Source organism: Halomonas sp. HL-93 (assembly GCF_900086985.1).
In the GTDB taxonomy this organism is placed as follows: domain Bacteria; phylum Pseudomonadota; class Gammaproteobacteria; order Pseudomonadales; family Halomonadaceae; genus Vreelandella.
Window position 1 is genome coordinate 1598970 of sequence record NZ_LT593974.1, and the last position, 457667, is coordinate 2056636.

439 protein-coding genes, 5 tRNA genes, 3 rRNA genes, 2 pseudogenes and 1 riboswitch (2 of these 450 cut by a window edge) are annotated in these 457667 nt (G+C 54.8%); of the genes and pseudogenes, 263 read left to right on the forward strand and 186 right to left on the reverse strand.

The features are described from left to right. The 4 genes in view from GA0071314_RS07250 to GA0071314_RS07265 are tightly spaced (at most 30 nt apart) and all read right to left on the reverse strand, a layout consistent with a single transcriptional unit that may run on beyond the window. Window positions 1–17, reverse strand: the start of a protein-coding gene (locus GA0071314_RS07250) for an alpha-glucosidase family protein (RefSeq protein WP_074398466.1). Its footprint begins 1624 nt before the window's first position; only the first 17 of its 1641 coding nucleotides appear in the window; the start codon lies at window positions 15–17; its stop codon lies beyond the left edge, outside the window. A 30-nt stretch (window positions 18–47) separates the two neighbouring features. After that, window positions 48–890 (reverse strand): carbohydrate ABC transporter permease, encoded by an 843-nt coding sequence (locus GA0071314_RS07255; RefSeq protein ID WP_074396018.1) that lies wholly within the window; start codon window positions 888–890, stop codon window positions 48–50. Beyond that, on the reverse strand, window positions 887–1870 hold the full coding sequence (locus GA0071314_RS07260) for a carbohydrate ABC transporter permease (RefSeq protein WP_074396019.1): 984 nt from the start codon (window positions 1868–1870) through the stop codon (window positions 887–889). The genes GA0071314_RS07255 and GA0071314_RS07260 overlap by 4 nt, the downstream gene beginning before the upstream one ends. 14 nt (window positions 1871–1884) lie before the next feature. Further along, window positions 1885–3156, reverse strand: coding sequence for an ABC transporter substrate-binding protein (locus tag GA0071314_RS07265; RefSeq protein WP_074396020.1), 1272 nt, complete (start codon window positions 3154–3156; stop codon window positions 1885–1887). 389 nt (window positions 3157–3545) lie between these two features. Between GA0071314_RS07265 and GA0071314_RS07270 the strand changes: the two genes are divergently transcribed. The 4 genes from GA0071314_RS07270 to GA0071314_RS07285 all read left to right on the forward strand — a co-directional run bounded on the left by GA0071314_RS07270 (window position 3546) and on the right by GA0071314_RS07285 (window position 7172). Then, entirely contained in the window at window positions 3546–5057 is a 1512-nt protein-coding gene (locus tag GA0071314_RS07270; protein ID WP_074396021.1) for a carbohydrate porin, read from the forward strand. A 192-nt stretch (window positions 5058–5249) separates the two neighbouring features. Continuing rightward, a complete protein-coding gene (locus tag GA0071314_RS07275; protein ID WP_074396022.1) occupies window positions 5250–5771 on the forward strand; it encodes a DUF3455 domain-containing protein in 522 nt (173 codons plus the stop codon). A 109-nt stretch (window positions 5772–5880) separates the two neighbouring features. Beyond that, window positions 5881–6444 (forward strand): sigma-70 family RNA polymerase sigma factor, encoded by a 564-nt coding sequence (locus GA0071314_RS07280; RefSeq protein WP_074396023.1) that lies wholly within the window; start codon window positions 5881–5883, stop codon window positions 6442–6444. After that, a complete protein-coding gene (locus GA0071314_RS07285) occupies window positions 6441–7172 on the forward strand; it encodes an anti-sigma factor (protein ID WP_074396024.1) in 732 nt (243 codons plus the stop codon). The genes GA0071314_RS07280 and GA0071314_RS07285 overlap by 4 nt, the downstream gene beginning before the upstream one ends. Before the next feature lie 32 nt (window positions 7173–7204). On the opposite strand, the gene trkA is transcribed toward GA0071314_RS07285, so the two are convergent. Genes trkA through GA0071314_RS07305 form a run of 4 tightly spaced genes read right to left on the reverse strand, consistent with a single transcriptional unit; the run spans window position 7205 to window position 11928 of the window. Beyond that, window positions 7205–8578 (reverse strand): Trk system potassium transporter TrkA, encoded by a 1374-nt coding sequence (gene trkA, locus GA0071314_RS07290; RefSeq protein ID WP_074396025.1) that lies wholly within the window; start codon window positions 8576–8578, stop codon window positions 7205–7207. Next, window positions 8575–9294 (reverse strand): response regulator transcription factor, encoded by a 720-nt coding sequence (locus tag GA0071314_RS07295; RefSeq protein WP_074396026.1) that lies wholly within the window; start codon window positions 9292–9294, stop codon window positions 8575–8577. The genes trkA and GA0071314_RS07295 overlap by 4 nt, the downstream gene beginning before the upstream one ends. Then, complete coding sequence (locus tag GA0071314_RS07300) at window positions 9284–10414, reverse strand: sensor histidine kinase (RefSeq protein WP_074396027.1); 1131 nt, start codon at window positions 10412–10414, stop codon at window positions 9284–9286. Before GA0071314_RS07300 ends, GA0071314_RS07295 begins: the two co-directional genes overlap by 11 nt. A gap of 23 nt (window positions 10415–10437) precedes the next feature. Continuing rightward, on the reverse strand, window positions 10438–11928 hold the full coding sequence (locus GA0071314_RS07305; protein ID WP_074396028.1) for a TrkH family potassium uptake protein: 1491 nt from the start codon (window positions 11926–11928) through the stop codon (window positions 10438–10440). A gap of 456 nt (window positions 11929–12384) precedes the next feature. On the opposite strand from GA0071314_RS07305, the gene zwf reads away from it, so the two are divergent. The 3 genes from zwf to GA0071314_RS07320 are packed head-to-tail and all read left to right on the forward strand — an operon-like array spanning window position 12385 to window position 15260. After that, window positions 12385–13890, forward strand: coding sequence for a glucose-6-phosphate dehydrogenase (gene zwf, locus GA0071314_RS07310; protein WP_074396029.1), 1506 nt, complete (start codon window positions 12385–12387; stop codon window positions 13888–13890). A gap of 1 nt (window position 13891) precedes the next feature. Then, window positions 13892–14557 (forward strand): 6-phosphogluconolactonase, encoded by a 666-nt coding sequence (pgl, locus tag GA0071314_RS07315; protein ID WP_027336066.1) that lies wholly within the window; start codon window positions 13892–13894, stop codon window positions 14555–14557. Between the two features lie 40 nt (window positions 14558–14597). After that, window positions 14598–15260 carry a bifunctional 4-hydroxy-2-oxoglutarate aldolase/2-dehydro-3-deoxy-phosphogluconate aldolase gene (locus tag GA0071314_RS07320; protein WP_074396030.1) on the forward strand — a complete coding sequence of 221 codons (663 nt, stop codon included), beginning with the start codon at window positions 14598–14600 and terminating at the stop codon, window positions 15258–15260. 105 nt (window positions 15261–15365) lie between these two features. On the opposite strand, the gene GA0071314_RS07325 is transcribed toward GA0071314_RS07320, so the two are convergent. The 9 genes from GA0071314_RS07325 to edd form a co-directional block, all read right to left on the reverse strand. Next, window positions 15366–16238 carry an SMP-30/gluconolactonase/LRE family protein gene (locus tag GA0071314_RS07325; RefSeq protein WP_074396031.1) on the reverse strand — a complete coding sequence of 291 codons (873 nt, stop codon included), beginning with the start codon at window positions 16236–16238 and terminating at the stop codon, window positions 15366–15368. Window positions 16239–16240: 2 nt separating this feature from the next. After that, a complete protein-coding gene (locus tag GA0071314_RS07330) occupies window positions 16241–16846 on the reverse strand; it encodes a 2-dehydro-3-deoxy-6-phosphogalactonate aldolase (protein WP_074396032.1) in 606 nt (201 codons plus the stop codon). A 28-nt stretch (window positions 16847–16874) separates the two neighbouring features. Then, window positions 16875–17834, reverse strand: a complete 960-nt coding sequence (locus GA0071314_RS07335) for a 2-dehydro-3-deoxygalactonokinase (protein WP_074398467.1) — start codon at window positions 17832–17834, stop codon at window positions 16875–16877. Window positions 17835–17874: 40 nt separating this feature from the next. Then, complete coding sequence (dgoD, locus tag GA0071314_RS07340) at window positions 17875–19023, reverse strand: galactonate dehydratase (RefSeq protein ID WP_074396033.1); 1149 nt, start codon at window positions 19021–19023, stop codon at window positions 17875–17877. 15 nt (window positions 19024–19038) lie between these two features. Then, window positions 19039–19758 carry a FadR/GntR family transcriptional regulator gene (locus tag GA0071314_RS07345; RefSeq protein ID WP_074396034.1) on the reverse strand — a complete coding sequence of 240 codons (720 nt, stop codon included), beginning with the start codon at window positions 19756–19758 and terminating at the stop codon, window positions 19039–19041. A 125-nt stretch (window positions 19759–19883) separates the two neighbouring features. Next, on the reverse strand, window positions 19884–20849 hold the full coding sequence (locus GA0071314_RS07350; RefSeq protein WP_074396035.1) for a carbohydrate kinase family protein: 966 nt from the start codon (window positions 20847–20849) through the stop codon (window positions 19884–19886). A 42-nt stretch (window positions 20850–20891) separates the two neighbouring features. Beyond that, window positions 20892–21761, reverse strand: coding sequence for an aldo/keto reductase (locus tag GA0071314_RS07355; protein ID WP_074396036.1), 870 nt, complete (start codon window positions 21759–21761; stop codon window positions 20892–20894). Window positions 21762–21783: 22 nt separating this feature from the next. After that, window positions 21784–22749 (reverse strand): glucokinase, encoded by a 966-nt coding sequence (gene glk / locus GA0071314_RS07360; protein WP_074396037.1) that lies wholly within the window; start codon window positions 22747–22749, stop codon window positions 21784–21786. Further along, entirely contained in the window at window positions 22749–24638 is a 1890-nt protein-coding gene (gene edd / locus GA0071314_RS07365; RefSeq protein WP_074396038.1) for a phosphogluconate dehydratase, read from the reverse strand. Before edd ends, glk begins: the two co-directional genes overlap by 1 nt. A gap of 265 nt (window positions 24639–24903) precedes the next feature. On the opposite strand from edd, the gene cobT reads away from it, so the two are divergent. From cobT to GA0071314_RS07440, 15 genes are all read left to right on the forward strand, one after another. Next, complete coding sequence (gene cobT / locus GA0071314_RS07370) at window positions 24904–25968, forward strand: nicotinate-nucleotide--dimethylbenzimidazole phosphoribosyltransferase (RefSeq protein WP_074396039.1); 1065 nt, start codon at window positions 24904–24906, stop codon at window positions 25966–25968. Next, complete coding sequence (gene cbiB, locus GA0071314_RS07375) at window positions 25965–26975, forward strand: adenosylcobinamide-phosphate synthase CbiB (protein ID WP_074396040.1); 1011 nt, start codon at window positions 25965–25967, stop codon at window positions 26973–26975. The genes cobT and cbiB overlap by 4 nt, the downstream gene beginning before the upstream one ends. Then, window positions 26972–28090: a threonine-phosphate decarboxylase CobD gene (gene cobD / locus GA0071314_RS07380; RefSeq protein WP_074396041.1), complete on the forward strand. Its 1119-nt coding sequence runs from the start codon at window positions 26972–26974 to the stop codon at window positions 28088–28090. The genes cbiB and cobD overlap by 4 nt, the downstream gene beginning before the upstream one ends. After that, window positions 28087–28671 (forward strand): bifunctional adenosylcobinamide kinase/adenosylcobinamide-phosphate guanylyltransferase, encoded by a 585-nt coding sequence (locus tag GA0071314_RS07385; RefSeq protein WP_074396042.1) that lies wholly within the window; start codon window positions 28087–28089, stop codon window positions 28669–28671. Before cobD ends, GA0071314_RS07385 begins: the two co-directional genes overlap by 4 nt. Next, window positions 28668–29438 carry an adenosylcobinamide-GDP ribazoletransferase gene (gene cobS / locus GA0071314_RS07390; protein WP_074396043.1) on the forward strand — a complete coding sequence of 257 codons (771 nt, stop codon included), beginning with the start codon at window positions 28668–28670 and terminating at the stop codon, window positions 29436–29438. The genes GA0071314_RS07385 and cobS overlap by 4 nt, the downstream gene beginning before the upstream one ends. Then, window positions 29375–30028, forward strand: coding sequence for a histidine phosphatase family protein (locus GA0071314_RS07395; protein WP_074398468.1), 654 nt, complete (start codon window positions 29375–29377; stop codon window positions 30026–30028). Before cobS ends, GA0071314_RS07395 begins: the two co-directional genes overlap by 64 nt. Then, window positions 29980–30405, forward strand: a complete 426-nt coding sequence (locus GA0071314_RS07400) for a bifunctional adenosylcobinamide kinase/adenosylcobinamide-phosphate guanylyltransferase (RefSeq protein WP_074396044.1) — start codon at window positions 29980–29982, stop codon at window positions 30403–30405. Before GA0071314_RS07395 ends, GA0071314_RS07400 begins: the two co-directional genes overlap by 49 nt. Before the next feature lie 171 nt (window positions 30406–30576). Continuing rightward, window positions 30577–32676 carry a type VI secretion system Vgr family protein gene (locus tag GA0071314_RS07405; protein ID WP_231896529.1) on the forward strand — a complete coding sequence of 700 codons (2100 nt, stop codon included), beginning with the start codon at window positions 30577–30579 and terminating at the stop codon, window positions 32674–32676. Further along, window positions 32661–33473 carry a DUF4123 domain-containing protein gene (locus GA0071314_RS07410; protein WP_074396045.1) on the forward strand — a complete coding sequence of 271 codons (813 nt, stop codon included), beginning with the start codon at window positions 32661–32663 and terminating at the stop codon, window positions 33471–33473. The genes GA0071314_RS07405 and GA0071314_RS07410 overlap by 16 nt, the downstream gene beginning before the upstream one ends. A gap of 71 nt (window positions 33474–33544) precedes the next feature. Further along, a complete protein-coding gene (locus GA0071314_RS07415; protein ID WP_074396046.1) occupies window positions 33545–36616 on the forward strand; it encodes a hypothetical protein in 3072 nt (1023 codons plus the stop codon). A gap of 26 nt (window positions 36617–36642) precedes the next feature. Then, window positions 36643–37644 carry a tetratricopeptide repeat protein gene (locus tag GA0071314_RS07420; RefSeq protein ID WP_074396047.1) on the forward strand — a complete coding sequence of 334 codons (1002 nt, stop codon included), beginning with the start codon at window positions 36643–36645 and terminating at the stop codon, window positions 37642–37644. Window positions 37645–37706: 62 nt separating this feature from the next. Next, complete coding sequence (locus GA0071314_RS07425) at window positions 37707–38144, forward strand: hypothetical protein (protein WP_156524099.1); 438 nt, start codon at window positions 37707–37709, stop codon at window positions 38142–38144. A gap of 116 nt (window positions 38145–38260) precedes the next feature. After that, entirely contained in the window at window positions 38261–39466 is a 1206-nt protein-coding gene (locus tag GA0071314_RS07430; protein ID WP_074396049.1) for a hypothetical protein, read from the forward strand. 106 nt (window positions 39467–39572) lie between these two features. Beyond that, window positions 39573–40754: a hypothetical protein gene (locus GA0071314_RS07435; RefSeq protein ID WP_074396050.1), complete on the forward strand. Its 1182-nt coding sequence runs from the start codon at window positions 39573–39575 to the stop codon at window positions 40752–40754. A 106-nt stretch (window positions 40755–40860) separates the two neighbouring features. Beyond that, window positions 40861–42036, forward strand: coding sequence for a hypothetical protein (locus tag GA0071314_RS07440; RefSeq protein ID WP_074396051.1), 1176 nt, complete (start codon window positions 40861–40863; stop codon window positions 42034–42036). An 86-nt stretch (window positions 42037–42122) separates the two neighbouring features. On the opposite strand, the gene GA0071314_RS07445 is transcribed toward GA0071314_RS07440, so the two are convergent. From GA0071314_RS07445 to GA0071314_RS07465, 5 genes are all read right to left on the reverse strand, one after another. Next, entirely contained in the window at window positions 42123–42740 is a 618-nt protein-coding gene (locus GA0071314_RS07445) for a hypothetical protein (protein ID WP_074396052.1), read from the reverse strand. Between the two features lie 42 nt (window positions 42741–42782). Next, entirely contained in the window at window positions 42783–43673 is an 891-nt protein-coding gene (locus tag GA0071314_RS07450; RefSeq protein WP_074396053.1) for an NAD-dependent epimerase/dehydratase family protein, read from the reverse strand. 112 nt (window positions 43674–43785) lie between these two features. After that, on the reverse strand, window positions 43786–44550 hold the full coding sequence (locus GA0071314_RS07455; RefSeq protein WP_074396054.1) for an ABC transporter ATP-binding protein: 765 nt from the start codon (window positions 44548–44550) through the stop codon (window positions 43786–43788). Further along, on the reverse strand, window positions 44547–45614 hold the full coding sequence (locus GA0071314_RS07460; protein ID WP_074396055.1) for a FecCD family ABC transporter permease: 1068 nt from the start codon (window positions 45612–45614) through the stop codon (window positions 44547–44549). Before GA0071314_RS07460 ends, GA0071314_RS07455 begins: the two co-directional genes overlap by 4 nt. 37 nt (window positions 45615–45651) lie before the next feature. Further along, the gene (locus GA0071314_RS07465; RefSeq protein WP_074396056.1) at window positions 45652–46665 is read right to left on the reverse strand and encodes an ABC transporter substrate-binding protein; all 1014 of its coding nucleotides are present in this window, start codon (window positions 46663–46665) and stop codon (window positions 45652–45654) included. A 62-nt stretch (window positions 46666–46727) separates the two neighbouring features. Then, a riboswitch (cobalamin riboswitch) is annotated at window positions 46728–46919 on the reverse strand. A gap of 353 nt (window positions 46920–47272) precedes the next feature. Here GA0071314_RS07465 and GA0071314_RS07470 point away from each other — a divergent pair. From GA0071314_RS07470 to cobJ, 9 genes are all read left to right on the forward strand, one after another. Beyond that, complete coding sequence (locus GA0071314_RS07470; RefSeq protein ID WP_074396057.1) at window positions 47273–48994, forward strand: AAA family ATPase; 1722 nt, start codon at window positions 47273–47275, stop codon at window positions 48992–48994. Continuing rightward, the gene (cobO, locus tag GA0071314_RS07475; protein WP_074396058.1) at window positions 48991–49584 is read left to right on the forward strand and encodes a cob(I)yrinic acid a,c-diamide adenosyltransferase; all 594 of its coding nucleotides are present in this window, start codon (window positions 48991–48993) and stop codon (window positions 49582–49584) included. The genes GA0071314_RS07470 and cobO overlap by 4 nt, the downstream gene beginning before the upstream one ends. Beyond that, on the forward strand, window positions 49584–50957 hold the full coding sequence (locus tag GA0071314_RS07480; RefSeq protein WP_074396059.1) for a cobyrinate a,c-diamide synthase: 1374 nt from the start codon (window positions 49584–49586) through the stop codon (window positions 50955–50957). Before cobO ends, GA0071314_RS07480 begins: the two co-directional genes overlap by 1 nt. Next, the gene (cobW, locus tag GA0071314_RS07485; protein WP_074396060.1) at window positions 50944–52041 is read left to right on the forward strand and encodes a cobalamin biosynthesis protein CobW; all 1098 of its coding nucleotides are present in this window, start codon (window positions 50944–50946) and stop codon (window positions 52039–52041) included. Before GA0071314_RS07480 ends, cobW begins: the two co-directional genes overlap by 14 nt. Continuing rightward, window positions 52041–55892: a cobaltochelatase subunit CobN gene (gene cobN / locus GA0071314_RS07490; RefSeq protein ID WP_074396061.1), complete on the forward strand. Its 3852-nt coding sequence runs from the start codon at window positions 52041–52043 to the stop codon at window positions 55890–55892. Before cobW ends, cobN begins: the two co-directional genes overlap by 1 nt. Beyond that, on the forward strand, window positions 55882–57045 hold the full coding sequence (locus tag GA0071314_RS07495; protein WP_074396062.1) for a cobalamin biosynthesis protein CobG: 1164 nt from the start codon (window positions 55882–55884) through the stop codon (window positions 57043–57045). Before cobN ends, GA0071314_RS07495 begins: the two co-directional genes overlap by 11 nt. A 116-nt stretch (window positions 57046–57161) precedes the next feature. Next, a complete protein-coding gene (locus GA0071314_RS07500) occupies window positions 57162–57791 on the forward strand; it encodes a precorrin-8X methylmutase (protein ID WP_074398470.1) in 630 nt (209 codons plus the stop codon). Continuing rightward, a complete protein-coding gene (locus GA0071314_RS07505) occupies window positions 57788–58513 on the forward strand; it encodes a precorrin-2 C(20)-methyltransferase (RefSeq protein WP_074396063.1) in 726 nt (241 codons plus the stop codon). Before GA0071314_RS07500 ends, GA0071314_RS07505 begins: the two co-directional genes overlap by 4 nt. Further along, the gene (gene cobJ / locus GA0071314_RS07510; RefSeq protein WP_074396064.1) at window positions 58510–59304 is read left to right on the forward strand and encodes a precorrin-3B C(17)-methyltransferase; all 795 of its coding nucleotides are present in this window, start codon (window positions 58510–58512) and stop codon (window positions 59302–59304) included. Before GA0071314_RS07505 ends, cobJ begins: the two co-directional genes overlap by 4 nt. On the opposite strand, the gene GA0071314_RS07515 is transcribed toward cobJ, so the two are convergent. Further along, window positions 59247–59993, reverse strand: coding sequence for a cobalt-precorrin-6A reductase (locus tag GA0071314_RS07515; RefSeq protein WP_074396065.1), 747 nt, complete (start codon window positions 59991–59993; stop codon window positions 59247–59249). The genes cobJ and GA0071314_RS07515 overlap by 58 nt on opposite strands. Between GA0071314_RS07515 and cbiE the strand changes: the two genes are divergently transcribed. From cbiE to rho, 8 genes are all read left to right on the forward strand, one after another. Next, window positions 59986–61239, forward strand: coding sequence for a precorrin-6y C5,15-methyltransferase (decarboxylating) subunit CbiE (cbiE, locus tag GA0071314_RS07520; protein ID WP_074396066.1), 1254 nt, complete (start codon window positions 59986–59988; stop codon window positions 61237–61239). The genes GA0071314_RS07515 and cbiE overlap by 8 nt on opposite strands. After that, a complete protein-coding gene (locus tag GA0071314_RS07525) occupies window positions 61236–61616 on the forward strand; it encodes a cobalamin biosynthesis protein (RefSeq protein ID WP_074396067.1) in 381 nt (126 codons plus the stop codon). The genes cbiE and GA0071314_RS07525 overlap by 4 nt, the downstream gene beginning before the upstream one ends. Then, window positions 61613–62416, forward strand: a complete 804-nt coding sequence (gene cobM, locus GA0071314_RS07530) for a precorrin-4 C(11)-methyltransferase (protein ID WP_074396068.1) — start codon at window positions 61613–61615, stop codon at window positions 62414–62416. Before GA0071314_RS07525 ends, cobM begins: the two co-directional genes overlap by 4 nt. Next, window positions 62413–63177: a precorrin-6A synthase (deacetylating) gene (gene cobF / locus GA0071314_RS07535; RefSeq protein WP_074396069.1), complete on the forward strand. Its 765-nt coding sequence runs from the start codon at window positions 62413–62415 to the stop codon at window positions 63175–63177. Before cobM ends, cobF begins: the two co-directional genes overlap by 4 nt. 74 nt (window positions 63178–63251) lie before the next feature. Then, window positions 63252–63692, forward strand: coding sequence for a YtoQ family protein (locus GA0071314_RS07540; protein ID WP_027336027.1), 441 nt, complete (start codon window positions 63252–63254; stop codon window positions 63690–63692). A 635-nt stretch (window positions 63693–64327) separates the two neighbouring features. Then, complete coding sequence (locus GA0071314_RS07545; protein ID WP_074398471.1) at window positions 64328–65926, forward strand: VPA1262 family N-terminal domain-containing protein; 1599 nt, start codon at window positions 64328–64330, stop codon at window positions 65924–65926. Then, window positions 65923–67374, forward strand: a complete 1452-nt coding sequence (locus tag GA0071314_RS07550) for a hypothetical protein (protein WP_074396070.1) — start codon at window positions 65923–65925, stop codon at window positions 67372–67374. Before GA0071314_RS07545 ends, GA0071314_RS07550 begins: the two co-directional genes overlap by 4 nt. 746 nt (window positions 67375–68120) lie before the next feature. After that, a complete protein-coding gene (gene rho, locus GA0071314_RS07560) occupies window positions 68121–69077 on the forward strand; it encodes a transcription termination factor Rho (RefSeq protein WP_074396071.1) in 957 nt (318 codons plus the stop codon). Window positions 69078–69144: 67 nt separating this feature from the next. Here the strand turns inward: rho and GA0071314_RS07565 are convergent, their stop codons facing one another. After that, on the reverse strand, window positions 69145–70329 hold the full coding sequence (locus GA0071314_RS07565) for a DEAD/DEAH box helicase (RefSeq protein WP_074396072.1): 1185 nt from the start codon (window positions 70327–70329) through the stop codon (window positions 69145–69147). Window positions 70330–70691: 362 nt separating this feature from the next. Here GA0071314_RS07565 and GA0071314_RS07570 point away from each other — a divergent pair, with 362 nt between their 5' ends. The 5 genes from GA0071314_RS07570 (at window position 70692) to GA0071314_RS07590 (ending at window position 72640) form a co-directional block, all read left to right on the forward strand. Continuing rightward, a complete protein-coding gene (locus tag GA0071314_RS07570) occupies window positions 70692–71072 on the forward strand; it encodes an NUDIX hydrolase (RefSeq protein ID WP_074396073.1) in 381 nt (126 codons plus the stop codon). 100 nt (window positions 71073–71172) lie between these two features. After that, complete coding sequence (locus GA0071314_RS07575; RefSeq protein ID WP_082934219.1) at window positions 71173–71538, forward strand: nitrilase-related carbon-nitrogen hydrolase; 366 nt, start codon at window positions 71173–71175, stop codon at window positions 71536–71538. A gap of 100 nt (window positions 71539–71638) precedes the next feature. Beyond that, window positions 71639–71881 (forward strand): type II toxin-antitoxin system Phd/YefM family antitoxin, encoded by a 243-nt coding sequence (locus tag GA0071314_RS07580; RefSeq protein ID WP_074396075.1) that lies wholly within the window; start codon window positions 71639–71641, stop codon window positions 71879–71881. Beyond that, on the forward strand, window positions 71878–72141 hold the full coding sequence (locus tag GA0071314_RS07585; protein WP_074396076.1) for a Txe/YoeB family addiction module toxin: 264 nt from the start codon (window positions 71878–71880) through the stop codon (window positions 72139–72141). The genes GA0071314_RS07580 and GA0071314_RS07585 overlap by 4 nt, the downstream gene beginning before the upstream one ends. A gap of 91 nt (window positions 72142–72232) precedes the next feature. Next, window positions 72233–72640 (forward strand): hypothetical protein, encoded by a 408-nt coding sequence (locus GA0071314_RS07590; RefSeq protein ID WP_074396077.1) that lies wholly within the window; start codon window positions 72233–72235, stop codon window positions 72638–72640. Between the two features lie 36 nt (window positions 72641–72676). Here the strand turns inward: GA0071314_RS07590 and soxR are convergent, their stop codons facing one another. Beyond that, the gene (soxR, locus tag GA0071314_RS07595; protein WP_074396078.1) at window positions 72677–73159 is read right to left on the reverse strand and encodes a redox-sensitive transcriptional activator SoxR; all 483 of its coding nucleotides are present in this window, start codon (window positions 73157–73159) and stop codon (window positions 72677–72679) included. A gap of 104 nt (window positions 73160–73263) precedes the next feature. Here soxR and GA0071314_RS07600 point away from each other — a divergent pair, with 104 nt between their 5' ends. The 10 genes from GA0071314_RS07600 (at window position 73264) to GA0071314_RS07645 (ending at window position 79557) form a co-directional block, all read left to right on the forward strand. Continuing rightward, window positions 73264–73689: a VOC family protein gene (locus GA0071314_RS07600; RefSeq protein ID WP_074396079.1), complete on the forward strand. Its 426-nt coding sequence runs from the start codon at window positions 73264–73266 to the stop codon at window positions 73687–73689. 305 nt (window positions 73690–73994) lie between these two features. Then, on the forward strand, window positions 73995–74420 hold the full coding sequence (locus GA0071314_RS07605) for an N-acetyltransferase (protein ID WP_074396080.1): 426 nt from the start codon (window positions 73995–73997) through the stop codon (window positions 74418–74420). A gap of 316 nt (window positions 74421–74736) precedes the next feature. Then, entirely contained in the window at window positions 74737–75615 is an 879-nt protein-coding gene (locus tag GA0071314_RS07610) for an alpha/beta fold hydrolase (RefSeq protein WP_074396081.1), read from the forward strand. A gap of 287 nt (window positions 75616–75902) precedes the next feature. Then, entirely contained in the window at window positions 75903–76346 is a 444-nt protein-coding gene (locus GA0071314_RS07615; protein WP_074396082.1) for a Replicative DNA helicase, read from the forward strand. Continuing rightward, entirely contained in the window at window positions 76336–76821 is a 486-nt protein-coding gene (locus GA0071314_RS07620; RefSeq protein ID WP_074396083.1) for a DUF1456 family protein, read from the forward strand. Before GA0071314_RS07615 ends, GA0071314_RS07620 begins: the two co-directional genes overlap by 11 nt. A 52-nt stretch (window positions 76822–76873) precedes the next feature. Further along, a complete protein-coding gene (locus tag GA0071314_RS07625) occupies window positions 76874–77392 on the forward strand; it encodes a class IV adenylate cyclase (RefSeq protein WP_074396084.1) in 519 nt (172 codons plus the stop codon). A gap of 69 nt (window positions 77393–77461) precedes the next feature. Then, the gene (locus GA0071314_RS07630; RefSeq protein ID WP_082934220.1) at window positions 77462–77839 is read left to right on the forward strand and encodes a nuclear transport factor 2 family protein; all 378 of its coding nucleotides are present in this window, start codon (window positions 77462–77464) and stop codon (window positions 77837–77839) included. Window positions 77840–77898: 59 nt separating this feature from the next. Continuing rightward, a complete protein-coding gene (locus GA0071314_RS07635) occupies window positions 77899–78345 on the forward strand; it encodes a hypothetical protein (protein ID WP_074396086.1) in 447 nt (148 codons plus the stop codon). Window positions 78346–78374: 29 nt separating this feature from the next. Further along, window positions 78375–78860, forward strand: coding sequence for a RidA family protein (locus GA0071314_RS07640; RefSeq protein ID WP_082934221.1), 486 nt, complete (start codon window positions 78375–78377; stop codon window positions 78858–78860). A gap of 148 nt (window positions 78861–79008) precedes the next feature. After that, a complete protein-coding gene (locus GA0071314_RS07645; RefSeq protein ID WP_231896530.1) occupies window positions 79009–79557 on the forward strand; it encodes a GNAT family N-acetyltransferase in 549 nt (182 codons plus the stop codon). Window positions 79558–79563: 6 nt separating this feature from the next. Here GA0071314_RS07645 and GA0071314_RS07650 read toward each other — a convergent pair whose 3' ends face one another. The 8 genes from GA0071314_RS07650 to GA0071314_RS07685 all read right to left on the reverse strand — a co-directional run bounded on the left by GA0071314_RS07650 (window position 79564) and on the right by GA0071314_RS07685 (window position 84413). Beyond that, window positions 79564–79875: a type II toxin-antitoxin system RelE/ParE family toxin gene (locus GA0071314_RS07650; RefSeq protein WP_082934223.1), complete on the reverse strand. Its 312-nt coding sequence runs from the start codon at window positions 79873–79875 to the stop codon at window positions 79564–79566. A gap of 2 nt (window positions 79876–79877) precedes the next feature. Next, a complete protein-coding gene (locus tag GA0071314_RS07655; RefSeq protein WP_074396087.1) occupies window positions 79878–80114 on the reverse strand; it encodes an addiction module protein in 237 nt (78 codons plus the stop codon). Between the two features lie 163 nt (window positions 80115–80277). Further along, window positions 80278–81222: a GlxA family transcriptional regulator gene (locus GA0071314_RS07660; RefSeq protein ID WP_231896532.1), complete on the reverse strand. Its 945-nt coding sequence runs from the start codon at window positions 81220–81222 to the stop codon at window positions 80278–80280. Window positions 81223–81265: 43 nt separating this feature from the next. After that, complete coding sequence (locus tag GA0071314_RS07665; protein ID WP_074396088.1) at window positions 81266–81832, reverse strand: isochorismatase family protein; 567 nt, start codon at window positions 81830–81832, stop codon at window positions 81266–81268. A 159-nt stretch (window positions 81833–81991) separates the two neighbouring features. Further along, entirely contained in the window at window positions 81992–82735 is a 744-nt protein-coding gene (locus tag GA0071314_RS07670; RefSeq protein WP_074396089.1) for a class I SAM-dependent DNA methyltransferase, read from the reverse strand. Window positions 82736–82914: 179 nt separating this feature from the next. After that, window positions 82915–83103, reverse strand: a complete 189-nt coding sequence (locus tag GA0071314_RS19875) for a YrhK family protein (protein ID WP_082934225.1) — start codon at window positions 83101–83103, stop codon at window positions 82915–82917. Further along, window positions 83103–83555 (reverse strand): carboxymuconolactone decarboxylase family protein, encoded by a 453-nt coding sequence (locus GA0071314_RS07680; RefSeq protein WP_074396090.1) that lies wholly within the window; start codon window positions 83553–83555, stop codon window positions 83103–83105. Before GA0071314_RS07680 ends, GA0071314_RS19875 begins: the two co-directional genes overlap by 1 nt. A gap of 51 nt (window positions 83556–83606) precedes the next feature. Beyond that, window positions 83607–84413, reverse strand: a complete 807-nt coding sequence (locus tag GA0071314_RS07685) for a helix-turn-helix domain-containing protein (RefSeq protein WP_074396091.1) — start codon at window positions 84411–84413, stop codon at window positions 83607–83609. A 220-nt stretch (window positions 84414–84633) separates the two neighbouring features. Between GA0071314_RS07685 and GA0071314_RS07690 the strand changes: the two genes are divergently transcribed. Beyond that, complete coding sequence (locus GA0071314_RS07690; protein WP_074396092.1) at window positions 84634–85041, forward strand: DUF4019 domain-containing protein; 408 nt, start codon at window positions 84634–84636, stop codon at window positions 85039–85041. A 14-nt stretch (window positions 85042–85055) separates the two neighbouring features. Here the strand turns inward: GA0071314_RS07690 and GA0071314_RS07695 are convergent, their stop codons facing one another. After that, window positions 85056–85256 carry a hypothetical protein gene (locus GA0071314_RS07695; protein WP_096297978.1) on the reverse strand — a complete coding sequence of 67 codons (201 nt, stop codon included), beginning with the start codon at window positions 85254–85256 and terminating at the stop codon, window positions 85056–85058. Window positions 85257–85608: 352 nt separating this feature from the next. Here GA0071314_RS07695 and GA0071314_RS07705 point away from each other — a divergent pair, with 352 nt between their 5' ends. Both GA0071314_RS07705 and GA0071314_RS07710 read left to right on the forward strand, forming a co-directional pair. Then, complete coding sequence (locus GA0071314_RS07705; RefSeq protein WP_074398477.1) at window positions 85609–86982, forward strand: NfeD family protein; 1374 nt, start codon at window positions 85609–85611, stop codon at window positions 86980–86982. A gap of 54 nt (window positions 86983–87036) precedes the next feature. Next, window positions 87037–87825, forward strand: coding sequence for a slipin family protein (locus GA0071314_RS07710; protein ID WP_074396095.1), 789 nt, complete (start codon window positions 87037–87039; stop codon window positions 87823–87825). Window positions 87826–87851: 26 nt separating this feature from the next. Here the strand turns inward: GA0071314_RS07710 and GA0071314_RS07715 are convergent, their stop codons facing one another. Both GA0071314_RS07715 and GA0071314_RS07720 read right to left on the reverse strand, forming a co-directional pair. Continuing rightward, window positions 87852–88457, reverse strand: a complete 606-nt coding sequence (locus GA0071314_RS07715; protein ID WP_074396096.1) for a YqaA family protein — start codon at window positions 88455–88457, stop codon at window positions 87852–87854. Window positions 88458–88470: 13 nt separating this feature from the next. Then, window positions 88471–89286, reverse strand: a complete 816-nt coding sequence (locus GA0071314_RS07720; protein ID WP_074396097.1) for a DUF1206 domain-containing protein — start codon at window positions 89284–89286, stop codon at window positions 88471–88473. 172 nt (window positions 89287–89458) lie between these two features. Here GA0071314_RS07720 and GA0071314_RS07725 point away from each other — a divergent pair, with 172 nt between their 5' ends. Next, complete coding sequence (locus GA0071314_RS07725) at window positions 89459–90289, forward strand: AraC family transcriptional regulator (protein ID WP_074396098.1); 831 nt, start codon at window positions 89459–89461, stop codon at window positions 90287–90289. 10 nt (window positions 90290–90299) lie between these two features. Here GA0071314_RS07725 and GA0071314_RS07730 read toward each other — a convergent pair whose 3' ends face one another. Continuing rightward, window positions 90300–90899 carry a LysE family translocator gene (locus tag GA0071314_RS07730; RefSeq protein ID WP_074396099.1) on the reverse strand — a complete coding sequence of 200 codons (600 nt, stop codon included), beginning with the start codon at window positions 90897–90899 and terminating at the stop codon, window positions 90300–90302. A gap of 150 nt (window positions 90900–91049) precedes the next feature. Here GA0071314_RS07730 and GA0071314_RS07735 point away from each other — a divergent pair, with 150 nt between their 5' ends. Further along, complete coding sequence (locus GA0071314_RS07735) at window positions 91050–91754, forward strand: aspartate/glutamate racemase family protein (protein ID WP_074396100.1); 705 nt, start codon at window positions 91050–91052, stop codon at window positions 91752–91754. Between the two features lie 14 nt (window positions 91755–91768). Here GA0071314_RS07735 and GA0071314_RS07740 read toward each other — a convergent pair whose 3' ends face one another. After that, window positions 91769–92689, reverse strand: coding sequence for a glutaminase (locus GA0071314_RS07740; RefSeq protein WP_074396101.1), 921 nt, complete (start codon window positions 92687–92689; stop codon window positions 91769–91771). Window positions 92690–92855: 166 nt separating this feature from the next. Here GA0071314_RS07740 and GA0071314_RS07745 point away from each other — a divergent pair, with 166 nt between their 5' ends. Next, on the forward strand, window positions 92856–93713 hold the full coding sequence (locus GA0071314_RS07745) for a bifunctional transcriptional activator/DNA repair enzyme AdaA (RefSeq protein ID WP_074396102.1): 858 nt from the start codon (window positions 92856–92858) through the stop codon (window positions 93711–93713). Here GA0071314_RS07745 and GA0071314_RS07750 read toward each other — a convergent pair. Genes GA0071314_RS07750 through GA0071314_RS07775 form a run of 6 tightly spaced genes read right to left on the reverse strand, consistent with a single transcriptional unit; the run spans window position 93710 to window position 99424 of the window. Beyond that, complete coding sequence (locus GA0071314_RS07750) at window positions 93710–94576, reverse strand: phosphodiesterase (protein ID WP_074396103.1); 867 nt, start codon at window positions 94574–94576, stop codon at window positions 93710–93712. The genes GA0071314_RS07745 and GA0071314_RS07750 overlap by 4 nt on opposite strands. Next, window positions 94569–95651, reverse strand: a complete 1083-nt coding sequence (locus tag GA0071314_RS07755) for an ABC transporter ATP-binding protein (RefSeq protein WP_074396104.1) — start codon at window positions 95649–95651, stop codon at window positions 94569–94571. The genes GA0071314_RS07750 and GA0071314_RS07755 overlap by 8 nt, the downstream gene beginning before the upstream one ends. Window positions 95652–95674: 23 nt before the next feature. Further along, window positions 95675–96463: an ABC transporter permease gene (locus GA0071314_RS07760; RefSeq protein WP_074396105.1), complete on the reverse strand. Its 789-nt coding sequence runs from the start codon at window positions 96461–96463 to the stop codon at window positions 95675–95677. Then, window positions 96460–97356 (reverse strand): ABC transporter permease, encoded by an 897-nt coding sequence (locus GA0071314_RS07765; RefSeq protein ID WP_074396106.1) that lies wholly within the window; start codon window positions 97354–97356, stop codon window positions 96460–96462. Before GA0071314_RS07765 ends, GA0071314_RS07760 begins: the two co-directional genes overlap by 4 nt. 2 nt (window positions 97357–97358) lie before the next feature. Beyond that, entirely contained in the window at window positions 97359–98390 is a 1032-nt protein-coding gene (locus GA0071314_RS07770) for an ABC transporter substrate-binding protein (RefSeq protein ID WP_074396107.1), read from the reverse strand. A 32-nt stretch (window positions 98391–98422) separates the two neighbouring features. Beyond that, on the reverse strand, window positions 98423–99424 hold the full coding sequence (locus tag GA0071314_RS07775) for a substrate-binding domain-containing protein (RefSeq protein ID WP_074396108.1): 1002 nt from the start codon (window positions 99422–99424) through the stop codon (window positions 98423–98425). 242 nt (window positions 99425–99666) lie between these two features. Between GA0071314_RS07775 and GA0071314_RS07780 the strand changes: the two genes are divergently transcribed. Further along, the gene (locus tag GA0071314_RS07780; protein WP_074396109.1) at window positions 99667–101133 is read left to right on the forward strand and encodes a cobyric acid synthase; all 1467 of its coding nucleotides are present in this window, start codon (window positions 99667–99669) and stop codon (window positions 101131–101133) included. Here the strand turns inward: GA0071314_RS07780 and GA0071314_RS07785 are convergent. After that, on the reverse strand, window positions 101093–101491 hold the full coding sequence (locus GA0071314_RS07785) for a RidA family protein (protein WP_074396110.1): 399 nt from the start codon (window positions 101489–101491) through the stop codon (window positions 101093–101095). The genes GA0071314_RS07780 and GA0071314_RS07785 overlap by 41 nt on opposite strands. A gap of 127 nt (window positions 101492–101618) precedes the next feature. On the opposite strand from GA0071314_RS07785, the gene GA0071314_RS07790 reads away from it, so the two are divergent. Then, window positions 101619–102182: a hypothetical protein gene (locus tag GA0071314_RS07790; RefSeq protein ID WP_074396111.1), complete on the forward strand. Its 564-nt coding sequence runs from the start codon at window positions 101619–101621 to the stop codon at window positions 102180–102182. Window positions 102183–102208: 26 nt separating this feature from the next. Here GA0071314_RS07790 and GA0071314_RS07795 read toward each other — a convergent pair whose 3' ends face one another. Then, window positions 102209–103390 (reverse strand): vWA domain-containing protein, encoded by a 1182-nt coding sequence (locus GA0071314_RS07795; protein ID WP_074396112.1) that lies wholly within the window; start codon window positions 103388–103390, stop codon window positions 102209–102211. 3 nt (window positions 103391–103393) lie between these two features. Beyond that, the gene (locus tag GA0071314_RS07800; RefSeq protein WP_074396113.1) at window positions 103394–104248 is read right to left on the reverse strand and encodes an AAA family ATPase; all 855 of its coding nucleotides are present in this window, start codon (window positions 104246–104248) and stop codon (window positions 103394–103396) included. Window positions 104249–104448: 200 nt separating this feature from the next. Between GA0071314_RS07800 and GA0071314_RS07805 the strand changes: the two genes are divergently transcribed. Together GA0071314_RS07805 and GA0071314_RS07810 are read left to right on the forward strand one after the other, a co-directional pair. Next, the gene (locus GA0071314_RS07805) at window positions 104449–104709 is read left to right on the forward strand and encodes a type II toxin-antitoxin system Phd/YefM family antitoxin (protein ID WP_066319191.1); all 261 of its coding nucleotides are present in this window, start codon (window positions 104449–104451) and stop codon (window positions 104707–104709) included. Further along, complete coding sequence (locus GA0071314_RS07810) at window positions 104709–105089, forward strand: type II toxin-antitoxin system VapC family toxin (protein WP_074396114.1); 381 nt, start codon at window positions 104709–104711, stop codon at window positions 105087–105089. The genes GA0071314_RS07805 and GA0071314_RS07810 overlap by 1 nt, the downstream gene beginning before the upstream one ends. 29 nt (window positions 105090–105118) lie before the next feature. Here the strand turns inward: GA0071314_RS07810 and GA0071314_RS07815 are convergent, their stop codons facing one another. Next, a complete protein-coding gene (locus tag GA0071314_RS07815; protein ID WP_074396115.1) occupies window positions 105119–107098 on the reverse strand; it encodes a sigma-54-dependent Fis family transcriptional regulator in 1980 nt (659 codons plus the stop codon). Between the two features lie 290 nt (window positions 107099–107388). On the opposite strand from GA0071314_RS07815, the gene GA0071314_RS07820 reads away from it, so the two are divergent. From GA0071314_RS07820 to GA0071314_RS07830, 4 genes are all read left to right on the forward strand, one after another. Then, entirely contained in the window at window positions 107389–109197 is a 1809-nt protein-coding gene (locus GA0071314_RS07820) for an NAD(P)/FAD-dependent oxidoreductase (protein WP_074396116.1), read from the forward strand. 16 nt (window positions 109198–109213) lie between these two features. Continuing rightward, on the forward strand, window positions 109214–109567 hold the full coding sequence (locus tag GA0071314_RS19880) for an alcohol dehydrogenase catalytic domain-containing protein (RefSeq protein ID WP_269449429.1): 354 nt from the start codon (window positions 109214–109216) through the stop codon (window positions 109565–109567). After that, window positions 109554–110285, forward strand: a complete 732-nt coding sequence (locus GA0071314_RS07825; RefSeq protein ID WP_269449430.1) for a zinc-binding dehydrogenase — start codon at window positions 109554–109556, stop codon at window positions 110283–110285. Before GA0071314_RS19880 ends, GA0071314_RS07825 begins: the two co-directional genes overlap by 14 nt. 522 nt (window positions 110286–110807) lie before the next feature. Beyond that, window positions 110808–111419 (forward strand): OmpW/AlkL family protein, encoded by a 612-nt coding sequence (locus tag GA0071314_RS07830; protein ID WP_172822096.1) that lies wholly within the window; start codon window positions 110808–110810, stop codon window positions 111417–111419. Window positions 111420–111497: 78 nt separating this feature from the next. On the opposite strand, the gene pepQ is transcribed toward GA0071314_RS07830, so the two are convergent. The 8 genes from pepQ to GA0071314_RS07870 all read right to left on the reverse strand — a co-directional run bounded on the left by pepQ (window position 111498) and on the right by GA0071314_RS07870 (window position 120237). Beyond that, the gene (pepQ, locus tag GA0071314_RS07835) at window positions 111498–112802 is read right to left on the reverse strand and encodes a Xaa-Pro dipeptidase (protein ID WP_074396118.1); all 1305 of its coding nucleotides are present in this window, start codon (window positions 112800–112802) and stop codon (window positions 111498–111500) included. A 9-nt stretch (window positions 112803–112811) separates the two neighbouring features. After that, window positions 112812–113726: a LysR family transcriptional regulator gene (locus GA0071314_RS07840; RefSeq protein WP_074396119.1), complete on the reverse strand. Its 915-nt coding sequence runs from the start codon at window positions 113724–113726 to the stop codon at window positions 112812–112814. Window positions 113727–113760: 34 nt separating this feature from the next. Then, window positions 113761–114840: an ABC transporter ATP-binding protein gene (locus GA0071314_RS07845; protein WP_074396120.1), complete on the reverse strand. Its 1080-nt coding sequence runs from the start codon at window positions 114838–114840 to the stop codon at window positions 113761–113763. Next, entirely contained in the window at window positions 114837–115853 is a 1017-nt protein-coding gene (locus GA0071314_RS07850) for an ABC transporter ATP-binding protein (RefSeq protein ID WP_074396121.1), read from the reverse strand. The genes GA0071314_RS07845 and GA0071314_RS07850 overlap by 4 nt, the downstream gene beginning before the upstream one ends. Before the next feature lie 7 nt (window positions 115854–115860). Next, complete coding sequence (locus GA0071314_RS07855; protein ID WP_074396122.1) at window positions 115861–116802, reverse strand: ABC transporter permease; 942 nt, start codon at window positions 116800–116802, stop codon at window positions 115861–115863. Beyond that, window positions 116799–117848 carry an ABC transporter permease gene (locus GA0071314_RS07860; protein WP_074396123.1) on the reverse strand — a complete coding sequence of 350 codons (1050 nt, stop codon included), beginning with the start codon at window positions 117846–117848 and terminating at the stop codon, window positions 116799–116801. Before GA0071314_RS07860 ends, GA0071314_RS07855 begins: the two co-directional genes overlap by 4 nt. Window positions 117849–118019: 171 nt before the next feature. Continuing rightward, window positions 118020–119603 carry an ABC transporter substrate-binding protein gene (locus tag GA0071314_RS07865; protein ID WP_074396124.1) on the reverse strand — a complete coding sequence of 528 codons (1584 nt, stop codon included), beginning with the start codon at window positions 119601–119603 and terminating at the stop codon, window positions 118020–118022. Between the two features lie 247 nt (window positions 119604–119850). Beyond that, entirely contained in the window at window positions 119851–120237 is a 387-nt protein-coding gene (locus tag GA0071314_RS07870; protein ID WP_074396125.1) for a glutaredoxin family protein, read from the reverse strand. A gap of 256 nt (window positions 120238–120493) precedes the next feature. Between GA0071314_RS07870 and mpl the strand changes: the two genes are divergently transcribed. From mpl to GA0071314_RS07885, 3 genes are read left to right on the forward strand one after another with little or no spacing between them, the layout of a single operon-like run. Continuing rightward, complete coding sequence (gene mpl, locus GA0071314_RS07875; RefSeq protein WP_074396126.1) at window positions 120494–121879, forward strand: UDP-N-acetylmuramate:L-alanyl-gamma-D-glutamyl-meso-diaminopimelate ligase; 1386 nt, start codon at window positions 120494–120496, stop codon at window positions 121877–121879. Continuing rightward, window positions 121879–122538, forward strand: a complete 660-nt coding sequence (locus tag GA0071314_RS07880; protein ID WP_074396127.1) for a flavin prenyltransferase UbiX — start codon at window positions 121879–121881, stop codon at window positions 122536–122538. The genes mpl and GA0071314_RS07880 overlap by 1 nt, the downstream gene beginning before the upstream one ends. A 3-nt stretch (window positions 122539–122541) precedes the next feature. Continuing rightward, window positions 122542–123165 (forward strand): LysE family translocator, encoded by a 624-nt coding sequence (locus tag GA0071314_RS07885; protein ID WP_172822097.1) that lies wholly within the window; start codon window positions 122542–122544, stop codon window positions 123163–123165. Here the strand turns inward: GA0071314_RS07885 and GA0071314_RS07890 are convergent. Together GA0071314_RS07890 and GA0071314_RS07895 are read right to left on the reverse strand one after the other, a co-directional pair. Next, window positions 123151–124083 carry a diguanylate cyclase domain-containing protein gene (locus GA0071314_RS07890; protein ID WP_074396128.1) on the reverse strand — a complete coding sequence of 311 codons (933 nt, stop codon included), beginning with the start codon at window positions 124081–124083 and terminating at the stop codon, window positions 123151–123153. The genes GA0071314_RS07885 and GA0071314_RS07890 overlap by 15 nt on opposite strands. Continuing rightward, entirely contained in the window at window positions 124080–124934 is an 855-nt protein-coding gene (locus GA0071314_RS07895) for a hypothetical protein (RefSeq protein ID WP_074396129.1), read from the reverse strand. The genes GA0071314_RS07890 and GA0071314_RS07895 overlap by 4 nt, the downstream gene beginning before the upstream one ends. A gap of 192 nt (window positions 124935–125126) precedes the next feature. On the opposite strand from GA0071314_RS07895, the gene GA0071314_RS07900 reads away from it, so the two are divergent. The 11 genes from GA0071314_RS07900 to lipB all read left to right on the forward strand — a co-directional run bounded on the left by GA0071314_RS07900 (window position 125127) and on the right by lipB (window position 135482). Continuing rightward, window positions 125127–126434 (forward strand): glutamate-5-semialdehyde dehydrogenase, encoded by a 1308-nt coding sequence (locus GA0071314_RS07900; protein WP_074396130.1) that lies wholly within the window; start codon window positions 125127–125129, stop codon window positions 126432–126434. Next, the gene (gene nadD / locus GA0071314_RS07905; protein ID WP_074396131.1) at window positions 126431–127084 is read left to right on the forward strand and encodes a nicotinate-nucleotide adenylyltransferase; all 654 of its coding nucleotides are present in this window, start codon (window positions 126431–126433) and stop codon (window positions 127082–127084) included. Before GA0071314_RS07900 ends, nadD begins: the two co-directional genes overlap by 4 nt. A 67-nt stretch (window positions 127085–127151) precedes the next feature. After that, window positions 127152–127532, forward strand: coding sequence for a ribosome silencing factor (gene rsfS / locus GA0071314_RS07910; RefSeq protein WP_074396132.1), 381 nt, complete (start codon window positions 127152–127154; stop codon window positions 127530–127532). Beyond that, window positions 127529–127996: a 23S rRNA (pseudouridine(1915)-N(3))-methyltransferase RlmH gene (gene rlmH, locus GA0071314_RS07915; protein ID WP_074396133.1), complete on the forward strand. Its 468-nt coding sequence runs from the start codon at window positions 127529–127531 to the stop codon at window positions 127994–127996. Before rsfS ends, rlmH begins: the two co-directional genes overlap by 4 nt. Before the next feature lie 63 nt (window positions 127997–128059). Then, window positions 128060–129967 (forward strand): penicillin-binding protein 2, encoded by a 1908-nt coding sequence (gene mrdA, locus GA0071314_RS07920; RefSeq protein WP_074396134.1) that lies wholly within the window; start codon window positions 128060–128062, stop codon window positions 129965–129967. A 2-nt stretch (window positions 129968–129969) separates the two neighbouring features. Next, window positions 129970–131127 (forward strand): rod shape-determining protein RodA, encoded by a 1158-nt coding sequence (rodA, locus tag GA0071314_RS07925; RefSeq protein ID WP_074396135.1) that lies wholly within the window; start codon window positions 129970–129972, stop codon window positions 131125–131127. A 47-nt stretch (window positions 131128–131174) separates the two neighbouring features. After that, window positions 131175–132227 carry a lytic murein transglycosylase B gene (gene mltB / locus GA0071314_RS07930; protein ID WP_074396136.1) on the forward strand — a complete coding sequence of 351 codons (1053 nt, stop codon included), beginning with the start codon at window positions 131175–131177 and terminating at the stop codon, window positions 132225–132227. Beyond that, the gene (locus tag GA0071314_RS07935) at window positions 132227–133177 is read left to right on the forward strand and encodes a septal ring lytic transglycosylase RlpA family protein (protein ID WP_074396137.1); all 951 of its coding nucleotides are present in this window, start codon (window positions 132227–132229) and stop codon (window positions 133175–133177) included. The genes mltB and GA0071314_RS07935 overlap by 1 nt, the downstream gene beginning before the upstream one ends. Before the next feature lie 67 nt (window positions 133178–133244). Further along, window positions 133245–134444: a D-alanyl-D-alanine carboxypeptidase family protein gene (locus tag GA0071314_RS07940; RefSeq protein ID WP_074398479.1), complete on the forward strand. Its 1200-nt coding sequence runs from the start codon at window positions 133245–133247 to the stop codon at window positions 134442–134444. A gap of 58 nt (window positions 134445–134502) precedes the next feature. Next, window positions 134503–134814: an HP0495 family protein gene (locus GA0071314_RS07945; protein WP_074396138.1), complete on the forward strand. Its 312-nt coding sequence runs from the start codon at window positions 134503–134505 to the stop codon at window positions 134812–134814. Further along, window positions 134814–135482: a lipoyl(octanoyl) transferase LipB gene (gene lipB / locus GA0071314_RS07950; RefSeq protein ID WP_074396139.1), complete on the forward strand. Its 669-nt coding sequence runs from the start codon at window positions 134814–134816 to the stop codon at window positions 135480–135482. Before GA0071314_RS07945 ends, lipB begins: the two co-directional genes overlap by 1 nt. Window positions 135483–135503: 21 nt before the next feature. Here the strand turns inward: lipB and lipA are convergent, their stop codons facing one another. Then, window positions 135504–136559: a lipoyl synthase gene (gene lipA, locus GA0071314_RS07955; protein ID WP_074396140.1), complete on the reverse strand. Its 1056-nt coding sequence runs from the start codon at window positions 136557–136559 to the stop codon at window positions 135504–135506. A 445-nt stretch (window positions 136560–137004) separates the two neighbouring features. Here lipA and GA0071314_RS07960 point away from each other — a divergent pair, with 445 nt between their 5' ends. From GA0071314_RS07960 to GA0071314_RS07985, 6 genes are all read left to right on the forward strand, one after another. Beyond that, window positions 137005–139302 (forward strand): DUF3141 domain-containing protein, encoded by a 2298-nt coding sequence (locus GA0071314_RS07960; protein ID WP_074398480.1) that lies wholly within the window; start codon window positions 137005–137007, stop codon window positions 139300–139302. A 291-nt stretch (window positions 139303–139593) separates the two neighbouring features. After that, a complete protein-coding gene (gene topA / locus GA0071314_RS07965; RefSeq protein WP_074396141.1) occupies window positions 139594–142224 on the forward strand; it encodes a type I DNA topoisomerase in 2631 nt (876 codons plus the stop codon). Continuing rightward, on the forward strand, window positions 142221–142682 hold the full coding sequence (locus tag GA0071314_RS07970; RefSeq protein WP_074396142.1) for a DUF6586 family protein: 462 nt from the start codon (window positions 142221–142223) through the stop codon (window positions 142680–142682). The genes topA and GA0071314_RS07970 overlap by 4 nt, the downstream gene beginning before the upstream one ends. 55 nt (window positions 142683–142737) lie before the next feature. After that, a complete protein-coding gene (locus GA0071314_RS07975; RefSeq protein WP_074396143.1) occupies window positions 142738–143202 on the forward strand; it encodes a hypothetical protein in 465 nt (154 codons plus the stop codon). Window positions 143203–143294: 92 nt separating this feature from the next. Next, window positions 143295–143927, forward strand: a complete 633-nt coding sequence (locus tag GA0071314_RS07980) for a L,D-transpeptidase family protein (protein ID WP_074396144.1) — start codon at window positions 143295–143297, stop codon at window positions 143925–143927. Window positions 143928–144139: 212 nt separating this feature from the next. Next, the gene (locus GA0071314_RS07985) at window positions 144140–144403 is read left to right on the forward strand and encodes an Lpp/OprI family alanine-zipper lipoprotein (protein ID WP_074396145.1); all 264 of its coding nucleotides are present in this window, start codon (window positions 144140–144142) and stop codon (window positions 144401–144403) included. Window positions 144404–144516: 113 nt separating this feature from the next. On the opposite strand, the gene GA0071314_RS07990 is transcribed toward GA0071314_RS07985, so the two are convergent. Together GA0071314_RS07990 and mfd are read right to left on the reverse strand one after the other, a co-directional pair. Then, window positions 144517–145755 carry a L,D-transpeptidase family protein gene (locus GA0071314_RS07990; RefSeq protein ID WP_074396146.1) on the reverse strand — a complete coding sequence of 413 codons (1239 nt, stop codon included), beginning with the start codon at window positions 145753–145755 and terminating at the stop codon, window positions 144517–144519. Between the two features lie 68 nt (window positions 145756–145823). Next, a complete protein-coding gene (gene mfd / locus GA0071314_RS07995; RefSeq protein WP_074396147.1) occupies window positions 145824–149273 on the reverse strand; it encodes a transcription-repair coupling factor in 3450 nt (1149 codons plus the stop codon). Window positions 149274–149472: 199 nt separating this feature from the next. On the opposite strand from mfd, the gene GA0071314_RS08000 reads away from it, so the two are divergent. From GA0071314_RS08000 to nqrM, 8 genes are all read left to right on the forward strand, one after another. Beyond that, window positions 149473–150936 carry a glyceraldehyde-3-phosphate dehydrogenase gene (locus tag GA0071314_RS08000; RefSeq protein ID WP_074396148.1) on the forward strand — a complete coding sequence of 488 codons (1464 nt, stop codon included), beginning with the start codon at window positions 149473–149475 and terminating at the stop codon, window positions 150934–150936. A gap of 298 nt (window positions 150937–151234) precedes the next feature. Further along, window positions 151235–152584: a Na(+)-translocating NADH-quinone reductase subunit A gene (locus GA0071314_RS08005; RefSeq protein ID WP_074396149.1), complete on the forward strand. Its 1350-nt coding sequence runs from the start codon at window positions 151235–151237 to the stop codon at window positions 152582–152584. After that, entirely contained in the window at window positions 152584–153810 is a 1227-nt protein-coding gene (locus GA0071314_RS08010) for an NADH:ubiquinone reductase (Na(+)-transporting) subunit B (protein ID WP_074396150.1), read from the forward strand. The genes GA0071314_RS08005 and GA0071314_RS08010 overlap by 1 nt, the downstream gene beginning before the upstream one ends. Continuing rightward, window positions 153810–154631, forward strand: coding sequence for a Na(+)-translocating NADH-quinone reductase subunit C (locus GA0071314_RS08015; RefSeq protein ID WP_074396151.1), 822 nt, complete (start codon window positions 153810–153812; stop codon window positions 154629–154631). Before GA0071314_RS08010 ends, GA0071314_RS08015 begins: the two co-directional genes overlap by 1 nt. Before the next feature lie 2 nt (window positions 154632–154633). Further along, complete coding sequence (locus GA0071314_RS08020) at window positions 154634–155302, forward strand: NADH:ubiquinone reductase (Na(+)-transporting) subunit D (protein ID WP_074396152.1); 669 nt, start codon at window positions 154634–154636, stop codon at window positions 155300–155302. Window position 155303: 1 nt separating this feature from the next. Further along, window positions 155304–155921 (forward strand): NADH:ubiquinone reductase (Na(+)-transporting) subunit E, encoded by a 618-nt coding sequence (nqrE, locus tag GA0071314_RS08025; RefSeq protein WP_074396153.1) that lies wholly within the window; start codon window positions 155304–155306, stop codon window positions 155919–155921. Window positions 155922–155994: 73 nt separating this feature from the next. After that, window positions 155995–157227, forward strand: coding sequence for an NADH:ubiquinone reductase (Na(+)-transporting) subunit F (nqrF, locus tag GA0071314_RS08030; RefSeq protein WP_074396154.1), 1233 nt, complete (start codon window positions 155995–155997; stop codon window positions 157225–157227). 128 nt (window positions 157228–157355) lie between these two features. Further along, a complete protein-coding gene (nqrM, locus tag GA0071314_RS08035) occupies window positions 157356–157610 on the forward strand; it encodes a (Na+)-NQR maturation NqrM (RefSeq protein ID WP_074396155.1) in 255 nt (84 codons plus the stop codon). Between the two features lie 62 nt (window positions 157611–157672). On the opposite strand, the gene GA0071314_RS08040 is transcribed toward nqrM, so the two are convergent. The 5 genes from GA0071314_RS08040 to leuS all read right to left on the reverse strand — a co-directional run bounded on the left by GA0071314_RS08040 (window position 157673) and on the right by leuS (window position 163339). Beyond that, a complete protein-coding gene (locus GA0071314_RS08040; protein ID WP_074396156.1) occupies window positions 157673–158617 on the reverse strand; it encodes a PA2778 family cysteine peptidase in 945 nt (314 codons plus the stop codon). Window positions 158618–158620: 3 nt separating this feature from the next. Beyond that, window positions 158621–159019 carry a PA2779 family protein gene (locus GA0071314_RS08045; RefSeq protein WP_074396157.1) on the reverse strand — a complete coding sequence of 133 codons (399 nt, stop codon included), beginning with the start codon at window positions 159017–159019 and terminating at the stop codon, window positions 158621–158623. A gap of 179 nt (window positions 159020–159198) precedes the next feature. Continuing rightward, the gene (gene holA, locus GA0071314_RS08050; RefSeq protein ID WP_074396158.1) at window positions 159199–160266 is read right to left on the reverse strand and encodes a DNA polymerase III subunit delta; all 1068 of its coding nucleotides are present in this window, start codon (window positions 160264–160266) and stop codon (window positions 159199–159201) included. Further along, entirely contained in the window at window positions 160263–160757 is a 495-nt protein-coding gene (locus tag GA0071314_RS08055; protein WP_074396159.1) for an LPS-assembly lipoprotein LptE, read from the reverse strand. The genes holA and GA0071314_RS08055 overlap by 4 nt, the downstream gene beginning before the upstream one ends. Then, the gene (gene leuS / locus GA0071314_RS08060; RefSeq protein WP_074396160.1) at window positions 160754–163339 is read right to left on the reverse strand and encodes a leucine--tRNA ligase; all 2586 of its coding nucleotides are present in this window, start codon (window positions 163337–163339) and stop codon (window positions 160754–160756) included. The genes GA0071314_RS08055 and leuS overlap by 4 nt, the downstream gene beginning before the upstream one ends. A 161-nt stretch (window positions 163340–163500) precedes the next feature. On the opposite strand from leuS, the gene GA0071314_RS08065 reads away from it, so the two are divergent. Next, a complete protein-coding gene (locus tag GA0071314_RS08065) occupies window positions 163501–164022 on the forward strand; it encodes a zinc ribbon-containing protein (RefSeq protein ID WP_074396161.1) in 522 nt (173 codons plus the stop codon). Between the two features lie 19 nt (window positions 164023–164041). Here GA0071314_RS08065 and GA0071314_RS08070 read toward each other — a convergent pair whose 3' ends face one another. Together GA0071314_RS08070 and GA0071314_RS08075 are read right to left on the reverse strand one after the other, a co-directional pair. Further along, window positions 164042–165355: a hypothetical protein gene (locus tag GA0071314_RS08070; protein WP_074396162.1), complete on the reverse strand. Its 1314-nt coding sequence runs from the start codon at window positions 165353–165355 to the stop codon at window positions 164042–164044. Window positions 165356–166157: 802 nt separating this feature from the next. Continuing rightward, entirely contained in the window at window positions 166158–167123 is a 966-nt protein-coding gene (locus GA0071314_RS08075) for an integron integrase (protein WP_269449431.1), read from the reverse strand. A 222-nt stretch (window positions 167124–167345) separates the two neighbouring features. Here GA0071314_RS08075 and GA0071314_RS08080 point away from each other — a divergent pair, with 222 nt between their 5' ends. From GA0071314_RS08080 to GA0071314_RS08105, 6 genes are all read left to right on the forward strand, one after another. After that, on the forward strand, window positions 167346–167981 hold the full coding sequence (locus GA0071314_RS08080) for a hypothetical protein (protein WP_074396163.1): 636 nt from the start codon (window positions 167346–167348) through the stop codon (window positions 167979–167981). Between the two features lie 88 nt (window positions 167982–168069). Then, window positions 168070–168543 (forward strand): hypothetical protein, encoded by a 474-nt coding sequence (locus GA0071314_RS08085; protein ID WP_074396164.1) that lies wholly within the window; start codon window positions 168070–168072, stop codon window positions 168541–168543. Between the two features lie 506 nt (window positions 168544–169049). After that, entirely contained in the window at window positions 169050–169775 is a 726-nt protein-coding gene (locus GA0071314_RS08090) for a hypothetical protein (protein WP_074396165.1), read from the forward strand. Window positions 169776–169895: 120 nt separating this feature from the next. Next, a complete protein-coding gene (locus tag GA0071314_RS08095) occupies window positions 169896–170363 on the forward strand; it encodes a GNAT family N-acetyltransferase (protein ID WP_074396166.1) in 468 nt (155 codons plus the stop codon). Window positions 170364–170434: 71 nt separating this feature from the next. Then, the gene (locus tag GA0071314_RS08100; RefSeq protein ID WP_074396165.1) at window positions 170435–171160 is read left to right on the forward strand and encodes a hypothetical protein; all 726 of its coding nucleotides are present in this window, start codon (window positions 170435–170437) and stop codon (window positions 171158–171160) included. A 111-nt stretch (window positions 171161–171271) separates the two neighbouring features. After that, window positions 171272–172519 (forward strand): Shedu immune nuclease family protein, encoded by a 1248-nt coding sequence (locus tag GA0071314_RS08105; RefSeq protein WP_074396167.1) that lies wholly within the window; start codon window positions 171272–171274, stop codon window positions 172517–172519. 198 nt (window positions 172520–172717) lie between these two features. Here GA0071314_RS08105 and tnpC read toward each other — a convergent pair whose 3' ends face one another. Genes tnpC through GA0071314_RS08120 form a run of 3 tightly spaced genes read right to left on the reverse strand, consistent with a single transcriptional unit; the run spans window position 172718 to window position 174925 of the window. Then, complete coding sequence (tnpC, locus tag GA0071314_RS08110; protein WP_074398367.1) at window positions 172718–174313, reverse strand: IS66 family transposase; 1596 nt, start codon at window positions 174311–174313, stop codon at window positions 172718–172720. A 46-nt stretch (window positions 174314–174359) separates the two neighbouring features. Then, a complete protein-coding gene (gene tnpB, locus GA0071314_RS08115) occupies window positions 174360–174716 on the reverse strand; it encodes an IS66 family insertion sequence element accessory protein TnpB (protein WP_074394877.1) in 357 nt (118 codons plus the stop codon). Next, window positions 174713–174925 (reverse strand): hypothetical protein, encoded by a 213-nt coding sequence (locus tag GA0071314_RS08120; protein ID WP_074394876.1) that lies wholly within the window; start codon window positions 174923–174925, stop codon window positions 174713–174715. The genes tnpB and GA0071314_RS08120 overlap by 4 nt, the downstream gene beginning before the upstream one ends. A gap of 67 nt (window positions 174926–174992) precedes the next feature. On the opposite strand from GA0071314_RS08120, the gene GA0071314_RS08125 reads away from it, so the two are divergent. The 10 genes from GA0071314_RS08125 to GA0071314_RS08170 all read left to right on the forward strand — a co-directional run bounded on the left by GA0071314_RS08125 (window position 174993) and on the right by GA0071314_RS08170 (window position 179894). Next, a complete protein-coding gene (locus GA0071314_RS08125) occupies window positions 174993–175328 on the forward strand; it encodes a hypothetical protein (RefSeq protein ID WP_156524101.1) in 336 nt (111 codons plus the stop codon). 87 nt (window positions 175329–175415) lie between these two features. Next, complete coding sequence (locus tag GA0071314_RS08130; protein WP_074396169.1) at window positions 175416–175859, forward strand: GNAT family N-acetyltransferase; 444 nt, start codon at window positions 175416–175418, stop codon at window positions 175857–175859. Window positions 175860–175957: 98 nt separating this feature from the next. Beyond that, the gene (locus tag GA0071314_RS08135) at window positions 175958–176491 is read left to right on the forward strand and encodes an AAA family ATPase (RefSeq protein WP_074396170.1); all 534 of its coding nucleotides are present in this window, start codon (window positions 175958–175960) and stop codon (window positions 176489–176491) included. Between the two features lie 90 nt (window positions 176492–176581). After that, window positions 176582–176911 carry a DHCW motif cupin fold protein gene (locus GA0071314_RS08140; protein ID WP_074396171.1) on the forward strand — a complete coding sequence of 110 codons (330 nt, stop codon included), beginning with the start codon at window positions 176582–176584 and terminating at the stop codon, window positions 176909–176911. A 138-nt stretch (window positions 176912–177049) separates the two neighbouring features. Continuing rightward, window positions 177050–177313: a BrnT family toxin gene (locus tag GA0071314_RS08145; RefSeq protein ID WP_074396172.1), complete on the forward strand. Its 264-nt coding sequence runs from the start codon at window positions 177050–177052 to the stop codon at window positions 177311–177313. Beyond that, entirely contained in the window at window positions 177303–177572 is a 270-nt protein-coding gene (gene brnA, locus GA0071314_RS08150; protein ID WP_074396173.1) for a type II toxin-antitoxin system BrnA family antitoxin, read from the forward strand. The genes GA0071314_RS08145 and brnA overlap by 11 nt, the downstream gene beginning before the upstream one ends. Before the next feature lie 38 nt (window positions 177573–177610). Next, window positions 177611–178078 carry a hypothetical protein gene (locus GA0071314_RS08155; protein ID WP_197668833.1) on the forward strand — a complete coding sequence of 156 codons (468 nt, stop codon included), beginning with the start codon at window positions 177611–177613 and terminating at the stop codon, window positions 178076–178078. A 65-nt stretch (window positions 178079–178143) separates the two neighbouring features. Next, on the forward strand, window positions 178144–178458 hold the full coding sequence (locus GA0071314_RS08160; protein WP_074398482.1) for a transcriptional regulator: 315 nt from the start codon (window positions 178144–178146) through the stop codon (window positions 178456–178458). Next, window positions 178451–178750, forward strand: coding sequence for a helix-turn-helix domain-containing protein (locus tag GA0071314_RS08165; protein ID WP_072795443.1), 300 nt, complete (start codon window positions 178451–178453; stop codon window positions 178748–178750). The genes GA0071314_RS08160 and GA0071314_RS08165 overlap by 8 nt, the downstream gene beginning before the upstream one ends. Before the next feature lie 295 nt (window positions 178751–179045). Continuing rightward, window positions 179046–179894, forward strand: coding sequence for a sulfurtransferase (locus GA0071314_RS08170; RefSeq protein ID WP_074396174.1), 849 nt, complete (start codon window positions 179046–179048; stop codon window positions 179892–179894). A gap of 175 nt (window positions 179895–180069) precedes the next feature. On the opposite strand, the gene rlmF is transcribed toward GA0071314_RS08170, so the two are convergent. Both rlmF and GA0071314_RS08180 read right to left on the reverse strand, forming a co-directional pair. After that, window positions 180070–181011: a 23S rRNA (adenine(1618)-N(6))-methyltransferase RlmF gene (rlmF, locus tag GA0071314_RS08175; protein ID WP_231896533.1), complete on the reverse strand. Its 942-nt coding sequence runs from the start codon at window positions 181009–181011 to the stop codon at window positions 180070–180072. 95 nt (window positions 181012–181106) lie between these two features. Continuing rightward, on the reverse strand, window positions 181107–181880 hold the full coding sequence (locus tag GA0071314_RS08180; RefSeq protein ID WP_074396175.1) for a bestrophin-like domain: 774 nt from the start codon (window positions 181878–181880) through the stop codon (window positions 181107–181109). 403 nt (window positions 181881–182283) lie between these two features. On the opposite strand from GA0071314_RS08180, the gene GA0071314_RS08185 reads away from it, so the two are divergent. The 4 genes from GA0071314_RS08185 (at window position 182284) to GA0071314_RS08200 (ending at window position 184188) form a co-directional block, all read left to right on the forward strand. After that, window positions 182284–182748 carry a GNAT family N-acetyltransferase gene (locus GA0071314_RS08185; protein WP_074396176.1) on the forward strand — a complete coding sequence of 155 codons (465 nt, stop codon included), beginning with the start codon at window positions 182284–182286 and terminating at the stop codon, window positions 182746–182748. A 94-nt stretch (window positions 182749–182842) separates the two neighbouring features. Next, on the forward strand, window positions 182843–183193 hold the full coding sequence (locus tag GA0071314_RS08190; RefSeq protein WP_074396177.1) for a VOC family protein: 351 nt from the start codon (window positions 182843–182845) through the stop codon (window positions 183191–183193). A 126-nt stretch (window positions 183194–183319) separates the two neighbouring features. Continuing rightward, complete coding sequence (locus GA0071314_RS19970) at window positions 183320–183568, forward strand: serine O-acetyltransferase (RefSeq protein ID WP_074396178.1); 249 nt, start codon at window positions 183320–183322, stop codon at window positions 183566–183568. Beyond that, window positions 183565–184188 carry a glutathione S-transferase family protein gene (locus GA0071314_RS08200; protein ID WP_074396179.1) on the forward strand — a complete coding sequence of 208 codons (624 nt, stop codon included), beginning with the start codon at window positions 183565–183567 and terminating at the stop codon, window positions 184186–184188. Before GA0071314_RS19970 ends, GA0071314_RS08200 begins: the two co-directional genes overlap by 4 nt. A gap of 107 nt (window positions 184189–184295) precedes the next feature. Here GA0071314_RS08200 and GA0071314_RS08205 read toward each other — a convergent pair whose 3' ends face one another. After that, the gene (locus GA0071314_RS08205) at window positions 184296–184895 is read right to left on the reverse strand and encodes an FMN-dependent NADH-azoreductase (protein ID WP_074396180.1); all 600 of its coding nucleotides are present in this window, start codon (window positions 184893–184895) and stop codon (window positions 184296–184298) included. 105 nt (window positions 184896–185000) lie between these two features. Between GA0071314_RS08205 and GA0071314_RS08210 the strand changes: the two genes are divergently transcribed. After that, complete coding sequence (locus tag GA0071314_RS08210; protein ID WP_074396181.1) at window positions 185001–185924, forward strand: LysR family transcriptional regulator; 924 nt, start codon at window positions 185001–185003, stop codon at window positions 185922–185924. 28 nt (window positions 185925–185952) lie between these two features. Continuing rightward, window positions 185953–186453, forward strand: a complete 501-nt coding sequence (locus GA0071314_RS08215) for a hypothetical protein (protein ID WP_074396182.1) — start codon at window positions 185953–185955, stop codon at window positions 186451–186453. Between the two features lie 133 nt (window positions 186454–186586). Here the strand turns inward: GA0071314_RS08215 and GA0071314_RS08220 are convergent, their stop codons facing one another. The 5 genes from GA0071314_RS08220 to GA0071314_RS08240 all read right to left on the reverse strand — a co-directional run bounded on the left by GA0071314_RS08220 (window position 186587) and on the right by GA0071314_RS08240 (window position 193798). Beyond that, window positions 186587–186988, reverse strand: a complete 402-nt coding sequence (locus GA0071314_RS08220) for a hypothetical protein (RefSeq protein ID WP_074396183.1) — start codon at window positions 186986–186988, stop codon at window positions 186587–186589. After that, entirely contained in the window at window positions 186978–188228 is a 1251-nt protein-coding gene (pgaC, locus tag GA0071314_RS08225; protein WP_074396184.1) for a poly-beta-1,6-N-acetyl-D-glucosamine synthase, read from the reverse strand. Before pgaC ends, GA0071314_RS08220 begins: the two co-directional genes overlap by 11 nt. Further along, window positions 188225–190186, reverse strand: coding sequence for a poly-beta-1,6-N-acetyl-D-glucosamine N-deacetylase PgaB (gene pgaB / locus GA0071314_RS08230; RefSeq protein WP_074396185.1), 1962 nt, complete (start codon window positions 190184–190186; stop codon window positions 188225–188227). The genes pgaC and pgaB overlap by 4 nt, the downstream gene beginning before the upstream one ends. Next, window positions 190183–192609 carry a poly-beta-1,6 N-acetyl-D-glucosamine export porin PgaA gene (gene pgaA, locus GA0071314_RS08235; RefSeq protein WP_074396186.1) on the reverse strand — a complete coding sequence of 809 codons (2427 nt, stop codon included), beginning with the start codon at window positions 192607–192609 and terminating at the stop codon, window positions 190183–190185. The genes pgaB and pgaA overlap by 4 nt, the downstream gene beginning before the upstream one ends. 304 nt (window positions 192610–192913) lie before the next feature. Continuing rightward, window positions 192914–193798 (reverse strand): LysR family transcriptional regulator, encoded by an 885-nt coding sequence (locus GA0071314_RS08240; RefSeq protein WP_074396187.1) that lies wholly within the window; start codon window positions 193796–193798, stop codon window positions 192914–192916. Window positions 193799–193973: 175 nt separating this feature from the next. Here GA0071314_RS08240 and leuC point away from each other — a divergent pair, with 175 nt between their 5' ends. The 18 genes from leuC (at window position 193974) to GA0071314_RS08330 (ending at window position 213527) form a co-directional block, all read left to right on the forward strand. Next, the gene (gene leuC / locus GA0071314_RS08245) at window positions 193974–195425 is read left to right on the forward strand and encodes a 3-isopropylmalate dehydratase large subunit (protein WP_074396188.1); all 1452 of its coding nucleotides are present in this window, start codon (window positions 193974–193976) and stop codon (window positions 195423–195425) included. Between the two features lie 3 nt (window positions 195426–195428). Continuing rightward, window positions 195429–196076, forward strand: coding sequence for a 3-isopropylmalate dehydratase small subunit (gene leuD, locus GA0071314_RS08250; RefSeq protein ID WP_074396189.1), 648 nt, complete (start codon window positions 195429–195431; stop codon window positions 196074–196076). A gap of 32 nt (window positions 196077–196108) precedes the next feature. Further along, window positions 196109–197188 carry a 3-isopropylmalate dehydrogenase gene (leuB, locus tag GA0071314_RS08255; protein WP_074396190.1) on the forward strand — a complete coding sequence of 360 codons (1080 nt, stop codon included), beginning with the start codon at window positions 196109–196111 and terminating at the stop codon, window positions 197186–197188. A 77-nt stretch (window positions 197189–197265) separates the two neighbouring features. Then, entirely contained in the window at window positions 197266–198378 is a 1113-nt protein-coding gene (asd, locus tag GA0071314_RS08260) for an aspartate-semialdehyde dehydrogenase (RefSeq protein WP_074396191.1), read from the forward strand. Window positions 198379–198566: 188 nt separating this feature from the next. Then, on the forward strand, window positions 198567–200495 hold the full coding sequence (locus GA0071314_RS08265) for a type IV pilus assembly protein FimV (protein WP_074396192.1): 1929 nt from the start codon (window positions 198567–198569) through the stop codon (window positions 200493–200495). After that, window positions 200492–201415 carry a tRNA pseudouridine(38-40) synthase TruA gene (gene truA / locus GA0071314_RS08270; RefSeq protein WP_074396193.1) on the forward strand — a complete coding sequence of 308 codons (924 nt, stop codon included), beginning with the start codon at window positions 200492–200494 and terminating at the stop codon, window positions 201413–201415. Before GA0071314_RS08265 ends, truA begins: the two co-directional genes overlap by 4 nt. After that, the gene (locus GA0071314_RS08275; RefSeq protein WP_074396194.1) at window positions 201415–202053 is read left to right on the forward strand and encodes a phosphoribosylanthranilate isomerase; all 639 of its coding nucleotides are present in this window, start codon (window positions 201415–201417) and stop codon (window positions 202051–202053) included. The genes truA and GA0071314_RS08275 overlap by 1 nt, the downstream gene beginning before the upstream one ends. Window positions 202054–202144: 91 nt before the next feature. After that, window positions 202145–203398: a tryptophan synthase subunit beta gene (gene trpB, locus GA0071314_RS08280; protein WP_441316758.1), complete on the forward strand. Its 1254-nt coding sequence runs from the start codon at window positions 202145–202147 to the stop codon at window positions 203396–203398. A 26-nt stretch (window positions 203399–203424) separates the two neighbouring features. After that, window positions 203425–204228 carry a tryptophan synthase subunit alpha gene (gene trpA, locus GA0071314_RS08285; RefSeq protein ID WP_074396196.1) on the forward strand — a complete coding sequence of 268 codons (804 nt, stop codon included), beginning with the start codon at window positions 203425–203427 and terminating at the stop codon, window positions 204226–204228. A gap of 98 nt (window positions 204229–204326) precedes the next feature. After that, window positions 204327–205346, forward strand: a complete 1020-nt coding sequence (gene accD, locus GA0071314_RS08290; protein WP_074396197.1) for an acetyl-CoA carboxylase, carboxyltransferase subunit beta — start codon at window positions 204327–204329, stop codon at window positions 205344–205346. Further along, a complete protein-coding gene (folC, locus tag GA0071314_RS08295) occupies window positions 205339–206610 on the forward strand; it encodes a bifunctional tetrahydrofolate synthase/dihydrofolate synthase (protein WP_074396198.1) in 1272 nt (423 codons plus the stop codon). Before accD ends, folC begins: the two co-directional genes overlap by 8 nt. A 21-nt stretch (window positions 206611–206631) precedes the next feature. Further along, window positions 206632–207348 (forward strand): SPOR domain-containing protein, encoded by a 717-nt coding sequence (locus GA0071314_RS08300; RefSeq protein ID WP_074396199.1) that lies wholly within the window; start codon window positions 206632–206634, stop codon window positions 207346–207348. Window positions 207349–207350: 2 nt separating this feature from the next. Further along, window positions 207351–207899, forward strand: a complete 549-nt coding sequence (locus GA0071314_RS08305) for a CvpA family protein (RefSeq protein WP_074396200.1) — start codon at window positions 207351–207353, stop codon at window positions 207897–207899. Window positions 207900–207962: 63 nt separating this feature from the next. Beyond that, the gene (purF, locus tag GA0071314_RS08310) at window positions 207963–209486 is read left to right on the forward strand and encodes an amidophosphoribosyltransferase (protein ID WP_074396201.1); all 1524 of its coding nucleotides are present in this window, start codon (window positions 207963–207965) and stop codon (window positions 209484–209486) included. Between the two features lie 11 nt (window positions 209487–209497). Further along, a complete protein-coding gene (locus GA0071314_RS08315; RefSeq protein ID WP_074396202.1) occupies window positions 209498–210697 on the forward strand; it encodes an O-succinylhomoserine sulfhydrylase in 1200 nt (399 codons plus the stop codon). 190 nt (window positions 210698–210887) lie between these two features. Continuing rightward, entirely contained in the window at window positions 210888–211433 is a 546-nt protein-coding gene (locus GA0071314_RS08320) for a cytochrome b (protein ID WP_074396203.1), read from the forward strand. An 82-nt stretch (window positions 211434–211515) separates the two neighbouring features. Continuing rightward, window positions 211516–212100 carry a YceI family protein gene (locus GA0071314_RS08325; RefSeq protein WP_074396204.1) on the forward strand — a complete coding sequence of 195 codons (585 nt, stop codon included), beginning with the start codon at window positions 211516–211518 and terminating at the stop codon, window positions 212098–212100. A 137-nt stretch (window positions 212101–212237) separates the two neighbouring features. Then, window positions 212238–213527, forward strand: a complete 1290-nt coding sequence (locus tag GA0071314_RS08330) for an MATE family efflux transporter (RefSeq protein ID WP_082934320.1) — start codon at window positions 212238–212240, stop codon at window positions 213525–213527. Here GA0071314_RS08330 and GA0071314_RS08335 read toward each other — a convergent pair. The 4 genes from GA0071314_RS08335 to GA0071314_RS08350 form a co-directional block, all read right to left on the reverse strand. Next, window positions 213514–215001 carry a uracil permease gene (locus GA0071314_RS08335; protein WP_074396206.1) on the reverse strand — a complete coding sequence of 496 codons (1488 nt, stop codon included), beginning with the start codon at window positions 214999–215001 and terminating at the stop codon, window positions 213514–213516. The genes GA0071314_RS08330 and GA0071314_RS08335 overlap by 14 nt on opposite strands. Window positions 215002–215212: 211 nt before the next feature. Continuing rightward, a complete protein-coding gene (locus GA0071314_RS08340; protein WP_074396207.1) occupies window positions 215213–216403 on the reverse strand; it encodes an amino acid aminotransferase in 1191 nt (396 codons plus the stop codon). Beyond that, a complete protein-coding gene (locus GA0071314_RS08345) occupies window positions 216404–216742 on the reverse strand; it encodes a 4a-hydroxytetrahydrobiopterin dehydratase (RefSeq protein WP_074396208.1) in 339 nt (112 codons plus the stop codon). 40 nt (window positions 216743–216782) lie between these two features. Further along, complete coding sequence (locus GA0071314_RS08350; RefSeq protein WP_074396209.1) at window positions 216783–217679, reverse strand: GGDEF domain-containing protein; 897 nt, start codon at window positions 217677–217679, stop codon at window positions 216783–216785. A 272-nt stretch (window positions 217680–217951) separates the two neighbouring features. On the opposite strand from GA0071314_RS08350, the gene cobA reads away from it, so the two are divergent. The 4 genes from cobA to dcd all read left to right on the forward strand — a co-directional run bounded on the left by cobA (window position 217952) and on the right by dcd (window position 221591). Continuing rightward, a complete protein-coding gene (gene cobA / locus GA0071314_RS08355) occupies window positions 217952–218785 on the forward strand; it encodes a uroporphyrinogen-III C-methyltransferase (RefSeq protein ID WP_074396210.1) in 834 nt (277 codons plus the stop codon). 152 nt (window positions 218786–218937) lie between these two features. After that, window positions 218938–220068 (forward strand): kinesin, encoded by a 1131-nt coding sequence (locus GA0071314_RS08360; RefSeq protein WP_074396211.1) that lies wholly within the window; start codon window positions 218938–218940, stop codon window positions 220066–220068. 144 nt (window positions 220069–220212) lie between these two features. Further along, a complete protein-coding gene (gene apbC / locus GA0071314_RS08365) occupies window positions 220213–221013 on the forward strand; it encodes an iron-sulfur cluster carrier protein ApbC (protein ID WP_074396212.1) in 801 nt (266 codons plus the stop codon). A gap of 11 nt (window positions 221014–221024) precedes the next feature. After that, a complete protein-coding gene (dcd, locus tag GA0071314_RS08370) occupies window positions 221025–221591 on the forward strand; it encodes a dCTP deaminase (RefSeq protein ID WP_074396213.1) in 567 nt (188 codons plus the stop codon). Window positions 221592–221681: 90 nt separating this feature from the next. On the opposite strand, the gene purN is transcribed toward dcd, so the two are convergent. Together purN and purM are read right to left on the reverse strand one after the other, a co-directional pair. Next, entirely contained in the window at window positions 221682–222416 is a 735-nt protein-coding gene (purN, locus tag GA0071314_RS08375) for a phosphoribosylglycinamide formyltransferase (RefSeq protein WP_074396214.1), read from the reverse strand. Next, window positions 222413–223486, reverse strand: coding sequence for a phosphoribosylformylglycinamidine cyclo-ligase (purM, locus tag GA0071314_RS08380; RefSeq protein ID WP_074396215.1), 1074 nt, complete (start codon window positions 223484–223486; stop codon window positions 222413–222415). The genes purN and purM overlap by 4 nt, the downstream gene beginning before the upstream one ends. Before the next feature lie 192 nt (window positions 223487–223678). Here purM and GA0071314_RS08385 point away from each other — a divergent pair, with 192 nt between their 5' ends. Further along, complete coding sequence (locus GA0071314_RS08385) at window positions 223679–224785, forward strand: AI-2E family transporter (protein WP_074396216.1); 1107 nt, start codon at window positions 223679–223681, stop codon at window positions 224783–224785. Further along, window positions 224782–225486: a DnaA regulatory inactivator Hda gene (hda, locus tag GA0071314_RS08390; RefSeq protein WP_074396217.1), complete on the forward strand. Its 705-nt coding sequence runs from the start codon at window positions 224782–224784 to the stop codon at window positions 225484–225486. The genes GA0071314_RS08385 and hda overlap by 4 nt, the downstream gene beginning before the upstream one ends. Window positions 225487–225562: 76 nt before the next feature. On the opposite strand, the gene GA0071314_RS08395 is transcribed toward hda, so the two are convergent. After that, window positions 225563–225937, reverse strand: coding sequence for a phasin family protein (locus GA0071314_RS08395; protein WP_074396218.1), 375 nt, complete (start codon window positions 225935–225937; stop codon window positions 225563–225565). A 296-nt stretch (window positions 225938–226233) separates the two neighbouring features. Here GA0071314_RS08395 and GA0071314_RS08400 point away from each other — a divergent pair, with 296 nt between their 5' ends. Further along, entirely contained in the window at window positions 226234–227610 is a 1377-nt protein-coding gene (locus tag GA0071314_RS08400; RefSeq protein WP_074396219.1) for a class II fumarate hydratase, read from the forward strand. Window positions 227611–227634: 24 nt separating this feature from the next. On the opposite strand, the gene GA0071314_RS08405 is transcribed toward GA0071314_RS08400, so the two are convergent. Further along, the gene (locus GA0071314_RS08405; protein WP_074396220.1) at window positions 227635–228705 is read right to left on the reverse strand and encodes an endonuclease/exonuclease/phosphatase family protein; all 1071 of its coding nucleotides are present in this window, start codon (window positions 228703–228705) and stop codon (window positions 227635–227637) included. Window positions 228706–228894: 189 nt separating this feature from the next. Here GA0071314_RS08405 and GA0071314_RS08410 point away from each other — a divergent pair. Next, window positions 228895–228971: transfer RNA gene (locus tag GA0071314_RS08410), tRNA-Val, on the forward strand. 62 nt (window positions 228972–229033) lie between these two features. Next, a tRNA-Val gene (locus GA0071314_RS08415) sits at window positions 229034–229110 on the forward strand. Between the two features lie 86 nt (window positions 229111–229196). On the opposite strand, the gene GA0071314_RS08420 is transcribed toward GA0071314_RS08415, so the two are convergent. The 4 genes from GA0071314_RS08420 to GA0071314_RS08435 all read right to left on the reverse strand — a co-directional run bounded on the left by GA0071314_RS08420 (window position 229197) and on the right by GA0071314_RS08435 (window position 232322). After that, on the reverse strand, window positions 229197–229676 hold the full coding sequence (locus tag GA0071314_RS08420) for a GAF domain-containing protein (RefSeq protein ID WP_074396221.1): 480 nt from the start codon (window positions 229674–229676) through the stop codon (window positions 229197–229199). Between the two features lie 91 nt (window positions 229677–229767). Then, entirely contained in the window at window positions 229768–230553 is a 786-nt protein-coding gene (locus GA0071314_RS08425) for a MetQ/NlpA family ABC transporter substrate-binding protein (protein ID WP_074396222.1), read from the reverse strand. A gap of 91 nt (window positions 230554–230644) precedes the next feature. Further along, the gene (locus tag GA0071314_RS08430) at window positions 230645–231298 is read right to left on the reverse strand and encodes a methionine ABC transporter permease (protein WP_074396223.1); all 654 of its coding nucleotides are present in this window, start codon (window positions 231296–231298) and stop codon (window positions 230645–230647) included. Further along, a complete protein-coding gene (locus GA0071314_RS08435) occupies window positions 231279–232322 on the reverse strand; it encodes a methionine ABC transporter ATP-binding protein (RefSeq protein WP_074396224.1) in 1044 nt (347 codons plus the stop codon). Before GA0071314_RS08435 ends, GA0071314_RS08430 begins: the two co-directional genes overlap by 20 nt. A 436-nt stretch (window positions 232323–232758) precedes the next feature. Here GA0071314_RS08435 and GA0071314_RS08440 point away from each other — a divergent pair, with 436 nt between their 5' ends. The 10 genes from GA0071314_RS08440 to moaE all read left to right on the forward strand — a co-directional run bounded on the left by GA0071314_RS08440 (window position 232759) and on the right by moaE (window position 240561). Continuing rightward, complete coding sequence (locus GA0071314_RS08440; RefSeq protein WP_074396225.1) at window positions 232759–233388, forward strand: riboflavin synthase subunit alpha; 630 nt, start codon at window positions 232759–232761, stop codon at window positions 233386–233388. Window positions 233389–233606: 218 nt separating this feature from the next. After that, window positions 233607–234905 (forward strand): NCS2 family permease, encoded by a 1299-nt coding sequence (locus tag GA0071314_RS08445; RefSeq protein ID WP_074396226.1) that lies wholly within the window; start codon window positions 233607–233609, stop codon window positions 234903–234905. A gap of 30 nt (window positions 234906–234935) precedes the next feature. Next, window positions 234936–235481 (forward strand): adenine phosphoribosyltransferase, encoded by a 546-nt coding sequence (locus GA0071314_RS08450; protein ID WP_074396227.1) that lies wholly within the window; start codon window positions 234936–234938, stop codon window positions 235479–235481. An 8-nt stretch (window positions 235482–235489) separates the two neighbouring features. Beyond that, window positions 235490–235969, forward strand: a complete 480-nt coding sequence (gpt, locus tag GA0071314_RS08455) for a xanthine phosphoribosyltransferase (protein ID WP_074398484.1) — start codon at window positions 235490–235492, stop codon at window positions 235967–235969. A gap of 2 nt (window positions 235970–235971) precedes the next feature. Continuing rightward, entirely contained in the window at window positions 235972–236655 is a 684-nt protein-coding gene (ung, locus tag GA0071314_RS08460; protein ID WP_172822098.1) for a uracil-DNA glycosylase, read from the forward strand. A gap of 91 nt (window positions 236656–236746) precedes the next feature. Next, window positions 236747–237376 (forward strand): uracil phosphoribosyltransferase, encoded by a 630-nt coding sequence (upp, locus tag GA0071314_RS08465; protein WP_074396229.1) that lies wholly within the window; start codon window positions 236747–236749, stop codon window positions 237374–237376. Window positions 237377–237457: 81 nt separating this feature from the next. Continuing rightward, window positions 237458–238705 (forward strand): uracil-xanthine permease family protein, encoded by a 1248-nt coding sequence (locus GA0071314_RS08470; RefSeq protein WP_074396230.1) that lies wholly within the window; start codon window positions 237458–237460, stop codon window positions 238703–238705. 27 nt (window positions 238706–238732) lie between these two features. Next, a complete protein-coding gene (gene mobB, locus GA0071314_RS08475) occupies window positions 238733–239296 on the forward strand; it encodes a molybdopterin-guanine dinucleotide biosynthesis protein B (RefSeq protein WP_074396231.1) in 564 nt (187 codons plus the stop codon). 4 nt (window positions 239297–239300) lie between these two features. Next, the gene (gene moaC / locus GA0071314_RS08480) at window positions 239301–240107 is read left to right on the forward strand and encodes a cyclic pyranopterin monophosphate synthase MoaC (RefSeq protein WP_074396232.1); all 807 of its coding nucleotides are present in this window, start codon (window positions 239301–239303) and stop codon (window positions 240105–240107) included. A gap of 1 nt (window position 240108) precedes the next feature. Beyond that, window positions 240109–240561 (forward strand): molybdopterin synthase catalytic subunit MoaE, encoded by a 453-nt coding sequence (gene moaE / locus GA0071314_RS08485; RefSeq protein ID WP_074396233.1) that lies wholly within the window; start codon window positions 240109–240111, stop codon window positions 240559–240561. A 36-nt stretch (window positions 240562–240597) separates the two neighbouring features. Here the strand turns inward: moaE and GA0071314_RS08490 are convergent, their stop codons facing one another. Continuing rightward, a complete protein-coding gene (locus GA0071314_RS08490) occupies window positions 240598–242193 on the reverse strand; it encodes a ribonuclease J (RefSeq protein ID WP_074396234.1) in 1596 nt (531 codons plus the stop codon). Window positions 242194–242455: 262 nt separating this feature from the next. Between GA0071314_RS08490 and purU the strand changes: the two genes are divergently transcribed. Next, entirely contained in the window at window positions 242456–243310 is an 855-nt protein-coding gene (gene purU / locus GA0071314_RS08495; RefSeq protein WP_074396235.1) for a formyltetrahydrofolate deformylase, read from the forward strand. A gap of 2 nt (window positions 243311–243312) precedes the next feature. Here the strand turns inward: purU and lexA are convergent, their stop codons facing one another. Beyond that, on the reverse strand, window positions 243313–243975 hold the full coding sequence (gene lexA, locus GA0071314_RS08500; protein ID WP_074396236.1) for a transcriptional repressor LexA: 663 nt from the start codon (window positions 243973–243975) through the stop codon (window positions 243313–243315). Window positions 243976–244231: 256 nt separating this feature from the next. On the opposite strand from lexA, the gene GA0071314_RS08505 reads away from it, so the two are divergent. The 4 genes from GA0071314_RS08505 to GA0071314_RS08520 are packed head-to-tail and all read left to right on the forward strand — an operon-like array spanning window position 244232 to window position 247105. Next, window positions 244232–244909 (forward strand): TetR/AcrR family transcriptional regulator, encoded by a 678-nt coding sequence (locus GA0071314_RS08505; protein ID WP_074396237.1) that lies wholly within the window; start codon window positions 244232–244234, stop codon window positions 244907–244909. After that, window positions 244887–245411, forward strand: coding sequence for a L,D-transpeptidase (locus GA0071314_RS08510; RefSeq protein WP_074396238.1), 525 nt, complete (start codon window positions 244887–244889; stop codon window positions 245409–245411). The genes GA0071314_RS08505 and GA0071314_RS08510 overlap by 23 nt, the downstream gene beginning before the upstream one ends. Window positions 245412–245468: 57 nt before the next feature. After that, window positions 245469–246494 carry a beta-N-acetylhexosaminidase gene (nagZ, locus tag GA0071314_RS08515; RefSeq protein WP_074396239.1) on the forward strand — a complete coding sequence of 342 codons (1026 nt, stop codon included), beginning with the start codon at window positions 245469–245471 and terminating at the stop codon, window positions 246492–246494. Between the two features lie 32 nt (window positions 246495–246526). Beyond that, window positions 246527–247105, forward strand: coding sequence for a hypoxanthine-guanine phosphoribosyltransferase (locus GA0071314_RS08520; protein WP_074396240.1), 579 nt, complete (start codon window positions 246527–246529; stop codon window positions 247103–247105). 17 nt (window positions 247106–247122) lie between these two features. On the opposite strand, the gene ppsR is transcribed toward GA0071314_RS08520, so the two are convergent. Next, a complete protein-coding gene (ppsR, locus tag GA0071314_RS08525) occupies window positions 247123–247956 on the reverse strand; it encodes a posphoenolpyruvate synthetase regulatory kinase/phosphorylase PpsR (RefSeq protein WP_074396241.1) in 834 nt (277 codons plus the stop codon). A gap of 227 nt (window positions 247957–248183) precedes the next feature. On the opposite strand from ppsR, the gene ppsA reads away from it, so the two are divergent. Both ppsA and ggt read left to right on the forward strand, forming a co-directional pair. Further along, complete coding sequence (gene ppsA / locus GA0071314_RS08530) at window positions 248184–250559, forward strand: phosphoenolpyruvate synthase (protein WP_074396242.1); 2376 nt, start codon at window positions 248184–248186, stop codon at window positions 250557–250559. 109 nt (window positions 250560–250668) lie between these two features. Continuing rightward, the gene (gene ggt / locus GA0071314_RS08535; protein ID WP_074398485.1) at window positions 250669–252459 is read left to right on the forward strand and encodes a gamma-glutamyltransferase; all 1791 of its coding nucleotides are present in this window, start codon (window positions 250669–250671) and stop codon (window positions 252457–252459) included. A gap of 2 nt (window positions 252460–252461) precedes the next feature. Here ggt and GA0071314_RS08540 read toward each other — a convergent pair whose 3' ends face one another. The 3 genes from GA0071314_RS08540 to acnB form a co-directional block, all read right to left on the reverse strand. After that, a complete protein-coding gene (locus GA0071314_RS08540) occupies window positions 252462–254348 on the reverse strand; it encodes a glycerophosphodiester phosphodiesterase family protein (protein ID WP_074398486.1) in 1887 nt (628 codons plus the stop codon). 69 nt (window positions 254349–254417) lie between these two features. After that, window positions 254418–254909 carry a ribonuclease E activity regulator RraA gene (gene rraA, locus GA0071314_RS08545; RefSeq protein WP_074396243.1) on the reverse strand — a complete coding sequence of 164 codons (492 nt, stop codon included), beginning with the start codon at window positions 254907–254909 and terminating at the stop codon, window positions 254418–254420. Window positions 254910–255069: 160 nt separating this feature from the next. Then, window positions 255070–257673 carry a bifunctional aconitate hydratase 2/2-methylisocitrate dehydratase gene (gene acnB / locus GA0071314_RS08550; RefSeq protein WP_074396244.1) on the reverse strand — a complete coding sequence of 868 codons (2604 nt, stop codon included), beginning with the start codon at window positions 257671–257673 and terminating at the stop codon, window positions 255070–255072. Between the two features lie 420 nt (window positions 257674–258093). On the opposite strand from acnB, the gene GA0071314_RS08555 reads away from it, so the two are divergent. Further along, window positions 258094–258750, forward strand: coding sequence for a tRNA-(ms[2]io[6]A)-hydroxylase (locus tag GA0071314_RS08555; protein ID WP_074396245.1), 657 nt, complete (start codon window positions 258094–258096; stop codon window positions 258748–258750). A 30-nt stretch (window positions 258751–258780) separates the two neighbouring features. Continuing rightward, window positions 258781–262683 (forward strand): AAA family ATPase, encoded by a 3903-nt coding sequence (locus GA0071314_RS08560; RefSeq protein WP_074396246.1) that lies wholly within the window; start codon window positions 258781–258783, stop codon window positions 262681–262683. On the opposite strand, the gene GA0071314_RS08565 is transcribed toward GA0071314_RS08560, so the two are convergent. Genes GA0071314_RS08565 through queC form a run of 4 tightly spaced genes read right to left on the reverse strand, consistent with a single transcriptional unit; the run spans window position 262634 to window position 265111 of the window. Continuing rightward, window positions 262634–262939 carry a YkgJ family cysteine cluster protein gene (locus tag GA0071314_RS08565; protein WP_074396247.1) on the reverse strand — a complete coding sequence of 102 codons (306 nt, stop codon included), beginning with the start codon at window positions 262937–262939 and terminating at the stop codon, window positions 262634–262636. The genes GA0071314_RS08560 and GA0071314_RS08565 overlap by 50 nt on opposite strands. Further along, complete coding sequence (locus GA0071314_RS08570; protein ID WP_074396248.1) at window positions 262936–263769, reverse strand: 6-carboxytetrahydropterin synthase; 834 nt, start codon at window positions 263767–263769, stop codon at window positions 262936–262938. Before GA0071314_RS08570 ends, GA0071314_RS08565 begins: the two co-directional genes overlap by 4 nt. After that, window positions 263769–264413, reverse strand: coding sequence for a 7-carboxy-7-deazaguanine synthase (queE, locus tag GA0071314_RS08575; RefSeq protein WP_074396249.1), 645 nt, complete (start codon window positions 264411–264413; stop codon window positions 263769–263771). Before queE ends, GA0071314_RS08570 begins: the two co-directional genes overlap by 1 nt. Then, window positions 264413–265111, reverse strand: a complete 699-nt coding sequence (gene queC, locus GA0071314_RS08580) for a 7-cyano-7-deazaguanine synthase QueC (RefSeq protein ID WP_074396250.1) — start codon at window positions 265109–265111, stop codon at window positions 264413–264415. The genes queE and queC overlap by 1 nt, the downstream gene beginning before the upstream one ends. A 184-nt stretch (window positions 265112–265295) precedes the next feature. Between queC and GA0071314_RS08585 the strand changes: the two genes are divergently transcribed. Then, window positions 265296–265712, forward strand: coding sequence for an SRPBCC family protein (locus GA0071314_RS08585; RefSeq protein WP_074396251.1), 417 nt, complete (start codon window positions 265296–265298; stop codon window positions 265710–265712). Window positions 265713–265778: 66 nt separating this feature from the next. Here GA0071314_RS08585 and GA0071314_RS08590 read toward each other — a convergent pair whose 3' ends face one another. The 9 genes from GA0071314_RS08590 to GA0071314_RS08630 form a co-directional block, all read right to left on the reverse strand. After that, on the reverse strand, window positions 265779–266018 hold the full coding sequence (locus tag GA0071314_RS08590; RefSeq protein ID WP_074396252.1) for a DUF2789 domain-containing protein: 240 nt from the start codon (window positions 266016–266018) through the stop codon (window positions 265779–265781). A gap of 73 nt (window positions 266019–266091) precedes the next feature. Then, complete coding sequence (locus tag GA0071314_RS08595) at window positions 266092–267129, reverse strand: asparaginase (RefSeq protein WP_074398487.1); 1038 nt, start codon at window positions 267127–267129, stop codon at window positions 266092–266094. 32 nt (window positions 267130–267161) lie between these two features. Then, window positions 267162–268394 carry an MFS transporter gene (locus tag GA0071314_RS08600; protein ID WP_074396253.1) on the reverse strand — a complete coding sequence of 411 codons (1233 nt, stop codon included), beginning with the start codon at window positions 268392–268394 and terminating at the stop codon, window positions 267162–267164. A gap of 9 nt (window positions 268395–268403) precedes the next feature. Beyond that, on the reverse strand, window positions 268404–268907 hold the full coding sequence (locus GA0071314_RS08605) for a hypothetical protein (RefSeq protein ID WP_074396254.1): 504 nt from the start codon (window positions 268905–268907) through the stop codon (window positions 268404–268406). Between the two features lie 76 nt (window positions 268908–268983). After that, a complete protein-coding gene (locus GA0071314_RS08610; protein WP_074398488.1) occupies window positions 268984–270237 on the reverse strand; it encodes a DEAD/DEAH box helicase in 1254 nt (417 codons plus the stop codon). A gap of 250 nt (window positions 270238–270487) precedes the next feature. After that, window positions 270488–270970 (reverse strand): helix-hairpin-helix domain-containing protein, encoded by a 483-nt coding sequence (locus tag GA0071314_RS08615; RefSeq protein WP_074396255.1) that lies wholly within the window; start codon window positions 270968–270970, stop codon window positions 270488–270490. Between the two features lie 37 nt (window positions 270971–271007). Next, window positions 271008–271589 carry a PqiC family protein gene (locus tag GA0071314_RS08620; RefSeq protein ID WP_074396256.1) on the reverse strand — a complete coding sequence of 194 codons (582 nt, stop codon included), beginning with the start codon at window positions 271587–271589 and terminating at the stop codon, window positions 271008–271010. A 9-nt stretch (window positions 271590–271598) separates the two neighbouring features. Beyond that, window positions 271599–273284, reverse strand: coding sequence for an intermembrane transport protein PqiB (gene pqiB / locus GA0071314_RS08625; RefSeq protein ID WP_074396257.1), 1686 nt, complete (start codon window positions 273282–273284; stop codon window positions 271599–271601). Then, complete coding sequence (locus tag GA0071314_RS08630; protein WP_074396258.1) at window positions 273277–274641, reverse strand: paraquat-inducible protein A; 1365 nt, start codon at window positions 274639–274641, stop codon at window positions 273277–273279. The genes pqiB and GA0071314_RS08630 overlap by 8 nt, the downstream gene beginning before the upstream one ends. A 222-nt stretch (window positions 274642–274863) precedes the next feature. Here GA0071314_RS08630 and GA0071314_RS08635 point away from each other — a divergent pair, with 222 nt between their 5' ends. From GA0071314_RS08635 to rrf, 11 genes are all read left to right on the forward strand, one after another. Then, window positions 274864–275838, forward strand: coding sequence for a calcium/sodium antiporter (locus GA0071314_RS08635; RefSeq protein ID WP_074396259.1), 975 nt, complete (start codon window positions 274864–274866; stop codon window positions 275836–275838). Between the two features lie 236 nt (window positions 275839–276074). Then, entirely contained in the window at window positions 276075–277484 is a 1410-nt protein-coding gene (locus GA0071314_RS08640) for a cytochrome ubiquinol oxidase subunit I (RefSeq protein WP_074396260.1), read from the forward strand. Further along, entirely contained in the window at window positions 277481–278482 is a 1002-nt protein-coding gene (gene cydB, locus GA0071314_RS08645; protein WP_074396261.1) for a cytochrome d ubiquinol oxidase subunit II, read from the forward strand. The genes GA0071314_RS08640 and cydB overlap by 4 nt, the downstream gene beginning before the upstream one ends. 4 nt (window positions 278483–278486) lie before the next feature. Continuing rightward, entirely contained in the window at window positions 278487–280163 is a 1677-nt protein-coding gene (gene cydD, locus GA0071314_RS08650; RefSeq protein WP_074396262.1) for a thiol reductant ABC exporter subunit CydD, read from the forward strand. After that, window positions 280160–281872, forward strand: coding sequence for a thiol reductant ABC exporter subunit CydC (gene cydC / locus GA0071314_RS08655; protein ID WP_074396263.1), 1713 nt, complete (start codon window positions 280160–280162; stop codon window positions 281870–281872). Before cydD ends, cydC begins: the two co-directional genes overlap by 4 nt. Window positions 281873–281918: 46 nt before the next feature. After that, window positions 281919–282908 (forward strand): adenosine deaminase, encoded by a 990-nt coding sequence (locus GA0071314_RS08660; protein WP_074396264.1) that lies wholly within the window; start codon window positions 281919–281921, stop codon window positions 282906–282908. A gap of 363 nt (window positions 282909–283271) precedes the next feature. Then, a 16S ribosomal RNA gene (locus GA0071314_RS08665) occupies window positions 283272–284804 on the forward strand. A 117-nt stretch (window positions 284805–284921) separates the two neighbouring features. Next, a tRNA-Ile gene (locus tag GA0071314_RS08670) sits at window positions 284922–284998 on the forward strand. 105 nt (window positions 284999–285103) lie between these two features. After that, window positions 285104–285179, forward strand: a tRNA-Ala gene (locus GA0071314_RS08675). A 270-nt stretch (window positions 285180–285449) separates the two neighbouring features. After that, window positions 285450–288441 (forward strand): 23S ribosomal RNA (locus GA0071314_RS08685). Between the two features lie 134 nt (window positions 288442–288575). Further along, window positions 288576–288691: ribosomal RNA gene (gene rrf, locus GA0071314_RS08690) — 5S ribosomal RNA — on the forward strand. The 16S, 23S and 5S rRNA genes sit together here with 2 tRNA genes alongside, the layout of an rRNA operon. A gap of 106 nt (window positions 288692–288797) precedes the next feature. Here rrf and guaD read toward each other — a convergent pair. Genes guaD through xdhA form a run of 4 tightly spaced genes read right to left on the reverse strand, consistent with a single transcriptional unit; the run spans window position 288798 to window position 294849 of the window. Further along, entirely contained in the window at window positions 288798–290114 is a 1317-nt protein-coding gene (gene guaD, locus GA0071314_RS08695) for a guanine deaminase (protein ID WP_074396266.1), read from the reverse strand. Window position 290115: 1 nt separating this feature from the next. Next, window positions 290116–290988 carry a xanthine dehydrogenase accessory protein XdhC gene (gene xdhC / locus GA0071314_RS08700; RefSeq protein ID WP_074396267.1) on the reverse strand — a complete coding sequence of 291 codons (873 nt, stop codon included), beginning with the start codon at window positions 290986–290988 and terminating at the stop codon, window positions 290116–290118. After that, on the reverse strand, window positions 290985–293408 hold the full coding sequence (gene xdhB / locus GA0071314_RS08705) for a xanthine dehydrogenase molybdopterin binding subunit (protein ID WP_074396268.1): 2424 nt from the start codon (window positions 293406–293408) through the stop codon (window positions 290985–290987). Before xdhB ends, xdhC begins: the two co-directional genes overlap by 4 nt. Beyond that, window positions 293392–294849 (reverse strand): xanthine dehydrogenase small subunit, encoded by a 1458-nt coding sequence (gene xdhA, locus GA0071314_RS08710; protein ID WP_074396269.1) that lies wholly within the window; start codon window positions 294847–294849, stop codon window positions 293392–293394. The genes xdhB and xdhA overlap by 17 nt, the downstream gene beginning before the upstream one ends. A 201-nt stretch (window positions 294850–295050) precedes the next feature. Here xdhA and GA0071314_RS08715 point away from each other — a divergent pair, with 201 nt between their 5' ends. Next, on the forward strand, window positions 295051–295710 hold the full coding sequence (locus GA0071314_RS08715; RefSeq protein WP_074396270.1) for a TetR family transcriptional regulator C-terminal domain-containing protein: 660 nt from the start codon (window positions 295051–295053) through the stop codon (window positions 295708–295710). A gap of 6 nt (window positions 295711–295716) precedes the next feature. Continuing rightward, window positions 295717–298155, forward strand: a complete 2439-nt coding sequence (gene hrpB, locus GA0071314_RS08720; protein ID WP_074396271.1) for an ATP-dependent helicase HrpB — start codon at window positions 295717–295719, stop codon at window positions 298153–298155. Between the two features lie 55 nt (window positions 298156–298210). Here the strand turns inward: hrpB and GA0071314_RS08725 are convergent, their stop codons facing one another. Continuing rightward, on the reverse strand, window positions 298211–298417 hold the full coding sequence (locus tag GA0071314_RS08725) for a hypothetical protein (RefSeq protein ID WP_074396272.1): 207 nt from the start codon (window positions 298415–298417) through the stop codon (window positions 298211–298213). A gap of 205 nt (window positions 298418–298622) precedes the next feature. On the opposite strand from GA0071314_RS08725, the gene GA0071314_RS08730 reads away from it, so the two are divergent. From GA0071314_RS08730 to GA0071314_RS08750, 5 genes are all read left to right on the forward strand, one after another. Beyond that, window positions 298623–298796: a DUF2970 domain-containing protein gene (locus GA0071314_RS08730; protein ID WP_074396273.1), complete on the forward strand. Its 174-nt coding sequence runs from the start codon at window positions 298623–298625 to the stop codon at window positions 298794–298796. Between the two features lie 147 nt (window positions 298797–298943). Further along, the gene (gene coxB, locus GA0071314_RS08735; RefSeq protein WP_074396274.1) at window positions 298944–300059 is read left to right on the forward strand and encodes a cytochrome c oxidase subunit II; all 1116 of its coding nucleotides are present in this window, start codon (window positions 298944–298946) and stop codon (window positions 300057–300059) included. Between the two features lie 44 nt (window positions 300060–300103). Beyond that, window positions 300104–301738, forward strand: coding sequence for a cytochrome c oxidase subunit I (gene ctaD / locus GA0071314_RS08740; RefSeq protein ID WP_074396275.1), 1635 nt, complete (start codon window positions 300104–300106; stop codon window positions 301736–301738). 39 nt (window positions 301739–301777) lie between these two features. Next, on the forward strand, window positions 301778–302362 hold the full coding sequence (locus GA0071314_RS08745) for a cytochrome c oxidase assembly protein (protein WP_074396276.1): 585 nt from the start codon (window positions 301778–301780) through the stop codon (window positions 302360–302362). A 1-nt stretch (window position 302363) separates the two neighbouring features. Further along, on the forward strand, window positions 302364–303224 hold the full coding sequence (locus GA0071314_RS08750; protein ID WP_074396277.1) for a cytochrome c oxidase subunit 3: 861 nt from the start codon (window positions 302364–302366) through the stop codon (window positions 303222–303224). Window positions 303225–303228: 4 nt separating this feature from the next. Here the strand turns inward: GA0071314_RS08750 and GA0071314_RS08755 are convergent, their stop codons facing one another. Further along, window positions 303229–303420 (reverse strand): DUF2909 family protein, encoded by a 192-nt coding sequence (locus GA0071314_RS08755; protein WP_074396278.1) that lies wholly within the window; start codon window positions 303418–303420, stop codon window positions 303229–303231. Between GA0071314_RS08755 and GA0071314_RS08760 the strand changes: the two genes are divergently transcribed. From GA0071314_RS08760 to GA0071314_RS08855, 20 genes are all read left to right on the forward strand, one after another. Then, window positions 303401–304120: an SURF1 family protein gene (locus GA0071314_RS08760; RefSeq protein ID WP_074396279.1), complete on the forward strand. Its 720-nt coding sequence runs from the start codon at window positions 303401–303403 to the stop codon at window positions 304118–304120. The genes GA0071314_RS08755 and GA0071314_RS08760 overlap by 20 nt on opposite strands. Then, window positions 304120–304635, forward strand: coding sequence for a hypothetical protein (locus GA0071314_RS08765; RefSeq protein ID WP_074396280.1), 516 nt, complete (start codon window positions 304120–304122; stop codon window positions 304633–304635). Before GA0071314_RS08760 ends, GA0071314_RS08765 begins: the two co-directional genes overlap by 1 nt. 33 nt (window positions 304636–304668) lie before the next feature. Continuing rightward, window positions 304669–305790 (forward strand): COX15/CtaA family protein, encoded by a 1122-nt coding sequence (locus GA0071314_RS08770; protein WP_074396281.1) that lies wholly within the window; start codon window positions 304669–304671, stop codon window positions 305788–305790. 181 nt (window positions 305791–305971) lie between these two features. Next, window positions 305972–306439 (forward strand): DUF2489 domain-containing protein, encoded by a 468-nt coding sequence (locus GA0071314_RS08775; RefSeq protein ID WP_074396282.1) that lies wholly within the window; start codon window positions 305972–305974, stop codon window positions 306437–306439. Between the two features lie 290 nt (window positions 306440–306729). Beyond that, on the forward strand, window positions 306730–307608 hold the full coding sequence (locus tag GA0071314_RS08780; RefSeq protein ID WP_074396283.1) for an OmpA family protein: 879 nt from the start codon (window positions 306730–306732) through the stop codon (window positions 307606–307608). A 206-nt stretch (window positions 307609–307814) separates the two neighbouring features. Then, entirely contained in the window at window positions 307815–309737 is a 1923-nt protein-coding gene (gene thrS, locus GA0071314_RS08785) for a threonine--tRNA ligase (RefSeq protein ID WP_074396284.1), read from the forward strand. A gap of 60 nt (window positions 309738–309797) precedes the next feature. After that, window positions 309798–310289: a translation initiation factor IF-3 gene (infC, locus tag GA0071314_RS08790; RefSeq protein WP_156524103.1), complete on the forward strand. Its 492-nt coding sequence runs from the start codon at window positions 309798–309800 to the stop codon at window positions 310287–310289. Between the two features lie 80 nt (window positions 310290–310369). Then, complete coding sequence (rpmI, locus tag GA0071314_RS08795; RefSeq protein WP_074396286.1) at window positions 310370–310564, forward strand: 50S ribosomal protein L35; 195 nt, start codon at window positions 310370–310372, stop codon at window positions 310562–310564. 57 nt (window positions 310565–310621) lie between these two features. After that, on the forward strand, window positions 310622–310975 hold the full coding sequence (gene rplT, locus GA0071314_RS08800) for a 50S ribosomal protein L20 (RefSeq protein WP_018916261.1): 354 nt from the start codon (window positions 310622–310624) through the stop codon (window positions 310973–310975). Window positions 310976–311140: 165 nt separating this feature from the next. Further along, window positions 311141–312160, forward strand: coding sequence for a phenylalanine--tRNA ligase subunit alpha (gene pheS, locus GA0071314_RS08805; protein ID WP_074396287.1), 1020 nt, complete (start codon window positions 311141–311143; stop codon window positions 312158–312160). A gap of 26 nt (window positions 312161–312186) precedes the next feature. Then, on the forward strand, window positions 312187–314568 hold the full coding sequence (pheT, locus tag GA0071314_RS08810) for a phenylalanine--tRNA ligase subunit beta (protein WP_074396288.1): 2382 nt from the start codon (window positions 312187–312189) through the stop codon (window positions 314566–314568). A 61-nt stretch (window positions 314569–314629) separates the two neighbouring features. Further along, window positions 314630–314932, forward strand: a complete 303-nt coding sequence (locus tag GA0071314_RS08815) for an integration host factor subunit alpha (RefSeq protein WP_074396289.1) — start codon at window positions 314630–314632, stop codon at window positions 314930–314932. A gap of 202 nt (window positions 314933–315134) precedes the next feature. Next, a complete protein-coding gene (locus GA0071314_RS08820) occupies window positions 315135–315602 on the forward strand; it encodes a flavodoxin domain-containing protein (protein ID WP_074396290.1) in 468 nt (155 codons plus the stop codon). Between the two features lie 107 nt (window positions 315603–315709). Further along, window positions 315710–315985: a hypothetical protein gene (locus GA0071314_RS08825; protein ID WP_331710477.1), complete on the forward strand. Its 276-nt coding sequence runs from the start codon at window positions 315710–315712 to the stop codon at window positions 315983–315985. Between the two features lie 228 nt (window positions 315986–316213). Continuing rightward, a complete protein-coding gene (gene tig / locus GA0071314_RS08830) occupies window positions 316214–317566 on the forward strand; it encodes a trigger factor (RefSeq protein ID WP_074396292.1) in 1353 nt (450 codons plus the stop codon). A 67-nt stretch (window positions 317567–317633) separates the two neighbouring features. Beyond that, window positions 317634–318251, forward strand: coding sequence for an ATP-dependent Clp endopeptidase proteolytic subunit ClpP (gene clpP / locus GA0071314_RS08835; RefSeq protein ID WP_074396293.1), 618 nt, complete (start codon window positions 317634–317636; stop codon window positions 318249–318251). Window positions 318252–318325: 74 nt separating this feature from the next. Further along, window positions 318326–319606 (forward strand): ATP-dependent Clp protease ATP-binding subunit ClpX, encoded by a 1281-nt coding sequence (gene clpX / locus GA0071314_RS08840; protein WP_074396294.1) that lies wholly within the window; start codon window positions 318326–318328, stop codon window positions 319604–319606. 176 nt (window positions 319607–319782) lie between these two features. Then, on the forward strand, window positions 319783–322191 hold the full coding sequence (lon, locus tag GA0071314_RS08845) for an endopeptidase La (RefSeq protein ID WP_074396295.1): 2409 nt from the start codon (window positions 319783–319785) through the stop codon (window positions 322189–322191). 185 nt (window positions 322192–322376) lie between these two features. Then, window positions 322377–322649 (forward strand): nucleoid-associated protein HU-beta, encoded by a 273-nt coding sequence (gene hupB, locus GA0071314_RS08850; RefSeq protein WP_027335814.1) that lies wholly within the window; start codon window positions 322377–322379, stop codon window positions 322647–322649. 113 nt (window positions 322650–322762) lie between these two features. Beyond that, entirely contained in the window at window positions 322763–324583 is a 1821-nt protein-coding gene (locus tag GA0071314_RS08855; RefSeq protein WP_074396296.1) for a SurA N-terminal domain-containing protein, read from the forward strand. A gap of 61 nt (window positions 324584–324644) precedes the next feature. On the opposite strand, the gene GA0071314_RS08860 is transcribed toward GA0071314_RS08855, so the two are convergent. Together GA0071314_RS08860 and GA0071314_RS08865 are read right to left on the reverse strand one after the other, a co-directional pair. After that, a complete protein-coding gene (locus tag GA0071314_RS08860) occupies window positions 324645–325415 on the reverse strand; it encodes a UDP-2,3-diacylglucosamine diphosphatase (protein ID WP_074396297.1) in 771 nt (256 codons plus the stop codon). Window positions 325416–325429: 14 nt separating this feature from the next. Next, entirely contained in the window at window positions 325430–325930 is a 501-nt protein-coding gene (locus tag GA0071314_RS08865; RefSeq protein WP_074396298.1) for a peptidylprolyl isomerase, read from the reverse strand. Between the two features lie 156 nt (window positions 325931–326086). Between GA0071314_RS08865 and GA0071314_RS08870 the strand changes: the two genes are divergently transcribed. The 10 genes from GA0071314_RS08870 (at window position 326087) to GA0071314_RS08915 (ending at window position 338584) form a co-directional block, all read left to right on the forward strand. Further along, a complete protein-coding gene (locus tag GA0071314_RS08870) occupies window positions 326087–327766 on the forward strand; it encodes a glutamine--tRNA ligase/YqeY domain fusion protein (RefSeq protein ID WP_074396299.1) in 1680 nt (559 codons plus the stop codon). Between the two features lie 11 nt (window positions 327767–327777). After that, the gene (cysS, locus tag GA0071314_RS08875) at window positions 327778–329184 is read left to right on the forward strand and encodes a cysteine--tRNA ligase (RefSeq protein ID WP_074396300.1); all 1407 of its coding nucleotides are present in this window, start codon (window positions 327778–327780) and stop codon (window positions 329182–329184) included. An 80-nt stretch (window positions 329185–329264) separates the two neighbouring features. Further along, complete coding sequence (gene osmF / locus GA0071314_RS08880) at window positions 329265–330179, forward strand: glycine betaine ABC transporter substrate-binding protein OsmF (protein WP_074396301.1); 915 nt, start codon at window positions 329265–329267, stop codon at window positions 330177–330179. Further along, window positions 330180–331400 carry an ABC transporter permease gene (locus tag GA0071314_RS08885; protein WP_074396302.1) on the forward strand — a complete coding sequence of 407 codons (1221 nt, stop codon included), beginning with the start codon at window positions 330180–330182 and terminating at the stop codon, window positions 331398–331400. Next, window positions 331397–332362, forward strand: a complete 966-nt coding sequence (locus tag GA0071314_RS08890; RefSeq protein ID WP_074396303.1) for an ABC transporter ATP-binding protein — start codon at window positions 331397–331399, stop codon at window positions 332360–332362. The genes GA0071314_RS08885 and GA0071314_RS08890 overlap by 4 nt, the downstream gene beginning before the upstream one ends. A 43-nt stretch (window positions 332363–332405) precedes the next feature. Next, window positions 332406–333128: an ABC transporter permease gene (locus GA0071314_RS08895; RefSeq protein WP_074398489.1), complete on the forward strand. Its 723-nt coding sequence runs from the start codon at window positions 332406–332408 to the stop codon at window positions 333126–333128. Between the two features lie 134 nt (window positions 333129–333262). Then, the gene (locus GA0071314_RS08900; RefSeq protein WP_074396304.1) at window positions 333263–334465 is read left to right on the forward strand and encodes a thiamine pyrophosphate-dependent dehydrogenase E1 component subunit alpha; all 1203 of its coding nucleotides are present in this window, start codon (window positions 333263–333265) and stop codon (window positions 334463–334465) included. Between the two features lies 1 nt (window position 334466). After that, a complete protein-coding gene (locus tag GA0071314_RS08905; protein WP_074396305.1) occupies window positions 334467–335444 on the forward strand; it encodes an alpha-ketoacid dehydrogenase subunit beta in 978 nt (325 codons plus the stop codon). 38 nt (window positions 335445–335482) lie between these two features. Then, window positions 335483–336736: a 2-oxo acid dehydrogenase subunit E2 gene (locus GA0071314_RS08910; RefSeq protein ID WP_074396306.1), complete on the forward strand. Its 1254-nt coding sequence runs from the start codon at window positions 335483–335485 to the stop codon at window positions 336734–336736. Between the two features lie 12 nt (window positions 336737–336748). Further along, entirely contained in the window at window positions 336749–338584 is a 1836-nt protein-coding gene (locus GA0071314_RS08915; RefSeq protein ID WP_074396307.1) for a protein kinase domain-containing protein, read from the forward strand. A 28-nt stretch (window positions 338585–338612) separates the two neighbouring features. On the opposite strand, the gene GA0071314_RS08920 is transcribed toward GA0071314_RS08915, so the two are convergent. After that, window positions 338613–340319: a SulP family inorganic anion transporter gene (locus tag GA0071314_RS08920; RefSeq protein WP_074396308.1), complete on the reverse strand. Its 1707-nt coding sequence runs from the start codon at window positions 340317–340319 to the stop codon at window positions 338613–338615. 246 nt (window positions 340320–340565) lie between these two features. On the opposite strand from GA0071314_RS08920, the gene GA0071314_RS08925 reads away from it, so the two are divergent. Next, a complete protein-coding gene (locus tag GA0071314_RS08925) occupies window positions 340566–342215 on the forward strand; it encodes a methyl-accepting chemotaxis protein (RefSeq protein WP_074396309.1) in 1650 nt (549 codons plus the stop codon). Here GA0071314_RS08925 and rarD read toward each other — a convergent pair. Continuing rightward, window positions 342201–343094: an EamA family transporter RarD gene (rarD, locus tag GA0071314_RS08930; protein WP_074396310.1), complete on the reverse strand. Its 894-nt coding sequence runs from the start codon at window positions 343092–343094 to the stop codon at window positions 342201–342203. The two genes, GA0071314_RS08925 and rarD, sit on opposite strands and share 15 nt — an antisense overlap. A gap of 72 nt (window positions 343095–343166) precedes the next feature. On the opposite strand from rarD, the gene GA0071314_RS08935 reads away from it, so the two are divergent. Beyond that, window positions 343167–343982 carry an amidohydrolase gene (locus GA0071314_RS08935; RefSeq protein ID WP_074396311.1) on the forward strand — a complete coding sequence of 272 codons (816 nt, stop codon included), beginning with the start codon at window positions 343167–343169 and terminating at the stop codon, window positions 343980–343982. After that, window positions 343982–344686: a pseudouridine synthase gene (locus tag GA0071314_RS08940; RefSeq protein WP_074396312.1), complete on the forward strand. Its 705-nt coding sequence runs from the start codon at window positions 343982–343984 to the stop codon at window positions 344684–344686. Before GA0071314_RS08935 ends, GA0071314_RS08940 begins: the two co-directional genes overlap by 1 nt. A gap of 130 nt (window positions 344687–344816) precedes the next feature. Here the strand turns inward: GA0071314_RS08940 and GA0071314_RS08945 are convergent, their stop codons facing one another. Genes GA0071314_RS08945 through gloB form a run of 6 tightly spaced genes read right to left on the reverse strand, consistent with a single transcriptional unit; the run spans window position 344817 to window position 352518 of the window. Then, the gene (locus GA0071314_RS08945) at window positions 344817–346409 is read right to left on the reverse strand and encodes an ABC transporter ATP-binding protein (RefSeq protein WP_074396313.1); all 1593 of its coding nucleotides are present in this window, start codon (window positions 346407–346409) and stop codon (window positions 344817–344819) included. Further along, a complete protein-coding gene (locus GA0071314_RS08950; protein WP_074396314.1) occupies window positions 346402–347475 on the reverse strand; it encodes an ABC transporter permease in 1074 nt (357 codons plus the stop codon). The genes GA0071314_RS08945 and GA0071314_RS08950 overlap by 8 nt, the downstream gene beginning before the upstream one ends. A 2-nt stretch (window positions 347476–347477) precedes the next feature. Beyond that, a complete protein-coding gene (locus tag GA0071314_RS08955) occupies window positions 347478–348551 on the reverse strand; it encodes a microcin C ABC transporter permease YejB (RefSeq protein ID WP_074396315.1) in 1074 nt (357 codons plus the stop codon). Window positions 348552–348571: 20 nt separating this feature from the next. Beyond that, a complete protein-coding gene (locus GA0071314_RS08960) occupies window positions 348572–350470 on the reverse strand; it encodes an extracellular solute-binding protein (protein WP_074396316.1) in 1899 nt (632 codons plus the stop codon). A 33-nt stretch (window positions 350471–350503) separates the two neighbouring features. Further along, on the reverse strand, window positions 350504–351724 hold the full coding sequence (locus GA0071314_RS08965) for a transglycosylase SLT domain-containing protein (protein WP_074396317.1): 1221 nt from the start codon (window positions 351722–351724) through the stop codon (window positions 350504–350506). Between the two features lie 26 nt (window positions 351725–351750). Continuing rightward, complete coding sequence (gene gloB / locus GA0071314_RS08970) at window positions 351751–352518, reverse strand: hydroxyacylglutathione hydrolase (protein WP_074396318.1); 768 nt, start codon at window positions 352516–352518, stop codon at window positions 351751–351753. A gap of 107 nt (window positions 352519–352625) precedes the next feature. Between gloB and GA0071314_RS08975 the strand changes: the two genes are divergently transcribed. The 4 genes from GA0071314_RS08975 to nudC are packed head-to-tail and all read left to right on the forward strand — an operon-like array spanning window position 352626 to window position 355400. Continuing rightward, window positions 352626–353372: a methyltransferase domain-containing protein gene (locus GA0071314_RS08975; protein ID WP_074396319.1), complete on the forward strand. Its 747-nt coding sequence runs from the start codon at window positions 352626–352628 to the stop codon at window positions 353370–353372. Window positions 353373–353425: 53 nt separating this feature from the next. Next, a complete protein-coding gene (rnhA, locus tag GA0071314_RS08980; RefSeq protein WP_074396320.1) occupies window positions 353426–353887 on the forward strand; it encodes a ribonuclease HI in 462 nt (153 codons plus the stop codon). Between the two features lie 9 nt (window positions 353888–353896). Further along, on the forward strand, window positions 353897–354628 hold the full coding sequence (gene dnaQ, locus GA0071314_RS08985; protein WP_074396321.1) for a DNA polymerase III subunit epsilon: 732 nt from the start codon (window positions 353897–353899) through the stop codon (window positions 354626–354628). Further along, window positions 354621–355400 (forward strand): NAD(+) diphosphatase, encoded by a 780-nt coding sequence (nudC, locus tag GA0071314_RS08990; protein WP_074396322.1) that lies wholly within the window; start codon window positions 354621–354623, stop codon window positions 355398–355400. Before dnaQ ends, nudC begins: the two co-directional genes overlap by 8 nt. Before the next feature lie 17 nt (window positions 355401–355417). On the opposite strand, the gene GA0071314_RS08995 is transcribed toward nudC, so the two are convergent. Next, complete coding sequence (locus GA0071314_RS08995) at window positions 355418–355729, reverse strand: SCP2 sterol-binding domain-containing protein (RefSeq protein WP_074396323.1); 312 nt, start codon at window positions 355727–355729, stop codon at window positions 355418–355420. 178 nt (window positions 355730–355907) lie between these two features. On the opposite strand from GA0071314_RS08995, the gene sohB reads away from it, so the two are divergent. After that, window positions 355908–356939, forward strand: a complete 1032-nt coding sequence (gene sohB, locus GA0071314_RS09000; RefSeq protein ID WP_074396324.1) for a protease SohB — start codon at window positions 355908–355910, stop codon at window positions 356937–356939. A gap of 41 nt (window positions 356940–356980) precedes the next feature. On the opposite strand, the gene GA0071314_RS09005 is transcribed toward sohB, so the two are convergent. Next, the gene (locus GA0071314_RS09005) at window positions 356981–357298 is read right to left on the reverse strand and encodes an ArsR/SmtB family transcription factor (protein ID WP_074396325.1); all 318 of its coding nucleotides are present in this window, start codon (window positions 357296–357298) and stop codon (window positions 356981–356983) included. A 288-nt stretch (window positions 357299–357586) separates the two neighbouring features. On the opposite strand from GA0071314_RS09005, the gene GA0071314_RS09010 reads away from it, so the two are divergent. The 3 genes from GA0071314_RS09010 to GA0071314_RS09020 all read left to right on the forward strand — a co-directional run bounded on the left by GA0071314_RS09010 (window position 357587) and on the right by GA0071314_RS09020 (window position 361124). Then, on the forward strand, window positions 357587–359500 hold the full coding sequence (locus tag GA0071314_RS09010) for a propionyl-CoA synthetase (RefSeq protein WP_231896534.1): 1914 nt from the start codon (window positions 357587–357589) through the stop codon (window positions 359498–359500). A 121-nt stretch (window positions 359501–359621) separates the two neighbouring features. Beyond that, window positions 359622–360290 carry a 7-cyano-7-deazaguanine/7-aminomethyl-7-deazaguanine transporter gene (locus tag GA0071314_RS09015; RefSeq protein WP_074396327.1) on the forward strand — a complete coding sequence of 223 codons (669 nt, stop codon included), beginning with the start codon at window positions 359622–359624 and terminating at the stop codon, window positions 360288–360290. Window positions 360291–360317: 27 nt separating this feature from the next. Beyond that, window positions 360318–361124 carry an alpha/beta fold hydrolase gene (locus GA0071314_RS09020; protein ID WP_074396328.1) on the forward strand — a complete coding sequence of 269 codons (807 nt, stop codon included), beginning with the start codon at window positions 360318–360320 and terminating at the stop codon, window positions 361122–361124. 7 nt (window positions 361125–361131) lie between these two features. Here GA0071314_RS09020 and GA0071314_RS09025 read toward each other — a convergent pair whose 3' ends face one another. Together GA0071314_RS09025 and GA0071314_RS09030 are read right to left on the reverse strand one after the other, a co-directional pair. Further along, window positions 361132–361956, reverse strand: a complete 825-nt coding sequence (locus tag GA0071314_RS09025) for a GIY-YIG nuclease family protein (RefSeq protein ID WP_074396329.1) — start codon at window positions 361954–361956, stop codon at window positions 361132–361134. Between the two features lie 33 nt (window positions 361957–361989). Continuing rightward, window positions 361990–362973 (reverse strand): ABC transporter substrate-binding protein, encoded by a 984-nt coding sequence (locus GA0071314_RS09030; RefSeq protein WP_231896535.1) that lies wholly within the window; start codon window positions 362971–362973, stop codon window positions 361990–361992. Window positions 362974–363279: 306 nt separating this feature from the next. On the opposite strand from GA0071314_RS09030, the gene GA0071314_RS09035 reads away from it, so the two are divergent. From GA0071314_RS09035 to GA0071314_RS19755, 4 genes and pseudogenes are all read left to right on the forward strand, one after another. Continuing rightward, the gene (locus GA0071314_RS09035; protein ID WP_074396331.1) at window positions 363280–364986 is read left to right on the forward strand and encodes a potassium/proton antiporter; all 1707 of its coding nucleotides are present in this window, start codon (window positions 363280–363282) and stop codon (window positions 364984–364986) included. Between the two features lie 48 nt (window positions 364987–365034). After that, a tRNA-Ser gene (locus GA0071314_RS09040) sits at window positions 365035–365125 on the forward strand. Between the two features lie 347 nt (window positions 365126–365472). After that, a complete protein-coding gene (locus GA0071314_RS09045) occupies window positions 365473–366717 on the forward strand; it encodes a hypothetical protein (RefSeq protein WP_074396332.1) in 1245 nt (414 codons plus the stop codon). Window positions 366718–366829: 112 nt separating this feature from the next. Then, a pseudogene (locus GA0071314_RS19755) lies at window positions 366830–366978 on the forward strand (IS481 family transposase); the annotation flags it as partial. 92 nt (window positions 366979–367070) lie between these two features. On the opposite strand, the gene GA0071314_RS09050 reads toward GA0071314_RS19755, so the two are convergent. Then, complete coding sequence (locus GA0071314_RS09050; protein ID WP_074396333.1) at window positions 367071–368468, reverse strand: McrC family protein; 1398 nt, start codon at window positions 368466–368468, stop codon at window positions 367071–367073. Then, window positions 368468–370990 (reverse strand): McrB family protein, encoded by a 2523-nt coding sequence (locus GA0071314_RS09055; RefSeq protein ID WP_074396334.1) that lies wholly within the window; start codon window positions 370988–370990, stop codon window positions 368468–368470. The genes GA0071314_RS09050 and GA0071314_RS09055 overlap by 1 nt, the downstream gene beginning before the upstream one ends. Before the next feature lie 728 nt (window positions 370991–371718). Here GA0071314_RS09055 and GA0071314_RS19975 point away from each other — a divergent pair. Continuing rightward, window positions 371719–372506, forward strand: a pseudogene (locus GA0071314_RS19975) (M48 family metallopeptidase). A gap of 236 nt (window positions 372507–372742) precedes the next feature. Here the strand turns inward: GA0071314_RS19975 and radC are convergent. From radC to GA0071314_RS09085, 6 genes are all read right to left on the reverse strand, one after another. Then, window positions 372743–373240, reverse strand: coding sequence for a RadC family protein (gene radC / locus GA0071314_RS09065; protein WP_074396335.1), 498 nt, complete (start codon window positions 373238–373240; stop codon window positions 372743–372745). Between the two features lie 88 nt (window positions 373241–373328). Continuing rightward, window positions 373329–373940: a lambda exonuclease family protein gene (locus tag GA0071314_RS09070; protein ID WP_074396336.1), complete on the reverse strand. Its 612-nt coding sequence runs from the start codon at window positions 373938–373940 to the stop codon at window positions 373329–373331. A 41-nt stretch (window positions 373941–373981) separates the two neighbouring features. After that, window positions 373982–374767: an ERF family protein gene (locus tag GA0071314_RS09075; protein WP_082934227.1), complete on the reverse strand. Its 786-nt coding sequence runs from the start codon at window positions 374765–374767 to the stop codon at window positions 373982–373984. A gap of 89 nt (window positions 374768–374856) precedes the next feature. Then, window positions 374857–375033, reverse strand: coding sequence for a hypothetical protein (locus GA0071314_RS19485; protein ID WP_156524104.1), 177 nt, complete (start codon window positions 375031–375033; stop codon window positions 374857–374859). A gap of 152 nt (window positions 375034–375185) precedes the next feature. Continuing rightward, window positions 375186–376154 carry a DUF932 domain-containing protein gene (locus GA0071314_RS09080; RefSeq protein WP_074396337.1) on the reverse strand — a complete coding sequence of 323 codons (969 nt, stop codon included), beginning with the start codon at window positions 376152–376154 and terminating at the stop codon, window positions 375186–375188. An 89-nt stretch (window positions 376155–376243) separates the two neighbouring features. After that, the gene (locus GA0071314_RS09085) at window positions 376244–376582 is read right to left on the reverse strand and encodes a hypothetical protein (protein ID WP_074396338.1); all 339 of its coding nucleotides are present in this window, start codon (window positions 376580–376582) and stop codon (window positions 376244–376246) included. 156 nt (window positions 376583–376738) lie between these two features. Here GA0071314_RS09085 and GA0071314_RS09090 point away from each other — a divergent pair, with 156 nt between their 5' ends. From GA0071314_RS09090 to GA0071314_RS09140, 11 genes are all read left to right on the forward strand, one after another. Beyond that, the gene (locus GA0071314_RS09090) at window positions 376739–377188 is read left to right on the forward strand and encodes a LexA family protein (protein ID WP_074396339.1); all 450 of its coding nucleotides are present in this window, start codon (window positions 376739–376741) and stop codon (window positions 377186–377188) included. Next, window positions 377188–378462 carry a Y-family DNA polymerase gene (locus GA0071314_RS09095; protein WP_331710479.1) on the forward strand — a complete coding sequence of 425 codons (1275 nt, stop codon included), beginning with the start codon at window positions 377188–377190 and terminating at the stop codon, window positions 378460–378462. Before GA0071314_RS09090 ends, GA0071314_RS09095 begins: the two co-directional genes overlap by 1 nt. A 316-nt stretch (window positions 378463–378778) precedes the next feature. Beyond that, a complete protein-coding gene (locus GA0071314_RS09100) occupies window positions 378779–379777 on the forward strand; it encodes a DctP family TRAP transporter solute-binding subunit (RefSeq protein ID WP_074396341.1) in 999 nt (332 codons plus the stop codon). 59 nt (window positions 379778–379836) lie between these two features. After that, window positions 379837–380349, forward strand: a complete 513-nt coding sequence (locus GA0071314_RS09105) for a TRAP transporter small permease (RefSeq protein WP_074396342.1) — start codon at window positions 379837–379839, stop codon at window positions 380347–380349. A 2-nt stretch (window positions 380350–380351) separates the two neighbouring features. After that, complete coding sequence (locus GA0071314_RS09110) at window positions 380352–381620, forward strand: TRAP transporter large permease (protein ID WP_074396343.1); 1269 nt, start codon at window positions 380352–380354, stop codon at window positions 381618–381620. A gap of 22 nt (window positions 381621–381642) precedes the next feature. Further along, on the forward strand, window positions 381643–382416 hold the full coding sequence (locus GA0071314_RS09115; RefSeq protein WP_074396344.1) for an SDR family oxidoreductase: 774 nt from the start codon (window positions 381643–381645) through the stop codon (window positions 382414–382416). Between the two features lie 19 nt (window positions 382417–382435). Continuing rightward, a complete protein-coding gene (locus GA0071314_RS09120; RefSeq protein ID WP_074396345.1) occupies window positions 382436–383371 on the forward strand; it encodes a 3-hydroxyacyl-CoA dehydrogenase in 936 nt (311 codons plus the stop codon). Window positions 383372–383399: 28 nt separating this feature from the next. Further along, a complete protein-coding gene (locus GA0071314_RS09125; RefSeq protein WP_074396346.1) occupies window positions 383400–384332 on the forward strand; it encodes a 3-keto-5-aminohexanoate cleavage protein in 933 nt (310 codons plus the stop codon). 12 nt (window positions 384333–384344) lie between these two features. Further along, window positions 384345–384869, forward strand: coding sequence for a gamma carbonic anhydrase family protein (locus GA0071314_RS09130; protein ID WP_074396347.1), 525 nt, complete (start codon window positions 384345–384347; stop codon window positions 384867–384869). A gap of 75 nt (window positions 384870–384944) precedes the next feature. Continuing rightward, window positions 384945–386009: a LacI family DNA-binding transcriptional regulator gene (locus GA0071314_RS09135; protein WP_074396348.1), complete on the forward strand. Its 1065-nt coding sequence runs from the start codon at window positions 384945–384947 to the stop codon at window positions 386007–386009. After that, on the forward strand, window positions 385984–387129 hold the full coding sequence (locus tag GA0071314_RS09140; protein ID WP_074396349.1) for a glycerate kinase: 1146 nt from the start codon (window positions 385984–385986) through the stop codon (window positions 387127–387129). Before GA0071314_RS09135 ends, GA0071314_RS09140 begins: the two co-directional genes overlap by 26 nt. Here GA0071314_RS09140 and GA0071314_RS09145 read toward each other — a convergent pair. After that, complete coding sequence (locus GA0071314_RS09145; RefSeq protein WP_074396350.1) at window positions 387112–388314, reverse strand: tyrosine-type recombinase/integrase; 1203 nt, start codon at window positions 388312–388314, stop codon at window positions 387112–387114. The two genes, GA0071314_RS09140 and GA0071314_RS09145, sit on opposite strands and share 18 nt — an antisense overlap. A gap of 569 nt (window positions 388315–388883) precedes the next feature. Further along, window positions 388884–390563 (reverse strand): putative bifunctional diguanylate cyclase/phosphodiesterase, encoded by a 1680-nt coding sequence (locus GA0071314_RS09155; protein WP_074396352.1) that lies wholly within the window; start codon window positions 390561–390563, stop codon window positions 388884–388886. Between the two features lie 593 nt (window positions 390564–391156). Here GA0071314_RS09155 and GA0071314_RS09160 point away from each other — a divergent pair. From GA0071314_RS09160 to GA0071314_RS19630, 6 genes are all read left to right on the forward strand, one after another. Further along, a complete protein-coding gene (locus GA0071314_RS09160) occupies window positions 391157–392389 on the forward strand; it encodes a porin (RefSeq protein ID WP_082934228.1) in 1233 nt (410 codons plus the stop codon). A gap of 26 nt (window positions 392390–392415) precedes the next feature. After that, the gene (locus tag GA0071314_RS09165) at window positions 392416–392817 is read left to right on the forward strand and encodes a phosphate ABC transporter substrate-binding protein (protein ID WP_096298250.1); all 402 of its coding nucleotides are present in this window, start codon (window positions 392416–392418) and stop codon (window positions 392815–392817) included. After that, window positions 392810–395137, forward strand: coding sequence for a putative bifunctional diguanylate cyclase/phosphodiesterase (locus tag GA0071314_RS19665; RefSeq protein ID WP_074396354.1), 2328 nt, complete (start codon window positions 392810–392812; stop codon window positions 395135–395137). Before GA0071314_RS09165 ends, GA0071314_RS19665 begins: the two co-directional genes overlap by 8 nt. Before the next feature lie 95 nt (window positions 395138–395232). Beyond that, window positions 395233–395415: a hypothetical protein gene (locus tag GA0071314_RS09175; protein WP_074396355.1), complete on the forward strand. Its 183-nt coding sequence runs from the start codon at window positions 395233–395235 to the stop codon at window positions 395413–395415. Window positions 395416–395474: 59 nt separating this feature from the next. Beyond that, window positions 395475–396485: a hydrolase gene (locus GA0071314_RS09180; protein ID WP_096298248.1), complete on the forward strand. Its 1011-nt coding sequence runs from the start codon at window positions 395475–395477 to the stop codon at window positions 396483–396485. 77 nt (window positions 396486–396562) lie between these two features. Further along, the gene (locus GA0071314_RS19630; RefSeq protein ID WP_172822099.1) at window positions 396563–396724 is read left to right on the forward strand and encodes a hypothetical protein; all 162 of its coding nucleotides are present in this window, start codon (window positions 396563–396565) and stop codon (window positions 396722–396724) included. A gap of 50 nt (window positions 396725–396774) precedes the next feature. Here GA0071314_RS19630 and GA0071314_RS09185 read toward each other — a convergent pair whose 3' ends face one another. Further along, window positions 396775–397533, reverse strand: a complete 759-nt coding sequence (locus GA0071314_RS09185; protein ID WP_074398492.1) for a dienelactone hydrolase family protein — start codon at window positions 397531–397533, stop codon at window positions 396775–396777. Window positions 397534–397693: 160 nt separating this feature from the next. Here GA0071314_RS09185 and GA0071314_RS09190 point away from each other — a divergent pair, with 160 nt between their 5' ends. From GA0071314_RS09190 to GA0071314_RS09210, 5 genes are all read left to right on the forward strand, one after another. Beyond that, on the forward strand, window positions 397694–398374 hold the full coding sequence (locus tag GA0071314_RS09190; RefSeq protein ID WP_074396357.1) for a Bax inhibitor-1/YccA family protein: 681 nt from the start codon (window positions 397694–397696) through the stop codon (window positions 398372–398374). 107 nt (window positions 398375–398481) lie between these two features. Next, window positions 398482–398874, forward strand: coding sequence for a sulfurtransferase complex subunit TusD (tusD, locus tag GA0071314_RS09195; protein WP_074396358.1), 393 nt, complete (start codon window positions 398482–398484; stop codon window positions 398872–398874). An 8-nt stretch (window positions 398875–398882) separates the two neighbouring features. Continuing rightward, window positions 398883–399248: a DsrE family protein gene (locus tag GA0071314_RS09200; RefSeq protein ID WP_074396359.1), complete on the forward strand. Its 366-nt coding sequence runs from the start codon at window positions 398883–398885 to the stop codon at window positions 399246–399248. Window positions 399249–399255: 7 nt separating this feature from the next. After that, window positions 399256–399546 (forward strand): sulfurtransferase complex subunit TusB, encoded by a 291-nt coding sequence (tusB, locus tag GA0071314_RS09205; RefSeq protein ID WP_074396360.1) that lies wholly within the window; start codon window positions 399256–399258, stop codon window positions 399544–399546. A gap of 23 nt (window positions 399547–399569) precedes the next feature. Then, window positions 399570–399896, forward strand: a complete 327-nt coding sequence (locus GA0071314_RS09210; protein ID WP_074396361.1) for a TusE/DsrC/DsvC family sulfur relay protein — start codon at window positions 399570–399572, stop codon at window positions 399894–399896. Window positions 399897–399921: 25 nt separating this feature from the next. Here the strand turns inward: GA0071314_RS09210 and GA0071314_RS09215 are convergent, their stop codons facing one another. Together GA0071314_RS09215 and GA0071314_RS09220 are read right to left on the reverse strand one after the other, a co-directional pair. Then, a complete protein-coding gene (locus tag GA0071314_RS09215) occupies window positions 399922–400557 on the reverse strand; it encodes a helix-turn-helix domain-containing protein (protein WP_074396362.1) in 636 nt (211 codons plus the stop codon). A gap of 64 nt (window positions 400558–400621) precedes the next feature. Further along, the gene (locus GA0071314_RS09220) at window positions 400622–401563 is read right to left on the reverse strand and encodes a histone deacetylase family protein (protein WP_074396363.1); all 942 of its coding nucleotides are present in this window, start codon (window positions 401561–401563) and stop codon (window positions 400622–400624) included. Between the two features lie 104 nt (window positions 401564–401667). Here GA0071314_RS09220 and GA0071314_RS09225 point away from each other — a divergent pair, with 104 nt between their 5' ends. Beyond that, on the forward strand, window positions 401668–404415 hold the full coding sequence (locus GA0071314_RS09225; protein ID WP_074396364.1) for a bifunctional acetate--CoA ligase family protein/GNAT family N-acetyltransferase: 2748 nt from the start codon (window positions 401668–401670) through the stop codon (window positions 404413–404415). A 72-nt stretch (window positions 404416–404487) separates the two neighbouring features. Here the strand turns inward: GA0071314_RS09225 and pdxH are convergent, their stop codons facing one another. From pdxH to GA0071314_RS09245, 4 genes are read right to left on the reverse strand one after another with little or no spacing between them, the layout of a single operon-like run. Then, a complete protein-coding gene (pdxH, locus tag GA0071314_RS09230; RefSeq protein ID WP_074396365.1) occupies window positions 404488–405132 on the reverse strand; it encodes a pyridoxamine 5'-phosphate oxidase in 645 nt (214 codons plus the stop codon). A gap of 51 nt (window positions 405133–405183) precedes the next feature. After that, complete coding sequence (locus GA0071314_RS09235) at window positions 405184–405579, reverse strand: DUF2069 domain-containing protein (RefSeq protein WP_074396366.1); 396 nt, start codon at window positions 405577–405579, stop codon at window positions 405184–405186. Then, entirely contained in the window at window positions 405576–406196 is a 621-nt protein-coding gene (gene wrbA / locus GA0071314_RS09240; protein WP_074396367.1) for an NAD(P)H:quinone oxidoreductase, read from the reverse strand. Before wrbA ends, GA0071314_RS09235 begins: the two co-directional genes overlap by 4 nt. A 24-nt stretch (window positions 406197–406220) precedes the next feature. Further along, window positions 406221–406691 carry a gamma-glutamylcyclotransferase family protein gene (locus GA0071314_RS09245; RefSeq protein WP_074396368.1) on the reverse strand — a complete coding sequence of 157 codons (471 nt, stop codon included), beginning with the start codon at window positions 406689–406691 and terminating at the stop codon, window positions 406221–406223. A gap of 132 nt (window positions 406692–406823) precedes the next feature. Here GA0071314_RS09245 and smrA point away from each other — a divergent pair, with 132 nt between their 5' ends. Beyond that, on the forward strand, window positions 406824–407417 hold the full coding sequence (gene smrA, locus GA0071314_RS09250) for a DNA endonuclease SmrA (protein WP_074396369.1): 594 nt from the start codon (window positions 406824–406826) through the stop codon (window positions 407415–407417). 75 nt (window positions 407418–407492) lie between these two features. On the opposite strand, the gene GA0071314_RS09255 is transcribed toward smrA, so the two are convergent. The 4 genes from GA0071314_RS09255 to metH form a co-directional block, all read right to left on the reverse strand. Next, complete coding sequence (locus tag GA0071314_RS09255) at window positions 407493–408035, reverse strand: DUF934 domain-containing protein (protein ID WP_074396370.1); 543 nt, start codon at window positions 408033–408035, stop codon at window positions 407493–407495. Continuing rightward, complete coding sequence (locus GA0071314_RS09260) at window positions 408025–409680, reverse strand: nitrite/sulfite reductase (RefSeq protein ID WP_074396371.1); 1656 nt, start codon at window positions 409678–409680, stop codon at window positions 408025–408027. The genes GA0071314_RS09255 and GA0071314_RS09260 overlap by 11 nt, the downstream gene beginning before the upstream one ends. Window positions 409681–409815: 135 nt before the next feature. Continuing rightward, window positions 409816–411141: an MATE family efflux transporter gene (locus tag GA0071314_RS09265; protein ID WP_074396372.1), complete on the reverse strand. Its 1326-nt coding sequence runs from the start codon at window positions 411139–411141 to the stop codon at window positions 409816–409818. 2 nt (window positions 411142–411143) lie between these two features. Beyond that, window positions 411144–414839 (reverse strand): methionine synthase, encoded by a 3696-nt coding sequence (metH, locus tag GA0071314_RS09270; RefSeq protein WP_074396373.1) that lies wholly within the window; start codon window positions 414837–414839, stop codon window positions 411144–411146. A 273-nt stretch (window positions 414840–415112) separates the two neighbouring features. Here metH and nfuA point away from each other — a divergent pair, with 273 nt between their 5' ends. Beyond that, on the forward strand, window positions 415113–415736 hold the full coding sequence (nfuA, locus tag GA0071314_RS09275) for a Fe-S biogenesis protein NfuA (RefSeq protein WP_074396374.1): 624 nt from the start codon (window positions 415113–415115) through the stop codon (window positions 415734–415736). 56 nt (window positions 415737–415792) lie between these two features. Here nfuA and GA0071314_RS09280 read toward each other — a convergent pair whose 3' ends face one another. Further along, on the reverse strand, window positions 415793–416839 hold the full coding sequence (locus tag GA0071314_RS09280; RefSeq protein WP_074396375.1) for a DNA-binding protein: 1047 nt from the start codon (window positions 416837–416839) through the stop codon (window positions 415793–415795). A gap of 279 nt (window positions 416840–417118) precedes the next feature. Here GA0071314_RS09280 and GA0071314_RS09285 point away from each other — a divergent pair, with 279 nt between their 5' ends. Next, on the forward strand, window positions 417119–418279 hold the full coding sequence (locus tag GA0071314_RS09285; protein WP_074396376.1) for a tyrosine-type recombinase/integrase: 1161 nt from the start codon (window positions 417119–417121) through the stop codon (window positions 418277–418279). 39 nt (window positions 418280–418318) lie between these two features. Continuing rightward, complete coding sequence (locus GA0071314_RS09290) at window positions 418319–418738, forward strand: SufE family protein (RefSeq protein WP_074396377.1); 420 nt, start codon at window positions 418319–418321, stop codon at window positions 418736–418738. Here the strand turns inward: GA0071314_RS09290 and yidD are convergent. The 6 genes from yidD to GA0071314_RS09320 form a co-directional block, all read right to left on the reverse strand. Continuing rightward, complete coding sequence (gene yidD / locus GA0071314_RS09295; RefSeq protein WP_074396378.1) at window positions 418735–419061, reverse strand: membrane protein insertion efficiency factor YidD; 327 nt, start codon at window positions 419059–419061, stop codon at window positions 418735–418737. The two genes, GA0071314_RS09290 and yidD, sit on opposite strands and share 4 nt — an antisense overlap. Beyond that, entirely contained in the window at window positions 419058–419516 is a 459-nt protein-coding gene (hisI, locus tag GA0071314_RS09300) for a phosphoribosyl-AMP cyclohydrolase (protein WP_074396379.1), read from the reverse strand. Before hisI ends, yidD begins: the two co-directional genes overlap by 4 nt. A 2-nt stretch (window positions 419517–419518) precedes the next feature. After that, window positions 419519–419968, reverse strand: a complete 450-nt coding sequence (locus GA0071314_RS09305) for a transcriptional repressor (RefSeq protein ID WP_074396380.1) — start codon at window positions 419966–419968, stop codon at window positions 419519–419521. Between the two features lie 70 nt (window positions 419969–420038). Then, complete coding sequence (locus GA0071314_RS09310) at window positions 420039–421037, reverse strand: alpha-L-glutamate ligase-like protein (RefSeq protein ID WP_074396381.1); 999 nt, start codon at window positions 421035–421037, stop codon at window positions 420039–420041. Beyond that, window positions 421034–422557, reverse strand: a complete 1524-nt coding sequence (locus GA0071314_RS09315; protein WP_074396382.1) for an inactive transglutaminase family protein — start codon at window positions 422555–422557, stop codon at window positions 421034–421036. The genes GA0071314_RS09310 and GA0071314_RS09315 overlap by 4 nt, the downstream gene beginning before the upstream one ends. Before the next feature lie 36 nt (window positions 422558–422593). Further along, window positions 422594–423433, reverse strand: coding sequence for an ATP-dependent zinc protease family protein (locus GA0071314_RS09320; protein ID WP_074396383.1), 840 nt, complete (start codon window positions 423431–423433; stop codon window positions 422594–422596). 212 nt (window positions 423434–423645) lie between these two features. Here GA0071314_RS09320 and GA0071314_RS09325 point away from each other — a divergent pair, with 212 nt between their 5' ends. After that, window positions 423646–424191, forward strand: coding sequence for a DUF3833 domain-containing protein (locus tag GA0071314_RS09325; RefSeq protein WP_082934229.1), 546 nt, complete (start codon window positions 423646–423648; stop codon window positions 424189–424191). An 88-nt stretch (window positions 424192–424279) separates the two neighbouring features. On the opposite strand, the gene GA0071314_RS09330 is transcribed toward GA0071314_RS09325, so the two are convergent. The 4 genes from GA0071314_RS09330 to gorA all read right to left on the reverse strand — a co-directional run bounded on the left by GA0071314_RS09330 (window position 424280) and on the right by gorA (window position 428259). After that, a complete protein-coding gene (locus GA0071314_RS09330; protein WP_074396384.1) occupies window positions 424280–424672 on the reverse strand; it encodes an ectoine synthase in 393 nt (130 codons plus the stop codon). A 74-nt stretch (window positions 424673–424746) separates the two neighbouring features. After that, window positions 424747–426015 (reverse strand): diaminobutyrate--2-oxoglutarate transaminase, encoded by a 1269-nt coding sequence (ectB, locus tag GA0071314_RS09335; RefSeq protein WP_074396385.1) that lies wholly within the window; start codon window positions 426013–426015, stop codon window positions 424747–424749. Between the two features lie 72 nt (window positions 426016–426087). Next, a complete protein-coding gene (gene ectA / locus GA0071314_RS09340) occupies window positions 426088–426666 on the reverse strand; it encodes a diaminobutyrate acetyltransferase (RefSeq protein ID WP_074396386.1) in 579 nt (192 codons plus the stop codon). Window positions 426667–426876: 210 nt separating this feature from the next. After that, window positions 426877–428259, reverse strand: coding sequence for a glutathione-disulfide reductase (gene gorA / locus GA0071314_RS09345; RefSeq protein ID WP_074396387.1), 1383 nt, complete (start codon window positions 428257–428259; stop codon window positions 426877–426879). Between the two features lie 149 nt (window positions 428260–428408). On the opposite strand from gorA, the gene can reads away from it, so the two are divergent. Next, the gene (can, locus tag GA0071314_RS09350) at window positions 428409–429056 is read left to right on the forward strand and encodes a carbonate dehydratase (RefSeq protein ID WP_074396388.1); all 648 of its coding nucleotides are present in this window, start codon (window positions 428409–428411) and stop codon (window positions 429054–429056) included. A 51-nt stretch (window positions 429057–429107) separates the two neighbouring features. On the opposite strand, the gene msrA is transcribed toward can, so the two are convergent. The 6 genes from msrA to galU are packed head-to-tail and all read right to left on the reverse strand — an operon-like array spanning window position 429108 to window position 438749. After that, complete coding sequence (gene msrA / locus GA0071314_RS09355) at window positions 429108–429746, reverse strand: peptide-methionine (S)-S-oxide reductase MsrA (RefSeq protein ID WP_074396389.1); 639 nt, start codon at window positions 429744–429746, stop codon at window positions 429108–429110. 10 nt (window positions 429747–429756) lie between these two features. Beyond that, on the reverse strand, window positions 429757–433809 hold the full coding sequence (gene tamB, locus GA0071314_RS09360) for an autotransporter assembly complex protein TamB (protein WP_082934230.1): 4053 nt from the start codon (window positions 433807–433809) through the stop codon (window positions 429757–429759). A gap of 9 nt (window positions 433810–433818) precedes the next feature. Further along, the gene (gene tamA, locus GA0071314_RS09365) at window positions 433819–435675 is read right to left on the reverse strand and encodes an autotransporter assembly complex protein TamA (protein WP_074396390.1); all 1857 of its coding nucleotides are present in this window, start codon (window positions 435673–435675) and stop codon (window positions 433819–433821) included. Window positions 435676–435728: 53 nt separating this feature from the next. Next, complete coding sequence (locus GA0071314_RS09370; protein WP_074396391.1) at window positions 435729–436553, reverse strand: hypothetical protein; 825 nt, start codon at window positions 436551–436553, stop codon at window positions 435729–435731. A 9-nt stretch (window positions 436554–436562) separates the two neighbouring features. Next, on the reverse strand, window positions 436563–437855 hold the full coding sequence (locus tag GA0071314_RS09375) for a nucleotide sugar dehydrogenase (protein ID WP_074396392.1): 1293 nt from the start codon (window positions 437853–437855) through the stop codon (window positions 436563–436565). Window positions 437856–437858: 3 nt separating this feature from the next. Then, window positions 437859–438749 carry a UTP--glucose-1-phosphate uridylyltransferase GalU gene (galU, locus tag GA0071314_RS09380; RefSeq protein ID WP_074396393.1) on the reverse strand — a complete coding sequence of 297 codons (891 nt, stop codon included), beginning with the start codon at window positions 438747–438749 and terminating at the stop codon, window positions 437859–437861. Window positions 438750–438895: 146 nt separating this feature from the next. On the opposite strand from galU, the gene ubiG reads away from it, so the two are divergent. Beyond that, window positions 438896–439639 (forward strand): bifunctional 2-polyprenyl-6-hydroxyphenol methylase/3-demethylubiquinol 3-O-methyltransferase UbiG, encoded by a 744-nt coding sequence (gene ubiG / locus GA0071314_RS09385; protein ID WP_074396394.1) that lies wholly within the window; start codon window positions 438896–438898, stop codon window positions 439637–439639. Continuing rightward, window positions 439640–440308 carry an HAD family hydrolase gene (locus GA0071314_RS09390; protein ID WP_074396395.1) on the forward strand — a complete coding sequence of 223 codons (669 nt, stop codon included), beginning with the start codon at window positions 439640–439642 and terminating at the stop codon, window positions 440306–440308. 9 nt (window positions 440309–440317) lie between these two features. Here GA0071314_RS09390 and GA0071314_RS09395 read toward each other — a convergent pair whose 3' ends face one another. From GA0071314_RS09395 to GA0071314_RS09455, 13 genes are all read right to left on the reverse strand, one after another. Further along, the gene (locus GA0071314_RS09395) at window positions 440318–441082 is read right to left on the reverse strand and encodes a YciK family oxidoreductase (RefSeq protein WP_074396396.1); all 765 of its coding nucleotides are present in this window, start codon (window positions 441080–441082) and stop codon (window positions 440318–440320) included. A gap of 29 nt (window positions 441083–441111) precedes the next feature. Next, complete coding sequence (gene ybgF / locus GA0071314_RS09400) at window positions 441112–441900, reverse strand: tol-pal system protein YbgF (RefSeq protein ID WP_074396397.1); 789 nt, start codon at window positions 441898–441900, stop codon at window positions 441112–441114. A gap of 44 nt (window positions 441901–441944) precedes the next feature. Next, window positions 441945–442499: a peptidoglycan-associated lipoprotein Pal gene (pal, locus tag GA0071314_RS09405; protein WP_074396398.1), complete on the reverse strand. Its 555-nt coding sequence runs from the start codon at window positions 442497–442499 to the stop codon at window positions 441945–441947. Between the two features lie 33 nt (window positions 442500–442532). Continuing rightward, a complete protein-coding gene (gene tolB / locus GA0071314_RS09410) occupies window positions 442533–443822 on the reverse strand; it encodes a Tol-Pal system beta propeller repeat protein TolB (protein WP_074396399.1) in 1290 nt (429 codons plus the stop codon). Further along, the gene (gene tolA / locus GA0071314_RS09415) at window positions 443822–445048 is read right to left on the reverse strand and encodes a cell envelope integrity protein TolA (RefSeq protein WP_231896536.1); all 1227 of its coding nucleotides are present in this window, start codon (window positions 445046–445048) and stop codon (window positions 443822–443824) included. The genes tolB and tolA overlap by 1 nt, the downstream gene beginning before the upstream one ends. A gap of 13 nt (window positions 445049–445061) precedes the next feature. Continuing rightward, window positions 445062–445499 (reverse strand): protein TolR, encoded by a 438-nt coding sequence (gene tolR, locus GA0071314_RS09420; protein WP_074396401.1) that lies wholly within the window; start codon window positions 445497–445499, stop codon window positions 445062–445064. A gap of 12 nt (window positions 445500–445511) precedes the next feature. Continuing rightward, complete coding sequence (tolQ, locus tag GA0071314_RS09425) at window positions 445512–446186, reverse strand: protein TolQ (protein WP_231896537.1); 675 nt, start codon at window positions 446184–446186, stop codon at window positions 445512–445514. 68 nt (window positions 446187–446254) lie between these two features. Continuing rightward, window positions 446255–446647, reverse strand: a complete 393-nt coding sequence (ybgC, locus tag GA0071314_RS09430; RefSeq protein ID WP_074396403.1) for a tol-pal system-associated acyl-CoA thioesterase — start codon at window positions 446645–446647, stop codon at window positions 446255–446257. Further along, complete coding sequence (gene ruvB, locus GA0071314_RS09435; RefSeq protein ID WP_074396404.1) at window positions 446644–447681, reverse strand: Holliday junction branch migration DNA helicase RuvB; 1038 nt, start codon at window positions 447679–447681, stop codon at window positions 446644–446646. Before ruvB ends, ybgC begins: the two co-directional genes overlap by 4 nt. A 35-nt stretch (window positions 447682–447716) precedes the next feature. Next, a complete protein-coding gene (gene ruvA, locus GA0071314_RS09440; RefSeq protein ID WP_074396405.1) occupies window positions 447717–448325 on the reverse strand; it encodes a Holliday junction branch migration protein RuvA in 609 nt (202 codons plus the stop codon). A 130-nt stretch (window positions 448326–448455) separates the two neighbouring features. Beyond that, on the reverse strand, window positions 448456–449010 hold the full coding sequence (gene ruvC / locus GA0071314_RS09445; protein WP_074396406.1) for a crossover junction endodeoxyribonuclease RuvC: 555 nt from the start codon (window positions 449008–449010) through the stop codon (window positions 448456–448458). Between the two features lie 71 nt (window positions 449011–449081). Next, window positions 449082–450863 carry an aspartate--tRNA ligase gene (gene aspS, locus GA0071314_RS09450; protein WP_074396407.1) on the reverse strand — a complete coding sequence of 594 codons (1782 nt, stop codon included), beginning with the start codon at window positions 450861–450863 and terminating at the stop codon, window positions 449082–449084. Window positions 450864–450927: 64 nt separating this feature from the next. Further along, entirely contained in the window at window positions 450928–451212 is a 285-nt protein-coding gene (locus GA0071314_RS09455; protein WP_074396408.1) for an FmdB family zinc ribbon protein, read from the reverse strand. Window positions 451213–451395: 183 nt separating this feature from the next. Between GA0071314_RS09455 and GA0071314_RS09460 the strand changes: the two genes are divergently transcribed. Beyond that, window positions 451396–452337, forward strand: a complete 942-nt coding sequence (locus GA0071314_RS09460) for a D-2-hydroxyacid dehydrogenase (protein ID WP_074398495.1) — start codon at window positions 451396–451398, stop codon at window positions 452335–452337. Here the strand turns inward: GA0071314_RS09460 and GA0071314_RS09465 are convergent. Both GA0071314_RS09465 and GA0071314_RS09470 read right to left on the reverse strand, forming a co-directional pair. Further along, entirely contained in the window at window positions 452334–452609 is a 276-nt protein-coding gene (locus GA0071314_RS09465; RefSeq protein WP_074396409.1) for an acylphosphatase, read from the reverse strand. The two genes, GA0071314_RS09460 and GA0071314_RS09465, sit on opposite strands and share 4 nt — an antisense overlap. Window positions 452610–452624: 15 nt before the next feature. Further along, window positions 452625–453533, reverse strand: coding sequence for a YihY/virulence factor BrkB family protein (locus GA0071314_RS09470; protein ID WP_074396410.1), 909 nt, complete (start codon window positions 453531–453533; stop codon window positions 452625–452627). A 155-nt stretch (window positions 453534–453688) separates the two neighbouring features. Between GA0071314_RS09470 and GA0071314_RS09475 the strand changes: the two genes are divergently transcribed. Then, window positions 453689–454792 carry a bifunctional nicotinamide-nucleotide adenylyltransferase/Nudix hydroxylase gene (locus GA0071314_RS09475; RefSeq protein ID WP_074396411.1) on the forward strand — a complete coding sequence of 368 codons (1104 nt, stop codon included), beginning with the start codon at window positions 453689–453691 and terminating at the stop codon, window positions 454790–454792. 9 nt (window positions 454793–454801) lie between these two features. On the opposite strand, the gene GA0071314_RS09480 is transcribed toward GA0071314_RS09475, so the two are convergent. The 3 genes from GA0071314_RS09480 to GA0071314_RS09490 form a co-directional block, all read right to left on the reverse strand. After that, a complete protein-coding gene (locus tag GA0071314_RS09480; RefSeq protein ID WP_074396412.1) occupies window positions 454802–455719 on the reverse strand; it encodes a LysR substrate-binding domain-containing protein in 918 nt (305 codons plus the stop codon). A 55-nt stretch (window positions 455720–455774) separates the two neighbouring features. After that, window positions 455775–457193, reverse strand: coding sequence for a cardiolipin synthase (gene cls, locus GA0071314_RS09485; protein ID WP_074396413.1), 1419 nt, complete (start codon window positions 457191–457193; stop codon window positions 455775–455777). A 113-nt stretch (window positions 457194–457306) separates the two neighbouring features. Then, a protein-coding gene (locus GA0071314_RS09490) for a fumarate hydratase (protein ID WP_074396414.1) crosses the window boundary here: on the reverse strand, window positions 457307–457667 show its end. 1145 nt of this gene lie beyond the right edge of the window; the window shows 361 of its 1506 coding nt (coding positions 1146–1506); its start codon lies beyond the right edge, outside the window; it ends in the stop codon at window positions 457307–457309.

Below are 457667 nucleotides of genomic sequence, written 5' to 3' on the forward strand. Positions count from 1 at the left end.
TCTTGCGTGTCTTGCATGAGTGAGTCCGTAGATAACATGAAAAGTCCTTAGCCTTTGACTGCGCCGGCGGTAAGCCCCGAAACGATGCGCCGCTGGAAGATAATCACCAGCACCACTAGGGGCACGGTGACCACCACAGAGGCCGCCATGATGGGCCCCCAGGGCAACTCGTGGGCGCTGCCGCCGGACAGCAGCGCAATCGCCACCGGCACCGTGCGCTGGGTGTCGCTGAGGGTGAAGGTGAGCGCGAACAAAAACTCGTTCCAGGCGGCAATAAACGCCAGCAGCCCGGTGGTTGCCATGGCAGGCCACATCAGCGGTAGAAACACCTTGGTAATGGTGATCCACGGCGTTGCGCCGTCCATAATCGCGGCTTCCTCAAGCTCCATCGGCAACTGCTTCATAAAGGTGGTCAGTACCCATACCGTGAAGGGCAGCGTGAAAATGGTGTAGCTCAGGATCAGCGCGGCGGGGTTGTTGTATAAATTCAGCGTGCGGATTACCTCAAACAGCCCCGAGAGCACCGCTACCTGGGGAAACATCGACACGCCAAGAATGATCAGCAGCACCGTTGAGCGACCGCGAAAGCGCACCCGCCCCAGTGCGTAAGAGGCCGTAATGCCCAGCAGCAGGGCGATAAATACCACGCTGATCGACACGACAATCGAGTTAAGGATGGCGCGTAAAAAGCTGGCCTCGGTCAGTATTTGCGCGTAATTGCTTACGTCCCAGGTAGAGGGCCAAAGCTCAATACGGAACAGGTCGCTTGACGGCTTGAACGAGGTGATCACCGCGTAATAAAACGGAAAGACGGCGTAGACCATGATCAGCGCGACTAGCGCCCAAAAACCAACCCGCTTGGCAATTTTGCCCAGCTGACGTGTGGTCATGAATCACCTCCCAGTTGCAGTTGCTTGCGGCCGACATACAGGTAGGCAACGGTCGCCAGGGCTATAATCAGGAACAGCAGGGTAGACGCTGCACTGCCATAGCCAACGTCCTGGAATTCCACCAGTTGCTGGCGTGCATATACCGACATGGACATGGTGCTGGTGGAGTTGGAGGTCAGCACGTAGATGACATCGAACACCCGCAGGGCATCGAGCAGGCGGAAAATCACTGCCACCATCAGCGCAGGCGTGACCAACGGCAGCGTGACCTTGAAGAACACCCGAACCGGATGAATGCCGTCGACCTCGGCGGCCTCGTAGCAGTCCTTGGGCAGCATTTGCAGTGCGGCAAGCACCAGCAGGGCGACGAAGGGAATGGTCTTCCATACGTCGACCATAATCACTGCCCACATGGAGTAGGTGGCGCTGGCGGTCCAGGCGATGGGGTCGTCAATCACGCCAAGGCCCATCAGCATATGGTTGATAATGCCGAACTGGTCATTGAGCATCCACGCCCACATTTGCGCGGAAACAATCGTTGGGATCGCCCAGGGGATCAGCACCGCGGCGCGCACGATGGTGCGGCCTTTAAACTCGGCGTTGAGAATCAGCGCGACAATCACGCCGAAAATCACTTCAAGCGATACCGACACCACCGAGAAATACACGGTATTCCACACCGAGCGCCACCATACCGGGTCGGCGAGCACGCCAAACCAGCGGCCATCTTCATAGACGAGATAGTTCTCGACGCCGATCAGATTGGCCGCGCTAAGGTCGGTTAACGAGGCGTCGGTAAAGCTTAGGAAAAACGTACGAATCAATGGCCAGCCCGCCACCAGCATGAGGGCAACCAGCATGGGGGTTAAAAACAGCCAGGCCGCCTTAACACGTTGGCGGCGCACCTTGGTGCCGCGTCGTGGCTTGGTAGCCAAAGAGCGCGCCCCTTCGGGCGCGCTGTGGTGAGAAGACGTCGTCATGAAACTCTCCCGCGTTACCAGCTACGACGCTTCAGGCGTGCAAGCTCGTTTTCCAGATCCTCAACGGCTTGGGTGCCGTCTTTGGTGCCGGAAAGCACGTCGTGCGAGGCGCTAAAGAAGGCGTTGCTCACCCGGCCGTAGGCATCGCCAGTCGGCGCGGAGGGGCGGGCAACCGCATTGGTGAAGGTGTCGTATAGCGTGCCGAAGAACGGTACGGCCTCTAACACCTCGTCATCCTGGTAGAGCGAGTCAATGGTCGGGTTGTAGGATGCCTCAATGGCGCGGCGTTTCTGTTCTTCTTCACCGGCCAGGAAGGCGACCAGCTCAGCGGCAAGTTCGGGGTTTTCGCTGTAGCGGGATACCGCGAGGTTCCAGCCGCCAAGCCCGGCTGCACTTTCGCCGTCTTCGCCGCCCGCCGGTAGCTGCGTCACGCCCACTTTGTCGCGCACGTCGCTATCGTCGCTTTGTGCCAACGACCAAGCGTAGGGCCAGTTACGCATAAAGACCGCATTGCCGCCCTGGAACACGCCGCGAGCTTCTTCTTCGGTGTAGTTGAGCACGCCGTCAGGCGAAATATCGCCAACCCACGAGGCGGCCAGGTCAAGCGCTTTGGCGGCTTGTTCGTTATTGATGCTGACCTCGCCGTCTTGCTCGACAATCGTGCCGCCGCCGTGGCTTGCCACCCATTCCAGCGCGTTCACCGTTAACCCTTCGTAGGCGCGGCCCTGAAAGACATAGCCTTGCATGCGGTCGTTGCCTTCCTCGCGCTCCGCCTGTTTGATCTCGCGGGCGGTTTCGGTCATTTCTTCCCAAGTCGTCGGCACATCAAAGCCGTGTTTTTCAAGCAGGTCTTCTCGGTAGTAGAGCACGCCCGCATCGGTAAACCACGGCATCGCGACCAGCCGATCATCGATGGTGTTGTTGGTCACGATGGTGTCGAAATGACCCTCTGCGGCGTCATCGCCAAGCACCTCACTCAAATCGAGCAGGTGGTTGGCAAGCAGACCCGGCCAGACCACGTCAATCTGCATGACGTCGATATCGCTCGAGTTGGCGGAAAGTATCTGCTGGTAGAGCGAGAGTCGTTCGGTCGACGAGTTGGGCGTCGAGACCACGTCGACCTCGTGGCCGGTTTTCTCTTCCCAGGCTTCAACGCCTTGCTCGCAAAGCTCAAGTTCGGCACCTACGGCTCCGCATGAAATGGTCAGTTCAGCCGCTTGGGCTTGGCTAATGCCGCCAGCAGCGCTGGCGAGCGCGATGGCTGTTGTCAGCAGTGTCTTTTTCATGGTCATACCTCGATGTTTGTTGTTGTCGGATTAGGCATCGTTGAAGAGCGGCTGAAGGCGCACTTAAACGATTAAGTTCGTGCGTTCAGTTAGCCGTCTCTAGGCGACAAGTTCAATAGCGACTTTTGTCTAATGATTTGTTCAGGTTTTGCTAACACGATACTTGGCGTTTAGACATTGGTCGATAATTAGTAATTGCTGGTTGGTTTACATGTGCTTAATCGATTAAGTTTTGCCTGTTCCGCTCTTTGGGCAAGCAATGTTGGTTGCTTTACCAATCGGCGGGATGACCACGTTCAACAATAATCGATTCAAGCGCTACCGCTTTCATGCGCATCGGCTCGACGTAGTGACAGCGGGGCGTCTAACAACAATAGGGTTTAAAAACAATGGATAAAATGACATTTAAGACACCGCTGGCAATTGCCATTGCCGCCGCCAGCCTGGGTGCAAGCGGTGTGGCCATGGCGGATACGACCATGGAAGAACGGCTTGCTGAATTGGAGGCGCGGATTGCTGCTGCTGAACAGCGGGCCGATGCCGCTGAGCAACGCGCCGACCAAGCTGAACAGCAGCGAGGGGGAGGCAGCGAGGTTGAGAGTGATGCCGAAATCGAAGAACGTTTGGCCCGTGTGGAACGCTATGCCGATGGCGAAGAAGGTTTCTCTTTCAACGCCTATGCGCGGTCAGGCCTGTTGATTGGTGAAGATGGCAAAAGCGCTGAAGGCGGCCCCTACGTGACACCCGCCGGGCCGGAAGGCGGTGCCGTAGGTCGTTTGGGTAACGAGCCGGACACCTACGCCGAAGCGATTCTTAACTATCGGATGCGCTTTGATAACGGCGCCAAGGCGCTGTATCGCACCATGATTGCCGATGGCACTACCTCCAGCAATGACTGGACCGGCGGTGATTCGGATATCAACGTTCGTCAGGTATTTGCCGAATTTAGCGATTTGCCGAGCTTCACCGGTGCATTTGAAGACGCCTCCATCTGGGCCGGTAAGCGCTTCGACCGTGATAACTTTGATATCCACTGGCTGGATAGCGATGTGGTGTTCCTCGCCGGTACCGGCGGCGGTATCTACGACATGCAGTTGGCCGATAATTGGAAATCGAACTTGTCGATCTACGGCCGCAGCTTCGCCGACTTTGACGTGGTCAGCAGCGAAGATCCCGGCCTCGAAGACGATACCGATAATCTGATCCTGACCTCCAACAACTACTTTGGTAACTGGCAGTGGATGGTTAACGGCATGTCGGCTGCCGATAACGATACACGCGATATTGGAGCAGACCAGGAAGCAGCAGAAAATGGCTTCCATACCATGGTGGCCTACCACGGCGACAGTTTCTTCGGGTTGGGCGAGGGCAGCTATAAAGCCGCCGTGTTGCATGGTCAGGGCCTGGGCGCTGAAACCAAGAATATTGGCGCGAACGGTGATCTGACCGATGATGCGACCTCAACGCGTCTAGCGCTTTATGGCACCACCTATCTTGCCCCCAAATGGCGTATAGCGCCCTCTGTGTTGGCCGAAACCAGCGAAGATCGTTTTGCGGAAGGTGATTCATACGACTGGGCCACGCTTAACGTGCGCTTGGCCAATGAGCTGACCGAAAATTTTGAAATGCAGTATGAAGCCAGTTACCAGATGATCGATATCGATCCTCAGGGCTATTCGGATCGCAACGAGGTTGACGGGGATTACACCAAGTTCACCGTCGCGCCAACCTTCAAGCCGGACGTCGGTGGCTTCTGGAAGCGGCCAGAAATTCGCTTGTTCGCCACCTGGAGCGATTGGGATGATGAATTGAATAATTACTCAACGGAAGATTCCTTTGGGACTGACGAATTTACCGGCAGTCAGTGGACCTTTGGCATCCAAAGCGAAGTATGGTTCTAAGCAAGTCAGGCCCTGCATAAGACCGGGCCGCTCATTGTTTCTCCGTTTCTGCTTGCCCGCGATGCCTCGCGGGCTTTTTTACGTTATCTAAAAATATTTGTCACTGGCTGCATCCAATCGGTCTCCTCGCGGGTATTCCCTATACAGCCGTCTTTTTGCAGCGGCTGGTTATCTCACTCAAGGAGACTGAACATGACCACTCATCACCTAACGCGCGCTGCTTTGGCCGCTGCTCTGATCACCTCTTTCAGTCACGCCGCCCTGGCCGAAACGCCGGCGGACGTCCAGGTACCGGACGGTAACAACATTGTGCTCGAGACCGTCGGTGTCGGCGCGATTACCTACATGTGTGAAGCCAATGATGACGGCGACATGGGTTGGGTTTTCAAGGGCCCGCACGCCGCCCTTAACGACGGTGAAGGCAGCCAGGTCGGCAGCTACTACGGCCCGCCTGCAACCTGGGAAGCATTGGATGGTTCTAAAGTCACCGGTACCCAGTTGGCAACCGCCGCCAACGGTGATGGCAACATTCCGCTGCAGCTTGTGGCAGCCAACCCCGCTGAGGGCGAAGGCGCCATGACCGGCGTCAGCTACATTCAGCGCCTGAACACCCAGGGCGGTGTTGCGCCGGATGTGGCCTGCGATATGGATCATGAAGGCGCGACCGCCGTGGTCACCTATCAGGCGGACTACATCTTCTGGACGGCTGAGTAAGTCAACGAGAGCGCTTATGCCGCAGGGGGCTCGTTTGTCGGGTCCCTTGCGGCTATGCTGTCTGTGGAAACGACGACCGGCGTCGGTGCCGTCACCTGGGAGCCAGGGTTTGACTGACGTGTCTTCAGAATTTGATCATGCGGATGCATTGTTGAGATGCGCCCGTGGCGAGCATGACGCCTTGCACCAGCTCTACGTGTACGAAGGGGCCAGGCTTCTTGGTGTGGTGTTAAGAATCGTCAAGGACCGGGGCATGGCTGAGGATATCGTTCACGATGCCTGTCTCAATATTTGGCAACGCGCCAGTAGTTTCGACCCTGATAAAGGATCCGCACGAACATGGATATTTAGCGTGGCGCGCCACCTAGCGTTAAACGCTATTCGTTACCGTAATCGTGAAGTCACCTTTGATAGTCACGACCCGGAAGACGACGACCAAGACGAGCGCTTCCAGCATGCATCAGTGGCTGAAGACGCCTTTGATTGGCAAACCGGCCAGCGTATCGATGAATGCCTTCGGCAGTTAGAAACCGAGCGCCGCAATTGCGTGCTGCATGCCTATGTTGATGGCTTGAGCCACGCTGAAATTGCCGCGCATACCGGCACGCCGCTGGGCACCGTCAAAGCCTGGATTAAACGCAGTCTGCTGCGCCTACGGGAGTGCATGGCATGACCCGCCCCAGTCAGCACGCACACGAAGACGACCATGCCTTGGCGGGTGAATACGTACTGGGCACGCTGTCGTCAGAGCAGCGCAAAGCCTTAGAAGCGCGGTTACCCAACGACCCGGCATTGCAAAAAGCCGTGATGGCTTGGGAAGAGCGTTTCTTTCCCTATACCGCTATCACCGACCCGGTAACGCCTTCCGATTATTTATGGCCACGTATTGAACGCAGCATTGCGTCACGTGAAGCGTTTGCTAAGCGTACCCATCCTGTCGTACCGCCAAAACCCCGCCGCATGCTGCATAGCTTAACGCTTTGGCGCGGCGCTGCCGGGTTTGGCTTAGCGGCGGCGTTGGTGATGGGTGTGATGCTGGCAAATGAACAGACTACATCGACGACGCCCGAGTACATGGTGGTGTTGCTGGCGCCCCAAAGCCAGTCCGCCGGGTGGGTGGTCCAGGCCTCAACCCGCCAGGAAATTGAGCTGATTCCGCTGGGCACCTTTGAAGTGCCGGAGGGCAAAGCGCTGGAGTTCTGGACCAAAGCCGATGAGTGGCAGGCGCCGGTGTCGCTTGGACTGGTGGAGCCCGGGGAGCCGATCCGTGTGCGCCTGGATGAGCTGCCGCCGCTTGAGGATAACCAACTCTTCGAGCTCACTCTGGAAGACGAGAGTGGCTCGCCCACAGGATTGCCGACGGGCCCCATTCAGTTCATTGGCCGTGCGGTAGAAATCTAGCGTTACGCGCCGAATCAAGTTGTCGCGGAAACCTAGAAGAACGTCAGCCCCACCTGGAAGAGGCGCTCCACATCGCGGATGCGCCGCTTGTCGATGACGAACAGAATCACGTGGTCGCCGCTTTCGATGACGATGTGGTCGTGGGCGATCATGACCTCCTTGCCGCGCACGATCGCCCCGATGGTGGTGCCGTCGGGCAGGTCGATCTCGCGAATGGGGCGGCCGACCACCTTGGACGACTGCTTGTCGCCGTGGGCGATGGCTTCAATGGCCTCCGCCGCGCCCCGGCGCAGCGAGTGGACGTTGACGATATCGCCACGCCGCACGTGGGTCAGCAGGCTGCCGATGGTCGCCTGCTGGGGCGAAATGGCGATGTCGATCTCGCCGCCCTGGACCAGGTCCACGTAGGCGGCGTTGTTGATCAGCGTCAGTACCTTTTTGGCGCCCAGGCGCTTGGCCAGCAGCGACGACATGATGTTGACCTCGTCGTCGTTGGTCAGCGCGCAGAAAATATCGCAGTCTTCGATGTTCTCTTCTTCCAGCAGCCGCTTGCTGGTGGCGCTGCCGTGGAGCACCACGGTGCGATCGAGCCGCTCGGACAGCGTGGTGCAGCGCTCCAGGCTGTGCTCGATGATCTTGACCTGGTGGCTGTGCTCTAGGTGCTCGGCCAGCCGCTCGCCGATATTGCCGCCCCCGGCGATCACTACCCGGCGGAAGTCCCGCTCGACCCGGCGCAGTTCGCTCATCACCGCGCGGATATCGCGCCGGGCGGCGAGGAAAAATACCTCGTCGTCGGCTTCGATGACGGTATCGCCGCGCGGAATGATCGGCCGGTTGCGGCGGTAGATCGCCGCCACTCGGGTGTCCACGTTGGGCATGTGGCGGCGTAGAAAGGCCAGGTCCTGGCCGACCAGCGGGCCGCCGTAAAACGCTTTCACCGCCACCAATTGGACGAGCCCACCGGCAAACTCCAGCACCTGCAGCGCGCCGGGGTGTTCGATCAGCCGGCGCACGTGGTCGGTGACCACCTGCTCGGGGCTGATCAGCACGTCGATGGGAATCGCCTCGTGGGCGAACAGCCCCTTGCGGGTCAGGTATGCCGAGGAGCGCACCCGGGCGATCTTGGTCGGGGTGCGAAACAGGGTGTGCGCGACCTGGCAGGCGATCATGTTGATTTCATCGCTGCTGGTCACGGCAATCAGCATGTCGGCGTCTTCCCCGCCCGCCTGGCGCAGCACGATGGGGTAAGAGCCCGCGCCGGTGACCGTGCGGATGTCGAGCTTGGTGTGCAGCTCGCGCAGTTTCTTGGCATCGGTATCGACGACGGTGATGTCGTTTTCCTCACGGGCGAGATATTCCGCAAGGGTGCCGCCGACCTGGCCGGCGCCGAGAATGATGATTTTCATGGGGTGTATTCCTCTCGGTCTGGCTCAAAGGCCAAGCGGTAGCCAATCCCCGGTTCGGTCTGCAAAATGCTGGGGGACTGGGGGTCGTCGCCTAATTTTTGACGTAGTTTGCTGATGATAATGCGCAGGTAGTGGGTATCGTCCTGGTGGCTGGGCCCCCAAATATCACGCAGCAGCTGGGTTTGCGTAATCACGCGGCCGGCCTGGGAGACGAGTGGTGCGAGCACCGCAAATTCCTTCGGCGTTAAGTGCACGGACGTTCCATTGACGCTGACCTGATAGGTCGTCAAATCAATCCTCAGGCCGCCGTGTTGGTAACGCCCTTCGCGACTGCCCTGTGTCTGGCGGCGCAACAGCGCGCGAATACGTGCCAGCAGTTCCTGAATGCCAAACGGCTTGGTGACATAGTCATTGGCGCCGCTGTCGAGGGCGCGTACTTTTTCAGCCTCATGCCCGCGAACCGATACGACAATGACGGGCACCTGGTGATGCTCACGAATGGCACTGAGTACCTGCTGACCGTCCATATCCGGCAAGCCAAGGTCGAGGAGGACAAGGTCATAGCGCGTGGGGCCGGCGCCAAGTCGTGCCAGCCCTTCATGACCGGTCGCCGCTTCGGTCACCGCAAAATTCTGTGATGTCAGGCTGATGCGTAAAAAATGACGGATCTGGGGTTCATCATCGATAACCAGTATCCGGTGATGGTCAGTCGTCATGGGGTGGCTCCTGATGGGGCGGGGGTAGAGGGAGCGACATCTCCATGCAGGTGCCCAGGCCATCGGGGCCGTCACAGGCACTGATGCGTCCGCCGTGGGCGCCTAGCATTGCCTGGCAAATGGCCAGGCCCAGTCCGCTGCCATGGGGGCCACGATCACCGTCGCTGCCGGTCACGAACATATCAAAGACACGCTCGCGCAGGTCAGCGGCAATGCCTGGTCCCTGGTCGGTGATGGAAAATATCAGCTGTGACGAACCGGGCGGCACCTCGGCACGTATGGCGATCTGCCCGCCAGGCGGGGAGAATCGCGCCGCGTTGTCGAGGACGTTGACCAGCGCCTGCTCGATGAGTGCCGGATGGACGTAGAGCAGCGGTAAGTCGCCAGGCCATTGCTGAACGATATGGCAATGCGCGAGGGCACTGCCGAGACGTTTGCGGGCCGACACCACCAGGTCGTCGAAGGCGATCCAGTCACGCTCGATTTTTAAATCGCCGTGGCCCAGGCGGGTCATGTCCAGCAGGTTCTGGATATAGCGGTTTAGCCGCTCGCTTTCGCTCAATACACTGTCCAGCAGCGCGAAACGATCTTCCTGGCTAAGTTGAGCGTCCAGCGTGCGTAAGGAGCTGGTGGCGCCAATAATAGACGCCAGCGGCGTACGAAAATCATGGGAGACCGATGACAGCAGCGCCGAACGTAAACGCTCGCGGTCTTCGGCCAGGCGCGCTGCATTCAGGTCCAGCAACCGCTGGCGACTGTCCCCTGCAAGCTTACCGACCACCAACGCGACCAGGAGAAAAAACAATAGCGTGACGAGCTGTTCCCTTTCTTCGACGGCCAGGGAAAAGTGCGGCACCGTGAAGCAGAAGTTAAAGGTCAGAAAGCCCAGCACGGCGCTGATAAGCGCTGCCGAACTGCCCGCCATGACGGCGCTTGCCAGCACCGCTGTCAAAAAAATCAGTGAAAGATTGGCCAGCGCCATCCAGGCGTATAGACCCCAGGCGACAAGTAGCGCGACAAGGGTTGTGATCAGTGCCGTGGCTACCTCGCGCAGAGTTGGCCAACGCAAGCGTTGCGCAAACCGTGGGAGGCGATAAAGCAGGAGAGTCATCAATGACATGGGTGACCTATCGTTGGCTTACGCTAGCGTCGCCAGAACATCGGCGTCAGTAGCACAATGACGGTAAGAATTTCTAACCGACCCATTAACATGCCGATACACAGTAGCCATTTGGCAGCGTCGGGCAGGGAAGCAAAATTACCGGCTGGGCCGATAATGTCGCCAAGACCGGGCCCCACATTGGTCACCGCCGTAGCGGCACCGGATAGGGATGTCACAAGATCGAGGCCCAGGGCTGACAGACCCAGCGCCAATGCTGCGATGGTGATAAAAAAGAAGAATGAAAAGGCAACCACGCTGCGGGAAATGTCGCTGGTCACTATCTGTTCGTTATAGCGAGTAGTGAAGACCCCGTTGGCATGAATCAGGTAGCGGAGCTGGTCACGCAGCATCAGCATGGCAATCTGGAAACGAAAAATTTTCATGCCGCCGCTGGTGGAGCCGCTGCATCCGCCCACAAAGGTCAGGTAGAAAAACGCGACAATGGCCAGTGCGCCCCATTGCGTATAATCATCCGAGGCATAACCGGTGGTCGTGACAATGGATACGACGTTGAAGGTGACGTGGGTAAGCGATTCGAACCCCGCGGCGCCATTCATGATCCGCCAAAGAGTGAGCAGACCAATCGCTATGCATAGCACGCCCAGTAGCCCCCGAACCTGCTGATCTTTCCATAGGCTGCTGCGAGAACCGCGCAGAAAGCGGATATAAAGCACGAACGGTAACGCCCCGCTGAGCATAAACAGACTGGCCATCCAGAGTATCCACGGCTGATCGGCATAGGCACCAAACGAAGCGTCTGAATTCGCGAAACCGCCGGTTGAAAGCGACGTCATGCCGTGAACGATGGCATCTAATGGATCCATGCCGCCTAGCCAATAGCTCAGCATGGCAATCAGCGTCATCACCACATAGATACTCAGCGTTGCCTTGGCGATCCCCCCGGTACGCGGCATGACCTTGTCCGACCAGTCGGACGATTCCGTATGGAAAAGCCGCATCCCGCCGACTTTCAGAAACGGCAGGATGGCGATCCCCATGACGATAATGCCGATACCCCCCATCCATTGCATGATCCCCCGCCAGAGCTTGAGCCCGTCGGAAAGATCCTCAATGCCCACCAGTATCGTCGAGCCGGTCGTGGTGATGGCAGACACTGACTCAAAGACGGCGTTGGTAAAGGTGAGTTGTGGGGCGCCAAGCACCAGCGGAAGGCTGGCAAAGCCACTGATGCTGACCCAGCTCGCAGCCGTCAGGATAAACATCTGCCAGGGTTTCAGTTCGAGGGTGGCGCGATAGGTAAGCAGCCAGGCGGTTGCCACAGCGGCAAGCACCAGCAGTACCGACACCCCAAAGGCCAATGCATCAGGGTCGCGTTCGGCCAACAGCACCGTTAGCGGTACCATCATGAATAACGCAAGGATAAGCCAAAGCACCGATAGCACTTTGACTACGGGCGCCCACTGACGGTAGGCGTATCGGCTGCGGTAAACCCATGGCGTTAGGTAATGCATTGCTTAGCTCGCTAGTTAATCGTTTTTAGCATGGCTCATCACATCACGAACGCGTATAAAAAGTCCGTAAAAAACGTCATGTATTTCTATTGTTTCGTCGTGACACGAGCCAGCTTTAACTGTCACTTTTGGATGATGTAAAGGCTGCCTGCGTCGCGAGTTTCATCGCGGTGGATCATGGAGGCGAATTGCAGACCGGGGATACGTAGGTCGGTGCGATCTGGCATCTTCAGGCGTGTTACTTGGCATGTTTCGAGGAGCTAAATCGCCTCGCGCATACAAAGCGCAGCCGCGGCTAGTCGTTATGCAACCGTGCAGAACCATAATAGAGTTAAGGTAACGCTCGAAGAATTTTTGTAGTAAAATTACACGCAATATTGCGTATAATGCCTTTTTTCAGATAGATTTTAGGTAATCTAACAACATTAGATCATCTAATGATCCACAGGAGCTGAGATGAGCCCGTCACCTGCTTCCCAGGGTGCCCCGCTGGGCGATCCGAATCATGCCATCGATTTAGCGCTGTTTGGCGCGCTGGGCGACTTGGCACTGCGCAAGCTGTTTCCTGCGCTGTACCACCTGGACCGCGAAGGCCTGATGCCCGAGAGCACGCGCATTTTGGGGTTGGCACGCCAGGAGCACGATACCGCCGCGTTTCGTCAGCTGGTCAGCGGTGCTTTGCAGAAGCGCCTCAAGAAGGACGAGCAGGACAAGGAAAGCCTCACGCGCTTTCTCGATCGCCTGGATTACCTGCAGCTGGATTTTACCAGCGCTGACGGTTTTTCCGCCGTTCGCCAGTGGCGCGAGGGCTCACCGCGTCCCATGGTGGTCTATTTATCGGTCGGGGCGAAAATCTACGGCGATATCTGCCGCAACCTGCAGGCCAGCGACAGCCTGGATGACGAGACCCGGGTGGTGGTCGAAAAGCCGATCGGGTTTGACCTGGCGTCTTCTGAAGAAATCAATGATGCGATTGGCGAGGTCTTCCCCGAATCGCGGGTTTACCGCATCGATCACTATCTGGGCAAGGAAACCGTTCAGAACCTGATTGCGCTGCGCTTTGCCAACCCGCTGTTCGGCACCCAGTGGAATCAAAACCATATTTCCCATGTGGAAATCACCGTGGCGGAAAAAGTCGGCATCGAGGGCCGCTGGGGGTATTTCGACGAAGCGGGCCAGCTGCGCGATATGGTGCAAAACCATCTGCTGCAACTGCTTTGCCTGATTGCCATGGACCCGCCCTCCAATCTGGACGCCGACGCCATTCGTGACGAAAAGGTCAAGGTGCTCAAGGCGCTCAAGCCGTTTACCGGTGAGGCGTTGGGCAGAGACGTGGTGCGCGGCCAGTACACAGCGGGCACCAGCGACGGCCAGCAAGTGCCGGGCTATCTGGAAGAAGAAGGCGCCAATACCGAAAGCCAGACGGAAACCTTTGTGGCCATGAAAACCGAAGTCGCCAACTGGCGCTGGGCTGGCGTGCCGTTCTATTTGCGTACCGGCAAGCGGATGCCGGAGAAACTGTCACAGATCGTGATTCACTTCCGTCAGCAGCCCCACTATATCTTTGACCCAGACCAGCGAAACATTGCGGCCAACAAGCTGATTATTCGCCTGCAGCCGGAAGAGGGCATCGCGCTACAGGTGCTCACCAAAGATAGTGGCCTGGACAAAGGCATGCGCCTGCGCCCCGGCCCGCTGCACCTGGATTTCAACAACGCCTTTCCCAAATCGCGCATCCCCGATGCCTATGAGCGTTTGCTGCTGGAAGTCATGAAAGGTCAGCAGTACCTGTTCGTGCGTCGTGATGAAGTCGAGCACGCCTGGCGCTGGTGCGATCAGTTGATCGACGGTTGGAAAACGCGGGAAACCCCGCCGCGCCGTTATCCGGCGGGGTCCTGGGGGCCGGTGGCCTCCATTGCCATGATTACCCAGGATGGTCGTAGCTGGTACGAGGATTATTAAGATGAGCGACGCACGCATTCAATTGGCCGAACAACTGGCTGAAGCCATCTTTCAGGCGCTAAACGACGACCTGGAGCACCAGGAGCGCGCGTTGCTGGTGGTTTCTGGTGGCTCAACGCCGGTACCGTTTTTTAAGGCGCTAGCGGCCAAGCCGCTGGCTTGGGAGCGGGTGGACATCACGCTGGCGGACGAACGCTGGGTCGACGAACACAGCCAGGACAGCAACGCCAAACTGGTGCGCGAACACTTGCTCCAGGGCGCGGCAGCGGCGGCTAATTTTGTACCCATGACCTCTTCCGCGGGCACGCCTGAGGAAGGCGTGGCCGAGGTCAGTGAGCGAATGCTTGCGCTTAGCTGGCCAGCGAGCGTGGTGATTTTGGGCATGGGGGGCGATGGCCACACCGCCTCGCTATTTCCTGACAGCATGGAGCTGGGTCTGGCGCTCTCCACTGAGGAACCGCTGGTGGCTGTGCGAACGCCCAGCCAGCCCCAGCCACGCATTACGTTTTCGGCGGACCGTCTGCATCAGGCGCGCCGCCACATATTACATATTACCGGCGACGATAAGCGAGCGGTGTTGGCCAAGGCGCTGAGTGGGGACGACGTGCGTCAACTGCCCATCCGCGCCTTCTTATCCTGCCCCTTGGCGATTTATTGGGCGCCTTAACGCCGCTTTCGCCAACAATAATTTGCTTGGAGACTCACACATGACCATTGATAAACAGCTACCGTCGACGCGCACCGCGGAGCTAGACAGCATTTGTCTGAAGGCCGAAGTGATTCCGGTCATCACCATCGACCGCCTGGAAGACGCCGTGCCGATGGGCCGCGCGCTGGTGGAAGGCGGCTTGACCGTGCTGGAAATTACCCTGCGTACCGAGTGCGCGCTGGAAGCCATCAAGCGCATGAAAGAAGCGCTACCGGGGGCGAGTATCGGCGTGGGCACGGTACTAACGCCTGCCCAGTATCGCCAGGCCGAGCAGGTTGGCGCTGATTTTGTGGTCACCCCAGGGGCGACCGACGCGTTGTACCGCTATGGCGTGGAAAGCCCGGTACCGATGTTGCCCGGCGTGTCGACTATCTCGGAACTGATGACTGGCTGGCAGTATGGCTATCGTCGGTTCAAGTTCTTTCCGGCGGAGTCCAGCGGCGGTGCCAAGGCGATCAAGGCGTTTGGCGCACCAATTCCGGAAGCGCGTTTCTGCCCCACGGGCGGTATCACGGTCGACAATGCCGAGGACTACCTGTCGCTGCCCAACGTCATGTGCGTGGGCGGTTCATGGCTGACGCCGAAGGCAATGGTCGAGGCGGAAGACTGGGATGGTATTCGCGAGCTGGCCCGCCAGGCCGCCGAGCGCTTCCATCACTGAGCGTAAGCTAAGCGATAACGAGCACTCACGCCACTTGCCTCACGGAAACAGGGTCGTTTGAGCAAGTGGATTGCCCCGGACATGGTCCGGGGTTTTTTGCTGTGGCTAAGCCAGACGCAAAGGCGGGTCAGCAAGCCCGCGCACGCCAACGTTGGCGACGAACAGCCCCCCCGCTTGCGGCTGCTCGCGGCGCTGGTCGGCAGTAAACCCTTCCTGGGCGGTAGTGATGTAAAGCCGATCCAGATTCTCGCCCGCAAATGCCGGGCAGGAGGGCTGGCTAACCGGTAGCTCTACGTCGTCGATGACCTGGCCATCGTGGTTCAGCCGCACCACTTTGCCAGCGCCCCATAGGGCGAGCCACAGGCAGCCTTCGCTATCGACCACCGCCCCATCCGGGTTGCCGTCAACCGCCGTGAAATCTGCCCAGGCAAGCGGTTCGCCTACAGGCCAACCTTGGCTATCCAATGCCCAGCGCATCACGATTCCGGTCGGCGTGTCGGTAAAATACGCCGCATCGCCTTGAGGCGAAAAGCAAATCGCGTTGGGAATGCTCAGCCCGCTGCGCAGTTGGGTAAGTTCTCCGCGATGTAAGCGGTAAAGACTGCCCGCACCAGGTTCGGCGGTTTTGCCCATGGTGGAAAGCCATAAGCTGCCGTGGCGGTCCACGCGGGCATCGTTGCTGCGCGTGATGGGGTTGTCGGCCTCAAAATCCGCAAAATGCGCAAGGTGCTGCGTGGTCGGATGAAACAGGCTCAGGCTGTGCTCACCTACAAGCATCAGGCGGCCGTCGTCCAGTGGGGTGGCCAGCGAGACCATGTGCTCAAGCGGATAATCGCCATGCTCCCCGCTCTCCGTCGACAGCCAGTGCAGGCGTTTATTTAGAATATCGCACCAATAGAGTCGCTGGTTTTCGGCGTGCCACTGCGGGCCTTCGCCAAGCTCGCAGCGGCAGTCAACCGCCAGTGTCGCAACAGTCATTATTAGCCTCCGGCTTTTTGCCAAGCATCAACCAATATAGTGGCTTGCGCGCTAACCTGCTGGGGCGTTTGCCCCGGCTTATAAAGCGCGCTACCCAGCCCCGCGCCATCGACGCCAGCGGCCCGCCAGGCGGCGAAGTTATCGACGCCAATACCGCCCACGGCGTAAAGCAACGTGCTCTCGGGCAGTACGGCTCTAACGGCTTTCATGCCATCTAAACCGACCAGCACCGCTGGGAAGAGCTTTAGCCCGGTCGCCCCCGCGTCCAATGCATCAAACGCTTCGGAGGGAGTGACAATGCCCGGCCAGCTATACATGGCCAAGCGATGGGATTCTTCGATAACGGCAGGGCGGCAGTTGGGCGAAACGATCAATCGGCCACCTGCGGCATAGACGTCGCGTACCTGCTCGGCGCTTAACACCGTTCCCGCCCCGATCAGCGCTTGCTCACCAAAGGCGTCGGCCAAGCGTTGGATACTGGTCAGCGGGTCGGGGGAGTTAAGCGGCACCTCGATTTGCGTGATGCCTGCGTCAAGCAGGGCTTTAGCCACGGCCACCGCGTCATCGGGCGTCACCCCACGTAAAATGCCAATTAAAGGCAGTGTCATAGCGCTCTCCTTGGTTAGCTGATGCTTTTTACCGTGTGCTTTGATAAGCGAGCGTTAGCCCCGCCAATACCGCGGTATCGCCGTCAACGCGCTGGGTTTCGATGCCGAGGGCTTGCAGGGCGAGTGCATAGCGGCGGCTGAGTGCCTCGTTGCCGATTAGCGTCACGCTTTCACCCGGCGATAGCTCGCGGCAGGCACCTGCCAGCTCCATACCGATCGCCATACCCGAGAGATGCGCAGCCAACACGGCACCTCGGGCATCGCCACTAGGCAAGGTGTTATCCAGCAGGTCCTTGGCGCGCACGCCGAACAGCCGCTGGCTGAAGTGCTCGGGTGCCTGATAGGTGGCGTTGACCGCTTGGGTAAATGCTTGGCGACAGCCGTCGTGATGCAGGTCATCCTGCCCTACGGAGTGCTTCAAAACGGATTGCTGAGCGAGCAGTTGATACAGCTCGCCGGTTAAGTAGGTCGCAAACTCGGACACGGCACCATTGGTTAAGCGCGCCCATTTGGCGTGGGTGCCGGGCAGGCAAACATGGCCGCTAAAGTGCGGTGACTTGGCCACCAAACCCGCTAACTGCGTTTCTTCACCGCGCATGACATCAAAGGCGTGGCTTTGGCTGCCGGTCTGGCTTAGCCCGGGCAGCAAATGCACCCGAAGGCGCGTGTCGGCGAGGGGCGGCATCACCGCGCCGCGGGAGAGTTGATCAAGGCGCGTGGGGGTTGCCAGGTAGGCGGCTTCCTGCCAGCCCTGGCGCGCCCCGGCCATGCCGCACACCATCACCGGCGTTACGCCACTCGAGGGTAGCCAGTTGTCGACTACCTCAAGCAGGGTCGTTTCGTAGTCAGCAGGGATTAGCGACAGCATGCCGCGCTCGCGGGAGGCGCTGTCCAACACATTACCTTGAGCGTCCATTGCCCAGGCCCGGAGGTTGCTGGAGCCCCAATCTACCGCAATCCAAGCTAGAGCATGTGTCAATTCACTCATATTGGCACTCATAGAGCTGTCTCCCGGTTCATTGCCTGGTTTACCACTCGGCAATCGAGCCGTCTTCGTGGGTCCATACCGGGTTGCGCCAGCGGTGGCCGACCTTGGCGCGTTCTTCAACGAAGGCTTCGTCAATCTCGACGCCAAGCCCTGGCCCCTGGGGAATCGAACAGAAGCCGTCTTCAATGCTGAGCGCTGTTTTATCGACCAGGTAATCCAGCACGTCGTTGCCCTGATTGTAGTGGATGCCCATGCTCTGCTCTTGAATAAAGGCGTTATGGCTAACGGCATCCAACTGAAGCGAAGTGGCCAGGGTGAGCGGGCCAAGCGGGCAGTGGGGCGCAAGGGCCACGTCATAGGCAGAGGCCAGGGCGGCGATCTTGAGCCCTTCGCTGATGCCGCCGCAGTGGGAAAGGTCGGGCTGGACGATATCGATCATGCCGTCTTTCAACAGGTCGCGGAACTCAAAGCGGGTATGCAAACGCTCGCCGGTGGCCAGCGGGTAGCCAAGCCCGCTGGCAATATCGCGCAGGCAAGGCAGGTGTTCCGGGGCGACGGGCTCTTCCACGAACATCGGATGGAAGGGCTCCAGCTCGCGCAGCAGCGCCTTGGCCATTGGCCGGTGAACGCGACCGTGAAAATCGATGCCAATGCCCACGTCTGGGCCGACCGCAATGCGTGCTTCGGCCACCCGGGCGACTGCTTCGTCAATTTTGCGGTGTGAGTCGACGATTTGCAGCTCCGGCGTGCCGTTCATCTTGAAGGCGGTGAAGCCCTTGTCGACCAGCGCCTTGGCGCCTGCGCCCACGTCGCTCGGCCGGTCGCCACCGGTCCAGGCGTACATACGCATTTTATCGCGTACCGCGCCGCCCAGTAGCTGGTGCACGGGCACCCCCAGATCGCGGCCCTTCAAATCCCATAGCGCCTGGTCGATACCGGCAATGGCGCTCATCAAAATCGGCCCGCCGCGATAGAACCCGGCGCGATACATGGTGTTCCACAAATGCTCGATACGGTGCGGATCCTGGCCAACCAGGTAGTCTGAAAGCTCATGAACAGCGGCCTCAACGGTCGCCGCGCGGCCTTCGATGACCGGCTCGCCCCAGCCGTAGCAGCCCTCGTCCGTTTCGATTTTAAGAAACAGCCAGCGGGGGGGTACTTGCCAGGTTTTCAGTCGGGTAATTTTCATCAGGTCAGATCCTTGTTAATTGACAATGCCCAGGTCGATGGCCGTACGGCGTAGCACTTCCCGCGCGGCGAACGACGCCGCGTCAGCATCCCCACGAGCAATGGCTTCAAGGACGTGGCGGTGGCGAGTCAGGCTATCGTCAAAGGTGTCGGTGCGGTGCTGGGAGCTGTGAACCAGGGCCATGATCGAAGGACGTAGCAGATGGCCCATTTGCCGCCACACCAGGTTATGGCTGGCTTGGTAGGTGGCGTCGTGGAACATCACGTCGTACTCGGCGTGTTGGTCGCGAGCAGTGGGGGACCGAGCCGTTTTCTGCATGCCTTCAAAGGCCGCTTCAAGTCGGGCGATATCGTCCGCGTCGGCGGCCTCGGCCGCCAGGCCCGCCACGACAGGCTCGGCCGAAAAGCGAAACGCATAGATGGCACGAATCAGCTGCGGGTCGAGGTTAATAAGCCCGGTCATCCATTCGCTCATCAGCGGGTCGAGCAGGTGCCAATCGCTCATTTCACGGACTTGCGTGCCCCGCCCGGCGGTGCGGGTAAGAAGCCCGGCAGAGGTTAAGCGGGTCAGCGCATTGCGCACCTGGTTACGGCTCACATCAAAATGCGTGCCGATGTCCAGTTCCTTGGGAAAGGCGTCACCGGGTTGCCAGTGGCCTGCCAATAATGCCCTGGCTAGCAAGCGAGCTAATCCAGCGGCATCGCCTTGGTGGCGGGGGAGCGTCTCCAGCGTCATAGCGGTCACGTGTTAAATAATAGTGACGCCATGGTAGTAAATGTCAGACATTTAGACAAGCTCAGCGCTATTCAACCATCGTCTGCAATGTAGGGCGCTTGATCGCGCGCCCTGACGAGAAACGACTAGGGGGCGCTGCGCAATGCGTCAATATCGGCATGGGTAGGCAGCGCTGCGTAAGCGCCTGGGCGCGTCACTGCGTGTGCGCCACAGCGGCAAGCGGTATTCACCGCACGGGTGAGAAAGTCAGCGTCCTGGTGCCAGCCTTCCTCAATACCGTGGCGTGAAAGCTCGGCCAGCAGCCCACCGATAAACGCGTCGCCACCGGCGGTGGTGTCCACGGCGTCAACGTTGGGCGGCGCGATGGTTTGATCAATACCCACGCCTTTGATTGCCACGCTATTGGGGCCGTCGGTAATCAGCATGACTTTCACGCCCGCGGCAAGGCGTTGCGCCACCCACGCCTCTTGCGGATGGTCGCCGCGCAGGTAATCAAGCTCGTCGAGTGATACCTTCACAAGCTCCGCGCTATCCAGTAGCTGCGTCACCAGGGCAATATCCGCCGCTCCATCGATCCATAGATTATGCCGCAGGTTGGCATCCACGCTGACCAGGCAGCCTGCGCGTTTGGCCATGGTGGCAATCGCCAAGGTGGTGTCGGCGATTTCGGCGTCGGTCAGGCTGTTGCTGCACAAGTGCAGGATAGCAGGCTGTTCAAATACCCCCTGGGGCAAGTCGTCCAGCCGGTAAAGCAGATCGGCGGCCGGTGGGCGGTAAAAGTCGAAGGTGCGCTCGCCCTGGCTATCCCGGGAAACAAACGCCAGCGCCGTGCGTGCTTCTTTGGTGAGCATCACGCCCTGGGTATCCACGCCGTGGTGTTGTAGTTCACGGATTAAAAAATGCCCGAAGGTATCGTCGCCGACCATGCCCAGAAAGCGGCTTGGGACGCCGAGCCGCGCGCAGGCAACCGCCACATTGGCGGGCGCGCCCCCGGCGTAGGGAGTAAAAGTCTCGGGTCCTGTATCGTCGTTACCCAGGCGGCTTGAGAGCATATCCACCAGGGCTTCACCAAACGCAATTATCGGCGTCATGATCGTTTCCTTATGATTGTTGATCGGATGGGGAATGTGAGTTTACGCGACGCAGTGACCCCGGGCGGCTTCCAGTAATTCGTACCAGGTTTCTCTGGGGAGGGTGTCGGGGCCTTCGAGCATATCGGCAATGCGATCCGGCTTCACGCTGCCCACCACGGGGGCAGGGCGATTGGGCAGGCTGCGCAGCCAGCCAAGCGCCATTGCGGCAGGTGTGCTGTTGTGTTCGCTCGCCAGACGGGTCAGCACGTGGCTCACTTCGCCTTCCATCAGTGCGCCGCCCGCCAACGGTGACCAGGCCATCGGCGCATGGCCGTCGGCGCACAGGTCGTCGAAGCTGCCGTCAAACAGCGGTGTGCTATGGGCGATGGATAGCTCGATCTGATTGGCGCGCAGCGGGTGGTGCATGGCGCTTTGCAGGCGGCGCCACTGGCTGGGCAGGTGGTTGGAAACGCCTGCGGCGCCAATTTTTCCAGCGTTAATGGCGTCATCCAGCGCGCGGCCGGTGGCCTCGGCGTCCATTAACAGGTCAGGGCGGTGAATCAGAAAGTGGTCGATTCGCTCAACGCTCAAGCGGTTAAGTGAATCATCAATCGCTCGGTTCAGGTACGCCGGGCTTGCGTTATAGTGCTTGACCTTGCCCGAGCCCGGGGTGGGATTGTCGTTGGCGATGCTGGCTTTGGTCACCACCTTGAGCCGCTTGGCAAGCGCCGGGCGGGCGCGCAGCGCCTGGCCAAACAGCGTCTCACCGGCACCGTCGCCGTAGATGTCGGCGTGGTCAAACCAGTGCAGACCCTGCTCGAGTCGCGCCTCGATCCAGTCAGCCAGGTGGTTGGCCTGGTGCATATCGGTGGCCTCGTGAAGACGCATCATGCCGAGTACGAACGGCACGTCGAAGGTTGGCAGGGGCATAGGGAGATTCCTGTTGATGGGCTTAAAACACTTCTTCGTTATGCAACGCCTCAGCGGCGCCCAGCAGCCCCGTCCACGGGTGGGTGACCACCCAAATGGGAATGTCGGCGTTATACGCGCCCATGCGGCCCTTGTTGACGAAGCTGTCGCGCAGTTGGCTTTTCGGCAGCCAGTCAAGCAGGCGCGGCAGGATCCCGCCACACAGATAAACCCCGCCACGGGCGCCCATGGTCAGCGTGGCGTCGCCGCACACGTCGCCAAGGATTTTCAGGAACCGCAGCAGGCTGGTGGTGGCGGTGGGGTCGCCTGTGTTGGCGGCTTGGGTCACCTCTGCCGGGGTAGTGCAGCGCGGCGCCTGATCGTCAAGCGCGCAGTGGGCCTGATAAAGCTCGAGTAACCCTTGGCCGCACAGAATGCGCTCCACGCTCACCCGCTTGTGGCGCTGTAGAAACACGTCAAGCAACGCGCGCTCGGTGTCATCGGTGGGCGCGAAGGTAATGTGTCCGCCCTCGGTGGGCAGTGGTATCCAGGCGTGCTGGCCGGGGAAAACACCGGCCACGCCGAGCCCCGTGCCGGGGCCAATCACCAGCCGCGTAGAATGAGACTGAACGCTGCCGGGCTGTACTTCCACCAGGTTGTCTGCGCCAACGTGGGGCACGCCCAGTGCCTGGGCGGTGAAGTCGTTGATGATCTTGAACAGCGATAGGTTCAGCGTTTCGCGAACCTCGCTTTTCATGAAGTCCCAGTGGTTGTTGGTCATCTTGACCCGCTCGGCATGAACCGGGCAGGCAAACGCCAGACAAGCCTCGCGCGGGGCATTTTCACCCGTTGCGCCTACCCGGCTCAGGTAGTCCTGAATCGCCTCAATAACGCCTGGGTAGTCCGCGCAGGGGAGATTGATAATATCGTGCGGGGTAATGTCGCCTGGTGTCACCAGCGCCAGGCGTGCATTGGTCCCGCCGATATCGCCGATCAAGGCCGGTCGCATCAGGCATCCTCTTGGAGAATCTGTCCTTCCTGGCGGGCCAGGTCGTCGGCCTCAAAGCCGCCGAACACCCCGGCGCCTTCCTCGCCGCGCATGGCCAGGTGGCGGAAGCCAGAGAATAGCTCACGGCCAAGACCAACGTGGTAGTGATCCAGGTTGCCGATGGTCAGTTCGCGCTCGGCCCAGTTGGCGGGGTCTACCTTGGCGTTGAGGGTCCCGGCGTTGGCGTCCAGGCGTACGATATCGCCATCGCGCAGTTTCGCCAGTGGGCCGCCGTCCAGGGCTTCCGGACTCATATGGATAGAAGCCGGCACCTTGCCTGAGGCGCCCGACATGCGGCCGTCGGTGACCAGCGCCACTTTATAGCCACGGTCTTGCAGCACACCCAGGAAGGGCGTCAGCTTGTGCAGCTCCGGCATGCCGTTGGCCTTGGGGCCCTGGAAGCGAACCACTACAATCACGTCGCGATCCAAATCACCGGACTCGAAGGCGGCTTTCATCTCGTTCTGATCTTCAAAAATCTTCACCGGCGCTTCGACGATGCGATGTTCTTCGGTGACCGCCGATACCTTGATGACCCCGCGGCCCAGGTTGCCTTTCATCACCGTCAGGCCGCCGGTGGGCGCGAACGGGTTGGCAACGGTGCTTAGCACGGCTTCGTCGAGGCTTTTCTCAGGACCTTCGTGCCAGACCACCTTGCCGTCTTCCAGGAAAGGCTCTTGGGTGTAGGCGGTCAGGTCGGTGCCGAAGACGGTGGGAATATCGCCATGGAGCAGGCCAGCGCCCAGCAGCTCGCGGAACAGGAAGCTCATGCCGCCCGCCGCCTGGAAGTGGTTGATATCCGCCTGGCCGTTGGGGTAGACCCGCATTAGGCTTGGGGTGACCGCTGAAAGGTCAGTGAAGTCATCCCAGTTGAGGGTGATGCCCGCCGCTGCCGCCATGGCAATCAGGTGGAGCGTGTGGTTGGTCGAGCCACCGGATGCCAGCAGCCCAACCACCGCATTGACGATCGCGCGCTCGTCAATCTGCTTGTAGAACGGACGGTACTCGCCACCGGGTTCGGTATTGCGAATGGCCTGTTCGGTGGCGTAGCGGGTCAGGGCCTCGCGCATCTCTGTGCCGGGGTTGACGAACGAGGTGCCCGGCAGGTGCAGGCCCATCACTTCCATCATCAACTGGTTGGAGTTGGCAGTGCCGTAGAAGGTGCAGGTGCCGGGGCTGTGGTACGACTCGGATTCGGCCTCCAGCAGGGCATCGCGGCCGACCTTGCCTTCGGCGTACAGCTGGCGGATGCGGGCCTTTTCCTTGTTGGGCAGGCCGCTGGGCATCGGGCCGGCCGGCACGAACATCGCGGGCAGGTGGCCAAAGCGTGCCGCGGCAATGAATAGCCCCGGCACGATCTTGTCGCACACGCCGAGATACAAGGCTGCGTCGAACATGTTGTGGGAAAGGCCCACGGCGGTGGCCATGGCTATTACATCCCGAGAGAACAGCGACAGCTCCATGCCAGGCTGGCCCTGGGTCACACCATCGCACATCGCCGGTACGCCACCGGCAAACTGGGCCGTTGAGCCCATCGCGTTGGCAGCGGCTTTAATAGTGGCCGGGAAGGTTTCAAACGGCTGGTGAGCCGAGAGCATGTCGTTGTAGGCCGAAATGATCCCCAGGTTGGCGCTGTTCATCAGCTTGAGGGAATCTTTTTCCTGCGGGCTGCAGGCCGCAAACCCATGGGCGAGGTTACCGCATGAGAGCTCGCCGCGATGCACGCCGCGTTTATGTTGGTCGGCCATGCGACGCTCGTAAAGCGCGCGCCGCTCGGCAGACCGCTCACGTATGCGTTGGGTAACCTCGGCAACGGTGGAATTTAAAGTGGCGTGTGTTGAGCTCGGCATAGGGACCTCTGCATGGTAGCGACGGTAAGTCAAACCTGTAGTTATTTTACATTTTTTGGCGGCGATAGGAGAGACCTTACGGCAATAAAAGCGCTAATTGTAGTTTTATTACTCTAATTGATGACAACTATCGCCCTAGGTATTCAGGGCTAACGATGGATTGCAATAGCGGTAATTGCCCGCTTGATAAGCGTAAATCGCAAGTATAGCAGGCCTGCTTTTGCTACCATCCCCCTCTCTTGATGTTGAACGCTTTGGAGCCACCATGCCCACCGATGTTGCCCCGTCTATTATCGAGCGTATTGCGCCGGTAGACGCTGAGGCAGGCGAACGCACCCGCGCCTATCTCGATACGTTGACCAAACCGCCGGGCAGCCTGGGTGAGCTGGAAGCGCTGGCCATACAACTGAGCGCCATCACCGGAGGGCAAACGCCCAATGTGACGCCAGCCAGCGTGCTGGTATTCGCCGCGGATCACGGTGTAGCCGAAGAGGGCGTGTCCGCGTTTCCTCAGGCCGTAACGGCGCAAATGGTTGCCAACTTCGCAAGCGGCGGTGCCGCTATCAACGTCTTTGCCCGGCAGATTAGCGCGAATATCGACGTCATCGATGTGGGGGTGGCAACACCCTTGGCCGTGGCGGGCGTGACGCATGCCAAGGTACGCCCAGGCACGGCCAATATGGTGCTCGAAGACGCCATGCAAGGCGATGAAGCCCACTCAGCGATCAATGCGGGCGTTGCCGCCGTGGAACGCGCCAGCCACGCCGGGGCCAGGTGCATCATCGTCGGCGAGATGGGCATTGCCAATACCACCGCCAGTAGCGCCATGCTTGCAGTGTTGACCGGTACGCCAGTGGCCCAGGTGGTGGGCGCTGGCACGGGCATCAACAGCGCTCAGCAGGCCCATAAAGTCGCGGTGATCGAACAGGCGATTGACGCGCGTCGGGCGGACCCGGAGGACCCGCTAGCGGTGCTCGCCAAGCTGGGCGGGCTGGAAATCGCTGCGATGACAGGCGCTTATCTGGCTGCGGCCGCGTATCGCTTGCCCGTTGTCGTCGATGGTTTTATTGCCACCGTGGCCGCGCTTACCGCCTGCCGGTTATGCCCAGACGTACGCGGTTACCTGGTATTTGGCCATCAGTCAGAAGAACCTGGCCACTCAACCGCATTGGAAGCCCTTAAGGCCAAGCCCCTGCTTAATCTGGGCATGCGCCTGGGCGAGGGCAGCGGGGCGGCGCTGGCATTTCCACTCCTGCAAGCGGCAGTCGCCATGCTAAATGAAATGGCGACCTTTGCCGATGCGGGCGTTAGCGGCAACACCGGCCAATGACAGTATTCAGCGATTATCTACCCGCGACGCTGGTATTGGTCATCGTGGCTATTATGGTGGATCTGGTCATCGGCGATCCGCGCTCGCTGCCGCACCCGGTGGTGGTGATTGGGCGTGCGATCAGCGTGCTGGAAACACGCTGGAATCAGGGCAGCGACAAGCAGCGCCGGCGGTCGGGCGTTATGCTTACCGCCACGATAGTGCTGGCGACGTTCGCGAGCGCTTGGTTGGTACTCAGGCTGCTTAGCGCTTTGCATCCCTGGCTGGGAATTGTTGCTGAGGTATGGTTACTTGCCACCACGCTTGCTATCAAAGGCTTGGCTGATGCAGGGCGCGCCATTGCGGTGCCGCTTGCAAAGGGTGACTTGCCCGCCGCACGGCAAGCGCTGTCCATGATTGTCGGGCGCGACACGCAAGGCCTTGACGAAGCCGGCATCACCCGAGGGGCAGTTGAAACCGTGGCGGAAAATACCGTGGATGGCATTACCGCGCCGCTGTTTTTTGCGCTGATAGGGGGTGCACCGCTGGCGCTGGCCTACAAGGCAGTCAATACCTTGGATTCCATGGTGGGGTATCGCAACCAGCGCTATGCCGATTTCGGATACGCTTCCGCCAAGCTGGATGATACGGCCAACTGGGTACCCGCCCGTTTAACTGCGCTATGTCTATGGTTGGCGGGCCTGATGATGAGCGTTCCCAGGGCGTATGATTTGCATTGGAAGGGCGCCTTGCGGGGCACCTGGCGCGATGCGCCGCGTCACCCAAGCCCCAACGCTGGCTGGCCGGAAGCCATGGTGGCGAGGTTGCTCGGCGTGCAACTGGGCGGCACCAACTACTATGAGGGGGTGGCTTCCTGTCGTGCGACGCTAGGCAAGCCGCTGGAGCCACTTCGGGTTGCCCATATCGACGCAACGATTCGTTTAATGCACGGTGGCTGGATGCTATTTATGCTGCTGTCCGCTGTCTTGATGGTTGCGCTGAGCCTGTTTCCCCCGAGGTTTTTATGAGCACATTTACATGGCCCAGCCACGGCGGCCAAGCCGAAGCGCTATTGGCCCACTTTGGCTTGCCCGCCACTCATCGGCTGGACGATTTTAGCGCCAACCTTAATCCCTTGGGGCCACCCGCCTGGGTGCGCGACTGGTTAACCCAACAGTTGGCAGGCCTTGAGCGCTATCCGGCGCCGGATTATTCCGCAGCCCGCCACGCCATCGCAAGCTATCACCAACTGCGCCCCGAGCAGGTGCTGCTGACAAACGGCGGCGCCGAGGCGATTTTTCTTGCCGCTGCGCTACATGCCTGGCAGCGCGCGGCAATTATAACACCAAGCTTTGGTGAATATGCCCGTGCTTGCTGCGCCCACCGGCTCTCAATCGTTGAGATCGCGCTGCCCGTGCCGGACTTTGACCTGGATGTTGATACGCTGTTGGCAAGGCTTAATGATATCGATGTGCTGTTTCTGTGTCGGCCCAATAATCCCACAGCGACACTTATCGATACCTCGACCATGGAGATACTGCTGGATTACACGGCTTGGGCGGGCTGCCGGGTGGTGGTGGATGAGGCTTTTGTGGACATGGTCGGCGATACGCATGATGCGGTGTCGCTGGTACCGCTGCTGGATCGCTATCCGCATCTAATTCTGCTGCGCTCGATGACCAAGTTTTATACGCTGCCGGGGCTACGGTTAGGCTATATGCTGGCGGATGAAGCCACTATTCAGGCGGCACAGGCCCACCAGCCGCCCTGGAGCGTGAATCACCTGGCGGCGGAGTTGGTAGCGCCGCTGCTGGCGGACGGTGCCTTTACCCGCCGCACCCAGCGCTGGTTAGCCAGCGAGCGGCGCCCTATGGAGCAAGTGCTTGCCCAATTGGGGCTGGAGGTGGTGCCAAGCCAGGCGTGCTTCTTTCTTCTCCGCCCTGGCGTCGAGCTACGCGCCGCAGGTATCTCCAGCGACGTGCTATTTGAGCGGCTGCTGCGCCAGGGTGTATTGGTGCGCCATACGCATAACTTTACCGGACTCGATGGCGACTGGCTGCGTGTAGCCCTGCGCGATGCACCTGCTAATCATCGGCTAGTGAGCGTGCTTAAAACAGTAACTGCCAAAACAGGTGCTGCATGATTGTCTTTATAAGCGGCGGGGCACGCTCCGGCAAAAGTGATGTAGCCGAGCAGCAGGTGGTGGATGCCGCGGGCAGCGCAGCTTGCTACTACCTGGCCACTGCCAAGGTCACGGATGACGAAATGGCCGAGCGAGTGGCCCGCCATCGCCAGTCCAGAGACGAGCAGAGGCAAACCGCTCAGTGGAAGACTATCGAAGCGCCGCTGGCGATTGATCAGGCGCTCTCTGACGTGCCCGATGGCTGCGCCGTGCTACTGGACTGCCTGACGCTCTGGGCCAGCCAGGTGCTGTACGCCAGCGAGCTTAGCAAAGATGAGGGCCTTGCGCTGCTGGCCGACACCGTGACGGATGCCCGAGCGCGCAGCGTGCACCTGGTAATTGTGTCGAACGATATCAACGAATCGCTGCCGCCAACCGATGCTGAGACCTGGCGTTATCTCGCCTTTCTCCAGCGCGCCCACCGCTGGCTGGTCGCCGAGGCCGACGCCGTTGTTGAGGTAATCGCGGGCTGTGCCCTGAACTGGAAACCTGAGCAGTGGAAGCATGAGCAGGGGAAACCCCAAAAGGAGCGGTTGCTGTGAAAAACGCTCTGTTTGGGCTGGTGCTGGCGCTGCAGTTTCTGACCCGAATCCCCATTCCCATCGCCAGCCCCTGGACGCCTGCAACCCGGCGCTGGGCGGTGCGTGCCTATCCCTTGGTCGGCCTGCTCATCGGCAGCGTGTTGGTGCTGCTGGCATTTGCCATGCACAACGTTCCCACGCCGATTACCGCGCTGGCGCTGCTTAGCCTTTGGGTCGCGCTTTCCGGCGGGCTGCACCTGGATGGCGTCATGGATATCGCCGATGCGCTGGGCAGCAATCAGCCGCTGACGCGCCGTTGGGAAATCATCAAAGACCCGCAGATCGGCAGTTTCGGCATGCTGGCGCTGGTGTTTCTGCTTGCCTGGAAGGGCGTATTGGTTTGGGCGCTTCTTGCCTACCAGGCGCCGCTCTGGTGGCTGCTGGTGGTGCCCGCACTCGGGCGCTGGGCGGGCGTTGCCTTGCTTGTCCTGACGCCCTGCGCTCAGCCCAAGGGCTTGGCGTGGAGCTGGCAACAGTCGCTTAGCGGCCAGGAGGTAGCACTGGCGTTGGTGCCGTTGGCCATGATGGCGCTGCTGGCACCCTCGCTTGTACTGATTGGACTTGCGGCGGCGGTCTTTGTGGCGCTTTCACGCGTGTTTATGTTGCGACTGTTTAACGGCATCAACGGCGATATGGTCGGTGCCACCATTGAAGGAGGAGAGCTTTGGCTACTGATCTTACTGTGGAGTTGGTGGCAGTTCGCCACGGTATCACCGCCTGGAATTTAGCGCGCCGCTACCAGGGCCAGCGCGATATCCCGCTGCTGTTTCCCGATGCCGAAGCGGGGCTGCTGGCGCTGCGCGAAGCGCTGATGAATGAGCGTTTCGATGCCATTTATTCAAGCGACTTGAACCGCTGCCAGAAGACGCTTGAGTGGATTCAGGCCGCGAAAGAGGGCGTGCCGGTTGCGCTGGAGCCGCGTCTGCGCGAACTCGACTTTGGCGAGTACGAAGGCAAGGTGTATGACGAACTCAAAGACCTGCCGCACTATCGCGCCTGGATTGACAGTGTCGGCGAGCTGCAAATCCCTGGCGGCGAATCGGCCGCTCACCTGCGCGCGCGCCTGGAAGCCTGGCTGCATGATGTGGCTGTGAATGCCCAGCAAGGCAGCCAGCGCAAAATTCTGGCCGTCACTCATGGCGGCGTGATCCGTGAACTGCGCCGTCGTTTTGAAACCCTTCACTTCTGGGATGGCTCGGTGAGTCAGGCACAGGGCAGGCGCTGGACACTCACTTATCACACCGATGCGAATGGCAAAGGAGATTGGCAATGCAGCTCTTCATCGGCGGTGCCTGCGCAGGAAAACGTGACGTCGTAACGGCTCGCTTTCCCGACGCCGTATGGTATCGGCTTGCGCCGGAGCAGCGGCTGGATGCGTGTCAACAAACGCTGCTTGCCGATACGCCGTTGGTGATCACCGGCGTGTTGGAGTGGCTCGAAGCCGCATCAGGAAGGATGCAAAACGATGCGTTCCGCGAGCAGTGGCAGGGGGATATGACCGGCCTCTACCAGCGCGCCAGCCAGATAAACGCACCGTTGATTATCATCGCCCACGAAGTCGGCCGTGGCATCGTGCCCATGCAGCCCGAACAACGCCGCCTGCGCGATCTCAATGGCTGGTTCGTGCAAGACGCTACCCGTCAAGCCGACCAGGTTTGGTATGTACGCCATGGGTTGGTGCAGTTGATTAAGTAGTTTGCCCGGCTTTTTATCACGATAGCGCGGGCGAATTTTTGCCTGTTTTGTAAGCGATTTCTTACGCCGTGTAAGAGATCGCTGTGACTTGTCCTAAATGGGTTGTGCTTCGCTTCTAGCTCGCTATTCTGATCGTTTTTATTAGCAGTTGACGATCCAGGGAGCGGGATTATGTCTGACAGGATGGGGGCGCATAAGACAGGCCTGCAATTCACCCTGACACTTCCGGGAGTGGATGACGTGGCGGTGATCGACTTCACCCACCGCGAAGCGCTCTCCCAACCCTTCGAGCTGGCGCTGAACCTGGCCAGCCGCGACGGCAGCCTGGACGCCGCCGAACTGCTGGATCGCGAGGCGTCTCTGACCATCTGGCAGGACGGCGAAGCGCTGCGCCGGGTGCACGGCATCGTCAGCGAGTTTGGCCGAGGTGATCGCGGCCACCGGCGTACGTTTTACTCGCTGGTGTTACGTCCCGCCTTGTGGCGGCTATCGCTGCGCCAGAACTCGCGCATCTTCCAGAAAGTCGACCCGCTCACTATCATCAATACCCTGTGCGATGAGCGCGGCATCCGCGACGTGGCCTTTGCGGTCACCCGCGAGCTCCCCGAGCGCGAATACTGCGTGCAGTACCGTGAGACCGACCTTGCCTTTATCGAGCGCCTGGCCGCCGAAGAGGGGCTGTTTTATTTCCATGAATTTGAAGAACGCGACGGCGGCGCCCATCGGCTGGTGTTTGCCGATGACCCGCAGCTACTCACTAGCCTAGGCGAGCGCAGCTATCACAGCCGCGCAGGCGGTACCGCGCCCACACGCCATGTGCGCAAACTCAGCCACACTGCCCGGGTGGCGAGTTCGTCCGCCACGCTGAAAGACTACAGCTTTAAAAATCCCGCCTATGCGCAGTTCCACGACCACCTGGGTCGTGATGTAGAAGACCATGGGCAGCAGGTCGATTACGAACACTACGACTACCCCGGCCGCTACAAGCAGGATGCTTCCGGCGAGCCGTTCACCCGCATTCGACTGGAACAGCTGCGCCGCGAGGCGATCACTGTTAGCGCCGAAAGCGACCTGCCCGAACTCGCCCCCGGTGTGCGCTTCACGCTGACCGACCACGACACCGATAGCCTCAACCGCGACTGGCAGGCGATTGAAGTAAGCCACTTCGGTGAGCAGCCCCAGGCGCTGGAAGAAGACGGCATCACCCAGGGCGATGCCAACGGTATGACCCGCTACCACAATCAGGTCACGCTGATCCCCGGCGATGCCCCCTGGCGCGCCACGCCCAACCCCAAGCCCCGCATCGATGGCCCCCAGGTCGCCTTTGTGGTCGGCCCGGAAGGCGAAGAGATTCACTGCGACGAACACGGCCGGGTCAAGGTCCAGTTCCCCTGGGATCGCTACGCAGAGCCAAATGACACCGCCAGCTGCTGGGTGCGGGTCGCCCAAGGCTGGGCAGGCGGCAGCTACGGCAGTATTGCCATTCCGCGCATTGGCCACGAAGTCATCGTCTCGTTTTTGGAAGGCGACCCCGATCAGCCGCTGGTGACCGGACGTACTTATCACGCGGTCAACACCGCGCCGTACCCGCTGCCGGAACACAAGACTCGCACGGTACTGCGCACCCAAAGCCACAAGGCCGAAGGCTTCAACGAACTGCGCTTTGAAGACCAGGCCGGCGAAGAGCAAATCTGGCTCCACGCCCAGAAAGACCTGGAACTGCTCACGCTCAACGACCGTATTGAAGAGATCCGCAACGACAGCTTCTTGAAGGTCAATAACGACCGCATCAGCGAGATCGACAACGACGACCACCACACGGTACACGGCAACCGTTTCGAGCATACCGAAGGGCAGCAGCACCTCACCGTTGAAGGCACCCTGCATATCAACACAGGCCAGGCCTGGCTCAGCGAAAGCGGCCGCGAGCTGCACATCAAAGCTGGCCACAAGGTGGTGCTGGAAGCGGATAGCGAATTAACCCTCAACGCCGGGGGAAGTTTCCTCAAGCTGGACGGCAGCGGCGTTACCATGGTGGGCCCCAACGTCAAAGTAAACGCAGGCGGCAGCCCCGGCAATGGCAGTGGTCAGGCGGTAGAAAGCCCGTTACTGCCAGGGCATGCGATGGCGGAGGTGCATGATGCGATACCGCCAACATCATTGCCAAAGCTGGAAGATTACCAGCTAAGTGAAGCAGCAATGATGCCCCTCTGCGGCAAGATCAATGATACCCAATGCAGCCGCGAGGATTGTCCATGTCTGGCTGGTTAACGCGAATTGATGAGCGAAGTGAGTCTCTAGAGCGCCTCTCAGAAAGTAGTCAACCGTGGTGGTTCGTGCTCGATCAGCGTCGTGCATCGCAAGCTTGTGCGACTTGGTTGAATCAACGCGGCCGCAAAGAATTAATGACACTTTTCGCTGGCACTGAGCTGGATCCGTTGATTACCGCTAGTCCGTGGTTAGTGGAAGTTGAGCCAGGTACTCCAGCGGCCCAAGAGGCACAAGCATTTTGCCAACAACGATTAGGATGGATTGCCACCGCCAAACCGGACGCGACCCTGAAAAGCATCGCTGAACACCTAAGTTCGCTATTTGTGCTGCCCGACGCTCATGGCGGCCAGACCCTGGTGAATCTGCAGCAGTCCAATGCCTGGACAGCGATTCTCGCAAGCGCTGACGCCGCCACATTCCAGCATCTGATGACACCCTTTACCGCACTTTACACGCCAACTCCACAAGGCACTTGGCGGCGATGGGTGGCACCGGCTGACGAATTTGAAGCGCCCCCTCAAATACGCCTCGACCGATCGATGGAAGAAGCTCTAAAGGAGAGTCAGCAAGCATGGTGGCTGAGCAGTGCTACGGCAACCTTCATGGCTGAGATACCCGATGGTTGGTTTATACGACTAGACATGTTGATAAAGGCAGGCATTACCCGTACCGAGCACTTTCAACGACTGCTGCCTTTAATCCAACGGTCAGAGGCCCTACCTGAACGGGCACAAGCCATCTTGGCAATGGATACCCCGGCCCGTAAGAAAACAAAAGAGTTAGAGAGCTTAATATGAATGGTAACTTTCATCATTTAAATGGTATAGCGGTAAACGCACCGGAGCCCTCTTCAACAACGATAAGTCGCATGGAAGCAGTTGCCCATGCCTGCCAAGAGCAAGAGTGGGCGGATATCATCTATTTGCCAGGTACACGAACGTTTTGGCTATTGACCGAAGAAGTTTCGGATATCTTGATGGAGGCTGACGACACCCTAAAGGGCTGGGTCAGGGAAGTAGATGTCGAAACACGCCTTCAGCATCTGCGTGATATTGGCATAATGGAATGCCTCTTAGCAGCAGAGCCAATTAGTTTTCTCTCACAATCTGACCAGCAACGCTATCAAGAGCTTAAAAACGAGAAAGAAAAGCAAGAAACAGAAATAGCCGAAATTTCGCGTCAAACCGGACAGCCCGGGCGAGCAGGTACAAACGCACTCAATGAACGCAACAGGCTCAGAAATTTAGTCAATACTTTAGATTCAGAAATACTGATGCTCGAAGCCCAGGGCCGCAGTATTGCTGAGGAAAATGGTTATACCCTCTCAGGTGATCATTACTATGGGCCTTGGGAGGATGAAATCGCAACGGCTTTGGAGAACTATCGGCAATGCCGTCACCGAGTGCTTGAGGAATACCCTTCCGCCGAATCGATGCACGATGAGCTTCCCATCCGTGATGCCTTGAGTAAAACAAAAGAATTCCTCGAAGAGTGTGAAACAACGGCGCCATCATCCTCTACCTGCCCGATATGGTGGCCGCAGATAATCGATGAACTCTCCACTATTATGCTCGACTATCACGACAGCATCCTGGAACTGGCGACGCTAGGTATCGCGACGCCAGAGTGGGCGCTGGCTAATATTCAGGGTGAGTCGGTTCGCGAGGAGTTAGAAGCCGGGGCGCAAGTATTCGACGATTACTACGCGCTCTTGAAGGACTCGATGGAACTATATGAAGCAGTGAATGAAAAGCTTGAAGAGTGGGAGTCGGGAACCGCCGGACAAGCACAGCTACCTGTATTCTTATTTGAAGAAGAGCGCAACCAATATGAAGCGATACAGAACGACCTTAATGCGCTCTACGTGCAAGCCAAGCGATCTGTTCAAGAGAGTACCCCCCAAAGAACGCTGATATGGAATACCGATCTGGTCGATGCCCGCCCATCGCTTGGGTATGCCAAACGCAAAATTGATCTATTGGTTCGCGGCGACTTTCCCCTGCGTGAATTCAGTTCGCCCCAAGCTGAAAAATCATTAAGTCATCTCAGCTTGTGGCAATTAATGCCTGAAATGACGCCTGGTGAGCGCCATCAGTTAGATACAGCGCTGGTCGCTGATCAGGTACTCCCCGCGCGGCTTTGGGAAGCGCCAGAAACAGCGCTTAGTCAATGGCTTAAAAGCCGCTGCTGCCAAAAAATCGATCTTCGACCTGAGTGGCATGATGAGCAGCTAGGGTTCTTTGAGCCGCATATATTCTTCGCGTATTTAACGGAGCAAGGCCTAGACGTCGCCTCACTTGCCAGTGAAAGTGCCAAGCAGCATTGGGGGGAGTCACTTAAGAAAGTGCTGTTCACCGGGCGTAGCCGTGAAAAACTTCGTCTGTTTGATGCCAGTGCCCAGGCACAAATGCTTCGCCTGGTGGGGATGGCCAATTTTGACCTTTATGAAAAAACAGAAAGCGGTAACGCCCCTCAGCATACCTTCGAGCTTCAGAAGGTCTCCTTTATGGAAGCAACAGGAGACCACGGTAGCTCAACGAAAAAATCAGTATCTTTGAGTGAACGAAATGTTGCCTTGAAACACAAGTGGGAGGCCAAGGGCACCTTCAACCTTGCTAAAGGCGAAATGTCGCTAGGCCGCTTAGAGCTACCCAAGAAGGATGAGGCACAACCCATTAGGGTAAAGCTTACTGAGCAAGAAGAGCTTACCGAGCAGCAGAACCAAGAGCGCGAAGTAGGCCGCTATGCCGTGATATTCGATGTAGTGGCGAAGGGCTTTACCGGCGCTAACGTAGCGCTAGCCAACAAGGTGGGGTTCAAGCTGGACAAGGATGGTTTGAGCCTCTCCGGGTTGGACTTACGAAACCAGGAAACCGATAGCACCGGGCTTACCGCCTTTGCCGGCGTTAAAGCAGGATTGGAAATAGGCTGTTCGCTGGACTGGAAGCCGCCCCGTAATTTGCAGCGTTTACTGCCCAACTGGCAGGCGCTTAACGAGCTGGGCATGTGGGAGCATAACAATCGCTCACTGGATGACTGGCGCACGTTGGGTGCCGCAGCATTTGAAATGGAAGGAAGGGCCGGTGGTGGGGGTAATGTCGATTTTGTCTTTGGTTTGCGTAATGGCAATTTTACCTTTCGGATAGCGAGCAAGTTTGTGCTGGGTGTTGGGGGCGGCTACAAGCTCAACTTTGAGCTAGATGGCAAAAATCTCGACCTCTGGATTGCCATGCTCCACCGCGCTTTGGTGGACAACAACTACGAAACACCTGAATGGATCACCGAAGAAGCCAAAAATGTGCTGGGCAAAGTGGGTTATATCCTCGCCACCACACTGCTCAACGTTGGATTGATCGCCGCCCGCGGCCAAGCGGGTATCGAGCGGCTCTATAGCGCCATGACCGGTGGGCAGAACGCGGGGCCGATTGCATATGTACTAGCGACGCGCGATGGAGAGGATTTAAAGAAAATGAAATCTTGGGTGCAGCAGTTAACACCCGAAGCGCTGGGAGCTTTGCTTTACCTTCTGACTAGCAACCCGCAAGAATTTGAAACAGAAGTACCCGGCAGGGGCAGAAGCGATGGCAAAGTCGAGCCGTTTAATCACCAGGAGGCGTTGGACTTCCAGCAAATCGCCATTGCCAACTGTCTCCGCTGGATTGTGGAAGGCGTCACGACCGGCGTTTACGGAACGCTTTGCCGCTTTAGCAGAGAAGACCCTACGCCGTCACAGTACCTGTTCGCCAAAGGGGTTATTCGCATGACAGAGAATGGCCAGCCGCCGCATGATTATCCTGATACAGCCTATCAGAACCATAAAAGAGAGTTGGATGATTTTATGAAGCGAGTATCAGGGACAGATAATATTCAAGTGCCAGAGTCAAAGAGGGATTACAGCCGCGACGTTGCAGGCCTTGCAACTGAAGTGTGTGCTGTTTGATAAAGCGTCTTACTAAGGGATAAATAATGCGATCAAACCTGTTGGCAACGTTAACTGGGTTGACACTAGCGGCGCTGTTATTGCCTACCGCTTGGGCGCTTGACGAAGAAGCGCAGGCCGCCAAAGAGAAAGGCATGCGCTTATACAATGCCCATCAGCGCTCTCTCACCACGCCCTATTTAGAGCAAGCAGCAGAAGCGGGTGATGTCGAAGCGATGTACTACCTAGGCGAAGTTAACCGTTTACGGCATATGGGTATGAACCAAGCCGCTTTAGAGTGGTATCACCAAGCCGCTCAACACGGTGACCCCCACGCTATGTTGCGACTGTTTGATGGTGGCGCCTGCGAGCTAGGGGACGTATGCCCGGAAAACGGCGATGATTGGCCCCAGGAGGCCTTGGAGTTAACGCTACCTAAAGCTGAGGCAGGCGATGCCGAGGCCATGGCCGAGCTTTATGATATTTATTACTACGTTAAAGAGCCCGATGAAGACGAAGCGATGAAGTGGCTACGGCGCGCCGCCGAGGCGGGCCATGTGGAATCGATGAATTTGCTTGGCGAGATAGCCCGTAACGACGAAGAGGACTATTCCAACGATACGGAGCGTTTGGAAGCCGCTGAGGTATGGTTTCGAAAGGCAGCAGCGGGAGGTTATGCCCCCTCTATGAACAATCTTGCCTCCGTCTTAAATCATCTGGATCAGCCCGAAGAATCGTGGGAATGGATAACAAAAGCTTCCGAAGCAGGGCATATCAATGGGAGGAGGTGGTTGGCCGCCTGTAATATTGAACCTGATTGGGAGGAATTGACTCTATGTAATTCTTCTACCGATCCAGAACCTGCCAAAGGATGGGCAATCCTGCTAGCTATCCATGAAGAAGTTCCCGGCACTTCGTCAGAAAGATCGCTGCGAGTTTATCGCGATAGCGTTACTCAAGAACAACGCGAAGAAGGCGAGCGTATGAAAGACGAGTGGTTGAATCTAGAGCCGCCACTTTCCTATTTCCCCAAAAAGTTTGGCCCCTGATGTTGTTAGCAAAACGATCAATCATCCTGGCAATGCTAGCAGGGCTAACGCTTATAGCGCTCATGATACCTTCCGCCTGGGCGCTGGACGACGAAGCTCAGGCCGCCAAAAAGAAAGGCATGCGCCTATACAATGCTCATCAACGCTCTATTAGCACGCCCTATTTAGAGCAAGCAGCAGAAGCGGGTGATGTCGAAGCGATGCACTACCTAGGCGAAGTAAATCGTTTGCGTCATATGGGGATGAACCAAGCCGCTTTGGACTGGTATTGCCAAGCCGCACAACATGAAGACCCTTACGACATGCTGCAATTGTTTGATGCGGCGCCTGCAAGCCGCCCAGACCTGATGGCCCAATCCGTGCCCGGCTATGGCGACAGCTATACCGCTGAGCCCGAAGACGTCAACGCCTACGGCCCTTTTCCCAACAAGGCGGACCGCTTTGTCGAGCGCGGTGAAGCAAAAGATGCATCTACGCAGAACAAACCCGACAGCCATTAACGACACCGAATCAACCGCTATCAATACGTTCTTTTGGAAGGCCGCTGGCGGCCTTCCTTGGCGGTAGCGTGGCTAAAAACAACGAGGAGGGTATGGAACAAACAAGGAGCCGGAGCATGAACCCGACGGAACAGCCAAAAGATCACTATGCCGAGACCGCGTTCCGGGCCGGCGCCATTCCCCGCCAGGCCCCGCCCCCAGAGAAGAGTGTATGGGGGAAGCTGGGCAGTAACTTCGATATTGCCCGCCTGCCTTGGGGACATTATGTCGGCATTAATCCATCGGAATTTGAATATGAATATTCCGGAGGTTGGTATCGTGACTACGCGTACATGGGAGAGCAGGATTACCATGACTTTAATCATATTAACGAATTGCGTTGGTCGAAGTTCGTCGATGAAGATATCAACCTGATCTATCGTTTTTTTCGCTTCTGGTTCGTTTTTTGGACGCACCTTCTTAGTTTTATTGGTCCAGGAGGGGGTAAGGGGGGAGGATGGTTTATTTCAGCCATTGCTATGGTGCTGCTGGTACTCCTTTTGGTTTTGGAGGTTTTTGATCCAAGTGAAAAATTTCCTTTCGATGCATTAGCTGTTCCTTTGTCAGCTTTTGCACTCTGTGGTGTGGCTACTGTATTTAAAACTCTGTTTGAGAAACATAGTATTCGTTTCTACAAGAGTAACCAGAACTGGTCGGACGATGTTGCTTTCTGTCGTCGTTCGGGCCTGGTCAAGAGCTTTCAGGGGAATTTCCCTTTCTACGAGTTCGATGCTTTTATCGAGATAGCCGCGGACATGAAGGGCAATCAGCGTCACACCCTCAAGGTGCGTCATCGCTATCCGCAGTTCAGCAAGGACAAGCGCAGTGGCTTGCCGATGGAATTCATCTTCCCCACCGATACCGGCAGCATCGCCGAGCGCTATGCCATGTGGGACATGCTGGGCCGCTATATGGATGTCAGTCAGCCATTGCCGGACATTCCCCGTCTGGAGCCGTTCCGCCATCTCGACCCCACCACCAAGGCCTTCGATGAGGCGGGTAAGCGCGGCCGTCCAGCCACCTACTGGCGTGATCTCTACGCGAATGCCAGCGAGAAGGAATTAAAGCAACTGCGCGAAGAACATCGCCAAGTGGTCGACGCCGCGCCTTGGGGCAGTCGCCCGGACCTGATGGCCCAATCCGTGCCCGGCTATGGCGACAGTTATACCGCAGAACCCGAAGACGTTAACGCCTACGGTCGCTTCCCCAGCAAAACGGATCGCTTCGTTGAGCGCACTGAAGCAAAAGACGCATTCCAGCAGAACAAACCCGACAATCATTAACGACCAACATAAGTCGTCATCAATACATTCTTCCGGAAGGCCGCTGGCGGCCTTCCCATGGCGGTAGCGTGGCTAAACGGGTATGGAACAAACAAGGAGCCGGAGCATGAGCCCGATGGAACAGGAAGACCACTATGCCGAGACCGCCTTTCGAGTCGACACTATTCCCCGCCAGGCGCCGCCGCCAGAAAAAAGCACTTGGAAAAAACTGGGCAGCAATTTAGATGTGGCCCGGCTACCTTGGGGAAATTATATCGGGGTTAATCCAACTGATTTTGAATATGAACATACAGTAGGCTGGTTTCGAAGTTATCAACACATGGGAGACGACTATCGCAAGTACAACATGATCAATGAAACTCGCTGGTCACAAGTTGTCGATGAAGATATCAGCTTGCTTTATCGCTTCTTGCGCTTTTGGTTCGTGGTCATCTCTCACGGGTTTAGTTTTATAGGTGGTGGGGGGTACTTTATTGTTGGACTTACTGTTGTGGCTTCATTGTTGATCGCAGTACCACAACTTTTTACTGAGAATCCTAAGCTATCAGTTAACTTATTGATCATTCCAGCATGGACTATCGCTTTCTGCGGATTCGCTACCATACTGCGAAGACTTTACGAGAAATACAGCATCCGCTTTTACAAAAGGAATAAAAACTGGTCAGACGATATCGCTTTTTGTCGACGCACGGGTATGGTGAAGTCTTTCCAAGGTAACTTTCCTTTCTATGAATTCGATGCCTTTATCGAAATGAGTGCTGACATGAAAGGTAACCAGTTCCATAGCCTTAAAGTGCGCCACCGCTACCCTCAGCACAGCCAAGACCCTCGAAACAATCTGCCGCTTGATTATAGTTTTCCGGCCGACGGGAGCATTGCCCAGCTGTATGCGATGTGGGACATGCTGGGCCGCTATATGGACGTCAGCCAACCATTGCCGGACATTCCCCGCCTGGAGCCGTTCCGCCATCTCGACCCCACCACCAAGGCCTTCGATGAGGCGGGTAAGCGCGGTCGCCCGGCGACTTACTGGCGTGATCTCTACGCCAATGCCAGCGAGAAGGAACTGAAACAACTGCGCGAAGAGCACCGAAAGTTGGTCGACGCCGCGCCTTGGGGCAGTCGCCCGGACCTGATGGCCCAATCCGTGCCCGGCTATGGCGACAGTTATACCGCAGAACCCGAAGACGTTAACGCCTACGGTCGCTTCCCCAGCAAAACGGATCGCTTCGTTGAGCGCACTGAAGCAAAAGACGCATTCCAGCAGAACAAACCCGACAATCATTAACGACCAACATAAGTCGTCATCAATACATTCTTCCGGAAGGCCGCTGGCGGCCTTCCCATGGCGGTAGCGTGGCTAAACGGGTATGGAACAAACAAGGAGCCGGAGCATGAACCCGACGGAACAGCAAGGTCACTATGCCGTGACCGCATTCCAGGCCGACGCCATTCCCCGCCAGGCGCCGCCGCCAGCAAAAAGCACGTGGAAAAAACTAGGCAGTAATTTGGACGTGGCCCGGCTACCTTGGGGAAATTATATCGGGATCAATCCTACCCTCTATGAGTATGACAATGAGTGGTTTGAGGATTACCAGTACATGAAAGACGACTATTATGACTACGCCATGATTAATGAAGCGCGCTGGTCTAAGTTCGTTGATGAAGATATTAGCCTTCTTTACCGTTTTTTGCGCTTTTGGTTTGTGGTCATTTCTCACGGGTTTAGTTTTATAGGTGGGGGTGGGTACTTTGTTTTCGCTCTAGCCGTTATAACCTCGGTCGTTGGAGTGATCGCTCAATTCTTTTCTGCCACACCAGAATATCCACCGCTTATTTTGACATTTCCGCTTGGAGTGGCTGCATTCTGCGGAGCAGCTACCATACTTCGAAGACTTTACGAGAAATACAGCATCCGCTTTTACAAAAGCAATAAAAACTGGTCAGACGATATCGCTTTTTGTCGGTGCACGGGTATGGTGAAGTCTTTCCAAGGTAACTTTCCTTTCTATGAATTCGATGCCTATATCGAAATGCGCGCTGATATGAAAGGCAACCAGTTCCATAGCCTCAAGGTACGTCATCGCTATCCGCAGCACAGTAAAGACGAGCGCAACGGTCTACCGCTTGATTTCGATTTCCCGGCCGACGGGAGTATTGCCCAGTTATATGCCATGTGGGACATGCTTGGCCGCTATATGGATGTCAGCCATCCGTTGCCAGACATTCCCCGCCTGGAGCCGTTCCGTCATCTCGACCCCACCACCAAGGCCTTCGATGAGGCGGGTAAGCGCGGTCGCCCGGCGACCTACTGGCGTGATCTCTACGCGAATGCCAGCGAGAAGGAACTGAAACAATGGCGCGAAGAGTACCGAAAAGTGGTCGACGCCGCGCCTTGGGGCAGCCGCCCGGATCTGATGGCCCAATCCGTGCCCGGTTATGGCGACAGCTATACCGCTGAGCCCGAAGACGTTAACGCCTACGGCCGCTTCCCCAACAAGTCGGACCGCTTCGTCGAGCGTGCTGAAGCAAAAGGCGCATCCCAGCAGAACAAACCCGACAATCATTAACGGCACTGAATTAGCCGTTATCTACCTAATTCATTAAAAGGCCGCGAAGGGGCAGACGACAGCAAGGCTATAGTTGATGTATCTCATCAATAGCGCCGCCGCCAACGCTGCCAGCCAATCATCAGCAGCTGCACAGGCAGGTAGACCACTACCGGCCACAGCAGCGTCAGCAGAAATAGATACAGCAACGGGTCCAGGCTGTCCTGGGGCTGGCCGAAGGGGCCGTGCACCCAGTTGATATTGCGCTCGGCTTCGGTGAGCAGGTAGCTTAATGGCACCACGATCCAGGTCAGCAGGGTCTGCCATAGTAGGGCGCGACGCGAGTAGCCCAGTTTCGCCACACCGATGCCCGCCACCAGCGGCAATACCACGTGGTAGAGCGACATGGCCCGCGCCATGGGCGGATGCTCGGGGTCGAACATATACTCGGTGCCGCCGATGGGGTGTACGCCGGTGAGCGCTGCCGTCGCCACATCCAGGCTCCATACGCTGCCGACCAACGCCACCGCCAGCCACTGCATCGACATCAGGGTGCGGTGCTCCGCCCACAGCGCCACCAACAGCAGGAAGCTTGCCACGTTACATAGCCAGAAGAAGTTCTGGGCACCCAACAGCACCACATAGCTCGGTGCCCAGATCAGAATCCACAGTGTAAACGCCAGCTTTAGCCAACGCGGCACACCGCCTCCCGGGGAATCGGCCATGGTCGTCTCCTTATCGGTGCGGAGTTTTTACGCTTGCACCGCTTACGTCTTAAGCTCATCCCGCCAGGAATGGCGCGGTGCGAAACCGACTAGGCGGCGCGCTTTCTCGATGCTATAGAAGGTCTCGAACTCGCCCATTTCGCGTTTGATTGGCACCTTTGGGTAGAAGCGCTCGATGACCTGGGGATTGGTCAAGCCCACCGATAGGTCGTCATTGGCGACGTTGAACACCTGGTAGCCCAGGCCGTCTGTCTTAAGGCAGCAATCCACCATCTGGCCCAGGTCGCGGGCGTCGATGTAGGCGAAAATATTGCGACGACGCAGGGCCGGGTCATCCATATAAGCCGGGAAGTTCTGGCGGTACTCGTGGGGCTCGATAACGTTGTTGATACGCAGGCCGTAGATGTCGATGCCTGAGCGCGCGTGAAAGGAGCGGGCGGTGACTTCGTTGACCACCTTGCTCATCGCATAGCTGTCCTGGGGCACGGTGGGATGTTCTTCGTCGACCGGCAGATACTCGGGCTGCACCTCACCGTCGGCAAAACAGACGCCGTAGGTGGTCTCGCTGGAGGCAAAAACCACCTTGGGAATGCCCAGCTTGGTGGCGGCATCCAGCACGTTGTATGTGCTCAGCGTATTGATACGGTAGGTCTCGTTATCCGGCCGGTGCAGGATGGCTGGAATGGCGGCGAAGTGAACAATGGCGTCGTAATGGGGCACACCGGTGCCTGGTTCCAGTTCGTCTATCCCGGCATAGGCATGGCAGGCGTTGAACACCTGGCCTGCATCGGTGAGGTCTGTCTTGAGAGTGGTAATGCCGGGCACGTCGGACGCTACCCAGTCCAGGTTGGTAACGCGGTGGCCCTGGTCGCGCAGATAGGCAGTCGCATGGCGGCCAGCTTTTCCGCTGCCTCCGGTGAATAAAAGGCGCATAGGTAATCCTTAATGAGTGCAAGCTAACGATTAATGACATTCAACGTATCATGTCACCATAGCAAACAATGCCTTAGCCCGCTGATTGCCATTGGGCGATGCCCCTCAATGCTTAAATTGCGTTGCGGAAACGCATCACCTGGCTGCCGTCGATGGGGTCGGCGAAGATGTCGGCGTAAACGCCAAAGGTCTGGCGTAGCCGGAAGGCCGTCAGCACCTCTTTAGGTGGTCCGCTATCGACCAGGCGGCCGCCGTCCATGACGCCTATGCGGTCGCACTCAATGGCGTGGTTCAGGTCGTGCAAAGAGATAATCACCGTAACGGGAAGCTGCCTGACCAGCTCAAGGATCGACAGCTGGTGGCGGATGTCCAGATGGTTGGTCGGCTCGTCGAGCAGCAGAATTTTGGGCTGCTGCGCCAGGGCGCGGCCGATGTGCACACGCTGACGTTCACCGCCGGACAGCGTATGCCAAAGCCTATCGGCCATGTGGTGCATATCCACATCATGCAGCGCCCGCGTGACGATCGCCTCGTCCTGCTCGGACCAGGGGCGTAGCGCTGAAAGAAAGGGCGTCCGGCCCAGGGCCACGACGTCGTGCACCGTGATGCGGTCGGTGGTTTCCGCCTGCTGCTCCACCAGCGTCACCGAGCGGGCGATATCGCGCTGACGCATGCGCTCCATCGGGCTGTCATCCATCAGCACACGGCCCTGTTTCGGCTTACGCAGCCCGGCAAGCAGCCTGAGCAGGGTGGTTTTGCCCGAGCCGTTGGGGCCAATCAGGCCAAAGGTCTGGCGGGGCGGGATCGACAGCGACACGTCCGTCAGCAGTTGCGTGCCATGCACGGCCCAGTTGAGGTTTTCGGCGGTCAGTTTCATCGGGCCCTCGTACCGCGGATCAGGATAAGGGCAAAGGCGGGCGCGCCGATCAGCGAGGTAATCACGCCGATGGGCAGCACCTGCCCGGCGACCAGAATGCGCGAGAGAACATCGGAGAAGATCAGAAATACCGCACCGGCCAGCGCCGTGGCGGGCACCAGCCGCGTGTGACGGCTGCCGACAATAAAGCGCATGGCGTGGGGAATTACCAGACCGACAAAGCCGATCGCCCCGACCATCGAGACCATGACCGCGGTGACCAGTGCCATGGCGGTGATCAAGATACCGCGCACCGGACGCACCGAAATACCCATGGACGCGGCGCTGTCGGCACCAAAGGTAAAAGCGTCCAGCGCCCGCCGGTGCCAAAAGCAGATAGTCAACCCCATCAGCGCGGCGGGGATGGCCAGCACCACATCGTCCCAACGCACGCCGGATAGATTGCCCATCAGCCAAAACATAATGCCTCGCGCCTGCTCGGCGCTGGCCGATTTGGCGATGATAAAGGCGGTGAGCGCGTTGAACAGCTGCGACCCGGCAATCCCCGCCAGGATGATCGAGCCTGCGGCCTGCACGCCGCGCTCGCCACCGGTGCCGCTGCTGGCGGCATGGGCGAGCAGAATCACCAGACCAAACGCCAAGACTGCCCCGGCAAAGGCGCCGGCCGAGAGTGAAAGGGCGCCCGCGCCAAGCCCAGCCACGGACACCGACACGGCCCCCGTCGACGCCCCCGCAGAAATCCCCATCAGGTAAGGGTCGGCCAGCGGGTTGCGCAGCAGGGCCTGCAGGACTACGCCGGCTAGGGCAAGCCCGGTGCCGCAGCAGGCGGCCACGATGGCGCGGCTGAACCGGTAATTCCAGATAATCCCCGCGTCGATGCGGTCGACGGAGTAGTCCGCGCCAAACAACTGATTGGCGAGTACCTTGAGGATCGTCTCAATCGGAATCGAGGTTTCACCGATGGCGGTGCCCGCAATCAGCGCCGCCACTAGCACCACCGGCGTTATCCAAAGCCAGCGTAACCAATCGCCCGTCGGGAATGACCGTATAAGCGCGATGCTCATCAGCGAAGGGACATGAACATGTTAGTCAAAAGAGCCATTAGTCAAAGGACATCTCTGATAGTGCCTCGGCCAGGGTTTCAAGGCCGTACAGGGTCCGCATGGTGGCGCTCATGGCATGGGCATCCATTTCCACGATGCGGTCGTTCTTGACCGCCGACATTTCGCGGGTCACCGGGTCGTTTTGTAGAAACTCGCGCTTGGTCTCTACATCGTCGGCAGGAAACCGGCGGCGATCCATGGTGGCGATAACCAATACATCGGGGTCCGCCTGGGCGACCGTTTCCCAGCCAATGGTGGGCCATTCTTCATCGGAGTCAACCACGTTACGAATGCCCAGTTTATCCATCATATAGCCCGGTGCACCCAATCGGCCTGCGATGAACGGGTCGGCTTCGAGTTCGGTGGAGGAGAACCAGAAGGCGGCGGAGAGATCGTCCGGAAGATCCAGGCTACCGGCAAGTTCGATAGCCTCTGATTCACGGGTCTTGAGGTCGTCTACCAGGGTGTCGCCAGCGTCCTGAACGTCATAGATCTCGGCCAGTTCGGTCACCCCTTTATAGATGGAGTCGGACGAAAAGGCCGCTGTCCGCGTGCCGTCGCCGCCGGTCGAGTTATCTTTGGTGTCGCAGTCGGCGGGCATCACGTAGGTGTCGATGCCCAGCTCATGAAACTGATCGCGGGTGGCCACGCTGCCGCTGGGGCCGATATGCCACTCGTATTGAATGGCCACCAGGTCCGGGCGTTTATTTACTACCGATTCAAAACTCGGGTCATCATCGGCAAGCCGCTCGATTTCCGCGTTGGCGTCCTCAAACTCAGGCAATACAGGATTGAACCAGACCGAGGTGCCGTTGACCTTGTCGGCCAACCCGAGCGAGTAGAGAATTTCGGTGGCCGATTGCCCGACGGTGATGGTCCGCTCCGGGGGCGAGTCCACGCTGATCTCTACGCCGCAGTTGGTTAGCGTAAGCGGGTAGTCGGTGGAGGCGTAAGACGCCTGTGCAAAGCCAACAGCGCTCGCGGCGATGGCCGTGGTCAATCTCAACATCATGTACACTCCCGTGCATGATGAGCTCCGCATCCGGACAGAAAACACTGACCGAGCCACTTCGCTCAATGTAAGTTATGTCGGCAGTTCTCCTGACTGACGGGTCTTGGCTAGCTCGCCTTCCCAGACGCTGTGTCCAGTGGCATCAAAGAGCATCGCTCGCCGCCTACAGTTGCGGGGGCAGTTCCGTTTCGCGGCAAGCCGCGGCGGATTCTCTATTAAGTTCCGGCTGGAACACCGACGTTAGCCATTCTAGGTGGCAGGTGGATAGCGAACAACACAAAGCCTAAGGATCTTATGAAACCCCGCCATAAAAGTAATGTTATAACATATTACTTCAAAAGCGTTTAAAAATCCAGCGGCATTCTTAGCGTCAGCTGATATACGCCTTCGCTAAGTTAATAGCTTGTAACAAATTGGCCTCGCCGCCATGCCTTCCTCTATACTGACCCCCTCTTATAGCCCCACTTCTTTATGAATGGTTTTATTATCACTCAGCTAGCTACCATGAATAATATTCAAGTCTCACGCTCCCCAGATCAGTTGGCTAATAGTGGTCAGTTGGCTCAGGGTGACCGGTTAGTGGGCTTGGCCAGCACGGGAGGTGCCGGTGAGTGAGTTTCCCTTTGCGGCGGTGGTTGGCCAGGAGGCGCTGAAAACTGCGCTGATTCTTAATGCCATAAATCCGCGTATCGGCGGGGTGCTGGTTAGTGGGCCAAGAGGCAGCGCCAAGTCGACCTTGGCGCGGGCTCTGGCCGCTATTTTACCTGGCGATAGCGACGGGCAGCGTGCTCCTTTTGTGACTCTGCCGCTGGGCGCCAGCGAAGACAGGCTGGTCGGCAGTCTGGATCTACAGAAGGTGCTGGCAAATGGCGAAGCCACCTTTCATGCCGGGCTGCTCGCTAAAGCCGACGGTGGGGTGCTGTATGTGGACGAGGTCAATCTGCTGCCGGATACCCTGGTCGATTTGCTGCTGGATGTGGCCGCCAGCGGAACGAACATCGTCGAGCGCGACGGCATCAGCCATTCCCACCCGGCGCGCTTCAGCCTGATTGGCACCATGAACCCGGATGAAGGCGAGCTTCGCCCGCAGCTGCTGGATCGTTTTGGGCTTTGTATCGAGCAGGCCGCGAGCATCAGCGTCGAGGAACGTATTGCCATCGTCCAGCAGCGCGAAGCCTTCGACCGCGACCCTGCGGGGGCGGCCCGTGGCTTCGAGGAGGCCCAGGCCGCACTGACCGAGCAGATTCATCAGGCGCAGCGTCAGCTCGCCGAGGTCACAACCCCGTCTTGGGTGTACCAGACCATCGCCTCACGCTGCGAAGCGGCCGGGGTGGAAGGGCTGCGCGCGGATGTCACCTGGCACCGCGCCGCTCGTGCCCACGCCGCCTGGCGCGGCGCTGGCGAGGTGACGCAACAGGATATCGATACCGTTGAACCCTGGGTGCTGGACCATCGGCGTACCCAACCGCCCGAGCAAACCCCGCCGTCTTCGCCGCCGCCGAAGGCACCGCCTTCGAGAGGCGAGGGTGGTTCGTCATCAACGACTACTGCGTCGACCGGCGGATCATCCGAGCAGCGCAGCGAACAGGGGCAGTGGGGCGCGATGCCGCCCCAGGCTCAGTCAACCATCCAGCAGGCGGCGCCTGAACTGGCGAATACGCCAAACGGTTTTGGTCAGGCGAAAACGGCGATGACTTCGGCGTCCGGTGAAAAAGGGCAGGTATCAGGCAAGGGGCGCTCGCGGACTGAAACGTCTCGCCTGGACGGCTTTGCCACCCTGATCGCCAACCGCGGCCAGTGGCCCTGGCGAACGCTTAAAATGCGCAAGACACAGGCCGGGCAGCCAAGGGCGCATCTGGTGTTGCTGGATACCTCCGGCTCTACCCTGGGGCAGCGCCTGCTGGGCCAGGCTAAGGGGCTAGTAGAATCGCTGGTGCGCCAGGCCTACGCGGCACGCGAACAGGTCGCCGTCGTCGGGTTCGGCAACGGCGGCGTGGTGCCGCTGCTCTCCCGGCAACGTGCGCCCAAGCGCGTACAGGCGGCCCTGGAGGCCGCCACCGGTGGTGGCGGCACACCGCTGCGCGAGGCGGTGATCGAGGCCAAACGCCTGATCCATCAGTGGCAGCGACGCGAGCCCGGGCTGCATATTCGTACCTATCTGATTACCGACGGCCGTACCCGCGAATCCGTCGCCGACCTTGGCCCGCTGGGCGACTGTGTCCTGCTGGATACCGAGTCATCGAAAATCAAGCGCGGCCAGGGCGCTCGCATCGCCCAGCAACTTGGGGCGCGCTACGCGACACCTTTTTCTGGACAGGAAACGCCATGACTGACGATCGCCATACCCACCGCATGCAGCGTAAAAAGGACGTGGTCGACGAGCGCATCAGCCGCGCCACGGAAGAGCGCGGGGTGTTGATCCTGCTGAAAGGCAACGGCAAGGGCAAAAGCAGCTCGGCGCTTGGTACCATGGCGCGGGCGCTGGGCCACGGGCAGCGCTGCGCGGTGATCCAATTTATCAAGGGGCGCCGTGAAACCGGCGAGTATTTGTTTTTCCGCGATCAGCCCAACCTTGACTGGCACATCATGGGCCAGGGGTTTACCTGGGAAACCCAGGACCGCGAGCGCGATATTGAAGCCGCTCAGTCGGCATGGGCGGTGGCCAAGGGGCTGCTCGAGAACCCTGATTACCACCTGATCGTCCTCGATGAAATGAGCTACATGTTTAAGTACGGCTACCTCGACCCGCTGCCGGTGGTCGAAGCGCTTAACCAACGCCCCGCGCATCAAAACGTGATCATTACCGGGCGCACCATGGCGACGCCGCTTCAGGAAATCGCCGACACCATCAGCACGGTGCAGGACGAGCGTCACGCCTTTCGTGGCGGTGTTAAAGCCCAGGCGGGGATCGAATACTGATGAGCACACCCACTGCAAGCTGCCCGGCGCTATTTATTACCGCGCCTTCTTCAGGGCAGGGCAAGACCACCTTTACCGCCGCGCTGGCCCGGGCGCTTCGCAACCAGGGCAAGGTGGTGCGCGTGTTTAAAACCGGCCCCGACTACCTGGACCCCCAGGTGCTGGCGCAAGCCGCCGGCCAGCCGGTGGATCAGCTTGACCTCTGGATGGCGGGCGACGCCTACTGCCGCCAGCGCTTTTACGAAGCCGCCCAGACGGCGGACATGATCTTGGTCGAAGGCGCCATGGGGCTGTTTGACGGCGAGCCTTCCAGTGCCGACCTGGCCGCGCGGTTTGGCTTGCCCATGGTGGTAGTGATGGACGTCAAGGGCATGGCGCAAACCGCGGGCGCGCTGCTGGCGGGGCTGGCGGGCTTTCGTGACGATATCCGCATTGTCGGGCTTATTGCCAACAGCTGTGGCTCCGAGCGCCACCGCGAACTGATCGAGACCACCCTGCCGCAGGGTATTCCGTTACTCGCTGCCATCGCGCGCAATCCTGAGCTGTCGCTGCCCGAGCGCCATTTAGGCCTGGTGCAGGCCGACGAGATTCGTGACGACCTGGAAGTGCGCTTTGAGAAGGGCGCAAGTGTTATCGAGGCGGAAAACCTGCCTCAAACGCTGCTTGCGCTGCCGCCGGTGACCTTTACTGCCCCGGCAGACGTCGTGACCGCCGACTTGCCTTCGCTTGCCGGGTGCGCCATCGGCGTGGCCAAAGACGCCGCGTTCAGTTTCATTTACCAGGCCAATCTGGACCTGCTCGAGCAGATGGGCGCGCAGCTGCGCTTTTTCTCGCCGCTCACCGACAGCGCCTTGCCCAGCTGCGATGCGCTGTGGCTCCCCGGGGGCTACCCGGAAATTCATGCCGCGACCCTGGCGGCCAATGCGGCCATGCACGCGGCGATCAGGCAGTTTTTTGCCGACGACAAGCCGATTCTTGCCGAGTGCGGCGGGCTGCTTTACTGCCTGGAAAGCCTGACCGACTACGACGACACCACCCACAGCATGCTCGGCCTGCTGCCGGGTCACGGTGCCATGCGCGGGCGACGGGGCTGCCAGGGGATGCAAACCGCCGCGTTGCCCGAAGGCCCGGTGCGCGGCCATGCCCACCACCGTTCGATGGCCGAGGGAACGCCTGAGCCCATTGCCCATTGCGAACGCCAGCGCCACCCTGCGCCGGGGGAAGCCATTTTTCGTGAGCGTGGATTGACGGCCACCTACTTGCACCTGTTTTTTGCCAACAACCCTGCCGCGATCGCGCTGCTGTTTAGCGGCAAAGCGTCGCCAGCGCGTCAGCCTATCGAATCTGAGGACGAGACCCATGCAGTTAAATAAGATACCCGCCACCGTGGTCACCGGCTTTTTGGGCAGCGGTAAAACCACCCTGCTGGCAAGCATTCTGCGCCAGGTGACCGGCAAGCGAATTGCCGTGATCGTCAATGAATTTGGCGAGCAGGACATCGACTCAAGCCTGCTGCGCGGCTGTGCCCTCGACTGCGAAGATGGCCAGGCGGTGGAAGGCGACGACAGCGGCATTTTCGAACTGGCCAACGGCTGTATCTGCTGCACCGTAGAGGAAGAGTTTCTACCGGTGATGAAAAAGCTGGTCGCCCGCCGCGACGATATCGACCACATTCTGATCGAAACCAGCGGCCTGGCGCTGCCTAAGCCGCTGGTGCAGGCCTTCAACTGGCCGGAGGTGCGCCAGCACTGCACCGTTGATGCCATCATTACCGTGATCGATGGCCCCGCGGTGGCGGCCGGTCGCTATGCCAGCGATGTTGCCAAGGTAGAGGCCCAGCGTCAGGCCGATGAAAGCCTGGATCACGACCCCAGCCTGCAGGAGCTGCTTGACGACCAGCTCAGCGCGGCCGATCTGGTGCTGGTCAGCAAGACCGACCTGTTAAGCCCGGACGAGAAGGCGCGGGTCGAGGCGCTGATCCAGGCGCGTGTGCCGGAATCGGTGAAGTGCCTGTTTATCGATCAAACCCTGGCCACCAATACCGTGCAGCTCGAAGCCTTGATGGGTATTGGCGCGGCCAGCGAAGAGAACATCGACTCGATCACCAATCACCACGACAAGCACCACGCCGAGGGCGCGCATCACGACCACGCCCACGACAACTTTGATTCCTGCGTGATCCGCCTGGGCGAAGTCGACGGCGATCTGCTGGCGTCCAAGCTGCAGCACATTGTCAAAACCCAGGAAATCTACCGCGCCAAAGGCTTCGCGGCGATTCCCGGCAAGCCGATGCGGCGGGTCATTCAAGCCGTGGGTGAACGCCTGGATGGCTACTTCGACCGCCTCTGGGCGGAAGGTGAAACGCGTCAAACCCAACTCGTCATCATTGGCAAAGCGCTGGACAGCGACGCGCTGCGCGACGCGCTTGCCGAAGCAGAGGTCAAAACCGCCGCCTAATGCACCTTTTTGCCGCCAAACCCGGCGGCTTTGTTGATGATGAAGGCATTGTCGATCTTCAACAAAGCCCCGCGGATGTCGTGATTCTCTCGGCCGCCGACAGCAACCTCTCGGCCCTGGCCCAGGCGATCGATCGCCTGGGCGAGCGCTATCCGTCGGTGCGTCTGGCCAACTGGATGAACCTGGTCAAGCCCGCCGCCTACGACCTCTATGAGGATCGGGTGCTGGAAAAGGCGCAGTTGGTGGTCGTGTCGATGCTGGGCGGCCAGGCCTACTGGCAATACGGCTACGAACGCCTGTTGGCCTGGCGGAATGCCAAGCCCGGCCGCCAACTGATTCTGGTGCCGGGCTGCGACGCCCCGGACGATGCGCTGCTGGAAGCCTCGAGCGTCGACTATGACAGCGCCTACCGGGTGTGGCGCTACCTGCGCGAAGGCGGCGTGGATAACGCCGAACAGCTGCTGCGCTACCTGGGCAGCGAATGTCTTGAAATGCCTACCATCTGGAAGGAACCCAAGGTGGTGCCCGCGGCGGTGATCTATGCGCCAAGCGATGCCGCAAGCCAGACGGGGCGCCAAGTGATGAGTCTGAGCGAATGGCGGGCCAACCAGCGGCCGGAGCGGCCAGTGTGTTTGCTGCTGTTCTACCGCAGCCATTTGCAGGGAGCCAATACCCTGGTCGTCGACGGCATGATCGAGGCGCTTAAAGGGCAGGGGCTCGAGCCACTCGCCATCGCCGTTGCCTCCTTGAAAGAGGCCGACTGCATCGCGTTTATCAACCACCTCATCGAGCAGACCGGCGCCATGCTGGTGGTCAATACCACCAGCTTCTCGATCAACCGCAATTCCGATGACACCCACCCGCTGGGCGGCGCGATTCCCGAGAGCGTCTTCGTCGGCCAGCCGGTGATCCTGCAGGCGATCCTTTCCAGCAGCACCGTTGAGGACTGGCAGGCCTCAGCCGCCGGGCTGAGAAGCCGGGATGTGGCGATGCAGATTGTACTGCCCGAAATGGATGGCCGGGTGATCACCCGGGCGGTGGGCTTCAAGGCGGAAGCGCTTTATAACGAGCGCAGCCAGCTATCGGTAACCCACCATGCCCTGCACCCGGAGCGTGCTGAGTTTGTCGCCAAGCTGGCGCGCCGGTTCTGCCACCTGCGCACCATCCCCAATCACGCCAAACGGCTAGCGCTGGTGCTGGCGAATTACCCCAACCGCGATGGCCGGATTGGCAACGGCGTGGGGCTGGATACGCCCGCCTCGACGCTGCAGATATTAACTGCGCTGCAAACCGCGGGTTACCCGGTCAGCGATCTGCCCGACAGTGGCGATGACCTGATTCGCCTGCTGCAGGGGGCGGTGACCAACGACCGCAACGTCATCGACCAGCGCATGTGCTGGCAAAGCATTAGCGTTGACGACTACCTGGCCTGGTTCCAAACTCTGCCCGCCGAACTCCAGGAAACGGTATGGACGCGCTGGGGCGCGCCCGCTGATGACCCCAAATGCCGCCAGGGGCGTCTGATGATCTCGGGGATCCGGCTGGGGGAGACCTTCGTGGGTATCCAGCCCGAGCGCGACTTCATCGAGGACCTGACCCAGTCCTACCACGATATGCAGCTGGCACCGCCGCACAGCTACCTGGCGTTCTACTTTTGGCTGCGCGAGCACTACCAGGTGGAAGCGGTGATTCACGTGGGCAAGCACGGCAACCTTGAGTGGCTGCCGGGCAAAAGCAGCGCCTTGAGCGCCGACTGCTGGCCGGATATCGCGCTGGGCCCGGTGCCGCATTTCTACCCGTTTATCGTCAACGACCCGGGCGAGGGCGCTCAGGCCAAGCGGCGCAGCCAGGCGGTGATTATCGACCACCTGATGCCGCCGCTGGCCCGCGCTGAGCTGTATGGCGATATGGCCCGGCTGGAAGCGCTTACCGACGAATATTACCAGGCGCTGGATATGGATCCCCGGCGCGAGGCGTTAATCCGCGAGCAGATTTTGGCGCACCTGCGCGAGACCGGCATCGACCAGGAACTGACCAAAGCGGTCGACAGCCAGGATGAAGCGCTGATCCTGAACGAGCTGGATACCTTCTTATGCGACATCAAGGAATCGCAGATTCGTCACGGTTTGCACATTCTCGGCACGCTGCCGCCCCAGGATAAAGTGGTCGGTACTTTGGTCGCCCTGCTGCGCTTGCCCAGGGGGGAAAGCATTGCCCAGCGCGGCCTGCTGCATAACCTGGCCGATGACCTGGCCCTGCAGGGCGAAAGCCAGACGCCCTTTGACCCGCTGAAGGCCGACGCCGAGCCCTGGATGGGGCCTCGGCCGAGCGTGCTGCGCGAGCTGGATAGTGCCGCCTGGCGCAGCGGCAACGACACCCGCGAGCGGCTGGAAGCGCTGGCCCACCAACTGGTCGAGGATTACGTGATCGCGCCGGGCAGCCTGGAGACGTTGGCCGCCAATTATCCCGCCACCGCCGAGCAGCTGCGCTACGCCCGGGATCAGCTGTGGATGGCGCTTCAGCAGAGCGCTAAGCTTGAAATCAGCTCGCTGCTTGACGGGCTTAGCGGCCTGTTTGTGCCGCCGGGGCCCAGCGGCGCGCCCAGCCGTGGGCGGCTGGATACGCTGCCCACCGGGCGCAACTTCTTCAGCGTGGACAACCGCTCGATTCCATCGCCCGCCGCCTGGACGCTGGGCGAAAAATCCGCCCAGGCGTTCGTCGAGCGCTACCTGCAGGATAACGGCGACTACCCACGCCGTCTGGGACTCTCCATCTGGGGCACCGCTACCATGCGCACCGGCGGCGATGACATTGCCCAGGCCTTTGCGCTGATGGGCGTGCGCCCCATCTGGTCGCTGGGCTCGCAGCGGGTGATTGATATCGAGGTGATTCCCTCCATGCTGCTAAACCGCCCGCGGGTGGATGTCACGCTGCGGGTCTCTGGCTTCTTCCGCGATGCGTTTCCCAACGTGATCCGCCTGTTCGATGCGGCGGTACAGGCGGTGGCGAGCTACGCCGAACCGGGCAACAGCAATACCATCCGCGATGCGGTAATGGCCCGCCAGCAGGTGCTGGAAAACCAGGGGCTGAGCCCCGAGATGGCCGCCCAGCAGGCAGGCTATCGGATCTTTGGCAGCAAGCCAGGGGAGTACGGCACCGGCCTTAACCGGCTGATCGACAACGGCGCCTGGGAAAATGCCGATGACCTGGCACAGGCCTACCTGGATAACGGCGCCTACGCCTACGGGCAGTTTGCCGAGTCCGGCACCGCCGCCCCGGATGCCTTCGAGCAGCAGCTTAAAGGCCTGGAAGCGGTGATGCAGAATCAGGATAACCGCGAGCACGATATCCTCGACTCCAACAGCTACTACGCCTTCCAGGGCGGCATGGCCAACGCCAGCCGCTCGCTGAGCGGCAAAACCCCGGCGATCTACCACGCTGACCACGCCAACCCGGCCCAGCCCAAGATTCGCACGCTGAAAGAGGAGCTTGCCAAGGTGATTCGCTCGCGGGTGCTCAACCCCAAGTGGATCAACGCCATGCGCGAGCACGGCTATAAAGGCGGCTTCGAGATGGCTGCCACGGTCGACTATCTATTCGCCTACGATGCCACCACCGACCTGGTCGCCGACTACCAGTACGCCCAGGTCACCGACGCCCTGGTGCTGGACGACGCCAATCAGCAGTTCCTGCGCGAGCATAACCCCTCGGCGCTGGAAGAAATGGCCGAACGCCTGCTCGAAGCCGCCCAGCGCGGCATGTGGCAGGCGCCCGGTGAGCAGGGCGATGCGCTGAAAGACTTGCTGCTGGACATGGACGAGGCCAAGGAGGTCGCGGCGGATGTCGGCTGAGCCTCGCATCAAGGGCTGGTGTCCCGGTGCCTGGCAGCCGATGGCAACCGGCGATGGCTTACTGGTGCGCGTGCGCCCGCGGCTGGGCCAGCTTGAGCGTGGCCAGGTGCTGGCGCTGTGCGATGCGGCGCAGAATTACGGCAGCGGCTTGATCGAACTGACCAGCCGCGCCAATCTGCAGTTGCGCGGCGTCACCGAGGCGAGTTGGCCCGCCCTGATGGAGACCCTGGTCGCCCACGAATTGATCGATGCTGACCCGGAAGCGGAGCGTCGCCCGCAAATTCTATTGGCTCCCGGCTGGCAAGCGGGGGACGATACCCATAAAATCGCCAGCGCGCTTAACGACCGCTGGCAAGAGTTGCCGGTGGTGCCCGCCAAGGTCGGGATCGCCATTGATGCAGGTAAGTCGCCGGTGCTGGGCGATGCCTCGGCGGACTTTCGTGTCGAGCGAGCAGAGTCGGGCGGCCTGCTGGTGCGCGCCGATGGTTATTCGTCAGGCACCGCTGTTGACTCGATTGACGCCGCCGTGGCGCAGCTTATCCGCCTGCTGGCGTGGTTTGTCGAAAGTGGCGGCTGGGACAGCAAACGCATGCGGCGCCATCATGTGCCGCTGCCTGACTGGGCCCCGACCAACGATTGGCGCGCTGCAACCGGCAGCCAATTGCCCCTGGGCAAGCACGCCCACGGCGTGGTGTATGGCCTGCCGTTTGGGCGTGTGCCCGCCAGGGTGCTGCGCGATGCGGTGACGCCGGCCGACGTCACCGCCCTGCAGGTGACGCCCTGGCGGCGTATCTGGGTCGCAGGCGCCAGCGCCGGGGCCATCGACGGGTTGATCAGCGACGAGCAGGACGCCCGCTTGCGCATTGATGCCTGCCCCGGTGCGCCCTATTGCGAGCAGGCAAGCGTCGCCACCCAGCCGCTGGCCGAACGCCTGAGTGGGGTTACCCAGGGTGTAGTGCATGTATCCGGCTGCGCCAAGGGCTGCGCCCGCCGCTCACCGGCTGACGTTTGCCTGGTTGGCGAGGCAGGCCGGTTTAATCTGATTATAAATGGCGGTGCCGATAGCACGCCGGTCAAAACAAACCTCACGGAGACTGAGGTTTTGTCTTTGTCAGAAAACTTAGCGAGCGATGGTCAGGCTAGGCAAAAATAGGCGAAAAATACGAGTTTACATGGGTGAGTAAATGAGTATTGAGAGCCGATTTTTAACAACGCATGACCGAGCGCAGTCAGTTTTCGGGCAAAGATGAGCTTATTTGGAGAGTTTTGGTGCCCTATACCTATGAAACCGACGGCCCGGCGATTTACCGGGAGTCCTTTGCCACTATTCGCCGTGAAGCAGACCTGGGGCGGTTTTCTCGCGATGAAGAGCCGATTGCCGTGCGTATGATTCATGCCTCGGGTTTGGTGGAACTTGCCGCGTCGATTCATTTTTCGGGCGATGTCGTCACCCATGCCCGCAAAGCGCTCGAAGCGGGCGCGCCGATTTTATGCGATGCCCGCATGGTCTCAGAGGGCATCACGCGTAAACGCCTGCCTGCCGATAATCCGATTATCTGCACGCTGAATGACGAACGCACGCCGACGCTGGCCAAAGAGATGGCCAACACCCGCTCGGCGGCGGCGCTGGAGCTATGGCGGCCGCACCTTGAAGGCGCGGTAGTGGCGATTGGCAACGCGCCCACGGCGCTGTTTCATCTACTCAATATGCTCGAAGACCCCGACTGCCCGCGGCCCGCGGCGATTATCGGCTGCCCGGTGGGCTTTGTCGGTGCGGCGGAATCCAAGCAGGCGCTTTGGGAAAGCCAGGTGAGCCCCTGCTGCACGGTGCAGGGCCGCCTGGGCGGCAGCGCCGTGACCGTCGCCGCCCTCAATGCCATCGCGGACCGAACAGAATGACCCAGGGAACCATCTACGGGGTCGGCCTCGGGCCGGGAAGCCAGGACCTGATGAGTGTGCGCGCTGATCGGCTGATCCGCGGTGCTTCTCATGTCGCCTACTTTCGCAAGAAGGGCCGTACCGGGCATGCGCGCGGCATCGTCGAGGGCATGCTGGCACCCGAGGTCACCGAGCTTGCCATGGAATATCCGGTGACCACGGAAATCCCCTTCGATGACCCACGTTATAACGAGTTGCTGGCCAACTTTTATGAGCGCAGCGTTGCGCTGTTGATCGAGCTGGCCGAGGCGGGGCGCGATGTGGTGGTGCTTTGCGAAGGCGACCCGTTCTTCTATGGCTCCTTTATGCATCTTTATACCCGGCTGCTGGACCGCGTTCCGGTCTCCGTGGTGCCGGGGATTACCGGGATGTCGGCGGCCTGGACCGCCACCGGCCAGCCGATCACCTGGGGCGACGATATCCTCACCGTGGTCATGGCCACGTTGCCGGAGGCAACGCTTGCGGCGCGCATCGCCGAGACCGATGCCCTGGTGGTGATGAAAATCGGCCGCAACCTGGACAAACTGCGCCGGGCGCTGGCCCAGGCCGGGCGCGAGGACGACGCCTGGCTGATCGAATACGCCGCCATGCGTCAGGAGCGCGTCCAGCCCTTCAATGACGTGGGCGAGAGCGTGCCCTACTTTTCTATTGTGCTGATTCACGGCCACGGGAGACGCCCATGAGCGGCTGGCTGAAAATCGTCGGCTTGGGGCCGGGTAGCGAGCAGATGATGACCCCCGAGGCCTCGGCGGTGCTCGCCGATGCCACCGATGTGGTGGGCTACGTACCCTACGTGGAAAGGGTCGCGCCCAGAGCCGGGCTTATTCGCCACGGCTCGGATAACCGCGAAGAAATCCAGCGGGCCGAGCAGGCGCTGACGATGGCCGCCGACGGCTGCCGCGTGGCGGTGGTATCCTCCGGGGACCCGGGCGTGTTTGCCATGGCCTCGGCGGTGTTTGAAGCCTTGGAAGCAGGCGATGCCCATTGGCGCTCGCTGGACGTTCAGGTGCTGCCGGGGATTTCCGCCATGCTGGCCGCCAGTGCCAGCGTCGGCGCGCCGTTGGGACACGACTTCTGCTGCATTAATCTATCCGACAACCTCAAGCCCTGGGCGCTGATCGAAAAGCGCCTGCGCTTGGCCGCCGAGGCCGACTTCGCCATGGCGTTCTACAACCCGCGCTCCAGGGCGCGGCCGGAAGGCTTTGCGCGTACCTTGGATGTTTTGCGTGAAGTCTGCGTTCCGGACCGGCTAATCATTTTCGCGCGGGCCGTCTCGACTCCGGATGAGTCGATTCGCGTGACCACCCTGGGTGAGGCGACGCCGGAGATGGCGGACATGCGCACCCTGGTCATCGTGGGTTCCAGCCAGACGCGGCTCATTGAAAGAAGCGGCCCTGAACAGAGCGAGCCGTGGGTTTATACCCCCCGCTCGGTGGGCGCAATCAGCCAGGCCATTACGTCATCCAGGGCGTGACACTCCCGGCGTGAGGGCAGCGTGGGCCGCTCAATCATCACCACCGGCAGGCCGAGCGTGCGGGCGGCGGTGAGTTTGGACACCGCGCCGTCGCCGCCGGCGTTTTTGCACACCAGGCGCTCAACGGCGTGAGCTTTGAGCAAGGCCAGATCGCCCGCCGTGGCAAACGGGCCGCGCGCGACGGTGATAGTCTGGTGGGGCAGCGGTATCGGCTGCTCGGGGTGATCGACCAGCCGCAATAAATAGTGATGCTGCGGCATGGCGGCAAAGGCTGCTAGGTGCTGACGCCCGATGGCCAGCATAATGCGCTGGGGCGGGCCGTCCAACTGGTTCACTGCCTCGTCGATGCTGGCAGCACTCGTCCAGTGATCGCCGGGTTGTGGTTGCCAGGCCGGGCGGGTGAACGCCATCAGGGGGACGTTACACTGTTCGGCTGCGGCCAAAGCGTGGCGGCTCATCTGCTCGGCGAAGGGGTGGGTCGCGTCAATCAGGTGGGTAATGCCCGTTTGCTGAAGGTACGCGACCAGGCCAGCCACGCCGCCAAAACCGCCAATACGCGTCGGCAAGGGTTGTGGCTTAAGGGTGCTGACCCGCCCCGCATAACTATAGACGGCCGGGATCGAACGCTCGACCAGCAGGCTGGCCAGGGCGCTGGCCTCTGAGGTTCCGCCAAGAATCAGGATGTTCATAGTGGTTAACGGTAACGAGGTTCCCTGGCTGACGATAATAGGCTGGGGGGAGAGTGGCACACAGGGTCTCACGGCGGCAAGCCGCGAGGCGTTAGCGCGTGCCGAGGTGGTGTTTGGCGCGCGCCGACACCTGCGCCTGCTTGCACCCCTGAGCACTGAATTGAACGCCGACCTGAGAACCGACTTGAAAACCAAGCTGCGTGAATGGCCGGTGCCGTTTGCCGATGGCATCCCCCAGCTACTCGCCGAGCGCGGCCGCCGCGTGGTGATGCTGGCCTCCGGCGACCCCTTTTGGTTTGGCGCGGGCACCTCCCTCATCGCCCATCTTCAGCCTCAGGAATGGCAGGCGCTGCCGTCGCCCTCCACGTTCAGCCTGGCGGCTTCCCGCCTGGGCTGGCCACTTCAGGATTGCACCTGCCTGGGCCTGCACGCCAAGCCGTTAACCCGCGTTCGCCCCTACCTGCATCCCGGCAGGCGCGTGCTGGTGTTGGTACGCGACGGCGACGCGGTAGCGGAGCTTGCCCGGTGGGTCTGCCAATTCGGCTTTGCGGATTCAAAACTAACCGTGCTGGAAGCACTGGGCGGCGAGCACGAGCGGGTGCGTGCCTTTCCGGCAGCGGCGACGCTTCCCGATGACATCGCGCACCCAGTCGCGGTAGCGTTTGAGGTTGCAGGCGAGGGGCCCGCATTGCCGCTGACGCCTGGATTACCCGATCATTTTTTTGAGCACGACGGCCAGATCACCAAACAATCCATTCGCGCCATGACTCTCGCAGCACTTGCCCCCAAGCCCGGCGAGCGGTTGTGGGATATCGGCACCGGTTCGGGCTCAATTGCCATCGAGTGGCTGCTGGCCCACCCCGACAACCAGGCGGTAGGCTTTGAGCAGAACGCCAGCCGCGCCGCTCGCGCCGTCCATAACGCCCGGCAGCTGGGCGTCGACTGGCTGGAGGTAAAAGAGAGCAGCGCGATTGAGTGCTTAAGCGATGCAGCGCTGCCGCACGCTGTGTTTATCGGCGGTGGGCTATCCCAGGCGCTACTGGAATCGTTATGGCAAATTCTGCCGAGCGGCGTGCGTATCGTCGCCAATGCGGTGACGCTGGAGTCCGAAGCGCTGCTGGCCCACTGGCACCAGCAGGCGGGCGGCGAGCTGCTGCGCCTGGAGCTTGCCAGCGCTGCGCCGCTGGGCACCCGCCGGGGCTGGAAGGCCAGCTACCCCATTGTGCAGTGGCGGGGCGTTCGATGAACGGGCAGGCGCTAAAAGTCGTGGGCTTTGGTTTTCGCAGTGGTGCGTCGCTTGCCTCGCTGGCGGGGTTGCTCGATACGCTGACCCAGCGCTTTGGGGCCATCGACGCCCTGGCGGCCACGCAATCCATGTGCCCGCTGGTGCAAAGCCTCGGTCAGACGCGCTGCCTCAATGTCATTCTGGTCGCCGATGTGCACCTGCCAAGCGTCACTACTTTCACGCAATCCGCGCAAAGCCTGCAGGCCCGGGGTACGGGCAGCGTGGCCGAAGCGGTGGCGTTATTGGCCGCCGGACCTGGGGCAGAGCTGCTCGGCCCACGGCATATTTCCGCTGACCGGCAGGCAACGGCGGCCATCGCCATAGGAACATCATTATGACCGTACACTTCATCGGTGCCGGGCCAGGCGCCCCGGACCTGATCACGCTGCGCGGCCGCGATCTGATTGCCGCGAGCCCGGTGTGCCTCTATGCAGGCTCGCTGGTACCGGAAGAACTGCTGGCGCATTGCCCGCCAGGGGCGCGCATCGTCAACACCGCGCCACTGTCGCTGGACGAGATCATCGAGGAAATCCAGGCCGCCCACGCGGCTGAGCAGGATGTGGTGCGGCTGCACTCGGGGGATCTCTCGGTATGGTCGGCGATGGGCGAGCAGACCCGCCGCCTGAGCGCGCTTGAAATCCCCTACACCATTACCCCCGGCGTGCCCGCCTTTGCCGCCGCTGCGGCCAGTTTGGGCCAGGAACTGACCCTGCCGGGCGTGGCGCAATCGGTAGTGCTGACGCGTACCTCCGGGCGTGCCAGCGCCATGCCGGACAACGAAACCCTGGCAAACTTTGCTCAAACCGGCGCGACGCTGGCGATTCACCTGTCAGTTCATAATCTCGCAAGTGTGGTGGCGTCGCTGGTTCCTTATTATGGCAGTGACTGCCCCGTGGCCATTGTGTGGCGCGCCAGCTGGCCCGATGAAAAAATCATCAGAGGGCGCCTATCCACCATTGAAGCGCTAGCCGCCAACACGCTGCAGCGCACGGCGCTGATTCTGGTCGGGCCGGTGCTCGAGAGCCAGGACTTTCAGGAAAGCGCGCTGTACGCCGTGGGCTACGACCGCCGCTTTCGGCCACAGTCCGCGGACTCGCCGTTTGCCAACCTGCCAGACGAGGAGGGCCGCGACGGATGACAACGCTTTCGCTGATCGGTATTGGCACCGGCAACCCTGACCACGTCACGCTTGCCGCCGTGCGCGCCCTCAATGACGCCGACCTGATCCTGCTGCCGCGCAAAGGCGAAGCCAAAAGCGATCTGGTCGACCTGCGCCGCCTGCTGTGCCAAACGCTGCTGCGCGAGCCCGAAAAGGCCCGAATCGTCGAGTTCGACCTGCCCAAACGAGGCGAGCGGGGTGATTACCTGGGCGCCGTTGATGAATGGCATAACGCCATCGCCGATGTGTGGGCATCATTGATGGCGACCCACCTGCCCGAAGGCGGGCGGGTCGGCATGCTGATCTGGGGCGACCCCTCGCTTTACGACAGCAGCCTGCGCATCGCCGAACGCCTGGGTGCGGCCGGGCGGCAGGTAAACGTCGAGGTGGTGCCCGGCATCACCAGCCTGCAGGTACTCACCGCCGAACACCGCATACCGCTGAATGCGCTCGCCGAGCCCATCCAGATCACCACCGGCCGCCGCCTGCGCGAACGCGGCTGGCCAAGCGACGCCGCCACGGTCGCCGTCATGCTCGACAGCGGCGGGGCCTTTACCGCGTTGCCCGCCGACGATACCTACATCTGGTGGGGTGCCTACCTGGGCATGGAAAAACAGTGCCTGATCAAAGGCCGGCTAAGCGAGGTCAGCGATGAAATCATCCAGCGCCGTGCAAGCCTGCGCGAACAGCACGGCTGGATCATGGATATCTACCTGCTGGCCAAGCAGCCGCTGATTTGACGCCGGTATCAATATGGAATGTTTTTCCATAAAATAGCTGTATCGACTAAATGACTGCGTTATCAGGAGTGACCATGAGCTTTTACGTATATCTATCAGGCGAGATCCACACCGACTGGCGCGACGAAATCCAACGCGGCGCCGACGCGGCAGGCCTGGATATCGTCTTCACCGCCCCGGTGACCGACCACGACGCCTCAGACGCCGCCGGTGACCACCTCGGCAAGCCTGACGTAGGCTTCTGGCGCGACCATCAGTCCTCCAAGGTCAACGCCATCCGCACCCGCACCATGATCGAACAGGCCGACCTGGTCGTCGTACGCTTCGGCGACAAATACAAGCAATGGAACGCCGCCTTCGACGCAGGCTACTGCGCCGCCTTGGCCAAGCCCTACATCACCCTGCACAGCGAAGACATCGTCCACCCATTAAAAGAAGTCGACGCAGGCGCCCAAGCCTGGTGCACCACCACCGACCAAGTCGTCGAAACTCTCCGCTACGTCCTAAAAGCCTAATACGCCCACCCTGGTAAGTGCACGGTGCCCTGAGTGCAATTCATTGCGCAATCAGCAACCACCGTGCCACCAAAGCCGGCGTTAAGGGGTTCGTAGGAGCCCAATTCATTGGGCGATCAGCGCTTAATCAGCCACCAAAAATGCTCGCCCGACGAAGTCGGGCTCTTACAGAAGTCCATTGCAATGGGGTTGCAACGAGCCATCCATTGCCATTCTAGAAATCATCACGTCATCAATGCCCGCGTCGAGGGGCTGTAGGAGCCCAATTCATTGGGCGATCAGCATTGAATAAGTCAACGAAAACAATCACTTGTACAGAGTTTCCTTCCCCACCTTTTCAACCCTGAACACACCACCGGCAAAATTTACCTTCCCGACGCGTGACCTAAGCCAATTTTATGAATAGAGTATGATCAGATCAGCAAAAACGAGTGAGTACGTGAATTTTGGATATATTGCCAAATTACTGTTAATTTTATTATATATTATAGGATTAGGGCCATTTCGGCTCGCGAGAAAATGTTGAATAGTGCAGCGCGTTTATTCAATATCAGAACGCACATTTTAATCACTGTTAGCTCTAGTAAAATACTATCTATCCCGCAAATTTAAAATGAAAAAACTGTGTGGTACTAATGGATCAATTAAAAAAATTGTTAGAGTACGGTGTGTTAGGATTCTATGATAGAGTTGAAATTACGGAAATTTTCGCTCACCTTCCTGATAAAACTATTTGTAATATTTTTACTATAATTGTTGCTGAGAATAGACTTGATGAAAAAATAGCAAGCCCAAAGCTCATAAATAATAAACGATTAGTTGTTAGTAAGTTAAAAGACTGGAGCTTTGGTATTTTGAGTTATACGAAAAATATCAATGATATTTTACTCAATATAAAGGAGCTGAAGGAGGAAGGAAGCTGGTCTGCATCAGGTAACATGCTAAAATTAGAAGATCAGTTTCAATATCAACCACCGAAGTTTGTACCGCCAGATTCCTTTGAAGAAGTTCCTCTTAATAAAGTGCTTAAAAATAACTTTTGGAATGGTTCTCATATTGTAGAGTTGCAGAACTCTACTAAGAACAAAGTCATTCCTTTTTTAGAGTCACCAGAACTACTTCAAGAACTGTCCGAAAAGATTCAGCAGTACATTCCCATTGCTTTAGCTAGTCTTTCAGATCGGCTTGGTAATTTTTTAATACAAATTCCTGTGACTGTAATTCAAGCTCAATTTCAGCATTCAAAGAGCGAAAATGATTTGAGACTAAAAATCGCATTCCATCCAAAGGCTAAAAATCGTAAGTTAAGAGTTAACTGTGAAATGGAATACGATAAAATTATTAATGGGTATGGTTCTTACGAAATAAAAGGTACAGATCTTGTTATACCCATGGATAGTGATTATGGGCCACACAAAGGAGTTGTTTGGGATGATGAGCATAATTTAATATTAGCAGCAACTCGACCAAGTTCTTTTGTCTCAACATTCTCAGTTGAAATTGGAATTATTGAAAATGAACCCCGAGTTTTTAAGATAAAAAATAAGGATATTGAAGAAAATATACGTATAAATGTTCGACACACTCAAAGAAATGATGTCGGAGATAAAAGTTATAATCATGATGGGTGGGTTCAGAAAAGATTATATAGAGATGAAAAAACACGGCTCACTAAACAAAAAAAGTTCATCCAATATAAACCTAAAGCAGGTGATGTGGAAAGTGAGCATCAAAAAGCTATATCTGACATTAAGTCATTAATTGTTCAGTATGGTGAAAAAGGGGTTTGGCTTTGGGATCCATACCTAAACGCAAATGATATCTTGAAAACTCTTTTTTATTGCCCTTACTTTGGTTCAGATCTAAGAGCATTAACAAATTTAAGTGCATTTAATGATAAGTGTGAGACAAAAGAAAAGGCTAAAGGAAAAAATGCACTGCTTGTTGAACAAAAAAAAATATTCCAAAATTTAGATTCGAACTTTTACGGAATAAAATTTGAGTTTAGAGCGCGAATTGGAAGTTCAGGCTGGAATTTTCATGATAGATTTTTAATATTTCCTGATACTCGAGAAGGTGTGCTTGCATGGTCATTAGGTACATCTGTTAACAGCCTTGGGAAACAACATCATATACTTCAGAAGATTGATGATGGCCAGCTTATAGCTGACTCATTTATAGAGTTGTGGGAACAATTAGACCATCAAGATAATTTAATATGGAAGCACCAATGAGCTATTATGAAGATAATCTGAAGAAGCTTGTTAAACTTTCAGTAAGCTCCAATTGTAATGATATTGTAGCTATAGATACAGAGTTGTTAGGAATTGAAGATATTAGCAATGAAGTTCTAAATGATTTCTACAGGAATTTAGAGGCAGAATACGAATGCTTTTACGTCTTGAAGTTTCAAAATATTAGCTTCCTTGAAGAAGATGATTTAAAAAAAGAAAAAATAATTAACTTAATAAGTTGGGTCATAGAAACTCTAGAAAATTGGGAATATGAAGACTTATATAGTTTCAATAAATTGGCAATACTATTTAATGTAACGAGCTTTTTGGATGAAAATGGATCCTTATGGAAAGCTCTGCTTTCAAATAATATAAACATAAGTGGTCAGATATTAGCTTACTCCAAACAGGAGCTGTCTCGCCTAAGATGTGAATTTAATGTTGAGGAAGGTGTAGACGTTCCTATACATGAAAGAGAGAGTTTAGAAAGATTTTTATTAGCTATATCCAATAAAAATTTTGAAGATATTTCTGAAATGTGGCGTCTATTTAACAATAGGCCGTTGTTAAGTTATAAGTATGTACAGATGCTTTGCGTTCTCGATTATTTTAAACCCTCGTTTTTGGTGTCTGCTTTTGAGGGGAATGAATCTGTACCAATTCTAATGCATATTATGCTTTATATAAGAGTTGAAACAGCTTTCTTTATAGGTTTTGAAACTAAAAATGATTACTTAGAGTTTTCAAGTGTATACTCAACGTTAAGTACACAGCGAGATGACAATCAATTTACTGAGGATGAAAATAAATACTTAACAAAAATTTTTAATAAAGTTGGAGATGACGGTGAGAAGTTTGTCGCGTGGATGAATGTTTTTAACAAGTATGTTGTTCGTTATCCAAAAATACAAGTTGCGCTTGGAAGAATGTTAGCTAATACATCGAGTAGAGATAATGTTAAAGCCTACATAAAATCTATTTCTATCAGTAAGTGTACTGATAATTATAGCCGTAAAGTTGTTACAGAGTGCCTAAAAGAGATTGTTATATGCTCCGACTCCATTAGGAGAAAGGACCTGTGGTGCATGGCATATGAAGCTTGGTCAGATTGGAATTTCGGTGGTAATAGTAAAAATAATCATATTTTTAGTCTTATATGCTCTGAATTAGACTTTGCTATAATTGGATACATTAAAGAATGTTTAACAGAGGAAGAAAGGCTAAAAATGGATAATAGTATTTTAAGTAACTTACGCTTATTTGAAAGTAAATGGCACGATTCATCTTCTAGTGCTACTACATACTGGTATCATAATCTTTCTTATTACCAAATTATTGCGCATGCTGGTAGAGTCGATGAAGATATTGATAAATGGTTACTTACTGGCAAGTCATATATTCCAAGTGAGTTTCACGAAAACGATTATATTGCGATGTTAGTTATGTGAAATAGCTTGCCACTTTTGGTAGTTAAAGCTAACAAGTGGCAGTAAAGGACTTGGCAACCTGTCACTCAAATTGCTGTCCAAGGGGCTGGTGTCGCTTCCGGTGTTGTACTCATATAGTGGTGCATTAATGACGTCTTATGCACTTAAAGCGAGGTTGACAAAATTGGGTATACTGATGTCTTAAAACTGATCGAGAGTGAGTGACGACAACTTTTACTCGGAAGTGTTGTTCCGCACCATCAAATATTACCCAGCGTGGCCCACTAAAGGGTTTGCATCGTACGAGACTGGATGCAGACGTTCGAGCGGGCTTACAACGAGTAACGCCTGGATAATAGTATTCGGTACTTGACGCCTGCTGACCGGTATCAAATTGTTGATCGAGAACACCACGAGCACCGCAAAGCGGTTTATGAACTTGCTAAGTGCCAACATTCTCAGCGCTGGTTTGGCAACCCCCGAAACTGGAAGGTAACCAGTTTTGTATCGCTCAATCCAGGGTAAGCTGCAGGATTTTGAGCGTAACTAACAGGCTGAATAGAGAGAGCCATTTGGGCAACTGGCTTGAAAATAGCAGAGATCGGTTGGCCCATAAACCGGCTGCCTTTCAGAAGATCAACCTATTTGCTTACTAAAAGACAACACGTTCACTCGTGAAATACAGTGATGCTGCAAGCCCAATATCATTATCAAAGCACTGCCATTATTATATAAATCCATATTATTCAAGGCGATATATCAATATTATGACGAGAAAAACATTAGGCTTGAAAACAAAAAGGCAGGTAGACGCCAAACCAACCGATAACGTTGAAGATCAATTCCCTAATGATCCCGAAAAACGGTTTTTAAATGGCGTCGCTATTCATCCTTCCCCACGCATTGTTTTAGCGCCTGGTTCTCAGCAGCGTACGGTGCGAGCGATGGATTTGATTACGCCCATTGGGATGGGGCAACGAGGGTTGATTGTGGCGCCGCCAGGCTCTGGCAAAACGACGATGTTAAAACATATCTGTCAGGCTGTGGCCGAGGCTCATCCTGACATAAAGCTGTATGCCTTGCTGATTGATGAGCGCCCTGAAGAAGTAACCGATTTTAAGCGCAGTGTGTCGGCAGAGGTACATGCCTCGTCGTCAGACGAGACCTACACACACCATGTGCGTATGGCCGATAAGCTGCTTGAGACGGCGCGTAAGCAGGCAGGCGAGGGGCATGATGTGATGATCTTGATCGATTCGCTTACCAGACTTTCGCGCGTTCACAATGCCGAGCAGCGGGGCAACGGTCGCACTATGTCGGGTGGGCTGGATTCCCGAGCGATGGAAATACCGCGAAAACTGTTTGGCGCTGCGAGAAAGATCGAAAACGGCGGATCGCTGACCATTCTGGCCACCGTGCTGGTGGATACGGGAAGCCGCATGGATCAGGTGATTTTCGAGGAGTTCAAGGGCACCGGCAATATGGAGCTCGTGTTGTCCCGCGACGTGGCCAATCAACGGATTTTCCCGGCGATCGATATTGCCAAAAGCAGTACCCGTCGAGAAGAGCTTTTGATTGATGAAATAGATATTGAAAAGGTAAGGACATTGCGTAGAGCGTTGACAACGCTTAAGCCAGTCGAGGGCGCGCAGAAGTTGCTTGGGTTATTGGAGAAGTATCCCACTAATGCTGAGTTGTTAGATGCTTTTTTACCCGCCTCGTGACATATCTATAATCAACAAGCCCACCTCTTAAAAAGGTGGGCTTGTTTGCTAAGTATTAACGAGAACTTTATTTATTATAGTTCAAGTTTGACGCGGGTACTGCTTTTTTAACCGGAAAGCCTGCAATTTCTTTGCGCTCAATCGTATTTTTCAAGCGCCTTTCAATAGCACAAAGATTTTTAAAGTCACTGATGTCTACAAGCGAGATGGCTTCACCTGAGGCACCCGCACGGCCGGTTCGGCCAATACGGTGTATGTACTCTTCGGGCTGGAAAGGTAAATCGTAATTCACCACACGGCTCAGCTCACCAATATCCAAACCCCGTGCGGCCACCCCGGTGGCCACCAGGTACTTGAGTTCGCCCGTTTTGAACTGAGTTAACACCTGTTCGCGCATGGCCTGGCTTCTGCCGCCATGAATGGAATCCGCTGCGATGCCGCGTTTTTCCAGTTGGGCAACCAGCTTGGCCGCACTGTGTTTTTTCTCGACAAAAATAAGTGCCTGATCCCACGCTTGCTCGTTGATCAAATGGCTCAGTAAGGCGGATTTGGTGTCTTTGTCTACCGTGATCAGCCACTGTTTGATCGTGGCGGCGGCGCGGACGTTGGGCGTAATGGCGATGTCAGCCGCCAGGCTGGTCATCTTGCTGTCTGAAAAAGCGTTGGCGATGGCGCGAACGTCATTGGTCATGGTGGCCGTGAACAACAGGTTTTGACGGTTTTCAGGCAGGCGCACGATGATTTTATGGATGTCATCGACAAAACCCATGTCGACCATTCTGTCCGCTTCGTCCAGCACCATCACTTGTAGCTCATCAAAGTGCAGCGCACGCTGATGCGCCAAATCCAGCAGTCTGCCCGGTGTGGCGACCAGAATATCCACGCCTTCGACTAAGCGCTCCTTTTGCGGCGCGGTATCCACGCCGCCATACGCGGCCATCGAAGTTAAGGGCGTGTGCTTAGCGTATTGAGCCACACTGGCTTCGACCTGAACTGCCAACTCGCGGGTCGGTACCAGGATCAGCGCACGTATGCGTTTGCCGCGCAAGGTTTCTGCGTTACTGAAGCGTTCCAGAAGCGGCAGCACAAAGGCAGCGGTTTTGCCTGTGCCGGTTTGTGCGGTGGCGATCAAGTCGTTACCCGAAAGAATGGCAGGAATGGCTTGTTCCTGGATGGGCGTGGGCGTTTTGTAACCGAGCTCGGTAATCGCTTGAACAAGAGGACTGGATAATCCTAGTTTTGCAAATGGCATAAGGCGCTCTGACAGGATGGTCGTAAGGGGTGTCGAAAATAAAAAGTGGTGCAGTATAGCGCGAGAGCCGCCGATGTACGCGTAAAAGGCATTGGTGCAATGTGTGGCCCATGCCCTCAAAGGACACAGCAAGGGGGGACAAAAGTCGAGGTAAACGAACAGAATGGGCAGGCGCTAGGTTTTTACCAGCATATTTGTTTTAAAGTGACCGTAACTCCCCAGTCGAGGAGCAGGGTATAGCCTATCCGTTGCTGCATATGGCGCTTTGAAAATTTAACAAGGCCTGCTATCGCGACGTATTTTTCGTTACGGGCTCGCCTTCACCACAAAACCGCGCAAGCCGGCGGCGTTAGAGGTAAAAAATGTTTCCTGTTTCAATCAAAGGTGTTCTTTTAACTCAAAGGTTTGAGTGCGTTCTCGCACTTAATGATAGAAACGAGTGGGAGCTGCCAGGAGGTCGCATTGAGATCGGTGAGAGCCCAGAGCTGTGTCTGCAACGAGAGTTTTACGAGGAGTTGGGTATTAGCATCAATGCTGATCATCTTCTTGACACATACCTCTTTGAGGTTATTCCAGGCCGACATGTCTTTATTGTCACCTATGGTTGTTCGCTGTCAGGGACCTTTTCACCTGTTGTGAGTGAGGAGCATATCGAAATCAAGGTATTTCCAGTTGAGTCACTTCCCGCCAATCTGCCCTCTGGCTATCGCCGCTCAATCGAATCATGGCATGCAAAGCTTTAAGTCGATGTCTGAAAATGGAGTGATCAGCACAACCTGCTCATCAATGCTGACATGCCGATGAGCATTCACATTTTATGCCACGGTATGAGCAGCTTTTGCGCTGGAGAGAGGCGGCTTTAAACTGGCACCTGGCATTTGTTACAAGTCGTTTCAAATGAGCCATGCTGATGAATTGGCCGCATTGTCTACTGAGATTCACTTAGCCAGCGTTGCTAAACCCGCATGCGGCTTGGCTAAGGCCATGGCTCATTATCCAGCCGTAGCGCGTCGACATCATATGAGTGTGATCATGGCGAATTGTGTTGGGCCGAGCGATAACTTTATCAGCGTGGGCCAGTCGGCGGTTTGGAGTGTGCATGGAGAGCTACTGGCCCAGATGGATGCTGAGTCAGAGGGGTTGGTTGTGCTAGACACCGCTAGCGGACGTGCGAGTGTGAAGCACTTGGCTAAAAAACGCTTTAGCTAACGCTTCCTCGAATAATGCCATGGGTCTTTTGACGTCCGTCTTGACGTACGTACCTAAAGGCGTACACTCAATCGAAAGTTAAACATTCAAGAGGTGCGTCATGACCGGAATCACAGCGACTGAGGCGCGCAGCAACCTATATCGGCTGATTGATGAAACGGCCGAGTCCCACCAGCCAATCGTCATCATGGGTAAGCGGAACAAAGCCGTCTTGGTATCCGAGGAAGATTGGTCAGCCATTCAGGAAACACTTTACCTGCTCTCCGTACCCGGTATGCGGGAGTCTATTCGTGAGGGGATGAATTCCCCTGTGGATGAATGCGATGAGGAGCTGGACTGGTGACATGGAAGTTGGTTTACACCAAACAAGCCCAGAAGGACGCAAGGAAGTTGGCCTCCAGCGGCCTCAAGCCAAAAGCTCAGGAATTACTGGCACTGATTGCAGAAGACCCTTACCGTAAGCCGCCTCCGTTTGAGAAGCTTATTGGTGATCTTGCAGGCGCCTATTCACGGCGCATAAATATCCAACATCGTATGGTCTACCAAGTGCTTGAGGATGATCGAGTGGTGAAAGTGCTCAGGCTGTGGAGCCACTACGAATAAAACGTAAACAGCTGCTGTTGCATTATCTGCCGAGTTTTACTTGGCAGCGTTGCCAAACCCGCTGGAAGTCTTGCAAAGGCCATGGCGCATTATGAACCCCGTCATTCAAGAAGAAATATCCGGCTGCGGCATTGCGGCATGCGCTGTGCTTGCAGGCATTACTTATGCGCAAGCGAAAGAGACAGCAAACGCTTTGGGTATCCATGCCGAAGACACAGCGCTTTGGTCAGACACTGAGTACGTACGTAAACTTTTACGTGCGTTCGATATAAAGGCTGCGCCCACGGAGACGCCATTCGACAGCTGGGAGAGTCTGCCAGACAAGGCGTTGTTGGCGATCAAATGGCGGATGGAGCAGGGCAGGCCTTTCTGGCATTGGGTGGTGTTTGTCAGAAAGGAAGCGGATGTGGTGGTGCTGGATTCCAAAAGAGCCTTGAAAACAAACACCCGCCGCGATTTTGGGCGCATCAAACCCAAGTGGTTCATCCGTATAGATTGAGGCTTGATGGTGATTATTCACGGTTGCTATTAATGGTTACGAGCTAGCGTTAGGTTGCTGTTCGGCTCTCGCTTTTTGCTCAGCTTGATCCAGAAGCACCGCACCGCTACCCGATTCGGCCAGTTTGTCGTCTGGGTTATAGAGCGGGCAGTTGGTCATGCTAAGGCAGCCACAGCCGATACAGCCCGCCAGGTTATTGCGCAGCTTTTGTAGATAGGCAATACGGCCATCCAGCATCTGCTGCCAGTTTTTTGAAAGCTGCTGCCAGTCTTCAACCGTCGGCGTGCGGTTATTGGGTAGTGATTCAAAGGCCTGCTTTATCTCTTCCAGACTGACACCGACTTTCTGCGCGGCCTTGATCACCGAAATCCGCCTCAGCACTTCTGGTTTATAGCGGCGCTGATTGCCCGCATTGCGCCAGCTATGGATTAGCCCCTGCTGCTCGTAAAAGTGCAGGGTGCTGACGTTAATCCCGCAACGCTTGGCGACCTTGCCAACACTCCAGACAGTTTCTGCCATGACTCACCCCTGAATATTTTTTGCCATTTTTCCGCAAAAAGCGCTTTACATCAAGTTAAGTTGAGGTTTTATCCTGCCATTTCACTTAACGCAAGGAGACGCTTATGTACTTGGAACACGTTAATCTGGTGGTTGCTGATATGGATGCCATGCTGAAATTTTACCGCGCTGTATTCCCACACTGGCGGATACGCGATGAGGGCCATGGCGAGTGGTATGGCAAGCCACGCAAATGGATCCACTTTGGAGACGATGATCACTACCTGGCGTTAAGCGATCATGGCGAAGGGGAGAACCGTGATTTGAAAGGCCATAGCGTTGGGCTGGCCCATTTTGCTTATGTAACCGATAACCTCGACGCCGTTGTCACTCGATTAAATAAAGCGGGGTTTGCTGTTGCTAAACCCGGCTCCCCAGAGCCGTTTCGTAAAAATGTCTATTTTGTCGATCCGGCTGGGTTTGAAGTGGAATTCGTCGAGTATCTGAGCGATATACCAGCTGAACGAAATTTAAACCAAGATGCCCAGTAATAAGCAGGCCAGCACCTCCGCAGGTGCTGGCCCATGATAGGTTTAGATCTTAAGCGCCATACAATACCCTCTGAATAATCTGCTAAAATTCTGGAGCTTCCGGTGTGGTGGAAGCAAAAAAGGCTATGAGCAAGTGACGAGAGGCCTTAATCCAGGGGAAGGGTCAGATCTACCCTGACGAGGGCAAGACATTCCAGCCTTATTTTTATGCAGCTAACTGCCTTGGAGGTACCAACCTATCCCAGGGGTCGCCAGTTTTTTCAGTAACGTCTTTGGCGCAGTTGACCATCAGTAGGAACATCTAGATGATTCGCAAATACCGAGAGTCAGATATTGATCAAGTGTTGGATATCTGGCTTTCAGCATCGATTAAAGCTCACGCCTTTGTTGGACCAGCGTTTTGGAAGTCAAAAGTTAGCGAAATGCGCGATGTCTACATCCCTGCGTCGGAGACTTATGTATATGAATCTGACGGGCAAGTCGCTGGATTTTATAGCCTCTATGGAAATACGTTAGCTGCGATTTTTGTGTCTCCAAGTTTACAGGGGACGGGGATAGGCTCTGAGTTGATGGATGATGCCAAGAGCAGAAGGGAGTGTTTGCAGCTCAGTGTCTACAGCCAGAACGCTCCCGGTATCAATTTTTATAAGCAGCATGGCTTTATTTCACTGGGTGAGCAGATTGATGAACAAACTGGCCACCCTGAGTTCATCATGGAGCATTACTGCTAACAACGCATAGAGGTCAATCAGTTAAGAGGCACCGATTTGGTATGGGATCCAGCAGGATTGCTTGAAGAGGCAACGGCATCGCAAGTGTCTGTCCACCTCCATCTGTCTTCATCAGGCTTATGGGCACGAGAATCAGATAGTTGCGTAAGGCTACATTTCGTCCCATGACTATAAACGCGAGGACGATAAGGTTTTAGCGGCTCTCGCTGCTAAAATCAGGCAAATGCTTAAACCCAGTCTGGCATGGTGATGCCCGCTTTAACTATGCATCGTGCTGGCGTCATGCAAAACATTACCAGTGCGAGGTACCACGACCATGTTTGACGATTTTGAGAAGCGCCGTATCCAAACCGGAGACGCCGAGATATTCGTATGCAGCGGCGGGTCTGGTCCACCGCTATTGCTGTTGCACGGTTACCCTCAAAATCACGTGATGTGGCATGCGGTGGCATCGCAGCTGCGCCATCATTTTACGCTCGTGGTACCCGATCTTCGGGGCTATGGCGAAAGCAAGGGGCCAAAACCCGATTCAGAACATATGCGGTATTCCAAGCGCGCCATGGCCCAAGACATGGTGGAGGTCATGTCGGCGCTTGGGTATGAGCAATTTCTGCTCGCGGGCCACGACCGGGGCGCACGCGTGGGCTACCGGCTAGTCCTTGATCATCCCGAGCGAGTATTGCGGTTTGCTGCACTCGATATCGTCCCGACCCTTGAGGTGTGGGAACGAATGAATAAAGATGTCGCCATGCGTACCTACCACTGGCCATTTCTTGCTCAGCCTGCTCCCTTGCCCGAGCGATTGATTGGCCACGATCCTGAGTTTTATTTGCGTCACCTGCTGGCGAAGTGGGCAGGCCAACGGGAGGCTATCACTGCTCCAGCTTTGGCCGAGTATATTCGGCACTTCAATAAACCTTCCGTCATTGAGGCAACGTGCGAGGACTACCGAGCGGGCGCTACGGTTGATCTGGAGCATGACCGGGCGGATCGCAATGCCGGTCGCCGGATTCAATGCCCGATGCTGGTCGTCTGGGGCAGGGGCTTCCTCGCAGGGCAAGCCGAGTCGCCGCTTAGCGTCTGGCGTGATTGGGCGGATGATGTACGGGAAGTCGCTCTAGACTGCGGGCATTTCGTGGCGGAAGAAGAACCGGACGCATGCGCCGCCGCGCTTCACGATTTTTTCGCTGAATAGGCGCATCATGGGTTCGCGAGCCACTGGGTAGTTTTGACGCTATGACGCTGTGACATCATAACGTCAAGACGTTACCGGCTTCGGCAAGGGGTATGCCGAATCATATATGAGGTGGTAGATGAGCTCCTTGTCGTCACGGTGGTGAAGGTGGGATATCGAAAACATGTCTACAAACAAAGCTAACGAGGCCATGCAATAGCGTTGCACTTGGAGGTTGAAACCGCCCGGCGTTAATTCTATTGAACGTTAATTTAAATTTTATTTATTTTATTAAAAGGTCATCAATAATGATTAACACCAAAATATACAAGGCCGTCTACGAACTGGCGGAAAAGCTGATGAAGGCCGCCGCTAGGGACGATAGAGAAACATTTGAGGCGCTGTATGCCGAGCTGCGGGCGATTTGCACTGAGAACGAAAATACCGATAAAGACCACCCGGAACAATGGGAGACGCTGGCTGATTTTACCGAAGAGCTGGAAGACGCGCTGCCGATTTACCAAAAGGCGCTCGATAAGGCCATTGCCAAGCCATCGAATGACCATATAGCATCAATCGGTTTGTCCATGGCGACGTTGCAAGTTGAAGCGGGCCAAACGGACGCGGCTATCGCCAATTTGCAGCGTGCCCAAACCAGTGCCCAGGGCATTGAAGATGACGAGCTGAAAGCAGAAATCGACGAGTTTCTTGAAACACTAACTACCGGCCAGGAACCCCATTTTGACCAATAACGATATTTTTCGCCGCATCCGTTATACCTTTGATTTAAAAGATAACACCATCGTGGATATCTTCGCCTTGGCAGAGGTCAGCGTGAGCCAGCCACAGGTAACCGCCTGGCTGAAAAAGGATGACGATGACACCTTTGTTGCTATGAAGAACAAAGAGTTGGCGGCGTTTTTGAATGGGTTTATCAGCTTTAAGCGTGGCAAGCGTGAAGGCCCGCCGCCCGCGCCGGAAGCACAGTTGAACAACAATATGGTGTTCCAGAAGCTGCGCATTGCTCTGAACATGAAGGCCGAAGATGTGTTAGCGGTTTTTGAGCGGGTCGGGCTGCCGTTGAGCAACCATGAGCTCAGCGCCTTTTTCCGTAAGCCAAGCCATAAAAATTACCGTGAGTGCAAAGACCAGATGCTGCGCAATTTCTTGCTTGGCATTCAGCGCCAGTTGCGGCCAAACCCTAACGGTTCAGACTCAGATGTCTGACTTTCGCTACGTCAAAGTCGCCAGCGTGCTTTAGGGTTAAAAGGTTCACCATATGGCCAGAAATATTGAGATCAAAGCTCGTATCGGCAATATCGAAGTGCTCGAATCTAAGGTGGCTAAGATCGCTGATAATGGGCCAACCGAGATATTGCAAGACGATATGTTCTTCCAATGTGAGGCCGGGCGACTGAAGCTTCGGGTGTTTTCAGAAAAGCACGGAGAACTGATTTTTTACCGGCGCGAGAATCAGGCTGGGCCGAAAGAATCGTTTTATGTTCGCTCGCCAACTGATGAACCTGAAACATTGAGAGAGACGCTTTCGCTGGCCTATGGTGTAGCTGGTCGTGTTCGGAAACATCGCACGCTGTATCTTGTTGACAGGACACGTATACATCTCGATAGGGTGGAGGCCCTTGGGCACTTTCTTGAACTTGAAGTGGTACTTGCCTCCAGTGAGTCATCACAGGTCGGTGTTGAGATCGCACACCGCCTATTGAACCAGCTCGGTATCGAGTCATCCCAGCTCATCGAAGCCGCTTATGTCGATTTGCTCGAGGAAAAGGGGAGCTAAGTATTCAGTCTAAGGCTCTAAACAAGGAGCCGCGCAGGTCGGTGAGTTCAGACGTTAAGGTAATTGGCTATGGAGATCGAAGCGGATCTGATAGAAAAAGAAAGAGCCTTGCTCAGCTTTGAGGTGCGCAGTTCACCGGCGAAACTGCGTTCTTTGTTGTCCCCAGATTTTTTGGAGATCGGAGCATCAGGCGATTTTTTCGGGTTAAACAGTGTTCTTGATAGTTTGCCGCACGAGTCCGCGTGGTCGGCTGTATCTCAGGACTTTGAACACAGGAGATTGAGCTCTGATCTCATTCAGCTCTTTTACCGGGTTGCGATCAGTCGTCAAAACGGCTTAATGACAAGCTATTCTCGGCGAACGTCAATATGGAGGAAAGAGGGAAACGAGTGGAAAATGGTTTACAACCAGGGTACGGCTATTTCTCCTTTTGACTTTCATTCTTAATTCGTCGATCCAGCGGGCGTTACACACTTCAATTTTTAAAATTGATAGGAAATAAATCTATGGAACTTGCTAACGTAAATAAAGGAAATATCGATGATCTTTATGACTTAAATGCCAAGCTTGCCGAATCTGAAAAGCAGAGGCATCTTTTTACTGCTGATAGAGAAAGCTATGCCGACGCTTTTTTAGCTACTACGCCTGCTTGTTTTGGGTCTTTAGCTTATCAAGACGAACAGCCCGTTGGTTTCTATATATATAATTTTAAGTTTGCCAGTTACATCGCTTCACGTGTTCTTTATGTTGAAGATATGTACTTAGTCGATGGATTTGATACTGATGAAAATAAAAAGTTGCTTCTGCAACATGCGGTGAGAAGATCACAATCTGAAAAGTGCTGTAGAGTCGAGATGCGCGTTCTTAAAGCGTTTAATCCTGGATATGGTCTTATAAAAAGCGTTGGCTTCAGTGAGATTACAAAATGGGATGTCTATCGTCTAGATCTTTAACCCTCAATAGCATAGATGTGGAGTCTGTAATGAAATCAACCGTAGAAGAGTGTATCCGCTCATTGGGCTTGGAACTACCCGTCGTTACCACGCCAAGGGGCAACTTTCGTTCCTATATAATTTCGAACAATATGCTCTATCTGTCAGGTAAGGGCGCTCCGTTGCGAGAAGAGGGAGTGGCTGTCCCAAAAGTGGGGCAGGAAGTGACTATTGAGCAGGCCCGAGCCTACGCTCAAGAGGTTGGCCTGTATCTCCTCGCACTCATCAAAGAAGCTCTAGGAGACTTTGATCGGGTTCAACGTGTTGTGAAGATGTTTGGTATGGTTAACGCTGATCCCAACTTTACTTCTCACACTGAAGTCATCAACGGTTGTTCCGACCTGTTTGTTACTGTGCTTGGTGAGCGCGGTGAGCATGCACGCTCTGCCATTGGTGTTGGATCACTGCCGAAGGGGTTTGCTGTGGAGATTGAAGCCATCATTGAGTTTTCTTCGCCACACGATCGCCATGCTTAACCTCTTCATTGAAATGCACCCACGTCTGGTAACTGCTTAACCAAACGTCGAGGGCTTAGGCGCAGTAAAGGCACACTCCTCACGACAATCAATTGTGTTCGGAGCTAGCACGTACCGAAGCATCATCAACAAGGAGGAAATGGTGCAGATGTGCGAAACGGAAAGACTATTTATACGGACATTATCCCTAGATGATGTTCCTGAGTTGACCGCTATCCTCAGCGATCCTGAGGTGATGAAATACTCGATCCGAGGCGTTTGCGATGAAGCGGCGACGCGGCGGTTTATTGAATGGTGCTTGGAAATCTATGCAGCTCACAGTATCGGGCCGTGGGCCTTAGTAGAGAAGGTTTCCGGTAAGCTTGTCGGCTTTTGCGGTGTCAGCCCCGAAAAGGTAAATGGTGTTGAGGAAAGCGGGCTAGGGTATCGGCTAGCCAAACAGTACTGGAGCAAAGGCCTAGCGTCGGAAGCCGTGCAAGCGGTACTCCATGAGGCATTTAATCAAAAGCAGCTATCGTCGGTGGTTGTTATTATTGAGCCTGAGAATATTGGGTCACTAAAAGTGGCAGAGAAAGCAGGGTTTTCTACTTTCGACACTATTGAATTTCATGGTCGCCTAGTGAGGCTGTACCGGTTAACGTCACAGCAGTGGAGTGCACTTGATACTCATGAGATGAAAGCAACAATTGCGCGATGAGTAGCATTAAGGGCTGACCCGATTATGCCAGTAACCCGGCTTTCTCGAATGATGGGCGAAGGCAACAATAGTAATTGCTTGGTTATTAACAACAGTCACAAGGGAAAAAGGAAATTGTTGAAGGATCAAACGCTTTGCGCCAAGTTTGCTTGCTTGACCTAATACAGGAACTATTGGTGGGTTGGGTGCGCTTAGCTTTTTGGTCGCTTGTTCAAAGGTATCAATAAGTTGTTCACCAAGCCCAGGCGATTCGAGTTCATACCAAGCTGCGGCTTCCATCAGCTCTTCAGCAGCTTCTGGGCTAACCTTCACCCTCAAAATTAGTTCCTTATCCGAGCTCGGGCACGTTCAAGAGCTTCGCTTACTTCTAACGACTTGGTTTTGCCAGATTCAAGATTATTGACTCTGCGACATATCTCCTCGTCCCAGGCTTCCGATACACTGATTTCAGCCATACCATCCAAGCTTGCGACCAAATCATGAGCGAGTTTGGCCCGTTCCCTCTCCGATAGGGTCATTGCTTCACTCGTGATAGTCTCAAGTTGCGCTGTATTCATTTATGTACCAAGCCTTGTGAAACGGCAATATCAAAATCATGCAGTAAATTACATCTGATGACAAGGCCATCAAGCTACAGTGAAATCAGCCGTCTGGGGTACATTTTCAGCTAATGTTGAACGGCAAAAAGAGATTCTGGAGTAACGCTGGATAAACCATTTATCAAAGTAGCTGGGAGCGCCGCCACACGCTAGGCGGTGCTTTTTCCTGGCGAACCCAACTGCGCCTTAGCTGACGCTCGTCACCGAATCCGGAGGCTTCGGCTATACGTGCTAGCGTCCAGGTCGTTTCGGTCATTAACGCTTTGGCTCGCTGCAGGCGCAATCCCATGATGTAGTCGCCTACCAGCATGCCGGTAAGACGTTTGAATTGGCGCCGGAAATGACGCTCGCTCATGGCGGCCTGAGCCGCCAGCGTTTCGATAGGCCACCTTTGAGAGGGCGCGGCGCAGATGGCATCTTGAACGCGATGCAGCCGTTCATCTACATGATTACGACCCTCAAGCCAGGCCCCCAACTGAGGCTCCTGACCACTACGGCGAAGATACAGCACCATTTCCCGTGCTACTGCCAGAGCCAGCGAGTGACCACAAGTCTGGGTAAGCCAGTACAGCATGGTATCGATCCCGGTTGAGATCCCTGCGCTGGTTAAATAGCGGCCATCTTCGATAAAAATACAATCGCTTTGCACCTTGGCCTTTGGAGCTTTGGTCTGTAACTGTTCGATTAGCGCGTGGTGGGTGGTACAGCGTCGTCCTTCTAATAGGCCCGCGTCTGCCAGCAATAATGTACCCGAGCAAACGGTCATCAGTGTATCCGCATAGCAGGCATTCGTCTTGAGCCAAGCGACGCACTCTTGCTGCGCCAATGGCTCAAGGCTATTGCGATACTGCCCTGGAATCAGCAGTAGATGTTGAGGCGGTAGCTGCTCCGGTAACGGGTCAATGCCGCTAAGGGTTAGTGGCCCTAACCACTGCATGGCTGCTTTGGGGCCGATATAGCGCACCTGAACGTCTATCGAGAGCCGGTCTGCACACTGCAAAACCTGAAGCGGGCCAATCAGATCAAGCGGCACCTGGCCGGGCATCATCAGTACTGCAATCCGCAAGGTTGTGACTCTTTCCGATTGCAGCTGGCTATGTCGTTGCTCTTCACTCACACGTATTTTGCCATTCGTTGATCATGTCTTGTGTATTGATAATACGCGCAAAGCGGTCTTCCAGTACCAGTTCGGTGCGCGCCTTAATATCATCGGCTGACCAGGTGATACCGTGGCGCGTCATGGGAAAGGCTAGGGTAGCATCGCTGATAAAGTCGACGCTAAACCCTAAATCCGACGCCACTCGGGCGGTGGTTTCACAGCACTGCTCGGTACGAATACCGCTAATGGCCAGCCGTTCAATGCCGCGCTGCCGTAACCAGCCTTCAAGCGAGGTGTCGGTGAAGGCGTTATGAACCCGCTTATGAAAGCTCACCGCCGCTTCATCATCAAAATCGTCGAGCGGACGAATCAGGCCATTCTCAGGGTCAAAAGTTCCTTGGCTGCCAGGCTCTTCATGCAGAATACGGACAACGGGAATTTTGTTTGCCTGTGCGGCGTTCAGCACTGCACGCTGCTTGGGACGCCATGCCTGAGCCAGCGATTCTACCCAGTAATCGCGGGCGGGGAAGGAGGCTTGGACATCAATTAATAACAAGGCGGTTTTAGGCTGGGTCATGGCTAATCTCATCGTGTTGACGTGAGGCTATAGATTAGCGTTTATATATTTTGCTAACGATGCGTTGCTCGGTCACAAAGGGGACAATTTCGGCCATATGCAGACAATGTCTTCTACTAATAGCACGATAAAGGGGTGATTCTCAGGACCAAGTGAGGTCTATTTCTTCACACAGACAAAAATAGCGTTTCCGGAGGTAGTGTCCCAGGGAATGATTTTGTCGTAATTGTGTTCGAATATATGAACCTCGAAGTAGGGTTCTAAAAGCGTAACTAACTGCGCAAAGCTCACTGCCACCATGGTGTGTTCATCGTTCCAAACCTGCGTGGCGGCGGCGTTGGTTTTTTCAATGCTCAATCTCAATGACTGTTTTTCACCCTGGCCGCTGTAGTGCCAGCCGGAGCGGAAGGTAAACGTATCGTCTGCCCGCTTGGCGGTGTGCTTAACAAACAGGTCGTTATCGATCTGCTGCTTATCTACCCCGTTAAAGTAGAAAACGCCGCCCGTTGTTAAGGCGCGGTGGGCGCTGGCAATGCACGCTTTAAGCTTTTCAATACCGTCGTTGTAGTGGATCGAGTATAAAAAACAGGTGATTAAATCGAGCGGTTCGCTAACCTCGAATGCGCTCATGTCTTGCAGGGTGAACTGAGCTTCCGGGCATCGGCTGGCAGCCATGTCCAGCATTGGTTGATTGATATCCAGTCCGCGGCTGGCGTAGCCAAAATCCATGAAATGGCGCACGTGGGGGCCAGTGCCACAGGCGAGGTCAAGGTGGCGTGAGCCTTCATTACCGAAAAGCTGGTGCAGCCGCCGGATGGCGTTGCTTTGGGCGTGATAGTCGATGTCAGCGCACATCAAATCGTAGTAGCCGGAAAGGTCGGTATAGAGTGCATTGACGGACATGGTCGCCTGAACGGTGGGGAACTTGGGTGGCGCATAGTAAACGAGCGGGGTGGGTTTGAGAAGTAACCCGCTCTATTGGCTGGTGCGTCATGTTTAGAAAAAACGCATAGCGAATCGACGTTATGCGTTTTTTCAGTATTGCGCCCTACCTTGGGATGCCGCACCCTGTGTGTGCGAAGTTATTGTCTGTTTTTTATATTTATTAGATAAATAATAAACATGATCAACGACCCCGCTATAAAGCACCAGACGCCGAGTGTTGCGTAGACCGCAAACATTGGCAGGAACAGGAAACTACCGAAGAAAAAGCACAAGCTGGACAAGATGCCTAGCAGGTTAGGGAGCTGTTGGCGCAGCGTCATTACCATCAATTTATCTCCGGCGTGAACTGAAAACTTACCGATATCCGGTTCCAGCTGTTCATTTCCAGTATGACGCTGGTGAGTTCCATCATACCTTGCTCGCCAAATGCGGTTATTGCGTTTTGATAGTCGTCATCGCTGACCATTTCCTGGCTGATGAGTGTGAGGGCTTCTGCCCAGGCAAGCGCGGCACGCTCTTCTTCATTAAAGCAAGGTGCTTCTCGCCAGGCGGGTAATACGTCCAGGCGCGCCTGGCGTTCGCCATCGTCTCGGGCCTCTTGGCTGTGCATATGCTGGCAGTAACAACAGTGATTGATTTGTGAAACGCGTAAGTTAACCAGGTGAATTATCGTTTTATGAACGGCTGAATCTGACGCGACTTTGCCTAAGGCATGAAGATGCTTAGGTAGGCGAGGGCACAGACGGTAAACGGATTCAGGGGATAGGCGTTGCAGCATGAGAATGCTCCGGTTAATAAGTTGAGAAGCCAGCTTAAAACCGGAAAACCTTCACGCCTTGTAAATTTGCGACAATTTGCGCTTTCGATAAGCTGCTGGGGTTTCATAGGTGAATTTATGAAAGGCGTGAGAAAAATGCGCTTGGTCGAAGTAGCCGCACTGTAGGCCTATTTCCGCGAGGGGAAGGTGGGGATTGTTAACTAACAGCTGGCGGGCATTATACATTCGGGCATAACCCACTAAATGGCCGGGTGAAACGCCTACTTCTTTCTTTAATTTGCGTTCCAGCGTGCGCCGAGTAAATCCCAGGTTGGCCATTAGCTGCTTCGGGGGCAGTTGTAGCCTGCCAATTTCTTCAACCAGGTTTTGAGTACGGCTAGTGCTGGGTGATTGGCATTCCAACTGGCTAAGCAGCCAAGCCTCTAGTAAGGCAAGGCCCTTGGCTGCATTAACCTGGTAAAGACGCTCGACCAGCGGCATCAGGCTATCCAACCAGGGCGGTTTATCATCAATGCCCAATGAGTGATGGGTATCTGAAAACTGTTGTGGCTCCAAGCCCAGCAGAGCAAAGGCACCTGCCGCTTTGAATCGAATGCTTAAACAGGTTTCCGCTGGGTTAAACGTCTCAACCAGGGTGCTTTTATTAAAGCAAAACGTAATAATTGGCTGGGTGCTGGCAAGTTTGATTGTAAGGCTGGAGCCGGCGTCGGGATAGAGCTTTCCTGTTTGGAGTGGAACAACGCTGCCTTGCCCGGCCATAGACCAAAGGCATTGCACCCAAGGGCGAAGGCGTTCGTCGGGTAAGCGCTGCTGCAAATTCAAACAGGCGGCGTTGCTGGGCAGGATAAATAAAGCCATGGCTTCAACACGCTATCGTTGATGAAAAAAGCTTCATCGCATAGCCCTTATTAAACCTTAAAGCCATAAGCTGGGGAAGTGCAGCTACGTTCGCATGAGTAAATAGACCGAACTGATATTGGCAGATCTTACAAATTCCCTAAAGAAACCCCGCCCATTTCCGATAACTCTCTATAGGACGAATTTACACGATCGTTACCCAACGTCATGAGAGCCTGCCATGCCCAACATCTTGCGCTTTATCATTTCGGCGGCGCTGCTGTCTCTCAGCTCGCATGCCTTAGCCAATACCGACGCGGCGGAAGCTGCAGCGCTTGCCTGGTTAGAAGCGATCGATAACGGTAATTTCGAACAAGCCTGGGAAGCGGCGTCGCCGATATTAAAAGCGCCGCTGTCTCAAGGTATGCTGGCCCGCACCATTGAGCTTGTACGCCGGGATTTTGGCAAGGTGTCGTCTCGCCAGAGGATGCGTGCCAGCCGCGAAACGTCTATGCCCGGCGCGCCGAGTGGCGACTATATCGTGTTTACCTTTCAAACCGGCTTCGAGAATAACGAGCGTCGGGTTGAGACCGTTACCCCTCATCTTGAAGACGGTACCTGGCGGGTGAGCGGCTATTACGTGGAGTAGTCTTAATCTGCCAGCTACCAGCGCTGTGCTTTTTTGCACTGCCTGACGATATGCTGCCGCTGTTGCTGAAGGCTTGCCCAGCGATTGGCAGGTAAACCCGCGCGCTCAAGTGCAAGTTGAAGGTCGACGCTTTCAGCAAGTTCGCTGATGGCGTCGCACAGTCGCGTAATTTCTCGTTTTATAAACGGGTAGCTGAGTTTGCCCATGGCCGCCATGGCTTGCCCGTCGCGCGGCAAAAGCTGTTGAGCAAGGTTTATTTCCCGATAGGGATAAAAATGCCAAGTTGTCGACCAATTGAGATTATTTTCCCTATAAGGAAAATAATGGTATGGCAACTAGTGGTATGAACTTCATTCGTGCATCAAGGTTACTGCCCGGCGCGTCTTTCTTCGCCCTAATCATTACGAAACCCACTACAAATGCTACGTTGAAAGTGGAACCTAATGGCGATATCGGTTGTTCAAAAAATATACAAAGGGTCATTTTTGTAAACAGAAATGATGGCGCAATGGTTGCTTGAAAAAGCGGCTCGATAAGGGTTTCAAGGTGCTAGCGCGGGGTGCTGATATGCGAAGCCTTTCATACAAATCCCCTTGGCTGTGGCTATTGCTGGCAGGCGTGCTGATGCTGGCACTGTCGTTCACCTGGCAGGCCATGGCACAAACGTCATCGCGTAACGCCTTGGTTATGAAGGTTGAAGGTGCCATTGGCCCCACCACGAAAGATTATCTTGAGCGCGGCTTGCGCCAGGCCCGCGAGCAGGGCAGCGAAGTGGTCGTGGTTGAATTAGATACGCCTGGCGGCTTGGTTGATACGACCCGCGATATGATCCGTGAAATGCTCAATGCCGATATCCCGGTGGTAATGTATGTCTCCCCTAACGGTGCGCGGGCGGCAAGCGCGGGCACTTACCTGATGTACGGTAGCCACGTGGCGGCGATGTCGCCTTCTACGCATTTAGGCTCTGCCACGCCGGTGCAGATGGGTGGCTCTGGCTTTCCAGGCAGCGCTGATGAAGAAAACGAAGATGCCGATGGCCAGCGTGAAGGCGAGAGTGGCAGCGCAGGCAGCGCCATGGAACGCAAGGTTATGGAAGATGCGGTGAGCTTTATCCGCAGCCTGGCCGAGCGCCACGACCGCAACGCCGATTGGGCCGAAGCGGCGGTGCGCGAGGCGGTAAACCTCACCGCCAGTGAAGCGCTGGAGCAAAACGTTATCGACGTGGTGGCAAGCGATATCGATGACCTGCTGAGGCAAATTGACGGTATGAGCGTGGTCATGGAGCGCGGCGACCATACGCTTGAAACGGCTGACCTCGCCATTGAGCGCTTTGACCCGGATTGGCGCACCCAAATGCTCTCGCTGATTACCAATCCCACCATCGCTTACTTCTTGTTGATCATTGGCTTTTACGGGCTGATCTTCGAGCTTTCAAGTCCTGGAAGCCTATTCCCGGGCACTATCGGTGTTATTTCGTTGCTACTGGCGTTGTTTGCCTTTCAGATGCTACCGATCAATTATGCCGGCCTGGCTCTCGTCCTGGTGGGCTTGGCATTAATGGTGGGCGAGGCGCTAATGCCCAGCTTTGGTGTGCTGGGAGCGGGCGGTATTGCCGCCTTTGTACTGGGCTCGATCATGCTGATGGATGCCGAATATCTCCCCATTTCGCTAACGTTAATCGGTGGCGTGGCGCTGGTGTCCGGCGGGTTGATGTTGTGGACGCTGACGCGCTTTGCAACGCTGCGCAAACGTCCCGCACACACAGGGATGGAGCAGTTGATTGGCGCAAGTGCCATTGCCTTGGAAGACTTTGAGACTCACGGCCATGTGCGCCTGCACGGTGAGCGCTGGAATGCGGTGAGTAATGTACCGATCAAGCAAGGCGATGAGGTGAAAGTGGAGCGCCTTAAGGGCTTGACGGTCTTCGTGTCGCCCCCGTAGCGCCTGCCTGCCGCGGGTTGTATATCACAGACCAATTGCTAGATGAGGTGCTCTATGTTGCTTTCATATTTAGTCCCTGTCGTGCTGGTGGTGTTGCTGGTCGCTGCCTCCATTCGCATTTTGCCGGAATACAAACGCGGCGTGGTGTTCTTCCTGGGCCGTTTCCAGACGGTGAAGGGGCCTGGTCTGGTCATCGTGATCCCCGCCATTCAAAAGATGCAGGTGGTCGATCTGCGGGTGATCACCATGGATGTGCCCGAGCAGGATGTGATCTCTCAGGATAACGTCACGGTGAAGGTCAACGCCGTGCTTTACTTCCGCGTGATTGACCCGGAAAAAGCAATTATTCAGGTCGAGAATTACACCCAGGCGACCAGCCAACTGGCGCAGACCACGCTGCGTTCGGTGCTAGGCAAGCACGACCTGGATGAAATGCTCTCCGAGCGCGATAAGCTCAACGACGATATCCAGGAAATTATCGATACCCAAACCGATGCCTGGGGCATCAAGGTGGCGAATGTCGAGATCAAACACGTGGATCTGGATGAGAGCATGATTCGGGCGATTGCCCGCCAGGCCGAGGCAGAGCGCGAGCGGCGTGCCAAGGTGATTCACGCCGAAGGCGAACTACAGGCTTCCAAGAAGCTGGTTGAGGCAGCCAACGTGATGCAAGAAAACTCCGCCGCGTTGCAGCTACGCTACCTGCAAACCATGAGCGATATGAGCAACAAGAACGCCTCGACGATCTTCTTCCCGCTGCCCATGGACATCATGGAGGCCTTCAAGGATATGAAGGCTAAGCACATGCCGCCCACATCGGGCACAAAACAAGACGACGCGTAAAGGCTCTTTGCGGGTGGAGTAGGGGATTATGACATCACCAAGCCCGCCAGTGCTTGCATGCCTAATGCCACCGCAAGCACTGCCAAACCGGCCACTAAGCTGGTGATAAAGGCATGGCGCTTCCATAGGTGGATGACGCGGCTACCAAAGCGGTAGACCAGCCAAGCCAGCCCGAAGTAGCGAATGCCGCGCGCGATCAGGGCCGCGAGGGCAAACAGAAGAATAGGGTAGCCGGATAGCCCTGCGGTAATCATCGCAACCTGAAAGGGAATAGGCAAAATCCCCAGGGTGAGAATAGCCACAAACCCATATTGGTCAAAAAAGTCTTGGAACGAGGCGTAAGTGTTCTGCATGCCCATGGTCTCGATAAACCAGCTACCTATCGATTGAAACAGCACCATGCCAACGCCATAGCCAATCAGCGATGCCGTAAGGCACCCGACGGTGGCCGCCGTAGCGATTGCCCAAAGGCGTGATTTATTGATTGCCATCAGCGGGATTAATACCAGCTCAATGGGGATGGGCAGAATGATGGTTTCCAGAAAGGAAAGTATTCCCAGCAGCCAGAGCATATGCCGGGAATGGTTTAAGCGAACCACCCATTGCTTAACGCGTGTTGATGCAAAAGCCATACTGGACGCTCTATTAGGAAGGGTCGACGCGGCGATAAATAGCCGCCAGTAAGCTATAGCAACCAAACGCCAGTAGGCCAATCGCAACAAACCCAAACAGCCATTGCCCGTAGGCTTGGTCCCGTAATGTGCCTAACGCCTCTGCCGTTCCGCCTGCTTCGTTGGGGTCAAATCGATAGGCGGCGATGATAAAGAAGCTACCCACGATCACAAATACGAGCCCACGGACCACCAGGCCGAAACGACATATCGGATAGGCCCATTTTTGGGTTCGCGAGGGCATGGCGAAGTGCTTGTCAAACTTGGCTTTGTAGCCTTTAAACGCGTGGGCGATGCCCGCGCCGATGATGGCGATGCCTACGGCAGCCACCAACCAGCGGCCAAAGGGTTGTTGCATAAGCCAACTGGCAACGCCTTCCGACCCACCGTTGGAGCCTCCTGAAGAACCCGAGGATAGAAAGCGGAAGATGAGGCTGGCGGCAAAAAATGCCAATAATATATGGGTCACGGCACTGACCAATAAGCCTGAGCGAATCACCACGCCTTTGACGCTGGTGCCGTGCTGGTCAGGGTCTTTGAAGGCTTGTATGCAGCGCCACATGGCGTACCCGAGCAGGCCGACGGCGATAATGCCCAACATCACCTTGCCGAACGGGGCGCTCAGCACCGTTTCCAGTGCGCCGCGGCTACCTTCCGCCTGGCCACCCTGACCAAAAGCGGCGAGCGCCGCTAGGCCGCCAACAAGAACGTAAACTAACCCGCGGGAAGCGTAGCCCATGCGGGCAAAGGCGCTAATAGCGTCGTGGTGGTCGGGCGAGCTGCTTGCCATGGTGTCCTCCTGACAAATAAGGCGGTTGCCAATCATCCATAAGCAACTTAAACGAGCGGCGACTATACTGAGTCTGCGTCGTGCTATTGTCTAGCGTAGATTAAGCACGACATGCTGACTAATTAAACGGGTTAAGCCTCTGTATTTTCTTTTATCACTGTTTGAGTAGTGCATGAATCCACCGTCTTCTCCTCTTTTCTGGCGCGATAAGCGCATGCCCCATGTGGAACTGCGTAAAATTTGCGACGCACGGCAAGTCTGCTATGCGCCTCACAGCCATGTGCATTGGTCGCTTGGCGCCGTTACCACTGGCAGAAGCACCTTTAGCTACCAAGGTACGACGTATCAGATTAGCGCAGGTGACTTGGTGATGATGAATCCCCATTGGGTACATGCCTGTAACCCCATTGAGAATCAGCCGTGGGCATACCTGATGCTCTACGTTGATACCGCATGGTTGAGTGAGCTGCGATATCAGATGGGTTTGCTTGAAGCACCTTGCTGGCAGGATATTGCCACCGCTGTGATTACTCAGCCCGAGCTTTTTGCACAATATTGCGATATGGCGTCATGTCTGCTGGACGAGCGTCGTGCTATTGAGGATAAGCAAGTGGTACTAACCGGGTACCTGTCTAGAATTATGCAGATCCTTGCCCAAGAATCTCCCGCGGCATGGCCAACATCTTCCGACACGCTAGAGCAGGTTGCCGTCTATTTACGTAATAATTGTACCGCAGACATTTCGCTTGAAAGTTTATGTCAGCAGTCTGGTTATAGTGCAGGCTACCTGATTCGCGCATTTAAACATCAATACGGGCTAACGCCCCGTGCCTATTTGATCAATCAACGCATCCAGTTAGGGCAACAAGCCCTCAAGCACGGTCAACCTATCGTTGAGGTAGCCCTTAATGCGGGCTTTAATGATCAACCCCACTTTCAACGAACGTTCAAGAAACTAGTGGCGGCCACGCCAAATCAGTATCGCTTTCCGCTGCTCGAATAATATAAGTAACTCAAAATAATAGAAATATTGCGCTGGCGGCCAGGCAAAGAGCCAGCGTGCGGTTAATCGTTAGCAGGATGAACGGGCGGTGAATATAGCGTTTGAGAAAGGCGCCTGCGTATACCCAACTGGCAAGCGATAGCCAACAAATAGGCAGGTAAAGGCCAGCGAATAGCCAAAGCTGGTAGGGTTCGTTGCCGCTGGTATAAGCACCAATGCCAGCGGCAGACGCCAGCCATGCTTTGGGATTAAGCCACTGCATCATGGCGCCTGCCATAAACCCGGGTGCTTTATCGGTGCCTTGCTCATGCAAGCGCCCATCGTGCTGCAAAAGTTGATAGCTGAGGTAAAGCAAAAACAGGACGCCCGCTAAGCGTAAGGTCTCATCCAGCATGGGTACCATATCCAGCAGCGAGTAAAGCCCTGCGCCAATGCCTAAAAAAAGCGCAACAAACCCCAGCGTGGCACCGGTTACAAATATAAGGCCCTGACTAATGGGGTGGTTCGTGCCGCTACTCAAGCAAACGATGTTGACCGGCCCAGGCGAAATCGACGCAGCAAGGGCAAATGCGGACATGGGTAAAAGCAAGGGCAGTTGTAAAGCGTTCATTGTGGTCCTCCTTGGTAGTGCAAGAAGTTTGCAGTGGTATGTGGCTAGTAGATTGAACAAAATTGATCTGCGAATAGATTTTTAGCTAATGTTAAGTATCTTTAATGCTGGCAATGGCGCTTTGAATTTATCGCAAGGAGGCAAAGGGTTATGAAAACTATCGGCTTGCTCGGAGGGATGAGCTGGGAGTCCACGCAGACCTATTATCGTTTGCTCAATCAAGGGGTTGCGGAGAAACTGGGGGGCTTTCACTCGGCGAAGCTAGTGCTCTATAGCGTGGATTTTGCCGAGATAGAAACGCTTCAACGCGAAGGCGACTGGGAGGCCATGGCGAGCATTCTGGCCAATGCCGCCTGCTCGCTGGCGGCAGCGGGCGCTGATTTTCTGGTGATCGGCACGAATACCATGCATAAGGTGGCCGCTGAGGTGGAGGCAGCGTCAGGTTTGCCGCTTTTGCATATTGCCGAGGCAACCGCCGATATTCTGGCCCAGCAGGGAGTGGACCGCGTTGGCCTGTTAGGCACCCAGTTCACCATGGAGCAGCCCTTCTACCGGCAGCGACTGGAAGCGCGGGGGATAGAGGTTATCGTGCCTGAGACCGAACAGCGTGAGGCGATTCATCGCGTGATTTATCAGGAGCTCTGCCGGGGAACGATCAACCCCACCTCGAAAGCAGCTTATCTGGACGTAGTGGCGACGCTTGCAGCGCGTGGCGCGCAAGGCGTGATTTTAGGCTGCACCGAGATTGGCTTGTTGATTAACCAGAGCGATACGCCGGTCGCGCTTTTTGACACCACCGAGATCCACGCCCAGCGTGCGGTGGCCTGGGCGCTGGCTGATGAGGTGGCGTCTTAAGCCTCGCTGTTAGTTTAGTGGCCAAACACCGACCAGCCGGTTCGCTGCACAAACATTTCGAGCGCTTGGGTGCCTAGCAAACTGTTGCCGTAGGCATCCAGCCCCGGTGACCATACGGCAATAGAGCCCTGGCCTGGCGCGATGGCCAGTATGCCGCCGCCCACACCGCTTTTACCGGGCAAGCCTACGCGAAAGGCGAATTCACCAGAGGCGTCGTAGTGGCCACACATCATCATCAGCGAGTTGATCCGGCGAGCGCGCTGAGGCGCGACCACTCGGATACCGCTGGGCTTGTTGATGCCATCCGAAGCCAAAAATAATCCCGCATGGGCGAGCTGCTCACAACTCATGGCGATGGCGCACTGGTGAAAGTAGGTGCCCAGCACCTTATCGACATCATGACGTAAATGCCCAAAGGCTTTCATGAAATGCGCTAACGAGGCGTTTCGGTCGCGGTGTGCCATTTCCGACGCCGCGACGGCGTGGTCAAAGTAGATGCTTTCATCGTCGGCGATATAGCGTACAAAGTTAAGGATCTCAGCCAGTGTTTCTTTGGGCTCATGCCCCATCATGATCGCATCGACCACCGCAATGGCCCCGGCATTGATAAACGGATTTCGCGGTTTGCCGCTTTCATGCTCTAGCTGAACGATCGAGTTGAAAGGGTCACCCGAGGGCTCGCGACCCACTTTTGACCACAGTGAGTCACCCGCTTGCCCCAGCGCAATGGTTAACGTAAATACCTTGGAAATGCTCTGGATGGAGAAGGGCGTGGTGGCACAGCCCGCCGAATACACCTTGCCATCCACGGTGGCGAGCGAAATGGCAAACTGCTGCGGGTCAACGTGACCCAGTTCGGGGATATAGTCGGCTACTGTGCCACGCTCCTCTGCTTTCGCCATGGTGGCTGCAATGTCGTCGATTAAGGCTTGCATGGGGGGATCGTTACCGTCAGTTGAGGCGGAGCCACACCCTAGCCGAAAATATTTGTGCTGTCTGCTATAGCAGTCAGCAAGATTCGGGTCGGCAAGGAGCCCGTGAGCACTTAGGCTGTGAAGGTAACGCTTGGCAGTCAATAATGTGACGATGTGAGAGACGACAATGAACGACTATGAACGAATCGAGAAAGCCATGGCTTATATGGTGGCCCAAGCCGCAGCACAGCCTAAGTTGGAAGCGGTGGCCGCGCACGTTCATTTAAGCGCCTTTCACTTCCAGCGCTTGTTCTGCCGCTATGTGGGGATCAGCCCCAAACGCTTTTTGCAGGCGCTGACATTAGAGCGCGGCAAGCAACTGATGCAATCCTCCGCCTCGCTGCTGGATATAGCGCATAGCCTGGGGCTTAGCGGTGGCTCGCGGCTTTACGATCATTTTGTGCAGCTAGACGCCGTCACGCCGGGGGAGCACAAGAGTCAGGGGCAGGGTGTCGAGATTGCTTACGGCGTTCATGCCACGCCCCTGGGCAGTGTGTTCGTGGCGGTCACGCCCCGCGGGATTTGCCGCATGGGGTTTGTGGATACCACCAGCGCTGAATCGCTGCTGGCACAACTTGCCAAGGAATGGCCGCTTAGCACGATTCACCACCATCCTGATGCTACGCGCTATGCGGTGGAGGCGCTTTTCGACAAGCCAGGCGATGACTCAGCTTCTTTGTCGCTGCACGTGACGGGGACTAACTTCCAAATAGCGGTTTGGCGAGCGCTGCTGACCATTCCGGAAGGCCAGTTGGCCAGCTACTCGCATATTGCCCAGGCGCTGGGCACGCCAAAATCTTCCCGCGCGGTGGGAAATGCGGTGGGTGCCAACCCCATTGCACTGTGGATTCCCTGTCATCGGGTGATTCAGCAAAGCGGTGCGCTTGGGGGCTACCGCTGGGGTTTAGAGAAAAAGCAGATGGTGCAGGCCTGGGAGTTGGCAAAGGTCAACAACGAGTCGCTTTCTCCCATGGCCACATCTTAATCAATTAACCCACTGGCATCATAAAACGGAAAAGGGCCGGGGTAGTGCTCGATAAAGCCTTGGTGAGTCACCATGCCGCTAGTCGCCGACCAGTGGTGTAGCAGGTAACCGGGGGGCTCAAGCTGAAAGTGGGCGGGGCCGTCTGGGGTGAGATCCAAACTCACCTGGTGGGAAACTCCAGGGCAGCTGATCGCCAGGGTGTTAGCAAAGCGGGCCTGAATCGAGCGGTGCAGATGCCCGCAGAGCATGCGCTCGACCTGGGGGTGCTGGCCAATGACGTCAGCTAGCGCGTCGGGTCGCTTAAGCGGCTGGCGATCCATATGGTCGATGCCACTCATAAACGGGTGGTGATGCACCATGACCAGCGTCGGTTTATCGGGCTGCTCTGAAAGCGTTGTATCCAGCCACTGCAGGCTTTCATCGCTTAATTCACCGTGGGGTTTGCCCGGCACCGATGAGTCGAGCCCCACTAAGCGCACTGGGTAGTCATCCACGACCCACTGCAGGTAGTCGCGGTGCTGAAACAGGTAGCGATGCTCCGGAAATGCATTACGCAGATGGTGGCGGTCGTCGTGATTGCCAGGGATCAAGTACACCGGAAGCGTCAGGTCGGCCAGGATGTGCTTAAAGGTGGCGTACTCGTCGGGGTGGCCAAAATCAACCAGGTCGCCGCTAATCAGCACCAGGTCGGGCCGTGGGGCTAGCTGATTGAGCGTGCTGAACGCTTGATGCAGCGCATTGGCGGTATCCACCTGGCGGTAAGAGCGTTTACCGCCCGCCTTGATATGCGGATCGCTAATCTGGGCGATAAGGCATTGCTGGGCATGAGGATCTTTCTGAATGTTTAAACTTTGATCAGCCATTGGCCATCTCCTTGGCATCAACTGGGGCAGTGGGCTTATCCGGGTGAAAAAGCACGTGGGAGGGGAGTGCAAGGCCAATCGCGCTGCCGTTGGGCCAGCGCTGGCGGGAGGGTGCCTCAATCTGCAGCGGTATAGCGCCACCGGTATCGACCATTAGACGTTGGCTTTGGCCCAGGAAAATACTCTGCACCACTTCTCCCGTTACATCGGCTTGGTCAAGGGGCACTACCTGAATATCCTCTGGCCGGCAGTAGACCGTGGGTACGCCCTGCAAATGTGAACCTCGGAGCTCACCGCCATGTACCACCAAACCACCATCGGCGCGGGTGCTGATGACGTCCAGGCAGTTAACCGCACCAATAAAGTCTGCGACAAACGCATTGGCTGGCTGATGGTAAATCTCTTGAGGTGTGCCTAATTGGGCAATGCGCCCAGCTTGCATCACCGCGATGCGGTCACCCAAGGCCATCGCCTCGTCCTGGTCGTGGGTGACGTAGACGGCCGTGGTGCCCAGCTCGCGCAGTAGCAGGCCGATCTCGATACGTAAGCGGTCGCGCAGCTTGGCATCAAGAGCCGCCAACGGCTCATCAAACAGCAGTACCTTGGGGCGCACGGCAATCGCCCGGGCAAGCGCCACGCGCTGTTTTTGGCCACCGGAGAGTGCTTCGATTCTCCGCTCACCAAAGCCCTGTAAGTCGACCATGGTCATGACTTCGTCAAGCCGTTGGGCAATTTCTGCCTGCGGCAAGCGCTGTATTTTTAGCCCGTAGGCAATGTTGTCGGCAACGTTCATGTTGGGAAACAGCGCATAGTTTTGAAACACCATCCCCACGTCACGCTTCTCGATCGGCAGGGCAGTGACATCGCGCTCGCCAAACAGTACTTGCCCGCCTTTGTCGGGGCTTTCCAGGCCGCTGATAATACGCAAAGTGGTGGTTTTGCCGCAGCCGGAAGGGCCCAGCAGTACCAGGGTTTCGCCCGCGTTAACGTGCAAATCAAGCGGCTGTAGCGCGGTAGTGCCACCGGCGAAGGTGCGGCTGCACTGGTGTAGGGTAATGCTGACAGATGAACTCATAGCGGATTCTCAAATAATAAAACTTAGCGACGCTGCCCGGTGAGGTGGCCTGCCCACTGAATCGCCACCAGTAAGGGCACCACCATCACCAGAAATATCAGCGTGTAGGCTGAGCCCACTTCAAGGCGCATGGAGGCGTAGCTGTCCGCCAAGCCGACCGGGAGCGTTTTGGTCGATGGGGTATGCAGCATCCAGGTGATGTTGAACTCCCCAATAGAGAGAGTGACTACCATCAGTGCGCCCGCCAGAATGCCACTCATGCAGTTGGGAACGACTACGCCGAAAAAGCGTTGCCGGAAGCTGGCGCCCAGGCTGGCGGCGGCTTCTTCAAGCTGGGGAAGCTTGGCGGTCTGCATCACGGAGAGCACCGCTCGCACCATAAAGGGCAGCGTAAACAGCACGTGTCCGACAAGAATAAACAGCCAACTGCCGCGAAATTCACGGTAGCTGCCATAGGCGAGCAGCAGGGCAAGTGCGGTGGCCAGTCCAGGCACAGCAACCGGTAACAGCAGCAGTTCTTCAATGGCGTTGGCCCACCGGCGGCGGCTGCGCAGCAAACCATAAGCGGCGGGGACGCCGATCAGAATAGTGATCAGTAAGCAGGCGAGCGCTAGTTTAATGGAGAGCCAGATGGTATCAGCGTAGAGGTGCCACACCTCATTGACCCAGCGCAGGGTCAGCCCGCTTTCAATGCCAATAAAGTAGTTCTCGGTCAGTCCCGCCATCACCGACATGGCGACGGGCACGATCATAAATAAGCACACCAGCAGGGTGAAACTGAGTTGCAGCGTGAAGCGTAGGCGCGATTTCATACCGAAGCTCCCAGATTGCCGCCTGCCAACCTACGGGCGAGGCTTAATGCCGTCCAGGTTATCACGCCCAGTACCACCGAAAGCGCAGCCGCCATGGCAAAGTTGGCGTAGTTGGTGAATTCGCCGTAGATATTGAGTGGCAGGATGCTTAGCCGCGTGCCCAAAGTAAACGCCGTGCCAAAGGCGCCCATGCTGGTAGCAAAGCAGATAGCCCCGGTTGAGAGCAGTGCGGGCGCAATGCCTGGAATAATCACGTCTTTGGTGACCTGCCAGGTGTTAGCCCCTAACGAGCGGGCTGCCTCTTCAAGGCTTTGATCCAGGTTGTCGCAAGCCGCCATTACTGTGGTGATCACACGAGGGATGGAGAAATAGAGATAGCCAATAAAAAGTCCTGCCAGTGAGTAGGCGAACATCCAGCGTTCGCCAAACAGCCAAAGGCTGGTTTGCGCCAGGGCCCCCTGGCGGCCGCCCAGCATAATGACCAGAAAGCCCACCACGACGCCAGGAAAGGCCAGCGGAAAGGTGAGGATGGCGACCAGTACGGACTTGCCAAAAAAACGCTGACGGGCGAGGAAAAAACCGGCAACCCCGGCAATGGCCACCGCTACCAGTGACACTACCAGCGAGAGACCAACGGTGGTCGCCAGACTGATCAAGTACTGCCGATGGGTGAGAATAGTCAGATAAGCACTGATGCCACTACCCGGGTCTGCCTCGGTGCCCATTATGATCAGTCGTGAAAAAGGCAGTAGCCAAAAGGCGCAGAAAACCACCAGTGCAGGCAGCAGCGCGCACAGCGCAATCAGGCGTTTACGCCGGGCTGGCCCTGCCATCGCAGGCGGTCGGCTGAGATAAGAAGCAGCCCCGGAGGGCTGCTTGGCTGCCGCTGTCATGATTAACGCACCTCCGAGAGATACCGCTCAGAAAAGCGCCGCTGAGCAGACGCCATGGCGTTATAGTCGACGGCTTCGGCGCGGGCGTAGTCGCTGTCGGGGAGGAAGACTTCGCTTGCCTCTTCGGAGATGGCGCTGTCGCGCACCGGGCGCAGGTAGGCGTCTGCCCATACCGCCTGGCCTTGGTCAGAGAGCACAAAATCGAGTACCTGCTGGCCGTTCTCGGCGTTGGGGCCATCTTTCACCAGACTCATGACGTAAGGCACCACCACGCTGCCTTCCTCGGGAATCACGAACTCCACGTTGGCGCCGTCGCTGTGGCGTGCGCGGTAAGCATTGAAGTCGTAATCAAGCAGGATCGGGATCTCGCCAGAAAGCACCCGTGCGTAGCTGGTCTGCTTGGGCACGATCGGGTCGTTGGCGGCGAGCTCATTGAAGTAGTCGATGGCCGGGGTGAAGTCATTAAGATCGCCGCCCATGGCTTGGTTGACCGCCACGGCACCGACGTAGCCGACAAAGGCGCTAGCCGGGTCAAGGTAGCCCACCATGCCGCGATACTCGGGCTTGAGCAGGTCTTCCCAGGAGGTGGGCACCGGGGCGCCATCCAGGGCATCCACGTTGACCATAAAACCGAGGGTGCCGGAGTGAATGGCAAACCAGTTGCCTTCGGGGTCTTTCAGGCTGTCGGGGATCTCGTCCCAGTTTTCAGGCTGGTAAGGCGTTACCACGTCCTCTTCCATGGCCTGAATGCCGAAGGTCACCCCGTAGTAGACGACATCCGCCACTGGGCTATCCGCTTCGGCGACCAGTTGGGCTAATGACTGGCCGGAGTTTTTGTTGTCTTGGGGCACGCGGATGCCGGTCTCCTGCTCAATCAAACGCAGCTGAGTACCCCAGTCCGCCCATTCGGGCGGGCAGTTGTAACAGATCGCGTTGTTATCTGATTGCGCCAACACGCTCCCCGACGTACTGATGATCGCCGTGGCCAATACCGCTTGATAAAGACGCTTAAGGTTCATGCGTTTAAGACTCATACCAAGTTCCTCTCTAACGTACCGAACGTGGACTAACGGGATGCCGGGGTTCCGGCACTTTCGCCCTTACGCATTGCGTGGGGCAGTGGGGCGGGCGTGCAGCGCTCCCCCCGAATCATGGCTAACAGAGTGTGGACGGCACTGCGCCCGATCTCGGCGCGAGGCTGCTCAATGGTGCATAGCGACGGGTAGAGGTGCTTGCCCAGGGCGATCCCATCGAAGCCCATGACGGAAAGGTCATCAGGCACCCTAAATCCGGCGCGCTGAAGTTCGCCCATCAGGCTGATGGCGAGCAGGTCGTTGGTGCAGATGACTCCCGTAAGAGCGTTAGCCCCTTTCAGCGCTGGCGTGAGGCTGACCAGGTCTGCTTGGGTATGGCGGGTCATCTCTACTAGTGGGCGAGGCATCAGCCCCGCTTCGTCCATCGCGTGGCAGTAACCTTCAAAGCGTTGTTGGGCGCGGTCTGACTGCAGTAGCGGGCCAGCGACCATGCCAATTCGCTTATGGCCCAGGGCGATCAAGTGGCGAGTGGCGTCGGCGCTGGCGGCACGGTTGTCGACGCCTACCGAGGGGAAATCGCTGTTGCCCGGCGGGTTGTAGACCAGCAAGCAGGGGGTGGTTTCCAAGCGCAGCTTGTCCAGCACGGCGCTGTTATCTGCTTCCGCCACGGTAAGCACCAGGCCGTCGACGCGCTGGCGCAGCATCTCCTCGACAATGTCACCCTCGCGGCTGGGCGAGTATTCGCTGGTGGTAACGATCAGTGAGTAACCCGACGCACGGGCAGCCACTTCCATGGCTTGAAGCTGCTCGGCAAACACCGGATTATCGAGACTGGGTACCATCACGCCAATCATCTGCGTGGCCTGCGAGCGTAGCTGTTGGGCAACTTTATTGGGTCTGAACGCCAGTTGCTGTGCCGCGTTTAAAACGCGTTCCCGGGTCGCTGGGCGTACCAGATCGGGGCTTGAAAAAGCCCGTGCTGCAGTTGCCCGAGAGACGCCGGCGAATTTGGCCACGCTGAGTAAATCTGCCATGCGAATACCCTGTTATCGACAAAATGAGATCGATCTCATTTATGGGGTATCAGCCTAGGATGAGGGCGTGACGAATTAATGGCGGTTAAAAGTATTTTTAAAGTGATTATGATGACAGCGCGATTAACAGCTAACTCAGGATCAGCTGTTATTAAAAGTAAGCTCGTTTCGCTGTCGCACATTGCGCTGCTTCCTGGGGCTCGCTACAGTCGCGCTCTTATCCACCTGGGCGAGAAGTCACTATGGCCACTTTGATGATTCAGGGCACCACCTCGGATGCGGGGAAAAGCACCGTTGTGGCGGGGTTGTGCCGTGTGTTGCAGCGCCGTGGTGTCTCGGTGGCCCCGTTCAAGCCTCAGAACATGGCGCTTAACAGTGCGGTCACGGTGGATGGCGGTGAAATTGGCCGTTCAACGGCACTACAGGCTCAGGCTGCGGGCGTTGAGCCGCATAGCGATATGAACCCGGTGCTGCTCAAACCGGAAACCGACCGCGGTTCGCAGGTCATTTTGCGCGGCAGGGTCCACGGCCATATGGATGCCATGGATTACCACGCTTTTAAACGTACGGCCAAAGAGAGTGTGATGGCCGCGTGGCAGGCCCTGGAAAGCCGCTTTGACGTGATTATTGCCGAAGGCGCGGGCAGCCCTGCCGAGATCAACCTGCGCCAAGGCGATATTGCCAATATGGGCTTTGCTGAAGCCGCCGACTGCCCGGTGATATTGGTGGGCGATATTGACCGAGGCGGGGTGTTTGCTCAGTTGGTGGGGACGCTTTCACTGCTAAGCGAAAGCGAGCAGGCACGTATGAAAGGGTTTGTGATCAACCGCTTTCGTGGCGATATCAGCCTGCTAAACCCAGGCATTGAGTGGCTAACGGCGCGCACCAGCAAGCCGGTATTCGGCACGCTGCCGTACCTTCAAGGGTTATTGCTGGATGCCGAAGACAGCATTGGCCTGACCCACGCCCCAACGCAAGGGGGCACTCTCAATGTCGTCGTTCCGGCGCTGCCGCGCATCAGTAACCACACAGATTTTGATCCATTACGTTTGCACCCCCAGGTAAAGCTGACCTTTGTGGGCGCGGACCAGCCGATCCCGGCCGCCGATGTGATTATCCTGCCGGGCAGTAAAAGCACCGCGAGCGATTTGGCTTGGCTAAAGCGCCAGGGATGGGTTGATGCTATTCAGCGCCACCTTCGCTATGGCGGCAAGCTGCTGGGCATTTGCGGTGGTTTTCAAATGCTAGGCGAGTGGGTGGAGGATCCAGATGGTCTGGAGGGTAAGCCTGAACGCGTCGAAGGGTTGGGGCTATTGCCACTGACCACGCGCATGGTGGCGGGTAAACAGCTACGCAACGTCAGCGGTGCGCTGTTCGGCGATGGCGCGGCGGTAACCGGGTACGAAATTCACAACGGCGTCAGCGTGGGCAGAGCGCTTGAACGGCCGCTGTTTGACCTAAGCACGCACCGTGATGGCGCCATTAGTGACGATGGGCAGGTGATGGGTACTTACCTGCACGGTTTGTTTGATCACCCCGAGGCGTGCCTAACGCTGCTAACCCGTTTGGGGTTGGAGTCGGCCCAGCCGGTCGACTATCGCGCTCATCGCGAGCGCGAGTTAGACCGCTTGGCGGATACGTTCGAGGCACATTTAGATATCGATGCCCTTATGAATCTTCTGGGAGTTGCCGTGTCGCCATCACGGTAATCTCGACGTTACTGCCACCGCAGAGGTTGGGCGATTCGGTGCAGGTGCGGGCAGGATAGCGACCAGGTTCAAAAAACTCGGCATAGACACTGTCCATATCGTTAATGGTATGCAGGTCGGTGAGGTGAACATCAACACGCAACACATCAACAAGGCTGCCGCCTTCCATCTCTAGCATCCGCGAAATTGCACGCATGACCAAGCGCGTTTCTTCCTTGATGTCGCCTTGTGCAGCATGGCCGTTAGATAGATCAGAGACGGTGAGTCCGGAAATAAACACATAGCGATCATCGATCACCATATGGCTGCCGGGGAAACTCGGGGTGGGCATGGTGGGGTCGTTAGTAAACGTCGTCATAGTCATCCTTGTATGGCTTTACGTACACGCTTCGACATGTTGTCGCTCGCTAGGTTCATGTTGTTTATCACTGTTAAAATAATCGCGATTACACTAGGCTTGCCGCTTTTGGTGAGCGGGGGATCCCATGAAAATCATGCAAATAAACCAGACAGCACAGCAAGATGCTTGTTTGGCACGGCTGTGTGCGGAGGTCTATGGCCAAACCGCCGGGCTGACGCCGCTCGTGGTATTTACCGGTACGCGCAATGTGCTTTTAGCCGAAGAAGCGGCGCGATTGCTCGCAGCCGTTGATGGTGAAGGCGCGCCCCAGGCGCTGGCATTGCTAGTGTTGGATGAGCAAGGCGAGGGGATGTCGCTCACCCACGCCTGCGATCTGGATGATCTGGAAGCCAAGGCGTGGCTGGTAGGCGAGCTGGCGCTTAAGGCGCCGCTTCGCGTTGATGCTTGCGATGCTAAACAAGAAGCGTTTTATCAGCAGTGTGGCATGAAGCGTTGGCTAGACGGCGCAGAGGGGCAGCGTATTGGATTAAGCACACGCCACCCCGCGCAAACGGTTGATGAGCTGGCAGAGACGGTCACCATCGACGAGGCGCTGATTTTGCGTCGCTTCAAGCATGACCCGGCGGCGTTTGAGCAAGCTAAACAGTTATTTATTGATGGCTTGGCGCATTTCCCTAAGGCTTTTTAAAGGCTAACTACACAGCTACCACGCGGCTACTTTTTTGCTAGCTCGCGCATAGCGGTTTCCAGGCCTTCCATGGTCATGGGGTACATGCGGTCCTCAATGATCTCGCGGATCAACTGTGTCGAGTAGGTGTATTCCCAGGCTCGGGGAGGCATTGGGTTGAGCCACGCCAAGCGCGGGAAGGTGTCACACAGACGCTTGAGCCATAAACCACCCGCTTCGTCGTTGAAGTGCTCAACGCTACCGCCCGGATGGGTCACCTCATAAGGCGACATAGCCGCGTCGCCGACGATCACCACCTGATAATCCGCGCCGTAGGTATGCAGGACGTCCATGGTCGAGATACGCTCGTTACCCCGGCGCATGTTATTGCGCCATACGCCTTCATACAGGCAGTTATGGAAGTAGTAGTGCTCCAGATGCTTGAACTCAGAGCGGGCGGCAGAAAACAGCTCCTCGCAAACGCGAATGTGGTCGTCCATCGAGCCACCTACATCCAAAAACAGCAGCACTTTAACTGCGTTATGGCGCTCCGGGCGCATCTGCACGTTGAGTAGCCCGGCGTCCTTGGCGGTTTCGCGGATGGTGCTATCCACGTCGAATTCTTCAAGCGCCCCTTGGCGGGCAAACTTGCGCAGACGGCGCAGCGCCATCTTAATGTTGCGCGTACCAAGTTCCAGCGAATCATCGTAATCGCGAAAGCGCCGCTCGTCCCACACTTTGGTGGCGCGACGGTGGCGCGAGCCATCCTGGCCGATACGAATACCTTCCGGGTTGTAGCCGTAGGCGCCAAACGGGCTGGTGCCGCCGGTACCAATCCATTTGTTGCCGCCGGCGTGGCGCTCTTTCTGCTCCTCCAGGCGTTTTTTAAACGTCTCAATGAGCTCTTCGAGGCCGCCCAGGGATTCGATCTTGGCTTTCTCTTCGTCGGTAAGCTGCTTCTCAAACTCACGGCGTAGCCAGTCGTCAGGGATTAGCGCTTCAATGGCAGCGTCCATATCCTCGAGGCCTTTAAACCAGGCGGCGAAGGCGCGATCAAAGCGGTCGAAGTGGCGTTCATCCTTGACCATGACCGTGCGCGCCACCTGATAGAAGGCTTCCATGTCGGCAAACACCACGCCGCGTTCCACCACCGCGTGAAGGTCGAGCAACTCACGCAGTGAAACGGGTACCCCTGCGCGCTTGAGGGTTTCAAACAGGCCAATAAACATGGCTTAGCGGCCTGTGCCTTTTTGGCGGCGCATCATAAACGCCAGGCGCTCAAGCAACTGGGTGTCCTGTTCATTTTTGACCAGGGCACCGGCCATCGGCGGCAAGGCTTTGACTGGGTCACGGTTGTAAAGCGCTTCCTGGGCAATATTGTCAGCCATCAGCAGTTTGAGCCAATCCACCAGTTCCGAGGTGGAGGGTTTCTTCTTCAGGCCGGGGGCTTGGCGTAAATCGAAAAATACCTCTAAGGCCTCGCTGACCAGCCGGGGGGCGATATCCGGGAAGTGCACATCGACAATCGCCTGCATGGTCTCGCGATCAGGGAACTCGATATAGTGGAAAAAGCAGCGGCGCAGGAACGCATCCGGCAGCTCTTTTTCGTTGTTTGAGGTGATAACGATGATCGGACGCTGCTCGGCGCGGATGGTTTCGCCGGTTTCGTAAACGTGAAACTCCATACGATCCAGCTCTTGTAGCAGGTCGTTGGGAAATTCGATATCGGCCTTGTCGATCTCGTCGATCAGCAGCACCACGCGCTGATTGGCGGTAAACGCTTCCCACAGTTTGCCGGGCTTGATGTAGTTGGCGACGTTTTCCACGCCTTCAACGCCAAGCTGAGAGTCACGCAGACGGCTGACAGCATCGTACTCGTATAAACCCTGGGCCGCCTTGGTGCTGGATTTGATATGCCAAGTGATCAGTTGGGTGCCCAGTGACTCGGCGAGTTCTTCGGCCAGCAGGGTTTTGCCGGTGCCCGGTTCGCCCTTGATCAACAGCGGCCGCTCTAGCACCACGGCAGCATTGACCGCCTGCTTTAGAGCATCAGTGGCAATATAGGAAGAGGTAGAGTCAAACGCCATGGGAGAGCCTCGGCTTGTCGAAAGCGGGGTTATAAAAGGGTAAACGGATTCAAACAAGTGTACGTGAGGGTCGCCTTCGAGGCCAACAGGTGGTCTAGCGTTATTGGTAAAGTTACACTTGCTTGAGTAACTTAGTTGGTCGGCAACTGTCATAGTTGCCATAATAGGGACAATGACAGCGTATAACGAGAGGTTACGCCATGCATGCCAACGTAAAGCAACTGCGTTTACAAACCAAGGCGCTCTTAGCGGCGACACAGCGTGGAGAAACCGTCGATATCACTTATCGCGGCAAGCCTTGTGCACGGCTGGTGGGTCTCGATGAGAGTGGTCTGGAAACGCGTCCAGCCCGTAACCCTGCCTTCGGGTTATGGGCTGATCAGGACTCCTCGAACGGCAACGATGTTGAGTCACAGGTTCGGCGACTACGAGCGCCGCGTACGTTCGAGGTGGGTGAATAATGCTGGCAGACACCGACGTACTGATCTGGAATTTGCGCGGTAATACTGCGGCGGCGGAGCGCCTGGATGATCTACCGGGCTTTTCGCTGTCCGCAGTGAGTTATATGGAGTTGGTGCAGGGCATGCGCAACAAGCAGGAACTCAATCAACTGCGTCAAGCGCTGCATTATTGGCAGGCAAAAATAGTCCATTTGGACGAAGGTACCTCGTCGCGTGCCACCTTCCTGGTCGAAAGTTATGCGCTTAGCCATAACATGCAAATGGCGGATGCGCTCATCGCCGCGACGGCTATGGAACTGGGCGTGCCCTTACTAACCGCTAATGATCGCCATTACCGCCATATCGATGGTTTGGCGTTAGACATCTTTCGTCCAGCTTAAATGGCTTAACTCTCATCTAACTCTATCGGTCACCCCTGCCAATTCGGGGGCACGATGCCTTGGCGCTGCATTTGCCGGTATACGGTAGGCCGCGAAACCCCTAGCGTGCGAGCCACGGCGCTTATATTCCAGTGCTGTGCCTTGAGCATTTCCAGCAATGTGTGATCGGTGTCGCCATGGGCGTCTGCAGGGTTGAGGGGGCTCTGCTGGGTAATGCGTTGGCTCAGGCATTGCTCGGGCAGATCGTGAACGGTAATTTCGTCGCTTTCCGAGGTGGCCATGGCAAATGCCAGCGCATTTTTTAGCTGGCGGATATTGCCGGGCCAGGCGTAGGCGAGCAGGGCGCTAATGGCATCGGCGCGCAGGCGGGGCGAAAGGTGACCGCCGCGTTCGTTGACCACATCGTTAAACACCTGACGAATCACGTAGAGCTTATCGGCCCGTTCACGCAGCGCGGGCAGGCGCAGTTGAGCCCCATTAAGGCGATAGTAGAGGTCTTCGCGGAACTCGCCCTGCTCGATCATTGCATCGATATTGCGGTGGGTGGCGGTAATGACCCGAATATCGACCTTCACGGGCGTATTGGCACCCAGCGGCATGACCTCCCGTTCCGCCAGTACGCGTAGCAGGCGGGTTTGCAGTGACAACGGCATATCGCCGATTTCATCGAGAAACAGCGTGCCGCCATGGGCCTGGGGAATTAGCCCGCGCATGCCTTTGGAACGGCCACCGGTAAAGGCGCCTGGCTCGTAACCAAACAGCTCGCTTTCGATCAGCGCTTCGGGGATAGCAGCGCAGTTCACTGCGATAAAGGGCCCTTTGGCGCGTTGACCGCTGTCATGTAGTGCTCGGGCAACCACCTCTTTCCCCGTGCCGGTTTCACCACTAATCAGCACATTAACGCTGGCTTCGTTGCACAGCCTCTCCGCTAGCTTCTGCACCTTGCGCATAGCAGGGTCGTCAGCGCCCAGCCGAACCAGTGGCTCCGGAAGGCCGGAGGGAGCCGGATGCGCTTGAGCCGGGCGTGGGCGGCGCGGTTCCAGCAGGCTAATAAAGTAAATGGTGTTGTCGACTCTGGCACGAAAAGCGCGCAGTTGATCGTCGGTGGCGCTATTGATGCTAAGCACATCGGCGATATCGCACTCGAATAATTCTCCTAGCATGGGCGTTGGGTCTAGCGACCAGGGTGGCCAGCGGCGCTGGTGCTCGGCGATCAATTCACGCCCTACGGCATTGGCAGCAATTACTTGCCCGTTCTCTTCAATGGCGATGAGCCCCCGTCCGTTAACGTGTACAAACTCCCGCGAGGTATCCAGGCGCACCATCAGGCAGTCGCGATAGCGCTGCAGGAAATAAGCATCCTCAATCATGCGTGCGTAAAGCGTTACCAGCGAGAGGCTGAAATTTTGGCTCTCATGCTGAGTAGGCGATTGCAGCGCGGAGATATCCAGCACCGCTATGACATTGCCCTGAGGGTCAGCGATAGGTGCGGCGGTGCAGGTGAGCGAAATATGCGAGGCGTCGAAGTGCTCCTGGCGGTGACAGATAATCGCTTGGCGATCGTGCAGGCAGGTGCCTACGGCACAGGTACCCGCAAAGCGTTCGTCCCAATCGGCTCCCAGGTAAAGGCCCGCTCTGCGCAGCTGCTGGTCTTGGTTAGGGTCGCCGCGAAACTCGACGGTAATGCCGCGGTGGTCGGTGAGCAGCAGCACATAGCCTAGCTGGGCGATTTGCTGATAGAGCTGGTCAACCCCTGCGCGTGCTACATGCAAAAGCTCATCGACAGATTCCCGGTGCTCAATCAGGGTCTGCTGGGGTACGACGCGGGCAGGGCGAGGCCGGGTGGGGTCGAGCTGGTACTCGTTTAGGCAGCGCAGCCAGGAGCGCCGAATGGTCGCTTGCGCCGGTAGTTGCGGAACGTCCAAGCCTTCGCCGAGCTGGAAAACATGCTCGATATGCTGGCGCTGAACGGATTGCAGCCGTGCAGGCAGGGGCGATTGAGTGGGCATGGCGTGATTCACCCTGGGGCTTGTTATTGTCCTTCCAGCCTATGCGCTCTGGCGTGGGTGTCAACGACGTGCCATTACGCCGTTAGTCGTGTGTTACACCTGTAACGCCAGAGTGTAAACGGTGTGACAGGTGTACGCTCTACATGACGCCCAATTGCTAACAGGTTTTTTATTTTTTATTTATATTTTTCAATATATTGAGTTTAATTTTAAGTGATTGGCATAGCGGGTGCTTAGGGTTGTGTGTCACAAGACAGTCAACAATAACAAACCTGCATGGAGTACCCGCTATGTCAGAGACACAAGCCCAACAAACCGCCACAGCTACTGTTCAAGGCTGGCTGAGTGATTTTGATCAGGCGCTACAGGCCCAGGATATCCAAGGTGTGCTCGCACTGTTTAATGACGAGTGCTACTGGCGCGATTTCCTTACTTTCACCTGGAATTTAAAAACCTGTGAAGGTAAAGACGCGATTCAAGCCATGCTCAATGCCACTTTGGAGAACGTGCGGCCTTCGAACTGGCAACTAGAGGGCGAAGCAACCCAAAATGGCGATGTTGCTGAGGCGTGGTTCACCTTTGAGACCTCGGTCGCCAGCGGCAAAGGCTATTTGCGACTTAAAGACGGCAAATGCTGGACGCTGCTCACCACGATGCAGTCACTGCATGACTTCCCAGAGCCGCGTAATCACCACCGTCCTAAAGGTGCTGAGCACGGCGCCAATAAGCAGCGCGAAACCTGGCTGGAAGCACGACAGCGCGAAGAAGCGGAACTTGGTTACACGCAGCAGCCTTACTGCGTGGTCATCGGCGGAGGCCAAGGTGGGATTGGTCTTGGGGCACGACTAAAGCAGATGGGCGTGCCGACCATTATTATCGAGCGCAACGAGCGTGCAGGGGACTCCTGGCGAAATCGCTATAAGTCGCTCTGCCTCCACGATCCGGTCTGGTACGACCACCTTCCCTATATTCCTTTCCCTGAAAACTGGCCGGTGTTTGCCCCCAAAGACAAGGTGGGCGATTGGCTGGAGATGTACACAAAGGTGATGGAGCTCAATTACTGGAGCTCCACCGAGTGTCAAAATGCACATTTCGACGAAGCCGCAGGTGAGTGGGTGGTAAACGTCAAGCGTAACGGCGAAGCGATCACTTTACGGCCCAAGCAACTGGTGATGGCCACTGGGATGTCGGGAATGCCCAATATGCCGCAATTTCCAGGGGCGGAAAGCTTTGCAGGCGAGCAGCAGCACTCCAGCCAGCACCCTGGGCCGGATGCTTATGCTGGCAAGAAGTGTGTGATTGTAGGCTCGAATAACTCTGCTCACGATATTGCCGCGGCACTATGGGAACACGATGCCGATGTGACCATGCTGCAGCGCTCGTCGACGCATATTGTGAAGTCGGATTCGTTGATGGAAGAGGTGTTGGGGCCACTCTACTCCGAAGAGGCGGTGGCCAGTGGCTTAACCCATGACAAGGCTGATCTGATTTTTGCATCGATCCCCTACAAGGTGCTGCCAGACTTCCAACGCCCGGCGTTTGAGGCGATCAAACAGCGCGACGCCGCGTTCTATCAGAAGCTCGAAGATGCAGGCTTTCTGCTCGACTTCGGTGACGACGACTCTGGGCTGTTCTTGAAGTATCTACGCCGGGGCTCGGGTTACTACATCGATGTGGGCGCCTGCGATCTGGTCGCCAGTGGCGATATCAAGCTACGCAGCGGCGTAGGCATTGAGCGTATTAACCCGCACTCCATCACGCTGACCGATGGCAGCGAGCTAGAAGCAGACTTGATCGTTTATGCCACTGGCTATGGTTCCATGAACGGCTGGGCGGCCAGGCTTATCTCCCAGGAGGTGGCGGATAAAGTGGGTAAATGTTGGGGCTTGGGTTCTGACACTACCAAAGACCCCGGCCCTTGGGAGGGCGAGCTGCGCAATATGTGGAAACCCACCCAGCAAGAGGCGCTGTGGTTCCACGGCGGCAACCTGCACCAGTCGCGGCACTACTCGCACTATTTGGCGCTGCAGTTGAAAGCACGCATGGAGGGGCTGGAAACGCCTGTCTACGGTCTGCAGCCGGTTCACCATACGTCTTAACAAGGAAGGGCAACCCATGAATCAGTCAAGCATGCAGGCAGCGGTTTGGTACGCGGCAAGAGATATTCGCGTCGAGCAGGTGCCGGTTCCCACTATCAGCGGCCCCCATGAAGTGAAGGTGAAAGTAGCTGCATGTGGCATTTGCGGCAGTGATCTGCACGAGTATGCCGCCGGGCCTATTTTTATTCCGGTAGGTAAGCCGCACCCGATCAGTGGCGAGCAGGCGCCGATCATTATGGGCCATGAGTTCGCTGGAGAAGTGGTAGAGGTCGGCGAGAAAGTCACGCGGGTGAAGGTAGGCGACCGCGTGGCGATTGAGCCGATCCTTTCCCCCCAACAAGGATGGCGCTTATCAGATGGAGCGCTATAACCTCACGCCTTTACTGGGCTTTCATGGCCTCTCGGGCGGTGGTGGTGGCTTTTCCGAGTTCACCGTGATGGGTGAGCATATGGTGCATAAGCTGCCGGATGAGCTGAGCTACGAACAAGGCGCTCTGGTAGAGCCCGCGGCGGTCGCACTGCATGCGGTGCGTCAAAGCTGCCTGAAAGCTGGTGATAGCGCAGCTGTATTCGGCGCGGGACCGATTGGTCTGATGACCATCGAAGCACTTAAAGCCGCCGGTGCTGCTAAAATTTACGCCGTTGAGGTGGCGCCTTCTCGCAAAGCCAAGGCCGAAGCATTGGGGGCCATTGCAGTTGATCCGCAGCAGGAGGATGCGGTGGCAAAAATTCAATCGCTGAGCGATGGCGGCGTGGACGTGGTGTTTGAGGTAACTGGCATTCCTGCCGTACTGAATCAGGCGCTGCATAGCACCCACGAAGGCGGGGAGGTGGTAGTGGTCAGTATCTGGGAAGGAGAGGCCAGCTTTCAGCCTAACGACCTCGTCATCAAAGAGCGCACCATGAAGGGCATTATCGCCTATCGCCATGTGTACCCAGCGGTGATGGCGCTGATGCAGCGGGGCTACTTTCGCGCAGAAGATATGGTCACCCAGCGCATTCCCCTGGCAGATATCGTGGAAGAGGGCTTTGAAGCGTTGCTAAGCGACAAAGCCCAGGTGAAAATCATCGTGACACCTAATCACTAATGTGAGGATTTTTAAGCGCAAACGAACTTACATGATACTTTGTGATGCACGAGAGCTGAAAATTGCGCAGTGCTGGTGCAGCTTACTTGCTGCAATGCGAGAGAAATGACGACAGATCAAGCAGTTGTTTTATAAATAATTGTTTTGTATATGTTTTTAAAAAAGTGGCACACAGTTCGCTACATAGTATGGCAAAGGGTGAGTGAATAGAGATACAACGGCTTAAATAAGTTGCTTCTCTCCCTTCTTCACCTACATCGCGACCGCTTGGTTAGCGATACACAGAGTGAGCTGGCGTGCTCCACCTGGGTCCCCTTCGGGGGACTTTTTTTATGCGTGGCATTTGGTGAATCACTGCATATTTTGTGCTTAATTCTATAACAAAATTTTACGTGACGTTTGGAAACAGTGTTCGTATACTCATTACTGTACAAGTTATTGAGCGTCGCTGCCGTGACAGATGCAGAGTAATACGTGACGCTTGATAACGGATCCCAAGCGAAAGGCAAGAGGATGACCCAGATGAACCAATTTAAAATTTTATCTGCCGCTGTGATTACCGCTGGCTTTGCATTGGCAAGCCAAGCTGCATTGGCATACACCGCGGGCGATGTCTTTGTTCGCGGTGGGGTCGCTAAAACAGACATTGCTTCCGACGACAGCAACGTGGCGGGAGCGGACGTAGACGTTGAAAGCGAAAACGGTTTGACTTATGGCGTTGGTTATCTGTTCCATGACAAATTCGGCGTTGAGCTAAACAGCAGCGAAGGTTTTGAGCATGACCTCACGACTGACGCTGGTGATGCAGGTAGCGTAGAACGTTTGCCGGTTAATGCGCTTTTCAACTACTACCCGATGGGCGGGGTCGACTCGCGTATTCAGCCATATGTTGGCGTGGGCCTTAACTACACCAATTTCTATAGTGAAGACACAGCCGCTGACATTAGCGTCGATGACAGCTATGGTGCTATTGGCCAAGCAGGTCTCGACCTGGCGGTGACTGATAACATCCTGCTTAACGGCTACGTCAGCTATGCCGATGTAGACGCCGATATCGAATCCGGTGGCGCTAACGTTGGTGCGGTGGATATTGATCCGGTGACCGTTGGTGGTGGTGTTACGTACCGCTTCTAATCAGCACTATTGAACGCACACCGTGGCGTGAGCCAAGCTTGAACAAACGCCCAGCCTAGCTGGGCGTTTTTGTGGGTGCTATTTGAATATCGTTAAAGGCGTTAAGTTATCGGGCCCCTGGTCGGTCACGGCAATATTGTCTTCAATACGGATGCCGCCGCAGGGCAGGCAGTGGTCCACCAACGTCCAGTTGATGGGTAGCGAGTGTTGGCGAAGCGGTGCCAACAGCATAGGAATAAAATATAGCCCAGGCTCGATGGTCACGACCATGCCCTGCTCAAGCCTGCGGGTGAGCCGCAATGCCGGATGCTTGCTGGGGGCTGGGGCAGGGGTGCCGTCTGGGTGGCGCAAACCGGCTACGTCATGTACCTGTAAGCCGAGCGAGTGGCCGAGTCCATGGGGGCAAAAGGCGCGCGTGACGCCCTCGGCTACGGCCTGCTCACTGCTGCCCCGGAATAAATCATGAGCGACTAATATATTGCCTAAACGCTGGTGCATTTGCTCGTGCAGCGCAATGAAATCTGTACCCGTCGTAACCTCTTTGACCAGCTCGTCTTTTAGGCCGTGTAAGGCGCCCACCAGTTCACCGAAAAGCGCCGGTGCGTCTGGGCCAGCGTAGGTGCGGGTAATATCCGCGCAGTAGCCGCGGAAGCGTCTCCCTGCATCCACCAGTAGGCTGAAGCGCTGCCTGGGTGGAGTCGTGTCGTAGTGCTGGTAGTGAAGCACGCCCGCGTGGTCGTTTAGGCCCATAATATTTTGGTAGGGAACCGCTGACTCGCGCTGTCGGCTACCGGCTAAGTAGGCGAGTTGGATATCCAACTCGCCGGAAGCACCAAGAAAAGCAGCTTGCGCGGCTTCGTGCCCCGCAACGGCGATCCGGTTAGCTTCCCGCAGGCAGGCGATCTCGTAGGCAGACTTGATGATGCGACGTTCGTCCAGGCGATTAATCAGCGCGGTGGGATTGAGTTGTGCATTCAAACTGGACGTGGGCAACTGAGCCACATCACCGATAATCGCGGCGTTACCCTCCAGGGCGGGGGTAACCTTGTCGCTGCAGAGACGGATATCAAATTCGTCCACCCAGGGTTCTTCGGGTAAGCGGGTCGGCAGGTGCCAAAAATCAGCCGGCGCATAGAGATAAAGTTGCGGCCGTTGGTGAGGGCGTATCACCAGCCAGCTGTGCTGTACGTCGGCCAGCGGCACCCAATGCATAAAGTGGCCGTAGGTCTGAAAGGCGGGGGCCTGATCATCGGCAAAGTAAGCGTTGGCGTGCCCGCTATAAATGGCCAAGCTGTCGAGGTGGTGTTCTTCGAGCAAGGCCGCATAGTCGCGCTGCAGATGTATCAGGTGCTCTTGCTGTAACCGATAAAGTTGCGTTGACATGCAGGATCTCTAATAAGTACGAAGAAGGGGGAGTTCGCTCCAAAAGGCATCAAGCTCTCCATGGTGCTGACCTTGGTGGCGATACAGGCGAAGCTCCATGGGCACATCCCAACGGCTATCGCCCGCGCGGACCAGTCTGCCCTGGCGAAGCTCTGCTGCGACGTTGCGTTCGGGCAACCAACTCATTCCATAGCCTAGCAGTACCAGTTCTTTGATACCCGCTGCATACAGGTTTTCACTTTGTGCCGTGAGGTAGCTGCTTTGCGGCAAACGCCCCAGATGGGCTTTAACCGCTGATCCCAAAAGCCCGCGTTTTGGATAGGCCAGCCACGGGATCGGCTGCTGCCGGCTGCCCGGCAGTAGGGCTCTGGGCGCCGAGTGCTCATCAATACCGGTGACCGGGATTAACCGTTCATGGCCGATGACACGGTAGGTACAGGCGCTGGTGTCGATATCCAAATCACAGCGTCCAATGGGCCAATAGCAAATCGCCAGGTCGCATTCGCCGCGCTGGAGTGCCTGAAAGTAATCGCTGGCCACCCAGCCGGTCGCGCGCAGGTAGGGTTGCACGCGTTCCTGCCAGCCGGTAGAAGCCAACCATTCGGGCAGAAACTGCCCAAGTAAGCTTTGCGGTGCGGCCACCATAATGCGCCTTTTTTGCCCGGCGCTGATCTCGCGAACACGGTCTCGGGTTAAGCGAACGCGGTCGGTGACCTGTTCGCAAAGCGTCAAAAACTCTTCTCCCGCTGGGGTGAGCGACAAAGGCAGCGTTTGCCGGTTGATCAGCGTCACGCCCATTTCTTCCTCAAGCAGCTTAATACGACGGGAAAACGTCGGCTGAGTGACGTGCTGCTCGTCAGCGGCGCGGGAGAAGTGTCGTGTTCTGGCCAGGGCGATAAAGTCTTCTAGCCAGCGAATTTCCATGCCTTAGCTCTCCATACAGGAACGAGCGACCGCCTCATAGGCGGCCTTCTTCAACAGCGTGGCACGCCACACGCGTACCGTCACCCTGGGTTTGCAGCAGTGGAATTTCCTCGCGGCAACGTGCGTTGGCATACGGGCAGCGACCATGGAACACGCAGCCACTCGGCAGATTCACCGGCGTGGGCACTTCGCCGGAAAGCCGGATATGCTGCGGGCGATCATCCTCCAAACGAGGAATCGCCGACAGCAGCGCCTGGGTGTAGGGATGGCGAGGCTTGGCAAATAGCGTCCTGGTGGAGGCAATTTCACACACAGTACCCAGGTACATCACTGCGACGCGCGTGCCAAAATGCTCCACCACGGCCAAGTCATGGGTGATAAACAGATAGGTGAGATTGCGCTCGTGCTGGGCCTCCATCAGCAGGTTAAGGACCTGCGCCTGAATCGATACGTCCAGCGCGGAGATGGGTTCGTCGGCGACAATGAATTCTGGGTCGACCGCTAGCGCTCGGGCAATGGCGATACGCTGACGCTGGCCGCCGGAAAATTCGTGGCCGAAGCGTTTGCCCCAGTCTGGGTCAATGCCCACCGACTGCATTACCTCTTCGACTTTTGTTTCGATCTGGGGGCGATTCCAGTCGGGATGGTGTAGGCGAATCGGTTCTTCCAGCGTCTGCTGAATGGTCATGCGCGGGTTCAGCGATGCATAGGGGTTTTGAAAAATCATCTGCATGCGCTTGCGATAGGGCAGTAGCTGACGCGAACTCAGATTATCGATCCGTTCGCCGTCGTAGCGGATCTCGCCTTCGGAAGGTGAAAGCAAACCCATTACCGTGCGCGCAACGGTGGACTTGCCGCAGCCGGACTCGCCCACCACGCATAGTGCTTCGCCGCGCTTTATATCGAGGTCAACGCCGTTGATAGCATGTACGTATTCTTGATGGCGGACCAGCTTGCCACCCTTGAAGCGTAGTTGCTCAAGGAAGTCTCCTGACAGCGAAAAGCGCTTCTTTAAGCCGCGAACTTGCAGCAGTGAATCGGCACTTTTTTCGTTTTGGCTGGGCGGATCAACGGGGGTGCGGTCGGTCGCTAAGGCCTCAGTAGACGCGGTCATGAGGTTTCCTCCTTTTGGCGGCGGTCTTCAAGCATTTCGGCCACCATATGGCACGCCACGCGGCAGTTGCCGGACTCAACAAAGCCGGGAACCTGCTGGGTGCAGGCCGGGCGGGGCTGACCGTCGGCGCGGTTGATAAAGTCACAGCGGGGGTGAAACGCACAGCCGCTGGGCAGATTCGACAGCGACGGCATGCTGCCACGGATCTGATTGAGCTTTTCGCCAGGGGTGGCCATTTGCGGCAGTGCGTTGATCAGCCCCTGGGTGTAAGGATGCTGCGGATCGTTGATAATTTCCCGCGTAGGGCCTTGTTCAATCACGCGGCCGGCGTACATTACCAGCATGCGTTGGGTCACTTGGCTGACCACGCCAAGGTCGTGGGTAATCAAAATCAAGCCGACGTTGTGCTGCTCGCAGAGCTCCAGCAGCAACGCCATGATTTCTGCCTGAATGGTGACGTCCAGCGCCGTGGTCGGTTCGTCGGCAATGATGATATCCGGGTCCAGCAGCAGCGCGATGGCGATGATGACCCGCTGGCGCATGCCGCCGGAAAGCTCGTGGGGGTACTGATCCAGACGCGTTTCGGGTGAAGGAATCTGTACCTGACGCAATTTGTCCAGCGCGATGGCGCGTGACTCTTTGCTGGAAATGCGGCGGTGGGCTTTGAGACATTCGACCATTTGCTCGCCGATAGACAGCACAGGGTTCAGCGTCATCATCGGGTCTTGGAAAATCATCGAGATACGGTTGCCGCGCACTTTACGCAAGCCGCGCTCGGACATCGTGTTGAGCGTTTTACCTTCAAAGGTAATACTGCCGCCAGCAATAAAACCGGGTTTGGCAATCAAGTTAAGCAGCGAAAAAGCGGCGACGGATTTACCTGCACCGGACTCACCGACAATACCTAACCGCTCACCACGCTCTAGCGTAAAATTGACGTCGCGCAGCGCGCGTACCTCGCCTTGGCGCAGGCCGAAGCGCACGTCTAAATTTGTTACTTCTAGTAGTGCCATGTTGTCCTCAGCCTTTGTAGAGTCGCGGATTCATAACGTCACGTAGCCAATCGCCGAGCAGGTTGATGGACAGTACGAGCACCACCAGCACTGCACCGGGGATCATCGTGATCCACCAGGACCCGGATTGGATGTAGTCAAACCCAGACTTAATCAGCGAGCCCAGCGAGGGGTGGGTTTCGGGCATCCCTAGGCCAAGAAATGACAGCGCGGCTTCTGAAATAATCGCGTTGGCAATTTGTACCGTCGAAATAACGAAGATCGGTGAAAGCGTATTGGGTAGCACGTGACGGAACATGATGCGCTTGCTACGTAGACCCATTACACGGGCCGCATCGACGTATTCTTTGTTTTTTTCGGCGAGCACAGACGCTCGCACGGTGCGCGCGTACTGTGGCCATTCCGCGAGGCCAATAATCAAAATCAGCATCAGCACGGCGTAGCTGCTGTAAAACGAGCTGCCAAAAGAGGCCTTGACCACGGCCCCGACCACGATGGCGACCATCAGCGTTGAGAACGACAGTTGGATGTCGGCCAAACGCATCAGGAAGGCATCCACACGGCCGCCCAGGTAACCCGCCATCAGGCCAAAGGTGACCCCCAGGAGTGCTTGCAGGGCAACGGCACCAAAACCGATAAGCAGGGATACCCGCGTACCGTAAAGAATCACCGATAATAGATCACGGCCCTGAGCGTCGGTACCCAAGCTGTAGCGTTCGTCAGCTCCGTCAACCCAAAAGGGGGGTAGCTCGGAGGCGAGAATATCAATCTGGCCCAAATCGTAAGGGTCAGTGGGGGCAAGTAGCGGTGCTGAAAAGGCGGCAAATACCAAGCAGACAAATATCGCCAAACATAGCTGCGCGGTGTAATCGCGCTTGAAGCTGTACCACAGATAAGAGTCACGGAAGCGCTGCCAGCGGCTAGGAACAGAGTGTGTTGTCGTTGTCATGCGGGCTTCCCGGTTAGTTTGACAGTGGGATTCACCAAGCCATAGATCAAATCGACGAGGGTGTTGGTGACCACGAAAATGATCCCGACAATCATTAAGTAAGAGATGATCAGCGGAATATCGGCGCGGTTAATCGCATCGAGGAACATCAGGCCCATGCCCGGCCATTGGAAGACTGTTTCAGTCAAAATGGTGTAAGCCACCATCGTGCCAATTTGTACGCCACCCACGGTAATGACCGGTAGCATGGTGTTTTTAAGCGCGTGAACAAAATACACACGGCGCATGGAAATGCCTTTGGCGCGGGCATATTTTACGTAGTCCGACTGCAGCACTTCCAACATTTCCGCGCGGATTAAGCGGATAAACAGCGGCAGCATAATAGAGGCGAGGGAAACCGCCGGTAATACGATATTGCGAAGCCCATCCCACGAGGCAAAGTTGGTTTCCCAGTGACCAAACACCTGCACGATGCCGTCGCCACGCCCAAATGAAGGCATATTGCCCTGGGTAGAGAAAAAATTGTTTAACCAACTGCCCCATGCCGTGCCTTCAGGGAAAAGCGTGACGGTCACGCCAATGGCGAAAATTTGAATAAGGACAATAGCGGTTAAAAATACCGGTATCGAGATGCCAACAATCGACACGCCCATGAAAAATTTCGAAATAGGCGAGCGAGGTTTAATCGCGCTGTATACCCCAATGGGGACTGAAAGCAGCACAATGATAAGCGTAGAGGCAAACACCAGCTCCAGTGTGGCAGGCAAATGGCGGGCAATAACCTCCAGCGCGGGCTCACGGTAGAAATAGGAGTAGCCGAAATCACCTTGTACGGCATTTTTAGCAAAGCGTGCGTACTGGACCAAGAACGGATCGTTAAGGCCGAAGCGCTCGCGAAGTTCTTCGCGCTCGCTTTCGGGCACTGACTGCCCCACCATCTGTTGGATGGGGTCACCCAGGTTGTCCTGGATGGCGAAGGCTAGCAAGCTGATGACAAACATCACCAATATCGCGTGCATTAGCCGTTTGATTAAAAAGGCAATCATGGCGTACGCCACCTATGTGAAAGGGTTCAACGTGGGAATCGGCAAGGAGGTTATCGCGAATCGCCTAATAAAAGGCTTCGCCCCCTGGGGCAAGCCTAGGGAGCGAAGCGTCCTTGCAATAAGGTAAAGACGTTTATATTAAACGCTTACTCAGTACCTTATATATGCGGTTTATTCGTCATCTTCACGGTCAATGACGAGGTCACCAAGGTAGGGGAAGTCGATGGCGTTGACCACCGGCTCAACATTGACCCCTTCAGCGGCGGCATAGGCAAGGTTTTGCCAATGTAGCGTAATGAAGCCAACGTCTTCGTAAAGCATTGCTTCGGCTTCCTGGAGCATCTCGTCACGCTTTTCCAGGTCGTTTTCGCTGTCGGCGTCGGTCACCAGCTTGTCAATCTCTTCGTTGCAGTAACCGCCATAGTTGTACTGGCCAGCGCCGGACTCTTCATCACGGCAGAATGTCAGGTACTGGAAAAAGTTGGCGGTGTCTTCGGTATCGGCGTGCCAGCCAATCATTGCCATGTCTGACTCACGGTCGTCGTATTCTGGCCAGTACTGGGCAAGCGGCATGGTGCGCAGGTCCACATCGATATTAATGCGTGCCAGCATGTTGGAAACCGCTTGGGCAATTTGCGCATCATTCACATAGCGGTTGTTCGGCGCGATCATTTCGATTTCAAAGCCGTCCTCATAGCCTGCTTCGGCCATAAGCTCCTGGGCACGTTCCAGGTCATAACGCGGAGTAAGGTCTGGATTGTAGCCTGAATACCCTTCTGGCGAGAGCTGGCCAGCTGGGTTGGCGAAGCCACGCATTAAGCGGTCGGCGATGCCTTCCTGGTTAATTGCCAGATCCACGGCCTGACGTACGCGTGGGTCCTGGAAAGCCTCAACGCGCTCTTCGTTCATTTGGAAACCGATAATGCGTGTGCCATCGATTTCGATCAGGTTGACGTCATCTGCATCACGAACACGGTCTAAATCGTTGGGCGGTACCGCATCAATGAAATCCACGTCGTCGGACAGTAGGGCGGCAACCCGCGAGGCATTTTCAGAAATCGGGGTCAGTTCGATGCGCGATACGTTACCTTCGGTCTCGGTATCCCAATAGTCGTCGAAACGCTCAAACTCAACACGAACGCCCTGGCGGCGGTCAGTTACCTGGAACGGCCCGGTACCCGAGACGTTGCGCGAGGCGTATGAGTTGCCGGATTTCTCGATTTCACCTTTATCTTTGCCGTCATCGGTTTCACCCGAGTAGTACTCGCGGTCCATCGGGAAGATGTAAGTCGCGATGTTCATCAGCAGCGGGTAAGGCTCGCGGGTCTTGATCTCGACGGTGGTATCGTCAATGGCTTCGGCACTTTCTACCGGCTCGAAAATACCGCGGTAGTCGGGGCTTTCTTTCAAACGTTCCACGGTCCACACCACATCGTCGGCGGTGAACGTATTGCCGGAGTGAAACTTCACGTCTTCGCGCAGCGTGAGGCGCATGGTGGTGTCGTCAACCTGCTCCCATTCGGTGGCCAGGCGTGGCTCGAACTCAAAATCCTTGGTCCAGCGCACCAGCGGGTCAAAGGCCATGTGCGAGAAGCGCAGTACGCCGCCTGAAAGCTGTTCGTGAATATCCAGCGTCTCGAAGTCGGCAGAGTAGCCAATGCGCAGGGTTTCTGCACTTGCGATCGTAGGTAGTAGCGCGGTGCCGGTTAGCGTTGCACCAATAACAGAAGCCAATAGCGTTTTTTTAAACGTCATAGTCGTTCCCTGAAAGGAATATTTATTGTTCGCTTTGCTGCTTTTTCTCCAGGGCTTGTGACCCTAAGGAAAGACTATTAAAGCAGCAAAACAGACACGGTCAGCTCGAAAGCCATGCCATTAACATAGAGAGTAGTGGTTACATCCTACAATCGAAATAATGACTGACCTCATTCATCTACTGAATGACGTGGGCCGTGTTCAGGGATTTAAAGGCGGAAGATCGACGAAAGAAGGGGCTGTAGGTTTAACCAAATCGCTTGTGTAGCCAAGCGTTAATGGCGTCGGACTCATACAGCCATTCGTCGTGACCGTCGTCGTGGGTAATCTTTAGGCAGGGGACTTTGACTTTGCCACCGCCTTCTTGCAGTTCCTTGCGATAGTCAGGATCAAGTTGAGCATCGCGTTTTTCGATAGACAGGCCGAGGCGAGCCATTTCCTTGCGTACCTTGATACAAAACGGGCAACTGCGGAATTGATAAAGCGCAAGCTTTTGACATTCAGCGTCGACCCGGGCCTGTTCCTCAGGCGTGCGCGTTACCGATTGTGGCGTTGAGAGTTTCTCGGATACCAGCATGATGGGCGCGAGCACCACGCGGAGGCCGCGGAAAAAGTAGCGTACCAATGTGCGCATAAAGTAACCCTCGTCGTCTCAATGCTTACCGTCTGGGTAGAGCAATGCAATGCGTAAGCGTGTTGGCTGAGCGGGCATCGTGCAATATCTCAACGACGTTGTCACTGAATGATGCGTCTCTTGCGCCATTAAGCCGCGCATTGCAGGGTCTGGCTACAGAGAGGTGAACCGCTACGTCACAGCTTAAGAAAGGTGAGCCATAAGGCTTGGCGTGCTAGGCTTGCGAGCTGTTTGGGGGTTGTTGAGAGGCGTAGCGATGCATCTGCATATTATCGGAATTTGCGGCACTTTTATGGGCAGTTTGGCACTGCTGGCTCGAGAACTTGGCCACCAAGTGAGCGGTTCTGACGGCAATGTCTATCCGCCAATGAGTACCCAGCTTGAGGAAGCGGGTATCAGCCTGATGGAAGGCTACCAGGCGGCGAATTTACAGCCTGCCCCCGACCTGGTGGTGGTGGGTAACGCGCTTTCCCGAGGCAATGATGAAGTGGAGGCGTTGCTGAACAGCGGCGTGCCCTATACCTCGGGAGCCCAATGGCTGGCAGAACATGTGTTGCCCGGTCGGCGCGTGATTGCGGTGGCAGGCACGCATGGCAAAACGACTACGGCGAGTTTATTAGCCTGGCTTTTAGAAAGTGCTGGGGTGTCGCCGGGGTTCTTAATCGGCGGTGTGCCGCGTAATTTTAACGTATCGGCTCGGCTGGGCGCGCCCGATGCGCCTTTTGTGGTTGAAGCCGATGAGTACGATACGGCGTTTTTCGATAAGCGCTCTAAATTCGTTCACTATCGCCCGCATATCGCCGTGCTTAATAATTTGGAGTTTGACCACGCGGATATTTTTCCCGATCTCGCCGCTATTGAGCGCCAGTTCCATCATTTGGTACGTACCGTGCCCAGCCATGGCCGCTTGCTGGTGGCTGATCGGCAGCCCGCGCTTGAGCGAGTACTGTCTCAGGGAGTGTGGACTCCGGTGGATTATCTGGGTGACCACCCGGATAGCGCTTGGCAACTGCGACTGGAGCGCCCGGATGCCAGCCGCTTTCAGGTGATTTATCGCGATTCTGCAACGGCACGTGAAGAAGATGGTGTCGTGGAATGGGTGCTAACCGGCGAATATAACGCTCGCAATGCGTTGGCTGCTTTGGCTGCTGCCAGACTGTGTGGCGTGGACCTGGCGCGTGGCTGTGCGGCGCTGGCGCGATTTGAGACGCCACGCCGCCGCCAAGAAGTACGCGGTGAGGTCAGCGGTATTCAGGTCATTGATGACTTTGCCCACCATCCAACCGCTATTGCGGCAACGCTTCAGGGCCTAAGGGCCGCCACGCCCAAAGGGCGCCTGCTGGCGGTGATAGAGCCCCGCTCCAACACCATGCGGTTAGGGGCGCTGCGTGATCGGTTGAGTGAAAGCGTGGCCGAGGCCGACGCAGTCTTCTGGTTTCAACCGCCGACGGTGGCATGGTCGATGGAGACGCTAGTGGATAACCTGGCGCACTCGACACTTTACGATGACATCGATGCCTTGGTGAATGCCGTCGTCACTCAAGCGTCACCTCAAGATCGTATTGTGGTGATGTCCAACGGCAGCTTTGAAGGCGTTCACGAGCGTTTATTGACTGCACTAATGGCCAAGGAGGGGGCGTAATGACAAACGCGCCTACATCGCCGTTTAAAACCCCGGTAACCGTCGCGCTTACCGGTGCCTCCGGCGCGCAGTATGGGCTTCGCTTAATTGATGTGCTGGTGGCGGCCGAGCATGAAGTCTGGGTAATGATCTCCAAAGCGGCCCATATGGTCATTGCTACCGAAACCGAGATTACCTTACCGGCTCAGCCCGAACGGTTGGCGCAGGCGCTAAGTGAGCGGAGCGGGGCGGCGGTAGGTCAAATACGTTGTTTTGGCCGTGAGGACTGGATGGCGCCTGTCGCGTCGGGGTCGGGGGCTGCCTCTGCCATGGTGATTTGCCCGTGTTCAACGGGCACGCTGTCGGCCGTAGCGACTGGCGCGAGTAACAACCTGATTGAACGGGCGGCTGACGTAGCGGTGAAGGAGCGGCGCACGCTGGTAATAGTGCCCAGGGAAAGCCCGTTTTCACCCATCCACCTGGAGCATATGCTAACGCTGAGTCGGCTTGGAGTCGTCATCCTGCCAGCCGCACCGGGTTTTTATCATCACCCCCAGTCTATTGATGACTTAATCGACTTTATCGTGGCGCGCATTCTCAATCAGTTGGGTATTACGCATCAGCTGATGCCCCGTTGGGGAGAAGACCAATCGCCTACTTCAAGTTTCAAGGATGAATAACGCATGATGTCATGGGCCACGCTTTCGGTGTTTGTCCCCACCTTTTTGTTTGTCTCTTTAACGCCGGGAATGTGTATGACGCTGGCAATGGTCTTAGGTATGACCCAAGGCGTTAAGCGAACCCTGTGGATGATGATTGGCGAGCTACTGGGGGTAGGGTTAGTGGCTGCCGCGGCGGGCGTCGGGGTGGCGGCACTCATGCTTCGTCAGCCAGCGCTATTCATGGCGTTTAAATGGGTGGGCGGTGCGTACTTGGCCTACATCGGGATTATGATGTGGCGCTCTCGTGGGCGCATGGCCATTCCCAACGAGCTTGAAGCAGGGCCACCTGCAGGGCGCTGGCAGTTGGCTTTCCAAGGATTTTTAACGGCGGTAGCCAACCCCAAAGGGTGGGCTTTTTTTATGGTACTGCTGCCGCCTTTTTTGGATAGTAGCCGCCCACTGAGCTATCAACTGGCCATGCTGATTGCGGTGATATTGATCATCGAGTTTGCCAGTATGCTGGTCTATGCCACCGGCGGTAAAACACTGCGCCGTGTGCTGGGTAGAAGCGACAATGTCCGTTTACTTAATCGTATCGCGGGGACGCTGATGATTGGCGTTGGCGCTTGGCTAGCGCTTGGCTAATGCGCTACCGCGACCTTCTAGTCGCTGAAGATAGTGCTCAAAGTCCTCTTTAGGGCAAGGCAGGCAAGCGGCGATGCGAACTTCAACCTGCCCGGTTTCAACCAGCACGCGTCGAGACAGAGCGCGCTGAAGGCGATCTCGAACCAGCAGCGCTCCACTTTCGCTGGTGTCGGGCAGTACCAGCCAAAAGGTAGCACTGTCGGCGCGCCCCAATAGGTCATGATCTCGGCAGCAGCTGTAAACCTCAGTACATAAGGCGCTCAGTAGGGCTTCGGCGGCACGCGGGCCGAACTGTTCCTCTGCCATGTCTCGCTGGGGTAAGTGAATAACCAGCACGGCCAATCGCTGATTGAGCATGTCGGCACGCTGGTATTCACTGTGCAGGCGCTCTTTTAAGGTGTCGATGTGGTAAGCGTCGCACTCGCTGTCATTGGGGTCGGTGGCCCTTAGTAGTGCTCGGCGCCGTGCATGCTCCCAGCGCGGCAACGCCAGTAAAAGCCCTAGCGCCACGTAGCCCATCATCAACGTTGGCGATGCTTGGCTTAGTGCAGGCATAAACCACCAGAGCGGGAGCAGGGTCATGTGCAACACCACCGCACCGGCCAGCGGAAGCAGCAAAAAGGCGGCGGTCATCGGTAAGCCGAACCAGATCAGTGGCGTATTGGGCTGATAGTAAAGTGCGGCGATGACGCTTGCGTAAGTGCAAGCCAATAGCACAAGCCTAGGCAAATGGGCGCGTATATCCTGGCCTAAGTGAAGCAAAAAGGCGGCCAGCAAAAGCAGTACCATAAAACTGGGCACTACCAGATCGCGATATTCACCCATGGCATATAGCCAAACGGCATAGCTGATCATTAAGACAACGCTGGCCATATAGGCCAGCGTCATTAATTGCCTAGGGAATTGATGCTGTGTCATAGCTGGCCCCGAAGTGCGCCAGCCGGTTGTCGGGTGAGGGTGGTTAATGTCGACGCGTTTGGTGCTACATCCATCAACTCGATGGGGTCGATGGCAATGTTGTCGGGTAAGGCGGTGCTGATCGCCTGAGAGCGGTCTTGTGCTTCAAGGGCGGAGCGCGACAGCATTAATGTTGCCAGGGTAGTGCCGTTGAGACGGTAGACATTCTCGAAGTCATGGGTAAGTTCGCAGAGTTTCTTGGCCGTTGGCCATAGTTGATGGCGTTTTACATGTACAACCAGCAGCTCTCCATAAATACCTTCACGGGCACAGCGGGTCTGCTCGCGGTGAATGTCGCGTACCAACTGTTCGCCAGCCCATAGGTTTAAGCCAGGAATCAGTCGCAGCCGTTGGCGAATGGCCCCATTCATATCAATAAGCTGTTGGGCGCGTGCGAGCGCTAGCAAGCACAAAATCGTCAATGAAACGACCATCAAGAGCCATGCGGGTGTCGATAGCTGGGGAGCGATCAACACCGCGCTTAGCAGACCAGCGCTGATGTTAAACGCAGCCACCCAGCTCATTTGAGGCAACATAAACAGCGCTGCCCAAGCCCAAATTAACAGCCCATGGCGTTCAGGTGCGACCGCAATCAGCCCCAGAAGGAGCGCGCCGGGCAACAACTGCCACGGCCGCCCACGCGAATAGCGATGGCTGAAATCAAGCAGCAGCGCGGTGATAAATAACCAACCCACCGATAGCCATAATACAAGCGCCGCAGAAGGTGGCGCAGCAGGTGTCCATAAGGCAAGCGCCACGGCAGCCGCCAGCAAGTTGGCCCTTAAGAGACGTATTTTGTATTTATTTTGCATGGTGGCTTACTATCAACCTTGATAGAGGCGCGTGATGGTGAGCGCGATATACGTAAACTCGTCATCATTAACGTGGCGAAAAGTGCTAAATAAGCCCTTAGTATAGCCCTTAAATAGCCTAGTATACTGCCTTGTTCGCAAGCCAAATACCACCAAGTGGTTTACGTCCACTGAGGAATCCATGGAGATCGCATGAGCGTTTCAACATCGTTCGAAAACGATGCAAAGCTATCCCTAGAGGCCGGTGATGTCACGGCCTACATGCAGGCGCTAGGCAAGGCCGCTCGCCAGGCGGCGAGCGAATTGCGGCGTGCTGACTCAGGCCAAAAGAATCGTGCCCTGGCGGCCATGGCGGGCCGATTGGATAGCGCCCGGGCAGATGTGCTGGCGGCTAATGCCCGCGACTTGGCCAGAGGTCAAGAAAACGGGTTAGACGCGGCGTTATTGGACCGTCTAGCATTAACCGATACACGCATTGACGCTATGATCGAAGGCCTGCATCAAGTAGCCGCTTTGCCCGACCCGGTAGGTGAAATTAATGATATGCGCTATCGCCCCAGCGGTATTCAAGTGGGCAAAATGCGCGTTCCGCTAGGCGTTATCGGCATTATTTACGAGTCGCGCCCTAACGTCACCATGGAAGCCGCCAGTCTATGCCTTAAAGCCGGCAATGCCTGCGTGCTGCGGGGCGGCTCTGAGGCCCGTGAGTCCAACGCGGCCATCAGTGCTTGTATACAGGCAGGCCTTAGTGACGTGGGGCTACCCTTGGGGAGTGTCCAGGTAGTGGCGACGAGCGACCGCGCAGCGGTTGGGGCGATGATCACCATGCCCGATTACATCGATGTGATTATTCCACGTGGCGGCAAGTCGCTTATTGAGCGTATTTCCCGTGAGGCGAAGGTGCCGGTTATCAAACACTTGGACGGTGTTTGCCATGTTTATATCCATACCCTGGCGGACCCTGCCAAAGCATTAGCCATTGCGGTTAATGCTAAAACCCATCGCTATGGCACCTGTAATACGATGGAAACCTTGCTGGTGGATGCAGCGATTGCTGACCTGCTGTTGCCTGAGTTAGCCCGCAGCTATGCCCAGCACGACGTTGAACTGCGCGGCTGTGAGCAAACCCTAGCGCTGTTGCCCCAAGCACTGCCCGCCAGCGAAGATGACTGGAGTGCCGAGTATCTAGCCCCCATCCTTGCTATCAAAGTCGTTAACGACATTGATGAAGCGATGGCCCACATTGAGCGCTACGGATCGCATCATACTGACGCGATTGTGACCGAAGACTATTCACTGGCGCGCCGATTTATGGCCGAGGTGGATTCAAGCTCGGTGGTCGTGAACGCCTCGACCCGTTTTGCCGATGGGTTTGAATACGGCTTAGGGGCGGAAATTGGTATTTCGACGGATAAGTTGCATGCCCGCGGCCCGGTGGGGCTGGAAGGTCTTACTACCCAGAAGTACGTGGTCATGGGCAACGGTCAGGTGCGTGAATGACCCAGCCTGCACGGATCGCTATGCTCGGTGGCACTTTTGACCCGGTGCATATTGGTCATCTGCGTAGCGCAGTAGAACTCCGCGATAGCCTAGGCTTGGACACGGTGCATATGATACCAGCACCGCAGCCACCGCTGCGCGGCGCGCCACAGGTATCGCCGCACCAGCGTCTGGCGCTTTTGGAGGCGGCTATTGGCGACACGCCAGGCCTCAAAGCTGACGCTCGCGAGCTTGAGCGAGAGGGGCCTTCGTTTAGCGTGGACACGCTGCGCTCGCTGCGCCAGGAATACGGCGACCAGGCACGTCTGGTCATGGCAATTGGCTGGGACGCGTTTTTGCGCCTTGCGCAATGGCACAAGCCTGAGCAGCTGTTTGCGTTTGCCCATCTGGTGGTCATCGCACGCCCGGGCCATACTGAAGAACCATCGGCATCGCTTTTGGAACTGCTGGGCGAGCGGGAAGTCGATAGCGTGTCCCGGTTAATGGCTGTACCTCACGGGCGCATGTTACGCGTGACGCTACCCACCGCCATGGCCATTTCGGCGACTCAAATCCGCCAGTGGCTGAGCGAAGGTAAAAGCGTTCGCTATTTAGTGCCAGAAGCGGTGGAAAGCACCATTTTAAACGAAGGGCTGTATCAACGCTGGTAGTACGCTCATTAGCCGTTACAATGGCCCGCTTTAAAAGGCGCATTACACGGGGTTATCGTTAGGAGATATGCACATCGACACATTAAAGAGCTTAGCGCTTGATGCGCTTGAAGAATTGAAGGCTCGCGATATCGCTCAGTTAGACGTCGCTGAACTGACCGACGTGGCCGACATCATGTTAATCGCCAGTGGGACGTCCACTCGTCATGTCGCGGCACTGGCTCAAAACGTGGTGGAAAAAGCCAAAGCGGCAGGCTTGGCACCGCGCGGTGTCGAGGGTGGCGACAACGCTGATTGGGTGCTTGTCGACCTAAGCGACGTCATTGTTCACATCATGCTACCTGAAGCGCGTGCGCTGTATGACCTGGAGCGCTTATGGGCTGACTTGCCCAGTGACATCTCGCGGCGAGAGCTTCCAGTGGGGGAAGAGCAGGCCAGCATGTCATGAAGATCCGCCTGTTGGCGGTGGGCAGCAAAATGCCCGCCTGGGTGGAAGAGGGTGTTGAAACTTACCGAAAGCGCATGCCTAAAGAGTTTAGCCTGGATATCGAAGAGATAGCCTTGGGGCAGCGTGGTAAGAATGCGGACATCGCACGGGCGCGTGAGCAAGAGGCGGAGCGTATTCGCAGCAAGCTACGGGGCAACGAACATCTGGTTGCGCTGGAGGTTAGCGGCAAGGCCTGGACGACCGAGCAGCTTGCAGAGCAAGCCGACCACTGGCGGCTGCAAAGTCAGGATGTGGTGCTGCTTGTGGGTGGCCCCGACGGGCTTGATCCGCACGTGTCTGCGATGGCTCACCAGCAATGGTCGTTATCACCGCTTACCTTACCCCATCCGCTGGTGCGTATTATGCTCGCCGAGCAGCTTTATCGTGCCTGGACGCTGCTGGTGGGACATCCCTACCACCGATAATACTTCAAGCCGCCGGATGCTACGGGATGCCCGTCATCGATCGAATGAGAGTTAGTCATCGCTATGCCACAGCGCTCCGACAAGCTTAAAAACACCGAGCAAGAACTACGGATTTTCCGTTCAAGAGCGCTACTGGCCATGGTGGTCGTGGTGGCCTTGACGAGCCTTTTGGTTGGTCGGTTGGCCTATTTGCAGGTAGTGCAGCACGACGTCTATAGCACGCGCTCTGAGAAAAACCGTGTCCGCGTTGAACCCTTGCCGCCCAATCGTGGCTTGATATATGACCGCAATGGTGTGTTGCTGGCGGAAAATCGACCCACCTACAACCTGACACTAGTGCGCGAGCGCGCGAAGGACGTCGATGAAACATTGGACTTGCTGGTTGAGATATTAGCGCTCAACGACGAAGAAACCGACACGTTTTTTGAGCGCTCGCAGCAATGGCAGCGGCCTTTCCAGCCGGTCTTGCTGGCCAGCGACCTCAGCGAAGAGCAAATTGCCCGTTTAGCGATTAACCGCCATCAGCTTCCTGGGGTTGAAGTGGAAGCGCAACTGCTGCGTTATTACCCCGATGCAGAAGTCATGGCCCATGCCCTGGGCTTTGTGGGACGCATTAATGCCGAAGAGGTAGAAAACCTCGACGCTAGCCGTTATGCGGGCACCCACTTTATTGGCAAAACGGGCGTTGAGCGTTTTTACGAAGATGAATTGCATGGGCAAGCGGGGCTGCGCAAGGTCGAAACCAATGCGCGAGGCCGCGTGCTACGCGAGCTTGGTCGTACCGATCCGGTACCCGGCAAGGATTTGACGCTGACGCTGGATAAATCCCTCCAGATGCTAGCCTACGAGCTAATGGATGGTCGCAGGGGGTCCATTGTCGCGATTGAACCCGGCAGTGGCGAAATACTTGCTATGGTGTCGACGCCTGGCTTCGACAGTAATCGGTTTGTTACCGGCATCGATAGAGGTTCTTACCAAGCGCTTCAGGAAAACCTCGATTTGCCGCTTTACAACCGGGCGATTCGCGGCCATTACCCTCCGGGCTCCACCATCAAGCCCTTTTTGGCGCTTGGCGGGCTTGTTGAAGGCGCTATCACACCGGATACCACCATCAACGATCCTGGTTATTACCAATTGCCCAATGATTCACGTCGTTACCGTAATTGGCTGCGCTGGGGGCACGGACGGGTGGATTTGGAACGTTCGTTGGCAGTATCCAATAACACCTTTTATTACTCATTGGCCCATGAGCTAGGCATCGATAAACTTCATGAACAAATGAGCAACTTTGGTTTTGGCCGACGTGTAGCGCACGATGTGCAAAGCGAAAGTCCAGGTTTGATGCCCTCGAGGGAGTGGAAACGCGAACGCTTTGACCAGTCTTGGTACCCAGGCGAGACCCTTTCCGCGGGGATTGGTCAAGGCTACTGGCAAATCACACCGCTGCAGTTAGCTAGCGCCACGGCGACGCTGGCTAATCGAGGGCAGTGGGTTAAGCCGCGCATGGCCCGCAAAGTTGGCGATACGCCGCTGGAACGCGACCTGCCCGATACGCCGGACAACATCAATCTGGCGCAAGACGATTGGTGGGATAGCGTATTCAGCGGTATGGAAAAGGTGGTTAGCGGTACAGAAGGGACCGCCCGCCGTACCGGCGAAGGCCTGGAGTATCGTATGGGCGGTAAGTCGGGGACTGCTCAGGTCTTCTCGCTTGGCCAAGACCAGCGTTATGAGGCCGATGAGTTGGAAGAGCGCCTGCGTGACCATGCGCTGTTCATGGCGTTTGCCCCCGTTGAAGACCCTGAAATTGCGGTGGCGGTGATCGTCGAAAACGCCGGTGGTGGTAGTACCCATGCGGCGCACTTGGCTCGGGCAATGACCGATGAATGGTTGTTGGATGACGACGCCCCTGAAGTCGATCAAGTGCGCGAGACTCTGGAAACCGATACCAGTAACGTGGAGGGGAACTAATCATGCCATGGCAGGCAATAAGTCGTTCAATGCGCGGCCGCCCGGTGCGCCCTAGCGGTGGGATCCCCAAGCGCCAAAGTATATGGGAGCGTATTCACCTAGACCCTTGGCTGTTGGGTTTATTGCTGATCCTGATGGGCAGTGGTCTGTTGGTAATCTATAGCGCCTCAGGCCAGAACATGAATGTGGTTATTGCCCAAGCCATCCGCTTTGGCGTCGCCTTGATGGCGATGTTGGTGGTAGCCCAGTTTTCGCCGATTTTCTTCTTGCGCTGGGCGCCGGTGGCTTATGGGGTCGGCGTGCTAATGCTGTTCGCGGTAGAAATTGTTGGCGATATTGGCATGGGCGCACAGCGCTGGCTGGTGATCCCCGGCGTCATACGTTTTCAACCCTCGGAAATGATGAAGCTTGCCGTGCCAATGATGGTCGCAGCGTATCTTTATCGGTGTGAACTGCCCCCCAGATTGAGAGACATTGCGGTCTGCGCGCTGATTATTGGTCTACCAGTGGCGTTGATTGCCGCCCAGCCAGATTTGGGCACCTCGTTACTGGTGGCCAGTGCCGCGATCATTGTCGTTCTGTTAGCCGGCTTGTCGTGGCGGTTGATCGGCTTGGTCTGTGCGTTACTGGCGGCAGGTTTCCCCTTGTTGTGGATGAACCTGCACAACTATCAGCGTCAGCGTGTGTTGACCTTCCTTAACCCTGATACCGACCCGCTAGGGTCAGGCTGGAATATTATCCAGTCGACCACCGCGATTGGTAGCGGCGGGGTGTTCGGCAAGGGCTGGCTGCAGGGGACCCAGTCACAGCTCGAATTTTTACCCGAGCCCCACACTGACTTTATTGTGGCCGTGCTGGGCGAGGAATTAGGCCTTATCGGCTTGGTGGTATTTATCTTTCTGTATCTACTGATTGTCGGGCGAGGTCTCTGGTTGGCCAGCGAATCTCAAAATACCTTTGGCCGTTTAATCGCGGGCAGTATTATCCTGACGTTTTTTATCTATGTGTTTGTCAATGTCGGCATGGTGAGCGGTATTTTGCCGGTGGTTGGGGTTCCTTTGCCATTAGTCAGTTATGGCGGCACCTCAAGCGTGACCTTGCTGGTAGGCTTCGGTATTCTCATGTCGATCCACGCGCATCGTCGGCTTCTTCCACGCTAGCAGGGCGAGAGGCAAAGCAGAATGCATTTCACAGGAGCAGTGAGTGAATGAGTAAAGCCAGAAGGATGGCAAGTGTCGGCATTGTGAGCTTCGTGTTCGGCAGCATAGCGCTGCCCCTCTTGGCGGAGGACGCGACAGATTTTGACCCGCAGCACCATGAAGGCGCACGCTCGCTTGTGGAAAGCCTTGAGGAAGACGGGTTGCCAGGTGACTGGTTAACCCGCCAACTGCGACATGCCAAGCTGCGCCAGTCGGTGTTAGATGCCATGGAGGGAGCGGCTGAACGTAATCTGGAATGGCATGAGTATCGAGATATTTTTATTACCCAGCGGCGTATTGAAGAAGGCGTTGCGTTCCAGCAGACTCATGGTGATGCGCTAGCTAAAGCGGAAGACGTTTACGGCGTTCCCCGCAATATTATTACTGCGATTATTGGTGTCGAAACCTATTATGGACGACATCGCGGCCAACATCCGGTGCTGGATTCATTGGCAACACTGGCGTTTGAACACCCTTCGCGGGGCGATTTTTTCTACCGTGAGCTGGCGGCTTTTTTGCAAATTGCCTACGAGCAGCAGGTTGACCCTACAACGCTGATGGGTTCCTACGCCGGGGCAATGGGTTACCCACAGTTTATTCCGACAAGCTATCAGGCCTACGCCGTTGACTTCGACGATGACGGTCAGCGAGATTTGTGGAACAACCCGGTGGACGCAATTGGTAGCGTTGCCAACTATTTTGCGGAACACGGCTGGCAAGCAGGTGGTGATGTCTACTATCCCGCTGAAGGGCCGGATAAAGCGCCTGCTGATCTTTCCGTGAATCAAACAACACCACCCGATACGTCGTTGGGCACGCTGGAAGCGGCGGGTATTACAACCAACATAGCGCTAGATGATAACGCCGCAGTATCACCGCTAGTGCTGACCCGTAGTGATGGTCAATTGACGTATCGGCTTGGCGATCACAATTTTTACGTGATTACCCGCTACAATCATAGCCATTTATATGCCATGGCCGTGGCTGAGCTGGCCGAGGCCATTGAAGCTGAAATGACAGGTTCGCAAACGACGGGGAGTCAGGGCGAGGGTGATACATAATGGATCAAGTTAAGGGCTATCAGCGGTTAGCAGGCACGGCTGTCGTGCTGGCATTGTTAAGTGGCTGTGCCAGCCATGAGCCAAGCACGTCAGGCCCTGCGTCGGAAAAACGCTCGAGCACCACTTCCGAGCCACCTGCCGACCGTGAGACCTCAGGTGGCCGATATGCTATGAGTGGTGATGCCTATCCGCTTGAGCCACCGGATGTCTCTGAAGTGCCCGATGCCGAGCCCCGCAATGAACCGCGTTCAACAGCGGGTAACCGTTCAACCTACGAAGTGTGGGGCAAGACCTATCAGGTTTTGTCTGATGCCAAGGGATACAGCAAGCGTGGTCGCGCTTCCTGGTACGGCGAAAAATTCCATGGCTACGCCACCTCAAATGGCGAAATTTACGACATGTATAAAATGTCGGCGGCACACCGATCATTACCGCTGCCGTCTTTTGTTCGAGTTACCAGCGAAGAAACCGGAGAGTCGGTGATCGTGCGGGTGAATGACCGTGGCCCTTTCCATAGTGATCGTGAAATTGACCTTTCTTATGCGGCGGCGTCCAAGCTGGATATCTTGGACGAAGGTACTGGCGCGGTGAAGGTCGAAGCGATTGACCCAGAGCAATGGCAGGCGGAGCGTTCAGGCAGCTCATCAACGCAAGCAACTGCTTCAAGCGATGTTTCCGAAGAACCACCGGCTTCGCCATCGAGTGAACCGGCTGAAGAGAAAACGCCCAGTGACGATGCGCTTTACCTGCAGATAGCCGCGTTAGGCAATCCTCAGACAGCTCAGCAAATGCAGGCGCAACTGAGCGATAGGTTACCCCACGATGTGCGTGTAAAAGAAGACGATGACGTTTTCCGGGTGCAGGTAGGTCCGGTTGCTGCTGACCAAGAAAGTGACGCTCGCAAAGCGTTACAAGATGCGGGCTTTACCGACGTATTTATCGTGCGATAATTGCGCACCATTATTATCCAGGCGCGTGCCGTTGGCCGCGTTTTTTCAAGTCAATGAGAATGTCATCATGAATGTGTTTCACGCTTTGTTTTCTTCCGCGCGGCTATGTGTATTAGCCGCCGCGATTGTGGTTACCCCGTCTGTCAGCGCTCAAGATGTGCCAGAGCCTCAAACGATTATTCCAGCACCGCCGCAACTGGCTGCCAGTTCGTGGATACTGATGGATGCGGATAGTGGCGAAATCCTGGCGGAGAAGAATTCTGATGAGCGTCTGCCGCCCGCTAGTTTGACCAAATTAATGACCGCCTACCTGGTTGAGCGTGAGCTAGATCGGGGCAGCATTAACCTTGAGGACCAAGTGAGCATCAGTGAAAATGCGTGGCGCACTGGCGGTTCCAAGATGTTTGTTGAAGTCGGCGAACAAGTCGCCGTTGAAGATCTGTTGCATGGCATTGTGATTGTTTCCGGTAACGACGCCAGCGTCGCCATGGCCGAGCATCTGGCCGGCGGCGAAGCCCCGTTTGCTGATTTGATGAATCAGCATGCTTCGCGGTTGGGCATGAAGAACTCTAACTTTGAAAACCCTACCGGACTGCCGGGGGAAAACCACTATTCATCCGCCCATGATATGGCGTTGCTGACCCAGCATATCGTCAACGATTACCCAGAGCATTACGCAATTTATTCACAGCGCAACTTTACTTATGGCGGTATTGAGCAACCTAACCGTAACCGTCTGCTATGGCGTGACCCTTCCGTTGACGGTTTAAAAACCGGCTGGACCTCCGAGGCGGGGTATGGGTTGGTTTCATCCGCCAAACGTGACGATATGCGTCTGATTTCTGTGGTCATGGGAACGGAGTCTGAAGAGGCCCGTGCTCAGGAAACCCAAAAACTGCTTAGCTACGGTTTCCGTTTTTTTGAAACCATGAACCTCTATGAGCGTGGAGCTGTGCTGGCTAAACCACGTATATGGGGCGGTGATATAAACGAAGTTCGCGTAGGGGTTGATGAGGACGTGACCATGACGTTGCCCCGTAACCGTAACGACGAACTGCGCGCGCGCCTAAATCTCAACTCTGAACTCCAGGCACCGCTCGCCGTAGGTGATGAAGTGGGAACGCTAGAGATTCATATGGGCGACGACGTTGTCGGTGAAAGGCAGCTAGTGGCGCTGGAAGACGTTGAGGAAGGCGGCTTTTTCAAGCAATTGCTTGATCAGGTACGTCGCTTTTTCTCCAACCTAATCAGCAATTTTACTGACTAGTAGCGAGCCGCCCCGTATGCGTGGGCGGGACATTATTTGCTAAATCATTGGGTTTGTTATGTCAAAAGGTGGACAAAAAAGCTTCCGTGATATGCGCCAGCCAGCGCCTCAAGCATCGCCGACAATCAGCTTTCCGTGCCAATATCCGCTAAAAGTGGTGGGCGATGCGACAGAAGATTTTCCGGCGCGGGTTTGTCAGGTGATTGTCCGCCATGCGCCGGACTTTGATGAAACGACCATGCACGTCGTCGATAGCCGCAACGGTCGTTTTCAGTCGGTGCGGGTCACCATCACGGCAACCGGTGAGCAGCAGTTGAGCCAATTATTCGACGAGCTTAAAGCCACTGGCCTTGTGCATATGGTGGTGTAATGGCCATGCCGCCCATCGAGCTACATGTGCTTGGGCGCAAGCCTTATCTGCCAGTTTGGCAAGCCATGCGCTCGTTGACCGATAACCGAGACGCACAAACGGCTGACCAGTTTTGGCTGGTAGAGCACGACCCGGTTTTCACCCAAGGTCAGGCCGGTAAGCCTGAGCATGTATTAATGCCGGGCGACATTCCTGTTGTGCAAACCGACCGAGGCGGGCAGGTGACCTACCATGGCCCAGGGCAGGTGGTGCTGTATCCGCTGCTTGATGTGCGCCGTGGCCAATTAGGTGTACGCACGCTGGTGACCGCATTGGAAAATGCCGTGATTAGCGTGCTGGCCGCTTATGGCGTGCCGGCGAGGGCGCGGCCCGATGCGCCAGGCGTGTATGTGGCGGGCGATGCGGGGGAGGCCAAGATTGCTTCTCTAGGGCTGCGTATTCGTCGCGGGGCAAGCTTTCACGGTGTTGCACTAAACGTGGACGGTGATCTGACGCCTTTCTCGTACATTAACCCCTGCGGCTATGCGGGTATGCCGATGACCCGCTTAGCCGATTGGGTGACGTTACCCAGCGATCATCGGGTAGGCGAGCAATTGGCCAAGGCACTGGCGAAGCAGCTAGATCGTTCTCTGGTGGCGGGCGCTGAGCCGCCAACACTAACCGAGTAGCGGTGGCGGCAAGCGGATTGCTTAACCGACGTTAAGTGCCGGAATTAGGTTGGGGTCTGGCGCTTCTTGTCCGGGTACCTTTGCTGGTGAGGCCAACCCAAGGTTGTTCTTTTCAAACACGCGGTCGGCACGGTAGCTTGAGCGAACAAGCGGTCCCGACGGCACTTCCATAAAGCCTTTCTCAAGTCCGATTTCACGATAACGATCAAATTCTTCGGGGGTGACCCAGCGCTCCACCGGCAGGTGGTTTTTGGTTGGGCGTAGATATTGCCCCAACGTGACGATATCGACGCCTATCTCGCGAAGATCATCGAACGTCTGAAGTATCTCTTCGTCGGTTTCGCCCAGACCGAGCATTAGGCTGGTTTTGGTAATCACGTCGGGACGATACCGTTTTGCGTGAGCCAGGACATCCAGCGTCTTACGGTAACCAGCCCGCGGATCACGCACGCGACTGGTCAGGCGTTCAACTGTTTCAACGTTTTGCGCAAAAACTTCTAGCCCCGAGTCGGCGACTTGTTCAATGGCCGCAGGAACCCCGTCGAAATCCGGCGTTAAAGCTTCAACAACTACTTCTGGGGTGCGCGCTTTAATGGCGCGGATACAGTTGGCGTAGTGGCTGGCACCACCGTCGTCCAAGTCATCGCGGTCAACCGAGGTGAGTACGATGTAGCGCAAACCCATCAACTCGACAGATTTTGCCGTGTTGTCAGGCTCTTCAGCGTCGAGCCAGCCTTGCGGGTTGCCTGTATCAACGGCACAAAACCGGCAGGCGCGTGTGCACACCGACCCCATTAGCATGATCGTTGCAGTGCCGTTGCTCCAACACTCGCCCATGTTAGGGCAATGGGATTCAGCGCATACGGTACTTAGCCGATGGGTGGCGACGTTCTTTTTCACTGCCTCAAAGCGCTCGCCGCCCGGGATCTGAGCGCGCAGCCACTTGGGCTTACGATCTAAAGAAGGGGCATCAATCTCAACTTTACGCTGCTTCATGCCATCTTTAATCACCGTCATACCGTGTTCATTGCGGAATTTTTCACCGCTGGGGACACGTGGCGAGGTGTTATTGCTCATAGCGAGAGAGCCTCTCTACTGGGCGGCAAGCAATGTCATGCGGCGAGGTAAGCCATGTTCGACTGCGTGCCGATTGATACGTATGTAGTAGGGCATAATGTAACATACCTTGCCTTTTGCACGACACCGCTGGCTAGACGTTGCTATGGGTATGCAGGCTACGTCGTGGCAGTGTAGTGGCCGATAATGCACTGGCTTTCAAACCCTGGGTAATAGGTTATACCAATGAGTCGTCGGTAGGCATCGACCTTTCGCGGTGATTGTCCTAAACTATATTGCATTGCAGCATCATTGCTTTCGGGTTCGATGCTTCCGCATTAACCCAATGGGAGACTCTATGAACTTCTTCGCTAACCCTCTAATGCCAACTCAAGCTCGCCCATCAGCCAGCCAAGAGAAAGCGACGGCATCTGTTACTGATGCGACGGCATCTGTTACTGATGCGATGGCGTCGCTGTTTGACCCTTTCGGGTTTGGGCGTGCCGCCTTTGACTACTGGCGAGACAGCGTTGAACGTAGCGTGCTTTACATTGATGTGATGCGCGAGCGTGGCAATCAATACCTGGAGCACATGGAGCAAACCAAGCCCAACGTGCTGGGCTTTGACACCGAAGTATTGGTGGATGGGCGCACCTTGCCGCAGCCCACCAATTACGAGTTATTACGTGTGCTGCCACCCAAGGGTATCGAGATTGACCCTCTGAAACGCCCCTTTGTGGTGGTTGATCCGCGTGCTGGGCATGGGCCAGGTATCGGCGGCTTTAAGCCCGACAGCGAGCTCGGCGTGGCATTAAAAGCAGGGCACCCCTGCTATTTTATCGGCTTCTTGCCGTTTCCCGAGCCTGGCCAGACGGTAGAGGACGTGGTCGAGTCTGAGGTAGCGTTTCTCCGTCACGTGATTGAGCGTCACCCTGAAACCACTGAAAAGCCCATGGTGGTTGGCAATTGCCAGGCTGGCTGGCAGATCATGATGGCCGCTGCCCTCGAGCCTGACGTTTTCGGCCCGATTCTGATCGCCGGCGCGCCGCTCTCGTATTGGGCAGGCGAGCATGGCAAGGCGCCGATGCGCTATACCGGCGGAATGACTGGCGGCAGCTGGATAACCGCAATGACCAGCGATCTGGGGAATGGCCTGTTCGATGGTGCCTGGCTGGTGCAGAATTTTGAACGTCTCAATCCGGCGAATACCTACTGGAAAAAGCAGTACCATCTGTTTGCCAACGTGGATACCGAGTCAAACCGCTATCTCGAGTTCGAGCGCTGGTGGGGCGGCCATGTGGTGCTGGGTGGCGAAGAGATCCAGTACATCGTCGATAACCTGTTTGTCGGCAATCGCTTGTCGACTGCGCAACTGGTAACCCGCGACGGTCGCCGGATCGATCTACGCAACGTGCGCTCGCCGGTCGTGGTGTTCTGTTCGCGCGGCGACGATATTACTCCGCCGCCCCAGGCGCTGGGCTGGATTCGTGATCTCTACGAAGACGAAAGCGATATCATCGCCAACGAGCAGACCATCGTTTACTGTCAGCATGATACCACCGGTCACCTGGGTATCTTCGTGTCGAGCAGCGTGTCGCGCAAGGAACATACCGAGTTCACGGCTAACATGGATTATATCGATGTGATGCCGCCGGGGCTCTACGAAACCACGATCACCCATGCTGATGATCACGACGAAGGCGAGCTGATCGAGCGCGACTACCTGCTCGAGTTTGCCCCGCGCGATTTCGACGAGCTGGACCGCGAGGTCATGCACAAGCCGGAGGACGACCGCCGGTTTGCCACGGTGGCGCGGATTTCTGAAATCAATCTTGGCCTTTACCGTTTGTACATGCAGCCCTGGTTGCAGGCGGTCATGACGCCGGAAGCCGCCCGCTGGATTCGTCGCATGCATCCCATTCGGCTGGGCTACAAGCTGCTTTCGGATCGTAACCCCCTGACCGTGCCGTTGCCGGTAATGGCCGAACAGGTGCGTCAGTCGCGTCACCCGGTGGGTGAAGACAACCTGTTCAAGGCGGTGGAAACCATGGCGTCGGATCAGATCGTCACCGGGCTCAACGCTTTTCGCGATGCGCGGGATAGCGCCACCGAACGGTTGTTCATGGATATCTACGGCCAACCCCTCCTGCAAGCGGCTGTCGGTCTCTACGGCGACGCGCATGTGCACCGCCGCCGTCCCGGCGCCGAGCCCGAGCACCGTCGCTTTATAGAGCAGCGCCAGGACGAACTGCGCGCCAAGATTGCCAAGGGTGGCTCTCACGAAGCCGTCATGCGCGCCCTGATCTATATTCTGGGTGGGGCGCCGGCCACCGACGAGCGCAATTTCAAGCGGCTACGCGCATCACGGGCGGCTCTTGAGCCCAACGCCAAGCTGTGCGACTTCAAGCAGTTGGTGCGTGAACAGTTCTTTATCCTGAAGCTGGACCGCGAGCAGGCGCTCAATGCCTTGCCGGCCCTGTTGAAGGGGCAAAGCAACGACGAGATCGACGCGCATATGTCGCATCTGGAAGATGTGCTGTCGGCGAGCGGTGAGCTGTCTGAGCATGTCGCATCACGCCTGTCCCAGGTCAGCGAGCTGTTCGACCAGGCCCGCCCGCCTGTCCAGAAGCAGGTGGCGTCAACTCCGCAAGCCCCGCAGCAGGCTGCCAAGGAAGTGGCTAAGACGCCTGCGGCCAAGCCGGCGACGGCGAGTGCCAAAAAAGCCACGCCAACGAAACGCAAGACCCCGCCTAAAGACGAGTAATGACGTTGAATGCGCGCTGCGCCCCTGCCCATTGGCAGGGGCGTTTGCGTTTAAAGCTCAGGATTTTTGGGTTGCCGTTGCGCTAACGGCAGTCTAGTGTCTAGCTACGCTTTGATTGAAAAGGGCGATGCTCGTCACCATCAACACGACTGTATCCTCGTGCTCACCACTGGCGCTTCGCAATGGGCTGGGGTAGGGTAGGCGCATTTTTCCGACCGCGCGGCCTCTGAGGGCTGTGGCGGCAACGTTTTCATCGCACCGTCTGCGTGTGCACTAAGAAAGTGGAGCACTATGGGCAAGTCACTGGTCATCGTCGAGTCGCCAGCTAAAGCGAAGACGATCAATAAATACCTCGGCAACGATTTCATCGTAAAGTCGAGCGTGGGTCATATCCGTGACCTGCCGACCAGCGGCTCGGGCAAGGCGGCCTCTGACCCTAAAGAGCGCGCGCGCCAAGCCGCGGCAACTCGCAAAATGTCGGCGGAAGATAAGGCCGAATACAAAAAGCGCAAGGCCCAGGATCAGCTGATACGGCGTATGGGTATCGACCCGAATAACGGCTGGGAAGCGCACTATGAAGTGTTGCCAGGTAAGGAAAAAGTCGTTGCTGAACTCAAGAAACTAGCCGAAAAGGCCGACGCCGTTTATCTGGCGACGGATTTGGACCGCGAGGGTGAGGCGATTGCCTGGCACTTGCGCGAAACGATTGGCGGTGATGATAGTCGCTACAAGCGGGTGGTGTTCAACGAGATTACCAAAAACGCCATCCAGGATGCTTTCAAAGCCCCGGGCGCGCTAAATATTCCGCGCGTTGAAGCCCAGCAGGCCAGACGGTTTCTCGACCGTGTGGTGGGTTTTATGCTATCGCCGCTGCTGTGGGCTAAAATCGCCCGTGGGCTTTCGGCAGGCCGTGTGCAGTCCGTTGCTGTTCGCTTGATCGTCGAGCGCGAGCGCGAAATACGCGCCTTTATCCCCGAAGAGTTTTGGGATGTTCATGCGGACCTCGCCTCGCCGGAAGGCGAGCAGGTACGCTTTGCGCTGGTACGCCAGGACGGCAAGGCCTTTCGCCCAACGTCTGAAAAAGACACCCTGGCGCGCATTGAACAGCTCAAAAAAGCCAAGCTGTCGATCACCTCGCGGGAAGATAAGCCCACCAGCTCCAAGCCCACGGCGCCTTTTATCACTTCTACGCTTCAGCAAGCGGCGAGCGGGCGGTTAGGTTTCTCAGTTAAAAAGACCATGACAATGGCCCAGCGGCTTTATGAGGCGGGCTACATCACCTATATGCGTACTGATTCCACCAATCTTTCCAAAGATGCGGTGGAAAGCGTGCGTACCTTTATCGGTGAAGAATATGGGCCACGTTATTTGCCCGAGGACGCCAATCGCTACAGCAGCAAAGAAAGCGCCCAGGAGGCGCACGAAGCGATTCGTCCTTCCAGCGTTGATCGCCTAGCGACCGACTTGGCGGGTATGGAGCGCGACGCCGAGCGGCTGTACGAGCTTATTTGGCGGCAGTTTGTGGCGTGTCAGATGACGCCTGCGGAATACCTATCCAGTACGCTGAGCGTTGAGGTAGACGGCTACGAGCTACGCGCTAAAGGTCGTGTGCTGAAGTTCGACGGTTATACGCGGGTAATGAAACCCAGTGGTAAAAACGAAGATCAGCGTCTGCCTGACCTGCCGACCGGTACACCAATGGCACTTGATGCGCTTGATCCTCAGCAGCACTTCACCAAGCCGCCGGCTCGCTACACGGAGGCGAGCTTGGTTAAAGAGCTTGAAAAGCAGGGCATTGGGCGTCCATCGACGTATGCTTCGATTATTTCGACGATTCAAGATCGCGGCTATGTTCAGCTCCAAAATCGTCGCTTTTACGCCGAAAAGCTTGGCGATATTGTGACAGAGCGCCTGAAGGAATCCTTCCCTGATTTGATGGATTTCTCGTTTACCGCCCGAATGGAAGACAGTCTTGACGAAGTAGCCGAAGGGGAGCGTAACTGGCAGGCGTTGCTGGACGCCTTTTATGAAGAGTTTCGTGAGGAACTGGCCCAGGCCGAAAGCGAAGACGGCATGCGCCCCAATCAGCCAGTACCCACCGATATTGACTGCCCGAGTTGCGGTCGAAAAATGCAGATACGAACGGCTTCGACGGGCGTTTTCCTCGGTTGCAGCGGATATAATCTGCCGCCCAAGGAACGCTGCAAAACCACCATTGATCTAATTCCTGGCGAAGAAGCCGTAGCCGCCGATGCTGATGAAGAGGCGGAAACCAACGCTCTGCGTGCCAAGCGTCGTTGCCCGATTTGCAGCACGGCGATGGATAATTATTTGATCGATGAAACCCGCAAACTGCATATCTGTGGTAATAGTCCGGATTGCGAAGGGTACGAGGTCGAAACCGGCAAATTTAAGATCAAGGGCTACGATGGTCCGCTTATTGAATGCGATAAGTGTGGCGCGGATATGCAGTTGAAATCGGGCCGCTTTGGTAAATATTTCGGGTGTACTAACAGCGAATGTAAAAACACCCGGAAACTGTTGAGAAGTGGCGAAGTGGCACCGCCTAAGATGGATCCTATTCCGATGCCTGAGCTTGCCTGTCAAAAAGTCGACGACCATTATGTGCTTCGTGACGGCGCAAGTGGGCTGTTTTTGGCCGCCAGCAAGTTTCCTAAAAATCGTGAAACGCGTCCGCCGCTGGTCAAAGAGCTCAAAGCCCATGCCGACGAGCTGCCCGAAAAATATCACTTTATTCTCAACGCACCCAGCGAAGATCCAGACGGTCGCCCCACGCAGATTCGTTACTCGCGTAAGTTTAAAGAGCAGTATGTGATGACCGATGAGGACGGTAAGGCCACGGGCTGGAAAGCGACCTTTGAAGGTGGTAAATGGCACGTCGAGGATAAGCGCAAAAAATGAGTGATCGTTCGCGCACCAATCAACTGCTCTATCAAGCTGAGCTTTTGGCGTTGTCTTCGAGCGAAGAAGACGAGCATGCCATCGCGCGGAGCATGGCGCAGGAAGAAGGTGCGCTTGCCCTGTTTGAGCTGGCGCTTACATCGTTGCTGCGTGAAGTCACGGAGCATGCCCGTTTAACACAGCACGAATGGCGTTATCTGTTGTCCGACGAGGGGCCGGCGATGGCGGAGCTCCAGCGACTGCGTGATCTTGCTCACGATCAAGATAGCTGGCTGTGTTGGCTGGTGATGCAGCTCGACAAATTGCATAGCAGCGACGGGGCAGCCAAGCGTCGTGCTCCCCATCCGGGGATGATTGCGGTAGGTGATCAGGCCAGCTTTCGTGAGCAGCTTATAACCCATCTCAATGCGGCTAAGCGTGAAGTCGCCGCCCTTCGTGAAACCAGCCAGGAGTGGTAGAGGGCGGCTCAGTGGGTCGCATGGGTGAACGATGCGATGGAAAATGGGAGATTTAATGCGCTACAACCAAGTGAAAGATCTAATCGCCTGGGTAGAGGGTTACCATGGGCAGTTAGCTGATCAGTACCGTGCCAAGGCAGCCGCTGCTGAAAGCGAACGACTGCAGATGGTGCTCACCTACCTAGCAGATCATGAAACGCGTATGCAGGCAGGCTTGCGCGCTGTTTTCGATGAAGAACATGAAAAACGCGATGTGCTTGAGACGTGGTTTGACGACCCCAGCGATTTTCCTCAACCACCACAATTGGAACATTTAGCCGATAAGCCTCTGGGTAACTCAATCGACGCCGTGATGAAAACGGCCATCGAAGCGAATCGTAGCCTGGAAGCGCTTTATCGTCATCGTGCCAATCGGGCGGTAATTGAACCAGAAGCCGAATTTTTTAACGCCTTGGCGGAAGGGCACAATGCTGAGCTAAGGCGCATTGTGGCAAGCATTGAAGAGCTGCAAGGTGTCTAGCGCCTAGCCTATTGGTAATAACCTCTAGGTAAGGTATAAAGCTGCTGAAAGTGGCATCTCGTCATTATCCACGTCCTGTGTGAGAGTATTGAATGAAGCCGGTCACCCGCCGCCGTTTCCTAGCATTAGCCGTAAGCTGGCCTGTTGCCGCAAGTGCGGCTGCCAGCGTTACTTTGGCATCCGAAGTCTATCCCGATCTGGTTGCCGCGGAGCTTGAAAACGCCGCTGTGCCCCGCGAGCCTGGTGAGCTATGGGTGCTGGTCGATGATAAGGCAGTAACGCTATCAATTTACCGTGGCCACCAAGTGGTCGAGGAGTTCAGGCCTATATCATTAGGACGCGGGGGCGCGAGTACCCAGCGGGTGCGCGGAGATAAAGCTACGCCACTAGGCGAATTTCGCATCAATCGCTTCAACCACGATAGCAAATGGCATATTTTTATGGGGGTCAATTATCCGACGCCTACCCATGCGCGTATGGCGCTGCAAAATGGCATTTATTCTCAGGCAGATTATGATGCCTATTTCGATTATTATCGTCGCCACCGTGAGCCGCCGCAGGATACAGTACTGGGCGGTGCCATTGGTATTCATGGGCTTGGCGAAGCGGATCCAGATATTCATGGCCGTTATCATTGGACACAAGGCTGCGTAGCGGTAAGCAATTCGCAAATTGAGCGCCTGACTGAGTTAGTCGAGGTTGGCACTCGCGTAGTGATCCGCTAAGCTGGTGTTGTTGAAGGAAGTTCGAGGTTTTAAACTCGTGGCTATAGACAACCACTGTGGACTATAATAAAACAGTGTTTGACTTACGTGCTTCGCGGCACAAGTCACTGTTAAGAACCTGCACCGCAGGTAGACAAATCTAGGCTCACCTCGTAGGCTTACGTTTGTCATACCCCTAACGTTGTACCCAAGGAAGATTCAAGGAGAACATTATGACTTTTAAGACAACTCTGAAGATGTCTGCTGCCGCCGCTTCACTGGCCATTCTGGCTGGTTGTGCATCTACTGGTGCACTGGAAGAAGTCCGCATGACAGCTGAATCAGCACAAGCTGACGCCTCTGAAGCACGTAGCAATTCTTCACAAGCTCTGAACACTGCAAACCAAGCTCAGCGCGACGCGCAAGCTGCCCTGCAGATGTCTGAGCAGAACCGTGAAGAAATGGAGCGCATGTTCGAGCGTTCTATGCAGAAGTAATATGATTTAGCGGTTGTGGGAGCTTGGCTCTTTGCAATCACTAGGCATGCAAAAAACCCCGCCTCGGCGGGGTTTTTTGTATTTAGTGGTTGTGGATGAAAATAAACAGAGGCTTACGCATCATCATCCTCGTCGCGTCGGTCAGTTAGTTCAATTCGTTCAAAAATACCCTGCTCTAGAAGATCGGTTTCTTCGTCCTCAGCGGCAGGCTCTTCTGGTTCGACGGGTGCTTGGGGGCCATACAGAGCCACAAAGCGGCCGTTGGGCGATTCTACGGCGCGCCGTACCTGGGCGTAGTCAACTGGGATGTTGTCATCTTCGGTAAGCTCGGAAACGCGTTTGATGGCTTCCAACAGCGGTTCAAAATTCTCAAGGTTCTCTTCAAGCTGCGGATACGACTGGACAAAGAGAGTGCCATCCGAGGCCCAGCCAGCTTTAAACGGCGCGTCAATCAAATTAACCTTCGTGCCGCTGGGGACGCGCTCATAAAGAGACTTGATATCTTCTGGGTACATGCGAATGCAGCCACGGCTGACCCGCATTCCAACGCCGTCCGGCCGATTAGTACCGTGGATCAAGTAGCTAGGAAGACCCAGCAGAATCGCATGTTCGCCCAGCGGGTTATCCGGACCAGGGGGCACTACCGAGGGTGCTGGATCACCACGTTCGGCTGCTTCCCGGCGCATAGACTCGGGCGGTGACCAGGCGGGATCTTTCACCTTAACGGTGGTCTTGGTTTCTCCTACTGGAGTCGCAAATTCCTCGCGACCTACGCTCACCGGGTATGTTTCAACAATGCCGGGCTTATCGGCGGGATAGTAGTAAAGCCTGAGCTCTGAAAGGTTAACCACAATACCTTCACGCTCGCCCGGTGGCAGAATGTACTGCGCTGGAATCACCACCTCGGTGCCTTCGCCGGGCACCCATAGGCTCACGTCAGGGTTCGCCATGCGGATTTCTTCAAAGCCGATATTATGGCGTCGTGCGACATCAACCAGGGTGTCTTCCTGGTCTTCGATAGTGACGGTATAACGCTCGCCGATCACATCACCTTCCTCGGGGAGATAAAAATGCCCGCGGGGAAGGTCATTCGGCGATTTCAGTGCGATTTGTTCAGCGGCTTGAATGGCGATGTCGCTCAGTTCAGGCGTATCTTGATTAGACTGCTCCTGCTCCTGCTCCTGCTCCTGCTCCTGCTCCTGCTCCTGCTCCTGCTCCTGCTCCTGCTCCTGCTCCTGCTCCTGCTCCTGCTCGTCTGCAGATTGAGCCATGACAGGAATAGATAAACTTGCCGCGAGCAGAACCGCTAAGCTGGTCGGTCCCCAGCGCAAAAAGGTATGACGAATGTTCATGGGTCTTCCTAATCAGTGAATACATCGCTAACGCAGGCGATGGCAACAGGTGCAGTTTGCCGCAACCGTTACGCTGCCGCCACTTTTTGGTTGAGCGTGGTTAACAGTGACTCAATACATTCAAATCGCTGATCGATTTTTTCCATGGGAAATTCAAAGCGTAATGTATCGGAGCCGTCCAAACGGTAGTGCTGGGGTGACGTTTGAATGAGCGTCACTAACGTATAGGGGTCTACCTGAGTGTGGGCATCAAAGATAATGCGTCCGCGCTGCTCACCCGCTTCCAGTCGTTTAATGCCAAGCTGCTCGGCGCGATGGCGAAGCCGCGTTTGGCGTATCAAGTGCTTTAGCGGTGCAGGTAGAAGCCCAAAGCGATCAATCAGTTCAACCTGTAGTTCTTTAAGTTCGGCGTCGCTTTGCGTATTGGCGATCCGCTTGTACATGACCAGCCGCTGTTGTACATCATGGATGTAGTCATCGGGAATTAACGCAGGCAGATTAAGGCTGATTTCAACGCCGCTATCAAAGGGCGCGTCGATATTCGGGGTTTTGCCCGCGCGTATGGCTTTCACTGCGCGGTCGAGCATTTCCATATAAAGGGTATAGCCGATGGTTTCCATTTGACCGCTTTGCTCGTCACCCAGCAGCTCGCCCGCACCACGAATTTCCATATCGTGACTCGCCAGCGTAAAGCCCGCACCCAAATCATCCGAGGCGCTGATCGCTTCCAGACGTTTCACGGCATCCCGGGTCATGGCCTTGGGAGTAGGAGTCAGCAAATAGGCATAGGCTTGGTGGTGGCTGCGGCCTACGCGCCCACGAAGCTGGTGCAGCTGGGCCAAGCCAAACTTATCGGCCCGCTCGATGATAATCGTATTGGCGCTGGGCACATCGATGCCCGTCTCAATAATGGTTGAGCAGACCAGGACGTTAAAGCGGCGATGGTAAAAGTCGGACATTACGCGCTCTAGACTGCGCTCGGGTAGCTGGCCGTGGGCGACCGCCACGCGTGCTTCCGGAACCAAGGAGCGAATGCGCTCGGCGGCATTCTCGATGGTCTTGACTTCGTTATGTAGAAAATAAACTTGGCCGCCGCGTAAAATCTCGCGCAACAGAGCTTCTTTAATAACGCCGTCCTGGTGCTGCTGGACAAAGGTTTTGACTGAGAGGCGTCGCGCCGGTGGCGTGGCGATGATCGATAGATCACGGATGCCGCTCATCGCCATGTTAAGGGTCCGCGGGATCGGTGTGGCCGTCAGCGTAAGGATGTCGACTTCAGCGCGTAAGGTTTTGAGTTTCTCTTTCTGAGAAACACCAAAGCGGTGTTCCTCATCGATAATCAATAAACCCATTTTAGGTAGTTCAACGCTGTTGGCGAGCAGCTTATGCGTGCCAATGACGATGTCGGTTTGGCCGTTTTTGATGCTTTCCAGCGTTTTGCTCATCTCTTTGCCATGCGTAAAGCGCGAGATAAGGCCGATATTGACCGCAGTGTCGGCAAAGCGGTCACGGAAATTCTCAAAGTGTTGGCGGGCCAGCAGGGTGGTGGGCACCAGCACCACCACTTGGCGGCCCGATTGAACGGCAAGAAAGGCCGCGCGCATGGCCACTTCGGTTTTACCGAAGCCAACGTCGCCACATACCACGCGGTCCATGGGTTGTGGCGAGGTCATGTCGCTAATCACAGCCTCAATAGCGGCTTGCTGATCGGGGGTTTCTTCAAATGGAAAGCTCCCTGCGAATCGCGCGTATTCATCGCTTGGCGCTTCGTAGACTACGCCCTCTTGGGCTTCGCGACGGGCATAGATATCGAGCAATTCCGCGGCGGTGTCGCGAATTTTCTCGGCGGCTTTTTTGCGCGCTTTTTCCCACTGGTCAGAGCCTAATCTATGCAGTGGAGCCAGCTCGTCGTCGGCGCCGCTGTAGCGTGAAATCAGGTGGAGGCTATCCACCGGCACGTAAAGCTTGGCGCCGTCGGCATATTCCAGCGCCAGAAACTCATTGGCCTGGCCGCCGGCCTCCAGCGCTTCAAGGCCAATGTAGCGGCCCACACCATGGGCTTGATGCACCACCGGGGAGCCGCGGCGCAATTCTGAAAGGTGGCGAACGGCAAACTCATTATCGTCGGTTGCCTTTTCCCGGCGCCGGCTTTGGCGTACCACATCGCCGAAAAGCTCCGTTTCACTGATCACCGCAAGCGATGGGTCGGTCAGCCAGAGACCACTGTCGATCAGCCCTTCAGTAATGGCGATGGGCTGGTCACCGGCGAGAAACGCTTGAAAGCCGTCGACATGCGGCAGTTTCAGCGAAAGCGGTGCTAACACTTCTTCCAGAGCTTCCCGCCGGCCGCGTGACTCAGCCACCAGTAGCACGCGGGAAGCGTCCTCGCGCTCAAGAAAGTCGGTCAGCTCGCCGAGCGGGCGTTTGGCGCGAGGATTAACCGCCACGGGGGGGAGGGCCTGGGCCTTGGGGGTTAGCGCATGGCGCTGCTCAAGGTCGTCGGTAAGCTCCACCCTCGGGCGCTGTTTGATCGCTGCGAACACGTCGCTGACGGGGGAAAAGGCGCGGTGCGGCGGCAATAGTGGCCGCGTGGGGTCAACGCCCAGGTTAGCGTAACGGCTTTCAATCGCCTGCCAGTGCTGTTCGGCCGCCTGATAGACCTCGGGCAGCAACGCGACCCGTGTATCTTGGGTCAAGTGGTCAAACAGTGACGCCGTTTGCTCGAAAAATAGCGGTAAATAATGTTCAAGCCCAGGTGAAGGAATGCCTTTGAGGGCATCGTTGTACAGCGGGCATTGGCGCGGGTCGACATCAAAAAGCGTCTCAAATTGTTCTCTAAAGCAAGCGATCGACGAGCGACTGAGCGAATATTCGTGGGCCGGCAGCAGCTCGATCCTGTCGAGCTTGTCGGTTGAGCGTTGGTTGCCAGGGTCAAAGTGGCGCAGGGTATCGATCTCATCATCGAACAAGTCGATCCGTATGGGCGCGTTCATCCCCATAGCAAACAAGTCAATCAATGCGCCGCGCATGGCATATTCGCCAGGTTCGTAAACGGTTTCCACCGCCCGGTAACCTGCCCTGGAAAGCGCTTCGCGAAACGGCTCGCGGTCGAGCTTGTCGCCGACGTTCAGCGTCAGGACGCGCCCGGCAATGTAATCAACCGGCGGCAAGCGCTGCATCAGTGTGTTGATGGGGACCAGTACAAGTCCTCGTACGCCGTCCTGCAATTGCCTCAACGTGCGCAGACGCGCTGAGACAATATCCTGGTGCGGCGAAAAACTGTCGTAGGGCAGCGTTTCCCAGTCGGGGAAGGGCAACACTGGCACATCGCTATAAAACGACAGGTCTTGCTCCAGGCGCTGGGCGCTTGCCGTGCTTGGGGTAATTACCAGCAGAGGGGCGTCGGCCGCAAGGCGAGCTAGGGCTAACGCCGACGCGCTACCGGGTGGCGATGTCCAATAAAGTGTATCGCGCGCCCCTTGGGGCTGGGGCGGAGCAAGTAGAGAAAACGTGGGCATAGTAAGCAAGTCGTTCTGCGCTGAAAACGGAACCTAGATCATACACGATCAACGCTTTTAGGCAGAACCGACCGGCTTGTAGTCAATAGGCCGTTTGTGTAATCCCCCTACATCGTCTGCGACTATCCAGGCATTGCGGCCCTTTACGTGGCTACGGATAATACCCTTGAAAATTATTCATTACTTAATGAGGCCGCACGTGAGTCAGCAAACGCTCGATAACGTTTTTCAAGAATGGCAAAGCAACGAAGCTCTGGCGGAGCAGATGATTCCTTTGATTGGCCGTCTGTATCGTCAGCACAATGTTGTGGCGACCATGTACGGGCGTTCGTTGATCAATCAGTCGGTCATTCGCATCCTCAAAGATCACCGGTTTGTGCGCAAAATCGAAGGTACCGAGCTATCGGTTGAAGATACCTATCCGATTGTCAAAACGCTGTGTGAGCTTAACCTTGGGCCTGCCCATGTGGATGTCGGTAAGCTTGCAGTGATGCTGAAACGCCAGGGTGGTGGCAACGTTGAGGCGTTCCTGCGCAAAGAGCTCCACCACATTGTTGATGGCTACCAGCCAGGCGCCAGTAAGGGTGAGCCAAAAGATGTAGTGCTATACGGGTTTGGCCGCATCGGTCGTTTGTTGGCGCGCGTATTGGTAGAAAAAGCCGGTGGCGGCAATCTGCTACAGCTGCGGGCAATTGTGGTGCGTGGGCGCGGTGATGTAGCGAAAGACCTGGAAAAGCGTGCCAGCCTACTGCGCCGCGATTCGGTTCACGGGCCTTTTGACGGCACCATCATCGTTGATGTTGAGGCGCGCACCCTGACGGTCAACGGCAATGTGGTTCAGGTGATTTACGCCGATAACCCCAGTGATATCGATTACACCGATTACGGCATCAATAATGCGGTTATCGTTGATAACACCGGCATTTGGCGCGATGAGGCGGGGCTGGGGCAACACGTCGCATGTCCGGGAGCTTCTAAAGCACTGCTGACCGCGCCGGGTAAAGGCGATATCAAGAACATCGTGTATGGCATCAATCATGAGTCGATTACCGAGCAGGATCGCATTGTATCGGCGGCGTCTTGCACCACGAATGCGATCGTACCTGTGCTCAAAGCGCTCAACGATGAGTACGGTGTCGTTACCGGCCACGTGGAAACCGTGCACGCCTATACCAATGACCAGAACCTGATCGACAACTACCATAAAGGCGATCGACGTGGCCGCAGTGCGGCGCTCAACATGGTGTTGACGGAAACTGGTGCCGCCAAAGCCGTGGCGAAAGCCCTGCCGGAGCTTGAAGGCAAGCTGACGGGCAATGCGATCCGTGTGCCCATTCCCAACGTGTCCATGGCGATCTTGAACCTGACGCTTGATAAAACCACCGATGCCGAGGCGTTAAATGACTACTTACGCCGGATGTCGATCGATTCAGCTTACCAAAAGCAAATCGACTTCGTGGACTCGCCTGAAGTCGTATCGTCTGATTTCGTGGGTAACCGACACGCCGGCATTGTGGATGCCAAAGCCACGATAGCCAACGGCCACCATGCGGTCGTATACGTTTGGTATGACAATGAATTTGGTTACAGCTGCCAAGTGATTCGTATTCTCCAGCAAATGTCGAACGTCAGCTTTTTGAAGCTACCTGCCCAAGTGAGTTAGTACGATAATTATGATTGATTATCATTAACTGATAAACGCCACCCATGGGTGGCGTTTTTGTCGTTAGTTTCAATAAAAAATCTTGAAATGAGAGCGTCTATAGCACTTTTGGCGATACCAGTTGATGTGGTCATTAGGCTCGCTTGTCTTTATAATACGGTAGATTTTTCGGGGTGGTTCAAGCACTGCTTGGGCCTGACTGGTAACAATCTGAACAGAAAACAACAATTCACTGAGCAGAAAATAAGCATTCGAACCCCTTACCTTCGTATATCCGATCCATCAACTGGGCGAGACTATGATCGAAGTCAAAAAAGGCCTGGATCTCCCCATCACGGGAGCGCCCGAGCAGCGTATTGAAGATGCGCGTCCTGTGCGCCACGTGGCAATCCTGGGTACTGACTACGTTGGCATGAAGCCGACAATGGAAGTTCAGGAAGGGGATAAGGTCAAACTGGGCCAGCTGCTCTTTACCGACAAAAAAACTGACGGCGTGCGTTTTACGGCACCCGCAGCCGGTGAAGTGCTCGCAATAAACCGTGGCGAAAAGCGTCGTTTACTATCTGTCGTAATCAAAGTTGACGAGCAGGAGGAGGGCGTTAGTTTTACATCGCACGAACGCGCCTCGTTAGGCCAGCTTGACCGTCAGGTCGTGGTCGATCAATTGGTAGAGTCTGGACTTTGGACGGCGTTGCGCACGCGTCCTTTTTCGCGGACGCCCGCGATTGATAGCATGCCAGCCGATATCTTTGTCACCGCAGTGGATACCCACCCGCTAAGCGCTGATCCTGCGCTGATTATCAATGAAAATACCCAGGCATTTGAAGACGGCCTCAAGGTGCTAACTCGCCTGACCGAGGGCAACGTTTTTCTGTGCACGGGCGCTAACGCCTCTATTCCTGGCAGCGATGTAGAGGGCGTTACAACCGAGAGCTTTGCGGGGCCGCATCCTGCCGGCTTGGTCGGTACGCATATTCACTACCTGTCGCCGGTCGCCTTGCACAAAAAGGTATGGCACATTGGCTATCAGGACGTCATCGCTTTTGGCAAGTTGTTTGCTGAGGGCAAGCTGGATATGAGCCGTGTGGTCGCGATCGGCGGTCCACGTGCCGAGAATCCACGCCTGGTACGCACCCGCGTAGGGGCTAGCACCGATGAACTCCTGGCGGGCGATGTAATCCAACCCGAGGACACCCGTGTTATTTCTGGATCGATCTTCTCAGGCTTTTCCGCTGAAGGGAAGTTGACGTACCTGGGTCGTTTTGACAATCAAATCAGCTTACTTGAAGAGGGCAATAAGCGCTCCTTCATGGGCTGGTTGTCGCCGGGCGCCAACCGCCATTCCGTGCTGGGTATTTATATTTCTAAACTTAAAGGCCTGAGCAACTACGCCCCTACCACGTCGACGAACGGGTCGGAGCGTGCCATGGTGCCAATCGGCGTTTATGAAACCGTGATGCCGCTGGACATCATGCCAACGCAATTGTTGCGTTCGCTGATCGTGGGCGACATTGAGGTTGCCATGCAGCTGGGGTGTTTGGAGCTGGATGAAGAGGACCTTGCACTGTGTACCTATGTTTGCCCTGGCAAATATGAGTACGGTCCCATTCTGCGTGACAATCTCACCATGATCGAGAAAGAGGCCTGATGATGGGTATTCGACAGACACTCGATAACATCGAGCCGCACTTCCATAAAGGTGGTAAATACGAAAAGTTTTACCCGCTTTATGAAGCCGTAGACACTATTTTCTACTCGCCACCGACGGTAGCCAAAACCACCGCTCACGTGCGCGATGGTATCGACCTTAAGCGCATCATGATCACCGTCTGGATGTGTACCTTCCCGGCGATGTTCTTCGGTATGTGGAACGCTGGCTGGCAAGCCAATACAGCCATCGACGCTGGCTATTCCTCTATGGATGGCTGGCGCGAAGCGATAATGATGACGGTCGCGTCCGGGCATGATCCCAGCAGTCTGTGGGCCAACTTTGTATTGGGTGCGACCTACTTCCTGCCCATCTATCTGGTCACTTTTGTGGTCGGGGGCTTTTGGGAAGTGCTGTTCGCCATCAAGCGCGGTCACGAGGTTAACGAAGGCTTCTTCGTAACATCCGTGTTGTTTGCCTTGGTATTACCCGCAACTATCCCGCTTTGGCAGGTGGCGCTGGGCATTACCTTCGGTGTCGTGATCGGTAAGGAGATATTTGGTGGTACGGGTAAAAACTTCCTTAACCCGGCACTTACCGGGCGGGCCTTTTTATACTTTGCTTATCCGGCGCAAATCTCCGGCGACGCTATTTGGGTAGCGGCTGACGGCTACACGGGTGCCACGGCACTGTCGCTGGCTTTCCAGGAAGGCATGAGCTCACTAACCGACACTTACAGCTGGTGGGACGCCTTCCTTGGCTTTATCCCCGGTTCCGTAGGTGAAGTGTCGACGCTGGCGATCTTCATTGGGGCCGCTGTTCTGCTGTGGACGCGTATCGCCTCGTGGCGAATCATGCTGGGTGTTTTCCTTGGTATGGTGGTGACGAGCACACTGTTCAATCTGATGGGCTCGGAAACCAATCCGATGTTTGCCATGCCGTGGTACTGGCATCTGGTCATCGGTGGCTTTGCATTTGGCATGGTATTTATGGCAACCGATCCGGTATCCGCCTCAATGACCAACCAAGGGCGTTTGCTGTTTGGCGCGCTGATCGGTGTCATGACGGTGCTGATCCGCGTGGTCAACCCGGCCTTCCCGGAAGGGATCATGCTGGCGATTCTCTTCGCTAACCTGTTTGCGCCGCTGATCGACCATTTCTTTGTCCAGGCCAATATCAAACGCCGCCTCAAGCGCACAGGCGTACCGGCCGAGGAGGCAGCCTAATGGCAAAAAGTAATAACTCGATAAAGAACGTATTAATTGTCGCGTTCGCGCTGTGTATCGTGTGTTCCGTGATTGTGTCTACCGCTGCCGTGGCGCTGCGCCCGGCGCAGCAGCTCAATCAGGAGCTTGATCGCAAAACCAATATTCTGAACGTTGCCAAGCTCTACGAGCCGGGCATGGACGTAGAAGAGGTGTTCAGCGAGGAAATCACCGCTCGGGTTGTGAACATGGAGAGCGGTGAGTATACCGACGAGTTTGACGCGGATTCCTTCGATCAGATCGAAGCCTCGCGTGACCCGGCCACCGGCCGTACGCTGTCGGGCGACCAGGACATCGCAGGCCTATCACGGGTGGAAGATTACGCCACCGTGTATCTGGTTGGCGACCCTGATGACCCCGAACAGATCGTGCTGCCCATGCGCGGCCAAGGGCTTTGGGGCCTGATGAGCGGCTTTTTGGCCGTGGAAGGTGACGGTAATACGATTGTCAGTATCACCTACTACGAGCACAGCGAAACGCCGGGTCTGGGTGCTGAAGTCAACAACCCGCGTTGGCAGTCGCAGTGGGAAGGCAAGGAAATCTACGACGAAGAGGGCGACCTCATGCCGGAGATTCACTTGACCAAAGGCGGTGCCAGTGATGAGCATGAAGTCGACGCGCTGTCCGGTGCTACCTTGACCAGTAATGGCGTCACTAACATGCTGCAATTCTGGTTCAGTGAAGAAGGGTTCGGAACGTATTTAACCAAGTTCCGCAGCGGAACCGATACGGATGACGCTGAAGACGCCGACACCGACTTCCAAGATTCGGAGGGAGCTTAATCATGGCGGATGCAAATGCGAAAAGCGTTCTGGTAAGCCCGATTTTTCAGAACAACCCAATCGCCCTGCAGATTCTTGGAATTTGCTCGGCGCTGGCGGTCACCACCAGCATGAGCGTTTCGCTCGTTATGGCGCTGGCGGTAATTTTTGTGACCTCACTTTCCAGCTTCTTCGTGTCGCTGATTCGAAATCGAATTCCTTCATCGATCCGTATTATCGTGCAAATGACGATTATCGCCTCGCTGGTAATCGTGGTGGACCAGATTCTCAAGGCGTACGCCTTTGAGATGTCCAAGCAGCTGTCGGTATTCGTGGGCCTGATCATTACCAACTGTATCGTCATGGGGCGCGCGGAAGGCTTTGCCATGTCCAATACGCCTGGCATGTCATTTCTTGATGGCATTGGTAACGGGCTGGGCTATGGCTTTGTGCTGATGGTCGTGGGCTTTTTCCGCGAACTGTTGGGTGCGGGCAGCGTGTTTGGCTTTACCATCTTGCCAACCATTCAGGATGGCGGCTGGTACGTACCCAATGGCTTGCTGCTGCTACCGCCTTCGGCGTTCTTTATCATCGGTCTGATGATCTGGGTGTTGCGCTCGGTTAGCCCAGAGCAGGTTGAAGAGAACGAGTTCAAGATGAAGGAAAATACTCAGCCGAAGGAGGCCGTGTAACATGGAACACTATCTAAGCCTTTTTGTTGCTTCGGTCTTCGTTGAGAACATGGCGCTGGCCTTCTTCTTGGGCATGTGTACCTTTTTGGCCGTTTCCAAGAAGGTCTCTTCAGCCATTGGCCTGGGTATTGCGGTTATCGTGGTGCTTACCGTCACGGTGCCGGTTAACAACCTGGTGTTTACCTATCTGCTGCAAGAAGGTGCCTTAACCTGGACGGGCATTAACGGCGCGGAAAACATCGACCTGTCGTTTTTGGGCCTGTTGAGCTATATCGGCGTAATTGCCGCCCTCGTTCAGATCATGGAAATGTTTTTGGACAAGTATGTGCCGTCGCTGTACAACGCTTTGGGGGTTTTCCTGCCGCTGATTACTGTGAACTGTGCCATTTTAGGCGGCGTACTGTTCATGGTTGAGCGTAACTACAACTTTGGCGAGTCGGTGGTATACGGTTTTGGCGCAGGCACCGGCTGGGCGCTGGCCATTGCGGCGCTGGCGGGCATTCGTGAAAAGCTCAAGTACAGCGATGTACCGGCCGGTTTGCAGGGCCTGGGGATCACCTTTATTACCGTAGGGCTGATGTCGCTGGGCTTTATGTCCTTCTCAGGCATTCAGCTTTAATCGGAGCCGGTTTTTCCCGGCGGTGCGTTGGCACGGCCGGGTTACAGAAAACCCTCAGCAATAGGAAACCGATATGGTTGATACAACTATCATCTTGCTCGGTGTTGTCATGTTTACGGTCATCGTTCTTAGCTTAACGGCGATCATTCTGGCAGCGCGCAGCAAGCTTGTGAGTAGTGGGGATGTGACCATAGAGGTCAATGAAGACCCCGAGCATACCTTGAAGACCCAGGCCGGCGGCAAACTACTGAACACCCTGGCGGCCAACGGTATCTTCCTTTCATCGGCATGTGGCGGCGGCGGTTCCTGCGCCCAGTGTAAATGTCGGGTGGAAGAGGGCGGTGGCTCGATCCTGCCCACAGAAGAATCGCACTTCACCATGCGCGAAAAGAAAGAAGGTTGGCGCCTTTCATGCCAGGTACCTGTCAAGCAGGACATGAAGATTGAAGTGCCTGAAGAAGTGTTTGGCGTCAAGAAGTGGGAATGCGAGGTCATCGACAATCCCAACGTCGCCACCTTCATTAAAGAGTTGAACCTCAAGCTGCCAGAAGGCGAAGAAGTGGCCTTCCGCGCCGGTGGTTATGTGCAACTCGTGGCACCGCCGTACGATATTAAATTCTCCGATTTTGATATCGAAGAAGAGTACCGTGCCGACTGGGAAAAGTTTGGCCTGTTCGACATTTCCCACAAGAACAATGAGGAAATCATTCGCGCTTATTCAATGGCGAATTACCCGGACGAGAAGGGTATCCTCAAATTCAACATTCGTATTGCAACACCGCCTCCGGGCACAAGCCATCCGCCTGGGTTGATGTCCACTTATGTCTTCAATCTGAAGGCGGGTGACAAAGTGACCGTGATGGGGCCGTTTGGTGAGTTCTTCGCTAAAGACTCAGACGCCGAAATGATCTTTATCGGTGGCGGGGCCGGCATGGCACCAATGCGTAGTCATATTTTCGACCAGCTGAAGCGGCTGAAGTCGGACCGTAAAATCTCGTTCTGGTACGGTGCGCGCTCATGGCGTGAAACCTTCTACAATGAAGAATACGATCAGTTAGCTGAAGAATTCCCGAACTTCGAGTGGCACCTGGCATTGTCCGACCCGCTGCCCGAAGATAACTGGGAAGGGCCAACTGGCTTCATTCACAATGTACTCTACGAAAACTATCTTAAGGATCACCCCGCGCCTGAGGATTGTGAGTACTATATGTGTGGGCCGCCCATGATGAATGCCTCGGTCATCAAGCTACTGCTTGATCTGGGGGTTGAACCGGAAAATATCCTGTTGGATGATTTCGGCGGATAACGACCCACTTTCGGGACGTTTCGGGGCTAGCCAATGGCTGGCCTCGTTTATTTTCACGTCACGGATTTAAGGCACTAACTAGGCTGGTTACTGTCTATGGGGTAGCCCCATCGTAAGAGGAGGTAATTATGGCCACTTGGCTACTTGTTTTCGGGTTTATGGCACTGGTCATGACCGTCATGGCCGTTGGCGTCATCATGGGTCGTAAACCCATTGCTGGCTCTTGTGGCGGCTTGAATCAAATCGGTATGAAAGACGGCTGCGATATTTGCGGCGGTAAAGACGAGGTCTGCGAAGAAGAAAACCGCAAGCGTGGCAGTGCACGTCGCCGTAGCGATGAAAGTCGTGGCGCTGACCTAGGCTACAACGCTTCCCGTCGCTAATCCGCGACTTCCAGACTGTTCGTTTTTTTCAAAACGCCGTGGCTTAGCCACGGCGTTTTCAGTTAATCTTCCAGTTGATTTTCCAACACCTCCTGAGCACGCGCCTGCCAGCTACCTTCGATGGAGGCCGCTTTATCAAGTGCCTCTCTGGCCGCTTCCGGCTGGTCGTTCTGCAACTGCAATAGCCCGATATTCAGCCACGCCGCGCCCATTTGCGGGTCTCGCTCAGTGGCCGCTTGAAAGGCATGGAGCGCCTTTTCCGGCTGTTGATCGGCGTAATACGCATTACCCAGTGCAAATTGGGCAACCGCATTGTCGGGATAACGCTCGACCATCGCCTGCCAGCTGCTTAACGCTGCCTCGGGACCATGTGCTTCTTCGTAAGCACTGATCGCATTAACCGCGTTACGGGCGGTGATGCCCTCGGGAAGGGTGCCCGGTTTGGCCACCACAAAGCCCCAGCGGTCGGTTCGTGCCCAGGTCGCATCAAAGCGGCTGAAAGACATCGTGTGTCGCTCGATTTCACCGCTGTGCAGCGTCAGGGTTTCGTCATCCAAATCGTAGCCAATTGCCACCGCGTAATGCCACATGGGATACACCGGAAGCGACAGGTTCTGCATGACGACGACCGGATCACCGGCGGCTAAGTGCGCTAGCAGATCGTCGAGGCTGCCACGAATAGGAAAGGCAAGCCGCTCGTGGCGTCGCACGGTGGCCAGCATTTCCGGCTGTACGCTGCCTTCGCGGTCAGGAATAAACACCTGGGGGATCAGCGTCTCAACGTCCGTATCGACACCCTGGTGGTTCAGTACCATGGCCAGGGCCGCAGGGCCACACTGGTATTCGGTTTGAGCGTAAAAGGGAACGTCGCTCAGTTCGCTTTGGCGGGGCAGGCGCTGTTCTGTGCTATCGCGTAGCTGAGGGGCGCTAGCGCAAGCCGTCAGTAACAACACTAGGACGAAAACGCCCGCTAAGCGGGCGTTGTGAAGTTGATGAACAGAGATCATGGATTAGCGCGTAAACGGATAAACGTCGGTCAGGCCGAGAATATCGGTCACCAGTAGAATCACGAATACCGCAAACAGGGCACCGATCACCCCTGCGCCAGCGGGCAGTTCTTCGAGCTGGTTGGCCATTTCTTGCGCTTCGGCATCGCTTAACGCTGCCACTCGAGCGTCTACTTCATCCAGGTCAACGCCTTGCTCGACCAGTGCATCCTGAATGTCGGCGCGGTTGAGTAGCTGATGAATGCGTTCGCGATCAGCCTGCCCGCTATCGTTGGCGAGTACCGATTGCGTACTGACAAGGTCCGTTGAGGGTGATGCAGCCGGGGCGGCGGCGGCGGGTAGGCTGGTAATGACCAGTGCGGTAATCAGCAGCGTCGAGAGGTAGGCACGTAATTTCTTCATCGTCTTGATCCTTAGACATATTTATAGGGATGGGCCAAGCACATAGGGCTTGAATAAAGAGTATAGGAATAATTGAGTATTTTTTTAAGCTAGGTATACCGTTGGGTACCGAGAATTCACGGTTATTGCTTATTCCTAACCTGGGGGTAATGGGGAAAGCTGTCGTTGACTTGTCGCGCTTAAAAGCTGGGCGCAACGCGATAGGTCCAGGCGGCTTCGGCAAGCAGGCCCCGAGCACCGGCCATGGTCATCGCCAGGTCGTGTAACCCTGGCCATAAAGGAACCGGCGAGGCGCCTTTCACGGCGAGATCCAAGCGCTGAGCCATGAGCAGCAGTTTGTGCAAACGCTTCATAGGCAGACGCTGAATGGCCTTTTGATAACCTGGACGGCGCTTATCAAAGATCATCGGTTTTTGTGCTTTGCAGGCGTGTTCAAAGCTCTGACCTTGGTCCAGGTGTTGATGAAGCGACAGCAGCGTACGCAGCTCCCGGGTTAACGCCCATAGGACAATAGGGGCTTCCACGCCCTCGCCACGTAGCCCGGTAATAATCCGTGAAACGCGACTGGGTTCACCTTTCAAACAGGCGTCGGCCAGGGTGAAGACATCAAAGCGGGTGCTGTCTTCCACGCCCTGGGCGATGCTTTCTGCGTTTAGCCGTGCGCCCTGGGGGTGAATGAGGGCCAGCTTCTGCATCGCCTGGTCGGCGGCCAGCAGGTTGCCTTCGGTACGCTCACCCAGTAGGCGAGCGGCGTCCAGGTCAATCTGCAAGCCGTGCAGCGAGGCACGGTCGCGTAGAAAATAGCCCAGCCGCGAGACATCAACCGGCCATACCGGGACAAACAGACCATGTTTATCGAGCGCCTTGAACCAGGCGCTTTTTTGCTGCTTGGCATCTAGCTTGCCCATGCTGATCAGCAGCAGGTCGTCGTTATTGTCCAGATGTTGGGCGTACTCAGTGAGCGCTTTGCTGCCTTCCTGCCCCAGCTTGTGGTTGCCCAGGCGAAGTTCGAGCAGTTTGTTGGTGGCGAACAGCGAGAGATTGCTGGCGACTTCAAGCAGCCGCCCCCAGGCAAAGTTAGGTTCAACGTCCAATACCTCGCGCTCTTCAATGCCCGCCTGGCGGGCGGCGGCTCTCACCGCGTCGCAGGCGTCGCGGTGCTGCAAGGGCTCTTCGCCCGCCACAATCACGACCTTGGGCAGCGATTTGGTCAGTGCCGCGGGGAGTTGATCGGCGAAGACTTTCACGAGGCGTTATTCAGTGCGCTGAGACGTTCGATAATACGCTCTGCCAACTCTCTGTTGAGTGACTGCTCAGCGTCACTGAACAGCGTTTCGCGGTTGAGCAGGTCATCGTCGTTTACGCGTATGCGCGTGCTTACCGACAGCGTCTCGTCGTTGAGCAGGTAGGCATTGTCATCCAGCCGCTGAACCGACACCGTGCTGCTCAACGTCAGTTCATGGTCACGGGTCGCGCGCCCTTCGCCGCCCAGGCGCCGTTCGTCCAGGTTGGGCGACCCCAGCGTGACGCGCCATTGCGCATTATCACCGCCGGTGTTGCCCTGGCGTTCCAGCCGCGTCGCTAGCTCGCGGGCCATGTCGCTTTGGGTATCACCCTCTAGGGTCAACGGCGGCAGGTTCGGCATCGAGCCGGTGCCGCGTAGACGAAAACCGCAGGCACTCAGGAGCAGGGCCGCTGAGGCGGCCATGCTGGTGGCTAAGAAAGTCCGTCGATTCATCCGCTCACCACTATGTTAACCAGCTTGCCCGGCACGACGATGACTTTACGCACCGTTTTGTCTTCCAGGTGACGCTGGACGTTCTCATTTTCCATCGCTAATTGCTCGATGGCTGCTTTTTCAGCGCTGGCCGGGGCTTCCAGGCGGGCGCGCAATTTACCGTTGACCTGCACCACCAGTTCAATGGTGTCGCGGGTCAGTGCTGCTTCATCGACCGTGGGCAACGGCGTTTCAATCGCCGGAGTCGAATGGCCGAGCTGCTGCCACAGGCGATGGCACACGTGTGGGGTAATCGGTGCCAGCAGCAACACACAGGCTTCAAGAGCTTCGCGGCTTACCGCCAGCCCCTCAGCGGAGTCGTCATCAAAGCGGGCCAGGGCGTTGGAAAGCTCCATTACCGCGGCAATCGCTGTGTTGAAGGTTGTCCGGCGGCCGATATCGTCACTGGCCTTCTTGATCGTTTCATGGGTTTTGCGGCGCAGGGTTTTTTGGTCGTCATTGAGCGCGGCAACATCCAGAGCGCCGGGTGTTCCGGCTTCCAGATGCTCGTGGACTTGGCGCCACAGGCGCTTGAGGAAGCGGTGGGCGCCTTCCACGCCAGAATCCGACCATTCCAACGACTGCTCCGGCGGGGCTGCGAACATCATGAACAGGCGCACGGTGTCGGCGCCGAACTTGTCGATCATCGACTGCGGGTCAACGCCATTGTTTTTCGACTTGGACATCTTCTCGATGCCGCCCATTTCCACCGGCTGGCCGTCGCTCATCAGGATCGCACTCAGCGGGCGGCCCTTCTCGTCGCGCTTGACTTCCACGTCGGCGGGGTTGAACCACTGCTTGCCGCCGTTATCGGTGGGGCGGTAGTAGGTTTCGGCGATCACCATGCCCTGGGTCAGCAGCTGCTGGAACGGCTCGTCGGAATCCACCAGACCGAAATCGCGCATCAACTTATGGAAGAAACGTGCGTAAAGCAGGTGCAGGATGGCGTGCTCGATACCGCCGATATACAGATCCACCGGCAGCCAGTAGTTGGCGCGCTCATCGAGCATCGCTTCATGGTTGTCGGCGCAGCAGAAGCGCGCGAAGTACCAGGAAGACTCCATGAAGGTGTCGAAGGTGTCGGTTTCGCGGGTCCAGCCGTCGCCCAGATCGGAAAATGCCGGCATCTTCTTGAGCGGCGAGCCCGAGGCATCGACGGTGACTTCCATGGGCAGCTCGACCGGCAGTTCGTCGTCGGTGAGCGGAACCGTCTGGCCTTCGGGGCCGTATTTGACCGGAATCGGCGCGCCCCAGTAGCGCTGTCGGGCCACGCCCCAGTCGCGCAGGCGGTAGTTGGTTTTCACTTCACCGCGCCCCAGCTTGGCAAGCTTGGCGGCAATGGCGTCAAACCCGGCGGCAAAGTCCAGACCATCGAACTCGTCCGAGTTAATCAGCGTGCCGTGTTCGGCGTACGCGCCTTGGGACAGATCCGGCGTGTTGCCGTTTTCATCGGCGATGACCGGCTTGATCTCGATGTCGTACTTGGTGGCAAACTCCCAGTCGCGCTGGTCGTGGGCGGGCACGGCCATCACAGCCCCGGTGCCAAATTCCATGAGCACGAAGTTGGCCACAAATACAGGCACTTCATCGCCGGTGAGCGGATGAATTGCGCGGTGCCCGGTCGGCAGGCCTTTTTTCTCCTTGGTCGCCATTTCGGCTTCCGAGGTGCCGCCCCGGGCGCATTCTTCGCGGAAGGCTTGCAGCTCAGCGTTGCCTTCGGCGGCCTGTTTGGCGAGCGGGTGGTCCGCCGCGACGGCCATGTAGGTAACGCCGAACAGCGTATCCGGGCGCGTGGTGTAAACCGAAAGCGGCTCGCCGCTCGAGCCGTCGGGGGCCTTGATGTCGAAAGACAACTCGACGCCCTGGGACTTGCCGATCCAGTTGCGCTGCATGGTCTTGACCTGCTCGGGCCACTCGACATTGTCGAGGTCCGAAAGCAGCTCATCGGCGTAGTCGGTGATTTTCAGGAACCACAGCGGGATTTCCTTGCGCTCGACCAGCGCGCCGGAACGCCAGCCACGGCCGTCAATCACCTGCTCGTTGGCCAGTACGGTCTGGTCGACCGGGTCCCAGTTGACCGTCGACATCTTCTTGTACACCAGGCCCTTTTCCACCAACTTGGTGAAGAACCACTGCTCCCAGCGATAGTAGCTGGCGTCGCAGGTGGCGAACTCACGGTTCCAGTCGTAGGCAAAACCGAGCGCCTTCAGCTGGTTACGCATGTAGTCGATGTTCTGGTAGGTCCACTTGGCGGGCGGTACCTGGTTCTGGATCGCGGCGTTTTCCGCCGGCATGCCGAACGCGTCCCAGCCCATGGGCTGCATGACATTCTTGCCCTGCATACGCTGGAAGCGGGACACCACGTCGCCGATAGTGTAGTTACGCACGTGACCCATGTGCAGCTTGCCGCTGGGGTAGGGGAACATCGACAGGCAGTAGAACTTTTCGCGGTTGGCGTCCTCTACCGCTTTAAAGCACTGATGTTGATCCCAATATTGCTGGGCGTCACGTTCGATTTCACGAGGGCTGTATTGTGCGTCCATCGGTTTTTTAAAGGCCTTGGCGTATCGCCCAACTGGGGCGCAAAGTGAATGATAGATGACGACTGTCAGATAAGTGGCGTCGATTGTATCCTATGCAGGTGTATCCTTGAACGGCTAGCCGATGATAGGCCACACCCCGCGTCGACAAAAGGAGAGGTACCATGAGTGAACAACGCAATGACCATCGCCTGCGCGAAGGCTACGAGCGTTTGCTGGAGCGGATGCAGGACGGCGCTGACGAGCTGACCTGGGATAACCTGCAAAAGGATCTGGACGACGCCGTAGAGTTTGAAGCGGAGCTGGAAGAGTACACCAAGGACGAACTGGCGCTGCTGCGTGCCTGGGTCGAGCGCGACCTGAAAGACATGCGCCACTACATGTCCGATACCGGCAAGCAGGTAGCCCACTGGCTGGGCATCGATCTAGAGCACCTATCCCGCCGTGTGGTGGAGTCGCTGCTCTCGATTGCCGACCGTAGCATTGTCGATCGCGAGCGTTTTGCCGACGACCTGGAAGCCGCCCGCGCCGACTACTGCGAAGGCGAAATGGCCGCTCCCGGCCTGATGGCCTGCGTGCACTGCGATGCGCAGGTGATGCTTGAAAGCGTCGCCCGGCTGGAACCCTGCCACCAGTGTGGCCACCGCTACTTCTACCGCTTCCCCAGCAAAATCGTCGAGACCTGATGCCTTCTCGGCCAAAATGCTAGCCGACAATCAAACTGACGCCTGCAATCGCCCCAAGCGAGAGCAGGCTCAGCACGCCGGCGTACAGCAGATTATGGGTCATCATCCGGTAGCCGCTCACCCCGTAGCGGCCCTGAAGTGACAGGTTGATGCCCGACAATGGCCCCACGCTGGTACCCACCGCCCACGAGCTTAACGCCACAAAGGCAAACAGCGTTTGCTCGCCGCCCTCCAGGTTGAGTATCGAGGCCAGTACCGACACGCCGATAATCGGGTGCAGCCCGACCAGTGCGCTCAGCGAAATGGCGGCGAAGCTGATCATCGCCTGGGGCGTGCCAAAATCGGTAAACAGCGTCCAATCGTCACCCGCCGCGGCCGACACCAGCGTGGAAAGCCCCAGCGTCAATAACCCCGCCGCCAGGAACAGCGACACCTCGCCACGCATAGCGGGTAAACGGGTGAGGGTATGCTGACGAACTCGCCGCAGGGTATAGCGTGGCCCCTCGCGCAGGTTGCTAAGCACGGCAACGGCCGGCAGCAGAAAGGTAATAATGCTGACAATGGTCAGTGATGGCGTCAGCCAGAAGTGAAACAGCATCACCAGCGTCGCCATGCCCACCGGCATCAGCAGGCTACGCGGTGCCAGCGAATAGCCATCGACCTCGCGTAAGTCAAACCGGCGACGCAGCTCCAGCGTGGTGAACAGCCCCGAGAGCATCGCCAAGGGAAAGCCTACCAGAGCAATTTGGACGTACTGGACGTCTGGCACCAGCGAGATCACCAGACCCATCGAGGCAAAAAACGGCGACCACAGTGCGGCGCTGGAAAGCCCACGGTTAAGCGCCAACAACTGCGGCATCGTCAGCGGCCCACGCCTTGCCAGCTTATCGCCAACCATCAGCACGGTGGAAAGATTCAAAATCGTGCCCAGAAAATGCACGCCCAGCCAGGTGCGCAGCACGCCACCCGCACCGGTCACCCGACTCCCCGAGGCACCTTTGCTGCCTTGCTTGCCAATCAGCGTAATAAAACTGACGCCCACCAGCATGGCCACCACAAACACATTGCCCTGAAGCATGGCAGGCCAAGCAACGTCAGCGCCGTAAACAAACCGCGCCACCAACAGCATGCCCGCGCCCAGCGCAATCAACACCCCCGCCTGAATGCGCGAACGGCTAGGGATATCCCGCCAAAGCAAAAAAACCGCCGCCCACAGCACATAGCTAACCGCCTGAGTGGTAGCCACCCATCCGGTAAAGCCTGCAATTTGCACCATCAAGCCAAGTAAAATCAGCACGCCCGCCAAGCGCTGCCGAGAAGTCGTCTCTTGCATCTCAATCCTTTACTGGTTGAGTTAGCAGGCTAATCGGGTTTGCAATGGAAGGCCAGCCCCGAACCGATCTGCAAGGCCTCAACACTTGATACATGCGTAAGTTCGGTAAAAGCCCCCTCGAAATGCACAGAAATCCACCGCGCCACGCAACCCCCTAAAAGCACCACACCAATGTAGGAGCTCGACTTGTCGGGCGATTGATAAGGCCACAACACCTAACGCATGCATGGGTCCGAGAAAGGCACTAATCGAAATGCCCAGAAATTCAAAGTGTCACGCAACCCCCTACAAGCACCAAACCAATGTAGGAGCCAGACTTGTCGGGCGATGATAAAGCCGCAACACCTAACGCATGCTTGGATTCGAGAAAGGCACTAATCGAAATGCCCATAAATTCATAATGTTACGTAACTAACTATAAGCACCAGATCAATGTAGGAGCCAGACTTGTCGGGCGATTGATAAAGCCAAAACATCTAACGCATGCATGGATTCAAGAAAGGCACCCACCGAAACGCTCAGAAACCCACCGCGGCCCGCACCCCCTACAAGCACCACACCAATGCAGGAGCAACACTAGCCAAGCGATGAAAAGGCCAAAACCCCGCCATGAACTCGCGGTGGTAAATGTCATATAAAAATTAGCTTACGCTTTGCAATCCCGAAGAAAGCTGAGTAACGTCAACGATATAACGTCTGTGTAATCCAAAATAGACGAGAAAAATTGATGAGACGGTCGCAGGCGGAGCGTTTTAACGCATCCCAGACGTACCGGGGCGGTAGCGTGCCTTGCTTTAGCTCATTAGCCTAAAGGGCTGCGCACACCGGCAAATTCCTTTCCTATCACATGCGTATAAATTTGCGTTGTCTCGATGCTCTTGTGGCCTAGCAATTCTTGTACCGTGCGAATATCCGTGCCTTGGCTCAGTAATTGGGTGGCGAAACTGTGGCGTAAGGTATGGCAAGAGCCAGGACGAGGCAATGATGCAGACTTCATCGCTTTCTTCACTGCCTTTTGCACAGCGGATGAGTGAATATGGTGAAGAACGACGTTACCGGCATCATCACAGCATGGCCGGCTGGCAGGAAACAGCCATTGCCAACCTAGGGAAATGCCCGCGTTTGGGTACTTACGATTCAGAGCATGAGGTAAAGTGACTGGTACGCGACCACGTGCTAGCCGATAAGCAAGTTGCTGTTTAGCCGACTCAATTTGCGCCTCTAACGCTGGAAGACAGACAGCGGGTAGTAAAGTGGTTCGGTCTTTATCACCTTTCCCTGCCCTGACGGTGATGATATGGCGTTCGGTATCAATATCTCTTACGCGCAAACGGCATGTTTCGATGAGTCTCAGTCCCGAGCCATACATCAGGGTTGCCATCAAATGCATAGGTTCAGACAATTGATTTAATACGCGCATAACCTCTTCGTGTGAAAGCACGACAGGTAATCGACGCGGGCGTTTAGCTCGTGAAAAGGCGCCAATATCACCCAATGGCATATCAAGGATATGGCGATACAGAAATACCAAGGCATTTAGCGCCTGGTTTTGTGTAGCCGCAGCCACATATCGCTCTACGGCAAGGTGCTCCAGAAAAGCCTGCACTTCAGAAGGGCCCATACTGGCAGGGTGCCGCACCCCATGATAGCGAATAAAGTAACGTATCCAGTAACAGTATGTTTTTTCAGTACGCGGGCTATAGCGCTTTACCCGCATAGCAGCTTTCACACGATCCATTAGTTTCGGAGGCCTGTTTTGCATATCCATTTGGTGTCTATCTCCTGGTGGTGGATATGCATACAGTATTATTGAGCTTGGCAAAACGCGCAAGCGTGTGAATTCAGCAAATGCAGCCTAATTAATATTAATTTAATTTGAAATCATGTGGTTATGCACGAACAGGTAGGCTACATTTACTAAGTAAACATGCTGGCGCGTTCATCCAATCATAGAACGCGCCGTCTAATACCTGTTAGCTTGGGAAGCTTCATGGAAAAGTTTTACGATCAATCCATCGGGCAGGACTTTCAGTCCAGGCTAGAGGGCCTCAAGAAAAAGTTGCGTTCGCAACCTTTTGAGGTAGATTCAAGTAGCTATGGAATAGCAGGTAATACATTCCGAGCATACCGCGGGTACAACTTACGACCTAGCGTCGTTTACCGTCAGTGGGCTTCTCTAAAAACCAAAGACCTTGTAAGCAATAGTGATCCAAGCATAGAAAACCAAGCTGAGTTTGACGCTTGGCATCAAGACTTGTTCGAATCTATATCCGAATATTGGCTTGCTGAACAGCGCCAAAAAATGAGTTTTGCTCATACGTCAAAATTGTTAGATTTATATATTAAGTGGTTAGTTACCAACCAAGAATGTCCTCAGCGGCTTGCTACAGCCATCCTTCGTTACGGTTACTGCGCGCTAGACAGCCAAATTTTGTTCCGTTTAAATCAGTGTCTTTCTGGTGCTTTGCCAATCAAAAACCCGACAATGGGTGACATACTGAACAAAAACACCTATTTATTTTGCCAAGAATTGATAAAAGGTTTCGCTGAAAAATTTGGCGGAACCCGCATTCTTTTTGATTATTACGCATGGGAACCGGGTGGTTTCCTAAGAACCAGAAGCTAACCAGGGGCTGCAGCGGACCGCTTTTCCGGCGCGTTGCGCCTCCAAATCGGCCGCAGAGCCCAAGCGTTAGAAATTACGAGGTGCAAGCTTGGTTGAAGCCGCAATACCTACACACGACTGGGTGGACTACCTCTCAGCACTTCTGACCCCGACTATAGCGATAGCAGGGGTAGCGATTGGTTTGCTTCAATGGAGAACCAACCGGAATCGCCTGAAGCATGAGCTTTTTGATCGTCGCTATGAACAATTTGAGGCTGTTAGAGACTTCTTGGGCTCAATCATGGGGTCAGGGCGAGCTCTTGATGAGAAACAGGCAGATTTCCTTTTCAAAACCAGGGGGCTCCGGTTCATTTACGACAAAAAGCTGGCCGACTATATCGATAAGAATATTTGGGGACCTGCAGTCGATTTGGCGTGCCTTCATTCTGAGCTGGAGGGCGTTCCTGTCGGAGAAGAGAGAACCAGGAATGTGCGTAAGCAATCGGAAATAAAGAAAAACCTCTATCAAGAGTTTCAGAACCTAGATCGGTTGTTCTCCAGGTATTTGCAGTTACGCCACTAGGTTTTTCTAACAATCACAGGCACAGCGACGGTTACTGCATTGCGGCTTCGCCTCCATTCCGTAACCGCGCGTGCTGTTGGCGTTAAAGGCCTTACTCCGGTGTTCTTTGGCCTGGTGTTTAGCCGCAGTTTCGGGGCTTGCCAGCAGGCAGAAAACAGCCTTCGGTCTGGCAACGGTTTTGGCCGCTAATCTGGTGTTCAGGTCGCGGGGCAATCCGGCGCAATCATCGGGCAGTTTCCGCACATTCGGTGTTCTGGTTCCTGGCGCCATGGGTCGAGTTGGTGCAAGGTATCGGGAGTCGGCATTCTGCAGTGGGTACCATAATAAATCACCGGGTAACCGGCATTTAACCAGTCGCTGCAGTACGCGGCCGATGGCCGCCGGACGGCCTTTCCATTGCGGCTTCGCCTTCATTCCAAGGCCGCCGCTGAGCTTCGCGTTAAATCGAAGATGGTCCTCGGAGTTCACAAAGAATGAATGAGCCATTGTCATACACGACAACTGTAATGTCGTGGAACTTCCTGCTCTCGTCTTTCAAAAGGGCTGAGGCAGCTGCGAGTACCAATGGCAAGATAGATCTTAACCTTGAGGCGCCTTCCTCAATTGTTCTCTGTTGTATATCGATAGAAGCATTCTGTAATGAGATATCTTCATTGTCTCGTGCGTTTTTATTTGACCATAAAAAAGAGATGATTCCGTCGTGGGAAGATTTCGCTGGTATCTCTTACGAGAATTTGAACACACTTTGTGCAATAAGCGAGGACTCTTCAGGTTCGTTCTATGACCGTTATAAACGAGTTAATAGACTGCTTGCGGAGAAAAGTCCCGGATTTATGGCTGATCTAGTTCATCTGCGTGATCTCAGGGACTCATTAGTCCATTTTCGGTCTTGTGATGTTCCTATAAAACAGAAAGAGGATGGGGTCATCCGATCTGCACAGGAGTCTCCAGCTGTCCTCCATGCGCTAAAAAATAGGAGAATATCAGGGAAACCGGTCATCTCGGCAGGTAAAGGAGAAGAGTGGACACTGAGGATATCAACCAGTGCCATGGCTATTTGGGCACTTGATCTGACATGCCAAGCTATCTTATATCTACTCGACTCATTGCCAGACGGGTGTTTCCAAAAGTTCGTTCTCGAAAGATATGCACCGAGAGACAGAGGCTATAGGGATCTGTACTCTAAGGCAAAATACGACATTGGTGCCTGGGAGCGTGAGATTTTAGGTTGACACCCGAGCAGGATTTAACAAGGCCGTGCACCGGATGCCAAAACCTCCGCTTCGCTCCGGCGTTGTCACCGGTGACGGCGGGCGTTAAGTTCTTGGGGGATTTCGGTGATTGTCAGGAAAATGAACGAGAAGGATCTTGGAGCTGTAAGCGCAGTTTGCTTAGCTTCGTTTTCAAAATCGGTTGCAGGTACTCTGTCTGAGGAAGGAATTTCAACTTTTTCCAAAATTGCTGCAAGCGATGCCTTCCTCAACAGAATGAAAGAAGATAATTTGATGCTTGTCGCAGAATGCGACGGAGAGATTGAGGGAGTAATCGAACTGAAGGAAGGCTGTCATGTTGCCATGCTTTTTGTTGAGCCTGAAAAGCAAATGAAAGGCATTGGGAGGAGGTTGCTTTCATCAGCTCTGAGTTATGCGAGGGTTGGTACTGTAACCGTAAGTGCCTCTTTATCCTCAGTTCCTGCGTATAGAAAATATGGTTTCGAGTGTAAGGGCGATATAGCCGAATCAGCAGGCTTGATTTATCAACCCATGGAAATCGAACTTAACAAGTCAATCCAGCCGACCGCTATCGCGTCGGCTGATTGAAGCGTTAAATCGAAGATGGTCCTCGGAGTTCACAAAGAATGAATGAGCCATTGTCATACACGACAACTGTAATGTCGTGGAACTTCCTGCTCTCGTCTTTCAAAAGGGCTGAGGCAGCTGCGAGTACCAATGGCAAGATAGATCTTAACCTTGAGGCGCCTTCCTCAATTGTTCTCTGTTGTATATCGATAGAAGCATTCTGTAATGAGATATCTTCATTGTCTCGTGCGTTTTTATTTGACCATAAAAAAGAGATGATTCCGTCGTGGGAAGATTTCGCTGGTATCTCTTACGAGAATTTGAACACACTTTGTGCAATAAGCGAGGACTCTTCAGGTTCGTTCTATGACCGTTATAAACGAGTTAATAGACTGCTTGCGGAGAAAAGTCCCGGATTTATGGCTGATCTAGTTCATCTGCGTGATCTCAGGGACTCATTAGTCCATTTTCGGTCTTGTGATGTTCCTATAAAACAGAAAGAGGATGGGGTCATCCGATCTGCACAGGAGTCTCCAGCTGTCCTCCATGCGCTAAAAAATAGGAGAATATCAGGGAAACCGGTCATCTCGGCAGGTAAAGGAGAAGAGTGGACACTGAGGATATCAACCAGTGCCATGGCTATTTGGGCACTTGATCTGACATGCCAAGCTATCTTATATCTACTCGACTCATTGCCAGACGGGTGTTTCCAAAAGTTCGTTCTCGAAAGATATGCACCGAGAGACAGAGGCTATAGGGATCTGTACTCTAAGGCAAAATACGACATTGGTGCCTGGGAGCGTGAGATTTTAGGTTGACACCCGAGCAGGATTTAACAAGGCCGTGCACCGGATGCCAAAACCTCCGCTTCGCTCCGGCGTTGTCACCGGTGACGGCGGGCGTTATGTGTCTAAAAATGGTCAATTGAGATGATTGAGTTCAGGGAGATAAACAACAAGGTCATTTTGTCCTACTCAAGCGAGTACCCTGGGCCTGCGTGGGTGTATCACGAGTTGGATGAAAATGGACAGGTAACGATAAGTAAGGCTTTCTCATTCACCCGCAATGAACTGATTTCCTCGCGGGACGAAGATAATGAGGATGCACCTATTGAATTTGAGGTGGCAAAGAGGACGGGCCAATACTATTGTTTTCCAAAAAAGGTCTTGACACTAGAGCACGATCTTTATATTCATGAAAATGTTAGTCTGGAAAGAAAACTGTTTATAGCAGAACGAAATATATCAATTTTTCCGAAAATTGACCGAATGGTTTCAAAGTCAATATATGTGGGCGGAGATGATCAAAATGCAATCCCAGAATCAGTGTTTAGGGACTTACTAAAAAAATTTCCCAATACATATGAATTAAACAGATATGCGTCGGCCCGCATCAGTAGTGTTTTGTCGTCATACTTAGATATAAAAGAAGACTACGAAGAACAATACCAACAATATCTAAATAATAAGGTCAGCAAAAAGGGGGAAAACCTAAAGCTTAAGTTTTCTGAAATTGAGCTATTAAAATATTCCAGCTTGCTAGAAAAGCTGAAGTTCATGCTTGATGATGAGATTTCATACTCAGAAGCTCAGTGGCAAGAAGAGTTGCTTCATATTATCCTTCTGCTATATCCAAAATACATATACGTTTTCAAAGAGGCACCTGTAAGGGATACATATAACAACTCAAATAGAAATATCGACTATTTGTTAATCGATTCGAGCGGAAATACAGATATCATAGAAATAAAAAAGCCATTTGATAAGTGCATTGTTACCGAGCGGGCCTATAGAGATAACCACATTCCTTTAAGAGAGCTTTCTGGGACTGTGATGCAGATTGAGAAATATATATTTTACTTGAGCAAATGGGGGCGAAAAGGTGAGGAAAAATTAACGAAACACTACAAAAACGATATAGCAGATGGTTTTCAGATTCGGATTACCAATCCAAGCGGAATAATCATTATGGGTCGCAACAAAGGAATGACAGTTGCCCAGAAACAAGATTTTGAAGTCATCAAAAGAAAATACAAAAACGTTATAGATATCATCACGTATGATGATCTAATGCAGAGGCTTGAGTTTACAATAGCTCAGTGGACAGAAACACATAACAAGGCCATGCACCCGACCGCTACAGTCGCTGCCGCTCCTTCCGCGTCGGGTGATGGCTAGCGTTATGCGCTTTCACGTATCGGAGCTTGATTATGGATCTTAAAGATTTCGTTAAAGAAACGCTTGTTCAAATATCTGTCGGAGTTCAGGAGTCTATCGAAGCAGTTCGGGAGTCTGGCGGTTACGCTAATCCCGCCGCCTCCGGCAATGTCAAAAGCGACGTAAGCGCTCCACTAACCCCATCTATTCACGCGTCGCTTAGACCGGCAATGTCTCTTTCCACTGCCAGGGCAGCAGCGTGTGGAGCTCATCATCGTCGAGGGCGGGCAGTGTCGCAAAGACGTACTGCAAGTAGTCGTAAGGCGAGAGGCCATTGGCTTTGGCGGTTTCGATCAGGCTGTAGATCGCCGCGCTGGCGTGAGCACCGCTCGGGGTGTGGCTGAACAGCCAGTTTTTACGCCCCACCACGAACGGGCGGATAGCGTTCTCTGCCGGATTGTTGTCGAACGGGATCAGGCCATCGTCCAGGAACCGGGTCAGGCGAGGCCACTGGTTATCTAGATAGTGTAGGGCTTTCCCCAGCGCGCTTTTGGGCAACACCTGGGCCAGTGACTTGTCGAGCCAGGTGCGCAGTTGATCGATCAGTGGGCGGCTCTTCTGGTCACGCAGCGCGTGACGCGTCTCAGGCTCAAGGGCCTTCGCCTGTTTTTCCACGCCGTACAGCTTACGGATCTGGTTCAGCGCCCAGTCGGCTTTGCCAGTTTTGCCTTTGGGCTGCACCTTCTGGGCCTCGATGAACTTGCGCCGGGCATGCGCCCAGCAGCCCGCATGGGTGATCCCATTGCGACGCACGATCTCGGCGTAGCCTTCATAGCCATCGGTGATTAAGCGCCCCGCATAGTCGCCCAGCAGGTCAACGGGCACCCGTCCGGCGCGGCTGGCGGCGTAGTCGAACAGAACGACTTGTTGTCCCGGCGGACCACCGCGCTGCACCCACATATACGAGGTGGCACTGGCGGCACGATCCGCTTCTTGATTCACCTGGAGCGTCGTCTCATCCATGTGGATCAGCGGGGCGTTTAAGAGGTGATGGCGCAACGTGTCGATCAACGGGGTGATCCGTTCTCCCGCCTGCACCATCCAGCGTGCCAGGGTATTGCGGGGGATCTCGGCGCCATGGCGGGCAAAGATCTGGCTTTGCCGATAAAGCGGTAGCGCGTCCTGGTATTTAGCCGTCGCGATATAGGCGAGCAGCGTGGCGCTGGCATTACTCTTGGGCAACAGTTTGGCGGGTGCTGGGGCTGTGTTGACGCCCTCTTCGCACGTCGGGCAGGCATATTTGTGTCGCACATGGCGGATCACCTCGATCCGCGCGGGCACCACATGCAACTCCTCGCTGACCTCCTCACCGATCACCTTTAGCGCGGTGCCGTCATCGTGGCAGTGGCGAGCATCGTCGGGCAGTTCATGGACGATCTCGACACGCGGTAGCTCTGGCGGTAGCGCAATACGCCCGCCGCGTGTACGACGCTTAGCAGGCGTGGCAGTGTCGATCGTCGCGTCATCAGCGGTGGCGTCGCACTCCGGTGCAGCATCGTTGTCTTCCTCGTCAACCGACACTTCCGCTTCATTGATAAGCAGATCTTGCTGGTCGACACGGTACTTCTCGGTGGAAGGGCCGAACTGACGCTCCAGGGCAAGCCGGAACTGTTCAAATAGCGACTGTTTGGTGGCTTCCCACTGCGCTTCCTTTTTTTCCATCAACGCCAATAGCCGCGCATTTTCAGCGTCAGCAGCGGCCAGCTTGCGCTCAAGCTGGGTAACCGTCGTCGAGGAAGAGGCCGTGTTTTTCATACCGCGTAGTATACCAAAAGCGCCACCAAAATAGGAGGCGATTTTGTTAGCCAACTCGCTGAAAATACAGCGCTTTGTGAGGCTTCATGGCCTTCAGGTCGTAGCCATCCAGCAGCCAGTTAAGCTCTTGGCCGGTTAACGTCACGGTCTCGCCATTAAGGTGCGTTGGCCATTTAAACCGCTCACGCTCCAAGCGCTTGTACCACACCACAAAACCGTTACGTTCCCAGAACAGCAGTTTCACTTTATCCCGCTGGCGATTACCGAACACGAACAGCGCTTGATCGAACGGGTTCAAGGCCATGGCTTCCTGAACCAGCAGTGCCAAGCCATCGATTTGCTTACGCATATCCACGGGCTCTCGGCACAGGTAAACCTTTAGGTCAGTGCCTGGACGAATCATGCGACCACCTCCACCGCGACAAACCGGGCGGGACGACAACGCGGTGGCACGGGGAAGCCTTGCACGATTAACCGATTTTCCCACGCCATCAGGTCGGCTAACGTCACTGCCTGTGCGTTGGCATATTCACTTAACGGCATCTGCAACGCGGCAGCATAAGACAGATGCCCTAACCAAAACGCTTGAGTGGGATTGAGTTCGCGGCTCATGATGATCTCCAAAGCAAAAGAGACCATCAGTGTGATCAGACAACGTTAATGTGGGTAGATGGGGTTTATGGCGCGCTTACAAAGCGACAACAGCTCCCATTTTGGCTCAATGGGCGAGGGTCAAAACGTTTTTCTGGTAGATTTCGATGTGGCAGTTACGGTAGATGATAGCTCCGAAGTTAGTGGTGGCGGTAAGCTCAAAGTGGCAGGCATATTGTCGGTTGGCGGTGAAGCTGGGAATATCAGCAAGAGTTCATCGACTAACCGGGTTAGCTTCAAAATTCCCCTCGCGTTACCGGTAGACCCTATATCTCGAGAAGAGGCGAAGCAGCGCCGTTCACGAGAAATGCAAAAGGTGAACGAAGGGCTTGAGAGCCTTACTCGGGGCCTTGCTGGGCAATGAGTTGCGCATAACCATGCCATTAAATTCGCTCCCTACGGTCGCCGGACGCTCGCAAGCTCGCGCCGTTTATGGCGGGCGTTAGCCTCTATGATGATACGGAAATTTCAAGAAAGCGATTTTGAGAAAGTGAACGAAATTTACTCGCTGTCGAAGCTGGACGAACTCCGCTTTGAGCGAGAGGTATTCCAGTTATTGCCCCTGAAGGAGGACGAGAAACGACTTCGAGATCTCATGGAGTCCGAAATTTTTGTTTATGAGGACGGTGGTATTCTTGGCTATGGTGCTATTTACCAAAATGAAATTAGATCTCTTTTTGTCCATCCGTTGTATCGTGGCGAAGGGGTTGGTAGCGCGTTGTTTGATCATCTGATTGCTGAGGTTGGGACTCCTACTAAACTATACGTTGCGAAGAGCAACTTGCCAGCAAAATCCATGTACCATAAATACGGTTTTACGGTTACTGGGGAGTTTGAGGCGTCATACAACGGAAAATCAGTATTGGCAAACGAAATGGTGCGAATCAGTGAGTAAGGCTAACAAACGGCTGTTATCGCCCCTTCGGGGCTGGGACGGCCTTTCCGCCGCTGCGCGGCTATAAGCCAGCCCTAAAGCCGGGCGTTAGGGGTGAAATGAACCATCGATTCGTAGTCACTGGCGGCCCCGGTGGCGGCAAAACTACAATCCTTAATGCCCTAGAGGGTCGTGGATATCGCGTCGTGACGGAGGCTGCCCGTCGAATCATCAAAGAACGATTAACGGCTGGGCTATCACCTCGACCAGACCCGATTTCTTTCGGCCAAGCGATTCTCAGTTCGGATGTTGAAAAATACCGAAGTGCAGCTTCCTGCGACCATGCTGTATTCTTTGATCGCGGGGTGCTGGACGCACTGTATGTGCTTAATGCAGTGGGAGCGTTAAAACGCGATAAAATTGAGCAGTACGTCCAACAGTTTCCCTATAACGGCGTTGTTTTCCTGCTTCCCCCATGGGAAGAAATTTACGTTAAAGACTCAGAGCGTGATCAAAGTTTTGAGGAATCTATAGAAGTTTTTGAAGGTATGAAAAAGTGGTATTCGCAATGGGGCTACGAAACAGTAGAAGTACCACGTGACAATGTTCATGAGCGCGTATCGTTCATTTTGCAATGTATAGATACCCCCTAGCAATTCACTGTTGGCGGACAATTTTTCCGCCGCTTCGCGGCTCCAAAATTGCCGCAAAGTTCAGCGTTATGTGCTTAAGGAGGAACAGTCTTGAACATCACTAATTTGCCTTTTGGGGTTACTGATTGGTCTGAAGTTGAGAAGACCGAGCACTCTGGGGAACAGGGTGTGGCTTACTGGAAAACTCGAAACTTCGGCGACATCAGAGTGCGAATGGTTGAGTACAGCCCAGGCTATCTGGCCGATCATTGGTGTGCCAAGGGGCACATACTTCTCTGTCTGGAAGGCGAGCTTCATACTGAACTAGAAGACGGTCGGCATTTCTTACTCAGTCCCGGTTCGAGCTATCAGGTCGCAGATAATGCCGAGCTTCACCGTTCATCGACAGAGCGAGGCGCTAAGCTATTCGTTGTCGACTAAACACACATAACCAGGCTATGCACCGGATGCCAAAACCTCCGCTGCGCTGCGGCTTTGTCACCGGTGATGGCGGGCGTTAGCAGCTACAGCTTCCTTCCGAATCTTGCGGGTTGAGTAAAAAAGGAATAATTTGTACTCATGGATGAGTTTGAATTCGACGAAGCCAAAAGCAAGGCCAATCTGGACAAGCACGGTATAGATTTCGTTGCTGCCCAAGGGCTATGGAAAGATCCATACCTGCTGGAGATCCGCGCTAAATCAGAGGATGAGCAGAGGTTTTTGCTGATAGGCAAGATTGGTGAAAAGCACTGGTCGGCTGTCGTCACATACAGGGATGCTTGTATTCGTCTGATTTCAGTCAGACGTTCCCGTAAGAAGGAGGTTGAGCTCTATGAAAGCTAAAGACTTCGACAAGAAATTTGAAGAAGGGCAGGAAGATATCGTCGATGACCTCGATTTGTCCTCTGCTCGCCGCGTTAATCAGGAACAAAAGCGAATCAACGTCGATTTCCCGGCTTGGGTTGTCGAGTCGTTGGATCGTGAGGCTGCACGCATAGGCGTTACCCGTCAATCAATCATCAAAGTGTGGCTGGTGGAGCGTCTTCAGGCAGAATCTGCTAACAAGCCACTCAATGGTGACGCCGCAGGCGGCGCACATTAGCGGAGCTTTGTCGCACAAGTCGCCGAGGACTCTCTCACATGCCCGAAGAACCGAACTGGAACGCTCTTGTACCTGAATTCACGGTCGAGCAGATCGAAGTCTCGCTTCGCTTTTACACAATTGCTGGCTTTTCTATTCGATTTCAGCGAGACGACCCTCAGTTCGCCTACCTAGAACTTGGGCACGCTCAGCTGATGTTGGAACAACAGCACGAGCGCGGATGGAATGTCATCCCTCTTGATCGCCCACTTGGGCGAGGCATTAACTTCCAGATCGAGGTCCCGGACGTCGATACGGTTCATTCTGCTTTGGTGGCTGCCGGCGTGACCATCTTTAGGGAAGTTAAGGACACGTGGTACTCGGTCTCGCCCGATCTAAAAAAGGGCGGCGCGAGTTCCTTGTTCAAGACCCGGATGGCTACCTACTTCGTTTCGCGCAGCATCTCGAGAGTCGTGGTGCGGCCTAACAATTCGTCCAAGCCGATGCTGCTTCGCGGCACGGCTTAAATCAGGCGTTAACCCCTCCAATCATCCATATTGCAAAAGTCCGTCAATGACGTATATTGGTCGTCATGTTTACCATCATCGAAACCCCTACATTCGAAGCAGATGCCAGAAAAATCTGGACTGAGGAGGAGCGGAGTTCCTTCTTCGCCTGGTTAGCAGCCAACCCGGAAATTGGGGATCCCATTCCAGGCAGTGGCGGGTGTAGAAAAATTCGTTGGTCGGTGGCGGGTTCAGGAAAGCGTGGAGGGGTGCGAGTCATCTACTTCACCAGGTTGGCTAATGGTGAGATCTGGTTGTTGATGATCTACAAAAAGGACGCTAAGGATAACATACCCGCGCATATCCTGAAGTCGATTCGTGAGGCACTGGAAAATGATTAACGAGACCCTGAGTGCAGAGGAACTTGGTAACAAGCTGCTCCAATCTGTTAAAGAGATGAAAGCGGGCAAAGCTGCACGAGTCAGTCGTGTTGAGCCCAACGAAGTTGCAGAGGCCCGCGGCAAAACTGGCCTGACACAGGTAGAGTTTGCTGAGGTGCTGCATATTTCTCCGCGTACCCTGCAGGAGTGGGAGCAAGGTCGACGTAAACCCTCCGGGCCGGCAAAAGCACTCATCGAGATAGCTTTCCGTCATCCAGAGGTAATCCGAGAAGATCTTGAGCTAAGGGGTTAACAAGCGGCGGCTGTCGGACGCGCCTGGGCTGTCGCTCCGGCGCGCCGCCAAGCCGGGCGTTAGGATGCTGCAATATCCTCAGATGAGGAGAGTTGCGGCTGCGAGATAAGTAGTCCCGAAGTGATATCAGGCCTGATTGCGAGGTTTGGCACGGCTGCTGAAATCCTCGCCTGTGTCGGCTATTAGTGTAGTTCGTCGATCAGCATGCTGCGGATGACGCGCTCCGCGTCAACTTGCTGGTCGCGCCCGTCCGCGATCGTGTACTGTTACCTATCGACCTAGACCGGAGAACGCCATGCCTTCCCCCCTCGTGACCACCGACTGGCTGCACGAGAATCTGGATAACGAACATTTGGTACTGATCGACGCTAGCATGGCCAATGTCGTTGGTAAGGAGCCGATCATTTATGACCGTCCGATGTTGATCCCGGGAAGTTTCCGGATCGACCTGGAAGGAGCGCTTTGTGATACCGGAGCTTCCCAAGCCCACGCCTTCCCGACGGAAGAGCAGGTCACGGCGGAGACCCGTAGATTGGGCATCGAGCCCGAGAGCCTGGTGGTGTTGTACGACGATCAGGGTATCTACTCGTCACCACGCGCTTGGTGGATTCTGCGGGCTATGGGCCTCAAACAGGTGTTTGTTCTGGATGGCGGCCTGCCGCAGTGGTTGGCCGAAGGTCGGGACACCGTTTCTGCTCCGGTGCCGGATGCGGCCAAGCATGGCAGCGTGGTTGGCAAGCTCGACGACACCCTGGTTCGAGATTCAGCCTACGTTTTCCAGCACCTGGAGGACGAGCAAGTAACGGTCATCGATGCGCGATCACAGGCACGTTTCCTGGGGCAAGCGCCAGAACCCAGGCCTGGTGTGCGCGGTGGCCACATCCCCAATTCCCTCAACCTGCCGTTTACAGAGGTGCTGGAGGGCTATCGGTTCAAGCCAGCCAGCCAGTTGGCGTCAACGTTTGCCCACCTTGCTCCCTCCCTTCAGCCCAGCAACGGACACCAACTGGTGTTTTCCTGTGGCTCCGGCATCACCGCCTGCATCATCCTACTGGCGGCCGAGCTGGCCGGGTATACTCAGCTGTCGCTGTACGACGGTTCCTGGGCCGACTGGGGCAGCAGTGAGTCGTTGCCGGTGGCGTAGCGGATATCATCTCGCTACGAGATGAATCGGCAGTTCCTAACAATCACAGGCACGGCGGCGTCGGCTCCATTGCGGCTTCGCCTCCACTTCTCTTTTTCCCATCCCCGGCGATGTGCCTATACCAGAGTAATGCCACGGCAGACCTCGAATAATCATACCCCACCCCAGTAATGCCTCACATAAACGTCCAGGCCAACACCCTCGTAACCTTATTTCCCTGCCTCATCTCTATTTCCCGACTATCAACGGCACCGAGCTTGCGAATCAACTTCTTGGCAGGCTTAACATTGTCGGCTTTTGAAACCAGGCTGCTAAACCAGCGGCATTGAGTCGAATACACCTGGCTTTCTCTTATCAGTTTTTTAAGAAACAGCTGTTCGCCCCCCTTACACCAAAGCTCTGCTTCCAGTCCGCCAAAATTCAGGGTAGGCGACTTGGCTTCTGCTTTTTGTTCACCGCGACTACGCGCAAGGTTATTGAGTTTACGTTGGCTACCTTTAAGTGCTTCATCGAGCGAGGCATGGAAGGGTGGGTTGCATACGCTGACGTCAAAGAACTCTCCCGCTTGAATGATCCCTTCAAAGATATGGTTTTTATCGTGCTGAGTGCGCAGCGTGAAGCGATCTTTGAGTGTGGGGTTGTGGGTGATAATCGCGGCGACGTTCTCAAGCGACTGAGGATTAATGTCACTACCGACACACTGCCAGCCGTAAATTTGGCAGGCCAGTAGCGGGTAGATCCCATTGGCTCCCGTCCCTATATCGAGCAGCTTGATGTTGGGCTGTTCACGCCCAAGCCCAATTAAGTCAGCCATGTAATGGATATAGTCGGCTCTGCCGGGGATGGGAGGGCAAAGCGCGCCTTCTGGAATATCCCAATCGATAATGTTGTAGTGCCGGTTTAATAACGCGGCGTTGAGCGTTTTTACTGCCAATGGATCTGCGAAATCGATGGAAAGGTCGCCATAAGCGTTCGGTTTCACATAGGGGGCGAGATCTGGGTGGCTTTTTACCAGAGCAGGGTAGTCATAGCCTTGGTTGTGTTGATTCTTCGGGTGCAGGCCTTTGCGAACAGGCTTTTTCGTTTTTTTACTGTGATGGAGAGTGTTCACTGTCATAGGCCTAAGTCTTAGCGTTCAAGAGTCGAGTGGGTCTGGACAACCGATGTTGTCATGAATTCGCCCGCCTGCCGAATGCCGGTTTCTAATCGGACTCAATCGCGCCAGGTGCTCACCGCCTGTTCGATGGCCTCGGGTGAGACCTGGACCGCTCCCCGGAAGGGGTTATCCTGAATGGCAATCAGCCATAGGGCGACGACCGCAGCGAGGCTGAAGACGACAATCGCGTGCCGGTTCGAAGACGCCCGATCGAGGAATCCCATGCCCATCACAAATTGCGTCAGGAAGCCGAGCAGGAACAAGGCACTCCACGAGAATTTCTGGTAATGATTGGCCACAACGGCGATGCGATCTGTCCGCGCGTCGACAATATCTTGTGCCAGCGCCAGCATCTGACCATGGGCCGTGGCCGAGTAGCCCTCATCATTCGCGGCGTCTCGAACGGCGCGCAACAGTTCTAGCAGCGCTTTTTCCGTCCTGCTGCTGCCGCTTTCCTGAAGCAGGCGCGGCCATTCGTCTTCCACCACCGAGTCAGCGTAGTCGAGAATTGCCGCGCGGATCCTTCCTTCGCTGTCTATTGTCGTTTCACTGGCGACGCCGAGGCCGAAGATCGCCGCACTTTCGGTTTGCACGGCTTGGGACGCTCGATCTTTCCGGGCCATGGTGTCAGCGAGCAGGAAGGACGCGAACAGCGCAAACAAGGTCGAAACGGCCACGAAGGTCGGCAAGCCTAGAGCGCTACCCTTGAGGCGAGTGCTGAGTGAAGAATGAAACTGGAGCCAGTGGATCAAAGCTCCGGAAGCTAGAAATAGAATCAGCAGGAACAGCAGGATCAACAGGGGGTGGAACTCGAACCAGAGGCGGATCATCGCAATGCGTCGACTGAGGTGCGGTACGGCTCAAGTCTTGCCGTTGGCCGGCCCAGCCGTAAGAAATCTCGGCTTGTCTTCCCAGAGATAGGCGTTGGCAACAGGAAAAGCGGGCGCATCGTTCACCTCGGTTCTTGCGTTCTTATACGACTATTATTGGCTACCGCATAACATCGGCAGGGCAATCGAGGACACCAACTGCAAGATACGAGCTACGTATAGCACACTCATGTACCCGGCAAAAGCACGAACATAGACACCCTGAGTTTGAGAGCGCTCTATCAAGTCTATTGATGTCGCCGGTGTCAGCTTGGGATAACTAGGTGTCACTGTGGCCCCACAATGGGCTCGAGCCGACGCCCTAATGGCCGCGGCTCAGCCCTAGCGTTAAGAGGCAAAGACTGTGGAAATCCTTCCTCTGGCTGATAAGAAGGAGTTCATCGCCGAGTTAGCGGAGCTTCACCACGCAGAGTGGCAGCATCTTAATCCGTCGCTTACTCTGGAAGGGCGAGCCGAAGCAATCGCTAAAGCTGCGGGGCGAGGGGGTATTCCTTCAATCTTTATTGCCACGTCAGGGAGTCAGCTTATTGGTTCAGCTGCGCTAGTACAGAACGATATGGACACTAAGCTGGATTTATCCCCTTGGTTGGCAGCTGTTTATGTAAAAGAGGGCTTCCGGCATCAAGGAATAGCAACCAAATTGATTGCTCGGTGCGAAGATGAGGCAGTCCGCTCAAATGCTAATGTCTGGTATCTCTACACCGAGTTCGCCTCGAAACTTTATGAAAACCTTGGCTGGTGTCATTTGGAGCGATGCGAATATAGGGGCGAGACGGTTGATGTCATGTGGAAGCAGATCGCCTCTTAACCATGTGGTAAACGGGGCGCCAACTACGCTGCGCTCCGTTTCCGCCCATTACTACTGGCGTTAGAGCTAGATGAAGCCTGCTTCGGGAGGGGGAATGACGGTAAAACGTATAGTATTGAACATTGCAGCGTCCAACCCTGAAGACGCGGAGAAGTTTTATTCTGCCGTTTTCGGACTAGACGTGGTAATGGATCATGGGTGGTTAAGAACCTATAGCTCAGGCGAGAAAATGACCACGCAGTTAAGCGTGGCTTCGCAGGGCGGATCTGGTACCCCGGTTCCTGATGTGTCTATAGAAGTTGACAGCCTTGAAGCAGTTTTGGAGACAGTGAAGAACCACAATATTGAGGTTGAGTACGGGCCAGTAAGCGAGCCTTGGGGCGTTCGCAGATTCTATATCCGTGATCCTTTTGGGAAGCTCATCAATGTATTACAGCATGAGTGATTTTCGGGCAGGCTTTAGCAATTCCAAGCAAAGCGGCGGCTTTCGCAGACCTTGGCGCACAGCTTGCGCTGACGGAGAGGTGAGCCCTAACGATTCTATAAATCCGCTTTTACCAGTAGACCAGTAGTGTCACTCAGGAGGTCAAATCACATCCAGGTCGAAGACGCTACTTGGCGGGCGTTACGTGAAGAGGTCATACCTCAAGCCTTTTCTGATTCGCCCGGAACCAGGAAGGCGATCCGCAGTGATCTGGCGGCGGCCGTCGATCGTGACTCTTCGGCGCATGGTATGTCTACCCCTTTTCTGAATCACAAGGGGGTTCATTCCTTGCAGGCTTATCGAGTATCCCACTGGTTCTGGACGAAAGGGCGATGAGTGAGTTAATTGTTTGGACCTATGATTGGGTGCCGGAAGGCCCCCGTGGTTTTGTGCGCGACATACGGCTGAGGTGGGCGTGCGAGGAAGCTGGGCTTGGCTATACCGTGCGTACCGTTCCTTTCAAGGACCGCGGTCCTGATCATTTGGCGCGTCAACCATTTGGTCAAGTCCCATTCCTGAGCGATGGCGAGCTTGAGATATTCGAAAGTGGTGCGGGGCTGCTACATCTCGCCCGAAAAAGCGAAAAACTGCTACCGCGCGATCCAGTCGGGGAAGCTCAAACGCTGCAATGGACGATTAGCGCGCTTAATTCGATCGAGATGATGACAGTTCCCTGGTGGTTTCTGGAAGTGTCCGGTGCAAAAGAGAACCATCTTACCGGCTGGATGGAAAGTCGCCTCGATCACATTGAGAGCATCCTGAAAGACAGGGAATGGCTTGTGGCCGACCGCTTTACTGTCGCAGATCTGCTGCTGGCCGATGTCCTGCGTGTTGAGAAAATTCGCTCTTTCGGAAATCGACCGGTGACAGAACGTTATGTGGCACGGATCACAGGGCGCCCTGCATTTAAAAAGGCCCTTGCAGATCAACTCGTGCATTTCGCGAAGGCGGACTGATTGTCAATGGCTGAGTGCTACGGATTCATATGCGAATCGCTAAAATTGGCAAACTGTAGAATTACCCGCATAACAAGCCACTCCAAAATAGCGCCTTACACTTCGTTTCAGGCGCTCAGCAAATGGCCGATGCAGTTCTCTGCAGCGGTGAGGCTTTCGGCCTTGTGACTGTCGTTCAAAGCCAGGCCTTCGGCGTGGACGAACTCGACATCCGTAATGCCTATGAATCCCAGAATTTCGCGAAGGAAGCGGGTTTGGGAGTGATCCTCGCCGTAGATCCCGCCACGGCTGATGAAGACGTAGGCTTTCTTGCCGGTAATCAGCCCTTCGGGGCCGTTTTCTGTGTAGCGGAATGTGACGCCAGCGCGTGCGATGTGGTCGAAATAGGCATGTAGCACGGACGGCACATTGAAGTTGTACATTGGCACGCCAAGCACGATTACATCGGCATTTTTCACCTCTTCAATTAACGCATCCGAGTAGGCAACGACTTGGTGTTGTTCTTCGGTCATTTCATCCGGACTGGTAATGAATGCCTGGAAACTGTCCAGGGTGAGGTGTGGAACCGGGTCTTTGGTCAGGTCGCGGGTGACGACCTGGCCGTCCGGGTTTTTCGTCAGCCATTCGTCGGTGAAACGAGTGGCGAGGGCGGATGACTGCCCATGGTTATTAAAGATGCTGCTCTGGATTTTCAGTAAGGTGCTCATGGTGTAATCCCCAATAAGATGATGTTCGATAGGTGTTATTTGAGCATTGAATAGTTAGATATAAAAATGTAAAAAATTACTTAAACCCATCGAATGGTTTGATATATGGCGTCCGACCCGATCTCTACCCCGCACATCAGCTTGGAGCAATGGCGCAGTCTGGTTGCTGTTGTTGACGCTGGCGGCTACGTGCAGGCCGCCGAAGCACTGCACAAGAGCCAGTCGTCGATTACCTATGCGGTACAAAGGCTGGAGCATGTACTGGATGTAAAAGTGTTCTCCATGCAGGGACGAAAAGCCGTGCTCACACCCGTTGGGCAGATGCTGTACCAGCGAGCGCGCCAGTTGTTGGAAGATTCCCTGGGAATGGAGCGGGCGGCGGGCAGAGCATCCGCTGGCTGGGAGAGCGAGATTGCGATAGCGGTGGAGGTGCTGTTCCCGACTTGGTTAACGCTGGGTTGCCTTGATGAATTCGGTGATATCAGTCCCCAGACCCGGATCAGTCTGTACGAAACCGTTATTGACGGTGGCGCGGAGCTATTGCTGCAGGGCAAGGTGGACTTGGCGATCTTACCCCGGATACCGCCGGGGTATAGCGGTGAGGTCCTATTGCGAGGGGCAACCATTGTCCCGGTTGCACACCCTGATCACCCTCTGCATCAGCTTGGTCGTGAGCTGTCAGTACGTGACCTGCGTACACAGCGGCATATTGTCGTGCGAGATACCTCCGTCAGACGCAGCGACAAAACCCACACGGTGGATGTGTCCAAACGATGGACGGTTACCAACATGGCGACGTTGATCGGTGCGGTTTCCCGCGGGTATGGCTTTGCCTGGCTGGCCACGGACAAAATACGTCCCGAGCTGGATGCGGGTGTTCTCAGGCCTTTGCCATTGCGTGGTGGCGAGCGGCTGGCCGATTTTTACCTGATTTTCGCGGACGTCGAGGCCATCGGCCCCGGTGTCGAGCGCCTGGCACAGGTTTTCAAGAACAAGTGCGGAGGCTCTGGTATCGGGTCAGCTTCTTAAAAACATAAAAACCAAAGGAGAATCTCGAATGCGTAAGGTCACGGCGGGTATCTTACTTTTGCTGCTTCTACCCAATGCTGCATGGTCAGCGGAGTTATGGGGGCCAACCACTGCGGGAATGACGGTAAAAGAAGTATTGCGCGATGTGGATGACGCCTACCGCATTGAGGATGGCGGCCGCTTGGCCACCACTGCGGTAGAAGAAGTGCGCAAGGATGACGTGGAGCTCGCGGGCGAGTCATTTACCCAGCAGTTTTACTTTATGAATGGCCAGCTTACCCAAGTCACCTTCAAGTTGGATGACGCGCAGGATTTCGATACCAATATGGAGCTGGTGGATGCGCTAACGGAAGACCTGCGCGAGCGATTTGGTGAAGAGGTCGATTCCGAAACCACCAAGGCAGGCATCATGCGAAAAGCAAACGTGTCCTGGATCGAGGGTAACCGCAAAATTGGTATTTTTCTGATGTCCATGGGGCAGGACGATTCCCTGCTGAAGGTGAACTACCAGGCTTCTTTTGGCGATTAAAAGTGAGCAGGGGATCGCGCATTTATGCGTGCTTTATATATGACGCTTTACGTAAGTATAGGGCAGGTTCGCTGTAAGGCGGCGCATCCATTCAGGCCTAGCGGTGGCCTAAATGGATGCGTTGATGAGGGCGCTAATTTGTCATTTGGCTGGTCGTTTTGGCGTTTGCCTGCGTTTGCATAATAGGCTCGCTCTCAACTTGATGATCTACTTTATTAGGTACCTCAGGCGTTATCTGCTGAGGGGTGTGCAGCTGGCGTCTTAGATAGCTGGAGTACAGGCGTTTGTTATAAAGCGCCCAGCAGTGGAATGTTAGGAAGGTGACAATAAAACCCACCAACACCACCTTGATCATGATGGACTCATATAGGTGTTCCAGAGCGGCATCATCGATAATAAAAAATAAAAAAAGTTTCGCCATCACCAGTGTCCATAGTGCGAAGGCAGCAAGGGCGAAAAGGCTATCACGGGAACGGTATCCCCAGCCTTTTTGGTTGGGTCTGGCGATGATGACAGGCACTAGTTTATTGTTCATTAAAATGCTCTCCTCTGTCAGGGCTGGTCCATGTGGCTTGCCTTCCCTTTTGCCGCAGTAGGGCTTTGGGGAAGGCGATAACAACGGTGGTCATGTTGAGAATCCAGTAGGCGAAGGGGTACCAGATCATCCAGTAAATGCAGCGGAATATCTCTTTGTCGTAACGGCTATCAATATGAAAACTGACGGTAAATTGGATAAAGCTAAGGGCGACCAGGATGCTGCCGAAATAGGAAAGCAGATGGGCCGTGATCGGCCATGCAGTGGGTGCGACAAGCTGAGAAACCAGCCACACGAGCAATAGGGTAATGACTGAGTAGCACCACATGACGCTTATGATGTATTCCAGCGTGAGCAGCCAAAACCGACGATTAGCCCAGCGAATCGTCTGAGGGAAGTAGCGTAGAAAAACTTCGCCTCCCCCTTGAGCCCACCGTAACCGCTGCTTGAACAACCCCCGCAATGTCTCGGGCATCAGCACCCAGCAGAGGGCTCTGGGCTCGTAGCGCACTTGCCCGCCTGCTAGCTGTAGCCGCCAGCTAACGTCAATATCTTCAGTGACCATGTCGGTATTCCAGCCACCAATTTCTTCCAGCGCCTTACGCCGAAAGGCGCAGATAACGCCGGAAACGGTGAACACCATTCCATAGATGCGCTGGGCGCGTTTGATCAGGCCGATAATGGCGGAAAACTCGCCGGTTTGAATTTTACCAATGGCAGTCGAGCGGGTCCTCACACGGGGATTGCCGGTCACGCCGCTGACGTTAGGGCTGCTAATGAAGTGGCCTACCATATAGCCAATGGCGTCGTAGTCGAGAATGGCGTCACCATCGATCCCGACAATAATCTCGCCATTGGCCTTGCTCAAGCCATGGTTCATGGCGCTTGCCTTACCTTCATTGGCTTGGTGTAGCACCGTTAACGCTGGGTATATTAGCGATAACCCATTTAATCGATCGGCGGTATCATCGAGGCTGCCATCATTAATGGCGATGACCTCCATATGCGGATAGTTCTGCTTGAAGAGGTGATGAATCGTCTCTTCTACATTCGCTTCCTCGTTATAACAGGGCAGGAGAACCGTGACGGTGGGGGCAGTTTCGTCCCACTCGAATGTCGCTGGCCAGGGCTGCTTGAGTTCCCAGTGCCAATAGAAGTAAAGGCCGCCGCAGATCCATATAGTGGCCATCAAGCTTGGGTAGCCGAGGGTAAAGATGGCTAGGTAATCTAGTAGGTTCATTGGATGGCCCTGAACCGGCGTCCTATGGAAAAGACGGGTCTCATGGTATTGATATCAGGATGATTCTGGTGAAAATCATCAGGGTAGTAACCAATGTGCTTGATGCCTTCTTCGCGGAGTACGCGAACCCATTGCGCTATCTCCTCGCTGGGAATGGGTGTCTGGGTGTGCCAGTTCTGCGCCTGAAGCTCGAAGACCAGCTGGTCGGCGCTTACCTGCGAAAGCGAGCGCTGGGCAAGGCTTCTTAACCACGCATCGGGGTTCTCGGCTTCTTCCATATAAGGCATGGCCATGACGGCCACATAGTCGTAGCCGGTGGCGAAGTCCCTGGGATCTTGAGCAAACCATTGCTGGCTACTCGGCTCCATCACCGTCTTGGCATAGAGGTTGCGAGCGGTGGTAAAGACCACGTTGTCGGCTTGGCGATAGTAGTTAGCGGCCTGCTCCAGCTCCAGCGTGAAATCGGTGAGATACTCTGTCTTGAAGCGAGCCCAGGTCGACATCAAGTCATCGTCGTTGCGTATTGCGTTGATATCCCCCGGTAACGAAGCGCGCTCATAGGCGGCTAGGGCTTCTGGGTTGGCGTCTTCAAAGTCAGTAAAGAAGGCGTCATCGTGGAAGAGCAGGCCGTCGAATTTGGTCAGCCGACCGAGATCCTGATAAATTTCACGGATTATACGACGGTTGCTTTCTACATAAGGCGATAGGCGCAAGTAGTGATCGGGGGACTCGCGCCCGGTTGTTACATCGGTGACATACCGGTGGCCGCTCCCCAGGTCAAAGGACAGCACCGGCATCCAGGCGTACACTTTTACATTGGCACGTTTCTTCAACTGCCACGCAACGCGATTGAAAAGGTCTGCCCTGACCGGTAAATGGCGGTTAGGAAAGTAGAGGGCATCGGCAACGCCGTCTCCATCAGGGTCTGCAAAGGCCTGAAGATAAACGGTGCTAACGCCGTACTCAGCAATGCGCTCGATCAGCCTGTCGAGATTTTGTGCCTGCTGGGTAGGGTCCGGGTCATACACGTAGTCCAGGTCAACGTGAACAATGCGCAGCTTTTCTGGCTCCCATATTCGGTTGGAGAGAATCTCTTCGATGGTTTGCAGGCTGGTTTCCTGATCGATGAGATAGCGGTTCATGGTACGCATCGAGTCGCTGAGACGGTTGGGTGCGCTGAGTAGACTGAAGGTGTAGTCCATGCCGTATTCCGCGGCGATATCGAGCGTTGCCTGGCTATAGGCACCGTAGGGCCAAACCATGATCCTAGGGCTTCGCCCCATCTGTTCCTGAAAACGCTGCTGTGTCCGTGCCATATCGCTGCGTACCCGCTCGATATAGGCCGTTTCACTTTCATACCCGTTGCGTGCGTTCCAAGTGCTGGTAACGGCGGCGGCTTGCTCGTTACCCATGGGGTTACCGACAACCCCGTAGTGAAGGTCGTAGGAATGCGAGGCTATTTCCACCAGCGGTGATTCGTCCAGGGTTTTAACCTGTTCCCATGACAAAAAACGCTCACGGGGCAGGGTGGTATTGCCGTAGGGCACCCGGCCACCTTCAGGTACATCCAGCCAACTGCCGACCACTGCCTGCACGGCGGGAAAACCATATAGTTTGAGTAATGGAAAGACGATGTCGTAAAAGCTGCGATATCCGTCATCGAACGTCAGCAGCACGGCTTTTTCCGGCAGAGGTTGCTTACCTGCTTTGGCATCGATGATCTGTTGCAGACTCACCGGGTTATAGCCGCCGACATCAATTAAATTGAAGTGCTCGACCAATCGGTTGCGGGTAATGGTCTGGGGATAGATATCAAGGTTGGGGGTAACGCTGGTATCGACAATATCGTGGTAACTGATTACCACGTAATCATTCGGCGTCCGGGCTGCCTGGGCTTGTTGAATACCCACCATTGCTATCATAACTGCGCCCATCACAATGATGCGCCAGAGTGTCATAGGAATCTCCATACAAAGCCGGCTGAAATAACGTTGTCATACTCAGGAACACCGTCGTAGACGGCTCTTTCGCGGGTGATGCCATATTCGAAGTTTACGGTAGGGGTCAGCTCCCAGCTGTGTTGATAGCCGATCGACCAGGTATTCTCTGTGTCGTAATTCTTCTGCCAGTAGCGGCCTGAACCGAGGGAAAACGACTGAATGAAGGACTGGCGATAGTCGAGCGGCGTCTCGTAATCGAGCGTCAGCACACCCGCGAGGCTGGCATCGCGGCGCGGATTGAAATAGCTGGCGTCAACTTCATCATTGCGTGACGCGGAAATCTGCACTTCGCCGTTGAGTTGCCAGCGATCCAGGTGGTAGAGCGTCTGATTCCAGTAGCCGTAGACAGAATGCCGCAGGTTGCTGTCATCAAAATCGGTCGCCATAAACCCGATGGCGCCTGCGCCACGCTCGTTGCGCCGGTAAGCCAGTTCACCACGATAACGGTCGGCGTTGATATCATCGCGCAGCGCCCGTAGTGGGGTATCGGTGGTATTGCGCTCAATACCTACCGTGGCAGTGATATGGTCGGAGGCGGCATAGCGCAGTTCAGCAAGCGCAAGGAAATCTTCGTTAAGCTGTGATCCATGGCCTGCGGCCAAGGTGACCGTGGATGGATGCAGGTTCCATTCGTAGCCAGCCATGTTGTAAGACGCATAAAGATTCTCGTCATCAAACTCGCCGAACTGGCCGATCCGTTGGGCGAAGGGGCGAGAGCCATTCGCGTTGCGGGGCCCTTCAAACAGAACTTCATAGGTCCACTCACGTGATGCTTGAGTGCCGCTTCCTTGCCCCTCGCTACGCTCGAAGGAAGTGCTTAACTGAGGGGCGCGCAGTTCGCGCCATTCCCGCTCTAGGTCATCCCGTGTAACGCTTGGCTGGGCGTCTTCGATTTCTCGGGCGATGTCGGTGGTGGTGCCTTTCCACTGACCGCGCTGCAATCGTGAAAGCAGTACGCCGTGACGGGCGGAGTCCTGTCGTTCTGGGGGCAGTAAAGGGAGGGCCTGCTGGAAAGATGCTTCGGCCTTTCTGGGCCAACCTCGATCACGTTCGATATCGCCTTTCATCAACCACAGATAAGGATCCTCAGGTGCCTGGTTCTGATAAGCAGCCAGGCGTTCGCTGGCCTCGTCTGTGCGGCCACGCCAACTGTCGAGCAGTACGCTAAGCAGCAACACTTTTTGATAATTGGGGTTGTCTACTTGCGTGGTTCTGGTGAAGTCCAGGCGCTTTTCGGGCTCGCTTGCGATCCAGTCTTGCAACAGGCGATCAGCGTCCCGGAAACGTTGCGCATCGGAGTAACTGTAAAAAAGCCCTTCATTGAGAGGATCATCGGGGTCAGTCGCCTGCTCGGGGGACTGTCGTATAAGGTGTTCGTAAAGGGTGATGGCTTCTTTGGGACGACCCATGCCATTCAGGGCGTGAGCTCTGGCGCGATCCACATAGCTTGGTAACTGGCCATGCTGGTTTTCAAGCTTTTCGGCGAGCGCTACCGCTTCGGAAAAACGCCTTAATTGGGCCAGGGCCACTACCTTGTCGTATTCCGTAATGGTAACAAGCTCCTCAGGCGCGTCTGGGCTACTGAGTACGCTATTCAACTGCTCCAGGCCGTTACGGGTTCTTGAGGGTTGATCCGTGTGAATGCCGAGGCGTATATCCGTCACGCCTTCATAGTAGGTCAGCCAAAGCCGGTCACTTCCAGAGAATACATCCGGGTTCGACTGCATGATGCGGCGCGCCGCTGAGCTGGCGCCAAGGCCAACGGCCAGTCGGTAAAGCGCTTGTAGTTCACTTGTGTTGCCTGGGTCTTGCGCAACCAGTGCCTGGCGGGCATCCAGCTCTTGCATCGCATTCGCGGTGCCCGCTGCCAAGTAACCTTTAGCCTCTAGCCCCGCTTTGGTGGTGCCAGCCACTTGGTTGTATTGTTGCAGGGCGATATCCGCCAGGGTATAGCTGCCCATATCGGTATGTACCAAGGCTTGGCCAAGCCAGCCCTGTTCGTTTGACGGATCGCGATAGGTAAGTGTCCGAAATAGCGTCAACGCCTGTTCGTAGTCACCCTCACTACGAGCCGCTGTGCCCAGGTTGGCAAGTTCGGAGTCACTGTGATTCTCTGTTTCACACCAGGAGCAAACGGCTAGCGCCTCCTGATGCCGATTGGCACGCACCAGCAGTGCCACTAAATCCTCGCGAACACGCGCATTGCGCGTTTGGTGGTAGAGGGTCTTCAGGCCATCAATTGACGGTGCCAGCTCCCCTTGGCGTGCCTGGATAACCAGCGCTTCGCGTTGCGCATCAGTCACGGTTTGGCCCTGCGCCACACCCGTAGTCAGACAGGCCAGAAGGCAAATTGGCAGTAGGGAGTTATGGCGACGGTGCATGTTGATATTCCTACCCTGGAAACTAATGGGCACATGTTTGTGCGCAACGATGTTTGCCAGTGTATCGAAGTATCGTTAAGTAAATACTGAACAAAATTGTTAACTTGCAAAGGATTATCGTCAGCAAAAAAGGTGGGGAGGTTTATGTTTATCTAATGCGGTCAACGCTTATGTTCTTGGTGGAAAGTACTGATGATAAGCAAAAACGGCTTGTTTTTATTTATAAAATATCAGTGTGAGTGACTTGATGCTGCTGGTTGGGCGAACTGCCAATGGCGTTTTTGTGAGGCTTTGAATTATCGTGTTAGATTTTTCTGGTGGCTTCCAACGCTTCGATCATCTGCCTTGCGGCGTTGGAGAGCGTGCGGCTGGTATGAACCAGATAGCCCAGCGGACGGTGGAGTGGGGCAGTGGCAACGTCGAGCTCCACCAGTTCGTGGTCGATCATCTTCTCGGGCAGCAGACTCCAGCCAAGACCCACGCTGCACATCATCTTGAGCGTTTCCAGGTAGTTGGTCGCCATGCTTACCGGCAGCTCAAGGCCTGCTTCTTCAAAGCGCAGGGCGATCAGCGAGCCGGTAAAGGTCTTGGCCCCCGGCATCACGCAGTTGTGTTCGCACAGGTCGGCGAGTGACAGCGTGCTTTGCTGAGCCTGGGTGGCGAGAGGGTGGTCGTTGGCGCAAACGAAGCACAGTCGGTCGCGCCATAGTTCCACCACGTGCAGTTGCTCGACGGGGTGGGGCGCAAGCGTCACCACGGCCATTTCCAGCGAACCATCGCGCACCCCCTGGTAGGCCAGCTCCGAATCCAGAAAATGCAGGTCCAGCGCTACCTCCGGGTGGCGTTGGGTATACTGCTTTAACACCGGCGGCAAGCGGTGCAGGCCAATATGGTGGCTGGTGGCCAGGGTGAGCGGCCCGCCCACCTGACCGGATAAATTGGCGAGCGCCCGGCGGCTGTCTTCCACCGTGAACAGAATCTGCCTCGCCTGGGGCAGCAACAGGCTGCCCGCTTCGGTCAACGCGATGCGTCGGCCAATGCGATCAAACAGCCGCGCGTCTACCTGAGACTCTAAAGTGGCAATGCGCTTGCTGACCGCCGGTTGTGTTAAATGCAGCTGTTCCGCCGCGCGGGAGAAACTTTGTGTGTCGGCTACGGCCAAAAAGGCTTGAAGACTTTGGGTGTCCATCGCGTCGCGTATCCACTAAGCAAATTATCTTGTATTCCATGTTGGAATCCAATCTATGAATAACATGAATTGCTTTTATCTGCGAGCCGCGTGACACTCCTACGACACGCAATATAAAGCAGCGCCAAAAAAAGCTGTCGCTACGAACTAGCAGGGCCTAGCCCGGGAGAAGCACATGTCAGGTCAAACCCTTTACGATAAGTTGTGGAATCAGCATTTGGTCAAGCAGCGCGATGATGGTACCGCGTTGATTTATATCGACCGTCACATGCTCCACGAAGTGACCTCGCCACAGGCCTTTGAGGGGCTGCGTTTGGCGAACCGCAAGCCGTGGCGTTTAGACACGAACCTCGCGACCACCGACCACAACGTGCCGACCACGCTGATTGAGCGAGCACAAGGCAACAGCGGCATTAAAGACCCGGTGTCGTTGATCCAGGTACAAACCCTGGATGATAACTGCCTTGAATACGGCATCACCGAGTTCGGCATCAACGACCCGCGCCAGGGCATCGTTCACGTGGTGGGGCCGGAGCAGGGCGCGACGCTGCCAGGCATGACGGTGGTGTGCGGCGATTCCCACACCGCGACCCACGGCGCTTTCGGGGCGTTGGCCCACGGTATCGGCACGTCTGAAGTCGAGCACGTGCTCGCGACCCAGTGTTTGCTGACCCAGAAGATGAAGAACATGCAGGTGCGCGTTGAAGGCGAGTTGGGCCTCGGCGTGACCGCCAAAGACGTGGTGCTGGCGATTATCGGCAAGATTGGCACGGCGGGCGGTACCGGTTATGCCATCGAGTTTGCCGGTAGCGCCATCGAGTCGTTGTCCATGGAAGGCCGCATGACCGTGTGTAACATGGCCATTGAAGCGGGCGCGCGGGTCGGCATGATTGCCGTGGACGACACCACCATCGACTACATCGGCAACCGCCCCTATTCTCCCACCGGCGAGCAGTGGGAAGCAGCGGTAGCGGACTGGCGCAATCTGGTCTCCGACCCGGACGCCGTGTTCGATAACGTCGTCACCCTCCAGGCTGAAGACATCGAACCCCAGGTTAGCTGGGGCACCAGCCCGGAAATGGTTACCGGTATTTCCGGCCAGGTGCCGGACCCCGACGCCGCACCGGATGAAACCGTGCAGCGCAGCCACACCCGGGCACTCGAGTACATGGGGCTCAAAGCTCACCAGAAAATTACCGATATCAAGCTGGATAAAATCTTCATTGGTTCCTGCACCAATGCGCGCATTGAAGATTTGCGCGAAGCCGCCAAGGTGGCGAAGGGCAAGAAAATCGCCGACTCGATCAAGCTCGCCATGGTGGTGCCGGGCTCTGGATTAGTGAAGCGCCAGGCAGAAGAGGAAGGCCTCGACAAGATATTTATCGAGGCAGGCTTTGAATGGCGCGAGCCAGGCTGCTCCATGTGCCTGGCGATGAATGCCGATAAACTGGGTGCGGGCGAGCACTGCGCTTCGACTTCCAACCGCAACTTTGAGGGGCGCCAGGGCTACGGCGGGCGTACCCACTTGGTAAGCCCGGCCATGGCGGCTGCGGCGGCGATTGCCGGTCATTTTGTCGATGTGCGCAGCCTGCCCGCCAACGACGCCACCCACGCTCAGGAGGCCTAAGCCATGAACAAGTTTGAACGTTTTGAAGGCGTGGTGGCCCCGCTGGACCGCGCCAACGTGGATACCGATCTGATTATCCCGAAGCAGTTTTTGAAGTCGATCAAGCGCACTGGCTTTGGCGTCAATCTGTTTGACGAATTGCGTTACCTGGATGAAGGCCAGCCCGGCCAGGACTGCTCGCAGCGACCGCTGAACCCTGATTTTGTCTTGAATCAGCCGCGTTATCAAAACGCCGAAGTGCTGCTCGCACGGCGTAACTTTGGCTGCGGCAGCTCTCGCGAGCACGCGCCTTGGGCGCTGGAAGATTTCGGCTTCAAGGTGGTGATTGCGCCCAGCTTCGCCGATATTTTCTATAACAACGCGTTCAAAAACGGTTTGTTGCTGATCACGCTTTCGGAAGAAGCGGTGGACCGCTTATTCAACGAAGTGGAAGCCAAAGAAGGCTACCAACTGGATGTCGATTTAGAACAGCAACGAATCATCACGCAGAAAGGTGAGATTCTTGAATTTGAAGTGGATGCGTTCCGTAAGCATTGCCTGCTGGAAGGCCTGGACGATATCGGCCTGACGCTCAAAGACGAAGATGCGATTCGCACCTTTGAAGAACAGCATCGCCAACAGCGCCCCTGGCTGTTTCGCCAGCCTGCGTAAGTCACCGCTCAAATAAATGCTAAGGACGTTGCATGACACATAAGGTTCTATTACTACCGGGTGACGGCATTGGCCCCGAGATTGCTGCCCAGGCGGCGCGCTTGTTAAAAGCCTGCCAGGAAGCCGGACTGGATATCGACGTCGAAGAAGCGCTGGTCGGCGGCGCAGCCTACGATGCCCACGGTGATCCGCTGCCGGAGCAAACGCTGGAAAAGGCCAAGGCAGCCAGCGCCATTCTGCTGGGGGCGGTGGGTGGCCCCAAATGGGACAAGCTCGAAGACCTCTCCAAGCGGCCCGAAAAAGGCCTGCTGGGGCTGCGCAAAAACCTGGGCCTGTTCGGCAACCTGCGGCCCGCGATGCTCTACCCGCAGCTCGCCAGCGCCTCCAGCCTGAAGCCTGAACTGGTGGCTGGGCTGGACATCATGATCGTCCGCGAGCTGACCGGCGGCATCTACTTCGGCCAGCCGCGCGGCATCGAAGAGCGCAACGGCGAGCGGGTGGGCTTTAATACCTACGTGTATTCCGAAAGCGAGATCGAACGTATCGGCCGCGTGGCGTTTGAAATGGCTCAGAAGCGCGGTAAGAAACTGTGCTCGGTGGATAAAGCCAACGTGCTGGAAGTGACGATCTTGTGGCGCGAAGTCATGGAACGCCTAGCACCGGAATATCCTGATGTTGAGCTATCGCACATGTACGTGGACAACGCCGCCATGCAGCTAGTGCGGGCGCCGAAGCAATTTGATGTGGTGGTCACCGGCAACATGTTTGGCGATATCCTCTCCGATGCTGCCGCCATGCTCACCGGCTCCATCGGCATGCTGCCGTCCGCATCGCTTAACGAGAGCGGCCAGGGCATGTACGAGCCTTGCCACGGCAGCGCGCCGGATATCGCCGGGCAAAACGTCGCCAACCCGTTGGCTATGATGCTCTCGGTGGCCATGATGCTGCGCTACTCGCTGGGCGAAAACGCCATGGCCGAGCGTATCGAAGCGGCCGTGGGCAGTGTGCTGGATGACGGCCTACGCACTGCGGACATAGCCTCTGAAGGTATGCAAACCATCGGCACAGACGCCATGGGCGATGCGGTGCTGGCGGCGTTTGCTAAGCAGTGAACGATTTATCGTGGTCAAAATCACCATAAAGAATCGTGTATAATGCAGGCACTCATTCTTTGCAGGAGGACTTCATAATGTTGAAAGTCGGTTTCGTGGGATGGCGCGGCATGGTGGGCTCGGTGCTCATGCAGCGCATGCTGGAAGATGGTGATTTCAACGGCATCGAGCCGGTGTTCTTCACCACCTCCCAGGTCGGCCAACCCGGCCCCGACATCGGTGTGGACGTGCCTCCGCTGAAAGATGCTTTTGATATCGAAGCGCTCAAGGCGCTGGATGTCGTCGTAACCTGTCAGGGCGGTGACTACACTAAGCCCGTCTATAAAGACCTGCGCGCCGCTGGCTGGAAAGGCTACTGGATCGATGCGGCCAGCACGCTGCGTATGGAAGATGACGCGACCATCGTGCTGGACCCGGTCAATCGCAAGGTGATCGACGCGCAGCTGGCCAAAGGGGCCAAAACCTTTGTCGGTGGCAACTGCACGGTCAGCCTGATGCTGATGGGCCTGGGCGGTCTGTTTGAAGCCGATATGGTCGAGTGGATGACCTCCATGACCTATCAGGCGGCCTCGGGCTCCGGTGCCAAGCATATGCGCGAGCTGCTTAATCAAATGGGCACGCTGCGCGACAGCGTGGGCGAAGAGCTGAAAGACACCTCAAGCGCGATCCTGGATATCGACCGCAAAGTGACGGCGGCCATGCGCGGTGGCGACTTCCCCACCGAGAACTTCGGTGCACCGTTGGCGGGTAGTCTGCTGCCGTGGATCGACACCAAGCTTGAGAACGGTCAGAGCCGCGAAGAGTGGAAAGGCAGCGTCGAGACCAACAAGATTTTAGGTCTCGATAGCAACCCGATTCCCATCGATGGCCTGTGCGTGCGTATCGGCGCGATGCGCTCGCACAGCCAGGCGTTCACTATCAAGTTGAAGCAGGATGTGCCGCTGGATGAAATCGAAGACCGCCTCGCCAAGCATAACGAGTGGGTCAAGGTAATTCCCAACGACAAAGACGCTACCATCGAAGGTCTAACGCCCGCCGCGGCAACGGGCACACTGCAAGTTCCAGTAGGCCGTCTGCGCAAGCTGGCGATGGGCGGTGAATACCTCTCCGCGTTCAGCGTTGGCGACCAGCTGCTGTGGGGCGCGGCCGAACCGCTTAAGCGTATGCTGACGATCCTGCGCGAGCAGTAAGCCTCGCCAAGGCTAATTCCGCATCCTTAGCGGACGAAAACGGGGAGCGAATCAGACGCTTCCCGTTTTTTATGCGCGCTTGTTTTTTGTGCGTAAAGGGGCGGTACTATGGTAAAAACGTATGAGACCGCAACACGATAAGGCGTTAGGTTGCATATAAAAAAGCCAGATTGGGAACAGGGGCATCCATGAAACAGGTAGGCGCGCTGGCCGTTGGGCTTTGGCTAAGCATGGTGGGGTCATTGGGCTGGGCGCTTGATCTTGGGCCCGCCGAGGTGCAGTCACGTTTAGAGGAGCCACTTCAAGCCACGTTGCCACTTGTCGATAGCGCAGAGTATTCGCCTTCAGACCTTGAAATCAGTGTGTCTGATCAACGTGCATTTGAGGACGCAGGTGTTGAATGGACATCGCTTGCGGGGCGCGTTCAGGCCAACATTCAAGAGCGTCAAGGCCAACCCGTAGTGGTGCTCACCAGCGACGATCCGGTGACGTCGCCGTGGCTTGACCTGCTGTTAACCGTGTCATCGCCCGATGGGCAGCAAACTCGAGAAATGACGTTGTTGTTTGACCCGCCCGATTACGGCGCCCGCGATGAGCCTGCCGAGCGTGCGCCTGCTCAACCCATCGCCGAAGATGACGCGTCCGCTGAGCCACCCAGCCGTGAAGTTGCCCAAGGGGACGCTTATGTACGCAGCGGCGATACGCTGTGGAGTGTTGCCGCGCGCACCAAGCCTGAGCAGGCAAGCGTCCAGCAAATGATGTTGGCATTGCTGGAAGCCAATCCCAGCGTGTTCCCTTCGGGTAATATCCACGCCATGCGCGCGGCCCAACGTCTCAACCTGCCGGACGATGATCGCGTAACGGCCCGCTCGGCGGAGCAGGCCGCTACCACCATTCGTGAAATGAACACTGGGGGGCAACGCCGCGATGAAAACGTCCCCGTTCCGGTGGCGTTACCCGAAGTGGATGGCACTGGCGAAAGTGAATCGTCTGCTGAAGTGCAAGAGGACGAGTCGGCGGAGCCAGAGAGCACTTCAACAAATCAGGCGGTGGCTTCCGCGCCCGCGACTGGGCAAAATGACGGGCAATCGATTGAGCCCACGGTGGTGAGCGCCGTCAATGTGCTTGCTGGCGGGGAGCAAGAGGGCGCGAATCAAAGAGCACCATCACCCTCGGTTGCGCCAGCGCTTGCGCTGCAATGGCAGCAAGAACGCGACGACATGCGCCGTGAAATAGCGACGCTTCGCGAAGAAGTGGAACGGCTAAGCGAAACCGTCGCCTCGCAGCAAATGGTATCCGCCTCGCCAGCCCCGGCAACTGAGCGCCGATCCATTATGGAGCGGCTGAGCGAGTATCAGTGGTGGCTAGCGATGATTGCGTTGATTCTGCTGTTAGCGCTGTTGGTGATAATGCGCCGTCGTCGCCAGCACTGGGAAGCGCCGCCTGCTATGGCGGCGCCGGGCACCAATCAACCTCATACGCCGTCGGCAAGTAACGTAAGTCCTAGGCGTGACCCCTCCATGGTGTCGCCGACGCCACCCCCACAAGCTGACGCAACAATGGCCGCCGAGCCAGTGAACAAAACGGCAACAGACGAAGCGGTCAGCCGGTCACCCGCCGGCAATATCGATGAGACATATCCCGCTTATGAGGCGCCATTTGACCGAGCAGCCATGGCCAATACCCAGGCGGCCGGGCTGATTGAAATTGGCCAGGAGCGCCGTTTGGCGCTAAAGGCGCTACCTGTCGGGCACAACCCTGCGTTATGGCTGGCGCCTCCCGCTGACCCTTTAACGGTGGCGGCCATGCTGTCGGCGATGGGGATGCGGCCGATTGAGGAAACGCCTGCCGCTTCGCCTGGTGAGGCTCAGGTGCCGGCCGATAACGAGCGGGCATGGGTCATCGATTATCAGCCGCCAACGCTGGCCTCAAGCAATGCGCCTAGAGAGGAAACGCCTATGCAACCCTCCGTTGAGTTCGATACCCAGGCGCCTGCACCGACGCCATCTCCTGCTGCCCGTGAGGAAGAGTGGGATATTGAAGAGGTGGCATTTGCCCCCACACCTCGCGATAATAGTGCGCCTTCCACTCCCGGCAATGTTGATAAGAGGCGATGACGCTGTTTTACCATTTTGATGAGACGCAACCGTTAACCGGCCGCTTGGCGATGGCCATCGAATATGATGGCACGCGTTTTTGTGGCTTTCAGCGGTTAAAACACGCCGCTTCGGTGCAGGCATCGGTGGAAGACGCGCTGAGCAAAGTGGCCGGTGCGCCGGTGCAAATTCATGCCAGCGGGCGAACTGACTCCGGCGTGCATGCTACCCGTCAGATTGTTCATCTGGATCCGCCTGCCCAACGCTCGGAAAAAGCCTGGGTGTTCGGCGCGAATACTTACCTGCCTCGCGATGTATCGATACGCTGGGTCAAGCCGGTTTCAGATGATTTTCACTCGCGGCTGGGCGCGCTGGGGCGTCGCTACCGTTACCTGCTGCTGAATCAAATCAGTCGCCCGGTGCTGGAGCGGCATAATGTCACTTGGTGCAGAGACCCGCTGGATGCTGATGCCATGCACCGTGCCGCCCAGGCGCTGGTGGGAGAGCATGATTTCTCCAGTTTCCGTGCAGCGGGATGCCAGTCGAAAACGCCGTGGCGACAGATGCACTTTGTTGACGTCAAACGCTATGGCCCGCTGGTCATGATCGATATCCAGGGCAATGCGTTCTTGCACCATATGATTCGCAATATTGCCGGGGCCTTGGCCAGTGTAGGTCGGGGCGCTCAAGACGAAGATTATATCGAGCGGCTGCTGGCGCTCAAGAATCGCAAGATGGGCGATGTCACCGCGCCTGCCTGTGGGCTGCACTTTGTCGACTCGATCTACGATGAGCGGTTTGCGCTGCCCAAAGAGCCGCTGGGGCCAAACCTGATGGCCTTTTCCGGGGAGTGGACCGGTGAGCGGGAGCTCCCCGAGACCCCGCGCGTGGCCGCCAGGCGAAAGCTGACCTTTGCCAAAAAGCCCCAGGAGACGCCGTGATGAGTGCTGGGTCCTTGACGCGTACGCGAGTGAAATTTTGTGGTTTTACCCGCCATGAAGACGTCGCCCATGCCGTGGCGCTGGGCGTGGATGCGCTGGGCTTTGTGATGTGGCCCCAAAGTTCGCGCAGCATCAACGTTGAGCAGTTGGCGGTGCTTGCGGCAAAGGTGCCCGCGTTTGTCAGCCGCGTGGGGCTTTTTGTCGACCCGTCTGCCGAGTTGGTCGAAGCGTGTCTGCCGCACCTGGACCTGCTGCAATTCCATGGTGATGAAACGCCCGAATTCTGTGACAGTTTTGGCCGCCCCTGGATCAAGGCGCTACGCATGCGCGATGCCATTGATCTTGCCCTTGAGGCCGAGCGTTATTTCCAGGCCCAGGCGCTGCTGTTAGATGCCTATCGACCGGGAACTCCGGGCGGCACCGGCGAGTCATTTGATTGGTCGAGAATCCCCGCAACGCTGGCAAAACCTGTTATTCTCGCAGGCGGGCTAACGGCGGATAATGTCGCGCAGGCAGTGCACCAAGTGATGCCTTATGCGGTTGATGTTTCCGGCGGGATTGAAGCTTCTCGCGGTTGTAAGGACGCCGGAAAAATGGCGTCGTTTGTGCGTCAAGTAGCGTTAGCCGACGCCCGTTAGTTCGCTACGCCGTTCGCCTCGCCGGTGTGCTGCGTCGTAATGTGAATTCATTTATTGTTTGCCTGTTCTGGCGATCTTGTGAGGTATTCCTGTGACTGTCTCAGCAACTGGTGCTTCTGAAACCGTTCCGAAAACACGTTTCAGTGAACTGACTAAAATGCCGGATGCCCGTGGTCATTTTGGCCCCTATGGCGGCCGGTTTGTGTCAGAAACTCTGAGCTTTGCCTTGGAAGAGTTGGAGAAGACATATTTAAGTCTACGTGACGATCCCGACTTTCAGGCCAAGTTTGACCGTGATTTAGCCCATTTTGTAGGGCGGCCCTCGCCGCTCTATCACGCCGAGCGGTGGTCGCAGGCGTTGGGTGGGGCCCAAATTTGGCTGAAGCGCGAAGACCTGAACCATACCGGTGCTCACAAGGTAAATAACACGATTGGCCAAGCGTTGCTGGCCAAAAAAACGGGCAAACCAAGAGTCATTGCGGAAACCGGCGCTGGGCAGCACGGCGTTGCAACCGCTACTGTTGCGGCACGCCTGGGCCTTGAGTGCGATGTTTACATGGGGGCTGCGGACGTTGAGCGTCAGAAACTGAATGTGTATCGCATGCACTTGCTTGGCGCGCGGGTGATTCCGGTTGAGTCGGGCACCCGCACGCTAAAAGATGCCATGAACGAAGCGCTGCGCGACTGGGTCACCAACGTTGATAATACGTTCTACATTATCGGGACCGTTGCGGGACCTCATCCTTATCCGCAGTTGGTGCGTGATTTCAACGCGGTAGTGGGTCGCGAGGCGCGTCGCCAGTCGCTGGAGCAGATCGGCCGACTGCCGGATGCTCTGGTCGCTTGCGTGGGTGGTGGCTCCAACGCCATTGGCCTGTTCTATCCCTTTGTGGAAGACGATGATGTCGCCATGTACGGTGTTGAAGCCGGTGGTGATGGAGTTGAAACAGGGCGTCATGCGGCACCGTTGTCGTCTAACGCGCCGCGCGGTGTACTGCATGGAAACCGTACTTACCTGATGTCGGACGAAGCCGGGCAGGTATCGGATACTCACTCGATTTCAGCCGGGTTGGATTACCCTGGGGTGGGGCCCGAGCATGCCCTTTGGAAAGACGTCGGGCGGGTAAACTATGTCGCGGCGAATGATAACGATGTGTTGGTGGCTTTCCGCGAGCTCACCCACATGGAAGGCATCATGCCTGCTCTTGAGACCGCACACGCGTTGGCCTATGCCAAGGTTTTGGCACCCACCATGCGTTCTGATCAACATATCATCATCAATTTATCAGGTCGCGGTGACAAGGATATTATGACGGTAGCCAAAATTGACGGCATCGAATTTTAAGGGTCCACGTTATTTTAAGGGTAAGCATGAACCGTATTGATCAGCGTTTCAGTGAACTTAAGCAGCAGGGCCGTAAGGCCCTAATCCCTTACATTACCGCTGGGGACCCTGCGCCTCAGTATACCGTCGGCTTTATGCACGCTCTGGTGGAAGCCGGTGCGGATATCATTGAGTTAGGCGTACCGTTCTCCGACCCAATGGCGGATGGCCCGGTCATTCAAAAAGCCTGTGAACGCGCAATCAAACAAGGCACTCGGTTAGTCGACCTGCTCGATATGGTGGCCGAGTTTCGCCAAACCGATGCCACCACGCCTGTGGTACTGATGGGCTATCTCAACCCCTTCGAACGGATTGGCTACGAAACCTTTGCTGATAAAGCAGCGAACGTGGGCGTCGACGGTGTATTGACCGTGGATATGCCGCCCGAGGAAGCGGATATTTTCGGTCCGCTTTTGAAAGCACGTGATTTAGCGGCGATTTTTCTCGTTGCACCTACCACTTCCCATGCACGGGCCGCTACAATATGCGCCCACGGTGAGGGGTATCTGTACTATGTATCGCTCAAGGGCGTGACGGGTGCGGCGACACTTAATGCTGATGACGTGGCTGAGCACTTGGCGCCGTTGCGTGGTATGACCGACTTACCATTGTGTGTTGGGTTCGGTATCCGCGACGGCGCGACAGCCGCAGAAGTCGCCAAGGTGGCCGATGGCGTGATTGTCGGCAGTGCGCTGGTCAACCGGATTGCCGAGAGTGCTGATGCGCCGGACACCATCGCTGCCCAGTTAAAACAAGTGCTCGGCGAAATGCGGGCGGCCATGGATGCTTAAATAGTCCTTTCATCGTCTACACTAACTGACATTAGTTTGACCCCATTCATCAAGCTTGGCGTTGCCAAGCGTTGACGTACAACGGAAGTCTTTTTGATATGAGCTGGCTAGATAAGATTGTGCCCTCCATGGGGCGTATCCAGCGTAAGGACCGTCGCGCTAGCGTTCCCGATGGTCTCTGGCGTAAATGCCCCAAGTGCGAAGCCGTTCTCTATCTTCCTGAGTTAGAGAAACATCACAGCGTTTGCCCTAAATGCGAGCATCATTTGCGTTTAACCGCACGCAAGCGCTTGGATTGGTTTCTAGACAAAACGGGCCGCGAGGAAATCGCCGCCGACATTGAGCCGGTTGACCGCCTCAAGTTCCGCGATTCCAAAAAATACAAAGACCGTTTAGCTGCGGCGCAAAAAGAGACCGGCGAAAAAGACGCGTTGGTCGCCATGCGCGGTGAGTTAAATGGTCTTCCTGTAGTGGCCGTGGCATTCGAGTTTACCTTTATGGGTGGCTCTATGGGCGCGGTGGTTGGTGAGAAGTTTGTACGCGCCGCCACTTTGGCACTGGAGTCTCGCGTGCCGTTGGTCTGCTTTGCGGCATCCGGTGGGGCGCGTATGCAAGAAGCGCTGTTCTCGCTGATGCAGATGGCGAAAACCTCGGCTGCCCTTGAAAAGTTAAAGCAAGAAGGCGTGCCCTATATTTCGGTGCTGACCGATCCGGTGTTTGGAGGTGTGTCAGCATCGCTTGCCATGCTGGGCGACCTCAATATCGCCGAGCCTAATGCGTTGATTGGTTTTGCCGGCCCGCGGGTTATTGAGCAAACCGTTCGCGAAACCCTACCCGAAGGCTTCCAGCGTAGCGAGTTTCTGCTTGAGCACGGCACGGTGGACATGATCGTGCATCGTCACGATATGCGCGAGCGTGTAGGAAGTGTGCTGCGCAAGCTGACCCATCTGCCTGTGGCGGATGACGAATCTTCAAGCGAAGAAACCGTTTTCTCCGAACCAGTGGTAGATGAGCCCCAGGTGACCGATTACGCCGAAGACCCCGAGTGGATCGAGGCAATTAACGGCAGCAGCGAGTCGGATTCTGCCAAGCGCGACGATTCCTCTCGCAATGTCTAAAACCCTGGCGCAATGGCTGGACTATTTAGAAACCCTCCATCCGGTGGGCATCGAGTTGGGGTTAGCGCGGGTAAGCCAGGTAGCTGAACGGATGGGGCTTTTAAATCGGCCCATTGCAAAGCGGGTAATTAGCGTCGCAGGCACTAATGGTAAAGGCTCAACCCTGGCAATGATCGACAGTGTGGCACGCGCTCACGGGCAGCGAGTAGGCACCTATACGTCTCCGCATTTGCTGCATTATAACGAACGCGTCCAGCTTAACGGCTGCATGGCAGACGACGATCAATTGGTAGCGGGGTTTGAAGCCGTGGAGCAAGCCAGGCTTGCTCCGCCGGCGATTAGCCTGACCTATTTCGAAGCCGGTACGCTATGCGCTCTGTGGTGTTTGGTTCAGCAACCGCTGGATTTGGCGGTACTTGAAGTCGGCCTTGGCGGACGTTTGGATGCCGTCAATATCGTTGATGCCGATGTGGCCATCGTTACCACCATCGCCCAAGATCACGCCAGCTTTTTAGGTACTGATATCGCCCAAATCGGGCGTGAGAAAGCCGGTATTTTTCGTTCGGGGCGGCCTGCGGTATTAGGCAGCCGCGAACTACCCGAAAGCGTCTTAGACGTTGCAAAGGCGCTACAAACGCCAGTATACCAACTCGGTAGTCACTTTAACCAAGAGGGTGAGCCGACTGCTAGGTGGTGCTGGCAGGGCTGTACCACCGATGGTGACCCGCTGTCACTGGATGCCTTGCCTGACCCAGGCCTACCTCTCGATAACGCCGCCACGGCGCTTCAAGCGCTGGTATTATCAGGACTTTCGCTTGCAGTTGCCCCCACTCGGGGAGCTCTGGCCAATCTGGTGGTGCCGGGGCGTATGCAGTGGCGTGGCCAATGGTGTCTTGATGTGGGTCATAACCCCCACGCGGCAGCCTACCTGGCGCAGCACTTGCCTTCAGTCGGTGTGGGTGGGACTCAGTGGGGAGTGATCGGCATGCTCAGCGATAAAGATGCCGACGGGGTGATCGCCGCGTTATCATCACGTATTAGCGATTGGGTGTGCGTAAGTTTAGACGGCGAACGAGCTCGCCACGCCGATGAACTGGCCGAGCGGATTGCAGCCCAGGGCGGACGCGTGCATTATTGCGCGGCAACGCCCGCAGCAGGGGTGGAGTGGTTGGCGACCCGGCTAAGCCCGGAAGATCGTGTGCTGGCAACAGGTTCTTTTTTTACGGTGGCAGCGTTATTGGCGCAGCCACTGCCACAGGCGTAGCGTCGCTTGATGGAGAGGGATATGAAATACGGTAAAACGGAACGCATTAGCGGTATCGTCATCTTGCTCGCGCTGTTGGCCATTATTGTGCCTTGGTTAATGAGCGACCCCGCGCCGCGTGAAGAACGTCCACAACCGAATTTTGTGATTGAGCAACCGGTAGAGGCTGAACGTCGTGACGTTGAAGCCCCAGAGCGACCTGACTCTATTGACGATCCGGCCGAACAGGAACAGGTAGACCCGGGTGTGGCCGCCCAGGCGACTGAAGAGCCGCTTGAAGTCGACCCTGTGAGCCCCGATACCGACCAGCTGGCGAATAACGACGAAAGCGATGACGATAGCGCCTCCGATGATGAGGACACTTCGAATGAGACCGAAGAACCTTCAGCGGATGAGCAGAGCGATCCGATAGCCGATCTTATTGCTTCTAATAGTCAGGCGGTAACTGATTCGTCCGAGGAGCAGTCCTCCAACGAGCAGACTGAATCAACCTCTCAGGCAGACTCAAACGGTGAGTGGGCCGTTCAGGTGGGTAGCTTTGGTGATGCGGATAATGCCCAGCGCTTGAGTGATCAGTTAAGCGAAGAAGGTTTTACCGTTTATCAGCGCGAACGCGACAATGAAATGACGACCGTCTATGTTGGCCCTTTTGCAACCTCGGAAGAGGGTGAAACCGCGGTGAGCGATGTTAAGCAACGGGCTAACGTACAAGGCTTGCTGGTTCGAGTTCGGGAATAACCATGGCGCTCACCTGGATAGACGCCGCCTTTTTAGCCGTATTGGCTCTTTCGATGTTGGCGGGCTTTGTACGTGGCTTTGTACGTGAAGCGCTGGGGTTAGCGGCTTGGGTGGTGGCGTTGATGGTGGCCCGGGTGCTGGCGGAACCCGTTGCCGAGTTGATGAGTGGTTTTATCGAAAGTTTTGACGCGCGCCTGGTGTTGGCCTTTGCGTTAGTGATTTTTGCGGTGATTCTACTTTGCGGTATTGTCATTCGCTTAGTTCATGCCGCGGTTGAGTGGGTAGGGATGGGTTTACTCAATCGGTTTGCCGGGGCCGCGTTCGGTGTCGCGCGAGGGGCGGTCATACTCTTGGTGGTGACTGTCCTGATTACGCTCACGCCACTTTCTGAGCTGCAAGCGTGGCAGGAGGCCGAGCTACGCCCCACTTTTATCGAATTGCGTAACTATGCCATCAGCCAATTAGATCAATGGGGCGGCGAACTTCCCGAAGCGCCGTCCTCGCTAAACGACATCACGCTGCCTGACTTACGTCAGGGGCGCGAACTTTAATAGTTTTAATCAGTAATGTACCGGCTTACGTAGGTTAAGCCAGCATACAGCGAGGTAACGGGAATGTGCGGTATCGTCGGCCTTCTGGCCAAGCAAGCGGTGAATCAGGGTATTTACGATGCTCTGACCGTTCTTCAGCATCGTGGCCAGGACGCTGCTGGGATGATGACTTGGAGCGAAGGACGCTTTTTACTGCGCAAGAGTAATGGCTTAGTGCGTGATGTGTTCCATACGCGGCATATGGCGCGTCTCAAGGGCAACCTGGGTATCGGTCACGTGCGTTACCCCACCGCTGGCTCCTCCAGCGAAGCCGAATCGCAGCCATTTTATGTTAACTCTCCTTATGGCATTGCGCTGGCCCATAACGGCAATCTGACGAATTCTGAACAGCTCAAGCAGGAGCTGTTTTCGACTGATTTACGCCATATTAATACCAGCTCCGATTCTGAAGTGCTGCTTAATGTGTTTGCCCACGAATTGGGCAAGCAGGGGCTGCACTTGGAAGCTGAAGATATCTTTGATGCCGTGCGTAGAGTCCATCGACGCTGTCAGGGCGGTTATGCCGCCGTGGCGATCATTAACGGCTTTGGCATGGTGGCGTTTCGTGATCCTCACGGCATCCGGCCGGTGGTGTTTGGTACGCGCCAGGCGGAAAACGGCCAGGATGTCATGATTGCCTCCGAATCAGTTGCCCTGGATGTGGGCGGCTTTGAGCTTGAGCGGGATTTGTCGCCTGGCGAAGCCATCTTCGTTGACATGCAGGGTAAAATTCATACCCAAGTATGCGCCGACCGGCCCCAGCTACGCTCGTGCATTTTTGAACACGTTTACCTGGCGCGTCCCGACTCGATTCTCGACGGCGCTTATGTATACGGCACCCGCATGCAAATGGGCCGTAAACTCGGCGATCGCGTGCTTAACGAATGGCCCGACCATGATATCGACGTGGTGATTCCGATTCCCGATACGTCGCGTACCTCGGCGTTGGAAATGGCGCAACATCTCGGCGTCACCTATCGTGAAGGGTTCATGAAGAACCGCTATATCGGCCGCACCTTCATTATGCCGGGGCAGACCCAGCGCAAGAAATCGGTGCGCCAAAAACTCAATGCCATCGACATTGAGTTTAAAGATAAAAATGTGCTGCTGGTGGATGACTCGATTGTGCGCGGGACTACCTGCAAGCAGATCATTCAAATGGCTCGCGATGCCGGGGCTCGTAATGTGTATTTTGCCTCCGCCGCACCGCCGGTGCGTTACCCCAACGTTTATGGCATTGACATGCCAGCGGCATCAGAGCTGATTGCCCATGGGCGTACGGAAGAAGAAGTTGGCCAATTAATAGGCGCGGATCGCATCTTCTACCAGGATTTAGAAGACTTAAAAGATGCCTGTCGTGAAGTAAATCCCGAGATGGAAGCCTTTGACTGCTCGGTGTTTGACGGTAACTACGTCACCGGTGACATTGATGACGCCTACTTGGCGGTGCTGGAAGCCAGCCGTAACGACCTGGCCAAAGACCAGAGCGCAGGTGACCATGCCCTTGTCGATATGCATAATCAGGATGATGACGATCTGGATGACTAGGAGGCCAGCCCATGCATGATGACAGCCAGCAAGACGCGTGGTCGCTAGAAACCCTAGCGATTCGGGCGGGACATGAGCGCACCTTTGAGCAGGAGCACTCCGAGCCGATTTTTCCTACCTCCAGCTTCGTTTACGGTAGCGCCGCCGAGGCGGCGCGCAAGTTTGGTGGCCAGGAAGCCGGTAACGTTTATTCTCGCTTCACCAACCCGACAGTGCATACCTTTGAGCGCCGTTTGGCGGCGTTGGAAGGCGGTGAGCGCTGTGTGGCGACCAGCTCAGGGATGTCCGCCATCTTGTCAACGGTGCTGGCGCTGTTATCCGCCGGCGATGAAATTGTCGCTTCACGTTCGTTGTTTGGCTCAACGGTAAGCCTGTTTGATAAGTACTTTGGTAAGTTCGGCATTACCACACGCTATGTGGAGCTTTCTGATCTAGCCGCGTGGGAGGCGGCGATCACCCCCAAAACGCGATTGTTGTTTGCTGAGACACCGTCGAACCCGCTGTCTGAAGTTGCCGATATCGCTGCGCTGTCAGCGTTGGCGAAACGCCATGATGCTTGGCTGGCGATTGATAACTGCTTTTTAACGCCAGCGCTTCAGCAGCCCATCGCGCTGGGGGCTGATCTGGTCATTCACTCCGCAACCAAGTACCTGGACGGGCAGGGCCGTGCGGTAGGGGGGGCGGTGGTCGGTAAGCACGATGTGTTAGAGGAAGTGTTTGGCGTCGTGCGGACCTGTGGCCCGTGCATGAGCCCTTTTAATGCCTGGATATTTACCAAAGGGCTGGAAACGCTCTCGCTGCGCATGAAGGCGCACTGCGAGCAAGCAATGGTGCTTGCCCAGTGGCTGGATGCCCACCCGGCGGTCAGCAAGGTGTTTTACAGTGGTTTGGCAGACCACCCTCAGCATAGGCTCGCCAAACAGCAGCAAGAAGGCTTTGGCGCAGTGCTTGGATTCGAGGTTATCCATGGACAGGAAGGCGCGTGGCAGGTAATCGATGCTACTCGCATGCTGTCGATTACCGGTAATCTGGGTGATGTCAAAACCACCATTACGCATCCGGGCACTACCACCCATGGGCGTTTAAGCGATGCGCAAAGAGCGGCCGCCGGCATCACGCCGGGGCTGATTCGTGTCGCGGTGGGGCTAGAAAGCCAGCGGGATATTCAAACGGATCTTGCCAGGGGCCTTGATGCGTTGCTGATGCGTTAACCGCTTCTCCTGAATTAACAAAACCGGTCGTAAAGGCCGGTTTTTTATTTCACAACGCTGAACCTTGGCGTCGATCAACGGTTTTTACGAATGGTGTGTTCTGCTTTTTTCAGCAGTTTACGATCTGCTTTGACGCTATCATCTTTGGTATTACAACGCCCACGGCGGGCGTAAGATTAAGGAAGGCACGATGTGGCGTAACACGCAAATGGGTTGGGGAGTCGTCAGCATTGCGCTGCATTGGCTCAGTGCTATTACGATTGTAGGGCTATTTGCCCTAGGCTGGTGGATGACCGGGTTAGGTTATTACGACACTTGGTACAACTTAGGGCCCTGGGTGCATCGTTCCATTGGCCTGTTGCTATTCATGGCTACGCTGGCGCGGATCGTGTGGCGATGGTTGCAGCCGACACCCCGTAGCCAGGGTAGTCGCGTTGAAATTTTGCTAGCTCATGTCGGTCACATCACGCTGTATCTCTTGCTGATAGTAGTAATGACCACCGGCTATTTGATTTCAACGGCGGATGGGAGCGGCATCAGTGTTTTTGATTGGTTTATGGTGCCAGCACTGGTGTATGACCTTCCCCAGCAAGCGCGTATTGCCGGAGACCTGCATTGGTATAGCGCATGGGGGTTGATTGTACTAGCCGTTGGTCATGCGCTGGCAGCGTTCAAACATCATTGGCGCGACGGCCACGACACTCTGGTACGCATGCTTAAACCTACGACGCGTTAAGATATGAGGCTTCCCCATTGGGATGGCTTTAAAAGGGCACCCCTCAACACGGTGCTTGTTCATCGAGAAAGGAGTTGCACGCATGTTAAAGAAAACCGTACTGAGCACGGCAGTCGCCGCTGCGGCGTTTGTAACGCTGGGTCAGGCCCAAGCCGCTGACTATACGATCGATACCGAAGGTCAGCACGCCTTTGTGCAGTTTAAGATTAGCCATTTGGGGTATTCCTATATTCTGGGTAGCTTCGAAGAATTTTCGGGCGACTTCAGCTATGATCCTGACGATCTTGAGGCGTCATCGGTCGATATGGAAGTTCAGGTAGATAGCTTGAACAGCAACCATGCTGAGCGCGATCGCCACATTTTGGGCAGCGATTTCCTTAACGTCGATGAATATCCCACTGCCACATTTACTTCGACAGGTTTCGAGTCGAGCGGTGATAATGAAGGTGTGGTGACGGGTGACCTTACCCTGCACGGCCAAACCCAAGAAATTGAAATGCCCGTAACGTTAATGGGCGAAGGCGATGACCCCTGGGGGGACTACCGTGCTGGCTTTGAGGGCAGCACCATGATTACGTTGAGCGATTTTGATATTGATATGAGCGACTTCCCTGAAGCCATGCATGAGTTAGAGCTTTACGTAACGTTTGAAGGTATTCGCCAGTAATACAGCGCTGAAAAGCGCCACCACCCTATTCGGGGTGGTGGCGCTTTTTGCGTTTATTCATTAGGAGACAGGCGTTGGTTGTTAGCAAGCAGCAAACGGAAGGGTTAGTCAAGACCCTGTGGCGGCAAACCTGGCCCATGGCCATTGGTGTGCTCTCGCTACTTGGGTTTCAACTGGTCGACAGCGCCTTCATCGCACGGTTAGGAACGGTGCCGCTAGCGGCACAGTCTTTCACTTTTCCGCTGTCATTTCTGATTATTGGTATCCAGGTGGGTATGGGTATCGCGATTGCCGCGCTGATTTCCCGAGCGTTGGGCGCTGGCGAGCAGGCGCGGGCAAAACGCTTGAGCAGTTTGGTGTTGATGGCCGGTGGCGGTGTGATTGCCTGTCTAGGCCTCGTCCTTTGGGCTTTCCAGATACCGATATTTAGTTTGTTAGGTGCTGAAAGTAACACCTATGGGTATTTACAACGTTATTGGCCACCGCAGCTTTTAGCGGCCTGGCTAGGGGCGCTGCTGTACTTTGTATACAGCGTTTTTCGCGCCTACGGCGACACTAGGTTGCCAGGTAAAATGATGGTGATCACCAGCCTGATTAATCTGGTGCTGGATCCTTTGTTGATTTTTGGCATTGGGCCTTGGGAGGGCTGGGGCCTGCCCGGCGCCGCTTGGGCCACGGCAATTGCCTTTAGTGTTGGACTGCTGGTTACCGGTGGTCGTCTGTGGGGGCGTGGGTGGGCCTCACGGGATGGGCTATGGCAAGAAGGCCAGCAGTCATGGCGGCCCTTTATGGGCATTGCGGCGCCTGCCATGGTGAGCCAATTGATGCCGCCACTGGCGGCGATGCTGGCTATCTCGGTGGTGGCAGGCTTGGGCGAAAGCCAGGTGGCTGCCTGGGGATTGGCCAGCCGACTGGAAACGTTGTCATTAATGGTAATTCTCGCCATGACGATGTCGTTGCCGCCATGGTTGGGGCGTTGCTATGGGGCAGGTGATTGGGATCAAATCCATCGACTTCTGCGGCTGGCGCTTGGCGTTGCCATGGTATGGCAGTTAACGCTGGGCATATTGCTGGCACTAGGCGCGCCGTGGCTTGGCATGGCGTTGGCAGGCAATCCCGACGTCCAAGAGGAACTGGTAATACTGATTCGCTTTCTGCTGCCCAGCTATGCTGCCCTCGGCATTTGCATGCTGATCGTATCGGCAGGTAATGCGTTGGGGTGGCCATTGCGTGCCATGCTTTTGTCTTCTGCGCGCCTGTTCGTATGCTACTTACCCTGCCTGTGGATAGGCGAGAAGTTGGCAGGGTGGTGGGGACTGGCCGCCGGGGCGGCCATCGGTAATGTGCTAGCGGGGTTGCTAGCCTGGTTATTGCTTAAGCGTATTTTGTCTCGTCCGCATCGCCAGTCGGGCGTCACCCCGCAGTAGATTTGGGCGTCTCTTGAAAGGCGAAATAGCTAAATAGTAGTGCCATGGCGATATAACCCAAGACAAAGTTGGGTGCTGCATTGATCGCAAGTTCAGGGGCATGCATTAACCCGACAAACGAAAAGGCCGCCGCGATGAGCGCAAAAACGGCTGCTCGGCGGAACTGATGATCAATCACTGAAACCGTCATCGCGCCCAGGAAAATCGCCATGAACATCGCGCCCTGACCGGCGGCTACAATCGATGTTGAAATATCGCTGACAACCTCTTCCGCACCACGATTAAAGCGCGTCATCACGTAGTTTGCAAAGTAGGGCAGCATTGCCAGTGCGACGGCGGGATAGTAACGGCTATCGTTGGCCTGAAACGCCGTGGCAATCATGGAAATCCCCACAAAAACCAGAATCGGAGCGACCACCGATACAGGGATGATTGCCGAGATCATGGCGATTAGGCCAAACATAGTGGCGATGGCGTAAACGGCTCCGTTTAACAGGCTATAGCCCCGGCCAGCGCCCATCCATTTCGCTCCCACGGTGGCGATATACACGGTGGTGGGAAACACGCCGCCAAACAGTGCGCCTATCATGGTGCCCACGCCATCCACCGCTTGGCATTCGCGTACATCGTACTTGTCGCCAGCGGCTTCCATGGCTTCGACGTTGTTCATGGTTTCAATGGCGTTGTACAGCGTAATCGGCAAGACCACGGTCAGAATAGCGAGCATCCCCGTGGCGAGAAGCCCTAAGCCTTCCCACCAGGCCAGGTTGGGTAGCAAAGGATAAAAGCCAAGGTGGGTAAAGGCATCGCTGAATCGCTCGCCGCCTGCGTCGCCAATCATGTAGGCCATGGCGGTGCCCACGATGATGGCAAATAGTGAAGTGGGGATTTTAAACGGCATGCTTACGCGGGCAATTAAGCCGACGATAATAATGGCTAGGACTAGTAAGCCAATTAGCGGCATTTCCAGTGTTTTGAACAGCATTTCACCGGCGATGAAGGTAAGTGCGACCCCGGCGACGGCCCCCAACATGGCAGCACGGGGAAGGTGATATTGTACCCAGCGGCCAATTAAACTGATGGCCGCTTCAATCGCCCCGCTGATAAAACAGGCGGCTACCGCCACTTTCCAGGCAAGATCCACATCCCCCGTCAGCTCTTTGGCGGGCAACAAAACGCCAAACAAGAAGACAAACATCACCGGTGTTGAAATACCGTAGGACAAGGCCGTGACGTCGGTACGCTGCTCTTTGCGTGCTAGCCTCGAGGCGCTCCAGGCGTAATAAAAATTGCCGACCATCACCGCAATGGCCGCCCCAGGAAGAACTTGCCCGTAAACAATTGAAGCGGGGAAGTCCATGCCGAGCATGGTGATGGCAATAATCACAAAATTCGCAATGTTGTTCTGGAACAGCGCGAAAAATGCGTCGGTGTCTTCTTTTTTGTACCACGGGTAGTAATGTTGCGTCGCCATGAGTGCCTCTGAGTTATGGGTTTTTTGTAGCAAGGCTCAAGTGAGTGTGCCGCCGATCTGACTGATCGGTCAACTTCTGCTTTCCTGGTTTCGCCGCGAGGCCTCCCAAGCACTGGCGACGAAGCGCGATTTTACACAACTCAATATGTTTGCCCAAAACATAAAAATGCCCAGGCAAGCCTGGGCACATGGTTACGACGGTGGTCATCGACTAGTCGTTAACCGCCGCGATCGCCTTGGCGAGGTAGGGGAGGTTTTCCTGGGAGAAGCCTGCCACGTTGGCGCGGCCTGAGCGCACCATATAAATCCCAAACTCATCGCGCAACCGGTCAACCTGCTGCGGTGTAAGGCCCGTGTAAGAGAACATGCCACGCTGCTCGGCAACGCAGGCATACTTCTCATCAAGCCCGTAGGGTTTGAGGGCTTCCACAAAATCACGACGCAGCGTGTTTATGCGGTCACGCATTTCGGTCAGCTCTTCGCGCCATATCGCGGAAAGTTCAGCATCGTGCAGAATCTCACTGACAATGGCGCCGCCGTGTGCGGGTGGGTTGGAGTAGTTTTCCCGGGCGACGATCGCGACCTGCGAACGAATATTTTCCATTTGCTCGGCGTTTTTAGCCACCATAATCAAGCAGCCGGTCCGCTCGCAGTAGATGCCGAAGTTTTTCGAGCACGAACTGGTGATGATGACCTCGTCAAGCTGCTCGGCAAATAGCCGAACGCCGTAGGCATCTTCGTCAAGCCCCTGCCCAAACCCTTGGTAGGCGAAGTCGATCAGCGGCAGTAACTGGCGTTCTTTAACTACTTCAAGTACTTGCTGCCATTGAGATTCAGATAGATCGAATCCGGTTGGATTATGGCAGCAGGCATGGAGTACCACGACATCGCCTTCGGGGATTTTTTTCAACGCGCCTAACATGCCATCAAAATCAAGGCGGTTGTCTGGGTCAACGTAGGGGTATTTATGCAGTTCAATACCGGCTGCGGTAAAGATACCGTGATGGTTTGGCCAAGTAGGGTCGCTAACCCAAATGCCTTTGCCGGGCAACTGAGTGGCAATAAAGTCGGCGGCTAAGCGTAAGGCCCCGGTTCCACCCGGCGACTGGGTGGCGCTGGCGCGATTGGCTTCCAGCACCGGTGAACTGGCACCCAACATCATTGGCAGCACAACACCACCGTAAGCGGGCGCGCCGTGCGACCCAATATAGGTCTTGGTGGTTTCATTGCTGAGCAAGCGAGCTTCGGCTTCTTTGACCGCACGCATCACTGGCGTGTTGCCCTGCGCATCACGGTAAACGCCAACGCCTAAGTCGACTTTCTGAGGGTTGGTGTCTTTTTTAAAAGCTTCGATTAGCCCAAGAATGGCGTCTCCAGGGACTCGCTCAATGTGCTCAAACATTTATTCGGCTACCTCGTCAGTTCTAGCGGCAAGAATGAAATCATTTTGATGCAGGCCATCGATGGCGTGGCTCCACCAGGTGACCGTGGCTTTCCCATACTCGGTGGTGATCACGGGGTGGTGGCCTGCCTGTTCGGCCACTTCGCCAACGCGCTGAGTAAAGTCCAGAGCGCCAACGAAATCACGAAACGTATAGCTTCGTGTCAGCTTCATGATGCCATCGTGATCGACAATCCGCCACTGGGGGAGGGCCTTTAACTGGCTTTCGCACTCGCTTTGGGTCATTGGCTTTGCGTTACCGCTGCAGGGTTCGCACGATTGTTGGGCAAGCGATGTCATGGACGGCCTCCTTAACATTAATAATGAATGGCTCATCCTTTCAGGGTAGAAGGCAGACGCAGTCCCGGCCAACGTCTTTGGCACTGTAGAGGGCTTGATCAGCCCGTTCGATAAGGCTCGTCAAGGGTTCGCCGCAACGATATTCGGCGACGCCGATGCTCAGCGTTACTTGTCCGACCCCGATGCCGAAATCATACTCTGCAATATGTTGGCGTAACCGGTCTGCCAACTGATGGCACTGCTTGACAGGGGTAAGCGGCAAAACAGCCATGAATTCTTCACCACCCAGCCGAGCGATCATGTCTTCGCTACGCAGCAGCGACTGGGACAGACTGGCCAGCTGTTTTAAGACCTCATCGCCTTGTAAATGCCCCCAGCGATCGTTGAGATGTTTAAAGTGATCAATGTCGACCATCATGATGGAAAGCGGGGTGCCATGACGAGAGCTGAGCGATGCCAGGTTGGTTAGATGCACCATTAATTTACGCCGGTTTGGCAGGCTGGTAAGCGGGTCGGTATCACACAGTTTGCGCAGCCGCTGCTCTTCAGAGACTTGGTCGCTGATGTCCATCATGATGCCGTGCCACCGCACGCCGGACGGGATAGGCTCGGGGGTAGCGCTGACAGCCATCCATGGGGATTTATGCCCAGGTAGCGCTAAGCGAAAGCGAGTGGTTAACGGCAACATCCAGCGGGCCGAGCGTTCAATGGCAGACATCAGCTTTGGGTAGTCAGTGCCGGTCAGCTGTTCGAGCGCGGTGTTGGCATCTTGCGCTAGCTGGTCTCGGTCAATAGGGGCCACCGTTAGCCCAGCGCCTTCCATAAAGGGAAATGCCATATGGCCATTATGGGTACGGTGAAATTGAAACACGACGCCAGGGACTTGACGGATAAGTTGCTCGGCGTTGAGCGTTAAAGGGCTATCATTCACGGGCATGCGTGAATCTCCGAAGCTGTGCTATTGAAAAGCTATGCCATTTAAAAATCAATCGACAAGGGTAGCGCTAAAAACGTAATTAAAATGTAAGCGATCGCCTACAATTCGACACATTTTTATACCTTTTTGCTATATCTAATGAATAAATAAGATTAAAAAGGCATATAATACGTTGGTTTACGATTACTGATGGCACGTGCTCGTAAAAAGCATTATTTTTGTGCATATAAAATACTTTTTTTATTCCTTTGGGGTGTGTCTTGTCGCACAGCATGTCTATATCTGGTGACTTCTCTTCCGTGCAAGGGCGCGTGAGTTTGGTGGGCGCTGGGCCAGGGGACCCTGAGCTACTGACGCTCAAGGCATTTCATCGTTTACAGCATGCCGATGTGGTGTTGCATGATCGCTTGGTTAGCGATGAAATCTTAGCGTTACTGCCGTCGAAGACTCAGCGGTTTTATGTCGGTAAAGCGCGCTCGGCGCACAGCGTCCCACAGGAGGGGATCAATCAAGCACTGGTCGAGTGGGCTCAAGCAGGTAATCGCGTGGTGAGGCTAAAGGGAGGAGACCCATTCATTTTTGGCCGCGGTGGAGAAGAGCTGGAAACACTGATAGCTGCTGGGGTGCCCGTGGAAGTGATACCTGGGATTACCGCCGCTTCGGGGTGTGCCGCTTATGCGGGGATACCACTTACCCATCGTGACCACGCCCAATCGGTACGTTTTGTGACCGGGCACCTCAAAAACGGTAAGTGTGACTTAGATTGGCAGACCCTAGCGCGCCCTGGGCAGACCCTGGTGTTTTACATGGGGTTAGGCAGTGTCGATGTGATTTGCCAAGCGCTTATCGCCCACGGCATGGCGCCAGAGACGCCGTTGGCCTTGATTGAGCAGGGCACCACACAACAGCAACAGACCCATATTGGTAGTTTGCATGCTCTGCCTGATGCTTTTTTTGCTGGCAGAATAAAGCCTCCAACCTTGTTGATTGTGGGGCACGTTGTGTCATTGAACGCACAGCTCGCATGGTTTGATGTGGATCAGACCCACGCCAAGGGATTTAGTGAAGGTAAACATCCCACGCCGCCACCCCATTCTGAAACCTAACGTTAACCAATCAACGTTTATGTCGTCATACGAAACTGGCTAGATACACTAAGCTGTGTATGCTGGTAGACAGTAGGCTGAAACTTAATCGCTGTCTGCGCAGCTAGTAGCAATACGCGTTACGTGCAGCGACTATCTAAGGGAGAGGCGACATGTCAGACGAGCAGCATTCCGATCACAAGCCAACCAATAGTAAACCGGATATGAAAACTCTCTTCCGCGATAATCGCGTGAAGGGGATTGCGGGCATCGCCGCGATAGCGGTGATCTGGGCGATCATGGCGCAGTCAAATGTAGGCACCAGCAACGACCGCGTGGCGGCACTTGAAGACCAAGTGACCAGCGTTGAAGAAGAAAATGACTCGCTTAAACAGCAGCTTAGTGAAGTTGATGATGCTGAAGCCGATCTCACGGCATTGCAAGATGAAATGAGTACATTAGAGGAGCAGCAGGCAGAGGAGCAAGAAGCGCTGGAAAGTACGCAGCAACAGGTCAGTGATACCCGTTCGGAGCTTGAGTCGCTGGAAGAAGAGCGTGACTCGCGGCAGGGTGAAGTTGACGAGTTGAACCAGCAGGTGAGTGACGCTGAAAGCGAGATGGAAACGCTGCGTGAAGAGCGCGAAGAAGTCCAGCAGGCCAGTGATGAGGCCGACAAAGCGCGCCAAGAGGCTGAAGAAGCACGTCAGAGTGCTGAAGACGCACGACAAGAGGCTGAAGATGCGCGGCAAGAAGCGGCAAGTGAGCGTCAGAAGGCGGTTGATGAGCGTGATGCTGCCAACGAAACGCTGGATGAACTTAATAGCGAAATAGAACAAGCCAACGAACGCTTGTCTACCCTCGAAGACGAGATTGCAAGTGCAGAGTCTGAGCGCGAAGAAGCGCGTGAAGAGCGTGATAACGCCACCAGCGAGCGCGATACGCTTCAAGAAGAAGTCGATTCACTGACTGAGCTACGCGAAGAAGAAGAAAGCTCTTTGAGCGATGTGCGCACTGAATTGGAAGATATAATGGTGGCACTGGATATGGGCCGCGAAGAGCTGGCCAGCGTAGAAGACGATGTGGCTAATCGTGAAGAGCAACTGCAGCGCTTGGAAGAGCAATTGAATGATTGGCGCGATGAGCTTTCAACATTGGATTCTCGCATAGCGGATGCCGCCAATGATGCGGGTGAAGATGCCCAGCAAAATGGTGAGTCGCAAAACAATGAAGAGAGCAGCGAAGAGGAATCGTCTGGAGATGAAGGGGATAATGAAGAGGACGGCGAGGAAGAGGAAGCTAGCTAAGCTTCTCTTTATAAAGTAACCCTTCAGTCGAGCGGGTGCTGACATGGTCAGTACCCGTTTTTTTGGGCGTTGGTTTATGAATGCTCCCGCGAGGAGTATGATTTGCACACTTATTGATACAACGCCAAACGAGGAGTCTGTCTAATGGAAGGCGTCAAACATATAATAGCCGTAGCCTCAGGTAAGGGCGGTGTTGGTAAGTCCACGGTTACCGTTAACCTGGCACTGGCGTTAGCCGCCCAAGGCTATCGTGTGGGCGTATTGGATGCGGATATCTATGGTCCAAGCCAGGCGCAAATGTTGGGGGTCGCCGAAGGGGTGCGCCCTCAAGCGGCGGGTAACGATAAGTTTTTACCGCTCCAAGCGCATGGTCTTCAAGCCATGTCGATGGCATTTATGGTCAATACCCGTGAAGCCATGGTATGGCGTGGACCGATGGTGGTTGGGGCGTTCCAGCAAATGCTCAATCAAACTCAGTGGGATAACCTGGATTTCCTGCTTATCGACATGCCGCCCGGCACCGGCGATATTCAATTGACGCTGGCCCAGAAGGTAGCGGTATCAGGCGCGGTGATTGTGACAACCCCTCAGGACATCGCCTTGTTGGATGCGCGTAAAGGCATTGAGATGTTCCGTAAAGTGAACGTGCCGGTTCTAGGCGTGGTTGAAAACATGAGCCTTTACCACTGCGAAAACTGCGGCCATGAGGCACCCATATTCGGCTCTGGCGGCGGTGACCGTATTGCCGAAGAGTACCAAACTGAAGTGTTAGGCCGTTTGCCATTAACCTTGTCGATCCGTGAGCTTACTGATTCCGGGCGGCCTAGCGTGGTGTCGGAACCTGATAGTGCCGTCAGTCAAACATTTGCTGCGATTGCCACCAAGGTGGCGCAAAGCGTGGATGGCCAAAATAAAGAAAGCCCTACTATTTCCTTCAGCGAGTGAATACGTAACCAATGAGCATCAAGTCTGATAAATGGATCCGGCGCATGGCGAAAAGTGATGCCATGATCGAGCCGTTCGAGGCCGGCCAAGTTCGTTATAATAATGATCAGCGCGTCATCTCCTATGGCACCTCAAGTTACGGCTATGATGTACGTTGTTCGGATGAATTTAAGGTATTTACCAATATTCACTCGGCGATCGTTGATCCTAAAGCCTTTGATGATAAGAGCTTTGTCGATGTGAAGGGTGATGTCTGTATTATTCCGCCTAACTCATTTGCGCTGGCGCGCACAGTGGAGTACTTCCGTATTCCCCGTAATGTGCTAACCATCTGCTTGGGTAAATCAACCTATGCGCGCTGCGGCATTATCGTCAACGTAACGCCGCTAGAGCCTGAGTGGGAGGGGCATGTGACGCTGGAGTTTTCGAACACCACCAATTTGCCGGCTAAAATCTATGCCCACGAAGGTGTTGCACAGATGTTGTTTCTGGAGTCCGATGAAGTGTGCGAAACCTCTTATAAAGATCGGGGAGGTAAATACATGGGCCAGCGGGGTGTGACGTTGCCGCGTACTTGATTACCTTGAGTTGTCATATTAAAAAAACCGAGCGGTGTTGGCCGCTCGGTTTTTTTGATATCGCCAAAAGTGTCGCGAGACCTGCCGTGGTCAGATAGATTCGTCGAGTTCTTCAGCAGCATCGGCGTGGGAAAGCCGCATGCCGTGGGGCGGTAACAGATGGCCGTCCATGGTAACGCCTTCTCCGCTATATTGAAGACGACCTTGTAAAAACCATTGCACGGCGATGGGATAAATAAGATGTTCCCGGTCGTGGACCTTCTGTTTTAGCGTTTCAACGCTGTCATCAGCAGCAACGTTAAGTTCGGCTTGCAAAACGACCGGCCCGCCATCCAGCTCTTCGGTAACAAAGTGAACGCTGCAGCCGTGCTGAGTAACCTGATCTGCAAGGGCGCGGGCATGGGTATTAAGGCCTTGGTAAGCTGGTAGTAGCGACGGGTGTATATTTAGCATACGACCCAGATAGCGCTGAACGAAACGTGGTGTCAAAATCCGCATAAAGCCAGCCAGCACAATGAGGTCAGGCTCATGTCGCTCAATGACTTTGATCAGCGCTCCGTCATAGGCGTCACGGCTATCGTATTCACGGTGCGGCAGGGCAACGGCATCGATTCCCGCTTCGTGGGCACGCTTAAGGCCATAGGCGTCGGGCTCGTTAGAGATAACGGCGACGATCTCGCCGCCTAGCCGGTCATGGGACTGAGCCTCAATCAACGCTTGAAGATTGCTGCCACTGCCGGAAATTAATACAACCACCCGGGGCGTCGTCGCAGGCTCGGGTGTCATGTCCGTTAGGGTGTCGCTGTTGTAGTCGGTGCTGCTCATGCCGGTAAATTCTCCAACACCACGGCGTCCTGCTGGCGCGCTTCAATTGTTCCCAGACGGTAGACGGTTTCACCTTGAGCTTCTAAGTGCGCAATGGCTTGGCTGGCGTCGGCTTCAGGAACGACGACCACCATGCCAATACCGCAGTTAAGCACCCGGTGCATCTCTGTGTCGGTCACATTGCCTTGGGTTTGCAGCCAGTCAAAAACAGCTGGCCGCTTCCACGCCTGAGTGTCGATGCGCGCAGCAAGCGTGTCGGGGAGCACTCGGGGGATATTCTCAAGCAGGCCACCGCCAGTGATGTGTGATAGGGCGTGAACCGATAGGTTGCTATCACGCAGCAGGGAAAGCAGTGCCTTGACGTAAATTCGTGTTGGGGCCATCAGCGCATCGCCAAGGGGGGTGCCGTCGACCTGGGTGTCTAAAGGGGTATTGCTGCGTTCGATGATTTTACGAATCAGCGAGTAGCCGTTAGAGTGCGGTCCAGAGGAGGCCAGGCCGAGCAAAACGTCTCCTTCAGCCACGCGACTGCCGTCGAGAATCTCACTCTTCTCAACCACGCCAACGCAGAACCCGGCCAGGTCGTAGTCGTCGCCTTCGTACATGCCCGGCATTTCGGCGGTTTCACCGCCAACGAGGGCGCAGCCAGCTTGTTCGCAGCCAGCGCCAATGCCGGTAACGACATCGGCGGCTATATCGACATTTAATTTACCCGTGGCATAGTAGTCGAGGAATATTAGCGGCTCGGCACCGGCAACAATAAGGTCATTGACACACATGGCCACCAGGTCAATGCCAATGGTGTCGTGCTTACCTAATGTCATGGCGAGACGCAGTTTGGTGCCGACGCCGTCGGTCCCGGAGACCAATACCGGCTGCCGGTATCCCTGGGGTAGCTCGCATAGGGCGCCAAAACCACCAAGCCCACCCATCACTTCCGGGCGTGTCGTGCGTTTGGCAACGTGCTTGATGCGATCGACCAGCGCATTGCCGGCATCAATATCAACGCCTGCGTCTTTGTAGCTGAGCGATGGAGCCGATGAGGCGTGGGAAGAAGAGGTCTCGGTCATGACAGGTCCTATGGAGCAAAGTGCGGTGCAATAGTAACTGGCGTACGCCGCCAGAGCTGGCAATAGCTAGGCGGATTGTAACACCCGGTGGCGTGGCCCGCATCGCTCGCGCTTGACGTGAACAAAAGCAGGCGGTTTTTATTTATATACGGCATAGTAGGCTGTCGCCAAAGTGGTCGTTAAGGGAGAAATATGCGCAATTCATGGTGGGGCATCCTGCTGTTAGTCATTGTTGTGGGGCTGGTATATTTACTGGACTCGGTACTAATGCCGTTTGTCGCCGGTGTCATCCTGGCGTATTTGGCGGACCCGCTGGCTAACCAATTCCAGCGCTGGGGTATGAACCGCGCGGTAGCGGTTAGTAGCGTTTTTTGTGTGCTGTTGGCTGTGCTCGTGGTCAGCCTGTTGATTTTAATTCCGCTCGTCATCCAGCAGATAAAGCAGTTAGGCGAAGCCGTGCCGGGTATTTTTGCCTGGGGGGAAAACTCCCTGGCGCCGAAGGTATTTGAATGGACCGGTTACGATCTGCGTGCTGAACTGGTTAACGTGCGTGAGACATTGGTGGAAAATTGGCGCGATGCCGGCGGCTATTTGGCCCAAGCGCTCGGCCAAATAGGCCGCTCGGGGATGGCATTCGTCTCCTGGGTGACCTATGTCGCTTTGATCCCCGTTGTGACGTTTTATTTACTATTGGACTGGGACCGTCTTATTAACAATATTGCCAACTTGATTCCGCGTCAGTGGGCAGACGATGTAGGCCGCCTGGTGCGCCGCTGTGATGAAGTGTTAGCGTCTTTTTTACGTGGGCAACTGCTGGTTATGCTTTGCTTAGGCATTATTTATGCGGGCGGGTTAACCCTGTTGGGGCTTGATTTTGGGCTATTAATCGGCGTGGTATCCGGGTTAGTGAGCATTGTGCCGTTTCTTGGCTTTATTTTAGGGTTATGCATTGCGTTGATTGTCGCGCTTTTCCAGTTTGGCACCTTGTGGGCAGTGTTGGGCGTCATTGCCGTATTTGCGATTGGCCAGGTGGCGGAAAGCGTGGTCCTACAACCTAAGCTGCTAGGTGACAAAATTGGCCTTCATCCGGTGGCGGTCATCTTCGCGGTGCTGGCGGGCGGTAATTTATTCGGCCTGACAGGGGTGCTGCTTGCTTTGCCTGCGGCTGCGATCATTATGGTGCTGTTACGGGAAGCGAAAGACCGCTATAAGAGCAGCGACCTTTATAATGCTGATGACGAATACGATCAAAAGCCCGATAAGTTGCCCGCAATCGGTGATAAAAGGGAGCCCTCATGAGCCAAGTGCCGGCGCAACTTCCCCTTGGGGTTGGCTTGCGCGACGACGCTACGTTTCATAACTATTACCCTGGGAAAGCCAATGCTGCCTTGTTGAATCGTCTGCAGCAGCAAGGTACGACGGCCGGTGAGGACTTCATTTATCTATGGGGCCCGCCGGGCTCAGGGCGTAGCCATTTATTGCAGGCCGCTTGCCATGCCGCCTCGGATCAGGGCAAGCGGGCACTGTACTTGCCGCTGGCCGAGCTGGGCCATTTCCCGCCCTTGATGTTGGAAGATATTGAACGACTAGACATGGTGTGTATTGACGATTTGGAACAGGTGTTAGGCCGAAAGCGCTGGGAAGAAGCACTTTTTCATGCCTTCAACCGCTTGCGCGATGCGGGTAAGCATCTGGTTATTGCTGCTAATGCGCCGCCCCGTCAGTTAGGCGTAGCGCTTCCTGATTTGGCTTCTCGCTTGAGCTGGGGAACAATCTTTCATTTGCACCCGCTGAATGATGAGGAGCGATTGGCGGCGCTAACGTTACGTGCCAGCGTCAGGGGCATGCTATTACCGGATGATGTGGGGCGCTATATACTTCACCGCGGGCCCCGCGAGCTCGGTGCACTCTGTCGGGCACTGGAAACCCTGGATCAAGCGTCGCTTTCGGCGCAGCGTAAATTAACCATTCCGTTTGTGAAATCCGCACTTAATTGGTAACAAAAAAAACCACCAGCGATTGGCTGGCGGTTTTTGGATGTCACTATCGCAGCTTAGCTGCGTTTAGCGATCACTGTTAGGCTGTTTTAGCCATCTTGCTGGCAGCGGTTTGTGCCTGCTTGATGTTTTCTTCGGTGAGCTTTTGGCTTTTCTGCACGAAATCCTGTTGCAAGGAAACCACATTGTCAGCGTCGCTCTTCAGGCGTTCAGCCACTTCTTTCGCGACTTTTTGCTGGCCTTCCATATAGCTGCGTAGGCCTTCAGCGTCTTTAACGCTCATCAACTGACGCGCTTGGGCGATGTTGGTGTCCATGTAGGCTTTCTGAGCATCTAACTGGGTGTTGAACAGTTTTTCTGTCATGTCGACACTCAACGCGGCATAAGCGCGTACCGGTGCCATGAAGAAATTATCAAACTGTTGTGTCCATTCGTTAGTATTGAAAGTGCTCATAATTAAATCTCCTGATTAGCGGTGCTAACGCGTCTAGATAAAATGGGTAGCAACGCTAGACGAAATTTCGTCCGGTGGTGCTTTCCCTGATGTTCTGCGTTGCAGCATAGCAGGCGTTTTTGTGCAGTGCAACATTGGTGTTCAATGTTGCTTCAGACAGGTCACTTGAGTTTTACCCTGCGAACACTAGCCTAATAAGGCGAGACGCTGAATTGAGCTAACTATGTGCGCCAGTTAATGACCATGTGTAGCGGGCGACTCAGTATTTACCAGCCGATATCTATAAGGAGATCACCATGACAACGCGCCTTGAACGCGACAGTATGGGGGAATTGGAAGTTCCAATTGAGGCGTTATATGGCGCCCAAACCCAGCGCGCGGTTAATAATTTTCCTGTTTCACACACGCCGATGCCGGTTGCGTTTATTCATGCGATCGCACGGATTAAGCAGGCCGCCGCGCAGGCTAATTTAGCGCTGGGTGAGTTGGACGCCGACCGTGCGGAGGCCATTCAGCAGGCAGCGAAAGAGGTGATGAACGGCGAGCACGATGACCAATTTCCAGTGGATGTGTTTCAGACGGGCTCTGGCACTTCTAGCAACATGAACGTTAATGAGGTGATTGCCACCTTGGCGAGTCGCCAAGGGGTTGAGGTGTTACCCAATGATCATGTCAATATGGGGCAGTCAAGTAATGACGTGATTCCTACCGCGATACACGTATCGGCTGCACTGGCCGTACATGAGTCGCTGCGTCCGGCACTTGAGCATCTTCGCAACACGATTGATTCACGGGCGGCCGAGCTATCAAACGTGGTCAAAACCGGCCGTACGCATCTTATGGACGCCATGCCACTGCGTATGGATCAAGAGTTGGGGGCATGGTCGAGCCAGCTGGGCCAAGCCATTGAGCGCTTGGATAGCTGTATGACACGGCTGTGTCGTTTGGCTCAAGGCGGTACTGCCGTGGGCACTGGTATTAATGCGCCAGAAGGGTTTGCCGATCAAGTGGCGAAACAGTTAAGCAACCAAACAGGCTTGCCATTTACGCCCAATGATAGCTTCTTTGCGAGCATCGCTTCCCAGGATGCGGCCGTAGAGCTCTCCGGACATCTCAAGGGTTTAGCCTGCATTGTAATGAAGATTGCTAATGACTTGCGCTGGATGAATTCCGGCCCGCTGGCGGGGCTTGGTGAAATTGAGCTCGAGGCGCTGCAGCCGGGTAGTTCCATTATGCCAGGCAAAGTCAATCCTGTGATTCCGGAGTCTGCCGCTCAGGCTGCTGCACAGGTGATTGGGCTGGATACTGCGATTACCGTGGCGGGGCAGAGTGGTAACTTTCAGCTTAACGTGATGCTGCCGCTGGTCGCTTATAATTTGTTGACTGGTATATCGCTGATGAGCAATACCACGCGGCTATTGGCCGACCGTGCTATCGCGACGTTTAAAATTCGACAAGACAACATTGAAGGTCCGCTTGCCCGCAATCCAATTTTGGTCACGGCCCTTAACAGTGCGATTGGCTACAATGCGGCGGCGGCTATTGCCAAAGAGGCATATCAGACCGGACGACCAATTATCGATGTGGCCGAAGAGCACACCGACCTTGACCGTAATACCCTCGAGCGGTTACTTGATCCGAAGGCGCTGACGTTGGGCGGTGTGCCTGACTAATCACAGTAACGGCTAGCAGGCTCTTTACGTTTTCTGCTCTTCGCGTTGCCCCTGGCGGATCGTTTGGCTAGCCTCGCTTTCCTCTTCTGCGCTTGCCGTGGGTGTTTCATGCTCGTCCTTGCGGGCGGGCCGATAGCACAGCGTGGCAAGGATCGGAAAATGATCCGAACCAAAGCCTTTTAAGCGACGCATGTTGCCGAGCATGAAATGTTCACTCACAAAAATATGGTCGAGGGGCCAACGCAGTATTGGGTACTGGGCATGGAAGGTACTGAACATGCCACGACCGCGACGTGGATCCAGCATGCCGCCCACGCGGCAAAAGCGCCGCGTGGTACGTGACCAGGCAACGTCGTTAAGATCACCGGCTACTAGCGTGGGCTCAGGTGTTTTTTGGATCTTTTTACCGACCCATAACAGCTCGGCGTCACGCCAAAGCGATTTTTCGCTTTCGCCGGGCGCAGGTGGCCGAGGATGTACGGCAATCAGTCGGATCAAATCGCCACTAGGTAGCTTGACGTGGGTATGAATAGAAGGGATATCGTCTTGGATCAGCCACTCGATGGAAGTGTCTTCAAGCGGCAGGCGCGAGTAAAGATGCATGCCGTAGAGGTTGTCGAGAGGGATTTTAACGCTATGCGGCCATTGCGCCTCTAGCTCAGGATCCAACTGGTCTTGCCACCACTGATCAGATTCCAGGGTAAGAATGATGTCGGGTTGATGTGAATGGATTTGCTTGATCAAACCGGCGGATTGACGGTTCGGCGTTAGCACATTGGCAATGAGCAGTGTCACGTCCTGTGCTTGGTTGTCGACCTTGACCGAGTGAACCTGTTTTGGCCAGAGACGTGTCCAAGGAAGAATATAGCAGGCTTGTATGATGATCACGGTCAGGCAAGCGAGGAGCGTTATTATCTGCCACGTTGGCGATATGGGGAGCAGTAGCGCTGCTATCAAGCAAGCGATAGCGAGGCTTGCAATCTGCAAACGTGGAAACTCGCAGCTGCGAATCCACCACCAGCGTAGCCTAATACGGGCAATGAAAGTCGCTAGTAGTAAGACGATCGCGATGCTTCCTAGCATTAGGCCTAGCATGGCCGGTCTCCTTTTGTCGGGCGCTCGTCGATTTGGCGTGATACCAGTGTAGCACTTAGATTCTTTAGGCTGCGCATTTTGCAACGGGCTAAATACTCACCGTGTTGACGGGTCGTAAAAGCCCGGGGAAGTGGATAAATAGCTTGCAATTCAGTGCCGGAAACGTAAAATACGCATCCGTTGCTCGGCAGGACCATAGCTCAGTTGGTTAGAGCGCCACGTTGACATCGTGGAGGTCGGCGGTTCAAATCCGCCTGGTCCTACCATCACATTTTGTATAGTGGTTGATAGCGTTTGCTATTCAATGTAGTGATAGCTCACCTTTTATAGGACCATAGCTCAGTTGGTTAGAGCGCCACGTTGACATCGTGGAGGTCGGCGGTTCAAATCCGCCTGGTCCTACCAGATCACGCCCCCTCATTTAATGACGGGGCGTTTTTTGTATGGGCGAGTATCCGAGTAGCGCTATAAATCCGCTAAGGTGTCGGCTGTCAGGGCTTCCAAAGAGGTAAGTCTGTTTGGCGTTTAAAGGTCTCTATTAAGGCCTCAATGCCGGTTTGGTCTTCATGGCTAAAGCGTGCTTCCAGTGGGCTATCAATATCCAACACGCCCCACAGTTGACCATCGTTAACAATAGGCACAACCAACTCCGCCCGTGACGCACTATCGCATGCAATATGGTCGGCAACGCTATGCACGTCATCAATGCGCTGGGTGACTTGCTTTCGAGCCGCCGCGCCGCAAACGCCCTTGCTAAACGGGATCGGATGGCAGGCGGGCTTTCCCTGAAAAGGCCCTAACGCAAGCATCTCGGGCGTTCGTTGCAGGTAGAAGCCCACCCAATTCAAATGGGGGAGAGCCTGCATGATAAACGCACAGGTTTGCGCACTGTTGGTTAGCCAGTCACGGCTATCTAACAACGCCGCGAGTTGGCGATCCAAAAGATCATAGTCCACGGTATCAGCTGACATGTCATCTCTCACATTATGTTTCCTCGGCTATTAACGCACTGGGCCGACAGTAGTCGGCCCAGTTGTCTAACGTTAATGGCGGGGTGATTGATTATTCCCAGCCGGGGACGGCCGCGCCATCAAACAACTCTTCGGCTTTTTCAACCACTTCTTCGCTCTGGTAGGCGCTCACCAGTTGCTGGATTTCCTTACGGTCTTCATCACCGCCTCTAACCGCAATCAAGTTGACGTAAGGAGACTCAGGACCTTCTTTAATCAGCGCGTCGTCGAGGCTTAGGCCGGCAGGCTGTGCAAAGGTGTTATTGATGAAGGCCATATCCACATCCGGCAAAACGCGGGGAAGCTGGGCGGCTTCGATTTCGCGGAAGCGGTAATCGTTGGGGTTTTCCGCGATATCGATGGGAGTGGCTTCCAGATTTTCAGGGTCGTTGAGCGTGATGAGGCCTTCGTTATGCATTAAAATTAGCGCACGACCTTCATTGGAAGGGTCGTTAGGCAGCGCGATTTGCGCTCCCTCTGGCAGCTCTTCGATGCTGTCGTATTTCTCAGAGTATGCGCCAATAGGGTAAACAAAGGTGTAGCCTGCGATAGCGAAATCGTAGCCACGATCATTGACCATCGACTGCATGTAGGGCTCGTGCTGATAGGCGTTGGCATCGAGGCTGCCATCGTCTAAAGCGGCATTGGGCGTTACGTAATCCGTGAACTCAATGATTTCAACATCAAGGTTGTACTCTTCCTTGGCAATCCGCGCGGCGACTTCCATCACTTCGGTTTCAGGGCCGGCGACGGTGCCCATCTTGATACTGGCGGCTTGTGCGCTGGCGCTAACGGCCAGGGCTAATGCGGTAACGGTACTGAAGGCTAGCGTTTTCATCGCAACTCCTGTTATGTCTTGGTTTTCTTTTTGGTGATAATAAAGTTAATTTTAATGCTTTTTCGTTATATGTCTACTAAAAGCAGCGCCGCTATTTCCGGTCGGTTTTGCGTACCAAGTAGTCACCCATGCTTTGGAAGCCTTGTACCATAATAACCAGCACCACCACCGTGATCAGCATAACGGTAGGGTTAAAGCGGTTATAGCCATAGCGAATGCCAAGATCGCCAAGGCCGCCACCACCAACAGCGCCTGCCATCGCGGAGTAACTCACCAGCGTTACCAGGGTGATGGTGAGGCCGGTAATAATGCCTCCGCGTGCTTCAGGGATGAGAACTTTGACGATAATTTGCCACGGTGTTGCGCCCATGGACTGGGCGGCTTCAATCAAGCCCGGCGAGATTTCATTCAGCGCCCCTTCAATCAGCCGAGCGACGAAGGGAATTGCCGCAATGGTCAGCGGTACCGCGGCAGCATTGATGCCAATGGAGGTGCCCACCAACATCCGTGTAAAGGGAATAATCGCCACCATCAAAATAATAAACGGAATGGAACGACCCACGTTGGTCACAATGCCCAGCGTGTGGTTGAGTGCAGGCTTGGCTAAAATCTGTCTGGGGCGCGTCACGTAAAGCATGACACCTAGCGGCAACCCCAATAACGTTGAGATCACCCCTGATATTGCGACCATGTAAAGCGTGTCTAGCGTTGCCTGAAAAATAAGCTCAATCATTGCGCTGGACATAGCCAAGTACCTCTACCTGTAATTGATGATCTGCCAAGTAGTTCATTGCCGCTTGGGTTTGCTCAGACGTACCCAGTAGTTCAGCGATCATTAAACCAAGTGTGCGATCCTGGATCGATTCCACCTTGGCTTGGAGAATACTCACGTCGACGCCGCAATCGCGTGCTAAGCGGGAGATAAGCGGTGTGGACACCGCATCGCCTGAAAACGTCAGCCGTACAACAGGGTGTGCATTGACGCTCGAGTCGTCGCTGAGACGTTCAAGCAGTTCCTTGGGAGGGGTAAGCTGCAGGAAGTCGTTGAGAAACTCGCGACCTAACTGGGTGCGTGGTGCGGTAAAGAAATCGCCAACTTCAGCGTCCTCGACCAGTTCACCATCGGATATTAAGCTGACTCGATGGCAGATCGATTTAACGACCTCCATTTCGTGGGTAATCAACAAAATGGTAATACCCAACTGCTGATTGATATCGCGCAGCAGTTCCAGAATCGAGCTGGTCGTCTGGGGGTCAAGCGCGGAGGTGCCTTCATCGCAAAGCAGCACCTGAGGGTTGCTGGCCAGTGCGCGGGCAATCGCAACGCGCTGTTTTTGCCCGCCTGATAACTGGGCCGGGTACTGGTCTGATTTATCCGATAGCCCCACCAGATTGAGCAGCGGAGTGACGCGTTCTTGGATATCGCGGCGGGGTTGGCCCATCAACTCCAGCGGTAGCGCCACGTTGTCGAACACGCTACGCGTAGTAAGCAAGTTAAAATGCTGGAATATCATGCCGATCCGGTGACGAGCTTGATTAAGCGCTGTGGTGCTTAACCCCGTGATCTCTTGGCCATCAACGGTGACCGTCCCTTGGGTGGGGCGTTCTAGTAAGTTGACGCAGCGAATGAGAGTCGACTTGCCCGCGCCAGATAGGCCGATAACACCGTGAATGGCTCCTTTGGGGATCGCCAGATTGACGCCTTTGAGGGCGTGAACGGCGTCGCGGCCAGAACCATAGGTTTTGCTGACATTATTAAGTTCGATCATAGCGTCTGCCTTTCCTATAGGCCAAAGACGAAGGTGAGAGCGCAAGCGTAGGGCGGGAAATAAAAAAAGGCCACCCTGGCGGGTGGCCATCAACGCTGGACACACCCTTTTAGCTGCACTTCACCAAGCGTGTACTTGGTGGACGCCCGCAATCTGGGTACAAATCGGCGTCTTTACATTTGCGGCGAAAGTCTAAAGAGGCTGTAAAAGGAAGTCAATCTAAAAGCACAGTATCTTATGCGGTTGTGAATTATGGCAATTTTTTCAACTAAAAAATTGAATTATAAAAGTGTTAATTCCTTTTGGGGTAGGGCATCTATCATCTCGAGAGGCCTCCATCGCGTCGTCACTGCTTTAGTGGAGGAGACGTTTGGGGTGCACAAGAAGGTTCGTGCAGTAGTAAGCTTGCACGCGGATCATTTAATGCGAGGGCGCTATGTTCACTGGCATCGTGCAAGACAAGGTAGAGGTAGTGGAAGTACGCGAGCTTGATAAATTCCGTACCCACGTATTGGAAATGCCAGATGTACTGCGTGAGGGGTTAGCAATTGGCGCCTCAGTTGCGCATAACGGGGTGTGTTTGACGGTCACTGAGATTTCAGGTGATCGGGTGAGCTTTGATTTAATGCGTGAAACTTTGCGCCTGACCAATCTTGGTGCAATTACCCCCGGGCAATGCGTCAACATCGAGCGAGCAGCGCGCTTTGGCGATGAAATTGGCGGGCATGCCATGTCGGGTCATGTGATGTGCATGGCAGACGTAGTCGCCATTGATGAGGCGCCCAACAACCGTCGATTGTGGTTTGCGTTACCGGCCTCGATGGGGCGCTTTGTTTTTGAAAAAGGCTACATCGGTGTTGATGGAATAAGCCTGACGATCGGCGATGTGCGGGCTTCGACGCAGGGTGATGGTGTCGAGTTCAGCGTTAATCTTATCCCTGAAACACTGCATCGCACTACGCTCGGTGAGCGGTTGCCCGGCGATCAGGTCAATATTGAAATTGATCCCCAAACACAGGTCATTGTTGAAACGGTGGAGCGTGTTTTGGCGAGTCAGGCGCGCTGATCTTCGCTGCTGGCAAGCGTTATAGTGCATTTCTGACCGATTGGTTATAACGTGGCCTGAAGATTGCTTATGCTAAGCGATGAGGTTTAATAAGCGGGCGCTAGCCCGCTATCGACGGCTGCACAAGGTGTTCGCATCATGCGTGACCTTTCGGTAGTATGTGCGGCTTTTCGCGCTGCCAGGGCGCATCAGCGTTTACGCGAAGGATAAAAATACCTATGAATTTTCTGGATAAGCAATTCGGGCTTACCGAGCACCAAACCAGTGTTAAGACCGAGGTCATCGCCGGAATAACCACCTTCCTTACGATGGCGTACATCATCTTCGTTAACCCCAGTATCCTTTCTGAAGCTGGGATGGACTATGGGGCGGTGTTTGTCGCCACTTGCGTAGCCGCCGCTATTGGCTGTCTCATCATGGGGCTGTGGGCCAACTATCCGATTGCCCAGGCACCAGGCATGGGGCTCAACGCGTTCTTTACTTACGGTGTCGTCCTTGGGATGGGCTATACGTGGGAAGCGGCATTGGGGGCCGTGTTCTTCTCGGGTCTATGCTTTTTCTTGCTGAGTATTTTTAAAATTCGCGAGTGGATTATTAACTCTATTCCGCTCTCGCTGCGTTTAGGGATTGCCGCGGGTATTGGTCTGTTTTTGGCCATGATTGCATTGAAAAATGCCGGTATCGTGGTGGCTGATGACGCGACATTAGTTGCGCTGGGAGATCTCTCTGAACCGGCGGCACTCTATGCGCTGCTGGGCTTTTTCGTGATAACCGCTCTGTCCTATTTAAAGGTCACCGGTGCCGTCATGATCGGTATCCTGGGGATCACCATTGCGTCGATCGTGCTTGGGCATAACGAGTATGGCGGCCTTATGTCTATGCCGCCCTCAATTGCCCCTACCTTTATGGCAATGGATCTCATGGGGGCGCTTGATGTCGCCATGCTAAGCGTGATTTTCGCTTTTCTGTTTGTTGATCTGTTCGATACGTCAGGCACGCTGGTCGGTGTGGCACATCGCGGCAAGCTTTTAGATAAAGATGGCAAACTGCCGCGTCTGGGCCGGGCCATGATGGCCGACAGTACGGCTTCAATGGCCGGCGCTGCCTTGGGTACCTCCACCACGACCAGCTATATCGAGTCGACGGCGGGTATCGCATCGGGTGGCCGGACAGGTCTGACGGCGGTCGTCGTCGCCGTGCTGTTCCTGTTCAGTTTGTTCTTTGCCCCATTGGCAGGCTCAATTCCCGCCTTTGCGACCGCCGGTGCATTGCTTTATGTGGCTGTGCTAATGGCAGGTAGCTTGGCGCATGCCAACTGGGATGACCCGACCGACGCCGCGCCGGTGCTGATTGCGGCTCTGGCGATGCCGCTGACCTTTTCGATCGCCGAGGGTATTGCCCTTGGGTTTATTAGCTATGCGGCGATCAAAACCCTGTCGGGACGCTTTAAAGACCTTAATCCAGCAGTGATTATTCTGGCACTGCTGTTTGCGGTGAAATTTCTGTTTCTAGACTAACGTAATTTTATTAACCCAATGAGAGACGCGATGAGCATCTACGGCGATTACATTAAGTCCGTGATACGCACAGTGCCTGACTGGCCAGAAAAGGGGGTCAACTTTCGTGACATTACCCCGCTGCTGCAAAATAGTGCGGCATTTCGCAAGCTGATCGATAGCTTTGTACACCGCTATCAGGAAATGAACCTGGATGCCATCGCGGCTATCGACGCGCGTGGGTTTATCATTGGGGCTCCTTTGGCCTACGAGCTGGGCTGTAGCTTTGTCCCGGTGCGTAAGAAGGGTAAGCTGCCGTTTAAAACCATCAGCGAAACTTACACGCTCGAATATGGCCATTCAGAAGTTGAGCTTCATTCGGACGCTTTCCAAAAAGACGACCGCATCTTGCTGATGGATGACCTGATTGCTACCGGCGGGACCATGCTGGCCGCCGCGAATCTTATCCAGCGCAGCGGTGGGCATGTCGTTGAGACGGCCACCATTATTGATTTGCCTGAGCTGGGTGGCTCGCAAAGGATTCGCGACGCGGGCTACAGCGTTTTCGCGGTTTGTTCTTTCACCGAAGACGAGTAATGAACGATATGAGCAGCGAACGCTACCATCAGCATTTTACCGTCTCATGGGATCAGCTCCATCGCGATGTGCGCCAGCTTTGCCATCAGCTGGTCGAACGTGACTTCAATGGAATTGTGGCGATTACTCGTGGGGGGCTGATTCCTGCCGCCTTGATCGCGCGCGAGCTGAACGTGCGGCTCATCGATACCGTGTGTATCAAAAGCTATGACCACATGGATCAAGGTGGGCTGGATATTCTTAAAGGCGTTGATCACGACGGCGAGGGATGGCTGTTGGTCGATGACTTGGTCGACACGGGTAAAACCGCTCGTGCGGTGAGCGAAATGTTGCCCAAGGCGCATTTTGTTACCATCTATGCCAAGCCGGAAGGGCGTCCTTTGGTTGATCAGTATTTAACCGAAGTTGCCCAGCACTGCTGGATTCAGTTCCCCTGGGATATGGGCGTTGCCTATGTTGAACCACTGGTTGATCAAGTGAAGAAATAATCATGTCGAATCCGCTTCCCGACGACTGGAATCACTGGCTGGGAAATGAGTTTCAGGCTGACTATATGCGGTCACTGAAACGCTTTCTGGCTGACGAAAAAGCGGCCAAAAAAATCATTTATCCCCATTCATCTCAGTTGTTCCGCGCCTTTGAGTTAACGCCACTCAATGACGTAAAGGTGGTGATATTAGGTCAGGATCCTTACCACGGACCCAACCAAGCACACGGGCTATGTTTTTCGGTACAGGCGGGGGTGGCGGTGCCTCCTTCGTTGCTGAATATCTATAAAGAACTGGCCAGCGATGTAGGTGCCGAACCTGTTAGCCATGGGCATTTGGAAGCCTGGGCGAAGCAAGGAGTGTTGCTGCTAAACACGTCGTTAACGGTTGAGAGGGGCAATGCTGCGTCTCACCGAGGGAAAGGCTGGGAACCTTTCACGGATAGGGCGATTGAGACGGTGAGCGCGCATGCGCTGCCTAGTGTATTCCTGCTCTGGGGCAGTCACGCCCGCCAGAAGAAAACGCTGATTGATACACAGCGTCATTTGGTATTGGAAGCGCCGCATCCCTCCCCGTTATCTGCCCATCGGGGTTTTTTTGGAACCCGCCATTTTTCACAGGCGAATCGCTTTTTGGTCGAGCATGGGCGCGCTCCCGTTGAGTGGCAATTACCCGCCACCCCTTAACCTGGCGGCGGCTTACGGGTAGAATGCCGCCCAATTTTGCAAGTCTGCGACCAGCCGCGTTGCCTATCACCCCCTGCAGTGAGGACGTCCCATGAGTGTCTATTCCATTAATCATCCGCTTGTTCAGCATAAACTGGGACTGATGCGTGAAGTTGATATAAGCACCAAGAGCTTTCGGGAATTGGCAGGTGAAGTGGCTAAGCTTTTAACCTACGAAGCAACCAAGGACCTTGAGCTCGAAGATCACACTATTGAGGGATGGAATGGTGAACCTATTGCTACGAGGCGGCTAAAGGGTAAAAAAGTCACGGTTGTGCCGATCCTTCGTGCTGGGTTGGGTATGCTTGAGGGTGTCACTGATCTAATTCCCAGTGCGCGTGTCAGTGTCGTTGGGCTTTATCGTGACGAAGAGACGCTGCAGCCTGTTCCGTATTTTGCCAAATTTACCAATGACATCGAAGAGCGCATGGCAATCGTAATTGACCCCATGCTGGCGACCGGGGGGTCAATGGTGGCCACCTTGGATATGCTGCGTGAGCGCGGCTGCGAGCACATGAAGGTGATTGTATTGGTGGCGGCGCCAGAAGGTATCAAGCGTGTGCAAGAGGCGTATCCGGGCATAGACATTTACACAGCCGCGGTGGATGAGCGGCTGGATGAGAACGGCTATATCGTCCCAGGCTTAGGCGATGCTGGCGATAAAATCTTCGGTACAAGATAAGCCTTTCATGTTAACCGGCCCCTGGCGTCTTACGTTAGGGGCATTTTTTTGCCCTAGCATAAATCTGAGAGGAGCCGCGTGATGAAAGATGCCCCAAGCCAGCCTGAATCTTGGCCTAGAGTGTTGCTAACCGGGGCCCAAATGCTATTTGTGGCATTTGGCGCCTTGGTCTTAGTGCCACTGTTGACGGGGCTTGATCCGAGTGTGGCGTTGTTCACCGCCGGGGTCGGTACGTTGGTGTTTCATACGGTAACCGGCTTAACGGTACCGGTCTTTCTTGCCTCTTCGTTTGCCTTTATTGCACCGATTCAAGGGTCGATAGCTAACTTTGGTGTCTCGGCAACGCTCGGTGGTTTGATGGTGGCAGGGTTGGTATACGTGGCCATTTCGGCGGCGATCCGCGTGAAGGGAACCGAGTGGCTGCATCGCCTATTACCACCCGTCGTAGTAGGCCCGGTGATTATGGTTATTGGCCTGGCGTTGGCTCCAGTGGCGGTTGATATGGCCACCGGCGAAACCAGCGATCACATCGGTTATGGTGCGGCGCTGTTTTTATCCATGGTAAGTCTACTGGTTACCTTGGTCTTGGCTGTATTTAGCCGTGGATTGCTGCGTTTGATCCCTATTATGGGCGGCATAATAGTTGGCTATTGCCTGGCGCTGTTAATGGGCCTGGTCGACTTTACGCCGGTGCGTGAGGCTAACTGGTTGGCCATCCCTGCGTTTACTGCGCCAAGTTTTCACTGGGCGGCCATTCTGTTTATGATTCCTGTCGCGATTGCCCCAGCGGTGGAGCATATTGGTGATATGGTGGCTATTGGTTCGGTAACTCGGCGTAACTACCTGGAGAAGCCGGGGCTGCATCGTACGCTGTTAGGCGATGGTTTAGCGACCACGGTGGCCGCGCTATTTGGCGGCCCGCCCAATACTACATATTCAGAAGTAACGGGGGCGGTGACGCTAACCCGGGCGTTTAACCCTCGCTATATGGTGGTCGCGGCGGTACTGGCCGTTGCGCTGGCCTTTATTGCCAAGTTGGGGGCGCTTCTGCAAACCATCCCCGGGCCTGTAATGGGGGGGATTATGACGCTACTGTTCGGTTCTATCGCGGTCATCGGGATGAATACGTTGGTGCGTGCCGGGCATTCATTAACCGCCCCGCGTAATCTGGTCGTTGTCTCGTTGATTCTTGTTTTTGGTATTGGCGGCATGCAGGTGGGCGGTGGCCAGTTTACGCTGCAAGGCGTTAGCCTGGCGGCGCTGGTCGGTATTGCGTTGAACTGGATACTGCCAGCCGAGGAAAAAGCTGACGCTGGCGATGCTCACTAACCCTTGTCTATTTGGAGCAGCTCGCTTATGCAGTTGAATTCATCGCTAGCTTTTCCCGTGTTGGGGATTGCTGCCTGGAGTGGGACGGGGAAGACGACGCTGCTCGAGCAGTTGTTACCGCGGCTTCGGGCCGAGGGCATTAAGGTGGCGGTGATTAAGCATGCTCACCATCGCTTTGATGTCGACCAACCCGGGAAAGATAGCTATAAGCTACGCAGTGCCGGGGCGACACCTATTCTGGTCGCATCAAACCAACGCCTAGCGTTGATGCAGGAAACCCCAGGCGGTGAAGAGCCGGATTTAAATCAGCTACTGGCGATGATGGCTGTACACTCACCTGATCTGGTGCTGGTGGAAGGCTTTAAAGCATGGCCCTTGGCCAAGCTGGTGCTTTATCGTAATGGCATTGGGGACGCAGATATTCTACTAGGCCCAGGCGTTGAAGCCGTCGCGCTTGATGGGCCGTCGCCGGTCGCCTTGCCCGCTGCAAGGAGGCAGCTAGCGCTTAATGATACGGACGCCATTGCAAGTTGGATAATCGAATGGATGGCGGGCCAACGGCTCAATGATGTTTCACGCACTGATAGGTGACACCATGCAGTTAACTCATCTCAATAGCCGCGGCGAAGCCCGTATGGTAGACGTTTCAGATAAACAAGAGACGCGCCGCGAGGCGGTTGCATCTGGGCGCATTGTGATGCTTCCTGCCACCCTGACGCAGCTAAGTGAAGGCTCTTTACCTAAAGGTGATGTACTGGCAACTGCACGTATTGCGGGGATTCAGGCGGCAAAACGTACCCATGAGCTGATCCCGCTTTGTCACTCGTTGGCGCTTTCTAAAGTGGCCATTGAGTTTGATGTGGATCCCGCAGAAAGCTGTGTCCATGTTACCGCGAGTTGTCGATTAAATGGGCGTACCGGGGTCGAGATGGAAGCACTGACAGCAGTCTCGGTGGCCTGTTTAACGCTTTACGATATGTGTAAAGCGGTAGATAAAAGCATGCGTATTGACGCGGTACAGCTTGATAGCAAACGCGGCGGTCAGCGGGGAGAGTATCAGCGCGAGACCACGCCTGAAGCGCCGCCGCCGATTGTCACAGGCCAAGGCACCGCCGGTGAAGTCAGCTTGGGAGATCGTTGTCATTCGCCTTGCGTACTGGTCAAGTTTCTTGCCGAGCTGCGTGAGCAACTGGGTGAAAACGAACGGGTGGTGACTTTTGACCAACTGCCCAGTCGCGATATTGCGGGGCTGAAAGCCGCTTTAGCGGCTCAGGACGAACGCTTTCAACTATTGCAGGACCAACGCACGCTTTGTGCGATCAACCAGGTCATGGCCAACGATGGCGCGCGAATTACCGACGATGACGAGGTGGCTTTTTTCCCACCCGTTACAGGGGGCTAAGATGGATATTAGCATCCGCGTTCAAGCGGCGCCTTTTGATATGGCCTATGGTTATGATGCCTGCATCGCCGGACGCACGGATATAGGAGGGGTTGTTAGCTTCACTGGGCTGGTACGTGACTTTAACGAAACCCCTGACGTTACGGGGCTGACCCTGGAGCACTATCCAGGAATGACCGAGGCCACCCTCCAGCGTATTGCTGAGCAGGCGGGGCAGCGCTGGTCACTCAACGCCGTTACGATTATTCACCGAGTGGGGCATATGCGTCCGGGTGATGCCATTGTTAGAGTGCTAGTGGCAAGCGCGCATCGCCGGGAAGCCTTTGAGGCCTGTGATTTCATTATGGACTGGTTAAAAACCCAAGCGCCTTTTTGGAAAAAAGAACACGGCCTTCAGGGTGATTACTGGGTTAAAGAGCGCCGTTCAGATATCGACGATGCCGCCCGCTGGTAATTTCGCAGGCCGACAGAACGGCGAAGTAGCGTTGTCTTAATCGTCAACGATGGGAGCAGGCAGTTCGCTGGCCATAATCTGCAGGTGAACATCAGGTAAATGCTGTAGCCGCTCGGCTAACCAGGCGATTAAACGCGGCTGGAGGCCAAGTCTCAGGTCCGCTAACGTATCAGCGTGCAGTTCGGCAAGCTGGTCATCCAACCATTCGCTGAAGCTGTCTTCGTCCAGCGCATTGGCGCTTGTGTTATCCAGCATTAGGCGTCCAATGCGCGCCCAGCCGGTAGTCGTAGCGGTAACTGGCAGCGCTAAATAAAGGCTGCCCCGGCGCGGGTGGGCGCTACTGTCGCTTTCCAGCCCAGGGTGGGGGACAACACTGTTCTGACTGACGATGCATGGTGGTTGCGGGTAGTGCTGCTCGTGATGCAGCCCCTCTTGATCAAAGCGAATCATGTCGCCATTGACGGGTGCTAGCGGTGCATTAATACCAAGAGTCGCCGCTAGCTGTTGATGGGCCTGTTGATGTTGGCTTTCCCCGTGGACAGGCAGCAGGTGTCTTGGCATTAACCACTCATAAAAGCGAGTCATTTCCTCCTGTGCCGGGTGCCCCGTCGCGTGTAGTTCGGGGTGGCTGAATTCATCGAAGAGCCGAACGCCAAGTTGTTGCAAACGCTTTTTTAGCTGCTCAATGGGTCGCTCATTCCCGGGAATCGCTTTCGCGGAAAAAATCACGTTGTCGCCTGGCTGTAAATCAACGTGAGGGTGACGGCCCTGAGCAAGCCGTTGAAGCGCAGCACGCGGCTCGCCTTGGCTGCCTGTGGCAATGACGACGACTTCATCGGGGGGGAGGTAACCGAGGTCGTGGGCGGGCACTAACGTCGGAAAATCGTCCAAATAGCCGAGACCGCGGGCGACGCCTACCATGCGTTCCATTGAGCGTCCCATCAAACTAACACGCCGTCCGCACTGATAAGCTGCGCGCCCAATTGCCAACACGCGGGCTAAATTACTGGCGAAGCAGGAAACAATCACTCTGCCTTCGCAGGCGGCGAGCGTTGCGGCAAGTGCTCGGGCGACATCACCTTCGCTGCCCGAGTGGCCTGGCATCGGAGCGTTAGTGGAATCGCCTATCACCAAGTCAACTGGCGCGAGTGCCTTGAACTGTGCTTGATTGATCGGCTCACCGATGATCGGCTCGGGATCAAGCTTCCAGTCCCCGCTATGCAGCACGCGGTAGAGACCTGCCATGACGATCAACGCGCAGCTCTCGGGTATTGAGTGAGGAACCGCCAGATAGCGAAGGATGAAAGGGCCGCTTTGCAAGGCCTCACCGGGCTCGACTACATGGATGGCGGCGCTGCTGAGTTGATGCTCGGCAAATTTGAGACGCAATAAGCCTGCCGCCAGGGGCGTGGCATAAATGGGGCATTGCCAGTGAGGCCAGAGCCAGGCAACTGCGCCAATATGGTCTTCATGCCCGTGGGTGATATACAGCGCTTTAGGCGCGATGCCCAATGCTTTCGGCGTCGCCAGGTTGGGGACTTGGAGCGGAGCGTTGGGTAAATCCTGACGAATCATCATGCCGCAATCCACGGCGATCCAGTGATCCTCGTAGCCATATAGCGTCAGATTCATGCCAATCTCCCCACAACCGCCTAACGGCAAGATGCGCAATGGGGGGCGACGACGGGGACGAATATGAGCGCGCGGTGGATGCATCAGAGTAATAAAGCCTAAAAAATAATTCCTCAACTATACGGTAAGCGGCGGTCGGCTAACAATCATCGCCGTGACAGTCGATGATTGCGGGCGTCGCATTGGGTACACTAGACGTTTGTTGAATGCCCATGGACGGCCATGACAATAGCCGCGTGGTAAACCGTTAAGAGTAATGACTATGTCGCATTTTTATCGTTTAGTGGTGTCCTGCCCAGACCAGGTGGGAATTGTGGCGGAAGTATCGAGTTTTATTGCCGCGCAAGGCGGGTCTATTACTGAGGCTAGTCAGCATTCTGATCTGCAAACCGGGCGTTTTTTTATGCGCTACGAAATATTAGCGGATTCATTGGGTATGTCGGCGGAAGCGTTACGTTCGGCCTTTGAACCTGTGGCTGCGCAGTTTGATATGCAGTGGGCGTTGGTCGATACCCAGAAGCGTCGGCGGGTCGTGTTGATGGTATCGCGAGAATCACATTGTTTGGTTGATTTACTCTACCGCTGGCAGGTAGGTGAGCTTGATTGCGATATTGTTGGCGTGATATCGAATCATGATGATATGCGGTCGTTAACCGAGTGGTACGGTATTCCCTATCACCATGTTCCCGTGGATCCCAAGGATAAACCAGCGGCCTTTGGGCAAGTGCAAGCGCATATTGACCAAGCGCGAGCAGACTGCGTGGTGTTGGCCCGCTATATGCAAATTCTGCCGCCAGCGTTGTGCCAGCGCTATGCGGGGCAGGTGATCAATATCCACCACAGCTTTCTGCCCTCATTTGCCGGTGCCAAGCCGTATCACCAAGCCTATGAGCGCGGTGTAAAGCTAATAGGCGCAACTTGCCATTACGTTACCCAAGAGCTGGATGCGGGACCTATCATTGAGCAAGACATCCACCGGGTCAGTCACTGTCATACACCGACGGCTCTGGTGCGCTTTGGGCGTGACGTGGAAAAAGCCGTGCTAGCACGAGGTCTTCGTTGGCACTTGGAAGACCGCGTGCTGGTGCACGGTAATAAAACCATCGTGTTTAGCTAGCGTTAGCCAAGCGCTTGGCCATTGCCACCGCGGATAACGCCGACGCCCACACCTTCGATTTCGAGTGGCTGGCTACGTAGGTCGATCTCGATCGGGGCAAAGTCGGTGTTTTCCGCGATTAAAGTGACGTGATGGCCTTCGCGTTTAAAACGCTTAACGGTCACTTCATCTTCCAGGCGGGCAACGACAATTTGCCCATCCCGAATGTGCTGGGTACGGTGTACAGCGAGCAGGTCGCCTTCCAGAATGCCGATGTTTTGCATTGAAAGCCCGCGCACACGTAACAAATAGTCCGCTTTGGGCGTGAAGTAGTCGGCGGGTAAGGGGCAGTAGCGGTCAATGTGCTCGGCGGCCAGGATAGGACTGCCTGCCGCGACTTCGCCAATAATAGGTAAACCCGTCGCCTGATCCGTTGCTGATGGTTGGGTATCAAGCGTCTCCTGGGGCTCTTGGTTGGGTAAGCGGATACCGCGGGATGTGTTGCGGATGATGCGTATGACGCCCTTGCGCTCAAGTGCCCGCAAATGCTCTTCTGCCGCATTGGGCGAGCGAAACCCTAGCGCTTTGGCGATTTCGGCCCGGGTAGGCGGATAGCCAAACTCGGCCATGGTTTTGACAATAAAGTCGAAGACATTTTGTTGACGAACAGTTAACGGCCGCGACATACCAGCCTCCAATTGAATAAGTGGGCAAGACAGCGTCTGTTTACCTTTTGGCTATGTGGTTAAGTATACAGTATGTTTCCCTGTCCAGTATATCTTTGAGTTAGTCTGGCTAACAACCTGATGTATAAGGAGATGCGGTTGCGCTACAGGTGCGTCTTTTATCGCCAGGTAAACGTTGAGAGCTATCTAGCGATAACGTAGTATCCTAGTTTGTTTAAAACAGCCGTTTTTATGGACCGTTTTTATGGAGAGCAGCATGGCTCAATCGGATACGGTGACGCGCATTCTAGATACTGCGGAAGTGCTCTTTGCAGAGCGTGGTTTTGCCGAGACGTCCTTACGCAATATTACCAGTAAGGCGCGAGTCAACTTGGCCGCGGTGAATTATCACTTTGGCTCTAAAAAAGCGCTTATTCAGGCGGTATTCGCGCGTTATCTGGATCCGTTTTCGCAGCGTTTTCATAGTGCTCTAGACGATCTTGAAGCTCGCTATGAAGGGCGCGATATTCCCCTTGAGGTGCTGCTCGAAACCATGGCGACAACCGTGCTGACGGTGCCCGCTGAGCGCAATAGCCTAAAAGTCTTTATGCGTTTGCTTGGCCTTGCGTACAGCCAAGCCCAGGGCCATTTGCGCCGCTACATTCAGCAAGAATACGGGGATGTCTTTAGCCGATTCACTGATTTAGTGCGCCGCGCCACTCCTGATTTGCCGGACGCCGAGCGCTTTTGGCGGCTACACTTTATGTTAGGTACCGTCATCTTTACGCTTTCGGGACTGGATGCGCTGCGCGATATTGCTGAAAAGGATTACCACCAGCACGTCACGGTGCGCGACTTGGTTCGCCGCCTTCGACCGGTGGTGGTGGCGGCAATGAACGCGCCGCTACCTGACGAGAAAGACATTGAGAATCATGCAGACACCGTCGCTCATTGAGTTGCCTCCCCGCCAGGCGTTATGGCTCGAAATTGCCATTCAGGCACAGCAGTTACGTGCCTGGCAAGGCGATGTATGTCGCTATGAGTGTAATATTTCCACCGGGCGTGCCGGCGTTGGGTGTCAAGACGGGAGTGGGAAAACGCCTATTGGCTGGCACTATATTCGCGCCGCGATTGGCGGTAATGCCCCGGAAAACGCCGTGTTTAAAGGCCGTCGCTGGACGGGGGAAGTGTTTAACACTGAGATGGCTGCTGAGTTCCCTGAGCGAGATTGGATTCTGACGCGCATTCTATGGCTATGTGGACTTGAATCGGGGTTAAACCGTGGCGGCCTGGTGGATTCGCAGCGTCGTTATATTTATCTGCACGGTACGCCGCCGGATCAACCAATGGGCCAGCCAGCCTCGCATGGTTGTGTGCGTTTGCGTAATGACGACCTCCTTTGGCTCTTTGAACAGGCCCCACCCGGAACGCCTGTCTGGCTTCACGACAGGCATTGATCGTTGGATTCACGCTAATCATCGTCTAGTATTGGCGCTTTTTTTGGACATCCCGCTATGACACATCCATTAGGCTCGGTCATGTTGGACCTTGAGGGGACCACGTTGACCGCTGCAGACCGGCAGTTGCTGAAAACGCCCGCGGTGGGAGGCGTCATCCTATTTTCGCGCAATGTCGAAGACGCCTATCAGGTACGTCGATTGTGTGGCGAGTTGCGCAAGTTACGGCCTGATTTGTTGTTGGCAGTGGACCAGGAGGGCGGTCGCGTTCAGCGCATCAAGGAAGGATTGACGCGCCTGCCGCCGATGGCGCGTCTCGGTGAGTATTATCAGCAGGATCGCGCGGCGGCGCTTGCCTTTACCCAGGATGTTGGGTGGCTACTGGGCATGGAGATGGCCGCCTGCGGCTTGGATATTAGTTTTGCCCCCGTGCTGGACGTTGACAGCGGATTGTCCAGCATGATTGGTGATCGCAGCTTTGGCCCTGAGCCCGAGCAAGTCAGCGAATTGGGCGGGGCGTTAGTGGCGGGGCTTCATGACGCCGGTATGGCGGCGGTTGGCAAGCATTTCCCAGGGCATGGCGGCGTGGCGGCGGATTCGCATCTTGCGCTGCCGATTGACGATCGCTCGTTTGAAGCCCTGAAACAACACGATCTGATTCCCTTTAGCGCTCTGGCGAAAAAGCTCGATGGAGTCATGCCCGCGCATATTGTGTACTCGGCCTTTGACTCGCGACCCGCTGGTTTTTCGCCTAGCTGGCTTGGCATGCTTCGCCAGTCGCTGGAGTTTAGAGGTTGCATCTTTTCAGATGACTTGAGCATGGCTGGTGCTCATCAAGCCGGGGGGCCACGCGAACGTGCGGCGGCTGCGTTGGCAGCGGGTTGCGATATGTTGCTGGTATGCAATGATCGTAATGCGGCGCTTGAAGTGGTGTCCGCCGTCCCCGCACCCCAGTCCGTCCGGCCTGGAAAACTTCGCTATAAGCGTGCTCGGCCAGACTTGGATGCATTGCCCGCGCTCAGCCGCTGGCGTCGCACGCATGCCCAGCTTGAGGCAATGGCGACCCTGTCAACTGGCAATTAAAGACCGTTTTTACCCAGCAGGTTGGAATTTTAATGGCAAAGCTAGATAAAGAAGCGCTCGCGTCGCTCGACTCCATGCGCGAGCTAATGGACAACGCCGACTGTTTGATTTCCCAGCAGCAGGTGGAGCAGGCGCTGGACCGTATGGCCGAACAGATCAGCGACGATCTAGGCGATAAACTGCCGGTTTTTTATTGCGTCATGAATGGCGGGTTGATTACCACTGGTCACTTGTTAACCCGACTGGGGTTTCCCCTTGAGGTGGATTACTTACATGCCACGCGCTACCGCAATGAAACCCGCGGTGGTGAGCTGTTCTGGCGGGTGTCGCCGGAAATCCCCATGGCCGGACGGCACGTGGTCATCGTCGATGACATTCTAGATGAAGGGACGACATTGGCTGCGATTCTGAATTACTGTCAGGAAGCGCAAGCGGCCAGTATTACCACGGCGGTGCTGGTCGATAAGCGTCATGACCGAAAAGCAGTCCCTGGTTTAAAAGCGGACTATTGCAGTCTGGAAGTTGCCGACCGTTACGTGTTTGGTTTTGGCATGGACTACAAAGGCTACTGGCGTAATGCCCCAGGGATTTTTGCACCCAAGGGCATGTGAGCCTGCGATTTCCGGGGTTAGCGGGGCGAAAAACGCCGCGCTAACCCGGTTTCGGCAATCATGCGAGTGGATATCTCTTCCACTGAGAAACGAGTGGCATCGATGTAAGGCACATGCAGTCGTCGATACAACGCTTCGGCCTGCTCAATTTCCTGCATACATTGATCCATCGAGCTATACCGACTATTAGGTCGGCGCTCGTTGCGGATCGCCGCCAGACGCCGTGCGTCAATCGTTAGGCCAAATAATTTGTGCCTGTGGGGTGCGAGTGCCTTGGGCAGTTTTAGCATCCCATCTTCATCCAGGTCGTCTTCTGTAAGCGGGTAGTTGGCGGCGCGAATACCAAACTGTAAGGCCAGATAGAGCGAGGTAGGTGTTTTGCCGCAGCGCGATACGCCTACCAGGATGATATCGGCTTTATCGTACTGATGGGTGCGCGCCCCATCGTCGTTATCCAACGCGAAATGCACTGAGTGAATGCGATCCATGTAGACGTCGTCGCTACCAATCGAGTGCGTTCGCCCCACGCTATAGGACGAATGGGTGGCGAGTTCCTGCTCCAGAGGTTCAAGAAACGTAGAGAAAATATCTACCTTGAAGCCGGAGGCTTGACGAATCACGTCGCGGATTTGTTGGTCGACAATCGTATCGATAATAATTGGCCTTTGGCCGTCGTGGACCGCCGTGGCGTCGATGATCTGAGCTAAGGCCTTAGCTTTTTCCACGGTGTCGATATAAGGCTTGGTTTGCATATTGATCTCGACATCACTGAATTGGGCTAAAAGGCTCCTGCCCAGACTCTCGGCGGTAATGCCGGTCCCGTCCGAAATAAAAAAAGCCGTGCGCTGCATGGTATTCGCTCCCCGTAACGTTGCGCATATTGTGTGCTGGGATAGCGTTGGGCACAACTGTGCTTGATCGGTGACTACAACAAACGCTCAAAAATGCCACCTGTTGTAAAAATCCTCCACTCTCTTCGCTATTAGACTAATGGCGAATACGCAGAGGCGGTGCTAGGGTGAGCGCATTCATCTTCAGCGGTTGACATGACCGCTGGCCTATTGAGCGAGGGGGTTGCGTGAACAATTACATTCTATGGTTCGATCAACTGGGCATGGCCGACGTCGAACGCGTGGGTGGTAAAAATGCCTCGCTTGGCGAAATGATCTCCAATTTATCCGGGGCAGGGGTTACCGTTCCCAGCGGGTTCGCGACGACGGCTCACGCCTACCGCGAATTTCTTGCCCATGAGGGACTCAATGAGCGTATCAACCAGACCCTGGCGCGTCTCGACGTTGATGACGTTAAGGCGCTGGCTGAAGCGGGCAAAATGATACGCCAGTGGGTCATTGATACGCCGTTACCCCCCACCTTTGAAAACGAACTGCGCGCTGCGTACGAGACGCTTCAGCAGCGTCATCCTGCGTTAAAAGCCGCGGTGCGCAGCTCGGCCACCGCTGAAGACTTGCCCGATGCCTCCTTCGCTGGACAACAGGAAACCTTCCTCAATATCGAGGGGTTTGACAATATCAAGCGTGCTGTCCACGAAGTCTTTGCGTCACTGTTTAATGACCGAGCGATTTCTTACCGGGTTCATCGTGGGTATGCGCATGAGAATGTTGCGCTGTCGGCGGGCGTGCAAAAAATGGTGCGCTCTGAAACCGGCGCGTCGGGCGTCATGTTTACGTTGGACACCGAGTCGGGTTTCCGCGATGCGGTATTCGTTACAGCGTCTTGGGGGTTAGGCGAAACCGTTGTGCAAGGGGCCGTTAACCCAGATGAATTCTATGTTCACAAGCCGACCCTGGCGGCGGGGCGCCCTGCGGTACTTCGGCGTAACCTGGGTTCAAAACTGATCAAAATGGTCTATGGCGAAGATGCCAGTGCGGGTAAATCGGTTGAGACTATCGATGTGCCGTTAGTCGATCGTGGGCGTTTCTGCATTAACGATCAACAGGTGATGGCATTGGCGCGACAAGCCGTGACCATTGAACAACACTACCAACGACCCATGGACATTGAGTGGGCGCTGGACGGCGACGATGGTGAACTATACATTGTGCAGGCGCGGCCAGAAACCGTCGTGTCGCAGCAGGAAGGCGGCAAGCTTGAGCGTTTCCACCTGCGCGAGAAAGGCCGCACCCTGGTCACCGGCCGCGCGATCGGCCAGCGCATTGGCCGTGGTACTGCCAAGATAGTCATGACCCCTGACGACATGGATAAAATCCATGATGGCGATGTATTAGTGACCGATATGACCGACCCTGATTGGGAACCGATCATGAAGCGCGCTTCAGCCATCGTGACCAACCGTGGGGGTAGAACCTGCCATGCGGCGATTATTGCTCGGGAACTGGGAATCCCTGCCGTCGTCGGCTGTGGCGATGCCACCACGCGATTGAGCGAGGGCAGCGACGTTACCGTGTCATGCGCCGAAGGGGATGCCGGTCATGTTTATGAGGGGCTGCTGGCCTTCGACTGTAAAGTTTCTAACGTCGATACCATGCCCGAGATCCCCTTCAAGATCATGATGAACGTGGGTAACCCGGACCGCGCGTTTGGGTTTGCCGGTCTTCCTCATGCCGGGGTGGGGCTTGCGCGACTTGAGTTCATTATTAACCGCATGATTGGCGTTCATCCCAAAGCGCTGCTGGAGTACGACACACTGCCGTCTGATCTGCAGCAGGTGATTGATATGCGTACCGCCGGCTATGCCGATCCGGTCAGCTTTTACGTTGATAAGCTTGTAGAAGGTATTTCGACGTTGGCGGCAGCCTATTATCCTCAGCGCGTCATCGTGCGGCTTTCCGACTTTAAGTCAAACGAGTACGAAAACCTGATTGGTGGCAAGCTTTACGAACCCGGCGAAGAGAATCCGATGCTCGGTTTCCGGGGGGCTTCACGCTATATCTCAGAGGCGTTCCGTCCCTGCTTTGAGCTTGAGTGCCGGGCGCTCAAGCGTGTGCGAGAAGAAATGGGGCTTGATAACGTTGAAATTATGGTGCCTTTCGTTCGCACGACAGAAGAAGCTCGCGAGGTGGTCGAACTGCTGGCGACCAACGGTCTCAAGCGTGGCGATAATGGCCTTAAGGTCATTATGATGTGCGAACTACCCGCCAACGCGCTGCTTGCGGATGAGTTTCTTGAGCATTTCGATGGTTTCTCGATTGGTTCCAACGACCTAACACAGCTAACCCTTGGGTTGGATCGCGACTCCGGTATCGTGGCGCATCTCTTTGACGAGCGAAACGAAGCGGTCAAAAAGCTGCTGTCGATGGCCATCAAGGCCTGTAAAGCCCAGGGCAAATACGTCGGCATCTGCGGCCAGGGGCCTTCTGATCACCCTGATTTTGCGAAGTGGCTGATGGAGCAGGGCATCGATTCAATATCGCTCAACCCAGACGCAGTGATTGAAACCTGGTTTATGCTGGCTGGCGAAACCATCGCAGAATAATAATTAGCAGGCTAGTTGATAAGCGCCCGGCCATTGTGCTGGGCGCTTGGGTTTAATAGGCTAGCGATCTAACGCGGTTGGATTGAACGAATTGGCGGAGTCGGTCGTGATGCCCTCGAAAAAAATTGCCTGGTTACTGCCCGGCCTATTGGTAGTGTCTCTCCATAGTTGGGGCTTCGATTATGAAACGCCCTCCATCTCACCTGAAGACGGTTCTGGCTATGAGGAAAAGCCTGGCTGGTCTGCTGACTCCTTCGCGGTGGCAGCTGCCAATCCGCTGGCCACCGATGCGGGTTACCAGATATTAAAAGCCGGGGGCAATGCGATCGACGCGGCTATTGCCGTCCAGATGGTGCTCGGGCTGGTTGAGCCGCAATCCAGCGGCCTGGGTGGCGGGGCGTTCTTGCTTTACTACGATGGCGAGGACGTGCGTGCTTACGATGGTCGTGAGACCGCGCCGAGCGCCGTGGACGGCGAACTGTTCATGGAAGATGGCGAGCCATTGGCGTTTATGGAGGCGGTGGCTAGTGGCCGTTCCGTGGGCGTACCGGGTACTGTTCGGTTGATGGAAAAGGCGCATGCGGCCCATGGCAGCCTGTCCTGGGAAGCGCTATTTACTCCGGCGATCACTCTGGCGGAAGAGGGCTTTGAAGTGAGCCCGCGGCTCCACTCTAGCTTAGACAGTGATGATGCCTTGCCCGATAACGAGCTGGCGCGGGCCTTTTATTATGATCAGGAGGGAGAGCCCATTGAGGTAGGCGAGACCCTCAAAAATCCGGCTTTAGCCGAGATATTAAAACGCATCGCCGAGGAAGGCAGCAGTGCTTTTTATGAGGGTGATATAGCTCAAGATATTGTTGACCGAGTCAGTGAGCACCCCGAGCGGCCAGGGGAGCTGTCACTTGAGGACCTTGACGCCTACGAAGCCGTTACCCGCGATCCGATTTGTACACCTTGGCAGCAGTGGAAGGTGTGCGGCTTTCCACCGCCCTCGTCAGGGCATCTTACGGTCATGCAGATTTTAGGCATGCTCGATCAACAGCCTCTACTCGAAGCGCCCCTTGATGACGGCGTGACCAGCAGCGGCTGGCTACATCAGTTTTTAGAAGCTTCGCGTTTAGCCTTCGCAGATCGTAACTACTATATCGGCGATCCGGATTTTGTTGATGCCCCCGGCGGTGACTGGTCGACAATGCTGGCGCCACGCTACCTTGCCGAACGCAGCGCGATGATCGGTCAAGAGAGCATGGGAAGCGATGCCGAGCCCGGCCAACCCGGTGATATTGAAACCAGTTGGGCACCGCAGCCAACTCAGCCCGAATACGGGACGAGCCATATCAGTATTGTCGATGCTGAGGGTAACTCGGTTGCCATGACGACCACCATTGAGCAGGCATTTGGCTCGCGAATTATGACCGATGGCGGTACTGATCTGCCGGGGGGCTTTTTACTCAACAATGAGCTTACGGATTTTGCCTTCGAGCCCGAGCAGGACGGCGAGCCCGTGGCTAATCGTGTTGAACCCGGCAAACGGCCACGTTCCAGTATGAGCCCAACGTTGATCTTGGATAATGATAGCGGCGACTTGATAGGAAGCCTCGGCTCCCCCGGTGGTGCGGCCATCATTCATTATACGGCGCGCACGCTGATGGCACTTCGCGACTGGGGAATGAACGCACAAACAGCGTTAAACCTGCCCCATGCAGTTACCCTTGGAGACGATGTGTGGGTAGAGGAAGGGCGTTTTCCTGAGGCGACCCTTGAGGCACTTAGAGAGCGGGGGCATAACATCAGCGAGCGTGAACTAACCAGCGGTCTACAGGCCATCATGCGCTCAGAGGATGGCGAGCTGTTTGGCGGGGCCGACCCGCGCCGGGAAGGGGTGGTGATGGGCGATTAAGCTTAACGACGCAGCCAGTTGCGAAGTTTTACTAACATCAGCGCGCCGTCGCTTAGCGCGCGGCGATCATCACGCAGTTCCACCAGTTGACTAGGGTAATCGGTGATGATGGCGTCTACACCCAAATCAATCAGCGTGGACATACGCGCTCGGCTGTTGACTGTCCAGGCGTGTACTTCATAGCCGTAGAGTCTCGCTAAGCGTATTTCCTGTGGTGTGATGCGATTGTGACGTAATCCCAGTGCGTCAAAGGCACTGCGATCCAATGTACCTGGCAAGATAAGCTGTGCGATTAGCGTGACCTTGAGCTCTGGAGCCTGCTGTTTGATAAAGGTCAGTAATCCAGGTGACATGGTAGCAATACGCATGCTGTACATGGCATTCGGGTAGCCACACTCTGCATAAGCATCTATTGGGCTACCAGCGGATGCCCAGCAGCGATAGCGCGTGTCGGTTTCCTGTTGCAATTCCCGAACCACCGCATCGCTGAGTGCTTGTCCTTGACCGGGCAAGGGTTTTATTTCGATCATCAAGTCAGCGCGCCCACGTACTAGTGCGAGCGCATCGTCCAGCCCTGGAATGGGTTCACCTTCATAAACATCGCCAAACCAGCTGCCGACGTCATAACGCTTGAGCTCCTCACGCGTTAAGTCTCCGAATTCCTGCTGATCACTGGTAAGGCGTGCCATGTTGCGGTCGTGATAGAGCATGACTTCTTGGTCGGCCGTCAGACGCACGTCGATTTCAATGGCGTCGGCACCATCCACAATCGCCTGATCCAATGCCGCCAAGGTGTTTTCCGGGGCTGCCATTGAACTGCCTCGGTGAGCGATCACGTCTACGTCGTCGTGAATGTCGAAACTTGTCAGTATCCACCAGGCTTGAAGCGCCGCGAAGGCCAGTACGCTGAGTTCAACTGCCCATGCCAGGCGCCCAGGGTGGGCGTCGGCTGGCGGAGGCGCGGGGCGCGCTTCGCGATGCACCAGTTGCAGATACAGACAGGCGGATAGCAGCGCATTGGCGGCGATGCCCACAAAAGTGACCGCCAAGGTAATCAGCACATAGCTGGTTAAATAGCCCAGCATGGCAGGAACCAGGATGGCGGTATGCTCGGGTAACCACCATAAAATTGGGGTGAATAGGTGGTCGAATAACAGTGTGGTGGCAAGCGGTAGGGCAATAATTAGCACCAGCACCAAAAGAACAGCACCTCCAATGGAGCCGTGCCAACCGCGGGTAAGCACAACACTGCGGCGTAGCGCCTGCCAGGGCGAGTAGCGCTCCAGCGCCACTAAGGGAAGTGCCAATAGCCAGCGTAAATAGAGTTTGGCCGCCAAGCCCATCCAGAGGAGTAGCAAGGGGACTGCACAGGCGAGAAAGTACCATAGAGAGGGTGGTTTAACGCGCTGTAAGTAATAGGTATCAATGCCGCTCAGCCATATATCATATAGCCAGGCCAGGGCCACCATAAATGGGGTGAGCAATAAAAGATGGCTGCCGACTTGTAAAACCACCAAACCACTGAGTGCAGGCAAGCGGCGACTACTGAGCCAAAGAGCCTCAAAGGCGAGGCGGTAGTGGTTATCTCGGGGGCGTATAGCGACTTGGAGCATGCCGGCTTGTTGCCAATAAATCACTACAAAAAACAGCCCAATGCCTATCAGCATACCCAATAGCCCAAGAGGGCTAAATACCAGTGTCACGAGTTCATTGTTGGTGACCACGCTGCGTTGTAGCTGCGCGAGTAAGGCACGCACTACCCAGGCAATGGTGGGCAGTAGGAGAGCTGACGCAAGGAGGGTGAAAAATAAATGAAACGCAATAAGTGGGCGCAAATGATCGCGTAACGTGCGAACAAGTGCTGAGCCCAACTGGGTTAGAGGCTGCATGGTCACAATAACGTCATGATATGAAGGGTTAGGGTGGCAGCAACCGCCACCCCTGGCAAGGGAGGTGCTTTATACTCGATCAAGCGCTAGCGCATGGTCAGCAATCAGGATGCCGTTGTTGTCTGCGTAAAGCCAGTCGCTTGGCGTGATAGTGACACCTGCGAAAGTAACGGCCACATCGCGTTGCCCCTCTCCACGTTTTTCACTTTTGCGCGGGTGACTGCCAAGCGCTTGAATGCCGAGCGCAAGCGTAGCGAGGATGTCCACGTCGCGCACGCAGCCGTACATTACGACGCCAGCCCAGCCATTTTCAACGGCTTGTTCAGCCAGCATATCGCCAAGCATAGCGCAGCGAGGGGAGCCACCTGCATCGACCACCAATATGGCACCGTCACCGGGTTCGGCGACTGCCTGTTTAACCAACGAATTATCTTCAAAGCATTTGACCGTGCGAACGGGGCCGTGGAATGCATCTACACCGCCATAGTTGGCGAAAATAGGTTCAAGTACCTGAACGCTGGGAAAGGCATCGCAGATATCGGGGGTGATAATCGTCGTCATGGGGTATTCCTGTCAGTGTTGAGCCTGCGTCAATGATGAGTTTAAAAAAACGCCCCGCCCTGAAGAAAACAGTGGCGGGGCGTTCGTTCATCGACTCAAAAGAGTACGTAACTCTTTTGTGATGGTGCGAGCATCGGCGATGGAGCGGTGACGATAAAGCCTAAGCTTCTTGAGCCACCGGAATCACGTTTGAGGCAACCTTCTGGTACTCCTCAATTTCGTGAAAGTTCATGTAACGATAGATTTCGCCCGCCATGGCGTCAAATTCGCCCATGTAGCGGCGATATTCGTCGACCGTAGGCAGACGCCCTTCAACAGCGGCAACGGCGGCCAGTTCTGCGGACGCCAGATACACATTAGCGCCGTCGCCAAGGCGGTTGGGGAAGTTCCGCGTTGAGGTGGAAACGACGGTACTCTTGGCCGCTACACGTGCTTGGTTGCCCATGCACAGTGAGCAGCCGGGCATTTCCATGCGTGCGCCTGCACGGCCATAAATCCCATAGTAACCTTCTTCGGTAAGCTGGTGCTGATCCATTTTGGTCGGCGGTGCTAACCATAAGCGGGTTTTGAGGCTGCCGGCAGGTTGCTTCTCAAGTAACTTGCCTGCGGCGCGGAAGTGGCCAATGTTGGTCATGCACGAACCGATAAATACTTCGTCGATTTTCGTGCCGGCAACGTCTGAAAGCAAGCGGGCATCGTCGGGGTCATTCGGCGCGCACAGCACCGGCTCTTTGATTTCGTCGAGATCGATCTCAATAATTTCCGCGTACTCAGCGTCCTGGTCGGCGCGCATAAGTTTCGGGTCGGCCAGCCACGCTTCCATGCCTTCGATGCGGCGACTGATAGTGCGCTCGTCGCCGTATCCGTTAGCCATCATCCACTTAAGCAGCGTAATGTTGGACTTGAGGTATTCGGTCACACTTTCGTCTGAAAGCGTGATGGTGCAGCCTGCGGCTGAGCGCTCTGCGGAAGCATCGGAAAGCTCAAAGGCCTGTTCGACGGTCAGATCTTCCAGGCCTTCAATTTCCAGTACGCGTCCTGAGAAGGCATTTTTCTTGCCGGACTTCTCGACGGTGAGCAGGCCCTGCTTGATGGCATAGAGCGGAATGGCGTGAACCAGATCGCGCAGTGTCACGCCCGGCTGTCGCTTGCCCTTGAAGCGCACAAGCACAGATTCCGGCATGTCGAGCGGCATAACGCCCGTTGCCGCGGCGAACGCGACCAAGCCAGAGCCGGCAGGGAACGAAATGCCCAGCGGGAAACGGGTGTGAGAGTCGCCGCCGGTGCCGACCGTATCTGGCAGCAGCATACGGTTGAGCCAACTATGGATGATGCCGTCGCCCGGGCGGAGTGATACGCCGCCGCGATTCATAATAAAGTCGGGCAGGGTGTGGTGGGTGTCCACGTCTACTGGTTTCGGATAAGCGGCAGTATGGCAGAACGACTGCATTACCAGGTCGGCCTGGAACCCAAGGCATGCCAAGTCTTTCAGTTCGTCACGGGTCATGGGGCCGGTGGTATCCTGAGAGCCGACCGTGGTCATTTTAGGCTCGCAATACATACCGGGGCGAACACCCTCAAGGCCGCAAGCCTTGCCGACCATTTTCTGTGCCAGAGTGAAGCCTTTGCCAGTGTCGTGAGGCTGCTCGGGAAGACGGAATACATCGGATGGAGCAAGGCCCAGGGAATCACGCGCCTTGCCGGTCAAGCCACGGCCAATAATCAATGGGATTCGGCCGCCAGCGCGTACTTCATCGAGAATTAGCTGTGTTTTTAGTTCGAAGGTTGTGAGTACTTCGTCGGTGTCGTGCTTACAAACCTTGCCTTCATAAGGATAGACATCGATAACGTCGCCCATGGCAAGTTTTTCGACATCCATCTCTACCGGCAGTGCGCCGGAATCTTCCATGGTGTTAAAGAAGATCGGGGCGATTTTGGCGCCAAAACAGAAACCGCCAGCGCGCTTGTTGGGTACATAAGGCATGTCATCGCCAAAGAACCACAGCACAGAGTTGGTTGCCGATTTGCGCGAGGAGCCAGTGCCCACGACGTCGCCGACGTAAGCCACGGGGAAGCCTTTAGCTTTCACCTCCTCAATTTGCTTGAGTGGTCCGGTAGTGCCTGGGGTTACTGGCTCAATGCCTTCGCGCTCGTTTTTCAGCATGGCATTGGCATGCAGCGGAATATCAGGACGTGACCAAGCATCTGGAGCGGGTGACAGGTCGTCGGTATTGGTTTCGCCAGGCACCTTAAATACCGTTAACGTGATTTTTTCTTCCAGTGCCGGTTTGGAGAGGAACCACTCGGCATCCGCCCAGGATTGAATAACGTCTTTGGCGACGGTATTGCCTGCTTTCGCTCGCTGCTCAACATCGTGGAATGCATCGAACATTAATAGCGTATGTTTGAGTTGTTCACCGACTTCCCGGGCAAGTTCCTGGTCGTCAAGCAACTCGACCAGCGAGACGATGTTGTAACCACCCTGCATGGTGCCCAGCAGCTTAACCGCGTGCACTTTATCAATGAGGGGGGATGTGGCTTCGCCTTTGGCGATAGCGGTTAAAAAGCCCGCTTTTACGTAAGCGGCTTCATCAACGCCGGGAGGAACGCGGTTGGTGATTAACTCGAGTATGAATTCCTCTTCGCCGGCCGGGGGTGTTTTTAGTAGCTCAATCAAAGCTGCGGTTTGCTCGGCGTTCAGGGGCTTGGCTGGGATGCCCTCTGCGGCGCGTTCCTCGACATGTTGGCGGTAAGCTTCAAGCACGTTGGGGGCCCTCTCATCTGCTTTTATGGTGGCGGCGGTAGGTGGGCAATACGCTGCACGAGGCCGCCGGACACTGACATGCGCTTGACAAACAGCGCTGGTTGGATGGCGGCAATTCTACGTGAAACTGTCGACAATGTTAAGGTGAGTCCGTCGTCAAGGCGTTGTACTTTGTGATGATAAAAGCGTGCAAGGCATACAAAGCCTGCTTGGACCAAACGTTCTGGCATGCTTTACTTGCGGAAAACCACAAACTATCGACAGAGGTTGCTTAAAGTGTGATTCTCGTAACACCGCGTTACTACTGGGAGGGCTGATGGCCTCCTGATACGCTGATAAGGCGAATTTAATGCAATGTTCGCATTACCCAAGGCGTTCTAGTGTTGTACAATAGTTTGATAACCATTTGGCGACGGTGTTATGTCTATACAAGTAATCTCTGGTAACAAGGCCAATCATTCGCTCATCGCTGATGATTTGCTGCCCGACAGCCTGCACAGTTTTTTGGCCTGTCCAACGCCAAACGCTTGGCTGATGTGGGCATTGGATAACCCTGAGATTTTGCTCATTGATCATGCCCAATGCGAAAAAAAGGCGGCCTCCACGGCGATGAGTCTTCTCTATCGTTATGTGAATCAACCGCTTCTATTGAGCAAGATGTCACAGTTAGCGCGTGAAGAACTCCTGCATTTTGAGCAGGTAGTGGCACTGATGGAGAGCCGTGGCGTCGTATACCGGCATTTGACCGCTTCACGTTATGCAGAGGGATTACGTCGCCATATTCGCCCTCAGGATCCTGAGCGATTAATTGATGTGCTGATTATTGGCGCGCTTATTGAAGCGCGGAGCTGTGAGCGTTTTGCGTGCTTAATTCCTTATCTTGACGAAGAGTTGGCAAAGTTTTACCGCACTCTCGTCAAGTCAGAAGGCCGCCATTTCGAAGACTATTTGTTACTTGCTCGACAGCAGACCGACCAATCGATTGATGAACGAATCGCTTTTTTTGTCGCATGTGAAGCAGACTTAATTACTTCGCCGGATTCGGCTTTCCGTTTTCATAGCGGCGTGCCAGCGTAAATCGCCGTTCGTCCAGATAGGATGTTTACTATGCGCGATGCTCATAAGTATGACCAACTAACCTTGTTCGGCCATTTCGCCTTGTACCAAGGGGATGACGTACTAACTCACTTTAGCTACGACAAAGTGAAGGCGTTGCTAGTCTACTTGTTGCTGCATCGTCAGCCGATCAATCGGGCCGCGTTAGCAGAACTCCTTTGGCCGGATCAAGGGCTTTCATCGGGCCGAACCAACCTGCGCCACGCGCTGCACTGCCTACGTCAATCGCTAGGTGAGGATGCCGAGCAGGTGCTCAACGTGTCGCGCCAGACGATTGCTTTTCAACTGCCAGCCAGTTGGCAGGTAGACCTGCATGAATTACAAACCCTGCTTGAGGGACCAAGAGACCTAGCTACGTTGAATGCGGTATTAACCTGCTACCAAGGTGACCTCATTGAAGAGTTGCAGCTAGCTAATTGCAGTGAATTTCAGCGCTGGCTAGTACAAGCGCGAAATGAATGGCGTCAGCGTGTTATTCGTTTCGCTGAGCATGTGCTAGATAACCATCAGGAGGTGCCTGATGGCCTCCTGGAAACCTTGGTTAGCCGTTTTTCAGGGTATGGCCCGTTCCATGAGCGGCTGGTTAAACAGCTTGCCGAACAAAAGCAGATGGCGGCGGCTCATGAGCAATACAATAGCTATCTTCAGCTTCTTGCCCTATCCGGCCAGCAACCCGAGCCAAGCTTTCTTCAGCTGGCCAGCTATTGGTCTGATGGACACCACGATGCTCGTGTCATGTCGCCTCAGGGGGCATTTTCACGCGCGCTGGCGACTGACAGTAAGCCTTTGCGCGAAGATGAAATAGAGCTCCGCCAGTTGTCGGTGATGGCCATTCGCTTACGGCTTCAGGGTGACTGGCAGGATCGCGCAGCCACGCGTAATTGCCTTGCGCTTCAGCTGGAATTGCTGCGCTGGCTTGAACAGCAGTGTCATCATTTGGGTGGTTTTTGGTTGCCCGGTGCTACGGGGGGATTGGGGCTTGCTTGTTTTGGTACCCATGGTCCCGCCCATCAGTTAGCTGAGTTAGTTGCGCTTTACGAGCACTGTCGTCAAACGCTTCCGCAAGAATCTGCCAAACATTGGACCGGTGAAGGTGAGCCGCCGCAGTTTGAATTAGCGGCGGGATTGCATAGCGGTCGGGTTGTCTACTTGCCCGAGCGTCAGCTAGCAGACCCGCTGGGCCAAGTAACGCAAATCTCCCTTGAGCTGATGAGTGTGGCAGAAGGTAGTGAGTTGGTGATCTCCCAGGAATCGAGTCAGCATATGCCGCCGGCACTCGACCTTCAGCCACGATTGGTTTCACGTGTGCTGGCAAGTGATGGTCGCGTGCGCCAGCGTGCGCTGGTGCTGGGTCAGAATGAAGGTGGCCGTGATGCGCTGCCGCCAAGTCTTGTCGGGCGCGAAACCTCGTTAAGAACCCTTAGAGATGCGTTAGCCCGTGCTGGCATTGGGCTTCGCCAGAGCGTGCTGGTACGCGGGGCTTCGGGTATGGGCAAATCGGCCTTGATGGTTGGCTTTCGCCAGCTTGAGCTGAGCCGAGACGCCGCTATTTGCTGGCAGCCTACTACCCGCCTATCGGTTTTGGAACCCTATGGGGTCGCACGGACACTATTGTCTTGGTATCTGAAAGGTGCGGCCGATCTTGATGCCCTTCACACCCTGCAAACAGACCTAGACTTCAATGCGTTGAGCGATGAGCAGCAATGTTTGCTGGAAGAAGCGCTTGGAGTGCGAAGCGTGCAGGAAGTAGCGCAGCTCACGCAAAACGGTGAAGCGGTTGAGCTGGTGGTTATGTTGCTTCACCGACTAATTGAGCGCCAGGCGGCTACTCATACGCTGGTTTTGATGGTAGATGATCTTCAGTGGCTCGATGAGCCGTCATTTAAAGTACTGTCAGGACTTCAGGCCCGGTTGCCGATTAATACCGCCTTTATGCTAGTGGCGAGTCATCATGGCCGCGAGCCTTTACCCGTGAAGCTGCATTGGGACCAGCAAATCAGTTTGGGTCGACTGGATGCACTGCAATCATCACGGCTGCTATCTCAGCTTTCGCGGCGGTACCGGATTCATCTAAGTCCGCGGCTGCGTAATCAGATTATCGAGCGTTGCGATGGTGTTCCATTATACATGCAAGAGATTTGTCGGCGTCTGGATATGGACCGCCGTGAAGGGCGTAGTGTGCAGTTTGATGAGTTACCCAAGGGGCTTTTAGGACTGTTGGCCAGTCGTATCGACCAGTTGGAAGCCGATCGTAACATTGCGCATATCGCTGCCGTGTTAGGTAAGCGGTTTCGTCTAGATTTTCTTCGCGAGTGCAGCGGTTATGACACCACGCGCCTGCAAAAAGCGATGGATCATATGCGGCAGCTTGAAATTATCGAGCCAGTGGATAATGGTTCAAGCAGCGAAGTTGAATTCCAGTTTAGCCATCAGCTTCTGCAAGAGGCCGCCTACCTTTCTTGTCCTCGAGATGTTCGCGTCACGCTCCACCAGCAGGTGGTCAGCTTGATAGAAGAGCGATTCCCGATGTGGATCAGCCGTCATCCTGGTGATTTTGCCACCCACCTGCGGCGCAGCGGGCACTACGCCAGAGGCGCACGCTATTTTGAACTCGCTGCCCGAGAAGCCTTGAAAGTGAGCGCTAATCGTACCGCGCTGCGCATGGCGGATTTTGGTCTCGCCAGCTTGCGGCACGTTGAGCATGAAGTGGAGCGCGAGGTGAGTTTGCTGACGGTGCGGGGCCAGGCGGCGTTCGCGCTGGAAGGACATGGTTCGCCCACGGCCCATGAAAGCTTTGTGCGCGCACGCGAATTGTTACGTCATTCAGGGGCCGACGCGTTGGAAGACCCAGAAGACCTTGAGCAAATCTTCCTGGTTAAGTGGGGGCTATGGGTAGGGCGCAGCCAGCGCTACGCCCACGCCGATGCGTTTGCGCTTGCCTCAACCCTGGCGGATATCGCGGCTCGGCTTGACGATCCGCGCTACCAGCGGCTAGCGGACTACGCACGCGCTCACTGCGAATACTGGGCGGGCCGTATTCCCCAGGCTCATGATCATCTTAATGAAATCGATCCGCTAAACGCGCCGATGATGATCGAATGGCTACCGTTCTCGGATCATCCTCAAGTAACCGCTGCGTGTTTCCAAGGATGGGCGCTGTGTTTACGTGGCGATTACCAACGGGCTGAACGGCAAGTTTCGGCCGCAATACGCTTGGCTGAGAAACTCGGCCATCCAGGTACGCTTGCCATGGCGCTTCTGTTTGCTGCCTCGCTCTACCGTCAGCTTGGCCACGTCCATTTAGCCGCGCGTCATGCTGAAAAGGCTGCGGCGATGACCGCCACACCGGATTTGCAGCTATGGCAAATTTCAGCCCAGGGAATTCTGGGATGGCAGCGGGCTCTAGCGGGTGACCATGGAGGGCTTGCTCAACTACGGGATAGCCTTGATCAAATGGCTGAACTCAATGGACGCGATCGCTTTCAGCGACCGGTATTGTGGTATTCAGATGCCTGTATAGCATTGGGGGAACTAAGAGCAGCGGAAGATTATCTGGATCAGTGTTTGGTGATTGCTAAGGAGAGAACCACGCTATTCCTACCCGAACTTGCGACACAGCTTGCCCGGGTGCGTATTATGCTCGATCACCCCGCCAATGAAGTACGCGCTTTGGCTGAGATGGCCATTTCCCAGGCCCGCGAGCACGGTAACCGCCACCAGGAGCTGGCGGCACTGGAATTATGGCTGACCCGAATTGCGCCAGACGATGAACCTGCGCGGCAAGCCTTTCACCGCCTGCTTGGCGATGTAAGTCACAGTGACGCACCGGTTTTGGTCCGCTGGGTTAGTCTGCTGGATCATCGCTTGGCATCTCCTGAGCGTCTGGAGAGCTAGTTTGAGTGTGACGCTCAAGCCATGTGAGCGTGATCAGCGCTTCGTCTCGCTGTTGCCCGCAGATGGCAGCATCGAATTGAAAATTTTCGCAAACGGCGGGCCGGCGAGGGTCGCCGAACAGGCGGCATAAGTTTTGCTCGTCTAACTGAGCGCATCTTACGCCCCCAGGCTTGCCATCAGGCATGCCTGGAATCGCTGAACTGATAGAGGGGGCAATACAGCATGCCCCGCATCCTGCTCGACACCCATCCGTCATAACTCGCCTACTGCGATGGCACCTTTATTGAAACCTTCAAACGCCAATACCTTGGTGGTTTCGCGACTTTGAGCGGCGATTTTGTCGGCTAACCAGCTGGCAATATTTTCTACGGTTGTGGGAGTGGTCAGCACAGCGCATCGCTCACTGGGGAGTGTGAGACTAAACGTTCCTTGGGCTGCTTGATAACGGCAAGTCAGTGTTTGCCTGTCGTGCTCGATAATATCATCCGCTTCTACTAAGTAGCGATCATCAAGCCAAGCCGCCCACTGCTGTTCAAGCTGGCGCTGGCGGGCGCCTTGCTGCCAGATATGTAAGCGCGAGCGGTGGCCATGTGCAATTCGTTGGCAGTTGCCCGCATGGCGCTTAAGACCATGGCTATACCCGTAGGCGGCGCCTTCGATAGCTTCATCGCTGAGTGTAAGATGTACACGCGTGACATTGTTCGGCCGATGCTCTGTGAGCTGGGCGCTTAATGTCTCGGCCACAGCATCACGCTCAATCGCGGCGACAGGTAGTAAGGTGAACGCTTCCTCTGGTCCTTTCACTTCCATGGCGTAAGGCGTGGTAGTGGCAACACATAGTCCTTCCTCGCACTCATTGATGGTGACGCCAGGGGCATTAACGGGTACCAGAAGCGTGTGGTCCAAACCCGTGTCCAGATGGTGTTTGATCCATGGCTTAACTTCGCCAAAATCAAACAGCATGCCATCCACACCAAGCTTACCCTCAAGTAGCGCGTCGACTTGCCAACTCACGCCCTTGAGGCCTTCTTTCGAGCACCACAGAGATGCGTCGATATGGGTCAATTGATTAACAAATAGGGACATCAGTCAAAGCCTGCGATTTTGTGCGTTTGTAGCGATAAACGCCACTGCGGATGAGCTAAACAATAGGCAGTGGTGCGGGCAACGGTGTCAGTGCCATCGTGCACTGGCGATAGATCCATGGGTTGAAGATAAAAGTGGCGGAAGTTCATCTGAGCAAATGCCTCAGGAGGCGCCTCAACTTGAGGAAAAACTAATTTTAACTCATCGCCTTGATGAACAACCAAGGGGTTTTTGCCCTTGGGGCTCACGCAAAGCCAGTCAATGCCGGCGGGGGGCGGAAGCGTCCCGTTGGTTTCAACAGCCACTTCAAAACCCAGGCTGTGAAGCGTAGCGATTAAAGGTGCGTCAAGCTGAAGGAGAGGTTCTCCGCCGGTAAACACTACATACGGTACGGCATGGCCTGCGTCGCTTGGCCATAGCGAGGTAATGTGATTCGCAAGTGCGTCGGTTGTAGCAAACTTACCGCCACCGTTACCATCGATGCCGATGAAATCGGTATCACAAAAGGTGCATTTTGCTGTTGCCCGATCCTGTTCACGGCCACTCCATAGATTGCAGCCGCTGAAACGGCAAAAAACACTAGCACGACCAGCCTGTGCCCCTTCGCCTTGAAGCGTGTAGAAAGCTTCTTTGACTTGATACATCAACGTACCTCCTGCGTTTTAGCATAAGGCAATGGGTCGGTAACGTTATTGGCTGCAAAAGCGGCCAATCGCTCACGACAGCTACCGCAGCGGCCACAGGCAAGTTCGCGCCCTTCATAGCAGGTCCAGGTGTGGCGGTAGTCGAGCCCCATTGCCAAGCCTTCTTCAAGAATGTCGGCTTTACTGGCATGCAAGTAAGGGGCATGTACTGACACGGGAGAAAAGTTGGCAATTTTTGCCACCTGATCCATGGCCTCCACAAAGGCCGGGCGGCAGTCGGGGTAGAGGACGTGATCGCTGCCATGAGCGCCATAGTCAACGCGCTGCGCCCCAATATTGACAGCATTTGCGATGGCTAATGACAGCAAGATCATATTGCGGTTGGGGACGACGGTGGCGGCTAGATTGTCGCGGTCATAGTCACCATGAGGCATGGGATGGTCGGGGTTGGTTAACGCCGAATTATCGATTAGCGAATGGATCGCCCGGATATCTACGACTTGGTGAGGGATGTCCAAACGTTGGCATACCAAGCGGGCGGTATCGAGTTCGCGAGCGTGGCGTTGACCGTAATCAAATGACAGTGCATGAACGTGATAACCTTCATTTAGCGCACGGTGAAGCAGGGTGAACGAGTCCATGCCGCCGGAATAGATCACCACGACGGTATCTCTATGAAGAGATGGAGAAGTTGACATGATAAGCACTCTTTTGCCGGAGAATTTATTGATCGTAGCGTGAATAAACGTCGCTACAGCGTTCCGGGGTCCGGTCCGGAAGGGCGTGAGTGTACGCAATTGACATGTTTCTGGCTAGCGCAAGTACACTCATAGAGTACGTCGAAAGTGCTACGCTAGAGGCTTCATTGAAGGGATTTTCGTTATGGCCACTATCGAACACAGCGCCATCGTTAAGGCAACGCCCGAGCGGGTTTTTGCATTGTTAAGACGTGTTGAGGACTTTGCCGATTATTCGGATCTGATAACCGCCATTGAGCCACTTGGTGACGAACGCTACCGGTGGCATGTCCGCGCACTCAGCATGGACTGGACTTTTGATGTAGTGATCACTGAAGTCAAATCGCCTCATGTACTCGCCTGGGAGTCGGTAGACGGAGTGAAAAACCAAGGGCGCTATCAACTGCGTGAAGTGCCGGAAGGAACTGAGGTAGGGCTAACACTTAGCTATGCAATAGGTAGCCGTTTGATGGAAAAAGCCGTGAATAAGGCCGCCACCCCTCTGGTAGGTAAAGTGAGTCGTCAGATTCTAGAGCGGGTGGAGGCGCGGTTGCAGTGCTAGTAATGTCGGTCTTAAAGATGCCAAGCCTTCTGTGATAAAAAACGCAAAACTTGGCATTTTTATAGCTTAGGGGGTTTTGTGCATGGATGCGTCGAGATGGTCGACGACTTCAGCCCAGTCTGCGTCTTCCTCTACGGCTTCCTTGAGGAAATCTGCTTGTCCCTCATTCCAGCAGGGCGCATCGGCTAGCGGCATCGCGTCGGGAAGTGGCGCATGACGTTGAATAAAGCGTTCAATCGACGCTGCATCAGAGGCAAGGCCTAGCTGCTCGAACAGCTCGCTGAAGTAATGGACCGGCTTTTCCATAAATGACATTCCTGTTAATCCGCTGGGTGTGCTTTCACCTTAGCGTTAAACGTCGCGATTGCCAGGGCTGTATTTAACGCTCACCTACCAAAGGTGTTAAGAAGCGCTGACGACGATTCTCGTTCGTTAGCGGCTGCGCCAACAGATGGACGAGTTTGCTAAACGTAGCTTCCGGTGTCATGTCATCGCCTGATAAGACGCCGGCATCGTGCAGCCCCTGACCGGCGGCATAAGCTCCTAAATGCACGCTGCCTTGAGGGCACTGGCTAATGGCGACGAGCAGTTTGCCTTCGCCACTGGCCTTTGCAAGAACGGCTAACAGCGATGGATCGTTGGGAAGGTTGCCAGCCCCCCACAACTGGAGCACACCTCCTTTCACGCGTGGGTCGTCTAACCAGGCCGCTAATTGCCAAGCCGTGATACCGGGCCACAATACCAAGCGAATGATAGAGCCTTCACGGAGTGTGTCGTAGTCGGGTAGTTCAAAACGAGGGGCTCCTCGCTGCTGTTCGGCCAAGCCGCGACTGGGATAGTGAACAATATCGTCACCTACACGTTCGCCCAGCAACGGGTAGTTCGGGCTGGTAAACGCATCGACCGATTCGCTGTGTTGCTTGGTCGCGCGAACGCCACGTAGCAATCTGCCGTGAAAGTAAATCGCCACTTCTTGCACGTTTGATTCGTCTGCAAAGCGTAACGCACCGTAGAGATTGTCCAGAGCGTCGCTGCCCGGTGCTTCCAGAGGCAGCATGGCGCCGGTGAAAATAACAGGCCGGTCAATTCCTTGAAGTTGATAGGCGAGGCTCGCCGCTGTCCAACTGAGCGTGTCGGTACCGTGAATGATCACAAACCCTTGGTAGTCAGTTAAGCGCTCAGCGATATCATGCGCTAGCTGCGCCCAGTGGCTGGGTGTCGCGGCACTGGAGTCGATTAACTCAAGGTAACTTAATACGTCATAACTGGGTAACGCCTGCTGTTGCATTAGCGGTAATTGACGAAACGCGTTTGCTAATCGAGATTCAATATCGCCCGAGGGGACTAGCCCATATTCGCCGGCGCGCATGCCTAGCGTTCCGCCAGTGTAAATGATTAACAGGCGAGGGCGCGGCATCGTGGCTGATTGCCGAGAAGAAGCAGGGGTGCTCACGGCGTCTCCTTATTTAGGCGGTCATCGTATTTTTCATTGTGCACTAAAAGCTGCCCCGAACTATCGTCGAGCCAGCGTTTGCGTCCGGCAAGCAGTGCGAAACCACCGCACACCAACAGCAGCGAAATCAGCAGCCATGTGATTTGAGCACCGCTAGCACCGTGCTGCAGTAATAAGCCCACTCCGAAAGGGCCAATTGCCGCGATGGTATAGCCACCGCCTTGAACCAGCCCGGAGAGTTGACCTGAAAGGCGTGCATTCGCCGTGCGCAAGACCAGCAGGCTGAGCGCTAAGCTAAAACTCCCGCCTTGGCCTAGTCCGAGAAGTACTGCGCCTGGCCATTGCCAGTGAAGTGGCGCTATCAACAACATCCACAAACCGCAGGCGGTGGATAGTAAAACGCAGAGTAACGCCGGGCGCTGATCACGTCCTAGGCGGGCGAGCCACGGGGCGGTGAGCGCTGAGGCAAGTTGGCAAAGAATCGAGATCGCCATGGTCCATCCAGCAGTGGCTTCGTTATAACCACGGTAGACCAGGAGTGTCGGTAACCACCCAAACACGATATAAGCCATCGATGATTGAATGCCCATAAAGAGCATGACGTACCAGGTAAGCGGCTGGCTGAGGAGCTTCAGCGTACCGGTTTGAGGTACGGCAGTAATGGGTGACGAGGTTTTAGTATTGGGCATATAAATGCCCCATAACACCAGTGCGGTAAAGGCCAGCAGGGACCAACTCATTAAACTGGCTTGCCAACTGCCAAGGTAGTGGGTAAGGGGGACGCTTAGTCCTGCTCCTAAAGCGCCGCCCAGACATAGTGCCATGGTATACAGACCGGTCAGGAGGTCGGCACTATGCGGCAGCTGGCGTTTTACCAGTGCAGGAAGCAGGGTGCCCGCAAGCCCGATGGCAGCGCCAGAAAGCGCTGAACCGATAAAAAGAACCCCAGGAAACGGCAAGCCTCGCATTATCAGGCCAACCATTAGCAGACCTAGTGCAGTGCTTAACGCCTGTTCGCTACCAATGCGTTGAGCAAGGATAGGGGCAAGCGGCGCCGCGAGGCCCAAAAATAGCACCGGCAACGTGGTGAGCACGCCCGCTGAGGCAGCCGAAAGGCCAGCGACTTCCTGTAAGCGATTAAGTAGCGGTGCAACCGAAGACATCGCAGGGCGGAGATTGAGCCCTACGATGACCATCAGCGCAATAAATACGGTATGGCGTGCCCTCATGGCGGCGGCTTATTTTAAATAGGGGCGTAAGTCTCCGCGTACGGCATCTATTAGCGTAATAAAGTGATAATCCTCGGTGGTTTCCAGGCAATCAACGCGTACGCTGGTTCGCATGCCTTTATCCACCTGAACTTGGTCGAAAATTTCAAGAGTCAGTTTACGCGCTGGTTTATCGCCGGGTGCCATGGTCCCATCTTCGAGAGAAAAGGTTTCGACTAGAGTGACTCTTACCCGAGTGCTATTGCCTTCGCTTAGTACTCGGCGGACGAACAGCCAGCCTTCGCAGGGTAGGGCATACTGGTCATCCCGCTTACGTAAAAAGATGGTGCGGTAACATGCCCCTTCCGTCGAGGCTTTTTCCGCCATGCTGCGATACGCCTGAACCACTTGCGTTGAAGACGCACGGGCATCTTCTAAGCGTTGCACAACGCCAAAATGCTCTCTGCTTAACTGCTCTTGACGTTGGAACGTTTGCCACTGACGGTATTGCGCAATAAGTTGGGAAGACGCCATGATCACTCCATGAAAACCGGTGCTTAACGAGTAAGCCTAATAAAAGCGCTACCATCGCATATTCTTTTCGGCCGGGCTAGCGGCGAGCGCGACGCTTGGGGGCCGCATCTCGGTCGGTATGCTGACTCGGTTTGCGTTGGCTGCGAGCGTTACGCGGTTGCCGACGGCCATTTTCGATAGGCTGGGCTGTGGCATTCGGGTCGGGTTCAAATCCGGGCTCAATGTGCTTGGTGAGGGTCTGTTTAATTAGCCGTTCAATGCCGCGTAATAACGCGTGCTCATCGACGCATACCAGTGAAATCGCCTCGCCATTACTGCCAGCACGACCTGTCCGCCCGATGCGGTGCACGTAATCTTCCGCTACGTTGGGCAACTCAAAGTTGACCACGTGAGGCAGCTCATTGATATCGAGACCACGTGCGGCAATATCGGTGGCGACCAATACTTGCAAATCTCCACCTTTAAATGCGCCAAGCGCACGTGTGCGGGCACCCTGGCTCTTGTTGCCGTGGATGGCCATCGCGGGGATGTCTTGTTTGGATAACTGTTCTGCCAAGCGGTTAGCACCGTGCTTGGTGCGCGTAAACACCAACACTTGATACCACTGGTGTTGCTTGATGAGGTGCGCCAGTAGTTCGCGCTTTTTCTCTCGGTCAACCCGGTAGACCGATTGGGCAATTTTGTCCGCCGTGGTATTGCGTGGCGCTACGTCGATAAACGCCGGGTCGCTCAAGAACTGCTGCGCCAGCGTCTGGATCTCGTCAGAAAAAGTGGCGGAAAACAGTAGGTTCTGGCGTTTGCTGGGTACCAGCTTCAAGAGACGTTTAATATCATGGATAAAGCCCATGTCGAGCATGCGATCAGCTTCATCCAGAACAACAATTTCAACGCTTGACAGATCAACGTGCCCTTGCTGTTGCAAGTCGAGCAATCGTCCCGGTGTGGCCACCAGGATATCAAGGCCACGTTTCAGTGCGTCGACTTGGGGTTGCTGGCCGACGCCACCGAAGATGATATGTGAACGCAGAGAAAGATGTCGCCCGTAAGTGGTGACACTTTCACCTACCTGGGCGGCCAGTTCTCGGGTTGGGGTCAACACTAAAGCACGCACTTGGCGTTTGGTGGCAGGCTTACCTGCTGATAAACGCTGCAGCATGGGCAGTGTGAAACCGGCAGTTTTGCCTGTGCCGGTTTGGGCGCTGGCGAGCAGGTCGCGGCCTTGCAATACCACAGGGATGGCTTGACGCTGAATAGGCGTCGGCTCGGTATATCCTTGATCGGTTACCGCGCGAAGTAAGTCGGCATCAAGGCCGAGATCAGAAAAGTTCATGCGTTCTCCCAGTGGCTGCTCACGCATGCTTTAGGCATCGTTAAACAGCGCACTGTTAAGATTGAGAATGAAGGGCGCTCTAGAAGAGCGCTAATAACCGTAATGAATTGAAGATAACAATGGCCAGCCACTTTAGAATTGACGATTCACGCCTCTCGTGAGCATGCCAGGAGGGGCGTTAGTGACCAGTGACAAGATTCACTCATAACGAACGATTGATTAAGCGAGCACTATATCATGCTATAGGCGTTCAGTCTGGTGTCTTGACGTGTTGGGTGCTGTGGAGCGATGCGACACGAGCGTGAGACGCCGGAGGCAGGTCCAGTGCCTTAAGTGCGTTAAACGATAGGTCAAATAGCTGTTCGGGGGTAAAAATGCCACGCTCCATTAGCTGCATAGCCGTTGCAGGGCCAATGCCATCAAGGGCCATTAAACGGTTGCCAAACAGCTTCGTCCGCTCGTTCCCGTTGAGGGTTGTCTTGGAGCTATCAGGTAGCTGGCGATAATAGTCCTCGGCAGAGGCAATGATAAATTGTTCTGTACGTGCCAATGCAGCTCTTGTCGCGGCTGAAGGTGTATCAGCCATCAGCGTCTGATGGACTTTATGGCAATGGGTCATGGCGGTAATAAGCCGCGCCTCGGTGGCGGGTTCGTAGAGTAGCTGCTCCACTGTTTTGTAGAGTGTTTGAACCGCTTCAAGGCAGCCATCTAAGTGTTGGGGCGAGTCCGTCATTGCCGTTCAACTCCGTTTGTTGTGGGCTTAATCGATTCTATCGAACATCTTCAAGCGCCTGGGCAATCTGCTCACCTACGGTGTCCCAACTTTTACCTAGGGCCCGAACGAGCGCAGGGTACCCGTCTTCCACGAGCGGTGTTTCAGCATGGAATGTTTCCATCGCCAATACATCACCCTGTTGATTGAGTAGTTGCCATTGACCACTGGCAATGGCACGTCCGTCATGGCGTCCTTGGAATTGGTCTACCTCTAAGCGTAGCGTGATCACTCGCTCGTCGCTAGATGTGTCGCGCACCACGCGCCATGTGGGCAGCGCATTGGACAGGCGGGCCCGCAGCCCGCGTTCCAATTGGCGGCCAATGGCTTCTGCCCACTGATGGCTGTTTGCCTCCTGCAAGGTAATGTCATCTACTTGCATGACAATACCTTCGACATCCAAATAGTGTGGCAAGCGCGGCGCTGTCACTTTAAGGGTGCCTTCAGGTGCGCTGGGCGGGCTTGATAATGACCCGCTCGGCAATACATAGCGGCTGGCCGAGGGTGTGTTGCTGGCACAGGCACTGAGTAAAAGCGGCAGCAGTAACATCACAACTAGTTTTCGAGACAAATAACGCATTGTGTGTCCTTATTCGCGTGGTGCGCGAGGTATCGGGTCTTCGGTTTCGACACTGTCGAATAGCAGTGCGCGTGGGTTTTCGCTGAGCGTTCGGGTTAATGGCTGAACATCGCGTATTACGCGGTCAAGCCGTTCGACCGTCGACGTCAGTTCTTGATAGGCCGCCGACTCGGGGGACAAGCCATCGAGCGTCTCTTGTAGTTCTTCAAGCGTGCGGTTCACGTTGCCGCCCAGGGATTGGGTTTCTGGATCGTTAAGTAGCTGATTCAAGGATTCGCTTACGCCGCGTACTTCTTCAAGCACCGATTCAGAAGCCTGTAAATTCTGGTCAAGCCCCGTTAATAACGGCTCGATTTCCAAGCTGTTAAGCTTTTCCAATAAATCGGTTACCTGGGCTTGGATTTGCGCAAAACCACCAGAGACCGTGGGGAATACCGTGCGATCGGAGAACGATTCCGGAACATATTGGGAAGCTAGCTCGCGGCGGAAGTTTAAATCCACAAACATGGCACCCGTCAGTAGGTTGCCGTTCTTAAGTGACGCGCGCAGACCCAGTGTAAACATTCTTTTTAGACGACCATCCCACTCATCTAAATCGACCTCGCTATTTTCAATGCCCAGACGCTGCGGTTCGATACGGATCAATACCGGAATAGCAAATTGCTCGCGGGAGTCAGGCTGTGGCGCTGTGAAATTCCATGGCACAGCCGCCACGGTACCAAGGCGGACGCCACGAAACTCGACTGGAGCCCCTTTGGAGAGACCTCGTACGGTATCGTCGACAAGCAGGACGTACTCCAAATAGCGGTTAAAAGTGCCTTGCCGAGCGCTATCTTCATCCGTGTAGAGCTCAAAACGAGTGTCATTATCGACAGGTTTCCCCATTGGGAGGTCTTCTGGTACGCCAAACGTAACCCCACCACCCAGGAGGGCCTCAATTGATTCAACATTGACACGCACCCCGTCGGCATCTAAGCGAAAATCGATGCCGCTGGCCGTCCAGAAACGCGTGCTTTCAGTGACCAGTTGGTCGTAGGGTTCTTCAATGAATACTTGATGGTGCATGGTGCTTGATTCGGCATCGAAGCGAGTTTCTTCTATACGACCTACGGTGAAACCCTGATAGGAAACAGGGTCGCCAACTCTCAATGAATTGCCCAACTGGCTGACTAAGCTGATTTGCAATCCAGCGACCCCTGCGGGCGCCACAGGTGGGGTATCCCTTACTTCGAACTCTCGCTGAGGTGCGGATGAAGAGCCGGGTTGGAGTTGGATATAAGCACCCGAAAGGACCGTACCCAAACCGCTAATTCCTTCACGCCCAATGCGCGGTTTAACCACCCAGAAGCGACTATCTTCACGCAGCATGGCTTCTGCTTCAGGCTGAATGCGCGCTCGCAATACCGCCTGAGAAAGATCATCAGACAGCTGAACGCTTTGCACGCGGCCAATTTCCACATTGCGGCTACGAATCAGTGTGTTACCTGCTTCTATACCTTCGGCGTTCTCCATCGTTAAGGTAACCATCGTACCGCGGCTAGAATAGTTGTCGTACACCAGCCATAAACCGATGACTAAGGCGACAATGGGCACAATCCAAATAGGCGAGAGCCGTGTCTGGGGGCCGGGTTTGGCTCGGTGCAAAGCCGCATCACTATGTGGCTCATTGGAGTGAACATTGTTTTCGTCAGCCATCAATTATTTCCTTACGGGCGGCTTGGCGTCCTGGGTGTTTGGTAATGGGCGCATCCCATAGTAAACGTGGGTCGAAAGTCATTGCGGCCAGCATGGTTAAGACCACCACCGATCCAAAGGCGAGGGCAGCCGGCCCAGGGTTGACTGTCATCAGTGAATCTGCGCGTATCAACGCGACTAAAATCGCGACCACAAAGATATCGACCATCGACCAGCGTCCAATAAATTCGGTGATTCGGTAAAGCGTTGTCCGCGTTTGGGCGTTGAGGGCATGGCTTCGGTTGGCAACAGTGCATAGCCAAGCCAATGCACATAGCTTGCCGACGGGCACAATAATACTGGCGACAAAAATAACGCCAGCCACTGGCCAAGAGCCTGCTTGAATAAGCTCGACAATACCGCCAACGATAGTCGACGGTGAGCTATCGCCCAAGCTTGTCGTGGTCATGATGGGGTATATATTAGCAGGAATGTACATGACCGTAGCGGCGGCGAGTAATGCCCAAGTGCGTTGAATACTATGCGGCAAGCGAGGGTGCAGTCGCTCGTGGCAGCGCACGCAATGATGTTTTCTGTCCGGAGATATTCGATTAATTAGCCCGCAAGTAGGGCAACTGGTAAGCCGCTGGGCAGCGGCTGACATACCTGTTTGGGTGCCCTCAGGGACGAGTGGCTCGCCTTCTAGGGCAAACCACATCCAGTCCGCATCAATCGATTGAACGGTCATCAGTAGCAAAATGGCAAAAACGCAAAATGCCCAAAAAGCCAATCCAAGATCAATATCGGCAAGCCCGGCTACTTTAAATAAGCTGACCAAAGCGCCGACAATAAATACATCGGCCATCATCCAGGGAGTTAAATGGCTTAGTGAACGTGCCGTTGATCGGCTAAAGGGCAGGGGATCGTTACGCAATAAACCATATTGCAGCCAAAGGGTGCCGAGTAAATACACGGCAGGTAGCACTACGATGGTCATGACAACGCCAATAGCGACCACGGGTTGATGAAACGTTATGAGCGTACTAGCCGTTTCGGAAAGTTCGATACGGTTGCTTACTCCGCTATAGCTGAAACTCACAAACGGGTAGGAGACCGCCAGCAAGAGAGCAATAAGCGATGCCGCAGCGAGTGCCATACTGCGTTGTGCTGGATAGCGATGGCGTTTCACTAACACATGTGAACATCGTGGGCAGCTGGCTTTTTCGCCTGATTTGAGTGGTGGTAGGGCCGAGACCCAGTCGCATTCGTGGCAGGCGCGCAGGCGTCGCCGCTGAGTGCGGATTTCAGGTGGTTGCTGGTCAACCAGCGGCGCATTGACATGCAACGATGGTCGTTTAGGGAGCCAGTGCTGTGACAAATAATGTTCCCACTCATGTTGAGAAACTAAACCAATACGCTGTCGGTGATAAGTCTGTCAATTTTCAGATAAAATTGGTGTCCCAGTAGCTTCTTTACCGTTGACCTAAAGCGGTGAATGGACAATGATCGGCTCCGTCGATATCGCCGGTCAGAGGCTGCCGAGAATTTCAACCTCCAACTATCACGACTGTCCTTGGAATATGTCACCAAAGGGAATCTTATGTTACTTGCTCTCATCGCCGTTGTCGTTGGCTTGATACTACTTATATGGAGTGCTGAAAAGTTTATTGACGGCGCAGCGGCGACCTCCCGCTGGCTGGGGCTATCGCCGCTATTGATCGGCATGCTGGTGATTGGCTTTGGCACTTCGGCCCCGGAAATGATGGTGTCGGTTCTTGCCGCCATGCAGGGCAACCCGGGGCTGGCGGTGGGTAACGCCTACGGGTCGAATATCGTCAATATTGGACTGGTGCTGGGTTTCGTGGCCTTGCTTGCCCCCTTGGCTGTTCACTCAAGCGTCATCCGAAAAGAAATGCCGTTGTTACTGGTGGTAATGCTGGTAACCGGCCTGATGTTGCTCGATGGGTGGGTGGCCCGTTGGGAGGCTGTCTGTCTATTGCTGACGCTGCTGGTATTTATCGTTGTCAGCATTGTGCGTTCGCGAGGCCAGCAGGACGATGCGCTTGTCTCTGAAGTGGCCGAAACCCTCGATAGCAAGCCGATGTCCCGTGGCACAGCCATGATGTGGACGCTGGTAGGCTTGGTGTTGTTGATCGCCAGCTCGCGGCTGCTGGTGTGGGGGGCCATCGAGATCGCCGTGCGTTTTGGTATCAGCGATCTGATTATTGGCTTGACCGTTGTGGCCATTGGTACGTCCCTGCCGGAATTGGCGTCGTCGATTACGGCGCTGCGCCGCAACGAACATGACATGGTGCTGGGGAATGTGGTGGGGTCGAACCTGTTTAACAGCCTCGCCGTGGTGGGGTTGGCGGGTGTTATCGCCCCGATTGAAACCGGGCAGGAAGTGCTTCAGCGTGACTGGAGCGTCATGCTGGTCATGACCGTGCTGATGATGATCTTTGCGTTTTCCTGGCGGGGTCGCCCACGGCGCATCAACCGCTTTGAAGGGGGTGGTTTACTAGCCCTGTTTATTGCCTACACTGGCTATATGGTGAGCTTGGTGGTGCTCGCGTAAGTCACTAAGTTTTTTAACAAACGCTTGCCTGATCGTTAAAAATTGATCTGCGTCAACGGGACACAGGTAAATACCCAAACTCATGCCGCGTACGGGCCTTCTAAGCTGTAAACTTAACGGGTTGGTAATCGATAAGCTTAGTAACTATAAGAATAAAGCGTGACCGATAGCGGCTCAACTAAGCTTGTTACACGCCCTCGCAAGAGGGGAGTTCATTCAGGCCTTAGGAGCGAATTATGGAGCTCGATCCGCTGTTACTCTCGCGAATACAGTTCGCGTTTGTCGTTTGCTTTCACGCCATCTTCCCCGTGTTTACGATCGGTCTAGCGTCTTATATCGCCGTACTGCACGGTCTGTTCTATAAAACGGACAACCAGGCTTGGGATCGCCTGGCGCTGTTCTGGACCAAGGTATTTGCCGTGGTGTTCGGCATGGGCGTGGTAACCGGCATTGTGATGTCGTTCCAGTTTGGTACTAACTGGAGCAACTTCTCCTATGCAACGTCTAATTTCCTGGGGCCGGTGCTGAGCTATGAAGTGGTGACGGCTTTCTTCCTGGAAGCGGCCTTTCTTGGTGTCTTGCTGTTTGGTCGAGGCAAGGTGCCTGAAGGGGTCCACCTGTTTGCCGCTATCATGGTGGCCGTGGGCACCTTCATCTCGTCGTTCTGGATTCTCTCCGCCAATAGCTGGATGCAGACGCCTGCCGGCTATGAAATGATCGACGGTCATTTCCATATCACTTCCTGGATGGCAGCAATCTTCAACCCCTCCTTCTGGTATCGCTTTGTCCATATGGGGATGGCGTCGTTCCTGACCGGTGGTTTTGTGGTGGCGGGAATCAGCGCCTGGTTCCTGCTGCGTAATCGCGACGTCGAGGCGAATAAAAAAGCGCTCTCGATGTGCCTGTGGCTGCTTTTGTTCCTGGCGCCTGCGCAGGCCGTCATCGGGGATTTCCACGGTCTGAATACGCTCGAGCATCAGCCGACCAAAGTGGCGGCCATGGAAGGTAACTGGGAAACCGGGTCCAACGTTCCGCTTCTGCTGTTCGCTCTTCCCGACCAGGAGGCGCAGACCAACCACTTCGAAATCGGCATCCCCAGCCTTGCAAGTATCGTGCTTACGCACAGTGCCGACGGTGAAGTTCCCGGCGTCAGCGAAGCGGCCCCTGACGAACAGCCTCCTGTGGCGCTGGTGTTCTGGTCATTCCGCGTGATGGTGGCGATCGGAATGTTGATGATCGGCGTGGCGATTGCGGGGCTGTTGTTACGCCGCAGGGGGCGCGTCTTCCAATCGCCGCTCTTCCTCAAGACGCTGGTGGGTATGATTGTGTCGCCTTTCCTTGCCGTGCTTGCCGGCTGGGTGGTTACCGAAGCGGGGCGCGCGCCCTGGTTGGTATACGGTGTTATGACCCATGCCCAGGGGCTGACACCTTCGCTCACTGGCGGAATGGCGCTGTTTACCCTGATTGGATACGTCGCGGTTTATACCGTCGTTTTCTGGGTAGGTATTTACTACCTGACCCGTGTGGTACGTAACGGCATGATCCCAGATACTGCGGAAGTAACCGGTGAAGTCGAGCGGGCAAAACGGCCTTTCTCAGCGGCCCATACGCCGTTCGATGGTGATTTTGAAGGAGCGAGCAAATGATCAGCCTTGACCTTGCAATAATCTGGGCCGGCATTATCGGCTTCGGCGTTATCATGTACGTGATCATGGACGGCTTCGATTTGGGGCTGGGGATACTGTTTCCCTTCGCGCCCGACGACGAATCCCGTGATGTGATGATGAACTCGGTCGCGCCGGTGTGGGACGGTAATGAAACCTGGCTGGTCCTTGGCGGTGCCGGGCTGCTGGGCGCCTTCCCTCTGGTGTATTCGGTGTTCCTGCCGGCGCTTTATATTGGGGTGTTTTTGATGCTGGCCGGGTTGATTTTCCGCGGCATCTCTTTCGAATTCCGTTTCAAATCCAAGAAAAACCGCCATTGGTGGAACATAGCATTCTGCGGCGGGTCGGCGGTTGCGGCCTTTGCCCAGGGGGCCGTTGTCGGCGCCTACATCCAGGGTTTTGCCGTTGAAGACTTTGTCTATGTGGGCGGCGCCCTCGACTGGCTAACGCCGTTTACCGTGCTGACCGGCCTGGGCCTGATGGCGGGCTATGCCCTGTTGGGGGCTACCTGGTTGATTCTCAAATCGGAAGGCTACATCCAGCAGTGGGCCTATCGCATCACACCCAAGCTATTGGTGGCGGTACTGGTCGTATTTGGCATCGTCAGTCTGTGGACGCCGCTGGTTAGCCCCGAAGTGCGCGATCGTTGGCTTAACCAGATTCATCTGATCTGGGTGTTCCCGATCCTTGCCATGGTGTGTGCTTATGTTCTCTACCGGGCCGTTAAACGTCAGGAAGAAGGCCTGCCGTTTGTCGCCTCGTTAGGCCTGTTCATCTTTACCTACCTGGGTCTGATCGCGAGCAAGTGGCCGGTCATTGTGCCGCCCAACTACACGATCTGGGACGCCTCCTCGGCACCCGAATCGCAGCTCTTCCTGCTTATCGGCGTGCTGTTCGTCATCCCCATCGTGCTGGCCTATACGGCATGGACGTACTGGGTATTTCGCGGCAAGGTGCGTGTAGGAGAGGGCTATCACTGAGCCCATGGCCTCAACATCTGAGCAAAACGGGTTAACGCCGCGCCGCTGGTTGCAGTCGCTTGCATCGTTGGAACGCAAGCGACTGAGGGGCGCGGCGTTCCTCGGTAGTCTGGCGGGGTTTCAGACCGTCTTGATAGTCACGGGCCTTGCGTGGTTGATCGATCAGTTGATGGTGCATGACCGCGCTCCCCGTGATTTATCATCAGTTTTCATTCTGTTGGCCGTCGCCGTTGTCGGAAGAGCGCTTTGCCAGTGGGCGTCGGAGCGCCTGAGCCTGGAGGCCAGCCTGCGGATAAGACGTCACGCGCGTTCGCAGCTACTGGACAAAGTCACGGCGCTGGGGCCTGTCTGGTTGACCACTCAGCAAAGCGGTGCCATTGCCGCCCAGGCCCTCGAGCATGTTGACGCCCTGGACGGCTATTTTGCGCGTTTCCATCCGCAAATGCGTATTACCGTATGGGTGCCGCTGGTCATCCTGGCGGTGGTGGTCTCGCTGGATTACCTGGCCGCCATTTTTCTACTGCTGGCGGCGCCGCTGATTCCCTTGTTCATGGCTCTGGTCGGCATGGGGGCTGAACGCATGAACCGTGATCAGTTCGCGGCGGTGGCACGGCTGTCGGCGCATTTCATCGACCGCGTACGCGGGATTACCACGCTCCAGCTTTTCGGTCATACGGCCGCCGCCCAGCAAGACGTTTGGCAGGCGGCTGATCACTATCGTCATTTGAGCATGCGCACGCTGAAGCTGGCCTTTCTGTCATCGGCAGTCCTCGAGTTTTTCTCGTCGGTGGCCATCGCTGTGGTGGCCATGTATGTGGGCTTTGGCCTGCTCGGTTACATCGAGTATGGCCCTGCGCCTTCGCTGACGCTGTTTTCCGGTTTGGCCGTGTTGCTGCTGGCGCCCGAGTTTTTCCAGCCGTTGCGAACGTTGTCCATGCACTATCACGACCGTGCCGCGGCGTTAGGCGCTGCAGAGAGTATCGTCAATACGCTCAATGAGCCGCCTGTCATGAGGACTGCTTCTCCGCCCGCTACTCAAGACGCGGAAGCGCTGGTGGAGCTTGAAGCGGTTGAAGTCAGCTATGCGGCCCGAGGTGTCGTTCTGGGCCCGTTGGATCTGACCGTACGGCACGGTGATGTGGTGGCGGTCAGCGGCGAGTCGGGTAGTGGAAAGTCAACGCTGCTGGCGCTGCTGGCAGGCTTTGTTGGCGCGAGCCAGGGCGCGTGTCGTCATGCGGCGACGAACCAAGTCGCCTGGCTGGATCAGCAGCCATGTCTTCTGCAGGGCAGTCTGGCCGATAACCTGCGCTTGGCGGACCCCGAAGCGACGCAAGAGGCCATGCAGTCGGCGTTAAGGCGTGCGGGATTCAGTGAAGTGCTGAATGCGCTTCCGCAAGGGCTCGACACTGTGCTTGGCGAACGTGGGGTGGGCTTGTCCGGTGGTCAGGCACAACGGCTTGCCCTGGCACGCGTTTACTTGAGCCGTGCGCCCTTGGTGCTGCTTGATGAGCCTACCGCCAGGCTCGATAGCGCCACGGAAAAAGCGGTCGTTGAGGCCTTGTTTGACTGGGCGAAAGAAGGGCGCACGCTGGTTGTCGCCACTCACCATCCTGCCGTCATAGCGGCGGCGAGTCGCCATCTTCGCGTGGACAACGGCCAGCTTCAGGAGGTGCCCGCTTGAGTGCAATTTATCGCCAGTTTTTACCCTGGCTGCGCTTGCTGACGCGACGGCGTCGCGCCCTGATGCTGGGCGCTTTGCTGGCTGGCGCCACCTTCCTGTCCGGTGTTGCACTGCTGGGGTTATCCGGGTGGTTTATCACCGCCAGTGCGTTAACCGGCATTGCCCTGGCGCTGGGGCTTTCCGTGTCGCTCGATGTCTACGTACCCGGGGGTGGCATACGCTTCTTTGCCTTGTCGCGTACCGTCTCGCGCTACGTTGAGCGGGTCTATAACCACAATAGCGTGCTAGCATTGCTGGCAGAATTGCGTTTTCACGTCTTTGGTCAATTGACCCGACTCGACGATCTGACCTTGGGCCGACAGCGGGCAAGTGACTGGCTGACGCGGCTTACCTCGGACATCGATACGTTAGACAACTTCTACCTACGCGTGCTCATACCGCCGCTGGTTGCCTTGCTCGGCAGCGTGATCATCGTTGCCTTTGTTGCTTTCTGGCTCCCTGGTGCGGCTCTTGTTATGGCCGCCGTGCTGGGTCTGCTCTGGCTGGTCACCACCTTGGGGCTGGCAGCCTGGGGGTGGCGCCAAAGCTATCGCCACGTCGAGAACCAGGAGGTGCTGCGCCACTTGGTTGTCGACCAGGTCCAGGGGAGCGCCGAATTGGCCAGCTATCGAAGTCATCATTGGCATCGGGCCATCGTGGACTCGCATGAGCATCGGGCGTTGCACAATCAGCGCCTGGTGGGTTCCAGGCTGGCGATGGGTAATGCGCTGTTGGCAGCGGTGACCAGTCTGGTTGCGTTAGCCGTGCTTTGGGTGGCTGGCGAGGTGTTTGTGCAAGACCTGGTGGCAGGCCCCATTGTGGTGATGGCGGTGCTGATGGCGTTGGGGGTGAATGAGGCGTTCAGCGTACTACCGAATGCGTTTGTGCGTTTGGGGGCAAGTTATGCCGCTGCCGAGCGCCTGAATAAGCTCGCCCAGTCTGACGCAGCGCCCATGGCGGCGACTGCCGGTAAGATGCTGTCTGATCGTGGTGTGTCGTTCGAGCAGGTATCGCTTCGCTACCCCGGCGCACTCGACCTGGCGCTGGATGATGTCAGTTTCCACCTTCCTGCGGGGCAGCGTGCCGTCATCACAGGGATGTCGGGGGCTGGCAAGTCCACGCTGGCATCGCTGCTCATGGGGCGTCTGGTTGCGACGAGTGGTGCTGTCCATGTGCTGGGCAAAGCACCGGCCGAACTATCGATGGCGTATCGTGCTGAACACATGGCAATGCTGACCCAGCAGGTGGATTTATTTGATGACTCCCTGGCTGAAAATTTACGCATTGCGGATCCGTCAGCCACTGACGAACGACTTTGGCAGGTGCTTGGCGATGTGGCCTTGGCAGACTGGGTAACGCAACTGCCCAAGGCGCTTGACACCCCAGTGGGCGAAAAGGGGCAGCAGCTGTCAGGAGGGCAGGCGCGACGGGTCGCTTTGGCGCGGCTGATGCTGCGTAACCCGGACGTGGTGATCCTTGATGAACCCTTTGCCAGCGTTGATGCGGCGACAGCTCAGTATGTCGCTACGAGTCTTGACCGCTGGCTAGCCACCAGAACGGTCATCTATTTTGTTCATCAAATCGACCAGCCTGACTTATTGCCCCGGATCGATTACCACTGGCACCTTGATGCAGGTAAGCTTAATGCGACGTCCACTGACGTAAGCTAATCAGCGGTTGGCTTATTTTCGTCGCATGTTTACCAAGGAGCCCAGTATGCACGACTTTTTGCGTCAACTTCCCAAAGTAGAGCTCCATCTACACATTGAAGGGTCGCTTGAACCCGAGTTGATGTTTGCCTTGGCCCAGCGCAACGGTATTGAGTTGCCCTATGCCAGCGTTCAGGAGGCAAAAAACGCCTACGACTTTGAGAATCTGCAGGCGTTTTTGAACCTTTATTATCAAGGCATGAATGTGCTTCGCACGGAAGCGGATTTTTATGACCTGGCCATGGACTATTTCCATCGAGCTCGCCGGGAGGGCGTTGTGCATATTGACATGCATTTTGATCCTCAGGCGCACCTGCAGCGGGGCGTGCCGTTGGAGGTGGTCATGGGCGGCCTGTTGAAAGCCAAGCAGGACGCTGAGCAGACCATGGATTTCTCGGTTGGCATGATCATGGCCTTTTTGCGCGATCGCCCCGCCGACGAGGCCTTGCATGTGCTCGAGCAGGCGGCGCCCTACTGGAAGTTGATTGATGCGATTGGCCTGGATAGTGCCGAGCGTGACCATCCGCCGGAAAAATTCACGTCGCTATTTGAGCGTGCCAAGGAAATCGGGCTGGCGCGTGTCGCCCATGCTGGCGAAGAAGGCCCGTCGGCCTACATTACCCAAGCCCTGGACCTCCTGGACGTCGAACGCATCGATCACGGCGTACGTTGTCTGGAAAGCAGTGATGTGGTGGCGCGTCTTCGTCGCGACCATGTCGTGTTGACGGTGTGTCCGCTATCCAATGTGTGCCTGAAGGTGGTAGATGACTTGCGCGACCATCCTTTACCCGCGTTGTTGGATGCAGGGCTTAACGTGACCATCAGCTCCGATGATCCGGCGTATTTCGGCGGTGGCATGCTGGCCAACCATATCGCATGTGCTGATGCCTTCGGATGGTCCGAAGAGGTGTTTGCAACGCTAACCCGAAACGCCATCAACGCGGCATTCGTATCCGAAAACCGTCGCTCGGATTTGTTGGCCCGGCTAGCGGCCTGAGAATTGCTCAGCGCGATCCGCGATTGAGTATCTTTGATGGTAAGCGCCGGACGGTCTTCCTGCACATCTGGCGCGTAACATTCTGCGCGTAAATTCTGTCTGTGCAGGTTGACTCTGTAAGAAAAAACCGTATTATACGCACCACGTTGAACGGCAACGCTTTTCGACGGCTCTTTAATAATTTGATCAGGTAATTCATGTGGGCGCTTGCCGATGAGGGTGATAAATCACCTATTATCAAGGCAAGCGACTCAAGCACTACGGCTTTTCGAAGCCGATACTGAATGAATTCGTTTGACCCTTGAGCCAAGTTTGGTTCGCTTCTGTCGCTTTTGGGTGGCAGGTAAGAACCGCAACGATCTTAAACTGAAGAGTTTGATCATGGCTCAGATTGAACGCTGGCGGCAGGCCTAACACATGCAAGTCGAGCGGTAACAGATCCAGCTTGCTGGATGCTGACGAGCGGCGGACGGGTGAGTAATGCATAGGAATCTACCCGGTAGTGGGGGATAACCTGGGGAAACCCAGGCTAATACCGCATACGTCCTACGGGAGAAAGGGGGCTTTGGCTCCCGCTATCGGATGAGCCTATGCCGGATTAGCTGGTTGGTGAGGTAACGGCTCACCAAGGCGACGATCCGTAGCTGGTCTGAGAGGATGATCAGCCACATCGGGACTGAGACACGGCCCGAACTCCTACGGGAGGCAGCAGTGGGGAATATTGGACAATGGGGGCAACCCTGATCCAGCCATGCCGCGTGTGTGAAGAAGGCCCTCGGGTTGTAAAGCACTTTCAGCGAGGAAGAACGCCTGGTGGTTAATACCCGCCAGGAAAGACATCACTCGCAGAAGAAGCACCGGCTAACTCCGTGCCAGCAGCCGCGGTAATACGGAGGGTGCAAGCGTTAATCGGAATTACTGGGCGTAAAGCGCGCGTAGGTGGCTTGATAAGCCGGTTGTGAAAGCCCCGGGCTCAACCTGGGAACGGCATCCGGAACTATCAGGCTAGAGTGCAGGAGAGGAAGGTAGAATTCCCGGTGTAGCGGTGAAATGCGTAGAGATCGGGAGGAATACCAGTGGCGAAGGCGGCCTTCTGGACTGACACTGACACTGAGGTGCGAAAGCGTGGGTAGCAAACAGGATTAGATACCCTGGTAGTCCACGCCGTAAACGATGTCGACCAGCCGTTGGGTGCCTAGCGCACTTTGTGGCGAAGTTAACGCGATAAGTCGACCGCCTGGGGAGTACGGCCGCAAGGTTAAAACTCAAATGAATTGACGGGGGCCCGCACAAGCGGTGGAGCATGTGGTTTAATTCGATGCAACGCGAAGAACCTTACCTACCCTTGACATCCTGCGAACTTGGTAGAGATACCTTGGTGCCTTCGGGAGCGCAGAGACAGGTGCTGCATGGCTGTCGTCAGCTCGTGTTGTGAAATGTTGGGTTAAGTCCCGTAACGAGCGCAACCCTTGTCCTTATTTGCCAGCGGGTAATGCCGGGAACTCTAAGGAGACTGCCGGTGACAAACCGGAGGAAGGTGGGGACGACGTCAAGTCATCATGGCCCTTACGGGTAGGGCTACACACGTGCTACAATGGCCGGTACAGAGGGCTGCGAGCTCGCGAGAGTCAGCGAATCCCTTAAAGCCGGTCTCAGTCCGGATCGGAGTCTGCAACTCGACTCCGTGAAGTCGGAATCGCTAGTAATCGTGAATCAGAATGTCACGGTGAATACGTTCCCGGGCCTTGTACACACCGCCCGTCACACCATGGGAGTGGACTGCACCAGAAGTGGTTAGCCTAACTTTGGAGGGCGATCACCACGGTGTGGTTCATGACTGGGGTGAAGTCGTAACAAGGTAGCCGTAGGGGAACCTGCGGCTGGATCACCTCCTTAAACGATGCATCATGCTCGCGGTAAGCGCTCACAATGAATTACCTGATCAAGTGATAGAGCAAACGGTAGTTAATTTAGCTGCTACAGGTTCCCAATATCTGTAATGGCTGAATAGCCGGGTCTGTAGCTCAGTTGGTTAGAGCGCACCCCTGATAAGGGTGAGGTCGGCAGTTCAAGTCTGCCCAGACCCACCAAATTTTATCCAGCACTGCGTTATTTTATGACTCACATAGGAGGCTATGCGTCGCCATAAAATGCCTTGTTCTGAATAAAATTTCCCGGAAAAATTGTGTGTTAATGGGGCCATAGCTCAGCTGGGAGAGCGCCTGCCTTGCACGCAGGAGGTCAGCGGTTCGATCCCGCTTGGCTCCACCACTCAAGCTTGACGTTAGAAGCTTGAAGAAAAAGCCCAACTTGAACGACATCAAAACCGTCTTGACGAAGTTTTAAGCTAGGTGCTTGGGAGAAAGTTTTCTCTTCAAGCTTCCAGCTTAGGGCTTCTAGCTCTAACCGCTCTTTAACAATGTATATCATGCTGACAGGAACGTGTTTTGAACACGTTCCTACGTAATTGTTTTGTGATACGTCTCAAGCGTATCCGGCAATCGTTATCATTGCGAGATACCAGACTCCTTCGGGTTATAGGGTCAAGCAATGAAGCGCACACGGTGGATGCCTAGGCAGCCAGAGGCGATGAAAGACGTGGAAGCCTGCGATAAGGCTCGGCGAGGTGGCAAACAACCTGTGACCCGGGCATCTCTGAATGGGGAAACCCACCGATCACAAGATCGGTATCCTGTCCTGAATCTATAGGGCCAGGAGGCGAACCAGGGGAACTGAAACATCTAAGTACCCTGAGGAAAAGAAATCAACCGAGATTCCCCCAGTAGCGGCGAGCGAACGGGGACCAGCCCTTAAGCATGTGACTGATTAGGCGAATGCGTTGGGAAGCGCGGCCGTAGCGGGTGATAGCCCCGTAGTCGAAAGTCTGATCATGTGAAATCGAGTAGGTCGGGGCACGAGAAACCTTGACTGAAGACGGGGGGACCATCCTCCAAGGCTAAATACTCCTGGCTGACCGATAGTGAACCAGTACCGTGAGGGAAAGGCGAAAAGAACCCCGGAGAGGGGAGTGAAATAGATCCTGAAACCGTGTGCGTACAAGCAGTAGGAGCCCCATCACTAAGCTTCTTCGTGATGTGGAACACCATCAGCCCCCGCTTGACGGTTAACGTTGCTTGCAACGTTCAACCCACCCAAACAAGCAGAGGTGGCTTAGTGATGGGGTGACTGCGTACCTTTTGTATAATGGGTCAGCGACTTATATTCAGTGGCGAGGTTAACCGTATAGGGGAGCCGTAGGGAAACCGAGTCTTAACTGGGCGACGCAGTCGCTGGATATAGACCCGAAACCGAGCGATCTATCCATGAGCAGGGTGAAGATTGAGTAACATCAATTGGAGGCCCGAACCAGGATCTGTTGAAAAAGATTTGGATGACTTGTGGATCGGAGTGAAAGGCTAATCAAGCTCGGAGATAGCTGGTTCTCCTCGAAAGCTATTTAGGTAGCGCCTCACGTATCACCGCCGGGGGTAGAGCACTGTTTCGGCTAGGGGGTCATCCCGACTTACCAACCCGAGGCAAACTCCGAATACCGGTGAGTGCGAGCGTGGGAGACACACAGCGGGTGCTAACGTCCGTTGTGAAAAGGGAAACAACCCAGACCGTCAGCTAAGGTCCCGAAATCCTGGTTAAGTGGGAAACGATGTGGGAAGGCTCAGACAGCTAGGAGGTTGGCTTAGAAGCAGCCATCCTTTAAAGAAAGCGTAATAGCTCACTAGTCGAGTCGGCCTGCGCGGAAGATGTAACGGGGCTAAACCAGGTACCGAAGCTACGGGTGCGTTCTTAGGAATGCGCGGTAGAGGAGCGTCGTGTACGCCGATGAAGGTGGATTGAGAAGTCTGCTGGAGGTATCACGAGTGCGAATGCTGACATGAGTAACGATAAAGGGAGTGAAAAACTCCCTCGCCGGAAGACCAAGGGTTTCTGTTCGACGCTAATCGGAGCAGAGTGAGTCGGCCCCTAAGGCGAGGCCGAAAGGCGTAGTCGATGGGAAACGGGTCAATATTCCCGTACCGGACATGGTTGCGATGGGGGGACGAAGAAGGCTAGATGAGCCAGGCGTTGGTAGTCCTGGTGAAAGTCCGTAGGCTGAGGGTTTAGGTAAATCCGGACCCTTAAGGCCGAGAGACGAGACGAAGACACCACGGTGTTGAAGTCATCGATGCCACGCTTCCAGGAAAAGCCTCTAAGCTTCAGATCATGTGCGACCGTACCCCAAACCGACACAGGTGGTCAGGGTGAGAATCCCAAGGCGCTTGAGAGAACTCGGGTGAAGGAACTAGGCAAAATGGTGCCGTAACTTCGGGAGAAGGCACGCCGGCGTATTGTGAGAGCCCTTGCGGCTTAAGCGAGAACCGGTCGAAGATACCAGGTGGCTGCAACTGTTTATTAAAAACACAGCACTCTGCTAACGCGCAAGCGGACGTATAGGGTGTGACGCCTGCCCGGTGCCGGAAGGTTAAATGATGGTGTTAGGATTCGTCCGAAGCTCTTGATTGAAGCCCCGGTAAACGGCGGCCGTAACTATAACGGTCCTAAGGTAGCGAAATTCCTTGTCGGGTAAGTTCCGACCTGCACGAATGGCGTAATGATGGCCACGCTGTCTCCACCCGAGACTCAGTGAAATTGAAATCGCCGTGAAGATGCGGTGTACCCGCGGCTAGACGGAAAGACCCCGTGAACCTTTACTATAGCTTCACACTGGACGCTGATGTTGCCTGTGTAGGATAGCTGGGAGGCTTTGAACTTTGGACGCCAGTTCGAAGGGAGCCAACCTTGAAATACCAGCCTGGCATCATTGGCGTTCTCACTCAGGTCCGTTATCCGGATCGAGGACAGTGTGTGGTGGGTAGTTTGACTGGGGCGGTCTCCTCCCAAAGCGTAACGGAGGAGCACGAAGGTACCCTCAGCACGGTCGGACATCGTGCAATGAGTGCAAGAGCATAAGGGTGCTTGACTGCGAGACAGACACGTCGAGCAGGTGCGAAAGCAGGTTCTAGTGATCCGGTGGTTCTGTATGGAAGGGCCATCGCTCAACGGATAAAAGGTACTCCGGGGATAACAGGCTGATACCGCCCAAGAGTTCACATCGACGGCGGTGTTTGGCACCTCGATGTCGGCTCATCACATCCTGGGGCTGAAGTCGGTCCCAAGGGTATGGCTGTTCGCCATTTAAAGTGGTACGCGAGCTGGGTTTAGAACGTCGTGAGACAGTTCGGTCCCTATCTGCCGTGGGCGTTGGATGTTTGAGAAGGGCTGCTCCTAGTACGAGAGGACCGGAGTGGACGCACCTCTGGTGTTCCGGTTGTCACGCCAGTGGCATTGCCGGGTAGCTATGTGCGGACGGGATAACCGCTGAAAGCATCTAAGCGGGAAGCCCCCTTCAAGATGAGACATCCCTGAGGCCTAGAGCCTCCTGAAGGGCCCAGCGAGACCAGCTGGTTGATAGGCACGGTGTGGAAGCGCTGCAAGGTGTTGAGCTAACGTGTACTAATGGCCCGTGAGGCTTGACCCTATAACACCCAAGGGGTCTGGTCGCAGTGATAACGAGACGTTCGAAAGAACAACCGGATACGCAGACTGTGCTGATAAGCATCAGCCAGTGAGAGACGCACACAAGACACAGCATGATGTACATTTAAAGTTACGCCTGACGACCATAGCAAGCGTGAACCACCTGATCCCATGCCGAACTCAGCAGTGAAACCGCTTCGCGCCGATGGTAGTGTGGGGTCTCCCCATGCGAGAGTAGGTCATTGTCAGGCACTTATACCAAAGCCCCAGCTTCTAACGAAGCTGGGGCTTTTTATTGCGCGAAAGAAAAAGAAATATGCGTAAAAGCCGCCCATTGAGGGGCTTCGAATATGGCGATTAACTGTCCCTGCGGTGCTGGCACTGCCCGCCTGCCCAGGTTTCATAAATGGCGCGGTCATCCGCAAGCATCATTAACGCAAAGAGTCGCTCGCCGAGTGTAGTGGAGTGCTTGATGCGTCTGGAAAGCAGCGACGTTGCCTGTGGATCAATGACCACAAAGTCTGCCTCATAGGAAGGCGCAAGCTGGCCAATATGACTGTCGAGAGAGAGTGCTTTGGCATTACCATGGGTGAGGCCATAAAAGCCTTGCCAGGCGGTGAGCGGCTGCCCGAGTAGCTGACCAACCTGGTAGGCGCTTTTTAACGTACCAAACCCGGATAGGTCGGTGCCTGCGCCAATGTCGCTGGCGTAGGTAAACGCCATGCCGGTCTCCTTGGCGGCCTCCCGATCAAAAAGTCCGCTGCCGAGAAATAGGTTGGAGCTAGGGCAAAAGGCAATGTTGGCGCCGCGTTCCGCCAAGCGTTTGCGCATGCCGTTATCAAGGTGAATGCCGTGTGCGAAGGTACTGCGGGGCCCCACCAGACCGGCGGCTTCATACACCGATAAATAGTCCTGGCTGCCGGGAAAAAGCTCAGCAACCCAGTCAAGCTCGCCGCTGTTCTCGGCCAGGTGGGTTTGTAACCAAAGGCTTGGGTCATTGCGGAGCAGAGCGCCAGCGGCGTCCATTTGTGCCTTGGTGGAGGTCGGCGCAAAGCGCGGCGTGACGCTATAGCCCAGTCGGCCACGGCCATGCCAGTCTTCAATGAGCCGTTCGCTGTCGGCTATCCCTGAGATCCCGTCCATCAAACCTTCGGGCGCGTTGCGATCCATCAACACCTTGCCGGCGAGCATACGCAGCTGCCGCTTTTGACAGGCGCTGAAAAAAGCATCCACAGAGCCGGGATGGCTTGAGCCGAACACCTGTGCGGTGGTGGTGCCTGCCCGCAGCATTTCATCCAGAAAAGCATTGGACAACGCCTCGGCGTGGGCATGATTGGCGAAGCGACACTCTTCGGGAAAGGTGTAGTCGTTAAGCCAGTCAAGCAGTTGACGTCCGTATGACGCCATGATGTCCAGCTGTACATAGTGCACGTGGGTATCGATAAACCCCGGCATGATCAGCTTGTCACGGGAATCGACAACATCGGCGGCATTGGGAAGCGATGGTGACAGATCAGCGTAGTGACCTACTGCATGAATATGCGGCCCTTTTAACCAGAGCAGGCCGTCGGGGTAATGTGCCAGGCTACCTGGTTGAGGCGTATCGACATCACCGGGGTCACGCGCAAAGCTGACCAGTTCGGCACGGATAAACGTATCGGTTAGGGAGGTCATATCAACTCGAGGTCGTAGGGGGTTCGTCAATTAGCCGTTGTAGCGCTTGAGGCGCAAGGCCGCGCGTTTCCTGAGCAGGAGGCTTGTCCGTGAGCCAAAGCAGCTCCGTGACGGCGGTTAGCGCAATGGCGTAGGGGGTCTTGTTATGCAGCTTCGCATCATGGATGCGACCGATAGGGCAGCGCACACGCTCGATCGTGCCAGCGGCGTACCCTGCACGTTGTAGACGCCCTTTAAAGCTCGCCCATTTGCTATCGGAGCCGATGAGCCCGATTGAGGCTATATCATCGCGCTCGATGAGGGCAGCAATGAGAGCGTAATCCTCGTCGTGGCTGTGGGTTAGCACAAGCGCATGGGTGTGGGGTGGCAATTCGGCGACTTGGGCGCGTGCGCCGTCAAGCTTGTGGCAGCTAATTCGTGGCTGTTGCTGGTCCTGATCGCTGAAGATGTCGGGGCGGCTATCGAACCACAGCCTCTGCCAGGGCAGCGGGGCACTGAGGTTGACGATTTCGCGCCCCACATGGCCGGCACCAAAGATGGCGACGTGGGTGTTCATGCCGGCAAAAACTTCCAGCAGAATGTTGACGAAGCCACCACAGCACTGTCCACTGCGTCCACCCAGCGAAAAAGCTTCCAGATGAAAGCCATAGCGCTGCTGCTGTAGATAGTCCCTTGCGGCGCTGATGGTTTGCCATTCGAAAGTGCCGCCTCCCAGGGTGTCAAAAATGCTATCGCGGGTAATGACCATCCGCGCGCCGGGTTCGCGCGGTGTGGAGCCGGCGCTCGTCACCTGGGTCGCCAGTACGTGAGGCATACCACTGCGTTGTAAGCGATCCAGGGCGGCATGCCAGGTATCGGGAGCGGCTGGCGTCATAGTGTTTTCTGCCTGACCGCATTCGCAGCCAACATGACGATCTCGGGGGTCGCCGGCGTGTCGAGGTGCGGCGACGACTGGTACCCCGTCAGGCTAGAGAGCACGTCACGCAGTGCGGACCATACGCTGATGCCGAGCATGAAAGGCGGCTCGCCGACGGCCTTCGAGCGGTAAAGGCTCGCCATGGAATTGGGATGACCTTCCAACAGGCTGACGTTAAACACCGGAGGAAGGTCGCCGAAAGTGGGGATCTTGTAGGTCGCTGGTCCATCGCTGATCAGCATGCCTTTATCGTTCCACTTGAGTTCTTCGCTGGTCAGCCAGCCCATGCCCTGTATAAAGCCGCCCTCCACTTGCCCCATATCGATGGCCGGGTTGAGCGAATCCCCGACATCATGAAGAATATCCACCCGATCCACCTGGTACTCGCCGCTCAGCGTATCCACGCTCACTTCGCTCACGGCGGCGCCAAAGGCATAGTAATAGAAAGGGCGCCCTTGGCCGCTGGCCCGGTTGTAATAAATCAGTGGTGTGGCATAGAAGCCTTTTTCAGAGAGCGAGATACGATTCAGGTAGGCGGTTTGTACAAGCTCGCCCCAGGGGATACGGCGTTCGCTCTCGCCGAATCCAGCCACCAGCATGCCGTCTTTCAAATGCATGCCTTCGCGGTCTAAGCCCTCAGTAAAATGTTCTGCAGCGAAGTCGAAGAGGCGTTCGCGTAGTTTACTTGCCGCATCTCGTGCTGCCATGCCATTTAAGTCAGCGCCACTTGAGGCGGCAGTGGGCGACGTATTGGGGACTTTGTCGGTGCGCGTTGCGCTAATGCGTACGCTGTCCAGATCAAGCCCAAGCTCTCTTGCCACAACTTGGCAAATCTTGGTATGCAGCCCCTGACCCATTTCCGTGCCGCCATGATTGATCATGATGCTGCCGTCGGTATACACGTGAAGCAGCGCACCCGCTTGATTAAGATGCTGGGCGGTAAACGAAATGCCGAATTTAACCGGCGTAAGGGCAAGGCCCTTTTTGATAATTGGGCTCGTCGTGTTGAACTCATTTATGGCATGGCGGCGTGACCAGTAGTCACTGCTGTTCTCAAGTGTTTCCACCAGGGTGTGAAGTAACTGTTTTTGATCCACTTGCTGGCCATAATGAGTAACGTCGCGGCCCTCTCGGTAAAAATTCCGCTTACGGATGGTTAGCGGGTCTTCGCCAACCTTGCGGGCAATGTCATCCATTGCGGCCTCAATGATCATCATTCCTTGTGGCCCGCCAAACCCTCGGAAGGCTGTGTTTGATGCTGTGTGCGTTTTTGCACGATGGCCGGTGACGCGCGCATTGCCCAATGAGTAGGCGTTATCAGCATGAAACATCGCACGATCTACAATGGCGTCGGAGAGGTCAGGGGAGTAACCGCAGTCACCGATAAGGGTAAGCTCGCCGCCCTGAATGATGCCTTGTTGATCAATCGCCAACCGGTAGCGGTTATGAAAAGGGTGTCGTTTTCCCGTCGCGCGCATATCCTCGCTGCGAGGCAAGCGCAAGCGGGTGGCTTTGCCCGTTCGGCGGGCAATGAGTGCAGCAATACACGCCCAGGGAGAGGCTTGGGTTTCTTTGCCGCCAAACCCGCCACCCATGCGGCGAACTTCAACGGTGACCGCATGGAAGGGAATACCCAACACTTCGGCAACAAGCTTTTGAGTTTCACTGGGGTGCTGGTTAGACGTGTGGACTATGACACCTTCATCTTCGGTAGGCAGCACGATGCATGCTTGGCCCTCAAGATAGAAGTGTTCCTGTCCGCCAATAAAGAGTTCGCCCTCGATGAGTTGTGCTGCTTGCTCCAAGGCTTCCTGCCAGTCACCACGCTCTTGTACGTGGGTAGGGCGGACAAATTCTTCACGCTCGGCGGCAGCCACGGGATCAAGGCTCGCAGGTTGTTCATCGATATGCAGGTTGGCGAGCTTCACGGCCCGGCGGGCTGCCTGTAACGATGTCGCGGCCACCGCAAAGATACACTGGCCAGCATAGCTGATGTCGCGGTCCACAAAGATAGGGTCGCCCGGAAATACCGGTCCAATATCAGTGTGGCCCGGTACATCGTCAAACGTTATGACGTCGATGACCCCAGGCGCTTGTTTAACCGCATCAAGCTCAAGTTTTGTTAACGTGCCATGGGCGGCGGTTGATAAGCCAAGCGCAACGTGCAGAGCATCTGCGGGTGTTTTTAAATCGTCAATATAAGCTGCTTTGCCAGTGACGTGCTTTTTCGCGCTTTCGTGAAAGCTTGCGCTTCCTGCCTGGCGTTGCCCATCACTGTCGACCGTGTGGCGGGCAAGCGGGCTAGAGCCTTTAATCTGATCATATAGCTCACGGCGCGCACGACTGCTGTCGCCATCGAGTTTAGTGAGCGTACGCATGAAGCATCACCTCCTGGTCGGGCGCTGAAAGCGTCATATATAAACGCTCTAGCAGGTTGAGGGCTGCTTGCTGACGATAATTCTGGCTGCCCCGCACATCGCTCATCGGTTGAAACTCATCGGCAAGTGCCCGCTGCGCCTTTTGAAAACTGGTTTTGGAGAGCGGTTGGCCTTCCAGCATCGCTTCGGTTTCGAGCGCTCGTTTAGGCGTAGCGGCCATGCCGCCAAACGCGATGCGCATGTCTTGTATCACGCCATCTTCCAGTCGGTAGCAAAATGCACCCAATACTGCTGATATATCGTCTTCGCGCCGCTTAGATAATTTCCAAACACGAAGCGTCGCGGTGCTAGCCAATTTTGGGATAAACACTCTACTGACAACTTCATCTGCTGCCAGAGCGGTTTTTTTATAGTCGATAAAGAAAGCACTCAAAGGGAGCTGTCTTGAACCATCGTGGTTGGCAAGCTCTACCCAAGCGTTAAGCGCTAGTAAGACAGGTGGCGTATCGCCAATAGGAGATGCGTTGGCAATATTGCCGCCGATGGTTCCTCTATTGCGTATTTGCTGAGAGCCCAGACGTTGTAGCAAGTGCGCAAATGCCGGAAAGTGGTTGCCTAGCAGCGGCTCTAGCTGGGTGTAAGTGACTCCAGCGCCTACCCACCAGCCCGGCTGCTCATGGAAAGTGATTTCCTCGATTTGGCGCAGCTCGCTAACCTGTGAAACATCAATAAGCTGATCCAGTTTTACTAACCGCTGAGTATTTTCCAGCCATAAATCCGTTGCGCCGGCGACTAACCGGGCGCTGGGATAAAGGCGGCGCGAATTGGTGAGTTCGCCAAGTGTGGTTGGCTGAGCAAACAACGGCGCGTTGTTGTCTTTGACGTCCGACACACCAGAAGGTGGTGCGATGGGCAGCGAAGCATCGAACCACTGCGGTGCCTGCCAGGGCATCTGTTGCATACTTAATGCTGCATCGCGTATGGGGCGATAGCCAGTACAGCGGCATAAGTTACCACCCAATACGGCTTCCAATCGCTCTGGAGTTAAAGGAGCGGGGTGTTGTTGCTGAGTGGTGTGCAGGGTGAAAAGCGACATGACGATCCCCGGTGTACAAAATCCGCATTGGCTACCGTGGCATTCAATCATGGCTTGTTGCGCTGGGTGTAGCTGGTCGCCTTGAGCTAAGCCTTCGATAGTGGCTACATGGCGGCGATGAAGCTGATGCGCTGGAGTAATGCAGGCGTTGACGCTTTGAAAGCAGGGCGCAGCGTTCTCAGGATTACAAATAGCTACCGTGCAAGCCCCGCAGTCGCCGGAAGCGCATCCCTCTTTGGTGCCTGTCATGCCCAAATGGTCGCGTAATAACGTTAAAATGCTAGTGTCTGGTGACACGCTGCACTGCTTGGGGGTGCCATTGAGCAAAAACTCAATTGTAGCCATACCAAACTCCATCGTAATTGCTTTGACCGATCGGTCAATACTGCTTGAGCTTGAGACAAAATAGCGCTTCTTGCAAGGTTTTGATCGCTGCGCTTATGTAGTGCGAGGAAACGTATAGCGCTTGGTTTTGGGGCATTTTATGGAAGCCGCGGTTATCATCGATATTCCTCTCTTTTAGCAATGAATTAAGGAACCCAGCGAATGACGGCTGAAACAGCTAACCAGGAAAGCGCCGGTCGATACCGCATCGAGCGGATTATATTGAGTGCTGCTGAGCAGGTGTTTTCGCAGCATGGATATCGGGGGGCCAGTTTGCAGGCAATTGCTGATCAGGCAGGATTGCCCAAAGCCAATATTCTGTATTACATGGGTAGCAAGCAGGCACTTTACGTCCGATTGCTCAACCGCATGATGACTCGCTGGAACGCGGTTCTTGAAGACATAACGCCTGAAAGCGATCCTGGTCGTGTCCTTAGCGATTTCATACGCACTAAGATGGTGCTCGGTCAGCAATATCCTGAAGGCTCTAAATTATTTGCCGCTGAAATTTTAGCGGGTGCTCCTTTCCTAAATGAGTATTTATCTGGCGAATTACGCGATTGGGTCGCTTCTCGGGCGGCCATTATTCGACAGTGGTCAAGCCAAGGCAAAATGGACAATATTGATCCACGCTTACTTATTTTTCTGATTTGGTCCGCAACTCAGCATTACACTGAATATAGTGCTCAGGTCAGCGCAATTCTAGGTAAAGATGCGCTTAATGAAGAAGGCCTTGAATCGATCTCCCGATTCCTTGAACAAGTGATCTTAAAAGGGTGCGGTATTCAGCATCCAGTTGCCCCACGTTCTGCTCCTGTGTGACTGTCTATGTCGACGTTACCCATCGAGCCGCATTTAGCTTCTCTGCAAGAGGCCTTAACCGCACACAATCGACTTATCTTGGTGGCTCAGCCAGGGGCTGGTAAAACCACTCGTGTCCCGCTGACTCTGCTTTCTAGCCAGTGGGCACAAGGTCAAAGGCTATTGCTGCTGGAACCCCGTCGAGTCGCAGCGCGGCTGGCGGCAACGTTTATGGCCCTGCAGCTTAATGAACCGGTGGGTCATACGGTGGGCTATCGAATGCGCGGTGACAGCCAAGTCAGCGAGCATACCCGGTTAGAAGTCGTCACCCAGGGGGTGCTTACCCGTATGCTGCAGGATGATCCGTTACTTGAGGGGATTGGCGGGATTATCTTCGATGAGTTTCATGAGCGCAGCATCGAGGCGGACCTGGGGCTAGCGTTGGCGCTGGATGTCCAGCAAAGTATTCGCGACGATCTCCGCCTTATTGTCATGTCCGCCACTATTGATGTCGTGGCGTTGCAGAACGTCCTTGGGCTAGAGACACCGGTTATTGAAAGCACTGGGCGTCAGTATCCCGTTGACACCTTCTATCGGCCAGCGACAAGTGAAATCGCGCTGGAAACGCTGGGCTGTCAAGTAGTCCGTGAAGCCTTAGCGAAGCCGGACACTCGCGATATCCTGGTAATACTACCTGGTGTGGCTGAGATTAACCGCCTGATCGAGCTGCTGGAAAATGCCGATCTCGATATCGAGGTGAGGGCCTTGCACGGGCGTATGTCAATAGAGGCCCAGCAGCAGGCCCTCAAGCAAAATGTCTTACGCCAACGCGTTGTCGTGTCAACGGCTATCGCGGAGTCCAGTGTGACGGTAGACGGTGTGAGCGTGGTCATTGATGCGGGTCTAGAGCGGGTTCCGTTGTTTCAACCGCGCACAGGGCTTACACAATTGACCACGCGACGTGTTAATCGGGCCAGTGCCGATCAGCGTCGCGGGCGAGCGGGGCGGCAATGCCCAGGGCTTTGCTTTAGATTATGGTCTCCAGAACAGCCATTAGTTGCCTTCGGTGAGCCGGAAATACTGCAAGCTGACTTATCCCGACTGGTACTTGAACTAGCGGCGTGGGGCGTACAGTCCCCAAACGATTTAACATGGATGACTCCGCCACCTAGAGGTGCTTGGCAAAGTGGCCAAGCACTGCTACGTGAGTTGGGCATCATTGACCGAGCGGGTATGTTGACCCCTTTTGGTAAACAAAGTGCTGGTTGGCCGTTAGAGCCTCGGCTGGCTGCGATGCTAACGAAAGCTGGTTCACTAGGCATGATGCCGCTGGCCTGTGGCTTGGCTGCACTGCTAGAAAGCCAGGACCGTATCAACGATTCGCTTCGCGATGCGCTAGACGAACGTTATTGCCAGGCTGCACGCTTCCCCTACTGGCAGCGTGAGGCTAAACGCTTGGCGGTAATGGGTAATACGGCTTTTCCTCGCCATATTGGCTATGCATCGCTAAGTACATTGCTGGCACTGGCTTATCCTGATCGTATCGGTCAGTTTATCAGCCTGGGGCGCTTTAAACTCGCAAATGGCAAAACCGCCACGCTGCCGATTAGTCATCCACTGGCGAATGAGCCCTATCTTGTGGCATTAAGCGTAGAAAGCGCGTCTAGCGAGGCCAGGATATATGTGGCTGAGCCACTTGAATACGCTACGCTCGTCAGCCTTTACCCAGCTACCCAGCATTGGCACGACCACATCTATTGGTCAGATGCTCAGGGAAAACTCATCGGCGAAGCGATTCAGCGCCATGGTGAGCTGATACTGGCGACTCAACCGCTTGAGGAATTGCCTGCAGGCGCGGTTATCGACGCGCTGCTAAAGGCATTAAAGCAACGACCGGAACCGCTGTTTACCGACAATGTTAAGCAGTTGCAGGGGCGCATGGCGCTTCTTCATCAAGCCTCTCCGAAAGAGTGGCCTGACTGGTCTGATAAAAAACTGGTAGGTAGCCTAGAAGCATGGTTGGCACCTTATATGGAGGGGGTGTCGCGCATGAGTCAGCTCGAAAAAATGCCTTTTCATACCTACTTACTGGGCTCGCTGAAGTGGGATAAGCAGGTATCATTTGAGCGTTTGACGCCTACTTTGCTGACGGTGCCGAGTGGCAAGCAAGTGGCTATTGATTACACGCCTTGCTTGGAGGACCGGCCACCGATTCTGGCGCTTAAGCTTCAAGAAGCGTTTGGATGGCAGGAGACGCCCACTCTTCTCGATGGCCATGTCGCGGTCATGATTCACTTGCTCTCACCGGCCAGGCGTCCCCTTCAAGTCACGCAGGATCTACGTAGTTTCTGGCTTAATGGCTATCCAGAAGTACGTAAAGAAATGCGAGGGCGCTATCCAAAGCACCCATGGCCAGAAGACCCCTTGTCTGCGACAGCCACCTCAAGGACGAACCGGAGACGATAAACGAAAGCTCCGTAATCAGCGCAGCCCTTGTCTGGCAAAGAACGCTAAATCACATTTATTCGGGTATCTCGCCGGGCTTGCGGTAACGGACGCCTTGAGCGCGGCGCTCCTCTTCAGTAAGTCTTTCATCTTCTGGCGGCACGCCTAATAGGGTCTCTTTTGAGCCATCCTCCCAGGTGTAAGTGGTGCACCCAGAAAGCGACACGACCAATAGGCAGGCGGTGAAGGTCGGGGCCAAAATTTTCAATAGTCGAGTATTCATCAGTCGTCTCCTTGGCTTTTGAAAATCAATATTATCAATCAACTATAGAAGCCAGTAGTGTAAAGTGTAAATTAGCAAGTGCTTGATGCGTTTAAAGCGTTGAAAGCTCGTACGGTAACATGTTGGCAGTGAGCTATTGTGAATTAATAAGCATAACCAGAGCATAGCGATAGGCTAGCGGCACTAGCGATCCAAAGAGGTGAGTATGTGGTCGGTAATTAAATCGGTGCTTGCAGCACTCATCGGGGTGCAAAGTGATCGCAAACGGCGTGAGGATTTCAGCCACAAACACCCAGCTATGTTTATTATTGCTTTCATTATCATCACTTTATTGTTCGTTATGGTGCTATGGGGGCTGGCTTTTTTTATTGCAGGTTAAACGAACGGCTTTATTTTTCTTAAATGACGTGAACATTGGCGGGTGTTTTCTATACTACATTTGATAGCGTTTTTCGGTACTTGTCTGTCTAGCACCTAAATTTGGGAAGTGGCGTACCGCCACAACAACAATAACAAGGGGGCTTCAATGCGCTTATGGTGGCGACCATTAGTGGTTTGTGCAGGTGTGTTAAGTAGTGCTGCTTGCTTCGCCCAATCGTGGAATATGCCCATTGGTGTGACCAATGTGAGTCGTGAGATCCACGGCCTTCACATGACCATTTTTTGGATATGTGTCGCCATTGGGGTGGTGGTCTTTGGAGCCATGTTTTATTCGCTTGCGCGCTACCGTCATGCACGGGGAGCCAAAGCGGCCCACTTTCATGAGAACACCAAGGTAGAAATACTTTGGACGGTAATTCCCGTTCTTATTCTCGTCGGCATGGCCGTGCCTGCTACGGCTACACTGAAAGATATGTACGATGCGTCCGATGCTGAGTTGGACGTCATGATAACGGGCCAGCAATGGCGTTGGCGTTATGAATATCTGGGCGAGGATGTGGCCTTTAATTCCAATCTTAGTACGCCCCGTAGCCAAATTGGTGGCGACGAAAGCCGAGGAGAGCATTATCTGCTAGAAGTGGACGAGCCTCTTGTTCTACCGATTAACCGTAAAATTCGTTTTTTGATGACCTCTGACGACGTTATTCACTCCTGGTGGGTGCCTGACCTGGCCGTTAAGCAAGACACTATTCCTGGGTTTATAAACGAAAACTGGGTCAAAATTAACGAGCCGGGCATCTATCGGGGGCAATGTGCAGAGCTTTGCGGCATTGACCACGGGTTTATGCCTGTGGTGGTTCAAGCAATGGAAGAAGACGCCTTTGATGAATGGATTGCGGAGCGTAAACAAGCAGCTGAGCAAGAATCTCAAGGCGTTGATCGCGAGTGGGCCATGGATGAGTTGATGGAAAGGGGGGAAACGGTTTACGAGTCGATATGTGCATCGTGCCATGAATCGGATGGAGAGGGGTCTCCACCGGCATTTCCGGCGCTCGCGGGTAATCAACAGTTAATTGATGATCTCGATTGGCATTTAGATAAAGTTATCAATGGTGTTTCTGGGGCGGCGATGCCGGCGTTCCGCAGCACCTTGAATCCGGCTGAAATTGCTGCGGTAGTTACTTATACCCAAAACGCATGGGGTAATGACACCCAAGAGCAAGTTCAGCCCGCAAGCGTTGCAGAACAAATCGACCCATAGATGTACTGCAGGTAAAACCGATAATAATATGTTTGGAGACGGATATGGCACCAAAGATACCTCTGCAGTCGACGCTACAGAATAGCGAGTCAATAGCCAGCGCTGGTGGTGTTAGCCACCATGCGTCGTCGCCAACAGGTTGGCGGCGTTGGGTTTTAACCACTAACCATAAAGAAATTGGCACGCTTTATTTAATTTTTTCTTTATCCATGTTTTTTGTTGGCGGTATCTTCGCGCTTGTGGTTCGTGCGGAGCTATTTCAGCCGGGCTTGCAGTTAGTCAATCCTGAGTTTTTTAATCAGATGACAACGATGCATGGCCTTATTATGGTGTTTGCCGCTGTTATGCCAGCCTTTACAGGGCTAGCTAACTGGATGATTCCATTGCAAATCGGCGCACCTGATATGGCACTGCCGCGATTGAATAACTTTAGTTTTTGGCTTCTGCCTGTAGCGTTTACATTGCTACTTTCCACACTATTAATGCCGGGGGGTGGTCCGAATTTCGGCTGGACGTTCTATGCGCCCTTGTCTACGACCTATGCTCCGGCATCGACAACCTTTTTTATTCTCGCTTTACACATCGCTGGGATTAGTTCGATTTTGGGCGCGATTAATATTATCGCTACCATTTTAAACATGCGTGCACCTGGCATGCGTCTGATGGATATGCCTCTATTTGTGTGGACTTGGTTAATCACCGCTTTCTTACTCATTGCAGTGATGCCGGTTTTGGCGGGCGTCATTACGATGATGCTGATGGATATTAACTTTGGGACTAGTTTTTTCGATGCGGGTGGGGGCGGTGACCCTGTGCTTTTTCAGCACCTTTTTTGGTTTTTTGGTCATCCTGAAGTTTACATAATGATTTTGCCAGCTTTTGGTATTGTGTCGGCGATCATTCCCACTTTCGCCCGAAAGCCGCTTTTTGGGTACGCCTCCATGGTATATGCAACCGCTGCCATTGCTCTATTATCATTTCTGGTATGGGCGCACCATATGTTTGTAGTGGGGTTGCCTTTGGTCGCTGAATTATTCTTTATGTATTCGACGATGCTGATCGCCGTACCTACGGGGGTTAAAGTTTTCAATTGGGTGACAACCCTTTTTCGGGGCTCAATTAGTTTTGAGTCGCCAATGTTATTCGCGCTTGCTTTCGTAGTGTTATTTACCATCGGCGGGTTTTCGGGGTTAATGCTTGCTATTGCACCAGCTGATTTTCAATATCACGACACCTATTTTGTTGTGGCTCATTTTCATTACGTTTTAGTCCCAGGCGCCATCTTTGCCATTATGGCGGGGGTATATTACTGGCTGCCCAAATGGACAGGGCACTATCCAAACGAGACGCTTGCAAAGTGGCATTTCTGGTTTTCCGTTATTGGTGTTAACTTGACATTCTTCCCTATGCATTTTGCCGGTTTAGCCGGCATGCCCAGAAGGATACCGGACTATGCTCTTCAGTTTGCTGACTTTAATTTGGTCTCCAGTATAGGCGCTTTCTTTTTTGGCACGTCGCAACTGCTTTTCGTGCTGGTAATCGTTTTATGCGTGAAAGGGGGGAAGCAAGCACCTGCTCAAGCATGGGAAGGTGCGGTCGATTTAGAGTGGACGGTACCTAGCCCGGCCCCTTTACATACGTTCGAGACGCCTCCTGTATTTCGTCCGGCAGAAAAATAAGTAGTTAATCCCACTATGTAGCATTACATGGAGAGGTATATGCATTCATACCAAGCAGATGGGGTTAAGAAAACGGTCACTAAGACAATTTTCGCTTTGGTGGGTATGTTTGCTTTTGCTTTTTCGCTGGTTCCACTGTACGACGTTTTTTGCGATGTAACGGGTATCAATGGCAAGGTGAGTACGACAGCGAAACGTGCTTTAGGCGACGACGTTAATAGCGAACGTTATGTGACGGTTCAGTTTATTACGCGCACGAGTGCCGGGCTGCCTTGGCAACTAGGGGTTGAAAGCCACCAAGTACAGGTTCATCCAGGCCAAACGACTGAGATTGATTTTACGTTTTCCAATCGCAGCCAGTCGGTTAGCTGGGGGCGGGCTGTGCCCAGTGTTAGTCCCTCTTCTGCAACAGCGCATGTGCGTAAGGTGAGTTGCTTTTGTTTCCAGGAGCAACGACTCGAGGCTAATGAAAGCCTTACAATTCCACTTGTTTTTCAATTAGACAATACATTGCCAAAGGATATAGCGACCGTTACATTGGTATATACGCTATACCCCATAAAAGAAAATGATGATAGCCCAGTTGTAGCAAAAAACATGAATAACAAAAATGGGGAGATTTGATATGAGTGGCGCTAGCTATTACGTTCCTGCAACAAGTCGCTGGCCGATATTAGGGTCTCTGGCAGTTGGTTTGCTGATGATAGGTTTAGGCGCGCAGCTTGTTTATGGTACCACTGCGCTGGTAATCGCAATAGGCTTTCTTTCGATTGTGACTGTAATGGCATTTTGGTTTCGAGATGTCATTAAAGAGTCTCATCTCGGGCTTTATAATAACCAAATGGATCGCTCATTCCGTTGGGGGATGGGGTGGTTCATTTTTTCTGAAGTGATGTTTTTTGCTGCTTTTTTTGGTGCTTTATTTTACGTTAGAACGTTTGCCATTCCATGGTTAGGCGGTGAAGGTACGAAAGGTGTATCTGCACTTTTATGGCCAAACTTTATAGCCGAATGGCCTTTATTGAGCCCGCCTGACGCTTCCATTTCGGGGCCTGATAATGTATTCAGTCCCTGGCAGTTGCCGTTGGTGAATACTTTGTTATTGGTTACCTCAAGTATCACCTTAACGATTGCGCACGAGGCACTTAAAGAGGGGCATCGCTCAGTATGTAGGAATTGGCTGGCGGGCACTGTTTTGCTTGGTTGTTGTTTTATTTTTATTCAAGGTGTCGAATATTATGAAGCTTATCAACATTATGGCATTACACTGGAAGCTGGTATTTTTGGCTCTACGTTCTTTATATTAACGGGTTTTCACGGTGTTCACGTTATTATTGGCACTTTGATTCTTATGGTGATGTTGGTGCGTGTTTTCCGTGGCCATTTTTCGGATTCTCAGCACTTTGCTTTCGAGGCATCTTGCTGGTATTGGCATTTTGTCGACGTTGTATGGCTGGGGTTGTTTATCTTTGTTTATGTGGTTTGAGTTATCAAGTGAGTTGGCCGCTCAAAAAGCCATACGTAATAAGTACTAAGAGTAGGGCGGCGAAGCTTATTCGCCACTTCAATGAGGTGAGTAGCCGCTTGGACGATGTGCCGTCGCGTAACAGGTAACCAGCACCTGCCGCTAAACTAAGCAACATGGCGATAAAAATAATGATAATGAGTGATTTAAGTAGCATAAAAAAACGTTCCTTATATCGCTGGCGTCAATATGGCTGGTATGCCTTTTGGCTTTCGTTGGTTTTGTTAGGTGGGTTCCTCGGTGTATGGCAATGGGACCGAGCCGACAACAAACAAGCAGCGGCATCGGCGCGAGCCAGTGCCCCAGCCCTTGTTGACCCCCAAACCCAGCCCATTGAAGGGGCAGACGTTACGCTCAACGGAGAGTATATGCCTGAACATACCTTTTTTTTAGATAATCGTATCCTTGAGGGGCGTTTGGGTGTCGCCGTTTTAACGCCGTTAAAAGATAAATTTGGTCATTACTGGCTGATTCAGCGCGGTTTTATTGAAACCGGCACGAGTCGCGACCCTCCTAGTGTATCGACACCTGACCGACAGGTCTCATTAACGGGCGAATGGCAGTCTGCAAAGGATGATGGCTTGCTGTTTGGACCAAACATTGAGGGGACTCGGCTGCAGCAAATTAGCTTAGCGCCTTGGCAAGGTGTAATACCAGATTTTCGTTATCAAGGGTGGGTGCATGCGCAAGATGGTGGCGGTGTCTTTTCAGAATGGTGGCAGGCCAATGTGATGCCGGCCAGTAGGCATCTTGCCTATGCATTTCAGTGGTGGGGGCTTGCGCTCGTCGCGCTAATTACGATGTGGATAGGTGGACGATATTTTAACTCTGAACGTGGACACAATAAGGAGACTTAATGGCCGCCCTCAATTCGGCTAATCGTCAGCGAGTTAAGCTGTTGCTGATATTCATTATTTTTGCTGCTCCTATTGTCACTGCTTGGGGAATGGTTGAGTGGCGAGTGGGGGTTCCACAGCAAAGTATCGCCAATGGTTCGCCAGCTGAGCAAATACCATCACTCGAGGACTGGCCCATTGACACAGAGGCAAATTTTGCTACTTCGCAAAAACAGTGGACGCTAGCCTTTGATTGTTCGCAGCAGTGTGCTGAACGTCGGGATGTTCTGTGGCGGATGCATCGCGCTTTGGGGCGTGACGCTGATCGCTTAACGCGCCTACGTATTGGAGGAGATGATGAAACCTTGCCTGGTGAGCAACTGGCACGTTGGCATGAATCTCCACCTTGGCGGAAAGCGAATAGTGTATGGCTTATCGATCCAGAAGGACGTCCTGCACTGTCATTCCCAGCTTCTATTTCAGTGGAGAAAATACTCGATGATACACAGCACTTATTCAAGGTAAACGCTAGGTAGTTCAGAGCTAATATTTGCCGTGGAGGGGACTCAATGGTTAATCATCAGCGTATTGCCGTCATAAAGGCACTCTCCTTCATTGGTATCGCCTTAACTGCTTTAGTGATGTTGGTAGGTGCCTGGACACGCTTATCCGACGCTGGCCTTGGCTGTCCGGATTGGCCTGGTTGCTATGGTCAGTGGGTAGTGCCCACGGCATATGATGCGGCTGTAAGCTATCCAGCCTTTCCGCTAGAAGCTTCAAAAGCGTGGCTTGAGATGTTTCATCGTTATATCGCGACGCTGCTAGGTGCTACCGCGATATTGCTGCTGTGGCTAGGCTGGCCATTTAGAAGAGCTAAGCACTATCCGTGGCGCATTAGTGTGCTTTTGTTACTTGTTATCGTGGCTCAAGGGATTTTTGGCGCGCTGACTGTAACGCTCACATTGTGGCCCCAAGTTGTAACGCTACATTTATTAGGTGGCATGGGAATTCTATCGATTTTTGTCTGGCTGCACTGTCGTTTGAAAGCCTTGCAAAACGGTACCTATAGAACACCCAGTAAGGCATCTGTGTATTGGTGGCTAGTAGCGGTTTTATTACTTGGTCAGTTAGCGTTGGGTGGCTGGGTTTCGAGCAATTATGCGGGGATATCATGTCAGGGCTTCCCGTCTTGTAATACGCAATGGTGGCCGGACATGGACCTTAGTGAGGGGTTCCATCTAACTCAAACCGTAGGTCCCAATTATTTATACGGCAAGCTACATGCTGATGCGCGAACGGCCATTCACATGGTGCATCGCCTATGGGGTGGCTTATTGGGGGTGGCTATCCTGATGTTGTGGTGGCGATACCGTCATTATAAAGCGGCGGGAGGTTTGGTAGGTGTATTAAAAATGTACTGTCTTCAAGTCACGCTAGGTATTGCCAGCGTTCTTTTGTGGTTGCCACTTTGGTTAGCACTACTACACACCGCAGGGGCTATGGCGCTTACTGTCAGCTATTTACTTGCTTGGTGGCGGTGGCGCTATGGCCCGCTTGGCAATGAGACTGCACATTTCAGTGCCTCGTCATTGCGTCGTTATCGGCCATTTGAGGTGTTGACCCATAATGCTGCGCGTGCACGCGCTGACATCGTAACGCCTGATGCCAGCCGGTCAGCACGTTTCGATTGAGGTTGTGTGTTTTCATGAAGGTGTTGTTTTAAGAGCTAATACTCAAAAATACCGGCCCTAAGGTTTTTTCGATATTGCTAAAATGCATATATGGCGCCAAAAGGGTATATCTTGTACGTACTCAATGGTATAAGGTGTACAAATCTAGTAAAGCAATTGATAAGTTTGGGTAAGGAGTATCATGGGTCTGACGAGCGCAATGTTACTTTTGTTCGTCGCGATAGTGGTCATTTTAGGCTTGGCGGGTTATGCCTATCGCCTACGTCAGGAAGTAAAGCGTCGTGATGCCTTTCGCGTTGCAGAAGACCAGCGTGCACAGCTTAACAGCTTGGAAAATCTTGATTGGGTGACGGCTGCATTGGTCCAGGAACAAGTTGATGTGACCGAAGGTGCCTGGCGCTGCAAAGTGTTGCTTGAAATTATTGACCCAAATTTAACTGAGAAACCTGAGTTTAAAGCCTTTTCCGATCATTATCAGCTCACAAAACATCTGAAAACCCATTCTGCACGGCAGCAACTAACGCCGCGTGAGCGCATGCAAGAAGACCGTGAGCGCCTAGCAGCTGAGGAACAGATGCGTAGCGCTGTGTTAGCGGCTGCACAGGCCGTTATTACATGGCGCAAAAAAGGCGGGCAGGGGCTTCATTGAGCTGTCAATGGATTGATCGTCCATATTTTTTTAGCATAGCCGTTGGTATTTAGTGCTCTCTACACTTATTTTGCTATGCTGAAGGGTGTTGGTCAGCAACAAGTTGATATATCGACAACTTGCTTACGAACATTGGTTTGGTACCGTGGGCAATAGCTTGGCATCGAGGGAGGCCAACTTGTACGATGTTAAGCAGGCGAAAAATGGATGCTCTCGCTTTAAAAAAAGAAGCATTATATAGATTTGGTCACTAATGGCCATGTCAGCATTGGATCAAGAAGGAGTCTTGTATGAAAAAATCAACGACTGGCTTACTAATCGGTTCCGCTTTGGTAGTTGGCCTTTCCGGCTGTGCTAGCTCTGCCTCCCAGTCTTCTGGGCAAAGCCAAGCGAGCGCTAGTGGAGACCGTAGCTGGTATCAGCACCCTGCCATTTGTGGGTTGGCAGGCAGTATTATTGGCGGCAGCATCGGTTACGCAACGAGCGGTAGCTCTGATGAAGATACTGGTACGGTTGTTGGCGCAACAACGGGTGCCACAATTGGTGGGTTGCTGTGTGCGGATAAAACTCCTGAGCCTGAAGAACCGCAATGTCCGAGTTTCGATGGTGACATCCCTGCAGGCGCCGCTGTTGACGCTGAAGGTTGCCCGTTAGATTCTGATGATGACGGCGTACCCGACTTCCGTGATCAGTGCCCAGGTACCCCTGCGGGTGTTGAGGTTGACGCTGACGGCTGCCCGATCGATTCAGACGAAGACGGTGTACCGGACTATCGTGATCAGTGCCCCAACACACCGGCTGGCGAAGAAGTTAACTCACTAGGTTGCCCTGAAAGCGTTGTGCTTGAAGATGTAAACTTTGAGTTTGATTCTGCCCAGCTGACTTCTGAAGCGCGTAACGTGCTTAATGGTGTTGCCGAGCGTCTGGTTAATAACCCCGATGTTCGCGTTCGCATCGAAGGCCACACCGATTCAGTTGGTTCTGCTGAGTACAATAAAGAGCTTTCTCAAGCACGTGCTGAATCCGTGACCGACTACCTCGCTACTCGTGGCGTTGAGTCAGATCGCATGATGGCTGAAGGCTTCGGTGAAGAGCAGCCAGTTGCAACCAATGACACTGATGCAGGTCGCGCTGAAAACCGTCGCGTAGAGCTGGATGAGTGGAATTAAGGTAAGCAGTTAGCGCGTTTACCTAACGGTTTACCACGCGTTAATTTAAATGAAGCGGAGGGCCTTAAGCCTTCCGCTTTTTATTTATGCTAGGGCTAACATCTGTTAGCCTTGTCGCCTGATTTAGTATTTAACTATCTTCGACATCATTGATAGCGAAATGTGATCCTTGGTATGGATCACCACTGCGCTCAAGGACAATTTGTATGCCCATTGTGACACTGCCAGACGGCAGTCAGAGAACGTTTGATGTACCGCTTTCCATTATGCAGCTGGCAGAGTCCATTGGCCCTGGTTTGGCTAAGGCCTGTGTTGCTGGAAAGATAGACGGTGTATTGGTTGATGCCGCGGACTTAATTGAGAAAGATGCCCAGGTGGCAATTCTTACTGCCCGTGACCCTGAAGGGCTGGATGTTATCCGGCACTCCTGCGCCCATTTGATTGGTCACGCAGTCAAACAACTATATCCCAATGCCAAAATGGCTATCGGGCCGGTCATCGAAGATGGTTTCTATTACGATATCGAATTTGGCAACTCAGTGTCGCCTGATGATTTGGATGCGATTGAAGCACGCATGAAAGCACTGATTGAGCATGAATATGACGTTGTTCGAGAATACGTCGATCGTGATCAAGCCATGCTGACCTTCCTGCATCGTGATGAGCCTTATAAGCAAGAGATCATTCGCGATATTCCCGAAGATGCTACCATCCGCCTGTATCATCATGAAGAATACACTGACATGTGTCGTGGCCCTCATGTGCCTAATACACGTCACCTCAAGGCATTTAAACTGACCAAGCTAGCGGGCGCTTATTGGCGCGGTGATGCCTCGAACGCCATGTTGACGCGGATTTATGGCACGGCTTGGGGAGATAAAAAGCAGCTCAAGGCCTACTTGAAGCGGTTAGAAGAAGCAGAAAAACGTGATCACCGGAAATTGGCCCGCAAAATGGACCTTTTTCACTTGCAAGAAGAAGCGCCGGGTATGGTGTTCTGGCACCCCAACGGCTGGACGATGTACCAAGCGCTGGAAGATTACATGCGCCAAATCCAGCGCGAACACGGGTATCAGGAAATAAAAACGCCCCAGGTCGTGGACCTGTCCCTGTGGAAGAAATCAGGCCACTGGGGGCACTACAATGAGCTGATGTTCACCACCGAATCTGAGAAACGGGAGTACGCGGTTAAGCCGATGAACTGCCCTTGCCACGTGCAAGTCTTTAACCAAGGGCTCAAAAGCTATCGTGATTTACCACTCCGTTTGGCAGAGTTTGGTAGCTGCCACCGCAATGAACCATCTGGCTCCTTACACGGTCTGATGCGCGTACGAGGGTTTACCCAAGACGATGCGCACATTTTTTGTACCGAAAGCCAGATTCAATCTGAAGCGGAAGCCTTCATTGCGTTAACGCTGCAAGTATATAAAACGCTGGGTTTTGAGGATGTAGAGCTTAAGCTCTCGACGCGGCCTGACGATTTTCTTGGCGAAGCGGTCATGTGGGACCAAGCCGAGCAAGGGCTAGAAGCGGCACTCAATGCGACAGGGCTCGAATGGGACCTGCAGCCGGGGGAAGGGGCTTTTTATGGTCCGAAAATTGAGTTTGCGCTACGCGATTGCCTGAATCGCGTGTGGCAATGTGGTACGCTACAGCTCGACTTTAATTTGCCAGGTCGGCTCGGGGCACAATACGTTGCTGAAGACGGCTCTCGTAAAACCCCGGTGATGCTGCATCGTGCAATTTTAGGTTCCTTTGAGCGTTTCTTAGGAATTTTGATTGAGCACTATGCTGGCGCAATGCCATTATGGCTAGCGCCGCAGCAAGTCATCGTTATGACGATTACCGACGCGCAGCGTGATTACGCCCTTGCTTTAGAGCAGCGTTTGCAAAAAAATGGAATGCGTGCGAAAGCGGACTTGAGGAACGAGAAGATCGGCTTTAAAATCCGCGAACATACGTTACAGAAAATTCCCTATCTCCTGGTGGTAGGAGATAAGGAAGTCGACGCTGACTCAGTGGCCGTGCGAACTCGCAGCGGCGAAGATCTCGGCACCATGACGGTCGATGCATTTATCGAACGGTTTGGTACAGAGCGAGCAGCCCTGGCGACATCGTCAATTGCCTAAGGAGACGGAGCGATCAAGCGAAGCAATCAGCGAGGGCGCCCAGCAGACAAGCGCCCACCAATGAACGAGCGAATTACCGAAGAAGAAGTGCGTCTTATTGATAGCGACGGTGAACAGTTGGGTGTAGTGCCTACCACTGAAGCGTTAGAGCGTGCTCAGTCTTCCGGTTTTGATCTCGTGCAAATTTCGAATGCCGACCCCATCGTCTGTAAGATTATGGATTACGGCAAATTCGTTTTTGAGCAGAAAAAGCAAAAAGCGGCTCAAAAGAAAAAGCAGAAGCAAATCCAGGTTAAGGAAGTCAAATTCCGGCCTGGCACCGATGAAGGCGACTATCAGGTTAAGCTTAAAAACCTGACACGCTTTTTAGAAGGTGGTGACAAGGGTAAGGTCACATTGCGCTTCCGTGGTCGTGAAATGGCGCACCAGGATATCGGCCGTAAGCTGATGGAAAGGATTGCCGCCGACCTGGAAGAGATCGGAGCGGTGGAATCATTTCCAAAAATGGAAGGCCGCCAGATGATTATGATCCTTGCCCCGAAAAAGAAGTGATCCAACGGCGAAGTTAACGGGCTACCTTATCTGGTAGTTGGCCCTGGGTTTTCTAAAAAACATCGAGCGGAGTTTTTCTAATGCCGAAAATCAAAAGCAACAGTGGTGCTGCAAAGCGCTTTAAAAAGACCGCCAATGGCTTCAAGCACAAGCAGTCTTTTCGTAGCCACATCTTGACCAAGAAATCGACCAAGCGTAAGCGTCAGCTGCGCGGTATGAAGCAGATTCACGCGTCTGATAAAGCGCTCGTTCAGCGAATGCTGCCGAATCTGTAACGTCGAATTTTCTTATTCTGAGTGCGTTTGCCTCAGCCATAAAGTCAGGAGTGTGTTATGACTCGTGTTAAGCGTGGCGTAGTTGCCCGTCGTCGCCATAAAAAAGTATTGAAGCAGGCCAAAGGTTATTACGGTGCCCGTTCGCGCGTATTCCGTGTAGCTAAGCAGGCGGTTATCAAAGCCGGTCAGTATGCCTATCGCGACCGTCGTAATCGTAAGCGTCAGTTCCGTGCGCTGTGGATCCAGCGTATTAATGCGGCCGCACGTATTAACGGTATGTCTTATAGCCGCTTTGTTGGCGGTCTTAAGAAAGCCGGTATCGAAATCGACCGCAAGGTGCTGGCGGATCTGGCAGTTCACGAGAAAGCGGCATTTGCTGCGATCGTGGAAAAAGCCAAGGCTGCCCAATAAGCTTCACCCGGCGCTAAGCGCGCCAGAGGAAGCCACGGTCATTTTAGTGTGACCCATACAGGGGAAGAGCAGCCGCTCTTCCCCTGTTTTTATGTCACGCCCTTCAATCATAATGTGACTCGCCATCCTTAACGGGTGGAAATCGCTTAATTCGGAGTAAACAGGATGGACCACCTTCCGGCGCTGGTTTCTCAGGCGCGCGACGCCATTCAGGCTGCGCAAAATGTCGCTGCATTGGATGAAGTGCGCGTTCGCTACTTGGGCAAAAAGGGCGAAATGACGACTTTGCTTAAGGGGCTAGGCAAACTTTCCGCCGAAGAGCGTCCAGCTGCGGGTGAGCGTATTAATCGTGCCAAGCAGACGCTGGCCGGAGAGATTGACGCTAAACGTCAACAGCTTGAGCATGAAGCGCTAGGCGAACGTTTAGCGGCTGAATGCATTGATGTCACATTGCCTGGTCGCGCCCAGTCTGCAGGCGGTTTGCACCCGGTGACCCGCACATTAGAGCGGATTGAAGGGCTATTCACCCGAATCGGCTACGACGTTGCCGTAGGGCCTGAAATTGAAGATGATTACCATAATTTCGAGGCGCTAAATATTCCCGCGCACCACCCCGCTCGCGGTATGGCGGATACCTTCTATTTCGATGCGACTCGGCTATTGCGTACGCACACCTCCCCTGTGCAAGTGCGAACCATGAAAAGTACCGAGCCGCCTATCCGTATTGTCTGCCCAGGGCGTGTCTACCGCAGTGATTCAGACTTGACCCATACACCCATGTTCCACCAAGTCGAAGGACTACTGGTGGACGAGGACATCAGCTTTGCGGATTTGAAAGGCACGATCGAAGATTTCTTGCAGGCGTTTTTTGAGCGCGACGATCTATCAGTGCGCTTTCGGCCCTCTTATTTCCCTTTTACAGAGCCCTCGGCGGAAGTCGATATCCAGTGTGTCATGTGCAGCGGCTCTGGGTGCCGTGTTTGCTCGCATAGTGGTTGGTTGGAAGTGATGGGCTGCGGCATGGTGCATCCTGAAGTCTTTCGGCATTCTGGTATTGATGCAGAGCGCTTTACAGGGTTTGCATTTGGCATGGGGGCTGAACGCTTGGCGATGCTCCGTTATGGCGTGAATGACCTTCGTTTGTTCTTTGAAAACGATTTGCGTTTCTTGCGCCAATTCGCTTAAGTCCACGGCCAACCATAGGAATGAGTATGAAATTTTCAGAGCAGTGGCTGCGTGAATGGGTTTCCCCAGAACTTGGTGCTCAAGCAGTAGCCGACCAGATCACTATGGCAGGCCTGGAGGTCGACGCCATTGAGCCAGTAGCGGCCTCGTTTAGCGCAGTGGTCGTGGCCAAGGTGTTGACGAAAGAGCAGCACCCCGATGCTGATAAGCTCAACGTGTGTACGGTGGATGATGGAAGTGGTTTGCCGGTTCAAGTGGTGTGTGGGGCGCCCAATGTGGGAGTGGGGCAGAAGGTGCCTTTTGCCCAGGTAGGTGGTGTATTGCCGCACGATTTCAAAATTAAGAAAGCCAAGCTCAGAGGAGTCGAATCCCGCGGTATGATTTGTTCTGCCTCTGAGCTTGGTCTAGAGGAAGAGGCGTCCGACGGTATCCTAGAGTTACCCAGCGAAGCGCCCGTCGGCATGGATTTTCGTGAGTTTATGCGCCTCAACGATATGACCATTGAGGTAGATCTCACGCCTAACCGTGGCGACTGTCTAAGCATCAAAGGGATGGCGCGAGAAGTTGGCGTCCTCAATCGTATGGCGGTGACAGGGCCAGAAATAACGGCTGTACCTGCCACGATTGACGATACGTTTGCAGTCGACATTGAAGCAACGCAACAGTGCCCACGTTATCTTGGTCGTGTGATCAACAACGTTGACGTCACTGCTGAGACACCTCTTTGGATGGTTGAGCGATTGCGGCGCAGTGGTGTGCGCTCGATTGACTCGGTGGTTGATGTTACCAACTACGTGATGTTGGAGCTTGGGCAGCCAATGCATGCCTTTGACCGGGACAACCTTAGCGGCGGCATCGTCGTGAGGATGGCTCGCCCCGGGGAGTCGTTGACACTGCTTGATGGCCAGGAAATCGCCTTGCGTCCCGAAACGCTTGTGATTGCCGATGCGTCAGGCCCTCTTGCGATGGCGGGTATTATGGGCGGAGAGATGTCAGGCGTTAGTAAAGCAACGCGGACGATCTTCCTGGAGGCTGCTTTTTTTAGCCCGCTAGCGATTGCCGGCCAGGCCCGCTCATACGGGCTACATACCGATGCATCGCATCGCTTCGAACGCGGTGTAGACCCGCAGCTCACGCCGTTCGCGGTAGAGCGCGCCACACGGCTACTCCTGGAAATTTGCGGTGGTGAAGCAGGGCCGGTGGTGGAGGCGATAAGTGATGCCTCTATGCCGGTTTCCGGGCGGATTACACTGCGTGAAGCTCGGCTTGAAAAAGCCCTCTCAAAGCGATTGGCCAACAATGATGTGACCGATATTTTGCAGCGGCTGGGCTTTGCGGTGGCCGAAAGTGGGGGCAACTGGCTGGTCGATGTGCCCAGCTGGCGATTTGATGTGGCTATTGAAGAAGACCTTATCGAAGAAGTTGCTCGGGTTCATGGTTACAACAATTTGCCAGTGCGCCGTCCCGCCGCGCGACTCTCACTACGTGCAGCTGATGAGGCAATGCTGCCGCTAAGTCAGTTGCGTCGTCAGATGGTGGCTCAAGGCTTCCAAGAAGCAATCACCTATAGCTTTGTTGCTCCTGAACTGCAGTCCGCAATGTTGCCCGAAGCGGTGTCGCCGGTGCTGGCCAATCCTATTTCAGCAGACTTGTCGGTGATGCGCGCCAGTTTACTACCAGGGTTGGTTCGTGCGTTGGAGCACAACCTCAATCGCCAGCAAAACCGAGTGCGCCTTTTTGAAACAGGCCTAGTGTTCAATGGCGAGCTGGATGCGTTATCGCAGATACCTATGATGGGCGCGTTAGTGTGTGGCTCGCGGGACCCGGAAGGCTGGAGCGGCGCTAAAGCCCGCGTTGATTTTTACGACCTTAAAGGCGACTTGGAGAGCTTGTTAGCGCTAGGCGGGAATCGCGAAGCATGGCGGTTTGAGCCAGCTGAGCATCCTGCATTGCACCCAGGGCAAAGCGCGCAAGTGCTGTTTGAAGGCAAGTCAGCGGGTTGGATTGGCACTTTGCATCCCCAGGTGCGGGCGACGCTTGGGCTGAAAGTTGACGCCATTGTGTTCGAGGTGCGGCTGGATTACTTAAGCCAAGGGCAGGTGCCCGCTTTTGAGCCATTATCGCGCTTTCCTGAAGTGCGCCGCGACCTAGCCTTTACCATGCCCGATGACCGCCCTGTACAGGCGTTGCTGGATAGTGCTCGTGTAAAAGCGGGTGAATACCTGAAAGACATAACGCTATTTGATGTCTATGCTGGTAAAGGCGTTGCCGAAGGACGCAAGAGTATCGCGCTAGGCTTGACCTGGCAGCACCCATCGCGCACGCTTAATGATGAAGAAATCAATCAGTTGGTAGAGTCGATAGTAGCGCAGGTGCAAGCTGAGTTAGGTGCCGAGCTACGCGGCTAACAGTGCCAAGTTGCGAGCTGTTTCGTAAGCTTGGAGGCGTTGTGCTACATGGAGGAGTCCTATGGGTGCGTTGACCAAAGCAGAGCTAGCGGAGCATTTACACACCGAGCTATCATTTTCTAAGCGGGAAGCGAAGGCCATGGTCGAAGCTTTCTTCGAGGAAATTCGTGCCTGCCTGAGAGAGAACGAGCAAGTGAAGTTGTCAGGGTTTGGTAATTTTGACTTACGCGATAAGCGTGAGCGTCCAGGACGTAATCCCAAGACAGGCGAGGAAATTCCGATTTCAGCGCGCCGTGTTGTTACCTTTCGTCCCGGGCAAAAACTTAAGCAGCAGGTGGAATACTACCGAGGTCCAGCTTCATAGAAAGCTTCCTGCTAGTGCATGAGTAGCCCTGCTTACGGCCCCCGTTGACATTATTAGGTGTTATCGGGGGCTTTGCTTTTCATCCATAGTAGAAGCCTTTGAGGGTGTGTCAATTCACTGGGCCATGTTAATATTTGAGTAAATTCATCAAGTATTGATCGGCTTGCTGCCGGCAGTACATCATCTTGTTTGAGGAGTCGTAATGCCTCGGCTAAGTATACTCGTAGGCACCATGTACGGCGGAGCGTTAGATGTGGCGGAGCAGGTTAAGCCACTATTTGAACAGGCGGGGTATACGGTTGATGTCCTAGAGCAGCCCGTTTTGACTGACATCACCGACTCAACGCCGGACCTTGCGTTATTTTGCGTTTCAACGACCGGGAGCGGTGATTTTCCGGGGAACTTTGTACCTTTTGTCCGCGACCTTCAGGCTAAGAGCCCATCACTGTCGTCGCTAACCTATGGACTTATAGCGCTTGGCGATAGCTCTTACGGAGACACTTTTTGCGGAGCGGGTCGTCGTTTGGATGAGCTGCTGACTGACCATGGTGCGGTACGTTTGGGTGATCGGCTGGAAATCGATGCCATGGAAACGTTTATGGCTGACGATGCGGCTTTGCCTTGGGTGGAAGCGTGGCTTGAGTCCCAACAGCTAGCGGTGGGTGGCTAGTGCAGCGGTTACCAACTTCGGCTCAACGAGTGAGTAGCGCGCTCGGTCTGTGTGTCGTAATGCTCGCGACATTGCCTCGCTACCTGGCGGGTGGAAACGAAACACGCATGACGCTGATTTTTATGGCGCTCGTGGCTGTACTAGTCGCCACCGTTTTCCAGTGGCGTCTGTTGCCCAGTGCCGGCCGGCGGCGGCTTCCCGCTATGCTTAAGCGCCTGGCTTTCATGATGATCTTAGGCCTGATGGTGATGGGTATTTGGCATGCGTTATTCACCGATTGGATAAGCTGGCAAGTATTTATTTCGCATGCGAGTACTTTCGGACTTGTTACACACATCGTAAGTCTATGGTGGACGGCAGAAAATGAGAGCGCTAAATCGTGATAAGGGCTTGTAAATTAGCAAGTATCGATGGCTGGCTGAGATAAACCTTTTTCGGTCCCAGGTCGGTGACGATTACCCCTTTTAACCAGGGTGATCCCCTTGTATTTCGCATTGATGCCCCCATCTTGCGAGCATGGCGCTTGCCACCATGCGCTAGGGTTCTTAAAATTGCCCATTGGACTTATTTTACAGCAATCAACACAACGCCCAGCCGTTAGAGGACAATTCATGCAAGTTTCCGTCGAGACGACCTCCCAGATTGAGCGCCGCATCACGATTCAAGTGCCTGCAGGCGAAATCGATGAGGCTGTCAATACTCGCTTAAAAGAAACGGCGAAGAACGTTCGCTTGAATGGTTTTCGCCAGGGGCGAGTGCCGATGGCCGTGGTTCGTCAACGTTACGGTGAAAGCGTGCGTAACGAAGTGGTTGGCGAAGTGATGCGTGAGCGCTACGTGCGTGCGATTACCGATGAAGGTTTTAACCCTGCGGGCTACCCGCAAATTGAGCCAACCGTCAACGAAGCCGGCAAAGACTTCGAGTTCGTCGCGACCATGGAGGTTTATCCCGAGGTCGAGCTTGCATCGATCGAAGGTACCGAAGTTGAGCGTCCAGTGGTTGAAGTGACTGAGGCCGACGTTGACGAAATGATCGCCACGCTTCGCAAGCAGAATGCGGCTTGGGAAGAGGTAGAAGCTGCCGCTGAAGACGGTGATCAAATCACTATCGATTTTCAGGGGTACTTGGGTGATGAACCTTTCGAAGGCGGTAGTGCAGAAGGTCACGAGCTAGTAATTGGCTCGAACAGCTTTATCCCTGGTTTTGAAGAGCAACTGATCGGCGCGAAAGCAGGCGATGATAAGACCATCAATGTGACCTTTCCCGATGATTATCAAGCCGAACATTTGGCGGGTAAAGAAGCTACCTTCAAAGTGAAAGTGCACAAAGTAAGTCGCCAGGCTTTGCCTGAGGTTGATGCTGAGTTTATCGAGCGTTTCGGCGTTGAAGGCGGCGATGAAGCCAAATTCCGTGCTGAAATCAAAAAGAATATGACCCGTGAAGCGGCTCAAGCGGTCGATAATCGCGTGAAGCAGCAAGTTTTGGATGCACTGAAAAAAGCCAATGAAATTGCTGTGCCGAGTACGTTGGTTCAGCAAGAGACTGACGGTATGAAGCGTCAGGCTGCCCAGCAGTTTGGCCTCGGTGAAGATTTCGACGTTAGCCAATTGCCCAATGAACTTTTCGAAGAGCAGGCCAAAAGTCGAGTACAGGTAGGTCTGTTGTTAGCTGAAGTTATCAAAGCGAATGAGCTGGATGCTTCGGACGAAGAGATCAAAGCAAAAGTAGAAGAGCTTGCAGAACAGTATCAGGACCCCTCTGAGGTGGTTGATTACTACATGGGCAACGATCAGATGAAAACCCAGGTAAAATCTGCCATTCTCGAAGAAAAGGCGGTTGATAAGCTGCTTGAGCAGACAGCCGTAACCGACGTTGATATGTCCTACCAGCAAGTGCTAGCAGCGGCTCAGCAACAGGCTGAGGCAGGTGAGGGTGCTGAGGAAGACGAAACAACCAGCGCTTAATATCCTGACGTAGGTGCACCCGCTGGCGGGTGCACCATGCCCTTATCGGACGCAAGGAATCACCGAAATGAGTGAGTTTGATATTCAAAACGCCGGCGGTTTAGTACCCATGGTGGTGGAGCAAAGCGCCAAAGGGGAAAGAGCCTACGATATTTATTCGCGGCTGTTGAAAGAACGCGTCATCTTTTTGGTTGGCCCCGTTGAAGACTATATGGCTAACTTGGTGGTTGCTCAGTTGCTATTTCTTGAGTCAGAAAATCCTGACAAAGATATTCATCTGTATATTAACTCCCCCGGTGGCTCGGTGACGGCGGGCATGTCGATTTATGACACCATGCAGTTTGTAAAACCTGATGTCTCGACGGTGTGTATTGGCCAAGCGGCTAGTATGGGTGCTCTACTGTTAACGGCAGGTGCCGCGGGCAAACGTTATTGCTTGCCTAATTCACGCGTGATGATTCATCAGCCGCTGGGTGGGTATCAAGGACAAGCATCAGATATCGAAATTCATACCCGTGAGATATTGGGCATCCGTGAAAAGCTGAATCAAATTCTTGCTCATCACACCGGCCAGGATCTTGACGACGTTGCTCGCGACACTGACCGCGACAACTTTATGAGTGCCAGCAAAGCCCAAGAGTACGGCTTGATTGATGCAGTGCTGGATAAGCGGCCTACATCCTGATAGCGTGATGGGATACTGCATTTCCAACGAGCTTACAAGGCGGTGTTCACCGCCGCAGTGAAAGAGGTACGCGAATGGCCGACGGCAAAGGCAAAGACGAAGGTGGCAAGCTGCTTTACTGCTCGTTTTGTGGAAAGAACCAAAACGAAGTAAGAAAGCTGATTGCGGGTCCATCCGTCTATATCTGCGATGAGTGTGTCGATCTGTGTAATGACATCATTCGCGAGGAAGTTCTCGAAGCCGATGCCGAGAGCGATGAAGAGCGTTTACCTACGCCTCGCGAAATACGTCATACGCTTGACGACTACGTTATCGGGCAAGACCGCGCCAAGATGGTGCTTTCCGTCGCGGTGTATAATCATTACAAGCGACTGAAATCTGAGGTTCGCGATGGTGATGTTGAACTAGGTAAATCCAACATTCTGCTGATTGGTCCGACCGGCAGTGGTAAAACGCTATTGGCCGAAACCATGGCACGTTTGTTGAATGTGCCATTTACGATCGCCGATGCCACCACGCTAACGGAAGCGGGCTATGTGGGTGAAGATGTTGAAAACATCATCCAGAAGCTGCTGCAAAAGTGTGATTATGACGTCGAGAAAGCAGAGCGCGGTATCGTCTACATTGACGAAATCGACAAAATTTCTCGCAAGTCTGACAACCCATCAATTACGCGTGACGTATCGGGTGAGGGCGTTCAGCAAGCGCTCTTGAAGCTGATTGAAGGCACGACAGCATCTGTTCCGCCCCAGGGTGGCCGTAAGCACCCGCAGCAGGAGTTTGTGCAAGTCAATACCGCCAACATGCTGTTTATTGTCGGTGGGGCATTTGCAGGACTTGATAAAGTCATACGTGACCGTGTTGAAAAGGGTGGTATCGGTTTCAATGCGACGGTGAAGAGCAAGGAATCCTCCCGTGGTGTCGGCGAAATGCTGGCCGATGTCGAGCCGGATGACTTGGTCAAATTTGGTCTTATTCCAGAGTTCGTCGGTCGTCTGCCGGTTATCGCCACGCTCACCGAACTTACTGAAGAAGCGCTGATAGAAATACTGACCGAGCCCAAGAACTCGTTGATCAAACAGTACGCCAAGCTGTTTGAAATGGAGAACGTAACGCTTGAGTTTCGTGATGATGCGCTTCGCGCCGTTGCTGAAAAAGCGATGGCGCGTAAGACCGGTGCTCGTGGTTTAAGGTCGATCCTGGAATCCGTATTGCTTGATACCATGTATGAAATCCCTTCTTTGGATGGTGTCAGCAAAGTGGTGATAGAAGCCTCGGTGATTGCCGGAGAAAGTGAACCGCTGTTGATTTATTCCCAGCAAGAAGAGGCGCGCGTCGACGGCACCGATGGTTAAGGCCATCGCCCAAGATTGCATAGCTTTCTATCGCTTTCACGGTTAGCGCCAGTCAAGGGGTCGCCTAGGCGGCCCCTTGTCATTCGTAGCGCAGTGCTACATGGTGCTTAGGCCGTGCTTTAAACGTAGTCAGTTCTCTTCCCAGAACTCATCTGATTTATCGAGGAACGTCTGCGATGCAGCAGAGTGCCGAACAGACACAATGTCTACCCCTATTACCATTGCGCGATGTGGTGGTTTATCCGCAGATGGTGATCCCCCTTTTTGTGGGACGTGAAAAGTCGATCCAAGCCCTTGAAGCGGCGATGGAGGCGGATAAACGCGTCCTGCTTGTAGCCCAGCGTGAGGCATCTCAAGACGAGCCTGACAACGCCGACCTTTATGCAATGGGGACGGTTGCCGACATCATGCAGCTATTAAAGCTGCCCGATGGAACAGTAAAAGTGCTGATCGAAGGCAACTATCGTGCGGATGTGCTTCGCATTGAGGAGCATGCCGATGGTTACACTCAAGCCCACCTTGCCGCCCGCGAAAGCGAACCACTGACGTCCCGAGAGCAAGAGGCACTGGTTCGCGTGCTGCTTAATCAGTTTGAGCAGTATGTAAAGCTATCCAAAAAAGTCCCCAACGAAGTGCTTAACTCGTTGTCAGGCATTGAGGATCCTAGCCGTCTGGTGGATACCATCTGTGCTCATTTGTCGCTCAAAATTGGCGATAAACAAGAGCTTTTAGAGATGGATCGCGTGCGTGATCGCATTGAACACTTGATGGCACTTATCGAGTCCGAGATTGACCTATTGCAGGTTGAGAAGCGGATTCGCTCGCGGGTCAAAGAGCAGATGGAAAAGACCCAGCGCGAGTATTATTTGAACGAGCAAATGAAAGCCATCCAAAAAGAGATGGGTGAGCTCGATAATGTACCTAATGAAACTGAAAAATATGAGCAGGCGATTGCTTCATCGGGCATGCCGAAAGACGCGGCTGATAAAGCCACCCAAGAGCTGAACAAGCTTAAGATGATGGCGGCCAACTCTGCTGAAGCAAGCGTAGTCCGGTCATATCTGGACTGGCTAATCGCGGTGCCGTGGAAAAAACGCACCCGCGTTAAGCACGATTTGCACAAAGCCCAGCAGGTGCTTGATGAAGATCACTTCGGACTAGAAGAAGTCAAAGCACGCATTTTGGAGTACTTGGCGGTACAAAAACGGGTGCGCAAGATGAAAGGCCCCGTGCTGTGTTTGGTTGGCCCGCCTGGGGTAGGTAAAACGTCATTGGGTCAATCGATTGCCAGGGCGACAAACCGTAAATACGTGCGTCTTGCCCTCGGTGGGGTGCGTGATGAATCTGAGATTCGTGGCCACCGTCGTACCTATATTGGTTCGTTGCCAGGTAAGTTAATGCAGCGAATGAGTCGGGCAGGTGTTAAAAATCCGCTGTTTCTGCTTGATGAAGTGGACAAGTTGGGTATGGATCACCGAGGTGACCCTGCGTCGGCGCTGTTAGAGGTGTTGGATCCTGAGCAGAACAACAGCTTTAGCGACCACTACCTAGAGCTTGATTATGATCTGTCAGAAACGCTATTTATCTGCACAGCGAATTCAATGAATATTCCAGGTCCTTTATTGGACCGTATGGAAATTATTCGCCTGCCTGGTTACACCGAAGACGAAAAACTGGCGATCGCCAAACGTTACCTGTTGCCTAAGCAGTTGAAGGCTAACGGCTTGAAAAAAGATGAGTTAGCGATCGAGGATGCGGCATTGCTTGAGCTCATTCGTTACTACACTCGCGAGGCGGGGGTGCGTGAATTAGAGCGCCAAATTGCCAAGGTCTGTCGTAAAGTACTGCGGGAGCATTTAGAGCCGGCCTCAAATGCCGACGAGATGCCACCGAACCTGCTGTTGGCCACCCATATTGAGCATTACGCGGGTGTGCGCCGCTATAGTTATGGGCTTGCCGAAGAAGATGATCAAGTCGGCCGCGTGACCGGGCTGGCGTGGACATCGGTAGGCGGTGAATTACTCAATATTGAATCGGTCGTAACGCCAGGTAAAGGTCGGATCAACAAAACAGGCTCTCTGGGCGATGTCATGAAAGAGTCCGTCAGCGCTGCGCAAACGGTGGTGCGTGCGCGTGCGCAGTCGTATGGTATTGATGCTGAGCGCTTCGAGAAAGAAGACCTGCATATCCACGTACCTGAGGGGGCTACGCCCAAAGATGGGCCCAGTGCCGGGATCGCAATGGTCACAGCGATAGTTTCAGCCTACACCCAGCGTCCTGTGAAGTGCCAAGTGGCGATGACAGGTGAAGTGAATCTGCGTGGAGAAGTATTACCGATTGGTGGGCTAAAGGAGAAATTGCTGGCAGCTCGCCGTGGTGGTATAAAGATAGTCTTGATTCCGGAAGAAAATCGCCGTGATCTCAAAGAGGTACCGGATAACATCAAGGACGCATTGGATATTCGTCCGGTGCGTTGGATTGATGATGTACTGGCCGTTGCGTTGGCGGATGAACCCCTTGAGGGGGCGCCGCTACCTAAAACGGATAAAGCGTTTGGTAATACTGCCGTCGCTAATACACATTAGTAACGTCGGACAACCGCTAGCATTTTTTGTATCATTGCCCAATGCCATTGGGGCGGGCATATCTAGGTAAGGTCGCTTGACAGTCGTTTCAGGGCATTGCTATAAAACGCTGCTATGCTTTGATCGTCGATTACATCGGTGACCATGCCATTAGAGCCATTTTTGAAACAGTCAAGGGGTGAAGTGTGAATAAGTCTGAGCTGATTGAAGCCATTGCCGCGTCTGCCGATATTCCAAAAGCAGCGGCAACCCGCGCATTGGATGCCATGGTGGAGTCTGTCACCGATAGCCTCAAAAAAGGCGACAGTGTTTCACTGGTGGGCTTTGGTACCTTCGCGATTAAAGAACGTGCTGCGCGTACTGGTCGTAACCCACAAACAGGTCAGCCGATCCAGATCAGTGCGGCAAAAGTACCTAGCTTCAAAGCCGGTAAAGCATTGAAAGACGCCGTTAACTAATTTGTACGCGTTTGTTGTTATCTATGGGCGTATCGCAACCGCGATGCGCCCATGTTATTTTTTAGCCCACTCGTTACGGGCGACCCGTTTAGCTGTGACTACCTGAGGCCAACATGCTGCAAAGTATTCGAAATGGATCCAGAAGCTGGGGAGCCAAGATTATTATTGGTGTCATGGTGGCCGCCATGGCGCTCTTTGGTGTGGAGTCATTGTTTGGCCTGTTTGGTGATGACCCAGATCAAGAAGCTAGTGTGAATGGCGAGCCCATCATGCGCCAACAAGTTGAAATGGAAGTTCAGCGTGCAATGCGTTCAGGGGAGGTCCCCCCCGAGCAAGAACGTGGACTGCGTAATGATGTGATGGATGAATTAGTTACCCAAGAGCTGGTTACCCAATACGCTGAAGAAGGGGGCCTCTACGTATCGGAAGACCAGGTCGACCAACTTATAGTCGGTATCCCCGAATTTCAGGATGACGACGGACGCTTCTCCCCGGAAGTGTTTCGTAATCGTTTATCCGGCGCTGGGTATACTCCCCTTTCATTTCGTGAAGAACTTGAAGTGGACGTAAAACGTCAACAGCTTCAGCAGGGCCTAGCGTTCAGCGATTTTTCGCTGGAGGGCGAACGCCAGCGCTTAGCAGAGCTTCAGCGTCAGCAGCGTAGCTTTCGTTACGTGATATTGGATACTGATGATGTTGACGATGATAATGAGATCAGTGAAGAGGCGCTTGAAACGTATTACGAAGCCAACGCCGACCGTTTTGAACGGCCTGAGCAGGTGCGCCTCGAGTACGTATTAGTTGATCGTCGCGACATGGCCAGCGACACCGAAGTTGACGAGGACGCGCTACGCGAGGCTTGGCGCGAGCAAAATAAAGATGCTGACCGTCGCGTCTCCCATATTATGGTTACGTTCGGCGATGAGCGGGAACGAGAAGAAGCCCAACAGAAAGCTGATGAGGCCCTTCAGGCCCTCGAAGATGGCGATTCTTTTGCCGATACGGCGGTACGTTACTCAGATGATACGGCCAGCGCAGAAGAAGGCGGCGATCTAGGGACGATTAGTCGCGGCTTTTTTGGCGATGCGTTTGATGAAGCCGCATTTTCTATCGATGAAGGCGAGACATCCTCGGTTGTGGAGATGGATGGCGCCTTTCACATCATTCAAGTCACCGATATTGATCGGCCGGCGTTTGAAGACCAGCGCGACTCACTCCGTGAAGACGTGGCGATGGGCGACGTGAATGATGAGTTTAACGAGAAAGTACAGCGGTTGATTGATGAAAGCTTTGCTGCCGACGATCTACAAAGCGTAGCGGAAGATCTATCGTTGTCTCTTGAGGAAAGTGACTGGCTTGCCCGTGACGACGAGGGTGACAGCGTTCTTTTTGAGCCAGGCGTTATGGAGCAAGCTTTCAGTGGCGATGTGCTGGAAGAAGGCTATAACAGCGAAGTGATCGAACTCGACGAAGATCGTCGATTGGTTGTTCGTGTTGCTGAGCATCGGGAGCAAACCCAACTACCGCTGGATGACGTCCGCGATGAAGTCGAAACCGCCGTGCGTGCCCAACAGCAGCAAGAGCGGCTAAAGGATCAAGCTGACGACATGATCGGTCGGCTTAAAGACGGCGAATCCATCGATATGGAATGGCTGGAAGCAGCCGACGTGCGCCGCCAGGATGACGTGACCGCATCGCAGTTGATTGTTCAGGCCGCTTTCCGTATGCCGCATCCTGATGAGGGTGAGAGCACTTATCAAACGGTGGTAATGCCCAGCGGTGTTGCGCTTGTCGCCCTTGACGAGGTGACCAGCGGTGATGTCGATGAAGAGCGTGAGCGCTTTGCTGCCCAGATGTCGGAGCAATTACGGTCGCAGTCGATTATCCAGGGGCTAATCGATGACCTACGCCGTGATGCGGACATAGAACGTTAACCGTAGTCTTTGCCGCCAATTAAAAAGCCGATCGTCATGATCGGCTTTTTTATGCCTTCAATTAGGGCGATGGCGGGTTTTTTAAGGGAAATTGACGTAACCGTGGCTCGGTATGATTGGTTTTTTCAATGACGATATCCCAACCGTGTTGGTCATCCCAATCGCCAAGTACGAAGCGTTTAGCGGGCACGTCTTCTACGGTCAAGTCATGCACTTTGGGACGATGGGTGTGCCCATGAATCATGGTTGCAACCCCATGACTTTCCATTAGTGCAACGACTTCACTGTGGGTAACATCCATAATGGCGTCCGCCTTGCCAGCATTGGCATCGCCTGACTGCATCCGCAGGCTGCTGGCTAACGCCACCCGCTGTTCCAATGGCAAGGCAAGTATTTGAGCTTGCCACTCAGGGTCCCGTGATTGTCGGCGAAATGCCATATAGTCGTCATCTTGGGTGCAAAGGCTGTCACCATGCAGAATGACGGCGGGCAGACCTTGGAGCTCGACTTCTTCTATATCAGGCAATAGAGTCGCCTGACATGCGGTAATAAAGCGCTCGCCGATCAGGAAGTCTCGGTTTCCGTGTATAAAATAAATAGCGGTTCCGTCGCTGCTAAGCTTATGTAACCGCTGAATGACCTCACGAGCGATAGCCCCCAGCGGATGGGGGGCATCGATAAGGTCATCGCCAATCCAGGCGTCAAACAGGTCACCCAAAATGTACAGGGCATCAGCCCCTTTAGCAGTGTGCTCCAAGTAATCATAGAACCCCTGATTAATCTCAGGGGTATCATCACTCAGGTGCATATCAGCTATCAGCAGAGTACGCATAGAGCTCCCAGGGGTTATTCCGCTTCTTTGATATAGGCGCGCTCGATAATCACGTCCTCTGCGGGAACATCGGCATGCATGCCACGGCGGGTAGTGCTGAGGCTCTTGATGGCGTCAACAACAGACATTCCGTCGACGACTTCACCAAAAACGGCGTAACCCCAGCCCTGCAGATTTTTCCCGCTATGGTTTAAAAAGCTGTTATCGCCAACGTTAATAAAAAACTGTGCGGTGGCCGAGTGCGGATCCTGGGTACGGGCCATTGCCAGGGTGCCTTGGGTATTTTTAAGCCCGTTATCCGCCTCGTTTTCGATCGGATCGCGAGTGGGCTTTTGATTGAAATCCTGATCAAACCCGCCACCTTGCACCATGAAGCCATCAATGACGCGGTGAAAAAGAGTGCCGTCGTAAAAGCCATCGCGAACGTATTGCTCAAAATTGGCGGCGGTGGCAGGCGCTTTTTCGTGATTAAGCGCAATCGTGATGTCACCATGGTTAGTCTGTAATACGATCATAGATAAATTCCTGTTCAATAAAGGCGTTCGCCTTGGCGCTGTGCATCGGCGTCACGTTATAATAACGGTTTTGCTTGGCACCGCGAAGCGCTATACCGTTAGCGTAGAGCAGACGATGCCAGGCACGCCATCCACCATGAGGTTATCAACACCACCATGACCAACGAGACCACCCCAGCGCCGAACTTCATTCGCAACCAAGTACGCGACGAAATTGAGGGCGGCCAGGTCACAAAAATCGTGACGCGCTTTCCCCCGGAGCCCAATGGTTTCCTGCATATCGGCCATGCCAAGTCGATCTGTCTCAACTTTGGGTTGGCGGAGCAGATGGGTGGTGAGTGTCATTTGCGCTTTGACGACACCAACCCGGCCAAAGAAGAGCAGGCCTATATTGACGCGATCAAGGATGACGTCAGTTGGCTGGGGTTTGAATGGGCGGGTCCCGTACGGTTTGCCTCGGACTACTTTGATCAGCTCTACGCCTGGGCGCAGCATTTGATCCGTGAGGGTAAGGCCTACGTCGATGATCTGACACCCGATGAGATCCGTGAATATCGCGGAACGCTGACCGAGCCGGGCCAGCCGAGTCCCTATCGCGAACGCAGCGTCGACGAAAACCTGGACCTTCTGGAGCGCATGCGCAAAGGCGAGTTTGGCGAGGGCGAGAAAGTCTTGCGGGCCAAGATCGACATGGCCTCGCCAAACATCAATCTACGCGACCCGATTCTCTACCGTATCCGCCACGCCAGCCATCATCAGACCGGTGATAAATGGAAAATCTATCCGTCCTACGATTTCACCCATGGCCAGTCTGACGCCCTGGAAGGCGTGACCCACTCTATTTGTACCCTCGAGTTTGAAGACCACCGCCCGCTATACGAGTGGTTCCTGGATAACCTGCCGGTGCCGGCCAAACCCCGCCAGATCGAGTTTGCCCGGTTAAACCTCAACTATACGCTGACCTCCAAGCGCAAGTTGAAAATGCTGGTCGACGAACAGATCGTGGACGGCTGGGACGACCCCCGCATGCCGACGATCTCGGGGATGCGCCGGCGGGGCTACACGCCCGCGTCAATCCGCAAGTTCTGCGACATGATCGGGGTGACCCGCGCCGACGGCGGCCTGGTTGACATAGCCATGTTGACCCACGCGATTCGTTCGGACCTGGAGGACAATGCGCCGCGGGCGATGTGTGTGCTCAAGCCGCTCAAAGTGGTGCTCACCAACGTGCCGGAAGACCATGAAGAAATCTACGAGGTGGCTGGCCACCCCGCGCGTGAGGATATGCCGGTGCGCAAGGTGCCCCTGACCCGCGAGCTGTACATCGATCAGGATGACTTCATGGAAGACGCACCGAAAAAATTCTTCCGTCTTGCGCCCGGTAAAGAAGTTCGTCTGCGTAACAGCTACGTCATCCGTTGCGATGAGGTGATCAAGAACGAAGCAGGTGACGTCACGGAACTGCATTGCTCGGTCGATTTTGACACCCTGGGGAAAAACCCGGAAGGTCGCAAAGTGAAAGGGGTCATTCACTGGGTAAGTGCCGAGCACGGTATTCCGCTAGAAGTGCGCCTGTACGACAACTTGTTCATGGTCGAGCAGCCCGACCGCGATAAAGATGTCGACTTTTTGGATCATTTAAACCCTGAGTCGCTAACTGTTTGCAACGCTATTGGTGAGCCCAGTCTGGCTGATGCGGGGCCTGAGGCACGCTTCCAATTTGAGCGGATCGGTTATTTCTGCGCAGATCGTCACGTCTCGGTACCAGGCCAGTTGGTGTTTAACCGTACCGTGGGTTTAAAAGATAGCTGGGCGAAAATCAAACAGAAAGGTTAAGGAACCGGCATATGCATATTTACAATACGCTGACACGTCGCAAGGAGCCTTTCACCCCGCTGGTAAAGGGCAAGGTAAGTATGTATGTCTGCGGCATGACGGTGTATGACTACTGCCACCTTGGCCATGCCCGCGTTATGGTCGCGTTCGATGTCATTACCCGCTATTTACGTGAGCGTGGTTATGACGTTAATTATGTGCGCAACATTACCGATATAGACGATAAAATCCTCAAGCGTGCTGATGAAAATAACGAGAGTATCTCGGCGCTTACTGAGCGCATGATTGAGGCGATGCACGAGGATGAAGCTCGTCTGTATGTGTTGCCGCCTAGCCATGAGCCACGAGCGACTGGGCACGTCGACAATATCATTTCCATGATCGAGACTCTGGTTGAAAAAGGCTATGCATACTCGGCAGATAACGGCGACGTGTATTATCGCGTTCGGCGTTTTGCCGACTACGGCAAGCTCAATAACCGCCAGCTGGATGACATGCGTTCCGGTGCCCGCGTCGACGTTGACGTGCACAAGGAAGATCCTCTCGACTTTGTGTTATGGAAGGCCGCCAAGCCTGGTGAAGCTCATTGGCATTCCCCATGGGGAAATGGCCGACCTGGCTGGCATATTGAATGCTCGGCGATGTCGACCTGCTGCCTGGGTGATACCTTCGATATTCATGGCGGGGGACCGGACTTGACGTTTCCCCACCATGAAAATGAAATAGCTCAATCTGAAGCGGCTACGGGCAAGCCCTACGTAAACACCTGGATGCACGCAGGTGCTGTCAGGGTTGATCAGGAAAAGATGTCGAAATCGTTGGGTAATTTCTTCACGATTCGTGAAGTGCTGACAGAACATGACCCTGAAGTGGTGCGCTATTTATTGGTCGCCAGCCACTACCGCAGCGCAATCAACTACTCGCAGGATTCGCTTTTAGAGGCCCGGAAATCATTAACGCGGCTTTATACAGCGCTTGAGGGGGTGGAGATTTGCCCCCCAAGTACGGCTAATAACCAGGGTGTTGCTGCCTACCGTGAACGTTTTACGGCGGCGATGGACGACGATTTCAATACCCCTGACGCGTTAGCGGTAATGTTCGACTTGGCGCGTGATATTAACCGAGCTAAGCAAGAGACACCTGAAAAAGCGTCAAGTTTGGCGGCTGAGTTAAGGGAGTTAGCCAGCGTGTTAGGGCTTCTCCAGCAATCGCCTGACGCATTCTTGAAGGGCTCACAGCAACAAAATCTGGCAATCAGTGAATCCGCAATTAATGACAAAATTGCTCAGCGTCAGGCGGCAAAGGCCAATAAAGATTTTGCTCAAGCCGATGCGATTCGCGATGAACTGGCGGCACAGGGCGTTATTCTTAAAGATTCACGGGAAGGGACGACCTGGGTGGTTGATACTTCTCACTAGATTGCCCGGCGAGAGGAATCTGACTTCAACGCACGACGGGCATATACTCCTAAAGAGTTCATGCTAAAAGGATGATAACAATGCGCTTTGTCACCAAATCAACTATCGCTATCGGTTGTTTTTCATTTATACCGTTATCTTTGGTTAATGCTGACGATGAGGTAGTGGTCTCGTCGAAAATTGACACGGAAGGGTCAGTGCTCGGTGAGCTGATCATCCAAACACTGGAGCGGCAGGACATTCCTACCGAAGACCGTTTGCAACTTGGCGGTACCAGTGTCGTACGTAGCGCTTTAGAAGCAGGAGAAATAGACCTTTACCCCGAATATACGGGTAATGGGGCCTTTTTCTTCGATATGGCCGACAGTTACGTGTGGAAAGATGCCGAGCAAGCCTATGAGACTGTCCGCGAACGCGACGCAGAACAGGGCTTGATCTGGTTAACCCCGGCGAGTGCTAATAATACCTGGGCTATGAGCGTGCGTAGCGACGTAGCAGAGGAGAACGACCTATCAACGCTCGACGACTTGGCTACCTACCTTGAGGAGGGCGGCGAATTTAAATTTGCGGCAAGTGCGGAGTTTGTCGAGTCTGAGCAGGCACTGCCCGCATTTCAGGAAGCATACGGGTTTGAGCTCAGCGAAGACCAGCTTCTCGTGCTTTCTGGCGGTAACACGGCGGCCACTATGCGAGCAGCAGCCGAGCAAACCAACGGTGTCAATGCAGCGATGACTTATGGTACTGATGGTGGTTTAAGTGCCCTAGGGCTTGTGGTGCTTGAAGATTCAAAGGGCGTACAACCGGTATACCAGCCTGCCCCGGTGGTGCGCGAAAGTGTGTTAGAAGCGTATCCTGACATCGATTCGTTGCTTGAAGATGTATTTAGCACCCTGGACCTCGAAACGCTACAGAAGCTCAATGCCGATGTAGCAGTGAATGGCATGTCACCGGATAAGGTCGCAAGCGATTACCTCGATAGCTTGGACGACGACTGAATGTCGTTATTGGATGCATTGCCAAGTCCCCCTCAGGTGTCTTGGCGGCAGTGGCAGCCAAATAGTGTTTTGGTGTTGCTATTCAGCGTGATGCTGTTGGCTATTTGGGTGTTTGATCTAGTTAGCATAGCGCCTAATCGTATCGTGAGTGGGGAAGGCGCTGGCTTGATTGAGGCAGTCGGCTGGTTGGGGGCACTGTTAGTCAGTAGTGTCATTATCACTTTACTGGCGCTAGCCTTCCAGCCAAACCAGCAGGGTTATCGTATTGCTTTAGTCGGCGTTTCCTTACTGCTTTTTTTAATGCCATTTGGCTTAATGGTTGCCAGTAATCGGCTGATAAGCAGCGATACCCCTCAGGCACGACTTAATCTTGGGATGGCCTATTGGGTAACGCTATCACTATTGCTGCTATGTTGGATTGAACTGCGTTTGCGCTTGATGCTACCCCGGCGATGGACCGTCATGTTATTGCTAGGCGTAGTACTCATATGGTGGCTGTGCGCTATGCTGGGACTCGAGGCTTTGGCGTTGGGGCAGGAGTTTCGCGCCCGAGACGATGAGTTTTGGCGAGCATTGCGCCAACATATAACATTGGTGAGCGTTTCCGTTGCTATCAGTATTGGTTTAGGACTGACGTTAGCCATGCTGATGCGGCGCTACGCTAAATTTCAAAAGATCGCCTTTGGGCTACTTAACTTCTTGCAAACGATACCCAGCATTGCACTGTTCGGGTTAATGCTAGGCCCTTTGGCGTGGCTAGCGGCTCAATGGCCATTGCTGTCACAGCTCGGCGTTAGCGGTATTGGCTGGGCACCGGCATTGCTGGCGCTCGTCGCTTATAGCTTATTACCCATGGTGCGTAATACCTATGTTGCCCTTGAGCAGGTAAGCCCGGAGACCCTCGAAGCCGCAAGGGGGATGGGTATGCGCAATAGCCAACGTTTCTGGCAAGTCCGCTTACCGCTTGCCTTACCGGTGCTGCTGGAAGGTATACGGATTACCGCGGTTCAAGCGATTGGTCTAACGGCTGTTGCTGCGTTGATCGGCGCGGGAGGGTTGGGGGCTTTTATTTTCCAAGGTTTGGGACAGGCGGCCATGGATATGGTGCTATTGGGTGCACTGCCGATTCTAATACTTGCGCTGATGGCCGATGCCGGGCTGGGGGCTTTAGCTGATGCTCTTCGGCCGAAAGACACCATACGGCCTGGAGAAAACGAATGATCGAGCTCGCCCACGTTTCCAAACATTTTGGTGACGTTGCGGCAGTGGATAACATTTCACTGCGCATTGCAAAAGGAAAATTTTGTGCGCTCGTGGGTACCTCCGGGTGCGGCAAGTCAACGACGTTGCGGATGATTAATCGTCTTATTGAGCATGGCGATGGTGAGATCATATTAGACGGTCAACCGATTACAGCCTACGATCCAGTTAAGCTGCGGCGGCGTATTGGCTATGTTATTCAGCATACCGGGCTATTTCCGCATTGGACGGTGGCACGCAATATTGGCTTGGTACCTCGCTTGCTTAATTGGTCAACGGCCGATGTTCAGGCAAAGGTTGCAGAGTTAATGAGCCTTCTAGGCTTGCCGATAGACGAATTCGCTCATAAATACCCTCATCAACTTTCAGGAGGCCAGGCGCAGCGTGTTGGCGTTGCACGTGCGTTGGCCGCTGATCCGGATATTTTATTGATGGATGAGCCGTTTGGTGCTTTGGATCCCATTACTCGAGAGAAGCTGCAGGACGAGCTTGCCAAGCTACAGGCGCGAATGCATAAAACAGTGGTGTTTGTTACTCACGATATGGATGAAGCGCTAAGGCTGGCCGACCATTTAGTGGTGATGCGCGAGGGTCGTATCGTCCAGCAGGGATCACCGCTGTCATTGCTGCAGCACCCAAAAGATCCTTTTGTCGAATCGTTGCTGGGTGGTCTTGAGCGCGGTCTAAAGCAAGCAGCACTAACCCGCGTCCAGGATCATATGTCGCCGATGGGGCCAACGTTACCCGCACAGTCGCGAATTCCCGCTGCGTTTTCCCTGCGTCAGGGGCTTTCCATGATGCTGCGCGATCATACCGATCGCCTCACAGTCGTGGATCAACACGACATACCCGTTGGTGAACTCACGTTGCGCAAAATAGTAAAAGAAGCTCAACCTGAGCAAGGAAAAGTGCGTGAGTCATAGCACGTTGAAACGTTCGCATACATCGCTTGGCGTTAACCAAGCAATGTGGCCGGCTATCTGGTTCACACTCTTGATGGTAAGCGTTTGGGGGTTTCCCTACGCCGATGCGCTTCTGCGTGCTATTGAGCCGAGCGCTAATGAGGTTGTTTACCGGCGGGCGAGTCTTGCCTCACTATTGGTACAGCATCTCCTCGTGGTCAGCGTTGCCGCTTTGCTTACCACTGTGTGTGGGGTGCTGGCGGCGATTATGGTAACGCGCACGTGGGGGCGAAACTTTTTGCCTTTAGTTGCTCAGGTCGCCTCGCTGGGTCAAACTTTTCCACCGGTGGCGGTGCTGGCGCTCGCAGTGCCTGCTTTAGGGTTTGGCACGCTTCCGATCATCGTTGCCCTGGTACTTTATGGCACGCTGCCGATTGTGCGCAACACGCTAGGGGGGCTGCAAGGCGTTGATAAAGAGATTAAAAGTGCTGCAATTGCCATGGGCATGACACCCTGGCAAGTCCTACGCCAAGTAGAGTTACCGCTAGCGGCGCCAGTCATTTTGGCGGGTATTCGTACTTCCATCACCATCAATATTTCAACGGCCGCGATCGGGGCCACGGTAGGCGCACGCAATTTGGGTGACCCCATTATTGCCGGTATTGTGAATGGCAATATGGCGTATATCGTTCAGGGTGCTCTGACGATTGCGTTGCTGGCGTTGACCGTTGATAGTCTGTTTGAACGAATCCAAGAACGGCTGCGCTTGCGCCTCTATACCTCTTAAGTCGAATCCCTAATGTGTCTCAGCTGCGTTATTGTCGCAGGTGTTGCGTTGACCAATGGCAGATAAATCCACTGGCATAAATGGTCATCACCGACAACACTGCCCTCAAAAGGGGTACGACAAGGACAATAATGATGACACAGCAATCGCACCAGCCTGTTTTTCTAACAGGCGATGAATTCTCGATTCCCACCTTTAGTTTGCTAAGCCCTGAGGGCGAACTTTATAGCGAGGCTGACGCTCCTCAGCTAGAACAAGCTCATGCGAGGCGTATGTACTACGCTATGCTTGCCACGCGTATTCTTGATGAACGCATGCTCGCGGCCCAGCGCCAGGGGCGACTGTCTTTCTACATGCAATGCACGGGCGAAGAAGCCGCCGTGGTGGGTGCTACCGCCGCACTTGACGATGCCGATATGATCATGGCCCAGTACCGTGAGCAGGGTGCATTGATGTACCGCGGTTTCTCCATCGACGAGTTTATGAATCAGCTATTTGGCAATGAACTGGATTACGGCAAGGGCCGCCAGATGCCAATTCACTACGGCTCGCGCAAGCTTCACTACATGACGATTTCGTCACCGCTCGCCACCCAGATTCCCCAAGCGACCGGATACGCCTACGGTCAAAAAATGGCCGAAAATGGGCACTGTACACTGACCTTTTTTGGCGAAGGCGCTGCATCGGAGGGTGACTTTCACGCGGCGCTCAATATGGCCTCGGTGCATCAGGTGCCGGTGATTTTTTTCTGCCGCAACAACGGCTACGCCATTTCGACCCCAGCGGTCGAGCAGTTCGCCGCCGATGGCATCGCTCCCCGGGCGTTTGGCTACCACATGCACGTCATTCGGGTGGACGGCAACGATGTGCTGGCGGTCTATGAAGCCACCCGACAGGCACGCAAGCTTGCCGTTGAACGCAATCAGCCGGTACTCATTGAGGCCATGACATACCGACTGGCCGCGCATTCTTCCTCCGATGATCCGTCAGGCTATCGCTCGAAAAATGAAGAAGAAGCCTGGCGAATAAAAGATCCGCTGTTACGAATGCAGAAATGGCTTTTGGCCAAAGGCTGGTGGAGCGAGGAAGAGGAAACCCGCGAGCAGGAAAGTCTGCGCCGCGAAGTGTTGGATACTATGAAGCGCGCTGAAAAGCGTTCGCCCCCGCCTCTCGATTCATTGATTAGCGATGTCTATGCCGACGTAACACCGGCGTTGCAGCGTCAATTTGATCAGCTCAAGCAGCATATTCGCCGTTACCCGGATGCCTATCCCCGCGGTGCCAAGTCGTTGGACCTTGGCGTAAGCACGGATACCGACTCACAGGGGGAGGCGTAACATGCCCACAATGAACATGCTGCAGGCGATCAATAATGCCCTCGACATCGCTATGGCGGAAGACGAAAAAGTCATCTGCTTTGGCGAAGACGTGGGTATCTTTGGCGGTGTTTTTCGCGCCACCAGCCATCTACAGGAAAAATACGGCAAAGCTCGCTGTTTCAATACGCCACTGGTTGAGCAGGGCATCATTGGCTTTGCCAACGGCTTGGCTGCTCAAGGCTCAGTGCCGGTCGCTGAAATTCAGTTCGCCGACTATATTTTTCCCGCCTTCGACCAGATCGTTAACGAAACTGCCAAGTACCGCTACCGCTCAGGAGATCTGTTTAACGTTGGCGGTTTGACCATTCGGACGCCGTACGGTGGTGGTATTTCCGGCGGGCTTTATCACTCGCAATCGCCCGAGGCTTATTTTACCCATACGCCGGGTTTAAAAGTCGTCGTGCCGCGCAATCCCTATCAAGCCAAAGGACTTTTGCTAGCGGCGATTCGTGACCCAGATCCGGTGCTTTTTTTAGAACCTAAACGGCTTTATCGCGCAGCGGTAGGCGAGGTGCCGGAAGACGATTATCAACTGCCCATTGGCGAAGCCGAAATCATCAAGGAAGGCACTGACATTACCTTGGTGGGCTGGGGTGCGCAAATGGAAGTGATCGGCAAGGCGGTGGAGCTGGCAGAAGAGCAGGGCATTAACTGTGAGGTTATCGACCTGCGTTCGCTGTTGCCCTGGGATGCCGATACGGTGGCTGAATCAGTGCTCAAAACCGGCCGCCTGGTGGTGAGCCATGAAGCGCCACTGACCGGTGGCTTTGCCGGTGAAATCGCCGCGACGATACAGGAACGTTGTTTTCTCTACCTGGAATCGCCCATTGCACGGGTGACCGGGCTGGATACGCCTTTCCCGCTGGTGCTGGAAAAAGAGTATCTGCCCGATCATCTCAAAATCTTTGAAGCGATTCGCGAAAGCGTCAACTTTTAGCGGCTTAAAAGGCCGAAGAACGCATGGGGAGAAACACAATGAGCGATTTTATGCTGCCGGATATCGGCGAAGGCATTGTTGAATGTGAAGTGGTCGAATGGCGCGTCGCGGAAGGCGATCGCATTGAAGAAGATCAGCCCATCGTCGAGGTGATGACCGATAAGGCGCTGGTGGAAATTACCGCACCTGAGGCGGGTGTGGTCAGCAAACTGTATGTCGAGCAGGGGCAAATTGCCAAAGTTCACGCGCCGCTTTATGCCTACCAGGCGGAAGGTGAAGTGACCATCGAGACCAACGCGTCGAAGGATGAACAAGTCGCGCCCCAAGCCTCTCAAGCGTCAAGCACCGGAAAACCAGCCGAGGTGCCAGCGTCTGGATTGTCAACACCTGTAAAAGGGCATGGAAAAGTGCCTGCCAGCCCGGCGGTCAGAAGGCTGGTGCGGGAACATCACCTCAGTCTGGCGGAGATTTCAGGCAGCGGTAAAGAGGGTCGGGTACTCAAGGAAGACGTATTGGCGCACCTAGACCAACCGGCTGAGGCATCAGTGTCGCCCGCTGGGTACACCGCTTCACGAGGGAGTGGTGAAGCGGCCAGAGTCGAGCCACTGCGCGGCATGCGAGCGGTGATGGCCAAGCGTATGGTAGAAGCGGCCAGTACTATTCCGCACTTTCACTATGGCGATGAGATAGACGTGACGGCACTTCTCGCCATGAGAGAGCGTTTGAAGCCTCTAGCAGAGGCTCACGGTGAGCGCTTAACGCTGATGCCGTTTTTCATGAAAGCGATGGCCCTGGCCGTAGCAGAGCAGCCGATTATCAATGCACAACTCAACCCCGCAGGCGATGAACTGCATTACTATGCCCAGTGCAATATCGGCATGGCAGTGGATAGCAAAGCCGGTTTGTTAGTGCCAAATGTAAAAGGCGTTGAACGCTTGACGCTATTGGACATTGCCAGGGAGGTAGGACGCTTAACCAACGCGGCTAGGGAGGGGCGAGTTGATCAGGCCGACCTCAAGGGCGGCACCATCAGCATTTCCAACATTGGGGCGCTGGGAGGGACCTACGCGGCACCAATTATTAACGCTCCAGAAGCCGCCATTGTAGCGCTTGGCAAAACCCAGTGGCTGCCGCGCTTTGATGAACAGGGCGACGTGCAGCGGCGCGCGATCATGACCATCACCTGGGCGGGGGATCACCGGTTTATCGATGGCGGCACTATCGCGCGTTTCTGCAATGCCTGGAAAGCGTTCCTGGAAGCCCCGGAGACCATGCTTCTTCATCTAGGCTAACGCAGGCGAACTATGGCCCAGGCACCGCTTCAGCAGTTCTACATACCCGAAGAACAATCGGTCTATCTGCTGAGTCATCACGATGCCCGAAAGCTCAAGGACTGGGTGGCGCTGTGCCAGGCACAGCTTGCCCAGTTGGGGTATCAAGACATTGAGCTGATTGGCAAAGGTGCCTATGGGTTTGTGTTCGCCGGTAGCGCGTCCAGCCTAGGCGCGACCGACCATTATGTATTTAAATTTTCACGTATTACGCTACCCACTCACCTGCAAGAACGCCTGGAAGAAGAGGCTTTCATGCTGGAGCAGGTCTCGCACCCACGCATTCCCAGGCTGATCACCTATCAACGGTCACGAGGTCAATCCATTCTGGTGATGGAACGTGCGCCGGGCTGGAATCTGGAGCAGATATCCCTCAAAGAGGGGCGATTATCGCCCCGTTTGATCATGCGCATTGCGGCCCAGTTGGCGGATATTCTCGCCGCTCTGCGCTGTGAGGCAGGGCCCCAGGCTCGGCCCGTCGTACACGGCGATATCAAACCCTCCAACTTGGTCTTTGACCCTGCTGAGGAGTCCATTGCATTGATTGACTGGGGCTCGTCGGTATTTGCCCAGCTCGATGCCCAGTTGCAGTTCGTCGGCGCTAACGTGATGGAACTGATGTCGGACAACCTGCAACAAACCAATGCTCGGCTGGGCGACGTTTACTTTATCGGCGAAGATCAATTAAACGGCGCGCTTTCTTCACCGCGCTTTGACGAGCAGGGCGTGGCTGGCACTCTTTATGCGTTGGCGTCGGCGCAATCGTGCCGTTTTGGACACCGCGCCATTCCTGCAAACTCCTTGGGCTTGCCCATGGAGTTTGCCCGCACACTCGACGGTATGCTGGATCCTGACCCCCACATTCGCCGCCAGGCCGGCGACTACTTCCTGCAGGCGATGCCTCGCATGGCCAGGGTGGTAATGATTGATCTGCCCGGCCGGGCACAATCACCGCTGGTGCCGGTGTGGGGGCGCCCCGCTGAATATGAAATCGATACCGTCGTGTACAGTTCGCGCAAGGCCTTTCTGCGTGAAGCCAATGCGCCGGAAACCCTTAACGACGTCAACGATGTACAGCTGGACCGCTATTACAAACAGTTCATGCAAGGCATGGGCGAAACAGAAAAAGCTTTTTTGGCCTCGGTCAGTCGCCTTGGTAAATATCCCGTGGTGGGTGGCTTGGCGGTGCGCTGGGAGCGGGAAGGGGTGTATATCGATTCGTCATTAAACCTGCACAACCCTGAGCTTAAGCCCGCGTTTATCGAAGCGGTTAACAATATGGTCCACTTGGCGCGGGCGATTCACCGTCAAGGGGTATTCAAAAGTTGCTTATTTAATGCCCGCCAAACGTTGCACCTGGAAAGGGAAGCAGCCACAGAGCCTTTTTATTGCGAACCGGGTATGGCGATCAGCTATGAAATGAGCGCCGTCCCCGAGCTAGAAGACCAAACGCGGCAGCATAGCTATTTCGAGGATGGCCCTGATCCCGAGGAGCTATTAGTGCTTCCAGCGTCGATTATGCGGGTATTACAGCAACTTAATGAGATACACCACACCGGCATGATCATTTTTGAAGCACTCCCCAGGCACCTCAAAATTCATAGCTACTACCGTCTTCTCGATCCCGTCAGGGAAAATGAGTTTCGTAAGTTACTGGCGCGAATGCTTGCATCGGTAAGCCAAATTGAAGGGTTGGGAGTTTCAGGTTTTATGAAAATGCCCTACAAAGACACCCGCTACTTTACCCATCTGGAAAGCCAGCCCGAACGCTATTATCCGCGTAATCCGCGGGAATATATTAGCAATTGATGTCAGCAATGGCTGCCGGTTGTGAAATCTATGGCTGATAAAACTCCCGCCATGCAGCGTAGGTGCTGAGAAAGACGCGACCGGTGAGGGCGTCGAGAAAGTCACTTTTCTTAAGTTGGTCCATTACAGGGCCTTTTACCTCAGAAAGGTGCAGTTTCACATTTGAATCTTTTAAGCGGGCATTGATGGCGTCAAGGCTCTCGAGGGCCGATGCATCGATCAGGTTAACCGCGGAGCAGATCAACACGACGTGCTCGAGTTCGGGACGACTAGCCACCAAGTTATAGAGGGTATCTTCCAGGTATCGGGCGTTGGCGAAGTAAAGGCTTTCATCAATACGCAGCAGCGCTACACGGCTGACGGTTTCGACATCGTGGCGTTCGACGTTGCGAAAATGCTCTGTATCAGGCACTCGCCCGACCAATGCACTGTGCGGGCGACTGGTGCGGTATAGGTAGAGTGCGATGGACAGGGTAACGCCTCCCAGGATGCCCGCCTCAATACCCTCAACAAGTGTAAGGGTGATGGTTAACGCCATGGCGGAAAAATCGCTGCGCGAATAGCGCCACGTCTGGCGCAGCATGGGAATATCCACGAGGGTTAAAATAGATACGGTAATCGTCGCCGCCAGAGTGGCAATCGGCAGGTAGTAAAGCCAACCGGTAAACGCCATCGTCACCAATGCAATGCCTAGGGCGGCAAAAGCGCCAGCGGCTGGCGTTTGGGCGCCCGCATCGAAATTAATCACCGTGCGTGAAAGGCCCCCGGTGACTGGCATACCGTTGTTGATGGCAGCGGCTATGTTAGTAGCACCGAGCCCGATCAATTCCTGATTAGGGGAAATACGCTGGCGCCGTTTAGCAGCCAACATTTGCCCCATCGAAACCGACTCGACGAAGCCGACCAGGCTGATTAACAAAGCCGGTATGAAAAGCGCTCGCCACAGTGAGGTGTCGGCCCAAGGTAGGCTGAAAGCGGGGAGGCCAGCGGGTACATCACCCACGACGCTGACCCCCTGGTTCGAGAGTCCCCAATACCAAGTAGCCAGCGTGGTGGCAACAACGGCGATAACGGGCCCTGCCTTGGCCACCAGATCAGCCACGCTGTCACGCAGTCCCAGTCGCCGAAGCGTCGATTTTCCATGTCGTCGAAGCCAGACTAAAAACACCAGTGTGCTAACGCCCAAGGCACACGTAGGCACATTGATGGCATTAAGGTGAGGGGTGAGCGTTATCAAGCGTTCGACCAGGGTAAACCCGCTGCTTTCAATGCCTAACAGGCTGCCGAGCTGGCTGACCGCAATCAAAATGCCAGAGGCTGTTAAAAAACCCGAAATCACAGGGTGGCTCAAGAAATTGCTGAAAAAGCCCATTTTGAGTAGCCCCATGGCTACCAGCATGACGCCCGAAAGCAACGACAGTACCAGCGCAGCCTGAAGATAGGCATCGCTACCAGGCGTGGCGACAGCCGAAAGGGCGGCCCCGGTCATCAGCGCAATGATGGCCACCGGGCCAATGGCCAGGGTGCGGCTGGTGCCAAATAGGGTGTATACCAGTTGTGGCAGGATACTGGCGTACAAACCCACTACCGCAGGCAGACCTGCGAGTAGCGCATAAGCGAGCGATTGCGGTATCACCATGACGGTAACAATCAAGCCGGCGAGTAAATCCGCCCCTAGTAACCGTTTATGGTAGTAAGGCAGCCACGAAAGGATGGGCAAGTAGCGCTTTAGCATGAGCTCCAAGGGCGATTCGCCGTCAAATTATCTAAACAATAAGCTACGTCATAGCCTAACGCGAACGTAGCGCTTTATATTAACGCGTTATAAGCCAATTTACGGTACTCGCCGATAAATTCATGCCCTGGACAGGTTCTTCCCCCAAAGTGTTACTTATTTAATCCTGATTAGTGGGTAAGCTTAACGCTAAGCCCATTCAAGGGTTTGGGACCTCATTTCACGTTAATAACAAGAGTACTGACTATGCGTGTCATTCGATGGATGGTTCCCATAGTGCTATTGGCACTTGCCGGCTGGCTGGTGTCTTACGGTACCGTCGGGGGATATATTGCGGTTGGTTTGTCGGCACTTGCCGGTGCACTGAGCGTTTGGATCGCATGGTGGGGACTCTATCAAGCCGATCAGCAGCAGTTAGAAGGCAAGCGCACTGGCAATCGCCTCATGGCGGATTACGCGTCGCTTCGGGCGATGGCGTTTCGACTTATGCGTCGCGCCAGCAGCACCGCTATTGCTTCAGCTGAAGTGTCGCACTATGCCGATTTGATGGACCAGCGTCTCAGTAAGCAAGAAAAAATGGCGCGTGAGTCATCAGCTAGTATGGGCGCGATCAACACAGCCATTATGCAAGTCAGCGCCAGCGCCTCCCAGGTGGCGGCGCTGGCAGAAAGCGCGCGTGAGTCCAGTCACCATAATCAAGAAGCCTTGACTGATATTATCAATGAGATGAGCGAGGTCTCTGAGCAATCCCAGCAAGCACTGGAAATGTTGACGTCGCTCAATGATAAAATTGAGCGCGTTCGCAACGTTACGTCAATGATTGAAGACATTGCCGAACAAACGCATCTATTGTCGCTCAATGCGTCCATTGAAGCCGCACGGGCGGGCGAGCACGGACGCGGGTTTGCGGTAGTGGCCGGAGAGGTTCGTAATCTGGCGCACAAAACGTCAACGGCCACCCAAAGCGTCGATGAACTCGTTAAGGATATGCATCAAAGCGGTCAGAATGTCGTTTCATCAATGGGCAGTTTGATGAGCCGCATTAGCCATCGCTCGGCTGATATGCAGCACGTTGGCACCAGTTTGGGCACTATTACCCAAGAATTTGATCAGGTGCAACGCGAAATCAGCAGTGTAGCGCAAGCCATTGATAATACGCGCGAGCATAGCCAAACCGTCGCGGATACCCTGCATCAGCTAGAGGCGGATGTTGATGAAGGCAACCGCAATATGCACGACCTGGCAAACCAGGCACGTGCTTTGATGGAGGCGGCTGAAGGCGTCGATGGAGAGCTGGCGCAACAGCGTCTTAACGGCCGTCATCAGCAAGTTTTCCATGCGGCGCGTAAAACAGCAGATCGTTTGGGCAAGTTATTTGAAAGTGCTCTTAAACGAGGAGAATTAAGCGAGTCGGCACTTTTTCAGCCTGAATATCAGCAGATCCCCGATACTCAGCCACCGCTTTATCGCACGTCTTTTGATTCTTTCACCGATAAACATCTCCCCGATATTCAAGAACCGTTGCTCAGCCAGCTTGAGCTGAGCTATGCCATTACCTGCGATCGGCAAGGCTATGTGCCAACCCATAATCAGGCGGTGAGCCGTAAACCCACCGGTGACTATGATCACGATTTGAAATTTTGTCGCAGCAAACGTATTTTCGATGATCCTACTGGGCGTCGGTGCGGTGCCCACGAGAAACCATTGCTACTACAAACCTATAAACGTGATACCGGTGAAATTATGCACGATCTATCAGTGCCTATTTATATCAATGGTCGGCACTGGGGAGGGTTTCGCATCGGCTATCAGCCAGAGCGTGAACCAACGCCTCAACTAACAGTTGATGATCAAGAGGCGCTGGCATTACCTAGTCGCCAGTTAGCGAGTGCGTGATTGCCATGCTGACCACGAATAGAGGGCCAGTCCTGTCCAAATCATGACGAACGTCACTAACTGGATAAGACTCAGGGGTTCGTTGAAAATCGTCAGCGCAATAAAAAACTGAATGCTGGGGTTGATGTACATTAGAAACCCCAGCGTGGCGAGACGTAAACGCCGCGCTGCACCCGCGAAAGCCATGAGAGGGAGGGCCGTCATAATGCCACTAGCAACGAGCAGGGCGGTGGTTGGTGTATCGCTTAAAAAATGGGAAACCCCTTGCCAACTCAGCCCTGCCAACGCAAGCAGTGCAATAGGAAACAGCAGTAACGTTTCCACAAAAAGTCCTGATAGACCATCAAGCGGCACTTGTTTGCGAAATAGTCCGTAACTTCCAAAGCTCAATGCCAGTAGCAGACTAATCCACGGCAACTCACCGAGCATGACAAACTGGATGGCGATGGCAAGGCTAGCCAAGCCCAAGGCAACCAGCTGCAGTCGCGCCATTACTTCACGTAGCACCAGTATACCTAGCGCCACGTTCACCAGTGGCGACAAAAAATAGCCTAAACTTGCCTGTAATACTTGATGGGTTTCCACCGAGTAAATGTAAATTCCCCAATTGAATGCGATCAGCAAAGCGCAGGCGAGGACACGCCAGAGTCGCCTGGGTTCCACCAGAGCGGCAACAACGGGAGGCCAGCGACGCAAGAGGCTGATAAGACCCACCAAAAACAGACACGACCACAGAATGCGGTGAATCAGCACCTCGACAGCCGGCACGCCATCAAACAGTGCAAAAAAAAGCGGGAAACAACCCCACATGATATAGGCCGTCAGGGCAAAGGTAACGCCTTTGACTGCTTCAGGATCGCGTGATGGAGTAGGAAGCATAGCAGCCTCATTATTTAAAAATGCTAATCTAACACACCCGTGACAACGTGAGCGGCGTAAAGGAGTGATTCGATGAGCCAACTTAGAACTAGCCTGGTGCAATGCGATTTGCGCTGGGAAAACCCCCACGCCAACCATACCCATCTTGAAACACTGCTTGGCGATCTTGATGGCCGGGATACCGACCTGATTGTGCTTCCCGAAATGTTTGCCACTGGGTTTACGATGAACTCCCGTGAGATGGCGCAGCCCATGGAAGACAGCCAAAGCGTAGCGTGGCTATTGGATCAGGCGCGGTCGCGTAACTGTGTGATGACCGGTAGCGTTGCTATCCAGCAGGGCGGAGAATTCTATAACCGTTTAATCTGGGCGACCCCTCAAGGTGCTCTGACCTACTACGATAAGCGACACCTGTTTCGCATGGCTGGCGAGCATGAACGTTACGACATGGGGGAGCGGCGCAAAATTGTCGAGCTGAACGGTTTTAAAATACTACTGACGGTGTGCTATGACTTAAGATTTCCGGTTTGGCTGCGCCAGCAGCCTACACAAGGCGAGCATTTCGAGTATGATGCGCTGCTGTGCGTTGCCAACTGGCCTGCACCTCGCCGTCAACCCTGGCGTACGCTGTTGCAAGCTCGTGCTATTGAAAACCTGACTTACGTGATTGGCGTTAATCGCGTAGGCGAAGATGCCAAAGGAATGGCTTATAGCGGCGATTCCATGCTGGTGGATTTTAAAGGTGAACCACTTATCGATCATTCAGCGCATACGCCGTTTCTTGAAACGGGATGCCTCAATAAAACGGATTTAGATGCTTTTCGAGAAAAATTTCCTGCCTGGCAAGATGCCGACCGCTTTTCGCTACTGTCAGGAGTCGGCCACTAATGCGTCTTGACCGCTTTTTAAGTGAAACGACCCCGTTAACGCGAAGCTTAGCAAAGCGAGCGCTAAAAAATGGTGAGGTCACCTTGAACGGTGAGCCGATCAAGCAAGCAGCGACACACATTGATACGGAAAACGATGTGGTGGTACATAACGGTGTGACGTTGGCGCTGGTAGGGCTACGTTATATCATGCTGCACAAGCCTGCTGATGTAGAGTGTACTGCTAGGCGAGGGCTCTACCCGCGAGTGATTGACTTGATCGACCTGCCCAAAGCGGAACGCTTGCAGCCCGTCGGTCGTCTTGATGTGGATACCACGGGTTTATTGCTGCTTACCGATGATGGTCAATGGTCGCACCGTGTGACGTCTCCACGTCACCGTTGTGCCAAGGTATATATTGCTGAGCTTGCCGAGCCCATGGAAGGCGCTACCGCTGATTGGGCTATACACCAAGTATCAGAAGGGATCATGCTTGACGGTGAAGAAACGCCGACTCAGCCAGCGACACTGCGTTTTTTGTCGCCGCAACAAGCTGAGCTGACTATCACGGAAGGCCGCTACCATCAGGTTAAACGCATGTTTGTGGCGTTAGGCAACCATGTTGAGGCGCTGCATCGACGTTCCATCGGGGAGCTTGTGTTGACGGACGACTTGGCACCCGGCGAATGGCGCGAACTAACCCCTGACGAAATAGCCAGCTTCTAACTCTTTTATGGCTAACGTTCTGAGTTACTTGAATCGCTGAATAGTAACCTCTTTATTTAGTTTTATACCGTTATCTTTGTTTCTAAAGCTAACACGCAAAAGACTGAGAGAACCTGGGTGGCGCAGAATATTAGCCAACAAAGTCTTTTAGGTAAGCAGCCTCTATAAGTGCCTTGGTATACGGATGTTGAGGAGAGGCAAGCAGCTCCAGGCAAGGGCCTTGCTCGACCACTTCGCCTTCTTTAAGCACCATAACTCGGTGCGCCATGGCGCGGACCACTGCTAGATCATGGCTGATAAACAGATAACTAAGCTGGCGCCGTGCCTGAAGTTCACGCAACAGCGTCACCAGCTGTTTTTGAACGGTGCGATCCAACGCAGAGGTTGGTTCGTCCAATACCAACAGCTCAGGCTCGAGGATAATTGCCCGGGCGACAGCGATGCGCTGGCGCTGACCACCGGAAAATTCATGTGGGTAGCGCGCCGTACAGCTTTCCGGCAGCCCAACCTCGCTCAACGTTTGATGGACACGCTGAGTAACTTCCGTATCGGATAAATCAGGAGAGTGGAAGCGCAATCCTTCACTGACGATATCAAATACCGGCATGCGCGGTGATAATGCGCCATAAGGATCTTGGAATACCATCTGCAATCGATGGCGCTGGCGGCGCAAATCGTTACCGCTCAGTTGGCTCAAGGGCGCCTCACCAAGGGTAATATCCCCCTGGCTAGCGACTAGGCGCATGATCGCGGAGGCGAGGGTGGTTTTCCCCGAGCCCGATTCGCCCACGATGCCCAACGTTTCACCCGGGGCGACCGTTAAATCGGTGGCTTTTACCGCTTCAAATGCGGGCGGCTGGCGCTTGAATAAACCGGTTTTGGGCCGTTTAAAGCTGACGCTTAGCTGACGTACAGTCAGTAACGGTGGGCTCTCAGTAACCGGTGATGGTCGTCCTTCCGGCTCAGCGGCCAGAAGACGCTGGGTGTATTCGCTCTGTGGCTGCTCAAAAACGCGCTCGACAGGCCCCGATTCTTGAATTTTCCCCTGATACATGACGCATACGCGGTCTGCGTGACGGCGTACCAGATTAAGATCGTGACTAATCAGCAACAACCCCATGCCATGCTGGTCGCGTAGCTCTTTAAGCAATCTCAGAATGTCTTGCTGGACAGTGACGTCAAGCGCTGTGGTGGGCTCATCGGCGATCAGCAACGATGGATTATTGGCAATGGCCATGGCAATCATTACCCGCTGACGTTGACCACCTGATAGCTGATGAGGCCAAACATCAAGCAGTTCTTCAGATCGGGGTAGTTTAACCTGTTCGAGTAATGTTTTAGCCTTTGCTCGCGCAGCCTTTCCAGTGAGCCCTTGATGCAAACGAAGGGACTCGCCAATTTGCTTACCAATGCGATGGAGTGGGTTAAGCGATGTCATAGGCTCTTGGAAGACAACGCCCACTTTATTACCGCGCAAGTCGTTCCACTCGGCGTTGCTAAGCAAATCTAAGCGCGCGCCATTTAACCGTCGTTCACCGCTTACCTGAGCATTGGCAGGCAATAAGTTCATTAGCCCAAGGGCGGATACCGACTTACCCGAGCCGGACTCGCCGACAATCGCCAGTGTTTCACCTGCATGAAGTTCCAGGGAAAGTGAGTCGACAACACTAGTACCGTTAAAGGCAACGCTTAGGTTATCGACGCAAAGTAGGGGCTCAGGCATGATGCGCTTCCTTAGCGGGCGACGGGCTTAGTTGAACGTGGCGAGGATCAAAGGCATCACGCAAGCCTTCGCCAATAAATACCAGTAACGACAGCATGGTGGCTAAGGTTATAAAGGCGGTAATGCCCAGCCATGGGGCATGCAGGTTGTTTTTCCCCTGTGCGGCAAGTTCGCCCAGTGAAGGAGAACCAGGCGGCAGTCCAAACCCTAGAAAATCCAGTGCGGTTAAGGTACCGATCGCACCGGTAAATAGGAAAGGAATAAACGTCAGGGTAGCCACCATGGCATTGGGGAGTACATGCCGCCACATGATCAAGCGAGAGGGCAGCCCCATGGCCTTTGCCGCGCGAACATACTCAAGGTTCCGCGCGCGTAAAAACTCGGCCCGGACAATATCCACCAGCCCAAGCCAAGAAAACAGCAGCATAATACCCAGTAGCCACCAAAAACCAGGTTGCACAAAACTAGCCAGAATAATCAGCAGAAATAGCACAGGAAGGCCTGACCATATTTCGGTGATGCGCTGGCCCACCAAATCAACCTTGCCGCCAAAGTAGCCTTGCACACCACCCACGATAACTCCTATTACCAGAGAACCGGCGGTTAATACCAGAGCAAAAGCAACCGAGAGGCGAAAGCCATAGATTACCCGGGCGAGTACATCACGGCCTTGATCATCGGTGCCGAGCCAATGGCGTTCGTCGGGTGGCGCAGGCGAAGGCTGGGTCATCTGCATGTCGAGCGTTTGGTAGGAAAACGGGATCAGCGGCCATAGCGCCCAGCCATTTTCCGCTATCTGCTGCTGGACAAAGGGGTCCAGGTAGTCGGTACGTGTGGGCAAAAAACCGTCAAACTCGGTTTCCGGGTAGTCGACCAGCAGCGGCACATACCACTCGCCGTCATACTGCATGACGATTGGCTTGTCGTTGGCAATCAGCTCAGCAAACAGGCTAAGCACAAATACAACGCTAAACACCCATAGCGATACCCAGGCCCGTCGGTTCGATCTGAATGCCGCCAGACGACGCTTGGTGATAGGTGAAAATCGAGACGAAAAGGCAGCCATGATCACGATTCCCGTGTTGCAAAGTCGATGCGCGGGTCCACCCACACATATGTCAGGTCCGACACCAGCTTGAGCAGCAAGCCAATCAACGTATAGAGAAACAGGGTGCCAAAAATGACCGGATAGTCGCGCTGCATGACCGCTTCAAACCCCAGCAGGCCGAGGCCGTCGAGGGAGAAAATCACCTCGATCAGCAGCGAGCCGGTGAAGAAAATGCCGATCAGGGCTGAGGGCAGGCCGGCGATAATGATCAGCATGGCATTGCGAAACACATGACCGTAGAGAATACGTCGCTCATCGGCGCCTTTGGCGCGGGCGGTGAGCACGTATTGCTTATGGATTTCATCCAGGAAGCTGTTTTTGGTCAGCATGGTGAGCGTGGCAAAACTGCCGATCGCGGCGGCAATCACGGGGAGGGTGATATGCCAGAAATAGTCCTTGATTTTGCCCCAGATGGAGAGCTGGTCGAAATCCGGTGATGTCAGCCCCCTGAGCGGAAACCAGTCCAGGTAGGTGCCGCCGGCAAACACCACAATCAGCAAAATGGCGAATAAAAACCCGGGAATGGCATAGCCGACGATCACCAGGCCAGAGGTCCAGACGTCAAAGCGCGAGCCGTGACGTAGCGCTTTACGAACGCCGAGCGGAATCGAGATCAGGTAGACCAGCAGCGTCGTCCAGAGCCCCAGTGAGATCGACACCGGCAGGCGCTCGATCATCAGTTCCGTGACGGGGCGGTCACGGAAGAAACTGGTGCCAAAGTCGAACGTCAGATAGTCGCCCATCATGCCCAGAAAACGCTCATGGGCGGGCTTGTCAAAGCCGAACTGCTGTTCGAGCTGCTCGATGAAGCGCGGGTCAATCCCGCGAGCTCCGCGTGACTCGTCGTTCACCTGGACATCCGCGCCGCCCATGTCCAAGCGTGTGCTGGCCATGGCATCGGCGCCTTCGAAGCGTGCCAGCATCTGATCGATCGGGCCGCCGGGCGCAGCCTGCACGATAATGAAATTGAGCAGCATGATGCCTATCAGAGTAGGTATCATCAGCAGCAGTCGACGTAGCGTGTAGCGTGCCACAGCGTTCTCCTCACACCGGCTCAGCGTCGGGATTGACGCTGTAAAGCGGCTTCACGTTCGGGGTCTACCCACCACGCGTCTAGATCCATGGCATATTCAGGGAAAGGATCGGGATAACCGAATTTATCCCAAATGGCGATCCGCGTCTCGCCTGAATGGTAATGAGGAATAACATAAAATCCCCAGCGCAACACCCGATCCAACGTCCGGGTAATGGTATTCAGTTCTTCGCGGTCGTCAGCGCGGATAAGCTGCTCGACCAGGTCATCGACCGCCGGATGCGCAAGGCCCATGCGGTTGCGACTCTGGGGTGAATCGGCCGCTTGGCTGGTCCAGAAGTCACGCTGCTCATTCCCCGGATTATTGGACTGCGGAAAATGGCTGACCACCATGTCAAAGTCGAAATTGCGCTGACGGTTGTGATACTGGTTGATATCGACAATACGTAACGACGTCTGCACGCCCAGGCGGGCCATGTTACGCAGCGTAGGCTGAACCACGCGCTCCATGCCTGAATCGTAGAGCAGGACTTCCAGACTCAACGGCTCTCCGGTGTCCTGGTGGACGAGAACGCCGTCCTCCACTCGGTATCCCGCCTCACGGAGCAGGTCCAGGGCAAGCCGCAGGCGTTCACGAAGGTCCTCGGGGTGGTCGATCGGCAGGGCCTCGGTGAACAGTCGGTCGGATTGATGGGAGTCCAGCAACGCTTCACGGTGTGGCTCCAGCAGTTCGAGGGCAGCGTCGCTGGGCGGCCCTTCGGCTTCCATCTCGGAGTTCTGGAAGAAGCTCTCGGTACGTTGATAGGTATCGTAGAAAATATTGGTATTCAGCCAGGAGAAATCAAACGCCAGACTGAGCGCTTCGCGAACCCGCGGGTCCTGGAATTTTTCCTTGCGCAGATTGAACACGAACCCCTGCATCATGGACGGATTCGCGTCGGGTACCGTGATGCGCTTGACCAGTCCCTCTTCATAGGCAGGAAAGTCATAGCCAATGGCCCAGGTGGCGGCACGGGCATCGGTGCGAAAATCTGTCAGTCCGGCCTTGAAAGCTTCCCAGGCAATCTCCCGGTCTCGGTAGTAATCGTAGATCACCCGGTCGATATTGTTGCGGCCCACGTTCACCGGCAGGTCTTTTGCCCAATAGTCTTCGTCGCGCTCGTAGACGATCTGCCGTCCCGGGTCCACTTCACTGATCTTGTAGGGGCCTGAGCCGGGGTGAATGGCCAGGGAGGGCGCGCTAAAATCATGCTGCTCCCAGTAGTGGCGCGGCAGAATGGGCAATTGGGCCACGATGAGCGGCAACTCCCGGGATTCGGTGTCGGTCAGGGTGAAGCGTACCTGGTGCTCATTGAGCGCGACGGCCTGCTCGACGCCTGCATAGTAGCTGCTGTAGAACGGATTGCCTTCCTCACGCAACAGGTTCAGCGAAAATACCACGTCGTAGGCGGTGACCGGCTCACCGTCATGAAAGCGCGCCTCTGGGCGAATATCAAACTCGATCCATTCGCGATCGGGGTCTAGGCGCACGCCTTCGGCGAGTAGGCCGTAAAGGCTGAAGGGCTCGTTGGGGTTGCTCGCCATCAAGGTGTCATAAATCCGCGATACGCCGGTTGCCGGGGTGCCGCGAGTAATGAATGGGTTTGTCGAGTCGAAACTGCCGCCCACGGCCGTGTGCGTGATACTGCCGCCTTTAGGGGCGTCTGGGTTGACGTGAGAAAAGTGTTCGAAATCCTCATCCAGCGCCGGTGAGCCGTAAAGCGAAAGCGCGTGGCGCGTTTCGATAGGCGCGGTGCCGTCCGTGGCCGTGGGGGCAATATCCGTGTCGCTATAGGCGAAAGAGCTTGCCAGTGAGCAGAGCACAAGCAAGGCGTTCCGGGCAATGCATAAAGCGGGACGCACAATAACGCCACAGTGCATGGGGCAGTTTCCCTATTAACAAGGCGGATAATCTCAACGTTCTGAAAGTGTCAGGAGTTGACCCGCTTGTAAAGCATCCGGACTGTCAATCGCGTTTAAGCGCATTAACTCCTGGGCGCTCAGGTTATAGCGACTGGCGATTGTCGATAAGCTGTCGCCACTTTCCACACGGTAAGTGTCCGGCGCGTTGTCTCGGGTAGCGGTCTGACGATTACTACTATCGTTAGAAAGCTCAGCCAACATTTGTTGATCCACGTCTTCCGGAACCAGCAGCGTTTGAGCGCTTGACGGGTTGAGCGCACCATTTATAAGACCAGGATTGAGCTCAGCCAACGCCGATTTTTCTACGTCCAATAGCTGGGAGGCTTCAGTCAAGGTAACTGAATGCTCAAGCTTCACCTTGGCAAAAGCGGGCTCCGTATGAATTTCAGGCAAGCTGATGTCGTAGCGCTCTGGGTCATCAATAATGGTGGCAATAGCGAGCAATTTTGGCAGGTACTGCATGGTCTCTTGAGGCAGGCTCAGATCCCAGTATTCACCGGTTAGGCCCTCGCTCTCGGCGCGCTGCTTAGCTTTATTGACCGTACCTGCGCCTGCGTTGTAGGCGGCGACCGATAGTTGCAAATCACCTTCGTACCACTGATCGGCCTGCGTTTCGAGATAGTCAAGCGCCGCATTGGTTGAGGAGACAACGTCCAGTCTGCCATCGTAGTTCCCATTGCGCACGAGTCCTAAGGCATCGCCGGTGCCGGGCATAAACTGCCATAGCCCGGCAGCGCCACTATGGCTGCGCGCGCCGGGGTCAAATGAGCTTTCCACGAAAGGAATGAGGGCCATCTCTCCCGGCAAATTGCGCTCACTGATTTGCTGAGTGATCCAGGCAAGCCATGGACTTGCGCGTTCGGTGATTTCAACAATGTTTTCCGGGCGTGATCTGTAGTGATCAATCCATTCATCTACACGTGCTTGAGCCTCGGCGGGCAACGATTGCTCACGCCAGTGGAAGCTTTCGCGCAGTTTCCCCCAAGCATCCTGCGGCTCCAGCATAAGTTCTTCCCAGAAATGCATTTGGAAAGATGAGGGGCGAGCGTTACGCGACTCGTTAGTCGCGCTGGACGTTGAGGTAGCGCGGGGAGAGGTATCATAGCTAGTCGCAGAGGCCTGCGAGTTTGCCGCAGCTGCCAAAAGCAGGCTCATGATCACTGTACTACCGGCGCTTAATAATAGGCGTTGGCGAATCGTGCGATACGTCATAGTGGGTTACGTCGTTGCGATAGCGTTTAGTAACGATTCTTCCACTCGCGAAGAGTGGCGAACGTTGCGAGATCATTATCAATAGAACCCTGTTTGCTTGCAGCATTACGGACACTTTCGGTGCCGACGCGCAAATAGGGGTTGATTTTCAGCTCGCGTCCTATCGTGCTGGGTAAGGTGGGGCGGTCTAAGGCCCGCGCCTTATCACACTCCATTAAGGCGTGTTTGACGTCTTCGTTCTCAGGATCTGCTTCGCTGGCAAAGCGAAGGTTAGCCTGAGTGTATTCGTGCGCGGCGAAAACAAAGGTTTCTTCGGGTAGCGCCGCAAGACGCTTTAAGGCCGCGTGCATTTGCTCGGGTGTTCCCTCAAAGAGGCGACCGCAACCGGCGCAAAATAAGGTGTCACCACAAAACAGCAGTGGGGGAATCCCTGGTGTAAAATAACTAATATGGTCTAACGTATGCCCAGGTGTCTCAAAGACTTCAAATAATCGGCCCATGACGCGAACTTCATCGCCATCGCCTACGCGCTCTTCGACACCATTAATTGAAGGATTTTTCGGGCCGATTACCCGTGGAGCGTAGCGCTTGATCAGTTCTCCCAGCCCGTCAGTATGATCAGGGTGGTGATGGGTGATCAAAACAGTGCTAAGCGATAACGACTCGCGCTCCAGAAACTCAATAACGGGAAGCGCTTCACCTGGATCCACCACGCATACTTCTTGGCTGGTATCTTGTCGAAGCAGCCAAATATAGTTGTCGCTTAAGGCGGGGATCGGTGTCACGCTCATCATAGGCGAGATCCTTTAACGATGAATTAGCGCTTACGGTTAGTTTGATAGCGCTTTCGTGGTGCATGCAAGACGTCAAAAAGCCGTTACTTTGGAGGGTTGTGCGGTACATGTCAAATTCAGCAGCGACAGAGACACTTGCCAAGCAGTTATTCGCGAGTCGAGCTTACTGGGAATCTGAGGCAGGCAAATCGTTATGGGATTCCCAGCGAGCCTGCCTGGGGCCCCTGGTTGACTCACGTTCTGGCGGCCATAGCCTTGAGATGGCCATGGGGCCTACGATGATGTCCATGTCGGGAATTGCACACACGCTTCAATGGGCGCCCAACCGAAAGAGTGCCCCCCACGAGCAGACGTTGGTTTGTCCAGCTGAACGATTGGCATTGCCTGATCGGTGCCTGGATGTTGTGGTGCTTCATCACTGGCTTGAGCACCTGCCGGATGCCCACCACACATTGCAAGAGGCCGCGCGCGTCACCTCTGATAGCGGTATTTTGGTGCTGTTTGGTTTCAATCCCATCGGCGTTAGCGGCGTGGTTAAGCAATGGCGCAAACGTCAAGGCCAATATCCCTGGAATGGGCAATGGCGCACGGCCAGCCGAATGGGTGACTGGTTAGCATTTGTCGACTTTGAGGTCGAACGCGTAGACTACTGCTGTTTTAGAAGCTGGCCTGGAGGGCGCTGCGTGGAGCATTGGGAGTCCCTGGGGCGGCGCTATAACTGTCCACTGGGAGAAAGCTATATAGTGTTGGCCAAGCGTCGCCAGCCCAGAGCGCCTATGCAACGCATCAAATTTGGTTTGAAATCTCCAGTAGCAGCAAATTCGCTTGGTGCGACACGCACCAAAAATGACTGACGGTTTCATTAGGCGCTAAGCACGCGATAATTTCGATTTAAGGACTCTCAAACGTGACTGAAACAGAGCGGTTGCCTCAGGTAACCGTGTATACCGATGGAGCCTGCCGTGGAAATCCTGGCCCTGGCGGGTGGGGGGTTGTGCTGGCAAGTGGGCAGCATGAGAAAACCTTGTATGGGTATGAAGCACAGACGACCAATAACCGAATGGAATTAATGGCGGCTATTATGGCGTTGCGCACGTTGAATAAACCCTGCCAGGTGGCGATTTGGACGGATTCACAATACGTCCGCCAAGGCATTACACAGTGGATTCATAATTGGCGTAAGCGCCAATGGAAAACCGCCGCGAAACAACCCGTCAAAAACGCTGAGCTATGGAAGCAGCTAGATGCCGAAGCCCAGCGGCATCAGGTTGAGTGGCATTGGGTCAAAGGGCACAGCGGACACCCTGGCAATGAACAAGCCGATGCACTTGCAAACCAAGCCATTGATGAAGCAACACAACGCGCGTAGGAGACCATGATGCGCCAAGTCATATTGGATACAGAAACGACGGGGATCGATCCTAAAGATGGCCATCGTTTGGTGGAAATTGGTGCCGTGGAAATGGTCAACCGGCGTTATACCGGCCGTACTTACCACCAATATATCAACCCAGAGCGCCATATCGATGCTGAGGTAGTCGCCGTTCACGGCATTGATGACGCCAAAGTCGCCAACGAGCCGGTATTTGCGCAGGTGGCCGATGACTTTTGGGCATTCATCGAAGGCGCGGAATTGGTCATTCATAACGCGCCTTTCGATGTGGGATTCATTGATCATGAGTTGAAAATGCTCAAGGGCCGTGCACAACCACTAGGTCCTGTCAGGGATCATTGCCGTATTCTTGATACGCTAGTCATGGCCAGAAAAATGCACCCTGGCCAGCGCAACAGTCTTGATGCGCTATGCAAACGTTACGATATTGATAACGGTCATCGCGTATTACACGGCGCACTGCTAGATGCCGAGATCCTGGCTGATGTTTATTTGGCCATGACGGGAGGGCAAACGGCGCTAACGCTGGATGCGGAAGCTAATCAATCTCAGCGCAGTGATGCACCCGCTGAATCAGGGCTTTCGATTCAACGGATGACGCTAACGCCTGGGCAGCTTAGGGTCATTGCGCCTAATGATGAAGAGCGTCGAGCACATCAGGCTAAATGCCAAGCGCACCAACTGCGTTGGAGTGAGGGCACGGTAAGCGATGCTTAGAAGAGAGATACCCCATCAGGTACATGAAGGCCGCGTCCTATATCTCTCGCGTAGCCGGTTGGCACCTGCGTTACCTGCTGATGGCGATGTATTAACCCCGCTCCACCCTTGGCAGCCATGGACCAGCGACATGCAGCCGTTGTGTTATTGGCAGGACGAGCCGGTTGCGTTGCAATTGGCCGCTAAACCTGGGGATGAATGGATAGATGGGCGTCAATGGATGGGCGAGTTGCCATCGGAATGGTATGCGCTGTTATCAACGGCTTTGCAGGTCGGGGCATGGCTGGAAAATCATCGCTTTTGCGGCCGCTGTGGCGCCGAGGCCACTAAGCTGGCAACCGAGTTTGCGATGCATTGCCACGCCTGCGGCCATCGTAACTATCCACGAATTTCGCCCTGCATTATTACTCTGGTCACTAGTGGTGAGGCGATGTTGCTGGCTCGTAGCCCGCGTTTTCCGCCAGGCCGCTACTCGACCTTAGCCGGGTTTATTGAACCAGGTGAAACGGCCGAAGAGGCTGTGCATCGGGAGATTTTTGAGGAAGTCGGCGTTCATGTCAGCCAACTGCGGTACTACCAAAGCCAAGCGTGGCCATTTCCTCACTCACTAATGCTGGGCTTCTTTGCCGAGGCCACCACGCGGCGTATACGTATTGATGAGGTGGAAATTAGCGATGCGGCTTGGTTTTCACCACGCCAACTACCCGCCTTGCCGCCTGTGTACTCGATTTCTCGCGAATTGATTGAAACCCACTTAGCACGCTGGCGATAAGTAAGGCAGGCTGTCGATTATTCGCTAGGGAATAGCGTGGTTAGCTTGGTGGCCAGCATCACGTTACCCGTGGCTTTCAGCTTGCCCGTCATAAATGCCGTCATGCCGTTGATATCACCATTCATGATGCCTTTTAGCGTATCTGTGCTCAGACTCAGGCTAACGGAGGGATCATCATGCTCACCCTGTTGAACGTCGAGTTTTCCATCCTGAATATCGAGGTAATAACTGTCTGCATCAGAAAAATGAAACTGGAAAATCTCATGTATCCCCTGAGCTGCTTTCGGATCAAAGCGAGCCTGCAACTTTTCGAGGGTATTCGTTGACATAATAGCGTTCCATTAAATGCGAGAAGAAAATTCTTGGCGTATAAAGCGCCAAACAATTGTAAAATTTGCGGCCTTTGATAAGAGAATATTTCAAACATATGTTTCATATCAAGCACCGTTTTCAATGCATTGCCCAACGGTGTCGGCTTAGCGCTAAATTGTAAGCAAGGAGATGCACGTGAACGAATGGGTAGTAGAAATTGGTACATTTATCGTACAAGCCTGCATTGTCGTCGCCGTTATCGGCATCAGCGTATTGCTTATCGCACGTGCTAAGGCGGAGGGTGAGAGAGATTTAACCTTGCATGTGGAACCGTTGCACGAAAGACGGCGAAGCCGGGCACGGCGCCTACGGCTGGCTGCAACGCCTGCAGGCATTCGCAAAAAGCTACTCAAAACGTTCCGGCGAGAAGATAAACATCGCCGTAAAGAAAAAGCTGATACTGACACTCCCAATGTGTGGGTACTAACGTTCAAGGGTGATATGAAAGCCTCAGCGACCGAGCATTTCGCCCAAGAAATTTCAGCGCTGATTGAAGTAGCCAGCCCTGAGGATGAGGTGGTGATTTGTCTTGAGTCCCCTGGCGGATTAGTTCATGCCTATGGGTTAGCGGCGGCCCAGCTTGACCGGCTTCGCGACGCGGGTCTTACGACTACCGTTTGCGTAGATAAAGTAGCCGCGAGTGGCGGCTACTTGATGGCTTGCACGGCGCACCACATCAAAGCGGCACCTTTTGCCGTGATTGGTTCGATTGGAGTGGTTGCTCAAATCCCTAATATTCACCGCTTGCTGAAGCGCCACGACGTGGACGTTGAACTGCTAACGGCTGGAAAGTACAAGCGCACACTTACCTTGCTGGGTGAAAACACCGATGAGGGACGTGAAAAATTCCTCGAAGATCTTGAGAACACGCATCGCTTGTTCAAGCATTATGTTGGCGAGCGTCGACCCGACATGGATATTGATGCCTTGGCGACGGGCGAAATTTGGTACGGCAGTGAGGCGCTTGATCGCAAGCTGGTGGATAGCGTCGGCACCAGTGAGGCGTATTTGATGGAGCGTATCGCACAAGCTCATGTATATCGCGTGAAGTTAGAGCCCCCCAAAACAGTGGGGCGTAAGTTTGGGCTGGCGATTGCAAGCGGTGTAGAGAACGCCGTGCTTAAAGGACTAAGTATGCTCGAAGCGACAGGCTGGCATCGTCGTTAGGCGCCCTCGAACAATACCAAGCACTTATCGCTTAGGTGTCATTATCCCGCAAAATGGTCCGCCAAGGTCGTAATAATGGCCTTGGCGCTCGCACTGCTAAGAGAATAATAAATCGTTTGTGATTCCCGCCGGGTCTCCACTAAATGGTCACGTCGCAAAATCGCCAAGTGTTGTGAAAGCGCCGACTGGCTTAATGCCAGCTGCTGGTTGATTTGCGTTACCGACAGTTCCTTCCTGGCAAGCAAGCACAATATTTGCAACCTTTTTTCATTGGCTAGGGCTTTTAATAAGTTGGTTCCCGCCTCAATGGCGTGGCCATTGTGTTCAAGCAGGCGTGCAGCACTTGTGGAAGCCGACATGGATATCTCCTGGCCTACCTATCAAGGTAGCTTTGTTATTGGTTGTTGAAGGCATCGCCGCGTGTAGGATCTGATTATTTAATGATCAGTAATTTAGCGGGATTTGTCCAAGTCGTTGTTTAACGGTTAATCAATGGTAATAAATGCATTTTTAGCGACAGTAGAATCAGCCTCGGCTGAATTGCCACGGGGGTGTAGCCCATAGTTGTAGGGTAAAACGACGTTTTAGCGCATAAAGTGTCAACAATTCTACAAGCCTCATCTAATCACAATAAAGATAGGTACCCCATGCGTCGCTACCAGCAGATTTATCAGCAATCTATCGAGCAGCCCGAGCACTTCTGGGCTGAACAGGCTAAGCGAATCCCATGGTTCACACCGCCTGCGACCATTTTGAGCTACGACGAACAGCAGCATGCACGCTGGTTTTCCGACGGTGAAATGAATCTTTGCTACGCGGCACTGGATTACCATGTCGAGCAAGGCCGTGGCGAACAAACTGCTATCTTCTGGGACTCTCCAGTGACCCAGGCTCAGCAAACCATTACTTATCGCCAGCTACTGGAGCGGGTGGCCACCTTTGCAGGCGTGCTTAAGCAGTTAGGGGTCGAGAAAGGCGACCGTGTTGTCATTTATATGCCGATGATTCCGGAAGCCGTGGTCGCCATGTACGCCTGTGCCCGACTGGGTGCGATTCACTCTGTCGTGTTTGGCGGCTTTGCACCCCATGAGCTGGCAGCGCGTATTGAAGACGCTGCGCCCAAGGTGGTCGTCGCGGCATCCTGCGGTATCGAGGCAGGCAACGTCGTGGCTTATAAGCCAATCATTGATCAAGCACTTGCATTAAGCCCGCATCAGCCGGATGCCTGCATTATTAAAGTCCGCCCTGAGTGCGAGGTTGAGTTTAATGAGCGGGATTACGATTGGGAAACGCTCGTCAGCCAAGCCACCCCCGCTGACTGTGTGCCGGTAAAAGGGACTGACCCGCTTTACGTGCTGTACACCTCAGGCACGACGGGAAAACCTAAGGGCATTGTGCGGGATACTGCCGGCTACGCCGTTGCACTGGCTTATTCCATGGAGGCTATCTATGCCTTGGCGCCTGGCGATGTGTTCTTTACCGCATCGGATGTTGGCTGGGTCGTAGGGCATTCCTATATTGTTTACGGCCCACTGCTGCATGGATGTTCGACAGTGCTGTATGAGGGCAAACCGGTTAAAACACCCGATGCAGGGAGTTTTTGGCGGCTTATCGAAAAATATAGCGTCACCAGCTTCTTTAGTGCACCGACTGCCTTTCGTGCGATTAAAAAAGAAGACCCAGACGCTCATTGGCTGGCAAAGTACGACATCAGTAGTCTCAAGCATCTTTATGTGGCAGGTGAGCGGCTTGATCCACCGACCTATCATTGGCTGAATGACCTGCTCGACGTCCCGGTCATCGACCATTGGTGGCAAACTGAAACCGGTTGGCCCATTGCCGCTAATCTGCCAGGTATCGAAGCCATGCCCACCAAGGCTGGATCAGCCACCGTGCCCGTGCCCGGTTTTAATGTCCAAGTACTGAACCGGGATGGTCAGCAGGCCGCGCCCATGGAGCAGGGTAGTGTGGTCATCAAGCAACCGATGCCACCGGGCTGCTTAACGGGTGTTTGGGGTGACCCAAAGCGCTTTCACTCTGCCTACATGGCTGCGTTTCCGGGCTATTACTTAACCGGCGACGGCGGTTTTTTTGATGAGCAAGGCTATCTGTTCATCATGGGGCGCACCGATGATGTCATTAACGTCGCAGGGCACCGGCTTTCCACCGGCGAGATGGAAGAAGTCGTTGGCGGCCACCCGGCAGTTGCAGAGTGCGCGGTGATCGGGATCCATGATGACCTAAAGGGGCAATTGCCCGTCGGCTTTGTGATTCCCAAAGATGGCTATATAGAAGGTGAAGCGGCCTTGGAGGCCGCTTTAATTGCCCGTGTTCGGGAGCAAATTGGCCCGATTGCCTGTTTTAAACACGTTATCGTCGTGGACCGTCTGCCCAAAACACGCTCGGGGAAAATTCTGCGTAAACTGTTGCGCAACCTGGCCGATGGTCAGGAGGTGGGCATCCCCTCCACGATTGATGACCCCACCAGCGTGGATGATGTATATCGCGCCATGCGTGACCATCAGGTCGGTAGTGCGAATAAGACGCCTCCACTTGTCTAACCCGATTGCCCATGACTTTTATTGCGGTTGAGAAGGCGTATAATGCGCCTCTCACTGCACCTAGGTGCGCAATGCGTTGAGGGTTCCCTAACCCCTCGTCAACACAAAAAAGGCCCGCCGTATGTTTGTTTTAAGCGACGCTCAGCACCGCCGTTGCCTCGCCGTGATGGTGGCGTTCCACATTGGTATTATCGCCGCCAGTAACTACCTCGTTCAGCTTCCGTTTACCCTGTTCGGCTTCCATACCACCTGGGGTGCTTTCAGCTTTCCATTCATTTTTTTGGCCACCGACTTGACCGTCCGACTGTTTGGCAAAGAGCCGGCTCGCGCTATTGTACTGCGCGTGATGCTCCCTGCGCTGATCGTCTCGTATGTGGTATCGGTGGTCTTTCCCCAAGGACGTTTCGCGGGTATAGAAGCGTTGAGTGACTGGAACCTGTTTGTCGCCCGTATCGCGCTGGCGAGCTTTTTGGCTTACGTTATTGGCCAGTTGTTAGATGTGCAGGTGTTTGATCGTTTGCGGCAGTGGGTTTGGTGGGTCGCCCCGGTGTTTTCTACCGTACTGGGCAACTTGGCCGATACTTTTGCATTTTTCTCAGTCGCGTTTTACCAAAGCCCAGACACCTTCATGGCTACCCATTGGGTTGAAATTGCCGCTGTCGATTACGCCATTAAGCTTGCCATCAGCCTGCTATTTTTCCTGCCACTTTATGGCCTGTTGCTATCATGGTTGACGCGCCGCTTGGTGGTCTGGACCGACCAGGCAGATCTCGCACCGCGTACAGCCTGATTTCCCTTCAACTGATAAGGAGCTTAGATGACTGATGCCACGCCAGTAGATTTGCATTATCTGGACCAGCCATCGGATGAGCACCCCGATGCCATTCCCCTGGTGGTGATTCATGGGCTTCTGGGGAGTGCCGACAACTGGCGCTCGCATCTCAAGACGTGGCAGACCTCGCGTCGAGTGATTGCGGTCGACTTGCGCAATCATGGTCGCTCGCCCCATGCGGCAGGTATGAGTTACGCGCAGATGAGCGCTGACGTAGTTGATGTAATGGATAAGCTATCGCTTGCTCGCGTACATCTACTGGGGCACTCAATGGGCGGTAAGGTGGCCATTAGCTTAGCGCGCCAACATCCTGAGCGTGTCGCTTCGCTGGTGGTAGCTGACATTGCTCCAGTGGCCTACCAGCACGGCCATGATGATGTCTTTGCTGCGTTAGAGCGCGTTAGAGAAGGGCAGCCTGCTAATCGGCGAGAAGCTGATGATTTACTCGCTGAACACGTCGATTCTCGTCCAACCCGGCTCTTTCTTGCCACCAATCTGGTGCGCGCAGAGCAAGGCGGGCTCACGCTGCGCGTCGGCTTGGATCATATCCGCCAAGACTACGAAAGGATTATCGGATTGCCATCGGGGGACGCTGCTTATAATGGGCCAACGCTGGTGCTGCGCGGCGATGAGTCGCCCTACGTGACCGACGCCATGCTGCCAGCGCTGCGTGAGATACTCCCCACCGCGCGGGTCGTGACGCTAAAGCAAGCCGGGCACTGGTTACATGCCGATCAACCCGCCGCCTTTCAGCAGTCAGTCGACGCGTTTTTGACAGCACAAACACCCTGAGCTTCGCTTATAGCGGCATAATGGATACGCCATATTGATCAGGGTGGCGTAAAAAGCGCTGAAGGATGCGATAGCTGTCGATATCGAAACTGACATCGCTGCTGCCCAGTTCTTTGGCTTCCGCAAGGGACCCTACACTTCCCAGGTAGCACCACTGGTTCACCACGTGCCAAGCCACTGCCTTATGTGCCGGAGGGGATTCCCTGATGACAATTCGTCCCGGCCATGGCCAGGTGTTGACCTGAAGCGGCTGCAGGGCTGACTGCGCGCGTTGTGTATGAGCGCCCATCGTTTCATTACCGAAACAGGCGCCAAGGCACTTACCTATCTGACTGCCAAAGCAACGGCCTTTACCTGCTTCCAGACCAAGCACTCGCGGACAAAGCCGGTGTGTTTCGGCCAGCGTTCGCAACGCTTTTTTTGCGGCGGAGGCATTACGGTAGAGGCCGTAGAACGCGCCCGTTACCGGTTGATTAAGCGCTGTGCCGCTGAGCAGTTGTGGCTTTATCGCTTCCTCAGGCCAATGCCAGGTGGTCAGGTTGCGTTGCTTGCGCAATTGACGGTTCATAATCGGCAGCAATGACTTTACCAGCTGTGCTTCACGTAGTTGAGCGCCCAGGTCACCCGCTGTTTCTTCCCACTCTATATGCTGTATCTGCTCGACCATTCGCATGGTCTTGTGATGGTGGTGGGCACGCTGAAAATGATCGCGCACGCGATCACGCAGCCGGATACTTTTACCGACGTAAAGCGGCAGCCGGTTATGCCCATAGAAAAGATACACCCCAGGTGCGCACGGTAGCTGCCTAAAAATATCACTTTCAATATTCATTGAGGTACGTGTCAATATCACACAACGGCCTTTCTACTGGGCATGTGGGTCGATGGCTAAACGTGATACCGGAAGCAACTCATCGCTAACGCCTTGCTTTTGTAGATACTGCTCAAATGCTTGATAACGACGGCTGTCCACCGCGCCAGGCGACAACGCTATACGCCTGAGCAAGTCTTGCCAGCTCGACTCATTGATGGCGTTGTCGAGCACCGGTTCGGCGCTAATCAGTAATTCCCATGCGGCGTCGGGGTTTTCCAGCATCCAGTGATGCGCGTCTTCAATAGCCATTACGACGTGAGACCATGTGTCTGCACGCCGCATGGCCCCATCACGGTTGGCCAATAACACAAGGCCGTCATAGCGGGGGATGTCGAGCGCCTCGTGGCGAATAACCTGCGTATTGATCCCTTCACTGGCTAACTGTGCAGGCAATGAGTGAAAAGGTGCATCGACGACTGCATCCACTTGCTCCTCAACGAAAGCGCGTCGAGTGTCAAAGTGGAGGTTAACCGGTGGCGCAACGTTGCCCGACTGTGTCAGGGCGTCAGGAATTAAGTGCGGTATGAACAAGTCGCGGCCTTCGAGGCTTGAATAGCCATAGCGCAGCGGCGCCAGCTTTTCCTTGAGAGGCTCTTCAAGCTCGCCTGCCACGACCACCGCTGTAAGCGGTGTTTCAATCAGCGTCGCGATACGCACGATGGGCGCACCATCGTGCGCATAAAGATGCAGGGCAGGCTGGCGGCTTAACGCGAAATCAATCTCACCGGCGACCAATAATTTAAGCGCTATGGCAGGGTCCGCCGGGGTTTGGAGCTCCACCTCCATGCCCTGCGCCGTAAATAAGCCGCGTTGTTGCGCAATAACAAGGCCTGCATGCTGCGGGCTTAAAAACCAATCCAGCATGATGCGGATTTGTTTGAGCGGCGGTGGCTCAAGCGGTGGCGGTGGCGTGGCGGCGGCGGTAGGGGCTCCCTGATGCGCCTCCTCGGCCTCGGCTTCGACTGTCCACCACATGGGAGGCACCAATACACTACTGTTCAGTTCGCGATTATCTTCACTAGGATCATTGTCAACTTGTGGCTCATTTGCGTATGTCATTGAACTTACGAGTAATAAAACGGCCTTTAAAAGCAGTGAAAAATACCAAGCGCGACATACACAGGTCAGCATCGTCAATAACTCCCAGTAACAGAAACCAAAGTGTATCTGCCGCGCTAAGCATCTGACCAGCCTTCAATTGCGTCTTGTCGAGCCATAAGCCGCAGTAAATTCAACGCTGACATGCGATAATAGACATGCTTTAGGAAGAGATGGAGAGTCATGGACGCAATCTATACGTTTTTTTTGATCGGCGGCTCATTAATGGCGCTCAGTATTCTGGGGAGCCGCTTGTCCGCCATGATGGGCGTGCCGCTTCTTCTTATCTTCCTGGGATTGGGCATGGTGGCCGGCGAAGAAGGGCTGCTGGGTCTCGAGTTCGATGACTACTTTATGGCTTTCACGATCGGCCATCTCGCCCTGGCGATGATCCTGCTTGATGGTGGTCTTCGCACACGCCTCAAAACCTTTCGCGTCGGCTTCAGGCCGGCGCTTTCGCTTGCTACCTTTGGGGTGTTTATCACCAGCGCCATTGTCGGCGGCATCGCGATGCTGGTGTTCGATTTAACCTTGGTGGAAGGGTTGCTGGTAGGCGCCATTGTTGGCTCCACCGATGCCGCGGCAGTATTTTCGATGCTCAGTGGGCGAGGAGTAAACCTCAATGAGCGGGTAGGGGCCACGCTGGAAATTGAGTCGGGTACCAACGACCCGATGGCGATTTTCCTGACCTTGATGCTGGTCGATATTTTAGTTGGTGATATCGGCGGCCCCGTCGAAACACTAATGTTTTTTATTAGCCAATTCGGCATTGGGCTGGTAGTGGGTATTGGTGGCGGCTGGCTCAGTGCCAAGCTGCTGCGCTGGCTTGATTTAGCACCAGGCCTCTACGCCATGTTGGCGCTTGCCTTGGGCTTTAGCGTGTTCGGGCTTACCAGCGTTATAGGCGGTAGTGGTTTTTTGGCAATCTACTTGGCAGGTCTGATGATTGGCAACCAGCCGGGGCGCCACCTCAATTTTATTTTACCCGTCCACGATGGCTTGGCGTGGTTGAGCCAAATCGGGCTCTTCCTGGTATTGGGGCTGCTCGTCACCCCAAGCGAGCTCTGGGAAGTCGCCCTCCCAGCGGGATTAGTGGCATTGGCGCTGATTTTTATTGCCCGCCCCCTGGCGGTTCTGATCACCATCAAGCCGTTTTTTAAATTTCGTTGGCGGGAAACATGGTTTATTGCTTGGGTAGGGCTGCGCGGTGCGGTGCCTATTGTACTGGCGATTTTCCCTCTGATTGGCGGGGTAGAGAACGCGTCACTGTACTTTAACATTGCCTTTGCGGTGGTATTAATGTCGCTGCTGATCCAGGGTGGCTCACTCTCATTAATAGCTCGATGGTTAAAAGTCGAGGTGCCAACGGGCACTACACCGGACAGGCGAGGTCCGCTGGGGATATTGCCGGAAAACGACTACGAGATGTTTGTTTACCCGGTTGAAAATAAAGACCTGGACGACGTGCCTATTCGTTTGCTGCGCTTTCCCTCTGGCGCACTTATCTCAGCGTTATTCCGTGAACATGCCATGCTGCATCCTAAAGGCAGCACACGGCTAAAATTAGGCGATGTGATATGCGTGATAGGCCGTTCGGAAGACCTAAACGCCCTCAACCGCCTGTTCAACGGAGACTCTAAGCTAAAGCAAGAACGCGCCTTCTTCGGTACCTTTACGCTTGATGGTAGTGCGCACATGCAGGATATTGCGCAGGCCTACGGGCTGACCCTAAGCCCAGGTGAGAAAGACATGACCCTGGCCGACTTTGTATCGCTACGCGTTGGCGGCCATCCAGTGGTTGGCGACGATGTGGATTGGCACGGCATTCACTGGGTCGTCAGCGATATGCAGGGCGGAAAAATCACCCGGGTCGGGCTAAGATTGTACTAAAGACGTTGACTTCCAAGGAAAAGCTGGTAGTCTATGCACCCGTAAGCCGGAGGGATGGCAGAGCGGTTGAATGCACCGGTCTTGAAAACCGGCAAAGGTGAATAGCCTTTCCAGGGTTCGAATCCCTGTCCCTCCGCCAAGTATTACGATTAAGCCGCTGATTTCAGCGGCTTTTTTATGTCTTTATGATTTTAACCCACATTCTGACCCACACCATTGAGTTGGCTTCCACTGAAAATCACAGGATGGTATTGGACTGTCCTTCCTTTTGTAATGATCTTGATCGCGTTGAGCTAGAGTATGCCAATGAGCATTGGCTGCTAAAGACGGTGCTTTAGTTCTGGCGCTGGATAGTCATTCTACCGACCTGAGTCAGTACGCAACAGATACGGTTACTGGAGCGCTTACCAAGCGGGAGAAAAGAATACCAAGCACGGTACCACTAGCTACACTTAGATGAATCCACTCCACAACCGAGCCCTCATCATGTCTACCTTCCGTTTCATCATGCGCTTTCTGACAGTGCCGGTGATGGTTGGACTGGCTAGCTCTGGCCTGGCCAGGGAGACATTCATCGACGGTAACTTAACCCCTCAGTCCCGAGTACTCGCTCTTGATAGCCATGATTCGGCCAAGCTGTTCGATACAGTCGACAACATCGACTCATTGGGCGACGATGCCTTCGAACTGGTCATCAAGTCGCCGCCAAGTTTTCTCGAGCCCTTAGCAGTCGGCTGGCGGCTGGTTGCCGCTACCGACGCGCCACTTCATCCGCTAGGGCAGGCCGAAGGGCAGCTGGTGGACTCAGGTCTGCTCGCGCACGTTGCAGCGACCGATACAGACGAAGATGGCACCTTGAGGCTATCGATAGAGTCCGCCGAGCTGGGAGATGTGGTGGAAGACGGCACGTTAACAATCATCGTCGTGGAGCGCGTCACCTCAGAAGAGGATGATTTTCCAGTAGAGAGCTTGCTGGGTAAAGCGCCCTCAGCGACAGGTCGATGGCTGCTGACCACTTTTCAGGATCGAAGCTGGGAACCATGCCCACCCGAAGACACCTCCTTCGAGCACGAGAAAACTCTTTACTTTACACCGCAAGCCAGCGCCGCAATTCGCTTACAAGCCACTTTCGCCTTGAAACGACAGATGACGTTTGAAGGCGGTCGTTTGAAAGAGGCCAAGTTGGAAGGTCGCATGTGCCAGGGTACCGAAATCACACCAAGCTTCGAAGAGAAGCTCCAGAGAGACGAAACAATCTGGTTACGCCAGCAAGGGCCATTCTACCGCATGGTGGGCTGGCTACCCATCATGTTTACCGTGAATGCTCGTCTCAATGCATTGCTGTCTACCAGTGGGCGTCTCAGTATTAGCGAACCGATTCAACTACACTACGATAGTGCTGGTGCCTTACAGCTTCAAAACGGCAAGTGGCAACCCCAGCCGCGTCATTCTCAACATCAAGGCCCTGAGCTACCCTCCTTGATGCTGAATTCCAGCCTAAATGCAAGCTTTGCCCTCGAACCGCGGCTGGAACTGATCCTCTACGGTACAGGTGGTCCTTACTTGGAGGCCAACGCCACTACGAGCGCCGTATGGAAGCCCGGCCAGCAAATCGATAGCGATCTCAGCCTAACTCTGCTTGGCGGTCTTACTTATCGCAATAGCCTTTGGAGCGATGACTGGCGAGACGAAGAACTGAAGCCAGCATTGTACCTTTGGCCTGAAGAGTAAAGGCTCTCTTCGTGCTCATAGGAATCCAAGAGTTGGTTGAAGACCTATGCTCAGGTACGCTTACGGTCTTAGACTTTGTGAGCCTGTTTCATCAGGGGGCTTTGGTCGTACTAGAGAGTTTTCGCTGGATTCCCGCTTGTTACGCTTGAGTCTGCATCGCATGCTAAAGCGGCGCGAGGTGCCGACACTGGCGAAATTGGCTCGGCAGAAGGGCGATGACGCGAAAACCGGAAGCCCCGATACAAGCCCTTCAAAGACTACTAACTGGGCTTGATGAACCAACAGCCCAACCGATAATGAGCTCGAGAGGGGCAGTTTTATGGCGGCGATTTGATCCCCAGAAGGAGCACATTTCATTCGGCGTTGACATTTTTAGTCGAAGCAGAGGTCTCGAACTGCGTGCTTGCGGGCAATCTCTTGCCCACGAGCACATCCGCAAAAGGGGCGTTTTCAGGAACCGACAACCGCCGGGTCCTGAGGCAGAACGGCAGCACCCACAGTCGCAGCCCCTTAGACTTCGGAAAGTCGAACACGGAGAGCGCGTATTCCAGCGTATCTGTGCGGGGATAGATCAGCACTACATCGCCTTCGCCGTCGAGATAGCCCTGGCCGTAGGCGTATAACTGGTAGAAGTCACCCTGGTCGAGACCGTACTTGTCCGTACCGTTCCCCTTTGCGGCGTCGATCAATTTCCACTTTGTGTCCAATACCACCCGTTTCTTCTTCCCCTCGGTGATCAGCAGATCGGGTTTTAAGCGGAACCAGTTCTGCCCAATGTGCTTCACCAGCGAAAAGACCCGTGTCTGGGTTTTCAAGGTGAATGAAGGGGCCAACTGGCGGGCAAGGTGCTTGGCTACGTAGGCCTCGAACACGACTTCCATCGGGAACATCAACGATGGCGCGTGGTGGTTGCCCATCCCTGTCAGGGGCGAGGAGTTTTCCAGTATCAGCCGTGCCCATGCCAACGCGCCGGCATATTGCGTCATGCCGCGATCAAGTCGAACCTGCTGAAAGTCTCGGGCGGGAACGTCGGAAACAGGCACCTCCGCGAACACGAAGCAAAACTCACGGGCGAGACGCTGATTTGCATGCGAGGCGGAGGCTGAGAGAACCACCCTCAGCGCCGCGTGGAGTAGACGGTTCTCGGGGCGGTTGGAGGTGAACTCGTCGTACTTGGTGAAGAAGCGATCCCGGCGGACCAGGTTCTCGCGCAGATGCTGCGCCATCTGCAACTTCCCCCGTAGGGCGAATAAATTGCCCTCGTGAACCTCGTATCCGCCGTGCAGTCCTCGTTTGACCACCTGGTCGACGCTCTGCAGAAACTCCGCGATGAACACCTCGAGCAGCGGCATGCGTGTTGCTTTGAGGCGGGCGCTGGCGGTCTGTAAGTGGCGGAATGGGCCCAGGCAGCGCAGCATGTCGATCAGCAGGCTACGCGCCTCCACGATGCCTCCCCCGATGGCCTTGCCCACCTTTGGCAGTACCTCGATCTGAAAGCCGTTCGGTGCCTGTATCACGCCGACGAAACTCGTCATCTGCACCCCGCGGCGTCCTCGCCGTTGCGTCAGACGCACCCAGCGGTTGGGTGTGCCTCGCGACGGATCGGTCAGGCGCAGCGCCTCAGCTTCAAGCCAATCGAAAACCGCGGAAGGCATAGCACACAGATTGCCACCGACGGACTGCCCGGGCTCATCCCGGACGAGGATGTCATACTCGAAACAGGTAATGCTGCGTATCGGACGACCGACCATCAGGGAGACGGAGACTCGTAGATTCCGAGATAGGATCGGGGATTGTCAAAGGCGGTTTCCCGAATCTCGTAGCGCCGTTTGGCGGCGTAGAAGTCGAAGTCATCCTCACCGCCGAACAGTGATGCCAGATCCTGCTCATGGTCCTCCTTCTCGGCAATGAACTGGGTCGCCGGGTCGGTTTTCTGGTTGTCGGCCAGCACTAGGCGGATCTTCTGCCAGTCCTCGAAGAAATACTCCTCGAGCAGCGGCAAGATACGTTTGCGAAAAATTCGTGCCAGGGCGGCGAACTGTTCCCCTTCGTCGGTCATACCACGAAGCTGGGTCAAGTAGGCGTGGCCGATGGTATGGTCTCGATCGTAAAGGGCCTCGATCCGGTCGTTGATGCGTTCCAACATACGCCGCACATCAATCAAAACGCCGGAGGAGGTAACGGTTAAACCAGCCAGCGGAGCGCTGTCGGGTTCATCTGGGGCCTTCTCGGCACGGGTGTCCGGCATCAGGGGTTCGAACTCGAAGCGACGACGCAGCGCAGTATCCAGCAGGGCCAATGAGCGATCCGCCGTGTTCATCGTGCCGATAATGTCCACGTTGGCCGGTACCAGGAAAGGTTCTCCGGAATACGCCAGCCTGACCGGTGTTGGCGATGAACTCGCGCCCATGGGATCGCGCTTGTCCTGTTCGATCAGCGTGATCAACTCGCCAAAAATCTTGCTGATGTTGCCCCGGTTGATCTCGTCGATCACCAGCGCGAACCGCTTGTCCGGTGATTGCCGGGCCTCCAGGCACATCTCCTTGAGCACACCAGCCCGAAGTTCGTAGGCGATGCCGCCAACCTCGGTTTCGTCATCCAAAGCCAGTACGGGACGGAGCCCCTCGATGAACTCCTCGTAACCGTAGGACTGGTGGAAGGTCACGAAGCGATAGCGCTTGCGCTCGGGGCGGCCGGTTTCGCCTTTGTTGATCGAGTCCACCCACTCTGCCAGGTCCGAGCAGACTTCCTGCCATTCGCCGGCAAACCCCCAGACCGAATTCTCTCCCTTGTCGAAGATGGCCGGGGCGAGTCTCAACGTGATGTTCACGGTTTCAGAATCCGTGATGGTGTGACGCTGCAGCATGCCCCACAACGTCTGCTTGATTCCCGTCGTCCGTCCTTTGGCCTGGGCGATTGCCTCGATGAACGGGTGCTCAGCCAGTTGGGGCACCTTGGCCTCTCCGCCCATGTCATACAGCGCGGCGGCGGCCGCCTCCCACCACCGTGCCGTCGCCATGCGCTGGGCGATGGCTTGTCGCTTCCGTTCCTCGGCGTTGATGTGCTGAGGTTCATCGGTGTATTCGGTGCGGAGTAGGTCGAGCACGGCCTTGGTCTTTCCCGTGCCCGGCGGCCCGTAGTAGATGCGGTTGATGCAGGCGGCCATGGGCTTGTTCACCGTTGGCGACTCTGGCTCTGAGATTGGTTCGGCCACACCCTTTCCATCCAAACTTTTCGTTTCCAGCAGCTCGCCGGCCAATGTTGCCAGTTCGCCCAAATCGGTGTCGAAGTAGGGATTCAGCAGGGTGTTCTCGAACAGTGGAAGATCGTTTTCGCCGACTCTCCAGAAAGTGGAGTTGCCTTGCGGCGACCAACCCTTAGAATTATCCTTGTAGCGGTCCTTTCGTGTTGCGGTCTTTAGCACGCGGTATTCTCGTTGTACCCAGCCATCGCCTTTAGAGGAAGGCTTGGCTTTGGAGACAAACAGGCCCACCAGTTGTGGGCTGTTGCCATGGCCTAAGAAGAAAAGGGTTCCGACAGGGGCATTTATGAAGTTCTCGCCTTGCTTTTTTGCCGTGTTGCCGTAAATCACGGCTAAGCGATTATGCATATATCGTTGCCGCTCGTCGTCGGAGAAGTCCGTTCCCCCATGGGAGAGCTTCCAGATTGCCAGATTCTTCTGACTCCATGCCTCCCAGACCTGCTTACCGAATTCCAGGACCCCCAAACCGGGCGGTTTCTGGGCAAGGGTTGCCTGTTGCAGGCTGCCCATGGGGTCCTTCGCGGTACTGCCAACATACATGGCCAACGGCGCCCGCTTGAAGACACCCACGATCACCGGCGCCTGCCGATCCTGGTAGTGAAACGCGATCTTCCACTTGAAGGCTTCGCCCAGATACTCGAAGGCCTCGATGCTCGCCACGTTGCCTCGGGCAGCAAGTTCCGCCACCTGTGCCACGTAGCTGCGAACCTTCTCGAAGGCCTCTTCGGCTGACTCACCGAGCGAGGAATACCACCCATGGGTCTCGGAGTAGCTGAGCTTGGCACCCGATGATTTTTCATCGTTGGCCTTTCTCGAGTACACGCCGAACTTGAATGCCGAACCACCCCAGATGCTACCCAGTTCTTCGAGGCCGGCCTCGATCCAGTAGGTAAAGGTGTCCGTCGACCCCGCCTGGGTGTATTCGTCCAGCGTCATGGTCGCCAGGCGCTCGCGGGGCCAGGCGGCCAGAAATTCGTCCCATTTGGCGTATTGCTTCTGAAAGTCGGTCATGCCTCGATTTCCTTGGCGTTGGTGATAACGGCGTCTGAATCACCCCGGTTCTGCCGGCAGATTGGACTCAGTGAACAGCCTGCTCGACGACCGTTTCGGCAAGATGGGTGCGGATTTTGCGGGCTTCGCGGAGGCTGGTTCTGAGCTGTTCGCAGAAGGCCATGAGTTTTTCGACTTTTTTGACAATGCGACGCTGCTACTCAAGTGGCGACATAGATATTAGGATCTCTTTAAGTTTGGCCGCCTTGATCCCTGTGGCCATCATGCCTGTGGCGTTCTTAACAAGCTGTTTCTGGAACGGCATAGCCAGTATTTGTATTAACATGAGCTCCGTCACATCTATTAAGCCACTTCAATCATCATTCTAAGCATACCCAATTATACCTTGACTCTGAGCGCCCATCTTGCCTCCGGCCGGAGGGGACAGGTTTTACATTCCCTCTCTGCTGCAACTTTCTGGAGAGCTTCGACAGCATCTCGGCGGCTAAGGTCACGAACATACATTTTTCCGAGTGGCTTCTCAAGATAAAGCCTCCAGCGGCGTCTGTGTTGGGTTACGGTTTTATCTTTTGGTAAATGTCCGCCTTTGCCAGCCGACTGAGCGTACCATTCAATCCAATTTTCAAAAGCTTGGAATAGTATCTCGCTTGAAGGCAATGAGTTAACCGAAGCACCGAATAGCCTGCGGCATGTGTCCTGATGAAGGAGAGGAGCGATGCGTCTGACACTTGCTGCCACTGTTGTGGGTCATACTGTTTTTTGTGTTTCTGGCGGGCTGTGAAAAGACGCCAACTGGGCGTTCCCCAGCTGGTCTTGGTGCCTGAAAGCTTAATGGCACATGGGCGAGGATGCCTTCGACCAGTTGCTTCGTCGCCAAACGGAGTCACATGACACGAATGTTAATCGCCAAGTAAAGTGTGTAGCTCGGGAGGTAGTGGCTGCCGCCAAAGCAATCTACTCGCACCTCGAATTACTGAAGTCCTAGGAGGTCGTGGTCTTCGAGAATCCTTCACCCAATGCCTTTGCCCTGCCGGGTGGACGCATCGGCGTGCATACCGGATTGCTGCGGGTGGCCGAAACCCCGGCCCAGCTCGCAACCGTGATCGGTCACGAGGTGGCGCATGTGCTGGCTGACCATGGCAATGAGCGGCTTACCCAGCAGCTGGGCATTAAAGCCGGATTGCTGCTGGTAGGTTAATTAGGAGAGGGGGATCTTGGTCAGCAACAGTCGATGCAGGCCCTGGGCCTTGGCTCCCAACTCGGTATCCGCCTGCCGTTCAGCCGCGCCCATGGAGAGGAGGCCGATCTAATGGGGTTGGAAATCATGGCGCGGGCGGGGTTTGACCCGCAACAGAGCGTGGCGCTATGGTGCAACATGGCCGCCGCCGGTGGTGATCAGCCCCCTGAATTCCTCTCAACTCACCCTGCCCATGGATCACGTATCGAGGCATTGCAGCAGGGCATGGAAGCGGTCGTAGCAGCCTATCGCGATGCTTCACCGACTAACTGTTCCTGATAGCGGCAGGCTGGGGTCGTCCATCACCTGAAATCCAATACATGCTGGATCCCAGACTATCAAATGAGCAGTTTCCCTCGAAAATTTGGTTTAAAACGCGATCTGGTGAAAAGTGCGGGTATGTATATGCGTAGGTGCTGAAAGACCGCTTTTGACCGATAGCTGACATAAAAAGAAAGAAAACATCCAACTTGGATCCGCCCCGGCGGGCGGATCCATTTCGATCTACCATACCGCTACAAATACCCCATCTCTGCAAACGACGTGCATCCTTCACTTCCTACCACCACGTGATCAATCACCCGAATGTCCATCAGCCCCAGGGCTTCCTTGAGTTGCTGGGTGATTTGCCTATCCGAATCGCTGGGTTCCGGGTCACCACTGGGGTGGTTATGCACCAGAATGACGGCAGCCGCGTTGTAGGCTAGCGCCGCTTTCAACACTTCACGCGGATAGACGCTGGCGGTGTCGATGGTACCCCGAAACATTTCCTCGAAGCGTATGACACGGTGCAGGGTGTCGAGAAACAGAACGCTGAATACCTCGTGCTCGTAGTCCTGAAGCAGCAGCCGCAAGTGCTCAAACGCTTGTGACGGCTGAGTGATCTTGCAGCCTTTGGCAAGCTTGCGTCGTGCAAAGCCTTTGGCGAGGTTGATGATGTCAGCTTCGGTAACCGGTTCTACGACATGGTAAGTGCCAGCTACTTCACCGGCTTTGAGCTTGCTGTTCGTCATGGTTGTCTCCAAAAAAAGAAAACGCCGGGTGGTGGCCCCGGCGTCTATGTCGTTATGTGATAGAGGGTTCGTCGATGATGAGGTTGGCTCATGCCACCATCACTTGGCTGATGCGTCGCTCCATCTCTTCATGGAACGCCTCAACCCGCTCGGCAATGGTGCTAATCATGATGTCGTCGCGGTAGGCGCGCTTGATGAACAGCGGCATACCGGGCCAGTAGCTGACAAAGTCGATCCATTCCCGCTCGCTGACCCATAAGCCGCCCTGGCACTGGGCAACGTGCTCTGCCGGAATCTCCCCGCTCAGCAGTACCTCGATCTGGAACTTGGGCAGTTTGGTCTTGATTTCCAGCAGCCCGTTAGCGCCGACCAGGCTGTCGGGCGAGTAGCCCACGTCATGGTTGAGGATGATGCCCACTTCCTGGGGTTTCGGCTCACCGGATGTATTGACGTAGAGCGAGCGGGCCACGCCTTCCAACTCATGACCGCGGCGAGTATGCGCATTGCCCTGGAACGGCTCGGCCAATTCGCCGGTCATCCGCTCACCCATCAACTGGTGCATGTAGGTAATGGCCCCGGCACCGAATCCACCAGGGCCTTTGCCGTTGACCAGCAAGGTATTGAGCTCCGACATGGTGACGCGCCCCAAACGCGCCGCCAGCCACTCGGGGGAGCCTTGCGCCATGTTGAGGATCTGCATGGTCGCCTCCTTTACTTGGATAGATAGGACTAAAAGGCCAGTTACTTAACGGCCCGCTTGGAAAGGGACGCCCGCAGCTTGTCGAAGTCGCTATAGGGCACCTGCACGGCAGACCCGTACTTGCCGCTGAACCATTCCTGGGTCGTCGCCGGGCACTGACTGATCAGCCTCTGTATTTGCCCCGCCTGGAAAGCGGTGACTGTCTTGGTACCCGTTTTAGTACTGGCATTGCCGTTATCGTCCTGGCCGCGGGTGGTGATATTGAGCAGCGCGCACAGCACGTAACGCTTGCCGTAGCTGGTGGAGGAGCCAAACGCCTGTACCGCGTTCTTGTTACCGCTGATATCGGCGGGTAGCAGCATGCTGGTTTCTTCACGGTGGCCATCCTTGTGCATCAGGACACCGGTGATCTGGATACCATGCTCCTGCGTCTGAATACGGAAGCTCACCGCAAAGCCATGTTTCTGCATTATCGGGCGCACGGTATCGACGATATCCTCCAGGGTGGCGTAGAAGCCGTTGTTGGTTTGCCCTCGCTCCTCGATGCTTGGCAGTTCGGTCTGCATCGCTGCCATGGCCGCGCTATAGGCCATCATGGCCTGGCGATCCATCACCCGCTCCTGCATCTGCAGCAAACGCTCCATCTTGTCGATGTCGACGTCCGGGTTCAGCGCGGCACGCTCGATCACCTGAATGATCGCAGTGCTGTCGGCGGTGGGATGTGCCTCCAAGGAGGCCGGTGTGTTTGTCGAGGCAGCGTCTGGCTGAATAGCTGATGACGATGTTTCGGGGTGATTGGAATTGATGACATGGGTGCGTTGTGCCATGAGGCACCTCCGGTTATCTCGAATCGATACAGGGATAATCCAACGCCCAAACGTTGCTGGGCTGGTTGGAAGCGGTAAGGCGGGTAGGGTTAGTCGCCCAGGTGATCGGCCAATGTCTCGGCATCCAGGGGCTCCAGGTGGACTTCCGCCCGGTAGAACTTCCCCTGGGCGCAGACGACGGTCTCGGCGTGATGTTTTTGGTTGGCCAGCAGGGCTTCGGTCAGTTGTGTCAGCCCGGTTTCGACGGTGTGGGAAACGAATGTCATGGCAGTTCCTCGTATAGGGTAAGCCCACAGCAAAACGCCCGGCCTTGATGGGGCCGGGCGTTTATGCCGTGGAGGTGGTTAGTGTCACTGGATAGGGAATAGCGTGATAATGGGATATCCGGGAAATCGATGAAGCGACGTTAAGGGGCTGATTAAGCCACCAGCGCAAGTGCGGCATCGAGCGCTTCCTGCTTTAGCTGCGCGCCCTGTCCGAACCAAGCCGAGTCCATGCGGGTATCGTTGCTACGCGCCCGTTTCTCGTGATCGACATACTCGGTGACCGCATTGAGCAGGCCCCAGGCCGTGTCCTTGGCGGTGACCAGGTGCGAGCCCCGACCTTCGCCGCTATAAAGCTTCTGCACTTTATTCAGTGCCCGGTAGTTCGGCAGCTTGGAAGGATCATCCAGAGGCTTTTCGGCCCCGCAAATCACCGACTGCAGGTACTGCTGGGCTTCACGGCGGTTGATCTTGCGTTCCGACAGGGCCTTCATGCGGTACATGAAATCGTTCCACTGGGACACGGAAATCCCCAGCTGTCGCTTGACGGCCCGCGGGTCGAACTCCGACCGGTGGGGGACCTTCACCGCCTGCGATGTACCATCAACGGCGATCTGCAACGTGTTGTTGCACACCACCCGTACCGTGGTGGGTGTCGCCATGGTGGCCAAGGTGCCATCACACGAGGTGGCCAGCAGCAGGTAGTCGTTCACCTCATCCTGGCCTTGCAGCGATGTGCTCAAGCCACTGCGCGCCAGGGCCCAGAACTTGCGCCCGCCCTTGAGCACCCCCGCAGTTTCCAGTTCATACCCCGCGTACTCGGTCAGGTCACGGTAAAACTCCAGGATCTCTTCCGGCTGCACCACCTTGTAGCGCTGCGATACCACGGAGAGCGGTGCTTTGTTGTCCGAACGGTAGAGTACCTTTTGCTCGGGGAAGGAATGAATGCTGCCCAGGTGGCTTGCGCCTTCGGCAATAAAGCGTACCGGCGCTTCTTCGATGTGCCAGTTCATACCGGCCTGTTGCTGCCAGACTTCTAGTGGTTGATGACGGGTCAGTTGCTGCCCCAGGCCATGCCAGGGGGTAGCGCCGACGTAAGCCATTTGTTCAACGAGATGTGCCATGGTCATTCTCCAGACGTAAAAAAAGCGCTGACAGAGCTGCCAGCGCATGGGTAGGTGTTGAATAAGCTGTATCGCTATAAAGCGGTGTATCAGCGTGCGGATGCCAGGGGCGGAAAGGGGTGACGAAAGATATGCCCGCACGATAGGCAGAGCCACGGGGTGCCTTCACCGGGCGGCAGCCATTGCGAGAAGAACAGGGCGGCGACCCGCGCCCCCGACTGTCCACCGGCAATCGCACCCATCATCGCGACGGGCAGCTTGGCGAGCGGAAAGCGCGCAGTGGCTATCGACAAGGGCCCCGTGACCGCGACTGATCGCCAGGCACCGATCGCCCCGCCAATCAGGCAACTCCCCGTGGTGCCGATCCGTTGAGCGGTATCAAGGTTGAGCATGCGCGTTTCAGCACAGTTAAAGCAGGGTGGTGGCATAAGTGGCACTCCTATGGTCAGGGAAGCGATCCCTGTGGTGGGTTCATGGGAGTGATATAGATCTCAAAATAAGTGGCGTTGACCTTGTTGGTGTTGCGTCAACCGGCGTCTTTCTTGATACTGGCTATATATACAGTTATAGAGAGACGCCTTACCATGTCATTGCCCGTTTCCCTGCTGGGCCGAGCAGACGTTGCAGCCCCGTTATGCCCGTTACCGCTTTATTCGAGTGCCGTGCGTGCAGGCTTTCCGTCCCCCGCCGATGATCACCTGGATACCGACCTAGACCTTCACCAGTATGTGGTCAAACGCCCGGCATCGACCTACTTCGTGCGCTCTGAGGGGGACTCCATGATAGGGGATGGCATCCATCACGGTGACTTGTTGGTCGTGGACCGCAGCCTGGATGCGTTGCCAGGCCGGATTGTGGTGATCTGCGTTGATGGCGAGCTGACCGTGAAACGACTGGAACGGGTTGGCCAACGCACCTACCTCAAAGCAAGCAATCCCGCTTACCCACCCATTCCCATTGACGGGCGGGAGTACCACGTCTGGGGTGTCGTCACTCATGTGCTGCACAGCCTGCCCGGGGCAACCCTGCAATGATGGCCTTGGTCGATTGCAACAATTTCTATGTGTCCTGCGAGCGGGTCTTCAACCCGGCACTGGAAGGTCGGCCGGTGGGCGTGCTCTCAAATAACGATGGGTGCGTGGTGGCTCGTTCCAACGAACTGAAAGCCCTTGGCGTCGAGATGGGCGCGGCAATGCACCTGCTGTCGCCCCAGATCCGCCGTCAAGCCATCCTACTGTCGAGTAATTACGCTTTGTACGGCGACATGTCCCGGCGCGTCACGGAGGTGCTGGGCGAGTTTTCACCCCATGTCGAGGTGTACTCGATTGACGAGAGCTTCGTAGGGTTCCAGGGCTTTGACTCCGACAAGCTGGAGGATTACGGGCAAAAATTGCGAGAGACGGTTAAACAGTGGACGGGCATTCCGGTCTCGGTGGGCTTTGCACCCTCCCGCGTCCTGGCCAAGGTCGCCAACCATGCCGCCAAGAAACACCCCGCCTACAGGGAGCAGGGCGTATGCAAGCTGATGGCTGACAGCATCGAGACCCAGGCGCTGTTGAAACAGTTGCCCGTCATGGAGCTGTGGGGTGTGGCCCGCCGCACTGGCGAGCGCCTGCGGGTCATGGGCATCGAGACAGCGTGGGATCTACGCGAAGCCGATCCGAAGCACATACGGCGGCATTTTAGCGTGGTCCAGGAACGCATCGTGTGGGAGCTGAGGGGTCAACCGGTGATACAGCTGGACAACATGAGCGAACCCAAACAACAGATCATGGTATCGCGTTCGTTCGGACGACTGACCAATAATCCGCATGATCTTCGCGAAGCGCTTAGGCAGCATGCCGCCAGGGCCGGGGAGAAGCTTCGCAAGCAAGGCAGCGTGACCAGTGCCGTGATGGTCTTCATCCGCACCAATCCCTTCCGCAACGACTTGCCGCAGTACACCAACCGCGTCGTCATCTCATTGGAACGACCCACCGACGATAATCGGGAGATCACGGCCGCTGCGGTACAGGGCTTGCGGCAACTTTGGCGTAAGGGCTACGCCTACCAAAAAGCCGGCCTGATGCTGCTCGACCTTTCCCCCAAGGCCAATCGCCAGCTCACTCTCGCCGAGACCCCGCAAACCGAAGCAGACGCCAAGCGAAGCGAGCGTCTGATGGCCACGGTTGATAAGCTCAATCGGGAGCTGGGGCGAGGCACCATCCAGATGGGCCTGCCCCGCAAAGGGAACGCTTGGGCGCTACGCAGTGAGCGGCGTACGCCACGTTACACGACACAGTGGAATGAGCTGCTGGCTGTTAAGTAAGACGGCTACATTCAATTCAAAACTTGTAGGCCGCTTTCTAAGGACAAAATACTCCCATAGAGAGATTTTGGAAATTATAGAATACGTATTCACTAAATAATACTAAAGTATATTTTCAATATTATCATGGGTTTATATTTTATGTTTGCCAAATATTTAATAGGCTTTATTGCATACGTATTCATTATTTACTACAACTTTACTTGGGCTTGAGCAGCGTGACAGAGTCTCGACTGTTAGCCCATATCGAATTAAGTAACTGACTACAAACACAAAACAGACAGCTTTATTGCTGGACTACGACCAGGAGTGCTGCATGACACATTTCCTCAAAAAGACCTTACCTCTTACATCTCTGGCCGCTGCCGTCGCTTTAGCCACTTCTAGCTCATCTTTTGCGCAGGAAGAGCGTGTCATTGAAGTGAGTCTACCGCTTGGTCCCGAATCACAGCAGGGCGTCGGGGTGCTTAAATTTGGTGAAGAACTTGAACGCCTATCTGATGGCCGCCTAACTATTGATCCTCAGTATGACAATGCTCTAGGTGCTGAGCGTGAGGTCATCGAAGGCATGGGTTTAGGTATGATTGATGCTGGCATTGCATCGACTGGCCCGATGGGTGGTTTTGTGGACGAGTTCCTGCTCTTCGATCTTCCATACATTTTTGAAAATCATGAGCATGCCTATGCTTTCCTGGACAGTGAGCATGGTGAGGAGCTTGCTCAGTTGGCCGAAGAAGAGATGAACGTTAAGTTTCTTGCTTGGATGGAAAATGGTTTCCGTCATAACACTAACTCGGTACGCCCACTTGAGAAACCAAGCGATTTAGATGGTATTGATCACCGCACGCAGGAAAGTCGCGTTCAAGTTGATACTTGGGAAGCTTTAGGTGCCGACGCCACTCCAATGGCCTGGACTGAGGTGTACACGGCACTGCAACAAGGCGTTATGGAAAGCCAGGAAAATCCTCTGGCCACAATCTATGACGTCAACTTCTACGAAGTGCAGGATTACCTGAACCTGACTCAGCATGTTTACTCACCAGCACCTCTAATGATGGGCCTGGATCTCTTCAATTCGTTCAGTGAAGAAGATCAGGCCATCATCATGGAGGCGGCTCAGGCTGCTCTCCCCGTTCAGCGTGAAGCAAGTCAGGAACTGGAGGAGCGCTTCCAAGGAGAGCTTGAGGAACTGGGAATGACGGTGACCGAGCCCGACCTTGATCCCTTCCGCGAGGCGGTTCGTCCGGTGATCGATGAATGGAGCTCTACTGTCGGTGAAGATCTCGTCGACGATGCCATCAACTTCGACTACTGAAATCGCTATACCCGCAGGGGTTAAGCCTCTGCGGGGCTACGCTTGAATGTGAGGCAGCTATGAAGAAATATCTATTGCTAGCCAACAGGGTCATCGATCATTTCAACAAGCTGATTGGTTGGGGGCTAGCCACGCTTCTGCTGGTGATGACCGTGCTCATCTTCTGGCAGGTATTTGCTCGATTCGTTATAGGCAGCCCACTGCATTTCTCTGATGAAATCGCTCGTTTCTGCATGTTATGGCTGACGTTTCTTGGTGCCGGGTATGCCTATCGAAATGGGTTGCTAATTTCCGTAGATATCCTGCTTGAATATTCCGGCAATAAGTTGGCTAGCCTGCTGAGAATTGCCGTCGTTCTGTGTTCATTCCTCTTTGCCTTCATCATGGTGAAATACGGGTTTGAATTGACTGATCGTGTTTCAACCCAAACCGCACCCAGCACTCGGATTTCTATGATGTGGCCATATCTCGCAGTTCCAGTAGGTGGCATCGTAATTATGATTAATAGCGTGGGCTTGCTGATAGACGAAGTGCTCGGCACACCGCCAAGTCCCAAGCAGGAGGTGATTTGACTATGGCTATTCTCCTGTTCTTGTTATTGATATCACTGTTCATCATCGGTGTACCAATCGCCTTCTCTCTTGGGTTAGCCTCTGCGGTTACAGTCTGGCAGGGCGACATAATGCCATTGGTAGTCGTAGCCCAGCAGATCGTAGCATCTGTGAACTCATTTCCATTGATGGCGATCCCGTTTTTCATTCTGGCGGGTTATTTGATGCAGGGGGGTGGGATATCTAAACGCCTGGTAGATTTCTCGGATACGCTAGTCGGTGGCATGACGGGTGGGTTAGCGATGGTAGCCATCGTTACTTCATTGTTCTTTGCAGCCATCTCGGGATCAGGCGCCGCCACTACAGCAGCCATCGGCTCCATTCTTATCCCAGCAATGTTGTCCAAGGGTTATCCAAGTGGTTATGCAGCTGCCAATCAAGCCGCTTCCGGCGCTCTTGGCGTAATCATTCCACCTAGTATTCCGCTAATTCTCTACGGGATTGCGGCAAACGTTTCCGTAGGTGACATGTTCATCGCCGGCATCCTGCCTGGAGTTTTGGTCACACTGACTTTGATAATCTTTGCCTACTTTTTTGCTAAGGCAAATGGCCTTAAAGGTAACGAAAAGAGTTCCCTTAAGGATATTTTTCGCGCTGGGCGAAAGGCCATCCTAGCTATTTTTATGCCAGTCATAATCCTAGGTGGTATTTACGGTGGTATTTTTACACCGACCGAAGCCGCAGTTATTGCAGTGGTTTACTCATTCATGGTCGGCTTCGTGATTTATCGCGAAATTAAGTTGGTTGACCTAGTCGGCATCCTCAAGCAGTCGGCAGTTACCACCGCTGTGGTGCTTAGTATTATTGGCACCGCAGGGCTCTATGGGCGCATTCTTCAACGCCTTAGAGTGCCGGATATGATATCCGAGTTCGCGATTTCTGCCATTGATAGCCCGTTGCTCTTCATTATCCTAGCGAATCTGTTGCTGTTAGTAGCCGGTATGTTCATAGAGGCTGCAGCTGCGATCCTCATTTTCGTGCCAATCCTTTTACCTATTGCTATCGATTTCGGATTCGATCCGATCCACTTCGGCATCATCATGGTAGTCAATTTGGCCATGGGCATGTTCACTCCACCGGTTGGTCTCAACCTCTTTGTAGCGTCTCAGATATCCAATGTTGGTATCTCGCGCCTCACTTGGGCTGTATTGCCCTTTGTCGGCATCGTACTAATAAATCTATTAATCATCAGCTTGCTGCCTTTCCTTTCCACTTGGTTGCCTTCGCTGTAAGTCCCTTTAAGGAGAAAACTCTATGACCGTCTTAGAAAGCCTGACACCGCGCTATGGCCTAAGAGTGCTGATTACAGCAGGCGCCAATGGCATCGGCTTGGCAATAGCCAAGGCCTTCAAGGAAGCAGGTGCACAAGTGCACGTATGTGATATCGACACCCAAGCATTGGCCTCGCTGCCCGAGGGAATATCACACACTGTGGCTGATGTCAGCCTAGAAGAAGACATCAACCGGCTGTTCCAAGATGTCGCCTCTCTGGGTGGGCTTGACGTTGTGGTTAATAATGCCGGCATCGCGGGGCCAACCGGGGGGATCGATGAGATCGACAATGACACCTGGACCCGCACCATCGACATCAATCTCAATGGTCAGTACCGGGTTGCTCACCGGGCGACGCCGTTACTGAAGGAAAGCCAGGGACTGCTTATCAACCTGGCTTCGGTCGCAGGCCGCCTGGGCTTCGCCTACCGTACGCCTTATGCCGCCAGCAAATGGGCTGTGGTCGGCCTGACCAAGAGCTTGGCTAGCGAGCTCGGCCCAGAGGGAGTGAGAGTCAACGCAATTTTACCCGGCATCGTGCGTGGGCCACGTATCGAAAAGGTCATTGAAGACCGAGCGGCCAAGCGCGGGCTCAGCTATGCCGAAATGGAACAGGAAAATCTTTCCAAGATATCCATGCGACGCATGGTCGAGCCTTCCGATATTGCGGCTATGGCTCTGTTCCTGTCAGCTCCGGGGGGCACCAATATTTCGGGTCAGGCGCTGAGTGTCTGTGCCAACGTCGAATCTTTGTGACCGATATAGGAGCCATCCCATGACAGCACGTATAGGAATAATCGGCGCAGGCTTGATTGGTCGCGCTTGGGCCATTGTTTTTGCCCGAAGCGGTATGACTGTATGCCTGTATGACGTTGATGCTAATGCTCTGGACCAAGCCCGAGACGCTATTCGTCAATCTCTTCAGGACTTACAACAGGTGGGCTTGATCGAGGACGTTGAGGCACCTCTATCCCTCATTCAGACAGAAAGTGACCTCGCACACGCCATGATGGGTGTTGAATACGTTCAGGAATGTGGGCCAGAAGACGTTGCTGCCAAACGGCGTATTTATAACGAGCTTGAGTCGGTGGTAGCGCCAGATACCGTGCTGGCTAGTTCCACCTCCGGTATCTCCGCGTCCCGGTTCACGGATCACCTGAAACACCCTGCGCGCTGCTTGGTAGCCCATCCTGTCAATCCACCTTACTTGATTCCTTTAGTTGAAGTAGCCCCATCACCCGCTACTTCGGAAGTATCGGTTAACAGCACCATGCAATTGATGGAAGAAGCGCAGCAGACCCCAATCCTGGTTCGCAAGGAAATTCAAGGCTTCATACTCAATCGTTTGCAAGGCGCATTACTGAACGAATCGTTACGCTTGTTTCGTGATGGCTATGTTTCCGCTGAGGATCTGGACAAGACTGTCAAACACGGTCTTGGACTGCGCTGGTCGTTTATGGGGCCATTCGAAACCATCGACCTTAATGCGCCTAACGGAGTCGTAGATTATGGCGATCGCTATGGCCCACTTTACCGCGATGTCGACCGACAGCGCGGGGATGATGACCCCTGGGATGTCACCACCCTGGCTGCCCTAGGACAGGAACGACGAGAGCAGCTACCTTCCGAAGGCCTAGCAAAGCGGCAAGCTTGGCGCGACCGCCGCCTAATGGCATTGATGGCGCATCAGCGTCATATCGAGACCCAATAATTTTTGATCTTGCAAGGAGAGACTTTCAATGGCTAACAAGCGCAAAGTCATCATTACCTGCGCCGTAACCGGTGCCATCCATACGCCGTCCATGTCTCCACACCTGCCGGTGACACCTGAGGAAATTGCCGAGGCCGGCATTGCTGCTGCTGAGGAGGGCGCTTCCATACTTCACCTTCATGCCCGCGATCCTAATAATGGTAAGCCCACACAAGATCCAGCGATCTACGAGCGCTTTCTACCGCGTATCAAGAAAGCCACCGATGCGGTCATCAATCTTACCACTGGTGGCAGCCCGCATATGACCGTGGAAGAACGCATGAGGCCAGCCATGGAGTTCAAACCCGAGCTTGCCTCTATGAACATGGGGTCGATCAACTTTGGGCTGTTCCCCATGCTCAACCGCTATGAAAATCTCGAGTACGAATGGGAGCGTGCCCATCTAGAGAATAGTCGTGACCTGGTCTTCAAGAACACTTTTGCTGATATCGAAAAGGCCATGACGCTTGGTGCAAAGAACGGCACCCGATTTGAGTGCGAATGCTACGATATTGGCCATCTCTACAATCTACGCAATCTGATGGACCGTGGCATTATTAGCGGAAAAGTGTTTGTGCAAAGTGTGTTTGGCATCCTGGGCGGTATCGGCCCCCACCCTGAGGATGTTATGCATATGCGCCGAACCGCCAACCGCCTATTCGGAGACGACTACGAATGGTCGGTTCTGGGTGCCGGAGGTAACCAGATGCGTATTGCCGCTCAAGCGACGGCCATTGGGAGCCATGTACGCGTCGGTCTTGAAGATTCGCTATGGCTTTCCCCCGGAAAGCTAGCTGAAAGCAACGCAGATCAAGTAGCCAAAGTTCGCGAAATACTCGAGGGTCTTTCCTTTGAAGTAGCAACGCCCGAAGAAGCACGAGAAATGCTTCAGCTTAAAGGAGCCGACCAAGTCGGCTTCTAAGGAGGTTATCAAATGCCAGTGTATCGACTTGAAGGCAACACTCCCGACATAGCGTCGGGCGCCTTGGTGATGGAAGAAGCTACGCTGATTGGGCGTGTTCATCTTGCCAATAAAGTATCTGTCTGGCCTGGCGCTGTGCTACGCGGAGATAATGAACCTATCAGCGTTGGAGATGGGAGTAATTTGCAGGATGGCTGTGTGGTACACACCGATCCCGGACATCCAGTCAACATCGGTTGTCAGGTAACTGTTGGCCACCTAGCCATGCTACATGGTTGTAAAGTTGGCGACGGCGTACTAGTGGGCATGAACGCCACGCTACTTAACGGTGCTGAGATTGGTGATCATTGCATCATCGGTGCAGGGGCTCTAGTCACCTCAGGCAAACGATTTCCTCCGCGCTCGTTAATTGTGGGTGTACCCGCTAAGGTGGTCAGAGAGCTTACCGATGAAGAAGTGCAAGGCGCATTAGATAACAGCACGGTTTACGTGAAAAAGATCGATCAGTATCGGTCACTTGAAAAGCTGTGCGAGTGAGGGCGGTAAGCCACCGCCTTTGGTTCTGGTGAATCGGGCTGTCTAACACTAGTTGGCCCTCTGAGAGCGTGATGCATGAAAAGAAAATCCGTAACCTCCCGCGATGTGGCGAAGCTTGCTGGTGTGTCGCAATCAGCAGTGAGTCGCAGCTTTTCGCCTAATGCCAAGGTAGCGGAGAAAACCCGCAAAAAGGTAATGCAGGCAGCTCGGGAACTGGGGTATCGCCCCAACTCTATTGCACGTTCGCTGATCACCAGGTCGAGTCGTACCATTGCTGTGGTGACTTACAGTCTCGAAAACCCTTTTTACAGTTTCATGTTGGAAAAAGCGTCACGCTATTTTCAGCAACAGGGGTACCATCTTCAGCTTTTCTTCGCTCCATCAGATAGCGGTTTCGCCACAGTAATCGACGACATTATCAGAAGCCAAGTGGAGGGTGTTTTGATGTTGGCTATTACTCTGGACAGCGCTCAAGCCGAAGAGGTGGCGGATTTTGGTATACCTTTCGTTGTGATCAACCGTACCGTCAACTTTGATGGCATCAGCCAGGTCGGCAGCGACAACCACAGCGGGGGTTATTGGGCAGGCCATTACCTTGCCTCACTTGGTCATCGCCGCATTGCCTATTTGGCAGGATTGCCAGACTCTTCCACCGATCTCCAACGCAAAGCTGGCTTTCTAGAAGGGCTCGCCGACGAGGGGTTAGCCTGCCACGCAGCGGAAATTGGTAACTACCGCTATGCAGATGCCTGCCATGCGACGAGACGGCTGTTTGCCAATTCGTCACAACCCGATGCACTTTTTTGTGCAAATGACCTGATGGCAATCGCAGCTATTGATACTTTGCGTCATGAATTTGGTCTTGCAGTACCCGATGACGTTTCGGTTATTGGTTTTGACGATGTGCCGATGGCGGCTTGGCCGAGTCATTCTCTGACGACGCTGAAACAGCCAGTCGAATTGATGGCGTCAAAGGCTACTGAGTTATTGATGGCGCAGATCAACCAGATTGACACTGCTCCAGAACATATCATGCTCCCGGTGACACCGATGCTGCGCAACAGTACCCGGCGGTCAATTCGCCATTCCAAAGAGAATCTAAAGGAGCCGAGTGATGCGCATCATCGTAGCGCCCGATAGCTATAAAGATGCATTATCGGCTAGGGAAGCCGTCAGCGCGATCGCTGACGGCATTCGGAGAGCATTACCCTCTGCACAGTGGGATGCTTGCCCGATGGGGGATGGTGGAGAAGGAACTTTAGATGCTCTGATTGGTGCGACGGGAGCGGAGCGACGTTATCAGAAGGTGAATGATCCCCTAGGTCGACCTCGGCAAGCAGAGTGGGGCTGGCACTCCGTCAATCGTACAGCCTATATTGAGCTAGCTGAGGCATCTGGGCTTCAGCATCTGACACCTCTTGAACGCACGGCATTGCATAGTTCCACGCATGGGGTAGGTGAGATGATTCTCGCCGCCATGGACGCTGATGCAGAGCGCGTAATACTCACGCTTGGGGGGAGTGCGACCAATGACGCGGGCGCAGGCATGTTGCAGGCTTTGGGGGCAAAATTGCTTGATGATCAAGGACGACCTTTGCCACCGGGCGGGGCGGCTCTGACCAATCTTGCTCGAGTGGAGCTTGAAGGCCTAGATTCGCGCCTGTCAGAGGTGATCTTTGAGACGGCCGTGGATGTAGATAATCCGCTAGTTGGTGAACACGGCGCCAGTGTAGTGTTCGGTCCCCAAAAAGGCGCTAGCGACAAAAATGTCGTCATGCTGGATGCTGCGCTTGCACATTTCGCAGACAAGGTAGCTGAGGCTCAGGGAGGCGACTTCCGTGAATTACCTGGTTCAGGGGCAGCCGGAGGGATGGGCTTTGCAGCACGCACCTTTCTCGGGGCAGAGCTGCGTCCAGGTATTGAACTGGTAATGCATCAGGTGGGGTTTCGGCAACGACTTGAGTATGCAGACTTGGTCATTACAGGTGAGGGGAGGCTGGATGGTCAGAGCATGTCAGGGAAAACACCTATTGGTATTGCTCGCTGCGCAAGGGAAATGGGAGTGCCAGTAGTGGTGCTGGCGGGTAGCCTTGGTGAAGGATGGCAGTCTGCTTACAACGAAGGCGTTACTGCTGCCATGTCCTTAGCCGATGGACCTATGGGACTAGATGAGGCACTTTTACGCTGTGCTGAGCTGCTATCAGATCGAAGCGAAAGTGCATTACGCTTGTTCCAATCAGTATTACAACGATTTATTTAAAGTTGACGCGATGTAATTAGCCCACTCCTGCATCATCTTACGCCGCTTCTCAAACAGGTCACCACGGCGATAGGCCGCTTCAACCTTATTTTCGATAGAGTGCGCCAGCGCCATCTCGGCAACATCCCGAGGATAACTAGTGACTTCGCCGGTCCAGTCACGACAACTAGAGCGAAAGCCGTGCGGAACATAGTTACCTTTTTCGCCACTTTGCCCATAGCCAATTCCTCTCATAAATTGCAGTAGAGACATATTCGAAAGAGGGCGCCCAGCCCTCATGCCTGGAAACACATACGAATTCCCTTTGACTTGTGGCAAATCGGAAAGCAATTGCGAAGCCTGAGAGGAAAGGGGTATCCGATGTTCACGCATAGCTTTCATACGTTCAGCAGGAATCGTCCATGTGGCGTTATTAAGGTCAATTTCATGCCACTCAGCATTCAGGACTTCTGATGTTCGTGTCGCGGTTAAAATCAACAGCTGCAGTGCTTTTGATGACATGCTATTGAAATCTTTAACAGCTTCCATGAAGTCAGCCACTTGGTCGTAAGGCATGGCAGGGTGATGAGTAACCTTCTGAACCTTTGATGGCTTTGCCAATAGCTTATCAAGATGCCCACGCCAGCGTGCGGGATTGATGGGCTCTCGGTAGCCGTGAGCAGCCGCAAAATCTAGTACGTTTTCAATACGGCCCTGTACACGCTTAGCTGTTTCATTTTTTACCGTCCAAATGGGTGTCAATATTTTGAGAACATCTTGGGTAGTTACTTCATCAATGGGTAGGTCACCGATGACTGGTCGCGCATAGGTTTTTAATGTGCTCACCCACTGGCGTGCATGCTTAGCATTACGCCAACTGCGACGGTGTGACTGGATATACCGTGCAGCACAATTTATAAACGTCGGTGTAGATTGTTCCTGTTTTTCAAGCTCGCGAGCATGGATGGGGTCAATGCCATCCTTGGCCAACTTTCTGAAATTTTCAGCTTTGCTGCGAGCCTCAGCCAAGCTTGTATCAGGGAAGCTGCCAAGCCCCATTTCTCGGCGTTTACTGTGAAAGGTAAACCTGAGCACCCACTTTTTTGCCCCGCCTTCAGAAACCACAAGGCGTAGCCCTCCACCATCTTCATGTTTGCCAGGGGCTGCAGTAGCTACCTTGCGTGGACTCAGTTTGTGTATTGCCATGGTCTTATCCCCTAAGCTAAGGCTTGGGCAGTCCCCCAAGTAGTCCCCCATATATTATAGATCACCATAGACTTCGGTAGACAGAAAGGCAATGCAACTTAATGATTTATATGTTGTTAATAGTCATTATGAAATGGCGATAGACATAAAAATAACGGACTGTCCCTCCGCCAACACGACATAAAAGCCCCGTTTTTACGGGGCTTTTATCGTTTATATTTCCTCCGTTTCCTTCTAAGCATGCCTTCAATTAAATGCACCGGTCTTTCAGTGTGTCCAGATTGTGTCTGGGAATGTTCGACGACCTCTGCCGGCGTGCTCCGTACTGAGCGATTCCCCAGTTGGTTGAGCGCATCGCGTGCAAGGTGGGGAACCAGGTGGGCATATTTCTCAGTCATCTTGATCGTTGAGTGCCCAAGCACCTCTTTGACGTCCATCAATGGTAGGCCTTCATAGAGCCATTCAGTAGCGTTCTCGTAAGTGCGCTGGCCAGAGGGAAATGGCTCACCAGCATTGCTTGTATCGCCCTTCCACCTGCCAGCAGTATGCCACCCATTTATTCCATAACATCACGAAGAAGAATGGTTGAAATCTAGGGAGGCCATCCGCTGACAGAGCACGCTTTCCTCCAGGGCCGGGCTCCAGAGAAAACCCTGGCCGAGATCGCAACCGAACTCAGTAAGGATATTGGCCTGTTGCTCAGTCTCTATACCCTCAGCCGTGACAGTAAGATCGAGGGCATGGCCTGCTTCAATCATTGCGAGGACCAGACGTCGAGTCTTGGCATCGTCTTCGAGTAGCCTGATGAATTCCCGGTCGATTTTCAGTCCCGTGACCGGTAGCTTGCGCAGGTAGGCGAAAGAGGCGTAGCCCGTGCCGAAGTCGTCGATACTCACGCCGATACCGTGATCTCGGAGGCGACCAAGCCCCCTGATTGTTGACTCTGGTTCTTGCATCAGCCCCGATTCAGTGATTTCTACTTCGATGTATTCAGGTGGCACGCCCGATTCATGCAGACTGTCAATCAGCGCGTCAACCAGGCTATCGTTAGTCAGGTTACGCGGGGTAAGGTTTATACTTACCGGGACCAACAGCCCGGAACGGGCATATTCGATTCCGATCTGGATGACAAATAAGCTGAACGCATCAATCAGGCTTGTTCTCTCGAGTTTAGGCATAAACATGCCTGGTGGTACTATTTCTCCGTTCGGGCGCCGCCAGCGTATCAATGCCTCTACACCGGCAAGATGTCGGTCAGCCAGCCGCAATTTGGGTTGGTAGTGGAGCTCGAACTCTCCGGCTTTGAGCCCTTTCTCCGCTCGGGCGATCAGTTCGAGCGAATCTCGATTAGCCGTATCAAAATCAGGCTCATAGCTCATCATTTGCCGTTCCAGAGTTACGGCCTTTTCAAGGGCTACACGGGCTCGCCGAACGATTTCCAGCGGGTGACGCGTTACGTCCGTCTCATTATGTACATGTCCGAACCCTAACGCCGGTTCGATTCGCACCGGTACATCATCGACAATAAAGGTCGCCGAGGCGGCAGCATGCAATAAATGAGAAACACGCTTGAGGTCTTCATCATTTTTATAATCAACGATCAGGGCTAACTCAGAAGTACCGAAGCGGTAACTCTTCTGGACTTCAGGGCAAGATTGATTTAGTTGCTGGCTGACCGTGTAGATAATTCGATCACCTTCTTCAATACCAAACACCTCAACAAACTCATTGTGGTCAGTGGCACGAATCAGGACGACGGCAATTGGCGTTTTCTCAAGAGATTCCGGAGTAATTTGAGCGGCAAGGTCTTCAATCAAAGCTGCCTGATTGGGTAGTCCTGTCGAAGGGTCATGCAACACTTTTTTTCGTTGTTCATTGCTCAGGAAGTTAATTATCTGGATCAATAATCCAGAGCTGGCACCAATCGCCATGAACCAGAGCGCGCGCACACCCCAGGTGGTTATGATCGTACTTATGCTGTCTATGTTTCCGCCAATAACGGGCCCCAGCATCAACCCCGCGAATAATCCGGCAACCACACCACCCACGATTCCGTAGATGGCGGCAGCCAGAAAAATAGGCACATACATGAAGTGGGCATTCTCGTTTGGTGTGCCACCGGTAAGATTTACAAGCAAGGCTCCTGCGGAAAGCAATATGCCTATGCAGCACAAAACCACCAGAAGAAAAGACGATGAAGTCTTTCTTTCCCTCACACCTAAGAGCCACGTCGACGCCTGCCGTGCCATAAGCCAACACTCCCATACCGTTTAATGATTATTTTCCCGACGGGCCCCATTACGGACAGGTGCTGAGAAGTTTATCCCTAGAAAGGTTTTTACCGTATCAGGTTTTGTTATCGATAATAATGCCAAGCGCTCAACAGTATTCTTGGCCGCGTCAACGCTCCCCTAAGATGAAGCAACCTTCTTTGATTCACTGGTCAAGCCCGTACAACAGGGCCGCTGCTGCTCAAACGAGGGAGGGTTTTAAAGGAGCTCGGGCTTGTCGATAGCGAAGGGGTATCGTCATAGGCGAATGTTATAGAGACGAATTTAACGGGAAACAGCCCTTTTTGACGAGGTCGTTACTTTCCTGCGTTGCAAACCTTAATCAGAGTGCTGCCGAAAATTCCCGATGGACGAAAACATTACCGAGAACGCAACAAATTACTACAAAGCATCTTCTGCCCCTTAAAGTAATCTTAAGTATTGCCGATAACTAGCATAGATGCATATAGCGTCGTGAGGGATAGCGGTGTTGCTAAGGATATGGCAGACCACGTTACTCGTGGCACCCCGACCTTTTGTGATACGGCAACGCTGATGGCGAAGGATGAACTTTGGATAAGCGAAAAAGCGCGCTGGCGGTTGCATTGGTCCTTTCTGTGACTGACGTAAAGGCGCATGGAGGCGATACTCCCAGTGTCTCATTTGACGGTTTTGGCACGCTCGGCATAGTTCATTCTGATGAAGACCAGGCAACGTTCGTTTCCAACATTTTTGTGCCCAAGGGGGCAGGGCACAAGAACGAGTGGAGTGCGGAGGTCGATAGTCGTCTCGGATTGCAACTTACCGCTAACCTTGCACCACAGTGGTCAAGCGTTCTGCAGGTAATAGTAGAGCAGGACTATAAAGGCCACTACACGCCAGATATTGAGTGGGCTAATGTCAAGTTCGATATAACTCCTGAGCTGAGCCTTAGAGCGGGCCGTGTAGTGTTGCCTACCTTCATGAATTCAGAGTATCGCAAAGTGGGATACGCGATACCCTGGATCCGACCTCCTGAAGAAGTCTACCGCACCGTACCCGTCTCCAACGTTGATGGTATTGATGCTGCCTATCGGTTCCGCTTCGATGACTTCACCAATACTCTTCAGGCTACTTACGGCCAAGCCGACAAGGCATTTCCTTTTGCCGACGGAAACGGCGGCTGGTCCAAGGGCGAAGCCCAGGCCAGGGAAGGGCTGACGATCAGCAATACGCTGGAACGTGGAAGCGTCAGTTTTTTTGCAGCTTATAGCCAAACTCGCCTGACCATTGATGAGTTCAATCCCCTTTTCGATATTTATCGGATGTTCGGGCCAGAGGGCAATGATCTCGCCAACCGCTACGATCTGGATGACAAACGTTTCGAGGTGCTCACTCTCGGGGCGAGTTATGATGCGGGCGACTGGTTCCTAACGGGAGAATGGACCCAAATGGAAAGCCGGAGTTTGTTTGCAGATAGCCGCAGTTGGTATGTCACCGGCGGCTACCGCTTCGGAACCATCACGCCGTACCTGACTTACGCTCAGCAACGTATTCACAATAGCTCCTCCAACCCCGGTCTGTCACAGCCTTACACCGAGGAACTTGATGCGTTCCTACAGTCCATTGTGAAATCCCAGCCTCGTCAGGAGAGCCTATCGTTGGGCGTTCGTTGGGATTTTACTCCTAACATGGCGCTAAAAGCACAATACGACCATATGAACCTGGATTCAGGATCTCCCGGTTTCTTGGTTAACACCCAGCCGGAGTTTGAACCCGGCGGTACGGTCAACCTCTTCAGCTTCGCGCTCGACTTTGTATTTTAAGGGTGCCCATGCGACGGATATTTAGTATGTGGGGCCTACTCTTCAGCCTAATGGTTAACACCGCCTTGGCTGAAGTGGTGGTAGTGGTCTCAGCACAAAACCCGACCGAGACCTTGTCGCGCTCTGAGCTCAGAGATATTTACTTGGGCAGGTTGAATCGCTTTTCCAATGGCGCTGCCGTGGAGCCTTTCGACCAGCGGGAGAGCTCACCTGTATATAGCGAGTTTTATCGATATTACTTGGAAATGACGCCCACTCAGATCAAGGCGCATAGGTCGAAGCTGATCTTCACTGGCCGTGGGCAGCCTCCGCCACTGGTTACCAACGACGTCGCTATGGCAAACACCATAGCGACGTCACCACGTGCCATTGGCTATCTCGATTCGAGTATCACTGATGAGAGACTACGGGTGGTGTTGATTGAATAACAACAATGAAATGAAACGTAATGGGCAGTCTTCAGACCCTAGTGTTGTTCAGTGTTGGTTAGATCGCTTGATCCAACCCTACGTTTTGTTTACCAGCATTGCGGTGATAGCACTTGTGGTGATCTGGACCACAACCCTTCACCTTGTTAGCAGGGAGCAAGCGTCAGCAGAACGCACAGCTGCGGCGCTTGCCGAGGACACCGCTGATACCTACGAGGCACAAATAGTACGGGCGCTGCGTGAGATTGATACAACTCTGAAACTAGTTCTATACAGCCTCGATGGCCAGTCTGCACCTTCGGTACTGGGAGATTTACGTGCACGGGGCATGCTACCGCCTGAGTCTTTATTCACGGTTAGCGTTACCGATTCTTGGGGCAACGTGCTTGCTAGCACAGAGGTTCTCGCCCATCCGGATATGGCGATCCATAATTACTATCGCTTCGCTCAGGAAACCCAAGAAATGGTGGTGGGGTTACCTTGGTTCAATCAGCAATCTGATGATTGGGAGTTATTCTTCAGTCGGCGTGCACAAGTGGATGATATGGACTCGGAAGTCATAGTGACGGTATCGGTACATGCTGGCTATTTCGTCAGCAGCTATGAGTCAGAGGTGCTGGGTGAGCAGGGGGTGCTGGCCCTAGTGGGTACCGATGGTATTTTGCGAATCAAACGGACTGGCGATCACATCAGTGCGAATCAGAAAGTCGATTACGAAACCATATTGGCCGACAGCGGAGACGTTGAAACATCGGCTGCAGTAACGGTTAATCCGTGGGATGAGGTTCCGCGTTATACCGTGGCCAGGGAACTGTTCGAGTTCCCCCTCGCCATCGTCGTTGGGCTCTCTGAAGCTGAGCGTTTGGCCGCCGCCAATGAGCTTAAGCAAACGTACCTGTGGCGTGCCATGCTGGCAAGCCTTCTGCTTCTAATTGTTTTGGCCTTACTTGGCCGACTGAGCTGGAAGCTCCAGCGAGCACAAGTTCGCAATATGGAACAGCGTATCGCCCATGCTCAGCGTGTGGAATACCTCGCCTTTCATGACAGCCTCACTGGGCTGCCCAACCGCGCCTTCTTCACCCAGTTGCTAACCCAAGGTATGCATCATTCGCGTCGCTACGACACAAAATTGGCGTTATTTTATCTTGATTTTGATCGTTTCAAAATTATCAATGATTCACTGGGCCATGACGCTGGCGATGAGTTGCTTCAGGAAATGGGGCAGCGCCTCTGTGAGGCGGTGCGTGAAAGCGATGTTGTAGCGCGCCTGGGCGGGGACGAGTTTGTAGTGTTGCTTCCTGAAATTGAGGCAATCAAACAAGCGGAAATCGTCGCTGAAAAAATTCTTTCGACTGTCAGAGTGCCATTCACGCTAGCGGGCCAGGAACTTCACATCACAGTGAGTATTGGCGTCGCCCTATTCCCTAGAGACGGGGAAGACGAGCAATCACTGCTCAAAAGTGCTGATATTGCGATGTATTACGCCAAGGAGAAAGGAAAAAATAATGTCCAGTTCTCTTCCGAAACATTGAATTCAGATTCTTTGGAGCGCTTTGTCCTGGACTCGAGCCTGCGCCGTGCGCTGCAGAATCAAGAATTTAAAGTTTATTACCAATCAAAGCAGGATATGAACGGTCAGGTCACGGGAATGGAAGCACTATTACGCTGGCAACATCCAGATTTAGGGCTGATGGCGCCCATGGAATTCATACCTATAGCAGAAGAAAATGGGCTCATCATTCCTATTGGCCGCTGGCTGCTCAAGACGGCTTGTTGGCAAAATGTAGCCTGGCAAAAGGAAGGGTTTCCAGAATTGAGCATGGCGGTGAATCTTTCCGCACGCCAGTTCCTTGATAAAGGCCTTTTCGACGATATCAATACCGTGCTGCGGGAGACTGGTATGGCGCCTGAACTACTTGAGCTGGAAATCACAGAAAGCATGATGATGTATGACGTCAAGCAGACGGTGCGGATTCTCAAAGAACTTAAAAAAATGGGCGTCAGGGTTGCAATTGATGACTTCGGTACCGGTTATTCCTCACTCGCCAGGTTGAAAGATTTTCCGCTCGATTCGATCAAGGTCGATGGTTCATTTATATATGCCATGATCGATTGTACTAAGAATCAAAAACTGACGGAGGCAATCATCGAAATAGGCAAAACATTAAGCCTCACAGTGATTGCTGAAGGTGTGGAAACGGTAGAGCAGCTTAACTATCTTCGCTCCCTTTCATGTGATCAGTTTCAAGGTTTTTATGCCAATAAACCGTTACCAGCTGGAGAGTTCGGATTAATGATGCGTGCGCTCTACAATCATTGATAAGCCAACTGTTAGATATCACACTTGTTTACTGAGTCCACTCTCTCTGTACTACACTGGCAGTCATTATCTGGCTTATGAATAAGGACGTATGTATGGACCGCATTTTCGCCTGGGACCATCATAATCAGCGAGTAGTATATCGTTTGCCCGGCCACCATTTTGACGATGGTCGAGAAGATAGCGACCTATCTCCAGTGTGGGTACCTAGCTCGGAATCAGAGTTGCCTGAGGGTGTGAGCATTGATGATTTAAGAGACGTGACCGTTAATGACTGATCCCTCTTAGCGTTGATCGCTCCCATTATTACTTCTTTTCTTCATGGATGATGCAGTCGATGTCCACCTTTCTTGCTTCCCGATGGCTGCTTGGCGGCCATGCGCAAACACTGTATAGCCCTTTTTTTCGATCAGGGCTGCCTTTAGCGCGTAAGCGAGAGCGTATGACGCTGCGAGATGTGGACTTTGTGGATCTCGACTGGTTTGGCCGTAGTGACGACAACACGCCGTGCGTCATTTTGCTGCATGGACTAACCGGTAGTTCTTCATCGCGTTACATTTTAGGACAACAGCAAGCGCTCGCTTTGAAAGGCTGGCAGAGTGTCGCTGTGAATTGGCGTGGCTGCTCGGGGGAGCCCAACCGCCTGGCGTGCGGCTATCACTCGGGCGTTAGCGAAGATCTAGCCGATGTCATTGGAATGCTATCCGCTCGCCAACCAGGCAGGCCTCTGGCGGCCGTTGGTTATTCCCTTGGCGGCAATGTGCTGTTGAAGTACCTGGGCGAGCAGGGCAGTGCAACGCCATTGCAGGCGGCGGCTGCTATCTCGGTGCCGTTCCGATTGGATCACAGTGCCAAGCGAATTAACCAGGGGATGTCGAAGATTTACCAGGCGCGCTTTTTGCGCGACTTACGCCACTACATGGTAGATAAACGCCAGCGGTTCGCAATACATGGCGACCCTGACGAGTACGCCAAGCTTTTAGCCTTGGGGTCGCTCAGAGGTATTGCCACGCTTTGGGATTTCGATGAACGGGTAACGGCACCGCTGCACGGTTTCTCAAGCGCTGCCGATTACTACCAGCGATGCAGCAGTCTGTATTTTGTTTCGTCGATCAGTGTACCGACCCTGATTATCCAGGCGCAGGACGACCCGTTTCTTTACCCTGAAAGTGCACCGCAACCATCGTCCTTACCGGCTCATGTGGCGCTTGAATTTCATCGCCAGGGTGGGCATGTGGGTTTTATTGAGGGCACGCCCTGGGCACCTGGTTATTATCTGGAACGACGCTTGCCAGCATGGTTGGCGTCTACGCTGTCAGGTGCAAAACAATTAGCAAGCTGTGCGTGAAATATCGATTGTGTTGGCGGAGCATTGCACTACTATGCAGCTATAAGGCTCATCGGGAGCCCTTATGGACAACCACCATGCTAAAAGGTCTGATTGTTTGTTTTGCTGTGCTGTTCGCACAATTAGCAGTACTGCATGTCATTGATGTGCGTCTCTACAACTCCCCTCAGGATGCCCGTCAAACGCCGGTGGTCAAAATCACACCGCAGAAAAATGACGAGAAAGAAGTGCAAAGCTAACGTACACCACCATCTTTGGCGGCGCAATGCGCTGCCAAAGACCCGGATAGTTAAAGCATTTCGTCCAGCCAGTCATTGAAGGCCGCCCACGAACGCTGGTCGGCACGTTCGTGGTAGGCATCGCTTCCGAAGACACTAAAGGCATGTGGCGCGCCGGAATAAATACCAACTTCATAGGTAACATCCGCGGTTTCCAACTCATCCGCAAGGGTCGCCACATCGTCGAGGCTCACCGAGGAGTCGTCTCCCCCGTGGGCAATAAAGATAGGCGCGGTATCACTTGAATAAGATTGGTCTTCGGGCGTTGTTAAACCACCATGAAAGCTGGTGTAAGCCGCAATGCCCTCGGCTTCTCCAGAGCGGGCGATTTCTAACGCCACTGCACCGCCAAAGCAGTACCCTGCGATTACCGTTTGCTCGGCGGCGCCTTCTTCTCTTGCCTGCGCCAGGCCGCCCAGCGTGAGTGCACGCATCCGTTCTCTATCGTCGTAAAGCCGATTGGTGGCGGCTCGTTTATCTTCAACTGCCTGGGGCCGGTTACCCTCACCAAATAGATCCACGGCGAATACATCGTAGCCTTGATCAGCGAGCATATCAGCACGTTGACGCTCGTAATCATCCAATCCGTCCCAATCATGAATGATAAGTACGCTGCCTTGTACGTCGTCGCCCCCTGAGACGAAATAGCCCTCGAAATTTTCTTCATCCACCGTGTATGAAATGCTTTCACCAGCGGGAGAAAAAGCCAGTGACGCTTGACTCAACGTTAACAGCGCTAATGCGCAGGAGGGGAGTAGAATTTTCTTCATCATTTTGGTATCCAGAGAGATGTCCAGCAAGCATAGCCAATACTTGCTAAACTGACATATTATAGAAAGATGTTTAGCGTGGAAGACAAAGGCTTGCGTCTGGAACTCGGTAACGGCATGCTGGTCCATTGTTCGACAGATAATTACGGAGCATGAACACATGAGTTACAACGACTCACATATTGCGCAATCAGCCACTGGCGGTGTAGCCAACTCGGTTAGCACCAACAAAGTGCTGCGTAACACCTACGCGCTGTTGGCGATGACGCTACTCTTCTCTGCGGTAACCGCAGGCGCCTCCGTCGCGATGGGCGTTCAGCAAATGAACATCTTCGTGTTCTTTATCGGTGCCTATGGCCTGATGTTCCTGGTCCATAAAACGGCCAACTCAGCGTTAGGGCTGCTGTCTACATTTGCCTTCACTGGCTTTATGGGCTTTACGTTAGGGCCTATCCTGTCAGCCTATTTGGCACTGCCCAATGGCGGCGCGTTGATAATGAACGCCTTGGCAATGACGGGCGTTACCTTTATCGGTCTTTCAGCCGTCGCACTGGTAACGAAGAAAGACTTTGGCTTCCTTGCCAACTTTATGCTGGCAGGTGCCATTGTGCTGGTGCTCGCGATGGTGGCGGGGCTTATTTTCAATATCCCCGCGCTATCGCTGATGGTATCGGCTGGTTTTGTGCTGTTTTCTTCAGCAGCCATTCTTTACCAAACCAGTGAAATCATTCATCGCCAGGGCGAGACCAACTATATTCTGGCGACCATCACGCTCTTCGTTTCCATCTACAACCTGTTTATCAGCCTGCTGTCGCTGCTCGGCTTTATGAGCAACGACTAACCCATCTGGCGTTAGGCGCAGAGCTGCATGTCTCAACAGACCCTATTATTAGGGTCTGTTTTTTATTACATGGGCGATGTCATTAGCCACCACGATAGGCAAGGGCAATGGACTACGGACTATTAGTAATGGGGGCTCCCTACAGCCAACCAGCGCCTCATTCGGCGCTCAGGTTTGCTCATGCGGTGCTTGCCAAAGGACACCAGCTTGTTGGCGTTTTCTTTTATCATGACGGTGTTCATAATGCATCACTGCTAATGACTCCGCCGCAGGATGAGCTGAACCTGCGCGATGCCTGGAAGGCGCTACACGAAGAACACGCTGTGACGCTGGATGTCTGTATTGCTGCGGCGCTGCGACGTGGAATCGTCAGCCAGGCTGAAGCGACGCGCCATGGTCACGATGCCTTTAACTTGGCGGCGCCTTTTGAGTTGACGGGGTTAGGCCAGTTGCTGACGCTTCAACAGCGCTGCGATCGTTTGATTACCTTTGCCAGTTGAGACCGATCATGCACGCATCTGAAGACCTGCTGGTAATCATCCGTCATGCTCCCCATAACTCGAACTGGCTGCGCGAGGGTCTCGACGCTGCGCTGGTAGCTGCCGCCTTTGGTCAATCCGTCAGGCTGATGTTTATGGGGCAGGGGGCTCTGGCACTGTGCAAGGAACAGCAGGCCGGCGCACCGGGGCAAAAGGCCAGCCTGCCAACGATCAACATGCTTGAGATGTATGATATCGACCAGTTAAACGTCCCCCAGCGAACGCTCGATGACCTCAACCTTCCCCTGGAGGCATTGGTGGATGGTATAACGCCGCTCAGCGAGGGACAGGTGAAAGCCCTGTTTAGCCAAGATCGGCCGATCCTCAACTTCTAGGTGTTCCATGATCCTGCATATTTTGACCACTGCGCCCACCAGCGAAGTAGCCCAACAGGTCGAGCAGGCCATTCAGGCGGGCGATACGCTGTTGCTGATCGAGGAAGGGGTAACGGCGGCGTTAAACCCGGGTTTACCCTGCTGGACACAAACAGAGTACGCGGTGTTTTTGCTGGAAGAAGACCTTGTTGCCAGGGGGCTAGCCGGCACCGCTACCCATCATAGGTTGGCAACCGTGGACATGGCCGGATTTGTAACACTGACTGAGCAACATGCACAGTCAGTCACCTGGTATTAGATTCGTAACGAGTGAGTAGACCGATGGAGAATACCGACACTATCGTGACGCTTGACCCGGAAGGGTACTTGGCCGAGATGAATGACTGGTCGGAAGCCGTTGCTGAACAATTGGCCGACGATGAAGGGATCGAATTAACGCCTGAGCACTGGGAAATCATCCGCCTGGCGCGAAATTTCTATACGCGCTATGAAATGGCCCCTGCGATGCGTCCCCTCGTCAAAGCCACCCAGCAGGCGCTGGGCAATGACAAAGGCCGCTCTATTTACCTGATGCGACTCTTCCCTGGCAGCACCGCCAAGGTGGTGGCGCGTATTGCGGGGCTTCCCAAACCCACCAACTGCCTTTGAAGCGTATTCAGGTGTTTCATTGACATCAGTTGGGGTCTTCCCCGCGGGTACAGACTGACAGCACCACAGCGTCGTCCTCGCTGGTCGAAATCAATGCGTGGCCCATATCACTGTCAAAATACAGGCTGTCACCTTCGGCCAGTACCAAAGGCGCATAAAATTCGGTGTAAAGCATCACATCGCCGTGTAAAACAATGAGAAATTCCTCACCGTCGTGACGCACCCACTGGTGGTATTCGTCGAAATGCCGCGCCCGAACAATGGTCTTAAACGGAATCATGCGTTTTTGCGCTAGCTGATGGCCTAAAAGTTCATGCTCATAGGTCGGCGTGGGGTGCAGCTGGCCTTTGCCTTTGCGGGTAAGATCCCGTCGCCCCATCGTGTAACGTTCCCGCTTAGGTGGTGTTAACAACTGGGGCAGGTCAATATTGAGGCCCGTTGTCAGCTTTTGCACCACTGAAAAGGTGGGTGACACCTGATCGTTTTCAATTTTAGACAGCGTGGATCTCGCCAAACCGGTACGCTGGCTGACGTCTTCCAATGTCCAGTGGTTAGCAAGGCGGATCTGCTTGAGCCGCTCGCCCAGACGCAGCGGCTCAACAAAGGGCTTACATCCCGATGCAATGCGCAACGCCGCATGCTCTTCCGAAGTTGCGGTCATAATGGTCACGATAGCGTCTGTTAAAAACGCGCATCATAGCATAGGTGGCATAAGGGCTGTTTGGTTAGGGCGCAACTGAAAAGGGTAAACCCAGCAAGGCTTTCAGGTGAGCCTCGACACCGCTTGCTAACGATGTTGGGTTATAGCCACCTTCCAGCGATGAGACCAGCCGGTTATCGGCGTACAGCGTGGCAATTTCCATCGCCAAATGCGTGACCCAGTAAAAATCCTCGTCCGTTAAGCACACATCGCCCATGGGGTCGTCACGGTGGGCATCAAATCCTGCTGAGATCAGCACTAAATCTGGTTTGAAGCGATGTAGCGCCGGTAGCCATTGGTTTTCAATTAGACGACGAAACTCAGGCCCGTCGGTGCCGACTTCTAGAGGCGTGTTGACCACATTCTGCCATTCGCTGCGCAAATACCGCCAAGGATAGAACGGGTATTGAAAACTGGTGCAGATCAGCACGCTCGGGTCGTTCTTGAAAATATCGATGGTGCCATTGCACTGGTGAACATCAAAGTCCAGCACCGCAATTCGTTGGGCTCCATAACGTTCTTTGGCATAGGCTGCGCCGACGGCGATATTGTTATAAAAGCAAAACCCCATTGCCTCGGCCGCTTCAGCATGGTGCCCAGGTGGACGAATAGCACAAAATACGTTGTCGGCCTGGCGCTTGAAGACCTGATCAATTCCCTTGATGACCGCACCGGCCGCCAGACGTGCTGCCTTCAGGCTATCCGGGTTCATCAAGGTATCGTTATCAAGCGGTACGATACCTTCTTCAGGCAGGCACTTGGTGAGGGCGTTAAGGTGGCGCGTAGCGTGAACACGGCTAAGCGCCAGTTCATCCGCCTCCTTGGCATCGGACTGCATGGTTTGCTGTAATAGGCCTGATAACGCTAAACGCGCTCGGATCGCCTCCAGTCGCTGAGGATTTTCAGGGTGTTCCGGTCCCATGTGATGCAATAAGCAGTCCGGGTGAGTAAGGTAGGCAGTGATCATTCAAGCGCTCCAGGATGGATAGCATCACCTTAATCGCGACACACTGATGCGCGACAGTGTCCATAAGTCTTACATCGCGCTGCACCGCTTCAGGAGAGGCAAACGTGAGTACACGTTTCTTGCACCATTTTTTTGAACCCCGCACGCTTGCCGTCATCGGCGCGTCAGAGAACCCGGCCTCGCTTGGGGGCTTGGTCCTTCGCAATATCCATGAAGGCGGGTTCAAGGGGCAGCGTTGGGCGGTGAACCTGAAAGGTTATGATCAGGTCTTCGGCGACCCCTGTGTCAAGCGCATTGAAGACTTGCCTGAGGTGCCCGACCTCGCCGTTATCTGCTCACCCATTGAAGGCGTGCCCAAATTAATCCATCAATTAGGCAAGTTTGGCGTAAAAGCGGCATTGGTGCTGTCCGGCGGCGCTTATCTGGACCGCGACAAGGGCAATAAAGGGTCGATTCGCGAGCGCATGCTGAGTGCCGCCCGGGAATCAGGCATCCGCGTTCTAGGCCCTGAATGCATGGGCCTTATCGTGCCGGCCAAAAAACTTAACGCGTCGTATGCCAGCCAACCCGTCAAGGCAGGCCGTGTGGCCTACCTAGGCCAGTCGGGCATGCTGGCCAACGCCATGATTGATTGGGCCGCAGGGCGCGATGTGGGGTTTTCACACCTGATTACCGTGGGTGACAGCGTTGATGTGCTGCTGCCGGATCTAATCGATTACGTAAATCAATTCTCGCCAGCGCAGGCAATATTGCTCCACCTTGAACGAATATCCGATGCACAGCATTTCATGACGGCGGTGCGTGATGCCTCCCGCAACCGACTAGTGCTGGCAATCAAAAGCGGCCGAACCTTTGCTTCGGATATTTCCGGCATGGCACCGACACCAGGTATTGCCAATCGCGACGTGGTGTTTGACGCGGCTTTTTCTCGCGCGGGCGTGGTGCGCGTAAACGACTCCGACGAGCTACTAGACGCCTTGGAAACGCTTTCGCGCATGAAGCCGCTTCGTGGCGACCGTTTGGCGGTGGTATCCAACGGATTGGGCCCTGCCATGCTCGCCATCGATAAACTGGTGAGTGCCGGGGGCAAGCTCGCTGAGTTTAGCGAAGAAACACAGCAGGCATTGCATCAAAGTCAGGTAGATGTCAGCAAACCCGGGGAGAACCCCGTCGATTTAGGCGGCAATGCCACACCCGAACGGTTTGTCGAAGCGCTGCGCATTGTGGCCGCTGATGCCAATGTGGACGCAGTGCTCGTGGTGCATGCGCCAACACGGCTCGCGCCCTCGCTGGTGACTGCACAGGCATTGATTGCTAATCGTAAAGCGTTTCGTCGTAACCTGTTGACCAGTTGGATGGGCCTGAAAGAAGCATTGAACGCCCGCCACGAATGCAATCTGGCGGGCATTCCTACTTATATTTCGCCCGAAAAGGCGGTGAAAGCCTTTATGCACATGGTGGACTATCAGCGAGTTCAGCAGTTGCTTCAGGAAACGCCTCCCAGCCTGCCGTTTTCTACCAGCGCCGAGATTCGCGCCCAGTGTCGAACGTTAATCAGCGAGGCCAAAGCACAAGGGCGCCAGACGTTAAGCCACTCTGAAACCGCGCAGGTGCTTGAAGCGTATGGCATACCCGCGGCGACTAGCTATTACATAACCAGTGCGGAGCAGGCGCTTGAGGTTGCCGCTCAAATTGAAGGACCAAAAGCATTGAAGGTCGTTCATGAGGGAAATTGCCGACCTTATCGTTATCGCAAGCACCCGCATAAAATATCGGCAGGACTGCTGCAGGATCTTGAAACGCCCGAGCAGGTGGCGGATGGCGTACGTAGATTAGGCGAAAAGGTCAATGAAAAACTGCCTGAGTATGCGATTCATGAATACTGTTTGCAGCCCATGCAACGCGGCAAACATTCCATGCAGGTGTGCGCGGGTATTACCCGGGACCCGGTATTTGGCCCGCTGATTGTATTCGGCATCGGTGGCTATAAAGTCAATGTCCTCGCCGACCGGCAAGTCGCGTTACCACCACTCAACATGAGCTTGGCAGCGGATGTGGTCAATCGAACCCACGCCGCGTCCTTGATACGCGAACACTCATCAGACCCCGATCGGGATACCCAGCACTTATGCCAACTGCTGGTGAAGCTGTCGCAAATGGCCTCGGATTTGGGCGAGCTGCGCGGACTTGAGCTGAACCCGCTGTTGCTCAACCGCGACGGCATGCTAGCCGTGGATTTTGCCATGGATCTCGGGCCTCCAGCCCGTTTCGCGATCATGCCTTACCCTGAAGAGCTGCGAGAATGGGTGACGCTGAAAAACGGCTGGCAGGTCGAGGTGCGGCCCATTCGTGCCGAAGACGCGCCGTTGATCACTAACTTTCACCGGCAACTGTCGGAAGAAAGCATTCGTTTTCGCTACTTTCATAACAAATCAAACTTAACCCAGCGCGACCTCTCGGTGTTGTCGCATATCAATTACGACCGACAAATGGCGTTCATTGCCGAACATCAGCGTGATGATGGCAGTAAAGAAATGCTCGGGGTGGTGCGCGTCTGGAATGATCCGGATAACATCCGCACAGAATTTTCGGTCATCATTCGCGACGACCTGCAAGGGCTGGGAATTGGCAGTTTGTTAATGAAGAAAATGATCGATTACTGCACTCACATTGGCACACTGGAAATGGTGGGTAAGATCATGCCGGATAATCACCCCATGCGGGCATTGATGAAGCACTTAGGCTTTACTTGTCGTTACAACATGGAAGAGCAGGTGATCGATGCCACCATGCGGCTCAACGAGCCTGAAAGTGAATGGCAGCGTCACCGGCTTGAAAGCCTGCCGGACTAGAGGGACGCCAAGCTCGATTAAGTTCATGGCTAGCCCACCACCTTGGGCCAGCCACAGCTCTGGGAATGCCCCCTAGGGAGCCATGCGAAAATAGCTCCACTCGCCACCATCACGCCGCTCATAGCGAATACGATCATGTAAGCGGCTGGGTTGCCCCTGCCAAAACTCGATCATATCAGGGTTAACGCGATAGCCACCCCAGTGAATGGGGCGAGGAATAGTTTGCCCTTCATATGCTTGTTCGAAGCGTTTTTGGCGCTCTTCAATCCAGTTGCGGTCGGGTATGACGACGCTTTGGGTCGCAATCCAGGCGCCTAACTGGCTACCACGTGGACGGCTAGCAAAGTATTCGTCGGACTCTTCCGCCGCCACCTGTTCAACGGCCCCTTCAATTCGCACCTGACGGGAGATCGATGGCCACCAGAAGGTAAGGGCAGCGTAGGGCACATTACTGAGTTCGCTGCCTTTGTGGCTGTGGTAGTTGGTGAAAAATACCATGCCGCGTTGGTCGAACCCTTTTAGTAAAACGACGCGCGCGTGGGGCCTCCCTTGGCTGTCAACACTAGCGAGCGTCATGGCGTTGCTGTCTCTTCCTTCCTGCTCAATCGCCAGGGTGAACCATTCATCAAACAACACCAGGGGATCGTCGGGGGCATGCGCTTCATCGAGTCGACCACCTTCATAATCACGCCTGATATCCGCTATGTCGCGTGCCATTGCTATGCTCTCCATCAAAAAATGTCGTTGTAGTGAATAATAAGAGGATTTTTATCCCTGCGCGCGTACTTGGCGGCTACGAAAACGTGCGTAAGCCATGCAACCGCTGAACAGGGCAAGCGATAAAAGAGCCTCAACGACCCCACGTAGCGTTTGTGTTGGCAGCGTCGCCACCATCACCCCCTGGCTAAAATACAGTAGGCTTACAAAAGCGAGCCATGCGTGTCCTCGCGGACGTCGACCAATGATAGAAGGCAAAAACAGCACCAGCGGCAGTACAAAGGCAATCATAGGTCGCCAGTTAAACGCGTCTCCCTGGACCATAAAACCGCGAAACAGCATCATTAGTAATAGCAGGCTAAAGCTTATCAGCACCCATTGCCGTGAAAGTGACGTCAGTCGATCGATACCATGCTGTTGCTCGATGCCCTCTAGCCATTGTCTCATCGCACGTCCTCGCGCATCGCGTGCATCGCCAGGGCTAGTTTGGCTAATCGTTTGCCCTGCGCTACGCAAAGAGTACGCTCGTGCTCATCTACCGAGCGGTCGCTGCGCGGGCCTGCTAGATGGCTTGTGCCATACGGAGTTCCACCTGTCTGGGTCGCCAGTAACTCTGTGGCGCTGTAAGGCACGCCAGCATATACCATGCCGTGATGGAGCAAGGGGACCAACATGGTCAATAGCGTGCTTTCCTGCCCGCCATGCAGGCTCGAACTTGAGGTAAAAGCGGTAGCCGGTTTATCGATCAAGGCGCCATTGATCCAAAGGCTGCTGGTAGTATCGAGAAAATATTTAAGCGGTGACGCCATATTGCCAAAGCGCGTGGGGCTACCGAGTGCCAAGCCGCTACAGTGACGTAGATCGTCAAGCTCGGCATAAATCGCACCCTCCTCGGGAATCTCGGGCGTTGTCGCCTCGCAGGTGGGAGATACCGGCGGCACGGTACGCAAACGCGCCTCAATACCGGCCACTTGCTCTACCCCAGCGGCGATCTGCTGCGCCATTGTGGCAGTCGCACCTGAACGCGAGTAATAAAGTATTAAGACATAGGGCAATGCGGACATAATAACTCCAAACTAGGTATTCCCTTAGGGTACCAGAGCGATGCGGGCAGCGGGTAATGGCGAAAACAGGCTTTGAGCATTGGATAGGCGTTGATAGACCCAGGCGCGTTTGCCGTCGGCCAGTTGCTTTTCTTTCCGTTCATAGCGAATACCCAATCGTTCGTAGCGATCAAGGCGTGCTAGCTGATCAGCGGTAACGCGCAAGCGTAAACCATGAACATGGCTATCAGGTTTGGGCGATAAATCCAGGCCATTACGTTGATAGCCCTCAAGCGTGGCTTCTTCGGGGTGTCCTGAGTCGCCCATTACAACCCATCGGACGGGGGCATAACGCAAGGTGCCATATACAAATACGTAGTGTGTACGCTGCTCAACATCCGCAAGATCGTCAGGCCGCTCATAGAACCAAGGGCTAAGCATGGTCAGCCAAAGCCATCCTGCAAGGCCCAGCACCAGTATTGCACACAACGCGAGCAGGCGTTTGACCCAAGCCATGGTGTCCCCTTATGCGGCTAGCAAACGCATTAGAGTGGCGTGCCTCTGCGTGGAAGACAAGCGTAACAAGACGCTTAAGCAATCGATATGGGTTTGATAGGATGAGAGCCACAGCCTATCGGAGAGCCTGCCATGAATCAGCCACTTCATGATGAGATGGATTTTCGAGCGTTTGTAGGCGATGTTAAGCCGCTTCCACAAAAAAATCGGGCAAATACGGCCACTGCGCGTAAGCGACCTTCTGAAGCACAGCTGGCAAGACGCGAATGTGCCGAAGCGGAAATTGATGAGCGGCATAATTTTCTGTCCGATGACTTTGTCGACCTGATACCGCCTTTTGACCCCATTGTGTTCCGCCGTGAAGGGATTCAGCAGGGCGTCGTCGATAAACTCAAGCACGGCGGCTACCCGGTTCAGGCACAGCTTCACTTGATTAGGCGGCCGCTGGCCGAATGCAGAGGACTGGTGTTTCCCTTTATCCAGGATGCTTACGCTCACGACCTACGTTCGGTATTAATTGTTCATGGGCGAGGGCGGGAAATCGACAGCCCGGCCAATGTACTGCGCTCCTATATTGCCAAGTGGCTTATCCAGTTTGACGAAGTGCAGGCCTACATCTCCGCTCAGCCCTCTGACGGCGGGCTAGGCGCCACTTGGGTAATGTTGCGCAAAAGCGACCGAGCGAAAGCCAATAACCGTGAACGGCAGCAGAAACGGCGTGGTTAGTGATGTGTCAGCAACAACGCAAAGGGGCAGCCGTGCGGCTGCCCCTTTTATACCGCTTGACCGCTGACACGCTATCTATTGGTCAGCGTTTAAGCGTTTTTCAAACAGTGCCTGGCGTTCTTCTACATCTGTCTGGTAACGCACGCTGAAAAAACTCAGCGCCCGCAGGGCATCCTCGGGATGCTGGTCATCACGCAACGCCATGGCGGTAAAGCCACAGCGGCGCATGTACTCCAGTTGATCGACCAGTACATCGCCCACTGCACGCACTTCACCCTGATAGCCGAAGCGCTCGCGCAACAGCCGGGCAAGCGTATATCCACGCCCGTCGGTAAACGCCGGAAAGTCAATCGCAATTGCCGGGGCCGAACCGATCTCTTCGGCCAGGGCAGCGGTCAGCTCGCAATCGCTTGGCAGCAGTGGTGCCAGCTCGGTGTCTTCCTGGTTGGCTTTCCACAGTGCAACCGGTACGAAGGCAGGGCGATGCTCGGGGAGTGCCTCCGTATCGTAGGACACGCACCAGGCGTTTTCCGCCGCCAGTTCGCCATCGGCGATCAAGTGATCGGCATGAACCGGCGCCAGTTCAACCGCGTCGGCCTGGTTATCTTTAGGCGGCATACACACGCTCCTTAAAGGGTTTCAGTCCAATGCGACGATAGGTATCCAGGAAGCGCTCATCTTCATGGCGCTGCGCGACGTAGACCTCCAATACTTTTTCGACGACACCGGGAACGTCTTCACGGAAGAAGGAAGGGCCAAGAATCTTGCCCAACGAGGCGTCATCCGTCGAGTTGCCGCCAATGGATACCTGGTAGTACTCCTCCCCCTTTTTATCAACGCCGAGGATGCCGATATGGCCCACATGGTGGTGACCGCAGGCATTCATGCACCCGGAGATATTCAGATCCAGCGGGCCCAGGTCGTAAAGAAAATCGAGGTCTTCAAAGCGCTCCTGCAATGCCTGTGCGATGGGGATCGAGACGGCATTGGCCAGGCTGCAGTAGTCGCCGCCAGGGCAGCAGATGATATCGTTGAGCGTGCCCACCGTCGGGTTGGCCATGCCCAGCGCATCAAGCTCCTGCCAGAGCGCTTCCATCTCATCCACCGGGACGTCAGAAAGCACCAGGTTCTGCTCATGGGTAACGCGGACTTCACCGAAGCTGTAGCGGTCGGCAAGGTCGGCGATGGCGTCCATTTGGTCAGCCGTCACGTCGCCGGGAGCATGCTCGCGGCGTTTGAGAGACAGCGTGACGGCTTTATAGCCGTATACCTTGTGGTCGGTCACGTTATTGGTCACGAAGCGTGCAAAGCCACGGTTTTCCTGGCGAAGGCGCTCATAATCGGCCACCGCGGTTTTATCTACCGCGCGACGTTCCGGCTCGGGGAAGTGGCTCTTCGCTGCCTCGACGGCGGCAGCATTGAGTGTCTGAGGGCCGTCTTTCAGATGCGCCCATTCTTCCTCGACGCGGCGACGGTACTCTTCGATGCCCAGTGCCTTGACCAGAATCTTGATCCGCGCCTTGAACTTGTTGTCGCGACGCCCGAACTGGTTGTAGACCCGCACGCACGCTTCCAGGTAGGTCAGCAGGTGCTGCCAGGGCAGGTCGTCGCGCACCACATCGCCAATCATCGGCGTGCGACCAAGACCACCGCCGGCGAGGACTCTAACACGCAGTTCGCCAGCCTCGTTGTACCACAGCCGCAGACCGATATCGTGAACCTGGATGGCTGCGCGGTCCTGGGAAGCACCGCTGACGGCGATTTTGAACTTGCGTGGCAAATAGGCAAATTCAGGGTGTAGCGTCGACCATTGACGAATCAGTTCGCACCAAGGGCGCGGATCTTCCACTTCATCATTGGCAATACCCGCAAACTGGTCGCTGGTGGTATTGCGAATGCAGTTGCCGCTGGTCTGGATCGCGTGCATCTGGACTTTCGCCAGATCCGCCAGAATGTCCGGCACATCTTCCAACGCAGGCCAGTTGAGCTGCAGGTTTTGGCGCGTGGTGAAGTGGCCGTAGCCGCGGTCGTAGCGGCGAGTAATGTCGCCCAACGCACGCAATTGATGGCCAGCCAACATGCCGTATGGAATCGCGATGCGCAGCATCGGCGCATGTCGTTGGATATAGAGCCCATTCTGCAAACGCAGTGGACGAAATTCTTCCTCTCCCAAACGCCCGGCGCGGTAGCGATCCATCTGATCGCGGAACTGAGCGACACGCTCATCTACCAGCGTTTGGTCATGAATATCATAACGGTACATGGGGCACGGTCCTGCTAAAGCGAAGTTGTCACGTTGAAACGGGACGAATCAGTGTCGCCACCATAACGCGGGCGTCATATTCTACAAAAGAATATATAATTATCTTTTTATCTCAAAATGGTATTTGAAACAGTATTACGCTAGCGACGACGCCCATTGGCGGCGTTGCCATATCCAGAAAAAAGCGGCTGAGTTAATGATGCGATAAATAAGCTGCATTAGCCAAATCCCCAGTAGTCCATAGCCAAGTTCCAGCCCAGCCCACCAAGCTAGCGGTAAAAAAAGCAGCCACTGCATGCCCAGCGTCAACAGCATCACGGTTCGCTGAGCGCCAGCACCCATAAGCGCTTGCGCCAATACCAGCGCGGCCACATCTATCACCACCATCAAGCCAGTCAGTTGAAGTGGGAGCGTACCGAGCGTTATTAAAGCGGGGGCGTCAAAAAACACGCCAAGGACTTTGTCCGGCATCCACAACATGGGTAGCGCCAGGATTACCAGCAATAGCCCCGCCACCCACAGCGCGTCCAGTCCCCAGCGGTGCGCTTCCCACTCGGCGTCTCGGCCAAGAGCTTCACCCACCAGACTCATAGCGGCGACACCTACGCCAACGCCGGGGAGTATGAGTAATAGTGATAGGTTGATCAATACGTGCCCGACGGCAACGCTTGCCGTGCCGAGCTGACTCAATAGCCAGAAAAGCACGGCATAGCCTGCGGCAAACCAAAGCTGCTGGGCCGAGTGGGGCAACGCCAGCCGGGCGGTGGTTCGCAATACTTGTTCGTCAGGTAACACTTTGCGCCACTGCGTAATATCACCTTGACGTGCGGTGACGCCTATCCACAGCACAAGCCCTACACATAGCGAAAGCGTTGTGGCCACGCCTGCACCGCGGGCCCCCAATTCGGGCAGTCCACCAAGGCCAAAAATCAATCCCGCACTAAGGGCCACGTTAAGCAGGTGCACAACCACAATAATACGCAAATATAGGCGAGTGTACTGACGGCCATTCCAGTACCCACGAAAACAAAGGGTGAGCGCAATCGCCGCCAGTGACACCACGCGCCAGCGAAAATAGTCGACGGCCACGCTTTGCACTTCTGTGGTAGGTGACATCCATTGCATGAAGGTCGGCGCTAGCCACCATGCCAGTAACGCCAACACAGTGCCGATCACCAGGCCTACTAACAGACCCGCATAAAGTGGCTGAGATAGGCCTGAATGACCCGCGCCCAGGCGATGAGCAGTTTGGGATTGAACGCTTGAGGACAGGCCAAACACCAGCGCCGTCATCATGAACATGGCGTAACCGCCGAGCCCAACGCCCGCCAGGGCGGTTTCGCCTAAACGACCCACCAGGGCGGCATCGACCAGATTGAGCATGCTCTGGGAAAGCATGCCCAGCATGATCGGCCAAGCCAGACGAACCACTTTGCCGTGGCGGCGTGCGACATACGACACGACTAACTGGGGTCGTAAGACAGCACCGGTGACAGCCAGCGTTCCATTTCCTCAAGCGGCATTTGCTTGCGATCAGCCAATACCCTGACCTGATCCTGAGTAATCTTACCGGTTGAAAAATATTTGGATTGGGGATGCGAGAAATACCACCCTGATACGGCAGCGGCTGGCCACATGGCAAAGTTTTCGGTCAGTGCGAGGCCTGTATTTTCGGTAGCGTTAAGCATCCTGAACAGCGTTGCCTTCTCGGTGTGATCAGGGCAGGCGGGATAGCCGGGGGCAGGGCGGATACCCTGGTATTTTTCGGCAATCAAGGCGTCATTATCAAGCGACTCCTGGGGTACATAGCCCCAGAATTCCTTGCGCACACGTTCGTGCATACGCTCGGCAAAAGCTTCCGCCAAACGGTCTGTCAGCGCCTGAACCATGATGGCGTTATAGTCGTCGCCCGCCGCTTCGTATTCTTTGGCAAGCGCATCGACGCCGTGTCCGGTGGTGACCGCAAAGCCGCCAATCCAATCGGCGTTTCCGCTGTCTTTGGGAGCGATGAAATCGGCCAGACTATAGCAAATGCCGTCACGCCCTTTGGTGGTCTGCTGACGGATATGGTGGAGTCGTTCAACGACCTCGGTGCGGGATTCATCGGCGTACACCTCGATGACGTCGTCGTCGACGGTATTCGCTGGCCATAAACCAATCACGCCCCGCGCCTGGACGCGTTTTTCGTCAAGCAGCTTGCGCAGCATTACTTTGGCATCTTCAAACAGATTGCGGGCCGCCTCGCCAACCACCTTGTCATCAAGGATCTTGGGGTATTTGCCCGCCAACTGCCAACTCATGAAGAAGGGCGTCCAGTCGATGCGCTCGAGCAGTTCGTCTAGCGGATAGTCGTTAAAGGTTTGCAGCCCAAGTTGGTGGGGCTTTGCTGGCGTATAGCTGGCCCAATCAGTACGGAAACGCCGCTTGCGCGCCTGGGTGTAGTCAAGGTCGGCAGCTTTTGGGCGTCGCTTGGCGTTGCGTTCGCGAACCTTTTCGTACTCTTCACGTATCTCCGCGATGTAGGGCGTTTTCAGGGTCGGAGTAAGCAATCGGCTCGCTACGCCAACAGCCCGGGAGGCATCGGTGACGTAAATCACCGGGTGGTCGTATTGGGGCTCGATTTTGACCGCCGTATGCGCTTTCGAGGTCGTTGCACCGCCAATCAAAAGCGGCAGGTCCATGCCGCGACGCTTCATTTCCTTGGCCACGTGAACCATTTCATCCAGGGACGGCGTGATCAGGCCGGACAGCCCAATGATGTCGGCGTTGTGATCCTTGGCGGCCTGGAGGATTTTTTCGGCGGGCACCATCACGCCCAGGTCGATAACCTCGTAGTTGTTACACTGAAGCACCACGCCGACAATATTTTTGCCGATATCGTGCACGTCGCCCTTAACCGTGGCCATGACAATCTTGCCCTTGGCCTGGGTATCTTCGCTCTTTTCCGCTTCGATATAGGGGATCAGGTAAGCAACGGCCTGTTTCATGACACGTGCGGATTTGACCACCTGGGGCAGGAACATTTTACCCGCGCCAAACAGGTCGCCGACTACGTTCATGCCGTCCATCAGCGGCCCTTCAATGACCTCAATGGGGCGCGCCGCTTCTGCCCGTGCCAGCTCGGTATCGTCTTCGATGTGCGCCGTAATCCCTTTGACAAGGGCATGTTCGATACGCTTGTTAACCGGCCAGCTGCGCCACTCTAAATCCTCTTTTTTCGCTGCACCGCTGCCATCACCTTTATATTTATCGGCAATATCCAGCAGGCGCTCGGTGCCGTCACTGCGCCGGTTGAGCACCACGTCTTCAACCGCTTCGCGCAGTTCGGCAGGCAGGTCGTCGTAAACGGCGAGCTGGCCCGCGTTGACGATGCCCATGGTAAGGCCCGCGCGTATGGCGTGATACAGAAAGACCGAGTGAATGGCTTCGCGAACCGGGTTATTGCCCCGGAACGAGAATGATACGTTGGACACACCCCCGGAAAGCATCGCGTGAGGCAGGTGTTCGCGGATCCATTGAGACGCTTCGATAAAGTCGACAGCGTAGTTATTGTGCTCTTCAATACCCGTGGCAATGGCGAAAATATTGGGGTCGAAAATAATATCTTCTGCCGGGAAGCCGATTTCATCTACCAGCAGGCGGTAGGCGCGCTTACAGATCTCCGTCTTGCGGGCAAAGGTATCGGCTTGGCCTTCCTCATCAAACGCCATGACCACAATGGCGGCCCCATAGCGGCGGCATTTGGTGGCCTGTTCGCGGAAGGCGGCTTCGCCTTCCTTGAGAGAAATGGAGTTAACCACGGCCTTGCCTTGAACGCACTGAAGTCCGGCTTCGATGATCTCCCATTTGGAAGAGTCGATCATGATCGGCACGCGGGCGATGTCGGGCTCGCCGGCAATCAGGTTCAGAAAGCGCACCATGGCTTCCTGAGACTCCAGCATGCCCTCATCCATATTGATATCGATAACCTGGGCGCCGTTTTCCACCTGCTCGAGCGCGACTTCCAGGGCGGTGGTGAAATCTTCCTCCACGATCAACCGCTTAAAACGCGCCGAACCGGTCACATTGGTGCGTTCGCCGACGTTGACAAACAGCGAATCGGCTTCGATGTTAAACGGTTCCAGCCCCGACAAACGGCAGGCGCGTGAACGCTCAGGCACTTCGCGGGGCGGCAAGCCATGTACGGCTTCCGCAATGGCGCGGATATGTTCCGGTGTGGACCCGCAACAGCCGCCAATAATGTTCACCAGGCCGCTTTGCGCAAACTCACCGACAATGGTTGCCATTTCCTCGGGCGTTTGGTCGTATTCGCCAAATTCGTTGGGCAGGCCCGCATTGGGGTGAGCAGATACAAAGGTATCCGCCTTGGTGGAAAGTTCTTCGACATACTGGCGCAGTTCTTCGGCCCCTAGCGCGCAGTTAAGGCCCACGGAAAGCGGCTCGGCATGGCGAATGGAGTTCCAGAAGGCTTCTGTCGTTTGCCCCGATAACGTCCGCCCGGAGGCATCAGTGATGGTGCCTGAAATCATCACCGGTAGCCGATGGCCAAGGGACTCAAACAGTTCCTCAAGGGCGTAGATGGCGGCTTTGGCGTTAAGTGTATCGAAGATGGTCTCGATCATAATAAGATCGGCGCCGCCGTCGATGAGTGCCTGAGCCGCTTCAAGGTAGTTTTCACGCAGCTCATCAAACGTCACATTGCGTTTGGCTGGATCGTTAACGTCCGGCGATAATGAGGCGGTGCGCGATGTAGGGCCCAGCACACCAGCCACGTAACGCGGCACACCGGTTTCGTCGGCAACGGCGTCACATACTTCCCTGGCCAACCTGGCAGACTCGCGGTTCAGTTCCGGTACAATAGCTTCCATACCGTAGTCGGCCTGGGACAGGCGCGTACTATTAAAGGTATTGGTTTCGATAATATCGGCACCGGCCTCAAGGTAATCGCGGTGAATGCGGGTCACCACGTCCGGGCAGGTCAGTGCCAACAAATCATTGTTGCCTTTCAGGTCCGACGGCCAGTCACTGAAACGTTGGCCACGAAATTCCTCCTCGCTCAGTTCGGCATTCTGCAACATGGTCCCCATACCGCCATCCAGAATATGGATACGTTGATTCAGGCGTTGGGTTAAGGTGGCAATCAAATCACTAGCAGCCATGGCAGGGGAAAGTCTCCAGCGTCGCAGTCAAAAGAGGTTCTCTTATCGTCGGCAGTCGCCGTTTAAATGGGTCAGCGGCGCACTATGATAACAAAGGGTGTCATGCGGGGCAGCAATGTATTGTTTATGAATGCCATAGGCATACATAAAGTGGGTATCATAAATAGCCTAGTAAAACAGTCGGGATTGTGTCGGCGCGCTGTTTTGCTTACCATAGACACAAAATGACATGTGAAGTGGCGCCGCCACTGCCACGGGAGGAAAACACCCCTCATGACCACGACAGCAGAAGCAGAAACCAACGTCGATACCCAAGGTATTGATATTACAAACAGTGCGCAGGATTACTTGGCGGAATTGCTGGAAAAGCAAAACGTTGAAGGTATCGCCGTGCGCATTTTCATCACCCAACCGGGCACGCCCTACGCCGAGACATGCTTAGCATACTGTCGCCCGGGAGAAGAAGAGCCTACCGACGTAAAGCTGGAACTTGAGAAAATTAATGTTTTTCTCGATAAAAACAGCCTGGCATTTCTTGAGGAAGCCGTCGTCGACTTCAATGCCGACCGCATGGGTGGCCAACTGACCATCAAGGCGCCTAACGCCAAGATGCCCAAGGTCAATGCAGATAGCCCCTTGGAAGACCGCGTCAACTATGTTCTATACAGCGAAATCAATCCTGGTTTGGCCTCTCATGGCGGCGAAGTCAAGCTGGTTGAGCTGACCGAGCAAAATATGGCGGTACTGGCCTTCGGCGGCGGCTGCCAGGGTTGTGCGGCCGTTGACCTGACGCTCAAGGACGGCGTCGAGAAAACGCTAATGGAGCGTATTCCCGAACTTGGCGGCATTCGCGATGTGACCGACCATTCGGATACGACCAACGCTTACTACCGGTAAGCCATGGCGTTCCGCCCGCTTTATAGTGCCCAGCAGATGCTGGGCACTTTTGTATGCTAGTCACGTTTACCTTCCTCTATGCCCTCATCAGCCTGATCGCGAGCCATCGACGTCGGCAGGTCAGTTAGTTGCCGTTGCATGGCATCCATCCGTGACCAAAGTTGTTCCTGCCAAGCCTTTTCGCGAGACTCATGCTGCTGAGCTTCTGCAGCTAGTGCTGTTTCTGCGCTATCGAGTCTTTTAGCCACCTCATCATAGCGTTGCTGCAGGGACGAAAGCGTAACTTCAAGCTGTTGCTGAGCTTGTTGCTGGACATTTGCCTCCAACTGATGCTGGTGGAGTGACCTTTCCAGCGCCTTGATCTCTCTCGACAGCGCCTGATTGCGTTCGTCTGCCTGCTTCAGTCGTTGCTGGTAGGCGGTTTCTTCCTGTGCACGTTCTTGCCGAGCGCTGTCCAGCAGGCCCATCAGGCGATCTTCGGCGGCTTCGTGGCGTTGTTCTTCCTGGCACAAACGCGCCTGCCATTCGGCCTGCTCGCGACTCAGTTGATCAGCATGCTCTGCCTGACGCTCAGCCAGTTGCTGCTGGAGGCGTTCATGGGCTGATTGCCACTTGGCTAGCTCGTCACGCGCCTCGCCAGCTTGGGTGCGCCACTGCGCCTCATCAGCCTGGCTTGCGGCCAGATCTCGACTGAGCGCCTCGACGCGCGTTTCTGTATGTCGCAGGTGCTCCGCCAGGGCGCTTTCACGCTGCTCCGCATTGGCGGCCCGCTGGTCGGCGTCGCTGGCCTCCAATCGGGCGACCTCTACTTGGCGATCGGCTTCCTCACGATAGTGGCGTAACGCATCGTGCGCCGCTTCCATAGCTTCTTTCCATAGTTCACTGGCGACGCTGACCACCGACTCGGGCACGCCCTTGGGTGGTGGTACGTCGCGGTTATGTTCCCGCTCAAGGCGCCACTGGCGGAAATGTTCGCTGATAGTGGTAAAGCTGCCCGTACCCAGCACTTCACGAATGCGCTGAACGCTTGGCGTGTCACCTCGAGAAAGCAAGGTGTCGATGGCTTGCTGTACATCTACATATTGAATACCGCTGCGCGCCATTTCTTGCTCCTTTTATGAGGTTTTAATAACCATGATTGTCCTGCTCTTGTTTATATAACGCAATATTACGTAATACGTAAAATGTAATTTATTTATCTTAAAAAACATAAATTCAAGATTACCCGTATTATCTTGAGTTTTTAGAGCATAAAAGCCAGACTTGGTGCACCAGCCAGCAACAGACTCGAATAAGGCGAAGAAGGAAGAAGGAAGAAGGAAGAAGGAAGAAGGAAGAAGGAAGAAGGAAGAGCGTAGGGTACGAGAGGAGAAAAGACGTCAATGGAAACGTGGGACAATACAGCCACCGCCAACCCGATAGCGCCGTTGGAGAGCCTTCGTGGTTCGCCGGTGTTGCCGCAAATTACCGCGAACACGGACGTGGAGGCGGTATCGGCTTGGCTTGCTGAATATCAGGAAAGTCCGCAGACCTGGAAATGCTACCGCCGGGAAGCCGAACGCTTGCTGCTATGGCTGACGACCCAGAGGTTGACGCTCGACCAAGTAAACCGCGACGTACTGCGCCACTTTGAGGCGTTCCTTGCTGACCCTCAGCCAAGCGCTCAGTGGGTTGGGCCCACCAAACCGCGTCACCACCCCCAATGGCGGCCGTTTCGAGGCGGCTTGTCAGCGGCCAGCCGTCGGCAAAGCCTGATTATCTTGCAAGGACTCTTCAGTTGGCTGGTTGAAGCGGGGTGGGTGCGGCATAACCCGTTTCGCTTAATGCGCGATAAGTCACGGCGGCTAAACAATCAAACGCCACGTATTGAACGCTACCTAGAACGCGAACTTTGGGAATGGCTGTGGCAATGGTTAAATCAGCCGGTGGCGGGGCAGGGCGAACGTGCTATTTATGAAAGCGCTAGGCGTCGTTTTATCTTTGGATTTGCTTACCTGTTAGCCCCCAGGTTGAGCGAGATGGCGGATGCACGAATGGGCGATTTCCAGCAAAGTGAAGGCCGCTGGTGGTGGTCTGTGGTTGGCAAAGGAAATAAGGTGGCGCGTATTCCGCTGCCCGCCGACATGCAGAATTGCTTAATCGAGTGGCGTCTCGCACTGGGGCTGACGGGGTTGCCGACTCACCACGATGACGCGCCGGTTATTCGCGCACTGGATAAACAGCGCAGCGTGGGCCATAACCAGCTGTATCGGCTGATCCGTGACACCTTCAAAGAAGCGGCCGACACGCTACAAGCGGCCGATGGTAATTCGGCGCATATCGCTGCACTGCGCAAAGCCACCCCGCACTGGCTACGACACACCTCTATCACCCATCAGGCCCAGGCAGGCATCAGCTTGCGGCACCTAGCCGACAGTGCACGCCACTCGCGACTTGATACCACGGCGCGCTACCTACATAACGAAGCCATCGAGTGGCACCATGAGCAACAGCGCCATCAGATTATGCCGCGAAGCCCCCAAGACAACATTGAGACGTTATAATGGACCCTATTTTGTGACCCCAACGCCAAAGGATTCACCATGAGCACGTCCGGTGCCGAGCTAGCCCAACAGGAACTGATCGAAGAGTTCGATATGTTTGATAACTGGATGGACCGTTATCAATACATTATTGATATGGGCAAACAGCTACCCCCTTTCCCAGACGAGTGGAAAACCGAAGATCGTAAAATACAGGGCTGTCAGTCGAATGTGTGGATGCACCATGAAGCGCAGGGTGACAAACTGATCTTCAAGGCCACCTCTGATGCAGCGATTGTATCGGGATTGATTGCCGTGCTGCTACGCATTTACAGCGAAAGAACCGCTGCCGAAGTGCGTAATACGGAGCCGCATTTCATGACGGACCTGGGCCTGGACAAACACCTGTCGCCGACGCGCAGCAACGGTTTGCATTCGATGCTGGAGCGCATTTACCAGGTTGCCCGGCAGACCGCTTAGTCGCGCTTGGGGTGGTGGCAATCGGCATGACAGGGATCCTCGTCTTCCCGGCACAAGGCTTCACTACGCCCACCGGGAACGGGATCCATACCGCCTTTGCTGCCCGGGTGGCATTTCAAAATACGCTTCATGGCCATCCAACTGCCTTTGAACGGCCCGTGCACCTGAATGGCTTCAATGGCATAGGACGAACAGCTTGGCCAAAAGCGACAGCGCGGGCCGAGTAGGGGGCTTAACGTATATTGGTAGATGCGCACCATGACGACGAGACACTGACCGACCAGCCAGCGAACGGCATTAACCAGGGTGCGCCAAGCCTTCATGACGATGACTTGGCATAGAGCTCGGCGGGATCAATAAGGGGCTCGCTATTGACCGCCACGCGTTCATTCGACAGTGACAGATAAAAGCAGCTGCGCCGCCCCGTATGGCAGGCAGGTCCCGTTTGCTCGACCTGGAGCAGTAGCGTGTCCCCATCACAATCGATCGCAGCGGCTTTCAGATGCTGCTGCTGGCCGGAAGACTCGCCTTTACGCCATAGTTTGCCCCGCGAGCGCGAGTAATAGCATACCCGCTGGGTTTGTAGCGTTTCTTCCAGCGCTTCACGGTTCATCCAGGCCATCATCAATACCTCACCGGTATCGTGCTGCTGGGCGATGGCAGGTATCAAACCGTCGGCATTAAACGCAGCGGCATCCAGCAACGTCGTTAATGAGGGGAGGGCATCAGCAGGTGACGCTGATTCAAGGTCTTTGAATAGAGGGTTTTCTGAGGACATGTTTACGACTCATCATTGGCTTGGCATTGCTGGCATAACCCTGATAATTCAATGGTTTGACGCTCTACATTGAAGCCCTTACGCTGAGCAAGAGCGGCCAGTTGATCGCTAATTTCATCCAAATGTAGCTCATCCACATAGCCGCACTGCCGACAAATCAACAGTTGAAACCCATGGGCGTGTTCCGGGCACGCGCAGGCAACATAGGCATTTTGCGATTCAATACGGTGAACAAGCCCCTGCTCAATGAGAAACTCCAAAGCACGGTAGACTGTCGGCGGGCGAGCTGCTGCGTGTTCCGTCGAGAGTTTATCGAGTAGGTCGTAGGCTTTTAAACCACCACCATGGCGAGCAATAAGCTCCAGCACTCGGCGCCGAATAGGCGTAAAGCGCACGCCACGCGTGTGGCATTGGGATTCTGCCTGCTGCAATAGCGCATTGGCGTGTGTCATAAACGTCTCGTTGGCCACTGTGAGCACAGTTCGTGCAGTGGAAATAGTTGTTTACGTGATAAGTATAAGTTTACGCGCTTACATCAGGTGTGTCAGGGGGCTCAACCAACTCGCTTGTGCGAGCAAAATGATGCTGCGCAAACGCCACCCGTTTCTCAACGGATACGCCCTCTGGCTGCCGCTCGATAAGATCCAGCCGACGACGAAGCCCCTCACCATTGGTCATTTGAATAGCTAGCCCAGGGCGAGCATTGAGCTCCAGAAGCATAGGGCCATGCTGACGATCAAGCACCATGTCGGTTCCCAAGTAGCCTAATCCGGTCATCTCAAAACAGCCGGCTGCCAAGTTCAGCAACGTTTTCCACTGTGGGACCACTAGACTTGCCAGATCGTGCCCGGTATCCGGGTGAGCAAAACAAGGCCGATCAAACTGAACACCTCGAAGGGCAGCCCCCGTAGCCATATTAAGCCCTACACCGACAGCCCCTTGGTGAAGGTTAGCCTTACCATCCGAAGCGGCCGTTGACAGCCGCATCATGGCCATAACAGGGTACCCTTTAAAAACGATAACACGAATGTCAGGCACGCCTTCGTAGGTATATTCCATCAGGCTTTCATCAAAATTGATCAACGTTTCCACAACGGCCACATCGGGTGAACCGCCTAGCGAGTAAAGACCCGATAGAATGTTGGAAACATGGCGTTCAATATCGGTAATTGAGAGGCGCGCGCCGCTGGGTTTGATGAAGTCGCCATCCTCGACGCTTTCTATGACCAAAATACCTTTGCCACCGCTCCCCTTGGCCGGCTTAATCACAAACCCATGGTGGCCCGCCAGCATCGGACTAATGTGCTTGACGCCAAACTGTGTTGTTACCGTGCCAATTAACGCTGGCGTGGTAATGCCGTAGCGCTGCGCGAGCAGCTTGGTTTTAAGCTTGTCGTCAACCAGCGGGTATAGGCGTCGGTGATTGTAGCGCCCGATGTACCGGATATTGCGCCGGTTCATGCCGATGATGCCTTTATCGCGCAGCTTCGTTGGCCATGTCCAATTACTCAGCCAACTCATAAGGGTTTATCTTCTTCGGTAATAGGCTTAAAGCGACGCAGTTCTAACAGCCGGTAGCCGGTGTAATTACCCAGCAGCAGAATCAGCGCCATTAATATGAACTGGACGCCCAGGAAATTAAACGTGATGTGGCGTACCCAAGGGTTGTTCATCGCTAAAAATGCAATCACTGCGGTTAATAAGCTACCACCTCCCTGTATCAAGACCTGCTTGGGGCCTTCCTCTTCCCACAAAATCGACATCCGCTCAATCGTCCAGGCGAGAATGATCATCGGGAAGAATGTAATGGTCAGCCCCGCGTTGAGGCCCATTCGATACGCCAACACCGAAAACACCGAGATAATGGCAATGACGGTAATGATCACCGCCGAGACCCTAGCAACCAACAATAAATTCAAATAAGACAAATAGTTACGGATAATCAACCCAACCGCGACCACCAGTAAAAAACCAATCAGACCGGTGGTAAGGCTGGTTTGAATGAAGGCGAGGGCGATTAATACCGGCATAAAAGTGCCTGAGGTTTTAATGCCGACCAACACGCGCAGAAACACCACCACCAGAGCCCCAATGGGGATTAACAAAATGGTTTGAAACAGCGCCTGTTCTTCAAGCGGCAAGCTATGAATCGAGAAGTTGAGCAGTGTGTCATTAGAGTTAAGATTACGCACCGCCGCCGAAGCGGGCTGGTGGTGAGTCATCATTGAAAAACTAACGTTGGAGTTGCTGCCTCCCTGGACTTCAAGCACAGCCTCGCCGGTCGTTTCCCACAACAATAAATTGTCGGGTTTGCCTTGCTCGCCAGTTACTGGATGAAAGAGCGACCAGGTTTCTTCATCTTCATCGAATACCTGGATCCAACTGGTTAGGGTTTGCCGACGGCGACCATCTTCTAAGAGCAAGCCACTCACCGCGCGTGCTTTTACCTCTGCCTGGTTCAATAGCCGGATAATCAGCGGCGCCGGATCGACCTCACCAAGCAGTAACCGGGCGTTCTCATCCTGACGTTCGCCGTTGATGTCACGAATCAGCTCACGAGCAAAGGTGGCATTATTGGCACTGCGCTCCCAGGCTTCCTCAATAAGTTGCTCGGCGGCGGAATCGAAAGGCGATTCCCACTCCACCGCTGGCGGCAGCTCCGGTGCGATTTGTACGGGCGCCTGGGCATCAGGTGAGACCAGCATTTGCACTGAATAATAAAGTTGCTGTTCTCCATCGGCTTCGCGAATAGTCCACTCGGCACTGCGCCCGGTCTCATCGGATTGATAGGCGAGTCCATAGCCGGAAGAAGCTGTGTTCTCGGTTAATACACGATACCCTGACTGTTGTGTTGGCAGCGCGAAATCAACCTCTACGGGACCATCCTGGGCGTCAAAAGAAATAACCGCTTCAATTTCCCAAACCTGGCGCTGTTCGTCCGGTACCCAAGGGATCTCAAACTGAATGTGGCGGTGAACACTCATCGCGATACCTGCAATGAGCAGCAAGCCGACGATGAAATAAAACGGTAGCCGTGACATCAAGATTCCTTTCAATAGTGACAGCAGAGGCTGTCGTTATTCTTCGTTATCGTCTGAATCGGCTGCTTCATCGTCAGCCGCCTGATCTGAAGGCTCTCCACCGGGAAACTCTGGCCGATCAAAACGGTAGGTTTCTGCCACATCGATAACGGCAATATCCAATAAAAAACGACGCCCAAGTAGGATCGGGTACTCTAGGTGACTACGATCATTCAGGGTAAATTCCACGTTTTCCCTCAATGGCCCTAGGTTTAAGAGCAAGGAAATAACGGGGCGCGAGTCGTCACCCGAAGCTTGCACAATGCGTACACGACGCTCAACGGGTGCCTCAATCCATTCATCGCGCAGTTTTTCAACGACCACATCGTCATCATTAAGCGCTAATTTAAAGCGCACCCAGTCTTCGCCATCGCGCTCAAAAGGGGTGATATCCTTGGCAGACAGTGATGAGGTATTCGCGCCAGAGTCGACGCGGGCCTGCAGATAGGTACCGATGCCGGGCAAACCTACCCATTCATTACGACCCAGCAGAGTTTTACCATCTAATAAGCTGTCTTCTGCTTGGCATTCCTCACGGATAATCACAGGCTCTTCATTGCGGGCGCCCAACTGTTGGACATCATCACGCAGCAAGCGAAGCAGGCTGCCGACTTCTCGTACATCGGCGGTAAATACGTGTTGCTGGTCCAGTTGGCGCTGCTGGAGGGAGGCAGCGTTGCTGCACTGCTGGGATACATTGCTCTGTAGTTCATCCATGCGAAGGTTGAAAGCATCCTCATCAAGAGGAGGGGGCTTATTGGCAACAGGCTTTGGCACCGCACAACCAGTCGCCAAAAAAGCCATACCTACCATCAGCCATACAACACCTGGGCGCATAAGAGCTACATCCTTAAACAATAAGAGGATGAATGATAAGGAGTAGTAAGACCCGTTGTCCAACACCGCATGCTGTTTTCCCGCACAATCTATATTATTTAACATAATATATATTATGCGAACCGGAAGAAAACAATTGACTTCAGGCGTTGCTGCCAGGCTAAACTAACCAATATTTGTACGAACAATACGGACTATATAGGAAATGCACAATGAAAATCCGCATTCTAGCGATGGCAGCTCCCCTTTTATTCCTTTTGCTTGCAGGATGCTCAAGCGTCGACGTTGAAGATTATGCTGGCACTGAGCCACGCCTGGATATAGCAGACTACTTTACCGGCACCACCCGCGCTTGGGGTATGGTGCAGGATTATAGTGGTGAAGTTCAGCGTCGGTTTACCGTCACCATTGATGGCCGTGTTGAAGACGACACGCTAATTCTGGATGAAGACTTCGAGTTTGCCGATGGTGAAACGGATCGGCGTGTATGGCGCTTCGAGCGTGTCGATGAACATCGCTGGGTAGGCACAGCCAACGACGTTGAGGGTCCTGTGGAGGCTCGCCAATATGGGCATGCATTTCACATGAACTACCCATTAGATGTGGATATCGGCGACAGAACGTTCAATTTCACTATGAATGACTGGATGTATCTTCAACCCGATGGACGCTTAATCAACCGTACGGAGATGAAAAAGTTCGGTGTAACCCTGGGTGAAATTACGCTGGTATTTGAGCAGGCGTCCCAGAGTCAGTAGCAAGCACGCTTTTAGCTTATCGTAAAACAACCTGCTAATTCAGCAGGCTGTTTGGATACTACATCGGACTAAATTTTAGCGCCTGGCTTCAATCGTCAGCCGGTGCATACGAGCCATCTTCACGGTGTACTTCATTGCCGGTGATAGGCGGTGTGAATACACACGCTAAGTGCATGGTTTTATGAGCACGCAACAAGTGTTCGTCATGCTGGTCAAGAATGTAGATATCACCAGGCTTGATGGGCCAAATTTTACCATCGGCTAGCGTTTCTACTTCGCCCTCACCCTCGATGCAGTACACGGACTCATAGTGATGCTTGTAATGAATATGTGTCTCGGTGCCTTCAAAGATGCGGGTGATATGGAATGAAAAGTTGCCACCGTCATTCGCCAATACCAAGCGCGTGCTGTCCCAGTTTCCGCTCTCGGCTGTTACTAGACGATCTGTTTTGCGTGCTTCGTCAATATTGCGAACGATCATATTTGTGCTCCAATTTAAAGGCGGCCCGAGCGGGGCCGCATATTTTATATCTTAGCGGGATATTGGCAGCGTTGTTACTCGCTAGCGACAGCTTTGACACATTTTTCTAAGATATCCAGCCCTTCCAGCAAGTCTTCATCACTAATGGTGAGCGGGCATAGGCATTTCACTACTTCACCGTCTTGGCCACTGGTCTCAATAATCAACCCGTGCTCAAACGCCATACCAGTAATCTTGTCCGCGATATCGCCTGATACGACGTCAATACCACGCATCAGGCCACGGCCGCGCTCAGTGGCTGGAATGCCGTTTTCGGTGAGCAAGGCGGCTAACGACTGGAAGCGCTCTTCTACAATGCGCGCTTTACGTTGTACGTCACGCTCAAAGGTGTCATTTGTCCAATATTTTTTGAATGCCGCGGTGGCGGTGACCATGGCCAGATTAAAGCCGCGGAAGGTGCCGTTATACTGCCCCGGCTTCCATTTATCCAACTCAGGTTTCATCAGAACATGCGCAAAAGGCATGCCGAACCCAGACAAGGATTTGGAATTGGTGACCATGTCGGGATTGATGCCTGCGTGCTCGAAACTAAAGAACTTACCTGTACGTCCGCAGCCAGCCTGGATATCATCGACGATTAACAGGATATCGTGGGCTTTACAGATATCAGCCAAGCGCTTCAGCCACTCGAGTCCGGCTACGTTAATACCGCCCTCGCCTTGTACTGTTTCGACAATGACGCCTGCAGGAACATCCAAGCCACCCGACTTGTCTTTCAGCAATTTCTCAAAATAATCGAGGGTGTCCGCATGCTCGCCCATGTAACCATCGAAAGGTAGGAAGCTTGCGCCCTGGGTCGGAATGCCGCCGGTTGCTTCACGGAATTTACGGTTACCGGTGGTAGCCAGAGCCCCCATGGTGACGCCGTGGAAACCATTAGTGAAGGTCACAATATTATGGCGCCCCTTGGCAACACGCGCCAAGCGGATGGCCGCCTCTACCGCGTTAGTACCTGTCGGGCCAGGAAGATGGACTTTATAGTTCAATCCGCGCGGTTTGAGAATGACGTTTTCGAGCGTTTCTAAGTAATCTCGTTTGGCATCGGTCCACATATCCAGACCGTGTACCACGCCGTCTGTCGCCAGGTAATCAATCATGGCTTGCTTGAGGTGAGGGTTATTGTGGCCGTAGTTCAGGGTGCCCGCACCGGCAAGGAAATCAATATATTCGCGGCCATTTTCATCGGTCAACCGGGCATTTTGCGCTTTGGTAAACACGACCGGGAAAGAACGTGAATAGGTACGTACATTGGATTCCATGCGTTCGAGTGTCTGGGTCTGCATTGGCGACCTCCTTTTTAATGATCAATTTGCCAAGCGGGAGGAAATAGAAGATGACGCGAGCAGGAAAACCGGTTAGATATTGTGGGTATTGAACGGACCAATACGCACTAGGTTTTCCGGATCGTGCTCTCCTCCGAGCTGCTCGGTTGAAAAGTATTCACGGCTGTTCAAGGGGGCTTGCCAGCGCCCTGCCAGCCGCTTAAACAACCCCCAAGAAGCTAGGTTGTCCGGCGTGATAGTCGTCTCAAGATGATGCACATCGGCTAACTCGGGGCGTGACATGATGGCTTCTACCAAGCGGCGTGCCAAACCGGTACCCCTGGCCTTCTCGCCCACGGCCACTTGCCATAAAAAATACGTATCCGGCGCGTTATCTTTGACGTAGCCAGAAACGAAGCCCACGACTTCACCCTCTTCATTGGTGGCAACGGCACAGGTGTCGCGAAACTGAGTGGCTAACAAGAGGTAAGCGTAGGCAGAATTTACATCGAGCGGAGGGCACGCTTTTATCAGCTCATAAACGCCCCAGCCGTCTTCGGCATTGGGTTTGCGAATATATAGTGGGGTGTCCGCATGACCAACAACAGCATCAGCAACAGTAGGCCGAGCAAGATCAGCTGAAGGGGTAAACGGCGGTGTTGGGGTGCTCATGGTTATGCTTCGCTGTTGCGAATTTGAACGCAATTATAACAGCTGATTATGAGCAATTCAAAAGCCATGTTATTCAACCCCCTGTATTCGATAAATATTTATTATACGAGCTGTTTTTGCTGTCCTAATCCATCACCTTGCGCTTATTAGTTTAGCCCACCCAAGGTGGCTACCTGGGGCAGTTTCCCTCTCGACTTTTAAGTGTGAATTTCAACGAGCGGGCGTGCGCATAGTGACAAATTCTTCAGCGCCGGTGGGATGAATCCCCACCGTGTTATCGAAATCTTTTTTGGTCAGCCCCGCGCGCACTGCAATAGCGATTCCCTGAATGACTTCTCCGGCATCGTCACCCACCATATGCGCTCCGACCACTACATCGGTGGCCTCGTCCACCACTAGCTTCATTAAGGTTCGCTCCTGGCTGCCTGACAGAGTGTGTTTCATGGCCCGGAAATCGGTGCGGTAAACGCGAATGGTACCAAACTGCTGCCGTGCGGCTTCTTCCGATAGCCCTACCGTCCCAATGTTGGGATGGCAGAACACGGCAGTAGGTACGCGAGTGTAGTCCAGCGGCTCGGGGGCTACCGTTCCAAAATGGTGATCAACGAGCAGCATGGCTTCTGCAATAGCTACTGGCGTCAGCTCTGGCGTATCAATGAGGTCACCCAAAGCTAGTATCGACGGGACATCGGTTTCAAAGCGCTCATTGACGTCTAGTTTGCCCTGCTCATTTAATGAAAGCCCTACCGATGCTAAGCCCAAACCCGCCACATTGGCGCGTCGTCCGGTTGCGGCTAGAACGGCATCCACTTCCATCGTATCGCCGTTGGTTAGGGCAACTTGGTAACCAGCCTCGTTTTTTTCGATCGCCTCAATATTGGTATCAAAGTGAAGATGAACACCCTGTCGATCCATTTCCTGACGCGTGAATTCTCGCACTTCGTTATCAAACCCTTTGAGGAATAAATCACCGCGGTAGATAAGGTGCGCTTCACTGCCCAAACCATTAAAGATGCTGGCAAACTCGACGGCAATGTAGCCGCCTCCCAGCACTAAAAACCGCTCTGGCAAACGATCGAGATCAAAAATTTGATTGGAGGTTAATGTGTATTCACTACCCGGGAACGTTGGAACCCAAGGCCAGCCACCGGTTGCCAGTAAAATACGCTGGGCCGTGACACGTTGCTCTTCGCCTTGCTGACGGCTAATCGCAACTGTATGGGCACCTTCTAGGCGGCCCCGCCCGTGATATAGGCTGACCCCGGCTGTCTCTAGCAAGCGTAGATAAATGCCATTAAGTCGCTTAATTTCGCTAGTTTTGTTGTCCCTTAACGTCGCCCAGTCGAAACTCGCCTCACCAGGCAACTGCCAGCCGAAGCCAGTGGCATCATCGAACACACTGTTGAAATGGGATGCGTAGGCGTACAGCTTTTTGGGCACGCAGCCTACATTAACGCAGGTGCCGCCAAGATAACGGTCTTCCACAATAGCCACGCGGGCTCCTGTTGCTGCGGCCATTCGAGCCGTACGTACCCCACCAGACCCGGCGCCAATCACCAATAAATCGTAGTCGTACTCCGCAACCTTTGACATTGCAAACTCCTTTACTGCCAACACATCGCATGTTGACCAAATGATGCGAGAAGGTTAAAACCTCCCCTCAATGTTGATACACCGGCTATTACGTTTTAACGACGAACGCACCTTGGTAATGATGGGCAACTAGTGTAACGGGAGACCTTATGTCCGACCCTATTGAAACGTTATTAGAGAATAATCGCGCATGGGCAGAGCGCATGTGCGAAGAAGACCCTGACTATTTTAAACGACTTTCACAGCAACAGAATCCGGACTATCTATGGATTGGCTGCTCCGACAGTCGCGTGCCTGCCAATCAAATCATCGCCCTTCCACCAGGTGAAGTCTTTGTTCACCGTAATGTTGCCAACTTGCTGCATCATACTGATATGAATGCACTGTCGGTGGTGCAATTTGCGGTGGATGTGCTCCACGTAAGCCATATCATGATTGTTGGACATTATGGCTGCGGTGGTATCAAAGCTGCAGTAACCGGTGGCGAGTGCGGCGTTGTTGATTATTGGCTGCACTCCGTGCGTGAGCAGTACAATCAGCACCGTAGCTCTCTCGAACACCTTCCCATAGACGAGCAAATTGACCGCATGTGTGAGCTGAATGTAAAGGCGCAAGTGAATAGTTTGTGCCGGACCAAAATTCTTCAGCGGGCCTGGCAACGCGGTCAACAGATTTCAGTACATGGATGGGTGTATGGATTAAGCGATGGACGCGTAAAAGATCTTGATTGCACCATAAAAGGCCTCGACCAAGTGGAAACCTTATACCGCATTGACCGCCTACAGGCTGGCGACTGAGCACATACCCCCGCAGTACTGCGTGCGGGGGTATACGTTCACCCTCAGCGATTATCCAATGGGGCAGCTAACACCTGTCCCTTTAATCCCACAGTAACCATTGGGATTTTTGTAGAGATACTGCTGATGGTAAGCCTCGGCATAGTAGAAAGTATCCAACGGTTTTATTTCAGTCGTAATATCACCTTTTCCAGCGGCATGAAGCGCTTCTTGGAAGGCGTCGGCGCTCTCAAGGGCAGTCTCGTATTGCGCCGCTGTCGTGGTATAAATTGCCGAACGATACTGGGAGCCAATATCATTACCCTGGCGATTTTTTTGGGTTGGGTCGTGCTGTTCCCAAAAAACATTCAGTAAGGTAGCCAGCGATATTTGGCTCGGCTGGTAAATAATACGCACTGCTTCAGTGTGCCCAGTTCGTCCCGTACAGGTTTCCTCATAGGTAGGATTGGGCGTTTCGCCACCTGCGTAACCTGCCGCCGTCACGTAAACACCTGGGAGATCCCAAAACAGTCGCTCAACGCCCCAGAAGCAGCCCATCCCCACCACAAGCTCTTCCGACTGCGGAGGAAAAGGCGGATGCAGTGAGTGGCCGTTAACGGCATGGTGATCACTCGTGGCAATGGGTGACTGTCGGCCAGGCAAGGAAGGCTCAGCCTGGCGGGCTGTATTGTGATGTCCAAACACATGCATAGTGTTTACCTCATTGCTGATCGAAAATGGTGGGGTCGCCCGGACGACTGAAGGTATAGATCAGATCGACCGCCTGACTCGTCCCGGACACCGCTTGCAAATACAGATTGCGCCATAAGGTGTAGCGTAACGTTAGTTCCGCAATCGGCGAGAAAATTCCCACGCCGTAACTGATACGGATATCGTCTGTTAACTGACCGCTCACCGCTACTTGGCTGTCGTCGCCAGAACCTGCGGTATCAAGGGTTAAATCGTCAATCCCAAAGGCTTCACCAATAGAGCCTACCGCGCCGCCGGTACGGCCCAATGACATGCCAATTAGCGCCGTTGCTACTGCACTATCAACACCGCCGCCAGAGTCGTCGGGCGCCCGCCCCCTCAACATGTAGGAAAGCGCACGGGTCTCACTCATCGCGGGTTCGGAAAAAATTGCCACATTCGGTTCTTGTGCATTACCCGTCACTCTAAGGCCAGCGATAACATCGTCTTCGGTCACATCCGGATTGCGTATCGCCTGAAAATCAAGCGTGGGCAGTCCTGGAGGGCCGCTGAATAATAATTGGCCGCGCCGGATGAGCAGATCTTGTCCGAAAGCCTGAAACCGACCGTCAACCAAGTTAACCTCACCAAATAATTGCAGCGAGCCGCTATCCTGACGAACTTCTAATGTGCCGCCTAATGCGGATTCCAACCCGTAGGCTGAAATCATCATATCGTTACCCAGCGTAAGGGTAATCAAGACGTCAAGTGCCATCCCACTATTCGCCAACTCGTCTGCCGCACTAGGCTCGTCATCACCGCGTTCAGCAGCGCGACGTGCTTCGCGCTCCGCTTGCTGGTCCTCTCGCTCGGTAATAATCACTTCATCAGCGCTTGGCGATGTTGCGGATGAAGGCAGGTCACCCACCTCTAACCTGGCCCACGGCAAGTCGACGTTGCCGCGCACTTGCAATCGCTCTGGCGTGACACGCACGCGAATATCCGGTGCGGCTTCCAAGCGACCAAATTGCGGCAAATTGACCAGTATAGGAGACTGTGTGCCGTTGAGGTCGACGCCTACTCGCCAATCTTCATCACTTGGCCAGTAGGCATCGCCCTCAACGTTGAGCCGCCCTCGCTCGGCCTCCAAAAAGCCATCAATAGCGCCTTCTTCACCGTCGAAGGTAACCACCACCTCACCATCTTGTATATCAACAGGAATATCCGGGCCATTAACCTGAACACCCAATAGAGACAATTCACCCTGTAAATCAGGCTGACGAGTCGTACCGGCAATATCCACCCGCCCATTCAGATCGCCCGCAAGCTCTTCAAACCCCACCACCATGGGCCGATAAGGCGCCAACGATACCTCGTTGGCTTCAAGAACGCCGGATAACTCGCCCGCACCGAGCGGGTCAGTGACTGACAGCGCCAGTTCCACATCCCCCGCTTCTTCAAGCGACAACAATACATTACCGTCCGCCTGGGCTTGGTTAGCCGTGATCTGGGTGTCCAGCGAAATACGCGGCAACTCAACAGGCTGACCATAATCATTAATTGCCGTGACGGCCAAATCACCCAGCACCTCGGCGTCAGCTTGCCAGCGCTGACCGCCTTGGCTCCACTGAGCGGATAGGTCCGCGGTGGTATCACCTTCAACCTGCCATTCCTCAGGCAGCCAGGGTTCAAGTGCTTCGATAGGAATATCACGCACGCTAAGTGCCGTTTGCCCTTGGTCAGGTGATGCGACCGTTGGCTGGTCGGCACATAAGCGTCCGCCCTGCTCTCGCAGTAGGCAAAACGGTGTTAAGCGAGCCTCTCTGCTAGCTAGATCGAAGGTGATATCGAGAGGATCTTCAAGCCGAATATTGCCTGCCTCAGCGTCAATCTCAAGCGGTGTGAGCCGCCCACGGTAGCGCTGTGCGTCCTGGTCAAACTGGCCATTGAGACTGAGCAGGGCACGCTCTAATATGCCATTAGGCTGACCCTCAACGTTGATATCCAATTGATGCGATGACAGGCGACCATCCAGTGTCAGGTTTGCCGCTGCCAAAGATTGACCGCCAGCAAGTAATTCATCAAGGGCCAACGAAACATCTAGCTGGGGATCCTCAAGTCCGTCGACATTAGCGGTTAGGCGTAACTGTTCAACACGGTTTTGAGCAAACCTCAGCGCATCTCCGTTGATGGTTGCCTCAAGCTGCGGCTGCTCTAGGCTGCCACGCGCCATAATCTCACCGCTTAGGGTGCCGGCGAGATCCGGTGAAAGCGTCTGCAGTTCGCGCAGATCGATATCGGCGTCTACAGCCACATCGTTTGGCTGCACCGAACCGCTGGCGGATAATCGGTTTTCACCCTGACGAAAGCGAAAGCGCTCTATGTTTGCCTGCAAGTCGCTATTGGCATCAAAGGCAGCATCTAGCTGTAGCGGATAGTCACGAAGATCACCGTCCAGCGTTAAGTTAGGTACATCAACTAACCAGCGTGTTCCGTCCTGGCGTAGATTGAACGCTAACTCGCCATCGATATCGCCATCTAACTGGCCATTAAATAAAGCCGGATCAAACTGCTCTAGCTCTACTTGGGCATCCACTGTCAGTGGCGTTGTCCAATCCACACTACCCTGGCTGGTCAGCCGGCTTTCGCCTGCTGCCAGCGTCAGCGGTTGCCAATTAAACTGCTCAGTATTGCCGCGTCCCGTCAACGAAATATCGGTTTCGGGAATACCGGGGCCTTGTGCCTTCACCCCGAGCTGCGCTTCATAGGCGTCGAGATCACCACTGGCCTGCAGGTCAATATTATCAATGGTAAACCCTTCATTTTGCTCTACAGCTTCATCGCCTTCTTCAAGCGCCGCAGCGGTCTCTGGCAGCGGCCACGTCACCTGATCACTTTGCAGTCGAGTTTGAAACGGCAACGCCGGGTCTAACGCGTTGAGCTGACCTTCTAACACTGCGTTAACCGCCCCTTCAGCTTCAAGGCGTGCCGTCAGCTCGCTGAGCGCTCCTGAAAGCTCCAGGGTGAGCGCTTGGCCATTCAGGGCCGGAAGCGGTTGATCAAGAAACAAGGTAGTTTCAGCGCGAAGGTCCAGCGGATAGTCATCACGTAGTGCCACCTGCCCCGCCAGACTGAATTCGGCATCGGCAGACGTTACGTCGAGATGGGAAAGTGTAACGTTGCTACCCTCGGTTTCGACACCCAAGGTTAAGCGCTCAACAACATAATCAAAACGGCCTGCAACGTTGATGTCATTGACCGTCAGCGTAGCCAGGCGGATATCGACCGGCAAACGAATTTCGGGCAACTCAATTGGTGAGCGCTCCTCTGCATCGTTACTGGCGGGCATGTCGTCAGGTGTTTCGTCGGGCGGATTTTGTAACGCGATAGCGGCATCAATGGCCGCAGCACTCAAGCCTGAATCATCATCAGGTGGCGCTAGGCGTGCCCCCTCTGAAGGCGGTAAATAAAGCCGGGGATTTTCCAAGTGCGTCGACGCAATATCGACGCGCCCCGCGCTGGCCTCAACCGAGGAACGGAACGATGCCCAGGAAAATTGGCTGCCATCGGCCAAGTGCAACGTTACATCATCAAGCACCAACTGCCGCAGCTCGATAGGAAAAGGAAAATGGAGTGCCGCCGGACCACCTGAGCCACTGGTTTCAGCAGGTGTTTCTTCACCGCCGCCACCATTAGGCAGACGAATATCGGCACCCACTACACGCAGCGTGTCCAGACATAGCTTGCCGGATAATACACAGTCATCGGCCCAAGCCAGTTCCAGCTCGTCAATTCGTATCTCTGCCCCCGCGGCGTTAAGTTGAAAATCCGTGAGATGGAATTCATCGAGTAACCCCCCATCGTGCTCCTCGACGCTAAACCAGCCGCGATCTTGGCCTTGGGATAACAAAACACCGGTGCCCCATGGCGATAGCGCAACACCCAACAATAAAGCCAAAGCACCAATCAGCCATAGCGGAAGTAACAAAACGAGTCGCAGGGTACTCCACAATAATAACCACAGACGGAAGCGACGTGATAACGCCCGACGACCGGTCGCAGGCGCTTGCGAAACTTCAGGCACATCGCCCTCCTAGAATTCGGGTCCAATCGAAAAATGCAAACGCCAGTTATCGTCGTCATCGTCAAAGGGATGCGCAATATCGAAGCGAATAGGGCCAACTGGGGATATCCATCTCACCCCCAAGCCTGCGCTTTTTTTCAGGTCGCTAGGGCCCCAGTTATCGAAGGCATCGCCTGCATCAACGAACGTTGCCCCCCACCAGTCCCCGGTGACACGGCGTTGGTACTCGAGGCTGGAAGTAATTTTTTGTTGACCACCGCGCAGCTTGCCTTCTTCGTTACGAGGCGAGAGTCCTTCGTACGAATAACCGCGCACACTGCGGTCGCCACCGACAAAAAACCTAAGCGATGGGGGAATCTTATCGAAATCGTTGGTTTCAATAGCCCCTACGCTGACGCGTGCCGAAAAACGGTTATCATCGCCGTAGGTGCGAATCCATTCGGTATCGCCAGTGATGCGCAAAAATTGTGCATCCGAGCCCCAAGCTGGATCAGAGTACTCCACCGAGAACTGCTGACGATCGCCCCATAACGGGAATCGCTGCGGCCTCGTGCGCGTCCGGGACCACTGAACCCCTGGGTAAAACAACCACACTTGATCAGCTTCTCCGCCTTGGGTGAAATCTTCATAGGTGGTTCGAAAATACAGCGATTGCACCCAGTCATTATCGAACTCCCAGCGCCTGGCGATTTCCACGGTACCCTCGAGCGAGTCGGTATCGCTGTCGTCAATATTACGAATACCATATTGCAGGCGATAGCTATCGCGCAGCGGATCTTCTAGCGGAACATCGTAAACGCCGGTAAAGCGCTGCTCAGGAGCCGAAAGGTAAAGGTCATGATCCAGGCTGTGCCCATAGCGGTTGATCCAAGGCTGATCCCATCCAAATCGCAAGCGAGGGCCTACGTCGGTAGCGAACCCCAGCCCAGTTTCAAACTGATGACGATTAGCAGGTTCAACGCGGACATCAATGGGTAATGATGCGTCGTCAGATTGACGCATGCTAAGTGCGCTTGATAGTGCGGCACTGCTGATCCTGGGTCGTTCTGGCTGTGATTCGGTGGCCGCTACCCACCAGGCATCACCACCGCTTGAGGGTGCAATGGAGAGTTCTTGCGCAGTTTCCAGACGTGGGGTAACAGACACTGAGCTAAACCATCCGGTCTCAGCGAGTCGTTGGTTAAAACGTGCCAGCGATTCCGCAAGATAAGGCTCGCCCTCTTGATAAGTGCGCATTTTTTGTAGGCGCTCGGGTTGAATATGACTGCCCGTAACAAGCGTTTCGCCAAATTGATAGCGCGGACCACTGTCAAAATCCATGTACAGTTGGGCGCTTTGTAAGTAGGGGCGTACTTCCATACGGCGGTCGGTGAACCCCCAATCGAAGTAGCCTCGCTCAATGGCCAAGCCGGAAAACTCACCACGTAGGCGATCCCAGGGTGCATGACGCAACGTATCCCCCTCTTTCAGAGGGAATCGCTCCAGCGCCTCCTGAAACGGTTCATCCTCTGCGGCATCACCAAGCACATTGATGTCCAGCGTTTCAATGGTTACCTGCGGGCCTGGATCGATGGTCAGGCGAGGGTTACCGTCTTCAGGGAGATCAATCGAAATATCGGGTTCGTAATAGCCGTATACGCGAATGGCCGCTTCAATACGCTGGCGTATTTCTACCTCCAGTCGGCTTTCGGTGTACTCGTCTTCTTCAATATTTTGCAGATAGGCGCGAATATTGCGCGCCACTTCACCCTCAACGCCTTCCAGATCAACACTCAGCGCCCAAACCGCTGGCGCAGCCATCCATAGCGGCAACGTCATTAAGTGGGCGATTACCGATGCTGGTAGCCATTGCCGTTGTCGTCCCATACATTTTCCCTAACCTAATCATCGGCATGTTGCCTTTCAGCCACCAGTGTAAATTACCGCAACATTTCAAGCTGAGCACTGAAAGCTAGCTGTGCTTGGCGAACTTGGCGTACGTCATCTTCAATCTCATCGACGCGCTGCGACCAATCGGTTTCAAGTGTTTCGAGCGCTTCGTTTCCGTTATTGCTCTCTTCAAGCGCGCTAATTGACGCTTCAAAGCGCGACCACTGTTCTTGCTGCTCGGCATCGCGCTCATCGAAGCGTTCGTCAATATCGCTAGCCAATCCAGCAACCGAGGACTCAAGTGCTTCCAGTCGTTCTCGGCTTTGGGCTTCCACGTGAGCTATTTCATCTGCCAACGAAGACCGCCCTGACGTGCCCGCTTGCTCTAACGCATCCAACGATGTGTGGATAGAGGCGAGCTGACTATCACGTAATGCCGCCTGCTCACGCTGCTCTTCCAAACGTTCAAGCAATGGATCAATCGCGTCACTTGAAACATTGCTTTCATTTTCAGTTAATACGTCATAGAGCTCATTGCGCGTATCGGTTAGCGCCGTGGACAATTGCTCTTGCTCTTGAAACAAGGTACTCATCTGAGCCTGGACAAAGGTTAACGTATCTTGTACATCACTGTCACCCGCGTCTAAGCGAGCATGCATATTTGATACTTCTCCACTCACCCGCTGGAGCTCCCCCTGAAGCCGCTCACGCTCCAAATAAAGGCCAACAGCAGCCGCCGCTAATAGAGCAATCAGCAGCAGCACACATAGCCAAAGCGGCCAAAGTGAAGGACCTTTGCGGTGCTTGATGTGCTGAGATGCGATACTTTGATCTGCATCGGGCACAATGCGCGAAGACGGGGCTTTATCGGACATGCATTTTCCTCACAACGGCGTTGGATCGGCGCGCCGACCTATTCCTCGATACTTTAACCCACAGCTGGCAACAAAATCAGGGTCGTAGATGTTTCGGCCATCCAGGACTAGTTTATCGCTAAGCTGCGCAGCTAAGCGATGCCAATCGGGGTTCCAGTAGGTTTTCCACTCGGTCACCAACATTAGTGCATTGGCACCTTCACAGGCATCGTACGGACTATCGACAAAGGTAACCAAATCATTGCGTGAGCCCACTACGGCATTCAATGCCGGGGTGGCCGCTGGATCGTGAAGTTTAACGTGAACGCCTTGCGCCCAAAGTGCGTTGAGTAGCGTTAACACCGGGGCATGATCAATTCGCGCGGTGCCAGGTTTAAAGGCAGCCCCCCAAATGGCAATTGTCTTCCCTTCAAGGGCGCCGTTATAGTGAGACCACAGCTTGCGAAATAGTGTTTCTTTCTTTTGTTCATTGATATCAAGCACATGCTCCAGCAAGGCCGATTGTCGTCCGCTGGCGACTTGTACGTCGGCTAGTCGCATTAAGTCTCGTGAAAAGCTTGGTCCGCCAAAGCCACACCCTGGATAAAGGTATTCATAGCCTATGCGAGAGTCGGCTCCCATCCCTTGACGTACATGCTCTACATCAACGCCCAGAGTATCCGCTAGCCCGGCAATTTCATTCATGTAACTGATGCGTGTCGCTAGCATACCGTTAATGGCCAGTTTGGTTAGCTCGGCAGCACGCTGAGGCATTACTTGAAAAGCGTCTCGGCGACGGTTAAAGGCCCTTAGCAGCTCCCTAAGTTTTTGCTCAGCCAGCAAGTTATCGCACCCTAGCAGCCAGCGCGTAGGGCGTGTGAACGACGCCCAGGCCCGCCCTTCTTCTAGCGTATCCGGCAAGGCCACACTCAAACCGTCTTGGCCAATGAGGTGTTGTAACCGCTCCGTATCACCTACCGGAAAAGTCGAGTTATTGACTAGGACACGGCCTTCCTGCGGCGTCAACAGGGGATGCTGGAGTAGCTCAGCAGCCGACTCACGCTGCGACGGCGAGAGCGCTATCCAAACCACATCAAACACCGAATTGGCGTGAAGCTCGCTGAGTAACTCAAGCGTTCCCATTTTTTCAGACTGATCTAGCTGCTCAAGCAGTTGGGGCTCGCGGCGTAGCCAATCCTCATTAACCAGCGTAGACCACGGCATTGTCTCGTGGGGAAGCCATTTAACGGCATGGCCCACCGAAGACAGCGCCGCAGCCGCGGTTGCGGTGCTTAATTCACTGCCGTATAGAAGCACCCGCATCGGTTACGCTCCCTGGTGATAGCGCGCGAGCAACGCTTTAAAATCGCTACCCAACTCAGGGTGCCTGCGCGCATAGGCCAGCGTCGCCTCTAAATAACCCAGAGGCTGCCCGCAATCGTACGTCGTCCCTCGCATGCGGTAGGCCTGAACGCCCTGCTGCTCGCGAAGCGTTTCAATCGCATCGGTCAGCTGAATTTCACCTCCTGCACCAGGCGGGGTGTTTTCAAGAATAGGGAAAATTGCGCCCGGCAAGGCATATCGACCAATAACGGCTAGATTCGAAGGGGCTTGGTCACGTGGTGGTTTCTCTACCATGCCCACTAGGTCGGCAGACGTTTCGGGCGCAGGCACGTCACCGGCTGGCGCGACAATGCCATATTTTTCGACCTGATCCCAGTCTACCTCTTCGACCATTAATTGAGCTGTGGAATGCTGATCGTAAGCCTTCAGCATACCCGCTAGGTCGCTGCGCGGCGTGTCGCTGTTATCTACCAATACGTCCGGCAGCAGCACCGCAAACGGCTCGTCATTACCAATAATCGGCTGCGCGCAAAGGATGGCATGGCCCAAGCCTAGAGGTTCGCCTTGGCGTATACTAATAATGTTTACGTCATCAGGCACCATGGCTCTTAGCGAGGCCAATAGCTCATGCTTACCCTTGGCTTCCAAGCTCGCCTCTAATTCCGCGTGGGTGTCGAAGTGGTTTTCGATGGCCCCTTTGTTACTGCTGGTCACAAACACGATATCGCGGATACCAGCGGCAATAGCCTCTTCAACCACGTACTGAATCACCGGTCGATCTACTATGGTGATCATTTCCTTGGGAATGGCTTTGGAAGCGGGCAAACAGCGGGTACCAAACCCCGCCACAGGCAGTACAGCCTTACGAATCATAAGAGGTCCTTTTCATGCGTTCCGGCTCAGGAGTGGTTAGAATGCCCATCATACTGAACGCGCGGTGGGTTTCCAGTTCGCCGTTACACTGCAAGTATCGGGCCACGGGTCACGCCGTGCTTGCTCACTGTTGATGGAGTCAAAATATGTCAGCGACACCTCAGGATAGCACTGCTCACCAATATCAAGGCAATGTTGATAATGCCGAAGTGGCGAAATTTGAAGCACTTGCCAGCCGCTGGTGGGACCCACAAAGTGAGTTTAAGCCACTGCACGAGATTAATCCCTTGCGACTCGATTTTATTGACGCAAGGGCAGGCTTAGCCGGCAAAAAAGTGCTGGATGTCGGCTGCGGTGGCGGTATTTTAAGTGAGGCCATGGCTCGCCGCGGTGCGGATGTGACCGGTATTGACCTGGGTGAAGCCCCATTGGGCGTCGCCCGCTTACATGCCCAAGAGCAAGGCGTAGCCATTGAGTACCGTCATGTCAGTGTCGAAGCGCTGGCGGATGAGCAGCCAGGCCAATATGATGTGGTGACCTGCATGGAAATGCTGGAACACGTCCCCGACCCAGCGTCGGTAGTGCGCGCTTGCGCTGCTTTGGTGCGTCAAGGTGGCTATGTGTTTTTCTCAACCCTTAACCGCACTCCCAAGTCTTACGCATTCGCTATTTTGGGTGCCGAGTACGTGCTGAAATTATTGCCCCGGGGCACGCATGACTACGCGAAATTTATTCGCCCTTCCGAAATGGCCAGTTGGAACCGTCGTAGCGGTCTAGAGGTTCGCGAGCAGATCGGTCTGACCTATAACCCCATTTCACGGCGTTATCGACTAACCGAAAACGATGTCTCGGTTAACTATATGATGTATTGCCGTAAGGTGAGCGCGTAAATGTCGACCTGTTCAACGCCCAGCGCCGTGTTGTTTGACCTGGATGGCACTCTGGTGGATACCGCCCCAGATTTAGCTGTGGCGACCAACGCGCTGCGTCAGCACCACGGCCTGGCCCCACTGCCCTTCGCAACGATTCGTGCTCAAGTTTCCAATGGCGGCAACGCCCTAGTCAGCTTGGCGCTAGGAAACGACCTGAGCGTTAGCCATCAGAGGGAGGCTCGCCAGTATTTACTGGATGCCTACGAAAAATCCGTGGCAGTTCACAGTCAGGTGTTTTCACCCCTCGATCAGTGGCTTCAGGTGTGGCAGCGGCGCAATCGCCCGTGGGGAATTGTTACTAATAAGCCTAGGCGCTATACCACCCCGCTGCTTGAGGCGTTGTCCCTAACCCCTGGCGCGCTGCTTTGCGCTGACGACCTTGCCGCCAAGAAACCCGATCCGATGCCACTACTGGAAGCCGCTCATCGTTTGGGCGTTAAACCGCAGGATTGCTGGTATATCGGCGACCACCTCCGGGATATGCAAGCAGCCAGGGCGGCAGGCATGACGGCGGTCGCGGTTGGCTATGGGTATATTGCGGAAGGCGATGATTATCGCCAATGGCCAGCACACTGCTGGTATCAGCAATGTGCTTCCCTAGTAGACGCCCTACCTAGTATTGCCTAACCCGTAATGCTATGGCTGTTTCGGCGGCTGCGCGTCGATTTTCTGTCCATGGGTCCCGGCGCTGTCGGGCCCCATTAGCCAAAGATAGGTGGGCATAATATCGTCGGGGGTGCGTAAGCGATTTGGATCTTCCCCGGGGTATGCGTTGCGGCGCATTTGAGTCCGTGTGGCCCCTGGGTTAAGCGTATTAATGCGCAGATTTGGCTCACTATCCATCTCATCGGCCAGCACTTCTACAAAACCTTCGGTTGCAAACTTAGACACCGCATACGCACCCCAATATGCCCTGCCTTTACGGCCAACACTGGAAGAGGTAAATATCACTGAGGCATCGCTGGATCGCTGTAACAACGGCAATAGCGCTTGCGTCATCCAAATAGGGCCGTTGATATTCACCTGCATGACTTGTTCCCAGAGCGTAGCATCATACTGAGCAAAAGGCGTAATACGCCCTAGTAGACCAGCGTTATGCAGCAAACCGTCTAGACATCCAAACTCTCTATCGAGAGTGTCCGCCATATCGTGAAAGTCTTTTAACGTTGCACCCTCGAAATTAAGCGGAAAAATAGCTGGCTGAGGGCCACCTGCGGCTTCTATCTCATCATATACCCGCTCAAGCTTAGCAATGGTGCGGCCTAATAGAATAACGGTCGCCCCATGGCGTGCATAGCTAAGCGAGGCAGCACGACCGATGCCATCTCCTGCCCCGGTGACCAAGACCACTCGATCACGGAGTAAATCGGGCGCTGGCTGATAATCAATTTTACATGTCATCGCAGACCCTCCTCCTGACGACGTCGCCGTTAACCGCCTTGGCGAAGAAAATCATCGGCTAGCCCCGCCGCACTGCTTTGCGGATGATCGTCCTGCACTTTCTCAAGAAGTGCACGACTCTCTTCCGCTTCACCTTGACGTGCTTTGACTAAACCGAGTTTGTACATGGCATCTGGCACCTTACTACTACCATCATAGTCATCAATCACGCGGGTGAACGATTGCTCTGCAGAATCCAGTTCGCCTTCTGCCGCATAGAGCTCACCCAGCCAGTAATGACCATTAGCCGTTAAACTGGTATCAGGGTGAGCTTCCACGAAAGATTCAAAGGCGGAAATAGCTTCATCAAAACGCCGTGCCTGCACGTGAGCAAAGGCATCTTGGTATGCCTGCTGTGCTTCATCACTTACGTCGCGAGAAGAAGGCGCGCTTGCCACTTCCTCTGCCGCTTCCGGTTCGACCTCAGGCGTCGACTCTTCGATTTGACTCTGACCGCTGCTCATCAGGCGGTCTTCAATATCCAAGTATTGCTGCTGGGACTGGCGGCGAAGCTGCTCCATTTGATGACGAAGCTCTTCTATTTCACCGCGCAAACGTTGAATTTCTTGCTGGTGCTCTTGCACCGTATTGAACAATACCAAGCTGCCATTAGAATCGCCTTGGGTTTGGGCTTGTTCATAGAACCCACTGTCCGAGTCTGACAGATCTTCGACAACCGGTTGCTGGGCAAAACTGACTAAGGGCAATACGGATAGCGGGAGCACTAAGGCTCCCGCACCGCACAGCCTCTCAAAGTAACGCTTGAGACTGTGATTCATGATGACTCCAAAATGACTGATGCGCACTTACCCCATGCGGGTCATCAATAATTGAACACAACGCGGCGGTTTTGTGAATACGCTTCATCGCTATCACCACGTTCTGCCGGGCGTTCTTCACCATAACTCACCACGCTCATTTGCGATGATGATACGCCTTGAATATTCAGGAAACGCTCAACGGCATTAGCACGACGTTCGCCAAGCGCCATGTTGTATTCACGTGTACCGCGCTCATCGGTATGCCCATGCAACACGACTTCCGCATCAGGGTTGGAGCGAAGATAACGCGCGTGGGCCATCACTACGGATTCGTATTCGTCTTTAATCGTGTCGCGATCGTAATCAAAGTAAATGGTTTTGACGTCTGGAATCCGTGAGTCAGACTGCTGCTGACTACCGTCAGAGTCAGAACGGGAAGAGTCGCTGCCATATTGACCACTGGAGCCGGCCCCCGATGTGCTGCTACTGCTTCCATTACGGCCATCCTGGCTACCAGATGAATCGCCGTCCTGAGTGCCGCCGGTGCTGGAACAACCAGCGATTACTGCAAGAGACAGTGCGACTGCCAATGAGCGAGCCAACGGTTTAAGTTGCATAATCAGACTCCTTGCCTGAAAACGTGAATGACTTCATTCGTTTAGGAACGGTGACCATGCGGGGTCACGCACATCACCTTGTGCTGCGGGAAGCCTGAATGACGAACGGCCATCGGCAGAAACGGCACTCAGCACCCCGTTGTTACCCTGTTGGGTAGCGAAGATTACCATGGTCCCGTTCGGCGCAACACTAGGAGATTCATCCTGAGTAGAATCACTTAGCGTTACTAAACGGCCATTCTCAACATCTTGGCGTGCCACTTGATAACCGCGATCCGAACGATGGATGAAAAACAGGTTGTCGCCGTCAGGTGAAAAGCGCGCCCGGGCGTTATAATTACCGGTATAGGTCAGGCGTTCCGTTTCACCACTACCGAGATCATGCTGATAAATTTGCGGACCACCACTGCGATCAGAGGTAAACAGCAGGCTATTCCCATCCGGCGACCAAGCAGGCTCGGTATCGATACTGCTGCTATCTGTGACGCGAGTTAACGAGCGATCAGCGATCTCCATGATGTAGATTTCCGGCTGGCCGTCTTTTGACAATGACATGGCCAATCGACGGCCATTTGGTGACCATACCGGTGCACCATTAATGCCCTCAAATGATGTAATCCGCGCACGATTACCGCTGTTCACTTCCTGAATGTAAATTTCCGGGCGTTCGTTTTCGAACGATACATAGGCAAGTTTGCCACCGTCCGGCGACCAAGCAGGGGATAAAATCGGTTCATCTGACGTTAGAATCTGTTGGCTATCGCGCCCATCAGCATCCGCAACGTATAGGCCATAATCCGTATTGTCGCCCACTCCTTGAGCGGTCACATAAGCGATACGCGTAGAGAAGGCACCGCGAATATCGGTGATTTCTTCAAAAATTTGATCGCTAATGTAATGAGCGGCGCCACGCAGATCATCTTCGCTGGCGTTAACGGTTTCGCTCATCATGCGCTGCTGTCCGCTGATATCCATCAGGTCGTACTGCAGGCGATAGCCATCATCGGTTCGCTCGGCTTGGCCCACTACCAAGTAACGAACATCCAGCGAACGCCAAGTACTAAATTCAACGTCGTCAGCTTCGCCTGGTTGCTCGAACATAGAATCGCGATCAAGGGGATCAAAAAAACCGCTACGATCCAGATTGTCATGGATAATTTGTGCCACGTCTTCGGGCATGTCATCGGAGCCTTGGAACGGAACCACGCCTATCGGTAGCGCCTCATCACTGCCACGGGTGATTTCAATGGTCAGGTTTGCGCTAGCAGCAGTACTCATTGCAAGCAACAAACAGAATAGCCATACCTTACTTATGGTGTGCATCAGCGAACATCCCCCGGGGTAAATCGCAGATTGAATTGACGTAAATTACGCTGCTGTTCGGTCGGCAACTCACGCAGTTCACCGAATGGCGCTGCATGCTCTACCGCCTGCATCGCCGACCGATCAAAGTTGCTATCGCCGCTGGACGAGACCACCGACGTTGCCAGTACCTCACCAGATGGGCCGAGCCTGACTTGAAGCGTAGCACTCATTGAGTCGCTTGCCTCAGATGGGATAATCCATGCCTGCTCGACCGCACGTTTGACTATCGTTAAGAAACTATTGGCTGCCTCTTCAGCTTGTTGTGCCTCGGCAGCGGCCTGAGCCTCACCTTCTAACTGGCGTTGCATAGCTTCTTCCGCCTCTTCCTGACGACGCTGCTCTTCGGCTTCACGCTCACGTTCGGCCTCGGCTTCCGCCTCTTCCTGGCGGCGCTGCTCTTCAGCTTCACGCTCACGTTCGGCCTCGGCTTCCGCCTCTTCCTGGCGGCGCTGCTCTTCAGCTTCACGTTCGCGTTCGGCCTCGGCTTCTGCCTCTTCCTGGCGGCGCTGCTCTTCGGCTTCACGTTCACGCTCGGCCTCGGCTTCTGCCTCTTCCTGGCGACGCTGCTCTTCAGCTTCACGTTCGCGTTCGGCCTCGGCTTCTGCCTCTTCCTCGCGGCGCTGCTCTTCGGCTTCACGTTCGCGTTCGGCCTCGGCTTCTGCCTCTTCCTGGCGGCGCTGCTCTTCGGCTTCACGCTCACGCTCGGCCTCGGCTTCTGCCTCTTCCTGGCGGCGCTGCTCTTCGGCTTCACGCTCACGTTCGGCCTCGGCTTCCGCCTCTTCCTGGCGGCGTTGAGCCTGCGACTCGGCTTCGGCTCTAGCGGCCTCTAAGGCTTGCGCTTCGGCTTCAGCAGCTTCCTGCTCTTCAGCAGCTTCCTGTTCGGCCGCCGCCTGCTCTTCAGCAGCTTCATCTTCGGCCTCCGATGTATCGGCATCAGGTTCTTCAGTGGTTTCATCAGCCGCCTCCATTGCCGCCGACTGATCATTTGCCTGCTGAGCCTGATCGGTAAAAGCCTCAGTGCTGACCAGCGTTGCCTGCACAATCGAAGACGAGTCCGGCTCTGCATCGCGTTCCGGCCAATGAATTATTGATATCAGCACGATCAACAAGTGCACTGCAATCGCGAAAACGGCTGGCCAGGTATAGCCAACGTCTTGAGGGTCACGAGGTGTCTTTACAGCCATGCCCTGGGTACCCTCACTCATCCTGTGGTGGCTCAGATATGAGCCCCACATTTGCCACACCCGAGCGCTGTAGGTTGCTCATTAATACCACTACTTCGCCGTAAGCCACATTTTGATCGCCCCTGACCATCACCGGAGTATCAGGCCGCTGTTCTAAAACGGCGCTCACCCGGCGTGTAATGTCATCGCGAGAAACTTGGGTCGACTCTTCTCCTAAGCTGAGATGGTATTGCCCTTCACGGTCGATGGAAATAATGATCGGGTCATTGTCTTCTTGACTTTCCATCGGTTCAGAGCTCACCTGGGGCAGCTCCACATCTACCCCTTGATTTAACATGGGGGCGGTAATCATAAAGATAACCAGCAGCACCAGCATGACATCAATAAAGGGGACAACGTTGATTTCACCCATGGGCTTACGCTGTCCGCCGCGTTTAAACGGTCCTTGCATGGGGCAACTCCCTTAGCTTGACGCGCTATCACGCCCTTGCAGATTACGGTGCAAGATAGCGTGGAATTCTTCGGCGAAATCTTCGTATTTACCTAATAGGCGACCGGCAGTGTTAGAAAGGCGATTGTAAAAAATCACCGCAGGTATCGCGGCAAACAGCCCCATCGCCGTGGCGATCAACGCCTCTGCAATCCAGGGAGCTACCGTTGCCAGCGTGGCTTGCTGGGTCATCGACAGCGATTGAAAAGACCCCATGATCCCCCAAACCGTGCCAAACAGCCCAATATAAGGACTTGCGGAGGCAACTGTCGCCAGGAACACAAGGTGTTGCGTCAAACGGTCTTCCTCACGTGACCACGCTACCCGCATACTGCGCTGCACGCCCTCCAAGATGGTTGGCGTGTTGCGCGTTTTGGGCATCAAACGATTGAATTCACGGAATCCAGCTTGGAATATGTGCTCGGCACCATGACGGGGATCGTCGGCCGGGATATCACGGTAAAGCTCATTTAAATCAACGCCTGACCAGAACGTTTCCTCAAACTGCGCATATTCTTTTTGAGCGCGACGAAGGGCTATGCCGCGTTGAAAAATCACTATCCACGAGAGAATAGACCCCACCACTAACAATAGCATGACCAGCTGGACCACAATGCTGGCGTTCATGATCAGGTGTGGAATAGACATGGCATTATCGTTCACAAGTGCCCTCATCAATATCAATAAATGTGGAAATAACGTGCCCGCATCGTGCGTTAGATTACCGATTTGAGCGCAGACGGCCATGCCACTGGACGGAGATGCTGCGCGCTTAAGCACGCTATCTCGACCGTGGCGGCGCAAAGACGTTCCTTTTCCCGCCATACGTGCTGCTCAAATGTCATCCGGCAGCGGCCAATGCTGACCACTTTGGCAGTCACGTCAAGCGCATCGTCCAACCGCGCAGGCTTGGCATAATGACAGGACAAGCGATATACCACTAGCTGCGTGCCTGCGTCTAGCAGCGATTGTTGATCAAGTCCAAGAGATCTCAACCATTCGCTGCGGGCACGCTCCATAAACTTCAGATAGTTAACGTAGTAGACAATCCCACCGGCGTCTGTATCTTCCATGTAAATGCGAACCGGCAAGCAAACGGATTGACTCATGGTCGCTGTTCCCCTTGGGCTTCAATAGACGCCTCATGTGGGGCACGCTCAAAATGCAACCATGCTTGCCGGGTAACGACTCGTCCGCGTGGGGTGCGCATCATCAGTCCTTGCTGAATCAAGTAAGGTTCAATGACATCTTCAATGGTATCGCGTTCTTCGCCAATCGCCGCGGAGAGCGAATCGACGCCGACTGGTCCACCGTCAAATTTATCGATCATCGCCAGCAAAAGCCGCCGGTCCATATGATCTAAACCGTGGTGGTCGACATTGAGCATGTTGAGCGCTGCGTCTGCCAGCGTAGCATCAACCGTACCATTACCCTTCATTTCGGCGTAGTCGCGTACACGGCGCAATAGCCGGTTAGCAATTCGCGGCGTGCCCCGTGAACGGCGCGCCACCTCTACGGCACCATCATGATGAGTCTCTACGCCAAGCAGCTTTGCAGAGCGAGTGACGATCTCAGTGAGCTCTGTCAGGTTGTAAAACTCAAGTCGCTGAACGATACCAAAACGATCGCGTAAAGGTGAAGTAAGCAGCCCCGCTCGGGTAGTGGCGCCCACTAAAGTAAAGCGTGGCAAATCTAACTTAATCGAACGCGCAGCTGGCCCCTCTCCAATCATGATATCGAGTTGAAAATCTTCCATCGCCGGGTAAAGCACTTCTTCCACAACGGGAGATAAACGATGGATTTCATCGATAAACAAAACGTCACCGGGCTCTAAGTTAGTAAGCATCGCGGCCAAGTCACCCGCGCGCTCTAGTACCGGTCCTGAGGTAGACTTGAGCCCCACACCCATCTCAGCGGCGATAATGTTGGCCAAGGTGGTTTTACCCAAGCCTGGTGGGCCAAATACCAGCGTATGATCAAGGCTTTCTTCACGTAGGCGCGCGGCGCCAATAAATATTTCCAGCTGCTCGCGAACGCGGGGTTGGCCAATATAATCTTTAAGCCGTTTGGGGCGGATCGCATAATCGATGCGGCCTTCACCCTGCTCTGGCTCAGCGGCAATCAGTCGATCGTGCTCTAGCATAAGCGCTCTTTTTTACGTCCGTGGTTAAACCGCGATCAGCCTTTCATACGCTGCGTTAGTGCCGCTTTAATAAGCGCTTCGGTAGATTGGGAACCATCAAGATCCGCCAACATTCTTGAAGCCTCAGTTAGTTTATAGCCAAGGCTTACCAAAGCCGCCTCCGCGTCTGCCACGCTATTGCGGGCAGCCGCTTGCCCATTGGTCGCTTCAAGAGGTAGCGAGGCACCGCGTCCGCTTTCCCAATTAGGGAAACGGTCGCGCATTTCAATGATCAAGCGCTCAGCGGTTTTCTTACCCACGCCAGGGAGCTTGGTGAGTGCCTTGCTATCGTCATCTCTTACACAACGCATAAAGGCGTCTTCGTCCATGCCTGACAAAATAGCCAGAGCCAATTTTGGCCCCACGCCGTTAACTTTGATCAAGGCGCGAAACAGGGCGCGCTCATGCTCTCGACCAAACCCATAGAGCAGATGAGCGTCATCGCGGATGCTTAAGTGGGTATACAAAAAAACGCGCTCACCTACCATCGGCAGCGCGACTAGCGTCGTCATCGACGTTTCCAGCTCATACCCCACTCCCTGTACATCCACTACAATCCAGGGTGGTTGCTTGTCTATTAACTGGCCTTGAAGCCGTCCGATCATATTTACGCTCACGCTAAGCAAAATCAATCACTACTATAAAGCGACTCTGTACAAGTGACCAGTAGTTAGGGTCTGTTGTGACTTCAGCGCAACCATGAGCGAAACGTCAATAGACCCTAGCGCTTGATCATCAGAGTCGCCAGCGCCCCGCCGAACGTCGACGCCCTCCCCCTCGGGTTGATAGCGCCTGAGGAGCCTGACTGGCGTACGCATGGGTCAGCGCAATAGCCAAGGCGTCGGCAGCATCGGCTTGCGGCGAGGCCGCAAGGTGCAAAATTGCCGCCACCATATGCTGTACTTGCGTCTTATCAGCGCCACCTTGGCCGGTTACGGCCTGCTTGATCTGCCGGGCGGCGTACTCCTCAATCGCCAAGCCGTGGTTGGCCATACACACCAATGCCACCCCTCGCGCTTGTCCCAACTTCAGCGCTGAATCGGGATTTTTTGCCATAAAGACGCGCTCTATCGCCACTGCATTCGGCCGGTGCAATCCCACCACCTCGCCAAGCCCAGCGTATATTTGCGCTAAACGCTGCTCTAGAGCGCCTTCAGCAGTACGAATGCAACCGCTGGCAACATACTGGGGAATCAATCCCTCTAGCTCAATAACACCATAACCAGTAATACGTGAGCCAGGATCAATACCCAGAATGCGCACCGGCGAGGAGGCGGAGGGTGTCTGCATGTAACAGCACTCAGGTTATCCATACAAAAACACCGACGCCTAAGCGCCGGTGTATAAGGGCGACAGAACACTTATTCAGCGTTGGTTTCCGCTTTGGCTTTTTGGCGTAAACGAATATTCAGGTCTTTCAACTGATCTGAACTTACCTCGCCCGGCGCGTCGGTCATCAGACAGGCGGCGCTCTGGGTTTTCGGGAAAGCAATAACTTCACGGATGGTTTTGGCACCGGCCATCAACATCACTAAGCGGTCTAGACCAAAGGCCAGCCCACCGTGGGGTGGCGCGCCGTATTGAAGCGCATCGAGTAAGAAGCCAAATTTCTCCTGGGCCTCTTCCTGACCGATACCCAAAATATCAAATACCGTGCTTTGCATGGTTTGATCATGGATACGGATCGAACCGCCGCCGAGCTCCGTACCATTAAGCACCATATCATAGGCTCGGGATAGCGCGTTCGCCGGGTCTTTCTTGAGAGCTTCAGGTGAGCAGGATGGCGCGGTAAAGGGGTGGTGTAACGGGCTTAGTCGACCGTTAGCGTCCGCTTCGAACATTGGGAAGTCCACTACCCACAGAGGAGCCCAGGCTTGAGTATACAAGTTGAGGTCCGCGCCAAGTTTAACGCGTAGCGCACCGATGGCTTCGTTGACGATACGAGTTTTGTCAGCACCAAAGAAAATAATATCGCCGTCTTTAGCATCAACACGATCGAGCAACTCCTCGACCACGTTTTCCATGAACTTCACAATCGGTGATTGAAGCCCCTCAAGCCCTTTAGCGCGCTCGTTAACCTTGATCCAGGCGAGCCCCTTGGCGCCGTAAATACCGACAAATTTGGTGTATTCGTCGATTTCCTTGCGTGACAACGAAGCGCCGCCGGGTACTTTTAGCGCAGCAACTCGACCGTCGGAGGCGTTGGCTGGACCTGAGAACACCTTAAAGTCGACCTGCTGCATCAGGTCATCAACGTCGGTCAATTCAAGCGGGATGCGCAAATCTGGCTTGTCTGAACCAAAACGGTCCATAGCTTCCTGCCAGGTCATGCGCGGAAATGTGGCTAACTCGACATCAAGCACTTCCTGGAAGAGCTGGCGAATCATGGATTCGGTAATGTCCATGATGTCGCTTTCTTCGACGAATGAGGCCTCAATATCGATTTGCGTGAACTCAGGCTGACGATCGGCGCGTAGATCTTCATCACGGAAACATTTGGCAATCTGGTAGTAGCGGTCAAACCCCGCCACCATCAATAACTGCTTGAATAGCTGAGGTGACTGCGGCAGCGCAAAGAAACTACCTGCATGAGTGCGGCTTGGCACCAGGTAGTCACGGGCCCCTTCCGGCGTTGCACGCGTCAATACCGGCGTTTCAATATCCAAGAACCCTTGGTTTTCGAGATACGCACGGACATTGTGCGATATGCGAGAACGCAGACGCAGCTTGTCGATCATATCCGGACGGCGTAAATCGATGTAGCGATGCTTAAGACGCACCTCTTCACCGACTTTGCCATGCTCATCAAGCTGAAAAGGCGGTGTGACAGCGGTGTTAAGCACTTCGACGTCTTTTGCCAGTACTTCAATCATCCCTGTCGGCATGTTGGGGTTTTGCGTGCCTTCGGGGCGCAGTCGCACACGGCCCGTAATGCGCAGAACGAACTCATTACGAGCGCGGTCTGCATTGGCAAACGCCTCGGCGGTATCCGGATCCACCACGAACTGAGCGACGCCATCGCGATCGCGCATATCGAGGAAAATAACCCCACCGTGGTCACGGCGGCGATGTACCCATCCGCATACGGTGACCGTCTGGTCTACCAAGGTTTCGTTTAGCTGGCCGCAATAATGACTGCGCATGTCTCATCCTGTTGTGTTTCGTGGCAAAAGTGATCGTAGGCCTTACCGGCCCTGACAACGCCGGCTAAGCCGCCGTGTCTTTTTTCTTGGGCTCTGAACTGGCGCTTTTTTGGCCACCAGTCTCTGCTGTTGCGCTTTTCGCGTCAGCAGCTAAATTCTTTTTACTGCCGGTTTTGAAATCCGTCTCATACCAGCCGCCACCGGCTAATCGGAAGCCTGCAGCTGATACCAGACGCGATAAGCTAGCACTTTCACAGGCTGGGCAGTCCGTTAACGGATCCGCACTGATTTTTTGCAATTTATCCATGCGATGGCCGCAGGCCTTGCACTCATATTCATAGATGGGCATGTTGATGGCTCCTGAAAAGCTCAACTCCGACAAAAAACAGCAGTATAAATGCTGACAAGCTGCGATATGCGGCCAGTCGGGATAAATTCCAAGGCGATGATTATTTACGCCACGTTATTATACCCTTTTGTGCCCCCTGCCGAGCAAGGCTATACGTCTCCGGTGGGTTATGGAGGTCAGAAAATGCTTAATGCAGTGATGCTGGATGCCGATAGCCTTGGCCCACAAATTGATCTAACCGCTATCCGCAGCGTGGTATCTCACCTTGGGGTGTTTGGCCAAAGCTCCCCTCAGCAAGCTCGCGAACGCTTGGTTAATGCCGATATCGCGATTGTAAACAAAGTAGTCTTGGATGCGGAAACGCTACAACAATTACCGGATCTTAAATTGATCTGTGTGCTCGCCACGGGGCTGAACAACATCGACCTGGACGCCGCCAAACAACAGGGCATTGAGGTTAAAAATGTGACGGCCTACGGCACCGCCAGTGTATCGCAGCACACCTTGATGCTTATGCTAACGCTGGCAAACAGACTACCGCTGTATCAACGGGATGTGGCGGCAGGCGCATGGCAGAAAAGTGACTTCTTTTGCCTGCAGCATTATCCAACGTTGCAGCTGTCGGGCAAGCATCTGGTGATGGTAGGCCAAGGCGAACTTGGCTCAGAAGTTGCGCGTCTGGCTGAAGCGCTGGGAATGCGCGTTAGCTTTGCGGCCCGCCCGGGTAATGAGGCTAACGATACCCGGGCGTCGCTTGACGAATTACTGCCCGAGGCTGACGTTATCAGTCTGCACTGCCCACTTAATGAGTCGACAAGCCACTTGATCAATGCCGCGCGCCTTGCCAGGGCAAAATCGTCGCTCTTGCTGATCAACTGCGCCCGTGGGGGAATTATCGATGAAGAAGCTGCATTAGCGGCGCTAAAGAATCAACAAATCGGAGGCCTGGCTGTCGATGTGTTACCTCAAGAACCACCGCGGGAAGGCCATCCGCTATTGTCAGCGTTGGCCGAACCTCTCAATTTGATTGTCACGCCCCATAACGCTTGGGTTACCCCGGAGGCGAGGCAAAACATTGTCAGCTTAACCGCTGACAATATTCAGCAGTGGGAAGCAAAACGTTAATAATTCGCAAAATGATCCGGGGCGTGGCACTGATCCAGCACGTTAAATTCAACGTGGGTCACCTGCGCCCCCTCTGGGCCTCTCCACAACCACTCGCTAACCGTTTTCACATTTTCCGGACTGCCGCAAAGCAGTACTTCTACACGGCCATCGGGCAAGTTTTTTGCGTAGCCCGTCAAACGCTGCTGGAGCGCCTGCTGCTGAGTAGAACGGCGAAACCATACACCTTGCACTTTGCCTGTCACCAATGCACGTACACAACATTCGGCCATTGTTGCCTCCGGTTCCTAGCTGTCGACACTTTCTTGATATTTAATCACAACGGCGCTATTGCGTGGCACCAGTGGCCGACCTCTGCGCAGTAAAAGAGACCTTGTAAACGCAGCACCAAACAACAAAATAAGCGATGAATAGTAAACCCATAGCAATATCATCACCACCGATCCGGCCGCCCCGTAGGTCGAAGCAGTGGCTGTGTATGCTAAGTAAACGGCAATAACGCTGCGGCCAATTGTGAATAGTACGGCGGTCACAAGCGCCCCAATAAACACATCCTGCCAACTTAACACCACATCGGGCAAGACTTTAAAAATCGTCGCGAAAAGCAGTGCTACCACCATGAGCGAAATCAATGACTCGGCTAATTGGCTGAGAAAACCAACATATGGCAGCAATTGATCAGCTGCCCCTAGCGCGCCGCGAATCGCCACGCCCATTACCAACGACACCAGCAATATAAACCCGATGGAGAGCACCACCGTTAACGAGAGTATGCGATTTTTTATAAATACCAGCGCCCCATTAGCAGTCGGCTTTGCGGTCACCCCCCAGATCGTATTGAGCGAAAACTGCATTTGCGCAAATACCGTCGTCGCACCAACCATGAGCGCCGCGATCCCCAGCAACGTAGGCATAATGCCCGCTTCTTGAATACGCGATTGAGCAACGGCTTCTTCCACCACCGCCGCGGCGTCACTACCGATAGTGCCTTGCAGCTGAGCCACAATCTGCCCTTGAGCCGCCTCCTCTCCCAGCACAAGGCCAATGACGGTGACCGCAATAATAATGGTAGGCGCCAGTGAAAAGAGGGTGTAAAACGCCAGGGAGCCTGCATAGCTGAAGGCATTGCGCTTCAACCACAGTGACGCTGAATCCTTGATAACGTTGCCCCAAAAATAAGCACTGCGTTTGAGCATGACGACTCCCTAGTGATTGATATAGGGTCAGTTATCCATGACCTATTTTAATTAGCATACCCAATCAAACCGTTGGCTGCAGAGCTAGATTGCGCCACCTAGCCAAGCCCACCATAATGCTCAGCTAATCACTTGCAGACAAAGGACAGCCTCGCATGCCCACTGATGCCCCTCATCCGAGCAAGGCCTACGACTTTGACTGTCTCGTCTTCATTGGCCGTTTTCAGCCACCGCACATGGGCCACCTGGCGGTTATTCGTGAGGCACTCAAGCAAGCGCGTCAGGTAATTGTATTGGTGGGGTCATCCTGGCAAGCACGCTCGTTACGCAACCCATGGCGATTCGAAGAGCGCGAGGCAATGCTGCGTTCGGGATTTGACGAGGAGGATCACCAGCGATTGGAAATTACGCCGCTGCTCGATGCCCTTTATAACGACGATGTATGGGTTCGGGACGTCCAGCGTAAAGTGCGCGACCTGGCAGCGCCGGCAAACGCCCGGCTGCCACGGATCGGCCTGATTGGGGCTAGCCGTGGGCAATCAAGCTATTACCTATCGTTATTTCCCCAGTGGGAATCGGTAAGCGTCCCGTTGATCGAAGGCATTTCCGCCAATCATATCCGTGAACGCCTATTCCGCTCGCCCGGCTCTACAGACGATTATCTAAGCACAGGGGCTTACCACGATTTACCGCCTGGAGTGGTTGAGCGGGTACAAAATTTCTGCCGGGACAGCGACTACGAGCAACTGCTAGAGGAACAGCAGCTCTTGGACCAATATCGTCAAGCATGGCAACAAGCGCCCTACCCACCTATTTTTGTCACGGTTAATGCCGTAGTGGTCCAATCGGGCCATGTGCTGCTAGTACGACGCACCGCGGCGCCGGGTAAAGGCCTGTTTGCGTTACCTGGTGGGTTTATCAACCCTCATGAACGCCTACTGGATGCATGTCTGCGCGAGTTACGCGAACGCATTCGTTTAAAAGTACCTGAGCCAGTTCTAAAAGGTTCATTAAGAGGCCAACGCTTGTTTGATGAGCCTCACCGGAGCTGGCGAGGCCGTACGCTAGCCGAGGCGTTTTATTTTGCATTACGCCCCGATCAACAGCTGCCCCGCTTAAAACCCGTTAAGGGCGGCGATCATGCCCGCTGGGTTGCGTTGGCTGACCTGGAGCCCGACAGTCTATTTGAAGACCATTTTTTCATTATCCAAAACTTTCTAGGCTTGCCCGCGGACTTTAGTAGCGCGCTGTCGCATTAAGCCTAATGATTAGCCTTGCAGAAAATCCCGTGGCAGCTTCATCATTTGCCGCCACAGGCGTTCGACGCCGGGTTTATGCACCAACGAGCATCGGTATAGCCGTATTTCTAGTGGAATATCCCATTGAGCATCGGCGGCGCGCACCAAGCGACCGCTTTTTAGCTCCTCCCGGATACAGAAATCAGGAATCCACGCCATACCAACTCCTTGCAATACCATTCCCTTTAGCCCTTCTGCCATGGCAGTTTCATAGACCGTGCGCAGCTTCATGCGCAGGGGGTCGTTTTTGAGTAGCATGCGAACGCTGCGCCCCAGGAAGGCCCCTTGCGTATAGGCCAGATAAGGCACTGAGCTGTCGTGCTGGAGCGAGAACATTGGCCGACCCTTTGCATCAGGCAAGGACACCGGCAGCATATTGACATTGCCGATTGAAAAAGACGGAAACACTTCGGCGTCTAACTGCATGGTGGCAAAGGGATCATAATAGGCCAGCATAAGATCACAGTTTCCCTCTCGCAGAACGTGAATTGCCTCCCCAACGTTCATGGCAACCAATCGGGTTGGCAGCTCACCGAGACCTTTCTGCAAGCGAGATATCCAGGGCGGATAAAAGCTCAACGCTAATGAGTGGGCGGCGACTATATCCAACGCCTCATTGGCCATCGAAAGTCCGCGCAAATGGCCTAGCGATTCAGCGAGCTGCTCAACTAAGTTGCGTGCTGTGACCAGAAATAGTTGACCTTCTGATGTCAAACCCACCGGCGTCGTCGAGCGGTCCACCAACGTAACCCCTACTGCCTGCTCCAAGGCGCGAATCCGGCGGCTAAAGGCTGGCTGAGTGACGTGCCGCTGCCTTGCCGAGGCGGAAAAACTACGCGTATTGGCCAATGCAACGAAATCTTCTAGCCACTTTGTTTCAAGGTTCACCTACGACTCCTTGTCACCCTAAAGGTCTAAATTAATCTGACACCGAGCCGTTGAGCTACTGAATCGGGGCGGTTAAATAAGCGGCGCGCGAGACGACTTTTTTCCACCAGGGGCGTTGAGCAATTTCGTCCAGCCCGATACGTCGGCACTGCGCAAAGTCTTTTTCGAGCATCACCCGAACCTGGGCGGCCACAGCGGCACTAGGCATAAACGCTGTAATTTCAAAGTTTAAACGGAAAGAGCGATTGTCCATATTAACCGTGCCCACGGTAGCCGCCTTATTATCGACAAGCATCACCTTTTGATGCAAAAATCCAGGAAGATAACGGTATATTTTTACGCCTGCACGTAGCATATCGGGTAGAAACGAGAACGCCGAAAGAAATACCAATAAATGATCAGGGCGTTCGGGAATCATCACGCGAACATCTACGCCGCGCATCGCGGCTAAACGAAGAGCATCCTGTACTCCCTGATCAGGAACGAAGTAGGGGCTGGTGACCCAGAGCCTTTCTTCGGCACTTTGTATTACCTGCTGTATCAACAAGCTCGCAGTATCTTGCCGGTCCGCAGGGCCGGAAGGGACTACCACCACGTGATGGTTGCTGGCGAACGTTTCCTGTGGCTGCCAATCTAACGTAATGACCTCACCGGTGGCCCAATGCCAATCTTCCCAGAAGGCTTCCTGCAAACCCAAAACACTAGGTCCTTGCAGCTTTAGATGGGTATCTCGCCAGGCACCACGACTGGGGTCTTCCCCCAAATACTCCACGCCCACGTTGAATCCACCGAGCCAGCCTTCCTGGCCATCCACTACCATTACTTTACGGTGATTTCGAAAATTTAACTGAAAGGGGTGTTTTAGACCGCGGGAGGAGCGAAACGCACTCACTTCAATACCTGACTGAGTTAAGTCGTTTAAATAGCGCTCACTGAGTTTGCGACTTCCCATTTCATCATAAAGGAAATAGATATTGACGCCGCGACTAGCGGCTTGCTGAAGATATCCCATCAATCGACGCCCAAGGGCATCGTCTCGCACGATAAAAAACTGCAGCAAAATATAGCGCTGTGCGTGCTCGATGCCTGCAAATAGACTATCGAACGTCGCCTTACCATCGATCAATAAGGTTGCTTGGTTGCCATGCGTCATCGGCATCATGGCTAATTGCTCAACCGCCTGGACGTCGGCACTTTTAGACGGAACAGAATAAGGATCAACGTGGGTGCGATAGCGGACTAGCATACGGCGTAAGATATTATCTCGTACGCCCCGCGCGGTGACATAACCATAAAACCGCGGCCGACCAAACAGCCAATAGGCAGGCACCGCGACATAAGGAAACGTTAACAGTGAGATAATCCAGGCGACCGCCCCCTGGGAGGTTCGGCTTGACATCAAAGCCATCACCGCTGAAACGATGCCTAGCACGTAGATTAATAATATGCCGGTCCCTAGCAACCACGAGGTCATAGTGGTGTCCTCAATATGCGTGTTAATTCCGTGCGCTGTACCTGTCGGCATGGATAAAGGCCCCACCAATGGCGGGGCCTTTTAAGCCAAGGATATTTTACTCTACGCGTAGCTTACGCCGTTTGGGCGATGATTTCTTTCCACTTGGCAGGGCCAGTCTGGTGCACCGAAGTTCCTGCGCTATCCACGGCCACAGTTACGGGCATGTCTTCCACTTCAAATTCGTAAATGGCTTCCATACCTAGATCTTCAAAGCCAACCACACTAGACTTCTTAATCGCCTGAGCAACGAGATAGGCCGATCCACCTACCGCCATCAGATAAACTGCTTGGTTATCGCGAATAGCGTCGATCGCCGCCTGACCACGCTCGGCTTTACCCACCATTCCCAACAAACCGGTTTCCTCAAGCATGGTGCGGGTAAACTTATCCATGCGCGTTGCGGTCGTGGGTCCGGCGGGTCCTACCACTTCA

Bases quoted from the DNA above. Each gene is read 5' to 3' on its own strand.
- GA0071314_RS07255 (WP_074396018.1), bottom strand. From the start codon at position 890: ATGACCACACGTCAGCTGGGCAAAATTGCCAAGCGGGTTGGTTTTTGG.
- GA0071314_RS07260 (WP_074396019.1), bottom strand. From the start codon at position 1,870: ATGACGACGTCTTCTCACCACAGCGCGCCCGAAGGGGCGCGCTCTTTG.
- GA0071314_RS07265 (WP_074396020.1), bottom strand. From the start codon at position 3,156: ATGAAAAAGACACTGCTGACAACAGCCATCGCGCTCGCCAGCGCTGCT.
- GA0071314_RS07270 (WP_074396021.1), top strand. From the start codon at position 3,546: ATGGATAAAATGACATTTAAGACACCGCTGGCAATTGCCATTGCCGCC.
- GA0071314_RS07275 (WP_074396022.1), top strand. From the start codon at position 5,250: ATGACCACTCATCACCTAACGCGCGCTGCTTTGGCCGCTGCTCTGATC.
- GA0071314_RS07285 (WP_074396024.1), top strand. From the start codon at position 6,441: ATGACCCGCCCCAGTCAGCACGCACACGAAGACGACCATGCCTTGGCG.
- trkA (WP_074396025.1), bottom strand. From the start codon at position 8,578: ATGAAAATCATCATTCTCGGCGCCGGCCAGGTCGGCGGCACCCTTGCG.
- GA0071314_RS07295 (WP_074396026.1), bottom strand. From the start codon at position 9,294: ATGACGACTGACCATCACCGGATACTGGTTATCGATGATGAACCCCAG.
- GA0071314_RS07300 (WP_074396027.1), bottom strand. From the start codon at position 10,414: ATGTCATTGATGACTCTCCTGCTTTATCGCCTCCCACGGTTTGCGCAA.
- GA0071314_RS07305 (WP_074396028.1), bottom strand. From the start codon at position 11,928: ATGCATTACCTAACGCCATGGGTTTACCGCAGCCGATACGCCTACCGT.
- zwf (WP_074396029.1), top strand. From the start codon at position 12,385: ATGAGCCCGTCACCTGCTTCCCAGGGTGCCCCGCTGGGCGATCCGAAT.
- pgl (WP_027336066.1), top strand. From the start codon at position 13,892: ATGAGCGACGCACGCATTCAATTGGCCGAACAACTGGCTGAAGCCATC.
- GA0071314_RS07320 (WP_074396030.1), top strand. From the start codon at position 14,598: ATGACCATTGATAAACAGCTACCGTCGACGCGCACCGCGGAGCTAGAC.
- GA0071314_RS07325 (WP_074396031.1), bottom strand. From the start codon at position 16,238: ATGACTGTTGCGACACTGGCGGTTGACTGCCGCTGCGAGCTTGGCGAA.
- GA0071314_RS07330 (WP_074396032.1), bottom strand. From the start codon at position 16,846: ATGACACTGCCTTTAATTGGCATTTTACGTGGGGTGACGCCCGATGAC.
- GA0071314_RS07335 (WP_074398467.1), bottom strand. From the start codon at position 17,834: ATGAGTGAATTGACACATGCTCTAGCTTGGATTGCGGTAGATTGGGGC.
- dgoD (WP_074396033.1), bottom strand. From the start codon at position 19,023: ATGAAAATTACCCGACTGAAAACCTGGCAAGTACCCCCCCGCTGGCTG.
- GA0071314_RS07345 (WP_074396034.1), bottom strand. From the start codon at position 19,758: ATGACGCTGGAGACGCTCCCCCGCCACCAAGGCGATGCCGCTGGATTA.
- GA0071314_RS07350 (WP_074396035.1), bottom strand. From the start codon at position 20,849: ATGACGCCGATAATTGCGTTTGGTGAAGCCCTGGTGGATATGCTCTCA.
- GA0071314_RS07355 (WP_074396036.1), bottom strand. From the start codon at position 21,761: ATGCCCCTGCCAACCTTCGACGTGCCGTTCGTACTCGGCATGATGCGT.
- glk (WP_074396037.1), bottom strand. From the start codon at position 22,749: ATGCGACCGGCCTTGATCGGCGATATCGGCGGGACCAATGCACGCCTG.
- edd (WP_074396038.1), bottom strand. From the start codon at position 24,638: ATGCCGAGCTCAACACACGCCACTTTAAATTCCACCGTTGCCGAGGTT.
- cobT (WP_074396039.1), top strand. From the start codon at position 24,904: ATGCCCACCGATGTTGCCCCGTCTATTATCGAGCGTATTGCGCCGGTA.
- cbiB (WP_074396040.1), top strand. From the start codon at position 25,965: ATGACAGTATTCAGCGATTATCTACCCGCGACGCTGGTATTGGTCATC.
- cobD (WP_074396041.1), top strand. From the start codon at position 26,972: ATGAGCACATTTACATGGCCCAGCCACGGCGGCCAAGCCGAAGCGCTA.
- GA0071314_RS07385 (WP_074396042.1), top strand. From the start codon at position 28,087: ATGATTGTCTTTATAAGCGGCGGGGCACGCTCCGGCAAAAGTGATGTA.
- GA0071314_RS07400 (WP_074396044.1), top strand. From the start codon at position 29,980: ATGCAGCTCTTCATCGGCGGTGCCTGCGCAGGAAAACGTGACGTCGTA.
- GA0071314_RS07405 (WP_231896529.1), top strand. From the start codon at position 30,577: ATGTCTGACAGGATGGGGGCGCATAAGACAGGCCTGCAATTCACCCTG.
- GA0071314_RS07410 (WP_074396045.1), top strand. From the start codon at position 32,661: ATGTCTGGCTGGTTAACGCGAATTGATGAGCGAAGTGAGTCTCTAGAG.
- GA0071314_RS07415 (WP_074396046.1), top strand. From the start codon at position 33,545: ATGGAAGCAGTTGCCCATGCCTGCCAAGAGCAAGAGTGGGCGGATATC.
- GA0071314_RS07420 (WP_074396047.1), top strand. From the start codon at position 36,643: ATGCGATCAAACCTGTTGGCAACGTTAACTGGGTTGACACTAGCGGCG.
- GA0071314_RS07425 (WP_156524099.1), top strand. From the start codon at position 37,707: ATGATACCTTCCGCCTGGGCGCTGGACGACGAAGCTCAGGCCGCCAAA.
- GA0071314_RS07430 (WP_074396049.1), top strand. From the start codon at position 38,261: ATGAACCCGACGGAACAGCCAAAAGATCACTATGCCGAGACCGCGTTC.
- GA0071314_RS07435 (WP_074396050.1), top strand. From the start codon at position 39,573: ATGAGCCCGATGGAACAGGAAGACCACTATGCCGAGACCGCCTTTCGA.
- GA0071314_RS07440 (WP_074396051.1), top strand. From the start codon at position 40,861: ATGAACCCGACGGAACAGCAAGGTCACTATGCCGTGACCGCATTCCAG.
- GA0071314_RS07445 (WP_074396052.1), bottom strand. From the start codon at position 42,740: ATGGCCGATTCCCCGGGAGGCGGTGTGCCGCGTTGGCTAAAGCTGGCG.
- GA0071314_RS07450 (WP_074396053.1), bottom strand. From the start codon at position 43,673: ATGCGCCTTTTATTCACCGGAGGCAGCGGAAAAGCTGGCCGCCATGCG.
- GA0071314_RS07455 (WP_074396054.1), bottom strand. From the start codon at position 44,550: ATGAAACTGACCGCCGAAAACCTCAACTGGGCCGTGCATGGCACGCAA.
- GA0071314_RS07460 (WP_074396055.1), bottom strand. From the start codon at position 45,614: ATGAGCATCGCGCTTATACGGTCATTCCCGACGGGCGATTGGTTACGC.
- GA0071314_RS07465 (WP_074396056.1), bottom strand. From the start codon at position 46,665: ATGATGTTGAGATTGACCACGGCCATCGCCGCGAGCGCTGTTGGCTTT.
- cobO (WP_074396058.1), top strand. From the start codon at position 48,991: ATGACTGACGATCGCCATACCCACCGCATGCAGCGTAAAAAGGACGTG.
- GA0071314_RS07480 (WP_074396059.1), top strand. From the start codon at position 49,584: ATGAGCACACCCACTGCAAGCTGCCCGGCGCTATTTATTACCGCGCCT.
- cobW (WP_074396060.1), top strand. From the start codon at position 50,944: ATGCAGTTAAATAAGATACCCGCCACCGTGGTCACCGGCTTTTTGGGC.
- cobN (WP_074396061.1), top strand. From the start codon at position 52,041: ATGCACCTTTTTGCCGCCAAACCCGGCGGCTTTGTTGATGATGAAGGC.
- GA0071314_RS07495 (WP_074396062.1), top strand. From the start codon at position 55,882: ATGTCGGCTGAGCCTCGCATCAAGGGCTGGTGTCCCGGTGCCTGGCAG.
- GA0071314_RS07505 (WP_074396063.1), top strand. From the start codon at position 57,788: ATGACCCAGGGAACCATCTACGGGGTCGGCCTCGGGCCGGGAAGCCAG.
- cobJ (WP_074396064.1), top strand. From the start codon at position 58,510: ATGAGCGGCTGGCTGAAAATCGTCGGCTTGGGGCCGGGTAGCGAGCAG.
- cbiE (WP_074396066.1), top strand. From the start codon at position 59,986: ATGTTCATAGTGGTTAACGGTAACGAGGTTCCCTGGCTGACGATAATA.
- GA0071314_RS07515 (WP_074396065.1), bottom strand. From the start codon at position 59,993: ATGAACATCCTGATTCTTGGCGGAACCTCAGAGGCCAGCGCCCTGGCC.
- GA0071314_RS07525 (WP_074396067.1), top strand. From the start codon at position 61,236: ATGAACGGGCAGGCGCTAAAAGTCGTGGGCTTTGGTTTTCGCAGTGGT.
- cobM (WP_074396068.1), top strand. From the start codon at position 61,613: ATGACCGTACACTTCATCGGTGCCGGGCCAGGCGCCCCGGACCTGATC.
- cobF (WP_074396069.1), top strand. From the start codon at position 62,413: ATGACAACGCTTTCGCTGATCGGTATTGGCACCGGCAACCCTGACCAC.
- GA0071314_RS07540 (WP_027336027.1), top strand. From the start codon at position 63,252: ATGAGCTTTTACGTATATCTATCAGGCGAGATCCACACCGACTGGCGC.
- GA0071314_RS07545 (WP_074398471.1), top strand. From the start codon at position 64,328: ATGGATCAATTAAAAAAATTGTTAGAGTACGGTGTGTTAGGATTCTAT.
- GA0071314_RS07550 (WP_074396070.1), top strand. From the start codon at position 65,923: ATGAGCTATTATGAAGATAATCTGAAGAAGCTTGTTAAACTTTCAGTA.
- rho (WP_074396071.1), top strand. From the start codon at position 68,121: ATGACGAGAAAAACATTAGGCTTGAAAACAAAAAGGCAGGTAGACGCC.
- GA0071314_RS07565 (WP_074396072.1), bottom strand. From the start codon at position 70,329: ATGCCATTTGCAAAACTAGGATTATCCAGTCCTCTTGTTCAAGCGATT.
- GA0071314_RS07570 (WP_074396073.1), top strand. From the start codon at position 70,692: ATGTTTCCTGTTTCAATCAAAGGTGTTCTTTTAACTCAAAGGTTTGAG.
- GA0071314_RS07580 (WP_074396075.1), top strand. From the start codon at position 71,639: ATGACCGGAATCACAGCGACTGAGGCGCGCAGCAACCTATATCGGCTG.
- GA0071314_RS07590 (WP_074396077.1), top strand. From the start codon at position 72,233: ATGAACCCCGTCATTCAAGAAGAAATATCCGGCTGCGGCATTGCGGCA.
- soxR (WP_074396078.1), bottom strand. From the start codon at position 73,159: ATGGCAGAAACTGTCTGGAGTGTTGGCAAGGTCGCCAAGCGTTGCGGG.
- GA0071314_RS07600 (WP_074396079.1), top strand. From the start codon at position 73,264: ATGTACTTGGAACACGTTAATCTGGTGGTTGCTGATATGGATGCCATG.
- GA0071314_RS07605 (WP_074396080.1), top strand. From the start codon at position 73,995: ATGATTCGCAAATACCGAGAGTCAGATATTGATCAAGTGTTGGATATC.
- GA0071314_RS07610 (WP_074396081.1), top strand. From the start codon at position 74,737: ATGTTTGACGATTTTGAGAAGCGCCGTATCCAAACCGGAGACGCCGAG.
- GA0071314_RS07615 (WP_074396082.1), top strand. From the start codon at position 75,903: ATGATTAACACCAAAATATACAAGGCCGTCTACGAACTGGCGGAAAAG.
- GA0071314_RS07625 (WP_074396084.1), top strand. From the start codon at position 76,874: ATGGCCAGAAATATTGAGATCAAAGCTCGTATCGGCAATATCGAAGTG.
- GA0071314_RS07630 (WP_082934220.1), top strand. From the start codon at position 77,462: ATGGAGATCGAAGCGGATCTGATAGAAAAAGAAAGAGCCTTGCTCAGC.
- GA0071314_RS07635 (WP_074396086.1), top strand. From the start codon at position 77,899: ATGGAACTTGCTAACGTAAATAAAGGAAATATCGATGATCTTTATGAC.
- GA0071314_RS07640 (WP_082934221.1), top strand. From the start codon at position 78,375: ATGAAATCAACCGTAGAAGAGTGTATCCGCTCATTGGGCTTGGAACTA.
- GA0071314_RS07645 (WP_231896530.1), top strand. From the start codon at position 79,009: ATGTGCGAAACGGAAAGACTATTTATACGGACATTATCCCTAGATGAT.
- GA0071314_RS07655 (WP_074396087.1), bottom strand. From the start codon at position 80,114: ATGAATACAGCGCAACTTGAGACTATCACGAGTGAAGCAATGACCCTA.
- GA0071314_RS07665 (WP_074396088.1), bottom strand. From the start codon at position 81,832: ATGACCCAGCCTAAAACCGCCTTGTTATTAATTGATGTCCAAGCCTCC.
- GA0071314_RS07670 (WP_074396089.1), bottom strand. From the start codon at position 82,735: ATGTCCGTCAATGCACTCTATACCGACCTTTCCGGCTACTACGATTTG.
- GA0071314_RS19875 (WP_082934225.1), bottom strand. From the start codon at position 83,103: ATGGTAATGACGCTGCGCCAACAGCTCCCTAACCTGCTAGGCATCTTG.
- GA0071314_RS07680 (WP_074396090.1), bottom strand. From the start codon at position 83,555: ATGCTGCAACGCCTATCCCCTGAATCCGTTTACCGTCTGTGCCCTCGC.
- GA0071314_RS07685 (WP_074396091.1), bottom strand. From the start codon at position 84,413: ATGGCTTTATTTATCCTGCCCAGCAACGCCGCCTGTTTGAATTTGCAG.
- GA0071314_RS07690 (WP_074396092.1), top strand. From the start codon at position 84,634: ATGCCCAACATCTTGCGCTTTATCATTTCGGCGGCGCTGCTGTCTCTC.
- GA0071314_RS07695 (WP_096297978.1), bottom strand. From the start codon at position 85,256: ATGGCGGCCATGGGCAAACTCAGCTACCCGTTTATAAAACGAGAAATT.
- GA0071314_RS07705 (WP_074398477.1), top strand. From the start codon at position 85,609: ATGCGAAGCCTTTCATACAAATCCCCTTGGCTGTGGCTATTGCTGGCA.
- GA0071314_RS07710 (WP_074396095.1), top strand. From the start codon at position 87,037: ATGTTGCTTTCATATTTAGTCCCTGTCGTGCTGGTGGTGTTGCTGGTC.
- GA0071314_RS07715 (WP_074396096.1), bottom strand. From the start codon at position 88,457: ATGGCTTTTGCATCAACACGCGTTAAGCAATGGGTGGTTCGCTTAAAC.
- GA0071314_RS07720 (WP_074396097.1), bottom strand. From the start codon at position 89,286: ATGGCAAGCAGCTCGCCCGACCACCACGACGCTATTAGCGCCTTTGCC.
- GA0071314_RS07725 (WP_074396098.1), top strand. From the start codon at position 89,459: ATGAATCCACCGTCTTCTCCTCTTTTCTGGCGCGATAAGCGCATGCCC.
- GA0071314_RS07730 (WP_074396099.1), bottom strand. From the start codon at position 90,899: ATGAACGCTTTACAACTGCCCTTGCTTTTACCCATGTCCGCATTTGCC.
- GA0071314_RS07735 (WP_074396100.1), top strand. From the start codon at position 91,050: ATGAAAACTATCGGCTTGCTCGGAGGGATGAGCTGGGAGTCCACGCAG.
- GA0071314_RS07740 (WP_074396101.1), bottom strand. From the start codon at position 92,689: ATGCAAGCCTTAATCGACGACATTGCAGCCACCATGGCGAAAGCAGAG.
- GA0071314_RS07745 (WP_074396102.1), top strand. From the start codon at position 92,856: ATGAACGACTATGAACGAATCGAGAAAGCCATGGCTTATATGGTGGCC.
- GA0071314_RS07750 (WP_074396103.1), bottom strand. From the start codon at position 94,576: ATGGCTGATCAAAGTTTAAACATTCAGAAAGATCCTCATGCCCAGCAA.
- GA0071314_RS07755 (WP_074396104.1), bottom strand. From the start codon at position 95,651: ATGAGTTCATCTGTCAGCATTACCCTACACCAGTGCAGCCGCACCTTC.
- GA0071314_RS07760 (WP_074396105.1), bottom strand. From the start codon at position 96,463: ATGAAATCGCGCCTACGCTTCACGCTGCAACTCAGTTTCACCCTGCTG.
- GA0071314_RS07765 (WP_074396106.1), bottom strand. From the start codon at position 97,356: ATGACAGCGGCAGCCAAGCAGCCCTCCGGGGCTGCTTCTTATCTCAGC.
- GA0071314_RS07770 (WP_074396107.1), bottom strand. From the start codon at position 98,390: ATGAGTCTTAAACGCATGAACCTTAAGCGTCTTTATCAAGCGGTATTG.
- GA0071314_RS07775 (WP_074396108.1), bottom strand. From the start codon at position 99,424: ATGGCAGATTTACTCAGCGTGGCCAAATTCGCCGGCGTCTCTCGGGCA.
- GA0071314_RS07780 (WP_074396109.1), top strand. From the start codon at position 99,667: ATGGCCACTTTGATGATTCAGGGCACCACCTCGGATGCGGGGAAAAGC.
- GA0071314_RS07785 (WP_074396110.1), bottom strand. From the start codon at position 101,491: ATGACGACGTTTACTAACGACCCCACCATGCCCACCCCGAGTTTCCCC.
- GA0071314_RS07790 (WP_074396111.1), top strand. From the start codon at position 101,619: ATGAAAATCATGCAAATAAACCAGACAGCACAGCAAGATGCTTGTTTG.
- GA0071314_RS07795 (WP_074396112.1), bottom strand. From the start codon at position 103,390: ATGTTTATTGGCCTGTTTGAAACCCTCAAGCGCGCAGGGGTACCCGTT.
- GA0071314_RS07800 (WP_074396113.1), bottom strand. From the start codon at position 104,248: ATGGCGTTTGACTCTACCTCTTCCTATATTGCCACTGATGCTCTAAAG.
- GA0071314_RS07805 (WP_066319191.1), top strand. From the start codon at position 104,449: ATGCATGCCAACGTAAAGCAACTGCGTTTACAAACCAAGGCGCTCTTA.
- GA0071314_RS07810 (WP_074396114.1), top strand. From the start codon at position 104,709: ATGCTGGCAGACACCGACGTACTGATCTGGAATTTGCGCGGTAATACT.
- GA0071314_RS07815 (WP_074396115.1), bottom strand. From the start codon at position 107,098: ATGCCCACTCAATCGCCCCTGCCTGCACGGCTGCAATCCGTTCAGCGC.
- GA0071314_RS07820 (WP_074396116.1), top strand. From the start codon at position 107,389: ATGTCAGAGACACAAGCCCAACAAACCGCCACAGCTACTGTTCAAGGC.
- GA0071314_RS19880 (WP_269449429.1), top strand. From the start codon at position 109,214: ATGAATCAGTCAAGCATGCAGGCAGCGGTTTGGTACGCGGCAAGAGAT.
- GA0071314_RS07825 (WP_269449430.1), top strand. From the start codon at position 109,554: ATGGAGCGCTATAACCTCACGCCTTTACTGGGCTTTCATGGCCTCTCG.
- GA0071314_RS07830 (WP_172822096.1), top strand. From the start codon at position 110,808: ATGAACCAATTTAAAATTTTATCTGCCGCTGTGATTACCGCTGGCTTT.
- pepQ (WP_074396118.1), bottom strand. From the start codon at position 112,802: ATGTCAACGCAACTTTATCGGTTACAGCAAGAGCACCTGATACATCTG.
- GA0071314_RS07840 (WP_074396119.1), bottom strand. From the start codon at position 113,726: ATGGAAATTCGCTGGCTAGAAGACTTTATCGCCCTGGCCAGAACACGA.
- GA0071314_RS07845 (WP_074396120.1), bottom strand. From the start codon at position 114,840: ATGACCGCGTCTACTGAGGCCTTAGCGACCGACCGCACCCCCGTTGAT.
- GA0071314_RS07850 (WP_074396121.1), bottom strand. From the start codon at position 115,853: ATGGCACTACTAGAAGTAACAAATTTAGACGTGCGCTTCGGCCTGCGC.
- GA0071314_RS07855 (WP_074396122.1), bottom strand. From the start codon at position 116,802: ATGACAACGACAACACACTCTGTTCCTAGCCGCTGGCAGCGCTTCCGT.
- GA0071314_RS07860 (WP_074396123.1), bottom strand. From the start codon at position 117,848: ATGATTGCCTTTTTAATCAAACGGCTAATGCACGCGATATTGGTGATG.
- GA0071314_RS07865 (WP_074396124.1), bottom strand. From the start codon at position 119,603: ATGACGTTTAAAAAAACGCTATTGGCTTCTGTTATTGGTGCAACGCTA.
- GA0071314_RS07870 (WP_074396125.1), bottom strand. From the start codon at position 120,237: ATGCGCACATTGGTACGCTACTTTTTCCGCGGCCTCCGCGTGGTGCTC.
- mpl (WP_074396126.1), top strand. From the start codon at position 120,494: ATGCATCTGCATATTATCGGAATTTGCGGCACTTTTATGGGCAGTTTG.
- GA0071314_RS07880 (WP_074396127.1), top strand. From the start codon at position 121,879: ATGACAAACGCGCCTACATCGCCGTTTAAAACCCCGGTAACCGTCGCG.
- GA0071314_RS07885 (WP_172822097.1), top strand. From the start codon at position 122,542: ATGATGTCATGGGCCACGCTTTCGGTGTTTGTCCCCACCTTTTTGTTT.
- GA0071314_RS07890 (WP_074396128.1), bottom strand. From the start codon at position 124,083: ATGACACAGCATCAATTCCCTAGGCAATTAATGACGCTGGCCTATATG.
- GA0071314_RS07895 (WP_074396129.1), bottom strand. From the start codon at position 124,934: ATGCAAAATAAATACAAAATACGTCTCTTAAGGGCCAACTTGCTGGCG.
- GA0071314_RS07900 (WP_074396130.1), top strand. From the start codon at position 125,127: ATGAGCGTTTCAACATCGTTCGAAAACGATGCAAAGCTATCCCTAGAG.
- nadD (WP_074396131.1), top strand. From the start codon at position 126,431: ATGACCCAGCCTGCACGGATCGCTATGCTCGGTGGCACTTTTGACCCG.
- rsfS (WP_074396132.1), top strand. From the start codon at position 127,152: ATGCACATCGACACATTAAAGAGCTTAGCGCTTGATGCGCTTGAAGAA.
- rlmH (WP_074396133.1), top strand. From the start codon at position 127,529: ATGAAGATCCGCCTGTTGGCGGTGGGCAGCAAAATGCCCGCCTGGGTG.
- mrdA (WP_074396134.1), top strand. From the start codon at position 128,060: ATGCCACAGCGCTCCGACAAGCTTAAAAACACCGAGCAAGAACTACGG.
- rodA (WP_074396135.1), top strand. From the start codon at position 129,970: ATGCCATGGCAGGCAATAAGTCGTTCAATGCGCGGCCGCCCGGTGCGC.
- mltB (WP_074396136.1), top strand. From the start codon at position 131,175: ATGAGTAAAGCCAGAAGGATGGCAAGTGTCGGCATTGTGAGCTTCGTG.
- GA0071314_RS07935 (WP_074396137.1), top strand. From the start codon at position 132,227: ATGGATCAAGTTAAGGGCTATCAGCGGTTAGCAGGCACGGCTGTCGTG.
- GA0071314_RS07940 (WP_074398479.1), top strand. From the start codon at position 133,245: ATGAATGTGTTTCACGCTTTGTTTTCTTCCGCGCGGCTATGTGTATTA.
- GA0071314_RS07945 (WP_074396138.1), top strand. From the start codon at position 134,503: ATGTCAAAAGGTGGACAAAAAAGCTTCCGTGATATGCGCCAGCCAGCG.
- lipB (WP_074396139.1), top strand. From the start codon at position 134,814: ATGGCCATGCCGCCCATCGAGCTACATGTGCTTGGGCGCAAGCCTTAT.
- lipA (WP_074396140.1), bottom strand. From the start codon at position 136,559: ATGAGCAATAACACCTCGCCACGTGTCCCCAGCGGTGAAAAATTCCGC.
- GA0071314_RS07960 (WP_074398480.1), top strand. From the start codon at position 137,005: ATGGCGTCGCTGTTTGACCCTTTCGGGTTTGGGCGTGCCGCCTTTGAC.
- topA (WP_074396141.1), top strand. From the start codon at position 139,594: ATGGGCAAGTCACTGGTCATCGTCGAGTCGCCAGCTAAAGCGAAGACG.
- GA0071314_RS07970 (WP_074396142.1), top strand. From the start codon at position 142,221: ATGAGTGATCGTTCGCGCACCAATCAACTGCTCTATCAAGCTGAGCTT.
- GA0071314_RS07975 (WP_074396143.1), top strand. From the start codon at position 142,738: ATGCGCTACAACCAAGTGAAAGATCTAATCGCCTGGGTAGAGGGTTAC.
- GA0071314_RS07980 (WP_074396144.1), top strand. From the start codon at position 143,295: ATGAAGCCGGTCACCCGCCGCCGTTTCCTAGCATTAGCCGTAAGCTGG.
- GA0071314_RS07985 (WP_074396145.1), top strand. From the start codon at position 144,140: ATGACTTTTAAGACAACTCTGAAGATGTCTGCTGCCGCCGCTTCACTG.
- GA0071314_RS07990 (WP_074396146.1), bottom strand. From the start codon at position 145,755: ATGAACATTCGTCATACCTTTTTGCGCTGGGGACCGACCAGCTTAGCG.
- mfd (WP_074396147.1), bottom strand. From the start codon at position 149,273: ATGCCCACGTTTTCTCTACTTGCTCCGCCCCAGCCCCAAGGGGCGCGC.
- GA0071314_RS08005 (WP_074396149.1), top strand. From the start codon at position 151,235: ATGATCGAAGTCAAAAAAGGCCTGGATCTCCCCATCACGGGAGCGCCC.
- GA0071314_RS08010 (WP_074396150.1), top strand. From the start codon at position 152,584: ATGATGGGTATTCGACAGACACTCGATAACATCGAGCCGCACTTCCAT.
- GA0071314_RS08015 (WP_074396151.1), top strand. From the start codon at position 153,810: ATGGCAAAAAGTAATAACTCGATAAAGAACGTATTAATTGTCGCGTTC.
- GA0071314_RS08020 (WP_074396152.1), top strand. From the start codon at position 154,634: ATGGCGGATGCAAATGCGAAAAGCGTTCTGGTAAGCCCGATTTTTCAG.
- nqrE (WP_074396153.1), top strand. From the start codon at position 155,304: ATGGAACACTATCTAAGCCTTTTTGTTGCTTCGGTCTTCGTTGAGAAC.
- nqrF (WP_074396154.1), top strand. From the start codon at position 155,995: ATGGTTGATACAACTATCATCTTGCTCGGTGTTGTCATGTTTACGGTC.
- nqrM (WP_074396155.1), top strand. From the start codon at position 157,356: ATGGCCACTTGGCTACTTGTTTTCGGGTTTATGGCACTGGTCATGACC.
- GA0071314_RS08040 (WP_074396156.1), bottom strand. From the start codon at position 158,617: ATGATCTCTGTTCATCAACTTCACAACGCCCGCTTAGCGGGCGTTTTC.
- GA0071314_RS08045 (WP_074396157.1), bottom strand. From the start codon at position 159,019: ATGAAGAAATTACGTGCCTACCTCTCGACGCTGCTGATTACCGCACTG.
- GA0071314_RS08055 (WP_074396159.1), bottom strand. From the start codon at position 160,757: ATGAATCGACGGACTTTCTTAGCCACCAGCATGGCCGCCTCAGCGGCC.
- leuS (WP_074396160.1), bottom strand. From the start codon at position 163,339: ATGGACGCACAATACAGCCCTCGTGAAATCGAACGTGACGCCCAGCAA.
- GA0071314_RS08065 (WP_074396161.1), top strand. From the start codon at position 163,501: ATGAGTGAACAACGCAATGACCATCGCCTGCGCGAAGGCTACGAGCGT.
- GA0071314_RS08070 (WP_074396162.1), bottom strand. From the start codon at position 165,355: ATGCAAGAGACGACTTCTCGGCAGCGCTTGGCGGGCGTGCTGATTTTA.
- GA0071314_RS08075 (WP_269449431.1), bottom strand. From the start codon at position 167,123: ATGGATATGCAAAACAGGCCTCCGAAACTAATGGATCGTGTGAAAGCT.
- GA0071314_RS08080 (WP_074396163.1), top strand. From the start codon at position 167,346: ATGGAAAAGTTTTACGATCAATCCATCGGGCAGGACTTTCAGTCCAGG.
- GA0071314_RS08090 (WP_074396165.1), top strand. From the start codon at position 169,050: ATGTCGTGGAACTTCCTGCTCTCGTCTTTCAAAAGGGCTGAGGCAGCT.
- GA0071314_RS08095 (WP_074396166.1), top strand. From the start codon at position 169,896: ATGAACGAGAAGGATCTTGGAGCTGTAAGCGCAGTTTGCTTAGCTTCG.
- GA0071314_RS08100 (WP_074396165.1), top strand. From the start codon at position 170,435: ATGTCGTGGAACTTCCTGCTCTCGTCTTTCAAAAGGGCTGAGGCAGCT.
- GA0071314_RS08105 (WP_074396167.1), top strand. From the start codon at position 171,272: ATGATTGAGTTCAGGGAGATAAACAACAAGGTCATTTTGTCCTACTCA.
- tnpC (WP_074398367.1), bottom strand. From the start codon at position 174,313: ATGAAAAACACGGCCTCTTCCTCGACGACGGTTACCCAGCTTGAGCGC.
- tnpB (WP_074394877.1), bottom strand. From the start codon at position 174,716: ATGATTCGTCCAGGCACTGACCTAAAGGTTTACCTGTGCCGAGAGCCC.
- GA0071314_RS08120 (WP_074394876.1), bottom strand. From the start codon at position 174,925: ATGAGCCGCGAACTCAATCCCACTCAAGCGTTTTGGTTAGGGCATCTG.
- GA0071314_RS08125 (WP_156524101.1), top strand. From the start codon at position 174,993: ATGGCGCGCTTACAAAGCGACAACAGCTCCCATTTTGGCTCAATGGGC.
- GA0071314_RS08130 (WP_074396169.1), top strand. From the start codon at position 175,416: ATGATGATACGGAAATTTCAAGAAAGCGATTTTGAGAAAGTGAACGAA.
- GA0071314_RS08135 (WP_074396170.1), top strand. From the start codon at position 175,958: ATGAACCATCGATTCGTAGTCACTGGCGGCCCCGGTGGCGGCAAAACT.
- GA0071314_RS08145 (WP_074396172.1), top strand. From the start codon at position 177,050: ATGGATGAGTTTGAATTCGACGAAGCCAAAAGCAAGGCCAATCTGGAC.
- brnA (WP_074396173.1), top strand. From the start codon at position 177,303: ATGAAAGCTAAAGACTTCGACAAGAAATTTGAAGAAGGGCAGGAAGAT.
- GA0071314_RS08155 (WP_197668833.1), top strand. From the start codon at position 177,611: ATGCCCGAAGAACCGAACTGGAACGCTCTTGTACCTGAATTCACGGTC.
- GA0071314_RS08160 (WP_074398482.1), top strand. From the start codon at position 178,144: ATGTTTACCATCATCGAAACCCCTACATTCGAAGCAGATGCCAGAAAA.
- GA0071314_RS08165 (WP_072795443.1), top strand. From the start codon at position 178,451: ATGATTAACGAGACCCTGAGTGCAGAGGAACTTGGTAACAAGCTGCTC.
- GA0071314_RS08170 (WP_074396174.1), top strand. From the start codon at position 179,046: ATGCCTTCCCCCCTCGTGACCACCGACTGGCTGCACGAGAATCTGGAT.
- rlmF (WP_231896533.1), bottom strand. From the start codon at position 181,011: ATGACAGTGAACACTCTCCATCACAGTAAAAAAACGAAAAAGCCTGTT.
- GA0071314_RS08180 (WP_074396175.1), bottom strand. From the start codon at position 181,880: ATGATCCGCCTCTGGTTCGAGTTCCACCCCCTGTTGATCCTGCTGTTC.
- GA0071314_RS08190 (WP_074396177.1), top strand. From the start codon at position 182,843: ATGACGGTAAAACGTATAGTATTGAACATTGCAGCGTCCAACCCTGAA.
- GA0071314_RS08200 (WP_074396179.1), top strand. From the start codon at position 183,565: ATGAGTGAGTTAATTGTTTGGACCTATGATTGGGTGCCGGAAGGCCCC.
- GA0071314_RS08205 (WP_074396180.1), bottom strand. From the start codon at position 184,895: ATGAGCACCTTACTGAAAATCCAGAGCAGCATCTTTAATAACCATGGG.
- GA0071314_RS08210 (WP_074396181.1), top strand. From the start codon at position 185,001: ATGGCGTCCGACCCGATCTCTACCCCGCACATCAGCTTGGAGCAATGG.
- GA0071314_RS08215 (WP_074396182.1), top strand. From the start codon at position 185,953: ATGCGTAAGGTCACGGCGGGTATCTTACTTTTGCTGCTTCTACCCAAT.
- GA0071314_RS08220 (WP_074396183.1), bottom strand. From the start codon at position 186,988: ATGAACAATAAACTAGTGCCTGTCATCATCGCCAGACCCAACCAAAAA.
- pgaC (WP_074396184.1), bottom strand. From the start codon at position 188,228: ATGAACCTACTAGATTACCTAGCCATCTTTACCCTCGGCTACCCAAGC.
- pgaB (WP_074396185.1), bottom strand. From the start codon at position 190,186: ATGACACTCTGGCGCATCATTGTGATGGGCGCAGTTATGATAGCAATG.
- pgaA (WP_074396186.1), bottom strand. From the start codon at position 192,609: ATGCACCGTCGCCATAACTCCCTACTGCCAATTTGCCTTCTGGCCTGT.
- GA0071314_RS08240 (WP_074396187.1), bottom strand. From the start codon at position 193,798: ATGGACACCCAAAGTCTTCAAGCCTTTTTGGCCGTAGCCGACACACAA.
- leuC (WP_074396188.1), top strand. From the start codon at position 193,974: ATGTCAGGTCAAACCCTTTACGATAAGTTGTGGAATCAGCATTTGGTC.
- leuD (WP_074396189.1), top strand. From the start codon at position 195,429: ATGAACAAGTTTGAACGTTTTGAAGGCGTGGTGGCCCCGCTGGACCGC.
- leuB (WP_074396190.1), top strand. From the start codon at position 196,109: ATGACACATAAGGTTCTATTACTACCGGGTGACGGCATTGGCCCCGAG.
- asd (WP_074396191.1), top strand. From the start codon at position 197,266: ATGTTGAAAGTCGGTTTCGTGGGATGGCGCGGCATGGTGGGCTCGGTG.
- GA0071314_RS08265 (WP_074396192.1), top strand. From the start codon at position 198,567: ATGAAACAGGTAGGCGCGCTGGCCGTTGGGCTTTGGCTAAGCATGGTG.
- truA (WP_074396193.1), top strand. From the start codon at position 200,492: ATGACGCTGTTTTACCATTTTGATGAGACGCAACCGTTAACCGGCCGC.
- GA0071314_RS08275 (WP_074396194.1), top strand. From the start codon at position 201,415: ATGAGTGCTGGGTCCTTGACGCGTACGCGAGTGAAATTTTGTGGTTTT.
- trpA (WP_074396196.1), top strand. From the start codon at position 203,425: ATGAACCGTATTGATCAGCGTTTCAGTGAACTTAAGCAGCAGGGCCGT.
- accD (WP_074396197.1), top strand. From the start codon at position 204,327: ATGAGCTGGCTAGATAAGATTGTGCCCTCCATGGGGCGTATCCAGCGT.
- folC (WP_074396198.1), top strand. From the start codon at position 205,339: ATGTCTAAAACCCTGGCGCAATGGCTGGACTATTTAGAAACCCTCCAT.
- GA0071314_RS08300 (WP_074396199.1), top strand. From the start codon at position 206,632: ATGAAATACGGTAAAACGGAACGCATTAGCGGTATCGTCATCTTGCTC.
- GA0071314_RS08305 (WP_074396200.1), top strand. From the start codon at position 207,351: ATGGCGCTCACCTGGATAGACGCCGCCTTTTTAGCCGTATTGGCTCTT.
- purF (WP_074396201.1), top strand. From the start codon at position 207,963: ATGTGCGGTATCGTCGGCCTTCTGGCCAAGCAAGCGGTGAATCAGGGT.
- GA0071314_RS08315 (WP_074396202.1), top strand. From the start codon at position 209,498: ATGCATGATGACAGCCAGCAAGACGCGTGGTCGCTAGAAACCCTAGCG.
- GA0071314_RS08320 (WP_074396203.1), top strand. From the start codon at position 210,888: ATGTGGCGTAACACGCAAATGGGTTGGGGAGTCGTCAGCATTGCGCTG.
- GA0071314_RS08325 (WP_074396204.1), top strand. From the start codon at position 211,516: ATGTTAAAGAAAACCGTACTGAGCACGGCAGTCGCCGCTGCGGCGTTT.
- GA0071314_RS08330 (WP_082934320.1), top strand. From the start codon at position 212,238: ATGGCCATTGGTGTGCTCTCGCTACTTGGGTTTCAACTGGTCGACAGC.
- GA0071314_RS08335 (WP_074396206.1), bottom strand. From the start codon at position 215,001: ATGGCGACGCAACATTACTACCCGTGGTACAAAAAAGAAGACACCGAC.
- GA0071314_RS08340 (WP_074396207.1), bottom strand. From the start codon at position 216,403: ATGTTTGAGCACATTGAGCGAGTCCCTGGAGACGCCATTCTTGGGCTA.
- GA0071314_RS08345 (WP_074396208.1), bottom strand. From the start codon at position 216,742: ATGACATCGCTTGCCCAACAATCGTGCGAACCCTGCAGCGGTAACGCA.
- GA0071314_RS08350 (WP_074396209.1), bottom strand. From the start codon at position 217,679: ATGCCCGTGAATGATAGCCCTTTAACGCTCAACGCCGAGCAACTTATC.
- cobA (WP_074396210.1), top strand. From the start codon at position 217,952: ATGTCTATATCTGGTGACTTCTCTTCCGTGCAAGGGCGCGTGAGTTTG.
- GA0071314_RS08360 (WP_074396211.1), top strand. From the start codon at position 218,938: ATGTCAGACGAGCAGCATTCCGATCACAAGCCAACCAATAGTAAACCG.
- apbC (WP_074396212.1), top strand. From the start codon at position 220,213: ATGGAAGGCGTCAAACATATAATAGCCGTAGCCTCAGGTAAGGGCGGT.
- dcd (WP_074396213.1), top strand. From the start codon at position 221,025: ATGAGCATCAAGTCTGATAAATGGATCCGGCGCATGGCGAAAAGTGAT.
- purN (WP_074396214.1), bottom strand. From the start codon at position 222,416: ATGAGCAGCACCGACTACAACAGCGACACCCTAACGGACATGACACCC.
- purM (WP_074396215.1), bottom strand. From the start codon at position 223,486: ATGACCGAGACCTCTTCTTCCCACGCCTCATCGGCTCCATCGCTCAGC.
- GA0071314_RS08385 (WP_074396216.1), top strand. From the start codon at position 223,679: ATGCGCAATTCATGGTGGGGCATCCTGCTGTTAGTCATTGTTGTGGGG.
- hda (WP_074396217.1), top strand. From the start codon at position 224,782: ATGAGCCAAGTGCCGGCGCAACTTCCCCTTGGGGTTGGCTTGCGCGAC.
- GA0071314_RS08395 (WP_074396218.1), bottom strand. From the start codon at position 225,937: ATGAGCACTTTCAATACTAACGAATGGACACAACAGTTTGATAATTTC.
- GA0071314_RS08400 (WP_074396219.1), top strand. From the start codon at position 226,234: ATGACAACGCGCCTTGAACGCGACAGTATGGGGGAATTGGAAGTTCCA.
- GA0071314_RS08405 (WP_074396220.1), bottom strand. From the start codon at position 228,705: ATGCTAGGCCTAATGCTAGGAAGCATCGCGATCGTCTTACTACTAGCG.
- GA0071314_RS08420 (WP_074396221.1), bottom strand. From the start codon at position 229,676: ATGTCAGCTGATACCGTGGACTATGATCTTTTGGATCGCCAACTCGCG.
- GA0071314_RS08425 (WP_074396222.1), bottom strand. From the start codon at position 230,553: ATGAAAACGCTAGCCTTCAGTACCGTTACCGCATTAGCCCTGGCCGTT.
- GA0071314_RS08430 (WP_074396223.1), bottom strand. From the start codon at position 231,298: ATGTCCAGCGCAATGATTGAGCTTATTTTTCAGGCAACGCTAGACACG.
- GA0071314_RS08435 (WP_074396224.1), bottom strand. From the start codon at position 232,322: ATGATCGAACTTAATAATGTCAGCAAAACCTATGGTTCTGGCCGCGAC.
- GA0071314_RS08440 (WP_074396225.1), top strand. From the start codon at position 232,759: ATGTTCACTGGCATCGTGCAAGACAAGGTAGAGGTAGTGGAAGTACGC.
- GA0071314_RS08445 (WP_074396226.1), top strand. From the start codon at position 233,607: ATGAATTTTCTGGATAAGCAATTCGGGCTTACCGAGCACCAAACCAGT.
- GA0071314_RS08450 (WP_074396227.1), top strand. From the start codon at position 234,936: ATGAGCATCTACGGCGATTACATTAAGTCCGTGATACGCACAGTGCCT.
- gpt (WP_074398484.1), top strand. From the start codon at position 235,490: ATGAGCAGCGAACGCTACCATCAGCATTTTACCGTCTCATGGGATCAG.
- ung (WP_172822098.1), top strand. From the start codon at position 235,972: ATGTCGAATCCGCTTCCCGACGACTGGAATCACTGGCTGGGAAATGAG.
- upp (WP_074396229.1), top strand. From the start codon at position 236,747: ATGAGTGTCTATTCCATTAATCATCCGCTTGTTCAGCATAAACTGGGA.
- GA0071314_RS08470 (WP_074396230.1), top strand. From the start codon at position 237,458: ATGAAAGATGCCCCAAGCCAGCCTGAATCTTGGCCTAGAGTGTTGCTA.
- mobB (WP_074396231.1), top strand. From the start codon at position 238,733: ATGCAGTTGAATTCATCGCTAGCTTTTCCCGTGTTGGGGATTGCTGCC.
- moaC (WP_074396232.1), top strand. From the start codon at position 239,301: ATGCAGTTAACTCATCTCAATAGCCGCGGCGAAGCCCGTATGGTAGAC.
- moaE (WP_074396233.1), top strand. From the start codon at position 240,109: ATGGATATTAGCATCCGCGTTCAAGCGGCGCCTTTTGATATGGCCTAT.
- GA0071314_RS08490 (WP_074396234.1), bottom strand. From the start codon at position 242,193: ATGAATCTGACGCTATATGGCTACGAGGATCACTGGATCGCCGTGGAT.
- purU (WP_074396235.1), top strand. From the start codon at position 242,456: ATGTCGCATTTTTATCGTTTAGTGGTGTCCTGCCCAGACCAGGTGGGA.
- lexA (WP_074396236.1), bottom strand. From the start codon at position 243,975: ATGTCGCGGCCGTTAACTGTTCGTCAACAAAATGTCTTCGACTTTATT.
- GA0071314_RS08505 (WP_074396237.1), top strand. From the start codon at position 244,232: ATGGCTCAATCGGATACGGTGACGCGCATTCTAGATACTGCGGAAGTG.
- GA0071314_RS08510 (WP_074396238.1), top strand. From the start codon at position 244,887: ATGCAGACACCGTCGCTCATTGAGTTGCCTCCCCGCCAGGCGTTATGG.
- nagZ (WP_074396239.1), top strand. From the start codon at position 245,469: ATGACACATCCATTAGGCTCGGTCATGTTGGACCTTGAGGGGACCACG.
- GA0071314_RS08520 (WP_074396240.1), top strand. From the start codon at position 246,527: ATGGCAAAGCTAGATAAAGAAGCGCTCGCGTCGCTCGACTCCATGCGC.
- ppsR (WP_074396241.1), bottom strand. From the start codon at position 247,956: ATGCAGCGCACGGCTTTTTTTATTTCGGACGGGACCGGCATTACCGCC.
- ggt (WP_074398485.1), top strand. From the start codon at position 250,669: ATGCCCTCGAAAAAAATTGCCTGGTTACTGCCCGGCCTATTGGTAGTG.
- GA0071314_RS08540 (WP_074398486.1), bottom strand. From the start codon at position 254,348: ATGCAGCCTCTAACCCAGTTGGGCTCAGCACTTGTTCGCACGTTACGC.
- rraA (WP_074396243.1), bottom strand. From the start codon at position 254,909: ATGACGACGATTATCACCCCCGATATCTGCGATGCCTTTCCCAGCGTT.
- GA0071314_RS08555 (WP_074396245.1), top strand. From the start codon at position 258,094: ATGTCTATACAAGTAATCTCTGGTAACAAGGCCAATCATTCGCTCATC.
- GA0071314_RS08560 (WP_074396246.1), top strand. From the start codon at position 258,781: ATGCGCGATGCTCATAAGTATGACCAACTAACCTTGTTCGGCCATTTC.
- GA0071314_RS08565 (WP_074396247.1), bottom strand. From the start codon at position 262,939: ATGACGGATGGGTGTCGAGCAGGATGCGGGGCATGCTGTATTGCCCCC.
- GA0071314_RS08570 (WP_074396248.1), bottom strand. From the start codon at position 263,769: ATGTCCCTATTTGTTAATCAATTGACCCATATCGACGCATCTCTGTGG.
- queE (WP_074396249.1), bottom strand. From the start codon at position 264,413: ATGTATCAAGTCAAAGAAGCTTTCTACACGCTTCAAGGCGAAGGGGCA.
- queC (WP_074396250.1), bottom strand. From the start codon at position 265,111: ATGTCAACTTCTCCATCTCTTCATAGAGATACCGTCGTGGTGATCTAT.
- GA0071314_RS08585 (WP_074396251.1), top strand. From the start codon at position 265,296: ATGGCCACTATCGAACACAGCGCCATCGTTAAGGCAACGCCCGAGCGG.
- GA0071314_RS08590 (WP_074396252.1), bottom strand. From the start codon at position 266,018: ATGGAAAAGCCGGTCCATTACTTCAGCGAGCTGTTCGAGCAGCTAGGC.
- GA0071314_RS08595 (WP_074398487.1), bottom strand. From the start codon at position 267,129: ATGCCGCGCCCTCGCCTGTTAATCATTTACACTGGCGGAACGCTAGGC.
- GA0071314_RS08600 (WP_074396253.1), bottom strand. From the start codon at position 268,394: ATGAGGGCACGCCATACCGTATTTATTGCGCTGATGGTCATCGTAGGG.
- GA0071314_RS08605 (WP_074396254.1), bottom strand. From the start codon at position 268,907: ATGGCGTCTTCCCAACTTATTGCGCAATACCGTCAGTGGCAAACGTTC.
- GA0071314_RS08610 (WP_074398488.1), bottom strand. From the start codon at position 270,237: ATGAACTTTTCTGATCTCGGCCTTGATGCCGACTTACTTCGCGCGGTA.
- GA0071314_RS08615 (WP_074396255.1), bottom strand. From the start codon at position 270,970: ATGACGGACTCGCCCCAACACTTAGATGGCTGCCTTGAAGCGGTTCAA.
- GA0071314_RS08620 (WP_074396256.1), bottom strand. From the start codon at position 271,589: ATGCGTTATTTGTCTCGAAAACTAGTTGTGATGTTACTGCTGCCGCTT.
- pqiB (WP_074396257.1), bottom strand. From the start codon at position 273,284: ATGGCTGACGAAAACAATGTTCACTCCAATGAGCCACATAGTGATGCG.
- GA0071314_RS08635 (WP_074396259.1), top strand. From the start codon at position 274,864: ATGTTACTTGCTCTCATCGCCGTTGTCGTTGGCTTGATACTACTTATA.
- GA0071314_RS08640 (WP_074396260.1), top strand. From the start codon at position 276,075: ATGGAGCTCGATCCGCTGTTACTCTCGCGAATACAGTTCGCGTTTGTC.
- cydB (WP_074396261.1), top strand. From the start codon at position 277,481: ATGATCAGCCTTGACCTTGCAATAATCTGGGCCGGCATTATCGGCTTC.
- cydD (WP_074396262.1), top strand. From the start codon at position 278,487: ATGGCCTCAACATCTGAGCAAAACGGGTTAACGCCGCGCCGCTGGTTG.
- GA0071314_RS08660 (WP_074396264.1), top strand. From the start codon at position 281,919: ATGCACGACTTTTTGCGTCAACTTCCCAAAGTAGAGCTCCATCTACAC.
- guaD (WP_074396266.1), bottom strand. From the start codon at position 290,114: ATGACCTCCCTAACCGATACGTTTATCCGTGCCGAACTGGTCAGCTTT.
- xdhC (WP_074396267.1), bottom strand. From the start codon at position 290,988: ATGACGCCAGCCGCTCCCGATACCTGGCATGCCGCCCTGGATCGCTTA.
- xdhB (WP_074396268.1), bottom strand. From the start codon at position 293,408: ATGCGTACGCTCACTAAACTCGATGGCGACAGCAGTCGTGCGCGCCGT.
- xdhA (WP_074396269.1), bottom strand. From the start codon at position 294,849: ATGGCTACAATTGAGTTTTTGCTCAATGGCACCCCCAAGCAGTGCAGC.
- GA0071314_RS08715 (WP_074396270.1), top strand. From the start codon at position 295,051: ATGACGGCTGAAACAGCTAACCAGGAAAGCGCCGGTCGATACCGCATC.
- hrpB (WP_074396271.1), top strand. From the start codon at position 295,717: ATGTCGACGTTACCCATCGAGCCGCATTTAGCTTCTCTGCAAGAGGCC.
- GA0071314_RS08725 (WP_074396272.1), bottom strand. From the start codon at position 298,417: ATGAATACTCGACTATTGAAAATTTTGGCCCCGACCTTCACCGCCTGC.
- GA0071314_RS08730 (WP_074396273.1), top strand. From the start codon at position 298,623: ATGTGGTCGGTAATTAAATCGGTGCTTGCAGCACTCATCGGGGTGCAA.
- coxB (WP_074396274.1), top strand. From the start codon at position 298,944: ATGCGCTTATGGTGGCGACCATTAGTGGTTTGTGCAGGTGTGTTAAGT.
- ctaD (WP_074396275.1), top strand. From the start codon at position 300,104: ATGGCACCAAAGATACCTCTGCAGTCGACGCTACAGAATAGCGAGTCA.
- GA0071314_RS08745 (WP_074396276.1), top strand. From the start codon at position 301,778: ATGCATTCATACCAAGCAGATGGGGTTAAGAAAACGGTCACTAAGACA.
- GA0071314_RS08750 (WP_074396277.1), top strand. From the start codon at position 302,364: ATGAGTGGCGCTAGCTATTACGTTCCTGCAACAAGTCGCTGGCCGATA.
- GA0071314_RS08760 (WP_074396279.1), top strand. From the start codon at position 303,401: ATGAGTGATTTAAGTAGCATAAAAAAACGTTCCTTATATCGCTGGCGT.
- GA0071314_RS08755 (WP_074396278.1), bottom strand. From the start codon at position 303,420: ATGCTACTTAAATCACTCATTATCATTATTTTTATCGCCATGTTGCTT.
- GA0071314_RS08765 (WP_074396280.1), top strand. From the start codon at position 304,120: ATGGCCGCCCTCAATTCGGCTAATCGTCAGCGAGTTAAGCTGTTGCTG.
- GA0071314_RS08770 (WP_074396281.1), top strand. From the start codon at position 304,669: ATGGTTAATCATCAGCGTATTGCCGTCATAAAGGCACTCTCCTTCATT.
- GA0071314_RS08775 (WP_074396282.1), top strand. From the start codon at position 305,972: ATGGGTCTGACGAGCGCAATGTTACTTTTGTTCGTCGCGATAGTGGTC.
- GA0071314_RS08780 (WP_074396283.1), top strand. From the start codon at position 306,730: ATGAAAAAATCAACGACTGGCTTACTAATCGGTTCCGCTTTGGTAGTT.
- thrS (WP_074396284.1), top strand. From the start codon at position 307,815: ATGCCCATTGTGACACTGCCAGACGGCAGTCAGAGAACGTTTGATGTA.
- infC (WP_156524103.1), top strand. From the start codon at position 309,798: ATGAACGAGCGAATTACCGAAGAAGAAGTGCGTCTTATTGATAGCGAC.
- rpmI (WP_074396286.1), top strand. From the start codon at position 310,370: ATGCCGAAAATCAAAAGCAACAGTGGTGCTGCAAAGCGCTTTAAAAAG.
- rplT (WP_018916261.1), top strand. From the start codon at position 310,622: ATGACTCGTGTTAAGCGTGGCGTAGTTGCCCGTCGTCGCCATAAAAAA.
- pheS (WP_074396287.1), top strand. From the start codon at position 311,141: ATGGACCACCTTCCGGCGCTGGTTTCTCAGGCGCGCGACGCCATTCAG.
- pheT (WP_074396288.1), top strand. From the start codon at position 312,187: ATGAAATTTTCAGAGCAGTGGCTGCGTGAATGGGTTTCCCCAGAACTT.
- GA0071314_RS08815 (WP_074396289.1), top strand. From the start codon at position 314,630: ATGGGTGCGTTGACCAAAGCAGAGCTAGCGGAGCATTTACACACCGAG.
- GA0071314_RS08820 (WP_074396290.1), top strand. From the start codon at position 315,135: ATGCCTCGGCTAAGTATACTCGTAGGCACCATGTACGGCGGAGCGTTA.
- GA0071314_RS08825 (WP_331710477.1), top strand. From the start codon at position 315,710: ATGACGCTGATTTTTATGGCGCTCGTGGCTGTACTAGTCGCCACCGTT.
- tig (WP_074396292.1), top strand. From the start codon at position 316,214: ATGCAAGTTTCCGTCGAGACGACCTCCCAGATTGAGCGCCGCATCACG.
- clpP (WP_074396293.1), top strand. From the start codon at position 317,634: ATGAGTGAGTTTGATATTCAAAACGCCGGCGGTTTAGTACCCATGGTG.
- clpX (WP_074396294.1), top strand. From the start codon at position 318,326: ATGGCCGACGGCAAAGGCAAAGACGAAGGTGGCAAGCTGCTTTACTGC.
- lon (WP_074396295.1), top strand. From the start codon at position 319,783: ATGCAGCAGAGTGCCGAACAGACACAATGTCTACCCCTATTACCATTG.
- GA0071314_RS08855 (WP_074396296.1), top strand. From the start codon at position 322,763: ATGCTGCAAAGTATTCGAAATGGATCCAGAAGCTGGGGAGCCAAGATT.
- GA0071314_RS08860 (WP_074396297.1), bottom strand. From the start codon at position 325,415: ATGCGTACTCTGCTGATAGCTGATATGCACCTGAGTGATGATACCCCT.
- GA0071314_RS08865 (WP_074396298.1), bottom strand. From the start codon at position 325,930: ATGATCGTATTACAGACTAACCATGGTGACATCACGATTGCGCTTAAT.
- GA0071314_RS08870 (WP_074396299.1), top strand. From the start codon at position 326,087: ATGACCAACGAGACCACCCCAGCGCCGAACTTCATTCGCAACCAAGTA.
- cysS (WP_074396300.1), top strand. From the start codon at position 327,778: ATGCATATTTACAATACGCTGACACGTCGCAAGGAGCCTTTCACCCCG.
- osmF (WP_074396301.1), top strand. From the start codon at position 329,265: ATGCGCTTTGTCACCAAATCAACTATCGCTATCGGTTGTTTTTCATTT.
- GA0071314_RS08885 (WP_074396302.1), top strand. From the start codon at position 330,180: ATGTCGTTATTGGATGCATTGCCAAGTCCCCCTCAGGTGTCTTGGCGG.
- GA0071314_RS08890 (WP_074396303.1), top strand. From the start codon at position 331,397: ATGATCGAGCTCGCCCACGTTTCCAAACATTTTGGTGACGTTGCGGCA.
- GA0071314_RS08895 (WP_074398489.1), top strand. From the start codon at position 332,406: ATGTGGCCGGCTATCTGGTTCACACTCTTGATGGTAAGCGTTTGGGGG.
- GA0071314_RS08900 (WP_074396304.1), top strand. From the start codon at position 333,263: ATGACACAGCAATCGCACCAGCCTGTTTTTCTAACAGGCGATGAATTC.
- GA0071314_RS08905 (WP_074396305.1), top strand. From the start codon at position 334,467: ATGCCCACAATGAACATGCTGCAGGCGATCAATAATGCCCTCGACATC.
- GA0071314_RS08910 (WP_074396306.1), top strand. From the start codon at position 335,483: ATGAGCGATTTTATGCTGCCGGATATCGGCGAAGGCATTGTTGAATGT.
- GA0071314_RS08915 (WP_074396307.1), top strand. From the start codon at position 336,749: ATGGCCCAGGCACCGCTTCAGCAGTTCTACATACCCGAAGAACAATCG.
- GA0071314_RS08920 (WP_074396308.1), bottom strand. From the start codon at position 340,319: ATGCTAAAGCGCTACTTGCCCATCCTTTCGTGGCTGCCTTACTACCAT.
- GA0071314_RS08925 (WP_074396309.1), top strand. From the start codon at position 340,566: ATGCGTGTCATTCGATGGATGGTTCCCATAGTGCTATTGGCACTTGCC.
- rarD (WP_074396310.1), bottom strand. From the start codon at position 343,094: ATGCTTCCTACTCCATCACGCGATCCTGAAGCAGTCAAAGGCGTTACC.
- GA0071314_RS08935 (WP_074396311.1), top strand. From the start codon at position 343,167: ATGAGCCAACTTAGAACTAGCCTGGTGCAATGCGATTTGCGCTGGGAA.
- GA0071314_RS08940 (WP_074396312.1), top strand. From the start codon at position 343,982: ATGCGTCTTGACCGCTTTTTAAGTGAAACGACCCCGTTAACGCGAAGC.
- GA0071314_RS08945 (WP_074396313.1), bottom strand. From the start codon at position 346,409: ATGCCTGAGCCCCTACTTTGCGTCGATAACCTAAGCGTTGCCTTTAAC.
- GA0071314_RS08950 (WP_074396314.1), bottom strand. From the start codon at position 347,475: ATGGCTGCCTTTTCGTCTCGATTTTCACCTATCACCAAGCGTCGTCTG.
- GA0071314_RS08960 (WP_074396316.1), bottom strand. From the start codon at position 350,470: ATGCACTGTGGCGTTATTGTGCGTCCCGCTTTATGCATTGCCCGGAAC.
- GA0071314_RS08965 (WP_074396317.1), bottom strand. From the start codon at position 351,724: ATGACGTATCGCACGATTCGCCAACGCCTATTATTAAGCGCCGGTAGT.
- gloB (WP_074396318.1), bottom strand. From the start codon at position 352,518: ATGATGAGCGTGACACCGATCCCCGCCTTAAGCGACAACTATATTTGG.
- GA0071314_RS08975 (WP_074396319.1), top strand. From the start codon at position 352,626: ATGTCAAATTCAGCAGCGACAGAGACACTTGCCAAGCAGTTATTCGCG.
- dnaQ (WP_074396321.1), top strand. From the start codon at position 353,897: ATGCGCCAAGTCATATTGGATACAGAAACGACGGGGATCGATCCTAAA.
- nudC (WP_074396322.1), top strand. From the start codon at position 354,621: ATGCTTAGAAGAGAGATACCCCATCAGGTACATGAAGGCCGCGTCCTA.
- GA0071314_RS08995 (WP_074396323.1), bottom strand. From the start codon at position 355,729: ATGTCAACGAATACCCTCGAAAAGTTGCAGGCTCGCTTTGATCCGAAA.
- GA0071314_RS09005 (WP_074396325.1), bottom strand. From the start codon at position 357,298: ATGTCGGCTTCCACAAGTGCTGCACGCCTGCTTGAACACAATGGCCAC.
- GA0071314_RS09010 (WP_231896534.1), top strand. From the start codon at position 357,587: ATGCGTCGCTACCAGCAGATTTATCAGCAATCTATCGAGCAGCCCGAG.
- GA0071314_RS09015 (WP_074396327.1), top strand. From the start codon at position 359,622: ATGTTTGTTTTAAGCGACGCTCAGCACCGCCGTTGCCTCGCCGTGATG.
- GA0071314_RS09020 (WP_074396328.1), top strand. From the start codon at position 360,318: ATGACTGATGCCACGCCAGTAGATTTGCATTATCTGGACCAGCCATCG.
- GA0071314_RS09025 (WP_074396329.1), bottom strand. From the start codon at position 361,956: ATGAATATTGAAAGTGATATTTTTAGGCAGCTACCGTGCGCACCTGGG.
- GA0071314_RS09030 (WP_231896535.1), bottom strand. From the start codon at position 362,973: ATGTGGTGGACAGTCGAAGCCGAGGCCGAGGAGGCGCATCAGGGAGCC.
- GA0071314_RS09035 (WP_074396331.1), top strand. From the start codon at position 363,280: ATGGACGCAATCTATACGTTTTTTTTGATCGGCGGCTCATTAATGGCG.
- GA0071314_RS09045 (WP_074396332.1), top strand. From the start codon at position 365,473: ATGTCTACCTTCCGTTTCATCATGCGCTTTCTGACAGTGCCGGTGATG.
- GA0071314_RS09050 (WP_074396333.1), bottom strand. From the start codon at position 368,468: ATGGTCGGTCGTCCGATACGCAGCATTACCTGTTTCGAGTATGACATC.
- GA0071314_RS09055 (WP_074396334.1), bottom strand. From the start codon at position 370,990: ATGACCGACTTTCAGAAGCAATACGCCAAATGGGACGAATTTCTGGCC.
- radC (WP_074396335.1), bottom strand. From the start codon at position 373,240: ATGACGAACAGCAAGCTCAAAGCCGGTGAAGTAGCTGGCACTTACCAT.
- GA0071314_RS09070 (WP_074396336.1), bottom strand. From the start codon at position 373,940: ATGCAGATCCTCAACATGGCGCAAGGCTCCCCCGAGTGGCTGGCGGCG.
- GA0071314_RS09075 (WP_082934227.1), bottom strand. From the start codon at position 374,767: ATGGCACAACGCACCCATGTCATCAATTCCAATCACCCCGAAACATCG.
- GA0071314_RS19485 (WP_156524104.1), bottom strand. From the start codon at position 375,033: ATGACATTCGTTTCCCACACCGTCGAAACCGGGCTGACACAACTGACC.
- GA0071314_RS09080 (WP_074396337.1), bottom strand. From the start codon at position 376,154: ATGGCACATCTCGTTGAACAAATGGCTTACGTCGGCGCTACCCCCTGG.
- GA0071314_RS09085 (WP_074396338.1), bottom strand. From the start codon at position 376,582: ATGCCACCACCCTGCTTTAACTGTGCTGAAACGCGCATGCTCAACCTT.
- GA0071314_RS09090 (WP_074396339.1), top strand. From the start codon at position 376,739: ATGTCATTGCCCGTTTCCCTGCTGGGCCGAGCAGACGTTGCAGCCCCG.
- GA0071314_RS09095 (WP_331710479.1), top strand. From the start codon at position 377,188: ATGGCCTTGGTCGATTGCAACAATTTCTATGTGTCCTGCGAGCGGGTC.
- GA0071314_RS09100 (WP_074396341.1), top strand. From the start codon at position 378,779: ATGACACATTTCCTCAAAAAGACCTTACCTCTTACATCTCTGGCCGCT.
- GA0071314_RS09105 (WP_074396342.1), top strand. From the start codon at position 379,837: ATGAAGAAATATCTATTGCTAGCCAACAGGGTCATCGATCATTTCAAC.
- GA0071314_RS09110 (WP_074396343.1), top strand. From the start codon at position 380,352: ATGGCTATTCTCCTGTTCTTGTTATTGATATCACTGTTCATCATCGGT.
- GA0071314_RS09115 (WP_074396344.1), top strand. From the start codon at position 381,643: ATGACCGTCTTAGAAAGCCTGACACCGCGCTATGGCCTAAGAGTGCTG.
- GA0071314_RS09120 (WP_074396345.1), top strand. From the start codon at position 382,436: ATGACAGCACGTATAGGAATAATCGGCGCAGGCTTGATTGGTCGCGCT.
- GA0071314_RS09125 (WP_074396346.1), top strand. From the start codon at position 383,400: ATGGCTAACAAGCGCAAAGTCATCATTACCTGCGCCGTAACCGGTGCC.
- GA0071314_RS09130 (WP_074396347.1), top strand. From the start codon at position 384,345: ATGCCAGTGTATCGACTTGAAGGCAACACTCCCGACATAGCGTCGGGC.
- GA0071314_RS09135 (WP_074396348.1), top strand. From the start codon at position 384,945: ATGAAAAGAAAATCCGTAACCTCCCGCGATGTGGCGAAGCTTGCTGGT.
- GA0071314_RS09140 (WP_074396349.1), top strand. From the start codon at position 385,984: ATGCGCATCATCGTAGCGCCCGATAGCTATAAAGATGCATTATCGGCT.
- GA0071314_RS09145 (WP_074396350.1), bottom strand. From the start codon at position 388,314: ATGGCAATACACAAACTGAGTCCACGCAAGGTAGCTACTGCAGCCCCT.
- GA0071314_RS09155 (WP_074396352.1), bottom strand. From the start codon at position 390,563: ATGGCACGGCAGGCGTCGACGTGGCTCTTAGGTGTGAGGGAAAGAAAG.
- GA0071314_RS09165 (WP_096298250.1), top strand. From the start codon at position 392,416: ATGTGGGGCCTACTCTTCAGCCTAATGGTTAACACCGCCTTGGCTGAA.
- GA0071314_RS09175 (WP_074396355.1), top strand. From the start codon at position 395,233: ATGGACCGCATTTTCGCCTGGGACCATCATAATCAGCGAGTAGTATAT.
- GA0071314_RS09180 (WP_096298248.1), top strand. From the start codon at position 395,475: ATGTCCACCTTTCTTGCTTCCCGATGGCTGCTTGGCGGCCATGCGCAA.
- GA0071314_RS19630 (WP_172822099.1), top strand. From the start codon at position 396,563: ATGCTAAAAGGTCTGATTGTTTGTTTTGCTGTGCTGTTCGCACAATTA.
- GA0071314_RS09185 (WP_074398492.1), bottom strand. From the start codon at position 397,533: ATGAAGAAAATTCTACTCCCCTCCTGCGCATTAGCGCTGTTAACGTTG.
- GA0071314_RS09190 (WP_074396357.1), top strand. From the start codon at position 397,694: ATGAGTTACAACGACTCACATATTGCGCAATCAGCCACTGGCGGTGTA.
- tusD (WP_074396358.1), top strand. From the start codon at position 398,482: ATGGACTACGGACTATTAGTAATGGGGGCTCCCTACAGCCAACCAGCG.
- GA0071314_RS09200 (WP_074396359.1), top strand. From the start codon at position 398,883: ATGCACGCATCTGAAGACCTGCTGGTAATCATCCGTCATGCTCCCCAT.
- tusB (WP_074396360.1), top strand. From the start codon at position 399,256: ATGATCCTGCATATTTTGACCACTGCGCCCACCAGCGAAGTAGCCCAA.
- GA0071314_RS09210 (WP_074396361.1), top strand. From the start codon at position 399,570: ATGGAGAATACCGACACTATCGTGACGCTTGACCCGGAAGGGTACTTG.
- GA0071314_RS09215 (WP_074396362.1), bottom strand. From the start codon at position 400,557: ATGACCGCAACTTCGGAAGAGCATGCGGCGTTGCGCATTGCATCGGGA.
- GA0071314_RS09220 (WP_074396363.1), bottom strand. From the start codon at position 401,563: ATGATCACTGCCTACCTTACTCACCCGGACTGCTTATTGCATCACATG.
- pdxH (WP_074396365.1), bottom strand. From the start codon at position 405,132: ATGGCACGCGACATAGCGGATATCAGGCGTGATTATGAAGGTGGTCGA.
- GA0071314_RS09235 (WP_074396366.1), bottom strand. From the start codon at position 405,579: ATGAGACAATGGCTAGAGGGCATCGAGCAACAGCATGGTATCGATCGA.
- wrbA (WP_074396367.1), bottom strand. From the start codon at position 406,196: ATGTCCGCATTGCCCTATGTCTTAATACTTTATTACTCGCGTTCAGGT.
- GA0071314_RS09245 (WP_074396368.1), bottom strand. From the start codon at position 406,691: ATGGCTTGGGTCAAACGCCTGCTCGCGTTGTGTGCAATACTGGTGCTG.
- smrA (WP_074396369.1), top strand. From the start codon at position 406,824: ATGAATCAGCCACTTCATGATGAGATGGATTTTCGAGCGTTTGTAGGC.
- GA0071314_RS09255 (WP_074396370.1), bottom strand. From the start codon at position 408,035: ATGCCGCCTAAAGATAACCAGGCCGACGCGGTTGAACTGGCGCCGGTT.
- GA0071314_RS09260 (WP_074396371.1), bottom strand. From the start codon at position 409,680: ATGTACCGTTATGATATTCATGACCAAACGCTGGTAGATGAGCGTGTC.
- metH (WP_074396373.1), bottom strand. From the start codon at position 414,839: ATGGCTGCTAGTGATTTGATTGCCACCTTAACCCAACGCCTGAATCAA.
- nfuA (WP_074396374.1), top strand. From the start codon at position 415,113: ATGACCACGACAGCAGAAGCAGAAACCAACGTCGATACCCAAGGTATT.
- GA0071314_RS09280 (WP_074396375.1), bottom strand. From the start codon at position 416,839: ATGGCGCGCAGCGGTATTCAATATGTAGATGTACAGCAAGCCATCGAC.
- GA0071314_RS09285 (WP_074396376.1), top strand. From the start codon at position 417,119: ATGGAAACGTGGGACAATACAGCCACCGCCAACCCGATAGCGCCGTTG.
- GA0071314_RS09290 (WP_074396377.1), top strand. From the start codon at position 418,319: ATGAGCACGTCCGGTGCCGAGCTAGCCCAACAGGAACTGATCGAAGAG.
- yidD (WP_074396378.1), bottom strand. From the start codon at position 419,061: ATGAAGGCTTGGCGCACCCTGGTTAATGCCGTTCGCTGGCTGGTCGGT.
- hisI (WP_074396379.1), bottom strand. From the start codon at position 419,516: ATGTCCTCAGAAAACCCTCTATTCAAAGACCTTGAATCAGCGTCACCT.
- GA0071314_RS09305 (WP_074396380.1), bottom strand. From the start codon at position 419,968: ATGACACACGCCAATGCGCTATTGCAGCAGGCAGAATCCCAATGCCAC.
- GA0071314_RS09310 (WP_074396381.1), bottom strand. From the start codon at position 421,037: ATGAGTTGGCTGAGTAATTGGACATGGCCAACGAAGCTGCGCGATAAA.
- GA0071314_RS09315 (WP_074396382.1), bottom strand. From the start codon at position 422,557: ATGTCACGGCTACCGTTTTATTTCATCGTCGGCTTGCTGCTCATTGCA.
- GA0071314_RS09320 (WP_074396383.1), bottom strand. From the start codon at position 423,433: ATGCGCCCAGGTGTTGTATGGCTGATGGTAGGTATGGCTTTTTTGGCG.
- GA0071314_RS09325 (WP_082934229.1), top strand. From the start codon at position 423,646: ATGAAAATCCGCATTCTAGCGATGGCAGCTCCCCTTTTATTCCTTTTG.
- GA0071314_RS09330 (WP_074396384.1), bottom strand. From the start codon at position 424,672: ATGATCGTTCGCAATATTGACGAAGCACGCAAAACAGATCGTCTAGTA.
- ectB (WP_074396385.1), bottom strand. From the start codon at position 426,015: ATGCAGACCCAGACACTCGAACGCATGGAATCCAATGTACGTACCTAT.
- ectA (WP_074396386.1), bottom strand. From the start codon at position 426,666: ATGAGCACCCCAACACCGCCGTTTACCCCTTCAGCTGATCTTGCTCGG.
- gorA (WP_074396387.1), bottom strand. From the start codon at position 428,259: ATGTCAAAGGTTGCGGAGTACGACTACGATTTATTGGTGATTGGCGCC.
- can (WP_074396388.1), top strand. From the start codon at position 428,409: ATGTCCGACCCTATTGAAACGTTATTAGAGAATAATCGCGCATGGGCA.
- msrA (WP_074396389.1), bottom strand. From the start codon at position 429,746: ATGCATGTGTTTGGACATCACAATACAGCCCGCCAGGCTGAGCCTTCC.
- tamA (WP_074396390.1), bottom strand. From the start codon at position 435,675: ATGGGACGACAACGGCAATGGCTACCAGCATCGGTAATCGCCCACTTA.
- GA0071314_RS09370 (WP_074396391.1), bottom strand. From the start codon at position 436,553: ATGTCCGATAAAGCCCCGTCTTCGCGCATTGTGCCCGATGCAGATCAA.
- GA0071314_RS09375 (WP_074396392.1), bottom strand. From the start codon at position 437,855: ATGCGGGTGCTTCTATACGGCAGTGAATTAAGCACCGCAACCGCGGCT.
- galU (WP_074396393.1), bottom strand. From the start codon at position 438,749: ATGATTCGTAAGGCTGTACTGCCTGTGGCGGGGTTTGGTACCCGCTGT.
- ubiG (WP_074396394.1), top strand. From the start codon at position 438,896: ATGTCAGCGACACCTCAGGATAGCACTGCTCACCAATATCAAGGCAAT.
- GA0071314_RS09390 (WP_074396395.1), top strand. From the start codon at position 439,640: ATGTCGACCTGTTCAACGCCCAGCGCCGTGTTGTTTGACCTGGATGGC.
- GA0071314_RS09395 (WP_074396396.1), bottom strand. From the start codon at position 441,082: ATGACATGTAAAATTGATTATCAGCCAGCGCCCGATTTACTCCGTGAT.
- ybgF (WP_074396397.1), bottom strand. From the start codon at position 441,900: ATGAATCACAGTCTCAAGCGTTACTTTGAGAGGCTGTGCGGTGCGGGA.
- pal (WP_074396398.1), bottom strand. From the start codon at position 442,499: ATGCAACTTAAACCGTTGGCTCGCTCATTGGCAGTCGCACTGTCTCTT.
- tolB (WP_074396399.1), bottom strand. From the start codon at position 443,822: ATGCACACCATAAGTAAGGTATGGCTATTCTGTTTGTTGCTTGCAATG.
- tolA (WP_231896536.1), bottom strand. From the start codon at position 445,048: ATGGCTGTAAAGACACCTCGTGACCCTCAAGACGTTGGCTATACCTGG.
- tolR (WP_074396401.1), bottom strand. From the start codon at position 445,499: ATGCAAGGACCGTTTAAACGCGGCGGACAGCGTAAGCCCATGGGTGAA.
- tolQ (WP_231896537.1), bottom strand. From the start codon at position 446,186: ATGTCTATTCCACACCTGATCATGAACGCCAGCATTGTGGTCCAGCTG.
- ybgC (WP_074396403.1), bottom strand. From the start codon at position 446,647: ATGAGTCAATCCGTTTGCTTGCCGGTTCGCATTTACATGGAAGATACA.
- ruvB (WP_074396404.1), bottom strand. From the start codon at position 447,681: ATGCTAGAGCACGATCGACTGATTGCCGCTGAGCCAGAGCAGGGTGAA.
- ruvA (WP_074396405.1), bottom strand. From the start codon at position 448,325: ATGATCGGACGGCTTCAAGGCCAGTTAATAGACAAGCAACCACCCTGG.
- ruvC (WP_074396406.1), bottom strand. From the start codon at position 449,010: ATGCAGACACCCTCCGCCTCCTCGCCGGTGCGCATTCTGGGTATTGAT.
- aspS (WP_074396407.1), bottom strand. From the start codon at position 450,863: ATGCGCAGTCATTATTGCGGCCAGCTAAACGAAACCTTGGTAGACCAG.
- GA0071314_RS09455 (WP_074396408.1), bottom strand. From the start codon at position 451,212: ATGCCCATCTATGAATATGAGTGCAAGGCCTGCGGCCATCGCATGGAT.
- GA0071314_RS09460 (WP_074398495.1), top strand. From the start codon at position 451,396: ATGCTTAATGCAGTGATGCTGGATGCCGATAGCCTTGGCCCACAAATT.
- GA0071314_RS09465 (WP_074396409.1), bottom strand. From the start codon at position 452,609: ATGGCCGAATGTTGTGTACGTGCATTGGTGACAGGCAAAGTGCAAGGT.
- GA0071314_RS09470 (WP_074396410.1), bottom strand. From the start codon at position 453,533: ATGCTCAAACGCAGTGCTTATTTTTGGGGCAACGTTATCAAGGATTCA.
- GA0071314_RS09475 (WP_074396411.1), top strand. From the start codon at position 453,689: ATGCCCACTGATGCCCCTCATCCGAGCAAGGCCTACGACTTTGACTGT.
- cls (WP_074396413.1), bottom strand. From the start codon at position 457,193: ATGACCTCGTGGTTGCTAGGGACCGGCATATTATTAATCTACGTGCTA.